Source organism: Bacillus sp. N6 (assembly GCF_052805735.1).
Window position 1 is genome coordinate 3,497,278 of sequence record NZ_CM127843.1, and the last position, 461,373, is coordinate 3,958,650.

The window sequence follows — 461,373 nt, forward strand, 5'->3', positions numbered from 1 at the left end:
ACCCTTTCGAAATCCGTATAACGATATTCAAAAAGGTAGCTGAATATGTATAAAAACAAAGAAAAGCAGAACATATAAAATGTTCCGCTCATAAACAATATCCTACTCCGACAATAATCCCTAATAAAGCACCAACTACTACTTCATACGGTGTATGCCCAACAAGTTCATTTAACTTCTTATATTCTGTTTGTCTACCATGAAAAAACTCATTCAATATTTTTGCTTGTTTACTTACTGCAAGCCTTACTCCTGAAGCATCATACATAACAATAATGGCAAAAATAGTAGCAACCGCAAACATCGAGCTTTCCACACCTTCTACTACCCCAACTCCTGTAGCAAGTGCTGTAACAGTTGAAGCATGAGAACTCGGCATCCCACCTGAAGCGAAAAACTTTGCAAAATCAAATTCACCCGTTTTGACTAATTTAAAGACTACTTTCGTTAATTGTGCTAAAAACCATGAAATTACAGCGGCCATAAGCGGATCATTATGTAAAATTGTTTCCACGTTCTCAGCTCCCTACTAGCTATGATGGAAATCCTATATAGTATCAGTATAAAGAAAAATGCGTAGAAAATACTACGCATTATGATACTTTTGCTGATTTATTTTTTATAAATTTCGGTTGTTTCTGCACTAAGAACTTTGTCTTCGCTACCGAGAATACAAATAAAGCAACCCATATACAGAAAAATGCAATCATATGTGTGGATGTGAAATGTTCACCAAATACAAATACACCTAAAATTAAGCTAATTGTTGGCGCAATATATTGTAAAAATCCCACCATATAAAGCGGAATAAGTTGTGCTCCTTTTGCAAAATAAAATAGTGGTAATGCTGTTACAATACCTGCTCCTATTAAAAGTAACGTTGATAACATTGAAATAGATCCAAATGAGCCGAAACCATGTGCTCCTGTCATAACAAGATAAATGATCGCAAACGGCGTCACTAACATGGTTTCCATCGTAAGTCCAATTGTAGCATCATAATTTAATAGTTTTTTCGTTAATCCGTATAATCCAAATGAAAAGGCAAGTGAAAGAGAAACCCACGGAATAGATCCGAAACGTACTGTTAAAATGACAACCCCTACTCCTGCTAAACCAACTGCAACATATTGCCAAAAGTTTAACTTTTCCTTTAAAACGACTGTACCAAGTAAAATACTAATAAGCGGATTAATATAATAGCCAAGACTCGCTTCAATAACATGATTATGATTAACGGCCCATATGTAAACAAACCAGTTTCCACTAATCAAGACTGAAGCTATTGTTAATGACATTAATAATTTAGGTCGTTTAAAAAGATTTACAAATTCCCCAATAAACTGGCGAAACCTCTTCGTAACACCTAATACGAGTAACATAAAAACAAACGCCCAAACGATGCGGTGTGCTAATATTTCATCTGCTGGAACTTCCTCAACCCATTTCCAATAAATCGGTAGAATTCCCCACATCGTGTAAGCACCAGCCGCATATAGTATCCCTTTTTTTTGCTCTGCTGATTGACTCCCCATCTTCCTTTTTCTCCTCTTCTCATTTTTTCTCCATTATACGGTCTCACATGCTCACTTTACCAATAATCAATCTGCATTTCTTTCGACATTTCTCATACAACGAATAATAAACATACCGTTATTACAACAAGTAACGGTATGCCGAAAACAAATTTTTTTTTATGAGTTTTATGATGAAACATATACATGCCAATCCAAGCTCCAACTGCTCCCCCAGCTGCCGCTGATAAAAACAACGTACTTTCTGGCGTTCTCCACTGTTTCTTCTTCGCTTTTCGTTTATCAAGCCCCATAAGGCTAAAAGCTATAATGTTAATAATAAGAAAATAAATCCATTTCATCGCTTTCTCTCCTTATGAAAAATTCGCTTAATGGTAACACGAAAAAACGACGGAAACAACTGAAGAACTCTTTTTATCCAACTAGTTTCATTCCTTTTTCTTAATTAGTTACCTTCATATTTACATAACCAACTAAAATCGCAGTTAAAGCATTTAATATAGAAAAATGTTATGAGCAGAATCCTATATTTCATTACATTCATCCACTACCATATCATCAAAAAAACTGCTCTCAATCACTTTCTCCTCAAAATGAAGAACTACAATTAGCCCTACATATAAAGAAACCAAATTTAGAAACCATTCCCCATTCTCATCTTTCTTAGCTAAGCATTTAAATATCTCTTGAAATTGCATACGCTCGTCTGCAGCAACAATCGGACGCACACCAAAATATTTCAATACGAGATTCAGCTTCAACTGCACGGATAATGATAAAATATATTTTAATAGCTTCGTATACTCTGTACTATCTTTTTGACTATACAACTTCACAAGCTTTGGATGTAAATTCGAAATCGATAATTCCTCTTCAGTCACTCTAGTTACTTCTATCGTTTCAATCATCTTTTTCATATCCATCACATTCACCCCTTCTGAAAAAATTCTAAAGCCAAAGAGTACTTAATTCAAAATGTGCAATAATTGTGCGTTTCTCGTCTCTCGTTCTTCCTCACTGACTAAATCATACTTTTTTAGAAGGTGAAAAATATCATTTAATAATTTCTGCGAATGATTACCTTGTAAAAAACTCTTTAACCCTTTAAAGATCCCTTCAGGTAAAGAATTCTTTTGACTTTCGAGCTTATTCATCACATCTTCAATAGAATGATCAATGTTACACGCCATACTAAACTTCCCCCTCTATCCTCTATAAATAATATCCTCAGCTAACGATGTAAACACTTCTCCAACAAGAGAATCTTCATCATATACAGATGAACCGCTATTTTCTTCACGTTTTGCAAAAGGTATCTTGGCAATTACTTCTGCTTGCAATTGTTCTGCAAGCATTTCGCTGCCGCCTTTTCCGAAGAGATAATTTTTCGATCCATCTTGCTCTTCATAATAAGCCATATTTTCCACAATACCTAAAATCTCATGCTTCGTATGTTTTGCCATTACACCGACTCTTGAAGCAACGAATGAAGCTACATTGTGCGGAGTTGTAACAATTATTTCTTTCGCTTGCGGAATCATCGCTGCAACATCAATCGCAACATCTCCTGTACCTGGTGGTAAATCAAGTAATAAATAATCTAATTCTCCCCAGTGCGTATTCGCAAGGAAATTTTGAATCCATTTATTTAGCATCGGTCCGCGCCACATAACTGGGTTATTTCCTTCTGTAAAAAATCCCATCGACATGATTTTAACACCGTGACTAATGACTGGAATTGCCGTTTGATCAATCATCGTTGGTTTCGTATTCGTTTCCATCATAGCTGGAATACTAAAACCATATATATCCGCATCTAATATCCCCACTTTCTTGCCCATACGAGCTAGTGCAGTTGCAAGATTAATTGTCACCGTTGATTTTCCAACTCCGCCTTTTCCGCTCGTTACAGTAATAAAACGTACTCCTGAATCCGGGCGAAGCATGCTCGGCATACCAGTTTCTGTTCTAGTATTTTTCTTTAACTTCTCTGTTAAAGCTGCACGTTCTTCTTGTGTCATAGAACCAAATGTTACATCCACTTTAGAAGCACCAATTGCGTGAAGTGACTCTTCAATATCTTGTTGAATTTTTGCTTTTAACGGACAACCTTGGATTGTTAGTACTACTTCAAGTTTAACCTCTGTTCCGTTCATTTGTACATTTCTAACCATATTTAATTCTACAACACTTTTGTGTAACTCTGGATCCTCTACATGTTTTAATGCATTCATTATTTGTTCTTGAGTAAGCATGGAACTCATCCCTTCTCTTATTCTAATTTATATACAACATCTTCTTGGCGCTTCATCTGGTGAAAAAGCTTATCATCCACCGCTAACGGGCGGGATTAATGCGACTATATCTCCAGCCTCTATCATCTCTTCATTCATTACAAACTCCTCATTAACAGCCACCATCACTTTATCCAGCGATTGTAAACAATAGCTGACTTTGAGCCATTCTTTTAATTGCTGCACTGTCATTTCTTGCTTTTCTGAAATTACTAATCGATCCGATCCAACTTCCTCACGCAGATTTGCAAATAATAAAATTGTAATCATTTTCTCATTCTTCCTTCTTTGGTTTTCCTTCTGGATATGGTGTGTTTTCAAGTTGATCTCCAATCCACATCGTTCCATCTTCCCAAAATTCTTTTTTCCAAATTGGAACAATTCGTTTTATACGTTCAATCGCGTACTCATTCGCTTCATAAGCTACTTTACGATGCGGTGATGAAACTGCAATGACTACCGCAATATCCATTATTTCTAGCCGCCCTACACGGTGTGTAATTGCTACTTTTGCATCCGGCCATCTTTCACTAATCTCTTCACCAATTCTCATAAGTTGTTTTACTGCCATCGGTTTATATGCTTCATACTCTAAATGTAGCGTTCGTTTTCCTTTTGTTAATTCTCTCACCGTACCAATAAATGTTGTAATCGCACCTGCTTCCCTTCTTGCGACTTTATTCGTTACTTCTTCAACTAAAATCGGATTATCTACAATTTCAAATAGCGCTTGTCTCATTAGAACCACCTCTCACTTTATGAAATGTCCAAGGCCATTCACTACCTTCGTTATCTTCTAATAAAAGAACATCAACAAACATATCTTTTTTATATCCTCTTGTCCCGCCCGGCAATACGATAAACGCATTTGATTCTGCCAATGAAGAAACTGAGCTAGATTTATCAAACCCTGATGGATAAGCGATTAATTTCCCCTCATCATATTGCAATTTTGCTCGTACAAATCTTGTAAATGGATTCGGTTTTAGAAAATCTTCTCCTAATAACGCTTTTTCTCTTTTTAAATGTACTTTTTCACTAAACATATACGTCCGAATACACGGTCTTACGAATAATTCAAACCCTACGTAACAAGCGGATGGATTTCCTGATAAACCAAATAATAACTTGCCATTTAATTGTGCTACGGTCGTAACACTTCCTGGTCGCATTGCAACTTTATTAAAAAGAACAGATGCACCTAACTTTTCGTAAATAGCTGGTAAATAATCATAATCTCCTACAGATACACCGCCCGTTGTAATTAACATATCTACTTGGCCAAGCGCTTCTTTCACAGCTGTAAAACACGTATTAAAATCATCACTAAACTTCCCAAAATATTTTACTCTGCCACCCGCTCTTCGAATTTGAGACAATATCATGTACGTATTACTGTTTCGGATTTTCCCTGGCTGTAATGAATCATCGACATCCAGTAATTCACTCCCAGTCGCTAACAGTCCAATTACAGGCTTTCTCGCAACTGGTACTTCACTATAACCGAATGTAGCAAGAAGAGCTGAAATACCTGGATTAATGTACGATCCTTTCTTTGCAAGAACCGTTCCTTTACGAGCATCTTCACCTTGAAAAGAAATATTGTCGCCCGTTTTGAATGATCGCTTCACTTCCATATAATTGTTGCCATTCTTCTCATATTGACGAGTCAGCTCTAACATAACAACCGCATCACACTCATTCGGAATTTGTGCTCCCGTCATAATTCGAACTGCTTGAAACGGACCCACTTTCTCATGGAATAGCGATCCTGCACCAATTTCACCCACTACTTCAAATACAATTGGCGTTTCATAACTTGCTAAATTAGTATCTTCTGCTCGAATAGCAAATCCGTCATACGGCGAACGATTAAATGACGGGACATCATGGTCAGCTACTAAATCCTCTGCTAATATACGTCCATAAGCTAATTCAATTGGTAATAGCTCCTTTAAGCCTTTATCAGCAAATCCCATCACTTTACGAACAGCTTCTTCAACCGTAATTGGCACTCTTCTTTCCATTTTTGACACCCTCTCTATTAACCGAATACGCGATAATATAGTTGTTTCGCTTTCGAAATATCATTTGTACCATGAATAAAAACACGACCATCTCGAAAAACAACCACGCGGTAATCATCGAATTGGCAAGATAGTAAATACGGATTCCGATCTACTTTCCCCAGTGTTTGTAATACTTTTTCTATATCATCAAAATTGTATTTCTTATTGTCTACTGTTCTAATTTGAACTGTATTTCTTCCGCATAAAACAGCTGCTTTCGTTTGGTTTTCGTATGATAAATAAGGATAAGTTCGATTTGAACCGCATGAGAGACAAGTGTCTGTTTTTATTTTCCCTAATTTTATAAAATGATTTTGATTACTCCATATATCAAACATGAAAAATGTTTTTCTAATTGCTGAGAAATCTTCCACTAAAATTTTGAGTGCTTCTGCCACTTGATATGCTGCGACGATTTGAACAGTAGGGCTAATAATTCCAGCGGTATCACATGTCACACCTGTAACAGGAATATTTTTAAGCATACAATGTAAACACGGTGTCTCTTGTGGAATAATTGTATAACTCATACCATACGATCCAACGCAAGAACCATATACCCACGGAATATTATGTTTTTGTGATAAATCATTTATTACAAATCGAATATCAAAATTATCTGTTGCATCAATGATTACATCTACATTTTTTAATAGACCTTCCATATTTTCTGAAGTTGCATCCATTACGAAAGCATGTATTTGTACTTCCGAATTAATTTGTTCTAACCGATTTTTTGCAGCAATTGCTTTCGGCATTTTCTCTCTCGCATTTTGTTCAGAGTACAATTGTTGCCTTTGTAAATTACTCCATTCAACGTAGTCACGATCAATAATCGTCAACTTGCCAACACCTGCACGTACGAAACTTTCGGCACTTGCACTTCCTAATGCGCCTGCCCCTACAATTAACACATGTTTATTTCGAATTTTTTCTTGTCCTTTACTCCCAATTGGTTTGAACAACTGTTGTCGTGAATACCGATCAGCCATTACATACCCTTCCTCTCAAGAACTCTATTTCATATTAGAATGTTGTTTCTGATAACAAGCAAAGTAAGCAAAACCAACAAACCCAGCTCCTCCAATTACATTTCCGATAAAAACAGGAACAAAATTTTTAGCCAGATCCATCCACGTTAGATGACCAGCAAAAATAACAGCGGAAATGACAAACATATTTGCTACTACTTGCTGAAATCCAATCACTACAAATGCCATAATTGGAATCCAAATTCCGATGATTTTTCCGACAAAATCACTCGTCCCGTAAGCGAGCCAAAGAGCAAGACAAACGAGCCAATTACAACCAATTGCTAAAATTAAAGTTCTCCCAAATGATTCATGTAACTTCCCTTCCGCTATCGCTACCGTTTTATTTAAATACTCTCCCTCTGTTAATCCGCCAAGATGCCCAAAGCAATACGCAACGAAAATTGCCCCAATAAAATTCATGAGAGTAATCCAAACCCAGTTATTCAGTACGCTTATCAATGTAATTTTCTTTGCATAAAGCGCCATAGACAGTGACATCATATTTCCCGTAATTAATTCTCCTCCTGCTAATACTACGAGCATGAGTCCAACAGGAAATACTGCTCCTCCTAAAACATTCACTAGACTTCCCCAGCGCTCAGGTAAATTCCCTAAAACTCGAATGTTAAGTAAAAAACCTATCGCAATAAACGCTCCTCCTAAAAAACCGAGAATAAGCATCGCTGGCAATGTCTGTCTTACTTTTTGAACACCGGCCTCAATGACAAGCTCAGCAATTTGTTCCGGCTTATGAAATGCCATTACCCATTCCTCCATTTTCTCCAAATAAAAAAGCAGCTTCAAAAAACCTCCTCAAAATAAAGGTTTTTGAATGCTGCTTAATTTCTCTGCACATCTTTTACAGAGATATCAATCATCACTTTTACTATAAAATAGAAAATCCACAACTCTTGTAAATTTTCCATTTTTCACTATGAAGCTAGCTTTATATATTAACCACCGATATGTGACATTTCAATTTTAGGTATTGTTTTCTTATTTGTATGATTTAAGCGTTCATCTGAATAACGATCTTCCCTATTATTCCATATATCGCGTACTACATCTGTAATGTCCTCATCTGTATGTTCAGAACGAAGCAATTCCCTTAAATCATTTCCTTTAGAAGCAAATAAGCAAGTATATAATTTTCCTTCTGCAGAAATACGAGCTCTCGTACATGATGAGCAAAAAGAATCTGTTACTGATGAAATAATACCTATTTCCTCATCGCTTCCTATATAACGATACCTAGTAGCCACTTCACCAGAATAATTTGCTTCTATCCGTTCTAACGGCATAACTTGATGAATCGTATCTGCTATTTCTTGTTTAGAGACGACCTCTTTTAAATCCCAACCATTATAATTTCCAACATCCATATACTCAATAAAACGAAGAATATGCTTATTTTCCTTAAAATATTGCGCCATCTGCAAAATGTCCTGTTCGTTTTTTCCCTTTTGAACGACCATGTTTATTTTAATTTTCATTCCAACTTCAGCTGCAGCCTGTATTCCTTCCAGAACCCTTTGCACTTTGCTCCTATTACCATTTAAATAGAAAAACCGCTCTTCTTCTAAGGAATCTAAGCTAACTGTTACACGTGATAGTCCCGCCTTATATAAATCAGGAGCAAACTTTTTAAGTAACGATCCATTGGTTGTTAAACCGATATCTTCTACACCATCAATTTTATTAAGGCGCTCAATAAGCTTTGGAAGCCCTCTTCGAAGTAACGGTTCTCCGCCCGTAATCCGTAATTTTCTCACACCTAAAGAAACGAAAATACGTGTTATCCTTTCAATTTCATCAAAAGATAAAATTTTATCATTAGACAAAAACGAGTAATCAGGACCAAATATTTCTTCTGGCATACAATATCGACAGCGAAAATTACAGCGATCAGTAACTGAAATACGTAAATCCTTTAACGGACGTTGCAACTTGTCTAATGTAGCTGATTTCATCTTCATTGCCTCACTTTTATTTTATATTTAAAACACGTTCTGGATGGGTATATACATTTAAGGAGTGATTACGAATAAATCCTATTGTCGTAATACCTAAATCTTCCGCTAGTTGCAAAGCTAACTCAGTTGGAGCTGATTTTGATAGTATAATTTCACAACCGATTTTTGCAACTTTCAATAATATTTCCGAAGAAATACGACCACTAAAAACAATGATTTTATCTTTTATAGAAATATCGTTTCTTAAACAATAACCGTAAATTTTGTCTAATGCATTATGCCTACCAATATCCATTCGACTTAAAATAATACCATTCACATCACATAAAGCTGCATTATGAACCCCACCAGTATGATGAAACGTATCCGCAGATTGCTGCATTTCTTTCATTAACCGAAAACAATCCTCTGCAGCAACCTGTACATGGACACCCTTCATTTTTTTTGCACTTAGTGCATCATTTGCAAAAACAAACCCTTGCCTACTCATACCACAACAAGACGTAATATAGCGTTTATTTTGCATTTGTTCATAATACGGATTTACTTTTGTCGTTGTTACATGCACAAATCCTTCTTTCTCCTGCACCCATACACTATCAATATCTTCATACTTCCGAATGATTCCTTCAGACGCTAAGAAGCCTATTACCATATCTTCTATATATTCTGGAGTACTAACCATTGTAACAAACTCCTGTCCGTTCATTTTAATGGTGACAGGAAACTCTGTTACAATGCTGTCCTCTATATGTTTAAATGCTCCTTGTTCATAACGAAAGATTTCTCTTTCTACCTGTATCGGTTTCACGATCAGTATCCTTCTCTCACGTTATATTTTTATCAAAAACAAATACAGAAACTGCAATATCTTCTTCTACTTTCATATCTGAAAACAAATTCACTAATTTCGCTCCAACAAGTTCCTCCAAATGTTCACGGGAATTCGCAGCATACACCTCTTGAATCATTTTCGTTCTAGCCATATGAACCATTTCCGCACCGTCCATCGTACTTGAAATAAATTTTTCAGTAGGTGTTAAGTTTCCATAAAGAGTCGCTATAGCCATATTTTCCGCAAAAACAGTATGAATTCGTTCTGGTCCTTTTCCGAAAAGTTCCTTTCGAAGTTTTCGTATCATATCATTAAATTCATGTACTTTTTTTGACATACAATTATACCTCCCAAAAGCCTCATTTTACTTTATTATATATTTTACCAAAATGAGCTTTCCGCCCAAACTATTTCGTACAAATATTTAGGCGGAAAGGTTCACTTCATGAAGTTTATTCGTCTTTTAACCCTTTCCCCATACCTTTTAAGAAATGAAGCCCAAACCCGATAGCACGGTTAATATCTGGGTCTTTCAATACTTTCATAAGATCGAATACCCCTACTTTTTTATTACTTTCTAGATGTTCATTACCTTCTTCTAGCCCGACTAATAAACTACCCATAAGCTTTTTCGTAAGTTCTGGGTCAAGTTCAGTTAACGCACCTGCAGCGCCCATCATATTATTAATTAAATTTGTAACAGGCTCACGAGTTACTTGACCTAGAACAATCTTTGCAATTGGTTCTTTCGCTTTCAGCATAGAATTTGCAGCTTCTAGCATTCCAATGTCATTTAATTCCCCTACTATATTAAACATCTGATTTAGAGCTTCTTCATTATTTGTTAAAAGCTCCTTTAAATCATCTAATTTTTGCTGTTTTATTTCTTCCTCAGTTAATTCTTGTTTTTGAATCATTTTTATAGGTGCAGCCATAGTTTTCTCCTCCTACTTATCCGTTAAATGCACATACCCTGGACGTGCCCACTTACGATGTACCTCAATTCCAGCTTGAGGGTGACGTTTTTTATTGCGTGGGTTCGCTTTTGGCATCGGATTTTCGCCATCAACTTCTAACACTTCCATACGCACTTTCGTTTGTTTATACGCAGGTGTATTCGTACGTACATCCACAGCAGGACCTGTTAAGAAATTAATTGCCGTTTCGTTATCTGTAGAGTTCATCGGTAAATATAACTCATTCGCTTTTACACGATCTGTAACGAGTGCACGTAATTTTAATGCTCCAAAAGGAGAGACAAGACGAACTAACGAACCTGTTTTTACGCCACGTTCTTTTGCAAGGTCTGGAGAGACTTCAACGAAAACACCAGGTACTTTCGTTTGAATACCTGTTGATTTATTTGTCATATTCCCTTCATGGAAATGCTCAAGCATACGACCGTTGTTAATGTGAAGGTCGAACTCCGCTGGAAATTCAGCTGGACGTACCCAGTCAGCAATCGCAAAACGAGCTTTTTTATCTGGGAAGTTAAATCCATCTTGGAACAGAAGTGGTGTATTTGTTCCATCAAAACTTCCCCAATGGAAACTGTTCCATCCTTCAAGCACTTCATAGTTCGCTTGCGAGAATAATGGTGATAAACTTGCCATTTCAGCAAAGATTTCACTTGGGTGGCTATAATTCCAGTTTGCCCCTAGTTTATTCGCAACCTCCTGGACGATCCACCAGTCTGGTTTCGCATCTCCTAGCGTAGGAAGAACTTGATATAATCTTTGGACACGGCGCTCTGTATTTGTGAAAGTACCTTCTTTCTCAAGAGATGGCGCTGCTGGTAATACAACATCTGCATATTGAGCAGTTTTAGAAAGGAAAACATCTTGCACAACGAAGAAATCAAGGCTCGACAACACTTCATGTACATGATTTGCATTAGAATCTACAAGAGCCATATCTTCTCCGACAAGATACATTGCTTTCATTTTTCCTTCGTCAATTGCGTGAAGCATTTCAATATTATTAAGACCTGGTTCACTATCAATTTTCACTCCGTAAGCAGTTTCAAATTTCGCACGTTCCATTTCGTTAGTAACGTGCTGATATCCTGGAAGCCATCCTGGTAAAGTACCCATATCACAAGCACCTTGTACGTTATTGTGACCTCGAAGTGGGTATGCACCTGCTCCTGGACGACGATAGTTCCCTGTTGCAAGAAGTAAGTTTGAAATTGCAGCGGAAGTATCAGAACCACCTGTATTTTGCGTTACCCCCATACCCCAAAGGATACATGTACCATCTGCATCACGAATCATTTCAGCCATTTGAATAAGTGTTTCTTTTGAAATACCTGTTACTTCTTCTGCATATGCAAGTGTATATTCTTCTAGACTTTCTTTGAAATCTTCAAAGAAGTTTACATTCTCATTAATAAATTCCTGATCATGCCAACCTCGATCAATCATATATTTTGTAACAGCCATTAACCAAACTTGATCTGTTCCTTGTTTTGGACTAATAAAGACATCTGATCGCTCTGCCATTTCTGTTTTACGAAGATCAGCTACAATTAACTTTTGTCCGTGTAATTTATGTGCACGTTTAATACGTGTAGCTAAAACAGGATGACCTTCTGTCGGATTACATCCTACAATAATAACAAGACCAGATTGCGCAATATCTTTAATCGTTCCTGCATCACCGCCCATACCAATTGTACGGAACAAACCATCCGTTGCTGGTGATTGGCAATAACGTGAGCAGTTATCAATATTATTCGTTCCAAATACTTGTCGAGCTAATTTTTGAATTACATAATTATCTTCATTTGTAATTTTAGAGGAAGAAATAAATCCGATAGAACCTTTACCGTACTCTTCTTTAATAGTACCTAATTTATTTGCAACTACATTCAGTGCTTCTTCCCATGTAGATTCAACAAACGTTCCATTTTTACGAATTAAAGGTTTTGTAATTCGTTCTTTAGAATTTACGAAATCCCAACCAAATTTCCCTTTTACACAAGTGGAAATTGCGTTAACTGGTGCATCTGAAGATGGCTGTACTTTAAGGATTTTACGCCCCTTCGTCCACACTTCAAACGAACAACCTACACCACAAAATGTACATACTGTTTTCGTTTTCTTCGTACGAGTATCACGCATGGCCGCTTCCACTTCTGATACCGCAAAAATACCGCTATATCCAGGCTCAACTTCTTTAATTAAATCTACCATCGGTTCAAGAATATCTGGTTTTAATCCCGTCATAAATCCAGCTTCACCGAGCATCGTTTTCTCCATTAAAGCGTTACAAGGGCAAATCGTTACACATTGACCACAGCTAACGCATGAAGAATCATTAATATTTACTCCTTCATCCCAAATAACTCGTGGGCGTTCCGCTTCCCAGTCTATCGATAACGTTTCATTTACTTGTAAGTTTTGACACACCTCAACGCATTGACCGCATGCAATACATTGATTAGGGTCATAGCGATAAAACGGATGCGTCATATCAACTTCACTTACATCTACTTTCGGTTCATAAGGATATTTTTGATGTTCAATTTCCATTAATTCTGCTGTATTATGCAGTTTACAGTTCCCATTGTTGTTGTCACATACTGTACAGTATAATAAATGATTTTCTAGTAACCGATCCATCGCCTCTGTTTGTGCTTCTTTTGCGCGAACAGAAGCACGTTCAATGTCCATACCTTCCGTTGCTATCGTCGAACAAGAACGCATTAACTTTCCGTCAACTTCTACAATACAAGTGTCACATGTTTGAATAGGATCTACTTCTGGCACGTAACAAATTTGCGGATGTTCAATCCCGTTCTCATTAATAACACCCAATATCGTTGAACCAGGCTCCGCTGTATACTTTTTTCCGTCAATTGTAATATGAACCATGTTGTCATTCATGGTCTCTCCCCCTTTTTGAGAATAAAAAAACTCCACCACGAAAATATACGCACCACATTTTGGGCACGCTATCATCATGGTGGAGTAGTTTATTAGCACATCTTGCTAAAATACCAATCCATTTATTCATAAATAAAACGATAGATTCATAACAGGTCATATCACGATTCCATCTTTAACACTATAATTATAGCGTTAAATGTACAAATATACAATATAAATTTTAAACTGCGCATATGTCTGTATGTAACTATCCATAATAACCCATATAAAGTTCAACGAGGAATAAGGTGAATATATGGGATCTTTTCGAAAATGGATAAGGGGCGAAAAATCTTTCTCTACTCATGAGCAATCTGAAACTGTATTAAATAAAGAAATTTCTTCCTCCATGCCGCTTAATCTTAAACACTTATCCAAATTATTTAGTGGTATTCCAGAATTAATTACACGCACTTTCCCGTTAAAAAACGGAAAAGAAGCTGCTCTTATATATATGGAAGGACTTGTAGATAAAACTGTTATTAATGTAGATATTCTTCGTCCTCTCTTATTTAAAGAATGGAATGAAGATGATTTTTGGGAATCTTCTGTTTCTATAGGGAATATTAAAAAAGTTCAGAAGTGGATAGACATTGAGCAATCTCTCTTACATGGCAAAAGTATTTTATTTATAAACGGGCAATTATCAGCTTTAGAACTAGATACGCAAGCGGCGCCAAAAAGGAGTATTGAAGAACCTACAACAGAGACTTCCATAAAAAGCTCACACGAAGGATTTAATGAAGTGGCAAGTGATAGTATCGCACTTATTCGTCGCTATATTCCAAATCGCGAATTAAAAGTGAAGGAATTCACTGTTGGCGAACGAGCAACCTCTAAAGTTTTTTTACTTTATCTTGCAGATGTTACAAACGAAGATGTTGTACAAGATATGGCATGCCGCATTGAATCAATCAAAGTAGATGCTATTCTTACTACCGGTGAATTAGAAGGATTTGTTGAAGATAATTCCTATACTCTCTTCCCACAATTGTCTATCACTGAACGTCCTGACACAACGGCACATCATATTTTAAATGGGCGAATTGCTGTTGTTGTAGATCGCTCACCAGGCGTATTAATAGGACCTATGACCTTTTCATCCTTCTTTCAGACGATAGATGATTACAGCTTCAGACCTATGATTCCATCTTTTATACGACTCCTTCGTTTCACTGGGCTATTTATTGCAATATTTGCTCCTGCTCTTTATATTGCTATGATTTCCTTCCATTATGAAGTGATTCCGCTCAAATTGTTGTTAACGATTGGAGAATCTCGAGCCAAAATTCCTTTTCCTCCCATATTAGAAGCTTTATTAATGGAATTAGTTCTCGAAATGCTCCGAGAAGCAGCGATTCGGCTTCCTGGGCCTGTTGGACAAACAATCGGCGTCGTAGGAGGAATTGTAATTGGACAAGCTGCGGTTCAAGCTGGGATTGTGAGTAACGTTATGGTTATCGTCGTATCAATTACTGCGGTTGCCTCCTTCATTATTCCTAACTTAGAAATGTCAGCAGGAATTCGGCTTCTTCGATTCCCAATGATGATAGCCGCCTCTTTATTTGGCGTCATTGGAATTATGGTTGGAATGGCAATCATTATCATCCATATTCTTTCTATGGAATCACTTGGTGTACCATATGGTAGTCCTTTTTCTCCGTCATATGCTTCGGATTTAAAAGATACCCTTATACGTTTCCCATGGAAAATTATGAAGAAACGGCCACTATCTCTACAATTAAAACAAGATAACCGGCAAAGAGATGTTGAAGAAAAGGAGGAGAATTAGTGACAAAACGTGCAAAGAGGGAGATCACTTTATTTCAATACATTTTAACTATTAGTGGTGTTCAAGTCGGATTCGGCGTACTTACACTTCCGCGTGAAGTTGCACAAGGAGCGAATACAGATGGCTGGATGTCTATTATTATCGGATGTGTCATTACTACTTTAGTCAGTCTATGTATTGTAAAAATCATGGAAAAACATCCAGGATATACTTTACTTGATGTGCTGATACGCTATCTTGGAAAATGGCTAGGAAGAGTAGTAATGATTTTTTGGATTTTATATGCTGTACTCGCAGCTGTTTCCTTAATTTTTTCCCTCTTATACGTTATTCATATTTGGATTTTACCTAGATCTCCTATGTCTTTAATTATGATTTTGCTATCTATTCCAATGCTTATGCTTGCATGTAAAGGAGCACTTATTATTAGTCGTTTTGCTGTTTTCACTGTCATCTTTACACTTTGGATGCCATTATTATTATTTATTCCTCTTAAAGATGGGCATTTTATATATCTTCTTCCTCTTATCAAGGAAGGATGGCTACCAATTATAAACACCGTAAAATCAACTATCATTGCGTTTCTCGGATTCGAGTTTGCGTTTGTCCTTTATCCTTATTTAACTAACAAAGCATCTGCAAAAAAAGGAATTGTTATTGCAAATTTGATTACGTTATTTATTTATCTTCAAATCACGTTCGTTTCTTTTATTTATTTTAGTCCAGATGGTATAACAAAGTTTTTATGGCCAACTCTTTCTCTTGTTACACCGTTTCATTTCTCATTTCTTGAGCGGTTTGAAATTATCTTTTTGTCATTTTATCTCTTTATTATTTTTGATTCCTGTATTCCTTATATTTTTACTGCTTCAGATGGTATTAATCAATTACTTAACAAAAAAGGCAGTTCATTACCTATTTATTTTTTATTATTCGGGTGTATTTTCATCTTATTCTTTTATATCCCTTCTTCTTATCAGATAAGTTCGTTGCGAGAATTTTGGGGAACTGCTAGTTATTTTATCGTTTTTCTATTCCCAGTTGTATTTCTCTTATACATGACACTTTATCAGCATTGGAAAAGGAGAAAAGTTTAAATGAGACGCTTTATTCATTTTATTATATTTTGTTTTCTCATAATTTTTTTAGCAGGCTGTGAAGATCGGCTTGATTTAGAAAAACAATCCATCTCATTAATTTACGGTTTTGACGCAAAAGCAAAAGGAAAATTAATTGTGTATCACGTAAATCCTATTTTCAATGAAGATGTAGAGAAAAAGTACGAAATTCATGAAGCGAAAGTACATACACCCCGAGAAGCAAAAGATACGTTTAACAGTTCAAGCAGCGGTTTAGTGTCCACAGAAAAGTTACAGCTTATATTGTTTAGCACGAATTTTTTAAAACAAGAAGGAGCTATGCCTTATCTGGATGTTTGGTATCGCGACCCTAAAAATACAGGGAATATGCGCATGGTTGCAGTAGATGGCCCCATTTCTTCTGTTATATATAATAATTTCAAAGATAAGCCTGCTCTTCCTGAATATTTAACAGATTTAATTAATACGAACAAACTATACAATCGGACCGTGTTTACGACATTCCATGAATTTCATAGACAAACTTTTAATAAAGGCGTAACTCCTGCTATTTCAGAAATAAAAAAAGGGAAGAAAGATGTTATTGTTACCGGTTCGGCACTATTAACCTCTCGTGGAACTTATAAGATGTCTTTAAATCGCTACGAAAGTGCCCTTCTTCTTATGGTGCAAAAGAAAGCTAATATACCCGTTTCACTTACAATGAAAATCCCCTCTAATTTAGTTGAAAGTAATAGCCATCTAAAAGATACAAAAGGCGACGATTTTATAACAATAAATGTTCTTAGTATGAATCATGATATCGGTACAGACTATAGCGATAACCGCTTCAAATTTAATATTAAAATGGATTTAAAAATTGCCGTATCTGAACTTACATTCAACATGGATATAGAAAATGATAGAAAAAAATTAACTTCTCTTATTACAAAACAACTAAACAATGATTTAAACGATTTAATCCACAAAATTCAAAAACAGCAACTTGATCCATTCGGATTTGGTGATTATGCGAGAGCGTTTCAATATAAAGAATGGAAACAAGTTGAAGATGATTGGCCAAGTGCCTTTTCAAAAGCTAATGTGAAAGTGGCACCAACTATTAAAATTTTAGAAAATGGGATTATTAAATAGAAAAAATACGCTACTTGTTCTTATATGAATAAGTAGCGTGTTTTCATTTCCATTACAAGTATTATTTCAATGGACTATACTCTATTTCCATTTCTAACATTACTATGTTTTTTAGCATATACAAAATATATGAAAACGCCTATTATAATCCATGCCACAAAACTAATTAAAGTAAGCTTAGAAAGGTTCAAAGCCAAATATATACAACTTACTATTGAAACGATAGGTAAAAAAGGTACTAGAGGGGCACGGAATGGCCTCTTCATATCAGGATGTGTCTTTCTTAATACAATGACAGCTATAGATACAAACACAAATGCTGTTATCGTTCCCATATTCACTAAATTAGCTAATAAATTCAAATCCACTAATCCCGCTAATAAAGCTGCTAGTATACCTGTAACCCACGTATTAAAAAATGGAGTTTGTAAACCTTTATGGACACTTGAAAGTCTTTTTGGTAACAGTCCATCTCGACTCATCGAATAAGATACACGAACAAATGCAAACATAGCTACTAACAGAACTGTTGTTAGCCCTGCTATCGCTCCCACCGATAACAACCCAGCAATTCTATCTTCTCCTACAGTGCGCAACGCATATGCAACCGGATCAGCAACATTTAATTCCGTAAACGGAACCATTCCAGTTAGCACGAATGAAACACCTACATATAGAACGGTACAAATGAACAAGGAAACAAGTAGCCCAATTGGCACGTTACGTTGTGGACGCTTCACTTCCTCTGCGGCTGTTGCAACTGCATCAAATCCTAAAAAAGCAAAAAATACAGTAGCAGCGCCCCCTACCACACCGTGAAAACCAAACGGTAGAAATGGTTGCCAATTCTCTGGTCTTACATATTGTGTCCCTACAACAATAAATCCTACAATAACAGCCAGTTTAATAATAACCATTATATTATTAATTCGTGCACTTTCTTTTGCACCACGGCTTAATAAAAATGTAACAACTAAAATAATAAGAACTGCTGGTAAATCAATGATTCCACCCTTCCCCATTCCTGGTGCCGAAGCAAAAACCGTAGGAATGTGAATATTAAAACCTAGTAGCAGTGACTGAAAATATGCTGACCAGCCTGCTGCAACCGCAGAAGTCGCTAATAAATACTCCAGCATAACACACCAGCCAACTATAAATGCAAAAATCTCACCTAGTGTCATATATGTATATGAATATACACTTCCCGAAACTGGAACTGTAGATGCAAATTCAGCATAACAGAAAGCTACACATGCACATATAATTGCCGCTAATACAAAAGATAATACAATCGCCGGACCAGCATGTTTCGCTGCTACAATACCAGTTAATACGAAAATACCTGTACCAATAATTGCTCCAATACCTAAAAGAGTTAAATCAATCGCTCCTAAAGTTTGATTCAATACTTTTTTCTTTTCTTCATCCATTGCTTTCTTTATGAAAAGACTCATTCTTTGAAACCTCTTTTTCAAGTTTATCTCTTACTTGTTACATTCTTTATTACTGTTCTATTTTAAAAATAAAAATATACATAGTTCACTTCCCCTATAGACTTAGTAACCCGTCTCAAAAAACAGAAAATTCAATCTCTTTATACCGTATTGAATTTTCAAAATATTAATCATACCAAAAAACCATTAAGAATGCTGATTGAATTTATCATACAATTAATTATATTGTCAATAATAAATCACTCAAAAATAATCGGTTGATTATGTATAAAGTGTTATTTTTATACATAATTATTTTCTTAAAAACATTGTTGTTTTCCACCTTAATATTCATATGCATTTTATTACATTGATTTTCATACAATTTTCATTACATACAATGTAATGAAAATTGTATGTAATGAAAATGAATTATTATTTAAAAATAATAATTCATTTGAGGTTATTTCACCATTTTAATACTAACAAAAAAGTGCAGATTTTCATCTGCACTTTTTTTATTCTTCCACTTCAGCTTCTGCACTACTATTTTCAAGATGCTCCTTCTGAGCTTCCTCTTGCAACTCTGCTGAAATCATCCCATAATAAAGTTCCGGATATAACCCAAATATTTGATATACACTTCCTAAAAACGGCATCAGAATCCCTCTTTTCTAAAGTTGTATTGCCACTTTTAAGGATTCCCTTTTCATTCACTATACATTCGTTTTTGGCGTTTCTTCTTCATCTTGAACACTTAATAAATTTTGCCATTTTTTATACGGAGCGCTATTTGGATCTACATATCCTTTCGCATGCGAGCGATCCCACAATTGTTTAATAAACATTTCTTTCTCTTTCTTTGCAACCATATCAGCACCTGTACCGTAATAGTTCTGGAAATACAACTCGATTTCATCAAGGAATAGTCTTAATAATTCATCTGATGTTTCTTCTAACGTCGGATCATACTTCGCTTCACGGTCATACATTAAAATCATGTCTAAAAGATTGTGGACATGTTCTTTTCTAAGCCATCTTACATCTTGGGCTCCTAATACGAACGGATGTGTATATAAATGTCCACCTTGTATCATCGCCTTTTCTTGCTCTTCTTCAAATCGTGACAAGATGTTTTCATAAATAAACGGATTATGAAGCAATGCTCTGTGTAATTTATAACTTTCGCTTGAAATATTTTTCCCCATCGACTGAATTAAAAAGCTACGTCCTACACCGTTATATTGATACACAAACTGTCCATCAACAGCAACTAAACTAATCCAGCGATACATATATGCGTATAGTAAGGCACGATTACATTTATCATAATCTAATTTTGTTTGAGTCGCATTCAAATCTGGCATAAAGGCTGGTAAGTGCCAATACTTATCTAAATGCGGCGTTAAACTAGATTTTTTACTATTTAATTTGTTTACACGGCGATAATACGATTGGAAATAGTCCCCTTTATCATTCATAAATCCGTTTGAAATATGTCCTGATGATAATTTAGGAAAATCTTGCAGCGATAAGCCATAATGTGCTCGATAACAGATCACTTCAAATGGCGAAAAGGCTTCGTGTACTGTATCTTTTTCTTTAAACATTTCTTGAATCAATTCCTCTTGTAGCTCTTTCTTTAAAGAAGGATGTATACCCCAATATTGTAATTCCCTATGATGAGCAACTTTCGGAATGAATGGACTTGCTAAATGGAACAGGTCTTCAATTTTTTCACGCACGTATTCATCGCGATCACGTTTCTTATAATCTGCTTCTTTTCGCAACGCTTCAATAATATTCAATTCTAATTTATCACGATAGCGTACTTGCAGTTCGTCATAACAATAGCTCAGTATATGTTCGCGATAGAAATCCTCTACCTTTTTCGACTGAATCTCTTCTGTTTTCGCATCACGACAATATTCCCCATACAAACTCATATAAATTTCCGCTGATATATCTTTCGGTAGTACCCCTAAATTTAAATGTTGCTGCATATCTTGCCATATCTTTTCTTGCAGCTGTTCCTCTGCTAATACATAAACATTCGTCGGGTTTGTTTTCCCTTCAAATTCCTTACTGCGCTTTTGGATTTCAAACAATAAATTTTCACGTGTTTCATGTAAATTATCAAAAAATCTTTCCCAATATTGAATCATTTTATTAACTGCCTGATATAGCGATTGATATACAAGTTCTAATAGCATTTCTTTTCGATATTCATTTAATTTGTGTACATATTGCGTTACGATGTCTTCAAATTCTCTTTTGAATAAACGTTGCTGATTATTAATCATTTTTCCGAACCAGCCTTGTTGTTGAGCAATTTCTACTCGGCGTACAGCCGTTACCGTGCCATCGATATTACCTACATTAAATTTTTTATCGTAGTTTTGAATTACATTACGCTTTTGTTCATTATTTTCATGTAATCGATTCATTTTTTCTACTAACTGTTTTCGAATTTCATATAACATAAAACGTGCTGCTACTGGGTGAACTGGATCTGTTTTCTTTAAAAACCATGTATTTAATTGATAGGACTGCCCTTCAGAACCACTTGGTGAAAAGCGGTCTGATTCAATCATGTCATATAAAAGTGTCGTTACATGTTCATGTACACGGCTCGGAATCGCATATGCATATAAGCGAACCGCGTGATCCACTCTTGCTACTTCACCTTTCATTTGTTCCATCATTTTCAGTTTCGCAGCTGAAATTTTACACTCATGTTGCAGACGATTTAATTCCTCATCTTTTTGCACCGTGCGTTGTACATAACTTTCTACAGCTTCTAAAAACAGTTTTGATTTCGCAACTCCGAGCTTACCACCCTCTGCTCCTTCACGTGTTTCATTGTACATTTGTCTATAGAAAATATGAGCTTGCTCTGGACGGGTAGCAAGATGTTCCAAGTCCTCTAAATAACTTTTACCTCTCTCCGGCTTTTCGCGCTGCATCCCACGTTTTACATCTTGGTCATATCTTTGCTTCTTCTCTTGAAACAGTTGATCTAAATGAAGCCACGATTCATCTAAACCTTGCACAGCCCATTTTAAAGCACAATATTTTAACACATGCTCATACGGATAAATGAGTTTTGCCGTTCCTGCCCCGCAATATCGTCCTTTTCCGCTTGATTCTGCTAATTGCTGAATTTGATTGTCTTCTTGTGCAAAATGACTTGTGGACATCGGGCTAAATAACTGTAAATAAATTGTATTTGCCATCTGTTCCATATAATCTGATAAATTGTGTAAATGGTGTCCATGTAGGTTTTCATAATCGTATAAGAAACAATAATTGTACGGTAAATGATGTTGTTTAATTGTATGATTTGTTCTTCCGTCTTCATCTACTTGATCAGGGCGATACTCTAATTCAATTGTTACACCGCCGCGTTTTGATAATTCTCCAGTAGAACCGAGTGTAATAGCATGTAATTCTTTTAACGATGCATAGCCGTTCGCTTGCACCGTTTCAAACTCTTTCGCACTAACTGTTCTCGTCTTTACTAAAACATCCGGCATTAAAAACGCACCGCGTATTAAAATGTTATGATGCTGCAATTTCTTCCGAAGCATTTCACGTAAATATAATGCAATTTGCAGAAACATCCCCGAACCTGTTCCGCCTGCTAGTGATGTTACTATAATGACACGCACACCATATTCCGTTTGATCACTTGTAACCGGAAAAATTTTCTCAATTTCTTGCCAAAAGGACGTTAATTTATCTTCTTTCATCGCAGCACGTAACGCTAAACGTGAAATGACGCGTAACTGTCCTGCTCCTTCTGTTAATGGCTTATCAAGTATAGTCGGATCCATCGGAAACCACTCTGGGATCGTTGGATCTCCCGCAATATACTCCCTAGGCGTTTTACTAGAACTTGTTTGTGTCTTAAACTTTCGAATATGATCAAATTTACTTAATGTATTCACATCTGTATCAAATACGTGCATTGCTACCTTTTTCCGGCGCTCTTCAGGCAATTTTTCATATATTTGATGCGTCACAGTACTACCGATTCCACCTAAACCAATTAATATTGTTGGAACTTGTAATGTCATGTGAACCACCTTCCTATTCTTGCTTGTTTGAAAAAAGGGAAAGAGAATCAATACTCCATCCCCTTCTTTTCCCTATCTACTATTCACATTCGTACTTGTAAATCTCCTTACCATATCCTCTATCAATTAGTAAAAGTTCATTTGGATATAGTGTCTTATGTTCCATTCCTACTTCATCCTCTGTTATAAACATCCCATCAATAATCATTCCAACTACTTGTGATTCTTTCGCTACAAAGACAGATTTCGAACCTTTCTTCGCTATAAACGTAACGGATTGCACTGTTTTTCTTTCTGCTCTAAATGGGATACCAAAATAATGGTTCCACCATTTATTTCGAAGTAATTCTGGTTCAGATTGATATAGCCAATCTTTCGCTACCTCTTGATCCCATTCATAATACAGTAGTGCTTTCCGGTGAAATCTTGGCCGAACAATCCATCCTAAAACAATGATTCCTACTACTAGTAGTAATAAAGTGATAGGAATGACAAACTTAAAAATAAGCGCATATTTTTCATAAAACGGAGCATCTTGAATATGGAATCTTATGTTTTTCTTTACTTCTTGTAATTTTGAATCCTGCATTACGATGGTAGCTTCTACGGTGCCAGTATCTGTAAAATTAAATGTGTCGGAGTAATAGGGACGAGGATAAACATAGATCTGATTTCCATGTTGCTTTATTTCATAATTGATTGATTGTTTAGATGTGATACCAGTAGATTTTAATAGTTTTTTTACAGCTTCTTCTGTCATCGGCTTACCATCTAACTGTGGCTGCAAAACAAATGGTTTACTATTCTCTAAATTTGTCACTTTTTCTTCATAATCTTTTGTAACAGTTTGAAGTGATAATTTTGGTTTCTCAGCTGTTTCAATTTTAAATTCTTTCGTCTGTCTATAAAACCCCTTTATATTCATATGAACTTTCCCGCGTACTAACCCTTTACCAAGCTTAGTTTCGTAATAAAACACATGCCTCTTATCGTCCCACTTCATCGGATATTGTTTTCCGTCTATTTCTACTTCTGCCTGAAAGTAAGAAGACTGAACTGGCAACTCCGTAGGCTTTGCTTCAATAACAGCAGTAACACCTTCGTACATTTCCTCTACATTTTTTTGACTACTATCATCTTTGTCATAAGTAGAAACCGTATAATTAAGCGCTGGTTCAACTAGTACTTGTAGTCCTTCTTTCTCAATGTCCTGGTCCACTTCTATCGTATAAGTTCCTGGTTTAATAACTTCCTGATTTTCCGTACTTATATGAACTATATTTCCGAACAATTTTGCTTCTCCTGGTGCATGTATGGAAAAAGAAGATTGTAATTGTAATGGTTTAGAAATTTGTGTGACCTGATAATCGGGCAGAGAAGGCGATTGTCGTACAAGCGTCATACGCTTTAATGGAAACGGTGTTGTAATCTCTACTCTTTTCCCCACTACTTTCGTTTTTACAATCGATTCAACAGAGGAGAATGGATCACGATTTGCAACTAATGCTGCCACTTGATTTACACTTTTTACAATGCCATCTTCTCCGCTTGACGGCATAGTAACACCATTTATCTCTTTCTTCCATATTTCTTTGAACGTGTTTAATTGTTCTTTTTCTTGTTGTCCTAAATCTTCTTCCATCGTAATTAAGACTGGGTGTAACGATATCTTTTTTGCATCCATTTCTTTCTTAAACTGGGCTAATTTCTGCAAAATTTGTTCTTTTCCGCCAACCTTATCTTTCTCTAAATCATTAAATGCCCCGTCAGTTAATACAATAAGCCAAAATTCACGTTTTCCATCTATATCTGCTTCCTTTTTTATAGATTGCATCGCCGTTTCTACCGCGCTAAATGGAGTATTTAAATACGTTTTCCACGCTCCAATCCCCTCAATTTCTGTTTGCCTTTTATCCTTCGTTAACGAAATGTTTAATGGATCATTCGGCTTACTCATTGGAACGTAAGAAAATTTATCTTTTTCATCTAATAGCGCAACTAAACTTTGCAAAGCATAATTGGCATATTTCCAGCGATCGTTATTTCTCATGCTGCCCGAATCGTCATATACAAGTGAAACGACCCTTTCCTTTGCCTCCTCTCCTTTTGCAAAAGCTGATAAAGGTAAACATATAAATAGAAACAACATGAACGTGGCACAAATTCGGATTTTCATGATGAGGCTTCGCCACCTTTGTAGACAAATTCCTATGTTTAAATCTATGAGAGGAAACAAGATATATGACTTGTATTTTAGGACAACTAACCCACCATAACTTTATTATGTAAACAGATTATACACTTGGTAATATTCCTTCTAGCATTCTCTATCCAATTATATAAGTAAAAAAGCCTGTTTAAGCTCCACGCTTAAAACAGACTTTTCCTACTTTTTATTTTAAAAACACATAACAAAAAGTTTGATTTTTAACTTAACACATCACTTCTATTGTAAATCCACCAGGTGCTTCAACGTAAAACGTATACGCATGGACATGCTTGGGAGGCTCCACCAAAAATCCATCTTCCTTCAATCTTTGATTTATCTTATCTACTTGTTCTTCACTTTCTTGTGGAAATCCTACATGAAATGTTTTTGGATACTGAACTTCTTTTCCTTTCATTAAAGTTAGTATAAATCCATCATTATCACGCATAACTGCAAAGGCATTCCCCCTTGTTCCACTACAAATTAAACCAAAATACCTCTCTAAAAACGCTCTAGATGCTGTTACATCTGTAACTGTTAAATTAAGATGTTTAATTCCCAATCCCCCACCTCATTTCTCAATTTTCTAACATTTTATCATACAAATAAAAAACACGCTTTTCACAGCGTGTTTCATTGCTTTACATACACTTCAACAATCGGATTCTCTTTATTATCCGCATGCAAGCGTATATTCGCTTCACTTGTATTATAAATACTAGCTAATAACATTATCGTTAACACATTAGGTATCTTCGCATCACTTCCATATTTTCTCTCAAGCCCTTCCTTATATTCAAAATCTAAATCCCCCTGCACATATGTATACACTTCAAAACCATCTTCTAAATTGCAAACTACTGTATCAATAATATCTGCCCCTACTTGCTTCTTCATTTCCTCTCGCAACACTTCAATAAATTCTTCCCACGGTACTTCGTATGTCTGAAACTGATCTGTAGATTTCATGCCTTTTCCTCCTTATATATCCTCTTCTTATATTTCCCCTTTCCTATAAAATTATGATAGATAGGACATTCGTACAAGCCGCACTTGTCCCCCTTACATATCGTATTACTGTAATGCGGAAGGAGGAAAGAACATGCATAGACAAAAATGTTATGATACATGCCGACGTTATTTCGGAAAAGTTGTTCGGATTGAAGACCGTGATGGCCGTATACATTTAGGTAAAATAATTGATTTGACACAAAACTCTGTATGGATCGAACCGGTGCAACAGCGCTCATCTTTTGATTCAGGATTCGGATACTATGATGCTTATGCAAACGGTGGTTGTGACCTTTGCGGCGGCCTTAGCAGATGTGATAGTTGCGGATTCGGATGCGGTGGTGGATTCAGCAGTTGCGGATGTGGTGGCCGTGGTTGCGGTAGTTGTGGTGGCGGCGGCTGGGGTGGCGGCGGTTGTGGCTGGGGTGTTGAACTCGGATTTGGTTTCATCTTCGGAATTACATTAGCTGCATTATTTTTCATTTAACATAGTAAAGAGTTGACTACCTTTAGCCAACTCTTTCTCTTTATTTTTCACATATAAAAATACGATGCCCTAAAATGTGTTGGTACATAAGCCGTACATTTTCATGCTGTACCCACGCCTCATATAACTCATTCGGAATATGTGAGGATACATTCCACTCTGGCTCTTCTACATAGCCAGAGATTGTTTCTGCAATCGTGCCACCGCCAGCAATTGTAATTCTTTTAAAATTTGCTTTCTGAAATAATTGTACCCACTCATTCTCAGTTAATAGTTCTTTCATGCCATATAATTGGGCGATTTTTTCTTCCTCACCCTTATCAATGTGCCTATCAATAATCATTTCAATGACAACAAGCTTACCGTCCTGCTGTAATACACGGTAACACTCCGAGATAACCCTTTCTTTCTCTGTAAAAGCGATGATTGATTCTCCAAGTACGAACTCAAATGAGTTATTCAAACAAGGTAATTGCTCTACACTTCCTTCAATTAATTGTATATCTAACCCTTCAAACAACCATCTATCTTTTGCCTTTTGAATCATAATTTCATTCTTTTCAACAGTTGTTACTTTATAACCAAATTCCCTTGTCATATATGCCGCTGTTTTTCCCGTACCGCAACCTATTTCAAGGACATTCGCTCCATATTTAAAAGGCAGTTGTGCTAACAATTGTTTTGTTAACGTAAAACCACCAGGATGAGCACTTCCTATTCCGTAATAAGCTAGGAAATCGATGTATGTGTTTCGCTTCATAGGACTCTCCTTCAAGTTTTCTATAATACATATATTCATCCTCAAAAAAATAGTGCACAGAAAAAAAGCATTTTCAAGTGCAATGTTACAACTTGAAAACGCTTTTTTCTTTTACTATTTCTCTTCTACATACGCCCATTTGAAACTATATTCCGGACTAATATTATGTTTTACAATTCCCTTTACATTTGGTTTCATAACATACGATCTACCACTTTGATATAAAGGTACGAGCGCTACATCTTCTTCAAGTAACAGTTTTTCTGCTTTCCCTAGCTCTGTCCAACGTTTTTTTGCATCAGCCATCCATTCCGTCTTACTTTTATTAATAATGTCATCATATTTTGAATTTGAATAGCTCATCTGATTCTGTGAATTTTTCGTTTCAAACATATCAAGATATGTCATTGGATCCGCATAATCTGGATTCCAGCCGCCATATGAGAAATCATAATCTTGGTCTGATTCTAATTTTAGTTTTTGCTTAAATGGTTGCAGTTTAATATTTACTGTTACACCCTTTAAATTCTTTTCAATTTGATCTTTTACATACTCCCCAACCTTTTTCGCATTACCAGTATCATAATTTAATAGCTCTATTGTCACTTGATCTTTTCCAAGTTCTTTTTTCGCAGCTTCCCAGGCTGCTGCTGCCTTTTTAGAGTCTTGTTTTAAACCATTTTTAAACGTTTCTGCGAAATCTTTACCATCTGGTCCAGCTGCTAAACCTTTTGGTACTAAATAATCCACTGGTTTTGAACCATCATTTAAAATGACATTCGTTAAAGCTTTCTTATCGATTGATAATGCAATTGCTTCACGTAATTTTTTACTCTTTAACGGTGTATCTTGCCCACCACGTTTTTGATTTAGACGCAAGTAAAACGTACTTGTTTCTGAATATGCACCAAACTCTTCTTTATTATTTCTATACTTATCAACAAATTCACCTGATAAAAGTGTAAAATCAATCGCACCTGTATCATATAAATTTACTCTTGTAGCTGGTTCTTTTACTACACTATAGTTGATTTCTTCTAGTTTTACAGTCTTTTTATCCCAATACTGATCATTTCTCTTTAATTTCCAACCTTGTTCATGCTTCCAATCAGTAAGTACAAACGGTCCATTATAAACTGTCGTATCAGACTCTAAACCGTATTTATCTCCTTTTTCTTTTACGAACTTTTCATTTAATGGATAGTATGACGCGAATGCCATTAAATTTAAGAAATATGGTACTGGTCTCTCTAGTTCAACTTCCAGCGTATAATCATCTACCGCTTTTACACCTAATGTAGAAACTTCTGCTTTCCCTTGATTTATTGCCTCTGCATTTTTAAGATAGTAAGCAATAAACGCATACTCAGCAGCTGTTTTTGGATCTACTAGACGTTGCCATGCAAATACGAAATCTTTCGCTGTTACAGGATCACCGTTTGACCATTTTGCATCTTTTCGTAATTTGAATGTATATTTTTTGCCATCCTCGCTTTTCGTACTAGATTCTGCCGCCGCTGGAATTGGCTTGTTATCTTTATCTAGACGATATAACCCTTCCATCGTGTTTCCTAAAATTTGAGAACCTAACGTATCTGTATTTTTAGAAGTATCCATAGTCGGAATTTCATTCGTTTCTGTACGATTCATTACTTGCTGTGCTGCATATTTAATATCGGATTTTTTCTCTTCCCCGCCACTATTAGACGTCGTAGTCGTTTTCTTCTCCCCACCAGAAGATCCAGAACATGCTGTTAACGCCACACTCATTGCTAAAACTGGTGCTACAACCGCCGTGAACTTTTTCATCTTTTTCTTCATTCTTGTACCCTCCCCAATTATATGTACGAAATTAACTTTGAGAGACTTTCTTTTAAAATATATTATTAGAAAATTCTTACTAATTATTATTCTACTATTTTTTCTTGATTTGTAAAGTTTTTTATGAATATTCTAAATAATTAATTTATTATTTTTATAATACCTATCTATTACTACTATACGAATTCTCCCACATCTACTATATGTAAGTACCACTTTTCTTATTCGTCTCTACTTATTTAAATTTAATTAAATAGTAAAAGAGCGTTTTAAAAATAAATAATCTACTTTTAAAACGCTTTTTTTATTATTTTCCTTCCGTTACATAAGCCCACTTAAAGCTATATTCTGGACTAATATTGTGTTTCACAATTCCTTTAACATTCGGTTTCATTACATACGCTCTTCCTGTTTGATATAAAGGAACTAGCCCAGCATCTTCTTCAAGGAATAGTTTTTCAGCTTTTCCTAACGTTTCCCAACGCTTCTTCGCATCACCCATTAATTCATTACCTGCTTTTTCTACCATATCATCATATTTTGCATTTGAGTAACTCATTTGGTTATACGGGCTCTTCGACTCGAACATATCGATAAACGTCATTGGATCCGCGTAGTCTGGACTCCAACCTGCATAAGAGATTTCATAATCTTGTGCAGTCTCTAATTTTAATTTTTGTTTAAACGGCTGAATCTTTGTATTAATCGTTACACCTTTTAAGTTTTTCTCAATTTGATCTTTAACATAATCAGCAATCTTTTTCGCAGTTCCATCATCATAACTTAGTAATTCAATTGTCACTTGATCTTTTCCAAGTTCTTTTTTCGCTGCTTCCCAAGCTGCTGCACCTTTTTTCGGATCATATTTCAAACCATTTTTAAATGTATCTTGGTAATCTTTACCGTCTGGTCCTGTCGCAAGTCCTTTTGGCACCAATTGATCCGTTGCTTTTGATCCATTATTTAAAATTACATTTGCCAATCCTTTTTTATCAACTGATAACGCAATTGCTTCACGAAGCTTTTTGCTCTTTAACGGTGTATCTTGTCCGTTACGCTTTTGATTTAAACGTAAGAAGAATGTACTTGCTTCTGAATACTCACCGTACTCATCTTTGTTCGATTTATATTTATCTACAAATTCTCCTGATAGTAATGTAAAGTCAATTGATCCTGTATCATATAAGTTTACTTTCGTCGCAACTTCTTTTACTACACTATAATTAATTTCTTCTAATTTCACAGTCTTGTTATCCCAATATTTATCATTTTTCTTTAGCTGCCATCCTTGTTCATGTTTCCATGAAGCCATAACAAATGGACCGTTATACACTGTCGTGTCAGCTTCTAAACCGTATTTATCTCCTTTTTCTTTTACGAATTTTTCATTTAGCGGATAGTATGACGGGAATGCTAATAAGTTTAAGAAGTACGGTACTGGTTTCTCTAGTTCTACTTCTAGTGTATAATCGTCTACCGCTTTTGCTCCTAATTCTGTTACAGGTTTTTCACCTTTATTAATCGCCTCTGCATTTTTAATATAGTAGGCAATAAACGCATATTCTGCCGCTGTATTTTTATCAAGTAAGCGCTGCCATGCAAATACAAAATCTTTCGCTGTTACTGGATCACCATTCGACCATTTTGCGTCTTTACGCAGTTTAAATGTATATTTTTTGCCATCCTCGCTTTTCGTACTAGATTCTGCCGCAGCCGGGATTGGCTTATTATCTTTATCAAGACGATATAATCCTTCCATCGTGTTTCCTAAAATTTGTGCCCCTAACGTATCAGTAGACTTAGAAGTATCCATTGTCGGAATTTCTTGATTCTCTGTACGATTTAACACTTGCTTCGCTGCATATTTAATATCAGACTTTTTATCTTCCCCACCACTAGACGTCGTAGTCGTTTTCTTCTCCCCACCTGATCCAGAACATGCTGTTAACGCCATACTCATTGCTAATACCGGCGCTACAACCGCCGTGAACTTTTTCATCTTTTTCTTCATTTTTGTACCCTCCCCAATTATATGTACGAAACTAAATTTGAGTAATTTCCTAATAACTAGTTATCAGAAAATTCTTATTAATTAATATTCTACTATTTTTTCTAGTTTTGTAAAGTTATTTTTAAAATATTCTAAAAATTATTTTTTCATAATAGAAACCTTATATCCATTGTTTTTTTACATTTAATCTCATAATAAAAAGCATTCCAAAAGTAAAGAATCTACCTTTGGAATGCTCTATTATTTTATCCTTCTATTGTGGACAGTGAGATTCTCAATGCAAGAATAAGATAAGGAACTTCATATATCCACTTAAAGATAAAACCACTATTTAAAAATTATTTTCCATCTTTTTCAGTCATATATGCCCACTTGAAGCTATACTCTGGGCTAATGTTATGGTGAACGATGCCTTTTGCATTTGGTTTTTGAACATATGCATCACCACGTTGGTATAAAGGTACAAGTGCTACATCTTTCTCAAGAAGTAATTTTTCAGCTTTTCCTAGCTCTTCCCAACGTTTCTTCGCGTCACCCATTAATTCTCCACCAGCTTTTTTAATCATATCATCATACTTAGAATCAGCGAAGCTCATTTGGTTATGAGAATGATTAGACTGGAACATATCTAAGAATGTCATTGGGTCAGCGTAGTCAGGTCCCCAACCAGCAAATGATAAATCATAATCTTGCTCTGTTTCTAATTTTAACTTTTGTTTGAATGGCTGAAGTTTAATATTAACTGTTACACCTTTTAAGTTTTTCTCGATCTGGTCTTTTACATATTCTCCAACTTTTTTCGCATTACCAGTATCATAGTTTAATAGCTCAATTGTAACTTGGTCTTTTCCAAGTTCTTTTTTCGCTTCATTCCATGCAGCTGCTGCTTTTTTCGCATCTGGCTTAATACCATTTTTAAATGTTTCTTGGAAATCTTTACCATCCGGTCCGGTTGCTAATCCTTTTGGTACTAAGAAGTCCGCAGGTTTAGATCCATCATTTAAAATTACATTTGATAGATTTTTCTTATCAATAGAAAGCGCGATTGCTTCACGTAATTTTTGGCTCTTTAACGGTGTATCTTGTCCGCCACGTTTTTGGTTCAGACGTAAGAAGTATGTGCTTACTTGTGAATATGTGCCAAACTCTTCTTTATTATTTCTATACTTATCAACGAATTCACCTGATAGAAGTGCAAAATCAATTGCATTTGTATCATATAAATTTACTCTTGTAGCTACTTCTTTTACTACACTATAGTTAATTTCATCTAGTTTTACAGTCTTTTTATCCCAATATTGGTCGTTTTTCTTTAATTTCCAACCTTGCTCATGCTTCCAATCAGTAAGAACGAACGGTCCGTTATATACTGTTGTATCAGACTCTAAACCATATTTATCTCCTTTTTCCTTCACGAACTTCTCATTTAATGGATAGTACGATGGGAACGCTACTAAGTTTAAGAAGTATGGTACTGCTTGTTCTAACTCAACTTCAAGCGTATAGTCATCTACCGCTTTTACTCCTAGCTCTGCTACAGGTTTTTCACCTTTATTCACCGCTTCCGCATTTTTAATTGGAAATGCAATAAATGCATACTCAGCAGCTGTTTTTGGATCTAATAGGCGTTGCCATGCGTATACGAAATCTTTCGCTGTTACAGGATCACCATTTGACCATTTTGCATCTTTACGTAATTTGAATGTATATTTTTTACCATCCTCACTCTTTGTGCTTGATTCTGCCGCAGCTGGGATTGGTTTGTTATCTTTATCTAATCGATATAAACCTTCCATTGTGTTCCCTAAAATTTGAGAACCTAATACATCTGTATTTTTTGAAGTATCCATCGTTGGAATCTCATTTGTTTCTGTACGATTTAGTACTTGTTTCGCTGCTAATTTTTCTTCTGATTTGCTATCTCCGCCAGAGCTAGAATTTGTGTTTGTCTTCTTATCTCCGCCTGATGTAGAACATGCTGTCAATGCCATACTCATTGCTAAAACTGGTGCTACAACTGCTGTTAATTTTTTGATTTTTTTCTTTTTCACTTTCTGTACCCTCCCTAATTCTTAACGCTCTCATTTAAGAATTTTCTGATAATTCTGTTTTTCTTTATATATTTATCAGAAGATTCTTATTAACTATTATTCTACTAATTTTTTGAGTTTTGTAAAGTGTTATTATTGAAAATTTTTAAAAAATTATTTTTTTACAGTAATATTCATAAAAATTCCTTAACCTTTCGAAACACTATACCTCATGGAATTCTATGTATTGATTTAATAGTCTTTATATCCCTTCACTATAAAAAAACTTGTAAATTATTGTTAATAAATAATGTATATCGTAACAAACCTCTTTTCTACCAAAATAAAAAAGCAGACATTTCGTCTGCTTTAATTCTCCTCAATTTGCTTTTCACTTAACCCTAGATGTGTTCTAAGAGTATTACTCAAACTCTGTAGATCTTTTTTATTAGGGTTATAATAATATACACGTTGCCCGTTTGGGCCATTAGGTAAGTATAAATCATCACCAGCTAATTGTATTTTTTCAACTGAACCGTTTAAACCGTATTTATAAAAAGATAAAATATCATCCATTACTAAATTTGTTTTAAAATCACTATCAACCGCCTCAACTATTTTTTCTAGCTTCGTAATCGATCCTACACTTTTTAATTTACTTAAAATCGCTTCAATAACAAGTTGTTGGCGCTGTCCTCTCATTGCATCACTATCAATATGGCGCGTTCTTGCTAGTGCAAGTGCTTCTTCGCCATTTAATTTTTGTAATCCTTTTTTCAAATGAATCGCATCAGGTTCATCTTTACTATTTTGCTCCGTAAATTCAACCGGGACATCCACTTCAATACCATCTAACCCATCAACAATTTTAGTAAAGGAACCAAAATTAAATTTCACAAAATAATCAACGGGCACCTGTAACAATTTTTCTACCGCTTCCACAGAAGCTTGCGGTCCTCCATCTGTACCATTTTTAACAAAACCACTTCCATATGCATGGGTTATTTTATCTTTTTTCTTTTCAACTGGAACATATGTATATGTATCACGCGGTATGCTCGTTAATTTCACTGTTTTATCGTCTTTATTAAAAGTCGCTAACAATAATGCATCTGTATGAAATGCACCATTATATTCCTTTTGTCGTTCTTGATTTTCATCAATTCCCATAATTAAAAGTGAAACATGATTTGCAATTGGCTTTACAGATTTCTCACGTAAATTGGATTTTTCACCTCGTGCTAAATTCAAATTAGATTTTTGTACGAGACTAGAAGTTTTCATATATACATAGGCTCCATAGCCAATTCCACCAAATAGTAATACCGCCAGTAGTAAACTTATTATCGTTTTCTTTTTATATTTTTGCTTATTTTTCTCTTCTCTTAAAGATGAATGATTCTCCATTTACTCTCCTCCTGTTTCTATTCATCCAATATGTTTTTCATTCTTTCATATTTAGCGCTATCCTTTTGAAACATACTTTCTTTCAATCCCTTATCTATTTGTATCCATTCAGTCGTAACTGAATATTGAATCAAGCCTTCTTGAAAACTAAGAAATTTCAACATAATCCCTGTATTTTTCTCCACAACCATTTCGAATTTCCCTCTTAAATCTTCAGAGGTGCTAACAGGCATCTCTATGTTGATGACTCCTTCAATTTTGTAACAATCTAATCCAAGATATTTCGTTTCTTTATAATTCCAATCTTTATATCGAATTAATAAATCTGCGAATTCTGATTGAATACTATATTTAGCTAGCCCTACATATTCATCATCATATCTCTTTTTCTCATCTGATTTTCTCACTAACCTTTCCGTAGGATTTAATTTTAATAGTTCATTGTTTCTTTCTTTCGGGTTCCATTTTGTCTCTTTATAGGTATACTTCTCATCATTAAACTCTTTTTTCTTCCCCTCGTTATATATAATTGTTCGTTTTTTGGCTAGTTTATCTTCTTTCGAAGAGATACCTCTTTGTTTCTCCGTATCAATCGCATACTTATATGTTGTAGCAATTCTTGATGAGCTAGAATATTCCTCAAATTGTCCTGAAATATTTTTAAAATAATCAATAGAATCTAGCATTTTTTGATGAATCTTTTCTTTATCTGGATAATGTACATTCGATTTTATTTCTTCTTCATTTTCATAATCAGAAAACGCTTTTTTCTTTACATATTCAAATACTCCACCATTTTGCGCAAAACTTTGTATAGAAAACTCAGACATAGATACCACTGAAAGTATACAAACCGCTGCACTAATTATCATCATATGAATTTTGTAACTCTTCTTTTTTACCTTAAGATTATGTAGCGTGCCGTTAATCTTTTCATTTAACTCTGGAGGTACTATAACATTTTCATCTTTTATTCTCTTTTTTAATTTCTCATCAAATAATTTTTCATTATCCATCCTTTACACCCCCTATTCCATCTTTAATCGTTTTTGTAGTTGTTCCCTCGCACGTGATAATCTTGATTTCACTGTTCCTTTCGGTATTTCTAACAGCTTTGCTATACTCTCTTGATTCATATCTTCATAATAATAAAGCACCGTAACAGCTCTTAATTCTTCATGTAACGATTGAATCGCATTACACAAATCTATATCTTCATACTGATCACACGCACTCATATTGTAATCATTCTCTTCTGTCACAATTACATTTTTATACGCTCTAATAATATTGTTACACTCATTTATTAGTATTCGAATTAACCAAGTTTGAAAAAATTCTTCTTTTTTTAATTTTTTTATATTTTCATAGGCCTTTAAAATTGTTGTCTGTATCGCATCCTCTATATTTGTCTCATCACGTAACATCGCCTTTGCTATTCGATACATCTTCACTTTTTCTGTATGCATAAGCGCTATAAAGGCTTCATGATTACCTTTTTTCGCTAAAGAAACATCCGTTTCTTCTTTTATAATCATTTTATATAAAGGGATTACTTTCACAATTGCTCCTCCTGTTTCATCCTCACTTCATCACTTCCAATTTAACTTTACATGTATTAGACGTATGAACCTAGAAAAAGGTTCATTTTTTTGAATATTTCCTTAATTAAAAAGATAAATATCCTTTATAAGTGTTATGCGATAAACATACTAGTTTTAATTTACAAATAAAAAAAGCCCACTTTCTAGTGGACTTTCTACTTTATAACGGTAAATCCCTCTTCTTAAACACTACAATTGCTACTATGAAAATACAAAGTGCTCCGGCAGTTAACCCTATACTTACAGGCCATATATTATACGTTCCTTCAGCAATTTCTTTCGGACGAAATAGCGTAAATAATGATATATTTCTCATCCACTCTAACTTATCACTTAACTTCCCTACCATATCCAATACGAAAAATAAGATAGTTAAACTCGCTGAATAACTTAGTGCTTTTCTTTCGTCATTACATATACAAGAAAAGAAAAATGAATACGCACTAACGACTAAAAATATGAGCCCTCCGACTACATTTATCTTCAAAAATAATTCTTTATTTAAGTTATTATCTTGTAAAAACCATTCTGCACCTACTAACCCAGCTACATACGTAACAGATACAATAATCAGAAGTCCCAATATTAGAACAGCAGCTTGTGTAATAGCAATTTGCACTCTAGATACAGGTGTTGCTAGCAAGTATGCCATTGCTCCTTTATCTACATGACGAGCAATTAAATGTGTCGCAACTGTTACGCAAAAAATTGTTAAAATGATAATAAACAATAGACTATAGTATTCGCCCGCTAGAAAATCCATTACGTTTTGAATCGGACTTTCCATACCAACGATTTTTTTCACACTATCAGGCATGGCAGCTATTAATTCATTTAGCCCTTTCGCTGATACCATTGACGGGAATATCCAAATTAATAACCACAAATATAAAGCCGCACCACACGCATAACTCAAAATACTTTTTTGTGTTTCTTTCAAACTAGCTAAAAACAATTGCTTATTCATGCGTTACCCCTTCTTTCTTATCGTAATAATGCATAAATAAATGTTCTAAATCCATCGCTCTCGTTTGAAGTGCCGTTACATTATAGTTTGAAAGTGTTTGTAAAACAGCTTGATAGTTTCCTTGTACAATGATAGATGCCTCTCTACCTTTTACCGCTTCAAATTGCAAATTACACTTTATAAGGGACTCAATCTCTTCTTGTGATGATACTGTTACATCTATCACCTGTCTTCTCATACTTTGTAAATCGTGAATATTTTCAACCGTTACGAGTCGACCATCTTTAATAATAGCTACTCTGTCACAAGTTCTCTCAATTTCAGTAAAAATATGTGATGACATTAGGATTGTTTTTCCTCTTTGCTTTTCCTCTAATATTAAATCTATAAACACTTGTTGCATAAGTGGATCAAGTCCAGATGTTGGTTCATCTAAAATTAACACCTCTGGATCGTGCATAAATGCAGCGACTATCCCTACTTTTTGCTTCATTCCTTTAGACATTTTGCGAATCGGTGTTTTCACATCAAATTGCAGACGCTCTATCAGTTCATCTCGTCTTTTCGTATCCTTTAATCCACGCATTCCCTGCATTAATTTTAAAAACTCTAATCCGTTCATTCCTTCAATAAAAGAAATTTCACCCGGTAGATAACCAACTTCCCTTTGAATTTGCGCTGCTTCATTCCAACAATCTAATCCAAAAATTGTCGCTTTACCAGCTGTCGGTTTTATAAATCCCATTAAATTACGAATCGTCGTTGATTTTCCGGCACCATTCGGTCCTAAATAACCAAATACTTCTCCCTCTTTTACATCAAATGTAATATGAAACAAACCTTTTCCATTCGAAAACTGTTTTGTGACATCTTGAACTGAAATCATAATTCCACCTCATTTTTTGAAATATTGAATATGTGATATTTCAAAATCATTGTACTCCTCATCTTCCATATTCGCAACAACTTTTTGAAATATTTATTAGTCCATATTTCAAAATTATTGTTTTCCATTATTTTTTCTTGTATATTTTAAGTGAGGTGATTGCATTGAACGGCTTTGAAAGAGTAAAAGAAAAGAAAAAGCGTGCCATTAAAGAAGCAGCATTCGTATTATTTTCAGAACGTGGATTTAATGAAGTGAAAATAGAACATATCGCAAAAGAAGCAAACGTTTCTCAAGTTACAATTTATAATCATTTCGGAAGTAAAGATGCGTTATTTAGGGAGCTTATACAAGAATTTATCATATCTGAATTTCAATATTATAAAGAGCTTGCAGAAGAAAAATTACCTTTTCATGATATGATGCAAAAAATGATTGTAAGAAAAATGAATACTGGCGGGTTATTTCAACCTGATATGTTACTACAAATGATGCAAAGGGACGAAGAACTCCGTAAGTTTATTTATAGTTATCAAAATGAAAAAATCCTGCCCTGGTATTTAGAAATATTAGAACAAGCTCAGCGTAAAAACGAAATTAATCCACACCTTACTAAAGAAATGATGTTACTTTACATTCAAATGTTTACTAAATTAGGTGATGATTTTGGGGCACAACTTCTTGAAGGAGATCGCGAAAAACATATACAAGATATCGTCACGATGTTCTTTTATGGACTGTCCGTCCCAGAAAAATAATTGTTTCTAAAAAACAAATACAATCACCAAAAAGCCCTTTGGATATTTAAATCTCAAGGGCTTTCTCATATCAAATAAATAGCTAAAACTAACTTTATCTTAAAGAAGTTAAATGCTGCTTTATAGATAACACCTTATTATAGATTAACTCTTTTAGCATAACAGGCTGAATTGAGATAATCGTTTCACCGAAATTCAGAAAGTAATTTGAAATAAAATCAAATTCTTGCTCGTTAAAATAGCCTGTTATAATGTAATTTTCATTTTCCTTTTGCATCCTCATGGAAGGATAATTCTCTTTATCAAAAATATCCTTTCCTTTTTGATTAACAATGATGCTAAAATCAATTGCATCAGGCTTTCTGTGAAAAGTAGTAAGATAACTTAATAATTCTTCAAGATTTTTTGGATTAATATTGCTCGTTTCCACAATAGAAAGAATTTTATCACATCTAATTATTTGAACATTATTTGTCTCAAAATTAAAGATTTTAGCATACCACTGGCCAAATTTAGATTCTAATCGAATAAATTGGGCAACCAATGCTTGCTCCTCACCTTTTTTTAAATATGTTAAATGATAAACTCGCTCAGCAAAAATTCCCTGTAAAATTTCTTTTAAGAATGGACTAAAATTACTATGATTTGTTACTTCAAAGGAAAGCGTTCGTTCCATGATTGAAATATTTTTACTCACATTATCAGGTAATACATGTTTAAATTTATTTTCAAGTGCAATACTTTCTACATTAAATGGTTTTGTCTTGTATCCATTTAGCGTAAGAATTGAAAAGTATAGCGCATACATTTCATCCACACTAAAATAAATTGGCGATAACACACTATTTTCTATAATTTTATAACTTCCATTTCTACCTAGTTCAGAATATATGGGTACACCTATTTCTTCCAATGATTGAATATCTCGCAACGCGGTACTTTTAGAAATATCATATCTAGCCATTAAATCTTTTAAATTAAAATATCTTTTATTCTTTAAGAAAATAAGCATATCATTTATTCGTTCCGTTTTTTTCATATTTCCCTCCCAAAAAGGTGTCATGTATTGAAACCTTTTTAATCTATATTATAATTATCAACTAATAAAGGAGTTATATATTTATGACATTAGAAATAGCTATTTTTCTTTCAATGAATGGGCAAGCAAAGGAGGCGATTAATTTTTATATACGTAATTTAGAAGCCAAAAAGTTAATGATTGTTACGTATGAAGAACTGGCGAAAAGAGATAGTTCTTTTAAAATTACAAGTGAAAATAAAGATCATATTGCTCACTCTGTTTTACAAATTGGGAATACAAAGCTAATGATAGCAGAAGATACAATGAATACTAATGAACGTTATAACGTTGGAAATAACATGTCACTTTGCATTCAAAGCGCTAATTTAGAAGAAATACAAAGGTTTTATAATAATTTAATTTCCGATAAGCATGTGAAAATAATCTCTCAGCTAGAAAAAAATATATTTAGTGAAGCATATGGTATTATTGAAGATCCTTATGGCATACAAATCCAATTAATGTATGATAAACGACTAAACTAATTAATTAATCATATTCACATATTCCTAATAAAAAAGACACGAAATTCGTGTCTTTTTATTTTATAGAAATGACTCTACCCTTTTCACTGCTTTCAATCGCTAATTGAATCAGTTTAATAACATCTAAACCTTCTTTTGCTGTTACAGGTAGTTCCTCACCATTTAATATACTATCTCGTACACCTTTATAATAATTGTCATAACAACCGACTTCTGTTGGAATACGCTCTAAGCTTTCTTCTGTTTCTAAAGTAGCAAAATTCTCTTCATCGTCTACCCCATAACCGTTATTGCCTGGCTTCATTCCACTTTTTAATTGCTCTTCCTGCGAATCCATACCGTACTTCACGATAGAACCTTTCTCTCCATGCACTATAAAATGCGGTCCAGCTTTTTTCACATAACTGCTGCTACGTAAAATGACACGTTTAACTCCGTAATGCAGTACTATGTGGAAATAATCATCCACCTCTGCACCTGGTCGTTGTTTTATTACATCTGCACTTATCGCATCTGGTTTCCCGAATATTGATAACGCTTGGTCAATTAAATGCGATCCTAAATCGTATAATATACCGGAACCTGGTATATTTTTTTCTCTCCATCGATCACGTACATGTGGACGGAAACGATCAAAATTTGATTCATATGCGTATACATTCCCTACTCTGTTTTCTCCTAACAATTTCTTAATTGTTAAGAAATCATTATCAAAACGACGATTATGATATACGCTTAACATTACATTATGCTGCTCTGCTAATGTAATAAGCTCTTCCCCTTCTTCAATTGAAACAACAAATGGTTTTTCTACAACAACATGCTTACCGTTTAAAATTGCTTCTTTTACATATGGAAAATGAGTTGTATTAGGTGATGTAATAACAACTAAGTCAACATCAGCTCGCTTCACCAATTCATCAATTGTACTAACAACATTAGCGTTTGGTAATGTTTCTTTTACTACCTCTTCTTTTGAGGATAATACAGCTCGAATATCATATTCTTCTATTGTTTGTAATAGTGGGATATGAAATGTCGTACTAGAAAAACCAAATCCTACAATCCCTACACCTATTTTTTTCATGTTGCCCCTCCATTTGTGCCGCTTTAACGGGCAGTAAGATTCCTAACCCCAAATTCAGTGAAAGCTAAGGAATTAGGTGAGGAATCAACTGCTTGTTAAAGCCCGATTAGTTCAACTAATAATCAGTGAGGATGAAGAAAATCCCCATTGATTAAAGTTTCACTTTATGAGAACGATTTCATTCAGTTATTATAACAAGATTATTATTATTTACATAATAAATTGCCTAGAAAAAAGCATCTTGCTATTATTCATAGCAAGATGCTTTTTTTACTCCGGTCGTTTTTTCGTCCACGTTTCTACTACTTCACCAGTATCATTTACATCTAGCACTAGGCTACCATTACTATACCGGTCTTTATTTCGATACGCTTTCGGATCAATCTCTTCTACAATGTTTTTCTCTGTCTTCATGTAAACTAATTCATCGTCCCGAACAATTTCAATACCGACAATGCGGTACGGATTACGTTTTAACTCTTTGAAAATAACAAGACCTCGCTTCGCCCTCGTTGATTTTTCAATTTCTGATGCTTTTAGACGTTTTACAGCACCACGCTGCGTTACGAGAATAAGTTGATCTTTATCACCATTTAACGGTTTACCAGAAGCGACATAGTCATCTTCTTTTAAATTAATTGCTTTCACACCAGCAGCTCTTACACCGACTGGACTTACTTCATCTTCATGGAAAATAAGTGCATATGCACCATGTGTAGCAAGAACGATATCACTCGTTCCATCTGTCGCAAATATATCGACAACTTCATCATCTTTTTTCAAGTTTACAGCAACGAATGCCCTTGAATAACGCTGAACTTTATATTGATTTAATTCTGTTTTCTTTATCATACCATTTCGTGTTACAAATACGATAAATCGTTTTTCTTCCTCAAAGTTCGGTACAACCGTTGCCCAAATGATTGTTTCATCTCGGTCGAGTGAAACGATATTTGCAACGTGCTGACCTAAATCTTTCCAACGAATATCTGGCATTTCGTATACTGGAAGATATATATAGTTCCCTTTACTTGTGAATAAAAGAACTGTTTCAGTCGTATTCGTATCGAATCGTTCAAGTAAGATGTCACCCTCTTTCATACCGAAGTCTTTGCCGTTTGATGCATTATGTGAGCGCCATCCAGTACGTTTCACATATCCTTCTTTCGTTACAGTAACGATGACATCTTCTTGTGGAATCATCACTTCTACGTCTATTTTAATTTCTTCAATTTGTTCTTCAATAATAGCACGGCGATCATCACTATATGTTTTCTTAACTCTCTTCAAATCAGTTTTAATGACTTGAAGTAATCTTTTTTCACTTTGTAAAATTGACTGTAGCTCTAGAATTTTCTTATTAAGCTCATCTGCTTCTTCTTGTAACGCCGTAATGTCTGTATTCGTTAAGCGATATAATTGCAAGGAAACAATTGCTTCTGCCTGTGCTTCTGTAAAGCCAAATTTTGCACTTAAATTATCTTTTGCATTACGTTTATCTTTTGAAGCTCGAATTGTCTCGATTACTTGATCTAAAATCGATAATGCTTTCTTTAAACCTTCTACAATATGTTGACGATTTTCTGCTTTTCTTAATTCATATTGCGAACGTCTCGTAATAACCTCTTTTTGATGTCCAATATAAGCATCCAAAATTTTTGGTAATGTCATAAGTGTTGGACGACGATTATTAATCGCTACCATATTAAAGTTATATGGAATTTGTAAATCTGTATTTTTATATAAATAATTTAAAATACCTTCGGCGTTTGCTTCTTTCTTTAATTCAACAACAATTCGTAAACCAGTACGATCTGTCTCATCACGCACTTCAGCAATACCATCTAACTTTTTATCTAGACGTAATTCATCCATTTTCTTTACAAGGTTTGCCTTATTCACTTCGTAAGGAATTTCAGTGATTACAATTTGTTGTTTCCCACCGCGCACTGTTTCAACTTCTGCTTTTCCGCGAATAATAATTTTACCTTTACCTGTTTCATACGCCTTTTTAATACCATCAATCCCTTGAATAATACCGCCTGTTGGGAAATCTGGTCCTTTCATAACTGTTAATAAATCATCAACAGTACTATTTGGCTTATCAATACGCATCATTGTAGCATCAATAACTTCTCCAAGATGATGCGGAGGAATTTCTGTTGCATAACCAGCGGAAATCCCTGTAGATCCGTTCACTAATAAATTTGGGAACGCTGCTGGTAATACAACTGGTTCTTCACTCGTATCATCAAAGTTTGACACGAATTCAACTGTTTCTTTATCAAGATCACGTAATAATTCAGATGCGATTGGTGATAAACGAGCTTCCGTATAACGCATTGCTGCCGCTGGGTCCCCATCAACACTACCGTTATTACCATGCATTTCAACTAAAACATTACGTACTTTCCAAGTTTGGCTTAAGCGTACCATTGCTTCATATACAGAGGAATCTCCATGTGGATGATAATTACCGATAACATTACCTACTGTTTTAGCTGATTTACGAAACGCTTTATCATGTACATTACCTTCTACATACATAGAATATAAAATACGTCTTTGTACTGGCTTTAAGCCATCACGTGCATCTGGAAGTGCACGATCTTGAATAATATATTTACTATAACGTGCAAAGCGATCACCTAACACGTCTTCAAGCGGGAGGTCATGAAACTTCTCTGCTTGCATGTTATTCCACCTCCGTCTCCATAATCATTTCATTTTCTAAAATATTTCCTTCTTCTTGCATACCAAACTGTACATTACGTTCAATCCATTTACGGCGCGGTTCTACTTTATCGCCCATTAACGTTGTAACGCGGCGCTCTGCTCTTGCTGCATCATCAATTTTCACGCGAATTAATGTACGCGTTTCAGGATTCATTGTTGTTTCCCATAATTGATCCGCATTCATTTCACCAAGCCCTTTATAACGTTGTAACATATAGCCTTTTCCAACTTTTTTCGTTACACCGTCTAATTCCTCATCTGACCAAGCGTATTCAATTACTTCACTCTTACCTTTTCCTTTACTTACTTTGTATAAAGGAGGGAGTGCGATAAACACTTTACCCGCTTCGATAAGTGGCTTCATATATCTGTAGAAGAACGTTAATAACAATACTTGAATATGAGCTCCATCCGTATCGGCATCGGTCATAATTACAACTTTATCGTAGTTAATATCTTCAACATCAAATTCATTTCCTACACCGCCGCCAATCGCATAAATGATTGTATTAATCTCTTCATTTTTAAAGATATCAGCAAGCTTTGCTTTCTCTGTATTAATTACTTTACCACGTAATGGTAATACGGCCTGGAAACGACGGTCTCGTCCTTGTTTCGCTGAACCACCAGCAGAGTCACCCTCTACTAAATACAATTCGTTTTTCTGAGGATTACGTGATTGTGCAGGTGTTAACTTCCCGCTTAACGTACCTTCTGATTTTTTCTTCTTCTTACCACTACGTGCTTCTTCTCTCGCTTTACGAGCAGCCTCACGTGCTTGCGCTGCTTTAACTGCCTTTCTCACAAGAAGTGTAGCTACATCCGGGTTTTCCTCTAAAAAGTAAGCTAAATGCTCTGATACAATGGCATCAATAGAAGAACGAGCTTCACTTGTACCAAGTTTCCCTTTCGTTTGTCCTTCAAACTGAAGTACTTCTTCTGGTACACGTACAGAAACGATAGCCGCTACACCTTCACGAATATCTGTACCTTCTAAATTTTTATCTTTTTCTTTTAATAATGAAACTTTACGAGCATACTCATTGAACACACGCGTCATTGCTGTTTTAAATCCAGCTTCGTGTGTTCCACCATCTTTTGTACGTACGTTATTTACAAACGAAAGAATATTTTCTGAGTAACCATCATTAAACTGGAATGCTAGTTCTGCTTCAATCCCGTTTTGTTCACCAGTGAAATATACAACCGGGTGAATTGAATCTTTTTCTTCGTTTAAATATGAAACGAAAGCTTCGATTCCTGTTTCATAATGAAATATATCTTCTAAATCATTACGTTCGTCTTTTATCGAGATTTTCATTCCTTTTAATAAGAATGCAGATTCACGTAATCTCTCACATAATGTTTCATAATTGTAATTTGTCGTGCTGAAAATCGTTGTATCTGGTTTGAAGTGCATTGTCGTACCAGACTCTTTTGTTTTCCCGATTTTCTCTAACGTCGTTGCAGGAACGCCACCATTTTCAAAGCGTTGTTCATAAATGTTACCATCACGTTTAATTGTTACTACTAACCATTCTGACAAAGCGTTTACAACTGATGCCCCAACACCGTGTAAACCACCACTCGTTTTATAGCCACCTTGACCAAACTTACCACCTGCATGAAGTACAGTTAAAATAACTTCAGGTGTAGGTTTCCCAAGTTTATGCATTCCCGTAGGCATTCCTCGCCCTTTATCTATAACGCTAATACTATTATCTTTATGTATTACGACTGAAATTTCGTCGCCAAATCCCGCTAACGCTTCGTCAACGGAGTTATCTACTATTTCATATACTAAATGATGCAATCCACGGCTATCCGTACTCCCGATATACATACCCGGGCGTTTTCGAACGGCTTCAAGTCCTTCTAACACTTGAATCGCATCTTCATTATATTGGAACTGATGCTTCGCCAAACTCCTTGCCCCTTTCCTAATCCAAAATCAGAACATATGTTTCTATTATAGAATAACGCCTCGACTATAGTTTTGGCAAGTTATCTTATCTCTTTTATATACCATCTTCAATAGAAAAATCCTTGTTTTCTCACAAGGATTCCTCTAGGCTACTATTTCAGAAAAATAATCGTTTGTCAACGAGAAATGGATATGTATTCCAAGATTACACATTCCAAACCTTTATTATGATCCAAATGATCAAGATCCAAAATGGGATTACAAATAACAATCCCCAAAAACAGCCTTTAAAAAATCTCATGATGAACACCTCGTTCATCGGCCCTACTTATCTATAATGAGGGCTGAATCAATCTTTCTACTTTTAAATCTATACTATTTTGTCATCGCATGTTCTACTTTAATACAACGATCCATTATTACAGTATAGTCTTTTTCTTTTAAAAGTTTATATGTATCTTCATCTTGTACTCCTAATTGTGCCCAAAAAACATCTGCATCAATCTCTACAAATTCTTTTGCAACATCCATTAAAAACTCTGAGCGACGAAATACATTTACTATGTCAACGTGTTCCTTAATATCCTTTAGTGAAGAAACTGCCTTTTCTCCAAGCACCTCATCTACTGTTGGATTAACTGGAATAATACGGTATCCAGCATCTTGCATTGCTTTTGAAACCATATACGATGTACGTTCTGGTTTATCTGATAATCCAACAACCGCAATTGTTTTGCTTTTCTTTAACACTTCACCAATTTCCGTACGAGTTGGGTTTTCAATTGTCATAATTAATCCCTCCTATTCCTTTAGTATAGCCGATAAAGAAAGTCTCTTTCAATATGAAAGAGACTTTCTTTTATTTCGATTATTGATTCTTTGTAGCTGAATTATCTGCTAAAGTAGCCGATTTCGTCATTTTTTGACCGTTACGGTAGAATGTAACTTCTACTTTCTCGCCTACTTTTTTCTTTTCATATAAATATTTACGGAATTGAAGTGAGTTTTCTACTTTTTGATCATCTAATGCTACTACAATATCATATTGCTCTAAACCAGCTTTTTCTGCCGGTGATATTGGGTAAATTTTACCTAATACAACACCATTCGTTACTTCTTTCGGTACTTTCAATTGATTGACTGCATAAGCTTGCACATCTTCTAACGAAACGACACCTACTCCAAGAGCTGGACGTTTTACTACTCCGTCTTTTTCAAGTGATTCAATAACTGGCTTTGCGATATTAATTGGAATAGCAAATCCAATTCCTTCAACTTCTTGCTGTGCAATTTTACTTGAATTAATCCCAATTATTTCACCATTTTGGTTAAATAATGCACCACCACTATTACCAGGGTTAATCGCTGCATCTGTTTGAATAACTTGTGCTTGCCAATCTGGTCGTTTATCGCCATCAATATCAACTGGAATTTCACGTTCTTTACTACTAATAATGCCTTCCGTTACACTTCCATCAAATCCTAGTGGGTTACCGATTGCAATTGCTTTTTCACCCGCACGGATTTTACTTGAGTCACCTAAAGTTGCAACTTTATTCACATTAGAGCCGTCAATTTCAACAACAGCTAAATCTAACCAAGGATCTTTCCCTACTAACTTTGCATCTACCTTTTTACCATCACTTAGTTTTACAGCAAGTTTATTTGCACCATCTACTACGTGGTTGTTTGTTACAATATATGCTTTATTTCCTGCTTTTTTATAAATAACACCTGATCCTGAACCAGCTTGTTGTTCTTGACCTGTCGGTTGCATTGCAAATGGATCAACACTTTGCTGCATATTAATAACACCTACAACAACGTCTTTCGCTCCTTCAATCATACCAGGTAAATCAGTTTCATTTTTCGCTTTATTTACAACAGGAACTACAGTACCTTCTACTTTTGAATCCGAACTAAATGATGATACTGGTGCTCCATTATTTTGAGCCCATGGCATATATGGTGCTGCAAAACTAATCGAAACCGCTCCGACTACAGCTCCCACTAAACCTGTGAAGAAATAGCCTTTTTTACTACCTGATTTTCTCACTTCTCTCGTTTCACTATGCTCTTCATTTAAATTTGGTCCGTCGTAATATCCCATGTTTTATTTCCCCTCTCTGGTGAATTCGTATTTTCAGTATAGTCACGTTTTGTGTCCTTCTTGTGAACTCATCGTGAAATCCAATTAAAAAAATACACTTATCTAACATTGTAGACAAGAAAAGTATTTTTTGTACATTCTACCTTCAAAAGAGAGTATAAAATCGCCATTTTCCTAGGCTAAATTACACAAATCGTTCTAGATTATTCTTCAAATTTATAACCAACTCGAATAACAGTACCGATATGCTTCGCTTTATCTCCTAGCTTATTTCGAAGTTTTTTAATATGGGTATCAACCGTTCGGTCATCACCGTAATAGTCATATCCCCATAACTGGTCTAATAAATGTTGACGTGATAACACAATTCCTTTGTTCTCCATTAAATACACAAGAAGTTCAAATTCTTTATGTGTCAATATAATTTCTTCTCCATCTACTAAAACAGTTCTAGATAGACGATTCACTTCTATTCCAGCTAAAGACATAGCATTTTCTTCCGCTACTCCTACCGCACCATCCGCACGTTTCAATAACGTCTTTGCACGAGCTACTAATACTTTCGGGCTAAATGGTTTCGTTACATACTCGTCTGCACCTAATTCGAAACCTAGCAATGTATCATCCTCATCCGAACGTGCTGTCAACATAATAATTGGTACTGCTGATTCTTTTCTAATTCTTCTACAAACAGACCATCCATCTATTTCCGGTAACATAATATCTAACATAATTAAATCAATTTCATGCTCTGCAAATAACTCTAACGCTTTTTTTCCATCTTCTGCTTCGATTACTTCAAAGCCTTCATTACGAAAATAATCACTAACAATTTCACGTAATCTTCTTTCATCTTCAACAAGCAATACTGTTTTGTTCATATAATCTATCCCGCCTTTTTACTCTTTCAATCGAATAATACGTTGATTGGAGCTTCCGCGAAATGGAAGTGTTAAATCTTTTTCCTCAATTTCAAACCTTCCATCGACTAAAACATCCCCATAATGTAACAACTCTATCATATCATTATTTTGAGAACTCTGTATCTCTTCTAACGTATAACCTGTATACATCCATAGGTTTTTTTTCAAATCTTTCACGATTTTTGCTACCTTTTTCACTTCAGCAGCTTGAAAAAATGGATCTCCACCTGAAAATGTTACATCAGTTAATGGATTACTTGCAATCTCTTTCACAATTTCTTCTACTGTCATTTCCATTCCGTTGCAAATATTCCACGATTTCGGATTGTGGCAACCAACGCAACGATGCGGACAGCCCGCAAAAAACACGACTGTCCGCAATCCTTCTCCATCTACTACACTATCATGAATAATATTCATCACTTTCATTTATGTTTCACCCGATCTATCTCTTCACTACGTTTCGCACTATTCCACTTTGACATATCTCCTACAAGATAGCCTGTTATACGGCGAATTCTTTCTATATTAGCCTCATCTTCATTCCCGCAACTTGGACATTCATTCCCAATAACCCCGTGATAACTACAGCACTTACAACGGTCAACAGGATGATTAATTGAACCGTATCCAACGCCATGTTCTGCCATGGCTTGTACAATTTGTTTTAATGCCTTTTTGTTATGCATTGCTGCTCCGTCTAGTTCAATATACGTAATGTGTCCCCCGTTACATAGAGCATGGAACGGACCTTCTAAACGGATTTTATTTATCGCTTGAATGTTATAATAAACTGGAATATGGAATGAATTCGTATAGTAATTATGGTTCGTTATACCGCTAATCACGCCAAATTCTTCTCTATCTTTTTTCACAAACTTCCCTGATAATCCTTCTGCTGGAGTTGCAATTACTGAGAAATTCAGTTGATGTTCTTCTGTCGCTTTATCCATTCTATCTCTCATAAAGGAAATAATTTCATACCCAAGTTTCCATGATTCTTCATCTTCCCCATGATGCTTTCCTGTTAAAGCTACTAAACATTCCGCAAGACCGATAAAACCAATACTTAACGTCCCTTGTTTTAAAATCGAGGCTACGGAGTCTTCAGGATGCAATGTTTCTCCACCACGCCATACACCTTGTGAATATAAAAACTGAAAATCTCTTGCTCGCTTCGTACATTGATACGCAAATCTTTCTAATAGCTGCTTAATTCCTAAATCTAAATAGTAGTTTAGCGCTTCAAAAAATGCTTCTTTTGAACCACTAATTAACGCTAATTTCACTAAATTGATAGACGTAAATGATAAATTCCCTCTACCAATCGCTGTTTCTTCTCCATGTATATTAGACATAACACGGGTACGACATCCCATGTAACATACTTCACTTTCTGGTCTTCCATCATAATGCACTGCATTAAACGGAGCATCTAAAAATGAAAAGTTAGGGAATAATCGCTCTGCAGTTGTCTCTAATGCTAATTCAAATAAATCGTAATTCGGATCACTTTCTTCAAAATTCACACCTTTTTTCATCTTGAAAATTTGAATCGGAAAAATTGGTGTCTCTCCTTTACCAAGTCCAGCTTGTGTTGCTTTTAATAGTTGTTTAATTAACATTCTTCCTTCTTTTGATGTATCTGTTCCGTAATTAATAGAAATAAACGGTACTTGTCCTCCGCCCCTACTATGCATACTATTCGAATTATGAACGAAAGCCTCACACGCTTGATACGTATCATTTTCCGTTTCTTTCCATGCAAATTCTTCTATTTGTTCTTTCGTAAGCGGATATGATTGTAATCGTTTTTTATGTCTCTCAATTGTTTTTCGTACATAAGGTGCTAAATCAATATCAAAGAGTGCAAACGATTGACCGCCATGCTGCATATTTTGATTCGCTTGAAAAATAATAGACGAAAGAGCCAATGCACTTTTAATGTCTTGTGGTTGTCTCATATGTCCATGTCCAGTATGAAAACCGTTAGCAAGCATTTGCGCTAACGGAATTTGCGAACAAGTCGTCGTTCCTGTCGCATAAAAATCTAAATCATGTGGATATAATATATTTTCATTTATCGCTTTTTTCACTTGATCTGACAATAAACTCTCAACAGCATAATATTTTGCACTCTCAGATGCGAACGTTCCCATTACACCCATTGGAGAGCGGCCGTCTACATTTGCATTTTCTTGCATTAAATCTTGTTCATTGCCGTGGACTATCGTCTCGAACACTTTCATTAATTCTTCTCCACGTGTATTATTTTGTAACATTTATAACCCTCCACCAATATGTTGTTGTCTTTTGATTAAAATGTTACTACATATAGTCTTGCTGTTTCTGTGAGAAATGTAACATTACTGTGAAATTTTTTTCACGAAATAATGAATTTTTCATTTACAAAAAAGAAATGTGCTCTTTACAAATGTATGGTACAATATACGGGAAAAACTCTTTTTACCCTTTATCAACACATTTGAATAAAGGAGACTGAACTTATGGTTACTACATATCTTTTATTTATCGTTGCCTACTTGCTTGGCTCGATTCCATTTGCACTAGTTGTTGGAAAAATTGGCTACGGAATCGATATTCGTGAGCACGGGAGCGGTAATCTAGGCGGAACAAACACATTCCGTACATTAGGGAAAAAAGCAGGTTTTACCGTTACAATTGCTGACATTTTAAAAGGGACATTAGCAACAAGTCTACCAATGATTTTCGGATTAGATATTCACCCACTATGGTTCGGGTTAGCGGCTGTTCTTGGACATGTCTACCCGATCTTCGCGAAATTCCGTGGTGGTAAAGCAGTTGCAACTTCTGCTGGGGTGCTATTATGCTATTCACCAGTTGTTTTTGCAATATTGGCTGTTGTATTTTTCACCCTTTTATTTACAACAAGATACGTATCACTTTCTTCTATGGTAACAGCAGTTGTTGCTGTTATTGCATCCATTGTTAGCGGGGATAAAATCTTCATTATTGCGATGTGTTTATTAGCAGGTATGGTTATTTATAAACACCGTGCAAATATCGGACGAATTATAAATAAAACTGAACCAAAAGCAAACTTTTCAAAAAAGCAAAAATAAGATCGTAACCCACATAACGCAAAAAGAAAACGTGAAGCATATTAATAGCGTCTTTTTGCGTTATTTTTTATACTAAAGAAAAGCAACATAATTTGGAGGAACTATACATGAATCTTTCCGTAACAAAAGAAGCAGCACAATGGTATAAAAATGAATTAAACTTACAATCAAATGAAACACTACGCTTTTTCGTACAATACGGTGGTTGCAGTACTGTGCAAAAAGGACTTTCTTTAGGTATTCGTAAAGATGATCCTGCACATCCTGCTGTTCAAATTCAAGAAGAAGGTATTAACTTCTTTATTGAAGGCGATGATGAATGGTTCTTCGATGGACATAATTTATCTGTTACACTTAACGAAGGTGACGACTTCCCACAATTTAATTATGAAAAATAAAAAAACGTGGCTTCTGCCACGCTTTTTTATTTTTTCTTAATTTCCTCATATTTCGCATACCACTCAGGATATAACTTTTTAAATGATACAGGGCGGAACCCTTCTTTTTTCGCACAAATATTCGTCGTACTTGCAGTAATACAAAGTTCACCATCACCATTATATATTTCATATCCATATACAACGCGAAGTGGGCTCACAGTATCTACCCATGTTTTTACGATTGCTTTTTCTCCGTAACGCATCGCTTTACGGTATGAAATTTGTAAATCTAACACAGGAGAAATAATTCCTTCTTTCTCCATTTCAACATATGAAAAACCTAAATCTTGTATAAGTTTCGTGCGACCTAACTCAAGCCACACTAAGTAGTTTGAATGGTAAACAACACCCATTTGATCTGTTTCCGCATAACGGATTTCAACTTCATGTTCTGCTACAAACATATGTATATTCGCCTTCTTTCACTTCTGCTACCTTGCATACATTTAATCATAATACAGTGACATCAAAAATAAAATAAAAATAGTGAATCTTTTCCCGAAAGGAGCCAGCATATGATTCAAATTGTAACTGTTCGTAGTGGTGATAGCGTATATAGCTTGGCATCAAAATATGGATCAACACCTGACGAAATAGTAAAAGACAATGGATTAAATCCAGCTGAAACACTCGTTGTTGGTCAGGCACTTATCGTTAATACGAAAGGGAATAATTATTATGTACAGCCCGGTGACAGCCTATATCGAATTTCTCAAACATATAATGTCCCCCTCGCTAGTTTAGCTAAAGTTAATAATTTATCTTTAAAATCTATTCTCCATGTCGGACAACAATTATACGTACCAAAAGGCACAAAACGAGCTGTAGAATCCATCGCTTATTTACAACCTTCAACTATACCTATTAAAGAGAGTTTAGTTAATGCTACACGTGCCATTAATCCATTTTTAACATACTTAGCTTATTTTAGTTTTGAGGCAAAAAGAGATGGCACATTAAAAGAACCTACTGAAACAGCTAAAATCGCTAATATTGCAACGCAAGGTAAAACAATCCCTATGCTCGTTATTACAAATATTGAAAATGGTAATTTCAGTGCCGATCTAACATCGGTTATTTTACGCGACGCAACGATTCAAAACAAATTTATTACTAACATTTTGCAAACAGCTGAAAAATATGGCATGCGAGACATTCATTTCGATTTCGAAAGTGTAGCACCTGAAGACCGCGAGGCGTATAATCGCTTTTTACGAAATGTAAAAACACGCTTACCTAGTGGGTACACATTGAGCACAACTCTCGTACCGAAAACAAGTTCCAATCAAAAGGGCAAATTTTTCGAAGCTCATGATTATAAAGCGCAAGGGCAAATTGTTGATTTCGTCGTCATTATGACCTATGACTGGGGATGGCAGGGCGGGCCACCGATGGCGATTTCTCCTATCGGTCCAGTGAAAGAAGTACTTCAATATGCAAAATCTCAAATGCCTCCACAAAAAATTATGATGGGGCAAAATTTATACGGGTTTGATTGGAAGCTTCCATTTAAACAAGGAAATCCACCTGCAAAAGCAATTAGCTCCGTCGCAGCTGTTGCACTAGCTCGTAAATATAATGTTCCTATTCGTTATGATTTCACAGCCCAAGCTCCTCATTTTAATTATTTTGATGAAAACGGTGTACAACACGAAGTTTGGTTTGAAGATTCACGGTCTGTTCAAAGTAAATTCAATTTAATGAAAGAACAAGGTATAGGTGGTATTAGTTACTGGAAAATCGGTTTACCATTCCCGCAAAATTGGCGTTTACTCGTTGAAAATTTTACGATTACGAAAAAGGGCTGACAAAAGTCAGCCCTTTTTTTCATATTACTGCTAAAAACTCATCTTTCATTTCCTCACAAAAAAGAAGAATGATAACATTCTCCTTTTTAACCGTTATCAACAATCGGTTGTTTACCTGTTTGATCTTGCATTTGTTTCCCTTTATTTCCACCAGCTTTTTTCGATTGTGTTCCAATATGATTTGGTGCAAAGTCTTTTGAATTTTTTTTCGGATTACCCATTACTATCGCCTCCTTAACACTAGTATCGTACTAGTGTTAAGAATTATTCAGCTTGCTTAAAAAGTTTCATTTCATAACGTTTTTCGATGCGCTCTTCAATGCGATCAATTGCATCACGATCGCTTAATAATTGTTGTTTATTTTCATTTACAAGTTCTTCAAACGATTTACGGCGACTTCTTCTCATGTTGTTCACCCTCTCCTTCGCTTTCTTATTACATAGTATGAGCAAACGAAAAACTCTTTAATCAGATTTGTAAGAAAATTTTATGTTTTAGTACTCCTAAAAAAACTCCGTGTACAATATATTGCAACACTTACGAAATCTAGACACATATCAAAACACCTAAAGCATCCGCTGCAATTCACTTAGTACTTTTTACATATTTCAACAATCCGTTACCATTTCATCCATATCTTAATTCGAAAAATATTTTGACTTCCGAGCAAATATCCCTCGATTACTATTGGCTTTAGTTGTAATATCCTTACCGTATGCAATCCATCCTTTTTCATATATTAATTTAGTTCGTGCATTACGTATTGCTTCTTCAGTACGAGCTATACGTAAATTAATGTATGCTTTTTCTAATTTTTCCCTTCTAATTTTTTTAGACATATTTTTATAAAGTGTTCAAAATACAACAGATCGACTATTTCTGTTTATTGAACACATGAAATATACAAACTATAATAACAAATATAAATAACCAACACTATGTTGGTTAAAAAATAGGAGGTACAAAAATGAAAAACCAAGTATCAATAGTAGTTGAACATGAATTGAATAACGTAACACCAGAAATGATTGACTGGTGGTGGGATAATATCGATAACTCTGAACGATATAAACTATGGCACCCAGAAGAACATGTTGATTTTAAATGGTTAGTTGATCCTAAAGTGCATGGGCATGTAGGAGCCATATCAGCTTCAATTGAATCTGCTGGGGATGGACTAGAATTCCCGCTAAGAATTAGATGGGAAGACCCTAAAGATTGTCCTATAAATACACATTACAGTCATGTTTTAATGGGTTCATGTTTAGATGATCATGACGATGTAATTTCACAAGTAATACATCAATATGAAAAATTCGAGAACGGTACAGTAATGACTTCTACATTCATTTTCCCGAAAGGGTTACCACCATTTATTAATCTAAGTGGTTTATATAAACACAATGTAGAAGAAATGAGTGAGTTCAGTAATTTTTTACCAGAACTATTCAAAGAAAATTTGTAAGGTAACTAAACAAATTTTCTTTGAATAAGTGACTAACTAGAAAACAAATTAGCCCCCATCATTTTAGATATGACTAAAATGATGGGGGCTTTCAATATCAAACCAACCACATTACTTATGCTCAGTAATGTACTCTGCTCTTAAAATGAAAAACATCTCCGTCAAATTTACATACTTAGTATGCGAATTCAGAAGATGTTTTTTCCTGTACCACAATTCGGGTTCACTTCAAAATAGCACACGGAGTTTTTATACCATAACGTTTAAATACTCTTTCAACTTTTCATCTGCATTCATTTCATTTTCTTTATAATCATGAAGCGCCTGTAATACAAAATCATACTGTTCTAAAATATAACTTTCTAATTTCATAACATCCTCTAAGCTATTCAGCATAATTCTCGTATTACCAGCTTCACTATTTAACGCTGGTTCACATGTTAAGCTTGTACATATTTCTTTCACATCATCTTCTAATATCTCTGTTAATACATATTTCTTTCGCCCTTTTACCTTTAATCTCATAACTGGATAAAAAGCTTTTATATCTAAATAACTTCCTACATGCATACAACGTAGCCATTTTACATTACGTTTATTACGTTCAAGCATTTCTTTCACCGCTTCGTATACTACGGTTTCATCGAGTAAGACCTTATTTACTTTTCTCTGTCCTTCTTCTTCAATAGCTGCACACTTTTGATAAACAGCAGCACATGTAATACAATCGTCAAATGCATTATGGGAGCTTAAACGAATTCCAAGCATTCTTTTTAACGTTTCAAGTTTATGATTAGGCGCATGCTTCATGTATTTCTTTGCTAAAAATACAGTATCAATTACTTTATTTGTAGGTTCGGGCAGCCCAAGCATATTTACATTACTTTTCAAAAAGCGCATATCAAAAGAAGCGTTATGGGCGACAATAACATTTGTATGTAAAAATGCTAAAAATAAAGGTAACACTTCTTCAATCGTCGGCGCATCTGAAACACGATAATTAGTAATACCCGTTAAACTCGTTATTCGGTCCGGAATTGGACGTTCTGGATTCACATAGGAAACAAATTGATCTACTAGTTCATGATTACGATATTTCACTGCTGCAACTTGAATAATTTTATCATTATAAGGGTTAAATCCTGTTGTTTCAAAATCAATTACAACATAATCTAACGGTAAGGATATATTCCCCACTCCATACACTCCTTTATCTCTTAACAATTATATTTCTTTTATCATATCATGAAGCTTTCACTACTTGAAAAAGAAAAGGCAGAAATGGCTACTTTCCATCTCTACCTTTTCACCATTACTTTAATTTCGCAATCCTTTTTTCCATCTCTTTTTGCGTCATCGGCCCAATAAACTTATCTTGAATGACACCTTTTGTATCTATAAAGTACGAAGTTGGGATCGTAATTACTTTATACGCTGTCGTTACATCAATGTTCTTGTCCAATAAAACAGGAAAAGTAATTCCTTTTTCTTTAGCAAAATTACTTACCTTTTCTTCCCCCCCACCTTTTTCTGAAGGCGTATAGTTGATTGCTAAAATTTCTACGTTTTCTTTATGTTCTTTATAGAAAGCCTCCATATCAGGCATTTCTTGCTGACATGGTCCACACCACGTAGCCCAAAAGTTTAAAATTACTTTCTTTCCTTTTAAATCCGATAACTTTACATTTGTCCCATCTAACTTAGTTAACTCAAAGTCTGGTGCACTCTTCCCTATCTCAATACCATTCCTTGCGATAATCTCTTTCATCGCAGCTTCACTTTTTTCTTGCTTTCCTTGTACCGCCTGCTCTTTATTACCAAACTGTTCATAAGCTGCATATCCCGCTAAACAAAGTAACACTACAATAATCGTAAGCTTCCGCCACATTTTATATCACCCTAACGTATTTATCTTCTTTTAACACATTCATCAAAATGCTATATACCTTATTTTAGCTTATACGGACAAGCTTGGAAATATTCAGAGTCGAAATAATTAGAATATTCTTATTCAATGTGTGATTTTTTCCTTTTTATCATATAATTAGAAAAACAGATGAAATGTTGTTTATCTTCTTATGGGCCCATTCACCTTTTTACTTTCGTACTTATATAAACTTCAACAAAAGGGGGATTTTTTATGAATTCATTCGAAAAAATAACATTATATATTCTTAGTTTTCTTTTATATCCAATCGGTATTATTACATGGATCATTTCACTCTTTAGTAACGATCTTGAAAAAAAGAAAGTAGGACGTATTTGTCTCTACATTTCTCTAGTCTCATTCGCCCTTTTCTTAATTCTTGGAATTGCCACTTTCCTTATGACTGCTACTTTTAACGTAGATCTAAATCATTCAGAATCTATCCAATATCAAATAAATGATGTTGAATAAAGATAAGGTCACTGCTCTTATCTTTATTCACATCTCTTTCAAAATGAATGACTATTTATTAATTTTTCAGGACTTCCACATGCAACAATACTTCCTTCTCTCATTATGACAACACGATCCGCTAGTATCACTTTCTCTACATCATGTGTTGCCACAATTCTCGTTACATCTCTTCCTAGTCCTTCAATCATATTCCAAACAGTTTCTTGATTACTCGGATCTAACCCCGCAGTCGGTTCATCTAAAATAATAAGATTCGGATTTGAACCAATTGCTCGTAATAATGCAAGACGTTTTCTTTCGCCTCCTGAAAACTCTTCACCGCTTTTATGTAGCACAGTTTGACTCCCTTCAGGTAACCCTCTAATAATCGGCGTTGCATTTATAAGTTCACTATTTTTTTCTAACTGATTTTCTAAACCCTCTTCCCCGAAATACATATTCTCTGTTACCGTCGTTCGGAAAAAACGTGGTTCTTGCCACACTGTAGTCATTCGAGCCTTTTGACCATAATAAACAACACTACCGTTAGATGGTTTATACAAACCTGTCATTAATTTTAAAAGCGTTGTTTTTCCTGCACCACTTTCTCCGACAATGATAACGAATTCACCAGGATTAATTTGCAAATCAATATTATTAATTCTACATTTCTCTTCTTCACTCTCCTGAAATGAAACATTTGTTATTATCATCCCCATCGCTCTTTCTACATTACTATCTGCCACTCTTTTATCTAAAAAGGAAAAAACTCTATTTGCCGAAGCGACTGCAACTTGTGTCGTCATTAATAAATCGCCCACGTAACGGACTGGGAAAAAGAGCATTTCAATTGTAGCTAACACTGCAACAAGTGAACCAACTTCCATTTCCCCTTTCATTATTTTTTGTGCACCTACAATGAGAACAACGATATATGCTCCTGTTTCAATCACTGTTTCAACTACTCCAATGCAATGTTGCATCATCGTCTTCTTTACTTCCGATTTATAAGATTGTGCCGTTACTCCTTTAAATAAGCGAATGGCCCATTTTTCTTTTTGTAAACTACGTAAATCTTGTATACCCTTTACAAACTGTGACACCATCTCTACAACACTCGATTGATTTTTTTGAGCAATGCTTGCAATATCCCTTACCTTTCCTCCCATCAGTATTGGAACAATTGCACTTAAAAATAAAAACGGAGTTACCCACAATATAAACTGCAAATCTATATGTTGTAGTGCTATGAAAGCTCCAATAAATTGGGCAATAGCGTGTATATACTCTATTAATATAGAGCCATATAATCTGACCCAGTTCGGAATATCAGATACGACCAAAGTTTCTAACTCCCCTTGCTTAATCTTCTCACTCTCTTCAAACGATAATGAGAAATAGTGACGCAATAATTCTATACGTTTCGTTTGTAATATACGTTGACTGGCTTTTGAGCTTATATAATCAAATAAAAGATTGTTCGTCCACATTAAAAAGCGAATACCCGCAAACAAAGCTATATATAAATACGCACCTTTTAGCTCCCTTTGAATAAGATTGTCTACAATTAATCCCATGAAAATTGGGCGTGATAAATTTAAAATGGCAGCAATTATCCCACTACATACAGATGCCATTACTAATATTTTCTCTTTTCGTAACGGCAACAATATTCTTTTATATTCTTTCATGACGTTCCCTCCACTTTTCGTAGTAAAAAGAAAGGGATGAAACCATATGGTTTCATCCCTTTCCATAAAATAAGGAAGCTAACTATTGTTAGCTTCCTTATTTTTCATTTCAATTATTTAGTTCGACACTTTTGACTCTTCGATTTTCTCACGAAGAACCATTTGCAGAATACCACCGTGACGGTAGTAGTCAATTTCTACTTCACTATCGAAACGAGCTACTACTTCAAATTGTTTTTCGTTGCCATCTAAATCAGTTGCAACTACTTTTACAAGATCGCGTGGTCTAACTGATTTGTCGATTTGAATTTCAAATGACTCGTTACCAACAAGGCCTAATGTTTCAGCACTTTCGCCATCTTTAAATTGAAGTGGTAATACACCCATTAACACTAAGTTACTGCGGTGAATACGTTCGAAGCTTTCTGCGATTACTGCTTTAATACCTAATAAGTTAGTACCTTTCGCAGCCCAGTCACGTGAACTTCCCATACCGTAATCTTTACCAGCAACAACTAGAAGACCTGTTCCATCTTCTTTATATTTCATAGCAGCATCATAGATTGATGTTACTTCACCAGTTGGCCAATATGTTGTATATCCGCCCTCTGTTCCTGGTGCGATTTGGTTTTTAATACGGATGTTTGCAAATGTACCACGCATCATAACTTCATGGTTACCACGACGAGAACCGTAAGAGTTAAAGTCAACTGGTTGTACGCCGTTTTCTAATAAGTAGCGTCCAGCTGGTGTGTGCTTACCAATTGAACCTGCTGGTGAAATGTGGTCTGTCGTTACAGAATCACCAAATTTACCAACTATGCGTAAACCTGATAACGTTTCAACTTCACCTGGCTCTTTAGATAACCCTTCAAAGAATGGTGGGTTTTGAATGTATGTTGAATCATTATCCCAAGTATATAAAGCTTCGTTTGAAGTTTGGATTTCATTCCAACGCTCATTGCTATTAAATACTTGTGCATATTCTTTCTTGAATAGTTCAGATGTAACAACGCTTTGAACTACATCTTCAATTTCTTTAGCTGATGGCCAAATATCGTTGAAGTAAACAGCATTGCCATTTGCATCTTTACCGATTTCATCATTTTTCAGGTCAATATCAACAGTACCTGCAAGTGCATATGCCACAACAAGTGGTGGTGATGCTAAGTAGTTTGCTTTTACAAGTGGATGAATACGACCTTCAAAGTTACGGTTACCAGATAAAACAGATGTTACTAATAAGTCGTTTGCTGCGATTGCTTCTTCTAATTCTGGCGCTAATGGACCAGAGTTACCGATACAAGTCGTACAGCCGTAACCAACTGTTTGGAAACCTAATTGATCTAAATATGTTGTTAAACCAGACTTATCTAAGTACTCTGTAACAACTTTAGATCCTGGTGCTAATGATGTTTTTACGTACTCAGGTACTACAAGTCCTTTTTCAATTGCTTTCTTCGCAACTAGACCTGCCCCAATTAATACATATGGGTTTGATGTATTTGTACAGCTTGTAATTGCAGCGATTGCAATTGCACCTGTTTTCATCGTTACTTCTTTATCTTCTAATGTAACCTTCACTTCTTTATCGAACTCTTGCTCATTAAATCCAAGTCCTTGTGTTCCAACTGGTGCTACAACAGCTTTGTGGAACGCATCTTTCATATCTGAAAGTGGAATTAAATCTTGTGGGCGTTTCGGTCCAGAAAGGTTAGATTCAATTGTATTTAAATCAATTTCAACCAGATCAGTGTAGATTGGATCTTTACTGTCTGCTGTATAGAATAAACCGTTCGCTTTACAGTATTCTTCAACAATACGAATTTGCTCTTCATCTCTACCTGTTAAACGTAAGTATTCTAATGAAATATCATCGATTGGGAAGAATCCACAAGTTGCGCCGTATTCTGGTGCCATATTTGAAATTGTTGCACGGTCAGCTAAAGGCATGCTCTTTAGTCCATTACCGAAGAACTCAACAAATTTACCAACTACACCTTTTTGACGTAATACTTGTGTTACTTTTAATGCAACGTCTGTTGCTGTAGTACCACTTGGAAGTGTGCCAGTTAATTTCACACCGATTACTTCAGGTACTGGGAAGTATGAAGGCTGTCCAAGCATTCCTGCTTCTGCTTCAATACCACCAACGCCCCATCCAAGAACGCCAATACCGTTAATCATTGTTGTATGTGAGTCTGTTCCAACTAATGAATCTGGGTATGCAACTAAGTCACCTTCAGCATTTTTCACAGCATGAACAACTGGTGCTAAATATTCAAGGTTTACTTGGTGTACAATGCCTGTAGCTGGTGGAACTGCACGGTAGTTATCAAATGATTTTTGTGCCCAGCTTAAAAATTTATAACGTTCTTCATTACGTTTAAACTCTAAGTCCATGTTGAATGCAAGCGCGTCTGCCGTACCCGCTCTATCAACCTGTACAGAGTGGTCAATTACAAGGTCTACAGTAATTTCAGGATTAATTTTGTCAGGATCCCCACCCATGTCTGCCATTGCTTTACGAAGCGAAGCCAAATCAACAACAGCTGGAACACCAGTGAAATCTTGTAAAATTACACGAGATGGTTTAAATGGAACATCGATATCTTGCACATCTTTCGTTCCCCATTTCGCTAAATTTGTAACATGCTCTTCTGTGATTACACGTCCGTCTACTTGACGAAGTACTGATTCAAGTAAAACTTTCACGGAATATGGTAATTGAGATACGTTGCCAACCCCTGCATTTTCAAGCGCTTTCAAATCATAATAATGATACGTTTTTCCATCTACTTCAAAAGTTGCACGTGATTGAAATGGATTATGTTTGACCATTATGTTTCCCCCCTGTTAAACGTGACTGAGTTGTCTGAATATAAAATGTAGACAAACTTTTCAATACCTTACGATAATATCTTATTACAACTTTCTAAATAAGTAAATAATAAGAAACTTATAGATTATCATAAGTTTTCTTTATGTTTCTAAATTTGAATAGCTTTCATGCTCCTTATGAATACTATTATCATAAAGTAAAGTGCTCTATCAGCGGTTTACTTACAGTTCATACATACTATGAACTGCTCATCATTCAACATACAAAAAATGTTATAGAGGTGAAATAAAATGGGTAAAAGAAAAGCAAATCATACTATTTCAGGAATGAATGCTGCATCTGCACAAGGACAAGGAACTGGTTACAATGAAGAATTTGCAAACGAGCCTTTAACTCCAGCAGAGCGACAAAATAATAAGAAACGTAAAAAGAACCAGTAAAGAAAAATCCCAAAAGGTCTATTTTCCTTTTGGGATTTCTTCTAATGTTTATAACGTAGTAATTCCGAAACCGTTACAAATCGATAGCCCTGTTTTTTCAGCTCAGGTAAAATTTTTGCTAGCGCTGCTACCGTTTGACTACGATCATTCCCTCCATCATGTAACAATACAATATCGCCACTTTTAGCATTTTTCACTACATGATTTACAATGGATTCAACCCCTGGATTTGCCCAATCACGCGGGTCTTGATGCCACGACCATAGAACGGTTTGATAACCGGCTTCTTTCGCTGTTTTAAATACAGCATCGTTAATATATCCGCCAGGAGGACGGAATAGCAAAGGTTCTTTCACCCATTTTTCAAAAAATTTCTTTCCATCCAGAATGTCATTTTTCAATTTTTCATCTGATGAGTTATTTGCATACAAATGATTCATCGTATGATTTCCAATTTCATGCCCATCTTTTAAAACTTGCTTTACTAAGTATGGATTACGCTGAACTCGAAATCCAATCATAAAAAATGTCGCTTCCGCCTTATATTGACGTAATAAATCTAAAACTTGTGGTGTATACGTTGGATCTGGCCCATCATCAAATGTAATTGCAATAATTTTTTCATTATTAGGTACTTCCCATGTTACATAACCAGTTGGTTCTAACTCTTTTCTGAGCAACATTTTCGCTTCCACTTTTTCCACTTGAAATATATGTACTGCACATAGCAAAGAAAAAACTAATAGAAAAATTTTCTGTTTTAGCATAACGTTTACTAAAGCAGCAAGGTTGTCGAATAGACAACAACCTCATTTACTTTTCTAATTGATCTACATTTCGCATTATATTTTGGAGATTCTTTTCATATTGCTCAAGTTGTGGACGTTGTGTTTCTGAAGCTACCTCTAGTGCATTTTGAATTTGTTCATATGCTTCCTGAACCTCTTGGCGTAACTCTTTTAAATCATGACCGTAGTTAGGGTCATTTTTCACAATATTATTAAATGCATTTTCTGCTTGTGTAACTCCTTGCTGTGCCGCTTGAAAGGCTTGTTGCTTATCTTTATGATATGGCATTATATAATCCCCTTTCTATAATTGTTAGTCCCCTTTATCTTTACCTTTTTTTCTAAAAACATTCTCGTATAAAATCGCCAACTTCTCTCATTCTAAAAAGAAAGAGGAGGTGTCATATACAATGGGTAAAAACAACCGTGAATCAAAAGAAAAACAAGGACAACCTGAACCATTAAGCGGATCTCATAAAGTAAAAAACCGTAACCATTCACGCCAAAAAAAACATTCACATCATGATATGTAATAAAAACATTCACATACCGTGCACATTCAACATAAAATGTTTGTATTTCATCATTTATTCTTCACCTCTGTTTCATTCATGCATAACATGATATGAATTGATATTTTACGGAGGGTGTCTTACATGGGCAAGAAAAAGAAGAATTGTCTTTTTCATGTTGATGGTTTCGAAGAATGGATGGATCAATTTTGTTCCGATTCTTATAGTAACTTTAGCTTTCCAAATCAAATTCACATCGATCTTTGCGAAACCGAAGAAGAATATATTTTGGAAACAGATGTACAAAATGTCACGGAACAAAATGTACTCATTAAAAAGTTAGAGACAGGCCTAGCTATATGCATACTTCATAAAAACATTTCCTTACAACGAACAATCCCTTTACCTACTACTATCATTTATAAAAAGATGCTAGCCTGCTTAGAAAACGGATTTTTAGCCATTCATATTTCCAAAAATGAAGTTGCTGATAAGCATGAAAAAAAAGTTCTTTTTTCAAATTAAGAGTTAATATAATTCAAACTAAGCCCCAGTTGGTTACTGGGGCTTATGTTATTTCGCATGCATTTCTATATTAGAATTTCTATCATATCTTTTTTTCGATAAACCTTTTGTAACTAAAAGCACAGGAAATGCCACAGTTGAAAATATAGCTAATGCTGAAAATACCGCAAACCCATTTTGGTACCCGTAGTAATCGAGAAGTACTCCTCCGAACCACGGACCTATTACTGCTCCAATTCCCGAAAAGCCCATCGCACCGAAGTATGTTCCTTTTAGATGCGCAACAGCAATATCATCAATAAATACATCCGTCATCGAAAACATTAAGACTTCTCCAATTGTAAAAATAATTGTACAAACGGCAGCACCTAGCATAGATTCTACTATTCCAAAGCCAAATAATCCCCCGCTCACAAATAAAGTCCCAACCATAATTGATGTTAACGGTGTATACTTTTTGCACATTTGAATAACAGGGTATTGGATCATCACTACAACAATTGCATTTAAAGCGAGCATATATGAGAATAGCTTCACCCCATCCTCAAATATATGTGCATTTGCAAAATATTGAGATACTGTCGTCGTTAAATGTGAAAAACCGCAATTACTCAAAATAATACCGACTAAAGCAACTAAAAATACTATATCTTTTCGCAATATACGTATTGCATTTAGCATTGTAACAGGTTTTTCTGTACTCAATTTCTTTTTTTCCATTGGATACTTCTTAAATTGGAACGCTAATATAGCTGTATATAGAATATATACCCCAGCTGCTACTAAAAAAGGAATTGTTGATTTTGCACTTCCAATCTGTAATCCAACAATTGGTCCAATTGCAACTCCAACATTTATTGCACCGTATCGTAAATTATAGACGAGTAACCGATACTCAGGCTTTGTTAAATCTGATAATAATGCTCTTGATGTTGGCTCAAAAAACGACCTACATAATCCATTTAAAGCGTTTAATAAAAAGAAACTTAAAACATGATCCGCAAGTGAAAAACCTATAAACACAAAAATCCAAACGATCATGGACCAGAGCATAATCGTTTTCCGGCCAAATCGATCTGATAAATTCCCTCCGATAAAACTAGCAAAAACACCAACAAGTGCACTCGTTCCGATAATAGCACCAGTCATTCCAGCTGATACACCTTTAACAGTCGTTAAATAAATCGCTAAAAAAGGGATACTCATTGAAGTTGCAAACCTAGCAAACAATGTCCCTAAAATAATACTCATTCCAAGCGGATGAATATGCTGTAACTTCCCCTTCATCGTTAAACCTACTCTCTCTATTTTCACAAAAAAAAGAAAGCAAAGGATCTGCTTTCTTTTCCTTTTTCTATACTTGAGCTGTTGATACCCGAGTTGTTCTCGTTATGTCCATATCAATTCCATATGTGAACTGTAATTCTTTACACACATCTTTAATTAAGATTGCGACATTATACTTTTCATTAAATTGTAAAACTATGTTTTCTACTTCTTCATATGTATACTTATATTCCCCTGTAATGACACTTTTTAGATCAAAGCATTCGTTAATACAAAGTTGTACAAGTAGCTGGTCATATTTCTCTATTACATCTTCTTTCTTCCAAAGTAACTCTTTTACATATAATCGATCAAACTTCACACTTTCTCGATTACAATCCGTTAAAATCCGGGTCATTTCGTTTAATTCTCGATATAATTCGGAAATATTTCTACTTAAACTAAGCAGTTTATCTACGCCGTTTTCATATAACATATTTATTCCACCCCCGCATTTTCTTCCCCTTATTATAGCAAGAAAATTCTAAAAATAGTTTCTTTCTTCTGAAATATTAGGAAACTAATTTTAATTGCATTACAATGAAACTAGTTAATGCGAGAGGAGAAAGAAAATTGGAGCACAAATTATATTACACTGACGCTTATAAGCAAGACTTTACTACTAAAATTATAAAGCAAGATTATGATAAAGACGGTAACTTATACGTTGTTTTGAATGAAACAGCATTTTATCCGACAGGTGGCGGACAACCATATGATACTGGTACATTAAATGATATCAATGTAATCAATGTAGAAGAGATAAACGGAGAAATTCGTCACTACATTGCAGAACAATTACATACAGAAGACGTAGAAGGTAAAATCAATTGGGAGCGCCGTTTTGATCATATGCAACAACATGCAGCTCAGCACATTTTATCTGCTGCTTTTTGGGACCATTTTAACATACCTACAATTGGATTCCATCTTGGTAAAGAAACAGTAACAATTGATTTAGAAACAGAAAATCTTCATGCAGAAACGGTTGAAAAAGCAATACAAATTGCAAACAAAATTGTTTTTGAAAACCATCCAATCAGCATCCAGTGGATGGACTTAGAAGAAGCGAAAACGTTGCCCCTTCGTAAAGAACCGACTATGACAGAAAATATACGGGTTGTTATTATCGAAAACTTTGACTACAACGGCTGTGGTGGAACGCATCCGAAACGAACTGGTGAAGTTGGTCCTATTCAAGTACTAGGATGGGAGCGCAATAAAGGTGGTATACGCTTAACGTTTATCGCTGGTTGGCGTACACTTAAATTAATGGGACAACAGCAACAAATTATGAAAGATGTTTCTAAACAATTAAACAGTAGCGAAACTGATATTCCAGCAAAAGTGGCGCAACTGCTTACTTCTCAAAAAGAAAACGAAAAAGCAATACAAACAATGAATGAAAAATTATTATTTGCAGAGGCAAATGAACTACTTCTACAGCCTATAAAAATTCATGCTGACATACTTATTTCTAAAGTATTTACAAATCGTTCTATGCAAGAAATCGCAAAGCTTTCCGCTATTATTACAGAACAACAAGAGCATGCAATTACGTATTTCGTCATCGAAAATGATGACAAACTACAATGTATTCTCGCTTGCGGAAAATCAGTATCACTCGATATGAATGCTCTTTTAAAAGACGCTCTTCCTACAATCGAAGGAAAAGGTGGCGGAAATAAGAAGAGTGCTCGCGGTGGCGGGAAAGCAATTATGAGCGGAGATGAATTTTTAAATCAGCTTGTTTCTTCTTTACAGTCAGCAGTTTAAAACATGTTATGAAGGATAGCGAACGGCTATCCTTCCCCTATATTTACAGACCTATATTTTGTTTCAAACCTTGATAACTCCCTGCATTTACAAAACCTTCACTTATAAGATTGATAAAAGTTTCCGAAAAACCATAATGACTTAAATCTTTAATCGGCACCATTTGCACATCATGAATTGGATTATGATCAAACTCGTTAGAAGGTAGCATAATTTCACCTTCAATCCTTTTAAGCAAAAACGTTATATGTAATAAAGATGGACTGGCATCCGGTTTATCACAAACATAGAGTAGCTTCTTAATTTTAACTTCTAATCCCGTTTCTTCTCTCATTTCTCTAATCATCGCCTCTTCTAACATTTCACCATTCTCCACTCTTCCTCCAGGTAAAGACCAATTCCTATTAGCAACTTTTTGCTTTACTAGCAATAATTTTTCACCTTCAATTAAAATTCCCGTAACACGAACTTGCATTACATTTTCCATATGTAATCTCCTCTTCCCATTATATTTACAAATTAACCCTTCCATAAAAAGAACATACGTTTTATAATTGAAGAAAATTATGGAAGAAAGTAGTTGTTACATTCATGCGTCCAACTTTAACAAAGTCTATATCACTTGAAGATTTCCAAAACTATTATTGGTTAAAAGCAGAACTCCAAACATTTTGTCGTGAGAATGGGTTGCCAGCTAGTGGCTCTAAGATCGAAATAACCGAGCGTATCTCACATTATTTAACTACTGGTAAAATATTAAAAAACATCTCTGTTCAAAAGGTGAGTAAAGCTTCCCTATCCTATAAAGACCTTTCTCTTCAAACGATTATTACTAACAATCACCGCTGTAGCGAAGATGTTCGTGCTTTTTTCAAAGAAAAAATCGGAACAAACTTCCGCTTTACAGTAGCTCTTCAAAAATTTTTCAAAGAGAATGTTGGAAAAACATATGAAGACGCAATAACGTTTTGGTATGAAGAAAACGAACGAAAAAAAGATCCTACTTATAAAACAACTATCAGCTCTCAGTTTGAATACAATCGTTTCACTCGCGACTTTTTCGAAGATCCAAATAACAAAGGGAAATCAAAAGCTGATGCGATCGCTGCTTGGAACGAAATAAAAGCAAAACCTGGTAGCAATGCTTATGTTCCTCAAAAAGTAGAAAACTAATTACCTCGCTAGTCTTCTACTTTCTCAAATAATAGCGCAATCCCTATCCCGCCTCCAATTCCTAATGTAGCAATTCCATATTTCATAGACTCTCTTTGTGCCTGATAAAACAAACGTGTTACAAGCATAGCACCAGATGCACCGTACGGATGACCGAGCGCAATTGCTCCACCATTTACATTTACTTTTTCGTACGGAATTTGTAACTCTTTTGCACAAGCAACAACCTTTGAAGCAAATGCTTCATTTATTTCAAAATAATCGATGTCCTCTATTTTCATATTCATTTCGTTTAATAATTTGTTCACCGCAAATATCGGACCAGTCCCCGGAAGATTTGGATCTACTCCCACTACAGCACTACGAACGAAACGAAGTACAGGCTTGTATCCTAATTTTCGGGCTTGCCCCTCTTCCATTACAAGAACGGCACATGCTCCATCATTTACACCACATGAATTCCCCGCCGTTACTGTACCATTTTGTAAAAATGCAGGTTTTGTTCTTTTAATCATTCGTTCATAATTCATTTCTAGCTTTATAGATTCATCTAATACTCCATTAAAAGACAATATTTCATCATATATAAATCCTTTTTCTAATGCTTGCAGTGTTCGTCTGTAACTGAGGCAAGCATACTCGTCTTGCATTTCTCTCGTGATGTTATAACGTTCTGCAACATATTCAGCCGCTACTCCCATGTCAGGATCACCAATTGTTTCAGGTGAAAATCGTGCTCTTTTTTGAAAAGGTGACGTACTTGTACTCTCTACTCCCCCGGCGATATAACACTTACCTGCCCCGCCTTGAATGAGATAACACGCAGTTCGAATTGCTTCTAAACCAGCACCACATTGCCGATCAATCGTTACACCAGGAATATGATAGCCAAGTCCCGCCTCTAAAGCAGATAGTCTCGCAATATTCCCTCCTGGCCCAACAACATTACCTAATATGACATCATCTATTTCCCTCTCAATCCCTTTACTTAAAAACGTAAGAAGCGGCGTTGCTAATTGCTGAACTTCATACTCTTTTAACATCCCATTCTTCTTACCAATAGGTGTTCTTTTCGCCTCTACAATAACTGCTCTATTCATATATTTTCTCCCGGTTTTCAATCATACTTTTCGCTTCCATACGAGCGATCTTCCCACTATTTGTATAAGGTATTCCATCTACAAAATGCCATTCTTTCGGTATTTTAAAAGAGGATAATCTCTGTAAGCAAAAACTCTTTAATTGTTGTTTCGTAGCACTTCCTTTTACGATCGCGACGGGCTTTTCACCCCAGTAACTATCTTTCACACCAATTACAACTATTTCATCAACAGCTGGGTGTTCATGTAATACACTTTCTATTTCTTCTGGATAAATATTGATTCCTCCAAATAAAATCATATTCTTCTCTCTACCAACAATATATATAAAGCCTTCTTCATCTTCATAGCCTACATCTCGCACTGTCATCCAACCTTCTGCATTCAACTCCCGTGTTAAACCCCCATCTATTATGTATCCCATAAAAAACTGATCACTTTTCACATAAACAGTTCCTATTTCACCTTTTTGTACTTCTTCGCCTGCTTCATTACATATTCGAACTTGCACATTATGACAAGGTTTTCCTACTGAATTTGGCCTTCTTTCGCTTTCTGCATCGACTAGTGCTGTTACAAAACTTAACTCTGATGCACCATAAAATTCATATCTTTTCGCATAAGGAAATATATTCTTTATTTTTTCTTTCGCTTCAGCTTCCCATTTCGCTCCTGACGAAATAATTTTCACTTTATTTTCTATTAATCTACTTTTTTTATATAAAGATTCAAGCATTGTCGGAACTGTATACATAACTGATATATTTTCAGTTTCTAACTTATCTAATACTTGATTTGGAAAGAACTTTCTCATAATGTGCACTGTTTGTCCTACATATAATGCACTTATTGCCCCGTATAAGAAAAGAGAATGAACGAGCGTCCCAGCTATTAAAATCGAATCCTCCCTTTTCATATGAAAGTCATGTACATTACAATCAAAACTATGAACCCACGATTGTTGTGCACGTAAAAATGCTTTTGCTGTTCCTGTTGATCCTGATGTAAATCCCATATAAAAAGGAGCATGTTGTACACTTTCTACAGTGGAATATGTAGGAAGATATTTCTCTATCATTCTTTTCCACTCATCAATTTCAATTACTCTTCCTTCTTCATCCAATAGATCATTCACCTTATATCGTTCTGTCACAATCATATCCGAATTACTAATTTCAATTCTTTCTCTGAGCTCATCTTGTTTCCACTTTATATCTAACGGAACACAAACCCACCCGGCCATAGCGGCACCAGAAAATAGTTGTAAAAACTCTATACGATTTTCTAATAGGATTGCTATCGTTTTATTCTTCGATTTTTTTTCATTTAACCAGCTTGCTACTTTACAAACTGATTCAAACCACTCTTTATATGTTAAAACTCTATCATTTTCCTTTATCGCTATTTTATTTGGTTGTAAAGAGGCATGCTTTTTATATTCTTTTGTAATCCCCATATGAGACGTCCTTTCTTTACAATAATAATAAAAAGAAACACGCAATTAACGTGTTTCTTCCCTTTATCATCCCGCATTTGTATATTTTCCATTCTTTAAAGCGGGCGTAATAATATGTTTCAATGAACGATGTAATTTTGTTACGAGAACTGCCGCAATAATTGCTTTTATACAATCCCCTGGTAAAAACACAGCACTCACTTTCATTGTCTCCCATACAGAAACATCCATTAAGAACGCTTGTACAGTAATACCAAATACATAAACTACGAAAATACCACCAATTATATTAATACATAATACTTTTATAATAGAAACTTCACGTAAACGCTCAATTAAATAACCAATAACAAACGCCCCAATGATGTAACCAAGTAAATATCCTGCACTTGGTCCAACAAATACACCAAGGCCACCGCGTCCACCAGCAAGCAATGGTGCTCCAACTCCTACAATAAGTAAGAAAATAAGCTGACTTAACGCACCTAGACGTGATCCTAACAACCCACCCGCAAGCATAACACCGAGTGATTGCAATGTAATTGGAACTGGTGTAATAGAAAGAGCAATCGGAGGTATTAACCCTAACACTCCCATAATAGAACTAAATAAAGCGACAAAAACTAAGTTTTTTGTATTCATATTTGCTTCTCCTATTTGTAAACTTAAAATTTATTTTAGATAACATATCACAAAAATTATATTATCTTTCCACTCCTCTTTTGTCAACCATTAATGTATTAGAGTTTACAAATAGAAGTTCACTTATTTCTCTCTATGCAAATGCTCCAGTTCTTTCCGAAGCGCCTGTTTTAAAAACTTCCCAACAGATGTTTTCGGTATTTCTTCCATAAAGACAATATCGTCTGGCAACCACCACTTCGCAAACTGTGGTTTTAAAAACTCATATATTTCTTCTTTTGTAACCGTACTATTTTTCTTTTGAACAACGCAGGCAATTGGTCGCTCTTGCCACTGAGGGTGAGGAACTGCAACGACAGCCGCTTCAAATATAGCATCATGTGCCATTAAAGCATTTTCAAGATCGACCGAAGAAATCCATTCTCCCCCGCTTTTAATAACATCCTTCGTACGGTCAACAATTTTCACGCAACCTTCCTCATCCACTGTGACAACATCACCAGTATATAACCATCCATCGCGAAAACCTTCGACAGTACGATCATCGTTATAATAGCTTTCAGCGATCCAAGGTGCTCGTAAACATAGTTCTCCCATCTCCGTACCGTCCCACTTCACTTCACCATTTGTACCGACTACTTTCATCTCTACACCAGGGACAAGATACCCTTGCTTTGATCTAATTTCTAATTGCTCTTCATACGATAATTCTGTTTCATAACTTTTTAAACGTGCAAGTGTTACGAGTGGGCTTGTTTCGGTCATACCATATGCATGGATGAAAGGAACATTGTGTTTCTGTTCAAATGCTTTAATAACACTTTTCGGTGCGGCTGCACCACCACATAGTATTCTCGTCATACTAGATAAATCATAACTATTATTTTCTAACTCTTGTAATACACCGAGCCAAATTGTCGGCACACCGGCAGCTAACGTCACTTTTTCAGATTGGATCATTTCTAATAAAATTTTCGGCGTAAACATCGGTCCTGGAAGAACTTGTTTTGATCCAAACCAAGTAGCAGCGAAAGGAAGCCCCCAAGCATTCACATGGAACATCGGTACAATTGCCATCGCCGCGTCACTTTCCGATAAAGCAGCTGTATCCGCTAAACCGAGTGCCATGCAATGCAGTACAGTACTACGATGCGTATATACAACACCTTTCGGATTTCCTGTAGTCGCTGACGTATAACACATACCAGCAGGTGTATTTTCATCAATATCTTTTACAAATTGGAAAGTTGGATCGCCTTCTTCTAATAGCTTTTCATAATGATATACAGGCTTCAGCGTAGTATTTGGGAGTTCATCTTTATCAGTCATAATAATGTAAGCTTGTACAGTTGATAATTGTGATTGAATATTTTCAACAAGCGGTATGAGATCTTCATCTATAAGTAGAATTCGGTCTTCTGCGTGCTGAATAATGTATGAAATATGTTGAGGAGATAAACGAATGTTAATTGTGTGCAAAACAGAAGCAATACCTGGAATAGCAAAATACGCTTCCACATGCCGATGATGGTTCCACGCTAATGTTCCTACACGTTCACCTTCTTTAATTCCAAGCTTTTTCAACGCACTGGAAAGTCTTCTCGTCCTTTCCCCTAACTGCTTATACGTTAACGTTGTAACTGTATCATGCGTCCGTGAAACAATTTCTTTCTTCGAAAACAGTTTCTCTGCTCTTTCCATCATAGAACTAATTGTTAGCGGTACATTCATCATCATATTGGTTATATCCCCCTTTAAAACGTTTTCATTTTCCGTTTATTATAACAGACTTCTACAAATGATTACGATATTTTTCTGTATTTTCTGAATTATTTCTTTGGAAATAATTCAGAACGATAAAAAACATGTTTTGAATACATTGATTCGAAACATGTTTTTTATTTTTTATAAACTATCTACCTTTTTCCTTACTTTCTTTTTCAATTTAAAAATAAAACGATTACTGTATTCCTTATTTTCTACTAAAATCCGATACGTCTCTAACACCCCTAACACACGAACAAAAAGATAAACTCCGATAGCAATAAGTACAACACAATAAGGATAATACTGTACGAGCTCTCCTGAAGTAATTCGTTTTTTCTCAAATAAAAACGGTATCGCTCCTGCGGCAATAAAACAAAATCCAACAATCACCACTGCGGCATACTTCTTCTTAATAATCGCATATCTTTTGGTCAATTCTTTTAGAAAGTTTTGATCAAATAGTAGTTCTTCCTTTTTCAATACATTGTATCGACTCTCTTCTATCGTTACAGGTGCCATCATTGCTCCGATCCCAAGCACTACAATGATAATGACAAGAAACGTAGACATTGTTGCATTTTCTTTAAATAATAAGTACGGTATTGTAGATAAAATAAGCAAGCTAAATCCTAATGCAATATATTTAGAAATTTTTTGTCCATACACTATATACCCTTCTGCCATTTCCTTACTTACATAATAACCATTTTCCTTTTCGTTACTTTGCTCAGCAGTTTCTTTTAATAAATAGTCAAGTGATACTTCAAATACATTTCCAATCATTATTAACTTTTCAGTTTCAGGAAAACCTTGACCGTTTTCCCATTTACTAACCGCTTGCCTTGTTGTGTTTAATTTCTCGGCTAATGCTTCTTGAGAAAGACCCTTTTCTTTTCTTAATTTAAAAAGCTTCTCACCAAATCCCATATGTGTGTCCCCCCTCGTTTTCTTAACTAAATTGTATGTAAACATTGCTCTTACTTCTATCTTCCTGCGGTTGCACTTTGTCAACTTACGGTTGCGATTGTGTTATATAGTGGTTTTGTATACGATTTAGCTATTATTCTTCTATGATTATGGCGTTAATAAACCACCCTCTCCTAATAACCAATTATAACAATTAAAGGTAATTATTGTTATAAAAAATCAAAAAACTCCTTTATTCATTTAAAGGAGTTTTAAATATGAAATATTCCAAGAGGAGCTGTTTTTTCTTCCTCCTACTACCTCACAATTTCTTCTATATATTTTTATGTGTCATATAACGAACTATGTACAGTATATGTTTTCATCTCTTTATCTGAGGCATACTCATATATATGTAAAATATTACTCTTATTAACTACCCTAATAAAACCACTACTCAATAATCATAACGGCTTCTGCTTAAACTTTTCATAATGTCGTACTTTTAATGAAAGGATATTTCCGCAGTCTGTACAAATATAAGCATCCACCGGTGAAGATGTGAACATCGTTTCCTTTTTCCGTATTTGTGCATATCCGACAAACTCACCTTCTCCTATCTTTTGAGAACCACAATTAGAGCATGTCTGCACGGCTTTTTGTTTCATGAGAGCACCACCTTTAATCTGTTTCTACTCCCTTCGACAGTTCAATTCCATTTCCCTTCCAAAAAACTTCTTATTCTCCTACATTACAACAGGAATCTCAAAACAAAAATCGTATATATACTATGAAATATATTTATTAACGGAGGAATTTTATGACTACTGTTATGACACTCGATATAGCAACAGAAATTGAAAATGCAGAAATTGATATGCTCTCTTCTAGATTAGAGGGACTACAAGCAATGAGTGGAAATCCAATGCAAGTGCAAATGAAAAAGTTCGGTAGTGCCACTGCCTTTTCATCAAAAATAATTGCCGGTCCTGCTTTTAATACGATAAAAGGTATTACAAATGCAGATGCGATTGATGCAATCATTTCTTATTATGAATCACTACAAATTCCTTGCCGTTTTGAAATTACACCAGCGCAAGGCACAACTGAACTATTTCAATACTTATCTCAAAAAGGTTTTTACCAATCTAGCTTCCATACTGCTTTGTATAGTATACCGAGAGAGAGTTCATCACTTCTTCCTTCTAATATTACAGTACGAAAACTGAAAGAAAATGAATTTGATATTTTTGCAGACATATATGTACGTGGATTTAATATGCCATCCTTTACAAAAGATGGTGTTCGCCAAAATAACGAAATTCTTTACAATGAACCAGGATGGCATTTTTTCATAGCAGAAATTCAAAATAGCCCTGCTGGTATTGGTGTCCTATATATAAATAAAGGTGTCGCATCATTAGCTGCTTCTGCTACTTTACCGGAATTTCAGCGTAAAGGCTGTCACACTGCATTAATCCAAAAACGAATTAAGACAGCTATTGAATCCAATTGTACTTTAATAGTTGGACAAGCAAGGTTCGGTAGTGGCAGTCAAAATAATATGGAACGTGCCCATATGAAAATTGCTTATACGAAATCAATATGGACTGCAAAAGACATATAATTTACTTTCTTTCTCCTTCCGTTACATTTTTAAACATTTTATGACAATTCCTTTTCTATCCCTTTAATCATTTGAATATTCAAACTAAATTTGTTACGCTATTACTAGATACATCATTCAACTTGCAATATGAAAAGAAAATTCTAATCAAACTACAAGGAGGAGAAATGTATGACTAAGCACGAACACGGTTTAAAAGAAAAAGTAGAAGGTGCCATCGATAAGGTAAAGGGCGAAGTAAAAGAAGTTGTCGGGAAAGTAACTGACAATAAGAAGTTACAAGCTGAAGGAAAATGGGATAAGGTGAAAGGCACTGCTAAAGATACAGTCGGTAATGTGAAAGAAAAAGTACATGAATATAAGGAACATAAATAACAAAAAACACGTTAGATGCATTTTCATCTAACGTGTTTTTTATTTTACTTTATATATAATGAACCAAATAACATACGATATTTTTTTATTTCTCTATACTCTTTGTAAGTGGTTCTTTAAAGACATTTCTATTCCATACAGCAAAAATAATAAGAGAAATAATAAAGAATAAAACAAGACATATACCCAGATAATCAAAATTAACTACCTGTATGAGATTCCAAAACGGTCCCTGTAAATTATAGCTTTCAATAAGCAAAGATAATAGTTGATACCCCCCTATTAAAAAAGCCGTTATAACAGATATTGAGGTAATTAATACATTATATGAATTTCTTATTCGACTATTTTCCATTGCCCACTTATAATTCGTATTCATGAATGTACTATCTAATGTATCCATCAATGACATTCCTGCAGCAAACAAAATGGGAAAAGCAAATATACTGACAAGTGGAATAGATTGACTTGTTGCAGTTACTGTAGAAAGAGCAATTAATCCAATTTCACTCGCTGTATCAAAACCAAGCCCAAATAAAAAACCGATCATATACAATTGCTTCTGACTATCAATAAACGTAAATAAGCGCTGCGTGAAACGGTATATAAATCCCAGGTTTTCTGGCTGTTTGTCCTCTTGACTTCGTAACACTTTAATAAGGTACAACAGATTGGTAAGACCGATAATGATAAGGAATGTACTAGAAACGATTGTACCAATAATACCGCCTATAGTTGAGAAGCTCTCCATTCCATGTTTTGCAGTTTTTCCAATTAAAGCAATTAATACAATCATCACAAATACTACCGTAGAGTGTCCTAATGAGAAGTAAAATCCCACCCCCTGTGAGTTTTTACCTTTTTCAATTAATTTCCGAACAGTATTATCAATTGCGACAATATGATCACTATCAAACGCATGACGCAATCCTAAAGAATATGCAATAATAGCCATTCCGATTATGCTATTACCTTTATACAGTGCTGGTAATAATAAGAGAATTCCAAGCACATGAAGAAATATAATAATAACAAAAAAGTTAGTTGCCTTTTTCAGTTCACTTTTCCACATAGTTACTAGCCCTTTCTACTTTAAATTGAATACTTTTGAAAAAGAAAAGTGCCATAATAAAAACTACAATCGTTATAATAGTCACTAAAATAATTACAAAATTATTTAACACGTCTGTATGATTTGTAAGTGTTAACAGAGCTGGTACTGTTGCAGTAATCCAGGATTCAACGAAGCAAACAATACCTACATAAATATGAATCTTCTTTTTCAATCCATCTTGTAGGAAAAATAAAAACCAAAGGAATGCCCAAAAGAACCAAATTATTGTACTTTGCAGACTTCCACTCTCATGTAATTGATTCACTATTCCCATAACCGTTGCAATGATAGCAACCCAAAGAGAATAGTAACCTACACCTGAAGAATCAAGTTTTAATATATTCGTAAGACCAACATATAAATAAGTAAAACCAAATAAAAAAATAGTTCCATTAGATAGGATAGTCCACTCATCGGATTGACTTCCTGTAAATAATAAATATAATGGTGTCAAAGTTTGTAATGCCCCTACAAATAAATTAAAGTATCCTACACTTTTGCTATCAATGAGTTTAAAAGCTGCTAGTGAATTCATAAATAGAACTGCACCGACAAACAATAATCCCACATTAGTCATAGTATCCCTTCCCTTACTTAATATTTTCGATAGGATGTTAGTTCTTCATGTAGACAATTCTCTCTAACAAAACGATGACACTGAAAAAATATAGACTCGATATCCTCTGTATTATGGCTAAGTATGCGTATGACAAAGCCTTTACATGGTGTAGAAGATATTCCAATTTTCATATTGTTAGTGTTAGATAGTGATGTTTTCAATGCTGCAATTAAATCATTTGTAATGTTCTCATTAATAACTATGAAAGTACCATAATGGGAATATTGATTTAATATTCCCATTTGATCTAACGACTCTTTGAAAGGGTTTAACAATAGATGATCGTATACTACAAGTTTATTTTCCATATATATTTTTGTTAACGAATCAAAATATTGGTATGTGAACTTCTCCATATTTGGCGACCAACCAGGCGTAACTGAATCGCATAAAATCAATGTAGAATTATTTTGCATATATATATTTGTTTTTTGCTTATATGCTGCATCCTTGTACATAATTAACGGGTCTGGTAGATATTCCATAACAGCATTCTCACCAATATAAAAATTCAATTCTTGCAAAGCATAACTATTTGGAGTCTTGTACACTTTCGTTGCCGATTGGCTTGTTATATATGTTTTCGCATCTTTACCAACATTTATATTTATAGAATAGAAATCTCCTTTTAAATAGCCTCCACCAGAATTCATAATATAGTAATATGCTCTACCATACTCGTCCAAATATATTGGCTGCGTTACTTTTAAGGCATCTTTATGATAAACCTTAATAGGTACGGTTTTATGTCTCTTTTCCATCACATCAATATTTAAGACACCTGTAGGGGATTTCATTTTTTCAATCCTTCTAACATAATGTTTTGTCGCATCCAATTTATTAATTCTTGTAAACCTTCCTCATCCTTCAAATTTGTAAAAAAGTATGGTTTATTATGTCGGTAATTTTTCGTATCCTGCTCCATAACTCCAAGATCAGCCCCTACATAAGGTGCCAAATCCGTTTTATTAATCACAAATACATCAGATTTGATCATTCCTTGTCCACCTTTACGCGGAATCTTTTCTCCCTGTGCCACATCAATAATATAAATTGAAAAATCCACTAGCTCCGGACTAAATGTGGCAGCTAAATTATCACCCCCACTTTCAATAAAAATAATATCTAAATTATTATGTCTCATCATAAGTTCTTCAATTGCTTCAAAATTCATAGAGGCGTCCTCTCGAATTGCTGTATGCGGGCACCCTCCTGTCTCTACACCAATAATTCTATCTTCTGGTAAAACACCTGTTTTCAATAAAATTTTTGCATCTTCTTTCGTATAAATATCGTTTGTAATTGCTGCAATTTCATAATCTGTATTTAGATGTTTTGTTAACTTTTCAACTAACATTGTTTTCCCAGCACCTACTGGGCCACCGATACCAATTCTAATAGGCTTTATCATTTTATTTTTTCCTCCCTATGACATGAAGACCCTTACATTTACATCTTCATGTTGCATTTGATTTATTTCGAATTCAGGATCATTCAATCCAAAATCCTCTAATGAAAGTATTTGAATTCTATCAATAGATTCACAGATTAATTCATGGCATTCTTGTAATAGTTTTTGACCATCTGTTTGTCCAAGAGGAATGGCTCTCACACCGTTTTGAATTATACTTCCAACACTTGAGTATAAGAAAACTAAGAGCGTTTCTTCTATTGTCATTTTCAATTCCGCCCCTAATATTCCGTATACGATACTCGGATGACCTTGTAATTTATTACCCATAATATTTTCTTTATATATATTTAAATTTACAAATGAGAACAATTCACACAATAATTTAGAAGTACTTTTACTAATCATTCTATTTGCTTTTCTACATTCAAAAGGCAGTGTTTGTGCTGTTATTAAATCATCTAAAAATGTAATTTGTTCTCTCTCATTAGTCTTAATTGCTTCGTAAGTATATTTGCAAATTAAGCCATCCGTGTATGTTAATTGGACTTTTATATATCGATTAACCCATTTGAAAAATTCGGCTTTATTTGTAACTTGTCCCTCTTGAATAAATGTTTCTAATCCAAAAGAGTGACTAAAACTTCCTGTTGGGAAGTTCGAATCACTAATTTGGAGTAGGTTAAGTAGGTTAAATATGTTTGTGCGAAGCATGCTTGAACGGTTTTGGTAATACTCTATTTTCTTTTTGATAAGGAACACCTTCCTTTTTAAGTAAATCTTCTACTAAGTAGTCGTTCGCCAAAATCATGCACCCTTCATCGAATTGTGCTGGTAAATGTCTATTCCCTAAGTTATGAGCAATAATCCCCATTTCTTTTATTGATTTTGGAGTAATTACAATTACCTCTTCTGGTAATACTTCAATATACACAATTCGATTTTCATCTTCATATAAAATATCACCGTTCTTTAATGTTTCTCCACTATCTAAAGACACCCCAATTTCAAAACCAGATTCTGAATATAATTTCTGAACTCTCTTCAGTAAAAGCTCACTAGAAATTAATATCTTATCAAGATGCTTTTTTGTGTTTGAGAAATCATTCATATTGCATACGTTGTTATTAATTTTTTCAATAATCATTTTATCTCCCCCGTTATATCAAAATAAAAAATATCTTTGAGCCATAGGTAGTACATCTACTGCTTCACACGTGATTACTTGTCCATCAACTTTAACTTCATATGTCTGCGGATCTACTTCAATTTCTGGTGTTGCATTATTTAGCTTCATATCTTGCTTCGAAATCTCTCTCGTATTTTTAACAGGTAATACAACTTTATTTAAACCTAATTTTTCTTTAATATTATTCTCATAAGCTACTTTCGATACAAATGTAATCGAACTTGACTGTACTGCTTTTCCATATGCACCAAACATCTTTTTTTCGTAATATGGTTGTGGGGTAGGAATTGAAGCATTCTCGTCTCCCATTAATGCCATCACTACCATTCCGTTTTTCAAAACCATATCTGGCTTAACACCGAAAAATTGTGGATCCCATATTACAAGGTCTGCATACTTTCCTATTTCAATAGAGCCCACGTATTCTGAAATCCCATGTGTAATAGCTGGATTAATTGTATACTTAGCTATATAACGTTGAATTCTATTATTATCGTTATATTCTTTATCTCCCTCTAAACTACCAATCTGCTTTTTCATTTTATCGGCGGTTTGCCAATTGCGAATAATAACCTCGCCAACCCTTCCCATCGCCTGTGAGTCAGAGCTAATCATGCTGAAAACCCCTAGATCTTGCAAAATATCCTCTGCCGCGATTGTTTCTTTTCGAATCCTTGAATCTGCAAACATTACATCTTCTGGAATATTCGCTTTTAAATGATGACATACCATGAGCATATCTAAATGTTCATCCAGCGTATTCACTGTATATGGCAAGGTCGGGTTCGTTGATGATGGTAAAATATTATTCAGCGCAGCAATCTTTATAATATCTGGTGCATGCCCACCTCCAGCTCCTTCAGTGTGGTACGTATGAATAACACGATTATCAATAGCTTTTATCGTTTCTTCCACAAAACCACATTCATTTAAAGTATCCGTATGAATAGCGACTTGAATATCATATTTATCAGCAATCTGTAACGAGTGATTAATTGCTGATGAAGTTGCTCCCCAATCTTCATGGATTTTCAATCCGATAGCCCCTGCAAATATTTGTTCTTCCAGGGCAGGTAGACTTGAACTATTTCCTTTCCCTAAAAACCCAAGGTTTACAGGAAAAGCTTCTGCTGCTTCTAGCATTTTTCTTAAGTTCCAAGATCCAGGTGTTATTGTAGTTGCCTTAGTCCCTTCTGCCGGTCCTGTTCCCCCACCAATTAAAGTTGTTATACCTGAAGCTAATGCTGTATCAATTTGTTGTGGGGATATGAAATGCACATGTGTATCAATACCTCCAGCTGTAACGATTTTCCGCTCACCAGAAATTACTTCCGTTGATGTTCCAATGATGATATCAATGTTATCCATAACTGAAGGATTACCACTCTTACCTATTGCTGAAATCTTTCCATCTTTTATACCAACATCCGCTTTATATATTCCTGTATAATCAATAATAATTGCATTCGTAATAACAACATCCACAACCCCCTGTTCTCTTGTAAGTTGTGAATTTTGTCCCATACCATCCCTAATTGATTTTCCTCCACCAAAGACAGCTTCATCACCATATACAGTGGCATTTCGATCAACATGTGCGAACAATTGTGTATCCGCTAAACGAATAGAATCTCCTGTAGTTGGACCATATAAATCAGCATATTGTTTACGTGACATCTTAAAACTCATGCTATCTCCCTCTTTTTGTGTAAGATTGAATATCGCCATCCACTTTATTTTTAAATCCATATACTTCTTGTTCCCCTGAATATGGAACTAATTCAATCGTTTTTTCATCTCCAGGCTCAAATCTTACCGCTGTACCCGCTGGAATATTTAAATGTCGTCCAATTGCTACACTTCGATTGAATTTTAACGCCTCATTCACTTCATAAAAGTGGTAATGAGATCCAATTTGAATAGGTCTATCTCCCTGATTTAGCACTTTGACTTTCGTTGCTTTTTTATTTCCATTACATACTATGTCTTCTTTCGCAAGGATATATTGCCCTGGAATCATAACATTCACTTCCTTTAATGAATTGGTTGATGAATAGTTACTAATTTTGTTCCATCAGGAAAAGTTGCCTCAACTTGAATATCTGATATCATGTCTGCAATACCATCCATAACATCTTCAGCACTTAAAATGGTTTTTCCAAGCTCCATTAATTCCGCTACATTTTTACCATCTCTTGCTCCTTCCAAAATTTCATACGTAATAATAGCGATACTTTCTGGATAGTTTAACTTAAGCCCCCTCTCCTTTCGTCGATAAGCTAAATCAGCCGCAACAACTACTAGCAGTTTATCAATTTCTCTTGGCGTTAATCTCATTACAATCTTCCTTTCTGAAGTATTTTAAAACTAAGAATATTCTAAAAATAAAAGGTGTATTTTCAATGTCCTTTCCGTGTTTTCTCCATGTTTTTTTGCTATCAATCAAATAAAAAAAAGAGCCCATCGGCTCTTTTTTTATTTTCCTTCATTCTTCTCTAACACGTATAAATCTTCTTCGATATTCGTTAATTTCTCACTTACAAGCTTTCTTGCATCTCCAATTGCTTGATTATATGCAAACGGTCCAACTAATTTAATCATTTCTTCTATTAAACGCTCTGCTTGGAAACGTCCAATTTCATCTAAATCTTCTTCCATAAAAAACTGCTGAATTTGTGCTACAAGTTCTTCTTTTTTATCATTTGGTATTTTTATATTCATCATCGTTGTTACTCCTCTATATTTAAGATAGTATCTTCCTTAACTCTACCATAGAAAAACGATTACCAGGACAGCTTTTTGTAACTCCTTCTAACTCTCTATGACCGAGTATATTTTCTTTCTTTATAGCAAATTGCTTCATAAACAGTTTACATAAAGAATATAATGCATTCACTTGTGCAGGAGTTGGATCGTATTTATCGAAATTTCCCGTCATACATATTCCAATTGTATGGCGGTTATGGTCTTTCGCGTGCGCTCCAATATGTAAACCTCGTCCTTCCACTACAGTTCCATCCTTTTCGATAAAATAGTTGTAACCAATTCCGCTCCACCCCCTTACAGTTTGATGAAATTCATGCGTTTTATACACGTCCCATCCATCTTCAGCTGTATGGTGAATAATCAGTTTGTTTACTTTTTCTAAAGGAACTAATTCATCTTGAAATGTTAGATTGACACGTTTAATTTCCATTTGAACTGCCTCCTCTTAAAAATCAATCATAATAATCGTTTTATCATCTGGCCTTATTCTCTTTTCCGCTTCTAGCTCTTCAATAATTGCTATATATTCGTTTATACCATTCTTTCTTATATATGCAACAGTTTGTTCTAATGACCAATCTGGGTGAAATAACCCGTCTGAACAAATAAAAATCCCACTCACTTCATCTGTATGTAATTCACCATGTTGTAAATAATGTATCGCTTCTTTCATTCCATTTGCAACTGAATAACCATTTGGCATATTTGCAAGATAACGATTGTATTTTAACTGTTCTCGAACATCTTGAAAAACATATTCTTCTGGTACAGATAACCCTTTTTTACGATCTTCTTCTCTCTTCTTTTTTGCTCGTTTACTAATTCCTTCAACTGTGTCTTTCGTTAATACTTGCATCGTTCCATTTTGAAAAGTTGCGACAATCATACAGTCCCCAAGCTGCGCATATTCAATTTTCTCACCAACTATTTGGACTGCCGCGATACATGTGCACCACAAATGCTCTTTTTTTCTCGTGTCTACTTCATATTCTAACATTTCGCTTTGCAATGCTTCATTTGCTTTGGCAACTGCAAATTGTAAACTATGATTCTCTCGTAATGCAGTAAAATAACTTGCAAATAAATGCGAAGCGATGTATGCTCCATTATGTCCCTTTTCATCACGAAACGGGACAAGTGGTGTTGCACCGTCACATACACCATAAATCTTTTTTTCTTTATTACAAAAATAAGAATCCTCACATTCTTGCTTCAACGGGCTTTTCTGTTGATATGTTTTTATCTTCACAACTGTATCCCCTTTCAAATGATAAAATACTCAAATTCTTTTGATTAATCTAATTTACCTAAATAAACTGTTTTTACCCAAAACTTTCAATATCATATATAATCTTGAAATAATATGAATTTTTCAGTGAAGGACGGGAAAGAAATGGTCAGATTCCTTGGTGTTATTATCGGTTCTATTATTATTGCGGTTGCCTTTAATCTTTTCCTTATCCCCCACAAAATTTTAAGTAGTGGAATTGGCGGAATTGCTATTATTTTAGGGATTGTAACCCCTGTAAACACAGGCATTATTAACTTTGTATTAAACTTACCTATCCTTATTTTAGGGTACATAGGTCTTGGAAAAAAAGTAATTTTTAACACAGTTGTCTCTGTAGTTGTATTATCTGTTGCATTATATTACGTTCCAGTAAAAGTCGTAGCAACAGATCCATTGTTATCTTCTATCTTCGGAGGTGTCATCGCCGGAGCTGGTATTGGTCTTGTTTTTAACTGTAATGGATCCACTGGTGGATTTGATATTATCGGTATGCTTTTATCCCGCAAGCGAGACATTAAACTTGGCGGATTCCTTATTGTTCTAAATACAGTCGTTGTAATAATCGCAGGATTCTTCTTCACCTGGGATGTTGCACTTACAAGCTTACTTTCAATTTATGTAACTGGTAAAGTAATTGATGCTGTTCATACAAAACATCGTAAAGTTACACTTATGATTGTAACAAATGAAGCAGAAAAAATGAAAAAACAACTTCTTTCAACTGTTGTACGTGGAATAACGTTACTTGATGGCGAAGGTGCTTATTCAAGCGAGAAAAAGCGTGTACTTATGACGGTCGTTTCTCGTGAAGAATTAGCAAGTATGAAACTAACAATTTCTGAAATCGACCCGAATGCATTCGTTAATATTACAGAAACTGTAGAAGTGTTAGGACTTTTCAGAAGAAGTTAAAGACTAGGTGGGAATCCACCTAGTCTTTATTTTGCATAAATTCAATTCGGTTTCCAAATGGATCTGACACGTAAAATCGAATTACATCTGGCCGTGCATAATCATCAATCACTTTAACACCTTGCTCTATAAGTGTTTGCTTAAATTCATTAATTTCATTCACATAAAAAGCTGGATGAGCCTTTTTAGCTGGTGTAAAGTTCCGCTCGACACCAATATGGATTTCTTGATTTCCGCATTTAAACCAACATCCACCTCGTTTTTTCAACTCTTCTGGCTTTGGAATTTCTTCCATACCAATCGTATTCCCATAAAAATCACGCGCCTCTTCTTCACACCCTACAGGTGCAGCTACTTGCACGTGATCAATCCCTTGAATATAATTTTTCATTTTCTCTCCCCCTCCTCTACCCTAATGTTATACGGAAAACAGCCGTCTGTAACTTACAAAAGGTTTATAAAACAATATAAGCTCCCCTTATTACCATCCTGCATTCACCTTGCAAAAAATAAAAAAAAACAAAATTTATTCTATAACTTCCATTTTTTATAGAAATACACATTACATCTATATTATAGTTATGAATAGACAAATCTTTTTAGATGCTATTTGTACGGAGGAACTATTATGAGTCGTAAAAAATATTCACCAACTCAAAAAAAACGTCATCCGAACATTTCTAGACGTTTGCGAAACCATATACAAGATCGTTCATTAACAGAAATGTACGCATCTCTGTTCGAACACAATCCTGATAGTATTATTTCATTAAATTTAGAAGGAGTTATTCTACATATAAATCCTTCTGCCGAAAGAATATTAGGTTACACTTCTTTAGAATTAGAACAGAAAAATATTACCTCTATTTTAGAAGCCCATATTTCTGAGCAAGTATTACAAAATATAAAGAATACTGAAGCGGATAATCAACAAGAGTATATCTTATCTATTTATCATAAAAATGGATTCTTATTAGATGTTGTGACAAAACTAGTTCCTATTTTTGTTCAAAATCGTCTTACTGGCGTATACGCTATTATGAAGCCGCTTGAAAAATCAGAAAGAATTGAGAATATGCTAAAAGAAAGTGAGAAGAGATTACGTACATTAGTAAACTCTATGCCTGCGTTTGTTATATTTAAAGATCATGAAGGGCGCTGGCTTGAGGCAAATGATTACGCACTTTCTTGCTTCAATTTCCATCATGTACCTTACCACGGGAAAAAAGATAGCGAACTCATTCAATATAATGAAGCATACCGAGAAGCTTTTTTACATTGTGAAGAAATCGATGAACTAGCATGGCAACAAAGACAAATTCTTCATGGCGAGGAATTTATTATACATAGAGATGATTTCGATCTAATCTTAAGTATATCAAAAGTTCCGCTTTATCATCCTGATGGTTCTCGCAAAGGTCTTATCGTGATGGGGAGAGATGTTACTGAGCTAAAAGAAACTGAAAAGTTACTACGAAAATCAGAGAAGCTCGCAGTAGTCGGACAACTGACAGCTGGAATTGCCCATGAAATTCGAAATCCACTCACTTCTCTAAAAGGTTTTCTAACGTTGCTCCTCCCTGAAATAAGTGAAGAGCAGAAATGGTATATCGATGTTATGTTAAGTGAGATTTCACAAATGGAATCCATCACGAGTCAATTTATGGCGATGTCTAAGCCACAAGTATTATCTATCCAAACTTGTAACATACAAACTTTAATTGAAGAGGTAGTTACATTTATTTTACCGACTGCAATTATGCATAGCGTTCATATCATCATGGATCATTTTGATTACGTATATGATATTCAATGTGACGGTAACCAATTAAAACAAGTGTTTATAAACATATTAAAAAATGCAATAGAAGCAATGCCAAATGGCGGAAATATTTTCATCCAAACAAAACCATTAGAGGATAATTTCATCTTAATACGAATTATCGATGAAGGTTGCGGCATTCCTGAAGATCGTATCTCCCGTCTAGGCGAACCTTTTTATAGTTTAAAAGAAAAAGGCACAGGACTAGGATTAATGATGTGTTACAAAATAATTGAAGAACATCATGGTAGATTACACATTTCAAGCGAATTAAATAAAGGTACGATTGTTGATATTGAGCTACCACTTTCTTCATCTCATCTTGCAATCCAGTCTTAAATAAAAAAGAAGCATCTGCTAATTGTTAACAGATGCTTCTTTTTTTAAAATGCTTTGTCATACCACTCTTTTGCTTTTTCTACTTCACCCATTGTTAATTGATGCCCTCGATTTTCCCAATGCATCGTTACATTCGCGTTTGCATTTTCTAATAGTACCTTCAATTCCTCTGACTCTGCTGATGAACAAATTGGGTCATTTGTCCCAGCAGCAATAAACACAGATTTTCCTGCTAAATTTGCTAATTGCATTCCTCTTCTAGGTACCATTGGGTGATGAAGCACAGCACCTTTGAATGCATTCTCGTAATGGAATAATAAGCTTGCTGCGATATTTGCTCCATTCGAATAACCGATAGCTACAATGTTATTTCTATCGAATTTATATTCTTTAGCCGCTTCATCTAAAAATTCATTTAATTCCTTCGTACGGAAAATTAAATCCTCTTCATCAAAAATGCCCTCTGCTAATCGGCGGAAGAAACGCGGCATCCCATTCTCTAACACATTTCCCCTAACGCTTAATACCGACGCTTCCGGATCAATTATTTCTGCAAGTGGTAGTAAATCTAATTCATTACCACCTGTGCCATGAAGTAATAACAACACTGGTTTTGACGTATCTTTTCCTTTTTGAAAAACATGTTTCATCATAATCCTGTTCCCCCTTCAATCACTTTAATCTAAATTTCTCACTTCAAATGGTAAAAGCGTTTGTTCAATCTGTTTTCTATGTTGTTCATATTGTTCCGGTAACTTTAATTCCTCACCCATCGTCTCTAACGATTCATCATGAGCGAAACCAGGAGGATCTGTTGCAATTTCAAATAAGATTTCACCATGTTCTCTAAAATAAATCGCGTTAAAATAATTTCGATCTTGTACAGGAGTTACGTGATATCCCAAACGCGACACATGCTCTTTCCAGTCTAGCTGATCAGCATCGTCAATCGCTCTCCAAGCTATATGATGAACTGTACCAACGCCCATTTGGCCACGACCGATTGTTGATAATTTCAAATCAATAATATTTCCAATATCAGCAGAAGAACGGAATCGAACAAATTCACCCTCTTCTCCAATTTTCTCAAGACCCATAATATGCTCTAACAATTCAGCTGTTTTTTGAGGCTGTGCAGATAAAAGAACAGCACCTCCAAACCCTTTAATTGCTACTTCTGGTGTAACTTCTCCAAAACTCCAATTATTTAATTCGCCTGCTTCTCTTTCAACTAATTCTATATGCAAACCATGCGGATCATCAAATTCTAAATACTGCTCTCCAAAACGAGTCATTTTCGTATACGAAACATCGAATTTTTCTAATCTATTTTCCCAAAACTCCATTGCACCTTTTGGTACAACGTAAGACGTAATTCCTACTTGACCATCCCCAATAATACCTTGACGAGCACCTGCCCATGGGAAAAACGTAATAATTGTTCCAGGTTTTCCTCCTTCATTTCCAAAATAAAGATGGTACGTACCTGGATCATCAAAATTCACTGTTTGTTTCACTAAACGTAACCCTAATACACCAGCATAAAAGTCTACATTTTCTTGTGGATGCCCTACAATCGCTGTAATGTGATGGATTCCCATTGTTTTCTTTTCCATTTCTTCCACTCCTTTTTTATTTCATTATAAAAATTCTTTTACATTTAAATTCATTATTCATTTTGTCCATGCTACAAAGTAAAATCCGTCATTATAATTTTATCTCGAATTCGAGATATCGATTATAAAATTACACATTAACTTCCAGCTTGTCAATTCATCTCAAATTCGAGATAATTTTTAAAAAATATTTACTCCATTTGAAAGCTTTATTCAAAGTAAAAATTAACTTGAACTCAAATTTATTATAAGTTACTTACTTTTAGTTGTCAATAAGTTCCTTATTTTCATTTTAAATAAAAAGAGAGTAAACTCCAGTTTCGTTTACTCTCTTCGCTAATCATTTCGTTTCTTTTTCCAATATTGCTTCCATCTCATTAAATTCACGATGAACTGCCTTAACGGGTTCTTTCGTTAATAAACTTACAACGATAACAGTTAATAAACTACAGAAGAATCCAGGTACCATTTCATACATAATTGCTTTTAAACTTGGAATTTGTACCCATGCTATAACAACTACTGCACCAACAATCATACCTGCAAGAACGCCCCATTTATTCGTCCTTTTCCAATATAAACTTAATAAAATGGCTGGTCCGAATGCTGAACCAAATCCAGCCCAAGCATAACCTACAAGTGTTAAAATTGTATCACTTGGATGATACGCTAAAACAACTGCGATCATAGCTACTACTAATACTGACAATCTACCGATAAATACAAGTTCTTTGTCACTTGCATTACGACGGAAAAATGTTTTATAGAAGTCTTCCGTTACTGCACTTGAAATAACAAGTAATTGTGAGGAAATACTACTCATAATCGAAGCCAAAATAGCTGATAATAAAAATCCTGTAATGTACGGATGGAATAAAATATTTGAGAATGTTACAAAGACCATTTCTGGGTCTTGTAATGTCGCATTATTTTTAGCATAATAAGCGATACCAATTAGACCAGTAAGCATTGCACCTATAAGTGAAATCGTCATCCAGCCGATACCGATTCTACGAGAAGTCTTTAAATCTTTAATAGAGGTGATTGCCATAAAACGGACAATAATATGCGGTTGACCAAAATACCCAAGTCCCCATGCTAAAAATGAAATAATGCCAAGTATTGTGGTCCCTTTAAACATATCTAAATGCGATGCATCGACTTGTTTAATCGTATTAAATGTTTCTGTTACACCACCGACATCCGTAAAAGCAACAATTGGCACTAGTACAAGCGCAATAAACATAATACAACCTTGTACAAAGTCCGTCCAGCTTACGGCTAGAAAGCCACCGAATAGTGTATACGCAACAACGACACCCACTGTTACAAATAAACCAATTTTATAATCCAGGTTGAAAGAATTTTCAAACAAACGTCCACCTGAAACTAAACCAGCCGACGCATAAAATGTGAAAAATACTAAAATGACGATAGCGGAGACAAAACGAAGTATTTTCGTACGATCTTTAAACCGATTCTCTAAAAAGTCTGGAATCGTAATTGAATCATTTGCCACTTCTGTATACGTTCGTAAACGTGGGGCAATGATTAAATAGTTTGCATAAGCACCTATTAATAAACCTATCGCAATCCATACACTTGATAATCCTGTTGCATACATCGCACCAGGTAATCCCATTAGCATCCAACCACTCATGTCAGAAGCACCAGCTGATAAAGCTGTAACTGCTGGACCGAGTCCTCTTCCGCCTAACATATAATCTGATAAATCGGATGTCTTCTTATAAGACCAATATCCGATATACAACATACCTGCCATATAAATAGCAAGCGAAACCATAATTTCAATCTTCACCAAATCTCTCCCTTATTCCATAAGCCATTCAAAATTTCGAAAAATGACTTTTTCTATTTTCTTGTTTTCGCTTATGGTTCCCTACCTTAACAAACATTTTTTGTTCTTTCAAGTGAACGAGCACTTTTCATTACATGTGAAAACCTTTATAAACGCCTTTATCCCAATGGATTACAATGATTTTTTAAGAAATTAAAGTAATAACATTCAGAAAATTAAACAGTGTTTTTTCACACCTTATTTTTATTCGTTTACCCGATAAATTTTAAAAGAAAAAGCCATACAAATGTATGACTTTTAGCTTATTGACGTCTCAATTTTCGCTTTTTCTACATATACTTTACGAAATTTCATATAGCATCCAATACGCCAAGGTACTATATAACAAACCGCAAGAGTATAGAAAAGAATGCCGATTGACTTTGGATCTAAACCTTGTAAATGTCTTCTAAAATAAGCACGTAAAAGAACGATAACTAAAAATGTAGCAATAAAAGCGATACTTTTTTTTGCATAAATTTGACCATCTTCTCTGACTTCATACCCACTTAAAATAATAAGTGGAATTGACAATAACAGTCCGATCCCAGCAGCTATACCAATTTGCCAATCAGCAAGTTGTATCGGTGCAGCATATAAAGAAAAACCTGGTAATAAGAAAAATAATGGCAATAGTAGTCGTCTTCCTTTATTATTAATTGGTCGATTCATAGAGCGCATGCGTCTAAATATAACGAGCCCTATGACGAGTAAAAAAATTGTAATACTGTAAGAACCTTGCTGCAAGTGAATCTCTCCCTAAAAATAGTCATTTTTAAAAATACTTCCCTATTATACTCCTAATTTTTCCAAAAATATGATTATTCCTTTAAAAAATCTTACATATCAAATATACTTTTAGGTTTGATTTACTATAGGAAACAATTCCGAAAGAGGAACTACTCTCCCCACCTCGTCTTTAAACACAATATGCTCTCTAGTTAAATGGCGCGGGCTCTTCACTCCCGCTGCCGCTGCTAATGAAAATAAACTATATCTCATACTAATAATATAATTCATGACTCGCCACTTCTTCTCATACGGATCTAACGCTTTTTGATAATGCGGATTCGTCGTGGCTACACCAGATGGACATTGGCCAGAATTACATTGAAGGGCCATAATACAGCCGCTTGCCATCATAAATCCGCGGGCTGAACTTACAGCATCCGCCCCAATCGCTAAAGCAATCGCCACTTTATCTGGTGTGATTAATTTACCCGATGCAAATACTTTAAACTTGTTACGGACACCATAATGGTTTGCTGTATCGATAAATGTAAGTAATGCTGGAATAAGCGGCAGTCCCATACAATCTGCCATCGATTTATACGTTGCCCCTGATCCGCCTTCTGAACCGTCTATTGTAATAAAATCTGGGTAAATATTTAGTTCTTTCATTGTTTTTATTAAATCTTCCAAAGGCTCCTGCTGACCAATTACAATTTTCATTCCAACTGGTTTACCGCCGCTTTCTTGCAACTGTTGAATAAAACAAAGTGTATCCACTGCATTCTTTAAAAATGAAAATCGATTCGGTGAATTAATCGTCTCTCCCTTTCGGACGTTGCGAACAAAAGCAATTTTCTCATTTACTTTTTGTCCCTCTAGATGACCACCACGTATTTTAGCACCTTGCCCAAATTTCAATTCGAATGCTCTAATATTACTTTCTTTCGCTTTCTCCATGAATTTTCCCATTGAAAAATTACCGTCCTCATCACGGTATCCAAATAACCCTGGACCAATTTGCGCAACGATATTCGCTCCTGTATGTAAATGTTCTGGAATAACGCCACCTTCACCAGTATTAATCCACGATCCGCCTGCCATTTTTGCTCCAAAACCACTCGCTAAAATATAATTTTCTCCAATCGCGCCGTAAGAAGTCGCAGATGCTCCAAACATGCCATGTAGTTTCCACGGATATTTACGGTTTTCACCGACTATAATTGCATCATCTTCTTCGTACAGCCAAAGATTCGTTGTATCCGCTGTCAATTTTTCTCTTCTTGAAAATAATCCTTCTTTATGAATCATGTACTTTTTACCTTCCCGCTCTTGCGAAAGATTCACACTTAATTCCTCAGTTAATATCGGAAATAATGTATTAGCAATATAATAGCCAGAAGCTTCAAAATCTCGTTTTGATCCAAAACCAAGTATTTCAGAGCGATATTTCGCTAAAAACATAACACTTTGAAAATCATAACGTGAGAAAGGCTTTCCATCCGTATCATGATCAAACCAATATTGTCGAAATTCAGGCCCTATCTTTTCCAGTAAGTAGCGCATTCTTCCTAAGTACGGATGTAACTTTAAAATAGAATGATGTGTTCGTTTTTTTATAAAAAATGTAATGATAAAAAAGATGATTAAAAGCAACATTAAAAATAGTAATATACTAATAATAACGAGTAGCGTTTCACTCATCCCGCTTCCCCCTATGAAATCCCATAATAAAAGGAGAACACTCGGTGTGCTCTCCTTTTATCTTTATTCATACTAACGTAGCAAGATGCTCTTTCGCGTCATATTCAACTAAACTTTCAGCATGTTTAATTCGATGAACAAAGTCTGGATTAGCAATTAACGGTCTGCCGAATGCCACTACATCAATTGTTCCTTCTTGCAACGCTTCTTCGGCCTCTTTCGGATTTAAATTACCAACCCCAACAATCGTACCATCCCAATATTTTCTTACTAGTTGATGAAAATTCTTTCCGTCAGCAATCTCTTGCGTATAATTCATCGTTGAAGGATGGATCATCGTTAATCCAACTTCTTTGAACATATTTACGAACGTTTCAATTGCAAGCTCAGGGTTTTCCCACATATAAGTAGGATTATCGCCTTTGAAAGCAGAGAAGCGAAGAAGTGTTTTATTAGCTCCAACAGCTTCTATTACAGCCGACGTTACTTCTTTCATAAACGTTAACCTTTGTTTTAAATTACCGCCATATTTATCTGTTCGCTTATTCGCAAACTCATACGTAAATTGATCGATTAAATATCCGTGTGCACCGTGAATTTCTACTCCATCAAATCCAGCTTCGATCGCATTTTTCGCAGCTTGTGCGTATTGACCGATCACTTTTTGTATTTCTTCTAACGTCATTGCTTCTGGCGTATCAAACGGTTTACGAAAGCGTGGAACATTTCCCTCTGCAGCGATAGCCGACGGTGCTTGTGGCATTTGACCACCAATTATTTCATGATGACTCATACGCCCAACATGCCATATTTGAGCAATAATCGTCCCGCCTTCTTTATGTACTGCCTCTGTAACAGGTTTCCAAGAATCGATTTGTTCTTGTGTATAAATACCTGGTACTCCTGGGTTTCCTTTTGCTCTCGGACTAATGACAATTCCTTCTGTAATAATTAGTCCAATTCCATCCGCAGCACGTTTTCTGTAGTACTCCACTACATCAGCACCAACTACTCCAGTTTCATTATCTGCAAAGCATCTTGTCATCGGTGCCATCGCTATACGATTACGAAGAGACCAAGCTCCAATTTGAATTGGATCAAACAACTTTGTCTCTTCAACGTTTTCAAAAGATCCACCAGCGTTTACATTTGTTCCTTCATAAATATTCGCTGCTTTATTACTTGAACTTGTCATTTTTCTTCCCCCTAAAAAATCTTACTATAATCGCATCATACTTACTTTTAGATAGTAACGTCAATTTTTACGACTTTACAATAAAAAATTCGAATATCAAAAAAATAAAATACTATAAATAATATTAAAAAGGTTTCCTTAGAAGGAAACCTTTTTTGTTGACCATATATGGCTGTCAATTCGTTTATCTCTTTAATATAAAAAATACCTTATCAATAGAAGTGAATATGGTTCAGTATTCTTCTAAAAATAATAACTTATATACCTAAAACAATGAAAGCCCTACCTCTCTTTCATCCTTACGGCTCCTCGTCCGTGCCAGTGTGAATCAGGATTGCAAAAATCAAGTAACTATTTTATCGAAGTATTCAATTAAACTTCGAACATTCATAAATGAAATTAAAAAATAAAAATGGATTTGATTGTAGTAATAACAATAGAGGTAATGCTCTAAAAGTGGTTTGAAAGAGTTGAATGTCTTTGAAATGATAAATTTTCTATAATTATGTTCCCAAAAAATTCAAGATCTTTTTTGGGATATAATACATTATTTGTAATGAACCTTAACAAAAGCTTTTTATCTGATTTTCTGTGATACCTTCAATTAATCCCAGTTCACTAATCAAAAATTCATATGCGTTATCTAACATCTTCTTTTCGCTTGCATTAAGTGCTTTTTCTTTCTGTATACGCATTAAATCGCGCACGACTTCAGCACCTTCTTGCATTTTACCCGTCTTTATTTTATCAGTGTTCAATTTATACCTTTGTTTCCACGTAAGTAATCTATCTGATTCCCCATGTTGAAAAATATCCATTATGTGTGCTAATGCGGTTATATCCGTCACTGGTCGTATATTCGAATTCAATATTCTCCCTGCTGGAATCATTAGTTCCATATTACTAGCCGACATTTTTATAACATAATACTGTTGTTTTTCTCCTGAGACTTCCTTCTCTTCTATGGCTTTAATTATACCTGCTCCCTGCATTGGATAAACAATGTTATCGCCAATTTGAAACAAATAATCCACCTCCATATATGGTAACCTTCTCAAGCTTAACACACTTTTAGTTTTTTAGCAAAATTTTTATTTTATCATAAAATTATTTTACACGTCAATACTTCAAAAGCAAGAAATTAAATTTACATAACACACTATAAAAACCCGCAATTTTATTAACGGTTGCACCCACATTCATTCTCTTTTAACATAAAAACACATTACTACATTTGAGTAGTAATGTGTTTTTGATAAGGCATAGATAAAGATCTACTTTTCCGTCTATATACTAACCTGCTTACTAACTATTTCCCTCGCTAAAAGAAAACTCATAATCACTTGCGCTGCTACTCTACTCGTCATATCCCTGAAATCAAGAGTTGGATCAATCTCTACTATATCCATCCCTTGAACGAGCGGTTCTTTACCAAGGAATTCAATCGCATCTAGTAAAGTCGTACTATCCATTCCACCTGGCCCAATTGCTGGACAACCTGGTGCAAACGCTTGGTCTAGTACATCCATATCAAGAGAAATATAAATAGAAGTCACACCTTGTTTTCTTAACACTTCAATACTTTCCGTGATAATATCTTTTATTTCTCGCTCTCGTACGTCTTTCATTGTATACACTGTTACGCCATGCTCTATTGCATATTCATGGTACGTACGTGCGTTAGAAAAATTACGAATTCCAATTTGAACAAGTTGTTTCCCTGTAATGACATCATTTTCTAGTAAACTACGGAATGGTGTACCATTTGACGGGCCTCCATCATCTAAATTACGTAAATCATGATGAGCATCAAATTGAATAATCCCGACCTTTCCTTTACTGTTTGCAAAGCCTGTTATACTCGGAAAACTAATCGAGTGGTCACCACCAAGAACGATTGGTATCATGTTCGGATTTACTTTCGTTACATGACCAACTGTTTTCGCAATTCGGTTATGACTTTCTTTTATATCCGTCACATGCATCGTAATATCGCCGCAATCATATAAGACACTTTCTTTCATATCGTGTTCTTCTGTAATTGCATATGTGCTGTATGCATCTAACATCGCACGAATTGTTTTTGGAGCAAAACTTGCTCCTGAATGACTAATAGATGGTTTAGAAAGGGGTGCTCCAATTAAAGCAGCACCGAATATTTCTACGCCTTCCTCCCAATCTTTAATCATCTCACTCCATTTTGTCACTTCACGATCAATAAACTTTGCATTTTTCTTTAAATAGTGGCCGTGCTCCACGATTGTTCACCTCTTGTATATGCAATATTACCATTCTTCCATACTGTATTCACATGACTTACGCCGTAATGATACGGTACGTAAGCATAATTGTAAGCATCCCATAAAACTAAATCTGCCTTACGACCAACTCTAATTTTCCCAGCTACATCACCACGGTTAATGGCATATGATGAGTTAACCGTTACAGCATTCCAAACTTCTTCTGGTGTCATTTTCAGTTTTAGCATCGCAATGCTCATAATAAGCTGAATATTTTCAGTTGGACAGCTACCTGGGTTAAAGTCTGTAGCTAACGCAACTGCAACACCTTCATCAATCATTTTACGACCGCGAGCAAAACTTTCTTTATTTAAATAGAAAGTTGTTCCTGGTAATAAAGTGGCTACTGTATTAGAGTTTGCAAGCATTTCAATTCCTTTATCAGAAGCGCCAACTAAATGGTCTGCTGATGCTGCACCGATTTCTGCCGCTGCTTCCGCACCACCAAGAGGGTCGATTTCATCTGCATGAATTTTCACATCAAAGCCAAGCTCTTTCGCTTTTAATAAAAACTCTTTTGACTCTTCGACAGAGAACACACCTGTTTCACAGAAAATATCAACGAATTCCGCTAATTGCTTCTCTTTCATTTCTGGTAGTAGTTCTAACATCCATTGTAAAAATTCTTTCGATCTACCTTTATATTCTTTCGGAACTGCATGAGCACCTAAAAATGTGGAAACTAAATCGATCGGATGCTCTTTTTGTAATTGTGCAGTTGCCTCTAATTGTTTCCATTCCGTCTCATCATCTAATCCGTAACCACTCTTCGCTTCTACAGTTGTAACTCCGAAAGATAACATACGGTCTAAATGGAATTTCGCTTTTTGAACAAGTTCTTCTTTCGATGCTTGTTTCGTTGCATTTACAGTCGAAAGAATGCCTCCGCCTTGTTCTAAAATTTCTAAGTACGGAACTCCTTGTAATTTTAGTGCGATTTCATTTTCACGAGATCCACCAAATACAAGATGAGTATGCGGGTCAACAAGACCAGGAGAAACCATTTTCCCGCCGCAATCAATAACTTCTTTCGCTTGTAATCCTTTCGCTTCTTCCGCTGTTCCAACGAAAGTAATTACATCGTTTTCAATTCCAACCGCACCGTTTTCGATAACAGGAAGCGTGTTCATCGCTTCCCGTCTTAACAAGCCATCTTCTTGATCCATTGTTAGTAATTGACCAATATTTATTAGTAAAGTGTCCAGCATGTTTTCTCCTCCTTATTTCATCATTGGAATGTTAACGCCTTTTTCTTTCGCAGTTTCCACAGCTAAGTCATATCCAGCATCCACGTGACGAACAACACCCATACCAGGGTCAGAAGTTAATACGCGCTCAATACGTTTTGCTGCTGCTTCTGTTCCATCTGCAACGATAACCATTCCAGCGTGAAGTGAATAACCCATACCAACGCCGCCACCGTGGTGAACAGATACCCAGCTTGCACCGTTTACACTGTTAATTAATGCATTTAAAATTGGCCAGTCTGCTACTGCATCACTACCATCTTTCATCGCTTCTGTTTCACGGTTTGGAGATGCTACTGATCCGCAATCTAAATGGTCACGACCAATTACGATTGGTGCTGATAATTCACCATTTGCCACCATTTCATTAATAATGCGACCAAATTTCGCGCGCTCACCGTAACCTAACCAACAAATACGTGATGGAAGACCTTGGAATTCAACTTGCTGACGAGCCATACGAATCCAGTTACATAAATGCTCATTATCAGCGAACTCGCGTAAAATTACTTCGTCTGTTTTATAAATATCTTCTGGATCACCAGAAAGTGCTACCCAGCGGAACGGTCCTTTTCCTTCACAGAATAATGGACGGATAAATGCTGGAACGAATCCTGGGAAATCGAAAGCATTTTTCAAACCTTCATCGAAAGCAACTTGGCGAATGTTATTTCCATAATCAAATGTAATTGCGCCTTTTTCTTGCATTGCAAGCATTGCTTCTACATGTTTTGTCATACTTTCTTTTGATAATTGTACGTAACGTTCTGGATCTTCTTCACGAAGTTTCGCTGCTTCTTCTAACGTATAACCTACTGGAATATAACCGTTTAATGGATCATGAGCTGAAGTTTGATCCGTAACTAAGTCAGGGATAATATTACGATTTACTAACTCAGGTAAAATTTCTGCTGCATTACCTAATAATCCAATTGAAATAGGCTCTTTCTTCTCTTTATACTCGTTTGCAATAGCCAATGCTTCTTCTAATGATTCTGTATACTTATCACAATATCTCTTTTCAATACGACGATCGATACTACGCTTATCTACATCAATCGCAATGACAACACCGCCATTCATCGTTACAGCAAGAGGTTGTGCACCACCCATACCACCTAAACCAGCAGTAAGTGTTAATGTACCTTTTAATGAACCATCGAAATGTTGACGAGCTGCTTCGCCAAATGTTTCATATGTTCCTTGTAAAATTCCTTGTGTTCCAATGTAAATCCAGCTACCTGCTGTCATTTGTCCGTACATCATAAGACCTTTTTTCTCTAGTTCACGGAAGTGATCCCAGTTCGCCCATTTTGGTACTAAGTTTGAGTTCGCTAACAGTACGCGAGGCGCATCTTCATGTGATTTGAAAATTGCAACTGGTTTTCCTGATTGAACAAGTAACGTTTCATCACTTTCCAACGTTTTTAATGAATCTACAATCGCCTGATAGCTTTCCCAGTTACGAGCTGCACGGCCAATTCCACCATATACAACTAATTCTTCTGGTTTTTCAGCAACTTCAGGATCTAAATTGTTCATTAACATTCGAAGTGCAGCCTCTTGAACCCACCCTTTCGTTTGTAACTCAGTACCTCTTGGCGCACGAATTGTTTGTTTTACTTTTTCCATTTCAATCTCTCCCTTTTCTCGTTTTATAGTGCTGCGTTTACATCCAATCTTTCTTCTATCGAATAATTCGTTTTTAACCAATGTGCAATATTTTCAATATCCGTTGAGAAGATGCGATCATTTGTAATAGATGGTACTTGCTGACGCCCTTGATGGTAGAAGCTCTTCGTCACTGTACTCATGTTTTCAATCCCGCGATATTCTGCCGCTTGCATCGCACAAATCATCTCAATTGAAAGAACACGTCTTGCATTTTGAATAATTTGATGTGCATGGCGTGAAGCAATTGTTCCCATACTTACGTGATCTTCTTGGTTAGCTGACGACGGGATTGAATCTACACTCGCTGGATGTGCTAATGTTTTATTTTCAGAAACAAGTGATGCTGCTGCATACTGCATAATCATCGCACCAGACTGTAGTCCTGGTTCTGGACTTAAAAATGGTGGTAAATCATTTAATTGCGGGTTTACTAAGCGCTCAATACGGCGCTCCGAAATATTTGCAAGTTCCGCCATTCCTACTTTTAAGAAGTCCATCGCAAACGCAATCGGTTGACCGTGGAAGTTACCACCTGAAATTACTTTTTCCCCGCCATCAAAGATTAGCGGATTATCTGTTGCGGCATTCATTTCAATTTCTAATTTTTCTTTCACATAATTCAAAACTTGCCAAGAAGCACCGTGTACTTGCGGGATACAACGAAGTGAATAGGCATCCTGTACACGTAGTTCTCCTTGTTTTGTTGTTAACTTACTATCATGAAGAATGTCACGAATTCTGCTTGCTACATCCACTTGCTCTTTATAACCACGTGCTTTATGAACATTTTCATCAAATGCATCAATAATGCCTTGTAACCCTTCAATTGTCATCGAAGCAATTAGTTCAGCTTGATACGCCGTTGCTTCTGCTTCTATATAAGAAAGAACTCCTTGCGCTGTCATCGCCTGCGTACCATTAATTAATGCAAGACCTTCTTTCGCTTCAAGTTCAATTGGCTCAAGCCCTTCTTCTGTAAGAGCAACCATTGCATGAACGCGTTTCCCCTTATAGAACACTTCACCTTCGCCTAATAATACGAGCGCAAGATGAGATAAAGGTGCCAAATCTCCACTCGCACCAAGTGAACCTTGTTGCGGAACGACTGGGTGAATCTTACGGTTTACAAACTCAAGAAGCATATTTACAACGAGCGGTCTAACACCAGATACTCCTTTAAGCATCGTGTTCGCTCGTAAAATTAACATACCGCGTGATACTTCTTCTGGGAATGGATCGCCTATCCCACATGCATGTGACTGAATTAAATTATGCTGAAGTGCCTTCACATCATCTTTTTGGATAAGCACATCACTAAATTTTCCAAATCCAGTTGTAATACCGTAAACGACTTTTCCGTCTTCTACGATTTTCTCAACTACTTCGCGGCATTCTGCTACCTTTTGCATACTAGTTGGACAAGCTGTTACACCTTCTCCTTCAAGTAATAACCTCTTCATTTCTTCAACTGTCAATGTATGTCCTGTTAACGTAATCATCATTTTTCCTCCTTAAAAAGGCAAAAGGGGACCTTATCTTTTTAAGACAGACTTCTGTCCTAAAAAAGTAAGGCCCCCTTCTAACTAATAGACTATGGGCAAATCATATGTGATTAATTCCTAAACCAATCGCCTCATGCTCAGATCCTTTTACAGGTGCACCAATCGTTCCATAAAGCGCAACAGCAACCCATTCGCCTTCTTTTTTTCCGTCGTATGGTGTACCGCGCACAATCGCAAACCGAAGTCCTACTGTACGAAGAACGTCTGCTAACTGAATTTGACCTCTCGTCACTCCGTACAAAGCTTCCATAATTGCATGATAAAGTGCATGTGTTTCTCTGTAAACGTCTGTTTCAATAACCTGGTTGCTCTTAGCCGCTGTTTCCATTGCTGCGACAACCTTTTGCGAATTCATCGAACCCACTTTCCCCGTACAATACTTCCAACCTTTTGGAATGGATAATACAGGACTTTCATTTTCATCCGCAAGTGCCAACAGCATGGCCATACGACCAATTCGATGTGTTCCTTGAAGAAGCATGTGACTCTCTCATTTCTTTTGAATTATTTGAATATTACTTAATTTAAGAATATATGAAAACGGTTAAATCGTCAATAGTTTAAACTCACATTCAAACATTTTTTTCATCCCCTCCATTTGTGTACACAAATTATTTACACAATTTTTCCAAGCATGCTATAGTCTCACTAACAGATGCAAAGGGGCGAGATTTCAATGACGAAGCGAAAAGATATTCATTTTCGAATTGAAGAAAAATTACTTGCAAGGTTTGAAGCTGCACTCCATTACGAAGGTTTAAAGAAAACGGATGTATTAACACATGCGATCCAACAATTTTGTACGAAAGTGGAATATGAAAAAATGAATGATGTAAAAAGGCAATATAGCGTCAGTAACAATTTACAAACACGTATCGATACGCATAAACATTACGAAGAAAAACAAGTGAATTTAGATGAAATCGTTATTGAACATTTACAACTTCAAGGGGAAGAAAGCATATTAGAGGTTGGGTGCGCTAGCGGAAAATTCCTTTCCCTTTTACAAACAAATGGTCATAAAGGCCTATTAACCGGGTTGGATCAATCCGAAGCTATGCTTGCTGAAGCTGCTAAGACGAATAACTTAATAGAATGGAAACGAGGGGATGCTAGTAAACTCCCTTTCAAAACAAATTATTATGACCTAATAATCGCAAGACATATGTTATATCACATGAAAGATGTTGAAAAAACAATTCAAGGATTCCATAAAGTAATTCGTCCCGGCGGCTCACTTTTAGCTACAACAAATTCTAGCGTTACACTACCTCGTATAGTTGAAATGTGTAACCGCATGTTAGACGCATTTGATTTACCGAAAACAACATCATCAGTCACTCCATTTTGTTTAGAAAACGGTAAAGAGATATTACAATCCGTTTTTCCAACTGTTAAAGAAACAGTTATTCATAATGCGCTCGTTTTTCATCATGCTACTCCAATAGTAAACTATATTTCTAGCATGTTTCCATCGCTAAATATACCTGATAATACATATCTTCACGCGGAAATGAAGGAATGGCTAAAAGAAGAAGTAGAAAATGAATTATCACTTCATAACAGTATATGGCGCGATCCGAAAACGTTAGCAATTTATCGATGTCAAAAAGAAAAAAGCTAGCATTTGCTAGCTTTTACACGTTTTCTCGTAAAAGTTTTTCCATTACTACATTGCCTTTACCACCATAAAAATTGGTATTATGTTCGTCTGCCACTCCAAAATAAGAGGCAATTGCTATTCCGAATGGTACAAATGCATGCCCTTGTGCTGTAATGATATTTGAGTGTTGCACAACTTCTTTATACACGAAATTTTCTATTGGAAAACAATCGAACTTTTGATAATCTATAGTCGCAGTATAAGAAATTCCCTTAAATAAGCCCGCTTTTGCTAGCGCATACGGTCCAGCGCAAATTGCCGCCACTAATTTTTCTTGTTCATGAAATTGACGAATGATTGAAAAAAGAGATTTTGCATCTTCCAACTGTACTTCTTCTCCACCTGGAATAAGTATCCCCTCATACTCATCTACACGTACTTTACTTACTTCTATATGTGGCTGTACTTGCAACCCAGTTTCACTTATAATCAATTCTTTTGTTAAGCCCGCTGTTATGATTTCATACTTCGTTTTCAGCAATGCCGTTGCTACTGTTATTTCAAACTCTGCAAATGTTGGGTATACAAATAAAAGTATTTTTTTCATAGCCCTCTCTCCTTTAACCAGTACATAAAATATACCTCTAGATCGTCCACTGTTAATCTATTCGTATCCAAATAAGTTACAGGAAATTGTTTATACCAATCTTTTTCCGTTTCTACTAATTTAAATTGCTCCTCAAATGTACTTCGTTTTCTTGTCCTATCGTTATTTTTTCTATCATATACATTCTTTTTCGTCACATCTAAATAAAAAATGGCATCTGAACGACATTCTCTTAATTTATATAATTCACCTTTCAATTCAGCTTCTATATCCCACTCTTCCCCTATAATCGTTGGATAAAAGAGTGTAAAAAACTCAATGTCTTCTGGTCCGCGATCAAAAATTACGACTGAACCTTTCACATTTTGAAACTCCTTAATTTTTGCTTCGATAAACATTTTTTGATTTATGATAAACCCTTCTTTTGAATTCATATCCAAATTTAATTGCTTTCGCTTTTCTACAATTGGATAAGGATTTTCATATATAACCGAAAGCCCACATCTCTCTAACCTTTTAGCCAATGTTGTTTTTCCGCTAGCCATCGGCCCTTGCAGTGAAATTACGTATACCATACCTCTCATTCCCTTACACTTTAGTACACCTATAATATACAGAATTTTTAAAACTCTCAACATTATATATATCATCTTGTTTCTTATTCCTATCTAACTTATAATAAAAAATAGAGATTATGACGGACGCATCAATAATGTAAGCTTGGAAATCCAAGCTTACATTATTTTTTGCTTTCCCTTTTCGAATAAAAAGAGTATACTAGATTAGAACGTATGTTCTTAATGATTACATACAGTAAGGAGATAGAACAATGGTATACGACACAAAAGCAATTTCTTGGAATGAGTCTTTAAAACAACTTCAACGCCGCTATACAAACAAACAAGTTGACCGAAAAGAATTTGAGGATATTGAACTGATGGAATTCTTCCGCGATAACGACTACATTTCTTTACCTACACATATAAGCGGCCTATCAAAAACACGTTTTACTTCTTACTCTATTTTCACAACTGAAGATAAAGATCGTAAAGTTGGCACACTTATTATTGAGTATGTTGAAGACGATAATAATAATTTATGTGTTGAACAACTATACTTCGTTTAAACTATAACGCTTGGTCAAAATGACCAAGCGTTCTTGCTTTCTATGAATCTCACTGTATATAATATGAATAAAAGAAAACCGCTATCATTAAGGGGGGATATGCTTGCTCGAAGGATGGTTCAGTTGGTTCATTGTATTATGGACGGTTATTTTATTAGGGCTTATGTCTATCGGTGGATACTTTATGTTCAGAAAATTTTTAAAACGATTACCAAAAGAAGACGGCATGTCCATTTTGGATTGGGAAGAACACTACATAAATAAAACGAGACATTTATGGGCTGACGAACAAAAACAATTGTTAGAAGAGCTTGTAAGTCCTGTTCCAGAACTATTTCGCGATGTTGCAAAATCAAAGATCGCTGGAAAAATCGGGGAACTTGCATTACAAGAAAATGCCTCTCGAATTACACAAGACTTAATTATTAAAGGATATATCATTGCCACACCAAAGCGTGATCATAAATTTTTAATTAAAAAACTACAAGAAAAAAAGATTGATTATTCTAACTATCAATCTTTACTCGCAAAGTAACTCCATATTATTTTCGATAAAAAAGACAGCGCCTTTAACGCTGTCTTTTTATTTAGTACATATACAGTTTTTAAGTTAGCTTCATATCTTTTTCATTATAAAAACCATCTTCTTTTTCCATTTCCTTCTGTAATTTCGTAAAGGAACGATACATTGCAATTCTCCATGACACAATCATCGCAAACGCAAGTAAGAAGAACATGCCACTAAGTTGTCCTAAATCAAGAGATTGGCTTAAGTATGTTTTAAATACAATCCGCACGACAAGTAATCCAATTAATATAAAAACAAAGGCTTTTGAACGCTTCAAATAAATCTCTTGTCCTCTAATTTCAAATTTAGATGTTTTAATAAGAAAAATAGAGAAAATCAAACCGACACCAATCGCTTCTAACATTTCTGCTGGAGTTAATCGAAATTCAGGAAAAACATACATCAATGCGCCCGTACTCATAAAAAATGGCGGAAGTATAATTTTTTTCAATGTTGCAGGTTTCTTAGCTGCTTTTAAACGAATAAACATCGCACCGACAGCCATACAAACAGCAACGATACTGGATAAAACAACTATGTTCATATTTTCTCATCCTTTTTTGTGGCTATATGCAAAATATACTTTCATTATATGCTTTTCCGTTAGTATTTCCAACATTTTCGCAGAATAATACTAAAAACCGGTAAAACCACCAAATAAACTTGAGAAATATACGATAATTTTCGTCATCCAGTTAAAGTATAGGAAGACACCCATAACAATCATAATGTATCCTCCGACTTTCATGAAGGCCATACTATTTCTTTTAATCCAAGACATTTTCGTAATAAAAAATGACAGTACGAAAAACGGGATAGCAAATCCAAGTATGTAAGCAATCATGTAAATCATTGCTGATTCTGGGTTTGTTGCTGCTAATCCAATTACGGACACTAGAATTGGTCCGGTACATGGCGTCCACCCTGCTGCAAAGGCTAATCCAATTAGTACTGATCCAAAATAGCCACTTGGACGATTTTTAAATGTAAATTTACGGTCTTGCATTAAAAATTTCGGCTTAAACACCCCGACAATAATTAAACCGAACACGATGATAAAGATACCACCTAACTGTCTGATTAAATCTTTATAGTCAGTAAAGATTCCTCCAATAAAACTTGTACCAAATCCAATTGCAATAAATATAATTGAAAATCCAAGTAAGAAAAACGCTGTATGTATCATACTTCTTTTGCGAAGCATTGCATTTTCTTCTTTCAATTCAGAAACCGACATACCTGTTATGTACGATAAAAATGCCGGATAAAGCGGTAAGCAACATGGGGAAATAAATGATAAGAACCCGGCGCCAAACGCTAAAAAAATACTAATATCTTGCATCATTCCACTCCTCTCCCTAAATATTGTAACAAAAACACATAAAAATACTATGAACAATTCGTGAAATCACTTTTACAACGTGGCAATAAAAAAAAACATATTTCCTCACAGTTTCTAATAAAACGTTTTCATTTCCTTCTATTATATAGAAAAAACTCAAATGCATTATGAAACTCCTTTAATTGTTATTAACATAACAAAGGTAACATAGTTTCTCAAATAATTAGCACGCTACTAGTACGCCTATTTACATATTTGTTTAAAAAATATTTTTTTCAAATGCTGTCTCTATACAATGCAAAGTTGATTTTATAATACTTCTACTATTAATAATTTCAAGATTATGCATAAATATCATACTTTTATTATTATTCTATAAAATGTCATACTTTTCTTTCATTTGACCCTTTATTTCTAATTTTGTATACTTCCCTCTAGTTATATATTTTCGATACGGAACAACTTCATATAGATGGGAGGAATTTTTCATGCTTCGTTATTCTCTTTTAGTTTTATTAGGAGCGTGTAGTTATGGAATTTTAGCTATTTTTGTTAAGCTTGCATATGCAGAAGGATTTTCACTTGGAGAGGTAATTGGCAGCCAATATTTGTTCGGTTGGATTATTTTGCTTGCTATTACACTTCTATTTTCTAGACATCGCGTTCCTTTAAAGCAAGCATTACTTTTATTCGTTGCAGGAACATCTGCAAGTTTTACCGGAATTTTTTATTATGCCTCATTAAAAACTGTACCAGCTTCTATTGCAATTATTCTTTTATTCCAATTCGTTTGGGTCGGAATTATCATTGAAGCAGTCGCAACAAAAACATTACCTTCAAGAGAAAAAGTTATTTCTGTTATTTTCTTACTTGTAGGGACATTTTTATCAAGTGGTTTACTAGAACAATCAGCAGGTGCTTTCGATACGACTGGAATCATTTTAGGTTTATTATCTGCTGTTACATTCGCAACATACATTTTCGTGAGCGGAAAAGTTGCTGTTGAAGTACCTTCATTACCGCGCGGTGTTCTCTTAATGACTGGTGCTTTAACTTTAGTCATGATTGTATTCCCACCAACATTTATTTTTAATGGTGCCATTTCTCAAGGTCTTTGGAAATACGGTTTAGGATTAGGAACATTTAGTATCGTCATTCCATCTATTGCCTTTACAATCGGGATTCCAAAAATCGGTTCTGGCTTAGCGACTATTCTTGGTGCAGCGGAACTACCAGTTACAACAATTATGTCCGTATTCGTTTTAAAAGAGGCTGTACTATCTTCACAATGGTTCGGTGTATCACTTATATTAATTGGGATTGCAATCCCGCAAATTGCATACGCAATGCGTGGACGTTATCGTAAACATCCTACGCATAAAAAAGTCGCAGCATAAAGTGAAACTTTAATTAGTTGAACCAATCGGGCTTTTATGGGATAAACGAGAGAGGATTTTCATTTGAGAATCCTCTCTTTTATTGTTGTATACTTATGATAACTATTTTGCTGAAGAAAGAAGGCATACTACATGGTATCTATTTCAAATCAACTAAAAGAAAAACTTATTTCCATCCGTCGACATTTACATGAGTATCCAGAACTATCATATGAAGAGTTCGAAACAACAAAAGCAATAAAAAATTGGTTAGAAGAAAAAAATATTACTATCATTGATTCCAATTTAGAAACAGGAATTATCGCTGAAGTGTCTGGTAATAAAAACGGACCAATTGTAGCAGTTCGTGCTGATATTGATGCCCTTCCTATTCAAGAAGAAACACATTTGTCCTATGCATCTAAAGTACGAGGGAAAATGCATGCTTGTGGACACGATTTTCATACAGCTGCTATTTTAGGTACTGCTTTCTTATTAAAAGAAAGAGAATCTTCCCTAAATGGAACGGTTCGCTTCATATTCCAACCAGCTGAAGAAAGTAGTAATGGCGCTTGCAAAGTTATTGATGCTGGACATTTACGTAATGTGCAAGCGATTTTCGGCATGCATAATAAACCTGATTTACCAGTAGGTACAATTGGCATTAAAGATGGTCCACTGATGGCTGGAGTTGATCGATTTGAAATTGAAATTCACGGAGTTGGTACACACGCGGCTGTACCAGATGCTGGCGTAGATCCTATTGTCGCATCCTCTCAAATTGTGATGGCACTGCAAACAATTGTAAGCCGAAATATAAGTTCATCTCATAATGCGGTTGTTAGTGTTACAAATATTCATGCAGGAAATACGTGGAACGTGATTCCTGAAAAAGCTACGTTAGAAGGAACGATTCGCACGTTCCAAGCTGAAACACGTGAAAAGATTCCAGCACTCATGGAGCGTATTATTAAAGGTGTATCTGATGCATTAGGTGTAAAAACGAAATTCCGTTTTTATTCAGGTCCTCCTGCTGTTCACAACGATAAAGCTCTTACAGACTTATCTACTCAAGTTGCCACAAAGATGAATCTTAATATCATCTCGCCTAGTCCGTCAATGGCTGGAGAAGATTTCTCATTTTACCAACAGGAAATACCAGGTTCATTTGTCTTTATGGGAACGAGCGGTACACATGAATGGCATCATCCTGCTTTTACAATTAATGAAGAGGCACTGCCTATAAGTGCAGAATACTTTGCTTTACTAGCCGAAAGAGCACTTAAACAATTCTCATAAAAAAAGCCGTTCAAAGTGCATCTCAGCACCCTGAACGGCTTTTCTTATTAAGTTAAATCACGTTTTAAAAACACAGTATATGAAATACATAAAAATACGAACAAATAAAGTAGCAACATACATGATGCAAACGGGAATGTTACTCCATCAATAAAACTTCCATTCTTTGAAATACTATATAAATCTGTGTTTGCTGGCAATAAATATTTCGCCCAGTTATATCTAGTGGCTGCTAATAACGCAATATTGCCTGATAAAGCAAGGAATAGTGAAATACCAATTGCACCTCCACTAGATCTCGTTAACACAGAAATCATAAATGCAAATGATGCGTACACAACCGTTGGTAACCACGATAAAACATAATATTTACTTGCTTCTACAAAAATGTTTTGTTTTATTATATTTCCATCTTGGAAAATAAACTCACTCCATGCAGGCTGTTGGAATTTATAAATAACAAGTCCATATAAAGCAGAGAAGAACATATTAAATATAAATAATAAAGCTGCAAATATAACGATTGCTAAAAATTTTGCTGTTAAAATTTTAAAGCGACTCGCTGGTCGTATCGTTAAAAATTTATATGTTCCCCAGCTATATTCATTCGCAAAAATTGTACTTGCATACACGAGGATAAATGGGAGCAAAATTGGAAATACGATAAAACCTGTATCTCTCATGAAAGAAAGTGGAGAACTGCTTGCCGGTGCTGTATCTGTATCTAAATGCTTCATCTTAAGCTGGTATTCTTTTACAAGCTCATCCCCTGATTTTTCTGCTAAAATAGCTTCTTTTTTCATGCCAAGCTTTTTCTCAATTTCTACAGTACGTTCTGTATAATCTACTTTCCATCCTTTTGTTTCCGGTTCAAAATACTTTACCGTAACCCACCCTAATCCGATTATTAATACTGCAATAACCGCAAATGGAATAATCGTTCGCTTCCGCTTAAATATTTTATACAGTTCGTTATATACTAAATTAAACAATATCTTTTCCCCCTGTTAATTCTAAAAATTGCTCTTCTAACGTTTTTCTTTCTTCATATACACGATACACTTGAATATTTTTCTCAAGCAATGTACGAATAACATTTGGGATTTCTTCATCTTTTACGTTAATAATTAATTCATTATCCTTTACTATAACATCATGCCCTAACATTTCCGCTGCTTTATTCGCATCATCTACACGTATACGGATCGTCTCCATCTCTTCACTTTGACTATGCTGAATATTTTGCGTAGCCACATATTCCCCGTGCTGAATAATGATAACTCTGTCACACATTAATTCAACTTCTGAAAGTAAGTGACTCGATACAAGTACAGCTTTCCCTTGTTCGTGTGCAATTTTTTTTATGTACATTCTCATTTCATGTATTCCACTAGGGTCTAATCCATTCGTCGGTTCATCTAGTACCAACACATCCGGATCGTGAATAAGCGCCTGAGCGATTCCTAAACGTTGTCTCATGCCGAGTGAATATGCCTTTACTTTACGATTAATTACTTGTCCCATTCCTAACAATTTCACTACTTCATCGATACGCTCTTCGGTCACATTACCATTCATTCGTCCGAAATATGTTAAATTTTCATACCCGCTCAAAAAAGGATAAAATTCGGGTGTCTCAATTACCGCCCCAATTTTCGCAGCGGTTTTTTCAAATTGCTGTTTCACAGATTGACCATCAATCCATACTTCACCTTCTGTCATACGGATCATACCAACCATCATTCTCATTAAAGTCGTTTTTCCAGCACCGTTTGGTCCGAGTAAACCGACAACCTCGCCTTTTTTCACTTCAAAACTAATATTTTGTACAAGTGTCTTTGAGCCGATTCGCTTCGTTAACCGATCGACTTTTACAATTGATTGTTCATTTGTCATTCTATACAACCTTTCCTTCCCATTCTTTGTCAGGTCTTTTCACTGTAACATGATTATTTTTACGTGTAAAATAGAAAAAAGCATGATTTCTCATGCCCTTTCTTTAAACCGCAACGAATTTTCATCTTTTAAACTTCGAACAAATCGATAACATTGCATCATCGATATTAAAACGACAGTCATCATAATTACACTAATAATTACAACTGCATATATTGTAATTGGCGCACTATTTACTCCTTGTATCCCTGCGATTTTCATAAAGATAACCGTAAATAATTTTAAAAATAACATCCCATTAACTAATCCAAAAACAAACGCTGCTCCATAAATGAATAATTGCTCCTGACATAATAAACATAGTACTTCTTTTCTTTTTATATTTTCTGCTACATAAGATGTAAACTCCTCTCTCCTCACTAGCAAAAGGGAGTACATCATTTTATATGTAGTAAAAATACATATGAAAATTAGTACAATAAACAGTGTGTAAAAATACATTTGAAATACAAATGCATCCCCTACTTTCAAAATAGCTCCTTCATTAAATTGTAACGATATCATAAAAAACAAAATCATAGTACTCATAGCAATCCACATAAATTGCTTCATCCTTTTGGTAGCAAATGTTCTAATATTTTTTCTCGCTAACCGACATAAAGACATAAAATTCTTCCCCTACCTTATTACATACGCATTCTATACTACTAGTGTATAAAAATATGACATTTTAAACATCGCACTACAATCGGAATTTCTTCTAAGTCTTTAGTCCTATAAAACGAAATGATAAAAAATCACATTTAGAATATAATTGTAAAAAGGAGGAGATTGCATGCGTATAAAATTACTATCAATCTTGTGTTTATTATTACTCACAAGTTGTAGCCAAATAAAAAACAATGAAGTTGCCATTGTTGAGCCATACAAATTAACAAAAGAGCAAGCTTCTATTTTACAAATGACTCCTTTTCAAGAAGGAAATAGCATATTTTATAACGTTACTCTTAAAAATGATAAAGATGAAATAAATGCTACAATTGATTATTATAACAATGGTAAAAAAACAAAAGAAATTGCTAATATAGCTACCTCACATTTTTCAAAAAAGAAAGTAAAGCTTTCTTTTTTACCGCCACATTTCCAATTCGATAAAGATATACAAGAAAAAAGGCAGTGGTATCTGAATATTGAAGGTGGTTCAACACTTGTTCCTGAAGAAGCGCCACCAAGCGTAAATAGCTCTGCAACTACTACAATCCAATCTATAAAAAATTTAAAATACAATCAAAAAACAACCTTAGCTGCTGTAATCCAAAGCAGTAAAAAAACTGTAAGCATTCCTACCATTGATGAAGAAACAGGTATTGATCTACTCTTAAAAGAAAATGAACACGTTTATCTATTTAGTATCGAGCTAAAAAAAGAACAATAAAGCGGAAATGCAACTTAAGTTGCATTTCCGCTTTATTGTTTAATAAGGTGTACTTTTATGGATTTGAATTAAATCCATATTCTGTTACTACTATTGCTCATCTTCTACTTCTATTCTTTTCTTCTCTCTTGCAATTTTTAAAAACTCTAGCAGCTCTGGATTACTATTCATTTTTTTGTAAGCCACTGACATTTCTGCAACAAAATTAGAATCATATAACTCTTTATATACAACTTCTGTTTTATATAACTTATTTGCCGACACGGGTATTACTGTAATTCCAATCCCTGCTGCTACAAGCCCCATAACTGTTTGATACTCTGTTGCTTCTTGTACAATACGCGGACTAAATCCAACTTCTCTGCAAAGAGATAAAATTGTATCATACAAAGCTGGCCATACTGGTCTCGTAATAAATACAAACGGCTCATCTCGTAAATCTTCTATATGTATTTCATCTTTCTCTGCAAGTGGATGTGCCTTTGGTAAACATAAGGTGCAAGATAACCTTTGAATTGGCTCTAATTCTAATAATTGTGTTGGAATTGGTGGACGTAAAAAGCCAATATCGATACGGTTATCATGAAGTGCATGAACTTGATCTGGTGTTGACAATTCATGTAATGCAACAGACACTCTCGGAAATTTTTTTCTATATTCCCTAACAATTGATGGTAAAATATCATATATCGCCGCACCTACAAAACCAATTGAAAGTGATCCTACTTCTCCCCTTTGCGCACTTTGTGCAACTTCTACTGCTTTTTCAATTTGTTCAAACGCCTTTTTTACTTCTTTTAAAAACATTTCTCCTGCTTCTGTTAGTTCAACCTTTCTTTTCGTTCTTGAAAATAATGTAACTCCCATTTCTTTTTCTAATTGCTGTATTTGTTGACTAAGTGGTGGTTGTGTCATTTGTAAACGAGCAGCCGCCCGTCCAAAGTGTAACTCTTCTGCCACAACAACAAAATATTGCAAATGCCGTAATTCCATTTTTGGACACCCTTTTCACTTTCGATTAATATGTCTAATATATTAATAACATATAATTTATATATTAGACAAATATTTTGAATGAACGTATAGTAGAAATTGTTAATTCTTTTTTACAATTTTTATGTAAAAAAAGAAAGAGGTGGTTACTGTATGAAATGGTGGAAGTTAAGCGGACAAATTTTATTACTATTTTGTTTCGCTTGGACAGGTGAATGGATTGCAAAACAGGCACACCTCCCAGTTCCAGGAAGTATAATCGGTATTTTTTTATTATTAATTTCATTAAAATTTAACCTAGTTAAAAAAGAATGGATACAGGACGGAGCAGATTTTTTATTAAAAGAACTTATTTTATTTTTCATCCCTTCTGCAGTCGCTGTCATACGTTACAGAGATACACTAACACAATATGGAATCGATCTCATTTTAATTATTATGATTAGCACTCTTTGCGTTACCTTAGTTACAGGACTTTTAACAGAATTGCTACTAAAGCGGAAAGGATCAACGCAATGATCGGATTTCTTTGTTTACTATTAACACTATTCACATATTGGCTATCAAAAAAAATGTATCAACGATGGAATTGGAGTCTACTTTCTCCTCTTCTCGTCTGTCCCATTATTTTAATTGCTTTATTGCTCGGATTAGATACACCTTATGAAACATATGAATCTGGTGGTCACTGGTTAACTGAATTATTAAAACCCGCAACAGTTGCTTTTGCATGGCCAATCTATAAATACTTTGATTTATTAAAGAAACATGGAATGGCTATCTTACTTAATGTCATTGTCGGTTCGTTTTTATCAGTCATTACTTCAGCACTACTAGCAAATTATTTTCAAATTGATTCATCACTAGAACATAGTTTAGCGCCACATATCGTAACAACACCAATCGCAATGGCTATTTCAGAAATGATTGGTGGTATGTCACAATTAACTGCTGTATTTGTCGTTTTAACTGCCTTAACAGGAGCATTGCTCGGTCCTTCTCTCATACGTATTTGCCGTATTAAAACAGCAATCGCAAAAGGTATTATGTTAGGAACGAGCGCAAATGGAACCGGTACATCAAAAGCATTCGAAATCGGTCCTGTGGAAGGAACAATTGCAAGTTTATCCATGCTTTTAACAGCAGGCGCTAGTTTAGTTATCGTTCCGCTTTTCTTGTCTTGGATACATTAAAGAAGCAAGTATTTACATACTTGCTTCTTTATTTATATATTGGTACAGCAATTCATAATCCTCTGGAAAAGCTAAACACAATTGTTCAACTTCATGTATCCCTTTCCAAGCAATTTCATGTATTAACTCATCAGGATCTTGTATTTTCATATTACCGCCTATTTGTTTAACAAAATAATAATGGACATACACTGGAACACCGTATGTAATACCCTCTTTTTCATATATTTTATTTACAACTTCCACATTGTAACCTGTTTCTTCCCAAACTTCCCTGATACAACATTCTTCTAGTGTCTCTCCCTTTTCAAGTCCTCCACTTGGGACAGACCACCTTTTTTCTTCTCCCTCTTTTCCCTGCAGTACCATTAAAACTTCATTTTTTTCATTTACACATACCGCTGCACTACCTATCCATCTCTCCATAAACATCCCTCCCCTACTAAAATTCGCCTTCTTTATTATTTTCCCCTTGAAAAAAAGAGGAAAATAATAAAACAATGACGAAAAGTTACATCAACTTCATAGACAATCCCTTCTTAGAAGTTAAAAATGGAAGGATGAAAATATGATTTCTAATTATGTTGTGGAATGTGTCTTTTGTGAAGAAAATCGAAAACCTCGCCAAGCTATTGTCACAGTTCCCGCCACTACTCAGCTACTAGCCCTTGAAAAAGTGCGCGCGGAATGCAAACGTCGCTTCGGAAAAACTGTATTATTGCAAACAGAAATTAAAGAAGAAATAATTTTCGAACAAAAAGAAAGCTGACCATAAATTGGGCAGCTTTCATATCCGATCATATTTTCACATGAAGATTAGGGGCATCCTCTTTAAGGATCGGGATTTTCCCATTATGTACGTTCCATAATGGTCATCGAACAATATATTTCTATGCAATTAACTATTGAATAGAATAGGGCAAAACTTGTTCGCATTTTTAGAAAAGGGATAGGGATATAATTCAAGTAGTACTTCGAATACTCGAACTTTACACTCATAATATTAAAACAAATCCTTTTATATGGGAAATATGAATTACCTATATAATTCATTCGTAAAATATATTAATAGTTTGCTATATTAATTTTATCCCGCTATTTGTAAGCAGTAACCCCCTACTGATTATAATTTCACTTTATTCCATCAATAGCATACACCCAGCTAAAACCGGTGTCATAATCATCGAAAACCTCAAAAGCGTTCGCGGTGCATAATTTGTAAACTTCGCGCCAATGTATGCCCCTAACATGGTCCCAATCAATACTTGCAATAACAATATATAATCTAAATATCCTTCCGAACTATATCCTATCCCGCCTCCAATTGCAATCGGTAATATAACAAGCATTGTTGTCCCTACAGATTGCTGAATCGTAAGTCCCAATAGAACCATTAATCCAAGTTGAATAAACGGTGCAGAACCAATCCCAAATGAACCAGCCATCATTCCAGTAACTAATCCAAGGCATACACATTTCAACAAGTAGTTCACGGAAAACTCTTTATGTTTATATAAAGACGACTTTTCTTTGTTTTGGAACATAATTAATTTAATAAACATAAAAATTGCCGATAAAAATAACATCCCAGCTGTAAACCAATGAAGAAGATGTGCTGGTATAAGTGAACCAAATTTAGAACCAATATAAGAGCCAATTGCGCCAAATCCCCCAACAATCCCACCTATAATAAGTGCAACATTGCCTTCACGGTAATGACTTACAACACCTGATAATGTCGTAAATGCCATTGCAGTTAAAGATGTTGCAAGAGCAACATGAATAGGAATTTGGAATACTAAAGTGAGTATCGCGATAATAAACCCAGCTCCTCCCGCTCCAACAAATCCTAATAAAATACCCATTACTAACATTGTTATAATTATTGCCACAGACTTTCCCTCCAGTAACACAATTATCCATCATATTTATGCTTACATACAAATAAAAAGCATCCTAGATGGATGCTTTTTATTTCAATGATATGTACTTAATCTTGATTAATCAAAATAACTGCTGGACCAGCGACCACCACTCCAGCTACTTCTATCTTTTCAAATTCCTTTACTGTAATAGAGATAACTCCTTCTCTTTCCATCAATTCTTTACTCAGGACATCAGTCGGGATTGCTTTCACCGTCTTACCTCCTTTTCATTTATACAATACGATAAAGTGAAACTTTAATGAGTGGGGTTTTTGTCCGTACTTATTAATTATTACCCCTCACCAATCGGACTAATAATCACCCAATGCATCTATATATATGCATCACCTCCGCTTTCATTCCTTATTCCACTCAAAAACCTTCTCCCCCTTCCGTGACATATTGAAAAATAAAAAAGAAGCTATAACATATAGCTTCCCTCTACGTTTCTTTAATCTTTATGCACCGTATATTCCATGACTTTTCCATCTCTATCAAATTGGAAAACAAGCTGTTCGCTATCTATTGGAATAAAGCCACGTTCAGTCCCAAGATAATACAAAGTGGTAACTCCTTCTTCCCCACTTCTCGTTTCCGTTGGAGCTCCTAACAATTGGATAATTTCTTCATTTGATTTCCCTATTAATTTATATTTTTGTAATAGATCATCTACCATATGTACCCGCTTATCTGCATGATTTAACCATCTATTTTGATTAAACTTTGATGTATATTCATTTACACTTAGTTGTACAGTGCACACTATTAATGGTATGAGTGCTACTATTAAAACCCCCAACATTTGCTTCTTTTCTTCATTACGATTTTTAGAAACATATAAAATAGCCCTTTGAATCATGACTAATAAAACAAATGGTATGAATACTACAAAAATGCTCCTTACACTTAAGGGTATATGGACCATATCAATGACGAATATAAATACAATGTACATTACTATATACAAACAAAAATATACATACAAAATGCCACGTAGCATAGCGTTCAGAAAGATCTCCCCTTTTAACTCACTATATAATTCATCCGGCTAATCATTTCTCGAATCTGTTCTAATTCTTGCACTGTATATACTACTTTCCCTGCTAAGATTTCATTTCTGAAGAACGTTACAATTTGCTCCCGATCTTTTAATCTAGGTGTTTCCTCACTAGAAAGATCTATTATTTCTTTTCCATTTTCATTATAAAAATATACAACTGGTTTTACCTTTTCTTTTATACTATTAGCCTGCATTTCTTTCAAACAATTGTATAAAATTTGAGATAGTTTCTTCGCCTTATATACTGGATTTCCTTCATTTTTCACTTGTATAGTTGACGAATCTTTACCTACTATATATTCAAATGTCTCTTCTTTTTCAACTTCTTGTTGATACTTACCCATTTCATCAATCATAAATGAATATATACCAGCATTTTCTTTCGTTAAACCATGAATTAATTTCTCTTCCCATTCTTTCGTCTCAAGTAGATAAATACCAGTTTTGCACAAGATGAGATGATGGATTCGATTATCGTTTATTTCACTATTATTTTTAATAAAAACATTCGGCATGATTTCAATTTCAGCATCTAATATGATGCCTTGCTCTATGAATCCTCGCTTCATATAATGTAATGTTTCGTACGTATTCATTTCAGCGCCGTTTTTAGTATATTCTCGTAAATTTGCAATTAATTTTTGAAACATATGTATTTCGTTATTATGTTTATTTTGTATTTCACTACGTTCTTTACTATGTTGCATAGCTAATTGATTTTTCATCATACGCATATTTTCAATTTCTCTATTTGCACTTACTTGTAAATCATTGTATTTTTTCTGTTCCATATTTTTTAAATTATTTTGTTGTTCTTTATGCTCTATCACCGTAGCTGCAATTTCGTTTTCATACGTTTCAATTGCTTGTTTCTTTTCAAATTCTACTTGCTGACTCTCTGATTCTAACTGTTTATTTTTATAAAACAGCACAAATACTACAGCTAATAATATTAAAACCGCACCTATTAGCACATAATTCATATTTTTACCCCTTTATTTCATTTTCTATTATTTTTTTAAAATATATCTACTATAGTATACTATGGTTTCGATATAGACTTTGTAAAAGTTGTATATTTTTAATAAAGTGAAACTTTAATCAGTGGGGGTTTTGTTCCTTCCCCACTGATTATTAGTTGAACCAATCGGGCGTTTACTGGCAATTGATCCCCCCTAACTTCTTTGCTTCCGCTGAATTTTGAGGTGGGAGTCTTACCGCCAGTTAATGCGGGATAAAAGGCACCTCTGACGGGGCACCTTTTATTTTCACTCTATTGTACACCATACTGAATATAACTTGGATCGTAGTATATCCATTGATTTGTCCCTAAGCAAAGCCATCCATCTTGCTTACTCCATACTCGATACGATTCACCATGATGTAACTGTCTTATAACATTTCCTTTTAATGATGGAGCGTCACGTAAATTTACATTATCACCAGTAATAGTCGTCACATAATGTTTATACTGAATATAACTCGGATCATTATATACCCACTGATTTGTCCCTAAACAAAGCCATCCATCTTGTTCTCCCCAAACTTCATATGTTTCGCCACGATTCAATTGGCGAATTACACTAGACTGCAAAGATGGTCCACTTCTCAAATTCACATTATCTCCATTAATTATAGCAACCCCGTACACTGGAGTTGCATTATTAGGCGGAGAAACATTCCCTCCACCACTTGCTCCATTCCCTTGTAAAGCTTCTAGTGAAACTGCAGCTGATACATCACAATTTCCTACACCTGAAATTTGTCCAGAATCTGTGTACTGCCATGCTGTCCACGCTGTCCATCCACCAGCATCAGCAGGCGGTGTACTCGAGTATTTAGCAATCCAAAGTGGAATATCACTTAATCCGCTAATTCCGAACTCATTAATATACCAAACTCCTGTATATAACATTACATCTTTTCCAGTAGCCTGTTTCACATAATTTATGAAGCTTCTTGCCCAATTCGATATAGCGCTACCAGTTAAATTACTATTACTCGGATCTTTTGGTGATTCTAAATCCAGAACTGGCATTAAGTCTGTCTGGTTACTTTGTAATATACTCACAAAATATTTCGCCTCTGAAATTGCATCATTTTGTTCTGGACGTGCAAAATGGTATGCACCAATTAATACATTCGCACTTCGGGCTGCTTGTACATTTTTAGTAAAAGTAGGATCAATGTAATTTACACCTTCTGTCGCTTTTGCATACGCTGCTGGAATTCCAGATGCCTTCACTGCATTCCAATCAATATTCCCTTCCCAATGAGACACATCAATAAACGTAACATTTGAACTCGATCTGTTTTGCATATAAAATCTCCTATCAATTTTTTTACTTCGTATACATACAATATGTACAAGTTTCATAAGAGGACACGACATTTATGCTATAGAAACAAAGAGTAAATATATTTTGTATACAAAATAAAAAAGACCTTGTATTTACAAGGCCTTTTGCAAACTCCCTTTATTTTGTAACAAGTACATATTATAATACAAACCTTGCTCACTTAGTAATTCTTGATGTGTTCCTCTTTCTACTATCTCTCCATCATGCATCACAAAAATTTGATCTGCATCTTGAATTGTAGATAACCTATGCGCAATGGCTATCGTCGTTCTACCTTTTCGCATTTGTTGCAACGCTGTTTGAATAGCCTCTTCTGTTTCTGTATCGATATTAGCTGTTGCTTCATCTAATACTAATACTTTCGGATTCGTTGCTATCGTTCTAGCAAAAGCAATTAATTGTCGTTGACCGCTTGAAAATGCTGCACCTCTTTCTACTACTTCTGTTTCATACTGCTCTGGTAACTTTTCAATAAACGTATTCGCTTGCACAAATCGAGCAGCTTCTTTTACTTCTTCATCCGTAATTTCTTCATTATACATACGAATATTTTGCTTTACATTTCCAGCAAATAAAAATGCATCTTGCAATACGAGTCCTATTTTCTTTCTAATTTCTCGTTCTTCAAATTTTTCTAAATCTACACCGTCTATTACAATATTTCCTGACTTAAGATTATAAAATCGCATTAACAAATTCATAATCGTACTTTTTCCGCTACCAGTATGCCCAACAAAAGCAACCGTTTGCCCTTGTTTCACGTGAAATGATACATTTTTTAAAACGTCACGCTTTCCATCATACGAAAAAGTAACATTTTTAAATTCAATATCTCCATCCACAACTTGAGGATTCTCATTGCCTTTTTGAACCGGTGCTAAATCTTTCTCGTCCATTAAATGAAATACACGTGATGACGAAACAAGTGCCTGTTGGAAAAAGGACAATTTCATCATCATCTCATTTACAGGTTGGAAGAAACGATGTATATAGTTAACAAAAGCATATAAAACTCCTACTTCAACAGGGCTCTTTAAAGCATCAATCCCAAATAAACCTAGTACTAAAGCAATAGCTACAATATGTACTAAATCCGTAGCTGGTCGTAAAAGTAATGCGTCTAACTTCAATGTACGTCGCCCTGCACTATAATGTTTATTATTCACTTCTTCAAACTCTTTTCTCATACGTTTTTCTTGTCTGAACACTTGAACAATATTCATTCCTTGTATGGACTCGTTCAATTTTGCATTTAACACGCTTAGTTGATTACGTACTTCTAAATAAAAAGCTGCACTTTTCCGGCGATATAATACCATAATCGCGAACATTATCGGAATTAATACGAGAGAAAATAACGCTAATTTTACATCTAATAAAAACATCGCTATTAAAATACCTACTAAAAAGACTACATTTTTCACAAATGTTGATAATACACTGACATAAAAATCTTTAATCGCTTCCGTATCATTCGTTATACGAGATACGAGCGTACCAATTGGCGTACGATCAAAGAAACTTAATGATAGCTTTTGAACATGTTCATATACTTCAACTCGCATATCTTGAACAATCTTAAAAGCAATGTTCTGAAAGTACAATAGATTTAAATACGTAAATAATACTTTTAATAAATGAGCAACTATGTAAATTACAAATAAAGTAACGAGTGCTGATCGTTCAAAATCCCGCGGTACTAGGTGTTCATCGAGGAATTGTTTAATTAAAAAAGGCCCCATCATTTCCGTTACTGTCGCACCAACTAAAAAGATAAATGCTAAAGATAGCAACCCTTTATATGGCTTCATATAAGAAAGCAATCTACTTAAATCACTTCGCTTCTTCTCTACCATCATACGCCTCCTTTCTCAACTAAAGCTTCTAATTGCTGACTTTCATACATTTCTTTATACCAGCCGTTTTCCTTCATTAATTCCTCATGTGTACCTCTTTGTACAATTCTACCTTCATCAACAACAAGAATAAGATTGGCATGCTGAATTGCACTTAATCGGTGTGCAGTAATAATCGTCGTTTTCCCTGCTCTTTCCCTCTTTAAGGCACTTAAAATTGTCTCTTCTGTTTTTGCATCTACCGCTGATAAACAATCATCCAAAATTAAAATTTCAGCATTTGTTAATAAAGCACGAGCAATAGAGATTCGCTGTTTTTGACCACCAGATAACGAAACGCCTCTTTCCCCTACTACTGTTTCATATCCTTCTGAAAATTGGAGGATATCATTATGAATACAAGCAATATCTGCAGCTTGGGTAATTTCATTATATGTAGCATCCGCCTTTCCAAAGGCGATATTCTCACCAATACTTGCTGAAAATAAAAAATGATCTTGTGGCACATATGAAATAGCAGAACGGACACCATGAAGTGTTAAATCTCGAATATCTCGCTCCCCAACTTTTAATTCACCATTAAAATGATCATACTCACGGATTAAACATTTTAATAAAGTCGTTTTCCCTGCACCTGTACGTCCTACAACTCCTAGCGTTTCGCCCTTCTTCAAATCAAAGTGAATATCGTTTAAATGTAACAGTTCATTTTTCTTATACGAAAATGAATCAACGGCAAACGAAACATTACCGCTCGCTATCGTATGTACAGCATTTTCTCTATTTACTACATCTGATTTTTGTGAAAGAATTTTTTCTACACGGTCATATGAAGCACGCCCACGCTCCATAATATTGAACAACCATCCAAACGCTAACATTGGCCAAACGAGGGTACCTAAATATGTCGTAAATGTAACGAGATCACCTACTGTTAATTCACCTCTTACAACTAATACCGATCCGTAACATACTGCAATTAAAAAAGAAAATCCAACGATAAGAGCGATTGTCGGATCAAATAACGAATCAATACGTGCAACTAACACATTTTTATGCACAACATCTTCTGATTTTTTTCGAAACGCCTGCAAATCTTCTTTCTCTTGTCCAAGCGATCGAATCACTTTCATTCCACTCATACTCTCTTGCACTTTATCATTAATTTCCGAAAACGATTGCTGTGCTTTATGAAACCTTTTATGTAATAACGTTCCATAATAATTTGTCGAAATGGCTACAATCGGCATCGGAATTAAACTTAACAATGTTAACTTCCAACTAATTGTAAAACCCATCGCTACGAGTACACATCCCCCAACAGCTAATGAATCAACAAGCGTTAAAACACCCGCTCCAGCAGTTTGCTGGATTGCTTGAATATCATTGGTCGCATGTGCCATTAAATCACCTGTTCGATTTGACTGATAGAAAGATGGACTCATCTTTGTAAAATGTTCATATAAATTTTTTCGTAATTGGCGAGCTAATTTTAACGAAGACCCGAAAATCATAATACGCCATATGTAACGTAATATGTACATCGTAATACCTACAATTACTAATAGTACAACCCAATTTAGTAACTTATTGGTCGTCAATGTTCCATCATTAATTTCATCTACAACGATTCCAATTACTTTTGGTGCTACAAGTTCTAAAAGTGCAACGCCAAATAATAAAATAATTCCGGTTATGTATGCTCGTTTTTCTTGTTTAAAAAACCACGCTAAATTCATAAACACTTTCATTTTTTTCCTCCTCCCTTAAAATGAGCGATGTTTTCAGTTTATCAAAAATACAGAATTTTTAAAAGTTTTAAAAACTGTAACTAACAAAAAGAAAGACACTCTTAGCGAGTGTCTTTTAGCGCTTATTTCATTTGTTGCTTGTTCATTGCGCTCATCATTTGATTGATTTTCTTTTGGGAAGGTTTTTGTCCCATTTGCATCATCATCATTTTTAACATTTGTTCGTTAATTGGTGGATTTTTTTGTAAGTAATTCATCATGTATTTGCGGGCAATGAAAAATCCTAACGCCACGCCTGCTACTAGTGCTACTACGCCCACTAGAATACCTAACCAAATTGGCATATATTTTCCTCCTTCATGTTGTCTACCTTACAGTGTACTAAAACCTTTTCAATAAGACAAGATACAATTCGACATTTTTTACACATATGTTCGTACTTGTTTTAGAGGATTCAGCCATCCGTACTTTGTATTTTCATAATCCATAGCTAAAAATGTTAATTCACACTTTCTTAACACCTCAAAGAAAGTCGTTTCCATAGAGACATTTCCAGAGGTATTCATACGAATATAGTGCGGTTTCACCATTATTTCACCGTACTCCACTCCCGTATAAAGTGTATGTGTATGATGTGTTCTATCATATTTACCAAGAACGCGCAAAGCTTGTTCTAATTTATGATGAATTTTCATTACTTGCAATGGTTTTGTTATATACATCATTTGTTTATATAACACTTTTTTCTCCGAAAGGGACCCAGATTCTGAAAATCGAGCAAATAAATCAAAAAACAAATATTCACGACCAAAATAAGATTTCGCAATATCCTCTTGAATTAAATACAATTCATACGTTTTCATTTTTCCCCTCCCAATCTGGACAACCTTTTCTCTTCATTATATATAAGAAAATTTGCAATGATTGTCTGACTGCGGAGAGATAAAAAACTTTTTCTGTCGAAAAAACTCATTTACATAGAAAAATCTCTCCATGCCGGAGAGATTTTTCTGAAATCATTAAAGCATTTCTTTTACTTTACGAACAACGTTCTCTACAGTAAATCCATACTCTTCCATAATCTTCTCACCAGGAGCAGAAGCACCGAATGTATCGATACCTAACACATCTCCTTCAAGACCTACGTAACGGTGCCATCCGAATGTAGCACCCATTTCGATTGCGAAACGTTTTGTTACTGCTTTTGGTAATACAGATTCTTTGTACTCTGCAGTTTGAGCTTCAAAACGATCCATAGATGGCATGCTGACAACAGCTGCGTCAACACCGTCTGCTGCTAATGCTTTTTGAGCTTCAACAGCTAGGCTTACTTCAGATCCAGTTGCAAGTAAGATAACATCAGCCGTTTCTTTCTTGCTTGCAGAAACTACATATGCACCTTTTGCTACTTTTTCATACGTATCATCTTTTGCACCTTCTAATGTTGGAAGGTCTTGACGAGTTAATACTAAAGCAGTTGGTTTGTTTGTAGATTCTAAAGCCAGTCTCCAAGCTGCAACAGATTCGTTACCATCAGCTGGACGGATAACAGAAACGTTCGGCATTGCACGAAGCGCTGCTAATTGCTCGACTGGTTCATGTGTTGGACCATCTTCACCAACAGCGATACTGTCATGTGTGAATACATACGTTACTGGCAATTGCATTAATGCTGCAAGGCGAATTGCTGGACGTAAGTAATCAGAGAATACGAAGAACGTACCACCGTAAGTTTTTAAACCGCCATGTAATGCAATACCGTTCATTGCTGCACCCATTGCGAACTCACGTACACCGTACCAAATGTTTTTACCGCTGTAATCATCTCTTGTAAAGTCTTTTTCGTTATTCATGTATGTTTTGTTAGAACCAGCAAGGTCAGCAGATCCACCGAAGAATGATGGTACAGACTCTGCAATTGCATTAATTACAGCACCAGAAGAATTACGAGTTGCTGCTTTTGATCCTAATTCATAAGTTGGTAAGTTTCGCTCCCAACCTTCTGGAAGTTGACCGTTCATTGCTGCTTGGAATTCGTTTGCTAATTCTGGGTATGCTTGTGCATATTCACCTAGCATAGTGTTCCACTCAGCTTGCGTAGTTTCACCAACATCTTGTACTGTTTTACGGAAGTTGTCGTATACCTCTTCTGCTACGTGGAAATCTTGCTCAGCAGTCCAAGCATATGCTTCTTTCGTTAATTTTGTTTCTTCTACACCAAGTGGAGAACCATGTGAAGCTGATTTTCCTGATTTGTTTGGAGAACCGAAACCAATTGTCGTTCTTACTTCAATTAGCGTTGGGCGTTTTTCGTCAGCTTTCGCTTCTTCAATTGCTTTCGCGATTGCTTCAATATCGTTTCCATCCTCAACACGGATTACTTGCCATCCGTATGCTTTGTAACGATCTTCTACACTTTCAGAGAATGAACGATTTAAATCGCCATCTAATGAAATATCGTTTGAATCATAAAGCACAACAAGGCGACCTAATTGTAAATGAGCAGCTAATGAAGATGCTTCAGCAGAAACGCCTTCCATTAAATCTCCATCACCACAAATAGCGTATGTATAATGATCTACTACATTATACGCATCACGGTTATATTTAGCAGCTAAATGTCTTTCAGCCATTGCCATACCTACAGCAGTTGCAATACCTTGTCCAAGTGGACCAGTCGTTGCATCTACACCAGCTGTATGACCGTACTCAGGATGTCCTGGAGTTTTGCTTCCCCATTGACGGAAGTTCTTTAAGTCATCCATTGTTACATCATAACCAGATAAGTGAAGTAGGCTGTATAATAACATTGAACCATGACCTGCAGATAATACGAAACGATCACGGTTAAACCACGTTGGGTTATTTGGATTGTGTTTCATAAATTGAGTCCATAATGTATAAGCCATTGGTGCTGCACCCATTGGCATTCCTGGGTGACCAGAGTTTGCTTTTTCAATCGCATCGATGGATAATGTGCGAATCGTGTTGATAGAAAGTTGTTCGATTGAATGTGACATGCTATTCTTCCCTTCGCTTATATTAGTAAACGTTTTATACATTTATATGATAGCTTCCCACGCAAGATTATACAACATGTATCGACAAATATGTTGATATTTTTTTGATTTTTTATAAAAAAATCAATGTTTCCGGGAATGTATAGGCATTCAATATGACATACTTTTTCATTATTTTTATTTTAGAAAGAAAGAGAATTATCTGTATATTTATACGATTTTCTTCTATTCTTACTTTTTTAAATACGTTTTTAAAAACATAAAAAAGCATCTAACTTCGATGCTTTTCAAATAAGTTAAACAATCCGTTTCCGAATCGAACTTGAAATCAAATCAATTATAATTACCATTAAAATAATACCTAATAAAATAATCCCAACACGAGACCAATTCCGTGAACTCAGCGCAAAAATTAAAGGTGTACCAATCCCTCCCGCTCCAATAACCCCTAAAATCGCAGCGGATCGTACATTAATTTCAAATCTGTATAACGTATACGATAGAAAATCTGGTAACACTTGTGGTAACACTGCATACCAAAGTATTTGAAAACGGTTTGCTCCTGTTGCTAGCAACGCTTCCGTCGGTCCTTTATCTATGTTTTCAATTCCTTCTGAATATAGTTTCCCTAACATTCCAATAGAATGTAATCCTAAAGCTAATACTCCTGCAAAAGAGCCTGGACCAACAGCTTTTATAAATAAAAGAGCCATAACTAATTCAGGAAACGTACGAACAAAACTAAGTACAAATTTCCCAGATCCTGAAGTTAATTTTCCACTACTCATATTCGTTGCCGCCCAAAAGGCAAACGGAACAGATAAAAATGCAGAAATAAATGTACCTAATATCGCAATTGCCAACGTATCAATTAATCCATGCAATAAATCTTCACCATCTGGCAAAGATACATACGACCAGTCTGGATTTAATATCCCTGTCATAATTGCTTTCGTGATTTCACCTGCTGTGTCCTTTATCCCTTCTAATGGTACTCCTGAAAAGGCCCATACATATACAACTGTAAGTGCTATTAAAATAATCCAGCGATATATACTCGGTTTCTTCGGTTTTGGCACAATCATCGTCGTTCTATTCATTATAGTTTCTCCCGCAACAATGTACTAATGTAGTCAATTAACAAAACAACAATAAGGGTATAGATAATTATAGAAGCAGTTTGTTGATATTGTAAAAATCCAAGTGTACGATCATAATATAGTCCAATACCACCTGCTCCTACTAAACCTAGGACAGCCGCTGCACGTACATTCACCTCAAATGTATATAGTACATAGGAAACAAAGTGTGTTTTTACTTGTGGAATGACTCCATAAACAATCCATTGTACCTTAGTAGCCCCTACAGCTGTCATCGCTTCTAGTGGGCCAGGGTCAATTGATTCAATTGATTCATACAACAATTTCGCTACAAGTCCAATTGAAAAAAAAGTAAGAGCCAAAATACCTGGAAGTGGCCCAATTCCAAAAATCGCTACGAAAATAGCCGCCAATAATAAATCTGGTATTGTTCGTATAAAATTTAAAATCATTCGAGCTAGACTGTATAAAAATGTGTTAGTAAACACATTACTTGCTGCAAACAATGCAAGTGGAATAGCTAAAATCGCTCCTAAGGTCGTCCCGATAATCGCCATACGTATTGTATCTAACATCGCTGTTGTAATAACTTGAAAATAACTCCAATCAGGTGGCACCATTTCTTTCAATAGATCTACCATATTTGGAAAACCGTCTACCAGTTTTGAAAATGATGCATCTACTTGTACACTACTACTCCACAGCATTAAAATAACTAAAATAAACGTTAACATATGTTTCAAATTACTCGGTGGCTTCGGTATTTCATTTGAATATATCGTCACGTCTTTCATTTTACTGCCACCTCTAATAATTCGCTTTTCTGAGCAACGTCCCCATAAATTTCAGCAAATTTTTCATCCGTCGCTTCTTCTACTAAACCGTCAAAAACAATTTCTCCTGCATGTAATCCGATAATGCGTGTCGCATATTGTCTAGCCAAATCAATAGAATGTAAATTTACAATTGTCGTGATTCCAAAATCTTCATTAATTTTTTTCAAATCATCTAGCACTTGCTTTGTCGTAAGTGGATCTAACGATGCAACAGGCTCATCTGCCAATATGATTTTTGCTTCTTGTGCCAATGCTCTAGCTATCGATACACGTTGCTGTTGTCCTCCTGATAATTCATCAGCACGTGCATATGCTTTTTCTAAAATATTCACTCTTTTTAATGCTTGAAATGCGAGCTCCACATCTTCTTTCGGAAACAAACCTAACGTTGTACGTAATGTGGAATGATATCCAACACGACCAGCTAATACATTTTTCAATACTGTTGATCGCTTTACAAGGTTAAAACTTTGGAAGATCATACCGATATCCCGGCGCATACGCCTTAATCCTTTTCCTTTCGCAGAAGTAATAGACTCACCTTCAATAAAGATTTCTCCTTCGGTAATCTCATGAAGACGATTTACGGATCTGAGAAGTGTAGATTTTCCAGCTCCGGATAATCCGACCATTACAATAAACTCACCTTTTTGAATCTTTAAATTTATATTATTCAATCCCTTTGTGCCATTCGGATACATTTTGGAAACATTTCGAAACTCTATCACACATCTTACCTACTTTCAATGTATTATCAATAACTAAAAAACGGCAAACTAACTGAAATCTCACACCTTCCAGCTAGCCGCCATTTCACTATGTATTATTGCGTCTTCACTGTCTTTCCATATTCACGAACAATATCAAATTTACTATCATCAGATTTAATATATCCTTCATGAGAATATACTTCTTTAATGATTTTACGGCCTTCCTCATTTTTTCCAATTTCAATGAAAGCATCTTGTAATTTCTTGCTCCACTCTGCATCTAAATCCGAGCGTACAGAAATTGTATCGTTCGGAATTTTCTCAGTAAATTTCACTATTTTCGTTTGATCAAATATATTCGGATAATCCTTTTTTACAATATTACGAGCATCTTGGAATACAACAGCTGCATCTACATCACCATTTAAAAGAGCAATAAGTGACTGATCATGCCCTTTTAATGTAACAGGTTTCACATCCTTTAGCGGATCAATTCCCTCTTTTAATAGAACAGCTGCAGGCCATACATATCCTGCTGATGATGTTACATCTTGATAACCAATTTTTTTACCTTTTAAATCTTTTACACTATTTATATTAGAGTCTTTTTTAACAACAAACTCAGATTTATAATAATCTACTAAATCTTTTGTAGGAGCTCCTGTTTCATCCTCTACTCCAAAACGTTGTGCTTGCAAAATTACATTTGCAGCCTTCTTTTCATGTGCTAATACGTACGCTGTTGGCGGTAAAAATCCTACATCTACTTGTTTAGATGCCATCGCTTCTACAATTGTATTGTAGTTAGTTGAAATACTAACTTTTACCGGAATATTTAATTTATCGCTTAATAGCTTTTCCAATGGTTTTGCCTTTGCCTCTAACGTATCCGCATTTTGAGAAGGAACAAATTGAACATTTAAGGTCTTTGGTACATAACCTTTTTTCGTATCTTCATTTTTACTTGCACTGGACTCTTTCGTCCCGCAGCCACTTAATAATCCGGCCGCTAGTACAACTGTTGTGCTCATTGCAAAAACTTTTTTCAACATATTAATGCCTCCATTTTTCTTGTTATAAAATAACCTTCCGTAAACATGAAGAAATATATCACATATTTTGATACACAATTGGTTATTTACAGAATCTTTACACATTCTATACATTCACATCAAAATTCACTTCACATATTTGATATGATTAATTGGAAGATAACAATAGAAAAGGTGAGTCATATTGGAACAAAATCAAACTGTAACTTTAAACATCTTATTAACAAGCGATATACATGGCACTGTTTATCCTATTCACTACCAAGATAACTCCCCAGCAGAACTTGGTTTAGCTAAAATTTCTACTCTTATAAAAAAAGAACGTTCCCAAAATACAAACGTTCTTTTAATTGATAATGGCGACTTTATTCAAGGAACGCCATTTACTTATCATTACGTTACATACGAAAAAAACAAAAAAAATCCAATGTCCTTATTAGCGAATTACTTACAGTATGACGCTGCAATTATCGGCAATCATGAATTTAATTACGGGATGAATATATTAAATAATGCTGTGACTACTGCGAACTTCCCGTACCTATCAGCAAATATTTTAGATAAAAACATAAAAAAACCCTATTTCGGAAAACCTTATATAATCAAACAGATTGAATCCAATATAAAAATTGCTATTTTAGGGGTAACAACACATTACATCCCAAATTGGGAACAGGCCCATCACATTAAAGATTTACTATTTGAAGATGCATTAAAGACTACAAAAAAATGGGTTTCTTATATTCACGAACATGAGAAACCAGATTTATTAGTCGTAGCCTATCACGGTGGATTCGAAAGAGATTTACAAACTGGGGAACCGACTGAAGTGTTAACAGGTGAAAACCAAGGATATGCAATGTGCCATGAAATTGAAGGCATAGATCTTTTACTAACAGGTCATCAACACAGAGAAATTTCTCACACAATAGCTAACGGTGTAACAATTTTACAGCCCGGATGCAATGGACACTCAGTCGGAAAAGTAAAAGTAACATTCGAAAAAACGAAACATAAATGGGTGAAAAAAGAGAGCTCTTCTGAATTATTATCTGTACAAGGAATTGAAGCGGACCAAGATGTACTTTCATTGGTAGCCGATTACGAAGAGAAAACACAAAAGTGGCTTGATCAACCTATTGGAATCATTCAGGGGGACATGCAAATTTCAGATGCTATGCAAACTCGTTTGCACGATCATCCTTTTATCGAATTCATAAATAAAATACAGATGGATATAGCTAAGGTATCAATTTCTTGTACAAGTTTGTTCCATAATACATCTCCAGGTTTCCCGGAACATGTAACAATGCGTGACATCGTTTCTAATTATATTTATCCAAACACATTAAAAGTAATTAGAATAACTGGAGCTGATATAAAAGCCGCTCTTGAACTCTCTGCTTCTTATTTCACATTAAAAACAGATGGATCCATCATCGTAAGTCCTACCTACATAGAACCAAAACCACAACATTATAATTATGATATGTGGGAAGGGATTTCATATGTATTAAACATTTCAAAACCAATTGGTGAAAGAGTAGAATCTTTACAGCATAACAGTGCTCCTCTTAATATGAATGAAGAATATGAAGTTGTAATGAATAATTATCGTGCAAGTGGCGGGGGAAATTTCTTTATGTTTCAAAACAAACCGGTAGTAAAAGATATACCCACAGATATGTCTGAACTTATCGCTAATTATATATTGGAACATAAAACGATAGAAGCAACAGTTAATAACAACTGGAAAGTTATTAAATAACGATTTTTTACAAATAAAAAAAGATGGGCTTCGCCCATCTTTTAATTTAATTTTGCATTATCTTGCTTTTTTAAAGCTTTTAATTTCGTCGGTGTAACATCTGTACCTTCTTCATTAACAACTTTAATTCCTTTAAGTTCGTTTAACATATTTTGACGAAATCCTTTTAAATATTGTTCACGTAGCGATTGACGCTCACGTTGCTCTTCTTCAGTTAAACCTTCAGCTTTTGCTTTTTTCGCTAAGAAGTTAATGCGTTCAACGAGTTCGTGATTAATCATCTCGAATCCCCCTTCTAATCAAAACTGATTATTATCATACAATAGTTACTCTTCTTTATCAAGCAATTGCTTCGTATACTCTACATATCTACGATGTACAGTCGCCTTTGAAACATTATGACCAAATCCACGTAATGTTGCTGCAATTTCTTCAAACGTGAGTTCACTTTTTCGCAAACGTACAATTTCCTCAATTGGCACTTCTTTTTTCTCTCTTCCTACACTTAAATGACGATTTTTCAAATTATTTTCTGGACGATAACCTTTTTCTACTGCACGTTGCATACCTCGTTTAATTTTCAAATTATGAATCTTTCTTTGATATTCTTCAACAATACCAATAATATCTAATACCATCGAATCAGAATCCGACAATTGTAATTTACCATTATGTGTATGCGTATATACTTTTATACCTTCTTTATGTAAACAATGCATTAATGCGATCTTCGCATTTCCTCTACCAAGGCGCGTTTCATCTTGTATAAGTAACACATCAATTTGTTCGTCTCGAATTGCATCCAACACCTCTAATATACCGTCACGTTCAATTGTATATCCACTAGCCTGCTCTTCAATCACCTTAGTAACATTCATTTGATAGCGCTCAGCTAAATGCAATAATTCATCTTTTTGACGTAATAATGATGTTTCTTGCGCTTCTTTCGTTGTACTCACACGTGCATAAATAATTGCATTCATTTTGAACCCCTCTTTCTCACTATTATTTCCCTATAGTGTAACATAAATCCGCCATTTGTTCGAACTTATGTTTGTAGAATGTTTTTTCACATGTTATACTTATTAATAAGAAAAATGAAAGAAAACGAGGTGTTAGAAAACATGGAAAAGTTAACGAAACGCCAGCAAGACATTCTCGACTTTATTAAGCTAAAAGTACAAGAAAAAGGATATCCACCTTCCGTACGTGAAATTGGTCAAGCAGTCGGCCTCGCTTCTAGTTCTACAGTGCACGGACATTTATCACGATTAGAAGAAAAAGGATACATTCGACGCGATCCAACAAAACCACGTGCCATTGAAATTTTAGGTGAAGACCGAATGGATACGGAAACACAATCTGTTATTCAAGTTCCAATTGTCGGAAAAGTTACTGCCGGTTTACCAATTACAGCGGTTGAAAGCGTAGAGGAACATTTCCCACTTCCAGCTAGTATTGTTGCTGGAGCAGACCAAGTGTTCATGTTACGTATTTCTGGAGATAGTATGATTGAAGCTGGTATTTTCGATGGAGATTTAGTTGTTGTTCGCCAACAACAGTCTGCATATAATGGTGAAATTGTAGTCGCTTTAACAGAAGATAACGAAGCAACTGTTAAACGTTTCTATAAAGAAAAAGACCATTTCCGTCTACAACCAGAAAACTCTTCATTAGAACCTATCATTTTAAAACAAGTGTCAGTTATCGGGAAAGTAATTGGCGTATATCGTGATTTACATTAAAAGTAATAAAAAGAAGATAATTACCTTATTAATATACGGTAATTATCTTCTTTTTTTTGTATTTTGATAGATTTCCATACATTCTATTTCTTATTAACGAGTTTCAATCGTCACATCTCCCGCAGCCGTTTTACCGCTAATCTTTTTACTACCATTTCCAATTGTTACGTTATTATTTTCTTCATTAAAAATTGTTACATCTCCGGCAGCACTTTGCCCAGTAATTACCGCATCTTGTGGTTTTTCCGATAAAGTAATATCTATATCTCCCGCAGTTGAACTTGCTTCTAGATTATACTTGGAATCATGATCTTGAATATTTATTTCCCCACTTGTTGTTTTTGCGGTCACTTTCCCTAATACCTTCTTAAAGTTCACCTCACCAGCTTTTGTCGATCCCTCCACATTCTTAGCCGTTACTTGTTTCAACTCTACTTCTCCAGCAAGTGTTCTAACACTTACGCTATCACTTTTCACATCACTCATTTCGATTTGTCCAGCAGATGAATTTACTTTTACATCTTGATAAGAGCGTTCGGGCACAAGGAGAGTCAATTTAGACGTTTGAAACCTAAAATCATAAAAAGAAAAATCAAATGAAGCACCTTTTTCTCTTTCCCCAATAATTTTTAATGTGTCACCATCTTCTGCAATACGAATCTCTTGTTTACGTACATCTCCTGATTGCTTTACATAAAAAGAAGAATCAGGAGATTTTTGGATAACAATATCTCCGGCATCTAACTTAACTTCTATATTTTTTAATGTTTCGTTTTTAATTACATCTTCTTTATCGCCTTTTTCAGCAGTTTGTACTGCTTTTTCATATGTTTGGGAAATTCCTATTACTCCAATAATGATACAAGCGATAGCGATTAAAAATAGTTTTTTCATCATTTACTCTCCTTTTATCATTTTGAAGTTCCATATTACATATCGTACACACAATCTCTTAAACCACTTTGTACTATAAAAAGCGATAATACATAACAATAAACCTACTCCAACAAACGTTATACTAACGAAAAGATCCAACCATATAAAAGTACCCATAAATACTTTTCCAATAACGAAAAATGGTGTTACTACACTAGCAATACCACCAATCCAAAAAGAAAATATAAAAGCAATAATTGCGACTAACGGGCCTAACACAATAATAAAATTAAACAAACTAAGTCCAATCGCTGCCATAACAGCTCTTGTCACATTTGAAGTCGATGGATTTTTTTTCATTTCATCGAAGCGATACATCGCAAGTAACTCTTTTGCGATTACTTTCGGAGAACCAAGGCCCTGAATTATTTCTGATTCAGTTTTCCCCTCTTCTAGTCCAAACTGAAAGTGCTCTTCATAATCCAATAAAATATCTTGCCTCTCTTCCTCTGGTAACTTTCTAAGATAACTTGATAATTCTTTAAGAAACCCTTCTTTACTCATCCCATTCCACCCCTTCAATAATTTCTTGTACCCCTTTCGCAAAATCACGCCATTCTGTTACTAACAAATGAAATTGCGTCTCCCCTTGCTCTGTTAATTGATAATATTTACGAGGTGGCCCTTCTGTAGATTCCTTTAAATACGTTTGAAAATACCCTTCTTTCGTCAAACGACGTAACAAAGGATATACTGACCCTTCCGATATTAAAAATTTATTAGAAATTTGCTGAACAAGTTCATAACCGTAACTATCTTTACGTTTTACAAGTGCTAATACACAAAGTTCAAGCACACCTTTTTTAAACTGAACGTTCAAGTGTTATCCTCCTTTCCTATCTTAGTACTGTTCAATACACGGTACCTGTTTTATCCATAATATACCACTTAGTATTATTTATTGCAAGGTACTAAGCTATATTTATTCCCTAAATTTAGAAAATGAACTAACGAAATTCTGAATAAGACTGTGTTATAACTGAGCATCATTACGTTAATATCATTGAGTAATAATCTGATTCACAAGCCACAAACTTATAGCCTTGCAGATGAGGACATAAAAATCATTGCTCGCGTTGTACAAGGCAGTAAAGAATTATTAAGTTTTAGCACAAGTGATTAAAAAAGATAAGATCAATTCTTTTGAAAAGATTTTCTTAGTAACATGATTCAAAATAACCAAAAACAATCCATTATCTAGTAGTTAACATATCCAATAACTTCACTAAAAAAGCCCTGATACCGTAGTATCAAGGCTTTTTCATTTCACAAATTATATAAAACTTACATTTATCTGATAATGTTTTTCTATGATATCACTACTTGTTATTAATTATTGGCTTTTATGTGGCTGTTTTTCATTTTGCAACCATATAAAATTGTAATAATAGGGAATTAAAAAACCCTTGATACGAGTTGTATCAAGGGTTCAAGCCTCTTAGTAAAGAGACATATATTGATCGCGTTCCCATTGGTGAACTTGTGTTCTAAAGATATCCCACTCAATCTCTTTCGCTTCGATGAAGTGCTCAAGTAAGTGTTCTCCTAGTGCACCGCATACTACTTCATTAGATTGTAATGTAACTAACGCTTGCGCTAATGTTGCTGGTAAGTCAACGATACCTGCTTCTTCGCGCTCTTCTTTTGTCATTACATAGATGTTACGGTCTACTGCAGCTGGTGGAGTTAATTTGTTTTTAATTCCATCAAGACCTGCAGCTAATAATGTAGCCATTACTAAATATGGGTTTGCAGCTGGGTCAACACTACGTACTTCTACGCGTGTACTAATACCACGAGATGCAGGGATACGTACTAACGGGCTACGGTTTTGTGCAGACCATGCTACGTAACAAGGCGCTTCATATCCAGGTACTAGACGTTTATATGAGTTTACAGTTGGATTTGCTATCGCTGTAAATGCTGGTGCATGTTTTAAAATACCTGCGATGAAGTGACGAGCATCATCACTTAGTTGTAAGTCACCGTTTGCATCAAAGAATACGTTCTCACCATTTTTAAATAATGATAAGTTACAGTGCATACCTGAACCGTTCACACCGTATAGTGGTTTCGGCATAAATGTTGCGTGTAAACCATGTTTACGAGCAATTGTTTTTACAACAAGTTTGAATGTTTGAATGTCATCACATGAGCGAATTGCATTTGCATATTTAAAGTCAATTTCATGCTGCCCTGGAGCAACCTCATGGTGAGATGCTTCAATTTCAAATCCCATTTCTTCAAGTTCAAGAACGATATCACGACGACAGTTTTCCCCTAGATCCATCGGCGCAAGGTCGAAGTATCCACCGTTATCGTTTAATTCTAATGTTGGATTTCCTTTTTCATCAACCTTAAATAGGAAGAATTCTGGCTCTGGTCCAAGATTGAAGTCTGAAAATCCTAAAGCTTCCATTTCTTTTAACACACGTTTTAAGTTGTTACGTGGGTCTCCATCAAATGGAGTGCCATCTGCATTGTAAATATCACAGATTAGTCGAGCTACTTTACCTTTTTCAGCTGTCCAAGGGAAAATTACCCAAGTGTCTAAATCAGGATATAAATACATATCAGATTCTTCAATACGTACGAAACCTTCAATCGAAGATCCATCAAACATCATTTTGTTATCAAGAGCTTTCGTTAATTGTCTCACTGGAATCTCTACGTTTTTAATTACCCCTAAAAGGTCCGTAAATTGTAAACGGATATACTTTACATTCTCTTCTTTCGCCAAACGGAAAATATCTTCTTTTGTGTATCTAGACATTATAAATTCCTCCTTAGTCCCTCTAATCGCCTTCAGAATCAGTTATCTTTAGTGAAAAAATCTTGAAATGTCACCTTGTCGCAATGAAGTTCGATTGAATCTACCTGTATGTTGTAGTTCATCTCGAAGTATTTTGCGAAGCTCAGTTTTTGAAATTTCTTTCGTTTCTTCTTTTACTTTCACTGCTTCTGTTTGATTTTCTTTCATTAGTAACACTTGCTTAATACCAGCCATATTCAAGCCTTGATCTAACAAATCTTTAATCTCTAACAACTTATCTACATCGTTAAATGAAAATAATCTACGATTCCCCTTTGTACGGGTTGGAGAAACAAGATTATGCTCTTCATAGTAGCGAATTTGACGTGCAGACAATTGTGTTAAATCCATAACAATACCAATTGGAAACAGCGGGGCAGAACGTCTATCTTCTTTCATTTTTCAGTTCCTCCTTCGCCTTAACTGCTTCTCATTTTATAACATGTTATGTTTAGTGTCAATAGATGTTAGCTTTTCTTACATGATTTTTTATAAATTTTTTCATTCTTTTTTCTAATCGCATAAATCGTTACTTTTATACGAAAAAAGCTGCCGATATCGACAGCTCCCCTTTAAGAAATTGTTAATAAATTCTTTTCAATCAATTCATCAATCGCAGAACAAATCGCAATTTTAACATGCGAATACGTTAATCCACCTTGCACATATGCAACATACGGTGGTCTAATCGGACCATCAGCAGACAATTCAATACTTGCACCTTGAATAAATGTTCCCGCCGCCATAATTACATCATCTTCATAACCTGGCATATAGTTTGCATACGGAGTAAAATGCGAATTAATTGGAGATGCATATTGAATCGCTTGACAGAAGGCAACCATACGGTCTTTATCATCAAATTGAACAGATTGAATTAAGTCTGTTCTTGGTGCATTCCACGCTGGTGACGTGTTCATTCCTAACTTTTCTAAAAACGCAGCTGTAAAAATTGCACCTTTCAGCGCTTGTCCTGCAACATGTGGCGCTAAGAAGAACCCTTGATACATTTCTTGCAGACTGTATAAAGACGCTCCAGCTTCCGCACCAATTCCCGGAGATGTTAAACGATATGCACACGCTTCAACATACTGTTCTTTACCGACAATGTAACCACCAGTTTTTACAATTCCCCCGCCTGGGTTTTTAATAAGCGAACCCGCCATTAAATCTGCACCAACATGACACGGCTCTTGCTCTTCAATAAACTCCCCATAACAATTATCTACAAACACAACAACATCAGGTTTAATTTCTTTAACAAACGCGATCATCTCTTTAATTTGAGAAATAGTAAACGATGGACGAGTAGCATAACCTTTCGAGCGCTGAATACCGATCATTTTCGTATTACTATGAATCGCTGCTGCAACAGCTTCAAAATCAACAAGCCCACCTTCAGTTAGCGGAACTGCATTGTAACCAATATTATATTCTTTAAATGAACCTACACCTTTCCCACGCACACCAACGATTTCCTCTAACGTATCATACGGTTTCCCAGTAATGTACAATAACTCATCTCCTGGACGTAAAATACCGAATAACGCTGTAGAAATAGCGTGAGTACCTGAAATAATTTGCGGACGAACAAGTCCAGCTTCCGCCCCAAATACATCAGCATACACTTTTTCTAACGTATCACGGCCAATATCATCATAACCATAACCTGTCGTCGGGATAAAATGCGAGTCACTAATTTTATGTTTACGAAAACTTTCTAATACACGAAACTGATTACTTTCAATTACTTCATCCGCACGTTTATGTACTTCTGTAATCTGATTCTCTACTTCTTTTACGATTGGAGCAATTTTTTCTCCATTTTTCAAACGATCAAACATTTTTATTTTCTCCTTCTTCCACTAAAAATCTCTTTAATTGCACATTAAGCGATGAATGCGTAAAAATATACCCTGCACAATCATATACAAATTTATCTTCCAGAAACTCCATCTTTGCTAATAGCGTTTCCGTCTTTAAAAGCGTTAATAACTTACCTTCACTCGGAGGGATTTCTACTCGATAACGATCCATTTCTTTCTTCATTTTCATTTCTATCGCTTCTTTTATACGCAATAAATCACTTTCTTCAAAAGCACTAGTCATTAAGAAATCACTTTTCGGAAACGGAATAAAGTTTTGATGTAATTCATCTTTTTTATTATATAACGTAATAATAGGAATATGATTAATTTCAAGTTCTGATAATAATCGTTTTACTGTTTTTTCATGCCCTATGTAGTTAGGATCCGCAGAATCAACTACATGTAAAATAACATCTGCTTCCCCCGCTTCTTCCAGTGTTGAACGAAAAGCAGCAATTAATGAAGTGGGTAAATCTTGTATAAAACCAACAGTATCAGTTAGTAATACTGTATAACCAGAAGGTAAGAGCATCTTCCTCGTCGTTGGGTCTAGTGTTGCAAACAGAAGGTTTTCTTCAAACGTATTAGCTTCCGTTAATCTATTAAACAGTGTCGATTTCCCTGCATTTGTATAGCCTATTAATGAAATTTGAAATACTTTATTGTCTTTTCTTCTCTCACGATATCTTTTTCGGTGTTCCACAACAACTGCAAGTTGTTTCTTTATTTCATCAATACGCGATCGAATATGACGACGATCCGTCTCAAGTTTCGTCTCACCCGGTCCTCTCGTTCCAATACCACCACCAAGACGTGATAAGGACAACCCTTGCCCCATAAGACGTGGCATTGTATATTGCAACTGAGCTAATTCTACTTGAAGCTTACCTTCCCTCGACTTCGCACGTTGCGCAAAAATATCTAGTATTAGTTGCGTTCGATCAATTACTCTCGCATCTAATACTGAGGATAAATTCCGAATTTGACTCGGCGTTAATTCATTATTAAATATAATAACATCCGGCTCTAATTCTTCAGTTAGCATTGTAAGCTCTTCTAATTTCCCTTTACCTATGTAAGTTGCCGGATGAAACTTTGGTCGTTTTTGCGTTGTTGAAACTAACACTTCCGCTCTCGCAGTCTTAGCTAGTGATGCAAGCTCTTTCATGGAATGCATAAATTTTTCATCATCATCTTGCGGCAATTGACAGCCTACTAATATGACTTTTTCTTTTTCTTCCATCAAATATGTTCACTCATCCTTTTCGAAATTTAAACCTTCTAATATAATAGCAGAGGAAGCACATTTCATCTAGTTAGCGGGGGAGAAAATTCATGGCATGGGAGATTTTTAGCATCATAGGCACAATCGCTTTCGCACTAAGCGGAGCCATTGTTGCAATGGAAGAGGATTATGATATTTTCGGGGTGTATATTTTAGGAATGGCAACCGCATTTGGGGGAGGTGCCCTTCGTAATTTATTAATCGGTTATCCGATTGTCGCGTTTTGGCAACAAGACATGTTATTCCAAATCGCACTTTTATCAATGACTATTATTTTTCTTTTTCCAAATAAGTTAATTAGACATTGGAAAAAGTGGGAAAATATCACTGACGCTATCGGCTTATCAGCATTTGCTGTACAAGGAGCATTATATGCTCAAAAATTAAATTTACCAATTAGCGCCACAATCGTGGCAGCTGTTTTAACTGGTATCGGCGGCGGTATCATTCGCGACCTTTTAGCCCGCAGAAAACCTCTCGTTCTTCGAGCTGAAGTATATGCCTTTTGGACAATTTTAGCAGGTTTCTTAATTGGCGCTCAAATTATTGTTAGCGATTGGGCCCTTTACATTTTATTCATTTTAATTGTTTGCTTCCGCATGGTTTCTATTCATTACAAATGGCATTTACCGCACAGACGTATCGAAACGAAAGAACGTTCAATGCATAAATAGCAATCTAACCTCTTTACATATCGTAAAGAGGTTTTTCTTTTCTAACGATTTTTTCTTTATATAATGTTTATACTAATTTTTAAAGTGAGGTGAATACAAATGACAAACCACGTTAATAAAGGAGCTCAAAAAAGTTCAGTAAACCAATTTGGACACGACCCTAATTCAGCACACGAAAAGAGCGCTAAAATGGAACGCTTCCATAAAGCGCACCAAGAAAAAGCAAAAAAAGAGTAAACGAACTTATACACAAAAATAGACGCACAGTTTATGTACTGTGCGTCTCCTCTTCGAGCATCAAATCCATACTCGATATTCCAATTAAATCATTTTTATCATACGTATCTTCTTGCAACAACCGCATCGCCTGTGTACGAATTGATTTTTCAACAATATTCCGTACATACCGCCCATTACTAAACGATGTAATTTGCGACGAATACTTCACCGCATGTAAATGATCCCTAAATTTCCATTCAGCTTCTTTTGATAACTGATATTCACGATCTTCATACATTCTCTTTCCAATTTCCAATAGCTGATTTACCGAGTAATCCGCAAATTCAATAATAAATGGAAAACGAGATTGCAGCCCTGGATTTAATGAAAGAAAGTGATTCATCTCTCTTGAATATCCAGCTAAAATCAATACAAAACCATGTTGTTTATCTTCCATATGTTTTACAAGCGTATCAATTGCTTCTTTTCCAAAGTCCTTCTCTCCTCCTCGAGCTAAAGAATACGCCTCATCAATAAACAAAATACCTCCCATTGCTTTTTTTATTAAGTCTCTTGTTTTTTGAGCTGTATGGCCGATGTACTCTCCTACAAGATCAGCACGTTCAGCTTCAACCAAGTGGCCTTTCGATAGAATATTCATCTCAAACAGCAATTTTCCTATCATTCTAGCAACAGTCGTCTTCCCTGTACCCGGATTCCCTTTAAACAGCATATGAAGCACTTGCTTCTCAGACTTCAATCCCTTCTCTTGTCTTTTTTTATTCACATAAATCCAAGCATATATTTCTTTTATTATCTTTTTTATATCATCCATCCCAACAAGCTTCCCCATCTCTTCTTCAATTCTCTGCAGCATTTCATGTTTAATTGTAGTTTCATTTGAAATTACCGTTTTATTTTCTGCGGCTGGCAAAGAAATTTTCTTTCGATGGTTTAACACAATATTAATTTGATTGTTGTTTTTCTTTCGCATCGATTGTTCCATACAATCACCTCATTTTATCCCGCTATTTGCGAGCAGTAAGACTCCCACCTCGACATTCAGCAAACGTTTGGTATTTAAGCGGGAGATAACCGCCCGTAAATGCCCGATTGGTTCAACTAATAATCGCAGAGGATGAACAAAATCCCCACTGATTATAGTTTCACTTTATCCACTCACCAAATATTATTATTCCTGTCCCCCTTGTAAATGCCTATTTTCAGAAAAGTTTGCTATAATATAAGAAATAATTAAGGTGGTGGGACTATGGAGACAACGGAATTCCATGATACAATACAAGCCTTTTCTATTTTTTTATTGAATAAAGGCCGAAAACCCTCAACTATTAAACGTTATGTTTATGACGTTGAAGACTTCGGACATTGGTTAGAAAAAAACAAAAAGCTCCCTTCCAGTAATATATGGGCTACACTTTGTACAAAAGACTACGAAGATTACTTTTCCGATTTAAAAACGAATCGACATTACTCAGAAAAAACGATGCATCGTGTATTTACTGTATTAAATAGAATGCATCACTTTCTAAACATTCCCAATCCATTGAAGAATATGGAAATATCTATTCAACCAGACCGTACACTTCGTAACGAAGATTTCATTTCACCTGATGAAGAAAAAAGATTAAAGTATATAGTCACTTCATTAGAAGGACTTTCAGAAAAACAACTTCCTGTGCGCCCTTTATTAATGGATCGCAATATTGCTATTTTAAATCTATTGATCGACTACGGTTTATCCTTACAGGAACTTACAGCATTAACAATGCATCACGTTCACTTTGAAACTAACACATTGTCAATCCCAGCAACCGCAGGTGTAGAAAGAACAATTACATTAGCAAAAGAAGACAAAAAACAACTATATAATTATTACAAAAGTATCCCAGAACCAGTTCGTCCTAAGTATCATAGTGATGATTCATTGTTTGTCGCATTTGATTTTAACCGCGGAACATACAGGTGGGTATATGAAAATGATGCACCAAAGGCATTAACGGAAATTGCTATACAAAAAATGATTCGCCTCGAAGTGGCTAGAGCCAATTTACGTAAAGGAATTTCAGGACAACATTTTCGTAACACCTATATTTTAAACTTAATAAAAAAAGAAACTCCTGAATCAGAAATTATAAAACTCGCTGGATTCAAATCAAAAATTTCATTAAAGCGATATTATCAATACGCAGAAAATAGAAAAAACGCCTTATTATAAGGCGTTTTTTCTATTTTTTCTTTAAACAAACGATTTTACTATGACCATTTAACTAATTTCTGCATCTACTATGATGAGTTTCGTTCACATTTTCGTGAGAAAGGAGAGATTTAATGTCTCGTTATAACGACAATCAAAACAAATTCTCCAAACCATGCTTTCCAAGTAGCGCTGGACGAATCCCAAATACTCCATCAATCCCAATTACTAAAGCTCAACTTAGAACATTTCGCGCGATTATTATTGATTTAACAAAAATAATCCCAACACTTTTTGCAAATCCATCTCCCCAAAATATTGAAGATCTAATCGATACATTGAACCTACTAAGTAAATTTATTTGTTCACTAGACGCTACTTCCTCCCTGAAAGCACAAGGGTTAGCTATTATTAAAAACTTAATAACTATATTAAGAAATCCAACCTTTGTAGCAAGCGCTGTATTTATTGAGCTTCAAAATCTCATTAACTATTTACTATACATTACAAAATTATTCCGAATTGACCCTTGCACACTTCAAGAGCTTCTTAAATTAATAGCAGCATTACAAACTGCTCTAGTTAATTCTGCTTCGTTCATTCAAGGACCTACCGGACCTACTGGACCAGCAGGCGCTACTGGTGCTACCGGACCTCAAGGTAACACGGGCGCTACTGGCGCTACCGGTGCCACTGGACCTCGAGGTAACACGGGCGCTACTGGCGCTACCGGACCTCAAGGTAACACGGGCGCTACTGGCGCTACCGGTGCCACTGGACCTCGAGGTAACACGGGCGCTACTGGCGCTACCGGACCTCAAGGTAACACGGGCGCTACTGGCGCTACCGGTGCCACTGGACCTCGAGGTAACACGGGCGCTACTGGCGCTACCGGACCTCAAGGTAACACGGGCGCTACTGGCGCTACCGGTGCCACTGGACCTCGAGGTAACACGGGCGCTACTGGCGCTACCGGACCTCAAGGTAACACGGGCGCTACTGGCGCTACCGGTGCCACTGGACCTCGAGGTAACACGGGCGCTACTGGCGCTACCGGACCTCAAGGTAACACGGGCGCTACTGGCGCTACCGGTGCCACTGGACCTCGAGGTAACACGGGCGCTACTGGCGCTACCGGACCTCAAGGTAACACGGGCGCTACTGGCGCTACCGGTGCCACTGGACCTCGAGGTAACACGGGCGCTACTGGCGCTACCGGACCTCAAGGTAACACGGGCGCTACTGGCGCTACCGGTGCCACTGGACCTCGAGGTAACACGGGCGCTACTGGCGCTACCGGACCTCAAGGTAACACGGGCGCTACTGGCGCTACCGGTGCCACTGGACCTCGAGGTAACACGGGCGCTACTGGCGCTACCGGACCTCAAGGTAACACGGGCGCTACTGGCGCTACCGGTGCCACTGGACCTCGAGGTAACACGGGCGCTACTGGCGCTACCGGACCTCAAGGTAACACGGGCGCTACTGGCGCTACCGGTGCCACTGGACCTCGAGGTAACACGGGCGCTACTGGCGCTACCGGACCTCAAGGTAACACGGGCGCTACTGGCGCTACTGGCGCTACCGGTGCCACTGGACCTCGAGGTAACACGGGCGCTACTGGCGCTACCGGACCTCAAGGTAACACGGGTGCTACTGGCGCTACCGGACCTCAAGGTAACACGGGTGCTACTGGCGCTACCGGTGCTACTGGTGCTACTGGACCTCGAGGTAACACGGGCGCTACTGGCGCTACCGGACCTCAAGGTAACACGGGCGCTACCGGTGCCACTGGACCTCAAGGTAACACGGGCGCTACCGGTGCCACTGGACCTCAAGGTAACACAGGTGCTACTGGTGCCACTGGACCTCAAGGTGCTCAAGGTAACACGGGTGCTACTGGCGCTACCGGTGCCACTGGACCTCAAGGTGCTCAAGGTAACACAGGTGCTACCGGCGCTACTGGTACTACTGGACCTCAAGGTGTTCAAGGTAACACAGGTGCTACCGGTGCCACTGGCGCTACTGGTATAGGAGTTACCGGACCTACCGGACCTTCTGGCGGGCCTCCTGGACCTACTGGACCTCAAGGTAACACAGGTGCTACCGGCGCTACTGGACCTCAGGGTGTTCAAGGTAACACAGGTGCTACTGGACCTCAAGGTGTTCAAGGTAACACAGGTGCTACTGGTGCCACTGGACCTCAAGGTGCTCAAGGTAACACAGGTGCTACTGGTGCCACTGGACCTCAAGGCGTTCAAGGTAACACAGGTGCTACTGGTGCTACCGGCGCTACTGGACCTCAAGGTGTTCAAGGTAACACAGGTGCTACTGGTGCCACTGGACCTCAAGGTGCTCAAGGTAACACAGGTGCTACTGGTGCCACTGGACCTCAAGGCGTTCAAGGTAACACAGGTGCTACTGGTGCTACCGGCGCTACTGGACCTCAAGGCGTTCAAGGTAACACAGGTGCTACTGGTGCCACTGGACCTCAAGGTGCTCAAGGTAACACGGGTGCCACTGGACCTCAAGGCGTTCAAGGTAACACAGGTGCTACTGGTGCTACCGGCGCTACTGGACCTCAAGGTGCTCAAGGTAACACGGGTGCCACTGGACCTCAAGGTGTTCAAGGTAACACAGGTGCTACCGGTGCCACTGGACCTCAAGGTGTTCAAGGTAACACGGGTGCTACTGGACCTCAAGGTGTTCAAGGTAACACAGGTGCTACTGGTGCTACCGGCGCTACTGGACCTCAAGGCGTTCAAGGTAACACGGGTGCTACTGGACCTCAAGGTGTTCAAGGTAACACAGGTGCTACCGGTGCTACTGGACCTCAGGGTGCTCAAGGTAACACAGGTGCTACTGGACCTCAAGGTGTTCAAGGTAACACAGGTGCTACCGGTGCTACTGGACCTCAGGGTGTTCAAGGTAACACGGGCGCTACTGGACCTCAAGGTGTTCAAGGTAACACAGGTGCTACTGGTGCTACCGGCGCTACTGGTATAGGAGTTACTGGACCTACTGGACCTTCTGGTGGACCTACCGGACCTACTGGGCCAACTGGACCTAGCTTCCCTATAGCAACAATTGTTGTAACAAACAATATTCAGCAAACAGTACTGCAATTTAATAACTTTATTTTTAGTACTGCAATTAACGTAAACAATATTATCTTCAACGGCACAGATACAGTTACTGTTATTAACGGTGGTATTTATGTAATTAGCGTATCCATTTCTACAACTGCGCCAGGATGCGCTCCACTCGGAGTAGGAATTTCAATTAATGGAGCAGTCGCAACTGATAATTTCTCTTCAAATTTAATAGGCGACTCACTTTCATTTACTACAATCGAAACATTAGCAGCTGGTGCAAGAATTTCTGTTCAATCTACTCTTAATGAGATTACGATCCCTGCGACAGGAAATACTAACATCCGCCTTACTGTATTTAGAATCGCTTAAATTTCATCATATATTGTTTATGACAAATAAAAAAAGAGCGAGGAAACTCGCTCTTTTTTTGTTATGTACAATAATTCATTACTATTCTAATTCAATTGAAACATTTTTTTGTGGTACAAATGTAGAAATTGCATGTTTATAAATAAGCTGTTGCTTACCTTCTGTTTCCAGCAGGACTGTAAAATTATCAAATCCTTTAATTAGTCCACGAAGCTGGAAACCATTTAATAAGTACAGCGTAACAAACGTATTTTCTTTACGGAGTTGATTTAAAAACTGATCTTGAATATTGATTGATTGCTTCATGTCGAATCCTCCTCTTTTTCTCTACTTACTATTATTCGACTTTACTTGTAACTTTCCTTCTATGTATCGTAAAATTTCTGACGTTTTTTCACCGTCTGTAACATCAAACCACGTGACATCCATTTTATTACGGAACCACGTTAATTGACGCTTTGCATAACGACGCGAATTCGTCTTTAATTGTGATACCGCATCTTCTAAAGGGGCTCGATTCTCAAAATAATCATAGATTTCTTTATATCCAATCGCTTGAATAGATTGACAATCTCGTATCCCTCTATTATACAGACCTTCTACTTCCTCTAATAGGCCTTGTTCCATCATCAAATCCACTCGTAAGTTAATGCGATCGTATAGCATTTCTCGATCCATTGTCAAGCCAATTAATGAAACATCATAGAGTAACTCTTTTTCTTGTTTCTCAATTTGGTCACTCATTTTTTCACCCGTCGTGTGGAAAATTTCTAACGCCCGAATAACACGTCGTACATTATTTGCATGAATACGCTCCGCACTTTCCGGATCTACTTCTTGCAATTTTTTATGTACATATTCCACACCGCGTTCTAAAGCTAACTTTTCCATTTGCTCTCGGTATATCACATCACCAGCATCATCTGTAAACTGATAATCGAATAAAACAGATTGTATATAAAGACCGGTCCCACCAACTATAATTGGTAATTTACCACGTTCTGTAATTTCTCGAATATGTTTGCGAACACGTTCTTGAAATTCCGCGACAGAAAATGAATCTTCCGGATTTTTTATATCGACCATATAATGTGGAATTCCGTCCATCTCTGCTTGTGTTACCTTTGCAGTTCCAATATCCATCGTTCGATAGATTTGCATGGAATCACCACTAATAATTTCACCGTTCAACGCTTTGGCAAGATCGATACTTAACTTCGTCTTTCCAACAGCTGTTGGTCCAATGATGACAGCAACTTTTTCACGTTGCACTTCTCCCATAGCATTCAACTCTCTTTATGTAATATACTCCATCTATTGATTATACCCAATCTTACCAATTTTAACGGCATGATTGCAAGTTCTTTCATTTCGGTACATGAAATTACATATAAAAAAGAACATAGTTTGTCCAATTCTGCATATACATGATAAAAATAGTTTCGAGAGGATGAGTTAACTATGAAACAATCCACCATCAATTTTTCATCTTTGACAAAAGACCTCATTTTAGCTACTTCTACAAAAGAACAAAATTGTTCACAAGAGGAATTATACTTCGCCCTAAATTGTTTACTACGGGCTTTTCATTCTACTCTCCATGAAACAACATCACATCCAGAAAATAAAAATACAGAATATATACAAACACAATTTTGCAGTGCATATAAAATTATTACAGGTAAAACTATTTATCCCTTTCAATAATCCATAAAAAGCGGCTGCTTACATAATTTCAAGCAACCGCTTTTTATATTAATATCGATAACCTATTGTATAACTTTCACTTTTACAGATTTGCGCCCCCAGCTATTAGCACTACCATCTGAACCGACTAATACATCAATACGATTTCCTTTAATCGCACCACCAGTGTCTCCAGCAATCGCTTCTCCATATCCTTCTACCCATACTTTTGATCCAAGCGGAATTACTTTCGGATCAACAGCAATTACTTTCATATTTGGATTTGCTGTTAAATCATGCCCCATTGCAGTTAATACACGACCACCATACGAACCATTCTCACTCGGATCTGCTGTATATGCCGTCGCTTCTACTGTAATTTCACGACCACCAGTAGGCGCAATTGTTTCAGTAGATTTCGCAACTGGTTTTGCAGCCGGCTTTTCTTTTACCACAGGTTTACTTGATTCTACATTCTTAATAGAATCGTTACTCTTAACAGACTCTTTATTCTTAACTGCTGTATTATTTTTAACCGGCGCTTCTTCTTGAGCTACAACTTCTTTCTTTTCAATTACAGGTGCCGTTCCTGTTAAAAATGGCACGTGAACATATCCGACTTTTCCATTGTAGTCGAATTGTAACCATTCATTTTGAACTTGATTCGTCGTTTCAATCACATCATCTTTATTAAGTTTACCTAAAATTTCAGAATCAGTATTCGCTCCAGCACGAACATTTAATACGCCCGCCGTTACATAATATGTGCTCTTTGTAAAATCAGCACTTACAAACGCTTCCTTACCGTTTAACTTAATTTTTGTCCATCCATTTTCTGTATTTATAACATCTAGTGTATTCCCACTTAACACTTTACCTACAAGCTTTGACTCTACATTTGGGTTTTCTCTAACATTTAATACGTCTGTTGTTACAATTGTTTCCGCTTTAGCAGAACCCGCAAAAATCCCAAGACCAAAAACTGCTGCTGTTGCTATACTTAATAATTTTTTCATGAATAGCCTCCATTTGCTTTGTTTTCGTATTTTCATTATAGCAACAGATTTTTAGAATTTTTAGAAATCACACAATTACAAAGCATTCGTAATATACAATTAACGAGTTGTAACATAAATTTCCATATTAATAAAATGTATTTCTCATACAATCTCCAGTGGTTTTCATATATTTTTCATATACGAGCACAAGAACTTTTTTCCAGAAAAAATTACAGTGTTACTTTTTTGTTACAAAAAATTCACAATTCGTTACATCTTTTACCAAAAAACATCAATATTCCATTGTTAACTTATTTTTTTGTAATAAAAAGAGAGCAGCTACTAAAAGCTACTCTCTTTTTATTTGTTATTGAACTTTCTTTTTCCAAACACCTAGCATAATAGCCGAGACAATTGTTCCAATTAATATAGAGAAAATATATAGTAACGGTTTATTTACTAACGCTATTACAAATAATCCACCATGCGGTGCCGGTAATGTAATTTGGAATAACATAGATAACGCACCTGCAATACTTGAACCAACAACACAACTTACGATTACTCGAACCGGATCTGCAGCTGCAAACGGAATCGCACCTTCTGTAATGAACGATGCTCCCATAATATAATTTGTTAAACCAGATTTACGTTCCGCTTCTGTAAACTTTGATTTAAAGAATGTAGTTGCAAATGCAATCGCAAGTGGCGGTACCATACCACCAGCCATAACTGCTGAGTGCACTCCAAAATTTTGTGCTTCTATTGCAGCAATACCAAACGTAAATGCCGCTTTATTAATTGGACCACCCATATCAATCGCCATCATACCACCTAAAATAAGACCTAGTAATATAGCATTCGTACCATTTAAACCATTTAACCACCCTGTCAACATTTCATTTAATGCTACTACAGGCGGAATTACTACTTTTTGCATTACAACTCCTGTAATCAATAATCCAAAGACTGGATATAACAAAACAGGTTTAATTCCTTCTAATTGTACTGGTAGTCCTGAAAATAATCTTTTCAACCCTAAAACAACGTATCCAGCTAAGAAACCAGCAATTAATCCACCTAAAAATCCAGCATTCGCATTCGCCGCTAAAAATCCACCTACAACACCAGGCATAAAACCAGGACGATCAGCAATAGAGCTTGCAATAAATCCAGCTAAAATTGGTACAAGGAATAAAAATGCACCTGTTTTTCCTCCACCAATTGACATGAACAATTCAGCTAAAGGACCTTCCGCCTTTATACCACCAAACGAAAATGCTAGCGCTATTAAAATCCCGCCACCAACAACGAATGGAAGCATATTACTTACACCGCTCATTAAATGCTTATAAATTCCTAATCCTTTTTCTCTCTCAATACTTTCTGTTTTTCCATCCTCTTTTACACCTTTAAAGATTGGTGCATCTTGTTTGACAGCTCGTTTAAGCAGATTTTCCGTTTTTCTAATCCCATCAGCAACTGGCACTTGAATGACATGTTTACCAGCAAAACGATTCATTTCTACTTGTTTATCTGCCGCAACAATAATAGCTGTTGCACGTTCAATATCCTCTTTCGTTAAACCGTTTTTAATACCTGTTGATCCGTTTGTTTCAACTTTAATCGCTATCCCTAACTCTGCCGCTTTTGCTTTTAAGCTATCCGCCGCCATATATGTGTGAGCGATTCCAGTTGGGCAAGCTGTAACAGCAAGTACGTATGGTTCATTTCCTTCTGGTTTTGCAACTTCAATCTCTTCTTCTTTTTCATTCTCTTTTTCATCAAATAGTTGAAGAAGCTCACTTTCATCCTTCGCTTCTAATAGTTGCTTGCGAAATCCTTCATCCATTAATAATGTCGATAAACGAGACAACGTTTCTAAATGAGTATTATTCGCTCCTTCACTTGCAGCAATCATAAAGAATAAGTGTGCCGGTTGTCCATCAAGCGACTCATAATTGATACCGCTTACACTTCTACCAAAACAAATCGATGGTTGTTTAACAGCCTTTGTCTTCGCATGAGGTATTGCAATACCTTCCCCTATTCCAGTCGTACTTTGGGACTCCCGCTTTAAAATAGCTTCTTTAAATTCCGTTTTACTATTTAAACGATTTGCCCCGTTTAATTTCTCAACTAATTCATCTATGACAGCTTCTTTATTTGAAGCTGTCAAATCCATAATGACTGTATCCCTTTTTAATAGTTCTGTAATTTTCATATGTTGCTTCCCCCTATCGCTTAGCTACAATTACTTGCGACAATAATTCTTCTACTTTTTCCTTCTTACATAAATCAGCTGAAAATGCTGTTGCACTCCCTGTTGCAACGCCGTATTGAAATGCCTTTTCAATATCTTTTGTCTGTTCATATTTGCCTACAAACCCTGCAACAAGAGAATCTCCGGCCCCAACTGAATTAATTACAATACCTTTTGGAACAGTCGCTTCATATATACCTTCTGCCGTAAATAATAAAGCTCCCTCTCCAGCCATCGATACGATAACGTGTTTTACACCTTGTTCAATTAATTTTCTTCCATAAGGTAAAACGTCCTCTACTGTTGAAAGCTCCACTCCAAACAACTCACCAAGTTCATGATGGTTTGGCTTAATTAAAAATGGCTTATTTTTAATTACATGTTGCAGTGCACTTCCACTTGCATCTACTACTACACGAATACCTTTTTCAGCTCCAAACGCAGCAATTGATTCGTAAAAAGTACTTGGAATAGAGATCGGTACACTCCCAGCGAGTACAACACAATCTCCAGGTTGCATACTCTCAATTTTTTTCATTAACTGTTCGAACTGCTCTTTTGTTACAATAGGACCTTGCCCATTTAATTCTGTTTCTTCTTTCCCTTTTATTTTCACATTAATGCGAGTATCTTCATCTACTTGGACGAAGTTTGTTGTTACACCTTCCGTCTGTAATACCTCTTTAATAAATTGACCAGTAAATCCACCAGTAAATCCAAGTGCTATATTTTTAACACCTAAACGTTGAAGAACACGAGAAACATTAATTCCTTTTCCTCCAGGAAACTTCATATCTTTCTCCGCTCGATTTATTGTTCCTAAATCAAAAGAAGGAACTTGCACTACATAATCAATAGATGGGTTTAAAGTAACTGTATAGATCATTGTTTATCAGCCTCAATTACATTCGTTTGTTTTTTATATTTTTCTAAATCAATTTCTAAATGGTTTGTAATAATATTTGCATCTTCAACATTTGCAATTTTCGCAAACGCAACTTCTGAAAACTTACTTTCATCAATTAAGAAATATCCTTCGTTTGCTAATGTTAATGCCATTTGTTTTAGGAGCGCTTCTTCTGGATCTGGCGTTGTAAAGCCAAGCTGTTCATGTACACCATTTGCACCTAAAAAACATTTATCAAAGCGATACTTCTGCATACTTTCCTGTGCCATAGCACCGATTAAAGCTTTCGTCCTACTCTTCATCATTCCGCCTAGTAAATACGCACGAATATTATTTTCAACTAAAGCTTCAATATGCATAAGTCCATTCGTAACGACAGTAACATCTTTATTGATTAAAAATGGAATCATTTCAAATGTTGTACTCCCTGCATCTAAATAAATACAATCACCTTGTTCAACAACGCTAGCCGCATAATTAGCAATTTGTTGTTTTATTTGAATGTTTTTGGATGATTTTTCAACCATCGTTGGTTCTTGCCCTTTTCCTGTTAAAACAGCGGCACCACCATGAACTCTTTTTAATAACCTTTGCTTTTCCAATTGTGCTAAATCACGGCGAATTGTCGACTCAGAGCTTTCTGTTCTTTCAACTAATTGCTGTAATTTTACAACTTTCTGTTCTTTTACAAGTTGCAATATCATTTGATGACGTTCAGGAGTTAACATTTTATTCACCTCTTCTTTGATTACAGTATAATGAAAACGGTCACAAAAATCAACCATAAACAATCAAAAATAATCACAAACATTCATAAACGATTATACAAAGCAAAAAAAGAAACCTATTCGATCAAACAATCAAATAGGTTTCTTTTCTAAATTCACTTATAAAGAAGCTTTATATATACTTAGAACATCATCTTTATTTAATTTTTTAAAGTTACCAAATTCACCATACGCCATCGCTTTATTAGCCATTATATCAATTTCATTTTCTCCAATACCGTAATCAGCTAATGTTGCTGGCGCTTCAATTGAAGTCCAAAATTGACGCAGTGCCTCAATTCCTTCTAACGCCACTTCTTTATCTGTTTTTCCATCTGTTTCTATTTCAAATACACGAATAGCGAACTGTTTAAAACGACTTACATTTTCCTCTACAACATGTTTCATCCAGTTAGGGAATAGAATTGCTAAGCCGCCTCCATGCGGTATATCATGAACCGCAGAAACTGCATGCTCAATATTATGAGTTGCCCAGTCACCTCTTACTCCCATCGCTAAAATGCCGTTTAACGCCATAGTACCACAATATAAAATAGTTTCTCTATGCTCATAATTTTCTAAATCACTTAAAAGCTTGGGAGCTGTCTCAATTACTGTTTTTAAAACAGATTCACAATAACGATCTTGTAGTTCTGTATTCGTTCCATGATGGAAATATTGTTCTAATACATGTGACATAATATCTACCATACCATAAATCGTTTGATCTCTCGGCACAGATGCAGTATGAACTGGATCTAAAATTGAAAACTGCGGGAATGTAACTGGGCTTCCCCATCCATACTTTTCATTCGTTTCCCAATTTGTAATTACCGAGCCTGCATTCATTTCAGAACCTGTCGCAGCAAGAGTAAGTACAGTACCAAATGGTAATGCCTCACTAGCAAATGCTTTTTTCGTTACAATATCCCATACATCTCCATCATATTTGCTACCAGCAGCAATCGCTTTCGTACAGTCGATTACACTTCCTCCACCAACTGCTAAAATAAATTCGACTCCATTATCTTTACAAATTTGAATCCCTTTCTTTACAGTTGATACACGAGGATTCGGTTCAACACCCGTCAATTCAAATACTTCTGCATTAATATCCTTTAAAATAGAAATCACATTATCATAAATACCGTTTCTTTTAATACTGCCTCCTCCATATACGAGAAGAACCTTCTTACCAAACTGTGGAATTTCAGTTTTTAACTGTTCTAATTGATCTTTACCGAAAATAAGTTTCGTTGGATTACGAAATACAAAATTTTGCATATTTCTTTACCATCCCTTCTATATGAAAAGCAACTATACTTTTGTATACCATATTTTTTTCATTTCACAAAAAGATTTGCTTAATAAAAAAATCCCAGCCTACAGGCTGAGATTTTTTTATTGATAATAAGGTGAGATCATTAAGTAAACAATAACACCAGATAAACTTACATATAACCAAATCGGCATCGTCCAACGTACAATTTTACGGTGACGTGTTAATTGATTTGTAAAACCAAATACAAGCGCAAACAATGCAAGTGGTACGATAATTGCTGCTAGGATAATATGTGTAATTAAAATGATGAAATACACATATTTAATGAATCCTTCTCCGCCAAAATGTGTTGCCGGTGCTAAGTAATGATACGATAAATACGACACACAAAATAGTAAAGTTGTCGTAAATGCTGCAAGGATGAAACCACGATGCATTTTCACATTCTTTTTAATAATAGAGAATAACGCTGCTAATAAAAATACGAACGTAAAGCTATTAAAAATCGCGTTTAACATTGGTAAAATCGTTACATCAAAATGTACTTCTCCTTCATAGCCAACAGGTCCAAAGAACAAAAATAAAATAATCGCATTTACAATTACAGAAAGCGTTATCACAATAGGAGCATAGCTTTTCTGATTTGTTGATTGATCCACCAAAATGGTCACTCCCTCTTCCTTCAAGTATGTATACATAACCTCACTATTTTAACATATTATTCACAGTGTAAATGTGACAATAGTTTGACACAGCAAGACAAAACAAAGAAAAAAATCCTTCTTAATAAAACTTCTTAAGAAGGATTTTATCGCTTTATTATTCAAATAGCAACGCGATTAATTTTTGTTAAAAAATGTATCGCTATATGCTTGAAAAATTTCAGACACTTGATATCCCATTAATGAAATTGCTGTTAATGAAAAGAAACCAATCATAAGAAATCGAAACCACATATAAATCTCCTCCTTGTATTTAGCTTAAAAAACGTTAGCTACCTTACAAGTTGCGTGGCACTCTTCATCATCACTTTCCTTCTTCTTTACAATTGCTGTTATAAATCGAATCATAAAGAAAACTACAAAAGGAAATTGTTCGTAATTCACATTGGCATAGTTTAGCAACGGCTCGCGCTGCACATCGAACGGAGATGAGAAGGAATAGAACATACCTTGCTCTTCCATATATACAATTACAATTTTCATGCAAAATACTATTCCTAGAAACGAAACAATATCTTGCCATTCTGTCGTATATAACAGGTTATACAGCTCTAATACGTACTCTTCCATCATCATCCCCCCTTCCTTTTTTACCATTTTGCTCGCCTTCGTATAAAAAGTCAAGAAAAAAGTTTATATCCACTATGACAATAGTAATTACTTGTTTCTATGATTATATATGATTCTTTTATAGCAATGACTGGGTGTAACTCTCTTCGAAAATAAGAAAATTAGAATCGAACAGATTCCTCATTCTTACTTTTAGGATTCAAAACTGTGCTATTTTTATTTCTATTAAAAATAAAATAAGAAAGTATGATAAGAACTGTAACAAACATTGTTAAAAGTGCTTGTGAACGTAAAGTATCAATTGCGAACATCGCAACTAAAACTGCTATAATAGCAGCAATTGTAACATACGTAACATACGGAAAAAGCCACATTTTCACTTTCAAATTTTGTTGTTCTACTTTCCCCATTTTTTTACGCATCTTTAAATGAGAAACTGCAATAACGAGATAAACTAGTAACGCAATCCCGCCAGATGCATTCACTAAAAACAAAAAGACTTTATCTGGAGAAATATAACTAAACACAACTCCAATATAAGCGAAGAAAGTTCCAAATAAAACGGCTCGAACAGGAACACCACTACTGTTCAATTTTAAAAATGACTTTGGCGCATCTCCTCTTTCTGCCATTGAAAAAAGCATTCTTGAATTTGTATATAATCCTGAATTTAAGCAAGAAAGTACAGCTGTTAAAACGATAAAATTCATAATTTGTGCTGCCGCTGGTATTCCTATATGTTCAAGTACAGCTACAAATGGACTTTTTAATATGTTTGCTGAATTCCATGGCAGTAGTGTAACAACTACCGCTATAGACCCAATAAAAAATACAAGAATACGCCAAATCACACTGTTTGTTGCTGTTTTTACTGCTTTTACAGGTTCTGCAGATTCACCAGCCGCTACTGCTACAATCTCTGATCCCATAAATGAAAATATAACAACAGTAATTCCAAGCAATACCGAACTTATACCGTTTGGCATAAATCCACCTTGTCCAATTAAATTCGAAGTGCCGGGTGCTTCTGTTCCTGGAACAAATCCTAAAATAACAGCAAGACCTAAGCAAAGGAACAAAACAATACTTATTACTTTAATAAAAGAAAACCAATATTCAAACTCTCCAAATGATTTCACCGAAAAAACGTTCGTCAGCGTTAATAAAATTGTTAATATTAAACTTAATAACCAAAGCGGTATTTGTGGAATCCAATATTGGATAATACCAGCACCTGCTGTGGCTTCTATTGCAATAACAATTACCCAGAAAAACCAGTATAACCAGCCTATTGTATAACCCGCCCATGGACCAATTGCTTCTCTTGCATACGTTGCAAATGAACCACTTGTCGGATTTACAGCTGCCATTTCTCCTAGCATTCTCATGACGAAAATGACTAGAAGTCCTGCTAATGCATATGAAACGATAGAACCAGGTCCTGCCGAATGTACAACGGCACCACTTCCAACAAACAAACCAGCCCCTATTACGCCGCCAATTGAGATCATTGTAATGTGGCGTATTTTGAGATCTTTCTTTAGATTTTTATCCAACTCTTGTACATCCCCTTCCAAACTAAATTTTGAAATTTATGTAAGAGTACTGTGCGAAAGATTTTGTCCTATACTTTAAAATATATCAAAATATTCTGAATTTAACAATTACAATTCAATCTCCTTCAAAGATTATTACATTAGGTTTAATACTTTCCCATACACAATTGTTGAGAAAATTATAGTCCTCTTACAAAAGAAAGAATTTTCAGATATTATTAAATAAACAAGATTATACATCTAGACAACTTTTTGTATAGGAGTGTTGATATGTTAAACAAGTTCAAATTTTTTTGTTGTATTTTAGTACTGTTCTTACTACTACCGCTATCCCCTTTCCAAACACAAGCAGCAAACAATTTAGGTTCAAAATTACTCGTTGGATACTGGCATAACTTTGATAACGGTACTGGCATTATTAAATTAAAAGACGTTTCACCAAAATGGGATGTAATCAATGTATCTTTTGGTGAAACTGGTGGTGATCGTTCCACTGTTGAATTTTCTCCTGTGTATGGTACAGATGCAGACTTCAAATCAGATATTTCTTATTTAAAAAGTAAAGGAAAGAAAGTAGTTCTTTCAATAGGAGGACAAAATGGAGTCGTTTTACTTCCTGACAATGCCGCTAAGCAACGTTTTATTAATTCCATACAATCTCTAATCGATAAATACGGTTTTGATGGAATAGATATTGACCTTGAATCAGGTATTTACTTAAACGGAAATGACATTAATTTCAAAAACCCAACTACTCCCCAAATCGTAAATCTTATATCAGCTATTCGAACAATCTCAGATCATTATGGTCCAGATTTTCTATTAAGCATGGCTCCTGAAACAGCTTATGTTCAAGGCGGTTATAGCGCATACGGAAGTATCTGGGGTGCATATTTACCAATTATTTACGGAGTGAAAGATAAACTAACATACATTCACGTTCAACACTACAACGCTGGCAGCGGGGTTGGAATGGACGGTAATAACTACAATCAAGGTACTGCAGACTACGAAGTCGCTATGGCAGATATGCTCTTACATGGTTTTCCTGTAGGTGGTAATCCAAATAACATTTTCCCAGCTCTTCGCTCAGATCAAGTTATGATTGGGCTTCCAGCAGCACCAGCGGCCGCTCCAAGTGGTGGATACATTTCGCCAACTGAAATGAAAAAAGCTTTAAATTATATCATTAAAGGAGTTCCGTTCGGAGGAAAGTATAAACTTTCTAACCAGAGTGGCTATCCTGCATTCCGCGGCCTAATGTCTTGGTCTATTAATTGGGATGCAAAAAACAACTTTGAATTCTCTAACAATTACAGAACATATTTTGATACTCTTCCCTTGCAAAAATAATAAAAAACAACAATAGGTTATAGGTCCTATTGTTGTTTTTTATTTATGAAAATTACTTTGTCACATCTAAAGTTTTAAGAAACTGTTTTCCATCGACCTACATCGCACGTTCCTTGGAATCATATTGTTAAATATTCTAGTTACTATTTTGCTTCAACACAAAAACTGAAAGTTCAGGTACACTCCAAAATCTAACAGGCATCCTAGTAGTCCCAATGCCACGATTTACATATAAATATAACTGCTTACTCTTCCCCTCTACTTCATACATACCTTCAACATAGCTCTCAGCTAGTTTGGTAGTAATTAATGGACCTACAAAAGGAATTTGTACTTGCCCTCCGTGACTATGTCCTGATAGTTGAAAATCAACTGGGTAACGATTTATTTTGGTTACAACATCCGGCTCATGTACTAATAACATGTTGAAATCATTTTGTTTCAAGTTTTTTAAAGTTGAATCTATTTGTGGCTTCCCTAATAGAAAATCATCCAAACCTGATATTGTAATATATTTGCCGTTTTCCACTTTAATTTTCTGCACTTCATTTACTAATACAGAAAAACCAGCTTCCTCCATATATTTTTTGTAAAATAAACTACCTCCCCCGCCCCTATCATGATTCCCAAACACAGCATATTTCCCTAAGGGCGCGTAAATTTTCTGCAAAATAGCCTTTGCTTCTTCTCTTTCCCCACTATAAGACCCAAATTTATCTATTAAATCTCCAGTAAAAACTACTATATCTGGATGTAATTCATTCATCTTCTCCACCAAGTGTTCAAGTTGCTTCAATGTAAACTCTGGCCCTAAATGTACATCCGAAAACTGTAATACTTTTTTATTATTAAACTCTTTAGGAATTGTAGAAGCTTCTATTTCATTCCACGTAACTGTTACTAGTTTTCGTTCTATTTCTGTCGCATAATAATACAAACTTACTGGTATCATTAATATACTTATAAAACTAATAATAAATATCTTTATGATTGATTTTTTTCGTTCTTTTTTTACATGATTCGTATTCATGTTTTCACCTCTAGAAACACTTTAAATCCTTATTGTTACATTAATGTGACAACATGAACAATGTTCTTAATATGTAATTCCCTCCCTATTCACTTTGACAATTTTATACAGAAGTCATAACATGTTTTTATAATACGTAGATTTTTGAATTTTTTCTATTCATTCCATCATTTTATTACGGAGGGGTTATTCATGTCTGTATTTACACCAGAAGAAATTACGGAACTTGCTGCGAATTCCGGAAGGAAAAAAGCTCATTTATCATTACTCCCTATGCTAATTCTCGGTTTTTTTGGCGGTGCTTTTATCGCATTAGGGTATTTACTCGATATTCATGTTATTGGAACAATGCCAAAATATTGGGGATCATTTACTAGTTTTCTAGGCGCTGCTGTATTCCCTATTGGTCTTATTCTCGTTATTCTTGCAGGCGGTGAACTAGTAACCGGTAACATGATGACAGTTTCTATGGCCTGGCTCCAAAAGAAAATTACTTTATTTTATTTCATACGAAATTTAGTTATTGTTACATGTAGCAATTTCATAGGGGCTGTATTTGTAGCCTACTTTTTCGGTCATATCGTTGGCTTAACTGAAGGAGCTTTTTTAGCGAAAACTATTTCTATCGCTCAAGCGAAACTACAAGATACACCATTGCAAGCATTTATTTCTGCAATCGGATGTAATTGGCTCGTTTGTTTAGCTGTTTGGCTCAGTATGGGAAGTAAAGAATTTATCGGAAAGATTATCGGTATTTGGTTCCCGGTTATGACTTTTGTTGCGATTGGATTTCAACACGTTGTAGCCAATATGTTTGTCATCCCAGCCGCGATTTTTGCCGGTCATTTCACTTGGGCTGAATATTTTCCAAACTTTATTTTTGTTTTCTTTGGAAATTTAGTAGGAGGTATGTTATTTGTAGCACTACCTTACTTCATATCTTATAATAAGAAACTACCTTCTTATCAAGAGAAGACTGAAATGAAGAACAAATCTCTGTCCGCTTAAATGGAATGTCTATAAAGTGCCCTAAAAAATATTACAAATTTCATTTTTTTTGCGAATATATGTACGTACACTTGTTCTCGAATGTTTTATACGTTATAATAACAACTTAAATAGCATTATTTACATATGAGGTGAAAAACATGAACAAAACAGAATTAATTAAAAACGTAGCACAAAATGCTGAGATTTCTCAAAAAGAAGCTACTGTAGTTGTACAAACTGTAGTAGAATCAATCACTAACACTTTAGCTGCTGGTGAAAAAGTACAACTTATCGGATTCGGTACATTCGAAGTTCGTGAAAGAGCTGCTCGTACAGGCCGTAACCCACAAACTGGTGAAGAAATGCAAATCGCAGCTTCTAAAGTACCTGCTTTCAAAGCTGGTAAAGAACTAAAAGAAGCTGTAAAATAATGAAAAATATCCTTCTCATTTATGAGAAGGATATTTTTTTCATAACATAATTAATAAAAATCTGACCATTATGCTGTTTCTTCTGTTCCTTTATGCAAATAAAACCTTTACTTTCAAAGAAAGGTTTTGCTGTAATACTCGCTTCTGTATAGATTTCCCTATGCCCTAGGTTCACTGCTTCTTTTTCTAACTTCTGTAATATCGATGAGGCTATCCTTTTCCCTTGATAATATTTATGTGTAAATAAACGATCTACGTAATGATCCTCATTATAATCTCCAAATCCGACTATCACACCGTTATGATCCGCTACATAACTAATATTCTTTTCTAAAGACTTTAACCAGCTTTCTCTATCTAGTCGATCTGGTGCCCATGCCTGTAGCTGTAACTCATTATAATCTTTTGCATTAACCGTATGAACTGTTTCATAGAACAATTGTAATACTTGCTTTAAATCTTCTTTCTGAAATGTTCTAATTATAATATCTTTTAACATATATAAGTCTCCTTACCAAACTACCTCTTAACTTTTCTACTACATACGATTCAATAATTCTTCTTTATTATATCGTTTTAATTTCTATACGAACAAAAAAACAATACTTATTCAAAGTATTGTTTTTTAATTCTATTCAATTACTTAATGTAGCTTTTTAAGATTTTAATTTAACTCTTTGTAATCGTAATGCATTTAATACAACGGATACAGAACTAAATGCCATCGCTGCTCCAGCAACCCAAGGGGCTAAGAAACCTAATGCCGCAATTGGAATTCCTAACGCGTTATAAGCTAATGCCCAAAATAAATTTTGTTTAATATTTCTTATCGTCATTTTACTCATAAAGATCGCATCAGCAATACTGTTTAAATCACCGCGGATTAACGTTATATCCGCTGCTTCCATCGCTACATCCGTTCCCGTTCCAATTGCCATACCAATGTTCGCTGTAGCAAGAGCAGGAGCATCATTTATCCCGTCTCCAACCATCGCTACTTTCTTACCATTTGCTTGCAGTTTTTTCACTTCTTCTGCTTTTCCTTCTGGCAATACTTCTGCAATTACGTGATCAATACCAACTTGCTTTGCAATTGCCTGAGCAGTTTGTGTATTATCCCCTGTAATCATCACAACGTCTAGACCCATTTTTTTCAGTCTTGCGATAGCTGCTTTTGAAGTATCTTTCACAGTATCTGCAACGGCAACTATACCAGCATATTCTTTATCGATTGCAATAAGCATTGCTGTTTTTCCTTCTCGTTCTAGCGCTTCCATTGATTTTGAAACTTCTTCAATATTAATATTGAATTTCTTCATTAATCGACGTGTGCCAATTAGTAATTGTTTTCCTTCTACAACTGATTCGATACCGAATCCAGGAATCGCTTCAAACGTTTCTGAACTTGGAATATCAATTTTCTTTTCTTTAATTCCTTCTACAATCGCTTCTGCAAGTGGGTGTTCAGAATTTTTTTCTGCCGCACCTACTAAACGTAGTATTTCTTCTTCATGGAATCCATCTGCTACAATTATATCTGTTAACACAGGCTTTCCGTTTGTCACAGTACCTGTTTTATCTAGAATAACTGTATCTAATCGGTGCGTTGCTTCTAAATGCTCTCCACCTTTAAATAAAATACCATACTCAGCCGATCTTCCTGATCCTGCCATAATAGATGTAGGCGTTGCAAGACCTAATGCACATGGACAAGCGATAACAAGTACTGCTATCATTTTCTCAAGTGCTCCGCCAAAATCACCAGGTGTAACAAATATCATCCATACTGCAAATGTGATAATCGCAATCACAACTACAACCGGTACGAAAATACCTGAAATTTGATCTGCTACCCTTTGAATAGGAGCTTTTGAACCTTGAGCCTCTTCTACTACTTTAATGATTTGAGCTAATGCAGTATCTCTGCCTACTTTAGTTGCTTTCACTTTTAAAAAACCATTTTTATTTATTGTCGAACCTATTACTACATCCCCAATTGACTTATCAACAGGAATACTTTCACCCGTTAACATCGATTCATCAATCGCTGATTTTCCTTCTACAATCTCACCATCTACTGGTATTTTTTCACCAGGCTTTACATAGACGATATCACCAGCTACTACTTCTTCAATCAAAATTTTTATTTCTGTTCCATCTCGCACAACTGTAGCTGTCTTCGCTTGTAAACCCATCAATTTTTTAATTGCTTCTGATGAGCGCCCTTTTGCTTTCGCTTCAAATAATTTACCTAAAATAATTAATGTAATAAGTACCGCACTCGTTTCAAAATATAAATCTGTCATATGTTCCGAAGAACCAATAGATTGAATACTTAAATATACACTATAGAAATACGCGGCCGACGTTCCAAGCGCTACGAGAACATCCATATTCGCACTTTTATTACGTAACGCTTTATAAGCTCCAACATAAAACTGTCCACCAATGATAAATTGAACAGGAGTTGCAAGTGCTAGTTGCACCCAAGGGTTCATTAACATATCCGGTAAATAAATAAATGACGTAAATGAGAAATGACTAACCATTGCCCACAATAATGGGAAAGATAAAATAAACGAAATAATAAACTTCTTCTTTTGTCTTTCAATTTCTTGTAATCGATGATCAGTTGATGCATCTTGATCATCTAGTTTCACTTCTAATTTATATCCTAACTTCGTAATCGCACTCTTCATTTCATTTACATTAACTTCATCAGGATTAAAGTCTACTGTAGCTGATTCTAAAGCAAAATTTACTGTCGCTTTGTTTACACCATCTAACTTATTTAAACGCTTTTCAACTCTATTTGCACATGCTGCACATGTCATTCCTGAAACAGTAAATTCAGCTTTATCACTTACAATTCCATATCCTAACGATTCAACTTTTTCTTTAAACTGTCTTGGATTTGTTTTAGTTGGATCGTACATTATTTTTGTTTTTTCAAGCGCAAAATTTACATTTGCCTCATGAACACCTTCTACTTTTTTTAGACCTTTTTCAATTCTATTTGCACATGCCGCACATGTCATTCCTGATATTTGAAGATTAGCCTCTTTTTTTTCATTCATGTCTCTCACCTCTATATACCCTTATGAGGTATAATTATTAGCAAAATAAATCGTACTTCATTTAAAGTACGATTTATTTCCATATCTAAAAATAATTATTGAACATCGTATCCTTGGTCTTCGATTACAGCAACGATATCTTTTAATGTTACGGCAGACGAGTCGATAGTAACTTCAACAGTTCCTTCTGCTAATTGAACCTTCACTTGTTCAACACCGTTTAGCTCTTTCACACTGCTTTCGATAGCATTTACACAATGTCCACAAGACATACCTTCAACTTGTAATGTTAACTGTTCCATTTAAAATCCTCCTCTTGTTTCTTCATTATTTGTTAATCACAATTACATCTTACCATACCCCCCTAAGGTAATCAATGGTTTTATATCATGATTTTTCAATTATTTTCTAAAAGTTTATTTTACACACACTTTTTCACATCAATACCCCGAGATCTTATTATGAAGGTAAACAAAAAAACAAGCCAGTGACATACTAGCTTGTTTTTACGCTTTTGAAAAACGTTCAAATACAGTCATTAATTCTTCAATTGCTTCGTCACCATTGCCATCTTTAATAGCACCTGAAACACAATGACTTGTATGGTTTTTCAATACACCCATTCCTACTTTTTTCATTGCTGCATTAATCGCTGAAATTTGCACTAAAATATCTACGCAATAACGATCATTTTCAATCATGTTTTGAATACCGCGGACCTGTCCTTCAATTCTCTTTAATCTATTTATAATCTGTTCTTTTTCTTTTTCTGATCTATGTGTTACTGCTTCATGCTCTTTATGATCCATATTATCACCTTCTTAAAGTTTCTCTTCACCCAATAAAACAATTGTTTTTTATGAGTATATCAATTATAGCATTAAATATCTACGCATGATACCCCATAAGAGTATATTTACGCTTTATGATTATTCTTAACAACGCATTAGCTTCTTAATCTCAATTTTCAGTATACCCTTTCTTTTTGTCAAAAAAATCATTATATCTCTCATCAAAATTCAATAAAATAAAACAAGAATAAGCGGGGATTACCCGCCCCCGCTTATTCTTTGTCTATAATATTAAAAACTTAATTTTCAGCTATTTAATCCAAGAATTTTTTCTTTCCATATATAATTATTGCTGATCGCATACTTTTGTATCATTCACTACTGAAGTTCCTTCAATGGTTACCGTATGAAAACAGTCATTTACTCGAACTGTTACAACATTATCTTGCCGATCAATGATATGATATTCATTAAAATTTTTATTCAGAGCACTGCGAATTTGTTCTCCTTCATAAATTGGGATGCCATGCGATAGAACCCAAATAAGTCCAGCGATAGCAAGAATAGTTTTCATACGATCTACCTCCTTGGGAATATAGTGAACTTTTAATCCATACTTTTTCAGCTCTACAAATCATGATTGAAATAAACCAAGCCTTTTTGGAAATAAGTTCATTTCGTCTATTTTATGTTTATGCTAATTGTGACCGTTTTGTGACAACTTTTTGTCTCTTTAGACGAAAAGTTGAAACAAAACTTTCGAAAAGGACAATTCTACATATTAAAAAAGGTTATGGAATGTTTTATCCATAACCTTTTTTCCTATACGTAACTAATAAACCTCAATCCTTTACTTAAAGACGTCGGCACAACAGATGCATGATTCTCCCCTTCAGCTTCATAAAACTTAAATTTAAGTTTATCGTGGTTTACTTGGAGAAGGCGCTCTGATAATTCATTTGCACCTACAACCATATGCTCTCGTTCAAGTGATCCAACTGTAAGGAACACTCCTGTTTCAAACTTAGCATTGTTTAATTCAATTATAAGGTTCTCTTCTTTTTCAAGAACGGATTTATTATTCCACCATATAGATGGACTACTAATAAAATAATTTTGAAAAGCATTCAAGTTTGTAAATAGTATATGCAAAGCGAATAGGCCACCTAAAGAATGCCCAAATAAAGTTTGCTTACCTTTATCAATCTCAAAATTCTTTTCAATTTGTGGTTTCAGTTCTTCTTCAATAAAAGTAAAGAAATTATGTGCTCCTCCTGTTTTAGGCCACGGTTTACCGTCTGGTTTTAAAGGGGCATCTTTTGAAATTACGCTAGGCGTAAAATCATAGCACCTTTCTTCCCCTGAAAATGCGCCTTCAATTGGATAACCCACTCCTACTATAATAGCTGGTGAAACACCGGTTTTTTCCGCTCTTACTGATTGTATTTTAACTGCTTCATGAAATGTTTGAAAAAAGGCATTGCCATCTAATACGTAAATGACAGGATATCCTGAATCCGGTGCTGGTTGCCTCGGCTTTGAAATATGAATTTGATATTCCTTACCTTCTAATTTTGAATACATTTTCCACTGCTCTGTATTAGATGTTATAATCTGCTGTTTTTCAACTGTAGTATTCACCCTATCCCCCCCTTTTTAACTTGTTACATATATTTCGATTTTTTCTTCTTGAGATACAACGCTATCATAACCGAAACAAACAGGAGCCCCGTTATACGGATCAATCATGACACGTGCATCAATATGAAATACTTCTTTTAACACTTCATTTGTAATGATTTCTTCCGGGCTACCAGTTGTAACAATTTCTCCTTCCTTCATTGCAATAATTTCATCTGAAAATCTTGCTGCATGGTTAATATCATGTAATACCATAACAACCGTACAATTATGTTCTTTATTTAACTTCTCCACAATTTGTAATACATCTAATTGATGAGACATATCAAGGTATGTAGTTGGCTCATCTAATAGCAACACTTCTGTCTCTTGTGCTAATGCCATCGCTAGCCATACCTTTTGTCTTTGACCACCTGATAAATTTGCAATTTGTCTCGTTCGAAATTCAGAAGTTTTCGTTATATCTAATGCCCAATCAATCATTTCTTTATCTTTTGTCGTTAACTTATTTACGTTATTTCGATGTGGATAGCGTCCATAAGAAATTAATTCTTCCACTTTAAGCTCACCTGGTGCAATTGGAGTTTGCGGGAGTAAAGCTAACTGCTTCGCAATTTCTTTCGTTGGAATTGTATGTAAATCCTGTCCTTGCAAATATACTTTACCGCTTTTTTGTTTTAAAATTCTTCCCATTGTTTTTAACAATGTCGATTTACCGCAACCGTTTGGACCTATAATTGTCGTTACTTTTCCTTCTTGTATTTCCACATTTAAATCGCGAAACACTGTAAGCTTTTCATAACTTGTTTCTAAATTTTTTGCACTTAAAATACTCACTTTTATTCCTCCTCTTACGCTTTCGCCTTATAAAGTAAATATAAGAAATATGGTACACCGACAATAGAAATAACGATTCCAACTGGTAGCTCTACAGGTGTGAAAACTGTTTTCGCAATAAAGTCTGAAGCAATTACAAGAAACATTCCGATTACGCCGCACGTAGGAATTATATACTTATGTTGAATACCGACAAGCCTTTTCGCTATATGCGGTGCCATTAAGCCAATAAAACCGATACTCCCTGAAACAGCAACACATGCGCTCACAAGCCCGATACTACTTAATAGTAAAATCGATTTCTCTCTTTCTACTGAAACACCTAAACTTGTAATACTCGTTTCTTCCAATTGAAATAAATCTAATAAATAAGCTTTCTTTTGTATAAGCGGAATTAAGATAATAAGCCATGGTAACATAGCCACAATATACTTCCAGTTCGCACTATATATGCTTCCAGACACCCACACTGCGGCCATTTCAAAATCAGTTGACTTCATTTTGAGTGATAAATACATAGAAAAGGCTCCAAATCCTGATCCAATTGCAATTCCTGTTAATAAAAGTCGCTGCGAATCTAATTTACCGTTTTTCCAAGAAAACAGATAAATGATGATAGCTGCACCTAATCCGCCTACTAAACCAAACATTGGCATCATCATAATAGAAACCCAGTCTGTGCTTTTTAATTGTCCTTGAAAGAAAAATATAAAAATGACGATCGCTGTTCCTGCTCCGGCATTTACTCCTAAAATACCTGGGTCCGCCAATCCATTTCTCGTAATCCCTTGAATAACAGCACCCGCAACACCAAGACCTAATCCTACTAATCCAGCAATTACGATACGCGGAAGACGAAACTCAAAAATAACTAAATCATGTTCTGGTACTGGATCAATTCTAAACAGTGTTTTAAATACATCTGTAATCGTAATATCGAACGTACCATTTGTTAAACTAATATAAATAGCACATAGTATTAAAAATATAATAATCCCCATCGTCATTCCGAAACGTTGACTTGAACTTTTAGGCATGTCGCTCTCCTCCTCTAGTACGGATTAAATAAAGGAAGAAAGGAATTCCAATTAAAGAGGTAACGACTCCAATAGGTGTTTCAAATGGATAGTTTACAAATCTACTCAAAACGTCACATAACGCTAAGAAAACGCCACCAATAACACCTGCACATGGCAAAATCCACTTATAATCTACCCCAATTATAAAGCGGGTAATGTGCGGAATAATTAAACCTACAAAACCAACTTTCCCCACTAAAGCAACTGCTGTTCCTGTTAAGAAAATTACCGATAAAATTGCCATCGCTTTAACTAGTTTTGTACGTTGCCCTAAATTAATAGAAACCTCTTCGCCTAATGAAAGAATGGTAATAGATTTTGATATTAACAGTGCTAAAATTATTCCAATTATCCCAAACGGTATCGTGATTTTAATGATATTAGGATCTACTTGATCTAACTTTGCATTAAACCAAAAACTAACATTTTGAGAAATTTGGAAATACGAAGCCATTGCAGCCGATACACTACTTAAAAATGTTCCAATAACTGTTCCTATAATCGCTAACCTAACTGGTGATAAGCCATTTTGAAGGAGCGAACCAAAACCAAACACGATACCGGCTCCTAGTGCAGAACCAATCATTGAACATAAAACCATACCAATTGATGACATTCCCGGAAGAAAAATCATGCTAAGTGTAATAACAAAGGCAGCGCCATCCGTCACACCCATAATAGAAGGGGATGCAAGATAGTTTCTTGTCATCCCCTGCATAAGTGCTCCTGATATGGCTAGAAATGCTCCGACTAAAAGAGCTGCAACTACCCTTGGTAAACGTGAAGTAATAATAATATTATGATTTACATCGCTTGAATCAAAATGAAATAATGCGTTCCACACTGTTTCAGCGTCAATACTTTTTGCCCCATACAAAATCGAAAGTATAACTGTAAATAAGATGAGTATGGGTGCTATACATAATATAGTTACTGGTACTGCATTTGTTTTCTGCATATCATTCAACGCACCTTACTTATTGTATTATTTAGATAAATTTTTCACTGCTTCTTTTAAGAATGCTGTTTTACTCCAAGCTGTACCACCTTGTGCCATTGGGTCTACAACATTTACAAATACTTTCTTTTCTTTCGCAGCGTTCATACTTTGCCAAATTGGATTATTTTCAATATCTTCTAGCACTTTCGGTTTATTATTTTCACTTGCTTCGTATTGCAAGAAGATATAATCAGGATTAACTTCAGCTAATTTTTCTAAAGAAATTTTTTCTTGTGCTTTTACCGTTTTAAGTTGTTCTGGAGCAGTTAGTCCAAGATCTTTATAAATTACAGGGTTAAAGTATACTCCTTCTGGGTATAGGAATAAGTCATTTGCTCTTAGTCTAATGACAAGTACTTTTTTATCTTTTAACTTATCTCCTAGTTTTGCTTTTGCTTTTTCAGCGTCCGAATTGTAGTCTTTAATAATTTTTTCTGCTTTATCTTTTTTACCAGTTAATTCTCCCATTAACTTTAAGTTATCTTCCCAATTTGTTGAAACGTGTGATACCGGGAATGTAGGAGCTACTTTCGTAAACTTTTCAGCTGTTTCTGCTGGGAATTTCGTACTTGATGTAATAACGTCTGGTTTTAATTGAAGTAATGTTTCGAAATTTGGTTCCATTTTCTCACCAACAGATTTCGCACCTTCTAAATCTTTCTCAAGATACTTCGGTAATTTACCACCAACAGTAATGGCACCAACTGGTTTAATTCCAAGTACTGCCGCATCTTCCATTGACTCTAAACTAGCTGTCGCAATTTTATCTACTTTTGCTGGCACTGTATATTCTTTACCTAAATATGTAATTTTACGTTTTTCATCTTTTTTCGTTTCCGTAGCTTTTGTCTGTTGTTTTTGCTCGCCTGAAGTTTTATCCGCACTATTACATGCCGCTAAACCTACACTTAAAACTGTAACCATCCCTAATGTAAATAACTTCTTATTCATCTTTATATATCTCCTCTCGAATTTTCCAAACTATATTCTCAATAAAATTTAACTATATGAAACTTGTCTTACATATATATTTCATTAGATTAATAATTCTATCCAGAACTCATTCTCGTTCACTTCCCCTAAGCTATAATTCTTTTATACCTCATCCATTGATAATATTTTTCATTGATAATGATTATCGTTACTAAGTATATATTTAATATGCAATTATTTCAAGAAAGATTTGAAAAATTTTAACAAACTGAATTAAAAAAGAAGTATCCGCCTAATGTTAGATGGATACTTCTTTTTTTAGAAATTTATATGTAATTCAACTGGACAATGGTCAGATCCCATTACTTCACTATTAATTTTCGCTTCTGTTATTTGGTCTTTCATTCTTTCCGAAACAACAAAATAATCTAAACGCCATCCGATATTTTTCGCTCTCGCGCCCATACGATACGACCACCACGAATATGCACCTTCTTGATTAGGATAAAGATAACGATACGTATCAACAAATCCTTCTTCTAAAATACATGTAAATTTCTCTCGTTCCTCATCAGAGAATCCAGGGTTTTTACGATTACTTTTTGGATTTTTTAAATCGATTTCTTTATGAGCAACATTTAAGTCTCCACAAAAAATTACTGGTTTTTTCTCATCTAATCGTTTGATATAGGACCTGAAATCATCTTCCCATTTCATTCTGTAATCTAATCGTTCTAATCCACGTTTTGAATTTGGTGTATATAACGTTATCATGTAAAAATCTTCGAATTCTAAAGTAATAAGTCGCCCTTCTTGGTCATGCTCTTCAATGCCTAAACCATATGTAACTGAAAGCGGTTCTTTTTTCGAAAAAATAGCTGTTCCTGAATATCCTTTTTTCACAGCATAATTCCAGTATGTATAATATCCCTCTAGATTTAAATCAATTTGCCCTTCTTGTAATTTAATCTCTTGTAGACAAAATATATCAGCACTTGATTCCTCAAGATATTCCAAAAATCCACCTTTTGCGATAACAGCTCGCAAACCATTTACATTCCATGAAATTAACTTCATTTATAGTCCTCCTCTTGATGTTTATTTCCAAATTTCATGCTATCACAAAATAGAAAACAATCATATTTTCACCTTTGTAATCTTGCTCTTACATTTATGAATACATACATACGCACTTTATTCAGGTTATACTAATTTCAGAGGTGATGTTCTATGCACAATGGAGGAGTTACATTAACAAATGAGTATTGGCAAGCAATTATTCATAATGATTCTTCCTATGATAGCAAATTCTTTTATGCTGTGAAATCAACTGGAATCTTTTGCAGACCATCATGCAAATCAAGAATACCGAATAGAAACAATGTACGAATTTTTCATCATGCAGAGCAAGCATTAAGTGAGAACTTTCGCCCGTGCAAACGTTGTAAGCCAAATGGGATCACTTTACCTAATGAAGAGTGGGTAGAACAAATTAAAGACTATATCGAAAAGCATTATGACGAATCCTTAACTCTCGACATGCTTGCGGAAATGTGTCACGGTAGCCCTTTTCATTTACAACGTACTTTCAAAAGAATAATAGGGTTAACTCCTATAGAATATATACAACAATTCAGGGTTCTTAAAGCAACCGAATACCTTTTACACACAAATCAATCTATTAAAGAAATTAGTACTGCTGTCGGGATAGAAAACCCAGAGTATTTCGCAACTTTATTTAAAAAGAAAACCGGATTTACTCCTACTGAATATCGAAAAAAGAACGAAATGAAAGAGGGATACGATAATGAATTCCTACAAAAATAATTATATATATTGGACGCTACTTACACATAAAAATTGGCGATTTCATATTGCTGCAACTGAAAATGGACTATGTTTCATTGGATCACAAGACGAAAACTTTGAAGAATTAAATATATGGGCTAGAAAAAAACTGCCCCAACATATATTGACCCATAGTCCAGATTACTTGCAAATATATACGCAAGAAGTTATCGAGTATTTAGAAAACAAGCGAGAAACTTTCACATTTCCTATCGATGCTTATGGAACTAATTTTCAATTATCTGTTTGGAATACGGTACGTGAAATTCCTTATGGAAAGACATATTCTTATACAGAAATTGCTGAAAGAATTCAAAAACCTAAAGCTGTGCGCGCCGTTGCTTCTGCTATTGCTGCTAACCCTCTTCTTATTACCATTCCTTGTCACCGCGTTATTGGGAAGAATGGGAAACTAACCGGATTTAGGGGCGGATTAGAAATGAAGAAAAAATTGCTTACATTAGAAAAGTTGCAGGTGGAATTCATATGACAACAGAATATAACAGCGCATTATCTATAGCAGTTCCAAAAGAATTTTGTTTCCAAGAAAATTTACGTTATCTATCACGTTCTAACAATGAATGTATGTTCCATATTGAAGATAACAAAATTTATAAAGTTATCCCTGTTCAAGATGTAAATCCTTTAGTTGAAATTAGTGTGAATACAGATGGAAATATTCAAATACGTTGTTTAGAAGAACCATATACATCTGAAAAATCGATACGTGAAGCTGTAGTTAACTATGTAAAAGAATGGTTTGATTTAACTACTGATTTAGCCCCATTTTATACATTAGCTAAACATGATTTACTCCTTCAAGGACCAATTGAACAATATTATGGCCTTCGTACTTTAGGCATTCCAGACTTATTTGAGGCACTTTCCTGGGGAATTATCGGTCAACAAATTAACCTAACATATGCTTATACGCTAAAAAGGAGATTAGTTGAGCAATTTGGAAGTTATGTAGAATGGGACGGTAGAAAACATTGGATATTCCCATCACCTGAAACAATTGCAAATCTACATGTAGAAGATCTCCAACAATTAAAAATGACGACTAGAAAATGTGAATATTTAATCGGTATTGCGAAGCTTATTACAGAGAGAAAACTATCAAAAGAGGATTTACTGCAAACACAAGATGTAAAGGTTGCTGAGAAACAATTAACCGCCATCCATGGTATAGGCCCCTGGACTGCCAACTATGTTTTAATGCGTTGTTTAAGATTTCCTTCAGCTTTTCCAATTGATGATGTCGGTCTCCATAATGCAATTAAATTTATAACAGGTTCCGAAAATAAACCGAATAAAAATGAAATAAAAGATTTCGCGGCAAACTGGGCTAATTGGGAGTCTTATGCGACTTTTTATTTGTGGCGAGTACTATATTAAAAGAACCAAGTAGCACATTTGTACTACTTGGTTCTTTTTTACGCTTGCTCCTCAAAACGTCTTGCAATTTCCACAATAACTTGAACGGCTTTTTCCATAGTATCTACCGAAACATACTCAAATTTACCGTGATAGTTTTCACCACCAGTGAAAATATTCGGCGTCGGTAATCCCATATATGATAATTGTGATCCATCTGTGCCTCCGCGAATCGGATGAATATTTGGTTCAATGTCTAAACTTTTCATTGCTTCATATGCAATATCAACAATTTCTCTTACCGGTTCAATTTTTTCAAGCATGTTATAGTATTGATCATTCATTTCTAAAACGACTGCATCTTTCCCATACTTCTCTTGCATTTGTTTCACAATATTTTCAATGGTATTTTTACGTGTTTCAAAATTTTCACGATCAAAGTCTCGAACAATATAATACGCTTTACTTTGCTCAACATCACCATTTAAAGAGAGTAAATGATAGAACCCTTCGTATCCTTCAGTATACTCTGGTGCCTCTTCTACTGGTAAATGCCCGTTAAACTCCATAGCCAGTTTAGTTGCATTGCGCATTTTATTTTTCGCTGTTCCAGGATGTGTATTCGTTCCGTTAAACGTTAACTTAGCACCTGCAGCATTAAAACTTTCATACTCTAAACCACCTAATGGACCTCCATCCATCGTATAAGCGAATGATGCACCAAACGCTTCTACATCAAAATGCGCTGGCCCACGACCAATTTCTTCATCCGGTGTAAATGCTACTCTTATTTTCCCGTGCTTAATTTGCGGATTATGTATTAAATGGTTCATTGCAACCATAATTTCTGTAAGACCAGCTTTATCATCTGCTCCTAGCAGTGTTGTACCATCAGTTGTAATAATGGTATGTCCTTTATATGATGGTAATTCCGGGAACTGCTCTGGTGTTAACACAACATTTAGCTCTTCATTTAACGTAATTGCATTACCATCAAAATTTTCATGAATTTGTGGTTTGACGTTTTTCCCTGTAAAGTCTGTTGCCGTATCTAAATGAGCTAAAAATCCGATTACAGGAACATCCTTGTCCGTATTAGCTGGAAGTGTTGCCATTACATAGCCATTATTATCCATCGTTACTTCTGTTAACCCAATCTCTTTTAGCTCTTCCACTAATAACTTACCAAACTCAATTTGTCCTGGTGTTGTTGGTACTGTATGGCTTTCTTCATTCGATTGCGTATCAATTTTTACATATCTCGTAAATCTTTCAATAAGTTCTTGCTTCAAGTTCATTCACTCCCTTTTATGTTTCTCTCTCCATTATAATCCTTAAAACGAAATATTTTAACTTTTTTGACTGTGAAGATGTATATTTCATTTACATTGTTAACATTTTTAAACGAATGATAAAAAGACATAATATTTGTACATTAAAACCGTAACAGGTAACATACATAATTATAAAATATGGGAGGTTGTAAAGATGAGGCTAACTCTCTTTCGCTATTTTCTTTTTTTCTTAGGATTAATTTTCTTTGGCCTTGGAAACGCTCTTGCAGTCAAAGTTAAATTTCTCGGCTTGCACCCTTGGGAAGTTTTAAATATGGCTCTCTACCAAAAGTTTGGATGGACCATCGGTACGTGGAGTGTCATATGTGGGTTATGTCTCGTTCTAATATCTTTACTAGTAGATCGAAAATATATAAATGTGGGGACATTTTTGAATGCACTACTTATCGGTCCCATTATGGACTTTTTCTTACAATCAAACATGCTTCCAGACGCTAGTAATTATTTATGGATAAACTTACTCATTTTATTTTCTGGTATTGCCATTACAGGTATCGGGGGAGGTATGTACGTTGCGGCTGGGATTGGCGCTGGACCCCGTGATGGATTCATGCTTACTATTTCAGACAAAACAGGACTTTCTATTAGCCGTGCTAGAATCATAGTAGAATGTATTGTACTAGTTATTGGATTTATGCTAGGAGGTCCTGTTTTCATCGTAACTTTTCTGTACACCTTTATTCAAAGTCCAATCTTTCAGCAATCATTTAAGATGTTTCAAACACTTTTACATACTTTACATGGCAAAAAGAAAATTAGTGAGCATATTTAAAGTACAGCTTAATACAAATAAATTCACCCTATTTACGACTCTCATCGCAAATAGGGTGTTTCTGTTTTTATCTCGCAATTTAAGAATATATACTACTCATTCACAATAAAAGTATATACATCATCATGAATACAGCCATTTACTTTAATCACATACTTCCCAGGTTTATTAAAACTAATTGTGTATTTATTTAACTGAATTGCTTCTTTATCTCCAGAAAGAATATCAATGCTTCTGCCACTTAATACATACAATTCATTTAGATTCATCAATACATCAATTGTATTGAAATTTTCCACTTTCACTTGCTGTGCTTCCGCAATGCTTACACTTGGTTCTAAAAACAGTAGTCCACTTAATCCAATCGTCCCCGCTAAAGCAACTCCCGCAAACTTTTTAATCTGTTTCATTACAATGACCTCCTTATAGATTTTGCGTAAAGGTAATGTCCTCCCTTACACCACAAAGCCTATATGTAATGAAATGAAAAGTAAACGGGGACTGTAAGACAAAATTCTACATCTTTTTCTCCTATTGAATATAAATCCAACGTTTGGAGTTTTGACACATTTAAAATTGTTTCCCTAAACCAATTCCCCAATAATTTATTCAAATACTGAATAATTACTTATTGATTTAACATTCTAAAAATAGTTGATAAAGATGCTTTCTATTCAAAAATAGACTTTGCTATAAAAGTAACTTTTACAACAAAATCCATGCAACTAATTTTATTCCGCTTTCCATAATCTCTTTACATTCATTAATTGTTCTTCTTTAAACTCCATCTTATATATATCCGGTTTTGACGTATTCATTAAAAATTCAAAACCATATTGTTTATCAAAATAGTTCATCATTAATGTCATGACAAGCCCATGTGTACCAATTACAATTTTGCATCCTCGAAAATCCATTAAGATTTCTTTTAATACTTTCACTACTCTTCTCTGGCAATCTGTATATGACTCTCCTTCCGTTCGTGCAAAGTCCGGATTAGAGAACATCTTCTGTACAAGTGGATACACCTCTTTGTCTGATATAACCTGATCCTCACTTGAAAACATACACTCTTTAAGATTTTCATATACTACTATTTCTTTTTCATGGAAATTAGCTGACTCCTCTATCGTTAGCATAGCCCGATTATAAGGACTGGAAATAAAAGTATCAATCCTCTCCGCTTTTAATATGTCAGTTACTCCACGGGCATCCATATGTCCCCTCTCAGTTAATCCACGCATTCTTTCATTTCCTTCTAGTTTTGGTGATTCACCATGTCTAACCATATAAATATATGTGCTCATAATTTCTCCTTAAAATTTTTTATAAAGTGAAACTTTAATCAGCCCTCACTAATCGGGCTGCCCGGCAAATAGCGAGATAAGTTAATAAATCACGTTCATTTATCCCATTTCAACACTTAGGGGTAATACTAAAATACTTTATAAACTGTGCTGATTTGTTCGTCTAATCCATTCTCCTACTAAACTCTCAAATAATTCAGGCTGCTCAATTTGTAAATTATGCCCTGCCATATCTAACACTGCTAATGTTGCCCTTGGATATTCTTCAATAATTTCTATAATATTTTGATAACCTACTGATATATCTTGTCTTCCAGTCAGTAAAAGAACGGGATTTTCATATTTTTCATGCTGAAAATCCATAGTAAGAGAGTAATTCTTTTGCAACCTTTCAATAAATTCATAATTAGCAACATCTAACCCAGGCTTAATTTCTTCTTTAAATCGCTTATATGTATATTCATTTGCTATTACAGCTAACTCACAAAACTCCTCTCTTTCTGTGGAAGTGAGCGTATTTAAAAATTCCTCATCTTGTACAATTATCTGTTTATCTGGAAGAATCCTTTTTTCTGGCTCCGCTACAACAACAGGACATACTAATAGTAATCCGCTAACTCTCTCAAACATCTTTGCAAGTATACCTTTGGCTAAATAGCCTCCATATGATTCTCCTACCAATAAAAATTTTTCAGTACAAATGATTTCCTCAATAAATGTGATAAGCACATCTACTATACGATCTGAACTATTTATCCAATTTGGAGCATTCGATTTTCCCATTCCAGGTAAATCAATATATATTCGCTTATAACCTTCATATTTCTGAAATACTGATTCCATACATTTCATCATTAACCTATGGTCAGGAGCGCAGCCATGTATGATAATGACCGGTTTACCCTCCCCCACAATTTCATAGTATATTTCTGCATCTTTAATTCGATATATCATAAAAAAACCTCCCTATTTAGTGGCAATACTATTCCACTCTGTAAGAATACACGTTCTTATTTTATATCTTTTCCTAACATTTCTACAAATATTAATTTTCAGACTAAAAATAAAAATCCCCATCATTTTATATGCAATTTTGCATCTCCACTTACAAATCACTAAAAAAACTTTACAATTCAAAGGATGACTAAATATACAATTTCTATTTAAAGTCTTGATACCGTCTATACTATCCACCGCAATATTTTTTCAACTTTGAGAATACTTATACTCTTTAACACTTTCCTTATAAACATGATTTTTATAAGGAAATCTGATACAATTCTTAAATAATATTATTATGTATAGATATAACGAACATAGTGCATAATTAAAGAAGGTGATTTCATTGAAATTAAATAAAAATTTACAATTATGTATATTAATCGGGACATTAATATGCTATTCAATCTATTTTATGTTTTTCTATCTGTTCCCTACTCATTTTTCAAATTCAGATGTACGCTTCGCTTCACTTATCGTCGAAGCCATTACATTTGTATCACTGATTTACTCTATATATTCTAAAAAAGTCAGTTCAAATCCATTTTGGATATGTATTACAATAGCAATTGGTAGTTTTTTATTAGGGAAAATAGTATATACATATCAAGATAGCTTCTTCGAAATTCCAATACATCGTTTTACTATTTCTGATGTATTTTACATGGTTTTTCTACTTTTCTGTCTTATCGCTTTCTCCTATAAAATCTTAAAGGAATGCAATAAATGGGAAAAAGCGTTCTTTATTTGTGATATATGCATAGTGCTTACTTCCATATTTACATTAGAATGGTATTTATTTAATCAACCAAATTTAAATATATTCGCTCTTTCACTAGGAGATGTTTTCCTTTCATTTTTATATCCAATTGCAGATTTATTATTTCTACTGCTAGGTGTTAGTCTCTTTTTCCGTCCAACAATTTTTAATTCCAAACGGAAAATTTATATATTTATTTTTGTATTAATAAGTTCTGCAACTTTTAACTATATTTATTTTTACTTAAATAACCACTTATCAACAGAAACGATAACATTATTACGTCTTTTATATAGAATACCTATATTACTTATTGCAATAGCTGGCTCTATTTCAGAAGATCATAATAGCCATAAAAATTATTTCATTGTAAACCCTATAATAGGAAAAAAAGCTTTAGTTGTATTTCCCTATCTTGCTGTTGCAATACTAATCGGGTTTACATTAAAAGAACAAACATCATCTTCAACTCTCATTACAGGGAATTGTATTACTTTTATTTTCGTACTCATTCGTCATTCTATCGTACGTATGCAAAACAATTCCTTAACAAAACGTTTACAGGCATTTAATGCCCAACTAGAAGAAAAAGTTACTGTACGGACGTCTGATTTAGTTCATAAATCAGAGGCTCTTTCTCAAAAACAACAAAAGTTTAAATCATTATATGAATATCATCCTGACCCTATTTTCACCATTGATTTAAATGGAACATTCTTAAATGTAAATAAGGCTGGGAGTGTACTACTTGGGGCACCAACGGATGAGTTACTAGGCGAAACTTGTTTTTCGATCATTTTAGATGAAGATAAGCATAAGCTAGCATTGGCATTAGAAAAAGTGAAACAACAAGAATCGGCATTCTTACAACTTAGTTCTCAATATAAAGATGGCTTTACTTATTTTTTATACGTTACAATCATTCCTATTATAATAGACGGACAAATTTCAGGAAGCTATATTATGGTGAAAGATATTACTGCACTAAAAAAACAGCAAGAAGAAATAAAATATTTAGCATTCCATGACACTGTAACGAAAATTGGGAACCGTGCCTTTTTCCATAAGAAATTAAAGAGAGTTATAAAAAATGCTAAAATAACAGAAAGCGAGTTTGCATTATTATATTTAGATTTAGATCGCTTTAAAGCAATTAACGATACACTTGGACATTCGTCAGGAGATTACATATTAGAAGAAGTAGCAAAGCGATTCCAATCATGTCTTCCATCACATACTCATCTTTCAAGAATCGGTGGCGATGAATTTACAATCATAATTGAAAACTATACTGACGAAGATTACTTATTCCAATTATGTAACCAATTATTTGAATGCATGAAAAAATCATTTATCATACATGAGCATAAATTAACTTTATCACTGAGTATCGGTATCGCTATTTATCCACATTCCGGAATCGATACCGCTACACTTCTGAAAAACGCTAATGTTGCAATGTATGATGCAAAAGCAAAAGAGCTTAATTCTGTCTCTATTTATGACGATGTAATCGCTAAAAAAATTGAAAGACGATTACGATTAGAAAAAGATTTACCAAACGCACTACAAAATGAAGAATTGTTCCTTTTGTATCAACCTCAAGTTGATAGTGAATCTAATAAAATTATCGGTGCAGAAGCTTTAATTAGGTGGAATCATCCTGAATTAGGTATTATTTCTCCATACGAGTTTATTCCGATTGCAGAAGAAACACTACAAATTATTTCAATAGGAAAATGGACATTAGAGCAGGCTTGTAAGCAAATGAAACGTTGGCACGCACTCGGATATTCACATTTAAAAATAGGTGTAAATTTATCTGCTAAAGAATTTGAACAAGAGGATTTTGTAAAATCTATTTCTTCTACTTTAACAAATACAGGTTTACCAGCAAGCTCTCTTGATCTTGAATTAACAGAGCGAATTGCAATGATGGATGAGCGAGAAACATTGATAAAACTGCGTACACTAAAAAGTTTAGGGATTCACATCTCAATCGACGACTTTGGTACAGGTTATTCTTCGCTAGCCTACTTACCTTTATATCCAATTGATACGTTAAAAATCCCGAGAGAATTTATTACAATGTCTGAAACATGTGATGATGGAATGGAAATTATTAAAACGATCATCACATTAGCAAATACATTAGGAATGTCTGTCATTGCTGAAGGTGTAGAAACAAAAGAGCACGTAAATTTCCTTCAAAAAAATAAATGTCAGTTTATTCAAGGTTATTATTACAGTAAACCTATTCATATTCATGCATTTACTGAGCTATTAGAAAACGGCATTCACCGATAGTACATAACTAATTAGAATAAATAATAATGAATTTGAACAAATATAGTAAAAAGGAAAGAAGATACCTTCTTTCCTTTTGTTTTTCTATTTACATTTCTATTACTTCACCACTTCATTTATTATATCTATTATTTGATGAATTCCCTCATCATTTGTTTTCTTATATCCATTCATGTTTTGAATATATTTCTCCTTATTTGTATACAACTTATTTACTGCATGTATAAATGTATTCGTACTTACTCTGTCTTGGAGTATAACTTCAGCATATCCTTGCCGTGAAAAATATTCAGCATTTAAAACTTGATCTCCCCTACTGGAACTGTTAGTTAACGGGATAAGCAACATCGGTTTCTTCAAAAATAACAATTCAGAAATAGCAGTAGAACCCGCTCTGGAAACTACAACACTTGCCATATTTAGTATATGCGGCAACTCGTCGCCTATATATTCAAATTGCATATACCCCTCCATGCCAATAGATGGGTCTACCTTTCCTTTACCACATATATGAATAATATTAAAGTTTAATAGTATTGTATCTAAACATTCCCTTACCATATCATTTATCCACTTAGCACCTTGACTCCCACCCATAATTAATAATACTGGTTTATCTTGCTGAAATTCACAATATCTTCTTCCTCGTAATACGTTACCCTTCTCAATTTCTTCCCTTACAATTGGTCCTACATAAACCTTCTTCTCATTACTTACATTTTCTCCTGTCTGAGGAAATGTTGTGCATAGCTTTGTAGCAAAAGGTAATGCTATTTTATTGGCAAGTCCTAATGTGCTATCTGGTTCACGTATAATTATAGGCACACGATTTAACCATGCTCCTATAGCTACAGGAACTGAAACAAATCCTCCTGCTGAAAAGATAACGTCAGGCTTTGTTTTCTTAATTAATTTATAACTTTGTAAACAACCTCGTATAATTTTAAAAGGATCTTTAAAATTTTCCCAATCCCAATATCTCCTAAGCTTGCCCGTTGAAACACTATTGTATTTAACATTTTGCACTAATGATTTTTCAATTCCATTTTTTGATCCAATATACTCGACTCTCCAGCCTTTCTCTATAAATTTAGGAATTAATACAATATTAATCATAACGTGTCCGGCTGTACCGCCCCCAGTAAAAAGAATCGTTTTGCTCATAACTTATACCCACCTTTATTATTAAAAATCTAGCTTTCTCTTTACCTTTTAAATGTAAATAAACTTATTATTTTTTATATAAATCTTTAACTCCACCTCTATATCTTGTAAAAGATCGTTAATGAGTTCATAAAAATCATTTCCATACTCACTACACTCGTATTGAGCAAAGATTTGAATCACATATCTAGTTTCCGTCTCTAATGCTGACTTTATTTGATTAACCCTTTTTTCTTCTACATACGCTTGATATTTATGTATTGCCTCATAAAGATGCAATACATGCGCTTCTTCATCTCTCCAATCCAACGTATCAACAATTGAAAGAAATAGCGTATTTTGATTATCTATTATTTCATAATCATTCATATATTTCTTACACCCTTTTTTGTTTTTCATTGCATGCAGATGTCACTACACTTCGCATACTCAAGTACATCTTTTAATGATTGATGAAATTCAATTTCTGGGATCCAACCTAACCTTTTTATTTCCTCTATTGCTAAACTCTCATTTGATTCGCTCCCATTTTTCTCTGTTTCCTCTATAAAAAAATTTAGCTGTGTTAATTCTTTATATTGTTCTAGTACATTTAATAAAGATCGTTTTACTCCTGATCCGATATTATATTGTTTTCCATTTATTCCATCTCGTAATAACACATGATACGCTTTAATCGCATCACGTACATCTAGAAAATCTCTACTATCTTTCAAACTGTTTACTTCAATAATGGATTTACTTCTACCTGATTCTATATCTAACATTTTCTTTGCGAGAATCGAACAAATGCCATTCGATTCCCCTGGACCAATTAAGTTTGAGGGCTTTGCAATGATAATATTTGAATCCATTAATCCTCCCCAAGCCTCTGCAATAATGACTTGCATCGTTTTACTTAAACTATATGGATTTGAAATTTTTATTTCGTTCATACTATCTGCTTGCAAAGCAGATCCTATAACTAATGTTCTACAATGCGAGGCTTCTTGCTTAATTGCTTCTAATAAATATAACGTTCCTATTACATTAATCTCTATATACTCAAGAGCAGCTGTCCAAGATTCTATAACCGAATTCCTTCCTGCTAAATGCAATACGTAGTCTGGCTTTATTTGTTTCATTACCTTCATTACTTCGCTCTTATTAGTTAAATTACAAGTAATACCATTTCTAATTTTTTCTCTATGTGCACGATTTTGAAACATAGGAATTACATGAAAGCCCTGCTCTAAAAAATATTGGCAAGCATGGCGTCCTGTGAAACCATTTGCACCAGTTATTAAAAGGCTCGCATTTTTTTTCATCGCAAAAACCCTCCTTTTAATAGCATTTGCTTCACCTCATGTTTTGCAAGCAAGTCTTGTTGAGAACTAAAACTCTTCACATCCACTAGCGGATAGCTAGAATAATATTCTTGAAGTCCTTCTATAGTAATAGTCGGTAGTACCACAAAATAATTTTGATCAAAACTTATACTTGTTTTACTCTCTACCTCAGATAGAAGCATTTCACTTAATTTTTCACCCGGTCTTATCCCTACCTCTTTTACCTTAACATTTTCTTTTCCTGAATATTCAATTAACACTTCTGCTAAATCTGTTATTTTACATGCCGGCATTTTCATAACAAAGATTTCCCCGCCTCTACCTTGAGATACGGCTTTAAATAACAACCCAACAGCATCTTCAACTGTTAAGAAAAATCTAGTCATATTCGCATCGGTAATCCCTACTTGTGAAGATCTTTTAATTTGTTGTTTAAAAAGCGGTACTACACTTCCACTCGTTCCTAAAACATTTCCACCACGAACACAAATGAATTTTGTTTTCTTCGTTTGTATATTCGCATGAACCATTAATTTTTCACCAATTGCTTTTGTCATCCCATACGTATTTGATGGATCAGCTGCTTTATCCGTTGAAACATAGATAACTTTTTCAACTTGCATCTGTATAGAGGCTTCAATTACATTTTGCGTACCATGTATATTGGTTTTTATAGCTTCATAAGGATAATACTCACATACTGGAACATGTTTTAAAGCTGCAAGATGGAACACATAATGTACACCTTGGCAAGCATAGACTAGTTGATCTTTATCACGAATATCTCCAATAATAAATTTTAACCTATCATCATTTATAAACTGTTGCTGCATTTCAAACTGGACCGTTTCATTTCTTGAAAAAACTCTAATTTCTTTCGGTGATTTTTCTAATAGTTGTTTTATAAGTTCATGCCCCCACGAACCTGTACCACCAGTAATTAAAATTATTTTATTTAACATTCCTTTTCCTCCTACGAAACATCTCAATTTAAATAATATTTATTGAATTATTTTCAATTGATTCAAATCATAATCGTCGTTTGTTACATTTAATTGACAAAATAAAAAAACAGAAACTATTAAACTTAGTTTCTGTTTTTCATTTCACCTCACAACAGTAAGATTTTTTATACTGTTTGCATGATAAATAAATTCCTTGTAAAAAAACACCGCTCATTTATTTCTTATACTCGTAATAAAATAAATAGAATGATTCATAGCCAATAATCATGTTTAAATTTATGAAAAAGGGAGGTAACGGAATGGACCGAAACAATTCATATCATACATATAACGGACCTTCCAAAGCACTGCCTCTCTCCCTATTCGATGTAAAAAATGAATTGAAACAAAAAAGCAAACTTATTCCTTCTGATACCATGTATAAATTAACGAAAGAAGAGCAACTCATCATCAACAAAATAAAAATACAAACAGAACAGCTAAATAAAAATAATGTTACAAGAACACGCGCATACTACCAATTTTACATTCAATATCCAGAAATACATTGGGCACTGCTTGGGCATATGGTATCACGTAACGGCGGTTGGAATATGACTGATTTAAAGGGCGATTTATATACGAGAATTTTATCAGAGAAAGATCAATTCATATTTTTTTCTTTTTTAGAAAGAGGCAATTGGCTTATTTTCCAAGATGTATACCCTCAATTTTTACTTTACGAACAAAGTGTAAAGAGATCACAAAAGTTATTTCACCTTCTCCCTCACCTAAATGTTTCTACATTTATGGAAACGATGTGGAACGATTTTTGGAAAACAGGCAACAAAAAAACATTAGCGATTGCAACTATTGTTAATGAACAAAACTACTTAGAAAAAAGAGTGATTCAAAATGTACAATTTAAAAAGACTGTACTAAATAGTATTGGATTTAAACTCTTTGATTTCTTTCAGTTTAATCATATCCTTTTCCCATTCTACGAAAATGATAAAAAACAAAAAGTATTACTATTTGGTGATACAATGAAACATTTCACTTCCTTACATGAACGAATATTAATTGGAAAAAGATTGTATTCATTATTATTTCGAGATACACATGTTTTATCTCAAATAATAAGCTGGGCCCAACATCATCCGCATACAGGATCAAGGAAAGATTACTGGCCCCATTTATTTTCAAGTGTAAATGAATCTTTTTCCCGTGAGTTTTATAAGCGCCGAATAAAGAAATGCCAGTTGCGAATTGGCGCTTATCGTATATACAGTCCTTCACTCATCTATGCATGGCGAGATATGAAGCATGAAGAAGTTGACAGTGAAGATTGGTTTACCGATTGGCAAGTTGTAAATCACTTAGTTGATAAGGAGGAAAATATAAATGGACAAATTACAGAAGACTACTGCAAAACACTCGAAAAAATTGAACTCGCAATTCTCGCAAAGAAAAATGTCCTCCTCCGAGAAGAAGAATGAGTTTCTAGCATTAGTAGTTACAATCTTTCTCTCTTCTATTATTGGAACTTGTTTAGATGCTTTTTTTGTTCATAAACAAATATATTCCTTTCCAGCTAGACCCTTCTCATCCACATTTTCAGTTAATATAGCTTTTACATTGTTCGTACTGCCGATTTTAACAGTTATCTTTATACACATTTCAAAAAAATTATCTAAAGTTTCTAGAATTCTATTTATTATTTCGATCGGTATTTGCGCTAGCCTTTTTGAACAGATTGCTGAAAGTTTAGGTTTATTTGTACATAGTGCGAATTGGAACCATACATATTCTTTATTTGGTTATATGATTTTTTATTCTTTTATTTGGAACGTATATAATTGGATAAAAAAATAAAGAGACCATTATAGGTCCCTTCTTAAGCATACTCTTCCATTATTGCTAATGGTGCCAGTGTTTGAAGGCTTTTAGAGCGTAAACGATAGGCAACGACTTTCTTCTTATATTGCTTAATGACATCAACATGTTCCTCATAGCTATATAGAGAAAACCTAATCTCTTTATTCCCTTTCTTCGTATCAATGACTATTGGTGTCCCTTCTCCGTGCGGCGGGAAATAATGTTTATCTAAAAACAAAGCCTCATTAAATTCATGAATAACTTGTAGTTTCATTTCTCCCTCTATATTTTTTCCATCTATCGATATAGAAGTATTTTCCGCCTCAAGCTTTTGATGCAATTCAAATTTACTAATAATTGATTCTACAACAGAAGTGGGCATGCTAGAAACTAATACTTTAATAGCTCCAAAAACAAATAATGTAACTATAAACCATGTTGTCATTGTTATCATCTCCATTACATTTAAAAAATAAATTTCGTTCCATACGGTATTAGTATACTAATGAGTATTCCAGTTACAATCATCGTTACCGAACCGATAGTCGCTTCTTTCTCGCCTTCCTTCACTAAACGGCTCACACCGATAATATGTGATGCACAGCCCATTCCAACTCCTTTTCCAATCGTACTTGTTATACTGAAAAGCTTAAGTACTGTTGGTCCGATAATAGCACCTGTTATTCCTGCAACAACTACAAAACTAGAAGTCATAGATGGAATACCACCAATTTGATCCGCTAATGATAGGGCAATAGGCATCGTTGCTAACTGTGGTAAAGTAGTTAATATAAGTTCCTTATCTATATTTAAAATTCCGCCAATCACTACATTCATACTCGTTACAGCTACTATACCTATCACTACTCCAATAAGTATCGATAAAAAATTTTTCATAAGTATCTTTCGCTCTTTAAATAGAGGTATGGCTAATGCTACAATTGCAGGGCTCAATAAGCTTGAAAGAATGTCTCCTCCATTTTCCCTATACTCATGATGAGAAATATCAAAAATGAAAAATAAACAAATCATAATTGCCGTAACTGTTAACACCGGTAACGTAAATGCAAACGTAAATTTTTTATATAGCTTTGTCGCCAAGAAATAAATTGCTACAGTAATAATAATTAAGACCATTTGAATCGTGCACCTTGTCGATTTTATTTTTTTGTTGTTATTAATAATTGACTTATATACCCTGAAACAATCAAAGTTACTACAGTACTTGCAACTACTAAAAGGAATATAATACTCCCCTTACTTAAAAGAAAAGACCCGTATTCCATCAGCCCTGTTGTCGAAGGGATTAAAAATAACGGTAAAAATACGATTAACTTTTCCGCACCTAACTCAAACCATTTTAACGGTAAAATGCGAGTGGAAAGGAGCAGGAACAGCATTAACATCCCTATTAAACTTCCCGGTATTGATAGATGGAATATTTCCTGAATCCACGTACCCACTAAGCTAAATATATATAGCACGCCTACTTGAAGTAAAAGCATCACGTACTTCATTTCTTTCCCTCATTTCACTATCACACATCCATATTATGAAATTTCATTTAGCGTGTCGGCAAACCGTTTAATTCCAAGTTGAATTTGTTCTATATTCGCTCTACCAAACGTAAATCGTATATATTCATTTTTCGAACCTAAAACACTGCCCGGAACAAATGCGACACCATTCCGTATAGATTCACCTAATAAGTGATATTCATCAAACTTTCCTTTCACTTTACACCATACATGTATTCCACCCTCTGGCACGAAACATTCAACTCGGTCTCCCAATGTTCCTTCAAGCTCTGCAATTAATTCATCTCTTCTTTGCTTCAATTGTCCACGAAGTATCGTAATATGTGTATGAAAATCCTTTGATTCTAAAAATTGATTTGCTACCCACTGCGTAAATACACTATGGCCAAAATCAACTTGTTGCTTTGCATCTGCTAAACGCTCAATTACGCGTGTAGGACCAATTATCCATCCAATACGTAATCCTGATGCAACAATTTTTGATAATGAACTTATATAAAGAACATTTCCATTTTGGTCCATTGATTTTAATGTCGGGTTCACTTCTCCATTAAAAGAAATTAAACTATACGGATCATCTTCTACAATTGGTATACCGAACTCAGAAGACAGTTCTAAAATCTTTTTACGTCTCGCTAATGAAAGCACAGTACCTGTTGGATTTTGATAATCTGGATTCAAAAATACCATACGAATGCGATGCTTTTTGTGCAAATCGATTAAGTCATCTGGATTCATTCCATGCTCATCAACAGGTAAATGAAATATGTTTAAACCGGCCGATTTAAACATTGGAAGCGAAAAACAATATGACGGATCTTCAATCGCAATCGCATCGCCAGGTTTTAATAAACATTGAACGATAAGATTAAGCGCCTGTTGTGCTCCAGACGTAATAAGAATAGAGCTTGAATCTGCTTCAATTTGTTTATATTGCTGAACATGTGCTGCAATTGTTTTTCTCAACATCTCATTTCCAAGTGGATGGTCATAGCCGAGATTTTCCATAAATGTTTTCTCCGCCAAAATTGTTCGAAATCTATCACTCGGAATTAATTCTGGTGACAGTTCACCACTCGCTAAATTAATTAAATCATCTTTTTGTGTTTCCGTTCGAATTTGTTGAACGAGTGGTACGTTAGGTAAGAACGATCCATCCTCCACGTACCTACCCCAGTTCGGTATTCGTTTATGTGAGACACCCCATATGTCTGTATTAACCCGTGTTCCGCTTCCCTTTTGCCGTTCTACTACTCCAAGTGATTTTAATTCTTCATACGCAGCTACTATTGTACTCCGGTTCACCTGTAATTCCTTTGCCAATATACGCTCAGAAGGTAACTTACTATCAGAAGGAAATTCACCTGAAGAAATGCCTCTTTCAATATAATCAGCAATTTGTTTATATACAGGTGTCTTATCTGCACGATTTGGTTTCCATTCCATCTAGTTCCCTCCTTTCAAAACGAACTATCCTCATTTTTTACTAACAGTATTCACCGTAAAAATAGTATTAATTAGTCACATTTTCTTATCCGTAAATGGCTATATCCAAAATGGTTCTCTTTCTGATTACTCAATAGCTTCTGAAATTCCAACTTCATACTCTCATTTCCAGTTCTTTTACAAACTATCAAATCATTACCGCATACCATGTTACCCCGGCCAGTAGAACAAAAAGAAGAAGAATATAGATTGCAGATAAGTTTTTCACATTTCTTTTTGTAGACTTACCGTAATTCTCCTCCACGTTTCTTGCAACTAGTACAGTCCCAAATAGCGATACAATTACAATAATAACGACTAGTGAAATTGCAAAACTCATTGTCTTTTCACCTCTCTAAGACCCATCTATTTTAATTAAAGAACTTACATAAAAACCTTCCTCTTTAAAACGTTGATAACATACTACCTTTCTTCTCTTATCATAATAGATGTTTGCAAAAAGCGGACCAACCACTTTCGTGTTTTTTTGCTCATCCACTTAAAAAATAAAAAGCAACTGATCACTTAGGACCAGTTGCTTTTTTCACACGATAATTTTTCATTTAAAATTAATTCGATTTAAAAGTTTCGCCTTTTCATAATGAAACATCGACTGAGATAACTCAAAAATTGTTCCATTTACAAGATACACTGTATTTTCAATAAGAAGCGCCGGATGACCTTCATTTAATTCTAAAAGCTGTGCATTTTCTTTATTTACTTTTTCACAACTAATAACTTTATCAGCAAAACCAATATTTAATCGTAAATCTTCAATGAAATAACTGTATACAGAGCTTAATGCTATTTCTTCGTTCAAATATGGAATAATACCCTTTTTGAAATAACTTACTTCAATAGAGAATGGTTTAGCATCTACAATTCTTAAGCGCTTCAAAAAATACAACCTAGTTCCAGCTTCGCATTGCATCCGCTTTGCTATCTCTTCGTCCGCATCTATTACTTCCAGCTCTAACACTTTCGTTTCAATATTTTGTGAAACAAGATTTTTCGTTAATCCACGTAAACTTCCTAAATTAATGTAATCTGTTACAGAAGTTTCGCGTAAAAACATGCCACTACCTTGCACTTGAAAAATATAACCTCTATTCACAAGCTGACTAATTACTTTACGTATCGTATTACGGCTTACTTCAAATCGATTCATCAACGCTTCTTCTGTAGGTAGTTTTTTCGTTTCATTAAAAAGCCCATCTCGAATGTTTTGCTCTAACACATCTGCAATTTGTTTATACTTTGCACTCATACACTTTCTCCTAAAATACTCTTTTATCTGTTATAACTCTTCCCCTCTCGTTTCGATCACACGTTTATACCAATGAAACGAAAGTTTCTTCTTACGTTTTAAGTTATCATTATGATCGACAAAAATAAAGCCATATTGCTTTTTATATCCATTTAACCAACTTAAAAGATCAATCACTGACCATGCATAATAACCTTTTAAGTTAATTCCCTCTTCAATTGCACGCTTCATTACTTTTAAATGCGCTTCAATAAATTTAATTCTCGGAACATCTACAATTTCTCCGTCAATGATTGGATCTTCATCACCAAGTCCATTTTCCGTTACATACATCTTTATGTCACCGTAACGCGCTTTCAACATATGCAATCCCTCTAAGAAACCTTCGGGAGATATTTCCCATCCCCATTTTGTATATGTTTTATCATCCATTTTAACTGTTCGATAAAAACCATCAAAAGAAGGGTTACCTGGAGCAAGCGTTGAGTTTTCTCGAGAATGTTCCTCACTCTTTATATCCATATCGTATCTTTCTACTCGTATTGGTTGATAATAATTCAAGCCAATAAAATCATTTTCTTCTGCATTTTGTTTAATGATTTCTAATTCTTCAACCGTCCAATTAGGAGTCCATCCTTTTTCCTTTAATTGTTGTACAACATAAGACGGATACTCGCCCTTTAAAATTGGATCATAATACCAATACGTTTCATATTCATTCGCATGATTTGCTGCTAGTATATTTTCTTTTTGATCATCCACACTATAAGCAGGTAAGAAAACATGTGTAATCCCAATCTCACCATATTGTTTCAGCTGCTTGTACACCGCAACTGTTTTCGCATGTGCATAAAATACATAATGAGTCGCTTGAAAATACTTTGGAACATCATTTTGGATTCCTGGTGGATGTGCACCTTTTAAATAACCTAATCCACAAAACATTACTGTCTCATTAAAAGTAATCCAATGCTTAACTCTGTCACCAAATGCCTTAAAACAAGTTTCTGCATATTTTACGAAAGCCTCTGCTGTTCTTTTATTCGTCCATCCACCATCTTTTTCTAACGGTAATGGTAAATCCCAATGATATAAAGTGACAAACGGCACAATCCCGTATTTTAAACATTCATCAATTAAGTTGTTATAAAATTCAATCCCTTTTTCATTTACCTTTCCATCTCCAGTCGGCAATATTCTCGCCCAAGAAATAGAAAAACGATACGATTCTAATCCCATCTCAGCCATTAAGCGAACATCTTCCTTATATCGATGATAATGATCAACAGCTACATCACCATTTGTTCCATTGTATGTTTTGCCAGGAATTTTTGAAAACTCGTCCCAATTCGTAACACCTTTTCCATCTTCATTCCATGCACCTTCTACTTGATAAGAAGCTGAAGCAGCTCCGAATAAAAAATCATGTGGAAACTTCATAGTATATACCTCCATTTCATTACAACAAATCAAATTCATTCACATATATAAAATTTATAGGTACAAATTTTATATGTATGATTATATCTTATGTTTTTATTTTTTTCTATTATAAAAGTACAATTTCTATTGTTGGTTATTGGAAAAGAAATAAGAAGCGATATATTTTATCGCTTCTTACTCTCATCATCTTTATTCTTTTATTAATGACTTATTCGCTCTTATAACTTCTTGATACAATAATGGTGACCACTTTTCATTTATGTAGTCTTGAATTACCCAGCCCACTCTCAAAGGATTCTTTTGTTTTATATAGTTTGCAATTTCAGGATTTATATAAGAGGCATAGTAATACGGACTATTCCATGCTGTACCACCAGAAGACAAGCTTGTAAAATTAATATATAGATGATTTAAATCCTCGCTATTGTTCATCGTTTCATCCATCGTATCTTTAATAGATTTTACTTTCTCATCATAATTCACTTTATATTTATCTTGTACTGTTACATTTACATTTTGGTTTACAGTTGTGGTAAACGTCTCATTATCTGGCCAATAAAAATTATTATATCCTCCAGATTCATTACTACCACTATATCTTTTTAGTAGTACAATTTTCCCACGAGCATCTCCAAGTTTTATATTTCCTTCTGTTTTTAAAAAGATAGGATCAACAAAATAATTTTTTTCAAACGTACTACTAAATGAACCTTCTGCCCCTTTCATATCCTCATACTCTTTTTTTAAAGACATAATAATTGTTTCACTCGGGTTATCTTTTAAAAATTGTTTCGCTTCATTTATGAATTCATGCAGTGTTACGTAAAGATATAATGGCCCATGATGAAGAACTATCGTATTATCATCTGTTAAACGTCCTCTTATATCAAAAATGCGAGCTCCATGGTCCATTTGATAGCGAAAATCATATTCTTGCGTCATTCCCCACACTTGCTTAATCGGATTTTGCAACTTGAACGTCCCACTATCGTGTGTTCCTGGAATTGAAATTCGTGCTAACGGGATATTATCAGGTATAGGTTGCATCCATTTTGACCAATTTTCAAGCTCATTAACAGAGCTAGCTGCAACTACTCTCTTATCATGTAAAGCAAATACAAATGTGATAAATATTGTACTACATATGAATAATTTCAAAATTAACTTCTTATTGCTCATTATTATCCCTCACTTTTTCTGTTTTTACATCAAACTTATTGAATATAATATAAGCTAGTTCATAAAAAATAAATAACATTTCATCAATATGAAATATTGCATAGAAGTAAAGTTAAAAAATCATTCACATATACTAAATTAGAAAAATTTAAAGGAACTTCATCTGAAGTTCCTTTTGCTTATTTTATGTTCAATACATATGAACCATCTTTATTCTCATATTTATAGACGTATAAATAATATTTCCCTGGCTTTGCATTATAAGTTCCTTTAACTACATTTCCTTCATTTTCACCATATGCTACATAGTTATTTAAATCTGATTCATGATGAAGTACCCATGTCATTCCGATATTTTGTTCATTTAGTAGAGAAATATTAATATTTTCCGGTGAGTCAATTTGGAAAGTAAATACATCTACTCTATCACTATTATGTAGCGTTCCTTTCACCGGTGTATGAAAGTTAACTTTATTTGCCTGTCTAGGCTCATTGTTTGGTTCATTTTCTGTTACTTGTAACTCATTCCCACCGTTTGGTTTTCTTTGTTCATAACCTAAGTTTACTAGTATAGACTTCAAATCTGGTAAAACACCAATTTTATCTGCATATGGATCTTTAGATTTTGTTCCTGTGCTCTGGTTGCTTAATATTGCTCTTAGTTCACTTGGTCTATATGGTTGTCCTAAATTTTCTTTAGCAATGCTTTGTACTAAAGTCGCTGCCCCAGCAATAATTGGCGAGGCACTAGATGTTCCGCTAAAGCTTGAAGTATAAAGATTTACAGCACTTCTACTTTGCTCGGCTGTAGTTGTATCTACATTTTCTCCCCATCCGTACACATCAATACGGCTTCCATAATTCGAAAACCACATACGTTCATGAGGAAAAGATGAAGAGCCAGCTCCTACCATAATTGCACCCGAATCTTTAAAATCTTTACTATTACGATTTAAGACTTGCTTACCTTTTCTATCTTTGAACTGATCTAAATCATTCCACCCATTTGCTCCAGCCTCTATAATTACAATTCCCTTATCTGTACCAGCACGAATTGCATCAAAAATATCTGGTTGTACTTCAACAGGTAAATATTTATCACCATATCCATCAAAGGATGCTTGCGCCTCTAATAATAAAACATCCCCAGCTTCTAACTGATTTACAGCGCTTAATATTGCATCAGCCGTATTATACTGTCCATTATCTCTTATTTGAGAGATAACCTTTGCTTTCGCTTTTGGCGCAATCCCAATATTCCCGACTTCATTGTCCTCAGAGGATACAATTCCTAGTACAGACGTCCCATGACCGACATGCTGATTTATATTTCTTCCAGACATTAATTCAATATTTTGATGTAATAAATCCTCATGATTTAATAGCCATCCGTATTCCATATCAACAAAAGTAATACCATTTCCATTACCGCCTTGAATTCCCCAGGCGAAAGGCGCATTAATACCGTATGGGGCTGCTTCAAGATAACCTTGTTTTTTAAATCTAGGATTGTTATTAGGATTAAGAGCTACACTTGATGATTGCACTTCAGGTGGCATTATTTTCTCTTGTTTCTTCATATACGCATCTTCTATTAAAGAAGATGCCTTTAACTTATCTACTATTTCTTCTTCATACCCACTATTTTGATTTTGAAGAATATAGTAGTTTAATAGACTTGTAGATACATGATTAGGTGCTTTCACTTCAAGGTTTTGTATTTGTTCCGGGCTTACAGATGTGAATAAACGAGTAAATGTTACATCTGGATATTCTGTCAAAAGATCTTTTATTACTTTATCATTCGTTTGAGATTGTATTTGTTTTTCAATACCATCTTCATATGGCAAATCCAAATCCGCTTTAAATTTTACAATGATTTGCTTATCTGTTTCTTGTTCTATCCCTAATTTACTCTGCTGTTCTATAGAATCAGCATATACACTATTGATAGTGCCTCCTGTTCCTAAAAGTGTTGTAATGATTACAGTTGACGCACACATTTTTTGAAATATTTTCATTACATCAATCCTCCTATTAATAATTATTAATCATTATATTAATCTATAATGATTAATTCTATAACGTATTCCCTTTCTACTAAATAGATTATAGTAATCAGAAATATGAACTTCAATGTATTTTCATATGCAATATTTCATATTCTGACTCTACACTAAACGAATATGAAACTTATAGTGATTATTTATTTTATATGTGCTAATATACTTACATTAATATATTACGCATATACACATTTCAAACTACATTACTTAATCGTTTCACCTTAATTTTTTCTTAGGAGGATTTACAATGAAATTACTAAAAATAAAACATATAATTCCTTTATCTGCGGCCGCAATTACATTCGTATGTAGTCAAAGTACAGCTGAAGCTTCTACCATTCATACAGTAAAAAAGAACGATACACTTTGGGGCATTAGTAAACAATACGGAGTTTCAATACAATCCATTAAACAGGCTAATAATAAAGGAAACAATAAAACCTTTATTGGCGAACAGTTACATATTCCAGGGTCCGTGAAATCAAATGAAATCACTGTTCCTCAAAACGCCAAGCCTGCGAACATTTCTGAACAAATTATTTATCAAGTACAACCGGGAGATTCATTAGAAACGATAGCAAAGCGTTACAATGTCACTGTCCAATCTATAAAACAAATTAACAATACAGTCGGAAACAAGCTTTATACAGGACAACATTTAAAAATCAACTCAAGTATTTCACAAAAAGAAAAAGACTTAATGGCACGCTTAGTTACCGCTGAAGCAGGTGGCGAATCCTATAAAGGAAAAGTAGCAGTAGCCAAAGTTATACTAAATCGTGTAAATGCAAAAGGTTTTCCAAATACAATAACAGGCGTTATTTATGAACCTATTAAATACGGATATGCATTTACTCCTGTTACAGATGGAAGAATTAATCAACCTGCAAGTGCAGAAGCAAAAATGGCTGTAGAAGAGGCTATCTCCACAAATGGAGTAGATTCAGACTGGATTTATTTCTACAATCCAAAAACATCAACGGACAAGTGGATTACGACACGTCAAACAGTAGCAGTAATTGGTAATCATGTGTTTGCTAAATAAGATTTAAAATCATTAACAGACCTCTTCACTTAAAAGGTCTGTTTTTTTCTATGTAAGATGTTATTAATCATATGACATAGTTATTTTTTAAACTGTTTCTTCTTTCAAATAAAAATTTTTGTATTTACTCCACCACTCGTAGAAATTAATAAAGCATCAAGTTCAAAAACTCCCACTTTATTAATAAAAGCTATTTCTTACCTTCATAAAATTGTTATACACTAGAAAAATAAAAAACAAACTATTCGTTAGCAGGTGGAAGAATATGTATGATGTTACGATTATCGGCGCTGGAGTAAGTAGCATTTTTATGGCTTATTCACTAGCTAAAAGTAACAAAAAAGTTTTAATTCTTGATAAAGGTAAAGCGCTAGAAGATCGCCATTGTCCTTTAGACGAAGGAAAAGTGTGTAATTGTACTACATGTGATAAATATTTCGGGTTTGGTGGTTTAGGCAAATCTGAAGGGAAATTTAATTATACAAACGGATTTGGCGGAGAACTTGAGAAAAAAGTCGGTAAAGAGGGTTTTATACAACTCATGGCTGAAGTAGATGAAATTCTATGTCAGTTTGGTGGAAGTTCGGTTTCAAAATATTCTACTGAAAATTCAAGTCTCACTAAGAGAGCTGAAGCGTGTGGTTTACAAATGCTAACAACAGAAGTAAGACATCTTGGTACTACACTTTCCAGTAACATTTTTCAGCAGCTCTATGAATTTTTACTGACGAAAATAAAGATCCAATTTCATATAGATGTACAACATATTCTGAAACAGGAAGATCATTTTACAATAGATACAAATCAAGGAACAGTTCAAACTAAGCAACTAGTATTTGCAACTGGGCGCTCTGGGGCCGATTGGTTAAAAGAAATGTGCAGTTCCCTAAATATTTCTCAGGAGCAAACACGTGTAGATTTAGGAATTAGAGTAGAAATGAAAGAACATCAATTACGTTCTATATTAAAAGATACTTTTGAAACAAAACTTTCTTATCAAGGTGAGCATTTCACAGCAACTACTTACTGTATGAATCCAAAAGGACGCATCATTCGAAAGTACGAAGAAGGTTTAGTTATGCCTGACGGTCAAAATTTTCGAGAGCAAGGAACTGGCACTTCTAATTTAAATTTCACTTTATTTATTCCTCGCTATTTTCCAACTCTCAAAGAAGCAAATGTATACGCAAGTTCAATTATTAAAGGCATTAACCAAGGACGAGATCGGATTGTTATACAGCGCTTAGAGGACTTACTAAAGAAACAACCTACGGCGGAAAACAGCATGGAACATAGCCGTATACAGCCTACACTACAGGGGGATTATGGAGATTTGAATCAAGAAATTCCTCAATTATATATTGAAGGGCTCAAAGAATTTTTATTACGTTTAGAACAATTTATACAAGAACCTATTGATCAACATACTTTACTATATGGAATTGATGGAAAGTTCTATGCTCCTACGATAAAAATTAATAATCATTTTGAAACTAGTATACATGGGCTATTTTTAATTGGAGATTGTTCAGGCGTTACGCACTCATTATCTCAAGCAGCTGCAAGTGGTCTGTATGTTGGAAAGTACTTATCTGACATTTAATTTCTATTATTAAGATGTCAGTCAAATATATTCAATTTCAAAATACTTTACTTATATAGAGTAAAAGTATATTAATAAATCCCCTATTCTTCCCGGCTAATAATTAACCGACAAAAAGTCGAGATTTTACAAGATACATATGTAATATAACTGTATATTTAAAACGATTGACATTCAATTCTAATAAATTGAATGTCAACAGTTTTAAAAGTCTCTATCCATTTTCACTTTCATTTGTTCGATATTTTGTAACATCATCATAGTGTTTAATATGGTAGGATGTCTATAAGTCAATTTCACTACAACTATGACTTGTTCTGCCCGTTTCTCAAAAAGAGTTATATTTATGCTACTACGCTTTAAAAATCCCCATTGTATGTATATGAATACTTCAAATTATTCCCTTTAGAAAATAGAGTCTAAATGGTTCATTATACTCTAATAGTTATAAAAACATAATATATAACTTCAGTTAAATAAATTGTATAAAGAAGGTGTAAAAATGAAGAATAAAATAAATTTACAAATGCAAAATATAAGCTTTGTTATAATAATGGCTTTAGCAGTATGGTTAAAAACATATCTTATTACGCGATTCAGTTTTGATTTAAAAATCGAGTCTTCAACGCAAGAGCTTATTTTGTTTATTAGTCCTCTAGCCGCATCATTAGCATTTGTTGGATTAGCATTATTTGCAACTGGTGAAAAGCGAAATTATATAGCGCTATGTATTAATTTCTTATTAACAATCGTACTCGTTGGAAATGTAATGTTCTATGATTTTTATAGTGATTTCGTTACATTACCAGTACTTGGACAAACCTCAAACTTTGGACAATTAGGCGGCAGTATTATAGAAATATTAAACTACAAAATTATACTCGCATTCGTAGACATTGTTTTCTTCTTTATTTTATTAAAAAAGAAATCATTGGTCTTTAAAACAGAACGTGTAACTCATTCTACACGCTTGTTATACTTTCTTTTAACAATTGGTGTATTCTTTGCGAATCTACATCTTGCAGAAAAAGAGCGCCCTGAATTATTAACGAGATCATTCGACCGAGTAATGCTTGTCAAAAATTTAGGCCTATATACTCACCAAGTATATGACTTAACACTGCAAGTAAAAGCCGGTTCACAAAAAGCGCTTGCTGATAGTAGTAAATTACAAGAAACTGAAAACTACGTAAAAGCAAACCAAAGCGAGCCAAACCCTAATATGTTTGGTACAGCGAAAGGAAAAAATGTAATTGTCGTCACTCTTGAATCCTTGCAAACCTTCTTAATAGGCGCATCAGTCAATGGGCAAGAAGTTACACCATTCCTAAATGAATTCATAAATGAAAGTTATTACTTTGATAACTTTTTCCATCAAACTGGTCAAGGGAAAACATCCGATTCTGAATTTCTAATCGATACGTCGTTGTATCCATTAAATCGAGGGGCTGTATTCTTCACACACGGTAACAATGATTATACTGCGACTCCAGAAATCTTACGTCAGCAAGGTTATTTCACTTCTGTATTCCATGCGAATAACGCAACATTTTGGAATCGTAATATCATGTACTCTGCTCTTGGTTATGATCGTTACTATAATGAGCTTGATTACAAAATTACACCAGAAACAAATTTAAATTGGGGATTAAAAGATATCGAATACTTTGATCAATCAGTAGATATATTAAAAACTGTTAATCAACCATTCTATGCTCGTTTCCTTACTTTAACAAACCATTATCCATTTACGTATGATGAAGATACAAAATTCATTGAACCATACAACTCTGGTAATGGCGTATTTGATCGTTACATCGTAACAGCACGTTACTTAGACGAATCAATTAAGAAATTTATTGAACGTCTAAAGGCCGAGGGGCTTTACGATGATTCTATTATTGTGTTATACGGTGATCATTATGGTATTTCCGAAAAACATAATCGTGCAATGGCACAGTTTTTAGAAAAAGATCAAATAACAGAATTTGATACTTTAAATTTACAACGTACACCTTTATATATTCATATTCCTGGACAAACAGAAGGTCAAACTATTTCAAAGCCTACTGGACAAATCGATATGAAACCTACTATTCTAAATTTATTAGGTGTTGATTCTACGAATGATATTCGTTTTGGCCATGATATGTTTTCAGATGAATATACTGGCTTTGTTGTTTTACGTGATGGTAGCTTCATTACAGATAAGTATGCATACAAAAACAACACTTTCTACGACCGTATAACAGGTGAAATTGTAGATTTACCAAAAAAAGAAGCTCAAGCCCTCATTAAACGTGCCCAAAATGAATTACGAATGTCTGACAAAATTATTGAAGGCGATTTATTACGCTTCTCAGAAAGCAATAAAATTAAAACTGGCGAAGTACAAACTAAAATTAAAGAAACAGAAAAATAATCTATATATGAAAAAGGAGCAACTTATTACAGTTGCTCCCTTTTACTTTTATTCTACGCTTGTTTCTAAAGCTACATCCGTATAGGTATTATCATTACCTATATTTAAAATTACTTCACATTGACGCAATCTCAATTCAAAGAGCATGATAGAATCATGATAGATTTCAGGATTTGATTTCATCTTATGTAATATCTCTTGTTTTTCTTGTATTTCTAAATGCGTGTTTTCTACAGCTTGCTTTAAGGAGTTAAATGGATTCCTAAAGAATATATTAATATCTCGCTCTTGTGTGTTTTCAAACAGCTCAAATTGCAAGAAAAATTTCTTCATAATAGAAGCCGTTACCTCAGTATAATCTTCATTTTCTACATACTGTTTGTATTTGTTATATAGCATAGATTTATTTTTAGGAAGAACTCCAAATAATTTACCGGCACTTTTCAGTAAAAATTGTGCTGGCGTAAATCGACGTAAAATATTTACTTCATCCATTTGTATTCTAGTCGTCATCCTGTCAGTATCTCTGCGCCAGTCATCAAGCACTTTAAAGTCACATTCTAACTGTATTCTATTTTCTCCAAATAGTGAATTAAGCCCTTCACTAAGTTCTTCTAAATACGTTTGGCTTTGAAGAAGCTCATTATTAGAAGTTGCAATCCAATTTTGCATAGAAAGAGCAAGATTAGGTAGTACAGTTTGTTCTAAATATTTATGCACTCTTTCATTCATTGCTTTATTTAGTTCCGTATCCATGTGCCCGAAATCACTTTCTTCACTAATTATATTAGAACAACTCTTTAATATCTTCGGGATATTTTCAGTAAGATCATTCGTAATTTCAGTCTTCATTGAACGATATGATTGTGTAATGAAATGAATTTTTTCCCTCTCAAATGCAGTAAGGTTATTAATGCTACCGTTTAGTTTCACTAGCATATCTTCATTCCAATTAATAGCATCCACTAGATTGTTTTCTTTCTCAACACGTTTATCCAAAAGATATGTAATTGTTTTTCGAATGAAATATAATAACTTTTCAGTACGTTCTGCATCGATATGTTTATGATTAAAGTTAAAATGAATAAACTCAGTTAAATCATTTAATTGTTGACTACTTGTATATAACGAAGAATAAGGGAAAATTCTCGCATGTGGGAAATATGTGTTTATTCTCGCTGCCGTATCATGTAATACCCTTTTTACTTCTGCTTCACTGTAAATGTTATCGATTTTATTTAATAAGAAATGAATTTGTAAATTTGGCGTATGTTCTTGAATACTTAATAGAATGTCACGTTCTTTATCAGTAAAAGGTGAATCCGCATTCAATACGAACAGTAATTCGTCTACAGAATTTAAATATTCGAATATCTCATCTCTAGTGTCGTTATTCCTATTAAAGCCAGGTGTCACTACAAATGTAAGTTTATTTTCATTTAAAAATCTGCATGGTAATTTAAATTCAACACATGCTCTATCTCTATATGTTTGATGGTGCTGGGACATCATATTATGGTAATCAGAGACATCTTCCGTTGTTGTAATTGCTGAGTCTGTTATGGCGTTTATTTCTATATGAGCATCATTTTTTAAAACTACTACATTTGAAATTGATTTTTCTAATATATTTTCTCCTAATATAGAGTTAATAAATGTAGTTTTTCCGTTTCCTGAAGTTCCCGTTACTAAAATACGATTTGTTCTTAAATCTGCGAGCTCGTCAACTAGCCATTTAAACCGGTGACCTATTTCTATATTGTGCTTTTGTGCCCATTGTGTAATAGATTCAAAAAGGTGTAAGCTGTACTCTAAGCCATTTACATGATTAATAGAATGTGACAGTAAGTTTTCCGCATGTTCTATATTTGCTGAATCTATTTTGGAAGGGAAAATCTCATCCCATGCCAATACAGCTGCAGATGGAAATACAGCATAAGATGGATTGACTACCTTTAACCAATTTGCTAACAGATTTGGTATGATATCGTTTAATTGTCTAAGCGTATATTGACCTTGAATTAATGCAAAGTACGTTTCTTCGTAAAGAGCAGAAACTTTGTTCCATATATCGGACGAATGTATTTCAATATGTAAGAAAAATTCATTTATTGTGTTAAGCCACAATAAGTAATTTTTTTCATTTTTATAACTGTTCCAGAGTGATGAAACCATTTGCGTAAATTGTACTTGATCTACATTATTTAATGTAGCTAATGCATCATAAAAATAGTCTGGTGAAATATGTTTAGTAAACCCTTTATCGATATATCCTTTTAACACCTCAAACCAAGGATACGATTCTATGCGAATTAACTCATTCACAGCAAGCTCTACTGCACTATCAAAATCTTGCTGTTCCTCATAAAAGGAACGGGCAATTTTTGTGACATTCGGATAATCAGGATTTAAAGAAACTGCTTCTTTAATAACACCGAAAGCTGAGTCAAAATTATTTTGCTCAATGTAAAGAGAAAGTAATTGTAGTCTAATTTCGGTCATCAATATTTTATTATCAGTGGTAATAGAAGTATAAATATTTTCAGCAAATGATAACTGATTAAGTTCGAAATAAGCATCCGCAATATTTTTTTGTGCCCATGGTGCTAATTCATTACTAACCTTCTCCCATTTAAAAATAGCTGCTTCAAAATCTTGATGACGATAATAAAATTCACCTTGTGCAAAACGAATATAAGACCCATCAGAAATCTCATTTTTTTCTTCGTTTACATAAGCTTGTCCAAGTACGTCAAGAGTTGGTTTTGTTTCATTCTCCATTAGGAATGTTTCATAATACATCTTTTTTATTAATTGTTTTTCTAATCTCATCTTTTCCCCCACTATATCTTGAAAATACATTTTTAAGATATATCAATACTTTTTGTATGTATGCTTTTTATCTTAACAAAGAATATCTTTTGGAAAATTTCATTTTCCTTTCATTTTTCAAGTTAGATTGAATTTTTATGAGAAAAGTTTCAGTTTTTTTTCAATTCCCTTTCAGTTATGAAACAGCATTAAATGTTCCTAATAACCTAATAACACTATAATATTCCACATTATATTATCAGGAAAATCCCATATAAACCATATTATAAAAACAATCTATATTGAATTTATATACATAATTCACTGTGCTGTCAAACAAAAAAAACAATAAGAGCCAACAGCTATTCATACCATTTCTTTCTCAAATTGTTTTCCTTTAAAATGTTTCAGTAGTTATGTAATTAAATTCCATTAACCTATATAAATAACTAGTCCAAAAAATATCTATATGCATATCATGTTATAGTAAAGAATTTAGGAGATCCTAAAAGGAGGCATTTTCATGTTTGAAGATAAATCTAAAATAAATTACCCATATGAATTTACTGAAACTACAACAGTTCCTCTAAAGAACCCCATTGACAAAAAATTCAAGAACGGGACAGGTACACATAACTTTCCAATTAAGAAGCACTATAAAGAGCAAGTTCTATACACTGAAAAAATCAATAATAATAAAAATAAATAATTGTATAGATCCTTATAACAATTAGCCAAATAAGAAGCAACATTTGGCCATGCATAGTTATTTGGTTAGTAATGTAGAAATCTTTATTATACAATTCATGCACCTTTTAAAAAGTGCTGTATACAGCGCTTTTTTATACATAGATAAATTTAAGCTAACGCAACCAAGAAATAAACTGCAAAATTACTCCACCTTATTTTCGTTTAACAATTAAATCTACATATTAAAAGGGAGCAACAGTAAATGTTGCTCCCTTTTGAAAAGTAATTTTATTCACTCTACATAACCCTCTTAAACATCTTTTCCAACTCATAAGTAGAATGATGCACAAGAATCGGTCTTCCGTGTGGGCATGTGTATGGGTTTGTTGTTGTACGTAATTCTTCCAGTAAGGCAAATATTTGATCGTTCGTTAAATATTGATTCGCTTTAATGGACGCTTTACAGCTCATCATGATGGCTGCTTCTTCACGTAACTTTTTAATATCAACTTTTTTTAGTTTAACAACTTGCTCCATCATTTCATCGATAATTTCTGTTTCTTGTCCTTTCGGGAACCATGTTGGATGCGAGCGGACGATAAAGGATTGATGGCCGAATTGTTCTAAAAATAGCCCGACTTTTTTTAGTTCTTCTAACTGTTCTTCGACACGTAAAAATTCAGTAAGAGATAGATCAATACGGTACGGTACAAGTAACTCTTGTACTTCTTGCGCTACCCTTCCTACTTTATCACGGAAGTATTCATAATTAATACGTTCCTGCGCGGCATGCTGGTCAATCATATATAAGCCTTTATCATTTTGAGCGAAAATATATGTTCCATGCATTTGTCCAATTGGATAAAGTGGTGGTAAGTCATTCCCGTTCATTTCAATCTCTTTTATTTCCCGAACTTCTTCTTCTAATTCCTCTAGTTCAAAGTCCTCTTCATTACTGTCCCACGATTTCTCTTCTTGAATTGGTTCTTCGATTATCGGTTTAGTGGATGGTTGCCAACTTTGCTCTTCTCTTATGAGCGACTGTGGTGGTTGCCATTCTTGTTTCGGCGGTTGCCAAAGCTGCGCTGGCTGTTTCACAGCCTGCGGTTCTTCTTGTTTTGCATCCATGCCAGTTGGTAAAACAATGTCCGGCATAGATGGTTCTTTCGGCTTCGCATGCTCAAACTGGAACTGTTCTTGCACACTTTCGTCTTTTTCTTTTTTCTTCGTTGTTACGCCTGCATCTGGAATAAGCTGTATTTTTTTAAATGCAGCTTGCAATGTTTCTTCGATCAGCTTTAGCAATTCTTGTTCTTTACTAAAACGAACCTCTAACTTCGCTGGATGTACGTTAACGTCAACTAGCATTGGATCCATTTCAATCGATAAGAAGCCAATTGGATACCGGCCGACTGGCAGTAATGTATGGTATCCTTGCTGAATCGCTTTCATTAGTACAAAGTTTCGAACGTAACGACCATTTACGATCGTTGACATATAATTACGAGATGCTCTCGTTACTTCTGGTAATGTTACATAGCCTTTAATTGTAAAGTCTAAAGATTCAGCTTCAATTGGAACAAGCTTCTTCGCAACTTGAATACTGTAAATCGATGCAAGTACTTGTCTTACATCACCGTTACCTGATGTATGAAGCAATTTCTTTTCATTATGAAACAGTTTTAACGATACTTCTGGATGTGACATTGCAATACGATACACGATATCTGTAATATTCCCGAGCTCCGTATGAATGGTTTTCATATATTTAAGACGCGCTGGTGTATTAAAGAATAAGTTTTGTACTGTAATATCTGTTCCTTTTCGGCTCGCAGTTTTCTCTTGTTTTATAATGTCTCCACCTTTAATTATGAGGTGTGTACCAGGCGCATCACCTGTGCTAGTAATTAATTCTAATTCACTAACAGAGGCAATACTCGGCAATGCCTCACCGCGGAAACCGAGTGTTCTTATGCGAAACAGATCGTTTTCATCTTTAATTTTACTCGTCGCATGGCGTTCAAAAGCGACGATACAGTCTTCTTCTGCAATACCATCACCGTTATCAATGATACGAATTTTCAATAACCCAGCTTCTTCTAAGTGGATTTCAATAGATGTACTATTCGCATCGATAGAATTTTCCACAAGTTCTTTTACGACTGAAGCAGGGCGCTCTACTACTTCCCCTGCCGCAATTAAGTTAGAGAGTTGGTCATCGAGTTTGCGAATTTTCCCCATCTACTTACTCATCCTTTCTTTAACTTCTTCTGTAAGCGATACAATTCGTTCATCGCTTCTAAAGGTGTCATATCAAGTAAATCAATTTTTTTAATTTGCGCAAGTACTGCGCTTTCTTTTTGATCAAGCACAGGCTTGTCTTGTTTTTTTGAAGATTGGTCTCCTCCAAAGAAAGATAGTTGTGACTCTTCTTCAGTCTCTTCTTTCTTTTCTTGTATTTCTGCCGTTTCTTCTTTTACAACTACAGGTTCTGGAACAACTACAGGTTCTGGAACAACTTCTTGTACCTTTACTTCTACACGCTTTGGAATAATAATTTCTTCCTGTCCTTCTAGTTGTGCTAACACTTCTTTCGCGCGGGCGATTAAGCTATCTGGAAGCTCTGCAAGTTGCGCAACGTGAATTCCGTAACTTTTATCAGCTGCTCCATCTTGAATTTTATGAAGGAATACTACTTTTCCATTCTCTTCAATTGCTGAAACGTGTACATTTTTCAGTTGATCTAAACTCTCTTCTAACACAGTCAATTCGTGATAATGCGTAGAGAATAACGTTTTTGCACCAATTTGGTCATGAATATGTTCAATAATTGCTTGTGCAAGTGCCATACCATCATACGTAGATGTACCTCGTCCAATTTCATCGAATAAAATTAAACTTCTTTCTGATGCGTTTGCAATTGCATTTTTCGCTTCTAACATTTCGACCATAAATGTACTTTGACCTGATATTAAATCATCCGCTGCACCAATTCTCGTAAAGATTTGATCAAATACAGGTAATACTGCTTCTGTTGCTGGTACGAAACAACCGATTTGCGACATAACAGTTACAAGTGCTAATTGTCTCATATACGTACTTTTACCAGACATGTTCGGTCCTGTAATTAAAAAGACATCCATCTTCTCTGGCATAATACAATCATTCGGTACATACAATTTCCCGTTCAATACTTTTTCAACGACAGGATGACGACCATCTTTAATAAAGATTTCACGCTTCGTTGTTAGTACAGGTTTTACAAACTGTTCTTCTTCACTAACTGTCGCAAAACTTTGCAGTACGTCTAATTCACTAATTACTTTTGCTAAATGTTGTAATTTCGGAATAAATACTTTTACTTCTTCACGAAGCGCTGTAAATAAATCGTATTCTAGTTGTACAATTTTTTCTTCTGCTTCTAAAATTAACGTTTCTTTTTCTTTCAGTTCATCTGTAATGAAACGTTCAGCATTAGCAAGCGTTTGTTTTCGTTCGTAGCGGCCTTCTGGAAGTGCTGCAAGATTCGCCTTCGTCACTTCAATGTAGTAGCCGAAAATACGGTTGTACCCGATTTTTAACGATTTAACTCCTGTAATATCACGCTCTCGTTTTTCAAGCTCAGCGATCCACGTTTTTCCGTTTTTACTAACGTAACGATATTGATCAAGCTTGTCATTATAACCGTCTTTAATAATATCTCCATCTTTAATAGAAAGCGGTGGGTTTTCTTGAATACTTCTTCCTAGTAATTCAGTTAAGCTCTCACATGGATCCGCTCCTTGAATTAACCTTGCTGCATAAGCATTATCTAACAAACTAATCGCTTCTAAAATAGCTGGCACTTGAAGTAAAGATCGTCTTAACTGTAATAAGTCCCTTGCATTGACATTACCAAATGCAACTTTTCCTGCTAAACGTTCTAAATCATATACTTCTTTTAATTTTTCTTTTAAATCTTCACGTAAAAAGTAATCATTTACAAATGTTTCAACCATTTCTAAACGCTCTTCAACTTTTTCTTTCTGAATAAGTGGACGTTCCATCCACTGTTTTAACATACGACCACCCATAGCTGTTTTTGTTTTATCCAATAGCCATAATAATGATCCTGTTTTTTCTTTCGTTCGAAGTGTTTCCGTCAGCTCTAAATTTCGCTTTGAATGCACATCAATTTTCATAAATTGATTCGTATAATAAATTTCTACAGGTTGTAAATGATCTAATGAACGTTTTTGCGTTCTTATCACATAGTTAAATAAGCGTCCAATTGCTTTAATTAACTTTGCTTGCGAAACATTTTTCACAAGATGTTCTAATCCTTCAGGAATTGCCGTTGCATCTTCATATGAAATTGTCATTTTTAACGTTTCAGTTAATTTATTTAATTCATCTTTAGAAAATGAAGAATCTACAACAATTTCTTTCGAACCAGTTGCATACACTTCCAATAAAATATCTTCCACTGAACCAGTCAATAACGTTACTGTATTTTGTCCAGTCGTTAAATCATTACAAGCTAAAGCATATGATCCATCTTCAAAATGTGTTAATGCGGCTAAGAAGTTGTTTTCTTTCTCATCAATTGTACGCCCTTCCATCATCGTTCCTGGCGTAATTAGTTGTACTACTTCACGGCGCACTACACCTTTAGCTGTTTTTGGATCTTCCACTTGCTCACAAACAGCAACTTTATATCCTTTTTCAACAAGTTGTTCAATATAGTTTTTAGCTGCATGATGGGGTACACCGCACATCGGTATACGATCACTACTGCCACCATCTCGGCTCGTTAATGTAATCTCAAGCTCATGAGCTGCTTTAACGGCATCTTCAAAGAACATTTCATAAAAATCGCCTAATCGGAAAAATAAAAAGGCATCTTGATAGTCTGCCTTAACCTTTAAATATTGCTGTATCATAGGGGTATATTGCGTCATACTTTTCCTCCATAATTCTTACATAGTAATCAATTTTCATATATGTCACATTTCACGGACATCCATATCTCCTATTTCAGGAGTCTATCTTCATTATAACATATTTCATAAAGAATCATGTTCATTCAGCGCCACTTATGTAAAGTAAAAAGCTAGGAAGAACTTCTCCCTAGCTTTCTATTACTCTTCTTCTGCATCAACGATAAAGTTCGGATCTAATTCTTCAAATTCATCATCAGCAATTTGGAAATCATCATCTGATTCTACGCAGCCTTCAGGATTTACACTTACACAAATTTTCGTTTCTCCAACTACTTCTGTTACAAATTCACGTTCTACAGTTACAACAATTTTATTACCGTTTGGTGATACCAGCGCTTCTAAACAATTTGGTGGCTGAATAACACGAGCAATAATTTCTAAATCGTCACCAGAAAAGTTTTTATCACGATAACCAATGCTGACTTCGTCCGTGTAGTTCACGCGTTCTGTTACAACTTCAGTCTTTGTATTTCCATCAAATGAATACCAAGTGTTCACATCATAGAAACCTTCAATTTCCACATGCTTCCCATTCTTTCTTGCTTCGTACGAGTGGTTAATTACCCAGCACCCTAAAATACTTGTTGGTTCATTATTCGATTCACATGTATGCGTTGACTTTGTATACTTACGTCCTTTTCCAACCACTGCTTTTGTAATAATCTCTCTAAATTCGGACATTCGTAACCCTCCTCAATCACTATTCACTTAATCATATGCGTGACAATAGCGGAATGTGTCATTCTTTTTTTGAGAAGAACTTACGTTTAATCAACTAAAAAAAAGAGATGTCAATATGACATCTCTTTAACAACCACAATTTCCTTTTTTACTTTCTACCGCTGCGCCAGTTTCACCCTTAAGTACATCGCCACCAGTTGAAATTAATATTTCATCTGTTACGTTGTTAGAAATTGTACTAGCAACTAACTGTAATAAGTCATTTACATATGTTTGTGAAGATTTAAATTCTTGTACAACTGGAATACTGTCTAACTTATCTTGCAATGCATCAATTTCAGCTTCTACCTTTTTTAAAGCTTCCCATTTCCCGTAATGTTGCAAGTTTACTGCTTGTTTTTGCAGTGCTTTAATTTCATCGATTGCGCGCTTTACATTTTCATTTTTATGAATTTGCGCCTCTGCTTTCTTAAAAAAATCAACCTCTTCTGTTTCAGAAATCATTTTTGCTAATTCTTTCGCTTGTTCAACAATGTCATCTTTCGAATATACTTTCATCTATTATTTCACCTCAATCGGCTCTTCAACTAATTCCCCGTTAAGAGACCAAGTTTTTGCTTCCGTTACTTTTACTTTCACAAGCTGACCAATTAAAGATTTTGAAGCGACGAAGTTTACAAGTTTATTCGTACGAGTATAACCTGCAAGTACTTCCGGATTATTTTTACTTTCCCCATCAACTAACACTTCTACAATTTGACCTTTATAACGACTATTCTTTTCAATTGCCAACGTATTTACTAGTGTATTTAAGCGTTGAAGACGTTCTTTCTTTACTTCCATCGGTACATTATCTTTCATTTTTGCAGCTGGTGTACCTTCGCGAGGAGAATAAATAAATGTAAAGGCAGTATCAAATCCTACTTCACGATATAACGACATCGTTTCTTCAAATTGCTCATCTGTTTCATTTGGGAAACCAACGATAATATCTGTTGTTAATACTGCATCTGGAATTGCTTCTTTAATTTTTCTTACAAGTTCTAAATAATGCTCACGCGAATATTTACGCGCCATAATTTTCAACATATCTGTACTTCCAGATTGAACTGGTAAATGGATATGTTCTACTAGGTTGCCACCTTTGCCAAGTACTTCAATTAAGTGATCATCGAAATCACGTGGATGGCTCGTTGTAAAACGAATACGGGCTATATCAACTTTACGAAGTTCGTCCATTAAATCACCAAGACCGTATTTTACATCTTCAAAATCTTTACCATATGCATTTACGTTCTGTCCAAGTAATGTAATTTCTTTATAACCATTCGCAGCTAAGTGACGAATCTCTTGGATAATATCTTCTGGACGTCTACTTCGCTCTTTTCCTCGTGTATACGGTACAATACAATACGTACAGAACTTATCACAGCCATACATAATATTTACCCAAGCTTTAATATCACCACGACGTACTTTCGGAAGGTTTTCAATTACGTCCCCTTCTTTTGACCAAACTTCAACTACCGTTTCCTTCGAGAACATTGCATCTTTTAGAATGTACGGTAATCTATGAATATTATGCGTTCCAAACACCATATCTACATGCTGATTTTTTTGCATAATTTTATTTACAACAGATTCTTCTTGAGACATACAACCACATACACCAATTAAAAGGTCCGGATTTCTTCGTTTGAGTGACTTTAAATGGCCTAGTTCACCAAACACTTTATTTTCAGCATTTTCACGAATCGCACAAGTATTTAATAAAACTACATCTGCATCCTCAGTTGAAAAAGTTGGTTCATATCCAAGCGTTGTGAAAATACCTGCCATTACTTCCGTATCATGCTCATTCATTTGACAACCATATGTACGAATATAGAACTTTCTTCCTGTACCAAAATTACGAAACTCTTCAGGTAAGCCAAAATCCCGTTCAATTTTAACTTCTTCTTTCCCTCGCTTTTTCGCATCCTTTAAGGAAGGTGGTTGATATACACTTTCAAAGTATTTACTATAATCTTTCTCTTCTTTTTTCGTAGAGGAATTTGCTTGTTGACTTGCTAATCGTTGTTGCTCGTTCATCGGTAATCTCCTTTCACCCTTAACTATACACACTCTATAGTCCATTTTAATGCGCTTAGACTCACCTCAAAAATGGTTAGATAGCTTGGAGATAACTTGTCCTTTGAAACTTGAGTAATCAATCTAATCATTCATAAGAATGAAGTCTTCCCCACGCAAATAGACATTCCCTTTTTATTATTTCTTGTTGTCCTACCCAAAAGCATATTGCTTTATCCCTATAAACATTACCATAGTATGACGTGTTTCGCCAATTTTAACAATCCAGAGTCCCTTTATTATCTTACATTTCATAAGCAATGAACTTGCCATTTTCATACAACGATTTACATATTATTTTACCATTCTGAATTTTCTAAGTAAATAAAACTACCCTATATTTTTTGCACATAAAAAAGGTTGCCAAATCGGCAACCTCCTCTTCTTACATTACATAAATTCAGCAACAAGCTCATCAAACATTTTCTGATCCATATTTAAATCAGATTTCACTAAAGGCTCTTCACTATAGCCTTTAACAAGTTCTTGATATGATGGTTGCTTAGTATTTTGATAAATCAAACCTGTTACTAAACCGTTATTTTCCATTAACGTTTGCATAGCCATCATGCGATTAGATGGATCATATCCCTCTACTGTGCTTAGTTTCGTTAAGTTCTCTTTAAACCAATCGTAAGTATTTACTTTATTATAAGTAACACATGGACTGAATACGTTAATTAATGAAAATCCTTTATGGTTAATACCAGCTTCAATAATTTGTGTTAATTCTTTTAAATCACTCGAAAAGCTTTGCGCCACAAATGTCGCACCAGCTGTTAAAGCCATTTCCATTACATTTAGTGATGGTTCAATTGAACCTTGTGGTGTGCTTTTCGTTTTAAATCCCGCTTCACTACGTGGTGAAGTTTGCCCTTTTGTTAACCCGTAAATTTGGTTATCCATTACGATGTACGTAATGTCGATATTACGACGAATAGAATGGATTGTATGTCCCATACCAATCGCAAATCCATCACCGTCACCACCTGAAGCGATAACTGTTAAATCACGATTTGCCATTTTCACACCTTGTGCAATTGGAAGGGCACGACCATGAATACTATGCACACCATATGAATTAATATAACCTGAAATACGGCCTGAACAGCCGATACCAGAAATAACAGCAAGTTCATCTGGATTTAAGCCAACGTTAGCTGCTGCACGTTGAATTGCAGCTTGCACTGAGAAGTCTCCGCAACCTGGGCACCAGTTTGGCTTTACACTGTTACGAAAGTCCTTAAATGTTGCCATTTAATACAACCCCTTTTTTGCATTCGTTGTAAATCTCTTTCGGCAAGAATGGGTTTCCATCATATTTTAAAAGACTAGAAATTTTCTCACCATTACCAAGATTCATTTTCATAATGTTAGCAAGTTGACCTGTTGCATTGTTTTCTACTACTACAACACGCTTCGCCTTTTTCACAAGTGGATCGATTTCAGCTGTTGGGAACGGGTGAATTAAACGCACATGAGCATGGTTTACTTTCATACCCTCTTGTTCTAAACGCGTCATTGCCTCTTCGATCGCACCACGAGTTGAGTTAAATCCAACAAGCAATACGTCTGCTTCTTCATGCTTAACATTTTTATAAACAGGGGTATTAAACTTCAAGTTCTCCATTTTACGGAAACGTTTGTCCATTTGATCTTTACGGTTTATTGCTGATTCCGATGGCTTTCCAGTTTCATCATGTTCTACACCTGTAACATGGTGAACACCATTTTTCATACCAGGTAAAACACGCGGCGAAACGCCGTCTTCAGTTACTTCATAACGCTTGAAGTATGCTTTATTTTCACGTTCTGGTAATTCTGCTTCTAAATCAAGCTTACCACGACGGATTTCCACTTTATCTAATTTAAGTGGTTCTACTGTTTGTTTTCCTAACGAAAGCTGTAAATCTGTTAAGAAAATAACAGGAACTTGATATTCTTCAGATAAGTTAAATGCTTCTACAATGTCATAGAAAGCTTCTTCAACTGTACTTGGCGCCATTACGATTTTTGGAATTTCACCATGCGTACCGTAAATCATCGCCATTAAGTCAGACTGTTCTTGTTTCGTTGGTAATCCCGTACTTGGACCACCACGTTGTGTATCAACAATTACTAATGGGGTTTCTGTAATACCTGCTAAACCGATTGCTTCCATCATTAATGACAGACCAGGACCAGCAGATGCAGTTAATGTACGAACACCAGCATAGTTTGCGCCGATTGCCATTGTACAAGCTGCAATTTCATCCTCAGTTTGGATTACTGTTCCGCCGACTTTCGGTAATTTTTTAATTAAGTATTCCATAATTTCTGATGCAGGTGTGATTGGGTATGCTGACATAAAACGAGCACCACCAGCTACCGCACCAAATGCGATTGCATCGTTTCCAATCATAAACATGCGTTTTTTACCATCAGCTTTTTCAAGCTGCATCATGTTTACTTTCTCGCCTAGTAATTCTTTCATATATTGAGAGCCGCGTTTAATTGCGTCCATATTCTTTTGAACGACTTGCTCTCCTTTACGACCAAAGATTTCTTCAACAACATCCAAATAAGCTGTTTCGTCTAATCCTAATACTGCACTTGATGCTCCTACAGCAACCATGTTTTTCATTAATGATGTGCCTAATTCTGAAGCAATATCTGTAAACGGTATCACATATAGATTTACATCTGTATTGTCGGGTATTGTTGGATTAAATTTCGCATCCGCAACTACAATTCCACCTGGACGTAGTTCGTGGAAGTTAAAATCAATTGTTTCTTGGTCAAAAGCAATTAAAATATCTAAATCATCTGAGATCGCGCGTACTTCTGTTGTACTTACACGAATTTTATTATTTGTATGGCCGCCTTTTATACGTGATGAGAAGTGGCGGTAACCGTATAGGTAATATCCTAATCGGTTTAATGCAATACAGAAGATTTCTCCTGTACTTTCAATTCCTTCACCTTGTTGGCCTCCAACTTTCCATGAAAGTTGACTAATCATCTCCTACACCCCTTTTGGCTGCATTCATTGTAGTGTATTTTTTTACAGTAATAGTTTAGCATTTTTTATGCAAATAAACTACAACGGACGCAAATTATGCCTCTTCTGATTTCCCTGAATCTTTAGTATAAAGCTATTTTGTTTTTCATTCTAGTATTAGGTCTTAAAAAAAGCAATAAAATCAAATGAATTAATTTTAATTTTTCTGAATTTTAAACCACAAACTTAAAAACTCATATGTTCAACAAAATTATCATATAAAAATCTTTCTACAGTAGATGCAGCATAGTATTTATAAAGCTCATTCATGACATTTTCATAATCTCCATAGGCAGATACATTGACAACCGTATCTACAATCCCATCAAAATCTGAACCAAACCCTATATTGTTTTCTCCACCTAGCGAGCAAATATATTCGATATGTTTTATGATATCAGTTATATTTGCTTGCCTTTCACTTGTTAGAAACTGCGGTACAAAAGTGACACCGATCATGCCATTTTTCTTTATAAGAGCTTTAAGTTGTTCATCGTTTAAATTACGTGGGTGCTCGCAAAGTTTCATACAATTTGAGTGGGAAGCAATAGGATTTTTTGCAATCTCTATAACATCCCAAAAACTTCTTTCATTTAGATGAGACACATCAGTCCATACATGTAGCGCATTCAGTTCTTGTACAACCTGTTTACCAAAATTCGTTAAACCCGCCCCACGTGTCTCTAGCGCACCATCAGCTAAGAGATTGGCATAATTCCATGTTAGTCCAAAAGAACGTACTCCTAGGCGATACAACAACCGTAATTTCATTGCTTCTTTTCCAATTGCTTCGCATCCTTCTAGTGTTAATATCGCTCCAACCTCGTCCTGTTTTAACATGTTAATATCATCTTTTGTCTGAATAAACTTTACACCTGGTAGGGATAAAATTTCATTATAAAAAATATCTACCATTTGTAATGCTGCTTCAAATCGGTTTTCATATGCCACTGTTTCTGGTACATATATAGCAAAACATTGTATACTTCCTTTTCTTCTCTTTAACTGTTCAAATGTAATATGTAATTGTGAATCATCGTTAAAATTCCTTTTCCCTTGTGCACTCCATAACTGAAGAAGCACGTCACAATGAGCATCAAAAATTTTCATTTTCATTCCTCCATTATAAAAACAACCTGTTTGCATACTGCAAACAGGTTGTTTAAAACTTAACGAGGTTCTACAATTAATTTTATTGCTGTACGCTCTTCGCCATCAATCATAATATCTGTAAACGCTGGGATACAAATCAGGTCCAAACCACTAGGCGCTACAAATCCTCTTGCGATTGCTACTGCCTTTACCGCTTGGTTCAATGCACCTGCACCAATAGCTTGAATTTCTGCTGTTCCGCGTTCGCGAATAACACCTGCAAGTGCACCAGCTACAGAATTAGGGACCGACGTTGCTTTAACTTTTAATATTTCCATTCCGCGTTTCCTCCTCGTTTCTTTAAAAAGTATTAGCAATTATTTCACTTTAACTTATATTCACGAGGAATGGCGCGTATTCCTGCTAAATTTTCGTAATTTTTCTAAAAAATTAAAATATAATAACTTATCTAAAATTTAACGGAAATTTACTCAAAAAATGGTTGATCGTCATTAATTAAAATGCGCTCAATTTTCTTTGCTTTTCCTGTATTTGGATCCACATCAATTAACACTGCACTTAATTGCGTTCTACCACTTGTTACTTCAAATCGTACCGGTAAGTTCGTTAAAAACTTCTTCAATACCGCTTCTCGGTCCATACCTAATATTCCATCATATGGCCCTGTCATCCCAACATCTGTAATATATGCCGTTCCGCTTGGTAAAATACGGTTATCCGCTGTAGGGACATGCGTATGCGTACCTACTACTGCTGTAGCACGTCCATCTACATACCAACCTAGCGCTTGTTTTTCACTTGTAGTCTCCGCATGGAAATCAACAAAGATAATATTCGTACGTTTTTTCGCAATATTAATTAATTCATCCACTTTACGGAATGGACAATCAATCGGAGGAAGGAAAGTACGTCCTTGTAAGTTAATAACTGCAACTTCTGTTCCATTACAGTTCACAAAGATAAGTCCTTTTCCTGGAGTTCCTTCTGGGAAGTTAGCTGGTCTTGCAAGATATTTTGCATCATCGATGAATTCAAATACTTCACGATTATCCCAAGCATGGTTTCCAAGTGTAACTGCTTGCGCCCCACACTCTAAAAAGTTTCGATATATTTTTTCTGTAATCCCACGGCCACCTGCTGCGTTTTCTCCATTAATGATTGTTACTGTAGGTGTATATTTTTTCTTTAATGCCGGTACGTATTGTTGAATCATACCTCTACCAGGAGATCCTACTACATCCCCAACAAATAATATTCTCATATGTCTTACCCTTTCTATGTACTGCATTTTTTATTGCTATAGCATTAAGGAAATTCCTTATAATATGTTTATTATAAGTTTGTTTCACTTTTACGCTATATAACTAACTGTCTTTATTTTATCCAATTCCAACACAAAAAAATAAAGTGGTGTTTCACCACTTTATTTTGCGTATTCCACTGCACGTGTTTCACGAATAACAGTTACTTTAATATGTCCTGGGTAATCCAGTTCATTTTCAATACGTTTTCGGATATCACGAGCTAAACGATGAGCTTCTAAATCATCGATTGTATCTGGTTTTACCAAAATACGAACTTCACGTCCTGCTTGAATTGCAAATGATTTTTCAACGCCTTCATAAGACTCTGAAATCTCTTCTAACTTTTCAAGACGACGAATGTAGTTTTCAAGCGTTTCACTACGAGCTCCCGGTCTTGCAGCTGATAAAGCATCTGCTGCTGCAACTAAAACTGCAATGATAGAAGTTGGTTCTGTGTCACCATGGTGAGATGCGATACTGTTTATAACTACAGGATGCTCTTTATATTTCGTTGCGAGTTCAACACCAATTTCAACGTGGCTACCTTCTACTTCATGGTCAATCGCTTTTCCGATATCATGTAATAGACCAGCACGTCTTGCTAGTTTTTCATCCTCGCCAAGCTCTGCTGCCATAAGTCCAGTTAAATATGCAACTTCCATAGAGTGTTTTAAGACGTTTTGTCCATAACTTGTACGGTATTTTAAACGACCTAAAATTTTAATTAAATCTGGGTGTAATCCATGAACACCCACTTCAAACGTTGTTTGCTCTCCGACTTCGCGAATATACTCGTCCACTTCACGTCTTGATTTTTCGACCATCTCTTCAATACGCGCTGGGTGAATACGTCCGTCCTGTACTAGTTTATCAAGAGCGATACGAGCTGTTTCACGACGAATTGGATCGAATCCAGAAAGGATTACCGCCTCTGGTGTATCATCGATAATTAAGTCAATACCCGTTAACGTTTCTAACGTACGAATATTACGACCTTCACGCCCGATAATACGTCCCTTCATTTCGTCATTTGGAAGATTTACAACCGAAACGGTTGTTTCAGCAACATGATCAGCTGCACATCTTTGCATTGCAAGAGATAAAATCTCTTTTGCTTTCTTATCCGCTTCTTCTTTCGCGCGAACTTCACTTTCTTTTACCATAACAGCGATTTCATGAGAAACTTCATTTTCTACTTTACCAAGAATAATTGCTTTCGCTTGTTCGCGTGTCAGATTGGAAATGCGCTCTAATTCTGTTTGTTGCTTTTGAACTAACTCTCCCACTTTGCTTTCCAACTCTTCAATCTGTTGTTGTCTCGCTACAAGAGAATCCTCTTTCTTCTCTAACTGCTGCTCGCGTTTATCGAGCGTTTCGTCTTTACGATCAAGGTTCTCTTCTTTTTGCATTAAACGATTTTCTTGTTTTTGTAATTCGCTTCTACGGTCACGAATTTCTAATTCAGCTTCTGTACGAAGTGTATGAATTTCATCCTTTGCTTCTAAAAGCGCTTCTTTCTTAAGTGCTTCAGCCTCACGATTCGCTTCGTCTAGAATACGTTTCGCTTCATTAGCCGCACCATTAATCTTCGCTTCAGCAATAGACTTTCGAACAAAAAAGCCAACAACTGCACCGACTGTTGTTGCAAGCAAAATGGAGATGAGTATCCAAACTGTACTACTCATGATTTCACCTCCCCTTGCTATGAATGAAAAAAGACTGTCGGCATGTACATTAAATTACAACATACAGCAAAGACCGTCGTCCCGCTTTTTTAAGGGACTTTCTTCATTTCACAATTAAAATGTCATATTATTATTTCGGTAAGTTTTAAACCTTACTCCGAATATTACTTCTCTTCTTGAGAAGAGTATATCGTATATAAGAAAAAATATACATTCTCATTGTATCTATCGTAATTTTCATTGTCAAGCGTTGTCTACTTTTACTTTCTTTACCTTCAGTCCTGAATGTTATCTGAATTTGAAAAATTGATAGCATATTATCCTGGAAAACCTTAGTAAATACCATTTTATTCCCTTAAAACGCATGAATATTCCTCTTTACACATCCCATTTGAGTCAAAAAAATATTTTAATCACTACGATAGATACCCCTTTAATAGAAGGTAAAAAAATAAAAGACACGGGACCCGTGTCTTTTATTTTTTAATCTTGAAGAGTTGAATCTTCCGTGTCTTCCACACCAGAATCTTCACCAATTCCGTGATGATCACGAACAAAGAAGGCAATTTCCTCTCTTAAGTCCGTATTCTCTTTTAAGAATTGCTTCGAATTTTCACGACCTTGTCCTAAACGTTCTTCATTATAAGAATACCAAGCACCGCTCTTTTGAACGATATCAAGCTCAGAAGCCATATCCAAGATTTCACCTTCTCTTGAAATACCTTCTCCGTACATAATATCAACTTCAGCAACACGGAATGGTGGCGCTACTTTATTTTTCACTACTTTTACTTTTGTTTTATTACCAACGATGTCGTTACCTTGCTTTAATTGCTCCGCACGACGCACTTCAAGACGAACAGTTGAATAGAATTTCAACGCACGACCACCCGGAGTTGTTTCTGGCACTATCTATAGATTTTCCATCTCTATAGTCTGGACTATCTCTTCATCTCTTTACAGAGAGCCTTGCACTTCCAGCAGTAGCCTATCATCTGCCGTACCCTACTCAGTTAACTAAAAGTCCTTTTCGGTAGTCTCTACACCTTCCCCATATCACTATGGAGCTTGGCACGGTATTACCCTAAATAATGGTGGGCTTCACCGTTAGCAACTATATGGATAGTTACACCCTTAGGCAATAAGGTTCACAAGGTTTTTTAACATGCTATCACTAGCAAGGGAAACCCATGGTAAACTCCTTAATCTTTTCGATTAAGCAACTTGTAGTTGATTTCCGAACATAACCCCAACTTTTTCACGAATTTGGTTGATAAAGATTGCAATTGTTTTTGATTTGTTGATTGCTCCTGAAAGCTTACGAAGTGCTTGTGACATTAAACGTGCTTGTAAACCTACGTGTGAGTCACCCATGTCTCCTTCAATCTCTGCTTTCGGTACAAGAGCTGCTACAGAGTCAATTACGATAATGTCAACCGCACCACTTCGTACAAGTGCTTCTGCGATTTCTAATCCTTGCTCCCCTGTATCAGGCTGTGATAATAGTAATTCATCTATGTTAACGCCTAATTTTTGTGCATATACAGGATCCATTGCGTGCTCCGCATCGATGAATGCTGCTTGTCCACCTTGACGTTGTACTTCTGCAATTGCATGTAATGAAACTGTCGTTTTACCTGAACTTTCAGGTCCGTAAATTTCGATAATACGGCCACGTGGGTATCCGCCTACCCCTAGCGCCACATCAAGTGCTAAAGAACCACTTGAAATTGTAGAAATTCTACGTTCCGCTTGTTCTCCTAATTTCATAATTGAACCTTTACCGAATTGCTTCTCTATTTGTTTTAACGCCATATCTAATGCCGCTTGACGATCACTCATTCAAAATTCCTCCTTAACTGAATTGCTAATCTTATTATACCTATTTTCAATTCAATTTGCCAACAAAAATCGAACATTTATTCGATTTTTTATTTTCCATCACACAAATACGGAATTTAACTATAAAAAAAGCTAGAAGAGACTTATATCTCTTCTAGCTTTTTATATAAATGATAAAATCCATATTTTGCTGATCGTTCTCTAATTTGTTGACGACTTCCACTTAAATTAAGAGGAACGACTGCAGTTTGTTCACCTTTAATCGCTAATCCAACAAATACTGTTCCTGGCTCTTTCTGTTCTGAAGCATCTGGCCCTGCTACCCCAGTGAAACTAATTCCGATATCCGCTTTTAATAAATCCTTAACATTTTCAGCAAGATAACGAGCACATTCCTTACTAACTGCACCATCAGTATGCAATACTTCTTCAGGCACACGTAAAACATGTTGCTTCACATCATTATGATAACAAATGACACCGCCCTTAAATACAGAAGAAACACCAGCATTTTCAGTTACTTGATTTCCAAAAAGACCACCTGTTAAACTTTCTGCACATGCTAAAGTTAACCCTTTTCTCTTCAATAACTCGATTGCCTTATAATGCAAAAATTCTTGGTCATATCCGTAGAAAAATTCTCCTACTCTTTCTAAAATCAAATCTTCCACATGTTGAATTAGTTTCTCCGCTTCGCTAACATTTTGATGCTTAGCAGTTAAACGTAATGTCACTTCTCCATCATTTGCTAGCGGGGCAATTGTTGGGTTTGTTTGTCCATCAATTAAATCTTGAACTTTCACCTCTAATTGGGACTCCCCAATACCGAAGAAACGAAGCACACGTGAATAAATGTTTTCTCCTGTTGTAAAATTACGTAAAAAAGGCTCTACGTAACTTACATACATTGGTTTCATTTCTTTTGGCGGCCCTGGTAATAAAATATAAACTTTTCCGTTCTTATTTACCCCCATACCCGGCGCCATACCGTGGTCATTTGCAAATACTGTTGCTCCATTTAAAACGAGCGCTTGCTTTTTATTATTCTCCGTAAATTCACGGCCTGTACGCTTAAAGTAATTACTTATTAAGGCTAATGCCTTTTCATCATACACAAGCTTTTCATCTAAACTAGTCGCTATTGTTTCTTTCGTTAAATCATCTTTTGTCGGTCCCAACCCACCTGTAAAAATAAGGATATCAGCACGTTCTTCCGCAGCTTCAATTGCCTTTTGCAGTCGCTTATTATTATCACCAACAACAGTATGATAGTACACGTTAATTCCAATTGAAGCCAACTTTTCAGATAAAAACTGGGCATTTGTATTTGCAATTTGTCCAAGTAATAATTCAGTTCCAACCGCAATAATCTCAGCATTCATCCCAATTCCCCCATAAACTTCTATTTTGAGTTTACAAATGCAGCTCTATTTTTCCAGAAATAATCCCATCCTGAAATAACAGTAAAGATTAATGCAATCCATATGAAGATATCCGCAACTGGAATATGGATTAAATTTAAAGGTACATCGTGTAATAAATATGCTGCAATCGCAATAATTTGTGTCCATGTCTTAATTTTCCCTAGCTGATTTGCCGCAACTACTTCCCCTGTTCCAGCAAGTACAAGACGTAAACCTGTTACAGCAAACTCACGACTGATAATTACAATAACAATCCAAGCCGGTACATATCGCATCTCTACCAATGTAATAAGTGCTGCTGAAACAAGTAATTTATCAGCTAACGGATCAAGAAACTTTCCTAAGTTCGTTACAAGATTATACTTCCTTGCGTAATGTCCATCAATCCAATCTGTAGCTGAAGCAACGATAAAGATAAGTGCCCCCACTAAATGTTGAATTGGTAAATCAACATCACCAATTGTGTATGAACCCCAATTAAAGGGCGCTAACATAATTACCATGAAAATTGGAATTAAGAAGATTCTAGATATTGTAATTTTATTTGGTAAATTCACAGCTATTCCTCCATCATATCAAAAACATTTGTTCATTGAAAAAAGTCATCGAAGCGATGACTGTTATTGTGCAGGTTGCCCTATCCCTTGGTTTTTTATCACCAATCTTTGGTGAAGTTCTTTTTCTGGGTCCAATGGGAAAGCAACCACTTGGCCATTCAGTTTAACTTCAACATTCGTTGCATTTCCAATATTAAGTCGTACTTCTTTTAATGTTGATACATCACGTTTTTCTGTTTGACCACCTTGTACTGTAGTGTTTAAAATTTCGTTACCCGCATCATCTTTAACATCTACATAGCTTGTACCCTTCGCTATGATTTCCAATTCTAACGTTTTATTATTATGAATTTCCAAAGTAGATACCTTACCAGTTGTTCCAACTACTTTCACTTCTTGCTGTCCCGTTGGTGGTGCTGGTTGCTCTTCTTTCTTTGGTTCTTCTTTCTTTGGTTCCTCTTTTTTTGGCTCTTCCGCTTTCGCTTCATCTTTCTTCGTATCTAACGGAGAATCTTTTGCTTTTTGAACTTCAATTTTCTCACTTTGAGCACTCGGAACTTTTTCATCATCTTTTCCAGTTAACGCTTGAAACACAAACCAGATTACCACTCCAACTGCGATTACTAACAACGCAACTAAGATTTTCGGCATGTGATCTGCAATTGGCCATGATGAAGATTTTTGCATTGTTTCTTGTGTTTTTTGTCCCGTTGATACTTGTGGAACTTCACGCTTTTCAGATTGTGGTATCGTACTCTGATGTTCTACAAGTAGTTCCTCTCCATTTAATCCAACCGCATCTGCGTATTGTTTAATGAATGCACGCGCATAAAAAGCTCCTGGCAATACATCATAATTGCCTTCTTCAATTGCCACTAAATGGCGTTTTTGAATTTTTGTAATCTCATGCAGCTGATCAATAGTCAAGCCTTTCGCTTCTCTTGCTTCTTTCAGCTTTTGTCCCAATTCCGTCACTACTAACACCTCAATATTTCTTTAAAAGTCAAACATAGAGAAATTATTTTGCGTACCTTGCTCAATTTCATCTACTAAATTATATTGAATTTCTTCATCATAATCGTTGCGCAACTCGATAATATAATCAAAATCATCCAATGTGTATTCTGACTGACTCACAAATACATCAGGATGTTCTACAACTTTTGTTGCAGGCAATCTCATAATTTCACGAACGAGCTGCCAATGTCTTTCGTTAGCACGCTTCGTTGACACAATTCCATCTAGGATGAAAATATTGTCATCGCTATACTCATCTTCAATTAATTGACTACGAACAGTTTGCTTAATAAGAGTAGATGATACAAATAACCACCTTTTATTTGCACAAACACTTGCAGCAACAATGGATTCTGTTTTTCCGACACGAGGCATTCCGCGTATCCCAATTAGTTTATGGCCTTCTTTTTTCATAATTTCTGCCATAAAGTCTACAAGTAAGCCTAATTCATCACGCACAAATCGAAATGTTTTCTTATCATCTGCATCTCGTTGTATGTACCTACCATGCCTAACCGCTAGCTTATCTCTTAGCTTGGGCGGACGATATTTCGTTACCGTTATGTTATCCATCGTATTTAAAATTGATTCAAGTCTAGAGATTTGCTCTTGATTATCACACATAAGAAGTAACCCACGTCGTGCATTATCTACACCATTAATTGTGACAATATTAATGCCGAGCATACCGATTAACGAAGAAACGTCACCAAGCAAGCCAGGTCGGTTTTTATGTATTTCATATTCAAAATACCATTCAATCATCCAAGATCACTCCCCTTGCTTACTTTACACCTACGTACTATATTATATGATTTCACCTTAATAGGGAAGCTAAATGTATAATCTATCCTGTGTAATTATTATACAAAAAAAGTAGAGAGGAGAATTTCCTCTCTACTTTTACTTATGTTGTACAAACTTAACCATTAAGTTTGCAATGGTATGTTGCTCCTGTTCATCAGCAACTTTCCAAAGCTCAGCTAATAATTTCTCTTGGTCATTGCGTCCTTCTACTTCATTAGCAAGGTAGTCGCCAACACGAAATGCCATATCTGATACCGCACCGCCGTCTAAACCTTTTCCTTGCGCTTGCTCTAAACGATCTCCTAAAAAGCTCTTCCACTGATCAAAATTATCTAATACTGACATAATTAAGCACCTCACTATTGAGTAATAAAATCATGCTTAATTTGTGCAACTGTTCATTTTTTATGTAAGAAATTTTTAACAGTGCCAACCACCATTCACTCCGATGATTTGTCCAGTTATGTAAGATGCTCCTGGTGATACGAGGAATGCAACTGTTTTTGCTACTTCTTCTGGTAACCCTATTCTACCTAATGGTATATCTTCAGCAATTCCCATTTTATCTTCTTCAGAAAAAACACTTAACATTTCCGTTTCAATTGCTCCTGGTGCTACCGCATTCACACGTAATCCACTTAAAGACACTTCTTTCGCCAAAGCTTTCACATATGAATTTTGCGCCCCTTTTACCATTGAATAAAGCACTTCACAAGAAGCCCCTATTTGTCCCCATATAGATGAAACAATTACAATATTACCACTTCTCCTCCCAATCATAGGCGGAAGTGCCATTGAAAGTAATTTATATACGTTCTTCACTTGAAGTTCTACCATATAATCCAATTCATCGTTTGTTACATCTGTTACTAGTCCAAAAATACTCTTCCCAGCTGCATATACAATAACATCAATAGGATGTTCAATTTGTCTCCACAATTGCTCTGCTCCATCACTAGAAGCCAAATTCGCTTGCACAGGGATAACTTCCCCCCATGCTTTCTGCAATTCCAATACCTTTCCTTCACTGTTATTGTAATGAACATAAACTGTATATCCATCTTGAATTAATTGTTTCGAAATAGCAGAGCCAATCCCTCCGCTCCCTCCAGTTACTAACGCATACTTTTTCATAAATTCCCTCTCTTATCTCTACAAGTTCACTTTTCACACAACTAAATAATACCCTCATCTTACAATTTTTCAATGATAAGATGAGGGTATCTTTAAAATGTTATTTTTTCGGTAACACCTGACAAACACTCATTTTTTCTTCTGATAACAATAATTTTGCTACTTCTTGTAAGTCCTGAACGGTTAGCCCTTCTAATACAGTCAATGCATCAAATAGACTAGATTCATTAAACGCATATCGTGTAAATTGATTTGCAATATATTCTGGTGAATTCAACGAGCGTAAAAAACCACCAATTTTCTTTTTCTTCACTCGTTCTAATGCCGCCGCATCTAATTGATCATAATCTGTTTTTAATAAAATATCTTTTAAACGATCTGCCAATTCATCAGGTTGTTTCGTATCACCGCCAACCATTGCAAAACCGAAGTTATTTTCTTCTGTATAGTCATACGAGAATGAATCATCAATAAGCCCTTCATTATATAAAGCTTCGTAATGAACAGAACTTTTTCCAAATAAATAATCTAAAAGTAACGTAAGCGCAATTTCTTGTTTTAAAAGCGCTTGCCCTTTTTCTTTTAAATTAGTCGCTTTAATACCAACTAAACATTTCGGTGTTTGCACAGGCATTGAAATAATTTTTTTCTTTTCATTTACCTCATTTGGTTCCTCTTCAAATGAACGCACAATTTCTGGCTGGTTTTTATAATCTTTTTTTGCTTGATTTTCACGTACTAAATCCATTGTTTTCTCTGGATCAATTGCACCCACAACAAATAATAACATATTGCTCGGATGATAAAATGTTTCATAACATTCATATAATAAATCTTTCGTAATTTTACTAATAGATTCGATTGTCCCTGCAATATCAATTTTAATTGGGTGTTTTACAAACAAGCTATCAATTAACCCAAAGTACAAACGCCAATCTGGGTTATCTTGATACATTTGAATTTCTTGCCCAATAATCCCCTTCTCTTTTTCAACTGTTTTTTCAGAGAAATAAGGCTCTTGCACAAAGTTTAGTAATGTATTTAAATTTTGTTCTACGTTTGAAGTACATGAAAAAAGGTAAGCTGTTCGTGTGAAGGATGTAAAAGCATTTGCCGATGCTCCTTGTTTACTAAACAATTGGAAGGCATCGTGATCTTCTTTTTCAAATAATTTATGCTCAAGAAAATGTGCAATCCCATCAGGTACACGAATCATTTCTTCTTTCCCTAATGGTACAAATGTATTATCTACTGAACCATATTTCGTCGTAAACGTCGCAAATGTTTTATTAAATCCTTGTTTCGGTAAAACATATACATCTAATCCATTAGGAAGTTTTTCATAATAGAGTGTTTCTTTTAATTGCTCATAAATAATTTTCTCCATTTACTCTCCCTCCGTTCCTTGTAAAAAGTAAATTGTATCTAGTTCAATATTTTTAGCAACTTTTACAATTTCTTCTTTTGTCACACTTTCTATACCTGTAAGCCATTCTTCAACTGGACGTGTACGATCTGAAATAATACCATGATATAGCATTTCTACAAATCCACGCGGTGTATCAATCGCCTCTAATATTTGATTTTGGATGACACTTTTTGTTTGATGTATTTCTTCTTCAGAAAACTCTCCGTTTTGCATCGCAAGCATTTGTTCTTTAATAATCTCAACTGCTTTTTCATAATTTTTCGCTTCAATTCCTGACATAACAAATAATAAACCTTTATGACTTTCAAAGCGCGATGCTGCATAGTACGCTAAACTATTTTTTTCACGCACATTTACGAATAACTTCGAATGAGAAAAACCACCAAACAATCCATTGAACAATTGCAATGCAAAATAATCTTCATCTTTATATGTGACAAATGTACGATAACCGATGTGTAATTTACTTTGTTTTAATTCTTGTTTTTCAACAACTTCTTTTTCTTCATTATTTCGTCTATGAAGGAGTACATTTCTTTCTCTCACTGGACGAGCTGAAATAGAAAAATACTTACTTACAAGATCAACGGCGTTTTCTGAAATATCACCAATAATATATAGATCCATCTCATCTTCCGCTAACACCTTTTGATAATATTGATACAGACTTTCATTTGTAATAGAAGCAACACTCTCTTTTTTTCCATTTGCACTTAAACGATACGGTTCTACTTTGCACATTTCTTCAATTAAACGCTCGTTTGCATAACGCATTTTATCGTCATAAGTAGCTTCAATTCTCTGTAACAGTGCTCTTTTTTCACTTTCTACGATAGAAGGTAGGAAACCGTTCCCCTCCGTCGCTGGATGTAACACAATATCCGACAACATAGAAAGCGCTTTTTCAAATAACGGTGGTGCATCATGTAAATATACTTCATTTGCAATGTCTACATAAATGGAGATAATATGGTCTTCCCCTTTTTTACTTACATCTACTGCTAAAGAAGACCCGTATAATTCTTCTAAATATTGACGAAGACGAATTACAGAAGGTAATTTTTCTGTCGCACTTTGCAATACGTATGGCAATAGGGCACGCTCTGTCACCGTCTCCTCATTTAAAGGCGCTTTAAAACGAAATACAAAGGTATTCGTTTTATATTTATCAGTCGGAATAATATGTAGACGCAAACCACCTAACTCATGTAGTTGTTGTTCCATTAGTTTCATTTATAGCCCTCCTTTACGTATATAGGAATATTCCTCTTCAATATACAGTTTTTAGAAATAAAAAATCAACTTTTCTCCCTTATTATGCTTACATATGATTCTTTCTAAAAACTTTAATATGTAAGGAACATAGTAAAATTCCGTATTAAATATATTCTATGTAAAAAAGCCCACACTAATGTGCGAGCTTTTTTATACTTATAAAATACTTATCGTTTTCCTTTTTCATAAGGAGTTCCTAATGCTTTCGGAGCTTCAGAACGACCTACAAAACCAACAAGCGCTAATATTGTGAATACATATGGTAATATCGTTAATAAAACACTTGGAATTTGATCTAATACAGGAATTGTTCCGCCCGTTACACTAAGAGATTGTGCAAAACCAAAGAATAGAGCTGCACCTAGTGCGCCTAGTGGATTCCACTTTCCAAAAATCATAGCAGCTAAAGCTAAGAAACCTTGTCCTGTAATAGTTGCCCCTGAGAAGTTATTAGAAATTGACATTGCAAAAATCGCTCCACCAATTCCAGCAAACACTCCTGAAATACAGACTCCAATATAGCGCATTTTATATACGTTAATCCCCATCGTATCCGCTGCCATTGGGTGTTCACCAACAGCACGTAGACGAAGACCGAACGGTGTTTTATAAATAACATACCAAACAACGAATGCTAAAATAATGGCAATATACGACGTTATTGGTACGTTCGAGAAAAATATTTTCCCTAAAACCGGAATATCCGAAAGGCCTGGAATATCAATCTTTTCAATACGATACTGAATAAAGTCAGTCTGCCCTTTATCAAAAATCTTCTTAATTGCAAATACCGTTAAACCAAGAGATAAGAAGTTAATTGCTACACCACTTACAACTTGATCTGCTCGGAATGTAATAGAGGCTACCGCATGAAGTAATGCAAATAATCCACTACCAATTGCCGCAAATAATAACGCAATCCACGGAGTCATCGTTCCCCAAGTATCACCCATTAATAAGTTTGTAACAACTCCAATAAATGCACCAAATAGCATTAGTCCTTCTAATCCGATATTTACAACACCCGATCGTTCACTAAATACTCCACCTAGTGCTGTGAAAATGATAGGTGCCGATGTATATAACGTACCCGTCACAAGAATGGCTAATATATCTAAAAAGCTCATTTATTTCCCCTCCTTGCTCATGCGTGTAAGCGCCCATCTTAACACATAACTACATGCAACAAAGAAGATGATACATGCAATAATTACATTAATAAGCTCTGATGGTACATCTGCCTCAAAGTTCATTTGAGGGGAAGCACTTTTCAAACCACCAAATAATAAAGCTGAAAGGATTATCCCAAACGGATTATTCCCTCCAAGTAATGCTACAGCAATCCCATCAAATCCTACTCCTGTAAACGAAGACATCGCTGTCATACTCTGGAATGTTCCTAATCCTTCCATCGCTCCACCAATCCCCGCAAATGCACCAGCAATTGTCATGGAGAATACTACATTACGAGAAACTTTCATACCTGCATATTGAGAAGCATGCTGATTAAATCCTACCGACTTTAATTCGTAGCCTAAAGTTGTTCGATCTAATAAGAACCACATTAAAATAGCGATTAATATTGCTACAATAATTCCCCAGTGAAGACGCGAACCATCAGTAATAGAAGCAAGCCAGTCTGAAGATAGTGACGCACTCTCTTTAATATCATACGTTTTGTCATTACCCGCATGTAAGAAACGCTTAATAATGTCATACGTTACATACAACGCGATATAGTTCATCATAATGGTTACAATAACTTCATTCACTTGAAACTTCCCTTTTAAATATCCCGGAATGAAGCCCCAAATTCCGCCCACCAATGCTGCGAATAAAATAGATAATGGAATATGAAGGAACGCTGGTAGTGAAACTGCATAACCGAACCAAACCGCTGCAAGCCAACCAACTAACAATTGACCCTCCACCCCGATATTAAATAAACCTGTACGAAATGCAAACGCCACTGATAAACCAGCAAGAATAAGCGGTATCATTGTACGAAGCGTTTCACCAATCGCACTTGCGCTACCGAACATGCCCGTCCAAAGTGCACTATAACCAACAATTGGATCATAGCCACTAACTAGCATTACAATCGCTCCGACAAGTAAGCCGAAAATAACGGATAGTACTGGGACTAAAATATTTATCGTTCGCTCTGTTAAAAGTTTTTTAGCCATTGGTACCCACCTGCTCCTTCTTTGTTCCTCCAGCCATTAACAATCCAAGCTGTTGTTCATTCGTTTCTTTCGCATCAACTATTGCTACAATTTTCCCTTCATAAATAACAGCAATTCGATCGCTAACATTTAAGATTTCATCTAACTCTAGTGATAAAAGTAATACACCTTTTCCTTTATCCCTTTGCTCTATTAATCTCTTATGAATAAATTCAATTGCTCCTACATCTAAACCACGTGTTGGCTGTGCTGCGATTAATAAATCTGGATCACGGTCTACTTCACGTGCAATAATTGCTTTTTGTTGATTTCCCCCAGATAGAGCGCGTGCTAACGTTTGCTCACTAGGTGTACGTACATCAAACTGTTCAATAAGAGCCTTTGCTTTTTCTGTAATTTTGCTGAAATTTAAAATCCCTTTCTTTGAAAACGGATTCTTATAGTACGTTTGCAGAACTATATTATCTCTAACAGAAAAATCAAGGACGAGTCCGTGTTTATGACGATCTTCTGGAATATGACCAATTCCTTCTTCTGTTATTCTTCTAACAGGCCAATTTGTTATTTCTTTCCCTTTAATTGCAATAGAACCTGACTCAACTTTTCGTAAACCAGTAATTGCTTCTATTAATTCACTTTGTCCGTTTCCATCAATCCCTGCAATCCCAACAATTTCCCCCGCACGAACAGTTAAGTCAAGGCCTTTTACAGCAGGTAGTTGACGTGCATCGTGAACAACAAGGTTTGCAATTGAAAGTACCTCTTCTTTTGGTTTCGCGTCTATTTTTTCTGTTTTAAAATTCACTTGACGTCCGACCATTAATTCTGCAAGTTTATTTTCATCCGTATTTGCAACGTCAACCGTTCCAATTCCTTTTCCTTTACGAATAATCGTACAACGATCGCAAACTTCCATAATTTCTTTCAACTTATGTGTAATAAGAACAATAGATTTTCCTTCTTGCACAAGCTTTTTCATAATTTGAATTAGCTCATGAATTTCTTGCGGTGTTAACACAGCTGTCGGTTCATCAAATATTAAAATTTCTGCACCGCGGTAAAGAGTTTTCAAAATCTCAACACGCTGTTGCATACCAACTGAAATATCCTGTATTTTCGCATATGGATCTACAGCTAAACCGTATTGTTCAGACAGTTTTTGAATTTCTTTAGCAGCTTCCTCAACAGCAATTTTCCCTTTTTTCTTCGGTTCATTTCCGAGAATAATATTTTCTGTAACTGTAAAATTATGAACAAGCATAAAGTGCTGATGAACCATTCCAATACCAAGGTCATTTGCCACATTCGGATTGGTAATGTTTACAGACTTTCCTTTAATTTTAATTTCACCTTGTTCTGGTTGGTACAAACCAAATAGTACATTCATCAATGTGGATTTCCCTGCACCATTTTCTCCAAGTAAAGCATGTATCTCACCCTGCTTTACTTGCAGCGTAATATCATCATTCGCTACAATGCCTGGGAATACTTTCGTAATGTTATTCATCTCAATTACGTATTCCATTGTGTTCCTCCTTTTAACAGGGAACATTCCCTATTACACTATTAACTTATTAAGCAATTCGGAAGTTTTATACATACAAAGGTTAGTTCTATGAACTAACCTTTGCTATTTCTCTATTTATTTTTTTAGAGAAGCTTCATATTCTTTATACTCTTTATCTGTAGCCGGTACTTTAATTTCACCGTCTGTAATTTTCTTTTCAAATTCTTCTACTTTTGTTAAAATTTCAGGGTTAACTTTTTTCACGTTATCAGTTGTTTTTGAAATACCAATACCGTCATCTTTTAAGCCAAACGCTTCAATTTTTCCACCTTTTAACTTTCCATCTTTTGCTTCTTTAGCTACTTTTTCTACAGCTACATCAACGCGTTTTATCATTGAAGTTAATGTTACATTTTCAGGCATACCTTCTTGATGTTGGTCACGGTCAACACCGATTACCCAAACATTTTCACCTTTTTTCTTACGATTTTTCGCTTCAGTGAACACACCGTTACCTGTACCACCAGCAGCATGATAAATTACATCTACGCCTTGACCGTACATTGCTGAAGCAAGAACTGTACCTTTTTCAGGCTTATCGAATGCTTCTGCATATTCAGATACGATTTCAATGTTTGGATTTACTGCCTTTGCACCAGCTTTAAATCCATTTTCAAATTTACTAATTAAATCACTCTTCATTCCACCAACAAATCCTACTTTATTCGATTTTGTTGACATAGCTGCTACCGCACCTACAAGGAATGATCCTTCATGATCTTTAAATGTAATGCTCGTTACGTTCGGTGCATCTACAACAGTATCTACAATTGCAAATTGTTGTTTTGAAGATTCTTTTGCAACTTCTTTAATTGCACCTTCTAATTTATAACCAATTCCGAAAGTTAAATCATATTTATCTTTTGAGAATTTTTTTAAATTCGGAATATAATCAGCTTCTTTTTCAGACTGAAGGTAACGATAATTTGTCTTTTCTTTTAAACCATTATCTTTACCAAACTTTTGTAACCCTTCCCAAGAAGATTGGTTAAATGATTTATCATCAACGCCCCCAACATCTGTTACGAGACCAACCTTGAAGTCTTTATTGTCTTTCGTGTCTTTCTTGTCACTGCTCGCCTTATCCGAGTTACCACATGCACCTAAAACTGTACTTGCTACTAATGTTAATGATAATAAAAGACCTGCTTTTTTCTTCATACTAGAAACCCCTCCAAAAATGATATATATTTATTTATTCTTTCGCTGCTGTCCCTTACTTCTTGCTGTCACCTCCCTAAAAAGGAACTTACCTACATACGCTTTCTTAATACGTGGAAGCTAAACTTATCAGCTCTAAAGTAATTGATAGAATATAAGATTGGCTCATCATTTTGATCATAGTGCATTTGTTTTAATACAAGCAGTGCTGTTTCAGGCTCACATTCTAAAATCGGTGAGATTTTAGGGTGATAGCCAATTGGCTCAATGTGAGCAACCGCATATGTTATGCGCTTATGCGTGTTATTATGTATCACCGTTAATAATGATTCCTCATTGTAACCCGATAAATCTGGCAATATTTCTTTTGCAAGTTTATCGATACAATATACAACAGGTTCCCCATCTGCTGTACGCACGCGTTCAATCATCACTGCATTAAAACCATCTTCACTATTAAACTTCTCTTTTTCCTCTTCTGTTAAAGTTGTAGTAGATGATGATAAAAAGATCGTTCCTGGTGTTTTCCCCACACTAGAAATCATATCTGTAATACTAGAAAGTTGTTCTATTCCAGAAGAAAATAATGGCTTTGCATTTACAAATGTCCCTACACCATGTCTACGAATGACAACATTTTCTTCTTCTAAAATACGTAACGCTTCCCTTAAAGTCGCTCTACTTACGCCAAGTTCTTTCGCTAAATCAAACTCTGATGGTAACTTTTGTCGTTCTTTATAAGCCCCATCTTTAATTTTTTCTTTGATGTGATCAATCACCCGTAAATATAGGTGACGACTATCGGATTTTACTGACATAAGACTCCCCCGCATTTCAATTATTCGACCTCTGATGTAAGACTTCTTTTCTCTTTTTTCAACTTACAACATAGTACAAATGACTAACCACTAAAAATAAGCACAATTGTCGAATAAATAATAATAATTTTTTAAAATGAAATTTTCACTCTTTACTGTATAAAAAAAACTTTGCACCATAAACATTCCTCATTTCGAGAAAAAGTTCGGCACAAAGATCCTTTACATCCTTTGTTACACACTTTTCCCCTCATAGTCTAGCAATTCATGGTTGCCAGGTAGAAACTTATGGACCTTATCTCCAAGATTATATGAGGCAGTGATTCTTTTCGAAGTAATCTTACCACTTGCTCTCATACGTGTCAACAAAATCCAACATTTTTCTGCATTAAATATCGAACATTTACATAAAACATACTCAAAGTATTCGTATTCTATAGGGCCCCTATAAATGTAAGCCCTTTCTTTATTGCTGAGTATAGTATATAACAAAAACACTATATAAAAAAGCCTAATTGTAAAAACAATTAGGCTTTTTTTAAGAACTTTTTTCTTGTACATCATTAATGAGTACTTCTCTCGGTTTACTACCTTCATATGGACCTACTACACCATTCATTTCCATTGCATCAATTAGACGAGCAGCTCGCGTATAACCTACTCTAAACCTACGTTGCAGCATAGAAACAGATGCTGTTTGCATTTCCACTACAAGTTGAACCGCTTCATCATATAATTCATCTTCTACTTCCTGCTTCGTATCAGGAACATCTTGCGGAATCATATCTTCTTGATATTGTGCTTTTTGCTGTCCAATAACATATTCTACAACTCTCTCAACTTCATCATCTGATAAAAATGCGCCTTGTACACGTACAGGTTTCGATGCACCAATTGGTATAAACAGCATGTCGCCACGACCTAGTAGCTTTTCTGCACCACCACCGTCAAGAATTGTACGAGAATCTGTTTGAGAAGATACAGCGAATGCAATACGCGATGGAATATTTGCTTTAATAACACCCGTAATAACGTCAACTGACGGACGTTGCGTTGCAATAATTAAATGAATACCAGCAGCACGAGCCATTTGCGCTAGACGCATAATCGCATCCTCTACATCAGACGAAGCAACCATCATTAAATCTGCTAACTCGTCCACAATGACTACAATATACGGTAATTCGGGTTGTTTCGCTTCTGATTGACTATTATGTTCTTTTATATAATCATTGTATCCTTCAATGTTACGTGTACCACTATGAGCAAATAATTCATAACGACGTTCCATCTCACTCACAACTTTTTTCAATGCTTGCGATGCTTTTTTCGGATCAGTTACAACTGGCGTTAACAAATGAGGCACACCGTTATATACATTTAACTCTACCATTTTCGGGTCAATCATCATTAATTTTACTTCATGCGGTTTTGCACGCATTAAAATACTAACAATAATACCATTAATACATACACTTTTCCCGCTACCTGTCGCACCAGCTACGAGTAAATGGGGCATTTTATTTAAACGGGCTAATACAGCTTCACCTGTAATATCTCGGCCAAGACCAATTAACAACTTCTCTTCCGGATGATTATTAGCCTTAGAATCAAGAACTTCCCTCAGCGTTACCATCGAAACTTCTGAGTTCGGAACTTCGATCCCTACAGCTGATTTCCCGGGAATTGGCGCCTCAATACGAATGTCCTTTGCAGCTAAAGCAAGGGCTAAATCATCACTTAAACTGACAATTTTGCTTACCTTTACCCCCATATCAGGATACACTTCATATTTTGTAACTGCAGGACCTCTATGCACTTTGGTTACTTTCGCTTTCACTCCGAAACTTTGGAATGTACGTTCTAATTTACGAGCATTCTCATAAATTTCCGCGTTTTCATTTGTAACTTGCTTATTCTTTGGAAATTTTAATATATCAAGTGAAGGAAGCTTGTAATCTTTATTTTCTACATTTGAAAATTGCATAGGAGGTGCTTGCGCTTCACTCTCTAACGATTCAACAATTTTTTCTCCACGCTTTTTCTTTGATTCTTCAATTGGTGGAGTCTCTTCAATAAACGGTGAAGTGATCAAATCTTCTTGCTCTACTTCAATTCGTTTATCCTCTTCTTCATTTACAGGATAATTCTCAGTGAAATTTGAAATAATTGGCGGATCAATTTGGATTTCTTCCATCGGCTCAATAACTTCTTCTTGTTCTGCAGCACGTTTGCTTCTTGTACTTCTTGTTGTTTTTTTCTTTTCTGTTTGTTCAGCCGTTCTTTTGGATTTCCAATCTTTATAATCCCCTTGTATCACTTGAAATTGACTTCTAAGAATTCTACCAACTGGAGCTAACACTTCTCCAATATGTTTATTTGTTATACAGAGTACCCCGAGAATAACTAAAATAATTCCAATGATATAGGCTCCTACTTCGTCGAATAGGAAGTAACATGTCGCGAACATAAGCGCACCAAACATACCACCACCTAAATGAACGCTATCTGGCCCTTTTTTCATTTCAAGAAAGAAGTTATCTTTCGTACTCACAATAACAGAAGTATTTTGCACTGCTCCATCTTTTGTAAGAAGGTTAAATAATGTAATATGACTAAACATTAATATTGCCAATACAATTAAATAAAATCCAATTAACCGTTTATTTAAAAGGTTCGGCCATCCGCGTTTTATAACAAAGGAAACCGATAAAGCTATTACACCTAACACACCAATTATGTACCACTCACCAAAGAAGAAGCGAAAAAATAACACAAACGATTTCCCTACAACGCCTAGCTGTAAAATCGTAATGATTGAAAGTGCAAAAAGAGTTAAACCGACGATTTCATAATACAAAGTTGGCTTTATCGTACGTCTTGCCTTTGCCTTCGTCCCTCTTTGCTTTTGTTTTGCCATTTCTTCACCTCGTGTTCTACATATAAGTAAAGCTCTCCTAAAAACGCTCTATTTATATGTCTGTTTTCTCTATTTTTCAGGTCTTTATATCTTCTATTTTTACACTTCTTGTAAAATGCTAAATAAACAGAAGAAAGCAGCCTACTCATGGCTGCTCAACCGTCTTGTTTTTTATATTATACCATAGCTTCTAAACAAAATCCTTCTTTTTGCTAAAAGGTTATTTTCTGACCTGGCTCAAACTCTAAATAGTGAAGTGGGTCCGTACTTAGCACACGTACAATAGAATAACATCCATGTTCCTCTTCAGAAACCATTAATTCCACACCATTTATATTTACAACTTTTTGACTTTCACATTGTGAATAATCGGCCGGATACACAAGTTGCTCTGGCATAATTGTATATAAAATCATTGTAACATTGTCCCTTCTGCACTACCTTCCGCGCGAACATCGATTAATTCGTTTAATTTTCGAATTGCATTTCCAATACCACCAACATCATCTATAAGACCGTACTTTACTGCATCCCCACCAATTACATTCGTCCCAATATCTCGCGTTAAATTTCCTTTCGCAAACATAAGCTCTTTAAAACGATCTTCTGTTACTTTCGAGTGCTTCGTCACAAAACGAATGACTCTTTCTTGCATCTTATCCAAATACTCAAATGTTTGTGGCACACCTATGACAAGACCTGTTAAACGAATTGGATGAATTGTCATCGTCGCAGTTTCCGCAATAAACGAATAGTCAGTAGAAACAGCAATCGGTACACCAATGGAATGTCCCCCACCTAAAACTAAAGATACTGTTGGCTTTGAAAGTGAAGCTACCATTTCAGAAATTGCTAGTCCAGCTTCAACGTCACCTCCAACCGTATTTAATATTAACAGCAAACCTTCAATTTTTGGATTTTGTTCAATCGCAACAATTTGCGGAATGATATGCTCGTATTTTGTTGTTTTATTTTGCGGCGGTAATTGAACATGACCTTCCACTTGTCCGATAATCGTTAAACAATGAATACGTGATTCATTCATCTGTGGTACATTTGTCTGTCCAAGCTGTTGAATTTTTTCTACTATTGAAGCCTCTTTTCCAGCTTCTTTTGGCTCAGCTTCTTTTTCTTCATTTGTATATCGATCACGTTCTGTCATTTCGCATCCCCTTTCACTCGTATATAACTATTATTTCTTAAGTTATAAATTTCATTCGATAGGGTTAAAAAGAAAAAAAGATCACCCATAAGGGTAATCTTTTTTATACTTCCATAATAATCGGTAAAATCATAGGTTTTCTCTTTGTCTCTTCGTACAAGAACTGTCCTAATAATTCACGAATATTTTGTTTTAACATTGACCATTCAATCGAATACTCTTTAATTGACTGCTCAACAATCATACGTACAATCTCTGTAGATCGTTCAATTAACGCTTCTGATTCACGAACATATACGAAACCACGTGAAATGATTTCTGGACCAGAGATAATTTTCTTTTCATCTTTACCAAGTGTTACAACAACTACTAATATTCCATCTTGAGATAACATCTTTCTATCTCGAAGAACGATATTACCAACGTCACCTACACCTAATCCATCAATTAAAACATTACCAGCTTGTACTTTACCGACTAAGTTCGCTTCATCGTCACCAAAAGCAATTACATCGCCTTTTTCTACGATAAAGATATTTTCTCTTGTAATACCTACATCTTCAGCTAAATACGCATGTGCTTTTTGCATACGAAACTCACCATGTACGGGTACAAAGTACTTCGGTTTCATTAAATTTAACATTAATTTTAATTCTTCTTGGCTACCGTGACCTGAAACGTGAACTTTTCTTTCGCCGTAATAAACAACTTCAGCTCCAGCTCTAAATAACAAATCAATAATTTTTGATACAGATATTTCATTACCCGGAATTGGCGAAGCAGCAATGATAACAGTATCACCTTTACGAATTGAAATTTGTTTATGTGCTTGTTTTGCCATTCTAGATAGAGCAGCCATCGGTTCACCTTGACTACCTGTCGTTAAAATAGCTACCTTTTTCTCTGGGAAGTTGTCTACTTCTTGTAATGAAATAACCATACCTTCTGGAACATCTAAATAACCAAGACGTCTTGCAATGTCTACTACTTTCACCATACTACGTCCTACTACCGCTACTTTTCGCCCTGTTTCGGCAGCTGCATCAAATACTTGTTGAATACGATGTACATTCGATGCAAATGAAGCAACGATAATACGACCTTCTGCGCCGTAGAACACTTTAGAAATTTCTACACCAACTTCTTTTTCTGAACCTGTATACCCTGGACGCTCTGCATTTGTACTATCAGATAATAGGCAAAGTACACCTTCATTTCCGATTTGCGCCATTTTCCCAAGATCTGCTCCACTATTTCCAATTGGAGTTTGATCGAATTTAAAGTCTCCCGTATATACGATTGCACCTTTTGATGTATGGAAACAAACGCCAACAGAATCCGGAATACTATGTGTCGTTCCGAAGAATGACACTGTTGTAGTGTTAAACTCTACTGTTGAATTTGAATCGATTGTTTTTAGGTCTACACGGCCTAACATGCCCGCTTCACCAAGTTTTTCTTGTATAAGTCCTACTGTTAATTTCGTTGCATAGACTGGAATAGATAATTTACGAAGCACATACACAATTCCACCAATATGATCTTCATGACCGTGAGTAATAAATAAACCTTTTACTCGCTCTTGATTTTCCACTAAATATGTAATATCAGGAATAACGATATCAATTCCAAACATTTCATCTCCCGGGAACATTAACCCCGCATCTACGATAAAGATTTCAGAATCAATTTCAACACAGTACATGTTTTTCCCGATTTCACCTACTCCACCAAGAGCAAATACTTTAACAGACTCATTCTCTTTTCTCTTCATGTTGTTGCCTGGTTTAAAAATCTTGCAAACACTGATTTCACTAAAATTGCAGAGACACCAGGGGAAACTCTACAACCACCATATTTTCACCGTCCAAGACGAATGTCCTTACCGTTATGCGATATCATGTCCTTGTTTATTTTTTAAACCAGGTTTCACCTCTCTTTCATTATATAAATCAAATATCTTATTCGATATGATATGAAAATTTAATTAAATTATAATTTTTCCCAATTTTGCTAAGCATACCCGTACTAAGCTACTTAGCCATATTATACCTGATACAAGAAATAGAACACAAGTTAAATCGTGCGAAAGAAAGAGGAAAAGAACGGAATGACAACAAAAGTATCGAACGTATTTCCTTTATATTTACTCCGATTTTATACTCCATATTATTTTGAAGAACTAGCCATACATACGCTAAATTCATTTCATAATAGGGAGTTTCAAGATTTATTTTTCTAGAATCCAACAAAAACACTTACAAAATGGAGTTTTTTTATGAATTACGTCACATTTGAGGGGATTTCTCTAAAAACAGACACCATAGTTTATTACGTTTATGCCATAATATCTATCATTTTTTGACTCAGTTAAAGGGGTACGATTATTTTCTTATACACATAATGAAGAAGCGATTAATATTCTTATAAGAACACATATAAGTAAGAAAAAGAGGAAAAGATTTGCATATAATAAAAAATGACCTAGTCCTACACTAGGTCATTTTTTATTAACGAGGGATAGATTGCATTACAGATTGTAACGTTACTCTTTCTTCTTCTGTTAATGGAAGAAGTGGTAAACGTACAGAACCTACATCTAATCCAACCATTTGTAACGCTGTTTTTACTGGAGTTGGACTTGGCGCCATAAATAATGAATCAGTTACTCTTACAAGTAATTGATGTAATTTTTGTGCCTTTTTAAATTCTCCTGCTTGAAATGCTGTAATCATTTCTTGCATTTCGTTTCCGATAACATGAGAGGCTACCGAAACGATACCTTTCGCTCCAACTGCCATAGCTGGTAACGTTAAACCGTCATCACCGCTGTATACCGCAAAGTCGTCCGCTGTTTTTTCAATGATTTCTGTCATTGTTAACACATCGCCGCCGGCATCTTTAATAGCAACAATGTTTTCTATTTCTGATAAACGAACAACTGTATCAACGGAGATTTGTACAATAGATCGTCCTGGAACGTTATATAGCATAACCGGAAGCGGCGTGCTTTCAGCAATTGCTTTAAAATGCTGATACATTCCTTCTTGACTCGGTTTGTTATAATACGGTGCTACTAGCATTACTGCATCCACACCAACTTCTGTTGCCTTTTTAGTTAAGTCAATAGAAGCATGCGTATTATTGCTACCTGTTCCAGCGATTACGGGCACTCTTTTATCGACAACAGATACGACATGGCGATATAACGCTACTTTCTCTTCTGAAGTTAATGTAGGAGATTCTCCTGTCGTTCCTCCTACCACGATTGCTGTTGTACCGTTATCAATTAAATAATTTACCAATTTCGTTGTCTTTGCAAAATCGATATTCCCGTTTATATCAAACGGTGTTACCATCGCGGTTGCAATTGTCCCAAAATCTATCATGGTCTCACTCCTTATTGTTCCAGTTGCTTTTCTTTTGAAAGCTCAAACGCACTATGTAATGCATTTACAGCCTCCACTAAATCAGTTTCTTTTACAAGAACCCAAATTGTTGTATGACTATCTGCCGATTGCAGGATTTGAATACCTTTTTCCGCTAAAGCTGTAACGATTTTCGCAGTAACCCCTGGGTATCCTGCCATTCCAGCTCCAACGATAGATACTTTCGCACAATGCTCTGTCACAATTGGCTCATATCCAAGGTTCTTTAATAATTTAACTGCATGACTTGATACATTATCACTCACCGTATATGCTACACCAGTAGGTGAAATATTAATTAAATCGACACTTATTCCTTCGTTCGCCATCTCTTTAAACACATGTTGTTGCAAATCATATGCCGTTTCTTTTGCAAGCACTTTAATTTGCGTTACGTTTGATACGTGGGCGATACCTGTAACAGGACGTTCTTCTACATCACGACCTCTTGTAGCACCGTCATATGCTGAAATAAGCGTACCTTCACTATCAGAATACGTAGAACGTACACGAAGTGGCACTTTTGCATGCATCGCAATTTCAACTGCACGTGGATGAACGACTTTCGCACCTTGATAAGCCATGTTACAAATTTCGTTATACGTTACAGTTTGAAGATGACGTGCATCTTTTACAATACGAGGATCCGCAGTCATAACACCTTCTACATCAGTGAATATATCGATGTATTCAGCATGAAGTGCAACACCTAATGCTGAAGCTGAAGTATCACTACCTCCGCGTCCAAGTGTTGTCGTATCACCTTTTTTCGTTTGCCCTTGGAATCCTGTAACGACGATTACATCTACATTTTCTAACTCTTCATGTATACGATCGCAATTCATTTCAATAATCTTTGCATTCGTAAAGTCATCATTCGTTACAAAACCAGCTTGTGCACCATTTAATGCTGCTGCTTTTACACCGTTCTCATTCAACATATTAGAGAAAACAATTGCAGAGATCAACTCTCCGCACGATAATAATAAATCTTGCTCACGTTTAGAAATAGTAGATTCCTCTTGATTTACAAGACTTAATAACGTATCCGTTGCATATGGTTCACCTTTACGACCCATAGCAGATACGACAGTAACTACTTTATAACCAGCAGCTAATGATTTCTTTATATGATGAAGCGCATGCTTACGTCCATTGTCATCACGTACTGATGTGCCACCAAATTTTTGAACAATTATTTTCATATTTTGCACCTTCTCTTAGCCGTTTACACTAATTGTAATTTTACTAAGCGCTCTGCAATTTGAACAGAATTCCATGCAGCGCCTTTTAATAAGTTATCAGATACGACCCAAAGATGGAATCCTTTATCGTTATTTAAATCTTTACGGATTCTTCCAACGAATACTTCGTTTTTACCTACTGCAGTAGCTGGCATTGGATATAACTGCTCTTCTGGATTATCTTGCAGAACAATACCTTCCGCATTTGCAAGTAAGCTCTTTAATTCTGCTACTGTTACGCCTTCTTTTTCTACTTCGATGTAAACAGACTCAGAGTGTCCTGATACAACTGGTAAACGTACACATGTTGCCGCTACTTCTAATTCAGGCATATGCATAATTTTTTTTGTTTCGTTAATCATTTTCATTTCTTCAAATGTAAATCCATTATCTTGGAACTTATCAATCTGTGGAATCGCATTAAAAGCAATTGGGAAATGCTTCTTATCACCTGATACAGGAAGAACATTTGCCTTAACTTCTTCGCCATTTAAGATTGCTTGTGATTGTTCATGAAGTTCTTCAATAGCTGCCGCACCAGCACCTGATACAGCTTGATATGTGGAAACGATTACTCGTTTTAAACCATATTGCTGACGAACTGGCTCAAGAGCTACTACCATTTGAATTGTAGAACAGTTTGGATTTGCAATAATACCATTATGTTCTTTTAAGTCGTTTTCATTTACTTCAGGTACAACAAGTGGCACGTTTTCTGTCATACGGAATGCACTTGTATTATCAACAACAATCGCACCGCGTTTTGCTGCTTCTGGCGCTAATTGTTTCGATACAGATCCACCAGCACTAAATAGTGCGATATCTACTCCTTCAAAGCTTTCAGGAGTTGCCTCTTGAACTGTAAATTCTTCGCCTTTAAATACAAGTTTCTTACCTGCAGATCGTTTAGATGAAAGTAACGTTAATTTCCCGATTGGAAATTCTCGTTTCTCTAAAGTATTTAACATTTGTTCACCAACTGCGCCGGTTGCTCCAACTACAGCGACATGAAAAGTTTTTTGCTTTTCCATCACTATGCCCCTTTCTAGATACCAATCCTTCTATAACTTAGAATCAGAAGGAGTATACAATACCCCTTCTAATCTTAATAACGTTAATTTTATCATATTCTACAGTAAGAATGATGGTTTCATCAAAAATTGTCCGTTTTTTTTCGTTTTTTAATTCATATATCTGAATTTTTCTACGACCACCGGTTGCAATTGCTTTCCTTGCAGCGCTTCTAATACTGTATCTTCCAGTAACTCCATACGAGCTACCATTGAGTTCGGTTTTTTCTCTGGCGCATCTTGACCGAATGGGACGAAATAGATATTTTTTGTGGCCATTAGGCGCATGAGATTTACCCCATTTAATCCTAAAGCATCATTCGTCGAAACTGCCAATACGACAGGCTTGCCATTTCTTAGCGTCGCTTTTGCTGCCATTAGTACTGGAGAATCTGTCATTGCATTTGCAAATTTACTCATAGAATTTCCTGTTAAAGGAGCGATTACCATGCAGTCTAATGGAATTTTAGGTCCAAGTGGCTCTGCTCCAACAATTGAATTAATTGCTTTAAAACCTGTTATTTCTTCAATCTTCTTAATCCACTCTGCTCCTTCTCCAAATCTAGTATTTGTTGATTGAACAGTGTATGAAACAACGGGACGTACTTCTGCCCCTTCAGCAATTAATTTTTCTAAGTGCGGCATAACTTCCTCATACGTACAATGTGAACCCGTAAATCCGAAACCAATTCGTTTCCCCTTCAAACTCATTTCTTTTCCTCCTCCTTTGCAATTGCATCTGCTGCTAATAACTGAGAAAGAACATTTGCTAAAATTTGCCCAGCCGTTTTGGGAGCAACAATACCTGGTAATCCAGGTGCTAGCAACGCTTTGACTCCTCTTTTTTCCGCATATCTAAAGTCAGTACCGCCTGGTTTAGAAGCTAAATCAATCACTAACGTATGAGCTGGCATTTTTGCAATAACATTCGCTGTTACAACGAGGTGCGGAATTGTATTGATTACAATATCGATATTTCCTACTTCTTTCTCTATGTCTTGCATATGAAAAGGAGAAAACATCATTTCTGTAATACGTGCAATATGTTCAGATCGTCTTGCTCCAACTTTGACATGGGCTCCTAATGATTGAAATGCTCTCGCAACACTCATTCCTGTTCTACCAAATCCTAGAACCATTACATTGGACCCATGAATTGTATAGTCGGTATGTTGAATTACCATCATTAATGTACCTTCTACAGTTGGAATAGAATTGTATATTGCCACATCATCACGATCAAATAATTTAACAAGTTTTCGGTTCGTAGTAGATACGAGATTTTCCAAGTAAGGTGTACCAATACCCGAATATATAGTAAAGTGTTCTGGTGTATTTTCAATTTGTTCTTTCGTTATTGAAACTTTTTCATTTGAAAAAATAGTATCTACTTCTCCTTTAGCATTTGTACCTGCAACCGGCAAAATAATTGCGTCTACAGAAGTGAAATCTAAATTTTGTATACTTTCTTTTGCTGCCCCTGTGAAACCATGATCTAACTGATCAAACCCTATCAAAGAAAGTTTCGCATCCAATTCAACTAGCTTACGAATTACTTCTAGCTGCCTTGCATCTCCTCCTATGACAGCAATATGCATCTCAGTCAACATTCCCTAATTCACCTTCTTTTTCTGTCATTTATAAGAAAAGTGCCTACTTTTTCTTTTTCCTCCACATCATATGTAATGTACGAGTTTATGGTGATTGAAAATCCAAATGCACATATGATTTATCAGGTTTCTATGTAGATACAAAAAAAGATGACCAAAATGGCCATCCTTCACTCCGAATTTGAACGATCTATACTATCACAAAGAAGCATATCATGTCCGACTTTCTTTATTTGATTCCATGCCACCCTTACTTCTTGTGGTTCCTTTTTAAAACCTCCCCACTTCCCTACAGGTATTATAAGTGTTTGTATTCGTCCGTCTTTCTCATTAATCTCTAAATCCATATAACCTAAGACTCCCATTTTTTCCGCTTTTTCTATATCTACAACCTCTTTACCACTTAATTCACTTAATCGCATACATACTCCACTCCCCTACTGAATTTTTCATTTGCATTGTCTATAATTAGTACCTATTCTATATGTATAAAAAAAATAACCTTCTCTCATTTAAAAAGAGAGAAGGTTATTATCAGATACATCATAAAAATCGATTATAGTTTTATTCCTTTTGGAAGTTTTCCGTCTGGACTAATAAGTGCCGCAGAGAATTCATCAGTAAACATGTTGCGAATTAATCCGTCCACATTTTCTTTTGTTACAGTGTTTACACTTTCAATAATCTCATCAAGTGAACGATGTTTACGAAGAAGCAATTCATTTTTACCGTTACGACTCATACGGCTATTTGTACTTTCTAAACTTAACATTAAGTTTCCTTTTAATTGCTCTTTACTATTCATAAGCTCTTTTTCTGTAATACCTGTATTTTTCAATGTCTCTAATGTTTCTTGCATTGTTTCATACAGTGTATCTAATTGTTGGCTACCTGTTCCACCGTAAAGTGTTAACATACCTGTATCTTCATAAGAAGAGTGGTAAGAAAATACCGAGTAAGCTAATCCACGTTGCTCACGTACTTCTTGGAATAAACGGCTACTCATGCTACCGCCTAAAACATTATTTAATACAATTAAGTTATAAATATCTTCGTGTCCCATTTGTAAGCCTTTATATCCTAGACATAAATGAGCTTGTTCCGTTTCCTTTTTACGGGCTACCTTATTGAAATGGAAAATTGGGCTATGTACTTGTTCACGGTTTGTTGTTCCTTCATAACTACCGAAATATTGCTCCACTGTTTGTAAAAATGCTTCATCAATATTTCCTGCAACTGATACAACTACATTTTCAGGTGTGTAATGATCTTTTATATATTGACGTAACGTATCACCTGTAAACGTATTAAGCGTTTCTTCTGTTCCTAAAATAGGATATCCAAGTGGATGCGTTTCATATGTTGCTTTCGTTAACATATCATGCACAATATCATCTGGCGCATCTTCGTACATTTTAATTTCTTCACATACGACATTCTTCTCTTTTTTCAGTTCTTCCTCATCAAATGTTGAATTAAAGAACATATCTGCTAAAACATCTAAAGCATATTTAGCATGCTCATCTAATACTTTTGCATAGTAACAAGTATATTCTTTTGAAGTAAATGCATTCACTTGACCACCAATGCTATCAAATGATTCTGCAATCTCTCGTGCACTACGTGTTTCTGTCCCTTTAAAGAACATATGCTCTAAAAAGTGAGAAATCCCATTATTTTTTTCATTTTCATTTCTTGATCCCGCATGGATCCAAATACCAATTGCAACCGATCTTACAGTTGGTATATTCTCCATAACTATTCTTACACCATTTTTACAAGTATATTTTTTAATCAAAAACTTTCCTCCTACTGCCAGTTTCTCTAAATAAAACGCTATTATTTAATGATAACAAGTTTAAGGATGAATGTCATGCAAATGTATTTAATCCACACGTTTTTCATCCAGTAATTCAGTTATATTCCCCACTTTATATCCTTGTTCCTTCAATTTTATAATCATTGTTTCTAAAGCCTCTGCTGTAGACGAAGTAGGATGCATTAATATGATAGCACCTGGATGTATTTTTCTCATTACTCTCTGCAATAGTACATCCGGCTCAGGTCGCTTCCAATCAATCGTATCTACAGTCCACATAATCGTTCCCATTTGAAAATCATCTGCAATCTTTACGACTTCATCTCGAAAGCTTCCACTCGGCGGGGCAAACCATCTTACTTTTTGATTCGTTGCTACTTCTATCATTCGATTTGTTTTTTGTAACTGATCTCGTATTTCATCTGACGATAACGTTTTCATATTAGGGTGTGTGTATGAGTGATTTCCAACTTCTTGTTTTGCATCGACAATCATTTTTGCAAACCGCAAATTTTCTTTCACCCAACGTCCTTCTAAAAAGAAAGTGGCCTTCACATCATGCTTTTTCAAGATTTCTAATATGCGAGGCAAATACTCATTTCCCCATGCCACATTTATTGTTAATCCTACCATCTTTTTATTTGGATGCCCTCTATAAATTGGAGCTGGTGATAAATCTTCCAAATGAACACTCGGTGAGACTTCTTTGAATTCAAGATATTTTTGATCAAATTCCTTTAGCTTCTTCATATTATTATACGATGCTTCAATATCCACTTGTCTTCCATTATATCCAGGTGTTGCCTTCCATATTTTATCGATCATCGCATTTTGAGGTGCAATCTCATACTGTTTTGCATGCTTTTGAATTTCTTTATGCAAGTTATCTTGTGCAAAAACAGAATAAGAGCCTAAACTGACATATAAAGAAAATATACATATGTATGCCAATATACGAACTTTCATATAAACCCTCCCAAATTAACTATATAAAAACATTTTCTTCTTATCTTTGTTAATTTGAGCGTTATAATGAAAACTATACCTATACCGACATAAAAATATATGAACATCATGTTTTTTACATAACAAAAAAAGCCAGTTTAACTGGCTTTTACTTATTGCTGCTCTTGTTTGTTTTCTTCTTTAGCAGCTTCTTTTTCTTGCTCTTCTTTTAGCAATACTTTTCTAGATAGATTTACGCGACCTTGCTTGTCAATCTCGATAACTTTAACTGTAATTACATCACCGATTTTCACAACGTCTTCTACTTTACCTACACGCTCAAGTGCAAGTTCAGAAATATGAACTAATCCATCTTTACCGCTGAATAATTCAACGAAAGCACCAAATTTCTCAACACGCTTCACTTTTCCTTCGTAGATCTCACCTACTTGTACTTCGCGAACGATATCTTCGATAATCTTCTTAGCTTTGTCGTTCATTTCTTGATTTATTGATGAAATGAATACTGTACCATCTTGCTCGATGTCAATTTTAACGCCAGTTTCTTCAATAATTTTATTGATTTGTTTACCGCTTGGTCCAATAACGTCACGGATTTTATCTGGGTTGATTGTCATTGTAATAATCTTTGGAGCGTAAGCTGATAATTCAGTACGTGGCTCTGCAATAACAGATAACATATGATTTAGAATGTGCACACGACCAATTTTCGCTTGTTGTAATGCCTCTTCTAAAATCTCACGTGATAAACCATCGATTTTAATGTCCATTTGCAGCGCAGTTACACCTTGTGCTGTACCTGCTACTTTAAAGTCCATATCACCTAAATGATCTTCCATACCTTGAATATCAGATAAAATTGTGTAATGCTCACCAGATTTAACCAGACCCATTGCAATACCTGCAACTGGAGCTTTAAGTGGAACACCCGCATCCATCATTGCTAAAGTACTACCACAAATACTTGCTTGTGAAGTAGAACCATTTGATTCTAATACTTCAGATACAAGGCGTACTGTGTATGGGAAATCTTTTTCAGATGGAATTACAGGCTCAAGTGCGCGCTCTCCTAGTGCACCGTGACCAATTTCACGACGACCTGGTCCACGCATCGGTCTTGTTTCACCAACACTAAATGATGGGAAATTGTAATGGTGCATAAAGCGTTTTGATTCTTCTACACCAAGACCATCTAAAATTTGCACATCGCCTAATGCACCTAATGTACAAATACTTAATGCTTGTGTTTGTCCACGTGTGAATAAACCAGAACCGTGTGTACGAGATAAAATACCAACCTCTGATGCTAAAGGACGGATTTCGTCACCTTTACGGCCATCTGGGCGAATTTTTTCAACTGTAATAAGACGACGTACTTCTTCTTTTACAATTTTATATAAAATCTCATTTACTTGTCCTAATGTATCAGCGTCAGCTTCCTCAGCTTCGTAATGCTCAATTACACGCTTTTTCACTTCGTTAATTGCATCTTCACGTGCATGTTTCTCATGTACTTGAATTGCAGAATGCATATCCTTCTCAGCCATTTCACGTACAGCTTGATTAAGATCAGCGTCAACTTCATAAAGTTTCACTTCTGATTTCTCTTTACCTACAGCTTGTACAATCTCTTCTTGGAATGCAATTAAACGTTTAATTTCGTCATGCCCAAACATAATTGCTTCTAACATTGTTTCTTCAGGCACTTGATCTGCTCCTGCTTCAACCATGTTAATCGCATCTTTCGTACCAGCTACAACTAAGTGGATATCACTTTGTTCTTGCTGTTCTACTGTTGGATTAATAACGAATTCGCCATTAATACGACCAACTGTCGCACCAGCGATTGGACCTTCAAATGGAATATCTGAAATCGATAACGCTAATGAAGAACCAAGCATAGCTGCCATTTCAGAAGAACAATCTTGATCAACACTCATTACAATGCTGACAACTTGTACTTCGTTACGGAAACCATCTGCGAATAGCGGACGAATTGGACGGTCGATTAAACGACTTGCCAAAATTGCTTTTTCACTTGGACGACCTTCACGCTTAATAAAACCGCCAGGAATTTTTCCGACTGCATATAAACGCTCTTCATAGTTCACTGTAAGTGGGAAAAAATCTACATTTTTAGCTTCTTTTGATGCAGTTGCTGTAGATAGAACCGCTGTATCGCCATATCTTACTAATACTGCTCCGTTCGCTTGTTTGGCAAGCTGACCAGTTTCAACTGTTAGCTGGCGACCAGCTAAATCTATCGAGAAGACTTGCTTTTCTTGACTCATTTAAGTACCCCTCTCAATTTAAAGTATTCAATTCTTCTATGTAAATGGATAGTATATCACAATATTCTACCTCTAGTATTGCCTAAAATTAAGTAAGCTATAAAGCGTAGAAGATATATTTTTACCTAACAAAAAAGCGGGAATATTCCCGCTTCTTTGACTATCGACGTAAGCCAAGCTTTGTGATTAATTCACGGTAACGTGTGATATCGCTATTACGAAGGTAAGTTAGTAAATTACGACGTTTACCAACCATCTTTAATAGACCACGACGTGAATGATGATCTTTCTTGTGAGTACGTAAGTGCTCGTTTAGAGTGTTAATTTGCTCCGTTAGGACAGCAATTTGAACCTCTGGAGAACCAGTATCAGTCTCATGAGTTCTAAATTGTGCAATGATTTCATTTTTACGCTCTTGTGTTAAAGCCATCCTATTTCACCTCCTATTAATTAAACCCCCAATTACCTAGCAAGCGTCGGTGAGTCGCAATGCCAAGCAATGGTTGTCATAAAGTACATAACATAGAATACTACTTTTCATTTGAAAAAGCAAGTATATTCTTTTCGCTCGCAAAATATTCTTGTGCTGTTTTCTTATCTTTTGCGATTTGTTCAACTAACTCATCAATGCCATTGAATTTCTTCTCTTCTCTTATACGCATATGCCACTCTACTGTAACATTTTGATCGTATATATCTTTGTTAAATTCAAATAAGTGCACTTCAATTGATAATTGGCGCCCATCTTCTTTAAAAGTCGGTTTATATCCAATATTACATACACCATCGCACCATTCATCGTGAACTTTTAATCTCACTGCATAAACACCTACAGGTGGCAATAAATACTCATCACTTAAACCTACATTAGCTGTTGGAAAACCAATTTGACGCCCACGTTTGTCGCCGTGTATAACTGTTCCCGTTACAGTATAGGCTCTACCTAAAATAGATGGAATTTGTTCCATTTCGCCATTTCGAATTAACTTTCGTAATGCTGTAGAACTTACTTTCTCTTCTTGAAATTCAACTTTTTCAATCACAGTCTGTGTAAACTCCCCTCTTGCATGAAATGGTAAAGTCTCCATCTTTCCTTTTCCTAAACGTCCATATGAATAATCAAACCCTGCTACTACATGCTTTACATTTAAACCAATAATATAATCATCTACAAATTGTTGTGGTAATAACCCTGCAAATGATTCATCAAATTTAATCACATATAATATATCGATTCCTAAGCTTTCGACTATTTTTTCTTTATCACGCATTGGTGTAATATACTCCACATGCGCATCCTTTTTCCCTAAAACAACAGATGGATGAGGATGAAATGTCATAACTGCACTTTTATATCCTCGGTCGTCCGCTATTTTTTTCGCAGTTCGAATTACACATTGATGTCCTAAATGAATGCCATCAAAAAATCCTAATGCCATTACAGTAGGTGGTAATTCTAATTTATTTTGTTCATGTGGATGAGTTAAATGAATAAGTTTCACGCTTGAATTCACCTTTTTCTGTAATAATCCTTCCAATAATTCATTATAGCTTTAGTTCTTGATTATTCACAAGTACTTTCATTGGCTTTAACATGCCAGGATGTTTCGGATGATGTTCATAAATTGCTAAGCAACGATCATTTTTATCAAACACTGTAATAAATGGTGCTGTTATTTCTAATTCATTCTTTAAGAACATACCATTCTTGATTTTCTCTGCTTGCTTTTCATCTACAACCATTTTTGGAAACTTACTTAATGCTTCATCAATTGAAATGAAGATAGACTCTACTGTTCCATTTTGCACGTTTTCTTCAATTTCTTCAAATGATATGCAATCTTCTAATAAAAATTCACCAGATGCCGTTCTTACAAGGTGAGACATATGTGATGGGAAACCAAGTTTCTCCCCGATCATTACCGCTAACGTTCTTACATATGTTCCTTTACTACACGTTACACGGAAACGGAATGAAATATTTTCTCCTTCAAAAACTTCACGGTCATCAAGTAATACGAATTCATGAATCGTAATTGTACGAACTGGACGTTCCACCTCTTGTCCTGCTCTTGCATATTCATATAATTTTTTCCCGTTTACTTTTACAGCTGAGAACATTGGTGGCATTTGTTCAATCGTGCCTGTTAATTCCGCTAGTACCTCTTCTACTTCTTTACGTGTAATAACACGGTTTACATCTTGTTTCTCCACAACTTCACCAGATGCATCTTCTGTTGTTGTTGAAAACCCTAATGTTACTTCACCTTCATATGTTTTCGTTTCACTTGTTAAAAATTGTGCAATCTTCGTTGCTCTCCCCACACAAAGTGGTAATACTCCCGTTACATCTGGGTCTAATGTTCCCGTATGACCAATTCTCTTTTCTCGCAATATCTTTCTTAATTTAAATACACAATCATGTGATGTCATGCCTTTTGGCTTATGTAATAATACTACACCTTCCATATATGTTCACCTCATCATAATTCTTTCGTAGTAAATATCCAAAACTTATTTTGCATTGAAAAAATGGATAGACAAATGTCTATCCATTATTCTTCACGTTTACCGTCTTTATTAATTTCATGTAAAAGTGTATCAATTCGATGACCATATCCGATAGACTCATCAAACTCAAAGGTAATTTCCGGTGTTTTACGAAGACGAATACGTTGGCCAATTTCTGAACGAATAAAGCCTTTTGCCTTCGCTAAACCTTTTAACGTATTTTCTTTCTGTTCTTCGTCACCTAAAACAGAAATATATACTTTGGCAATTTGCAAATCACCACTCACTTGTACATCTGTTACTGTAACAAATCCGATACGTGGGTCTTTAATTTTACGACTAATGATGTCGCCTAATTCTTTTTTCATTTGCTCGCCTACACGGTTTGCACGTAATTTCATAACTCTTCACCTCATTCAATACCATTCCAATTGTGTTATCGTACGTTCAATTTCAGGAAATGAATCGATGTACTCCAGTACACGATTCATTTCTTTTTCACAGATAACACGATTTGAGGATACGGAAACAACCGCAATTTCTGTACGTTGCCATACATCTTGATGCCCAACTTCAGAAACAGCTACATTATAGCGCTGTTTCACACGAGTTAGCACTCGTTGCAAAATTGCCCGTTTCTCTTTTAAAGAATGCACATCGTAAATCATACACTCGAATGAGAGTGAAGCGACAATCATCGCTTCACTTCTTCCATAACGTATGCTTCAATGATGTCCCCTTCTTTAAGGTCATTATATCTCTCAATTGTAATACCACACTCATAGTTTTGTGCAACTTCTTTTACGTCGTCTTTGAAACGTTTTAACGTATCAAGTTGTCCTTCGAAAATTACGATACCATCGCGGATAATACGAACGCCACTATCGCGTGTAATTTTACCGTCAATTACGTAACAACCTGCGATTGTTCCAACTTTTGTTACCTTGAATGTTTGACGAACTTCCGCTTGACCGATTACTTTTTCTTCGAATTCTGGATCCAGCATACCTTGCATTGCTAATTCAATTTCTTCGATTACTTTGTAGATAATGCGGTGTAAGCGAACATCAACGTTCTCTAATTCAGCTGTACGCTTCGCGTTCACATCCGGACGTACGTTAAATCCAATTACAATTGCATTAGATGCAGAAGCTAAAATGATATCAGATTCTGTAATCGCACCTACACCAGTGTGAATGATTTTAACTTTTACGCCTTCAACATCAATTTTACGAAGTGACGCTGCCATCGCTTCAACAGAACCTTGTACGTCTGCTTTTACGATTAAGTTGATTTCTTTTACATCGCTCTCTTGGATTTGTTGGAATAAATCTTCAAGGCTTAATTTAGATTTCTCACCACGTTGTGCAACTAACGCTTCTTGTGCACGTGATTCACCGATTTGACGAGCTTTCTTCTCATCAGCGAATGCCATGAAACGATCTCCAGCCTGTGGTACTTCATTTAAACCTGTAATTTCAACAGGAGTTGATGGACCAGCAACTTTTACACGACGACCAATATCACTTACCATTGCACGAACACGTCCGAATGAAGTTCCAACAACGATTGGATCTCCAACTCGAAGTGTACCGTTTTGAACTAATAATGTCGCGATAGTTCCTTTACCTTTATCAAGCTGTGCTTCAATTACAGTACCCGTTGCATAACGATTTGGGTTTGCTTTATATTCTTCTACTTCACTTACAAGAAGAATCATCTCTAGCAAGTTGTCAATTCCCTCGCCTTGGATTGCAGAAATTGGTACGAAAATTGTATCTCCGCCCCAAGCTTCTGGAACTAATTCATATTCTGTTAATTCTTGCATTACACGATCAGGATTCGCCGCTGGTTTATCCATTTTATTCACAGCAACAATAATTGGTACTCCAGCTGCTTTTGCATGGCTAATCGCTTCAACTGTTTGAGGCATAACACCGTCATCAGCTGCAACAACAAGGATTGTAATATCAGTTACTTGCGCACCACGAGCACGCATCGTTGTAAATGCCGCGTGACCAGGCGTATCTAAGAATGTAATTTTCTTATCATTTACTTCAACTTGGTATGCACCAATATGCTGAGTAATTCCACCCGCTTCGCCAGCAGTTACTTTTGAATTACGAATTGAGTCAAGTAATGTTGTTTTACCATGGTCAACGTGTCCCATAATCGTAACAACAGCTGGACGCTCTTTTAAGTTTTCTTCATCATCTTGCTCATCAATGAATGTTTCAAACTCAGTTTCACTTACAACTACTTCTTCTTCTACTTCAATACCGTAATCAGTAGCAATTAACTCAATTGTATCTTTATCCAAGTCTTGGTTAATTGTTGCCATAATTCCAAGCATGAAGAGCTTTTTAATAATTTCAGATGGCTCTTTACTTAACTTTTTAGCAAGTTCACCTACTGTAAGGCTTCCAGAGAAAGTAATTTTATCTGGTGTTTCTACTATTTGCGTTTGTTGTCTTCCAGCAAAGTTATCTTGACGTTTGTCTTCATTTCCTTTGCCTTTTTTCTTTTTCTTATTGCTGTTCTTTTTACTGCGAACAACTTTCTCTTCTACTTCAAACTCATCTGCAACAGAAGGTTTTTCCGCTCCAGTGTTATATTCATTATCTAATTTATTTACTACTTCATCTTCTAACATTGTCATATGATTCGAAACCTCGATATTCATCTCTTTAAGTTTTGTCATAAGATCTTTACTTGAGATATTATTTTTTTTTGCATATTCATGTACTCGAATTTTACTCATACCTTCACCCCCGGTAATTTGTATCGAGCATGCTACGTAGCTTTTTCGCAAAGCCTTCATCTAACACAGCTACAACGACTCGCTCGTCTCTCCCAATCGCATGCCCTAATTGTTGTCGATTTTCGACTTTTTTCATTGGTACGTTGTAGTACGTCGTTTTATCAGTGATACGTTTAGTAGTGTTCGCTGACGCATCTTCAGAAAGCAATACGAGCTTTGCTTTACCACTTCGTACTTCTTTTAAAACGAGTTCTTCACCCGAAATGATTTTTCGAGCGCGATTTGCTAGTCCTAAAAACGATTTCCAATCGGACACTTATTTCGACTCCTTCTCAACAAGCTCAAGAAGCTCTTCGTACAGAGAACTGTCGATTTTCGCTTTTAGATGATGTTCCAAAATGTTTTTCTTTTGGGCTTGCATAATGCATTCTTTATCTTTTGACAAATATGCACCTCGTCCTGATTTTTTTCCAGATAAATCAATAGACACTTCGCCCTCTTTGGAACGAACAATGCGAACGAGCTCTCGTTTTGATTTCATCTCTTGCGTCGCGATACATTTTCGTAACGGAACTTTTCGATTGCTCATACTCATCACCTCTATTCGATTTCGTCTTCAACTGAATCGAATCCGAATGCGATTACGCTATCTTCTTCTGTTACAATTCCAAGTTGTTTCGCATCAGACTCACTTTTAATATCAATTTTCCAGCCTGTTAATTTAGCTGCAAGACGCGCATTTTGTCCACGCTTACCGATAGCTAATGATAGCTGGTGGTCTGGAACAACAACAGTTGTTGCTTTTTCATCTTCATCTACAAGTACTTTAACAACTTGTGATGGGCTTAAAGCATTTGCAACATATTCAACTGGATCATTTGACCAGCGAACGATGTCAATCTTTTCACCTTTTAGTTCATCTACAACACGTTGTACACGTTGTCCTTTCGGTCCTACGCAAGAACCAACTGGATCAACATCAATGTTTTCTGCATGCACAGAGATTTTAGAACGATCTCCTGCTTCGCGCGCTACAGAGCGAATTTCTACAGTTCCATCATAAATTTCTGGAACTTCCATTTCGAATAAACGTTTTAAAAGACCAGGATGTGTACGTGATACGTAAATTTGTGGTCCTTTTGTTGTCTTTTCTACTTTTGTAATAAATACGCGAATACGATCATGTGGCTTATATTGCTCATTTGGCATTTGCTCACTTACAGGTAATAAAGCTTCTACTTTACCTAAGCTTACGTAGATGAAACGAGCATCTTGGCGTTGTACAATACCAACCATAATGTCTTCTTCACGATCACTAAATTCTGAGTAAATAACACCACGTTCTGCTTCACGAACTCGTTGTGTTACAACTTGTTTTGCAGTTTGCGCTGCAATACGACCAAAATCTTTTGGCGTTACTTCAATTTCTAGTACGTCGCCATCTTGGTAGTTTGGATTAATTTGTCTTGCCTCTTCTACAGAGATTTCAAGACGTGGATCAAACACATTATCAACAACGTCCTTACGTGCTAAAACTTGAATTGTTCCCACTTCTGGGTTAAAGCTCACACGAACGTTTTGTGCTTGGTTAAAATTGCGTTTATAAGCAGAGATTAACGCTGCTTCAATCGCATCAATAATAATATCTTTACTAATACCTTTTTCTGACTCTAATACGAGCAAAGCATCTAACAACTCAGTGCTCATGAAGATCCCCCTTCTTACTAAAACGTAACAGCAAGTCGCGCATTTGCAACTTTATCCATTGGAATTTGGATTTCTTTTTTACGTGTTTTAATTGTTAATAGTAGTGTAATTGTAGTACCGTCGTAGGAAAGTAACTTTCCTTCAAACATCTTTTCGCCATCAATCGGCTCATATGTTTTAATTGCCACTTGTTTTCCTACCGCTTGCTGGAAGTCTTTCTCTTTCTTTAATGGGCGTTCTGCTCCAGGAGATGATACATCCAAAAAGTAAAGGTGAGGAATTGGATCCTCTTTATCTAAAGCTTCGCTTAAACGTTCACTTACCGCACCGCATTCTTCAATGTCGACTCCCTTTTCAGAATCGATGAATACGCGTAAGAACCAGTCTTGTCCTTCTTTCACATACTCTACATCTACAAGTTCAAGATTTAACTCTTCAACGATTGGCTGCGCAAATGCTTCTACAACTTCTGTGACTTTCTTATCCATAAACAGCCTCCTTCCTGCCGCCATGTACCATTTACAAGAAAAGATCCCGTTCATAAAGACGGTCTATCTTATTCTTTCTCGTTAGCTAACAAAAGCCCCTGCCGTTAAGCAGGGAATATCTGTCTTAGTATTACCAAATTTAAGAAGTAAAACTTGTAACAAAATATGTATATACGACAGAAATGTCTTTACTATCTACATGAATAAAATGTAGATAGTAACACGAAAGAGTGGGTTTCCCCACTCTCTTTTTCACAAAATATACATGACATGGTTATCTCGGTTTATAGTATACCATAGCAAATATTGATTTGCAAAGACTTTTCCTACCTATTAGAACAGTGATAATTGGTTTTGATCCGGCAAATCTCCTAAACAACCTTGGCTATCTAAATACTCAATAATTGTTTTCGAAACCTTACTTCGTTGCTGTAAGTCTTCTTTTGATAAGAAGTCTCCATTTTTGCGCGCTTCCACAATACTTAAGGCTGCGTTCGTACCAAGACCAGGCACTGCATTAAACGGAGGGATTAATGAGTCTCCATCAATAATAAATTCCGTTGCATGCGAACGGTATAAATCAACCTTTTGGAATGAGTATCCACGCTCGCACATTTCAAGCGTCATTTCTAGTACCGTTAATAAACTTTTCTCTTTCGGCGCTGCATCCAATCCTTTTTGAGCTATTTCATCAATTTTCACACGTATGGATGCTGAACCTTTCGCCATCGCCTCTACATCAAAATCATCTGCACGGACTGTAAAATATGCCGCATAGAATAAAAGTGCAAAATGTACTTTAAAGTATGCGATACGCACAGCCATAAGTACGTAAGCAGCCGCATGGGCTTTAGGGAACATATATTTAATCTTCTTACATGAATCAATATACCAACCTGGTACATTATTACCTTTCATGTCATCTTCCCATTCTTCCGGTACACCTTTACCTTTACGAACCGACTCCATGATTTTGAAGGCTAATGATGGATCTAAACCTTGATAGATTAAATATACCATGATGTCATCACGACAACCGATAACTTCACTCAGCGTACATGTACCGTTATAAATTAACTCATTTGCATTACCCAGCCATACGTCAGTACCATGTGACAGCCCAGAAATTTGGACCAATTCTGAGAATGTCGTTGGTTTTGTCTCTTCTAACATCTGTCTTACGAATTTCGTACCGAATTCTGGGATACCAAGTGTACCTGTTTTACAGTTAATTTGTTCTTCCGTTACCCCTAACGTTTCTGGACCAGAGAAAATTTTCATTACCTCTGGATCATCCGTTGGGATTGTTTTCGGATCAATACCACTTAAATCTTGTAACATACGAATAACGGTCGGATCATCGTGTCCTAGTATATCAAGTTTCAATAAATTATCATGAATCGAGTGGAAGTCAAAATGCGTTGTTCTCCACTCAGCACCAATTGAATCAGCAGGAAACTGTATTGGGGAGAAATCAAAGATATCCATGTAATCTGGCACAACGATTATACCACCTGGATGCTGTCCAGTTGTACGTTTTACCCCTGTACATCCCGCTACTAAGCGGTCAATCTCTGCATTCCGAATTGTTAAATTGTGATCATTTGCATAACCTTTTACATATCCATAAGCTGTTTTTTCCGCAACTGTACCAATCGTTCCAGCACGGTATACATAATCTTCACCGAACAGTACTTTCGTATAGTTATGGGCACGTGGTTGGTATTCCCCGGAGAAGTTCAAATCGATATCGGGTACCTTATCTCCTTTGAATCCAAGGAACGTTTCGAATGGGATATCATGTCCATCTTTTACATATGCCACATTACATGTCGGACAATCTTTATCTGGTAAGTCGAAACCAGAGCCTACCGAACCATCATTAAAGAATTCAGATTGCTTGCATTTTGGACAGACATAGTGTGGTGGTAATGGGTTTACTTCTGTAATTTCCATCATCGTTGCAACGAACGATGAACCTACTGAACCACGCGAACCTACTAGATATCCGTCGACTAACGATTTTTTCACAAGCTTATGTGAGATTAAATAAATAACGGCAAATCCATGTCCAATAATACTTTTCAATTCTTTTTCTAAGCGAGCCTCTACAATTTCTGGTAGTTCTTCACCGTATATACTGCGTGCCATTTTATAACTCATATCACGTGTTTCATCATCGGCACCCTCAATTTTTGGTGTATATAGATCATCTTTTACCGGATGAACATCACCAATTAATGACGCAACTTTTTGTGTATTCGTTACAACAACTTCTTTCGCTTTGTCCTCACCTAAAAATGAAAAACACTCTAGCATTTCATCAGTTGTACGGAAATGTACTGGCGGTAATGAATGTCGATTTAACGGATTTGCCCCGCCCTGTGAACTAACTAAAATTTTACGATACATTGCATCTTCTGGATCTAAGTAATGCACGTTCCCTGTAGCGACAACTAGTTTATCTAACGTCTCACCTAGTTTTACTAAGTTAGAGATAATTGTTTTTAATTGTCCTTCATCTCGAACGAGTTCACGCTCTACTAAATGACGCAACACCTCTGGAGGCATTACTTCAATGTAATCATAGAACTGTGCAATTTCTTCTACCTCTTCAGGAGCTTTTTGCATCATTGCCTCAAATACTTCACCTTTATCACAAGCCGTTCCTACTAAAATTCCTTCACGGTATTTTTTTAATAGTGACCTCGGTACTCGTGGTACACGGTAAAAGTAATTAAGGTGAGAATATGAAACAAGTTTATATAAATTTTTCAACCCAACATCTGATGTGGCAAGTAACGTCATATGACTTGGACGGCCACGCTTATACGCATCCCCTTGTCCCATGCTATCATTTAATTGATCGTGATATTCAAATCCCTTTTCAATTACATCTTTCAACATTTTCACAAGTAAATATCCCGTCGCTTCTGTATCATAAATCGCACGGTGATGTTGCGTTAATTCAATATCAAGTTTTTTACACATCGTATTTAATCGATGATTTTTCATTTCTGGGAATAAGAATCGTGCAAGTTCTAACGTATCAATAACGGGGTTATTGGTTTTTTCTAACCCAGCCTTTTTAAAACCTACGTTAATAAAGCCCATATCAAAGCTTGCATTATGGGCAACAAGTGTATGGTCACCCATCCATTCCTCAAACTTTTTAAACACTTCGTCCACTTCTGGTGCATCAGTTAACATATCATCTGTAATACCTGTTAATTCAATAATCGTCGCTGATAATGGTTGATGTGGATTTGCGAAAGATTCAAAGCGATCAATGATTTCGCCACCCTTTACTTTTACGGCAGCCAACTCAATGACTGTGTCGTATACAGCTGATAAACCTGTCGTCTCAACGTCGAAAACAACATACGTTTCCTCTGCAAGTAAACGATGCGCCTCGTTATACGCTATCGGTACACCATCATTAACTAAATTCGCTTCTACACCGTATATAACTTTAACTCCAGCTTTTTTCCCCGCAGAATATGCCTCCGGGAACGACTGAGCCACAGCATGGTCTGTAACCGCAATAGCTTCATGTCCCCATTTACCAGCTTGGGCAACAAGCCTAGAAACAGGAGTAACAGCATCCATTTGGCTCATCGGAGTGTGAAGATGAAGTTCTACACGCTTTTCGCCTTCTGGCGCTTTATCTTTACGAGACGGCCCTGTTATTTCATTAATATCATTTGCAATCATTACTAAATCTCGAACGAATGTATCGTTTTGAACAGAACCACGCGCTTTCACCCACATTCCTTTTTTCAAGGATTGCAGCATTGGAATATCTTCTTTGTCACGCGAGAACATTTTGATCATAATAGAATCCGTATAATCCGTTATTTTTAAAGTTAATAACGTACGCCCACTACGAAGCTCTTTTGTTTCTACATGGAAGACATATCCTTGAACCGTTTTTCTTCTTTCTTCATCTTGAATTTCTCGCATCGGTGTAATCTCTTCATCCGGCTTAATAAGATACCCGAGTGTAATCGGTCCTTCATGCACAACGCTGCTTTCTTCAGCTTGCTTCTTCGCCATTTCTTCCATAGCTTGTATAACACGCTCGCGGTCTTCTTGCTGCGTTTGCTCACGAAACTTTTGCATTTCTTCTGCATTTTGCTGTATATGTGTGTCTAACTGGAAACGCGGGAATCCAAAAGCTTCGTATTGATCCCCCACTGGTTTCGCAACGTTTTTCTTTAAAGCAGTAGACTCCAGCTCATTATTTACATTTATTAACAACTTCACTCCGTTCACCTGCGGAAGTTGCTTCTTTAAGTACGCGAACATGGGTGAAAATGTAATTCGTTCCGTACAAAGTGGCCAATACGCCCTTACTTCTTCTTCTGTAAATTGTTTATTCTCTGTTTCTAATGCAAATGTTGTTCTTGCAATATGAGAAAATGATTGCTTAAGCTTTGTTTCTAGCAATTCATATAATTCTGTAGGCAAAATACGTGGCACTTGTAAATCAAAATGCCAACTTTTATTCGCTTTATCAATAACGAGCCTTTCAATACCACCGCCTTGTAAATATTGATTTATAAGGTCGTCTGGTATTTGCAACTGCTGGAGCAAAATTTGAAATCGCTCTTGTTGTTCATTTGTTAAAGACATAAGCACTCTCCTTCCATTTGCTATTATAAATTGAAACGTACTACAAAGAAAGATTTCTTCCTTCTTCTTTTACAAAATACGTTTACAAAGAAAGAGAAGGTACCCCATTACGAGGTACCTCTTCTTATTTTAAAATATTTGCAATATATGTTTGAAGTTCTTCTACTTTTACTTCTTCAGACTCACCTGTAGCACGTACTTTCACTTCTACAATACCTTCGTCTGCTTTTTTACCAACTGTAACGCGAACTGGAAGACCGAATAAATCTGCATCTGCAAACTTAACACCTGCACGTTCTGCACGATCGTCTAATAACACTTCATAGCCTTGTTCTTGTAATGAGTTGTAGATATTTTCACCCATTTCACGTTGTGCATCAGATTTCATATTTACTGGAATTACATGCACATGGAATGGTGCTACAGCTTTTGGCCAAACTAAGCCGTTCTCATCGTTAAACTGCTCTGCAATTGCTGCCACTGTACGAGATACACCGATACCGTAACAACCCATAATAAGTGGTTGTGTTTTTCCGTTTTCATCTAGGAATGTCGCGTTCATTGTTTCACTATAACGAGTTCCTAATTTGAATACATGACCAACTTCAATTCCGCGTGCGAAAAGAATTGTTCCGTTTCCATCTGGAGATTGGTCTCCTTCTTGAATGAAGCGTAAATCTGTATATTGACTTACTTTAAAGTCACGTTCTGGATTTACATTTACATAATGGAATCCTTCTTCGTTCGCTCCTGAACATCCGTTAACAATTGATGCTACAGCGTGATCAGCAATAATTTCAATATCACCTGTTACACCAATCGGCCCTAATGAACCAATTTCACAATTTAATAATTCTTTTACTTCTTCATGAGAAGCAAGCTCAACAACTGAAGCGCCGTATACATTTTTCACTTTCACATCGTTTACTTCGTGATCACCACGAACAAGTACAACTACTAATTTCTCATCTACTTTAAATACCATAGACTTAATGCACTTGTCAGCTGCAATGTTTAAGAATGCAGATACTTCTTCAATTGCTTTTTGGTCTGGTGTTGCTACTTTTTCAAGAGCTTTTTCTGCTTCGTCACTCTTCGTATACGTATCTACAACAGGAGCCATTTCGATGTTTGCTGCATAATCAGATGTGTCAGAGTATGCAATTGTATCTTCACCAACATCAGATAATACCATAAATTCATGTGTATCTTTTCCGCCCATTGCTCCAGAATCAGCAATAACTGCACGGAAATTCAAGCCACAACGAGCAAAAATGTTAGAGTATGCTTTATATAAGCGATCGTATACTTCATCTAAGCTCTCTTGTGTAGCATGGAAAGAGTATGCATCTTTCATTAGAAACTCTCTTCCACGTAATAAACCGAAACGAGGTCTTTGCTCATCACGGAATTTTGTTTGAATTTGGTATAATGTTAACGGTAATTTTTTATATGATTTCACTTCATCACGCACAAGATCCGTAATTACTTCCTCATGTGTCGCTCCTAATGCGAATTCACGAGCGTTACGATCTTTCATACGCATTAATTCAGATCCGTATGAATACCAACGACCTGATTCTTGCCATAATTCTGCAGCTTGCATAGCTGGCATTAATAATTCTACAGCTCCTGCACGCTCCATTTCTTCTCGAACGATACGTTCTACTTTGTGTAATACTTTTAATCCAAATGGTAGAAAACTATAAATACCAGAAGCATTTTGACGCATAAAACCTGCGCGAAGTAATAATTGATGACTCTTAATTTCAGCATCAGCTGGAACTTCACGTAATGTAGGACTGAATACCATACTTTGTTTCATTTATTTGCACCTCTTCATTTTACTCTTACACGCAGTAAAACCCCTCACCTCGAATTAGGTGAGGGATTTTATTCTACGAGCTCTATTTCATTATTAGTTTCATTCTATTTTACAAGAAAAACTTACGAATGTCATTCCATGTTACAACTAACATTAATAACATTAATAATGCAAAACCAATAAAATGAACCATTCCTTCTTTTTGACGGTCAATTGGTTTCCCTCGTAACGCTTCAATTAAGAAGAAGAATAAACGGCCACCATCTAAAGCAGGAACTGGTAATAAATTAAATAAACCAAGATTAATGCTTAGAACTGCCGCTAAACTTAGTACACGCGTAAATCCATAATCTACAACTTGATCTGTTAGATTATAAATTCCTACTGGACCTGACAACTCATTAATAGAAAATTGACCAGTTACTAATTTCACAAGAGATTCAAAAATTAGTTTCGTCCATTGGTACGTTTGTTCAAATCCTGATTTAATAGAACCCATTACTGTTTTCTCTACAGGAGAATAAACACCAATTCTACCAACTTCGTCTTTTCCTTCTTTATCAAGTGTTGGCGTTACTTTCACATTAAACTGTTCATTATCACGCTTTACTTGTAACGTAATTTCTTTATTCGGGTTTTCACGTACAATAGTAACAACATCTTTCCATGTACTTGTGTTTTTCCCATCAATCGCTTGAATTGTATCATTCTCTTTCAGGCCAGCTTGCTGTGCTGCACTATTATCCATCACTTTTCCGACCATTGGTTTGTCAATAGGAACCCCTTGTACAAATCCAAGAATCACAAAAATAACAAATGCTAAAATGAAGTTCATTGCAGGACCCGCAAAGATTGTTAAAGCGCGTTGACCCAATTTTTTAGAGCCAAATTGCCTGTTATATGGAGCAATTTGAATTTCTTCTCCAGCAGTAATGATGCGAGCCTTTTCATTCACTCGGAATGTTTGAAGCTCTTCCTCATACTCTTCATAGCCTGAAATCGTTAGATTATGCTCTAAATCAGCTTGTTCGACTTCAATAACACGAACATTTGGATATTTTTCATATCCATCAAAAACTAATTTCACAGCTTCGTCTTTTTCATTTAGCACAAGGCCAACCTTTTTCCCTGGCTTTAACTCAACTGTGTCTGCATCCTCGCCAGCCATTCTTACATAGCCACCCAGAGGCAGTAATCGAATCGTATACACCGTTTCATTCTTTTCAAATGAGAATATTTTCGGACCAAAACCAATCGCAAACTCGCGGCATAAAATGCCTGCTCTTTTCGCGAAGTATAGATGCCCTAGCTCATGGAAAAATACGAGTGCACCGAAAATTAATATAAAGGCAATCGCTGTATTCAATTCCATAACCACCTTTGCTAAATTTGTTCCATCACAAACCGTCTTGTGGCTGCATCAATTTCCAGAATTTCCTCTAAGCTCGGACGTGCAATGACATTGTGATGGTTCATTGCTTTTTCAATGAGGTCTTCCACTGTTAAGAAACCAATTCTCTTTTGTAAAAAAGCTTCAACAGCTACTTCATTCGCTGCGTTCATTACAGCTGGCATACTTCCACCTGCTTTTCCAGCTTCATACGCAAAACGTAAACAACGGAATCGTTCTTGATCCATTTTCTCAAAATGCAACGTCCCTATTTCCCATAAGTTTAACTGTTTTGTGTCTGAAAGAGGCAATCTATCAGGATATGTAAGTGCGTATTGAATTGGTACTCGCATATCAGGTGAACCAAGCTGCGCCATTACACTACGATCTTCAAATTCAACCATAGAATGGATAATACTTTCTTTATGTAAAACAACATCGATTTGCTCATAAGGGATACCAAAAAGCCAATGTGCTTCAATTACTTCTAGTCCCTTATTCATCATTGTAGCAGAATCAATTGTAATTTTCGAACCCATTGACCAGTTTGGATGTCGAAGCGCATCTTCTACGGTCACATGATGCAATTCATCTCTCGTTTTATCACGGAAACTTCCACCAGAAGCCGTTATAATAAGACGAGAAATTCTTTTTTCATTTTCACCATTCAAGCATTGAAAAATAGCCGAATGTTCACTATCTACTGGAAGTAACGAAACATTATGTTTTCGCGCTGCTTCCATTACAAGATGTCCTGCAGTTACTAACGTTTCTTTATTTGCAATTCCAATTGTTTTTTTCGCCTCAATCGCACGAAGTGTCGGTAACAAACCTACGCTACCTACAACAGCATTTACTACAATCTCCGCATCTGGATGTAATGCTACTTCTAAAAGTCCTTCACTACCATATACAATTTTTGTATTACCAGAAACAGTTTGTAATTTTAAAACATCTTCCTCTCTTTGCACAGAGACGATTTGCGGAGAAAATTCTTGAATTACCTTTACTGCGTAGTCAATATTTTTCCCTACAGAAAAAGCAACGAGACGGAATTGGTCTGGGTGCGAGCGTAATACATCTAAAGTTTGTGTACCAATTGATCCGCTTGCACCTAATAAACTAATGTTTTTCATGACTCCAACCCCTCGTTCATTTATTAATTGTATTGTAATAAGAAGTAGAGAATTGGTAAAACGAATAACCAACTATCTGTTCGATCTAATATACCACCATGCCCAGGTAAAATTGTACCTGAATCCTTTACGCCATAATGACGTTTAAAAGCAGATTGTACTAAATCACCAATTTGTCCAAAAATAGAAATGATAATTGTCAGCACAATTAAAATTACTACATTCGATTCGACTGGGAAGAACACGTTGTAAACAAGTGCCACAATAATTCCACAAACGATGCCGCCTAATGAACCTTCAATCGTTTTATTTGGACTAATTTCTGGCCACAATTTTCTCTTGCCCAATGCTTTTCCTACGAAATATGCGCCTGAATCAGTAGCCCATATAACAAATAATGCACAAAACACATATTTAATTCCTAATATTCTCGTTTCATTTAAATATAAGAATCCCATTGCCACATATGTCGTTGCCATTAGTAAAAATGAAGCATTATCAAAAGTAAATGTATTCTTAGAAAGGACTGTATATGATAAAAGTAATAAAACAATCACAAATGTGATTTCCAATTTACCTAATCCAATCCATGTAAACAGTTCTGATGCACTACTTGGAATTAAAAGAATCCACAATAATACTGCAGCTAAAACTGTCGGTACTGAAATAAGCGTAAGCTTATTCATACGAATTAATTCATATAAACCTATAGAAGCAAGTGCATACACTAAAACCGTAAAAGGCACGCCACCGTATATTACGATGGGAATGAATAGCGCGGCAGCAACCACTCCAGTAATAATTCTCTGTTTCACTACCAAACCCTCTCTTTCTACACGCCTCCGAATCTGCGCCCTCTATGTTGAAAGTCAGTAATCGCATTTAGCAAATGTTCTTCTTTGAAGTCTGGCCAATACACATCTGTAAACCAAAACTCCGAATATGCAATTTGCCATAACATGAAATTACTAATACGTAGCTCTCCGCTTGTTCGGATTAACAACTCTGGATCGGGTAAAGAACTCGTCATTAAGTAGGAGGAAAGCATTTCTTCACTTACCTCTTCAGAACGAATTTTTCCTTCCTCATTATCTTTCATCATATGTTGCACAGCAGAAACGATTTCATCTCGACTTCCATAGTTTAACGCGAAATTAAGAATTAATCCCGTATTCTCTTTCGTATCTTCCATGGCTTTCTCCATCGCTCTGCGTGTATGCGTAGGAAGACGATCTTTTTGCCCTATTACTCGGACTTGTACGTTTTCTTCAATCAATTCTGGTAAAAATGTACCTAGAAATTCTTCTGGAAGCTTCATTAAATAATCAACTTCCTTTTTCGGTCTTTTCCAGTTCTCAGTTGAAAAAGCATAAAGAGTTAACACTTTCACATTAAGTTTACTTGCAAATTTTGTAATTTTCTTTACAACTTGCATACCTTCATGATGTCCCGCAATACGAGGCATTGCTCTCCTCTTTGCCCATCTTCCATTCCCATCCATAATGATGGCAATATGTTCTGGGATATATCCTTTTTTCACTTCTTCAACGAGATGATCAAACGATGTGTCCTTTTTACCTTTAAAAAAAGGAAAGTTTTTAAACATCATTCATACCCTCCAACAAGCAGACGTATGCCTAAAAGTGTAAAAAGACCCCCTTAAGAAGAGGGTCATATTTGCGAAGTTATCGCTATTACACTTCCATGATTTCTTTTTCTTTGTTTTTTGCGATTTCGTCAACTTTTGCAATATATTTATCTGTTTCTTTTTGGATATCTTCAGTATATCCTCTTAAATCATCTTCTGTAATCTCGCCAGCTTTTTCAAGCTTCTTAAGATCATCATTTCCGTCACGACGTACGTTACGAACAGCTACTTTTGCTTCTTCAGCATATTTTTTCACAACTTTAACAAGATCACGACGACGCTCTTCTGTTAATGCAGGGAATGCAATACGAATTACAGTTCCATCATTAGAAGGGTTTAAGCCTAAATCTGCTTTTAAAATTGCTTTTTCGATATCACCGATAGAAGTTTTATCATAAGGTTGAATTACAAGTAAACGTGCTTCTGGAACTGTAATGTTCGCTAATTGCACAACTGGTGTTGGTGCACCATAGTAATCAACTTGTACCTTATCTAATACAGACGAGCTTGCACGACCAGCGCGAACTGTTGCTAATTCACGAGAATAAGCAGCAACTGCTTTTTCCATTTTTTCATTTGAAGACTTCAATACTTGTTGTCCCATATTTATTTCCCCCTTACAACTGTTCCAATATTTTCGCCTAAAACGGCACGTTTAATATTACCTTTTTCCATAACTGAGAATACAATTAATGGAATATCATTATCCATACATAGAGAAGAAGCTGTAGAATCCATTACACCTAAACCTTCTTTTAATACATCTAAGTAAGTAAGCGTTTCGTATTTCGTAGCTGTTGGGTCAATAGATGGATCTGCGCTATATACGCCATCCACATTATTTTTTGCCATTAAAATAACGTCTGCTTCGATTTCCGCTGCACGTAATGCTGCTGTTGTATCTGTAGAGAAGTATGGATTACCTGTACCTGCTGCAAAGATAACAACACGTTTTTTCTCTAAGTGACGAACTGCTTTACGGCGAATGTAAGGCTCTGCCACTTGACGCATCTCAATTGAAGTTTGTACACGAGTTTGGATTCCAATATTCTCCAAGCTATCTTGAAGAGCTAATGAATTCATAACTGTAGCTAACATGCCCATGTAATCTGCTCCTGCACGATCCATGCCCATTTCACTTCCAATTTTCCCACGCCAAATGTTACCGCCACCAACAACAACAGCAACCTCTACATCAAGTTCTGCAATTTCTTTTACTTGTTCTGCAACTGACTTAATAACAGTTGGATTAATTCCAAATCCTTGCTCTCCAGCTAAAGCTTCTCCACTTAGCTTTAAAACGACACGATTATATTTCGGTTTACTCATAATGAACCTCCAATTGCTTACATCTTTATTTTAAAAAAGGGAACACAATGTGTTCCCTAATCTGTATTAGTTACTACCTTTTACTTGGTTCATTACTTCTTCAGCAAAGTTGTCTTCGCGTTTTTCGATACCTTCACCAACAGCGTAGCGAACGAATCCTTTTAATGTTCCGCCTTTAGACTCAACGAACTGACGAACTTTCATATCAGGGTTTTTAACGAATGCTTGGTCAAGTAAGCAAATCTCTTCGAAGAATTTACCTAGACGGCCTTCAACCATTTTTGCAACGATTTTTTCAGGCTTGCCTTCGTTTAATGCTTGTTGTGTTAATACTTGACGCTCATGCTCAACTTCTTCAGCTGTTACAGCATCGCGGTCGATGTATTTAGGGTTAACTGCAGCGATGTGCATTGCAACATCTTTAGCAGCAGCTTCATCAGTAGAACCTTCAAGAACTGTTAATACACCAATGCGTCCACCCATGTGTAGGTAAGCGCCGAATGCATCTGCATCAGTTTTTGATACGATTTCGAAACGACGAAGTGTAAGTTTTTCACCAATTTTAGCGATTGCTTCGTTGATGTGCTCTTCAACGTTTTTACCGTTTTCCATTGTTTGAGCCATAGCTTCTTCAACGTTAGCTGGTTTGTTAGTTAATAAGTGAGCAGCTAATTCTTTAATTAGTGCTTGGAAACCTTCGTTTTTCGCAACGAAATCAGTTTCAGAGTTTAATTCTAAGATTAAAGCGTCGTTACCGTTTGTTTCGATGAAAGTTAAACCTTCAGCAGCAATGCGGTCTGCTTTTTTAGCAGCTTTCGCAATACCTTTTTCGCGTAAGAAGTCAATTGCCTTCTCCATGTCGCCGTTAGTTTCTGTTAAAGCTTTTTTGCAGTCCATCATACCTGCGCCAGTTTTTTCACGTAATTCTTTTACCATTTGAGCAGTGATTGCCATATTTTTCATCCTCCTAAAATATGTATTTATACCTTTTATAAAGGTGTTTATACCTTAAAAAAGGTGATAAAAGGCCGAACCCCTTATCACCTTTCCAACTTTGTTACGCAGTAACAGTTTCTTCACCTTGTTTTGCTTCAAGGATCGCGTCTGCCATTTTAGATGTAAGAAGTTTTACAGCACGAATTGCATCATCGTTTGCTGGGATAACGTGATCGATTTCGTCTGGATCACAGTTTGTATCAACGATACCGATGATTGGAATGTGTAATTTGCGTGCTTCAGCAACTGCAATACGCTCTTTACGAGGGTCTACTACGAATAATGCACTTGGAAGACCTTTCATATCTTTAATACCGCCTAAGAATTTCTCAAGACGCTCTAACTCTTTTTTAAGTTGAACAACTTCTTTCTTAGGAAGTACTTCGAAAGTACCATCTTCTTGCATTCTTTCGATGTCTTTAAGACGCTTGATACGCTTTTGGATTGTTTGGAAGTTTGTTAAAGTTCCGCCTAACCAACGTTGGTTAACGAAGTACATACCAGCACGAGTTGCTTCTTCTTTAATAGCTTCTTGTGCTTGTTTTTTAGTACCTACGAATAAGATGTCTCCACCTTCAGCAGCGATGTCGCGCATCGTTCTGTAAGCTTCCTCAACTTTTTTCACAGTTTTTTGTAAGTCGATGATGTAGATACCGTTACGCTCTGTGAAAATGTAACGCTTCATTTTTGGGTTCCAACGACGAGTTTGATGTCCGAAATGAACACCAGCTTCAAGCAATTGCTTCATAGAAATTACTGACATAATATAGTTCCTCCTAAATGGTTTTTGATATCCTCCGTTTACTTCATCTCTAAGCGAAACTACAAACGTAGCACCAACACTTAAATCAGTAAACGTGTGTACTTTGTACTGACACCACTGCTTACTATATCATACTGAAATATTACAATCAAGTCGAAAATGCGAACAATGTAAAACTTTCTTTGTTCATACTCGAATTCTAGTATTACCAACCTTCATTTCTTTTAAGCAAAAAAGTAAAACACAATTAATAGTTTTCCCAGAAAACACGCTTATGGCACTTTTCACAAGCGCCATCAATCCAGTGCAAAAAAAACTCTCCTCGATCGAGGAGAGTTTTTTATAAATTAGTTTGTTTTTAATTTAGCAAGTTCCTGTAGAAACTTGTCGTTTAGCACTTTAATGTATGTTCCTTTCATACCTAAAGAGCGAGACTCAATTACACCAGCACTTTCTAATTTACGTAGTGCATTTACGATTACAGAACGAGTAATTCCTACACGATCAGCAATTTTACTTGCAACAAGTAAACCTTCTGTTCCATTTAATTCTTCGAAGATATGCTCAATTGCTTCTAACTCACTGTAAGATAATGAGCTGATCGCCATTTGAACAACAGCTTTACTACGTGCTTCCTCTTCGATTTCTTCTGCTTTTTCACGTAAGATTTCCATGCCTACAACAGTTGAGCTGTACTCAGCAAGGATTAAATCGTCATCTAAGAACTCTTGACCAAGACGAGCTAATACTAATGTACCTAGACGCTCACCACCACCAACGATCGGTACGATTGTAGTTAAACCTTGACCAAATAATTCTCTGTTTTCTACCGGGAATGCTGTGTAAGCACTGTTCACATCTAAGTTTGAAGATGTTTCTGTAATGTTGAATAAGCTTTGTGTATATTCTTCTGGGAATTGACGTTCTGCAAGCATTTGCTTCATGCGTTCGTTTTCGATTTGTTGGTGAATTGCATAACCTAGTAATTTACCACGACGACTAACTACGAATACGTTTGCTTCGATTACTTCACACATTGTGTCAGACATTTCTCTAAAGTTTACAGGCTTCCCTGCTGCGCTCTGTAATAACGCATTTAATTTTCTTGTTTTTGCTAATAATTCCATTTCAAAAGTTCCTCCTACATGTTACTCACATATTTTTTCATCACTTGGAAACTAGGGCGAGTCACCTGATGACACTATTACAAAATAAACTGGCTCACATCTTTATTTTTAGCAATTGTTGCTAATTTCTCCTCAACGTATTGAGGGGTTATCGTTATTTTCTCTAACGTAATTTCAGATGCTTCAAACGATAAATCTTCAAGGAGCTTCTCCATAATCGTATGAAGTCTTCTTGCTCCAATATTATCTGTATCCTGATTAACTTGATAAGCAATCTCAGCAATCTTACGAATAGCTTCGTCTGAAAATTCAATTTCTATACCTTCAGTCGCTAATAATGCCATATATTGTTTAATTAACGCATTGTCAGGCTCGATTAATATTTTAACAAAATCGTCTGTCGATAATTTTGTTAATTCTACTCGAATCGGAAATCTCCCTTGCAATTCCGGAATTAAATCCGACGGTTTAGACATATGGAACGCTCCAGCTGCAACGAATAAAATATAATCCGTTTTTACTGATCCGTATTTTGTCGCAACATTCGACCCTTCTACAATTGGCAAAATGTCACGTTGCACACCTTCACGTGATACATCTACGCTATTCGACTGCTTACCAGCAATTTTGTCAATTTCATCGATAAAAATAATCCCGAGCTGTTCAGCACGATAAACAGCCTCTTGTGTAACTTCATCCATATCAATTAAGCGCTGTGCCTCTTCATTTGTCAAGAGTTTTCTTGCTTCTTTTACAGAAAGTTTACGTTTTTTTGTTTTTTTCGGCATAAAACTCCCTAACGCATCTTGGAAATTCATTCCCATTTGCTCCATGCCAGTTCCTTGTAACATATCAAACATTGACGACTGTTGCTCAGTAACTTCAATCGATACAATCTCTTCTTCAAGAAGCCCTGCAGCAAGCTTTCTCTCCACATCTTGACGTTTCTTTTCGATTTCACCATCTTCTTGTGTATCAGACGTTTGACTCGAATTTTGAGCGCCCCCAAAAAGCATCTCTAATGGGTTTTTAAATCCAGATTGCTTCTCCGGACTCGGTACTAAAATTTCAACAAGACGTTGATTCGCTTGCTCTTCTGCTTTATCTTGAACTTTCACTACCATTTCTTCTTTTACGATACGAACCGATGTTTCCACAAGGTCACGTACCATCGACTCTACATCTCTACCCACATATCCAACTTCTGTGAATTTTGTAGCCTCAACCTTAATAAAAGGTGCTCCAACGAGTTTCGCCATTCGTCGTGCTACCTCTGTTTTCCCAACACCTGTCGGTCCAATCATCAAAATGTTTTTAGGTGCTATTTCATCACGTAAATTTTCAGCTAATTTACTACGACGGTATCGATTTCTCAACGCTACAGCAACCGCTTTCTTTGCGTCTTTTTGACCGATGATATATTGATCTAATTTTTCCACAATTTGGCGCGGAGTAAAATGTAAATGCATATAAAATGCCTCCCTTACGATTCTACAATTCTTCAACAATTATGTTGTGATTCGTATAAACACAAATATCACCAGCAATCTCTAAACTCGCTTTCGCAATTTGTTTCGCTGTTAAGTGTTCACTTGCATATTGCTTTAAAGCACGACCTGCAGAAAGCGCATAATTTCCACCAGATCCAATTGCTAAAATACCATCATCCGGTTCAATCACTTCTCCTGTACCTGAAACAAGAAGCATAGTTGTTTTATCCATGACAATGAGCATCGCTTCTAGTTGACGTAACATTTTATCGCCACGCCATTGTTTTGCCATTTCAACAGCTGCACGCTGCAAGTTGCCATTATACTCTTCTAATTTCCCTTCAAACATTTCAAAAAGAGTAAATGCATCAGCAACTGAACCTGCAAAACCAGCTAAAACTTTACCTTGGAAAAGTCTGCGAACTTTACGAGCTGTATGTTTCATTACAACAGCATTTCCCATTGTCACCTGACCATCTCCAGCCATTGCACATTCTCCATTATGATGAACTGCAAATATCGTTGTAGCGTGGAAATTCCCCATAGAAAAAACTCCTTTATTTGTTTTTATAGCTTTTAAAGCAATTTATGCCCGCGGGTGATGCTTCATGTAAACAGAACGCAATCTTTCTTTAGAGACATGCGTATAAATTTGTGTAGTCGACAAATTCTCATGACCTAATAGCTCCTGTACAGTACGTAAATCTGCCCCTTCATCTAACATGTGTGTAGCAAATGTATGCCTTAACATATGGGGACTTATCCGCATTGTCAGTGACGCCTTTTTAATGAGTTCATTTAAAACATAACGTACTCCACGACTTGTTAGCGGTGTACCTTTCGCATTTAAAAATACCATACGAGAGTCTTCGTCAGTCTTATTAACTAACTGTTTTCTCCCATTCTCTATATAAGTAATTAAAGAATCTTGCGCATAGCTTCCGAACGGAATATACCTTTGTTTTTTTCCTTTTCCCATTACTAAAATTGTTCCCACCGCAAAGTCAATATCGGTAAGTTGTAAATTGACACATTCACTCACACGGATTCCAGTCGCATACATCAACTCTAATAAAGCTTGATTCCTTTGACCTAATGGTGTTCCCGTGTCAGAAACTTCAAATAATTCCTCTAACTCTTCAGCATATAAAAACTTTGGGATTGACAATTCTTTTTTGGGGAGTGACGCAAGTGCAAACGGATTATCTTTTCGATAACCTTCACGCATCAAAAAACGATATAAACTTCGTAAGCTTGATACTTTTCTTGCGACAGATTTACGGGCTAACTTTTCATCGTGCAACGTCGTTAAGTACAAACGAACATCCGCGTATGTAACGTCTAAAAAAGAGGATATGCCTTCTCGCTCCATAAATTGCACAAAATGTTCTAAATCATTTTGATAACTTGCAATTGTATATTTTGAATAATTTCTTTCAATTTGTAAATATCCAACGAATAATTGTAACAATTTCTTCACATTCACACAACTCACCTCAATAAAGGCTACTAAATCGTATCACAACTTAGTAGCCTTTGCAAGAAATTTAACTAAATATTTACAAAATTTTGAATTGTTTCTAAAGCGCGTGTTGCGTATGCTTCATTTCGTTCCGCTTTCTTTTTGATCTTTTTCTCTAACGGTGCAAATAGACCGAAGTTCGCATTCATCGGTTGGAAGTTTTTAGCATTCGTTGCCGTAATGTAATTTGCCATGCTACCCATTGCAGTTACTGACGGTAATACAACTGGCTCTTCACCTTGCACAAGACGTGCAGCATTAATTCCCGCTAATAATCCTGATGCTGCTGATTCAACATATCCCTCTACTCCAGTCATTTGACCAGCGAAGAATAAATCATCACGTTGTTTATATTGATATGTTGGACGAAGCAAATTAGGTGAATTAATAAACGTATTACGATGCATTACACCATAACGTACAATCTCTGCATTTTCCAGTCCCGGAATTAACTGTAGCACTTCTTTTTGTGGTCCCCATTTTAAATGCGTTTGGAAACCTACGATATTGTATAAAGTTCCCGCTGCATCATCTTGACGCAACTGAACAACAGCATATGGCGTTTTTCCTGTTTTTGGATCTTCCAATCCAACAGGTTTCATAGGTCCAAATACTAGCGTCTGTCTCCCTCTACTTGCCATAACTTCTACTGGCATACAACCTTCAAAGAAAATTTCTTTTTCAAACTCTTTTAAAGGCACTGTCTCAGCAGCAATTAAAGCCTCATAAAAACGGTCAAACTCTTCTTCTGTCATTGGGCAATTTAAATATGCAGCTTCACCTTTGTCATAACGCGATTTTAAATATACTTTATTCATGTCAATGCTGTCTTTTTCTACGATTGGTGCTGCCGCATCGTAGAAATAGAAATAATCTTCACCTGTTAGTTCTTTTAATTGTGCAGCAAGATCAGGAGATGTAAGTGGACCTGTTGCAATAATTGTTGGTCCTTCTGGAATTTCAGTAAGCTCTTCGTTCACTACAGTTACATTCGGATGGTTTTTTACGTATTCTGTTACTTTAGCTGCGAACTCATGACGGTCTACAGCTAAAGCACCTCCAGCTGGTACAGAGCACTCGTCTGCCGCACGAATAATTACAGAATCCATTAAACGCATTTCCTCTTTAATAACTCCAACTGCATTTGTTAAAGTGTTTGCACGAAGTGAGTTACTACATACTAATTCAGCAAATTTATCTGTGTGATGAGCTGGTGTTTGCCTTACCGGCCTCATTTCATATAATCTAACTTGGACACCACGTTTTGCAATTTGGTAAGCTGCTTCACTTCCTGCAAGACCTGCGCCAATGACGTTTACTACTTGTGTTGTCATTTATATCACCTTTCCTTTTCTTCCCGAAAAAAATGTGAGCAGTTACGCTCACATTTGTTGTTCTTCTTCATAATCGCACGAAATACATTGTACTTGCACGCCTTTTTTTAACTTTTTCTCTACAAGCATGCCTTCACACTTCGGACATTTACGACCAATTGGCTTATCCCAAGATACAAAGTCACACTCTGGATACGTACCGCATCCATAGAAAAGACGTTTCTTTTTGTTACTGCGACGCTCAATAATTTGTCCTTCTTCACATTTCGGACAAGTTACACCGATTTCTTTCACAATCGCTTTTGTATTACGACAATCAGGGAAATTCGAACAAGCCATAAACTTCCCGTATTTACCCATTTTAAAGACCATTGGATGTCCGCATAATTCACAGTCTTCCCCAGCTGGCTCATCTTTAATTTCCACTTCACGCATTTCTTTTTCCGCTTTTTCTAAGCGCGGTTCAAATCCTACGTAGAAATCATCAACAATTTTCACCCAATTGGCATTTCCTTCTTCTACTTCATCAAGGCTTTGCTCCATATTGGCAGTAAATTCAATGTTAATAATTTCTGGGAAAAACTCTAAAATAAGTTCAATTACTATTTCACCAAGTTCAGTCGGAACGAAGCGTTTATTATCCAAACCTACATATCCACGTTTTTGAATCGTTTCAAGTGTAGGTACATAAGTCGACGGTCTTCCAATTCCAAGTTCTTCAAGTGTTCTTACTAGACGGGCCTCTGTATAGCGCGGAGGAGGTTGTGTAAAATGTTGCTTCGGTTCTAAATCCTTTGAAAATACAGTTTCCCCTACTTCTAAAGGCGGCAACATCTTATCCTTTTCTTCCGCACCATCATCTTTCGACTCTACATACACTTTCATAAATCCTGGGAACTTTACAACCGATCCACTTGCACGGAACTGAACATTGTTATTAATGAGTCTCGCTGTCACAGTATCCATTATAGCAGACGCCATTTGACTTGCAACAAATCGCTCCCAAATCAATTTATATAATCGAAGTTGATCACGACTTAAGAAACTTTTCAGTTCCTCTGGCTTTCTCATTACCGAAGTAGGACGAATTGCCTCATGTGCATCTTGTGCATTTGACTTTTTCGATTCTTTCTTCTTTTCTGTTCCTATGTATTCCGTACCATACGCTTCAGTGATGTAAGTACGTGCCTCTGTTTGAGCTGTTTCTGAGATACGTGTTGAATCAGTTCTCATATACGTAATAAGACCTACAGTTCCTTGTTTTCCAAGATCTATCCCTTCATACAATTGCTGTGCAAGCATCATCGTTTTCTTTGCTCGCATATTTAACTTACGTGCTGCTTCTTGTTGCAAGGAAGATGTTGTAAACGGTAATGCAGGATTACGTTTTCGCTCTTTACGCGTTACATTTTCAACTGAAAACGCATTGTCTTTCATCTGTTCAATTATTTCATTCACTTGCGTTTCATTCGTTAATTGAACTTTTTCACCATCTACACCGTAAAAACTTGCTTCAAATGTGTCTTTTCCTTTTACAAATTCTGTTTTAATTGTCCAGAATTCTTCAGGTTCAAAGCTTTGAATTTCCTTTTCACGTTCGATGATTAAACGAACTGCTACAGATTGTACACGCCCTGCACTTAATCCTTTTTTTACTTTCTTCCATAATAAAGGACTAATATTGTAACCAACAAGACGATCAAGTATGCGTCTTGCTTGTTGTGCATCTACTAAATCCATATTAATTGCGCGAGGATGTTTAAATGATTCTTTGATTGCATCTTTCGTAATCTCATTAAACACAACCCGACAATCTGATTCAACGTCCACATTTAACGTATTCGCTAAATGCCAAGCAATCGCTTCCCCTTCGCGGTCTGGATCGGCCGCGAGATAAACTTTCTTTGCTTTTTTCGCCGCTGATTTTAAATCCTTTAAGACGGGACCTTTACCACGAATGGTAATATACTTCGGGGTGAAGTTGTTCTTTACTTCTATCCCCATTTGACTTTTTGGCAAATCGCGAACATGTCCCATAGACGCGACAACTTTGTATTTTTTCCCTAAATATTTCTCAATGGTCTTCGCCTTAGAAGGCGACTCCACGATTACGAGGTAATCTGACATGCTAGTGCCTCCTTAAGAGGTGGATTCAAGTCTTCATTAATCTTATTGATTTCTCTTGTTTTTGTCAATCAAGAATGAATATACCATACAGTGCCAATCTACCATTTGTCAATAATTGTTTAATAAAAATTTAAAAATATAAGGTTAATTTAAAATCTCCTCCAAGATATCTTCTGCATTTCTTACTAATTTTGCTCCTTGTTGAATAAGATGATTCGTTCCCGATGCCCCCTCTATAAATATAGGTCCAGGAAGCGCAAACACCTCTCTATTTTGCTCTAACGCAAGGTCTGCAGTAATAAGTGTTCCACTTCTCGATTTGGCTTCTACAACTAAAACACCTTTACTTATACCACTAACAATCCGGTTCCTTTTTGGAAAATACCATTTTTTCGGTGCATAGTGCGGAGGATACTCTGTCAATAACAATATATATTCCTTCCACATTTCATATAAATGTCTATTTTCTTTCGGATACATAAACGACAATCCGTGCCCTAATATCGCAATAGTCGGGCAATGATGCCTTACTGTAATCTCATGAGACATTGTATCTATCCCTTTTGCAAACCCACTGACAATAAGCCACTCTCTTTCTAATAAAGGGTGTAAAATAAACTTCAAACTCTCATGACCATATAATGATGGTTCTCTCGTTCCAACAACTGCTAATTTATTTACTTTATTGAGAAAATCTTTCTCTCCTTTTCCATATAAAACGAAGGGAGGGTCTTGTATTTCACGTAATAATTGCGGATAATTTTCATCCCATATCGTTATATAAAAAATACGATTTTTCTCTAAATAAGATATATATTGCGGAAGATTTGAACTTTGAAGAAATTTCACTAGTTCTGAAGATTTTTTCGAGGATATTCCAGTGTAGTATTCCATTTGTTTTTCGTTAAAAGTATATATGTTCTTTAATTCTGGATCGACATATAGTAGCCTCTCCACCGCTTTCCAATAATCTGCTAGCAAGTAATGAAGATGTAATAATCGCTCTCTTTTCATCTCAATTCTCCTTACCCATAATTTTTATTATGTAAACAGAAAAAGTGTAAAAAGACACCCTCAAGTAAGAAGGTGTCTTTCAACAGATTAATAGTTTTTGCAAGTCTCAAATAAACCTTTTTCTTTTAAAACAGAGATTAGCGTTTCTCCCATAACTGCTGGAGTTTCAGCTACTTTAATGCCACAAGCTTCCATTGTTTTAATCTTTTCAGCAGCAGTTCCTTTACCGCCAGAAATGATTGCACCAGCATGGCCCATACGTTTGCCAGCAGGCGCTGTTTGACCACCAATGAAGCCTACAACAGGTTTTGTCATATTAGCTTTTACCCATTCAGCTGCCTCTTCTTCTGCTGTACCGCCGATTTCACCAATCATAATTACAGCATGTGTTTCTTCATCTTCATTAAATGCTTTTAACGCATCAATAAAGTCTGTACCGTTAACAGGGTCCCCGCCGATACCTACAGCAGTAGATTGTCCAATACCTTCTTGTGTTAACTGATGTACAGCTTCATACGTTAAAGTACCAGAGCGCGATACGATACCTACATGACCTTTTTTATGAATGTATCCTGGCATAATACCGATTTTACATTCATCAGGCGTGATAACACCTGGGCAGTTTGGTCCAAGTAAACGTGTATGTTTACCAGCCATATATCTCTTTACGTTTACCATATCTAATACAGGAATTCCTTCAGTAATACATACTACTAAATCAATTTCTGCATCAACTGCTTCCATAATTGCATCAGCCGCAAAAGCGGGTGGAACGTATACAACTGAAGCGTTTGCGCCTGTTGCTTTCACTGCATCTTCTACAGTATCAAATACTGGTACACCTTCAATATCAGTGCCACCTTTACCTGGCGTTACACCACCGACAATTTTCGTACCGTATTCAATCATTTGTTTTGTATGGAATAAACCTTGAGAACCTGTAATACCTTGAACAATAACTTTTGTATCTTTATTAACTAATACGCTCATTTTTCTCCCCCGCTTTCTATTAGCCCACTAGTGAAACAATTTTTTGTGCACCGTCTGCCATAGATTCTGCTGCAACAATATTTAAGCCAGACTCATTTAAAATTTTCTTACCTAGTTCTACGTTTGTACCTTCAAGACGTACAACTAAAGGTAACTCAAGACCTACCTGTTTCGTTGCTTCAATAACACCTTCTGCAATAACATCACACTTCATAATGCCACCAAAAATGTTAACGAAGATACCTTTTACATTTTTGTCAGAAAGGATAATTTTGAATGCTTCTGTAACTTTTTCAGCAGTTGCACCGCCACCAACATCTAAGAAGTTAGCTGGGTCACCGTGGTAATGTTTAATGATATCCATTGTAGCCATCGCTAAACCTGCACCATTAACCATACAACCGATATTTCCATCTAAAGGAATGTAGTTTAAGTCGTATTTTGAAGCTTCAATTTCTTTTGCATCTTCTTCATCAAGATCACGAAGCTCTAAAATGTCTTTATGGCGATATAACGCATTAGAATCAAAGTTTAATTTTGCATCTAGTGCCATAACTTTACCTTCACCTGTTGTAACAAGTGGGTTAATCTCAGCGATAGAGCAATCTTTTTCGATAAACGCACGGTATAAGCCCATCATAAACTTCACAGCTTGTCCTACAAGCTCTTTTGGAATATTGATGTTAAATGCAATTCGGCGCGCTTGGAAACCTTGTAAGCCTACTGCCGGATCAATATATTCTTTAAAGATTTTTTCAGGTGTTTTTTCTGCTACTTCTTCAATTTCTGTTCCGCCTTCTTCAGAAGCCATTAAAACAACTTGAGAAGTTGCACGATCTAAAACTAGACCTACATAATATTCTTTTTTAATATCGCAACCTTCTTCGATAAGTAAGCGTTTTACTTCCTTACCTTCAGGACCTGTTTGATGTGTCACAAGTGTAGTTCCTAAAATGCTTTCTGCATATGTACGAACTTCATCTAAATTTTTTGCAACTTTTACTCCGCCAGCTTTGCCGCGTCCACCAGCGTGAATTTGTGCTTTCACTACACATACATCTGTTCCTAATTCTTTCGCTGCTTCTACAGCTTCTTCTACTGTAAATGCAACCTTCCCGTTCGGAACGCTAACCCCATAGCTTCTAAGGACTGCCTTACCTTGGTACTCATGGATATTCATGGTCCCATCCTCCCCTGTTTTCCTGTTTTACTCGAAAAGTTTTTTAATGTTTAAAAAACATTACATTGCCATTGTATAAGATGATTGGCACGCTGTCTACAATAAAGTGTCAGAAAACTGAAATCGCTTTATTCTTTTTCGGAAATAGTAATGTTTATATGCCAAAATAAAAAATAAGCTGTATATTTACAGCTTATTTTTGAATCATATCTTTAATTGGCGCGAATGACTTTCGGTGTTCCTCTAATACTCCATGCACTTCAATTGCCTCTAAATGTTGCTTTGTGCCATATCCCATATGTTGCTCAAATCCGTATTCAGGATACTTCTCTCCCAGTTCTTTCATCATACGATCTCTCGTTACTTTTGCGATAATGGATGCAGCTGAAATCGAAACACTTTTCGCATCACCTTTAATAATTGAAGTTTGCGGAATTGGTGTGGGAAGCTTCATCGCATCAATTAATAAATGTTGGGGTGTATAAGATAAATTTGCAACAGCATCTAACATCGCTTGTTTCGTTGCTTGGTAAATATTAATTTCATCAATAACTTGCGGTGATATAATTCCAACTCCAATTGCAATCGCTTGTACTTTTATTTCATCATAAAAACGCTCACGTTTCGCTTCACTCAGCTTTTTTGAGTCATTTAACCCTGGAATATAAAAATCCTCAGGAAGAACGACAGCTGCCGTCACAACAGGCCCAGCCAATGGCCCGCGCCCTACTTCATCAATACCTGCGATATATGTGACCCCTTTTTCACGCAAAGCATTTTCATACTTGGACATTTCAAAAAACTTCTCTTTTTCTTTCTGTTCTAACTCTTTTTGTTTATACCACTTCAAAACGAGCTTTTGAACGCCTTTTCGCTCATCTTTCATTAACAGTTGAAAGCGATCATCTTCTTCATTCATAATTTCTTTCAATACATTTTCCGCTTCTTTTATCGTCATTGTTTGCATTTATACAAGCTCCTTTTTAAACGTATCCAAAAAGAAAAGACGCACAAACGCACGTCTTATACTTCTTCTATTTTTTCCACATCTTCTACTTGCTCTGCAAACTCTTCCGGTGTCTCAAACGTCATTTTTCCAAGTTTGCCACCACGAAGCTCACGAAGTACAAGCTCAGATGTCTTATCATAATCAATCATTCCGCCGCCCATTAAGCAGCCTCTATTTTTTCCAATTGCATCGAATAATTCCACAATATCTTCTGGAATCTCATTTAAATTGTAGCGTTCTTTCAAGCGTTCTGGATAATGTTTCTCCATAAAACGTAATGCGTAAACAGCTACATCTTGTAAATTTAAAATTGAATCTTTAATTGCACCCGTCGTCGCTAAGCGAAGACCCACTAATTGATCTTCAAATTTAGGCCACAGAATACCTGGCGTATCTAACAATTCCATTTCCTTCCCAACTTTAATCCATTGTTGAGCTGTTGTCACACCTGGACGATCTCCTGTTTTAGCAATATTTTTCTTTGCCAATTTATTAATTAATGTAGATTTACCAACATTTGGTATACCTACAATTAATGCGCGAATCGCTCTCGGTCTAATACCTTTTGCAACCATTTTATCAAATTTTTCTTTAACAAGCACTTTACAAGCTGCTGCAATTTCTTTCATACCTTGTCCAGCTTGCGCATTAATCGAAATTGCCATATGGCCTTTTTCTTTAAAATATGCGATCCATTGTTTTGTTAAACGATCATCTGCCATATCCGCTTTATTTAAAACAACAAGCCTCGGCTTATGTGTAATGATTTCATCAATCATTGGGTTTCGAGATGATAATGGTAATCGAGCATCTACAAGCTCAATTACAACATCAATTAATTTTAATTTCTCCGTTACTTGGCGTCTAGCCTTCGCCATATGCCCTGGAAACCATTGAATTACCATGTTGCCACCTTCTTTTTCATTTATTTCACAATACGTGCGTCTTCTAACGGCCAATATAACATATTGGCTTTACCAATTACTTGATCCTTTGAAATCGTACCGATTGAACGGCTATCTTTACTAAAACGACGATTATCACCTAAAACAAATAATTGATCTTTTGGAACAGTTTTCTTGCCTGTCATTTCTTCAAGATTAAAATCATATGTAAGCGGTCCGTCAGCAATTTGCTTTTTCTGCTTGTCTAAATACGGCTCCTCATAAGCCTTTCCGTTAACATACAGTTTATCATTACGATACTCTATTTCATCGCCTGGCAGGCCTATAATGCGCTTAATGTAATCTTTATCTTCTGTTGCTCGAAATACGATAATATCAAAGCGTTTTGGATCTCCAATGTGATAACCAATTTTATTCACAATCATTCGATCACGATCATGTAAAGTAGGTGCCATCGATACCCCGTCTACGAGAATTGGAGCAAAGAAAAACTGTCTAATAACACCAGCTAATACAACAGCAATCAAAATTGCTTTAATCCATTCCCAAAGTGAACTCTTCTCTTTTTTCATGCATTTCCCCTCCACGGTTATGTAAGCTGTTCGTATTATACCAAAATTTCATATAGATTGGAAAAAGGGAGCTTGTGCATTTACAAGCTCCCATACATGTCTTATCGAATTTCTTTAATACGTGCTTTTTTACCGCGAAGGTTACGTAAGTAGTATAACTTAGCACGACGTACTTTACCACGGCGAAGTACTTCGATTTTCGCGATTCTTGGCGTGTGAACTGGGAATGTACGCTCAACACCTACACCGTAAGAAATCTTACGAACTGTGAATGTTTCACTAATTCCGCCACCACGACGTTTAATTACAACACCTTCGAAAAGCTGAATTCTTTCACGAGTTCCCTCAACAACTTTTACGTGTACACGTAAAGTGTCACCAGGACGGAATGAAGGAAGGTCAGTTTTTAATTGGCCTTTTGTAATTTCTGCGATTAATTGTTGCATATTAAATTCTCTCCTTTAAACAGATGCTCTTATAAAGTCTTAATAAATTACAGCGGAACATCGTTAATACGGCTACTGATTTCAGTAGCACAAATGTTATAATAGCATATTACTAGGCCTGTTGCAATAGCAAATATATGAAGTTATTACTGCTCTCGCTTTATTTCCTCAAGCCATTTTTTCTCTTGTTTAGATAGATCTCTATCATCTAACAAATCAGGTCTACGCGTATACGTACGGCGCAAAGATTCCTTATGTCGCCATTCGTCAATATTTTTATGATTCCCTGACATTAATACATCCGGTACCTTCATACCACGAAAATCAGCCGGACGTGTATAATGAGGATGCTCTAATAAACCTGTACTAAACGAATCCTCCACTTGTGAAGCATGATTTCCTAGCACGCCTGGCAAGAGACGTACAACACTATCAGTAATAACCATAGAAGCTAATTCTCCGCCCGTTAATACATAGTCACCAATAGAAATCTCATCCGTTACGAGATGCTCACGAATTCGTTCGTCATACCCTTCATAATGCCCACATACAAAGATCAAATGTTCTTCCTCTGCAAGCTCTTCCGCTTTCTTCTGCGTAAATCTTTCGCCCTGCGGACACATTAAGACAACTCTCGGCTTACGCTCTGTCTCTTTCGTCAAATCTTCTACAGCATCAAAAATAGGCTGAGGAGTAAGCACCATACCAGCTCCTCCGCCGTAAGGATAATCGTCTACGCTATTATGCTTACTTGTTGTATAATCACGAAAGTTAACAACACGAAGGTTTACCACTTCTTTTTCTTGCGCCTTCTTTAATATAGAAGATCCAAATACACCGGTAAACATGTCTGGGAACAACGTTAAAATATCAATTTTCATTATAGCAACCCTTCCATTACATGAATGGTTACTAATTTATTTTCAATATTAACTTGAAGTACAACGTCATCAATATAAGGAATTAAAAGATCTTGACCCTTCGGACGTTTAATCACCCAAACATCATTTGCACCAGGAGAGAGAATTTCTTTGATTGTCCCTAGCGCTTCTCCTTCTTCCGTTACAACGCTGCAACCAATAATTTCGTGATAGTAGTATTCACCTTCAGCAAGTTCGCCTAACTGCTCTTCTGGTACTTTTATTAAAGAACCTTTAAACTTCTCTACTTCATCTACATTGTTATATCCTTCAAATGTTAATAAATCGAATGTCTTATGTTGGCGATGAGAAGTTACCTTCACCGGAAGGTAGTCTGTGTCTTTCTCATTCGATATGTATAGTGTGTTTCCTACTTTATATCGCTCTTCTGGAAAATCAGTACGAGAAATAACACGGATTTCTCCTCTTACGCCATGAGTATTTACAATTTTCCCTACGTTAAACCATTTTGTCATAAATAGTATGTCACCCCTGGTTTCTATATAAATTAAGCATCTCCATTTCATAGATGGAACATGCAATCTCTATTTAAATGTTAAAAAAGGGAGAGGAATAACTCCTCGCCCTTTTTACGTTTATTGAATTTCCAGTGTTACTTTTTCATCATTATGATGTCCCACTGAATACAAGAGCATTCGAATCGCTTTCGCAACTCTCCCTTGCTTTCCAATGACTTTTCCAACATCCTCAGGATGTACAGTTAATCGATACTTTATCTCTCCGTTGTAAAGTTCCTGTGTAACTTTTACATCTTCAGGATAATCGACAAGAGGCTTGACAATCGTCTCGACTAACTTCTTCATAGTCATTGCCTCAATTACTTACCTTGTTTAGATAAGTGGAATTTCTCCATGATACCTTGGTTAGAGAATAAGTTACGAACTGTATCAGATGGTTTAGCACCATTTCCTAACCATTTTAATGCTGCTTCTTCGTTGATCTTAACTTCAGCTGGTTGAGCAACTGGATTGTAAGTTCCGATTTCCTCAATGAAACGTCCGTCACGAGGAGAACGAGAATCTGCAACAACTACACGATAGAAAGGAGTTTTTTTAGCTCCCATACGTTTTAAACGAATTTTAACTGCCATTTATAAAGCACCTCCGAATTTATTTCACACAGATAATTATATTAGCAAAAAGACTATTGCTTTGTAAAGTATTTTTTCTTAACAGAGCCATCTTTTTTTCCTTACATGAATGGAAACTTCAATCCACCTAGTCCTTTTTTCTTGCCTTTTTGCATTCCAGTCATCGTCTTCATCATTTTTTTCATGTCATCGAATTGTTTGATTAGACGATTGATTTCTTGTACAGTTGTACCGCTACCTTTGGCAATGCGCTTTTTGCGACTAGCATTGATTATTTCCGGTTGTTCTCGTTCTAATTTAGTCATAGAACGAATAATTGCCTCAATATGCCCAATTTGTTTTTCATCAACTTGCGCATTTTTCAGCCCTTTAATTTTATTTGCACCAGGAAGCATTCCTAACAATTCATCAAGCGGCCCAAGTTGACGCACTTGTCCAAGTTGTTCTAGGAAATCGTCAAGCGTAAACGAAAGCGTACGCATTTTTTGCTCAAGTTCTTTTGCTTTCTCTTCATCAACTGTAGCTTGCGCTTTTTCAATCAATGTTAAGACGTCGCCCATCCCTAAAATACGGGATGCCATACGCTCTGGATGGAACGCTTCAATTGCATCTAGTTTTTCACCCATACCTGCAAATTTAATTGGTGTGTTTGTTACAGCCTTAATAGATAATGCAGCACCACCGCGCGTATCACCATCTAATTTCGTTAATACAACACCTGTTAAACCTAACTGTTCATGGAAACTTTGTGCAACATTTACCGCGTCTTGTCCCGTCATCGCATCGACAACAAGGAAAATTTCATCCGGTTTCGCAACTTCTTTAACTTTCGCTAATTCATCCATTAGTTCTTCATCAATATGCAGGCGACCCGCTGTATCGATTAAAACATAATCATGATGATCTTCTTTTGCTTTTGCAATCGCTTGTTTCGCAATTTCAACAGGACTTACTTGATCTCCTAAAGAAAATACAGGCATGTCCAATTGCTTCCCTAATGTTTCAAGCTGTTTAATTGCTGCTGGACGGTAAATATCAGCTGCAACAAGCATCGGTTTACGATTATGCTTTTTACGAAGCAAATTCGCAAGCTTACCTGTCGTCGTTGTTTTACCCGCACCTTGCAGACCAACCATCATAATAACAGTCGGTGGCTTATTAGCAACAGCAATTTTGCTTTGCTCTCCGCCCATAAGTTCTGTAAGTTCTTCCTGTACAACTTTAATTACTTGTTGTCCAGGTGTCAAACTTTTCATTACATCTTGTCCGACAGCACGTTCAGACACACGCTTCACAAAATCTTTTACTACTTTAAAGTTAACATCTGCTTCTAAAAGAGCTAGACGAACTTCTCTCATCATTTCTTTCACATCGGCTTCAGAAACTTTTCCTTTGCCGCGGATTTTTTGCATTGTCTGTTGAAGTCGGTCGGCTAATCCTTCAAATGCCATATTGCCGCCCTCCTAATCTAATTTTTCGATAGCTTCAACAACTTGTTTCATTTCTTCATTCACATGCTCTTCTTCGCTGATTAGCTGTTTTAGCTTTGCAACAAGTCGCTGTCGCTCTTGAAACTTTTGAAGTAATACTAATTTTTCTTCATATTCTTCAAGCATCGCTTCAGTCCGTTTAATGTTATCATACACGGCTTGGCGACTTACATCAAATTCTTCCGCAATTTCACCAAGAGATAAATCATCTAGATAATAAAGCGACATATAACTTCTTTGTTTTTGCGTTAACAACGATTGATAAAAATCAAATAAATAGTTCATTCTCGTTGTTTTTTCGAGCATGTTGGATCATCCTTTGTTAAGTGATTTCCCTTTACATGAATTAGTTTACATGGAGTCCAAAAGAGTGTCAAGTTTTTTTCTTAACATCATATATTTTTATAGAAAAAGAAGCGGAAATACCGCTTCTTTCGCTTATACTTCTTCTGTTTCTACTAAGTTCGCAAATAAACCATACACATATTGTTCTGGATCAAACTGCTGCAAGTCATCCATTTGCTCTCCTAATCCAACAAACTTCACCGGTACATCCATTTCGTTACGAATCGCTAATACAATACCACCTTTAGCAGTTCCATCTAACTTCGTTAAAACAATACCAGTTACATTCGTTGCCTCCCGGAATGTTTTCGCTTGGCTTAAACCGTTTTGTCCTGTTGTTGCATCAATAACAAGCAATACTTCATGAGGAGCACCTGGTACTTCACGCTCAATTACACGCTTCACCTTCTCTAACTCTTTCATTAAGTTTACTTTATTTTGCAAGCGCCCTGCTGTGTCACATAGTAATACATCTACCTTACGTGCTTTCGCAGCTTGTACAGCGTCATACATAACCGCCGCTGGATCAGATCCAGATCCTTGTTTAATCACTTCTACACCAACACGATCGCCCCATACTTCTAATTGTTCAATCGCCCCAGCACGGAATGTGTCTCCTGCTGCCAATAGGACTGACTTACCTTCTGATTTAAACTTATGCGCCAGTTTACCAATTGTTGTCGTTTTTCCTACACCGTTAACACCAACAAATAAAACAACCGTTAATTGGTCCTCTTGCATATTAATTTCGTTACTAAAATCGCTGTCACCTTTGTAAATTCCCACTAGTTTTTCTGAAATAACAGCTTGTACTTCTTTTGGATCTTGAATGTTACGACGTTGTACTTCTTCTTTCAATTGATCAATTAATTCCATTACCGTCGCAACGCCAACGTCTGCACCAATTAAGATTTCTTCTAACTCTTCGAAGAAATCTTCGTCCACTTTACGGTAACGATACACTAAATCATTCACTTTATCCGCAAATGAATTTCTAGTTTTTTCTAATCCGTGTTTAAATTTCTCTGTAACTGTATCCGTTTGTTTTGAAATTTTTTCTTTTAGTTTTTTAAAAAAACTCATACTTTCCCATCCTTCCTATTCACTTGCAATAAGTTCTTCTCCGGCATCTAAACGAACCGAAACAAGTTTAGATACCCCTGATTCTTGCATTGTTACACCGTACAACACATCAGACTCTTCCATTGTACCTTTTCTATGTGTAATTACAATAAACTGCGTCTCATCACTAAATTTCTTTAAATACTGTGCAAAACGAGCTACATTCGCTTCATCAAGGGCGGCCTCTACCTCATCTAGTACACAGAACGGTACTGGGCGCACTTTTAAAATACCAAATAAAAGCGCAATTGCCGTTAAAGCACGCTCTCCACCTGAAAGTAAACCTAAGTTCTGCAATTTCTTCCCTGGCGGTTGTGCTACAATATCAATACCCGTATTTAGTAAATCCTCTGGATTAGTCATTACTAAATCCGCTCTACCGCCTCCAAATAATTCAGAGAATACCGATTGAAATTCCATTCTAATGCCTTCAAACGTAGTAGAAAAGCGTTTTTTCATTTCTTCATCCATTTCGGTAATAAGCTGGTGCAATGTCGTTTTCGCTTCTTCTAGATCGTCTCTCTGCTCTAGTAAGAATGTATGACGCTCCGCTACACGTTCATATTCATCAATTGCCCCTAGGTTCACTGTACCTAACTCTTCTATGGATAATTTGATTAATTTTACTTTCTTACGCGCATCTTCTGCAGGCATTGTCATTGTATATTTTAGTTTCGCCGCTTCAAATGAAATCGTATATGTTTCACGTAAATGTTGTAATCTATTTTCCAACTCTACATCAAGTCGGTTTATTCTCACTTCTTGATCTTTCAACATTTCAAGAATATATTTATGTTTACCTGTCGTTTCTTTCAAATTGCGTTCTAAATGTTCTACTCTCTCTTGCAACGATACACGTTGTTCACGACGAGAGCGAATTAATTCTGAAGTTTGATTACGATCATACGCTTTCTTCTCAATCATATTCGTAATTTGCTCTTCACCACTTGAATTAGATGTCATTTCTTGTTTTAAGAATGCTAAATCCTCTTTCGTTTTTACAAGTGTCGCATCCGTTTCTTCTTTTTCCTTCGTCAATCGTTCAACTTTTTCTTTTTGATTAGATAAGCGTTGTTGCTTTTCAGCTGCCAGCACTTTTAATTCAGTCATTTCTTTTTGAACTTTTTCTTTCGAAGAATGTTGCTCACTTTTTTGTTTTGTTAAAGCTACAATTTTACTATCTAACTCAGTGATATCAGCTTGAAGATTCGCTAAAATCCCTTCTAACTCCTCTTTACGCCCTTGCATTTTTACTCGATCTTGTAAAAACCCTTCAATCTCTAAATCATAAATAGACAAGCGGTCATTAATACGATGTTCTTCTAATTCTAAACGATTAATCTCTTCTCTTAATTTCTGCTCTTCTACACGATCCACTTCTACAGTTTGCCTTAGTTCGCGTATTTTCACTTCTTTTTCTTGAATCTCTTGTTTTACTGCTTTAACAAAGTTTTCTAACTTTGTTGTTTTTTCTTCCATATCAGTTAACTTGCGAGTCCACTCTTCCAGTTCACGTTGGCGTCCTAATAAAGAAGATTTCGCTTGTTTTACCGCCCCACCAGTCATAGAACCGCCAGGATTCACTACGTCACCTTCAATTGTTACAATGCGATAACGGTATTGCAGTTGTTTCGCCAACTCATTTGCTCCGCGTAAATCTTTCGCAACAATAACAGTACCTAATAAATTTGAAACTACACTTTCATATTTATTGTTGTACTGCACAAGTTCTGCCGCCACACCTACAAACGATGGGTGTTGATTTGCAATGCGTAATTGCTCAAATGATAACGATCTGCTTTTAATAACAGCTTGCGGTAAAAACGTTGCACGTCCATGTTTATTTTGCTTTAAAAATGCAATCGCATTACGAGCATGCTCCTCTGTTTGTACAACAATATGCTGCATCGCTGCACCTAGAGCGATTTCCATTGCAACTTCGTATTCTTTCGGAACCGTTAACAGTTCCGCAACAGCACCCTCGATACCTTGCAACCTATTTTCTCTAGCTTTCAATACTTCACGTACACCTTGATAGAAGCCAGAATAATCTTCTTGCATCTCTTCAAGCATTTCTTTTCGAGAACGTGCCTGTTGCACAAATTGGTATGCTTGGTATAGTTTTGTTTCATTTTCACTATACTGCGTCTTACATTTCCCAAGTGCCGCCTCTGTCTTCTGTATGTTTGAGAGAATGCCCGCTACTTTTTCTTTCGCTTGTTCGTAACTTTCTACAAGTTTCGTCTTTTTCGCTGTAATTTCCATACGCATTTCTACATATTTCGCATTCTCTTCATCTAGACGCTCGTTTTTAGACGTTTGCTGTTTAGATTGTTCTTCAATCATAGATAATTCATTGCGATGACTAGCTTGTTGATTTAAAAGTTCAATATAGTCACCTTTTAAATTCTCAATCTGTTCCTCTAAATTGTCAGCAAAAGTAGCAAGCAATTGCTCATTATCATGCAATTTTTGCTCCAACTCTTTTACTTCATTCACAAATTGCATTAAAGCTTCTGTACTTGACTCAATCTCACCATCGTAAATTTTAGCTTTCTCTGTTAATTCAACAATTAACTGCTCAAGTTGCGCACAATGCGTCGTAGCATTTTGCTTTCTCTCTTTTAACAACTCGCGCTGCCCTTCTAGTTTTTCTAGCTCTTTACTAGAAAGAAGAAGTACCTCTTGCAACGAGTCTACAGACTCATCTACCGCTTGTAATTGTCCTCGTAATTCCTCAAGTTCTTCTTCACTTTTTTGTAAATTCGTTGACATTTTAGCTTCTTCGTTTTTATTATGCCCAAACTGATTTCGAAGTGCTTCCCATTTCTCATGCAATTCTTCAATTTCATGGACAATAAGCGCAGCTTCTACTTTCTCTAATTCTTCTTTATTCTCAAGATAATCTTTCGCAATAGAAGCTTGTCTTTCTAAAGGTTCTACTTGACTACTTAATTCATGAATTATATCTTGTACACGATTTAAGTTTTCTTGTGTTTCTTCTAATTTTCCTTCAGCTTTCTTTTTGCGAAGTTTGTATTTTAGTACGCCTGCCGCTTCTTCAAATACACCTCGACGCTCTTCTGACTTACTACTTAAAATCTCTTCCACTTTCCCCTGGCTAATAATTGAAAAAGCTTCTCTTCCCATACCAGAGTCCATAAATAAATCAATAATATCTTTCAATCTACATGATTGTTTATTAATATAAAAATCACTTTCACCTGAACGAGATACACGACGTGTTACACACACCTCATTGTATTCAATTGGTAAACGTTGATCTTCATTATTTAAAGTTATTGTTACTTCAGCAACATTAACCGCTCTCCTCGTATCACTGCCTGCAAAAATAATATCCTCCATCTTTGCACCACGTAATGATTTTGCAGATTGTTCACCAAGTACCCAGCGAATTGCATCAGTAATATTACTTTTCCCGCTTCCATTAGGTCCTACTACAGAAGTTACACCCGGGACAAAATCAACAGATACACGCTCAGCAAAAGACTTAAACCCTGCTATTTCTAATCTTTTTAAAAACACGAAAGGCCTTCCTCCTATTTTCCGTCGTTATAAATGTTCTCTATACAACAACAAGCTATTATACGGATTTACCTTCTTTTTATTTACAAACAAAAAGAAAGTTTCATTCTATGCACAAGGAATCCCCCTCATTCAAAGGGGGATTCCTTATAGTTGTTCTTTTAATTTTTTCAATGCTTCTGCAGCAGCTTGTTGCTCTGCTTCTTTTTTCGACTTACCACTACCAAGACCTAAAGCTACGTTATTTAACGTAACACGTGACACAAATTCTCGATTGTGAGCTGGTCCTTTTTCTTGCAAAATTTGATACTCAACATTGCCACTACCATCACGCTGAATCAATTCTTGTAACTGACTCTTATAATCCATCACATGAGAAAAAGCACCCTCATTAATTTTCGGATATACAATTTCTTTTAAGAATTCCCAAACTGTTTCTAACCCTTGATCAAGATAAAGGGCACCAATAAACGCTTCAAAGACATCCGCTAATAAAGCTGGTCGTTCACGTCCACCTGTCATTTCTTCACCTTTTCCTAATAAAACAAGGCTACCAAATGACAATTCGTTCGCAAAACGAACAAGAGATGGCTCACATACAATAGCTGCACGTAGTTTTGTTAACTCTCCTTCGCTCATTGTCGGATATTTTTGAAACAGATACTGCGATACAGTAAGTTCCAATACTGCATCTCCAAGAAATTCAAGACGCTCATTATCTTCATGCGGTTTTTTTCGATGCTCATTCACATACGATGAATGCGTAAATGCTTGAATCAATAATTTTTCATCTGTAAACGTAATACCTATCTTTTCTTGAAACACTTTAAATGCTTCACGATATTTTGTTTCGTATTTTTTTTCTCTATATTTTCGGTACGGCATAGGTCCCTCCAGATATAAGCCAGAAAGCCCCGCTAAAAAACGGGACTTCACTTAAGCATTATAGATGACTCTCTATGTAAGTCACAGCATCGCCAACAGTAGCAATCTTTTCAGCATCTTCATCAGAAATTTCCATTTCGAATTCATCTTCTAATTGCATTACAAGTTCTACTACATCTAGGGAGTCTGCTCCTAAATCTTCCTTGAAGCTTGCAGCTGGTACTACCTCAGTCTCTTCTACTCCTAAACGATCAACGATGATTTTTGTTACGCGCTCTAAAACATCTGCCATTCCATTCACCTCCCCTCAAATATTATATTAAATATTGACCAAAAAAACTAGGTGAAATCGATTCTTTTATTACATTACCATACCGCCATCAACATTTAACGTTTGACCTGTAACATATTTGCTTTGATCAGAAGCAAAAAACGTTACAGCATTCGCGATATCTTGCGCTTCACCAAATTGAGCAGCTGGAATAACTTTTAACATTTCGGCTTTAATATTCTCATCTAGTACATCAGTCATATCAGTCGCAATAAAGCCTGGCGCAATTGCATTCACAGTAATATTTCGACTTGCTAACTCTTTTGCAGATGTTTTTGTCAATCCAATAACACCCGCTTTAGCAGCAACATAATTAGCTTGCCCTGGGTTTCCTATAACACCCACAACAGAAGCGATATTTATAATTCTACCGTGACGTTGACGCATCATATAACGAGATACTGCTTTTGTACATAAGAATACACCTTTTAAGTTTGTATTAATAACTGTATCCCATTCTTCTTCTTTCATACGCATTAATAAATTATCTTTTGTTACACCAGCATTATTTACAAGAATATCAACTTGTCCAAATGTATCTACTGTTTGTTTCACCATATTTGTAACATCATCAGCATTTGCAACATCTGCTTTTACCGCAATTGCATCAGAACCTAATTTCTTAATTTCATCTACTACTTCATTTGCTTTTTGTTCATTACCTGCATAATTTACTACTACATTTGCCCCTTGTTTCGCTAAATCAATCGCAATCGCGCGACCAATTCCACGTGAAGCGCCAGTTACTAATGCTACCTTCCCTTTTAACATCAGTTTTCTCCTCTCAAATTTGAAATGGTATCTTTTAATGTCTCTTCATCATATATCGCATATGCTTTCACTGATGAATCAATTGACTTCATAAGTCCAGCAAGTACTTTTCCAGGTCCAATTTCAATAAATGTATCTACTCCCTGCTTCACCATACATTCAATAGACGGGTACCATAATACAGGCGAATAAAGCTGTTCGATTAACTTTTCTTGAATGTCGGCACCACGTGTAATAACATCCGCCGTAACATTTGCAATAACAGGAATATTCGTATCATGAATTGTAATTTCATTCAAAACACTTTGGAACTTCTCAGCTGCCGGCTTCATAAGTGAAGAATGGAATGGCCCACTTACTTTTAGTGGAATTGCTCTCTTTGCACCATTTTCTTTCGCTCTTTGAGAAGCAAGCTCTACGCCTTGCTTCGTTCCAGAAATTACAATTTGCTTCGTACTATTCATATTAGCGATTTGCACTGCATATCCTTCACTTGTTACTTCTTCTGTAACTTGTTTCAGCATATGTGGGTCAGCACCTAATATAGCTGCCATTGCACCTTCCCCGCCCGGAACAGCTTCTTCCATATATTCCCCGCGTTTCCTTACAGCATATACCGCATCTTCAAAAGTTAATGCACCAGCTGCTACAAGAGCGCTATATTCACCTAAACTATGACCAGCGACAAAGTCAGGTGTAATGTCATACTCTTTCAAAGCTGTCAAAATAGCAAAGCTTGTTGTTAATAATGCAGGCTGAGCATTTGTTGTTAATGTAAGCTTTTCCTGCGGTCCTTCAAAAATCACTTCTGAAAGTGAATCTTGTAACACCTCATCTGCTTTTACAAACACTTTTGCAACCTCTTTATTATTCTCTGCTAATTGTTTACCCATTCCAACTGCCTGTGAACCTTGGCCCGGAAAAAGAAATGCTATTTTTCCCATTTCAAATCCTCCTCTTATTGGAGTGACTCTTTCTCCATTACGCTTGAAATTGTAGGAATTACTTCTTTCGCTACCATTTCTCTCGTTTGACGAATCGCACTAAATATCGACTGGTCATTAGAAGAACCGTGAGCCTTAATGACAGGTGCTTTCAATCCAAATAATGCAGCTCCCCCATACTCCGAATAATCCATTTTATCTTTTAATACCATAAGTTTTGGCTTTAATACCGCCGCTGCTAATTTGCTCGTAAACGAACTCATTAGTTGTTCTTTCAACATAGAGAATAGCGCAAGTGCTGTTCCTTCTAATGATTTCAACGCTACATTCCCTGTAAAACCATCACATACAACAACATCTGCTACACCTTGCAATAAATCTCTCGATTCAACGTTCCCAACGAAATTAATTGGCGCATCCTTAAGCATTGCAAATACTTGCTTTGAAAGCTCGTTTCCTTTTCCATCCTCTGTTCCAACGTTTAATAGTCCAACACGAGGATTTTCAATTCCTCTTACCTTCTCAGCATAAACAGATCCCATTACTGCATATTGATATAAATGAATTGGTTTTGCATCAACATTTGCTCCAACATCTAACATAACAAAACCTTTTCCATCTACAGTTGGCATTGTAGGCGATAAAGCTGGTCGCTCAATTCCTTCCATACGACCGACAACAAATAATCCAGCTGCCATTAAAGCTCCTGTACTACCTGCGGATATACAAGCGTCTGCTTCTCCATCCTTTACTTGCTGTGCCGCAAGTACCATTGAAGCTTGTTTTTTTCGACGAACCGCTCTTACTGGTTCCTCCGTCGATTCTATTTTTTCGTCTGTATGAAGAATAGTAATTCGTTCATCACTCGTTAAATATTGACGAATTTCCTCTTCTTTCCCTACTAACGTAATATGTAGATCAGAATATTCCTTAATAGCTTTCATTGCCCCTAATACTACAGCCTTTGGAGCGTGATCTCCGCCCATTGCATCTATTGCGATTTTCATAAGTTGTTACCTTCCTCACTATAATTACTAGATCGATACATTTCAAAAGTGCCTGTAAAAACAAGTTCTTCTCCAACGAAGCTACGCACTTTGACAACCGTCCGTCCCTTATCATTCTCTACGTCTTCAACACGCGCTTTTGCAACAACACGCTCTCCTAATTTTACAGGGCGAATGTATCGAATGGTAGACTTTGCAGTTAAAGCTAATTCTTCATCAATAACCGCAACAGCTAGTGAGTTTGCTTGCGCAAACAGATGATGCCCACGGGCAATTTGATTTCTTTTAAATACATGTTCTACCTTTACTTCAAAGATAGAGATTGCATGTCTATCTAATTCAATATCAATAATTTCTCCGACAACCTCTTCTAACGGTAAAGATTTCACATCTTCTTCATGTTGCTTTGTCGCTACATGTTTAATTCTCTCTCTTAATTCAGGAATAGACAATTCCATACGATCCAGTCGTACTGTTTGTATACTCACTTGAAATTTTTCCGCTAAATCTTCATCCGTAATAAAAGGATTTGATTCGATTGTTTGTTGTAATAATTCTTGTCTTTCTTTTTTACTTCTTCTTTTCTTCATACCGCACCATCCATTTTTATGACTAGGTACTAACAGTAGTATATAATCATTAAAAGTAGAATGCAACAAAAATTTTTGTTGACTCCCTTTAATCGAGCTTCTCTCCTTGGAACACACCTGTCCCATCAAGATACGTACGCAAGGCAGCGTACTGATCATTGTGCCAAAATGCTTCTGAATCTACTAGTATCGCCGCATCTTGCCTTGCTGTTTCTAACGCTCGATAATCGTGTACCATGTCAGCAACCTTAAATTCTGGTAAGCCACTTTGCTTACTCCCAAAGAAATCTCCAGGACCTCGTAATTCTAAATCTTTTTCTGACAATACAAATCCATCATTTGTTTCAGTCATTATGCGCATTCTTTCTTTTCCTGTTTCTGATTTAGGGTCTGCTATTAATAAACAATATGATTGTTCACTACCACGCCCGACACGCCCTCTAAGCTGATGAAGCTGCGATAAACCGAAACGTTCTGCATCATAAATAACCATCACAGTCGCATTCGGTACGTTCACACCCACCTCAACAACTGTTGTCGATACAAGAATTTGCACTTTATTTTCACTAAACTGGCCCATTATCTCTTCTTTTTCCTGAGACGATAATCTCCCATGCATCAATCCAACTTTGCATTTCCCTTGGTAATGATGCGTCAGCATACTATGTAAGTCGATAGCATTTTGCACATCAAGTTTCTCAGATTCTTCAATTAGAGGACAAATAACGTATGCCTGTCTTCCTTTTTTTATTTCCTTCTCAACAAAACCGAGGACGCGATCTAACATATCATGTTTTGCCCAGTATGTTTCAATCACCTTTCTACCTGCTGGCATCTCATCGATTATCGAAACATCCATCTCTCCAAATGCAGTAATTGCAAGCGTACGCGGAATTGGTGTCGCTGTCATAAATAATACATCTGGACTTTCACCTTTCTCCCGTAAAACTCGGCGCTGCGCTACACCAAATCGATGCTGTTCATCTGTAATAACGAGACCCAACCTATGAAATATAACTTCATCTTGAATTAAAGCGTGCGTTCCAACAAGAATATCTATTTCACCTTGTTCTAACTTCGCTAAAATTTCTCGGCGTCTTGCACCTTTAACAGAACTTGTTAGCAGTTCCACCTTCATACCAAAATGCGAAAACGTTTCAGCAAGCGACTGATAATGTTGCTCAGCTAAAATTTCTGTAGGAACCATTAAAGCACCTTGATAATGAGCTAATTTCGATGCATAAAGACCAATCGCAGCAACAACTGTTTTCCCAGAACCAACGTCACCTTGTAATAGTCGGTTCATCCGATAAGGAGATGTCATATCTTTTAAAATTTCATCTACAACTCGGCGCTGCGCACCAGTTAACGGGAACGGCAATGCATCGATAAATTCTTGTAATTCTACTGACGGAATCTCTTTCTTAGTCCCTTTTGAATTTTCCCTCTCCATTTTCCTCAGTGTTTGCATTTTCAGCTGAAATAAGAAAAATTCCTCATATACAAAACGGCGACGCGCTTGCTTTAAATCCTCCTGTCCTACCGGAAAATGCAAAGCCTTAAGTGCTTCATATCTTGGTAATAATTTATACCGGCCTAACAAACCATCCGGTAACACTTCGACTATAGAATCTCCATATTCCTTTAACGCTTGAGCAATAAAACGACGCATCTGTTTTACTGTAAGTTTCCCCTTTACTGAGTAAACAGGCTCCACTTCTTGTTGACGTACAACTGGCCCAAAATGAAGTTCTGATACAGCAATTGTTTGACGATGTTGATCCCATTTACCAGTAATCGTTACCGTTTCATCTAACGTTAATTTTTGCTTATAGTAAGGCCTATTAAAACATACCGCCGTAATTAAATAACGACCGACGAGAACACGAACTGTTAGACGCGATTTCTTCTTACCATAATATTGCAGCAAAGGAGCACTATGAACCTTCCCTTCAACCGTTACACGTTCATCATGCTTTACTTCAGCAAGATCTTTCATCGCATAATCTTCATAACGGTACGGAAAATGTTCTAATAGATGAGAAACTGTATAAATCCCCATCTCATGTAGTAACTCAGATGTTTCTCCTCCGATCCCCTTTACATCCGTAACAGGAACTTGTACAACATCATTCAAGATTCTCACACCCCGTCACATTATTTTCTTTATTGCATTTTATTTGAGTACCAATTAGCATCTGTAATCGCTCTCTTTCACCTTATATATTCTATCATAGGCATTCTAAGAGAAACTACTCAAATCCCTTATATAAAACAAGTAAAAAAGAGCCTCACTATTAGCAGCAAGGCTCTTTTCTCTCTTCAATATGCTAGCCTTTTGAATAAAAACTAGTAATAAACTTCATATTACTACTTCTTATCCATTAGCAAGTAAGTAATCCATTTATTTTCAAAACGAATCTTATCTTATTCTACAGAGAAGATGAAAGAATACACTGGTTGGTTTCCAGCATGCACTTCTACTTCTGCATCTTCAAATTTCTCTTCTACAAATTCAACTAACTCCGCTACTTCTTCGTCAGTTGCATCTTCACCTTGTAGAATCGTTACGATTTCAGAATCTTCATCAATAAGCGCTTCTAGTAATTGCTTCGCAGCTCCTACTTTTTCAGCATTTGTAGATACAATTTTTCCATCTGCAATACACATGAAGTCATCTTTTTGAATTGCTACACCATCAATTTCCGTATCACGTACAGCATACGTAATTTGACCTGTTTTCACATGAGATAAAGCTTCTTGCATGTTTTCTTCATTCTCTTCTAACGTTCCAACTGGGTTAAATGCTAACATCGCTGCCATACCTTGAGGAACTGTTTTCGAACGAACAACAATAACTTCTTGATCTACAACTGATGCCGCTTGTTCTGCTGCCATTACAATATTTCCGTTATTCGGTAAAATAATGATTTTTTCAGCATTTGCTTCTTCAATTGCCTTCACGATATCCTCCGTACTTGGATTCATCGTTTGACCACCTTCGATAACTTTCGTTGCGCCGATGCTCTCAAATAAAGTTTTAATACCAGACCCCATTGCCACAGTTACGATACCATATGGTTGTTTTTCTTTCGATTGAGCTGGTTGTTCAGGAACCATAGCAGGTTCATCTAATAAAGCAGTATGCTGTTCACGCATATTTTCTACTTTAATCTTAATTAAACTACCGTATTTTTGCCCGTAGTTCATAGCGTCTCCAGGATGTTCTGCGTGGATATGAACTTTTACAATTTCATCATCAGACACAACTAGTAGAGAATCACCATATACACTAATATCTTCACGGAATTTTTGTTCAGAGAAATTATGCTCTTTCACCTTTTCAGCCTCTAATTTCACCATGAACTCCGTACAATATCCATACTTAATATCTTCTGTACTCAATTGGCTTTGTACACTACGGTGATGTTCTGCGCGTACCATCTCATTCATAGATGTTTGCGTCGGTGCATCAGAAGAAATCGTTTCTCCTTTTAAGTCAGCTAAAAATCCTTCGTATACTACTACAAGACCTTTACCACCGCTATCTACAACGCCAACTTGTTTTAATACAGGTAATAAATCTGGCGTACGATTTAACGATGCGTTTGCTTCTTTCACAACGTCTTCCATAAACAAAACAAAGTCGCGCTGTTTTTTCGCAACTGTTACTGCATATTTACCCGTTTCTCTTGCAACCGTTAAAATCGTTCCTTCAATCGGTTTCATAACCGCTTTATAAGCCGCCTCTACTCCAGCTTCTAGTGCTGCAGCAAAATCAACTGTTGTTAATTCTTCTTTTTGTTCAATGGATTTAGAGAAACCACGGAACAACTGAGATAGAATAACTCCAGAGTTACCACGAGCTCCCATTAATAATCCTTTGGCTAAACTTACGCCGACTTTACCAGCATGCTGTGAAGGATTTGCTTTCACTTCACGCGCACCTGAAGTCATAGATAAGTTCATGTTTGTACCGGTATCGCCATCTGGAACTGGAAATACGTTTAATGCATCAACAAGCTGAACATTATTTGTTAAATTATTCGCTCCTTGCATGATCATTTGTGATAAACGTTTTCCATCAATTTTTTGAATTGACACAGATTTTCCTCCTTAATGCACATTACAAGTTTATTACTTTAACTCCTTGTACGTAGATGTTTACAGAATCTACTGCTAGTCCTACAGTTTGATCTAATGTATATTTCACTTTCGTCTGCACATTATGTGCCACTTCTGAAATTTTCGTACCATAGCTCACAATAATATACATATCAATATGTACTTCATCTTCATCTTTACGAACAATAACACCTCTAGTGAAGTTTTCTTTTCGTAAAATGTCTGTTAATCCATCTTTTAACTGATTTTTTGATGCCATACCTACGATACCGTAGCAATCTACCGCGGCACCTCCAGCAATTGTTGCAATTACATCTGTACTAATATCAATTTGACCGTACTTCGTTTTAATTTCAATTGACATCTCGTTTCCCCCTTCATAAATGGTGAAAGTGAGCTAGACTACTTTAGTTACTATCATATAATCTTTTTAAAGAAAATTCCATCGTTCTTTCTTTTCACTCTCATATTTTATGTTTTAAATTACACTTTTTTATGATGAGCAAAATAGTCCATTGTTATTATACAACATGTACCACTATAATATGTCAAGCAATTTTTATGGATTTTAACTTTTCTTCATTGACATATAGTGTCAAGTAAATTTTCTTGATTTCTTTTTTCTACGGTGTTGCATTCTCTTTTTAGTTGTGTTAAATTATAGTAGTGTTTTTAGCATCGCATAAAAGACTAACATTGAAAAATTACGTATGGTAAGGTATCAAGGGAGGGAAATATAAATGGCTCGTGTTTGTGCTATTACTGGAAGAAAAGCTCGTTCTGGTAACTCTCGTTCTCACGCAATGAACGCTACAAAACGTAAGTGGGGCGCTAACCTTCAAAAAGTTCGCGTACGCATCGACGGAAAAGTTCAACGTGTTTACGTTTCTGCTAGAGCATTAAAATCTGGCAAAATCGAACGTGTTTAATAATAAAAAAAAGAGCCGATAGGCTCTTTTTTTACTATAACAATGGAAAAAGCACCGGTGATAGGTGCTTTTTTTAATCTTTTTTGAAGGTATTTAACATTGCACGAACAATTCCACCAAGAAATTTAGGTAACTTAATTGTATAAAATCTCATGGTTTCCCTCCTAATCCCCATTACTCCACTTGGTCACTATATGATGTAAGGAGCAAAATTGTTTCTTCAATCAGTGCTTCTTATCAACATTAATATGCCAGAAGTAAATGAAAAAGTACCTTTTTCCTCAACGAGTTCGTTACTAATACAAAGTGTTGATCCCCACTCTATTGTTTTATTAGTAAGAGGGTACTTAAAACCAAACAATGTAATCCCTTCCACTATTTCAGTAACTGGTACAAAAGATACATAAGGAAAATTTTTATTTTCTTCAATTATATGTGTACCCACTTTTTTAACTGTTATTTCATTTTTATTGTCCACAATACACATTTCTATCTCTACTTCTAACCCTTTTAAAAGCATTTGTATATTTGCCAAACCGTGATCAAGTCTTCCACCGGTAGCACCAAAAATACGAATTAGTGCCGGCTTCTGTCCTAATGCCCAGTTGATTGCAATTTCTAAATCCGTTTGATCTTTTTCCCGCGGAACAATATGTAATTCGTTTGTTTGCTGTCCCATCCATACTAATTCTTCTTCAGTAACTGAATCGTAATCTCCAAACGCAACAGCCGGGGTAATCCCTTTCTTTAATAGACGGTATACTCCCCTATCAACCGCAGCCCACACTACTTCCTCATTCTCATATCGAGCAAAATCTGCGCAATATTCCGAAGGTCCTCCTGCCAAAATATGAATAATCATTTTTTCTTCCCCTTCCATTGTAAAAAGGCAATCTGCCATTCGGTAGATTGCCTTTTTACATATTTTTACCCTATCCTATGAATACCTTACTAGGATAAAAGTTCATCACTACCCACGAATTACGCGAATTGCTTCACCGCGGTCTTTTTGATTGTATACTGCTGATCCAGCTACAAGTACATTTGCTCCTGCTTCCACACAAAGTCTTGCTGTTTCAGCATTTACACCACCATCAACTTCAATTTCTACTTCTAGATTGCGCTCTTTCACCATGTCTGCAACTTGTTTAATTTTCGGTAATACAGAATGGATAAACTTCTGTCCACCAAATCCAGGGTTTACTGTCATAAGTAATACCATATCTATATCTTCTAATACATGCTCAATCACTGAAACTGGCGTATGTGGATTTAATACAACGCCCGCTTTAATACCGTGAGATTTAATTAACTGAATTGTACGATGCAGATGCGGACACGCCTCTACGTGAACAGTAATAATATCCGCTCCCGCTTGTGCGAAAGTCGGGATATAGTTATCAGGATTTTCAATCATTAAATGTACATCTAATGGTAATGATGTAATTGGACGGATAGCTTCTACAATTAATGGTCCAATCGTAATATTTGGTACGAAATGTCCATCCATTACGTCAACGTGAATGTAATCCGCTCCGCCCTTTTCTACATCTTTAATCTCTTCCCCTAATTTTGAAAAATCTGCTGATAAAATCGATGGTGCAATTTTAATCATAACTAATACCTCGGCTTTCTCTCTCTAATTTCTTCTACGAATTGTTTATAGTTCTTATAGCGATATTCTGTAATCTTCCCTTCTTCAACCGCAGCTTTCACAGCACATTTCGGTTCAGAAAGATGTGTACACCCTCTAAATTTACAGTATTGGCTCGCTTCTTTCAACTCTGGAAAACAATATGTAAGATCTTCTACTTCTATATCAATGAAATCTAGTGAACTAAAACCCGGTGTATCTGCTACTAGTCCACTCCCAATTGCAATTAATTCTACGTGTCTTGTCGTATGCTTCCCGCGTCCTAAATGGGAGGAAATATCATTTGTTTTCAGCTCTAATTCTGGACGTAGCACATTAAGCATTGAAGATTTCCCAACACCAGATTGACCCGCAACGACAGAAACACAATTTTCTAAGTATGGTTTTAATATATCAATACTTTCTGACGTATTAATAGAAGTAAATAAAACATCATAACCCATCTCACGATAATCATTCGCATAAGCTTCAACAGTTGCTTTCATCTTTTCATCTACTAAATCCATCTTGCTAATACAAATAATTGGCTTAATGTTATGATATTCAATCAGCACTAAAAATCGATCTAACAGTCCAGGATTAAAATCTGGTTCTACTGCAGAGAACACAAGGATCGCTTGATCGACATTAGCAATAGGAGGTCTAACAAGTTCATTTTTTCGATCAAACACTTCAAGCACATAACCTTCAGTTGGATTATCTGCCTGAAAAACAACTTGGTCTCCTACAAGTGGTGTAATTTTATTTTTTCTAAATACACCTCGCCCACGACATTGCGTAACCCCTTCTTCATGCTGCACGTAATAAAACCCACTTAAAGCTTTTATAATTTTTCCTTCTGGCATAGAATTCTCCTTTTTTTGTATAAGGTGATGCTGAATTTAAAAATGAATGGATTTAAATTTTCCAAATAACGATTTCAAAACCTACCATATATACTTTCGCTAATATACATTAAATTTCCCATTAAATGCAAAAAAATATTTACAGCTGCATCACTTTACTAGCTTTTTGAATCATATATTTTTGCCTGCTATACCGTCCACTTTGTAGACAGCATAACAGGCAATAATAATAAGTAGACTTTCACTATTATTGAGTTGGATATGGTACTTCTTTATCAATAATCGTTACTCCATCTCGTACAATTTTATAGTGTCCCTTTGAACCTTCTTGAATTACAAATTCTAAAGAAATAGTCGCTGATTCAGTAATTGTTCTCGTTTCAACCGGTCTATCCATTTTTTGCTGCATGTCTTCTTTATAAATTTCTATTGTTTGCGGCTTTTTTTCACCTGTTACAGCAGGCTCATATGGGATAGAGATATTGTCCACTTTTACCGTTTTAGTCACTTTAGGCTTTTGACCATCAGAGATAATAATAGTTACTTTATCTCCCTCTTTTAATGGTGTACCTGGTTTTGGAAATTGCGAAATTACAAGTCCTTTTTCGACTGAATCTGAATACTCTCGTTTTATATCTGACGTTAGTTTTCTCTCATTCAAATAACCAGTTACACTATTTTCAGTCCATCCCGAAAAGTCACCTGGTCTAATTTGATAAGGACCTTTACTTACCCAGATTTTCAGTTCTTGCTCCGCTTCTATAACCATTTGATCAGGCGTCGGAATTTGCTCTACAATTTCACCTTTCGGCTTATCATTTTCAATATAATTTACTGTAACTTGTTTATATTTTTCTTCTAACTCAGCTTTTACACTCTCAAAGTTTTGCCCTGTGAAATTCGCCATCTTACTTTTCTTTTTTCCACCTGATTGATAGATAGTAATTTTAGCGTTTTCTTTTACGACTCTTCCTGCTACAGGTTCCGTTTTTATTACATCCCCAACTTCAATATCATCTGTATATACAATATTAGGCTCCGTCACCTCAAAGCCCTTTTCTACTAACGTATTTACAGCTGTCGTGTATTTCATACCAGCCACATCAGGAACTTTCACATCTTTCGGAATAAATAATCCTGGAATAACCGTAAGCGCTAATGTTATTCCTATTGCTAAAAATAAAAATGTTGAAATTAAAACTTTAAGCCACTTGTTACTCCGTTTTTTCTTCTTATCTAACTCAGCTGCTTCTGCTCTTATCGGTTCTTCCACTTTACTCCCTTTTAAAACAATCGTTTCATCACTTACATTTTCAAATAATTGTTCTTGTTGAATAATCGGAATCGCTTTCGTCGCTTCCATATCTTCTGGTATGTAAAATGGTTGCTCATTTATCCTCTCTGGATATAGCGCAGTTTCAATATCTCGCTTCATAGCATTGGCAGATTGATATCGATGGAAAGGATCTTTTGCAGTTGCCTTTAATATAATATTTTCAACACTTTGCGGAATATTTTCATTCCATCTTTTTGGTGATGGGATTTCACTTTGTAAATGTTTTAAAGCTATAGCAACAGCAGATTCGCCAGAAAACGGTTGTCTTCCTGTTAACAATTCAAACATAACTATTCCAAGAGAATAAATATCCGATTGTTTATTTGCTATCCCGCCACGTGCCTGTTCTGGTGATAAATAATGGACTGAACCCAGTACTGAATTTGTATGTGTAATTGTTGTTGCACTTGTAGCTGTCGCAATTCCAAAATCTGTTACTTTTATTATTCCATCAGCTCGAATTAAAATATTGTGCGGCTTTATATCACGATGCACAATTTCAAAATGATGGGCGTGTGCCATGGCGGATGTTAACTGCTCCATAATATCAAGAGCTTCTCCTATAGGTAACATACCTCGCTCAATTATGTATTGCTTCAATGTTTGCCCGGGTACATATTCCATGACAAGATAATATATACCATCTTCTTCTCCGACATCATACATATTCACAATATTTGGATGCGACAACGTTGTAACAGACTGCGCTTCTCGATGGAAACGTTTAATAAACTCTTCGTTATTTGAGTAGTCGAGTCTTAATATTTTTACCGCTACATCTCGGCCAAGTATATCATCATGAGCTAAATATACATTGGCCATTCCGCCACCACCAATCATTTTCAGCAGCTTATAACGGTCATTTAAGCGTTTTCCAATCAGCACGTTGCACTTCACCTACTTTCGTTTGTCGAACCCGCATAATCAATAAGAACAAGTGTGATATTATCTTCTCCACCGCGATCATTCGCCAATTGAATGAGACGCTGCCCTTTACCTTCAAGCTGTTCATTTAACTGTAAAATTTGTTGCATATCATCAATAGAAACTTTGTTTGATAACCCATCAGAGCAAAGAAGTAATTGATCATCTTCCTCAAGCACCAACGTTTTAACATCTAATCCCACTTTTTCTTCTGTTCCTAGCGCTCTTAATAACACATTCTTTTTCGGATGATACTCTGCATCTTCCTTTGAAATTTCACCATGTCTCACAAGCTCATTTACAAGCGAATGATCTTCCGTTACAAGCGTCATTTCTCCTTCTGATACCATATAGCAACGACTATCTCCTATATGCCCTATCGTCACAAAACTTGGTGTACAAACAGCTATTATAAGCGTTGTTCCCATACCATTACATTCTACATTTTGCTGAGCGTATTCATATATGCGCTCATTAATAATCCCAACACTAGTATGTAACCATTGTTCTACTTTTTTCGGTTCATTCATATTATGCGTTTGCTTCCAATAATCATGGAATAATTGAATGGCCATCGAGCTAGCTACATCACCAGCTCGATGACCTCCCATTCCATCTGCTACTACCGCTAAAACATTTCCATCTAAATTGTGAAAAACTCCTGCACTATCTTCATTATGTTGACGAACTTTTCCTTTATCCGATAGAAATACGGCTTTCATCTCGTCACCTCGTCTCTTCTTTGCGCTCCTTCGCACGCAACTGACCGCAGGCTGCGTCAATATCATGACCTTGTTCACGGCGAATCGTTACATTCACTCCACGATCTTTTAACGTTTTCTCGAACAAGAAAATTTGCTCACGTGGTGTACGTACATAATCACGTTCAGGTACGTAGTTTACCGGGATTAAGTTTACATGACATTTTACACCTTTTAAGAGCGCAGCAAGCTCTTCAGCGTGCTCAACTTGGTCATTTTCTCCTCCAAATAATCCATATTCAAAAGTAATACGGCGCCCTGTTCTATTTACATAGTATTTAATAGCTTCCATTAAATCCGGTAATTTATAAGCACGGTTAATCGGCATTAATTTTGAACGTAATTCTGAGTTTGGAGCATGCAATGAAATCGCAAAATTAATTTGTAGTTCTTCTTCAGCAAACTTATAAATTTTCGGGATAATTCCACTCGTCGAAACAGTCATATGTCTAGCACCAATATGAAGTCCTTTTTCATGGTTAGTGATTCGTAAGAATCCCATTAAATTATCGTAGTTATCAAATGGTTCTCCAATTCCCATAACAACAAGAGAACTTACACGTTCTTCTGTTTCATCAAGCGCACGCTGAACTTCTACTACTTGCGCTACGATTTCTCCAGCTTCTAGGTTTCGTTTTAGTCCACCAAGTGTCGAAGCACAGAACGTACATCCAATACGACAACCAACTTGCGTTGTTACACAAATGGAATTTCCATATTCATGTCGCATTAATACCGTTTCAATAGAATATCCGTCATATAATTGGAATAAGAATTTAATCGTTCCATCTGAAGACGTTTGTTTTACTAACGTGTTTAAAGTAGTAATATCAAAGGAATTCGACAATTTATCACGCAATCCTTTAGAAAGGTTTGACATATCCTCATAATTTTTTACACGTTTTTTATATAGCCAGTCAAAAATTTGTCCAGCGCGGAACTTCGGTTCTCCTTGTTCCTTTAACCAATCTTGCATTTCATGAAGTTGTAAAGAGTAAATTGATGGTTTCTTCGTTTCTACATTTTTCTTTTGTTTTCTTACAGTTGTTTCCATGATGCTACACCTTCTTCCTTAAACAAGCAATATAAAAGCCATCCGTTGCAAAATAATGCGGTAAAATTTGTACTTGACCTTCATTAATATACGGACTTAATTTTTCTGGCATACGTTCTTTTATCGTAGTATCCCATTCAAATTCAGGATGTTCTTTTAAAAATTTATCTATTACTTGTTCATTTTCTATTTTCTCAATTGTGCACGTACTATAAACAAGACGACCGCCTTGTTTTAATAATGGTGCTATTTTTTCTAGTATCGCAAGTTGAATCGTCGATAATCTTTCACTATCGCCTTTATCTTTTCCTAACTTAATATCAGGCTTACGTCTAATTACACCAAATCCAGAACACGGTGCATCTACCAATATTTTATCAAACGTTTCATTTGCAAAGTGCTCTTGCACTTTTCTAGCATCTAGCGCTTTTGTTTCGACATTTTCTAGACCAAGTCGCTCTGCTTGCTGTTTAATTAAACGTACTTTGTGTGCATGTAAATCAAGGGACATGACCTTACCAGTTCCCTTTAATCGTTCCGCGATATGCGTTGTTTTTCCGCCTGGAGCAGCACAACTATCAAGAACTGCATCTCCCGTATTCGGTTCTAAAGCGCGTGCTACAAGCATAGAACTTTCATCTTGAATAGAAAGAAATCCTTTTTTAAACGCTTCTGTATGCGCTACATTTCCTCTTTCAATCTGAATTGCATCATCTGACAAGTCACCACGTTTTGCTTCTATACCTTCACTTACCAACAACTCAATCGCTTCTTCTACCGTTACCTTATCAACATTCACACGTGCTGTTGGTACAGGTGGTAACATGTTTACTTCGCACATTTTCTCTGCAGTTTCTAAGCCATATGCAGAAGTCCACTCTTGTACAAGCCAAACTGGATGACTCGTCGCAATTGCAAGACGTTCTACTGGATCCTTGATTTCATCTACAGAAGGTACACCTTCTCTCTGAATCGAACGTAATACACCGTTCACCATACCAGCAATTCCTTTATGCCCGCGACGCTTTGCAATCTCAACCGCTTCATGAATAGCCGCTCTTTCTGGCACTCGGTCTAAATAAATCATTTGATATAAAGATAAGCGAAGCAATACCCTTACCCACGCCTCAACCTTCTTTTTTAAAAAAGGCTGTAAATAATAATCTAATGTGTCACGACGTTGAATCGTTCCATATACAATTTCAGTTAATAAACCAATATCTTTTCTATCAATTGCACTTTTTTCAATTAGATTATTTAAAAGTAAGTTGCTATATGCACCACTTTTTTCCACTTGAATTAAACCATCAAGAGCTAATTCACGAACATTTTGTCTCATGCATTTTCTCCTAACTTCGTTCCAATTTCAGGTTTTGTTCCACGTAAAAATTGTGAACAACTCATACGTTTTTTACCAGAAGGTTGCAATTCAGTAATTTTAACACCTGTTTCATTACTAGTTGCTACAACAAAACCATCTTCTTCGATTGCAACAATCGTACCTGCTTCAGCCGGTTCAGTTACAGACACTTTTTCTCCCCACCATACTTTAACAACTTGTCCTGCTAAAGTTGTATAAGCAACTGGCCATGGATTCAATCCGCGAATGTGATTGTATACTTCCTCACCTGTTTTTGTCCAATCAATTTTCTCTTGTTCACGTTTTATATTGTAAGCAAACGTTACTTCTTCTTCGTTTTGTTTAATCGGTTCTAACTTACCTTGAATTAATAAAGGTACTGTTTTAGATAGAAGGTGTGCTCCAGCTTCACTTAATTTATCAAATAATGAGCCTGTCGTTTCACGCTCTTCAATTTCCACTTCCACTTGCGTTAAGATATCACCAGCATCCAATTTTTCTACCATATACATAATTGTAATACCAGTTTTTTCTTTACCTTCCATAATTGCATAATGAATTGGTGCACCACCACGAAGTTCAGGAAGTAAAGAAGCGTGGACATTAATACATCCATACTTCGGTGCTTCTAAAATTTCATTTGGTACAATCTGACCAAATGCAGCTGTTACAATTAAATCTGGCTCTAATGCCAATACTTTTTCATATTCATCTTTTTCACGAATTTTTAACGGCTGTAACACAGGGATACCATGTTTTTGCGCTTCAACTTTAACAGGTGTAGGTGTTAATACTTTTTTTCTACCTACTGGACGATCAGGTTGCGTCACAACACCTACTACCTCATAGCCATCTTCAATAAGACGACGAAGCACCGGCACTGAAAAGTCCGGTGTTCCCATAAACACTACTTTTATCATTTAAAAACCGCTCCTTTTAACACCTATTCTAGTTCGTTTTCTTCATAATATCTTGTCACTTTCGATGTAAATAAAACACCGTGTAAATGATCGATTTCATGTTGAATTGCACGCGCTAAAAATCCTTCCGCTTCTAATAAAAATACTTTCCCACGGCGATTTTGCGCTCTTACTTTAATATAATCGGCACGTTCTACTTCACCATAAAGTCCCGGGAAGCTTAAACAGCCTTCGGGACCTACTTGTTCACCACGTTTTTCTAATATTGATGGATTGATTAACTCGATTTTCCCAGTATCATCATCGACATCAACAACCGCTACTTGCAAGCTTACACCTACTTGAGGCGCAGCTAAACCGACTCCGTCCGCAATTAACATTGTTTCATGCATATTTTTCAACAATTTCACTAACTTTTTATCAAAGTTAATTACTCTTTCGCATGGTGTTTCTAACACTTCATTTGGATGCTTTATTATTTCTAAAACTGCCATATTTCCCTCCGCTACATTAACATTGTTGGATTAAAATCAATTGAGATTTGTAGCTCTTTTTGCATTTCTGCTTGATAATGTTCATTTACCATTTTGAGCACGTTCTTTAAGTTTGGTTCCCGTTTGTATTTTATCATGCATTGATAACGATATCTATCTTTTATCCTTGGAATTGCTGAAGCAACTGGTCCTAACACCATTGTTTGCTGTGAGCAATGCGTTCGCAAATACGAGGCAATTTTTTCCGTCACTTGCACCGCTTTTAATAATTCTGGATGAGATACGGTTATGAGTACAACATAGTAATATGGGGGATATTGTCTTGTTCGCCTCATTTGCATTTCTTGGTCAAAAAACACATCATATTGTTGGTTCTTCGCTAACTCTATACTGTAATGTTCCGGCGTATATGTTTGAATCACAACTTCCCCTGGCAATTCATGTCTACCCGCTCGTCCACTTACTTGAGTCAATAACTGATATGTCTTTTCACTTGCCCGAAAATCAGGTAAGTGAAGCATCGTATCTGCAGTTAAAACCCCAACAAGAGTTACTTTCGGAAAATCTAATCCTTTAGCAATCATTTGTGTTCCAAGTAGTATATCTGCTTTTTCTTCCCCAAACGCCTTTAATAATTTTTCATGCATTCCTTTTCGACTTGTCGTATCTACATCCATTCGAATGACTCGCGCCTCTGGAAATAGTTTTGTAATTTCTTCTTCTACCTTTTGTGTACCTGTACCAAAGAAACGAATGTATGTACTTTGACAAGCAGGACACTCAGTTGGCATATTTTCTTCATAACTACAATAATGACATTTTAAACGATGATTCATTTTATGATATGTCAATGAAATATCACAATGCGGACATTGTACAACATATCCACAATCACGGCACATAACAAATGTAGAATGACCTCTTCTATTTAAAAATAGTACCATCTGTTCTTTCTTTTCTAATCGATCTGCTATTTTTTCATGCAGCGCCTTAGAAAACATTGATCTATTCCCGTCACGAAGTTCTTCTCGCATGTCAACAATCTCTACCGTTGGTAAAGCTTGTTCATTCATACGTTTTTCCATTGTTAGTAGTTCATAAACACCTTTTTTCGCCCTTGCAAACGATTCAAGTGTTGGTGTCGCACTACCAAGAACGATAGGACATTTATGATATTGCCCTCTCCAGATAGCTACATCTCTTGCATGATACCTCGGATTATCTTCTTGTTTGTAACTTGATTCATGCTCTTCATCAATAATAATAATCCCTAAATTCTCAAAAGGCGCAAAAACGGCTGAACGCGCACCAACTACAACTTTCACTTCTTTTCTTAAAATCTTACGCCACTCGTCATACTTTTCTCCAACAGACAACGCACTATGAAGAACTGCAACTTGCGAGCCAAACCTACCTTTAAAACGATCCACCATTTGGGGCGTTAGTGCAATTTCAGGAACAAGAACGATAGCTTCTTTTCCTTTCTCGAGCACTGCTGCTATAGATTGTAAATATACTTCTGTCTTTCCACTTCCTGTAACACCATATAGTAAAAATGGATTATAAGTTTCATTTGTAATTGATGATAAAATCGGTGTAATAACTTGATTTTGTTCCTCCGTAAGTGGAAATGGTTTCGTTTGTTCAAAATCATCATCGTCATACGGATTTCGGTATACTTCCACATACTTTTCTGAAATGAAGCCCTTTTTAACAAGTGCTTTTATTGGAGCATCTGTTATTTGTAACTCTTCTGTAATTATTTTCAATGGTACACTTTTATAATTTTCCACAAAATAATAAAGTACATCTTGTTGTTTTTTACTTTTCAGTTCAAATGCCGCTAATTCCAATTTATCTTCTGGCAACTCCGGCTGAACAACTCTTTGCTTCTTCTTTTGTACTTTATCTTTCACTTGATAAACGACTTCAACCGTACCATTTTTAATTTCTTGTTGAATAGTCCGGTATAAATGTGGCTGCTGCTCGATTACTTCAAAATCAATTGCTTCTTTATCCTGAAATAAATATAGTATTTCAGATGCTATTTCTTCCTGCTTACAAATTTGTAGACGTTTTTTATACGTTGCTTTTATCGCAGTTGGAAGCATCACTTGAAAAGCTGAAATCATGTAGCATAACGTTTCACTTGTAAGCCAATATCCAAGCTTTAATAATTCATCATTTAAAACCGGTGTTACATCTAATATTTCATGGATTGTCTTTAACTTCTTACTTTCTACATCCACCGAATCTTTAATCCCAATAATAAAACCTTGTAATTTCCTTGGCCCAAACGGAACTACTACACGCATTCCTGTCTGTACAATATCTTCCCATTTTTCAGGGATAATGTAATCAAATGGTCGATCTGTCTGACGGGCAGGTACATCAACAATTACACTTGCAAATTTCATAAACGATCATCTTCTAACATCATTTCAATTTGCTTTAATATTTCACGAGCTACCTCTTTTTTCAGTAAAAGTGGTAACTCAATAACTTTTCCATCTTTTCTATACATTGTTACAATATTCGTATCCGTGCCAAATCCAGCTCCTTGCGCTTTTACATCATTCGCGACAATCATATCTGCATTTTTCTCACGTAGTTTTTTCGTTGCATATTCCTCTACATTTGTCGTTTCAGCAGCAAAACCGATAAGTAACTGTTTATCCTTTTTCTGACCTAACGTTTTTAAAATATCCACCGTTCTTTCGAGTTCAATGACAGCATCACCATTTTGCTTTTTCATTTTATTATCATGAACATATTTCGGACGATAATCTGCAACTGCTGCTGTTTTAATGACAACGTCTACGTTTTGATAATGTTGAAGAACTGCTTCTAACATATCTTGTGCAGATTCCACTTGCACTGTCGTTACATGTAACGGTGGATTTAATGCTGTCGGTCCTGAAACGAGTATAACATCAGCGCCTAAATTCGCCGCCACTTCTGCAATCGCATACCCCATTTTTCCAGAAGAAAAATTCGTCATAAAACGAACTGGATCAACTTTTTCACGTGTTGGGCCAGCAGTTATTAATATTCTTTTTCCCTGCAATGGTTTGTGTTCTGAGAAAGCTTCCTCTAACCGTGCAATAATCGCTTCAGGTTCTTCTAGTCGTCCCTTCGCTACATATCCACATGCTAAAAAGCCTTCCCCAGGCTCAATAAATGTATATCCTAGCGTTTTCAATGTCATCATATTTTTTTGAACAATTTTATTTTCATACATATGCACATTCATAGCAGGCGCAATCCATACCGGGGCTGTAGTAGCTAACAGAGTAGTTGTAATCATATCATCTGCAATACCACCAGCTAACTTTCCAATACAATTGGCAGTAGCAGGTGCGACAAGTACAACATCCGCCCAATCTGCTAAATCAATATGAGCAATAACAGCCGAGTCTTTCTCATCAAACGTATCCGTATATACATCATGGCGAGAAAGCGCTTGGAATGTAAGAGGCGTAACAAACTTCATTGCCGACTCACTCATCATTACTTTTACAATCGCGCCAGATTGTGTCAATTTACTCGTTAACGCAGCTGCTTTAAAAACCGCAATGCCTCCTGTTACACATAGAAGTATCTTTTTCCCTTTTAGCATATGACTCGTCCTCTTTCTTTTTCAAACTTATAATACTGAAATAGAATTCCCAGCTCGTCAGTACCAATATTTCATTCCTTTCGTAAAAAAATAACAACCTACTTGTAAATAGGTTGTTACCGTTACATAGAAAATTATAAAGTCTATGTTTTATTTTGTCGAAGGCAAAGGCTTATTCAGCTACTTTATCTTCACTTGGTACGTAGCTTAATGCTTCTGCATCGATTTCTTCTAATGCTTTACCTACACATTTATGAGAAACAGGTTGCTCTACAACACAGTTATTAGCAAGTTGCATTTCACGTGCGCGTTTTGCAGCCACTGTTACTAATGTGTACTTAGAATCGATTTTTTGTAGTAATGAGTCAATTGATGGATTTAACATAATTATAGACCCTCCGTCATTTCTTTATAATATTTTGCTACCCTTTCGCGGCGGCAATGTTCGCCAACCACAATTGCTTTAATTCTATCACAAGCTAATTCAACTTGATCGTTTTCTACTACATAGTCGTAAGCGTCCATCATCTCGATTTCTTCTTTCGCTACAGTTAAACGATTTTCAATAACATCTTCAGTCTCTGTACCACGTCCTACAATACGGCTCTTTAGTTCAGATAAACTTGGAGGTGCTAAGAAAATAAATACACCTTCTGGGAAAGCTTTCTTAACTTGAATTGCTCCTTGCACTTCAATTTCTAAGAATACATCTTTTCCTTCTTGTAATGTTTTTTCAACATAGTCAATTGGTGTTCCGTAATAATTACCTACGAACTCAGCCCACTCAAGTAATCTTTCATTACGAATCATTTCCTCAAATTCTTCTCTTTCTTTAAAGAAATAATCCACACCATCTACTTCACCTTCACGCGGCTTACGTGTCGTTACTGAAATAGAGTACTGAAAACGTGTATCCTCATGGCTAAACAGCTCTTTACGAACCGTTCCTTTTCCAACCCCAGAAGGCCCTGAAAGAACGATGAGCAATCCTCTTCTACTTCTCATAAATATGTAAAACCTACCCTTCCTCACTTAAATCTTCTTTATTATTCAAACGATGTGCAATCGTCTCTGGTTGAATTGGACTTAATACAACATGCCCATCATCCATAACAATAACCGCCCTTGTTTTTCTCCCATACGTAGCATCAAGCAAAGCATTATGTTCGCGTGCTTCTTGTACTGTTCGTTTAATAGGAGCTGACTCCGGACTTACAATAGCAATAATTCGATGAGCAGATACAATATTTCCGTATCCAATATTTAAAAACCGCATGGCCATAGTTTGCGCCTCCTAGTAAGTCTATCCGATTTCTCCACCACGTATAACTTTATATATTTTTTGAAAGCTACTCAATATTTTGTACTTGTTCACGAATTTTTTCAAGGTTATTTTTCATTTCTACAACATATTTTGAAATTGTTAAGTCATTTGCCTTAGAACCAATCGTATTAATTTCTCTATGCATCTCTTGCACGATGAAATCCATTTTCCTTCCAACAGGCTCTTCAATCTGCAATGTTTCACGAAATTGCTCTAAATGACTTTGCAAACGAACTAACTCTTCATGAATATCACAACGCTCTGCAAAGATTGCGACTTCTGTTAGCAATCTTTGTTCATCTAACTCTTGATTATGTAATTCTTTTAAGCGATTTTCTAATCGTTCACGATATTTTTGTGTAACAATTGGTGCATGTGGAATAATTGCATTTACACAATTGCTAATCTCTTGTAAACGATACGCTATATCTTTATGTAATCGTTCTCCTTCGTCATCTCTCATCGTTTTCAACATATGAGCAGCTTGACGAACAGCCTCATATAAACTGTTCTCAAAATGTTCATTTACATTTTCTATTTCTTCAATTGCTGTTACTTCTGGCATTGCCATTAATTGCTCGAGTGTAATAGAATCTTGTAATTGAAACTTTCCTTTTATATCTTCCATCATCGATTGGTACTGCTCAAGAAGTGACCAATTCACACTTAATTTTCTTTCAACAAGTCCTTCACCTGCTATACTAATAGACACTTCAATGCGTCCACGTCGAACTTGCTGTGCAATTATTTTACGAATTTTGTCCTCAAATACCATCATTTGCTTAGGAAGTCGAATACTCATCTCTAAAAAACGGTGGTTCACCGATTTCATTTCTACTGTAATTTGAAAAGTATCACTTTCTACTTTCGATCTTCCAAACCCTGTCATACTAGAAATCATTTTTATCACATCCAAGCCATAAAATAACTCAATGAAAAAGGTAATAGAGACAAGGCTCTACTACCTTCTGTAAATTATATCACATTTTCATAACATTGACTATTTCAAGTTTAATCCCTTCTTATATAACATTGGCTTTTTCTTTTTCGCCTTTTTCCCTGTTAATAAAGAACCTACTAGTAAGAAAGTCGGAATTGATGACAAACCTCCAATTAATAACCAATCTCTTGCTTGTATCGGCATTGTGCTAAAAATCGGTTGTAACGGTGGATAATATATCACCACTAGCATGAGTAGTAATGAAATGATAACCGCCCCTACTAAATACACGTTCCCAAATGGATTACGATGAAAGACAGAATGCTCACTACGACAATCAAATACATGAATAAGCTGAGCAAGTACCAACGTCGCGAACGCTACAGTTTGTGCATATTTCAGTTCATTTGGATGTTGGTTATACGCAATAATAAACGCTACTAACGTCACTGCCCCAATTAAAAAACCTCGACTTATTATTTTCCACGCAAGCCCTCTAGCGAATACCCCTTCTTTCGGGTGGCGCGGCGTTCTCTTCATCACATCTCCTTCAGCCTTATCCAAACCTAATGCCATCGCTGGTAAACCATCAGTAACTAAGTTCACCCATAAAATTTGAATAGGAACCATCGGCAGGGGTAATGCAAGTAACATCGCAAATAACATAACTAAAATTTCTCCAACATTTGATGCTAATAAATATCGGATGAACTTACGTATGTTCTCGTATATATTTCTTCCTTCTTTAATCGCTGACTTAATTGTAGCAAAATTATCGTCTAGTAAAACAAGTGAAGAGGCTTCTTTTGCAACATCTGTCCCTGTAATCCCCATCGCTATCCCAATATCCGCTGTTTTTATAGCTGGAGCATCGTTCACTCCATCACCTGTCATCGCTACTATATGCCCTTGATTTTGCAGTGCCTTAACAATTTTTAATTTATGTTCAGGTGATACACGAGCGAATACATACGTATCTTCTACAACATTTTCTAATTCCTCCACATCCATATTCGCGAGTTCTACTCCTTCAACAACGCGTCCATCTGGTGGCAAAACTCCTAATTGTTCAGCAATCGCCATTGCTGTCACTTTATGATCACCTGTAATCATTACTGTTCGAATACCAGCTTCTTTACACTCTTTTACCGCCTGCGCCACTTCTGGTCTTGGTGGGTCAATCATACCTTGTATCCCAACTAACATAAAATCTTTTTCAACGTCTCTTTCATGTTCAATAGAATCCGTTATTTTTAAAGGTTTAAACGCAACTGCAATTGTTCGAAGCGCTTGACTACCTAAACTATGAATAGCCGCCTGTACTTCTTTTCTATATAGCTCACTTAACGGCTGTTGCTTATCCCCCCATAAAATCGTTTGACTCATTTGTAAAAGAACATCCGGTGCTCCCTTCGTAACAATAAACTTTTTCCCCTCTCGATCTCGTACAATAACACTCATCATTTTTCGAGTTGAATCAAATGGAAATTCACGAATAACTTCAAATTTCCCTTTCAATGCCTCACGTGTTATCCCAGCTTTCATTGCTGCAGCTACAAGCGCTCCCTCTGTTGGATCTCCATCTAATACGTACGCCTTTTTCTTTTGAATAATATTTGCATTGTTACATAGTGAACCAAATGTAAGTAGCTGATAAAGTGCTTTTGTCTTAGCTGGATTCACTTCTTTTTCACCTTTCATAAAAGAGCCATTAGGTTCATATCCTTGCCCTGTCACTTTCCACAATTCTCCGCCTGACCACATATGTGTTACCATCATTTTGTTTTGCGTCATTGTTCCCGTTTTATCAGAACATATAACGGAAGCACAACCTAACGTTTCTACGGCTGGTAACTTTCGTACAATTGCTCTCTTTTTTATCATACGCTGTACACCAAGTGATAAAGCTACTGTAACAATTGCCGGCAACCCTTCTGGAATAGCCGCAACAGCCAGAGACACACCAGCTAAAAACATATGATATACTTCATTCCCTTGATACACACCAGCTAATACAACGAGTGCTGTCAAAATAAGAGCCACAATAATTAATATTTTTCCGAGCTGTTCTAACCTTCTTTGCAGTGGTGTTTCCATTTGCTCTGCATTTTGTAACATATTTGCAATTTTCCCCATCGCTGTATTCATACCAGTTGCTACAACGACTCCTGTACCAGATCCTCGCGTAATCATTGTCCCCATAAAAGCCATATTTTTTTGATCACCAATTGCAACATCTTGCCCTTGCAATGCTTCTACCTTCTTTTGTACAGGTACGGACTCCCCTGTCAAAGCAGACTCTTCAATATATAAACTTGATGCTTCAACAAGACGCACATCAGCCCCAATACGATCACCACTGGAAAACTTAATAATATCACCTAAAACAAGTGCTTTAGATGGTGCTTTTACCCACTTTCCATTCCGCATTACAGTAACTTGTGGAGCGGCTAGTTCCTTTAAAGCTTCCAATGATTTTTCAGCTTTTCTTTCTTGAAAAAATCCGAGAATACCATTGATAATAACAATGGCAACAATAGCAATAGAATCAATGTATTCACCTAAAAACGCAGAAACAATTGTTGCTCCAAACAAAACGAGTACCATGAAATCTTTAAACTGTGCTAAAAATACCATTAGTGCAGAAGGCCTTTTTGCTTCTTCTAATTCATTAGTACCAAATTTCTTTACGCGCCCTTCTGCTTCTTTCTCTGTAAGTCCAACCTTTACATTCGTATTCGTTCTTTCTTCCACTTCATGTGCCCGCATTCCATACCAGTTCATCCTGCCATCGACCTCCTGATTCCAGACATACTCTATTGAAAGCTTATTCAGCCTCGTCCAAAAAAATGCTATAATTAACTTTTAGTTAGAAAGGAGTGTTCATTTATGGCATTCGATGGATTATTTACAAGAGCAATTACACATGAAATTGCAAATTCTCTTTACACAGGAAGAATTTCCAAAATATATCAACCTTCAAAGTATGAGATTTTATTACATATTCGAGCAAACGGAAAGAACCAAAAACTAATTCTTTCGTCTCACCCTACATATGCGCGTCTGCACTTAACGAATCAAAACTACGATTCACCAGCAATACCGCCAATGTTTTGTATGCTTCTTCGTAAACATTTAGAAGGTGGGTTTATTGAAAAAATTGAACAAATTGACTTAGAACGTATTATTCAAATTACAGTTCGCAGTCGGAATGAAATTGGAGACGAATCATTAAAAACATTAGTAATCGAAATAATGGGCCGACATAGTAACATTATCTTAGTAGATACGAAAACAAACGTTATTTTAGATAGCTTAAAACACATATCTTTAGCGGTAAACCGCCATCGTACTGTATACGCTGGAGCTGAATATATTGCACCACCAGCACAACATAAAATTAACCCACTTCAGATTGAAACAAATGATGAATTTATTAGACCATTAGACTTTCTATCTGGAAACATGGATAAACAGCTTGTCGGCACCTTTACGGGAATATCCCCGTTATTCGCAAAAGAAGTAGTGAAAAAAGCTGGTATGGTAAATGAAAAAGCATTAGCGGATGCATTTTTCTCCATACAAAAACCATTATTAACTCATACATATTCACCAGCGATGACTACTTCAAATGGGAAAGAATTCTTTTATCTTTTCCCTCTTGCACACTTGCAAGGAGAAGATAAGACGTTCTCATCTGTTAGTGAATTGCTTGATCGTTTCTTTTTCGGAAAAGCAGAGCGCGATCGTGTAAAACAACAAGCTCATGATTTAGAACGCTTTATGCAAAATGAAAAAAATAAAAACGAGAAAAAACTCATTAAACTCGAAAAAACACTGCAAGATGCTGGAAAAGCAGATAAATATCAACTATTTGGAGAGCTGCTTACAGCTAATATGTACGCTTTGAAAAAAGGCGATAAAGATATTGAGGTCGTTAATTATTACGATGAAAATGGCGGAACTGTAAAAATCACATTAGATCCTTTAAAAACACCATCTGAAAATGCACAACGCTATTTCCAAAAGTATCAAAAAGCAAAAAATTCAGTTGTTGTTGTAGAAGAACAAATCGAAAAAACCAATGAAGAAATTCTTTATTTTGATAGCTTACTTCAACAAATGGAAGCTGCTTCTTCAAAAGATATTGAAGAAATTCGTGAGGAATTAGCTGAAGAAGGTTATGTGCGCAATCGCAAAACGAAAAACGCAAAGAAAAAGCCTACTAAGCCAGTATTAGATAAATATTTAGCAAGTGATGGCACAGAGATTTTCGTTGGTAAAAACAATAAACAAAATGATTATTTAACAACGAAGTTTGCCCGCCGTGATGAAATTTGGTTACATACGAAAGACATACCTGGCTCTCACGTTGTCATTCGTTCTTTAGATCCTGCTGAAGAAACTTTACTAGAAGCTGCCAAAATTGCCGCTTATTACAGTAAAGCGAAAGAGTCTAGCTCTGTACCTGTTGATTTCACTAAAATACGCCATGTGAAAAAACCGAGTGGTGCAAAACTTGGTTTTGTTACGTACGACAATCAGCAAACCGTATATGTAACACCAGATGCTGATATTGTAATGAAATTAAAAGCGTAAATACAAAAATGCGTTGCTTATAAGCAACGCATTTTTTATATTTGTTCACACTAGTTCATATACCCATTTACTAATTCATAACATCTTGCTTTTGTCATCTTATATTTCTCTTCTGAAGCTTCTATACGCCTCATCGTTCCGTTATTTGTATCAGTACCAATTGCTTTAACTTTACTTTCTTTTTCTTTAACCCACGCAATTTGTTTCGTTTTTAACGACTGAAACGCATCAGGTGACATCGTACTTTTTAATGTACTGTAAATTTCATTTAGTTTATTATCCCACAGTTCATAATTTCCTTCTATTTCATTTACTATATCATTGGTTGACATAGCATTCGTATGTTTTTCTTGTTTATCTATAGCAGCTAATTCACTTAAAACATTTGCTCTATCTATCTTTGAAGAAGATTCTTTTTGCGATTGTTTCTCTTCTTTTGAGCCTGTATACGCACTCGAATCCTTTCTCTGTACTTGTTCTGTTTCTTGAATATTTCTTTCTTTCGTTACCTTTTCATACCTATTTTTATCTACATTGTATGAAATAAGAGATGTTTTCGCATTTACAGTAATTAATCCGTTACTATCTTTGAATATGTATTTCTTATCGCCACTATTTTCTTCACTTACAAATGACACATTCTTATCGTCTGGCATTTTTAAAATTCTATTTGCTTCTTCTTTTGTAAGTTTTAAATCTTCAGGAAAAACGAATGACCATTTATCCATTAACCATTCCCCTTCTTTATACACCAAATGAAATTCCCAATCTTGGGCCGCATGACCTATTTCATCTTCTAAACTTAATGTATGTACCGTTAAATTTTCTTTATCTTGTGAAGAAGAAAATCTTATTTCAGTTTGAAAATAATTTGGGAATGGTAACATATCAGTCTCTCTCGATCTATTAAAGTTAGCAAGCAATTCAGGAAGCTGATTCTCTACAAACTTTTCTGAAACCAATCCTTTAACTCCTTTTTTAGCTGTCTCTAAATCCCCAGGATTATTTCGGCTCCATCCATTTTCTTTTTCCATCTCACTAAACGCATTTGCTATTCCATCTACACTCTTTCTTACAATCTTTTTCGCTTCTTTTTCTGTCACTTCTGGCGCTTCATCAAGCTGTTCAATCGTTTCATTTACTTGAACTTTGTGTTCACTTGTTTCACACCCCGTTATAACAAGCATACTAGCGGCCAAACAAAATGACATTACTTTACTTAATTTCTTCATACACTCACATTCCTTAACCCAGTTTTTTTCGTTACATCTCTTTACCTATAAAAAACGTAACAATCCCTTATTATACCAATTAACTTAATTCATTTATACAAAAAATATAATATTTAAATTAAAAAGATTTTCGTTTGCGAGTTTATATTATTGTTCAGTCACATAAAAACTTACTGTAAAAATTTTATATATATTTATTTTACATTCGTCTAGTTTTTTTGACACACAGCTACCCTCTTCTCTTTTATTCTAAATAAATATACTGGCACAATTCTTGCTTTATTAATGTAAAAAGGAGGAATTAAAATGAATGTAAGAATAACTAACATCCAAAAACAACTACATAATTACGGAATCGACGGGTTACTTATTACAAAAAAAGAAAACCGTCAATACGCAACAAACTTTACAGGTAGCGCAGGCGTTGTCTTAATCGCTGCGCATAAAGCTATTTTCATTACTGATTTCCGTTACGTAGATCAAGCAAAAACGGAAATAAAAGCAGCAGAAATTATTATGCATAAAGGAAATTTAGAAGAAGAAGTTGCAAATCAAGTATCAAAATTAAACATTCAAAAACTTGGTATAGAAGACAATAATATGACTTTGCAACAATTTAAGAAACTACAAAAATATATACATACAGAAATGGTTCCAGTGTGTGAGATTATTGAAGATATTCGACTTATTAAAGACACATCTGAAATAGAAACAATGAAAATCGCAGCTACAATCGCTGACGAAGCATTTCACCATATTGTTACATTTCTAAAGCCTGGAATAAGCGAGACTGACGTTCGAGATGAGTTAGAATTTTTCATGCGAAAAAAAGGGGCTACATCTTCTTCATTCCAAATCATTGTAGCCTCAGGCGTTCGTTCTTCACTTCCCCATGGAGTTGCATCAAATAAAATAATCGAACGAGGCGATATCGTTACATTAGACTTCGGTGCACTTTACGACGGATATTGTTCCGATATAACACGTACCGTAGCAATCGGGGAACCATCGGAAGAATTCCAAAAAATATACAATGTTGTACGAGAAGCGTTAAAGCGTGGGACTGAAGCAATTAAGCCTGGAGAAACTGCGAAAAGTATCGATGATATAACGAGGAATTACATTACAGAACATGGATACGGTCAATACTTTGGCCACTCTACCGGGCACGGTCTTGGGTTAGAAATACATGAACCACTTCGCTTATCCCAAGAAAGCAAGGCAACTTTACAAGAAGGTATGGTTGTTACAGTTGAGCCGGGCATTTACATACCGAACTGGGGCGGTTGTAGAATCGAAGATGATATTGTCATCACCAAAGATGGTTATGACGTTATTACAAAATCAAATAGAGAACTAATTATAATCCCTTGTTAATATTATGAAGGTTTAAACAAAACTTTTTTTGCACATAGAATTCCTTCTCTGGAGTATTCATTTAAAGAGGGGGAATTTTAATTGAATTTTGTAATTGATAAATTGGAGGGTTTACATGTAGAATTTTCAAAGCTTGTTTCCATGATGAATTACGCTCGCTATACAACAATGCAAGCAGTGGAAAGTTTAACAATTGAAGAACTTGATTATTTATATGATAAGGAAGCAAATTCAATTGGCATGTTATTGTATCATATGGCTGCTATTGAATTTTACTACCAGATTCATACTTTTGAAGACCGTGAACCAACGGAGGCTGAATTAGAACGCTGGTTACCTGGCATTGAATTAGGCGATCTTGGGCGTGAGAAAATAAAAGGAAACGCTATAGAATTTTACATAAATACATTACAAGAAGTACGTTCCAAAACAATCGAGACTTTTCAATCGTTACCTGATGAATGGTTATTTAAAACGACAGACTTTTGGTATGACAAACCAGCAAATAACTATTTTAAGTGGTTTCACGTTTTTGAAGATGAAATCAATCATCGTGGACAAATTCGTTTAATTAAAAAGATGCAAAAAGCTCATGCAGTAAAATGAGGAAATGCCACCGAATAAGGTGGCATTTTCTTTTATTCATTAACGAATAGCTTTTCGTTTACTATTTTAGTGACTACCACTACCAAAATTAAAATGCATATTAAATATAGCATTTTCGCAATAAACAACCACCCTTGAAACATTACAATTCCATCTATTATCTCATTTCCTTTCCATAACAAAAACGGAATTGTGCTGATTATAATGACAAATTCGATGCTGAAAACCATTTTCTTTTTTCGACTATATGCTTTCCATTCATTCCAGCGATACATAGGAGCAAAAATCAATACTCCTATACATAATATAACTGGTACCCATTCACTGTTAAGAAATTGTCCTGAAATAATTGATAATAGTAAACAAACTAGCACACCATAATATCCTATTTTTTCTCTCATTCGTACTCCCCCATTCTACTTCTCCTTTAATATGTAACTTGCTATACTTATAACAATTTTTAGAAAAATAACAACTATAATTACAAGATAAAGACCGTTTGCAGAAGACATCCATTCTTGAAAAATAGACATTTTCTCCATTTGTTTCTGACCCTCTATTAAAATAACCCCTGCGAACAATGAGCAAACAACGATGATACCTATCATAATTCCGATACTTTTTACTGTATTGTTTCATACCATCCCAGTTATATAAAAGTATAAATACAAACCCGAAAACAGGTATAATACTTATCCATTCATTGTTTGTAAATAGCTTTAAAATGATTAATAGACTACAAGATATGATAAATCCCAAAAATCCAATTTTTTTGTGCATAAGCCCTCCTCGAATTCCATTTTTAGGATTAATTGTATTGTAACATCCATTTTTATCCTTACCATTGCAGTACATGAAATTTTACTTTTTTTTCTGTTTCTTATACTCACATACTTTCCCTACTTTCATACAATAAACTACACGATTGCCTAAGGATGTGAATGTTATGGGAGTTGAATTAACGCTATTACACGCTCTCTATGTTATTTGTTTACTCACTATTATTACCTTTTTTATTCTCCGGAAAGATACTACAATTATTTGTATCGTTTTTATCTTTTTATTAGCATTAACTGCTACAAGTTCTATCCCTCTTGCCGTTAGCGGCATTTTTCAAAGTTTTATTTACGCCATTACTGAGCTATTACCAACTATATTAATCATTTCTATTATTGTATCCATGAGCAATTTACTCGTTCATACCGGTATAAATGATACAATGATTTCACCATTTACAAAGATGATCCGTACCCCTACCCTTGCCTACTGGATTATTGGCCTTTTGATGATGACAATTTCTTTCTTCTTTTGGCCTTCTCCCGCTGTCGCCTTAATGGGAGCTATTTTATTACCGGTTGCTGTACGCGTCGGTCTCCCCCCAATTGGAGTAGCAATTGCTATGAACTTATTCGGTCATGGGATTGCTTTATCCGGCGACTTCGTTATACAAGGCGCACCAAAATTAACCGCAGACGCTGCTGGTCTCCCTGTTTCCAGCGTCGTATCTGCAAGTGTTCCACTCGTTATCGTTATGGGCGTTGTGACAACTTGCGTCGCTTTTTTCTTCTTACGAAAAGAGTTTCATACAGGCTTAGCTATACAAGAATCTATTCTATCAACTGAGTCTTCTAAAACGCTCACTTCATTATCTCCTCGCACAAAGAAATGGCTCGCTATTTGTATCCCTATCGTATATATCATTGATATCCTTTGCATGATTCAATTTCAACTACAAGGAAGCGACGCAACTGCACTTATCGGCGGAACAACTGTTATTATGATTATCATCATTTCTCTCATCGCCTACAAAGGTAATGGACTGAATAAAACGACCGATTATTTCATAGAAGGGCTCCAATTTGGCTTTAAAATTTTCGGACCAGTTATTCCTATCGCAGCACTCTTTTATCTAGGAGATAGTGGCTTTGTGAAAATTATCGGAGACTATTTACCGAAAGGTTCACACGGAATCATTAACGACTTAGGCATCGCTTTATCTCAAACTGTTCCTTTAAATCAATATGTATCGGCAGGGACATTAACCATCGTGGGTGTCATTACCGGCTTAGATGGATCAGGTTTTTCAGGTATATCACTTGCTGGTTCCATTGCCAATCTTTTTGGAACAGCACTTGGCCATGGCACAGCTACATTAACAGCACTCGGGCAAATTGCAGCTATATGGACCGGGGGTGGGACGTTAATTCCTTGGGCACTTATTCCTGCTGCTGCGATTTGTAAAGTCGATCCATTTGAACTTGCACGCCGAAACTTTTTACCGGTTGTTATCGGTTTAATTGTCACCACGATCGTTGCGATGTTTATCCTATAACGTAAGCAAGTGTTCTCTTGCTTACGTTTTTTGCTTGTAAAATTCATCATGAATTATCAGTTTTCAAGAGGGATTCGTTATTACTTAGCGAAATTATATTAGGAGAGTAATTATTTCAAAACGTTTACAAGAAACAGATTACTGCAATTAGAAAAGGGGACATACCTATGAATGAATTGATTTTCGTCTTATTAATTTGTCCATTATTTATCTTTATCGTATCTGTTATTGGAACACGCAAAACGAAAACGTATTACGTAATGCCGATTGTAACGTTTGCTAGTTTTTTAATAATAGGTGTTATCGCCTTTACTCCAAAATTTTTCTTTTGGGTTGGCATGTACAGCATCTTCTCGTTTATCGTTTCTTATATGACGCTATTGTTTGTGAAAGGATATGAGGTTGCTGAAAACGCTAAATAGTTGTTAACAAGGAGACAGCAATATGATTTTCTTTGATATTGATGGAACTTTACTTGATTATGAGGCTGCTGAAAGAAATGGTATTATAGATTTTTTTCAAATATATATTTACTTCTAGTGAACTTGGTATATCGAAACCAGATCCTGAAATTTTTCACAGAACCGTATTACAATCGAACCTTGAAATGAAAGATTGCTATTATATTGGCGATCGATTAGAGACTGATGCGATTAGTAGTACAGCAGCTGGGATGCAAGGGATATGGTTAAATCGAGATAACTCACAACTCAAGTACGATATTCCTACTATCTGTTCTTTACATGAAGTTTTAACAATAATATAAAAAACGACCGCGTTCCCCCGCGGTCGTTTTTTTCATGTTACGCTGTGATCCAAGCTTCGTTAGCTGGATTTTTACGCCACTCTTGTAATTTTTTCGTTTCAGCTTGTCCGATCATACCTTTTTCTGCTGCAACTTCAGTTAATGCACTGTAATCACTTAAAGAATATGATGCTACGTTAGCTGCTTCTAGCTTTTCTTTTCCTGCTTCTAGCTCGTATGTGAAGATTGATACGATTCCTAATACTTCACAGCCAGCTTCGCGAAGTGCTTCTACACATGTAATTGCACTTCCGCCAGTTGAAATTAAGTCTTCTACTACTACAACTTTTTGACCTTTTTCAGCTTTTCCTTCAATTTGATTCCCTTTACCGTGGCCTTTTGCTTTACTACGTACGTAGCACATTGGTAAATCCATACGATCGCTTACCCATGCAGCGTGCGCAATACCAGCAGTTGCTGTTCCTGCAATAACTTCTACAGTTGGGAAGTTCTCTTTAATTAACTCTTCTAATCCAGCTGCAATCGCTTGACGTACTTTTGGATAAGATAAAGTTAAACGGTTATCACAATAAATTGGTGATTTCATACCTGAAGACCATGTGAATGGATCATTCGGTTGTAAAAATACTGCTCCAATTTCTAATAAATGCGATGCGATTTCTTTTTTCATACTGTTACACCTTCCCACTGTTGTTTTACTGTTTTATACGCTTCAAGCGGATTTTCTGCTTTTGTAATACTACGTCCAACTACGATGTAGCTTGAGCCAAGTTCCCTCGCACGTTTCGGTGTTGCTACGCGCACCTGGTCATTTACATCATCGCTTGCAAGACGAATCCCCGGTGTTACTGTTACAAATTCATTCCCGCATACTTCACGTAATTTTGGAACTTCAAGCGTTGAGCAAACAACGCCATCAAGTCCACTTTCTTTCGTTAGTTTTGCATAATGAGCAACCGCTTCTTCTAACGTCTTCTCAATGCCAATCTCTTTTTTCATCATAGCTTCCGAAGTGCTTGTTAGTTGTGTAACTGCAATACAAATCGGTCTCTCTTTTCCTTCTTGCTTACCTTCCTCTAATCCCTCAATCGCAGCTTTCATCATGCTGCTTCCCCCAGCAGCATGAACATTTACCATATCAACATCTAGACTAGCTAGGCTACGCATAGCGCTTTTTACTGTATTCGGAATATCATGAAGTTTTAAATCTAGAAAAATCTTATGTCCTTTTTCTTTTAAGTACGTAATAATTGCAGGGCCTTCTTTGTAAAATAACTCCATACCAACTTTGACAAATAACTCTTCCCCTTCAAAGTGGCGCAAGAATTGTTCTACATCTTGTTTCCCTGGAAAATCTAGTGCAACGATTAACGACTGTGACATGTTTGCTTCCAGCTCCTTCCTTGACATTCCGAAATGTGATCAAATCCTAATTCATCTAGTAATGCTGGTAACTCTTCAATAATTGTCGGACATACGAACGGATCGATAAAGTTCGCTGTACCTACTGCAACTGCGCTTGCGCCAGCGTAGAAGAATTCAATTACATCTTCCGCTGTTTCAATACCACCCATTCCGATAATTGGAATGTTAACCGCTTGGCTTACTTCATGTACCATACGAATTGCTACTGGCTTAATCGCAGGACCTGATAATCCGCCTGTACGGTTTGCTAAAATTGGTTTAGCTGTTTTTAAATCTAAACGCATACCAAGCAATGTATTAATCATCGTTAAACCATCTGCACCTGCATTTTCAATCGCTTTTGCAATTTCCACTATGTTTGCCACGTTTGGTGACAACTTCACGTATACAGGTACTTCAGAAACCTCTTTTACTCGCTTCGTTAAATCAGCAGCAATTTCAGGATTTGTACCAAAGGCGATACCACCTGTTTTTACGTTCGGACAAGAAATATTTAATTCTAGTGCATGGACATTAGGCGCTTTAGAAATTTCCTTTGCAACCGCTACATAATCCTCAGCTTGTGAGCCTGCAACGTTAGCAATGATTGGAAGGTCAAATTGTTCTAACCATGGTAATTCAGAATTCATTACTTTTTCTAACCCTGGGTTTTGAAGTCCGATTGCATTTAACATGCCGCCCGGTGTTTCAGCAACACGAGGCGTTGGATTTCCATAGCGTGGTTGTTCTGTCGTCGCTTTAATCATGATTGATCCTAGTACACTTAAATCGTAAAACTGTGCATATTCACGACCAAATCCAAAGCATCCAGATGCCGGTATAATTGGATTTTTTAATGATAATCCTGGTAATTCAACTTGCAATCTGTTCATAGTACAACCTCCCCGATTGGAAATACTGGTCCGTCGCTACACACCTTCTTGTAAGAATGTCCACTTGGATCTTCTTGTAAGTGGCATACACATGCGAAACAAGCTCCAATACCGCAGCCCATACGTTCTTCTAATGAAATATAGGCTTTTTTCTCTTTGTAACGTCCTTCTAATGCACGAAGCATCGCTAACGGACCACATGAATAAAGAATATCAAAGTCAATTCCGTAATTATCAATTACATCTGTGACAAATCCTTTTGTACCGTGTGTACCATCTACTGTCGCAACGTACGTATCACCAAGTTCTGCAAATTTTTCTTCATAGAAAACTACATCTTTCGTTTGAAAACCTAAGATGTGAATTACACGTACACCTTTTGCAACGAGGCGCTGTGATAGTTCATAAAGTGGTGGTACACCAATCCCCCCGCCTACTAGTAAAGCTGTTTGACCAGCTTCAGCTTCTTCTACAGGAAAACCGTGTCCTAGTGGTCCTAGTACGTCTACCATTTCACCTTGTTTTCTAGTTGCTAATGTTTTTGTCCCTTGTCCTTCCGCACGATATAGCATTGTAAATTCGTTCTTCTCTTGATCTACATTACAAATACTAATCGGGCGGCGCAGAAGGGGCGCAATGCCCTCTGCTACCTTAATGTGTACAAACTGCCCTGGTTCGTTCATTTGCTGTACTAAAGTTCCTTGAAGCACTAACTCGTAAATGTTTTTTGCGATTTCTTTTTGATTAACGACGATCATATTTTGCTTTTGCATCATGCATGTACCACCTCGTGACGCTTTGTTTGCGTAATTTCTTTCATTGAATGAGCTGAGAATGTCATAGATTCTAATACTCGTAAGATTGCTCTTGTTGTATCAAGTGATGTTAAGCAAGCCACACCATTTTCTACTGATTCACGGCGAATGCGGAAACCATCACGCGCTGGTTGTTTACCTTTTGTTAATGTGTTAATTACAAACTGTGCTTTTCCTTGACGGATAATATCTAGTAAGTTGTAGTCTTCAGAATCAATTTTGTTTACAACTTGTACTGGGATATTTTGCTCTTCTAATGATTGTGCTGTTCCAGCTGTTGCTAATAAGTTATAGCCGATTTCGTGGAAACGTTTTGCAATTTCCATCGCCTCTTCTTTATCTTTATCCGCTACAGTAATGATTACTGATCCGTGCGTTGGGATGTTAATTCCTGAAGCAACTAATCCTTTATATAATGCTTTTTCAAGCGTTAAGTCTTTACCCATTACTTCCCCTGTTGATTTCATTTCAGGTCCTAATGTTGTATCAACTGAACGTAGTTTCGCGAATGAGAATACCGGAGCTTTTACATATACTTCTTTCTCTTCTGGGTGATAGCCCGTTCCGTATCCTTGCTCTACTAGGTCTTGCCCTAAAATAACTTTCGTTGCAACATTCGCCATCGGTACGCCTGTAATTTTACTTAAGAACGGTACTGTACGGCTTGCACGTGGGTTTACTTCAATTACGTACACTTGATCTTTGAATACTACAAACTGGATATTTAGTAATCCAACAATGTTTAATCCTTTTCCAAGTGCAATTGTATGTTCAATGATTTGTTCTTTTAGTTTTTCAGATAAACTTTGTGGTGGATATACTCCAATTGAGTCACCAGAGTGAACTCCAGCGCGTTCAATATGTTCCATAATACCTGGAATGAATACATTCTCACCATCTGAAATTGCATCTACTTCAATTTCTTTACCAACCATGTAACGGTCGATTAATACTGGGTGATCTGCATGAACTTTAACTGCATTTTTCATGTAGTGCAGCAGTTCTTCTTGACGATATACGATTTCCATCGCACGTCCACCTAGTACGTAAGATGGTCTTACTAATACTGGATAACCAATTTCTTCTGCGATTGCTACCGCTTGTTCTACAGTCGTTGCTGTTTTACCAACTGGTTGCGGGATACCAAGTTTTGTTAAAGCAGCTTCAAATTTATCACGATCTTCTGCACGGTCTAAGTCTTCAAGTGATGTTCCTAAGATTTTCACACCGTGAGCCTCTAATTTCGCCGCTAAGTTAATTGCCGTTTGTCCACCGAACTGAACAATAACGCCTTCTGGTTTTTCTAAATCAATGATGTGCATTACATCTTCGATTGTTAATGGTTCAAAGTATAATTTGTCAGAAATACTGAAGTCTGTTGAAACTGTTTCTGGATTGTTATTAACAATGATTGCCTCATATCCAGCTTCTTTAATTGCCCATACAGAGTGAACTGTTGCATAGTCAAACTCAACCCCTTGACCGATACGGATTGGACCAGACCCTAGTACAACAACACTCTTACGATCTGTTATCACCGATTCATTCTCATCACCATATGTGCTGTAGTAGTATGGTGTTGCAGATTCAAACTCTGCCGCACAAGTATCTACCATTTTATAAACAGGAGTTATATTGCTTTCTTTACGCATATCGTAAATTTCACGCTCCGTTTTGTTCCAAGCAGCTGCAATGTAGTGATCACTGAAGCCCATTTCTTTCGCAGCTTGTAGTACTTCCATATTTCCTACATTCGCTTTTACTTCGCGTTCCATATTTACGATGTTTTCAATTTTTTGTAAGAAGAAGAAGTCCATTTCACACCATTCGTTGATTTCTTCTTTCGTTACACCTTGACGAATTGCTTCTGCTACAATAAACAGTCGCTCATCGTCTGCTTTAATAATGCGTTTTTTCATTGTTTCTTTATCAAGTTCTTTTAAGTGGTCTAATTCTAAGTGATAAATGCCAAGCTCTAAAGAACGAACCGCTTTTAATAATGATTGCTCTAAGTTACGTCCGATTGACATAACTTCACCAGTTGCCTTCATTTGTGTACCAAGTGTTCTGTTTGCTGATTCAAACTTATCAAATGGCCAGCGTGGAATTTTTGAAACAACATAGTCTAATGCTGGCTCGAAGCAAGCGTAAGTTTTTTGTGTTACTGGGTTTATGATTTCATCTAATGTTAAGCCGACTGCAATTTTCGCTGCTAATTTTGCAATTGGATATCCAGTCGCTTTAGATGCTAGTGCAGATGAACGACTTACACGTGGGTTTACTTCGATTACATAGTATTGGAAGCTATGTGGATCTAGTGCAAGCTGAACGTTACATCCACCTTCAATTCCTAATGCACGAATAATTCGTAATGAAGTGTTTCGTAACATTTGATATTCACGGTCGCTTAATGTTTGGCTTGGTGCTACTACGATAGAATCACCTGTGTGAACCCCAACTGGATCGATGTTTTCCATGTTACATACTACAATCGCGTTATCATTCGAATCACGCATTACTTCATATTCAATTTCCTTACAACCAGCAATGCTCTTTTCTAATAAACATTGTGTTACTGGACTATGTTTTAATCCACCGGATACGATTTCAATTAGTTCTTCTTCATTACTACAAATTCCGCCACCTGTTCCTCCCATTGTAAATGCTGGGCGAACAATAACTGGATAACCAATTTCTTTTACAAATTCATGTGCTTCTTCCAGCGTATGAATGATCGTACTAGATGGAATTGGTTCATTTAAATCCTGCATTAATGTACGGAATAAATCGCGATCCTCCGCTTGCTCGATGGCTGATAATTTCGTTCCTAAAATTTCAACTCCGCATTCTTCAAGTATGCCTGATTTCGCAAGTTCAACAGCCATATTTAACCCTGTTTGACCACCTAATGTTGGTAAGATTGCATCTGGACGTTCTTTACGAATAATACGGCTTACGAATTCTAATGTTAATGGTTCGATATATACTTTATCTGCTGTTGCAGTATCTGTCATAATTGTTGCTGGGTTAGAGTTAACAAGGATTACTTTGTAACCTTCTTCTCTTAGAGATTGACAAGCTTGTGTACCAGAGTAGTCAAACTCCGCTGCTTGCCCAATTACAATTGGTCCTGATCCGATTACTAAAATTGTGTTAATGTCTAGGCGTTTTGGCATAACTCTTCCCCTTCTTTCTTGAAGTTTTCAATCATTGCTAAGAAATCTTCGAATAAATCATTTGCATCTTCAGGTCCTGCTGAAGCTTCTGGATGGTATTGTACTGTAAATGCTGGGAACTTCTTATGACGAAGACCTTCTACTGTTCCATCATTTAAAGCAACATGTGTAATTTCAAGCTCTGTATTTTCAACTGATTCTTCTTCTACTGCGTAACCATGGTTTTGAGATGTAATTGCTACTTTTCCAGTTGCAAGATTTTTTACTGGATGGTTTAAACCACGGTGACCGAATTTCAACTTACTTGTATTTGCACCAGATGCTAGAGCGAACAATTGATGTCCTAGGCAAATTCCGAATAAAGGAACTTTACCGATAATGTCTTTTAACATTTCAATTGCTTCTGGTACATCTTTTGGATCCCCAGGTCCGTTACTTAACATAATTCCATCTGGGCTAAGGCGTAAAATTTCTTCTGCTGTTGTGTTGTAAGGAACTACAATTACATCACAGTCACGCTTATTTAATTCTCGTAAAATACCATGTTTCATTCCGAAGTCTACAAGTACAACTCGGTGTCCGCGTCCTGGACTTGGGTATGGATCTTTCGTTGATACGCGTTTCACGTGATCTGTAAATACTGTCGCTTTTAATTGGCTCACGATGTATTCTACATCTGCATCCATGTTACAAAGGCGTCCGCGTAATGTACCGTATTGACGAATTTTTCTCGTTAATTTTCTCGTATCAATTCCTGCTAATCCCGGGATGTTTCTTTCTTTTAAGTAATCATTTAACGAAATTTCATTACGGAAGTTTGATGGATGATCACAAATTTCGTTTACGATTAAACCATTTACAGATGGGTGAATCGATTCGAAATCGTCACGGTTAATGCCGTAGTTTCCGATTAATGGGTACGTGAATGTTACGATTTGACCGCAATATGATGGATCAGATAATGTTTCTTGATATCCAGTCATTCCTGTTGTAAATACAACCTCACCTGACTTTTCGATTTCTCCTCCGAAACCTTTTCCAATTAATACTGTTCCATCTTCTAAGATAAGTTGTCTTTTCATACTAATGCACTCTCCTTTTGCCATGCGATCTTACCACCAACGATTGTCATTACCGGCCATCCTTGGCATTTCCAACCTGCGAATGGTGTATTTTTTCCTTTTGATAAGAATGTTGTTGGATCAATCTCTTCTTCTTGTTCTAAATCAATGATTGTAATATCAGCTGTTCTACCTTCTTTCAGGCGACCTGCTTCTAAGCCGAATGTATCAGCTGGCTTTTCTGTTAAATATTGAATTAATTGTTCTAGCGTAATAACTCCTTTTTTCACAAGGTTTGTGTATAGAAGCGGGAATGCTGTTTCAAAACCAGTAATTCCGAATGGTGCTCTTTCAATTCCTTGTGCTTTCTCTTCCGCTGTATGCGGTGCATGGTCAGTTGCGATCATATCGATCGTTCCATCTAATAAACCTTCAATTAATGCTGCATGGTCTTCTTTTCCACGAAGCGGTGGGTTCATTTTAAAATTAGGATCAGCTGATGGAATATCATCTTCACATAACACTAGGTGATGTGGTGTTACTTCTGCTGTTACTTTAATTCCAGCGCGTTTCGCATCACGGATTACACGTACTGAACCTTTCGTACTTACGTGACATACGTGATAGTGACAATCTGCTGCTTCCGCAAGCAATATATCCCTTGCAATATGTACAGATTCACATACTGATGGGATACCGTTTAATCCGTGTTTCTCAGAAAACTTCCCTTCATGTACACAACCTTTATTAATAAGCGTATTCTCTTCACAGTGCGCAACTACTGCCATATCTAATTTTGCTGCACGTTTCATAGCCGCTAACATCATGCTCGCATCTTGTACGCCTACGCCGTCATCTGTGAAAGCAAATGCTCCAAGTTCTTTTAATGTTTCGAAATCTGTCATTTCAGAACCAGCTTGACGTACTGTAATTGCTCCGTATGGTAGTACGTTGACATGTGCTTTTTCTCTAATACGATTTTGCAAGTCTTCCATATGTTCTCTGCAATCTGGTACTGGACGTGTATTTGGCATTGCACAAATTGTAGTGAATCCACCTTTTGCCGCTGCTAGTGTACCTGTTTCAATTGTTTCTTTATGTTCACCACCTGGTTCACGAAGATGTACGTGTACATCTACTAATCCAGGTGCGATTAACTTTCCGTTCACATCGATTACTTCAGCATTATCTGCCGTAATATTTTCTGCTACCTTAGCGATTTTACCGTCTTGTACGAGAAGATCTGTTGCTACAATTTTTCCTTCTTCATTCATATAACGACCATTTTTAAACAAGTAATTCATGTTTCATTCCTCCTAATACATTTGGTAAGGCGCGTTTTAGTACAGCCATTCTTACGTAAACTCCATTTTCCATTTGTTTAAATATGCGTGAACGCTCACACTCAACAAGTTCACTTGCAATTTCAACATCACGGTTTACAGGAGCTGGATGCATAATAATGCTTCCTTCTTTCATACGCTTTTCTCTTTCTACTGTTAATCCGTGTTTCTCATGATATTCTTTCATAATGTCTGTTTCATAATGATCATGACGCTCATGTTGTACACGGAGTAACATCATTACATCCACTTCTGGAACAAGTTCATCTAATGGTTTGTATGTTCCAAATGTGTTGTCTTCACCTTTCCACTCTTCTGGACTTGCAAAGTAAATTGTTGCACCAAGCTTCGTTAATGCTTCTGCATTAGAACGTGCTACTCGGCTATGACGAACATCTCCTACTATTGCAATCTTCAAACCTTCAAATCTTCCAAACTCTTGTTTAATTGTAAGAAGGTCGAGTAGGCACTGCGTTGGGTGGTTTCCACATCCATCTCCAGCGTTTAAGATCGGGATATTCACCTGATCTTTTAGTTCATCGAAGTAGCGATCTTGCTCATGGCGGATGACCACTGCTTTTGTTCCGATTGATTCTAGTGTTCTTATCGTATCGTATAAAGTTTCTCCTTTTTGTACGCTAGATGCATCAGCTGAAAAGTTTAAAACATCTAGTCCTAATCTCTTCTCAGCAACTTCAAAGCTAAATCTCGTTCTCGTACTATTCTCAAAGAACAAATTTGCAACAAAAGTTTGCTCTGTCGTTTTGCTCTCTTTTCCATTCGCAAAATCTTCTGCGTCTTTTAGGATTTCTGAAATTTCTACTTCCGATAATTCACTCATCGTTAACAAATGGCTCATCGTCATCCCTCATCTTTCTGATTTTTATGTTACCACTTTTGTATTTTTATAACAACCTTTGCATAAAAATACCCTAGTCATGTAAGACTAGGGTGCAAGGAAGAAGCCACCCTTTTCTGTCTCACAGGACTGAATTAAAAGGTTATTTTTATGAAGCAATCTGCTTAGATTGTTTTGTATGTTTTTCTTGTTTTGTTTCTGGTAGTAGTAGATTTAACAGTACACCTACAATTGCTGCAAGCGCCATTCCTTCGACTTGGAATGAATCCCCTACGTGAAGTACCGCTCCACCAATACCGATTACTAGTATTACTGATGCAATCATTAAGTTTCGTTTGTCACTTAAATCTGTTTTATCATCTACCATCATGCGTAATCCGCTTGATGCGATTACACCGAATAGTAAGATTGATACCCCGCCCATAACTGGTGTTGGGATCGAATGAATCAGTGCAGAAATCTTACCGATAAATCCGAACATGATTGCGAATACTGCTGAACCGATGAATAAGTATACACTGTATGCTCTCGTAATTGCTAGCACACCGATGTTTTCACCATACGTTGTATTCGGTGGCCCACCGATTAGTGATGCAATTAATGTTGCTACTCCGTCACCGAAGATCGAACGGTGTAAACCTGGTTTTTCAATTAAATCTCTTTTAATAACATTTCCAAGTACAATTTGATGTCCGATATGTTCTGATATTGTTACTAGTGCAACTGGTACCATCAAGAGTACAATCTTCCATGAAAACTCTGGTGTGTATGTTACAAATGGTACTGTGAAATCTGGTACAACAAACCATTTTGCCTCAGCTACCGGCTTTAAGTCTACTAGCCCTTGGAAGTAAGCGAAGATATATCCGCCGATAATGCCAAGTAACACTGGTATGATACTGAAAAATCCTCTTCCGAATATCGAGCAAATGATTGTAATTGCTAATGTTACTAATGCTACTGAAAAATGTGTAAAGCTGTATTTGCCATCCGCACCGTTCATCGCCATGTTAACTGCTGTATGTGCTAAAGCTAGACCGATTACCATTACTACTGGACCAACTACGATTGGTGGTAGTAGTTTCATAATCCACTCTGATCCTGATTTCTTAATTCCGAGTGAGATTAAGATGTACACAAGCCCTGCTAGCAAACCACCAAGCATTGCTGCTCCCGGCCCACCTGCCGTTTTCGCTGTTATAATCGGTGCGATAAAGGCGAATGATGATCCTAAATATGCTGGTACTTGACCTTTCGTTATAAGAAGAAACGCTAGCGTTCCTAATCCACTTGATATTAATGCTACTGATGGATTCAATCCTGTTAAAAACGGAACAAGCACTGTTGATCCAAACATCGCGAACAAATGTTGTATACTTAAAAATAACCATTTTCCCGGTTTCGGTACTTCATTAACGTCTAACACTGGCTTTTGTTCCATTGTTACATCCTCCTTCAGTTTAAATCTTTGCAATAAAAAAACTCTTTGTGCCTGTGCACAAAGAGTCCTATACTTTCGTATGCCAAATTTGACATATGAAAGCCAAGACCCTTTGGCAGCCTCACAGGACTACATTTAAAAGGGCTTTACTTATCGTATATGCTTACTCGATCTTGTTGATCTGTCTCTTGCAAATCAACTTCGATACGCTCTTCACTTGATGTTGGAATGTTCTTTCCTACATAATCAGCGCGAATTGGTAATTCACGATGACCTCTATCAACAAGAACCGCCAATTGAATTTGAGATGGTCTACCTAAATCCATAAGAGCATCCATTGCTGCTCGAACTGTTCTTCCTGTATATAATACGTCATCAACGAGGATAACTTTTTTCTTCGTAATATCTACAGGGATATCAGAACCTTTTACAAGTGGTTCTTTATTTTTGGATTGTAGTGTTAAATCATCACGATATAACGTAATGTCTAACTCTCCAACTTCCATTTCTTTTCCTTCAATTTGACCAATTCGTTCTGCCAAACGTTGTGCAATAAAAATTCCACGAGTTTTAATTCCGACAAGAACACAATTATCGACACCTTTATTTCGTTCCACGATTTCATGACTAATTCGTGTTAAAGCGCGGCGAATCATTTGGTCATCTAAAACGACAGCTTTCTCTTGCATGCTCTACACCTCCAAGCTTTTTTTCTTGCGTGAGAGTAATGGTATAAAAAAAGTCCTCTCAGCGTGTGCGAGAGGACTTTTGAAAAAAGGGTACAACATACCCTAAGTATTTCAAACCGTTACCTTCTCAACCTCACGGGGCTGTGTTAAAGGATCATTATTTAACTGTTGTCAGTATCTCAGTTTTCTTATGATTTGTCAATACTATTTTCGTAAAATATTTAATGCGTCTTCAAACACTTCTGGAATCGGTGCCTCAAACTGAATATATTCACCAGTACGAGGATGATCAAAGCCTAAAATACCCGCATGAAGTGCTTGTCCATTCATATCTAATGTTTTCTTCGGACCATACTTCGGATCTCCTGCAAGTGGATAGCCAATATATTTCATATGAACACGAATTTGGTGCGTACGTCCCGTTTCTAAGCGACATTCTACAAGTGTAAAGTCTTTAAAACGTTCTAACACTTGGAAGTGCGTAACAGCGTTCTTACCATTTTCATCAACTGTCATACTTTGACGCTCTTTCTTATCACGACCAATTGGTGCATCAATAGTTCCCTTATCATGCGGAATCACACCGTGTACAATCGCTTTGTAACGTCTCGTTACTGTTTTGGCTACAAGCTGATTTACAAGCGATTCATGTGCCATATCATTTTTAGCAACCATTAATAGTCCAGATGTATCTTTATCAATACGATGCACGATACCTGGACGCATTACACCGTTAATGCCTGATAAGTCTGTACAATGGTGCATAAGGCCGTTTACAAGTGTACCACTTGTATGCCCTGGTGCTGGATGTACAACCATGCCACGTGGCTTATTTACAACAAGCACATCTGCATCTTCATAATAAATTTCTAAATTTAAATCCTCTGGTTGAATATCTAGCGCTTCTGGCTCAGGAATCGTTACTGTAATTTCATCTTCTTCTTTTACTTTATAATTCACTTTTACTGCTTTCCCGTTCACTGTCACAACATCATCTTTAATCCATTGCTGTACTTGTGAACGTGACCATTCGTTATTTATCCCTGTAACGAATTTATCAATTCGCTCGTTTTTTTGCTCTGCTGCAACTGTTACTTGTACTACTTCACTCATTCAATTACTCCTTCGCTTTCTTGCCTTCTAATAATGTTTGAATAATAATTAATACAACACCAATACATAATGCTGAATCAGCTATATTGAATACTGGATAGTTGTACGAGAAAATATACACGTGAATGAAATCCACTACTTCTTGTCTAAATACACGATCAATAAAGTTACCAATTGCCCCGCCCAAAATTAGACCTAACGAAATACCTAGAAGCTTGTCTGTTTTCGCATACTTTTTCATATAAAATACGATAAACACTACAAAAACAACTGTAATAATGTAGAAGAACCACATTTTATTTTCTAAAATACCCCAAGCAGCGCCTCTATTTCGATGTGATGTTATGTATAATACATTGTCGATAATCGGAATACTCGTACCCAATTCCATGTTCTTTACAATTAACCACTTCGATATTTGATCGATAGCAATGACAAATAACGCTATTACATAATATATCATTTTCATTTCCCCCACAAAGACAGTGTACCTCAAAATTTTAGCATAGCTGCTACCTTTTCACAATGAACCTTTATAGAAGAATAAAATAAATTAAAAAAAGGTAATATAATATCGTTGTGCGTATTCATACATTTACCTTTTCATAGAAGAATTCATGAATCGTACGAGCAGTCGGCATTGTCTTCATTTGCTTTGTCGAAATTAATCTCCCCGTCTCTTCACAAATACCGTACATGTCTATTTCCATTTTAAATAATGCGCGTTCTACATCCTTTAAATCCTCTTTTATATCATGTAATAGCAATTTTTTCTTTATCTCTTCCTTAATTTCATATCCAAGCTCTTGGCTGAACTCGACATCATATTTGTGCATTACTTCTTTAGCTAGTCTCTCTTGCAACTCTTTTCTCATCAATTGCAATTCTTCTTTTATTTCCATGTAAATCTCATTCACGTGTACATTCCTCCTAGCTGTAATGTACAGTTAGTGTGTCCGAAATTTATTTGCTTACCTCACACACATTTTTCCTTCACAGGAAAGAGTCTGAAAAGTTTTTTTTGATATGCCATCAACAAAAAAACTGACTGCATGAATAGCAGTCAGTTTTTTATTATTTTACATAGTTTTCTTTAACAACTGTTGCACAACGCTCACATAATGTTTCATGTTCAGCATCTTTACCAATTGTTTCTGAAACTACCCAACAACGTTCACATGTTTCACCAGTTGCTTGAGCAACAACAACCGCTGTATGTTCATACTTCGGTGCATCTGCTGGCGCTTCATCCATCATACCACCAAGTTTATACTCAGAAACGATGAATAATTGCTTTAAGTCTTCGCTAATAGACTCTAACATAGCTTTCATTTCTGCAGTTGGATATAGCGTAATGCTTGCATTTAATGACTTACCGATTACTTTTTCATTACGAGCTACTTCTAGTGCTTTTAACACGTCATCACGTAATGTCATAAATGCATCCCATTTTGTTTTTAACGCTTCCGCGTCATCTAATTGTACAGCTTCTGGCATATCAGTTAATTGTACACTTTCTTCTGTTACGCCTGGAATGTATGGCCATACTTCATCAGCTGTATGCGGTAAGATTGGTGTTACAAGTTTCGTTAACGCAACAAGAACATCATATAATACAGTTTGAATTGCACGACGATCTTCGTGATTTGCACCTTCAATGTATAAAATGTCTTTTGCAAAGTCTAAGTAGAATGAACTTAAATCAATTGTACAGAAGTTATGAATTGCATGATACACAGCAGCGAAGTCGTATGTCTCATATGCTTCTTTAACTTTTGTAATTAAGTCATTTAATTTCACTAACATGTAACGATCTACTTCACGAAGTTCAGCTACAGCTACTGCATTTTCACTTGGCTTAAAGTCGTCTAAGTTTCCTAATAAGAAACGGAATGTGTTACGGATTTTACGATACACTTCTGCTACTTGTTTTAAAATATCATCTGAAATACGTACGTCAGATTGATAGTCAACAGAAGATACCCATAAGCGTAAAATGTCTCCGCCTAATTGATCCATAATTTTCTTCGGTACGACGATGTTTCCAATCGACTTACTCATTTTACGTCCTTCACCATCTAGTACGAAACCGTGACTTAATACGCCTTTATATGGAGCTTTACCTGTTACAGCAACTGCTGTTGATAATGAAGAGTTAAACCAACCACGATACTGGTCAGATCCTTCTAAATATAAATCAGCTGGACGCTGTAAATCTTCGCGCTCTTCTAATACCGCTTGGTGAGAAGAACCTGAATCGAACCATACATCCATGATGTCTGTTTCTTTACGGAATTCGCCATTTGGGCTACCCGGATGTGTAAATCCTTCTGGTAATAGATCTTTCGCTTCACGCTCGAACCATACGTTAGAACCGTGTTCACGGAATAAATCTGCTACATGGTTAATTGTTTCATCCGTAATAATTGGATCACCATTCTCAGCATAGAATACCGGAATTGGCACACCCCATGCACGCTGACGAGAAATACACCAGTCACCACGGTCACGAACCATATTATGAAGACGAGTTTCTCCCCATGCTGGTACCCATTTCGTTTCCGCTACAGCTTCTATTAATTCTTTACGGAATGCTTCAATAGATGCAAACCACTGCGCTGTCGCACGGAAAATAATTGGTTTTTTCGTTCTCCAATCATGTGGGTATGAATGCGTAATGAATGTTAGTTTCAGTAACGCGCCTACTTCTTCTAATTTTTCTGTAATCGGCTTGTTAGCTTTATCATAGAATAAGCCTTCAAATCCAGGTGCTTCATTTGTTAATACACCTTTATCATCGACTGGGCAAAGTACTTCTAATCCATACTTTTTACCAACAACGAAGTCATCTTCCCCGTGTCCTGGTGCTGTATGAACACAACCTGTACCTGCATCTGTTGTTACGTGATCTCCTAGCATAACTAATGAATCACGATCGTAGAATGGATGTTTTGCAACTGTGTACTCAAGTTCGCTACCTTTTACTGTTTTCACAACTTCAGCATTTTCCCACTCTAACGTTTTTGCAACTGTCTCAAACAGCTCAGAAGCAATGATATATTTCTCATCATTTACTTTTACAATACTATATTCAAGCTCTGGGTGAACAGAAATACCTAAGTTTGCAGGTAATGTCCAAGGTGTTGTTGTCCAAATGATGTACTTTTCATCACCTTCTAATACATTCTTTCCATCTTTTACAGGGAATGCTACGTAAATAGATGCTGATTTTTTATCTTGATATTCAATTTCAGCTTCTGCTAAAGCAGATTCACTCGTTGGAGACCAGTAAACTGGTTTTTGACCTTTATAGATATAACCTTTTTTCGCCATGTCACCAAACACTTTAATTTGTTGTGCTTCATAAGCTGGCTCTAAAGTAATATATGGATTATCCCAATCTGCACGTACACCTAAACGCTTAAATTGTTCACGTTGACGTTCTACTTGTTCATATGCATACTCTGCACATAACTTACGGAACTCAGCAACTGTCATTTCTTTACGTTTTACGCCTTTATTTGTTAAAGCTTGTTCAATTGGTAAACCGTGCGTATCCCATCCTGGAACATATGGCGCACTAAAACCAGTCATTGATTTATAACGAACAATAAAGTCTTTTAATACTTTATTTAATGCATGTCCCATATGAATGTCACCATTCGCATATGGAGGTCCATCATGCAATACAAATAAAGGACGACCTTTTGTATGTTCTTGTACTTTTTCGTAAATATTCATTTCAGCCCATTTTTCTTGCATTGCAGGCTCACGTTTTGGTAAGTTCCCACGCATTGGGAACTCTGTTTTCGGCATCAGTAATGTATTTTTGTACTCCATGCTCAATTCCTCCTTACATGTATAAAAGAAATACTTAAAAAACGGAATAAAAAAGAGACTTTCTCATCCCAAAAAGGGACGAGAAAGTCTCCCGCGGTACCACCCTAGTAGATCATATACATATGTATAGAATCCTCTTTATATTCTTAACGCGAATACACGCCTACGCTTACTCTATTTGTTCAGCGCGGAACTCCAGGGTGATATTCCCACTATCTCCTTATCCTGAGCTTACACCATCCTCAGTTCGCTATATAAGGTTTGAAAAGGTACTTATCCCTATCTTCGTTTTTCTTAATAAATATGTTGTTTAAAATTATATGTAATAATGAGAAAAACGTCAAGCTTACACTGTTTCTTCTTTTTTCAACAGTTCATCTACTTCGTCTTCTAACTCAATTAGTTTATCCCAATCATCGTTGTTTAACATTTCAAGCTGTGTTTCTAATAACATACGGAAACGAGTTCGGAATACTTTCGCTTGTTTCTTTAGCTCTTCAATATCAAAAGCAACTTTTCTTGATTTTACTAATGCTTCGTTAATAATACGATCAGCATTCTTTTCAGCTTCACGCACAATTAATTTCGCTTCTTTTTGCGCATTACGTTTTACTTCTTCCGCTGCTTCTTGCGCAACAACGATAGATTTGTTTAACGTATCTTCAATATTAGAGAAATGATCTAACTTCCCTTCTAACTGCGCAACTTTTTCTTCTAAAGCTTTTTTCTCACGAATGACCAATTCATAATCTTTGATAATTTGATCAAGAAACTCATTTACTTGATCTTCATCATAGCCACGGAATCCGCGACCAAATTCTTTGTTATGAATATCTAATGGTGTTAACGGCACAACGCCACCTCCAAGTAGTTATCTAAATTTCCTCTTTCAATTATATCTTTTCTTCGACAAAATAGGAGGATTTCCTTCTAAAAAACCAATCATTTTAGTATACCATACAAAATTCTCCATTTGTCGCGTTTTGTTCTACCTTCTACAGAAAATAATTTACTTCGGCCATATCCTCTAACAGAAAAAACGTCTCCTGGATAACATTCATAAGAAGTTTGCTCCACTGTTTTCCAATTGACTTTTACTAAACCATTTTTTATGAAAGGTTGTACTTTCTGTCTAGATAAATGTAACATTTCAGCTAACATAACATCTAAACGAAGTGAAGAAACCGTTCCAGATTTCTCCCCCCACGTTTCATGTATTTGTAGAATTTGTTCTCCTTGTACTGCTGATAAGGAGACTTTTACTTTTCCTATTGCTTGTAAGTTCATCTCAATGTACGATACGATTTCTTTCGCAACTACAATTTGGGCACGATTTTCTTGCAGCAAAATATCACCACATTTTTCTCTCGTTAAACCAAGAGACATAAATGTACCTAATATTTGCCTATGTTCTAGCGTATAAAACTTGGAAGGATAGTCAATTTCTAATACTTCTACTTGAAATTCTTCTTCATTTAATTCTAGATAGTCTGGATAAATGAGTGCTCTTTTACGCTCTGCATTAGGCGTTGCACCACCAAATTGTACAGCGACATCTCCTTGTCCAATTACCATAGAAACAATTTGTTGCTGTCTTGGATCAAGGAAATCTGTTAATTTCACTTGATGGTACTCCGCTGTTCGCTTCCACTCCAGCACTTTATCTACAAAGACCTCTTCATCAGGCCTAAAATGTTCGTAAATGCTCATGTATTTAACCTCTTACTATAAGAAATAGCTGAACAAACTGAACAAACCACTTTTAGCAAGTTTTAACGCAAAAATCGCAACGAGTGGAGAAATATCAATCATACCAAGCGGCGGAATAAATCTGCGGAATGGTTCTAAATACGGTTCACAAATTCGCGCCAAGAACTCTCCAAAAGATGATTCCTTTGCACCAGGAAACCATGATAGGAGAATGTAAATAATCAGTGCCCACGAGTAAATCTCGATAGCAGAACTTAACACCATTAAAACTGTTGTCATGGCGTATTACCACCTCTTTATATTTGTTTCTTCTTCTTCACCGAATAACTCTGAAATTGCACCAACAATATCAACATTTTCAGGTGTACACATAAATGTTTTCGGTCCTATTTTTTGAATGTCCCCGCCTATAGCGTATACAGTACCACTTAAAAAGTCAACGATACGTACCGCTTGATCAGTAGACATTCTCTGCAAATTAATTACAACAGCTCGTCTACCTTTTAAGTGGTCCGCAATCCCTTGTGCTTCCGAATATGTGCGTGGTTCTAATAAAACAACTTTTGAAGATTGTTTTGCTGTTTCAATACTCACAACATTTTGCTTCGGTTGCGCTTTTGGAAACGTAACATCTTGTTGTTCTGGTGGATCTTGCTGCTTTTTCATGTCTGTTTGCTCCTTTTCATAACCATATTGAGCTGCTTCTTTTTCTTCCGGTGTATCAAAAAAGAAGTATTTTACTTTTGACCAACTCATAATAAGATTCTCCTTCCTTTTACGCTTTTCCTACTAAAATCGTTCCCAAACGAATATATGTAGCCCCTTCTTCAATTGCAATCGTGTAATCGTTGGACATTCCCATTGATAATTCTTTACATGGCGCATGTAATAACTCTAGCTCCTGCACCTTTGTTTGCAACATACGTAATTCCTTAAAACAGCGTCTGATTTCTTCCTCTTCTTCTGTAAATGGAGCCATCGTCATTAGTCCAACCACTTCAATTTTATCGAATTCTTGCAAACTTTGAATAAAAGAAACAACCTCTTCTATTGCTAATCCTTGCTTCGATTCTTCAGATGAGGTTTTCACTTGAATAAAGCATTTCACTTTCTTATCAGCACGTTTCTGAATTTCTTTCGCCAGGGAAAGACGATCTAACGAATGTAAATAATCAATATCATTAATGATTTCTTTTACTTTTCTCGTTTGTAATGAGCCAATAAAGTGCCAATTAACTTTTGAACCGAAATGCTCATATTTCTGTAAGAAACCTTCATTTCTATTTTCACCTAAATCGATAATTCCAGTTTCAATTACTTCGTTTGTTTTTTCAATCCCTACAGTTTTTGTCACTGCAACAAGTTTAATATCTTGCAACGAACGTCCAGCTCGAACGCAAGATTCTTTAATAGCTTCGTTTACAATTACTAAATTTTCTTGTACTGTCACTTGCTTCCTTCCTCCTTAAAACCTATGAAACTCAACATTCTTCCTGTATTACCTTGATCACGACGATGAGAGAAAAATAGTTGCTCTTCACAGCTTGTACAAAGAGATGACATTACAATATGCTCTTCTTTTATGCCTGCTTGTACACATAATATACGATTAATTTCTTTTAAATTAATTGCGTACTGCCCGTCAGAAATTTTTTGATGAGGAACAGCACCGTTAATTACTTTCTGTGCTGCTGTTAATACACGATCATCCACAACATAACAACAAGATCCAATCGACGGTCCAATTGCAACATGAATTTCATCACTTGAAATACCTTCCGCATTCCACTTTTGAATCATTTCCTTTGCAATCTCTTGTACAGTACCTTTCCATCCAGCATGCGCAAGTCCTATCATACCATGTGATGGTGCATAAAAATAGAGCGGAACACAATCCGCGTAACAAGACGTTAACAGAACATCTTCATTACTCGTATAAATGCCATCTGTTTTTGAAATGCCGTCCTCATATGAATAAACGCCACTTCCTTTTTCCTGTTGCCCTACTTTTTCAACATGATGATCATGAACTTGTTCAGAGCAAATCCAGTTTTCTAATGGTTTTTGTAACTTATTTGCTAAAATGCGTCTGTTTTCATGAACGTTCTCCACGATATCATTCACATGTAATCCTAAATTCATCGCATGAAAGGAGCCCGTACTTATCCCACCATCTTTTGTCGTAAATCCAGCAGTAATGTTTCCAAGTTCTTTCCACGCTTGTAAATACAGTATACCGTCCACATATTTAAATGGTTCTCTCATAATAAAGCGGCTCCTTTTAATTAAAATAACAGAAAAAAGCATGGTACTTCCTGTCTATTTTACCATACTTTTATTTTTTCATAATCCTAACAGAAAAAAAAGAGGAATTTGTAATATTCTTTATGAAATTGTCGGTGTTTGTATTGATTCTGTTACAGTATTAACAGGATCTACTCTTACAAGTATGACATCCTCCCCAATTTTCACAATTTCCTTCCAAGGAATTACAATCTCAACATCTTTTCCAAAAATACCTAGCATACGTGTCTGTTTGGAAATAATAACAGAACAAACTTGCCCTGTGTTCATATCAATTTCAATATCTCCAATATTCCCAATCCTTTTTCCATCTGAAATATTTATAACATCCTTCATCTGTAACTCTGAAATTCGTATCACCATTTTTACCCTCTCCCTTATATGACGAATTGGAAGCTGTTTCTCATATTTACAGGAAGCCACCTATACGAAACACCATGCTAGTTTCATTATATGAACACTAATCCCCTACTATGAGCACAAACCATATTACATATAAAAAGGTCTCACCATAATTGGTGAGACCTTATCCTTGAATCGTTTTATTCATTTGTTTAATGGCTGACTTCTCTAAACGTGATACTTGAGCTTGGGAAATCCCAATTTCTTCTGCAACTTCCATCTGTGTCTTTCCTTGGAAGAAACGTTTTCTAATAATCATTTTCTCTCGATCATTTAAACGCTTCATTCCTTCTTTCAATGCTAGTTCTTCAACCCACTGCTCGTCCTTTTGTTTTTCATCACTTAACTGATCCATAACAAAGATAGGATCTCCTCCATCATTATAAATCGGTTCAAATAATGAAACTGGATCTTGAATTGCATCTAAAGCAAATACTATCTCTTCATGAGTTACTTCTAGCACTTTTGCAATATCCATTGCTGTTGGTTCTTTTGAATTTTCTGCAATTAACTTCTCTCTTACTTGCAAAGCTTTATACGCAATATCTCGCAATGAGCGCGATACGCGAATCGGATTATTATCACGCAAATATCTGCGTATTTCCCCAATAATCATCGGCACAGCATACGTTGAAAATTTTACATTTTGGCCTAAATCAAAATTATCAATTGATTTCATAAGTCCGATGCAACCAACTTGGAATAAATCGTCAACATATTCTCCTCTGTTATTAAATCTTTGGATGACGCTCAGTACAAGACGTAAGTTTCCATTCACTAATTTTTCTCTTGCGCTTATCTCTCCACTTTGCATTTCACGAAATAATTTACGCATCTCTTCATTTTTTAATACTGGAAGTTTAGCTGTATCAACACCGCAAATTTCTACTTTGTTTCTCGTCAAAGTGTTCCCTCCTATCGGGAGTTGCTGTACAGTGTAAAGTATTTCCTTTGAAGGGGATTTTATGCATATGGTTTTTTCACGATTTTTCATTTAAATTATCTTTCCTAATACAACTAAATAGAATAGGACCAGCCTACATAACGGCTGGTCCTATTCTTCACACCATTTTATTAAATTCTTTTCGTAATCTTTTTATAATTCTTTTTTCTAAACGCGAAATGTATGACTGTGAAATCCCAAGCATATCCGCCACATCTTTTTGCGTCTTTTCCTCTCCTCCAGCAAGCCCAAACCGAAGTTCCATAATTTGTTTTTCACGATCATTTAATTGGTGTAATGCTTTCATTAAAAGGTGACGATCTACAGTAGCTTCTAAATCTTTTGTAATAATATCATCATCTGTACCTAACACGTCAGACAACAATAGTTCATTCCCATCCCAATCAATGTTTAGCGGTTCATCAAAAGAAACTTCCGAACGATTTTTGTTATTCCTACGTAAATGCATTAAAATTTCATTTTCTATACAACGCGATGCATATGTTGCTAATTTTATTTTCTTTTCTGGATTAAATGTATTTACCGCTTTAATAAGGCCGATTGTTCCTATACTAATTAAATCTTCAATATTTATCCCTGTATTTTCAAACTTTCTTGCTATATATACAACGAGCCTTAAGTTGCGTTCAATAAGTAATGACCTTGCTGCCTGATCTCCTTTTGGCAATTTATTCAAAAGAACTTCCTCTTCTTCTTTCGTTAACGGTGGTGGCAACGCTTCACTTCCACCAATATAATAAATTTCATCGGTCTTAATTCCTAATTTCAGCAATACTTTATACCAAAGGTATACTAAATAAAATTTTAATTTCATCATATTATCCCGCCTCTCATTATTAAGCGATCACCATTTTTTGTGAAATCAACATTTTTGGATGCACAATACATTGATACTCCCCATTAGTAGACAGTTGTTGTGTATTTAATCCAATTAATACTTTGTTTACAACAATAGAACTACCTTCATGATCAACTTGCACACTGTCAGGCTTAATTGCCCACAAAAATTGACTTTCTACTCCTACTGCACGGAAAGGAATTAAACGTAATTTTGTCGCCCAACCAGAATCATTTTCTGGTATTTGAGGAATTTCTGTTTTGGAATAAATTTGTTCTGTTAACCAAGATGGTAAGCAATGTTCTAATGATGAAACATGCATAATCATAACGGGTGTTTTTGTTAATGGGTCGTAAAGTTGGTTCCCACTGTCAATAAGACCTGCCAGTTCTAGTTCTTCTTCGGCTAATTGAATTTTTACTTTCACAATTTGGTCATAGTGTATTTTCGTGACCTCTACGCTTTCAATACGCTTTTTAGAAAAATAATAAATTACCGGAAAACCAAAAATAACAAATAACCAACTAATTGGATCGCCGTAAGAAATTGACTGAGATTGAACCAATCCATTTACCATTTCATTCGTTTGCAAAAAGAAATGAGTTCCAATTAATCCTCCGCCAACCATAAAGGTTACAAAGTAAAAAGTAAAAACAGTTTGTGCATAATTTCTAAATGTTGTAAACCCAAATGCTGTATACACAATAAGTAACGAGTACAGTAGTTTCATAATTGGATGTGTCATCATAGAAGCAAAAGGAGTAAAGGCAAAAATAACAATAGTTGAACCTATAAATGCCCCTAACACAAGCCTCCATCTTTTGATCTTCTTTTTTAACACGGTAGCTGTTAATAAAAGCAAAAGAAAATCAATGCAGGCGTTTAACAACCAAACAACGTCGGCGTAAACAACCAAACAATTCACCTCTTTTTTCAAGTTGAGACTAGTATAATGCATATCCAATAGGAAAGTGTGTCAATTTGCGGAGGTGTTTTTTTGTTATTTTGTGATTTCTAGACATAATCTGTCGGTAAAAAATAAAAGTACAAATTCATAGAATGATATACTCTTATTTTCACCAACAAAATATATTGAAATATACGAAATAAAAAAAGACCTGCTTAGCAGGTCTTTTCCATTTAAAAAACAAAAAAGGAGCATGAAAGCTCCTTTTCTTATCGTCTACGACGGTTACGTAAAAATGCTGGAATATCGATATCATCTGAATCTGAATGACGCTCATGTACAACTGGCTCTTCACGCTTCATTTCACGTTTTACTTCACGTTGTTTTGAAGGTTGAGCTACTGGTTGTTGCTGTTGTTGCGTGTGGTTCGCATTCGGACGAATAATTGGTTTTGGTGGTTGAGTTGCAATGCTATCATCAAAACCAGTTGCAATTACAGTTACAACGATATCATCTTTTAATCCTTCGTTAATAACAGAACCGAAGATCATATTTACTTCTGGATCTGAAGCTGAAGCTACGATATCTGCCGCTTCTTGTACTTCATATAAGCTTAAGTTAGCGCCACCCGTAATGTTCATGATAACACCTTGAGCTCCATCAATAGATGTTTCTAGTAATGGACTAGAAATCGCTTTTTTCGCAGCTTCTGCAGCACGATTTTCCCCGTTACCAGAACCAATACCCATTAAAGCAGAACCTCTATTAGACATAATTGTCTTTACGTCTGCAAAGTCTAAGTTAATTAAACCTGGCGTTGCAATTAAATCCGAAATACCTTGAACACCTTGACGTAATACGTTATCAGCTTCACGGAATGCTTCTAACATTGGCGTATTTTTATCAACAATCTCTAATAAGCGATCGTTTGGAATTACAATAAGAGTATCTACATTTTCTTTAAATGCTGCAATACCAGATGCTGCTTGCGTCGCACGCTTACGTCCTTCAAAAGTAAATGGACGTGTTACAACACCAACTGTTAAAGCACCTAATTCTTTTGCAACTTGAGCAACAACTGGCGCTGCACCAGTTCCAGTCCCACCGCCCATACCGGCAGTTACGAAGACCATATCCGCACCACGAAGTGCTTCTTGGATCTGTTCTTTACTTTCTTCTGCAGCTTTTTTCCCTACTTCAGGGTTTGCGCCTGCACCAAGTCCACGCGTTAATTTTCCACCAATTTGCATTTTCGTTTCAGCTTTTGATAGATTTAATGCTTGTGCATCAGTGTTCACAGCGATAAAGTCTACACCTTGTACACCGTGTTCAATCATACGGTTTACAGCATTGTTTCCGCCACCGCCGACACCGATAACTTTTATATTCGCTAATTGATCTTGAGTAGTATCAAACTCTAACATGTCGAAATCCCCCTAGAACCTCATTTTTCGTGTCCAATTTTAATCCCATAAATAACGGAATACACGTTTTACTTTTGACATCATGCGGTCATCATTTTGATTATTATTGTTTTGATTACGAGTTTTTTGTTTTGCAGGTTGCTGTTGTACCGGCGTTGGTGCTGGTACTGGTTCAAAATGCTCTTGCTTTTCCTGCACATTTTTCCCACGTAATTTAGCTTTTTGATAAGAATGTTTAATTAATCCAACTCCACTTGTATATTGGGGCTCACGCACACCAATATAATCAGGAGTTGCTACACGAACATTTTCATGTAAAATATCATATGCAAGGTCAAGAACACCTGGCATAGAAGCAATTCCACCAGTTAGTACATAACCAGAAGCCACTTGCTTTACTCCTAACTTACGCACTTCATCTTGAACAAACATTAAAATTTCCTCTACACGAGCCTCTATTATATCCGATAATTCCAACTGAGAATATTGTTCTGTTTGATCACTTCCCATAATAGGAACCGTAAACATCTCTTCTTCAGATGCTGTATCATAAAAAGCATGTCCATATTTCAACTTAATTTGATCTGCATTTTCTGTTGAAGTTTTCAACCCAATCGCAATATCCTTCGTTATATGGTCTCCACCTAATGGTAATACGCTCGTCGCTTGTAACTCTCCATCTTTAAAAATAGATAAAGTTGTAGATCCTCCCCCCATATCAACAAGGGCTACTCCTCTATTTTTTTCATCTGAAGATATAGCAACTGTTGCAGCCGCTAAAGGTTGAAGACAAATATCAACAATTTCAAGACCTGCTTTTTCTACACAACGAAGTAGGTTATGTAGTAAAGTTCTCGAGCCTGTAATAAGTGTACCTTCCATTTCTAATCTTACACCGATCATCCCGCGTGGATCGTTAATCTCGTCAAGACCGTCTACGATGAACTGTCGAGGTACCACATCAATAAACTCACGTTCTGGAGCAATTGACACAACTTGTGCTGCATCTAGAACGCGTAAGACATCTTCATTCCCGATTTCACGATCTTCATTTGAAACAGCGACTACTCCGTGACAAGGAAGTAGCTGTACCTGGTTTGCATTGACACCTACTACAACTTGCTCAATGTGGATTCCCACCATGCGCTCAGCTTGTTCAATTGCTTTTTTAATTGATCGAACAGTCTCGTCTATATCAACTATCGATCCCTTCTTTAAACCATTTGATTTTACATTTCCAACACCAATAATGTTTAAGCTGTCATTAACCATTTCACCAATGATGACTTTAACATTGGATGTACCGATGTCAAGACTAACATATATTTCATTGCTGTTCATTCTTTGGCACCTCCTTCTTTATTTATACCATACAACTCAATATATGGAACAACAATCGCAACTTTACTATTTATAAGAAAAATATTCAACGTCTTTATACGTTTCCCTTTTTTAACCCTATATTTTTCTTATTTTTATTTAGCATTCAATTAAGAATATCGCAGTAAACTATGAATAACTGCTTATCTTGAAATAATTCTATTTCGAGTGTAAAGTTTACCGCCAAGTATAAGTCTACACTAAGATGTACTCATAGAAAAGTGAAACTTGTACCAATACTAGTATGAATCTAAGAATTTTTACATATTTTTCATCAAATGAACCATTCTTCTAAATTCGTATACACATAATAGAACATTCGTTTCGTTTTTTCTGCTATAATCAACGAAAACTACCATTCTATTCTTTTTTTTCTTCCGCACCTAATTCTTTCGTATATGCACCTACTTCTAAGTCAATTAATACCTTCTTACCTGGCTCAATTGTTTTTAAAATAAGCGGATAGGCTTCCATACGTTTTGCAAAATTTTGAATCGTAGTGCTCACTTCATAACCTTCATTCATATATAAAGTAAGATGATCTTCATTCGCATTCGTTGGTGAATAGCGAATCTCCGAAATAGATTTTAAAATAGCTGGTGTTAATTTTTCTAGTTCAGCGATTAACTCCTTCATTTTCTCTTCTTTAAAAGGTTCGAAAATCGGTGCTGCAACAGGAAGTTTTCCATTAGGTAGTACATCAAGCGTTTTTCCATTTTCTAATAACGGTTGTAATTTTCCCTCTTTATTTATATAACCAATCGTTAAATATTCTTCGATATGAATATCAATCTTGTTTGGAAAACGTTTTTTTACATTTACTGCTTTAATTTCTTTTCGCTTCGTTAAGTTTTCTTCAGCTTTATGTGCTGTCACTCGGAAATAACTTGTATCATATGTCACGCCTGAATCCTTCATTACTTGCTCATCCGTCATATAGTGATTTCCAAACACACTAATCTTTTTTATATTACTAAGCGGAGACCGAAAATAAATTAAAAAGAGCACTAATAAAAATAAAATTGATATGTATAAAATCAATCGATGATTAACATTTTTTTTGTTTTTTTTCTTTTGATTTTTCAATTTTGGTACACGATCTTGTAGTTTAATCACTTTACTATTATTCATGTACGATCCCCCTATGTAACATAAAGAACGGCATGTTCCTCATGCCGTTCTTATCTTCTTATTATAACATAAATGATAATGAGCGGAACGAATAACCGTTATCTTCCAATGATTTCTACTTCTGTATGCATATCTACATCAAATTTATCCTTAATTGTATGTTTTATTAATTCAATTAAGGACAATACATCTTGCGCTGAAGCTCCCCCGGTATTAACAATAAAATTGCCATGCATTTCAGAAATTTGAGCTCCACCAATCCTATAACCACGAAGCCCTGCTTTTTCTACTAAATCTCCTGCAAAATGTGGGATTGGATTCCGAAATACACTTCCTGCGCACGGGTGATTCCATGGTTGCGTTTCACGGCGGTAATCTTTATTATTTTGCATGCTACGTACAATTTCTTCACGTTTTCCCGCCTGTAATTGAAACTCCGCCTCTAAAACAATACCAGGACGTTTCGTTTGCAATACAGATGCCCGATAAGAAAACTCCAGTTCTTTATTCATTAACCAGTCAATTGTACCGTCTTCAAACAGAATGAGAGCCTTCGATAATACACTCGATATATCCGATTTATGTGCACCTGCATTCATATATACTGCACCACCGACACTTCCTGGAATACCGCTTGCAAACTCCAATCCAGCTAACCCTTGACGACTAAGTAAAGTTGACAATTTAATAAGAGGATATCCACTACCAACTCTTACCTTATGTTTTTCGACCTCTAAGTGATCTAATCCTTCTCCTAAACGAATAACAACACCTTCTATGCCTTGATCAGATACAAGAAGGTTTGAACCGCGCCCAATTACAGTCCACTTCGTTTTGTATTGCTTTACTAACTGTAATGTTTTTTCAATACCGGCTACATGCTTTGGCACAATTAAAATATCCGCTGGTCCACCTATTTTCATAGTTGTATAACGTGCTAACGACTCGTTAACTAAAACACGACCAACGTCTGCTTCTATAAGCTCATTTACTAATTGTTCCATAGACAATCTCCCCCATATTAAGTCTCCTTATGACAATAATATGCAGGGCGTTCACCTAACGTTATCCCTCTATTTACGGGCAGTACAGCTCCTAAATCAAAATTCGGCGGTAACAAAGAAGTTAGGCGAGAATCGGGATGCCAGTAAACATCCGATTAGTGAAAGGTAATAATCAACAAGAAAGAATCACTCCCCACCGATTAAAGCCTCACTTTATTTTTTTACAAGCTTATTCATTACTTCATACAGCTTATTTGCTGCATCTGGAATACCTAGTTGCTTAGCAGCTAGCTTCATATTTTGCAATGTTTGTGCATCCAATAAAATCTCATCAATATCACGAATAAGCGTTTCAGCTGTTAAATCTTTTTCAAGTAACATTTTTGCCGCTCCTTTATCAACAACTGAACGTGCATTCTTTTCCTGATGATTATTTGTTACGTACGGACTCGGTATTAACACACTTGGTTTTCCTAACGCTGTTAATTCTGCAAGTGTTGTTGCCCCAGCCCTTGAAACAACAAGGTCTACACCAGTTAGTACCTCTGGCATATTATGAATGAACGGCTTAATAATAACATTGTTCGGGTTCCCTTTTTGCTTCACGGCTTCCATCACTTTGTCATAATGTACTTCACCTGTTACATATAGTATTTCGTAGCTTTTGTTCCCAAACTGTTCAATTGCTTCAACGAAGGCATCGTTAATCGGTCTAGCTCCACGACTTCCACCAAATATAAGTACAGACTTTTTAGGAAGAGAAAGCCCAACTGAACGTTTCCCTTTCATTCCATTTTGATCCATTACCTCTGATGCTCGCGGATTACCTGTCATTACCACTTTTGACTCTGGAAAATGCTCTGTAGCTGCTTCAAAACAAACAGCAACTTTATCAACATAACGACTTAAAAATTTGTTCGTTACACCTGGTACACTATTTTGTTCATGTACAATAGTTGGAATACCTAATTTGGCTGCAGCGTATACAACTGGTCCACATACATATCCACCCGTTCCAATTACGATATCCGGATTAAAACGACGAATATATCGTTTACTATCCTGTACACCTTTTAGAAAACGCATTACTGTTTTCACATTATCTAATGATATTTTTCGTTTAAATCCACTTATAACAATAGACTGAAATGGTATACCTGCTTTTGGAACGATTGTACTCTCTAGTCCATTTTCCGTACCAATATATAAAAATCTTGCTTCTGGATTTAACTTTTTTATTTCTCTAATTAAAGCAAGAGCTGGATAAATATGACCACCAGTACCCCCACCACTAACTAATACACGCACTACTAACTCCTCCGCTTCTCTTTTCTTATTTCCATTATATTTATTTCTATATACATATTGCATTTTTACACACATACGAAAAACCCTGTCTTATAAACAGGGTTTAGTAGCGAGAATGGCGACTTATATTTAATAATACACCTACTGCCATTAACATTAATGTCAAACTTGATCCACCATAACTTAAAAACGGCAAGGTAATACCCGTAACAGGCATCAGTCCTGTTACAACACCAACATTAATCATTACTTGAATCGCAATCATCGCCACAATACCTACTGCTAAAAACGTACCATATAAATCTGGCGCTCCTAATGCGATACGAATCCCGCGCCATAATAATAGACTAAATAATAATAACACAAATGAACCACCAATAAAACCTAATTCCTCGGATAAGATCGCAAATATAAAGTCAGTTTGTGGTTCAGGTAAATAAAGAAATTTTTGTCTACTTTGTCCAAGTCCAAGCCCAAATAATCCACCAGGTCCAATTGCGAGTAATGATTGGATAATTTGAAATCCACTTCCAAGCGGATCTGACCACGGATCTAAATATGATGTAATGCGTTTCATTCGATACGGTGCTGATGCAATTAATCCTACAAATCCCGCTACACCAATCAAACCAAACATCGCAAAGTGAAAGACCCTCGCTCCTGAAATAAATATCATAATGATACATGTCCCAACCATTACCGTTCCTGTCCCAAGGTCTGGCTGTAACATAATCATCCCAAAAGCAAGAAACACAAAACTAAGAGCCGGTAATAAACCACGTTTAAAAGATGTGATCAATTTTTGCCGTTCCGCTAAAAACTTTGCCAAGAAAATAATCATCGCAAACTTCATAAATTCTGATGGTTGAATCGAAAATGCTCCGATCCCAATCCAACTTCGTGCTCCTCCTCGAACAAGACCTACTCCAGGAATAAGAACGAGAATAAGAAGAATGAAGCAAACTAGCAAAATTACTTTTGAATACGTACGCCACACCCAATAATCAATTTTCATAATAAAAAACATAGCTACTACACCAAGACCCGCAAACAGTAATTGTCTTTTTGCAAAAAAGAATGAGTCCCCCATTTTATAAGAGGCCCAAACTGCACTCGCACTATAAACCATAATCATTCCGATTGTCAACAATGAAAGTGTTACGATGATGAGCATAAAATCAGGCGTTTTCTTCATTACCCACAAACACCACCTCTTTAGGCAGAACCTTTTGCCCTATGTAACAAAACATCAGTAGGTGTTAGCCTACTGATGTTTTGATTTACTTTATATAAGTTTATGCACAGCTTGTATAAAAATGTCTCCTCTTTCTTCAAATGTTTTAAATTGATCCCAGCTTGCACACGCTGGAGAAAGAAGAACAACATCACCTTCTTTAGAATGAGCATAAGCTTTCACCACTGCTTCATCTAAAGTATTGACACTTTCAATTATATCTAATCCCGCTTTTTCTGCCGCTCTTACTAGTTTGAGAGCTGTTTGTCCAAATGTTACAATCGCTTTTACATTTTTGAAATATGGAATTAAATCATCGAATTCATTTCCGCGGTCAAGCCCACCTGCTAGTAACACAATCGGTTGTGTAAACGCAGATAGTGCTTTCTCAGTCGCTAACATATTCGTTGCTTTTGAGTCATTATAAAACTTACGGTTGTTAATCGTTGTTACATATTCTAAACGATGTTTTACACCCGTAAAACGTTTTAACACGACCGTAATTGCTTCATTAGAAGTACCTAATAATTTCGCAATACTCATCGCAGCTAAAATATTTTCTAGATTATGTTGACCAGGTAAAACGATATCGCTTACTTCAACAACTTTTTCACCTTTGAAATAAAGAGCGTTATCTTTTATACACGCGCCATCTTCAATTTCTTTCGTTGTCGAAAACAGGATTTTTTGACCTTTAGTATCCGCAGATAAAGCCATCACATCTGCATCATCCGCGTTTATTACACTATAATCGTTTTCTGTTTGGTTTTTAAAAACATTTGCTTTTGCTAAACCATATTCCTTCTTCGTCCCATGATAATCTAAGTGGGCTTCAAATAAGTTTAAGAACGCTGCAATTTTAGGCTGGAACGATTCTACTCCCATCAATTGGAACGATGAAAGTTCTGTAACTACAACTTCATTTTCTTTTGCATCCTGTGCTACTTCACAAGCTACAGTTCCTATATTCCCTGCAATAACAGGATGCTTTTGTCCTTCTTTTAACATTTCAAATGTCAGCATTGTTGTCGTCGTTTTACCATTAGATCCTGTAATTCCAACAAATGGCGCTTTTGAAATACGATATGCTAATTCAACTTCCGTAACAATTGGAATTTGCTTTTCTTTCGCAGCAATTAATATTGGATTAGAATACGGGATTCCTGGATTTTTAACGACAAGAGAAATATTTCTCTCTAATAATTCTAAAGGATGGCCACCGCATACAACGTCCATTCCTTTTGCTTGTAATTCTGCAGCAAGTACATTGTCTGCTAAAGGCTTTCCGTCATTTACAATGACATTCGCCCCTAACTTTTGTAACAATGTAGCTGCTGCATAACCACTTTTTGCAATGCCTAATACAAGAATATTCTTATTTTGAAATTCAGTTACAGTTTTCAATTACATCCACACCCCGATATAAATTCCTAACACAGCTAATAAAAATCCTGCAGACCAAAACGTCACAACAACACGCCACTCTGACCAACCACATAATTCATAATGATGGTGTAATGGACTCATTTTAAAGACACGTTTTCCTGTTGTTTTAAATGAAATGACCTGAATAATAACCGATAAAGTTTCCATGACGAATACTCCGCCAATAATTACAAGTAGCAATTCTTGTTTTAATAAAATCGCTACAGCTGCAATGGCTCCACCTAAAGCTAATGAACCTGTATCTCCCATAAACACTTTTGCTGGATTCGCATTGAATACTAAAAATCCAAGTACAGCTCCTACCACTGCCATACAGAATATCGCTACTCCAAATTGCTCTTGTGCCACAGCAATAATACTAAATGCTCCAAATGCAATAGCAGCTGTTCCTGATAATAAACCATCTAAACCGTCAGTTAAGTTAACTGCATTTGATCCACCAATAAGCATAAATAGTACAAGTACAAAATACGCCCAACCTAATTCAAACTTAACATCCGTTCCCGGAATCATGATGTATGTGTGGAACGCTTGCCCTTTTCCAATTAAAAAGAATGCAATAGCAATAACAAGCTGCCCTACTAATTTTTGTTTTGATGTTAAACCAAGATTTCTCTTCTTAACTACCTTTATGTAGTCATCTAAAAATCCGATTAATCCGTAACCAAACGTCACTAATAGTAATAACGAAACCTCTGCACCTAAATAATTAAACTTAATCGCCATAATAAGTGAAGTTACCATCATAGATACGTATATGACGATACCACCCATTGTCGGTGTCCCTGATTTTTTTTGATGTGACTTTGGTCCCTCATCACGAATACTCTGTCCGAACTTTAATTTTCTTAAAAATGGAATAAACAATGGCGAAAGGGCAACAGAAATTAAGAATGCTACCCCAGCCGTTACTAATAAACCTTGCTCAAGCACATGTAGTCCTCCTCTCACGTTGTTACTCTTCGTTGTTTAAACGCCCTGTAATTGCTTCTTTCGCAACTTCTCGATCATCAAAATGATAAACTTCTTTACCAATAATTTGATACGTTTCATGACCCTTACCAGCAATAATAATGATATCATCTGCTTTTACTTTAGTGATTGCATGGTGTATCGCTTCTTTTCTATCAATAATCACTTCATAATTATTTCCACTTGCACCATGTACCATATCATCTAAAATAGCCGCTGGATCTTCACTTCTTGGATTATCTGATGTGTAAATTGCATGAGTTGCATATTTTGTTGCAACACTTGCCATTATCGGTCTCTTCGTTCGGTCCCTATCGCCACCACAACCAACGATACAATACACATCACCTTTTGCAAATTGTTTTGCAGTTTTTAATACATTCTCTAAACTATCCGGCGTATGTGCGTAATCAACAATAACTGTATAATTTTGTCCTCCATCAACAACTTCAAAACGCCCTGGAACCCCAGCTAGTTCCTTTATAACAGCAATGATTGTTTCTAATTTCACACCCGAAACAAGTCCTGCTGCTGTTGCTGCAAGTACGTTATATACATTAAATTTACCTATTAATTTCATCGTAACATTTACACTTTCATACGGTGTGACAAGGGTAAATGTAGTTCCGCCACTCGTCATAACGATATTTTTTGCCATAATGTCACTTGTTGTATCAATACCATATGTTACAACAGTTGCTGCAGTACTTCTCATATACTCTTCTGTTACATTATCATCGCTATTCAGCACAGCGTACTTTTCACGATTATGATTATAACTATTGCCAAGCTGTGCAAATAGTAACCCTTTTGCATGTTTATATTCTTCCATCGTTTTATGATAGTCTAAATGATCTTGTGTTAAGTTCGTAAACACCGCTACATCGTAATCACATCCGTGTACACGACCAAGATCTAACGCATGTGACGAAACTTCCATTACCGTGCTGTCCACACCTTGTTCAACCATTTTTGAAAACGTCTGTTGAAGTGTTAGTGCATCTGGTGTTGTATTTTTCACCTCAAATGTTTCATCACCGATTTTCATATTAATCGTTCCAATTAGCCCTGTTTTATGACCATGTGCTCGCATAATCTCATCCATAATATGCGATGTTGTTGTCTTTCCATTTGTACCTGTAATTCCGATTAAATGTAACTTGTGTGTCGGTTGACCATAAAAATAATCAGCTAAAACCGCTAACGAACGAAAAGTATTTTTCACAAGTACAACTGGAACGTCAACATCAATTGGTCTTTCCGCAACAATAGCAGCCGCTCCTTGTGCCGCTGCTTGCTTAGCAAAATCATGGCTATCAACCGTATATCCTTTCATACATACAAATAAGCTTCCTTCTTTCACTTTACGTGAATCAGCTTCTATAGATGTGATTTCTGGATTTTCTTTTGGAACAACTGGAAAATCATGCAAACATGATAAAAGTGTATGCAACTTCATTTCACTAAACCCTCTCTACATTGTTTATTTATCTTTTTTTCAGTAAGCAACACATTACCTCCTATATAAGGAGGTAAGTGCTACTGGCCTATTTATGACTGAGACACTTATTGTCTCAAGTTAAGTAACTGTTCTATAAAGAACTCACTTCCACCAATTGTACCATAAAACGTACTATGTTACCTTTAATTCCCGAAGTAAATTCTAATTTTTGAGCCTTCTTTTACTTTAGCTCCCGCTTCTGGTGATTGCTTAATTACTTTCTCTCCATCTCCACTTATATCAAGCTGCAAATCGACGAGTTGTGTTTGTAAATCTTTCTTTTTCATTCCAATTAAATTCGGAACTTCCACAGTTGGTGTATCGCCCCATTTATATTCTTTTTCAACTTGTTCTTTTCTCGGTTTCACTCCCATAACAGGAAGCGCATCTCGAAGGATATTCCCGACAATTGGAGCTGCTACCACTCCACCAAACTGTGTAACCCCTTTTGGATTATCAACAGCAACGTACACAACAATCTCTGGATCATCCGCTGGAGCAAATCCGATAAAAGATACAATATAATTATTCTCTAAATATTTACCATCTTTCACCTTTTGAGCAGTACCCGTTTTTCCACCTACACGATATCCATCAATATAAGCACCTTTACCAGAACCTTTCGCTACAACATTCTCTAATGCATAACGAACTTTTTCTGAAGTTTCCTTGGAAATAACTTTTCTTTTCTCAACAGGTGTCTTTTTACTAACAACTTGATTATTTTTCGGATCAATAAACTCCTTAGCTATATACGGCTGATACAATGTTCCACCATTTACAGCCGCCGCTACAGCTGCTACTTGTTGAATTGGTGTAACAGAAACCCCTTGGCCGAATGAAGTTGTCGCTTGCTCTACTGGACCAACTTTATCTAAATTAAATAAAATCCCACTGCCTTCACCTTGCAAGTCAATCCCAGTCTTCTGCCCAAAACCAAAATTACGAATGTATTTAAATAATCGGTCTTTACCAAGGCGATCACCAAGTTCAATAAATCCCGGGTTACATGAGTTTTGAACGACTTCTAAAAACGTTTGACTGCCATGACCTCCTGCTTTCCAGCATTTCAATCTAGCTCCACCGACTTCAGCTGCTCCATCATCATAAAACGTATCCTTCTCTAAGTCTACTAAATTTTCATTCAATGCTGCAGCTAGTGTAATGATCTTAAATGTTGAACCAGGCTCATACGTACTCCACACAGGTAGATTTCTGTTATACACTTCTGGAGAGACACTTTGAAAATCCGCTGGATCAAAACTCGGCCGACTAGACATACCTAAAATTTCACCATTTTTAGGATTCATTGCAATTGCAATCATACCGTCTGGATTATAAGTTGACTCCGCAATATTCATTTCTCTTTCCATAATCCTTGTAATACGCGCATCGATTGTTAATCCTAAATTTAAACCGGCTTCTGGCTTTTTGAAATCATCACCAACATTAGGCATCCTTTGTCCTTTCGCATCTGCAAAAAAACGAACATGACCTTTGTCCCCATTTAGCTCTTTATCATAATATTTTTCTAGTCCCATAAGACCTTGGTTATCGCTACCTGCAAAACCTAATACATGTGATAAAAAGTTTCCAAATGGATAGTACCGGATAGAATCCTCTGCGATATACACGCCCTTCAAACTTAATCCTCGTACTTCTTTCGCTTTGTCATGTGATATTTTCCTTCCGCCTTTATCTAACCTTACAATCGATTCTTTTTTTGTAATTCTTTTATAAATCTCATCTTTTTCCACACCTAATACTGCAGCTAACTTCTCTGCAGTCTCTGCTGGTTTTTCAATTTGCCTCGGTACAACAAAGACAGTTGGAGCACTTTTATTCGTGGCAAGTTCCACACCATTTCGGTCTAAAATTTTCCCACGTTCGGGTTCAAAAGTAATATTACGACTCCATGAATCTTTCGCACGATCCGTTAACATATTCCCAAGAAAAAATTGCACATATCCAAGACGAATATCGATAATAGTGAAAATAAGTATACCTGATATAAGTATAAAAATAAGTCGTTTTCTAACTGTTACATTTGATACACGCATATCGGAACAAGCCTCCCTTACGCCTAGCTTGTTCCAATATATGCTTGTACTTATTTAATTAGAACTTCTTCTCTTTTACCATTACGGCTTTTCTGCTTCTTGTTGTGGTTCGAGTGGCGGTACGAGTGTGACACCTAATTCTGTACCAGGTTGTAATAATGTTCCTTCCGCCACACTTTGCTCTGTTACGTATCCTGTACCAGAAGGCTTCAAGTTAAGCTGTAATGTCTTCGCTAAATTCATAACATCACGCAGTGCCCATCCTTGTATATTTGGCATTGTAGGCTTATCTCCTACCAAGAAGACTCGGTCGCCTTTCAATGTTTGTTCAGTCGCTTTTGGTACTTGTTGCTGTACTTTCCCTTCACCTAGTACGATTGGACGAAGTTTTGCTTTATCAATCGCTTTCCCCGCTTCAGCCATCGTTTTACCAGTTACATCTGGAACAGTAGTTTGTTGTTCTTTCAGATGTTTTTTCGGATCTTTCACTTCATTTGGCTTAATCTTTAAATACTCTAAACTATTTTTTGTTACATATTTAAAAATATCAGCTAAAGGTTGTGCGCCGTTCTCATCATCTTTTAATTTCGGCTGTTTAACAGCTACATACACAACAAGTTGTGGATCGTCCATTGGTGCCATACCTAAGAATGAGAATATATAATTCTGTCTTCCTGTCATATAGCCGCCTTTTCCATCCGGAATTTGCGCTGTACCTGTTTTACCACCAACTGAATATCCATCAATTTTATAAGCTGTCCCTGTACCTTTCGGAGATGTAACAACACGTTCTAATAACTGTCTTACTTGCGCTGCTGTTTCCTTTGTAACAGGTTTTCCTACTTCTTCTGGCTTATGTTCTAATTTTACTTTGTCTGTTATCGGATCTACAATTTTATCAATTGCATAAGGTTTCATCATTTTCCCATCATTTGCAATGGCCGTTGCAGCTTGTACAAGCTGAATTGGTGTTACAGTGGAACCTTGTCCAAAAGCTGTTGTCACTTGTTGTATTTGCTGATCAAATAAAATTGTATTCGATCCTTCACCTGATAAATCAATGTTCGTTTTTTCATCTAATCCAAAACTATGAATATATTTTCGGAAACGTTCTGGACCAAGTTTTTGATCTCCTAAAATTGCAAACGCTACGTTTGAAGAACGCTCTACCCCTTCATCAAACGTGATAGAGCCCCAACCAGCACCGCCGTTATGGTCTTTTATTTTCCTATCTCCGACTTGATATGTCCCTGACTGATAATAATCTTGCCCTTTGTACACACCTTCATTAATAGCTGCCGCTAACGTGAAAATTTTCATTGTTGATCCAGGTTCAAATGCATTGGCAATTGCGTCATTGAAGAAATATTTAATTTGACGATCATTAGGGTCATAACTAGGTTTAGTAGACATCGCTAATATTTTTCCGGTTTTCGGATCTGCAACAATCCCTATTAAACTTTCTGGCTCATATTGCTTACTTGCTGCTTTCATCGCGTCTTCTAAATAACTTTGGACACGTTGATCAATTGTTAAATAAACGTTATCTCCATTTTTCGGTGCCTTTACATTAACTTTTCCACCATCAAGGGATACACCTTTACGATCACCTGTATATGCTACTTCTCCATTAGAAGCACTTAAGTATTTATCTAAGCTTTTTTCTATGCCAAATTGACCTACCGAGGTTCCATTCTCATCTGGTTTTGCATGACCTATAACATAAGATGCAAAATCACCATTTGGATACACCCTTGCATTTTCTGTAATAAAAGATATTCCCGGCAACTTCAACGCCTCTATTTGTTCCTTCTTTTCTTTCGTCAAATCCTTGCCTAACGTTCCGAATTCGACTTGACTTCTACCTTCCTTATTTAAAGAAGCTAAAATATCCTCTTCGCCTTTTCCAAGTACTCCTGCAATTTTCTTTGCAGTATCTTCTTTATTCTCAACAGAGTTAGCGCCTTTTAGCGCAGCCACTATTTTATAAGAGTTTGCGTCTTGTGCTAACACATGACCGTTTTGATCATAAATGGTTCCTCGGTTCGCTTCAAGAACTCCTTTTTTACTATGCTTTTGTTTAGCAAGCGCATCTAAATCCTGATTATGAACTGTTCCTGTTGATTGTATGTAAAAAAATCGGGCTAATAACAGCAAAAAGAGCAGGAGGAAAAATATCATAAAATAACCTGCTCCCTTATTGGTATGAAATTTAGTCATATTCTTCTTCATCGTTCCTTCACACCTATTGCCTTATTTGAGGCCTTTCACATTATTCGCATTAATTTCTAGCCCGTGTTTTTTTGCAACTTCAGCGATTCGTTCATAGCGACTTAACTTCTCTACTTCAGCTTGTAATTCTTGATTTTCTTTTTGCTGCTGTACAATTTTTTCTTCTATCGTCGCTGCTTCTACATTAACTTGATAAAGGCCTGCTTTATTTCCAATAAACGCGACACAGGCATACAATAAAAAGCCAATAAACGCTACATACAACAGTTTTTCGATTCTTGTAATTTTCGCTTTAACCTTCGGCTTAGCCATCTGCTGTGGGGGCGTTTGAATTTGCACCTCTTCTTGCGCTTGTTGTTTGTACTTTACAGCTAAATTAGTCATACCTCTCTCTCCCTTTTATCGTTTTTCAGCGATTCTCAACTTCGCAGAACGCGCACGATTATTTTCTTCTAGCTCTATATCAGAAGGTAAAATCGGTTTTCTTGTAATAAGCTTTAATTTCGGCTTAAATTCATCAGGAATAATCGGTAATCCTGGCGGCAATTGTGGCGTTGTACTATTTCGCTTAAACGTTGTTTTACAAATACGATCTTCTAATGAATGGAATGTTATAACACTAACCCTTCCACCTGGCTTAACCATCTCAATAGCAGATTCCAATGCTTCTTCAAATACTTTTAATTCATCATTTACAGCTATACGAATTGCCTGAAACACTCGCTTAGCAGGATGCCCACCAGTTCTACGAGCAGGAGCCGGAATACCTTCTTTAATTAGCTCTACTAATTCTCCTGTCGTTTCAATAGCTTTATTCTCACGATAAGCTTCAATTTTTCTTGCAATTTGTTTTGAAAATTTCTCTTCACCGTATTGGAAGAAAATCCTTACAAGTTGTTCATATGACCAGCTATTTACAACATCATATGCTGTTAATGGGGCATCTTGATCCATCCGCATATCTAACGGTGCATCATGATGATAACTAAAGCCTCGCTCTGGTGTATCTAATTGTGGGGATGAAACACCTAAATCAAATAAAATACCGTCTACTTCTGTTATACCTATTTCTTGCAGTTTTTCAGCTAAATAACGGAAGTTACTCTTTACTGTTATAAACTGTTCACCGTATGAAGAGAACTTTTCTTTCGCGTTTTGAATCGCTATCTCATCTTGATCAAACGCTATTAATTTTCCACCTTCAGTTAATTGGGATAATAAATAAGAACTATGTCCTCCTCCCCCCAGTGTACAATCTACATATGTACCATCTGGCTTTATATCTAAGCCGTCTACTGTTTCCTTTAAAAGCACTGTTACGTGTTTAAACATTGTTGCACCTACTCTTTTTCCAATTAATTATGTTGAATGTATCCCTTCCTCTAAGCACATATTTCACGCTTAGAGAATGAAATAATACGAAAGAACGACTCATTTAACTTACCAACAAAGGCAACATACTATACAAATCGCTATTTTCTTTTATTATATACTAAATTTTATCATCTTTTGCGGGAATTTAAATAAAAAACTGTCGAAAAAGCGAATAATACGTTTACATTTTGTGCTATTTTGTCATATATTTAAGTATCCAACACAATTACCATATCCAACACTTTTTGATTGATAATTCAGAAAAAAATCACTTCACAGTAAATTCAACGGAATAAAAATAAAATCCTGCTCCAAAGAGCAAGATTTTATAGTTTTATAACATGATGTTTTCCGTCCCAAGAAAAAGGGTTTTCCATTACACGATCAACGAAATCCAAACCAAACTGATTTAAATAATAACATACATTCCACACACGTTCTTGCGGCGCACCTAATGGACGAAGTGCGAATTGTATACGGCGGAATTTATTTAGCTGAACCTCATACTTTTTCTCAACATTTCTTTTCAACATTCTTTCCAGCAGTTCAATTTGTTCATTAATTTTCAATTCGTTTTTCCCTGCAAACGCACCTAATCCTGGCTCTATTTTCTTTACAAATTGCTGTAAAGATATATGAATATCGGCAATTTCTTTTTTCGCCTTTTCAAAATGATCATCAATCGGTTCCTCTACTCGATTAGACAACCAGTTTTCACGCAGTTTATCGACATCATTTAAAAACGGATCACTTTCTCTCAATTGCAGATCGAATAAATCTGTCGCTATATCTCTCTCCACATAAGTAATTGTAAGACGAGGAACGACAGGTGGCATTTGAAAACCGACAGTATGGAATACTTGTTGTAATTCACTCCAATAAGCTAATTCCCCTGGACCTCCAATAAATGCGAGCGTAGGAAATACATACTCTTGCATAAGAGGACGCGTTACAACATTATTACTAAAACGTGCCGGATTTCTCTCCATTTCTTCAATCAACTCTTCATATGAAAAGGAATGCGCCCCATCCTTTCCAACAAACTTACCTTGATGCTCTTCAAGCAATACTCGTTCATTATCTATTTCCATGAATATATGCACTGCATGAGACTTCGTTTCAATAATCGGTTTGTATCCTAGTTCTTTAATTACTTCCTGCTGATTACGAAGCCCCTCTTGCACCTCTTTATACTTACCTATAATTCGCTTAAAAAATGGAATTTCTAACTTTCTTAATTCAGGATGATGTGAATCAACAAGGATTAAACCAGAATTAGCAAAGATTTTCGTAATAAGATGAGCAAAGAAATCTACATACGTATTCGATTTTTTCAAAGCATCATCAACAAATTTTAATACATCCTTTGTAAAATTTGTTTCTGGGTATGTTTTAAAAATCTCTTCAATCCAACTTCTACAATCTTCAACAGAAAGTTCAGACTCAGAAGCACTCGCCTTTTTCGGATTACGATCATAAAAAATAGTTTTTTTCATCTTTTTATTTTTCGCTACAAAAGTATGGTTAATCTCATCCATATCATGATCTTCACCCGCAATCCAGAAGACAGGGACAACTTTAACTCCTAAACTTTCTTCCTTTTCCTTTGCAAGCTGTAAAATTGAAATAACTTTATGAATTGTATAAAGCGGTCCAGTTAATAACCCCGCTTGTTGTCCAGCTATAACAACATATGTATTTTCATCTCCAAGCGCTTTTACATTTTGAAGTGTAGATTCTTCCGCTTGTAATTTTGTATTATATTCTAATAAATGCGCTACTAAATCTTGGCGGAAAAACTCCCTTTCACGCAAATCATGTAAACGTTGTTTAAAAGCATCTTCTGTTAACATATAATCAAAACATGACTGTATCTCTTTTTTACCGTTCATATAGTCCGCTACAACACCTTGTTGCGGAACAGAGATTTCTTTTATCTCCATATAATTCTTCCTTTCGTATCCAGTTCTCTCACCAATCCACATTGTAGTCAATGTTTCACTTAAAAGCAAAGAATAACACTTATACTCTTGTTTCTAACCCCTTTATTGCATCGAACAAAAATTGAAGTGTCGGAACTGGTCGTTGCTGTTTCTTAGCCTCTTCTAATACATACCCAACAATCGCATTAATTTCCGTCTGTCTATTCGCTCTTACATCCGCTAACATAGAGGATGTATTACGAGACGTTCCTTCACACACATTTCGTACCATTTGCCATACCATTTCTTTTTCTCCTCTAATAAGAAATGCGACCTCCTGAAACACTTGCTCCATCATTTGATAAAAAAAACGATTCGTGATTAATTCACCATTCTTTACTCCCAATAACGCCGTCAACGGATTGATACATACATTTACTACTAATTTTTTGCGCATAATCTCTTCCCAATCTGTTTCTATTTGAACTGGAAAATAAGCAACAGGAAAAGAATGAAATATTTTTTTAAAATGTATAGATTGGCCACAAACCACTCCAAATCTCGTTACACCTACTCCAGTATGATGAACGATGTGCCCTCCCTCTTTTTTCGCACCATGTTCTACAATACCAACAGCTATATTTTCACTCCCTATTTGCAGCATCTTTGGGAGATGCGACATTCCGTTTTGCAAAAAGATTAATGATGATGCACCTTCCACAAACGGTAGTATGTCATCTATATGATATTGCTTCACAGCAATAAATATATAATCTAAATTTTGCGCTACCATACTTTCTATCGGTAAAACAGGCGGATATACTGTTTCCCATCTTCCATCTCTAATACAAGTTACACCTGTTTCATTTAATTCTTCAGCCTGCTTAGCTGTTCTTGTAAACAACGTAACATCTTGGTTACTTTTTTGTAAATAAAATGTATACAATAGACCAATAGCACCTGGTCCGACAATTCCAATTTTCATTTTCACACAAGGGATTCACATTAAGTGCCCTTGCCTCCCCCCTTTTTCATATCTTTTTAAAGTACATGAGCACGCCCTATAATTTCGTTGTCCTCTGCCAAACAAATACACTCTCATTTTTCACTATGTATATACTGCCTATTAATACACTTATACTCTTAGTTTAGCAAATCCTCAAAAAAATAATAAAAGAAATATACTATCTTCTTCATAAAAATAAAAAAATGAGTTATACTATTATTATAAATATTTTTACTTTTCTGCATTCAACGAGATAAGAAAAGGATGTGATGTAATGGGATTCCCAAAAGTTGAGCGCTTGCTCATCAATTATAAAACGTTAGATGAATTCAAAAAATTTAAAGGGTGCGGAGCCCAGGAACTATCTATGCTGGAAGAATTGCAAGCAAACATTATTGAAAACGACAGTGAATCTCCATTTTACGGTATTTATTATGGCGGATCACTAATCGCACGTATGAGTCTATATATGAAAAGAAACGGCGGAGAACCATTCGAAATTACAGGTCCTTACCTAGAACTTTATAAACTTGAAGTATTACCAACTTTTCAAAAACAAGGATTCGGACAAATGCTTGTAAATCATGCGAAACAACTGCAATTTCCTATTAAAACGATAGCGCGTATTCATTCAGCTGGTTTTTGGGATAAATTAAATTTCAGCCCCGTATCAGTAACTGATGGAGATTTTTATATTTGGCATCCAGAAACAAATTTGAATGCGGTTACAAATGAAGAATCGGCTTAAGAAATAAAAAAACAGCTGTATAACAGCTGTTTTTTTATTTCTTAAGCTTCTCTAACTTCTCAGTCGAGCGAGCATTGTTTCTTTCCGCTACCATTACACTTCTTTTTTGATCGATATAATCAAGCAATGTTCTATACTCTTCCTCATATACTGATAATCGCTCCAGAAGACGCTCTCTTTCTGTTTGTAATGATTCAACTTGTTGTTGCAACACCGTTAAAGAGTTTTCATCTTTATAATTTTGCAAGAAATCAATAACATCATTCAACGTAATTGACGTAGGTTCTAACACTTTTGTCTCTTTCACTTCATAATTTTCTACTTTACGAAGTTGCTTCGCTTCCTCAATACGTTCTTTATATTGCTTTCTTACGTAAGAATTCCATCTAAATCCACATGCTGCTGGTGTACGAGATAAATTTTTCCCCACTTCCTTAAAGGCAGAAAGTTGTGTTCCACCTTCTCGAATATGCCGGAGTACTACTTCTGCCAGAAGCAAATCTTCATCATCAGTCCAAGCATCTTGTCTTGTTGTCGCCATTTCTCTAGTCCTCCCTATGCATTTTTTATTAAGCATATGCAGTTACTAGAAAAGATAGAATACAACAACTAAAGATTAAGACAAAAAAAATAAACGCAGAAGATATCTTCTGCGTTTATTTTCCTGCAATTACTTGCTGATTACTTCTTTACCTTTGTAAGTACCGCATGCTTTACATACACGGTGAGCTAATTTCGCTTCACCACAGCTTGGGCACTCTACCATACCAGGTACTGATAATTTGAAATGCGTACGACGCTTTCTTTTTACTGTTTTAGAAGTTCTTCTAAAAGGTACAGCCATTCTTCCCACCTCCTTAAAAGAAATAGTTATTTTCATATGAAGGCCTGAACCAGTCTTCCGATTATTTGTCAAAAAACTTTGCAAGTCCTGCCAATCTTGGATCAACAGTCTTTTCTTTGTCTTCTTCCGAAATCACTTGCCAGTCTTGACCTTGCGTCGGTGCTCCACCAGAAACATCATCACTGAAAATTTGCATTGGAATCTCCAAAAGTATATTTTCCTTGATTACGGGCAGTAAGTCAAGTACTTCTCCTTCTAAACAATGAATTTCAGCTTCAGTTTCAAATTCTTCTTGTGAAGTTTGGAACACCTCAGTTGTTTTAATGTCAAATGGTAATGTCACATCTACTAAAGAACGAGAACATGGTAAAACCATGCTTCCAGTTATATGTAGATGAAACGTAAACTTACCGGAGCCAAAATCAACTCTTCCCGTTACATGAACAGGATTAATTTCACGAATATCTTTCTCGACCTCTTTTAGCTCACTTACATCTACCATCTCATCCAATGTCAATCCTTTATTTCTCAATTTATTCAATTGATGGATGGACCATTTCATATCATATCACCTCAAGGCAACAAACAAAATTATAGCTAGCCATTTTATATTTGTCAATGTTTTTTCTTTACACTATAATGAAGTCATCATAGTAAATAATATATAGAGTATCACGTTTTTCAAAAAGATGCTACATCGAAAGGAGAGATTACCATAAAAGCTGGTGGTATTGTTGTTGAATATAACCCTTTTCATAACGGTCATCTTTATCATGTGCAAGAGACAAAAAAGTTAACACAATCCGATATAATAATTGCCGTTATGAGTGGTCCTTTTTTACAGCGTGGTGAGCCCGCACTCATTTCCAAATGGTATCGCACTAAAATGGCCTTAGCAAACGGCGTAGACCTTGTTGTAGAGCTTCCATACGTCTTTGCGACACAAAAGGCTGAAACCTTCGCAAATGGTGCTATTTCCATTTTAAATGCCCTACATGTTTCTGAAATTTGTTTCGGTAGTGAGGATGGACAAATCGAAAATTTTTATAATACCATCTCCGTACAAAAAAACGAAGAAGAGACTTTTAACTGCCTTGTAAAACAATTCATGGACGCTGGCAATAGTTATGCAAAAGCAACATCGGATGCTTTTTCACACATTTTAACATCCGAAAAAAACATAGATATGTCACAACCAAATAATATTTTAGGCTTCCAATATATGAAAGCAATTCTGTCACAAAATAGCTCTATACAAGCTCAAACTATAAAAAGATTCGCCTCTCATTATCATGATGAAACATTTAATGACCAACATATTGCAAGCGCGACAAGCATTCGGAAACAACTCTTTAGCGAAGAAGGATCATTTACAACAATTGAACCTTTTCTCCCACAGGCAACCACTTCGCTTTTAGCAAATTACAAACAAAACTACGGGATATTACATAATTGGGAACAATACTTTTCATTTTTTAAATATAAACTCATGACAATGTCTTCAGGAGACTTACGACATATATATGAAATAGAAGAAGGTTTAGAGCATCGTATTTTATCAAAAATACAAAACAGTTCCTCCTTCTATTCATTCATGGAAGCATTAAAAACAAAACGTTATACATGGACTAGACTACAAAGAGCTTGTACACACATTTTAACAAACACAACAAAAGAGGAAATACGTAGCGCAAATATAGAACAACATGCACCATATATCCGCCTGCTAGGCATGTCACAAAAAGGACAAACTTATCTTTCAAAAAACAAGAAAAAAATCGAACTTCCAATCCTTACTCATACAAAAACATTTGACCATGCTGCTTTAGATATAGAGAAAAAAGCAAACTCTGTATATTTCTCCATCATGCACGAACCGTTACGCACGCAACTATTAAAACAGGATATAACACACCATCCTATTCGCTATGATGAAACAACTACAAAATTCCTATAAAAAAACCTCTCTATTTCAGAGAGGTTTTTTCCTTATCCATCTTTTCTAAATATGTTAACGCATCATCCAGCGTATCCACTGGTACAATTTTCATTTTTGTTTTAATGTCCTTTGCAGTCTCAAGTGCATCTTTATAGTTCGATTTCTCCGCTCCTTTTTCATTTGGCGCAAAGAACACCTCAGCCCCAGCATCGCTAGCAGCCACCACTTTTTGATTTATACCACCAATCGGGCCAACTTCTCCTTTTTCATTAATTGTACCTGTTCCAGCTATTTCATGTCCTTTTGTTAAGTCTTCTTCCACAAGTTGATTATATATTTCTAATGTGAACATTAAACCTGCGGATGGTCCACCAATTTCATGAGAATTAATTTTCACTTTCGGATCGACCACTAATTCTCTTTCCGTAACGATAGAAACACCTATACCGACACGTCCATTCCCATTAGGAATCGTCTTTACATTTAAATTTTCTTTCAATTGTTTTCCATTTCTCATGTACTCAATACTTACAGCATCGCTTTCTTTTTTCCCAGTCATATATTCAATAAATTGCTCCGTCTTTTCAAATGTTTTTCCATCAACAGCTATAATAACATCACCAAGCTTAAGCTTTCCTTCTGACGGCATTCCTTTTGCCACACCAGCAACTAATACACCTTTATTTTCAAAAGAAACGGAGCGATTTGCACGTTTATATGCATTATAAATTGCTGCATTTTGTGAATCTTTCATCGCATAATTTTGGCGAAATTGATATTCTTCATTACTCTCACCTTTTTGCAATATTTCTTCCGCTTTTGAAATATGTGTATATTTATTAAACTGTGCCGCTATTAAATTCACCACATTTGCTGGTCCCATTGAAACCGTAACAAGCATAAAATCACCAGATTCTTTCGTTCCACCCTCAACTTGAACGTAAGGCTCTAATTTGGCAGCCATTCCTGGTTTTGTTACATAATACGGTAAACGCACGTAAACAAGTAACATCGCCAATATAACCCCTATTAAGATTGCATATATAAACCGAAAACGCTTAAACATTATGTTTCTCCTTCCACTGCTCAATTAATAAATAAATATTTGAAACATGTTTTTCCGCTTCTACTTCTCCAACTCGAATAATGTCTTCAATGTTTGTAAAAGCACGTGAACTAAATTGCTCTACAGCTGGTCGCATCATTAAATCCGATGCAATTTGCCGATTCATTACAAGCTCATGCTGCATAATTTCTATACTTTGCATGATTACGTCATAAATGGACGTAACATCGCCATTCACCTTAATTGGAGACACATCCACAGCGATAACAATATCGGCCCCTAATTCTTTCACAACCGATACTGGGATACGATCAATAACCCCACCATCCACTAATAATCGTCCATCTATTTTTTCTGGTACAAACACTCCAGGAACAGATATGCTAGCCCTCACCGCATCTGCAACTGGTCCACTTGTAAAAACCACTTTTTCCCCCTTCAATATGTCAGTAGCCACAACAGCCGTCGGGATATCTAACTCTTCTAAATTTTTATTATATGTAAACATTTTAATCATATCTTTGACACGTTTTCCAGCAATAAATCCCATTTTCGGTACCGTGAAATCTAAATAATACTTCCGCTTGAAAACAGATGCCAATTTATACAATCTTTCAACGTTACTACTTGCCGCATAAAACGTACCTATTAGCGCCCCCATACTACTTCCTGCAATCATATGAATAGGGATACCAGCTTCCCTTAAAACCTTTATTACACCAATATGAGCAAACCCTTTCGCTCCTCCAGACCCAAGTGCTAAACCAATCTTTGGTTCTTTCATTTTTCTCACCCTTTAATTTTTTTCATTCCTTTTTCATACTTATGGTCTAAATTCACTACGTATCCACGTATACTGAAATGAACGTTTTTTGGGACAAAGGGGGATTTACTTACATGTATGAAAAATGGAAAACCGCTTTCCTTACCATATCAACGCTTTTTTTAACCTTTTCTCTTGTACTCCACCCCCAAGCCGCTTTACAAGCTTCTATTCGCGGGTTAAATATATGGTGGGAAGTTGTATTCCCTTCACTACTACCGTTTTTCATCATTGCGGAACTTCTAATTAGTATCGGTGTTGTAAAATTTATTGGCGTTATATTAGAACCACTCATGCGCCCACTTTTTCGCGTTCCAGGGATAGGTGGATTCGTTTGGGCAATGGGAATGGCTTCAGGTTTCCCTGCAGGCGCCAAACTAAGCGCTAGACTACGAAAAAGCAACCTTTTAACTCAGATTGAAGCGGAGCGCCTCGTTTCTTTCACAAATTCTTCTAATCCACTTTTTATTTTCGGTGCTGTGTCTATCGGTTTTTTTAATAATCCGAAATTAGGGATTATATTAGCGGCTGCCCATTATTTAAGTAACTTTGCTGTCGGATTAATTATGCGTTTTTACGGCCATAATACCGTTTACAAAAATAATACACACACTACAAAAAAACGCCGCTTTCAAAACCCTTTTTTAATTCTTCACGAGACACGCTTACAAGAAAAAAGACCAATCGGTAAATTACTTGGGGATGCTATCGTTTCTTCTATTCAAACATTACTTATGATTGGCGGATTTATTATTTTATTCTCTGTGTTAAATAAAATGATTACTGTATTCCACATTACAGCAGCTCTTTCTTTTATTATGCAACATATTTTATCATTCTTCCAACTAAGTACAGATTTTAGTATACCTATATTATCAGGTGTTTTCGAAATGACACTCGGAAGCCAAATGATTAGTCAAATAAATGAAACACCCCTCTTACAACAAGCTATGGTAACAAGCTTCATTTTAGCATTTAGCGGTCTTTCTATTCAGGCACAAGTTGCTAGCATATTAGCTGAAACAGACATCCGATTTAAACCCTATTTTTTCGCACGAATTATTCAAAGTATTCTTGCCCCTATTTTTACATTTATATTTTGGACACCATTTTATGAGAAAGTAAGTTCTTTCTCACCTATGCAAAAAGATATTCCTGTATTTTTATCCAAGCATCCTTCTATACTACATGAAATTTGGACATCTTTTATACATTACGGACCAATTTTTACATTATTTTGTCTATATTTATATGTTATTTTATTATTTTTTCGCACGTATAAAGAAAAACCCCGTTCACTTTAACGGGGTTTGAAACTTTTCTTTTAAAGCACGCTCTACAATAGGAGGCACAAGATCCACTACACTTCCTCCATACCTCGCAACTTCTTTCACAATACTCGAGCTTAAAAATGAATATTGGTTGTTTGTCATAATAAAAAATGTTTCAATATTTTCATCTAATTTTCGATTCATAGAAGTAATTTGCATCTCATATTCAAAATCAGAAACTGCTCGTAAACCACGTAATATTGCATTTGCATTACGCATTTTTGCATACTCTACTAACAGCCCACTATGCGAATCTACTTTTACATTCGGGATATCCTTTGTCGCTTCTCGAATTAGTTCTAATCGCTCTTCAACTGAAAAGAATGGTTTTTTAGATGAATTGTTTAAAACGACTACGTACACCTCATCAAATACTTTTGCTCCCCTTTTAATAATATCCAGATGCCCAAGGGTAATTGGATCAAAACTTCCTGAAGAAATAGCTATACTTGTCATTCTGTCCCCTCACCTTCATACTTATAAATCGATATTGCAGTAATCCCATAATTCTCAGCTCGTACTTTTACAAGCTTTCCTATTGAATCAGGTAAAACCACATCATTACCATGCTCTGCCATAATTAATCCATCACTATGTAGCAATCCATGTTGATCCATTACACTAATTAAAGATACAATTTTTTGCTCTTTATATGGTGGGTCTATTAATATAAGATCGAATGACATTTCACGTTTTATAAGCGCCTTTACTGCACGTTCCGCATCATTTCGATATACTTCAGCTTGTTCCTGTATTCTACAACTTTCTAAATTTTGATGAATTACTTTTATCGCTTTACTATCCCTATCAACAAAAATCGCTTTATCGATCCCTCTGCTCAAAGCCTCAATTCCAAGGCCACCACTACCACCAAATAAATCAAGGGCGATACCACCATCAAAATAAGGACCTATCATATTAAAAATAGATTCTTTTACTTTATCTGTCGTTGGACGTGTTGTATTACCAGGAACCGCTTTAAGTGGGTGTCCTTTACATTTTCCTGAAACTACTCTCATCTGTTGTCACTACCTTTATTTCAATCTATCGAGCGATTATAGAAAGCCATTCCCACTTCGGTAACCGTTAACAAATTACATTCACCAAAATATTAGAAAACTCAGCATCAAATAACCACTCATTATTTTTATGTATTCATCTCATCATTCACTAATATGAATCCAATATGTATATTAGTTCCACTTTATCTTTTTTATCCTATCACAAAATAAAAAAAAGAAAAATAAAAAGCCTGACATAAAATTTAATTTCATTATGTATATCTTCATTTAGATTGGACATAAATAATTATAACAACATCACCTTCGATGTTGTTGCCAACCGCGGAGAAGACTTACGTTTCCCCATAAGTTCTTCCTCCGGTTTCTCCTCTCCCTTTGCCTTCTTACTAGTACATGCTAGTATAAGAAGGGCCCTGCTATGCAGGGTTTTTTTTCTTTGTGTGCTTTTCATTTAAAAAGTGAAATGTTACAGTAAAAGAAAGAGGAGGAAAAAATATGATTCAACGCTTTATAGAACTCGGAGAAGGCTACTCTGATTTATATGAATTACTTGAAATTGCCAAAACAAATCAAGAACGTATAGCACATATGTTACAATTTGAAACGATAAAAAACGATAAAAAAGTGTGTTCGCTTGTTGTAATATTAAAACCAACTACTACTGGTGATTTCCAACCATTATACATATGTCGTGAAGGCATTCCTGTATTTGAAAATAAAAAAAGTAAACGTGTCATTTTATTTGAAGAAACGGCAGAGCAACTCGGAAAAAAAGTGGCTACTTTTACTGTAAAGCCATCTACAACTTTCCCAGAAAAAGAACTATTTTTTAATCATTTAATTGGTATTTTACGAATGAACAATTTCATTCCTCCGATGAAATAACACTTTATTTCAATTAAAAAATCCCCCGCTAAATTTAGCAGGGGATTTTTTCTATTAGCTATAATCGTATTCTTTTGCTCGATCAGGACGGGAATTTTCAAATTCCGTTTTTAAATACGGGCGATACGACTGTTCTATCTTTTTCACAAAAGGAAGTTTGTTCAATTTATGCATCATATGCTCAATTTGTTCCATGTCACAATATACTACAGCATATTTTAATCGTTTTGATATGTAATGTATGTTACCATATTTCCTTAAAATCTTGGCATGTTTCAATGAATGTAAATAAACAATCATACTTTGTCGTTGCCCGAACATAATCTTCTCCATCTTCTCCTTTTAAAAACATATATTTTATATTCTATGAAAACCAATCAGAAATTTATAACATTACAGGACAAACTCTGTATACGTTTCCTTCCAACTTCTAAAAAACGGGGTACATCACCCCGTTTTTTTACAACCACAACCTCCGCCAGTACCACAACCTCCACCACAGCCACCAGCATCAAAGAATGGATTCCCTGTTGGCACTTTAATGGAAGAAGACACTTCCGAACCGATCGCTACACTAACTTCATCTAATAACTTCTGCAAAGCAGTTTCTGCTCTTTTAAAAGCTGCAACCTTATCATGTAAGTCCACAGAACGCTTTAATTCTCTCATTTTCATCGATACGGTAGTGTAGTCAGGATGGTATTTTCCAAAACGCTGTACTTCCTCATACCGTTCTTTCATCGCTGTAAATTGCTGAATTAACGTCTGAAGTTCCATATCTTCATGTAATTCTCTATAATACTTACGATAATCTTCTGCTATATCTGAACAGATAATCGCTTTTGCAAGCTGCTCTGCCTTATCTAATATTAATACGCTTTCTAGCGTCGCTACAATCATGAGAGACACCTCCGAGTATCCATCATACCACATTTAGATTAGAACTACTAATTGAAGTGACTTACTCAAAAGAAAGATATAATGAAACTATTTTCACACTATATCCGTACACACTTATACAGTAATATGTTCCGCTATATTATATTTAAGAACATCCCATTTCCCACTATTTTGTTTCACATAACTAATACACGCATTTTTTAATGGTGTCTTAAATGTAATTTCATCTGGTTCAATGGCATGTAAAATTGCTTTTATCGCGTGTGAGTGAGCAACAATAATAATACGTTTGCCAAAATGAGTTGTTGCAACATCTTCTAAAGCAGCAAAGCAACGAGCTACAATCTCTTCATCTTGCTCCATACCTTCTACTTTACCCTCAGCAATCAACTCTCTAACAGTCGCAACTGGCTTCCCTGAAGCTTCTCCAAAATTCCGTTCAACAAATCGATCATCTAATAAAATCGATTGTAATCCAGCCGCCTTTGCGATTTCATTAGCCGTTTCTTGCGCTCTAATTAACGGGCTACTTATAATGATATCCCACGTTTCTTCTTGTAAAGCAGCTGCACTTTGACTCGCTTGCTTCTTACCAACTTCATTAAGCGGAATATCTTCTCGCCCCTGAATAATTTCTTGAAAATTCCAATCAGTTTGTCCATGTCGTACTAAACAAATTTCCGTCATGCTGCAACTCCTTTTTAAATAATCAATCTCTATTGTAACAAAAGTTCTGCATGACGGACATATTTTTCACTTGCAATTAGGTTGCATTTTGTTGCTTCATATACTGAAACATATCAATCATGATCGAAGCAACAGCCAATTGATTTTGAAATTTTTCCACTTTATCTGGTATTGTTTTTTTGAAATGTTGCATCGCCGCTAACTCAAAAGCCTCTTTTTCTTCAGGATTTCGTGTTAATTTTCTATACCAGTACGGTTGCTCTCTAATATAGCGAGATAAATCCTCATCAGCCTTTATAAACTCCATAATTTCTGCTCTCATCATCTTTCCCCCCTAATCCTTTTGAAAGAAAAACGGGTTATTTTCTGAAGTACTTTGTTCTTGTTGCGTACGGTTACCTTGAAATTGCTGAATAACTTGTTGCACGCTCCCAATAGCACTCGTCACATTAGCTAAATGGTTCTGCATTTGTTCCACGTCCAACTTTTTAAAAAAAGAAAGCATTTGCCCCATCACATCAGCAGTTTTTTCCTCTTCAGTTCGATTATCTTTTTCTTTTTTATTTTCTTTTACCGAAGAAAACGCAGGCGCTCCATCCGGTCTATAAGTTGCCCATATTGGATCTTCTTCACCAAGTAAGTACCATTCTTCATAAAATTGTTGCCAAGTTTTGTGACCACTTCTAACCTCATGAACCATTTTAGGGTGATGGTTTACAAATTCTTTAAACTGTTGAACCGATGGATGTAACGGCCCTTTTGTTGTTGGCATAATCCTCACCTCTCCATGTATATCTACTATATAGTAAGAAAAAAAAGGCGCATGGTTCGCCTATTTTTAGACGATTCATGCACCTTTTTTTCTGCTATTTGCATACGGTCAGATTCCCACCTACAATTCAGTGAATACGAAGTAACTAATTAGGTGATGTAACACCCCACCGCTTACAGTTTCGCTTTATTTTCGAATAAAGTTTTGTGTATAAAATTTATCGTATACACCAACACCTAATCCTGTAAATTGTTCATTTAATAAATTCTTTCTATGCCCCTCACTATTTAACCAACCTTGCACTGCCGCAATTCCATCACTATGTTGCGCCGCTATGTTCTCACCAGCAAGTTGAAATCCTACTTTCCCGCGCTGCAAACGATCTCCTAGCGTACCTAATGTAGGTGAGTCATGAGAAAAATAATTATTGTCTTTCATATCTTTACTGTGACCAACAGCAACATCTGCCGTTTCCTGATCCCATGTTAATAATGGTAATTTATGACGACTTCGAATGATATTTGTTAAATCAAAAATTTGTTGCATATTCCCATTTTCTACTTGTTTTATCTTTTCTGGAGTCAATGGTTGTTCTGCTATTAATTCACCTGAATAAACGAGCTGATATGGTCTTTGGCGTAATAAAGTTTCATCATCCATATAACGAACACCCACAAGCTCATGTGTAAATTGATCAAAATACAATTGCGCCCATCCATCTTCTACAGGTATTAACGGTTGTTCCATGACTTCGGTATCAGATAGTTCAAATTGATAACTATTTTTCCCTCTTTTTAATGAAATTTCATGCGAAAGCGGACTTTTTTTATATACTTCTTCATATTTTTCATTTATATAATAAGGTGGAACCTTAACTTGTTCACCAGCAGCGTACGCCGTTATAACTTTACGTTCAGAAACTCCGAATTGAACATACTGAGTTAAATCCTGATTGTATACCCACCATTCATATCCGTATGCAGATGGCTCTATTCGAGAGGGTTCTCCCCACTTCGCTAATAAATTTTCAGAGTCTTCACCAATCATATTTAAAACAGTGTCTGAGGAGTCTTCCTTAATTTGCTTTTTCTTTTTCACAATTTTATTTTCTTGCTTTGATTGAGATGGGGTTAATATATATTGTGAAACGAGTAATTTCCCGTATAAATCAACAGCTAAAATTAAAATTGTAATCATTACGATACGCAATAATTTCTTCAAACGATATACCTCCTGAACAAAACATAAAATTGAGATATACACAAATCCTTTTCTTTCTTTTTGTGTGTACCGTACTCTTTTCACTATATCATATTTTTGTGAAAAAAGTCTGGATTATCCCTTTTCTCTCAATATGAATTGCACTTTCTTATTATTCATACTATTATAAAAATAATGGTGTAACATTAAAAAAGGAGGTATTATATGCAATTTACAAATACGAAATTTAATGGAGCCGTCGTTGAATTAACTCTTTTAACTGAAATCATGGAAAACAACCACTTCGTACTTGCTGGACAGTGGGATTATGAACGGGTTACATACGATTATAAATTTGAAATATTAAAGGATGTTTATTATTTGCGGGTGCAAGGCGTTGCTGTTGAAGGTGACATTGGCAGTAGACACGCTGAAGTAAAACTACTCCCTCCCTTATTAGGAAAACATTATTATCCTCACGGCGTTGAATATGGCGATGATGAGACTTTCCCAACGAATGTACTTCAAAAAAGTGAACAACTCCTACAAAATGTCGAAAAAGAGTTAAAGGAACTTCAAATTATTGATTAACAAAAACAAGCGCATCAATATGATGCGCTTGTTTTTTCCCTCCCCTAAGAATGAATCGTTTTTTTTACTGGATATCCATAAATAGATCCATCCTTTACTTTAATCTCATCTTCCCAAGGAACCTTATATTTACCTTCAGCTAAATCTTTTACAAACGTATATGGATTTTCTTTCACCCCACCAGGAGTTGCTACATATCCTCTTGAACCTAGATTATATATATTATTTTCTAATCCCCATCCTAATCTAGCCTGATCTGCTAGTTCTGGATATACTTCAGCAGTAACAATCTCCCAAGGATTTCGATGCCCCTGTACTAAAGTAGTCCCATCAAAATTACATACTTGTCCTTCACCAAAGTAATAAAATACACCATCATAACCCGCTAAGTTTACCGACAATGTATACATTAAATTCTGCCATGCATTTGAACGATTGGTTAGCATCCATTGTTCACTAACTTGTGTGCTATACCCAGAAATACGAATCAAGACATTTGCACCTTTATAGGCCGCTTCACGAGCTACTTCAGGGAACATGCCATCATGACAAATACAAACAGCTAATTTACTTCCTCCAGGTCCATCACAAACAGGTAAGCCTAAATCTCCAGCTTTCCAAGGCTCGACTGGCACCCAAGGATTTAGCTTACGATACTTCAAAATCATTTCACCTTGTGGATCAATAATAACTGCTGTATTATATGGCTCTCCACCATCAGGGTTTTTTTCCATTATTGAAAAAACACCATATACTTTAGATTCCTTACATGCCTCAGCAAATAAGTCTGTTTCTGGCCCAGGCACTGTACATAAAAATTCTTCTGTAGTCCATTTTTTTGTATTGAGCCCTTGTGTACTATATTCAGGAAATACTATCAATTCTAATCCAGGGTAACCTGATTTGGTCGAATGAATTGTTTTTATGATTTGTTGAATTTGTTTATCAATGTCTGCACGTGACTCTACTACTGGTACTGGATATTGAATTAGCGCTGTCAAAAAACCACTAATCGGCTTTACCATACTTCCACTACTACCCATTTAAATTCCCCCTTAAAATAGTTCGTGTTTATTAAAGATAACAATATATATTTGTAACTCTCTAAAAAACTTGCACTACATATGGAATTATTACGCATGAAAGCTAGTAGTAAATTTTATATCCACTTTTAGTACACGCCTACACTAACTTAACATAAATAATTAGAAAATTCAATCTTTAACGAAAATCTAAAACTAAAAAAGAAAAAGCGTATGGAATCCCATACACTTCTTCTACTTAGTCTGCAAATAAGGTGGTAATTGCTGCAACTGCTCCTTATCCTTTTCACGCTCTCTACGTGCCCATCTAAAGAATACATAGCCTATAATTGTACCGTACACTATTTCCTGGACAATTTTCATTATGATACCACCAGTTTGTTGGTCTTGTACTACTGGCATCCAGTGTAAAAATTCTGGTCCAGTTATATTTAAATCTGATAAAGTGCCCGCCGGTACACATAGTTCCATTGCTTTCATCCAAGCGGCTGGATCCGTATACGTTGCGAATAACGGAGCTGTCGCAAAAATTATTAACGCACAAGCTGGCGTTAATAATATACCGTTAGCAAACATGTAACCAAGTTTCTTTATATCACTTAACGTTTGATATTCTGGTAACGGATTTAGCATCGGCCACCACATCATGATTGCTGTAAAAAACAATATAGTGAGACAAATAGGATGAGCAATTTGACTTTGTTTTACCGTATCAAAAACAACTGGTAAATGATAAAAAGAAAACAGGCCGTTAAATACAAACAATGCAATAAGTGGTTTAGCAAATACCTTTAATATAATTTGAACGAACTTAAAAGAAGTAATGTAACGATATAACCAAATTGGTATACCAAGCAACAGTAACGGTGGAACTGCAATATACATGACTGCCATTTCAAACATATGAGCACTAAATATAATATGGCCAATTAAATCAATAGGCCCTCCCTTTACAAAATACAAAAGAACAATACCAGTCGTAAAATAAATAATTTGCTTCTTACTTACCTTCGTCGCATTTTCAAATCTCATTCTATAAGGCCCAATAATTAAGAAGTACCCAATAAGAATCGAAAGCATAAATAATAAAAAAATTGGACTCCATAAAGCCTGAAAACCAAATATCCATAAGTTACTCATTGTCACACCTACCTTCTTAAGGTTATTCCATAATATGAAGAGGGAGCTGTGACAACACAAGCTCCCTTATTTTTCACTTTTCAAATCCACACAATTGTCATAAAAGCTAAAATTGTAATTAACCCTATTAGCAGGCCAGAGTAAAGAAAGAAACTTGCTGCTTCATGTCCTTTATGGCTCATATGCATAAAATAATACAATTGAAAAATTACTTGTACCACTGCTAATAGTAAAATAAATGGCACAGAGAAAGTCGGACTAAAAGTTTTTGGATACGCCACTGCTACAAATGCAACTAATGTTAAAAAAATCATTAATGCAAACGTAATAACTTGATGCTTCATTTCCTCCGCACTTTTTCTCTTCCGATAAACAAGATCAACTTTAGGATTATTCGTTTGCTTTATCGCCATTGTTTATCCCACCATTCCCATTAAATATACTACAGTGAAAATAAACACCCAAACTACGTCAATAAAGTGCCAATAAATCGATGCAACATAAAACTTCGGTGCATTGTATAAATTTAGACCTCTCTTCGCATTTCTAAAGATTAATGTTAAAATCCAACACAATCCAAACAATACGTGGAGTCCATGTGTACCAACAAGAGCATAAAACGCAGAGCCAAACGCACTACTTCTCATAGTATGCTTAAATTCATGTGTATAATGATAAAACTCATATATCTCAAACCCTAAAAACCCTAAACCTAGCAATACAGTTACTAGTAACCAAAGTTGCATTTTCTTAAAGTTAAAGTTTTTCATATGGTACATCGCATATACACTCGTTAAGCTACTCGTTAATAAAAGCATCGTCATAATGAAAACGAGCGGCATTTGGAACATCTCTTGAGATGTTGGTCCACCATTTGTAGAATTCTTTAATGCTAAATATGTGCCAAACAAGGAAGCGAACAACACTGTTTCGCCTCCAAGAAATAACCAAAAGCCGACAAACTTATTTTTCCCCTCAAGGGTTGCTTTTTCAGGCTCTGCTGGAAATGTTTCATTCGTTAATTTTTCATCTACATGCATTATGCCTTGCCCCCCTTATCCTCTAAATCTTCCTTATGAATATGATATCCATGATCATCGATTACTGAACGTAGGAACATTGTGCCAAATGTAATGATTAAACCAATAATTGCTACTAATAACCAGAACTTATCTTTTCCGCCCTGCATATACATTGCACCAAATGCCGCTATAAACAATCCGAAAGAAATGACAAATGGTGAAAACGAAGGATTTGGCATATGAATATCACCAACTGGTTCCGCTGCTGTCATCTCTTTATTACCTTCACGTTTTTCAATCCAAAACGGATCTAATCCGCGAACAAATGGTAGTTGTTTAAAGTTATATTCTGGTGTCGGTGCTGGCATCGTCCATTCTAATGTACGTGCATCCCACGGATCACGACCAGCTTTTTCTTTTGATACTGTCGTTTTAATTACATTGAATAGAAGAACAATCGTCCCAAGAGCCATAAACACCGCTCCGATAGAACTAATCATATTCCCCATTTCCAACCCTTGCCCTTCAAGATATGTGTAGTAACGGCGTGGCATACCAATCAAGCCAAGGAAATGCTGAATAAAGAACGTTAAATGGAAACCGATAAAGAATAGCCAAAACGTTATCTTTCCTAATGTTTCATTTAATACTTTATTAAACATCAGTGGCCAATAATAATGAGCTCCTGCAAGTAAACCAAATACAACACCGCCAACGATTACATAATGAAAATGTGCTACTACGAAATAGTTATCATGAAATTGATAATCAGCTGGTGCAGATGCTAGCATAACCCCTGTAACTCCACCCATGACGAATGATGGAATGAAAGCTACTGCCCACATCATCGGTGTCGTAAAACGAATATTTCCGCCCCACATTGTAAAGAGCCAGTTGAATATTTTGATACCAGTCGGAACCGCAATCGCCATTGTTGCAACTGAGAAAATAGCATTAGCAACTGGACCAAGTCCAACAGTAAACATATGATGCGCCCATACCATAAATCCTAAAAAACCAATTAATACAGTCGCAAACACCATCGATGAATAACCAAACAATCGTTTTTTCGAAAATGTCGCGAAGATTTCTGAGAATATTCCGAAAGCTGGGAGTATAAGAATGTATACTTCTGGATGACCGAAAATCCAGAATAAATGCTCCCATATAATTGTATTCCCACCCAATGCTGGATTAAAGAAACTTGTTCCAAATAAACGATCTAACATTAAAAGTCCTAATCCTACAGTTAACGGTGGAAAAGCGAATAATATAAGCGAAGATGTTACAAATGTCGTCCATGTAAACATCGGCATACGCATATACGTCATTCCTGGCGCACGCATATTAATAATGGTGACAAGGAAGTTAATCCCTCCAATTAATGTACCAATACCTGAGATTTGCAAACCGAGTACATAGAAATCAACACCATGACCTTTAGAGGCTAAAGCTAAAGATGCATAAGATGTCCATCCTGCATCAGGTGCTCCACCTAAAAACCAACTTAAATTTAAAAATACTCCACCAAAGAAAAATAACCAAAATCCGAGTGAATTCAAAAACGGGAACGCTACATCACGTGCACCAATTTGAAGTGGTACAGCGGCGTTCATAAATGCAAACACGAGTGGCATAGCTGCGAGGAAAATCATTGTTGTACCGTGCATCGTCAATACTTGATTATAAGCATCCCCAACAAGAAAAGCGTTGTTAGGAATCGCTAATTGAAGGCGAATAAATAGAGCTTCTATTCCGCCTATTACAAAAAACAATCCACCTGCAATTAAATAGAGAATGGCAATCTTTTTATGGTCTACTGTCGTTAAATAATCCCATATGACAGCACCCATCCCCTGTTTTTTTGCTACAGAACTCACGTTTTCAACCTCCCCTTCGCGAATAATCCCTCTTTACTTTTCAACTTTTAACGTTTGTAAGTATGCATTTAATGCATCAATTTGATCATCCGTTAAGTTGCCATATTTGCCAGTCATTTTGTTTCCTGGCTTCATATTTTCAGGATCTTTCAGCCATTTTTTTAAGTTTTCTTCATTGTTTTCGGCAATACCGGCAACCATATCGCGATCCGCAAAGTTTGCTAAGTTTGGTGCGATACGAGCGGAAGGTGGTCTACTATCATTAGATCCAACTGCGTGACAACCAATACAGCTTTTATTAAATATTTCTTGGCCCTCTTGCGCCTTTGTTGAAGCTACTTCTTTCTTCCCATCAATCTTCTTCATATCAGCAAGCCAATTTTTGTACTCGCTTTCATCTAAAGCTTTCACTTTAAATTGCATTAAAGAATGTGATGGGCCGCAAAATTCTGTACAAAAACCATTATAAGTGCCCGATTTATCTGCCTTTAACCACATTTTGTTCACATTGTCTGTATTTGTATCCATTTTCCCAGCTAAAGATGGAACCCAAAATGAGTGTTTAATATCGGCACCCTTCAAATTTAAATACACTTTCTTACCTGTGGGGATGACTAAATCTTGCGAAGTTACTATCTTTTCTGATTTATAAGAAAATTCCCACCAATAAAGATTCGCTGTTACATCAACAACGATAGTATCTTTATCAATATTCTTTTTCTCCATCGCACTTACATCAGCAAGTTTGAATGTATATGTAACCGTTGGAACAGCTAAGATTAGTAAAAGAATAATCGGAATAACTGTCCATATAATTTCTAGCTTGTGATTTCCTTCAACTTGCTCTGGAATATAATCTTCCTGACCTTTCTTTTGTCGGAAACGCACAATTACATACAAGAAAATAATAGTAACTACTAGTACTACTCCTACCATGATTGCACTCGCCAGTAGAAGTAAATCATATTGCATTTTTGCTACTTCTCCTTGCGGAATTAAAGTAGATTGAAAGGCTTTACCGCATCCCCCTAACAGTAAAGCCAGCAGTGAAACGAACGAAAGCAGTCGCCACTGTTTCTTCATACAAACAACCCCCACTTTCCTTGTGAATTAGATTGTACTTTATAGTTAAGTAAAGTAAATCTCAACGTAAAGAAATCCAATTATGTCGTTGTCTTAGAAGAATGTAACTACAATCATTGATACAAATAAGATTGTTAAATAATTTAGGGAATAAACAAACATTTGCACGGACCATTTTATGTCATCTTTCTTACGGAATCCATAAAATCCTAAAGCGATCCATCCGATGTTAAGCAGTGTTGCAATTACCATAAATGTTATCCCTAGTCCACTCATATAAAATGGTAGTGGTAATAAACATACTGTCCAAATCATAATTTGGCGTTTCGTAATTTCAAATCCATGAACTACAGGAAGCATTGGAATTCCTGCATTTCGATATTCATCAACACGTTTCATCGCTAATGCAAGGAAATGTGGGATTTGCCAAATAAACATAATTAAAAATAACATCCAAGCAATTGGATGACCTAAAGATGGATCGATTGCTGCCCATCCAATTAAAGGTGGAACTGCACCAGATATACTACCTACAACAGTATTTAGTGTATACTTTCTCTTTGTCCATAAACTATATAGAACAACATATGTGAAAGCACCAATAAATCCCATTAGGACTGCCATTGGTGTTGTTAATAATAAAAATACAAAACCAAGAAGTAATATGACTAGTCCAAATGTAAGTGCAAATCCTGGTTTATACTTTCCAGTAACCGTTGGACGGGTCTTTGTTCTTTCCATTAATGGATCGATGTCTCGATCAATGTAGTTGTTTAAACAACATACCCCTGCCATAACTAATCCAGAACCAACGATTGTAAAGAATAACTTATCCAGATTGTCCATTACACTTAATCCATTAAAGTGTAATGCCAACCAAAATCCTGTAAATACAGTAAGTGTATTTGAGTTTACAATCCCCATTTTAACGAGTGCTTTTAAATCTTGTATCCGAGTTGTTTCCGGTACACTTGTAACAGCGGACTCATCATGCAGCTCACTTGTTGCATGGTTCATCACTCTAACCCCCTCTTAAAACTTTCATCTTTCTTTTTGCGCCTATTTCAAATGAAATAATTCGCTTCTATATAGCAATATTATTACAGTAGAAACATTGTTAACCCATTCTACTACTAATCTACGCCCATACTCCAATATATTAAATCATATTTCCCGAACATTTTGTGAAGAAAACATGAACTTTTTGTGTCGAATATAAAAAACTTCATTCTGACTTGTCCTTATCATAACATGATGTTACCTTCTATAATAAACTATTTTATCCTATTTAACACGTATTCTCCCCATTTCTTTTCAAAATAGCCTATTTTTCGCCTAAATTTTTCCTTAGGAACCCTGTTTTTACACCTATTTTCTCCCCATTTCCTTTCCCCTCCATTTCTTTGCTATTTTATTATTTTTTATATATCATAGGAACTAGCGCGTTTTATTCTATACATAATGGAATGAAAATATTTCGCAATAACTTCATAGCAGAAAGATGGTGAAAGAGATTGCAACGCTTTATTAAATGGTTAGCAGTCATTACAAGCCTTGATTTATTAATAGTTTTATTAGGAGGCGCTTTAGTTACAAAAACAGGTTCTGGTCAAGGTTGTGGTAAATCATGGCCACTTTGTAACGGTGAATTTGTTCCATCTAATTTATCAATGGAAACTATTATTGAACTTAGCCACCGATTAACATCAGGATCAGCCGGAATTCTTGTCACTCTCCTTTGTATTTTGTCCTGGAAATATTATAAACATGTGCGTGAAACAAAAACGTTAGCAATTTTATCCTTCGTATTTTTAGTTGCACAAGCATTAATGGGAGCAGCAGCAGTTGTTTGGGGACAAATGCCAGCTGTACTTGCTATCCATTTCGGTATTTCCTTAATTTCATTTGCTTCTGTCATTTTATTAACGTGTCTTATCTTTGAAATTGACCAAAAATTTGATGCACGTTCTCTTATTATGGACAAAAAAATGAAATTTCATATTTATGGTGTAACAATTTACAGTTATATCGTTGTCTACACAGGTGCTTTAGTACGTCACGAACGAGCTAGCTTAGCCTGTCCAGACTTTCCTTTATGTAGCAAAAACAGACCTATGCCAACTCAACTACATGAATGGGTTCAAATGGGCCATAGAGTTGCAGCAATGTTAATTTTCGCTTGGATACTTTACGCGATGATTCTCGCTATTCGTCATTACAAACAGCAACCTGTAGTATATTGGGGATGGATCATTTCATTTATCCTTGTTACACTTCAAGCTGTAGTAGGGATTTTAGTTGTATTTACAAACGCTAGTTTAGCAATGGCATTGTTACATTCTCTATTCATTTCTTGCTTGTTTGCCGTACTATGCTATTTAGTTATGTTAGGAACAAGAAGTAAAGTGAATGCAAAAGAAGCCGGATCAACTTCTAAACAAACAATATAATTTAAAACTAAAATCCCTTGCCAATTCGGCAAGGGATTTTTTGCAATAAAGAAAAGAGCTGTATTTACACAGCTCTTTTTTTTATTTTAGTGATCTAATTCAATAAGTAAATCACCCGTTTGAATTGCATCACCATCGTTAACATATACTTTTTTCACTTTACCATTGAACGGCGCTTGAACTGTCGTTTCCATTTTCATCGCTTCTGTAATTGCCATAGAATCGCCTTTTTTCACTTCATCGCCTTCTTTTACAACTACTTTAATTACCGTTCCTGGCATTGTTGCACTAATGTGATTTGGATTTTCACGGTTTCCTTTCACACGTTGTGCAACTGTTGCTTTCACACTCTCGTCTTTCACGACAATTTCACGTGGTTGACCATTAAATTCCAAGTAAAGGACACGATTTCCATCCGGCTGTGGTTCTCCAATTGATACAAGTTTAACCATCAATGTCTTACCTTGTTCAATTTCCACATCAATTTCTTCACCTAGTCTCATACCATAGAAGAATGTCGGTGTATCAAGTACAGATACATTTCCATAAAGCTCAGCAACTTTTTCATAGTCCATAAATACTTTTGGATATAATGCATATGCAACTACATCAAAAATTGTTACTTCGCGTCCAAGTTTATGGAATAATTCTTCTTTTAACGCGTCGAAATCTACTGGCTCTAGTAGTTCACCTGGTCTTACTGTTAACGGCTCTTTCCCTTTTAAAATAATCTTTTGCAATTCTTTCGGGAAACCACCGTACGGTTGACCTAAATCACCAGAGAACATTTCAACAACAGATCCAGGGAAGTCCAAAGCATGTCCACGCTCTAAAACATCTTGTTCTGTCAGGTGGTTTTGAACCATAAATAACGCCATATCGCCAACAACTTTTGATGACGGTGTTACTTTTACAATATCTCCAAACATGTCATTCACACGACGGTACATTACTTTCACTTCATCAAAGCGATCTCCTAAACCAACCGCCTTCGCTTGTTGCTGAAGATTACTATACTGTCCACCTGGCATTTCATGCATATATACCTCTGTGTGAGGTGCATTCATACCACTTTCAAACGGTGCATAGTATTTGCGTACATCTTCCCAATAATGAGATAGCTTTTCTAAAGAATCGATATTAACATCTGGTTGTCTTTCATTTCCACCTAGTGCATAGAATAATGTGTTCGCACTCGGTTGTGACGTTTGACCAGCCATAGAACTCACTGCTACATCGACAATATCAACACCTGCTTCAATTGCCTTCGTATACGTTAATATACCATTTCCACTCGTATCGTGCGTATGCAGGTGAATCGGAATTGATACCGTCTCTTTTAATGCTGAAACTAAATCATATGCTGCGTTTGGTTTTAGTAAGCCAGCCATATCTTTAATACCTAAAATGTGAGCTCCCGATGCTTCCAACTCTTTTGCTAAGTTTTTATAATAATTCAAATCATATTTACTACGTAATGGATCATGAATATCTCCTGTATAGCACATTGTTGCTTCTGCAATTTTACCAGTATCTCGTACAGCATCAATTGCAACTCTCATACCTTCTACCCAGTTTAAACTATCAAAAATACGGAACACATCAATGCCTGCTTGAGCAGAACACTCCACAAATTTTTGAATTAAATTATCTGGATAGTTTTTGTAGCCAACTGCGTTTGACGAACGTAGTAACATTTGGAATAAAACGTTCGGCATTTTTTCACGAAGATCTAGTAATCGTTCCCATGGATCTTCTTTTAAGAAACGATACGCGACATCAAACGTTGCACCGCCCCACATTTCAGCTGAGAATAGGTTTGGTAACATTCTTGCTGTTGGCTCTGCAATTTGATGTAAATCTTTTGTACGAATACGAGTTGCAAGTAATGACTGATGTGCATCACGGAATGTTGTATCCGTTAAAAGTACACGGTTTTGATCCTGTACCCATTTTACTAATCCATCTGCTCCACGCTCGTCCAAAATTTGTTTCGTTCCATTTTGGATTGGCTCTGAATGTTTTAAACATGGAATACGAGCATCTGGGAATATTGGCTTTTCTTTTTTCCCTACTCCTGGGAAGCCATTTACTGTTACTGAACCAATATAATTTAACATTTTCGTTCCGCGGTCTTTACGTTTCGGGAACAAGAATAGTTCAGGTGACACATCAATAAACGAAGTATCATATTCTCCTGATAAGAAGTTTTTATGTTTTACTACATTCTCTAGGAATGGAATATTTGTTTTAATACCACGAATACGGAATTCTTTTAAGTTACGTTCCATTTTTGCAGCAGCTTGCTCAAAAGTAAGTGCCCAAGTTGTAACTTTTACAAGTAAAGAATCGTAGTATGGTGTAATAACTGCACCTTGGAAGCTATTTCCTGTATCAAGACGCACACCAAAACCACCGCCTGATCGATACGCCATAATTTTTCCTGTATCCGGCATAAAATTATTTAGTGGGTCTTCAGTTGTTACACGAGATTGGATTGCAAATCCGTGTACAACCACTTCCTCTTGCTTCGGAACACCTACTATTTTACTATGTAATGCATGTCCATCAGCTATTAAAATTTGTGATTGAACGATATCGACTCCTGTGATCATCTCTGTAATCGTATGTTCTACTTGAACACGTGGATTTACTTCAATAAAGTAAAACTCATCATCTTTTACAAGGAATTCTACTGTCCCTGCATTTAAATAGTTTACATTTTTCGTTAACTTCACAGCAGCATCACAAATACGCTGACGCAGATCATCTGAAAGTGATACACTCGGTGCTATTTCTACAACTTTTTGATGACGACGTTGTACAGAACAGTCACGCTCGTATAAATGAACAACATTGCCTTCTTCATCTGCTAAAATTTGTACTTCTATATGTTTAGGTTTTTCAACGAATTTTTCGACGTAAACTTCATCATTACCAAAGGCTGCTTTCGCTTCTGATTTTGCTCGATTATATGATTCTCCTAATTCCTCACTAGTACGCACAATACGCATACCACGACCGCCACCACCAAGGGACGCTTTAATAATAATCGGGTAATCATACTTTTCAGCAAATTTTTCGACTTCTTCTAATGAATCTACTGGACCATCACTACCAGGTATAACTGGAATTTGTGCTAGCTGCGCTTGTGTTCTTGCTTTCACTTTATCTCCAAACATATCTAAATGCTTACTTTTCGGACCGATAAAGATAATTCCTTCTTCTTCGCAACGTTTCGCGAATTGAATATTTTCTGACAAGAAACCATATCCAGGGTGGATTGCATCTACATGATTACTTTTTGCAATCTCAATAATGCTTTCAATATCTAGATAAGCATCAATTGGTTTTTTTCCTTCCCCAACTAAATAGGACTCATCGGCTTTATAGCGATGATAAGAACCACTATCCTCTTTCGAATAGATTGCAACTGTTTTTAATCCAAGTTCCGAACAAGCTCGAAACACACGAATTGCAATCTCTCCACGGTTAGCTACCAATACTTTTTGAATACGTTGCAGCTTTGTCATGATTTTCCCCCTCTACTTTCCTACCACTCTAGAGATAAAATATATACACACCTTAAAAAGCGTGAAGTTCTTCACTTTCCACATTATATTATACTTAGAAAGCTTCACTTTATTTTTATCCATCATACCTTATTTTTTAACAAATGATAAGTTTTCTGTGCAATTTGTTTCACAAAAATAGTATAGCATACCTCTTCCTTTTCTAACAACTTAATTGTATATCACATTTAAACAAATGTGATATATCTTTTAACTGAAAGAGAAATTAATACATCATATTTAAAACTACTTGAAAATAAAAAACACATCCTGCTCTAAAGCACGATGTGTTTTTTATTTTACAACTACAAGATGTGGTCCATTTTGTTCTCTTTCTTTTATTACCTCATTCTGCTGTTTTTCTTCTCGTTTTACATGACTAGCAATATTAAGTAGTATTCCCATCGCAAGTAGATTAGCTAATAAAGAACTACCACCATAGCTGACAAACGGTAATGGTACTCCTGTAAGTGGTATTACTCCAGACATACCACCAACATTAATAAACGTTTGAACTCCAAACAAGCTTGCAATTCCGATAGCTATTAAACTTCCAAATGGATCTGTACATTTTTGTGCAACTCTAAATGACCGAATAATAATAAGTAATAAACAGATTAAAATGATAGCTACACCTATAAAACCAAGTTCTTCAGATATAATTGCCATTATAAAATCCGTTTGTGGTTCTGGTAAATAACCATATTTTTGTACACTATTCCCTAATCCTCTACCATTAAGCCCTCCAGAAGCGATTCCAATAAATGAATTCACTAATTGAAACCCATCCTTTTGAGGATCATTAAACGGATCAAGGAAAACAGAAAAACGCGCCTTTTGATATGGATTTAATGCATAATTACCAAGAAGATATAGTGCCGGAATCCATACTATAGAAGTTAAAGCAATTCGTTTAATCCATAAGTTAACCTGTACTCCCGAACAAAGAAACATAATTCCTACTGTTCCTGCAATTAACAAATCAGTACCTAAATCATTTTGCTTTAATATTAAAAACATGATTATACCAACACCAATAAGTACTGGACCTGACCCTTTGGAAACAGGTGTATTCGTTTCTTGTCTTTTGGCAAAGAAATGAGCTAAGACAAGAATAACTGTTATCTTAACAAATTCTGCAGGCTGTATTCCAAATATCCAGCCGTTTGCACCGTTTACTTTCTTAGTGAAAAAGGCAGCTGCAGCTAATAAGGCAACACTAGCACCGTAACTCCCCAACAAAAAAATTCGTTTTCTCCAAACTTTATATGGGATAGTAGCAATAATTATTAATACTATTGTCCCAACAACTAAAGTAATTAATTGTCTTTTAAAAAAGAAATTTGCTGGTTTATCAAATCTCGAAATCGCAACAATGGAACTAGAACTATATACCATTATTACTCCCAGCACACATAAGATAACAAGAGGAAGTAACAATGAATAATCCATTGATTTCCATACTTTTTTCATTTCATTTCCTCTTTCTGTTTCAATTTAATTATTGTTGTATTCCATATGTACATTGATTCTTCCTGCTTTATTATACAAATAAAAAGCCCAAACTAATTTAGTTTGAGCCCCCTTATTTGAACCCGTTATTGTTGTTTGTTTGTAAACGCTTCATGAAGTGCAGATAACTCACGTTCGAGCTCACCTAACATTGCTTTCCCTTGTTCTTCTGCAATAAGACCAAGGCGAACTGCAAAATCGACCTCGCGGGATAGTCCAAACATTTGTGTGTCTAACACTTCTTCATATAATGGACATTGCGGCATTGTAAGATGGTCCATTTGCACCTTAATAAGTCTTAAAATCTTCTCTGCATCCGCTTGTAGAAGGGCTAGTGCCTTTTCCTGATGATTTGCTACTGTCTCAGACGCCAAATTGATTCCCTCCGTTTCCGTCCTACTCTCCTCTATCCTATCTATTAATATTAGCGATAGTTTTAATAAATTGCAATAGAAACATTTTTTGTGACAACAGTGTCTAATGCTATTATACTGAAAAGTGGGAGTATAACACAAATGGGGGAACAACAATGAGCGAAATTTTATTTATTAACGGAAAAGTACGTTTTCCAATCACTATTGATCCAACTGTTTGGATCTTTGATGATCGAAAAGTAGATTTGACAACTTACTTTGATGAAACTAGAGAAAACACGTCTGAACTAGAAACTTATTTAAAAAACACTTCAGAACATTGGGATCGTGAAATTCGTGATGGTGCTGCCTTCCCGCCGATACAACAAAGTGTAAAGAAATATAAAAAAGAACAGCTAATTACTGGAACATTTGGTATATCATTTCATCCATTCCTTGCTAACGCTGAAATTTTAGAGGACGCTACGCAAGTTGAAATTGAAACTGTAGATCATACAATGACACTTCCATTAGAAACTGTCAAAAATGCTATACTAGGTTTTTCAAAAGAAGGAAAGCCATTAAAAGAAGACGGACCTGTTCATCTCTATTTCAATGATGGATCTAATCGACAAAATCCAATCCGGAACATCCGTAAATTTACAATTATTTAAAGAAAAGGAGTGAGCTTAAGCTCACTCCTTTTTACAATAAATCTGCTGCTAGTTGAGCTAAATTAGATCGCTCCCCTTTAACAAACTTCACATGACCACTAATGCGCTGTTCTTTAAACTTCTCTACAACATACGTTAAGCCATTATTATATTCATCTAAATATGGGTGATCAATTTGCTGAGGATCTCCCATCAATACAATCTTACTCTTTTCCCCTACCCTAGTTAGTATCGTTTTCACTTCATGCTTTGTTAAATTTTGTGCTTCGTCAATGATAATGAACTGATCTGGAATACTTCTCCCGCGTATATAAGTAAGGGCTTCTACTTCAATCGAACCCATTCCAGCTAAAATAGCATCTAACTCTCCTGGCTTTTTCGTATTAAATAAATACTCTAGGTTATCAAAAATTGGTTGCATCCATGGTCTTAACTTTTCTTCTTTTTCTCCTGGTAAATAACCGATATCTTTTCCGACTGGGACAATTGGTCTTGCAACGAGTAATTTTTTATATAACCCTAAGTCTTCTGTTTGCATAAGTCCCGAAGCTAACGCAAGTAACGTTTTTCCTGTGCCGGCTTTCCCCGTTAATGTTACAAGCGGAATATCTTCACGAAGCAACAATTCTAATCCCATAATTTGCTGCACGTTTCGTGGTCGTATCCCCCACACTTGTTCATTGTGAAAAATAAGTTTCTTTACCTTCTTACCTAAGTGATCCACAATGCCAAGCGCAGAACTAGAGCCCCCTAATGCATCTTTCATTACTACAAATTGATTTGGGTAAAAAGGGTGATTCGCAATTTCAGATAGAGGCAATTCACCTTTCTCATAAAAATAATCCAATTGTTCTTTTGATATATATCCTTCTAAAAAGCCAGAATATATATTTTCTACTTCAATTACGCGATCACTTAAATAATCTTCAGCCTTCAAACCAATTGCATCAGCTTTTACCCTTACGAGTACATCTTTACTTACTAAAATAACAGACTTCCCGTCCTCTTTTTCCTGTTCTTCTAAAGATAGATTTTTTGCTACAGCTAAAATTCGATTATCATTTGTTTTTTCTACAAAAATATCTTGTAGTTGCACAAATGAACGATGGTTTAATTCAATACGAAATGTTCCGCCATTTTCTAGCGGGATACTTTCATGCAGCTTTCCTATTTCACGAAATTTATCTATTAACTTAGATACATAACGAGCATTTCGTCCTACTTCATCCATATAACGTTTTTTCGAATCAACCTCTTCTAATACAACTGCTGGAATCACTACTTCATTGGTTTCAAATGAAAAAATAGATAAAGGATCCTGCAAAAGTACATTCGTATCTAACACATAAATTTTATCCAACCTGTTACCCCCTGACTCCACTTTTAAATTTGTAGAACAAGGGTTTCATCCATAAAATATGGACGAACCATTGTTATAATTATATGTACCGTGTAAACGAGGTAGAATCGAAAATCATAGTCATTAAACCTTTTATTTATTCTTTATTCATTTCTATTCAATATATTACTTTTTATTATAATTATTAACGTTAAATCACAATAACCGATTACAAAAGTGAATAAACGAATTTCTTATTTAGCACATTTATAATTCTCTTATTCCTACTAGTACTTCGTTATCCAGCTTTTTGGCCGCCCGAAGATCGTATGTTTTTTCATATGTTGGTTCAATTGCAAGTTTCGCTCCATAAAACATAACATCACGTACTTCTTGCACATTAACTTCTATTACAGTTAATTTCAAAGAAATACCTTCCATTCTATCTGTCAAAATTTCACCTGCACCACTTATGGAAAATACGGATTCATTCGCCATTATAGTCAATACCACACCTGTATTATGACGTATATTTTCCACAATACGTGAACGTTGATCTACTGCAAATCGAATACTAGTTTTGCTCACTGCATACACCCAAGAAATAGCACTTACGTTAGGAACTTGTTTTTCGAAATCTGTCGTTGCTATCATAACAATACACTCTTTACGCAACGTTTGTACTAAACCCTCTGTTAAAGTAGGCTCTACTACATTCGCCATATTTTCACCTCCAAACATACTTGGTATATCCTTATCATAACTTATTTTTTGAATTGCGAAAATATTATTTTTTCCCACTATTATTCAAAAACATTATACTTCCATGATATACTTATACTGATAGAATTCGTATTGAGGTGACGAAATGAGAGTCAAATGTATGATTTGTGATAAAAAAGATATGTTAGATGATGAAAATCCTATGGCAAAAAAACTGCGTAATCGCCCTATTCATACATATATGTGCATGGAATGTTCGGAACGAATTGCAGAGCGTACAATGGAACGTCATGCAAGTGGTAATTTCCGATTATATCGTGATAAAAAAGTCGAAGACGATTGGTAAAATGTAAATAAGTCCTTACTCATATAGATAAGGACTTATTTATATTTTTCAGGCTCACGATTCATTTGATCCAAGAAACAATCAATAGCTTCTAATGGAAACCTTGCAGATTTCCTTTCCCCTTTCATTTCATATGTAATTAAATACATTTCCTCGTTCTTTTTAACTTCCACATTTTTTAATTTATGTTCTTCATATATCATATTTTGAAATAACAAATACGTTTCTTTTGCAGCACTATCATCCGGACGTGCTTCCGCAACTGTTTTAATTGTTAACCAATTATATAGTGCATCTTGTACTGAACGCATAAAACTTCGCCCCCTCACCCTGCTTTTTGTTGTTTCGCTTGACGCAAACGCAATCTATAAATTCCAAGTACAATTGCCGCTACAACAAGTCCTTCTCCAACAGGTAAAAATACAGCAAAAAAGGTTAATACTGTACATCCAATTGCTAATGATATGTATATTACTATATTTTTTAGTACAGACAACTTTCTAGCAAATCCTAAATTATAGACGAGAGCACTTAATATAATAATCGTCCCATAAAGTAACCACATTCCTAACTCTGGATTTTCATCAACTTTACATAATTTCGCAAAAAAAGACATTCTTTCTAACACTATTTATCCCCCCTTCTCATAAAAAACAAAATTTCTTTATGTACTTAATACAAGAGTAACCTGCGAAAAAAATACTGTCCACTAAAAAGAGTAAATATTCTAAAAAATAAACATAAAAAAACAGCTACCTTAAAGGTAGCTGTTTTATTTTTTATGCTTCTACAGATTTCTTTTTCTTAGCAGCTCTTTCACGTTCGCTCTTATCAAGAATCTTTTTACGTAAACGAATTGATTCTGGAGTTACTTCACAGAACTCGTCATCGTTTAAGTACTCTAATGACTCTTCTAGAGTCATTAAGCGTGGTTTTTTCATTGTTGAAGTTTGATCTTTCGTTGCAGAACGAATGTTAGTTTGTTGTTTCATTTTCACAACGTTAACTGTTAAGTCGTTCTCACGAGTATGTTCTCCTACGATCATACCAGCATATACTTCTGTACCTGGTTCAACGAAGATTACACCACGGTCTTCAACTTGCATAATACCATATTGTGATGCTTTTCCTGTTTCAAGTGAAACTAGAACACCTTGGCGACGTCCACCCACTTGTCCAGCATGTACTGGTTGGTAGCAATCGAATGTATGGTTTAAAATACCGTAACCACGAGTTAATGTTAGGAATTCTGTTGTGTAACCAATTAAACCACGTGCCGGAACCATGAAAGTAAGGCGAACTTGACCGTTTCCGTTATTTACCATATCTAACATTTCACCTTTACGTGCACCCATTGATTCCATAATAGAACCAGTGTATTCTTCAGGAACATCGATTTGTACGCGCTCTACAGGTTCACATCTTACGCCATCGATATCTTTAATAATTACTTCAGGCTTAGATACTTGTAGTTCATAACCTTCACGACGCATGTTTTCAATTAAGATAGATAAATGCAATTCCCCGCGTCCAGATACGATCCATGCATCAGGAGAATCTGTATTATCTACACGTAAACTTACATCTGTTTCTAATTGTGAACGAAGACGCTCTTCAATTTTACGAGATGTAATAAATTTACCTTCACGACCTGCAAATGGGCTGTTATTTACAAGGAATGTCATTTGTAGCGTTGGCTCATCAATACGTAATAATGGTAAAGCCTCTTCATGCTCAACCGGACATACCGTTTCACCTACGTTGATGTCTTCCATACCTGAAACAGCTACTAAATCTCCAGCTTTTGCTTCTTCAATTTCTTGACGTTTTAATCCAATGTAACCGAATAATTTCGTTACGCGGAATTGTTTTACACTTCCGTCAACTTTCATTAAAGCAACTTGTTGTCCAACCTTCATTGTACCGCGGAATACGCGTCCAACTCCAATACGTCCAACATAGTCGTTGTAATCAAGAAGTGCTACTTGGAATTGAAGTGGCTCTTCGCTGTTATCAACTGGTGCTGGAATATGTTCGATAATTGTATCGAATAATGATTTCATATTCTCTTCTTGATTTGCCGGATTTGAATCCAAGCTTGCTGTTCCGTTCATTGCTGATGCAAATACAACTGGGAACTCTAATTGATCTTCGTTTGCACCAAGTTCGATAAATAAGTCAACTACTTCATCAACTACTTCATCAGGGCGAGCGAAGTCACGGTCAATTTTGTTTACAACAACGATTGGAGTTAAGTTTTGCTCAAGAGCTTTCTTTAAAACAAATCGTGTTTGTGGCATACAACCTTCATATGCATCAACAACAAGTAGAACACCATCAACCATTTTCATGATACGTTCTACTTCTCCACCGAAGTCAGCGTGACCTGGTGTATCTAAAATGTTAATTCTTTTATCTTCATAGTGAATCGCTGTATTCTTCGCTAAAATTGTAATACCGCGTTCTCTTTCTAGATCATTTGAATCCATTGCGCGTTCTTCAATATGTTCATTCGCACGGAATGTCCCCGCTTGACGTAATAACTGGTCAACAAGTGTTGTTTTACCATGGTCAACGTGGGCAATAATTGCTATATTACGTAAATCTTGTCGTTTTTTCAACATGTCCAACTCCTAATGTCTTTTTAATCCTTCTCTATTATAAGAGCGAAGGGGATACAATAGCAATTAAAATAAAAGCAAGAATGAAAATATAGTTGTATTCTTACTTTTGTGAAAGTAAAATGAGATTGGAGGGTGAAGAAATGGAACACATTCAATATCGCTTTTTATTAACCGCAATTATCGGTGTTATTTTCTTAATCGGTATCGGCATTATGATTGCTGAAAATAGTCCAATCGGTATTATTATTTGCATTATCGGTACATTTGTTGCAGTTGGATACGGTTTTGTAACAAAAAGAAAAATGCGCAAATCACAATAACGCTAAAAAGTAAGAAGCTTATACATAGCCTCTTACTTTTTTTGTGGCTCTGATATAAAAGATAACACTTCTTCATACACTCCTGGTTTTGCAACTAGCACACTGCTCTTCTCTATGATAGAAAGTGGCGCTCCAGAGAATGTCGTTACCTTCCCTCCAACTTCTTCTACAATTATCTGTCCTCCGCCAAAATCCCATGGTGATAATCTCGGCGTTACATATGCATCTATTCTTCCTGTTGCAACGTACACCATCTCTAACGCTGCACAGCCATACGATCTCGTGCCCCTTGCTTTCTTAACAAGTGCCATCATACTTTCCATATTAAGCAATGGATTATCTGTAAGCCATACCGCATTTAAAGCTACAATACCTTGCTCTACAGTTCCTTTTTCCAATGGAGGAATTGATATATCATTACAAAAAGCTCCAGATCCCTTGACTGCATGATATAGTTCATCATGTACTGGATCATAAATAAGTCCAATCTTTCCGATACCGTTCTCATAAATCCCAATTGAAATTGCAAAATTTCTTTTTTGATGAACAAAGTTCATCGTGCCGTCAATTGGATCAATTAACCAAACAACCCCGTCAGAAGACGTTATCTCGTCTCCATAACCTTCTTCTCCTAAAATATTATGATTCGGGAATGTTTCTTTAATTTTCCCAATTAAAAACTGTTCTATCTCTCGGTCCATATTTGTAACTAAGTCAGCTGCATTGGATTTTGTTTCTATAATAGGTGCTTTTTTCATGGATGCCATTAAATGCTCTCCTGCATCCCGAATCCACCGTTTGGCGTGTGCATCGATGTCTTTCCATACTTCTTGCATGTTTAAACACTCCGATCTTTACTGTTCACAGAAAAAACGAACCCTTTATAAGGTTCGCACCAACTAATTTTTTATACATATACTATTATTACGCTTCTAAACGAATCATTTCAAGTCTTAACACTTCTAACTTTTGTACACACTCTTCTTTTTTCTGTTTATCATCTTCCATCATCGCATCATATAAAGTTGCTAATTCATAATCTAGCTCCAAACGTAGCACCGGTATTCTCTTTTCGGCATCTGTTCTCTTTAACGCATTAATCACCTGTCTCATATTATTTGCCTCCTCCCAATATTCGTCTGCCCTCGGACTAGAATTAATTCAATTTTCTGATTTTTTGTTTTATACTATACTATGTTGGATAAATCATCTATGCAACAAAATTATATTTTTTTATTTAAATTTTTTTGTGCTGTTTTTTTTATGAATAGTACAAGCTATGCTAAAATAAAAGCAAAATAGGAGTTGGAGGAACAATCATGACAATACAAACATTCAAGTCAACTGATTTTGATGTCTTTACAGTTGATGGTCTCGAAGAACGAATGAGTGCAATTAAAACGAACATTCATCCTAAGCTAGAAGCTTTAGGGGAACAATTTGCAGAATACTTATCCCAACACACTGATGAGAACTTTTTTTATCATGTTGCAAAACACGCACGTCGCAAAGTCAATCCACCAAACGATACTTGGGTTGCTTTTTCAACAAATAAACGAGGATATAAAATGCTACCGCATTTCCAAATCGGCTTATGGGGTACTCATGCCTTCATATACTTTGGTTTAATCTATGAGTGTCCACAAAAAGTTGAGACGGCTCATGCCTTCTTAGAACATTTAAATGATTTAAAAACAAATATTCCAAATGACTTCGTTTGGTCCATTGACCATACTAAACCAAGTGTGAAATTACATAAAACACTTGAAACCGAAGACTTACAAAAGATGATTGAACGACTAGCTACTGTAAAAAAAGCAGAATTATTAGTTGGTATTCATATATCACCAGAGGAGTTTTCAGCAATGACCAACGAACAATTCCTTGCTAAGATTGAATCTACGATGCAATCACTCCTTCCTTTATATGCACTTTGTAATCGATAGTAGAAAACGGACAATTTATATTGTCCGTTTTTAGTTGTTATCACATTATATCACTTCAGTTTTTATTTTTCAAAATATTTTTTACATTTTTACAAGCTTTTGTTCTTCGACTTCCTTTGCTCTTTGAATAGCACGATATATAGAGTATCCACTTACTTCTTGAAACTCTTTATCAATTTTCTTTTCTTCTGCTTTCGATGGAACAATCTCTTTAAAACGACGATATAAACCCATTAATTCTTCTCTTATAATTCCTTTTTCATAAGCTTTCTCAATTGCTTCATAAAACTTCACAATTATAACCATTTCCTCATTTGACCAATCATAATCTAACGGATATTGATATTCCATTTCGCACCTCATTTATCATTTCTTCTTGTTTCATTATGCTATCTTAAAGAGAATGTTTTATTCTTCATTATAGCCACTCTGCATTATACACTATTTATTCATTTTAATGGAATTGTCTTCCTCCATTCATTAGTTGAGGCTAACTATTAAACATACTCACCTTAAAAATATTTTTTTCTATACATCTATAATTATTGGTGATATAATGCTTTTGTTTTATAGAAAATAAAGTGAAGCTACCATCTCAAAACCGATTTTTTGAATGGCAGAAAAACAAGCCTCATTCTAAAAAAAGGACTTACCTTTTTTAGAGCAGGATTATATAAAACAAATTAAATATTATGAAGAAGAAGGGGTGTATAGATTGTCCCAATACGAAACACCATTGTTTACCGCTTTAGTTGAGCACAGTAAGCGAAATCCAATTCAATTCCATATTCCTGGTCATAAAAAAGGACAAGGCATGGATCCTACATTTCGCGAATTTATTGGGCATAATGCATTAGCAATTGATTTAATTAATATTGCGCCACTCGATGATTTACATCATCCAAAAGGTATGATTAAAGAAGCACAGGATTTAGCAGCCGCTGCATTCGGTGCAGATCATACTTTCTTTTCTATTCAAGGTACAAGTGGCGCTATTATGACAATGGTGATGAGCGTTTGCGGTCCTGGTGACAAAATCCTAGTACCACGAAACGTGCATAAATCAGTAATGTCAGCTATTATTTTCTCAGGTGCAAAACCGATTTTCATGCATCCTGAAATCGATCCGAAACTCGGTATTTCTCATGGAATCACAATTCAATCTGTCAAAAAAGCACTTGAAGAGCACTCAGATGCAAAGGGCTTACTTGTTATTAACCCAACGTACTTTGGATTTGCTGCAGACTTAGAACAGATTGTACAATTAGCACATTCTTATGACATCCCTGTACTAGTCGACGAGGCTCATGGTGTTCATATTCATTTTCACGATGAATTGCCGATGTCAGCGATGCAAGCTGGTGCAGACATGGCAGCAACAAGTGTTCACAAATTAGGAGGCTCTTTAACTCAAAGTTCTATTCTTAATGTGAAAGAAGGCTTGGTGAATGTAAAACATGTCCAATCTATTATTAGCATGCTTACAACTACATCAACTTCTTACATCTTGTTAGCATCACTTGATGTTGCGAGAAAACGTCTTGCTACAGAAGGAACAGCACTCATAGAACAAACAATACAATTAGCTGAACATGTTCGTGATGCTATAAATTCTATTGAGCATCTTTACTGTCCTGGAAAAGAAATGTTAGGTACAGATGCTACCTTTAACTATGATCCTACAAAGATAATTGTATCTGTAAAAGATTTAGGTATTACCGGCCACCAAGCTGAAGTATGGCTTAGAGAGCAATATAACATTGAAGTAGAACTCTCAGATCTATACAACATACTATGTCTTATCACTTTAGGAGACACAGAAAGTGATACAAATACACTTATTGCAGCATTACAAGATTTAGCAGCAACATTTAGAAATAGGGCAGATAAAGGTGTTCAAGTACAAGTAGAGATTCCAGAAATTCCAGTGCTAGCACTTTCTCCTCGAGATGCTTTTTATTCGGAAACAGAAGTCATTCCATTTGAAAATGCAGCGGGTCGTATTATAGCTGATTTTGTTATGGTTTATCCGCCAGGGATTCCAATCTTTACTCCGGGGGAAATTATTACACAAGAAAACTTAGAGTATATTCGTAAAAACTTAGAAGCAGGTTTACCTGTACAAGGTCCTGAAGATATGACATTACAAACATTACGTGTTATTAAAGAGTACAAGCCTATCAGTTGATAGGCTTTTTTTTCACCTTTTTTCCTTTTCTTCATACGATACTAAAGAATGTAACGTATAGGTGGGGATACTATTATGATTGTAATAGGCCGTTCTATTGTACATCCTTATATTACAAATGAATATGAGCCATTTGCAGCAGAGAAACAACAAATTTTATCAATAATGGCAGGAAATCAAGAAGTTTATTCCTTCCGAACAGCTGATGAACTCAGCTTTGATCTCAATTTACGAGTTAATATTATTATCTCTGCACTAGAACTTTTTCAAAGTGGATTTCAGTTTCGCACATTTCAACAATCCTTTTGCAACCCCCAGTATTGGAAAAGAACATCCCTTGGAGGATTCGAGCTTCTTCCAAACATACCACCTTCTATTGCCATACAAGATATTTTCAAAAACGGAAAACTATATGGAACTGAATGCGCAACCGCTATGATCATTATTTTTTATAAAGCTTTATTATCATTGTATGAGGAAGAAACTTTCAATCGTCTATTTGCAAACCTTTTACTTTATACATGGGACTACGATCAAGATCTAAGACTCATAACAAAAAACGGTGGCGATCTTGTTCCAGGTGACCTCGTTTACTTTAAAAATCCACAAGTGAATCCAGCTACAATTGAGTGGCAAGGAGAAAACACAATCTATTTAGGAAATTTCTTTTTTTACGGACATGGCGTAGGTGTAAAAACAAAAGAAGAAATTATTTATTCATTAAATGAACGACGAGTCCCTTACGCTTTTATTTCAGCTTTCTTGACCGATACTATTACCCGTATAGATAGCCGTATAATGAGCCAATACGCTTCTTCTAGTACACCACAGACATCCATAAGCTTTATTCCAATTAGAGATGATGCAATCGTTGCAACAGTTGGCCATACAACTACAATTTATTAAAAAAGCGCCTACACATGTAGGCGCTTTTTCTTATTATTAAGCTTTTGTATGTTCTTTATGGTCACATTCGCAATGAGATCCACATTTCCCGTATAGTACTGTTGATTTTTCATCTTCAAAATGTCCAATTGTTCCTTCACATACTTGGCATACGATTGTTCCCATTTTCATTTCCCCCTGAGTTTTAATAGTAATCTATTTATCTATCATTAAGCTTTCGCATTATCTTTTCTAGCACAGTCACAATTTGTTCCACATTTTCCGTAAAGTACTGTCGTTTTCTCATCTTCAAAATGTCCGATTGTTCCTTCACATACTTGGCATACGATTGTTCCCATTTTTCATTTCCCCCTAAGTTTATGGTCCTAAAAACTTTTAGCTGTCCATTTCCTATCAATTATTGGGCTTTTGTATGCTCTGTGTGATCACATCCGCAAGATCCACATTTCCCGTAAAGTACCGTTACTTTCTCATCTTCGAAGTGTGCAATTGTACCTTCACAATCTTGACATACGATTGTTCCCATTTTTCATTTCCCCCTAAGTTTATAATCCCAAAAACTTTTTTGTAACCGCTTAACTTTCTGTCTTTATTTTAATATGTTATACTTTTTACGTCAATAGGTTTTTAGTATAACACATTAAATATTTTAAATTTTAATTAGTATGCGATATTCAAATAAAAAACAGCCATATTTATAAGTACGACTGTTTCACATTAATTATTCTTCATATTCCGCATGTAAAGAAGTTGACGGAACTAGAAATTTGAAAAACTGAGCTAACTCCTTCGCTTCCTCTTCTGATCCTAATTTAAAAATCTCCTGTATATATTGAACATTCTCTACATCATCTCTTCCGAGTAAAGTAGACCTTCCTGTTTGCATACAAACAATGAGCGGTTTTCCAAAAAACATATTTGTATAAATAACACCAAAATCATAACGTGTATCATGTGTCATAAACCCTAAAAATCGTACCTTCACACTTTCATGCTCATCATACAATTTTTCAAACATTGGTTTCCACCTTTCTACATCACGTTTCATTAATAGTATATTAAACAAAACATGTAATACTCCTTTTAATTGTCAAAAAATTCAGTAGGATGTAGAATGATAGTATTCTACTAAGTTAGGGGGAACTTATATGCAACACGCCTTTATTACGCTTGTACCAAAATCCAAACAACAATCTGTTTCAATAGATGATATAAAACAACTTTTTCATTATTATAAAACAGTTACTTCTAAAACTGGTGCCCAAATTAATTACACGTATACAAATACCGCTTTTCCTTATGAAATTTTAGATACATCTACAACAACATTAAAACTTCAATCCAATCACGACTGGTATGACTCAATTTATATTGGTGTTGGTATAGAAAATGAACAATTTTTCATCCAAGTTTCTTTACCACCTAATGCAACATATGGTGACAAAGGGAAAGCAAATGAATTTTGCCGTTTTTTAGCGAAGAAATTAGAAGGAGAGTTACAATTATTTAATGGAAGAACAATGTATTTTTATAAACGTTAATTTAAAAAATAAATAATACGATTAAAAATAGTATACAATTCGAACATGTAAGAAATAACGCTTGCTTTCTTACGTGTAATACAAAATACGCTATTACATAGGCTAAATACAGGAATACGAAAAAAAGAATAACTTTATAATGAAACTTATCACCATTCGATAATGTTAATACAGTGGAAAAGCCACTCCATAGTAGTAAATGATAAAATATAACATGTAATATTTTCATGGAACCTTCTCCTTTGACATGCTCTATTTTATTAATATATGGGGTTAAGTTTGAATCAATTACATATTATAGGATGATATTTATTACCTTTGAAGTAAGTTACGCCTAAATCATTTGTTAAAGTATTATATATTCATTCGACAAGTACGTTTAAAGACCTTGCAAGTCATTTGATGAAAATAAAAATAGCCCCTCTCTTACAATAAGAGAGGGGCTATTTACATTACTTAAATTATTTTACAATGTGAATTGGCATTCCAAGAGCAACTTCAGCTGCTTCCATTGTGATTTCACCTAATGTTGGGTGAGCATGGATTGTTTGAGCGATATCTTCAGCTGTCATTCCAGCTTCGATAGCTAAACCAATCTCAGAGATAATATCAGAAGCACCTGCACCTGCAACTTGAGCACCTACAAGAAGACCATCTTCTTTACGTGTTACAAGTTGTAGGAAACCGTCAGTGCTGTTTAATGATAATGCACGACCGTTAGCAGCGAATGGGAACTTAGATACAGTTACAGTCATTCCAGCTTCTTCAGCTTGTTTTTTAGTGTAACCAACAGATGCTAATTCTGGATCAGTGAAGCATACTGCAGGAATTCCGATGTAATCGATAGCTGATGCATGGCCACTAATTGCTTCTACAGCTACTTTACCTTCGTAAGAAGCTTTGTGAGCTAATGGTGGTCCAGGAACGATATCACCGATTGCATAGATGTTTGGTACATTTGTACGACATTGCTCATCGATTTCGATGATGCCGCGGTCAGTCATTTTAACTCCAACTTGCTCAAGACCGATTTCTTGAGTGTTTGGACGACGACCTACAGTTACTAATACGTAATCTGCTTCTACAGTTTGGATTTCACCTTTAACTTCAAAGCTAACTTTTACGCCAGTTTCTGTTTCTTCAACGCCTTTAGCCATAGCTTTTGTATGGATATTTACGTTACCTTTTTTCTGTAGAGCACGTTTAACAACAGAGCTCATAGCTTTTTCGAAACCAGCTAAGATTTCGTCGCCAGCTTCTACTACAGTAACTTCTGTACCGAAGTTAGCATATGCAGTACCTAATTCCATACCGATGTAACCGCCGCCGATTACAACAAGTTTTTTAGGAATTTCAGGTAAGCTTAAAGCACCTGTAGAGTTGATAACACGTTTAGAGTATTTGAATCCTGGAATTTCGATTGGTGTAGAACCAGTTGCAAGAACAGCATTTTTAAACGTATAAGTTTGAGCTGCATCTTCAGTCATAACGCGTAATGTATTAGCATCTACGAAGTAAGCTTCACCGCGAATGATTTCAACTTTGTTACCTTTAAGAAGGCCTTCAACACCGCCAGTTAATTTCTTAACTACGCCGTTTTTCCATTCTTGAACTTTTGTAAAGTCAACTTTTACGTTCTCTGCAGTGATACCCATGTCATCAGAATGCATTGCATTCTCATAACGATGACCTGCATTGATTAACGCTTTTGAAGGAATACATCCAACGTTTAAGCATACGCCACCAAGGTTAGCTTTTTCAATGATTGCTACCTTTTGACCTAATTGTGCTGCACGAATTGCCGCAACGTATCCACCAGGACCTGCACCAACAACGACTGTATCTAATTCAATTGGGAAATCTCCTACTACCATTGTTATTACGCCTCCATTACTAATAATTGTGGGTCATTCAATAGACGTTTAATTTGGTTTAACGCTTTTTGAGCAGTTGCGCCGTCAATTAAACGATGGTCAAAGCTTAGAGATAATGCTAATACTGGAGCTGCAACGATCTCACCATTTTTCACAACTGGTTTTTCAGCGATACGGCCGATACCAAGGATTGCTACTTCTGGGTGATTGATAACTGGAGTGAACCATTGTCCACCTGCAGAACCAATGTTTGTAATTGTGCAAGAAGCACCTTTCATTTCAGTTGGAGCTAGACGACCTTCACGTGCTTTACCAGCAAGATCATTGATCTCGTTAGAAATAGTGAAGATAGACTTACGATCTGTATCTTTAACAACTGGTACTAATAGACCTTTGTCTGTATCAGCTGCGATACCGATGTTGAAGTAATGTTTATGAACTACTTCTTGAGATGCATCGTCTAAAGAAGTGTTTAACATTGGGTATTCACGTAATGCAGATGTTAAAGCTTTAACAACGTATGGAAGGTAAGTTAATTTAATACCTTTGTCAGCTGCTACTGCTTTGAACTTCTTACGGTGAGCAACAAGCTCAGTTACATCAACTTCATCCATTAATGTTACGTGAGGAGCTGTATGCTTAGAGTTAACCATTGCTTTCGCAATCGCTTTACGGATACCACTCATTTTCTCACGAGTTTCTGGATATTCACCAGCTGGAATTGGTTGTGCTTTTGGTGCTTCTTCTTTCGCTGCTGCTGGAGTAGCTTCTACTGCTGCTGGAGCCTCAGTTGCTGCTACAGTTTGTCCACCATTTGCAAATGCATCGATGTCAGCTTTTACGATACGGCCGTTCTTACCAGTACCAGCTACTTTATGAATGTCTACACCTTTTTCACGAGCGTATTTACGAACAGATGGCATAGCGATTACGCGCTCATTTACTACTTCTGCAGTTGCTGCTGGAGTAGCTTCCGCTGCTGGAGCTTCTACTGCTGCTTCTTCAGCTTTTGGAGCTTCATCATGATCGTCACCTTTAAATTTAAGGTTTTCGTATCCAGGAGCATCAAATTTAATTAATGTATCTCCTACGATTGCAACTGTTCCTTCTTCTACAAGTACTTCAAGTACTTTACCTTTAACAGGAGAAGGGATTTCTACTACTGCTTTATCATTTTGCACTTCAAGAAGTACATCGTCTTCATTTACTTCATCGCCTGGTTTAATAAACCATTTTACGATTTCACCTTCGTGGATACCTTCACCGATATCTGGTAGTTTAAATTCAAATGCCACGGAATTCAGCCCCCTGATTCATTTCATTATTATGGAATATGTACAAAAGAAACCAGCATGTGCTGATTTCTTTTGCACATGAAAAACTAAAAATTAGAAGTTCATTACTTTGTTTACAGCTTCAACAATATCCTTGTGGTTTGGTAACCATACGCTCTCTGCTTGAGAGAATGGGAATACTGTATCAGCAGCTGCAACACGTACAACTGGAGCTTCTAAGTTTAAGATTGCACGGTCGTTAATTTCCGCTACAACGTTAGCTGCAATACCAGCTTGTTTTTGAGCTTCTTGAACTACAACTACGCGACCTGTTTTTTCAACAGAAGCGATGATTGTTTCGATATCTAATGGTTGAACTGTACGTAAGTCAACAACCTCTAAAGAGATACCTTCTTTTTCAAGTTCTTCAGCAGCTTTTAATGCAGCGTGAACCATAGCACCGTAAGCGATAACAGATACATCTGTACCTTCACGTTTGATATCAGCTTTACCTAAATCAATTGTGTATTCGCCTTCTGGTACATCTTGACGGAATGAACGGTACAATTTCATATGCTCTAAGTAGATAACTGGATCGTTGTCACGAATCGCAGAGATTAAAAGACCTTTAGCATCGTATGGAGTAGATGGAATAACAACTTTTAGACCAGGTTGTTGAGCCACTAATCCTTCTAAGCTATCAGCATGTAGTTCAGGAGTATGAACACCACCACCGAATGGAGAACGAACTGTTACTGGAGCAGTCCAACGTCCACCAGAACGGTAACGCATACGAGCCAATTGACCAGAAATTGAATCCATTACTTCAAAAACGAAACCGAAGAATTGGATTTCTGGAACTGGACGGAATCCTTCAAGTGCAAGACCAACTGCAAGTCCACCAATACCAGACTCTGCAAGTGGAGTATCCATTACACGATCTTCACCAAATTCAGCTTGTAAACCTTCAGTAGCACGGAATACACCACCGTTTACACCAACGTCTTCACCAAATACAAGTACGTTAGGATCATTTTTCATTTCAACGCGTAAAGCATCAGTGATTGCTTGAATCATTGTCATTTGAGCCATGGCTTACTTCGACTCCTTTTCTTTGTAAATTTCATATTGTTCAGCTAAGTTGTAAGGCATTTTTTCGTACATGATTTCCATTAAATCAGTTACTTTTTGTTTTGGAGCTTGGTCAGCCTTAGCAATTGCTTGTTTGATATCTTCTTTTGCTTCTTCGATTACTGTCTCTTCAACTTCTTGAGACCATAGGCCTTTAGCTTCTAAGAACTTACGGAAGCGTACGATTGGGTCTTTTTGTTCCCATTCGTTTTCGATATCTTTTGTACGGTAACGAGTTGGGTCATCACCAGCCATTGTATGTGGACCGTAACGGAATGTTAAAGTCTCGATTAAAGTAGGGCCTTCGCCATTTACTGCGCGCTCACGAGCGAAAGCAGTTGCTGCGTATACAGCTAATGGATCCATACCGTCTACTTGAATTCCGTAAATACCTGCTGCTACTGCTTTTTGTGCTACAGTTTTAGCTGCAGATTGCTTTTCTACTGGAGTAGAAATTGCATAACGGTTGTTTTGAACAACGAAGATTGCTGGAGCTTTGAATGCACCTGCAAAGTTCATACCTTCGTAGAAGTCACCTTGTGAAGCACCACCGTCACCAGTGTAAGTAATTGCAACAGATTTTTTACCACGTAGTTTCATACCTAACGCAACACCAGCAGTTTGGATGATTTGCGCACCGATAATGATTTGTGGAGCTAATGCATTTACATTCTCAGGCATTTGGTTACCCATGAAGTGTCCACGAGAGAATAAGAATGCTTGGTATAATGGTAATCCGTGCCATACTAATTGTGGTACATCACGGTACCCTGGTAAGATGAAGTCTTCTGCTTCAAGTGCGAAATGACTCGCTAATTGAGAAGCTTCTTGTCCAGCTGTAGGTGCGTAGAAACCTAAACGTCCTTGACGGTTTAAAGAAATAGAACGTTGATCTAATACGCGTGTATACACCATACGACGCATTAATTCTTTTAATTGATCATCAGATAATTCAGGCATAGCTGCTTCATTCACAACTTCACCGTTTTCATTTAAAATTTGTAATGTTTCAAATTGAGCTGCGATAGCTTTCATTTGCTCATCAACATTAAATAGGGTCTTTTTTGTTTTAGTACCCATTCCGTTCACCTCTTCCTCTCTTGAACCATATTCTGAAACGCTTTCACTGGCTATTTTCCAGTTTAAAAAGCGCAACGATGTAAACCAACATGTTTGTCTGTCGGTTGAGAATAATTTTGTGTACCTAACAATCTGTACTAATGTTTTTTCAGAAACATATTAATACAATCTTGATCACGTTTTTTAGTTTACAACTATTCTAATTACGATGTCAATTACTTTGAATACGTTTTTTTATAAATAATATGCAGGTTTCTACTACACAAACGTGTTTTTATTTTTTACATCTGTATTAGTAAGCATTGACCTACTGTTATATTATTCCCTTTTTCACTTATTTTTTCTCTTAGAATAATATGTAAACGATTTAATTCTCTTTAGTTTTTCTCTCTTCGTAACAAAAATATACAAACTACTCTTCCTTTTTTAGGTAAATACCTATACATTTCCACCCTCTCTTCCATACATTATAGTAACCGCAGTATTAGCGGGAAATGATAAAGGAGGTCATCTCATGTACGGATACTCATATTGCTATCCAACTTGTTCATATCCTTCCTACGGTTATGGCGGTTCTTGTGGCGGGTCTGGACGCGGCTTCGCCTTAATCGTTGTGTTGTTTATTCTTTTAATTATCGTTGGTGCTGCTTGCATTCGCTAATGTAAAACGAAACAACTATGGAAAGAAAAAGACGGCTTTGCCGTCTTTTTCTGTTTATCACATACATAACTACTCTATAATAGAACGATTTCCAAAATGCCTACCCTTTCTTGCCGATGACTTTTTCCATCTCCTTTGGTAGACTAAAGAGGAAAGGAGAGATTACATATGCTTACAATGAAAGATGTTATTCGCGAAGGAGATCCTATTTTGCGCAACGTTGCAGAAGAGGTGTCATTACCGGCAAGCGAAGAAGATACAACTACCTTAAAAGAAATGATTGAATTCGTAATAAATAGCCAAGATCCTGAAATGGCTGAAAAATATAGTTTACGCCCTGGAATCGGATTAGCGGCTCCGCAAATCGGTGTTTCAAAAAAAATGATTGCAGTTCATGTAACCGATGCGGATGGTACATTATATAGCCATGCATTATTCAATCCAAAAATCATTAGCCATTCTGTTGAACGTACATATTTACAGGGTGGTGAAGGCTGTCTATCTGTAGACCGCGAAGTACCTGGTTATGTTCCTCGTTATACAAGAATTACAGTAAAAGCAACTTCTATTAACGGCGAAGAAGTAAAATTGCGTTTAAAAGGTTTACCAGCAATCGTATTCCAACACGAGATTGACCATTTAAATGGCGTTATGTTCTATGACCATATCAATAAAGAAAATCCTTTTGCCGCTCCTGATGATTCCAAACCTCTAGAGCGATAATAATAAAGAGGCGGAAGTTAATCTTCCGCCTCTTTATTATGAAATGGGTTCCATATTCACTTATAGCAATCCAGCCCACTTTAGTCCATGATATATACCGTCTTCACTAACATCCTTTGTCACATGATTTGCAAGTTTTTTCAAGTCTTCATGGCCATTTCCCATCACAATACCTGTGCCAACGGCTTCGATCATTTCTAAATCATTTAAACCATCTCCAAATGCATACACTTGATCACGATTAAAACCTAATTTTTCAATGTATTTCTCAATTCCTTTTGCCTTAGAACCACCATTCGGAATGATATCCATTGAATATGCATGCCAACGAATAAAATGAAAATCTGGATAATGATTAATAAACTTTTTCTCTTCATTTACTTCACAAAAAAGTAGTGTTTGATAAATATTACGTTCCTCATAAAAATTAGGCTCATATGGTGGATGCTCAAAGTTTAAGCTTCCAAAGCCTTCTTTCACATAATCATGATATTCCACTGATGCTCTCATATCTTGATGGTCAAGATATACAAGTGGATATCCTTCTTGTTTTGCAAACTGAGTAAACTTATGTAAAGCATCTGGATGTAACGGATTATTAAATATTACATCATCTTCAAAGACAACGTATTGTCCATTAAAACTAACATAATTATGTATATCAAGTTCCTTACGAATATCTTCGAACATAAATGGCGCGCGCCCTGTCGCAATTGCTACATGTACACCTTTTTCTTGTAACTGTTTTACTGCATCTCGTGTAGATTGTGGAATTTTTTTATCATGATCTAATAATGTTCCATCAATATCAAAAAAGACAATTTTATCATTCATTTGTCAAAATCCTTTCTGGCACTCTATATTCCTATTTTGAATATCACTTTTCAAATTCTAAAAAAAAGTATAACATATTAAACATCTGTGAAGAAAGCGTTCCCTTTCTGACCTTATTTGTAAACTTTGCATATATATATTAGTAAAACATGTGGATACTTGTTCGGATGAATTTTCTTTTCCATTCTTCCTCATACTATACCTATAACTAACGGCTACTAATCGTTACTATAGAATAACTTTCACTGTATGGGAAAGGACAAGACTCACCATTCACTTTTGTCCTATCTCTTATATCAGAGATAGAATTTTCACTAGTAATATGCATGTTTAAAATAAGGAAAGGAAGGAGTAATCATGCTGAAGAAGCTGAAGAAAAAGCTCAAGCGTTATTTAAACGGTCTAGTCCGTAAAAAGACAATCGCTTAAATTGTGCCCATTTCGGGCTTTTTCTTCATTCTCATTCGAAAAAACATGAAAATCGTGACTGTTTGCTTTATAATAAGTAACAGATAATGCAAAACATAGACAAGGAGAGGTTTTCCAAATGATTTTTAAAGTATTTTATCAAGAAAAATTAACTGAGGTTCCAGTACGTGAAAATACAAAAGTTTTATATTTAGAGGCTACGTCTGAAAAGGATGTTCGTACAAAATTAAATAAGTTCGCATATAATATCGAGTTTGTTCAGTCTGTTACTGGCGCTCATCTTGAATATGAAAAAGAAAACGCTGATTTAACATTAGCGGAAATCGTATAGCGATATGAAATTTCTAAAAAACGACCAAGTTGCTGTATTTGCTCTCGGTGGGCTTGGTGAAATCGGTAAAAATACATACGCTGTTCAATTTCAAGATGAAATTATTATAATTGATGCTGGAATTAAATTTCCAGAGGACGAACTTCTCGGAATCGATTATGTAATACCAGACTACACTTATTTTGTGCGAAACGAAGATAAAATTAAAGGGTTATTCATTACACATGGTCACGAAGATCATATCGGCGGAATCCCTTACCTATTACGTCAAGTGAACATCCCGATTTACGGCGGAAAATTAGCAATTGCACTCATCAAAAACAAATTAGAAGAACACGGCTTACTTCGTAAAGCAAAACTTTACGAAATTCAAGAAGATGACGTTATTAAATTCAAAAAAACGTCTGTATCCTTCTTCCGTACAACTCACAGTATTCCAGATTCGTACGGCGTTGTTGTGAAAACACCTCAAGGTCAAGTTGTTCATACAGGTGATTTCAAATTTGATTTCACACCAGTTGGTGAACCAGCTGATTTAACAAAAATGGCTGAAATCGGTAAAGATGGCGTGCTATGTCTATTATCTGATAGTACGAACAGTGAAGTTCCAAACTTTACTATGTCTGAGCGTCGCGTTGGTGATAGCATTCAAGACATTTTCCGTAAAGTAGACGGACGGATTATATTCGCAACCTTTGCATCAAATATTCACCGCTTACAACAAGTTATTGAAGCTGCTGTTGAAAACAACCGTAAAGTAGCTGTGTTTGGTCGAAGTATGGAAGCAGCGATTGAAATCGGACAAAACCTTGGTTATATTCGTTGCCCGAAAGATACATTCATAGATGCATCTCAACTAAACCGTTTACCAGCTAATAAAGTTGTTATTTTATGTACAGGTAGTCAAGGTGAACCGATGGCAGCACTTTCACGTATTGCAAACGGTACACACCGCCAAATTCAAATTATTCCTGGAGATACAGTTGTTTTCTCTTCTTCACCAATTCCAGGAAATACAATTAGCGTAAGTCGTACAATTAACATGTTGTACCGCGCTGGCGCTGATGTAATTCACGGGAAACTTTCAAATATCCATACAAGTGGACACGGTGGACAAGAAGAACAAAAGTTAATGTTACGTCTAATTAAACCGAAGTACTTCATGCCAATTCATGGTGAATATCGTATGCAGCGTATGCACATGAACATAGCAAATGATTGTGGTATCCCTGAAGAAAATTGCTTCATTATGGATAATGGCGATGTTCTTGCTTTACGTTCGGATGAAGCTAGCGTAGCTGGAAAAATCCCATCTGGTTCGGTCTACATTGATGGAAACGGTATTGGAGATATTGGCAATATCGTATTACGAGATCGTCGTATCCTTTCTGAAGAAGGACTTGTAATTGTAGTTGTAAGCATTGATATGAAAGAATTTAAAGTTGCAGCAGGACCTGATATCATCTCACGCGGTTTCGTTTACATGCGTGAAAGCAGCGATTTAATCAATGATGCACAAACATTAATTACAACTCATTTAGAAAAAGTAATGGAGCGTAAAACAACACAATGGTCTGAAATTAAAAATGAAATTACAGACACATTAGCTCCATTCCTATATGAGAAAACGAAACGCCGTCCAATGATTTTACCAATCATTATGGAAATATAAGAAAAAGGACAATGCTATGAAGGCATTGTCCTTTTCTTTTCTCTTATCTTAAAAAGTGTTTAAATCGATCCACTTCATCGTCATGACCAATGACAATTAATATATCTCCTGCTTGAATATTCTCCGTAGCCCGAGGGGATACGATAACTTCTTTACCTCGTTTAATTGCTACAATATTCAATCCAAACTTCGCACGAATATCTAATTCAATTAAAGAGTGCCCATCAATTTTTTTATTCGCAATAATCTCTACAATACTATGCTCATCTGAAAGCTCAAGGTAGTCTAAAACATTGCTTGATGCAATATTATTAGCAATCCTTTTCCCCATATCACGTTCTGGATGCACAATATGATCTGCACCTATTTTACTTAACACTTTTTCATGATAATCATTTTGAGCTTTTACAGTAATATTTTTTACACCCAACTCTTTCAAAATCAAAGTAGTTAAAATACTTGAATTTAAATTATCTCCAATAGCAACGACTACGTGATCAAAATTTCGAATACCAAGGCTTTTTAATACCATCTCATCTGTTGAATCTGCAATTACAGCATGCGAAGCTATATTTGCAAATTCATTAATTTTATCCTCATCTGAGTCGATTGCCATTACTTCCATACCTAATTGAGCTAGTTCTCGGCAAATACTTCCACCAAAGCGACCAAGTCCAATGACAGCAAATTCTTTTTCTTTCTCACCCACAGGAATTCCTCCAATAACTTCAAGTACTATTTATTTTCAGTGTAACACACTTTATATGCGTCACAAAAACTGTAATTAGCTTTTATTTTTGTTTTTGTATATAAAAATATTGTTGCAAGTAAAAAGCGATACCAACAAGTAACATAGCAAATACAAATATATTTCCAAACGAACTAAATGTTTCAAAAACGAATAATAATGTTTCTTGACCAAAAAAGGCAAATAGAAGCTGTATGAATGCAAATAACAACGCCCATATGTAATGATGTTGATGGAATAAATAATGCGTTGCACCTAAAAAAGCAATAAACGAAAAGATAAAGATCCACCAATTTTCTAAAAATAGTTGCCAACTAGAAAATTGATATCCATTTACCAATATCGCAATAAGCGCGATAACTGCCATCGTCGGCACACTCCAAAATAATGCCCGTCCTCTAAAGAAACGAGTGCCTTTAACATCACCTTTTTCATGTGCAATATATGTTAGTACTACTGTGCTTATATACAAAACAGAAAGAATTGTTAAAACGATAATAAGCCAAAAATGTAATTGATAATATTCATGTTCTATATTTGTCACGATTGCAGCTAACATGCATGGAATTAACATTCCCGTCCAACCATCTACTTTTCTTTCATTCCAAAAGACCGTATTACCAATCCTTATTCCTAACAACATAAAAATAATGATACCCAATACAAATAACGTAGTTTTATTCCCTACTAAACTCGTTGAGAAAGCAATTAATCCAATAAATAAAAAGAGCACAAACCCATTCATAATTTCTAGTACAGGTGATAAATATCTCTTCACCCATTTGTATGTTTCGTCATATTCATTATTATCTACTAAACGATAGGCATAAAAACTTATCCCAAAATAAACCGCCGCAATAATAACATACGCATATAAGACGAAACATAAAATCGCACTGCTAATTTGCACGTAATTCCCCACCCTTTTTTCTATGTTTCACATTGATTTTACACACTTTTCATACTAAAAGTAAACATATATAAGTTAGTCAAATAATTAATAATGAGCAGTGGCTAAAAACCCCCTGCTCATTATTAAAACAGTCCAATTAACTTTATTCTTTCATTTGTATGTAAATGTCTAAAATCACTCTATACGAGCGTTACTTACACCTCATAACAAAAAGTTTTTTGGAACCTTCAATAAAGCGGAAGTTTTATTTTCTATTCCCTTTCCACTTTACATATTGGCTTAAAAATGTAATTGCCTTTTCAATCACTTCTTCGTCTGGTTTTAATTTTGCATGATGTAAACCATATTCTGAATTTACTCCAAGCCAAAACATAAATCCAGGGATTTCTCGAAGCATATAACCAAAATCTTCACCTGTCATTGCCTCAGTACATGTAATAACATTCATATCTGTTTGTTTATGTACAAATTGCATAAACTCTCTTGTTAACTCTTCATGGTTATATACTTGATGATACATTGCTCCGTAATCTATAATCGCCTCACACTGGAAAGAAGCTTCGATACCTGCAACAATTGCCTCAATTCTGCTTTTCACACGCTTCATTGATTCCACTGATAATGTTCGAATCGTTCCTTCTAAACGAGATTTTTCTGCAATAATATTTTGAACCGTACCACCTGTAATTTTCCCGATTGTAATTACTGCACTATCAAGAGGATTTACATTGCGACTAATAACGGATTGAAGCTGTGTAACAAGATGACTCGCTGCAACAATCATATCATTTGCAGTATGCGGATAGGCAGCATGGCCACCTTTCCCTTTTAAATCAATATATAATTCTGAAGTATTAGCAAATAACAGTCCTTCTTTCGTTGCAATTGTCCCTACAGCGTATTCTGGTGCAATATGAAGACCAAGAATTATATTTGGTTTCCATTCTTTTAACTCTTCACTTTCTAACATAGGAAGTGCACCGCCTGGTCCTTCTTCTGCTGGCTGGAATAGAAATACAAGGTCATCATCTATTCTTTCGCTCACAGCTTTCGTTAGAAGGCCTAAACCGATTGTTGTATGTACATCGTGGCCACATGCATGCATCATTCCTTCATGAATAGAAGCAAACTCATATCCAGTTTCCTCTGTAATTGGCAGACCATCTATATCTGCACGATAACCTATTATTTTTTCTGGATTTTTTCCATTTACTTTAACGATTACACCCGTTTTCCATGTCTTCACTTCCACAAATTCATGAGAAAGTGTTCCTATATAATCTAAAATATACTGTTGTGTTTTCCATTCCTTAAATCCGATTTCCGGAATTCTATGTAGATCTCTACGAATTTGGACAAATTTGCTTACTGTCATTTTTGCACCTCTATCTATAAAAAGCGTAAGAGCCCATTTACGCTCTTACGCTTTTTTTACTTTTTATTTCTCTGGGTTTAATTGACGAAGCTCTTGTTTAATTTCTGTTTTTGCTTTTGTCTTCTCATCAATTTCTTTAATTACACGTGCTGGAGTACCTGCAACAACTGTGTATGGAGGCACATCTTCTGTTACAACAGCTCCTGCTGCTACAACTGCACCTTTACCTACTGTAACACCCTCTAAAACAACTACGTTTGCACCGATTACTACATCATCTTCAACGATAACTGGTTTTGCAGAAGGTGGCTCAATAACACCTGCAAGTACAGCACCTGCACCTACGTGACAGTTTTTACCGACTGTTGCACGTCCACCAAGTACTGCGTTCATGTCGATCATAGAACCTTCGCCAATTACAGCACCAATGTTAATTGTTGCATTCATCATAATTACAGCGTTGTCACCAATTTCAACATGGTCACGAATAATAGCACCTGGCTCGATGCGAGCTTTAATACCTTTTAAATCAAGCATTGGAATTGCAGAATTACGACGATCGTTTTCTACAACGTAGTCAACGATGTGCTTATTATTTTCATCAAGAATTGTCTTAATTTCAGACCATTCTCCGAATAATACACCTGATTTTTTATTCACAAATGCTTGTACTGTTTCAGGGAATGTTACTTCTTTTAAATCCCCTTTTATGTATACCTTTACAGGAGTTTTCTTTTCACTTTTTTGAATAAACGAAATAATTTCGTTAGCGTCCATCATTTTCATTCTTGTTGCCTCCTAAATCCATTTATAATGTTACTCTACCAAACGAAAGAGCGAGTAGCAAGATAATAATCTTATTTTTCCCTTTGAATTTCTTCTATAATTTCTAAAAATGCTTGTACTTGCTTCAACTGCCTTGCCGAGTCACTTGTTAACAACCATGTTTCTCTCGTCAGTTGAACAGGTGTTTTATACATATTTTCCTGTACTTCCTTTAAAACAGTAGAAGGTAAAAGGGCGTAACCTATACCATTTAAAACAAGTTGTTTGCATGTTTCAATTTGGTCAACTACAATCGTTCGCTTAGGCGGATTAGAAAATAAACCATACCACCAATTTTGTATTTGTCCATAATAAGTTGAGTCACTTTTAAATTGAATGAACGGTCTATTTGTTTCTTTTAGCATCGAAATATCTTTTATTTCTTTATCAACTAAATACAGTTCATCTTCAAATAATTGTTGCTTTTGACCTTTATATTCTTGTGTTCCCCTCAGTATAGCAACATGAACGTCTCCTTCATAAAACTGCTTTTGCACTTCACTACTCCATCCAGTAAACAGCGATATCTTTACAGAAGGATATTTATGCACAAACTTTTTCAAAACAGGAGGGAGCCAATATTGACCAATAACTGATGCAACAGCTATTTTTAAAGTTCCATGAGTTTCCGTTCTAAAAACAGCTAGCTCACTTTTTATATCCTCTTCCTTTTGCAACATTTCTTTGGCATAATTTGCAACTTTTTCCCCTTCAGGTGTAATTGTCAATCCTTTTTGTGAGCGAATAAAAAACTTCATTCCCCATTGTTTCTCCATAGATTGTAATCGTTGACTCAGCGCAGGTTGTGAAACAAATAAACGTTCCGCCGCTTTTCTCATATTTGATTCCTGAGCTAACACAACCATCATTTGAAAATCATCAATTTGCAACTTTCTCCCTCTTTCCTTAGCTTCCATACACCTTATTCCATTAAGCTTTCATTCAGAAAATACAATTTTTCAGCGCAAACTTCCCTTATGTTTTATGTCTTTTTTAATATAATACATACACAAGTGATATGCACGAAAAAAAAGTGACTTCTTCGTTTCTATGAAGTCACTTTTCTCACGTTATCGATTATGTTGCCTTACTTTCTTATTCAACAATTTTAAAATAGCCCGACGTGTTAAAATCCCCTCAAAATAGCCTTCTTCATTAACAGCGCAAATAAAAGGATGATCAATTGTCATTTCTAAAGCTTTTGCAAATGAATCTTCTAATTTAAGAAAAGGTATATCTTCCTTCATCACCTGCTCTACTTTCATATCATCAAGTCTTTCAAACTCAATACGCTCTAATCCTAACATACCATCTAATATCATGGCCGTACTAATCAAACCATGTAATTTATACATTGGATCTAAGACAGGTATCGCCGAATATCCAGATTTCACAAGAACGAGTAAAGCATGTTCTAAACCATTTCCAATTTGGACATGAGCTACTTTTTCCGATGAAATCATTAAATCCTTCACAAGAATTTGTTGAAATTCGTCTTTCGGAATACTAATCATATTACATCCCCCATTTTCCCTTTTTCCTGCTTATGTTCATAACTCTATTCACATTTTATGACAGCGTTTTCATATTATTATTTTGTCCTAAATTTATTTCAATAAAAATACAATCACACAGCTATTTTAGCATACAGCACAAAAAAAAGACTACCATTCCGGTAGCGCTTAATACCCTTTATTTTTTAATCTGTAAAATAACCTTGTGATTTTTTTATATTGCATCACATCTGTCTGTTTCAAACCATTCTCAATGTCCGTAAGTTCCACAGCTAAAATTTCACTTGCATAATTTTGCTGAAATAAAATATCTAGTAGTAAACTTTCTTCTTCCTTCGTTAAAACAACTTCCCTTTGCATATACCCCTCTCCTTACACTCGCATCGTTACTCACTCTTATTATATAAAAAATTTAACCTATTTAATAGATGTAATATTCAGTTTTTACCAAAAGATATGTAGCAATTATAAACATACAAAAAATCATTTCGTATATCGATTTGCATAACTAAACGCCGCATAAGCATCCGGCTTAATTTTTGCAGTTAATCCCATCGCTCGAATTTTTTCTGTCATATCTAAAATAAATTCTCTTGTTAAACCATCATTCCCAATGTCTAAATGAATTTCCATTATGAATCCAGCCCCATCTTGAGCATAAGGATGCAATAACTCCCATATTGTTTGTATATGAGTAGGCGTAAATAGACATGCAATTTCTTGACTAAACTGCGTTTCTAAATATATTTTCTCACGTAAGGTCGCTGGCTTATCTTTTACTGATCTATGGTGTAAACAACCCCAGGCACCTTTTCCAACACGATGAATATGGATTGCTGTAATAAACCTCGTATCCTTTTGATGCGCTTGCGAGTCTGTCCCAATGGATAATCGATACAAATTTCGCGGATCCTTTTCAATGAAACTACAAATACGGTTAAAGACCATATCAAAATTTAAATGTCTCTCTGAAACATTGTAAAATTTATGTGCACCGTCCACAGAGTCACGTCCTTTCAATTAGACAGACTTTTCGTATTCTCATTGTATGGGACAAAAACTAAAATTATAACTTCCTATCCTTTATTCGTTTCAATATTTCGAATTACAAAGTGACAAACTTGACACGTATAAATTACATTTTGATTAGATTGAGCCGTTAATACATGAATAATCTCAGCAGAACTTTGACAATTAGGACAAATCACAACTGGTAAACGTTCCATACGATAACCTCCTAGTTATATTTCTCCCGCTATTTGCAGAACCCAGCAATTGTGAGAAGTTTAGCTTCACATATTCACCCGGTTGACGGGACTACTTATCCACATGGATAAGCAAACTTGCACGGATTAAATTTTCATTTTAATACCATTGTAGGAAAAATAAAAAACTTCTATACATTACGCTGAAAAGTAATAGAACTAAAAAAGGTACTGCCATATGGCAGTACCTTTTTTATATGTATCAAGAAATGATATCGTAAATCTCAATTGCAACCATGTCGATATTATCGAATTGGTACACTTGAGGTTTTTCACCTTGTTGATACACTTCTAACTCATACATTTCACTTTTATCGAAAAATTTCACGCTACATTTGCGCTCACCGTTCACTTCAAAATAGCGTTGTGCTACTTCACCGCTTTCAGCTTGTTCTTGTAGACTAACAAGTCGAGTTAAAATTCCTTGGAGTAGAGACATGAAATCTCTCCTTTCTCTGATCTTCCTACCAATAGGTTTTACAGCTATACTCATTCTATCCGTCATAACAGAAAAAATGTTCCACACTCTAGGATAAAGGTTATTAGCCAGAAACTCAACTAAAATTTGTCGAAATGCGAAGGAAAAAACAGAAAGAACATATTTCCCCTTCTTTATTGCGGTTTTTATACTGGAAGAATATAATAAAAAACAGAAAAAGGGAGGAATTACAATGAAAAAAATTGAGGTTTATACACAACCTGATTGTCCGCCATGTGTTATTGTGAAAGAATTTTTGAAGCATAATAACGTTGCATATGAAGAATTTGACGTAAAAAAAGACGCTGCTGCTCGCAACCGTCTTTTAAACGACTATGATTCCTATTCAACTCCAACAGTCGTAATTGATGGCGAAGTAGTTGCAGGTTTTCAAATTGAAAAGTTACAACAACTACTCAATATAGAATAGGAATAGGTAAATACCTATTCCTATTCTTATCCCGCTGTTTGTAGGTAGTAAAACTCCCACTAATTAAAAGTTTCACTTTATAATTGTTGCAACCTTTTTATTTCAGTTAAAAGTTCCTGACTTTCATGATATCCTGCTAACTTCCATTTATCTTGATCCCTTTTCAATGTTACAATTTGATATTGTCCACTTTTTGTCCGCTCATATACATATAAATTTTTATGCTCTTGATCATACGACATTTTCGTTTCTGAATTAAAAGAAAACGGCGCTTCTTTTGCCGGAAGTAAATATTCACCACTTTGTTTATCACTTCTGCTATTTTCATCTGTAAATACTTGAAGGAAATTATCTGTAAAATACGGTGATAACGTCTCTATCATCTTATTCATCGGCAAATGCTTCCCACGAATTGAAAACTGGGTTTCATAGCCTTTTTGTATCGTTGTAAATACTTCTTTCCGATCCACTTCCACTTCCTCTTTCCCTAAAACAGTCGTAACACTATAACCAACTAGAAAGGCAACACATACAAATAGAACAAGCCATATTCCATATTTCCTCATTTTTTCACCTTCCTTTTAAAAGAACTTGTCTTTGTAGTATTCATTGTAACAATGATTATGCAAAGAAAGGACAGATTTCGTTCGTAAAATCTTTACAACGATAGACAGCATTTTCATCACCATTTTCACTATTACCAATTTATGATAAAAACAAACAAAAAATGCACGAATCTCTTCGTGCATTAAAATAAAACATCTTCTTCATATAAATATTCATATGATAAATCTATAAATAAAAAGTTGTCATCATCTATTGGGAAAGAAAATGTTCGTACCATTTCGCCCGTTTCGATATCTGCATATAAATCTGAAAGCCTTGCCTTATTCTCAAAACGCATTTTCATGATATTCTCGAGAAAATACGGGCGCCAACTCCAGTTCTTCATATAATAATCCGGCATCACAATCCATTCTCCATCTTTTTTCATAACATTTCCTGATTGTTGGAAACCATCTTCATTACAAATAAATATGCGAAAACTATACTGTGATACACTTTGACTAAATTGTAATAACCAATCATTGATATCTTCATTCTTTTTTTGTTTTGATAAAACATCGCCAATGCGATCGCGTAACATCTCTGTTAAATTATAAATTTTTTGTAACTTCTTCTTTTCATGTTGAATAAACTGATGACATTCATTACCAAGTCGCTCTTTCAAAACATTCGTTTCAATAAAATCAGGTAAACATTCTTTCAAATAATTACCTTGATAATATCTTCCGCCGTTCTTCCAAGCATATTGCAGTTGATAAAAAGCATCTATTTCTTCATATAACAAAGTTGCACCAATTCTTCTAGCAAGTAATGATAAAGAATATAAAATATCTTGATAAGATTGTAAAAGTGCTGTTTGCCTTAAGTTCGTTAAATCTACTTTTAAAATATCAGGTGCTAACACGCTAATACGCTCTAAATTACTTGTGCCCGTTCCGACCTTATTAATCGAAATTTGAATACCATATGTACGATAATACATAAGCAAATGATTAAATTGCTCTATATCTTCTTTACATTCATGCTCTGTAATCTCTAAAACAATTTGTTTTAAATTTAAACCTTGTTCTTCATACCTCAATAAAAGTTGAAGCAAGCTTTCTTCATCATCATTCATTAATACATTAGCATTCCGATGTATAAATAATAATAATTTTTGATCGCTTTCTAAATAACGATTTAAAGCTTTTTCTACTATAATATTATCCGCTTCCAGTTGAAATTCACTTGGAATCGAATCATCGTGAAAGAAAGAAGCTAAACTTTGTATGCCCTCTTCTGTTTGAATACGTCCTACTACTTCATATCCAATTACAGTATGCTCATCAGCACTAAAAATAGCTTGATAATAAGGAAGGACTTTATCCAAGTTACTCATTACATCTAATGCATCTATCAACGTGCTTCCCTCCCTTTACTTTTCAAAAATTATAACATGATATTTACGGAAAAATAATAAAAAATCCCTTCAGTTTTCCTGAAGGGATTAGAGGGGTAAAATGCTAAGGGGAATTAGCAATTCTACTATGAAGAAAAAAGAGGTCTTAAATATAACGTATATATGACCTCTTGTAAACACTTTTCTTTCATATGTCACAATTCCGTCACATTTAACCATAAAAAATGAATCAAACATTCATTTTTTATCCCTTTTAAAATGGATATTGATGTAAATGTTGTCCTCCATCCATTGTCATGCAAGTTCCATTTATGTACGCCGCTTCATCTGAGCATAAATAATAAGCTAGACCAGCGATTTCTTCTGGCGTACCCAGCCTTCCAAGCGGAACACTTTGTATCGTACGCTTAGCCATTTCTTCTGAAATCCATAATTTATCAGCACCGCCCGTACGTTCAATTGGTCCTGGCGCGATAGCGTTAACTCGTATTCCATATTTACGCCCCCACTCAACAGCGAGCGTCTTCGTCATCGCTAATACCCCTGCCTTCGCTGCAGCCGAATGAATCACTCCTGGACCTGCATCCCATGCATACGTTGCTACCATGTTAATGATATTCCCTTTTATACCTTTTTCAATCCAATATTTTCCGACAGCATGACTACAGTAAAACGTACCGTTTAACACAATATTAATGACTGAATTCCAGCCATTCACAGATAAATCTTCTGCTGGACAAATAAAGTTTCCAGCTGCATTATTTATTAAAACATCAATTCTACCAAACTTCTCATCAATCTGTTCAATCATTTTCTGAATGTCATCCGTATTTCTTACATCCATTTGTACAGGTAATACTTGCCCTGGAAATTGTTCAATTTCCAACTTTGTTTCCTCTAGTTTTTCCTTTGTACGTCCGGTAATAACAACTCGTGCCCCTTCTTTTGCAAAACGAGTCGCCATTCCTTTTCCCATTCCACTCGATCCACCTGTTATAATAACTACCTTTTCTTTCACATACATCCCCTCCAAAAAATGAATACACATTCATTTTATCACTTTATTTAATAGAAATCTTTATATTTTTAAACTTTTCTGATATTTTAACGTAAAGAACTTTCTTTTTATTCATTTTTTTTCGTAATCTATACTACTTTTTTATTATGTAAAGTATATTTTAAATAAACTGAAAGGAGATTTGAGTAGCCTATAAATGGAATAAAAACATTGAGGTATACTCATATTTTTATGAAGCACATTACAAGAAGAAATTTTTTAAAAATTGGTATGCGTACTTGTCTCTATTCATTTATAACCAGTAGCATCGGATACTACTATGCTAAATATATAGAGCCCCATTTCATTTCTTTTACACAGCACACATTAAAATCACAACTCATCCCAAAAAGTTTTCATGGTATAAAAATTCTTCAATTCAGCGATTTACATCTCGGATACTATTTCTCGCTTCAACATTTATCTAAAGTTGTTTCTAAAATTAATGCTGTAAATCCAGATATTGTCCTTTTTACCGGAGATCTCATTGATAATTATCAAACGTATACTGACACTCCTTTCGTTGCATCCATTTTAAAAAATATACAAGCCCCCTTCGGTAAATTCGCTATTTATGGTAACCATGATCACGGTGGATATGGAACTGAATACTATGAGCACATCATGCGTGAATCTGGATTTGAACTATTGCTAAATAGTGAAAAAAGAATTCGTTTAATGGATAATAGTGAAATTTCTATTTTCGGTCTCGATGATATACTACTAGGCAGACCAAAAATAGAGAAAACATTAGAGCATGCACGGCAAAGTACTTATAACATTGTTCTTGTTCACGAACCAGATATCGCGCCCAAAGTTTCTAAATATCCAATCAACTTGCAACTTTCTGGTCATAGTCACGGCGGACAAGTACAAATTCCTTTTTTAGGACCTATTATTACACCAGCACTCGCCCAAGACTATATTGAAGGCTTCTATACAATTCAGGATTTAACTCTCTATGTCAATCGAGGCCTCGGAAGAACACGTGTCCCATTCCGTTTTATGTCAAAACCTGAAATTACACTTTTTATACTTCAACATTCGTAATAATTCGCCTATTTTCTTGCATATCCTTTCTTGTACGCGCTCATCCATGTTTCATTTACCATATGATGAAAGTGAGTCCAATAAAGGAGGTATGTTCATGTATCCATATTATCAACCAATCCCAGTCCGTTCAGCACCTATTGGTCCAGTAGGCGACTCACGCTTCTTTCCGTTTTTTGGCGTTCCCTTTCTAGCTGGAATTGCTGGTGGATTGCTCGGCGGAGCATTAGCTTTCGGCCCTCGACCGTTTTATCCACCTTATCCACCACCTTTCCCGCCGCCAGCACCTTATCCTTGTTACGGTGGACCCTGTCAACAACCATACTATTACTAAGTTAAAATAACGATTCTTTCAAATGTTATTCTCTCAACGAACCACCTTATTACACGCTTATAATAAAACTATTGTTTCTACTCATCCTTCCATTTTGGGAGCATATGAGTAGAAAAAAGTAAAAACCTCTTATGGACATAAGAGGTTTTTACTTTTTTCATTATTCAGCGTCTGTATTTTGATATGCCATCTTAAACAACTTCACTTGGCTATCAATTTCTTCTGTACTACCATTAATAACATAATAGTAATCACCATCTTTATTTTGTTCACGTGTTTTCACATTATCAGCTAATGTAAGCTGTAAAATCGCCTTAATTCGTGCCTTCATTTCAATATCTAATATCGGGAAAGATATTTCCACTCGCTTCTCCATATTTCGCGTCATCCAATCAGCTGAAGATAAATATATTTTCTCCTCCCCATTATGATGGAAATAATAAATACGGCTATGTTCTAAATATCTTCCAACAACACTAACTACACGAATATTTTCACTTACATTTGGAATACCAGGTCGTAGGCAACATGTTCCTCGAACAATGAGCTCTACCTTTACTCCAGCTTGTGATGCTTCGTACATTTTTTTAATTAATGGTTTATCTGTTAATGAATTCATCTTAGCGATAATATATCCATTTCCATATTGCCTATGATAACGGATTTCTTCATCTATTAAATCCATAAATTGCTCTCTTATATCAAATGGAGCAACCGATAAATGATGAAAATGTGGCTTTGTTGTATAACCACTTAAATAATTAAAGAAATTGGTTGCATCAACCCCAAAGTCTTTTCTTGATGTAATATATCCAAAATCAGTATATAACTTCGCTGTTGCATCATTATAGTTTCCAGTTCCAAGATGTACGAACCTTTCAATTTTTCCGTTTTTTCTTCTTACAACTAACGTAATTTTACTATGTGTTTTCAAGTGACTTACACCGTAAATAACATGACAGCCTGCCTGTTCCAATTCTTTAGCCCAATGAACATTGTTTTCTTCATCAAACCTTGCTTTTAATTCAACTAATACCGTCACTTGTTTTCCCTTTTCAGCCGCTATCTTTAACGCCTGAATAATCGGTGAATCACCACTTACACGATATAACGTTTGTTTAATCGCAAGTACATTCGGATCGTCTGCCGCATCACGGACAAAATCAACTACCGGCTGAAATGATTCAAAAGGATGATGTAATAAAATATCATGCTCAATTGCTTTTTCAAATACATCTTCTTCATCACCTAAATCTTGAGGCGGTTGCGGAATAAGAGCTGGATATACAAGATGTTCATATAAAGGAGCTAGTTTTTTATATAAAGAAAACAAACATGTTAAATCTAATGGACCATCCATTATATATACATCTTCATCTTTTACTTCCAGAACCTCATATAATAACGCTAATACTCTTTCATCAATGTGTTCTTTCCCAACTTCTAAACGTACAGCAGCCCCCCACTTACGCTTTTTTAATTCTTTTTCAATTACCTTTAATAAATCTCTCGCACCTTCTTCATGAATCGTTAAATCTGCATTGCGTGTAATACGGAAACGAGTAACAGATGATACTGTATATCCCGTAAATAATTTATGAGTAAAGCTACTAATTACGTCTTCTAATAAAATAAATTTATGCTTTTGCCCTTCGCTCGGTAAAATTATGAAGCGCTCAAGTAATGAAGGAACTTGCACAATTCCTAATTTCGTCCTGTTTTCTTCTTCCGCTTGCTTCTCATCATATAAAAGAGTAGCCAAATTCAAACTTTTGTTTAATAACATTGGAAATGGGCGATATGCATCAATAGCTACAGGAGTTAACACCGGAAAAATTTGCTCATCAAAATACTCTTCTATAAATTCTCGCTGCTCTTTCGTCAAATCATTGAATGTTAAACGTTCAATTCCCTCTAACTCAAGCGCTGGTAATACATAATTTTTAAATGTATCATATTGTACTGTCATTAGTGCATGGGCTTTTATCGCAATTTTATTTAATTGCTTTTTTGGTGTTAAGCCAGCTTTATTTTCTGGTTGATTAAATCCAGCACTCACTTGATCCTTTAATCCCGCTACACGCACCATAAAAAATTCATCTAAATTCGAACTAAAAATACTAATAAATTTCAATCTTTCCAAAAGTGGATTATTTGCATCTTGCGCTTCTTGTAAGACACGTTCATTAAATGCTAACCAACTTAACTCTCGATTATTGTAATAAGCTGTATCATTTAAATTTACTGCATTCCCCTTCAATAATTCCATTCTCTTCACACTTCCCCTTGAAACTTTTTTACTATAATTTAGTTACTTTTATTTTAGCAAATTACAATATTATAAAGTGTAAATTTTTTGTAAAGACATCCGTACAACCTAATGTTTTAGTTCAAATAACAAGTTAATATTCGTTTTTAATACTCTTTCTAACTGTTTTTTTTGTTTTTCAGCTTGCACTTTTTCCGCTAATGCTGATTGTTCGCATAAAACTTTAAACGTTAACCCTTCTTCGTTTTCTGTTATAGATATGGTATCAACAAGCGATCGTTGCCTTACATTTAAAGTAGCTGAAAATTGTAAAACAGCTCCTAACAGGCGGATTTTTTTTTGTTCGCTTTTATCAAACCAACCTTCAAATGGTGATAAATGTTGTTTAAATAACATTTTTGATTTATACGATGCAATAAGTGCTAGCCTTACTCGATCTTTATGCATCATGCCATCAATTGTCTTATTCGCTAATAAATAAAACGTATGTAAACGGCTCGCTTCTTCGTCTATATATTTGCCTATATTAAATACTTTCGCTGCTTGATGGAACACTTCCCAGTCTTTTACTGACATAGAAATAAGCCCTATTTCCTCAAGTTGTTTGCAAATTAGTCTTCCATGTTTAATAAGTTGAATAACAAATTCCATATCCATTTCGTATTCATGTGATAGTAAATGCAAACTTTCTTCAACTACGTTCGGATAATATGAAATCCCCAAATCTTTTGTCAACTCTTCATAGAAAACACCTTCTCTTAACCCTTTTCTACTTAATACAAATGCCGGTGCCTCTATAACATGAACAAGTGTATGAAATACTTCAACCGCTGGAATAATCGTATCCGCTCGATCTTTTGCCAATCCTTCCAATTTCTGAAGTTCTATGAACGACAATTTTTCTAATTCATCTTTTACATTTTCAATATCTTCTTCTTTCATCTTGTATAAATGTAATCCTGCTATAGGATAACATATTAAATTTTGATGGATTTTTACTAAGTTCCTCGCACTACCACCAATTGCAATAAGAGGCAATTTCTTATTGCTTAACCATGGTAACGTTCGAAATTGAAACTCTAAATACCGTTGCATTCCTTCTAACTCATCTTTAGTAGGAATATCACCTTTAATAAATTGTTGCTTTAAAGAAAGTGCCCCAAAAGGAAAACTATGGTACTCTAAAATCTCTCTATTTCTAAAGTATGTAACTTCCGTACTTCCCCCACCAATATCTACCGTTATTCCTTCTGAAAACGATGTAGAATTCATAACCGCCAAGTATCCGTAACGCGCTTCCTCATACTCTGATAATACTCTAAGAGTAAAGTCCGTTTGTCCTTCAATAAGCTTTTTAATTTCCTCTTGATTCTCAGACTGTCTAATTGTTGCTGTTGCAACACAAAGTACATGATGCAACTGATGGAACCTTGTACTTTCTTGAAATTGAAATAATGTCTGTAATAATACTTCTATTCCCTCTTCATTCAACACACCATCAATTAAGTAATTTCTTAACCTAGCAACCACTTTCGTATTTTCAATCTCTTTATAAAAACCTCCATTTTGCTTTTCATAAATAACTAAACGCATTGTATTAGATCCAATATCTATAATGGCATACTGTTGTTTTAATATTTCTTTCAAACTTCTCACTCTTTCATTATCAAATTTCAAAAGCATATTCTATTACTATTATACAAAATAGTTGTTTTTTGTAACAATATTGCTTTAATATTGAAAATATATACAATCACTTTTTGCATATAATAAAAACCTCTTTATTTATGGTATAATAATGAAAAATTGAAAGGAGATTCAATATGAAACCTTCACAACCACAATCTCAATTACAAAACCAACATTCTATTAATCGACTAGCTCAATCTATTTTCGTTGTGAATCGTCATGCTAAAGCAGCTACTAATCCTAAATATTTATACTGGTTAAAAAAGACAGCTTTAGAACGTTTGATTGCTGAAAAAAAAGCAATTAAAGAAGGATTACATTTTTCTAGAAACCCACGTTTTAGCCAACAACAATCTGATGTCCTTATACGTTTAGGCGATTATTTTTTCCACATCCCTCCTACGAAAGAAGATTTTCGAATTCTACCGCATCTTGGTCATCTTGAATCCTCCTATCGAAATCCGAAAACAACCTTATCTTTAACAGTAGCAAAAAAAACACTTCAAGATTATATTGGTCCTGAAGCATTGAAACAAGAAAAAAAATTAAGTGAACCTGTTCCATGGTATAGTCGTACTTATACAAAAAAATAAAACAGTTTGGCCAAGTGTAGGCCAAACTGTTTTATTTTTTCTCTTCTTTAATTTTAATATTTGCTTGTTTATAAAAAGCTACTTTTTCTGTATTATAAGACTTTGTGAATTCATTAAATTTATCTTTTTCTGACTCAATATCCTTATAAGATTGATTTACTACTTTTACTTTTTCACTAATATCTTTTAATTTAGTACCTTTATCTTGTAACATTGTGTATAACTCTTTTTCTTGTTTTAAAGATTTATTATAGCTGTCATACATTTTATTAAATGAATCGTGTCGTTTCTCATAGGTGCTTTTCACTTTATCAGCTTGATTTTTCAACTTATTATCTTCAATTTTCTTCACATACTTATCAGCTGACTTCACTTCTTCTTGCGCTTTATTTAAAGCCTCTTTTTCTTTTGTAAGTACTTTTTCTCGTTCAGTTGTATTCTTTGCTGCTTGATTCAATTTTTCTTTAACAGTTTGATTATTATCTTTTCCTTCTTGCACAATCTGGTTATATAATTCTTGTCCTTCTTTCTCTAAAGCCTCAAGTTTTTTTGCATCTTCAAACATTGTTTTTTCTTGTTTAGCAGCGTTTTCAAACGCTACATATAATTCTTCTTCTGGTTTCGGTCCAAAACAACCGGCTAATAAAGTCATTGATAATGCAGTTATAATTGCTAATTTACTATATTTCAACATCTCTTCCTCCTATTTATAAACGACCATCGTGTAATATAAAAAAGTTATAAAATATGTAATTGTTCTATACACTCGCATCTTTTTTACGAAGATCATTAATATTGTTTGTACGAATTATTACTTAATATTACATTATTCTTTTTGAAGTATTTAGCAGTTCCATATCCATCTTTAAGTATAGTTCTTCGTGTTTTTTAAAACCTGTTCACACTATGTATTACCTTAATGGCCACAGAATTTCACCTCAGTCTTAATAAGACTATAATAGTTCACCTGATAAAAGGTGATCGTTCCGCTCTCACGTCTATCATTCCCTTTCCAGCTTTCTATCAAATAATCTCTTTGTTCATTTTACACAGTACAATCGATATCTCGCAACAACTTACAAATATTCTTTTCATTTCCTAAAAAGGAAAAGTGTAGAGCTTGCTTTCCTCTACACTTTTAAAATAAAACACATTGTGCAAATTGCATTGGCACTACCATCATAATTATATGCTTATTTCATATATTTTTAAAGACTTTTATTACAAACGCAACGTTTTTTGTAATAAAAGTCAAAAAAATGTTACAAATAAAACTTCTTCCTATCATATATCTTCAAATCGAAGCTTCACTCATTTTCTTGCAAATTTCTATACTGATACAATTGATTTTGCGACTTTCTCAACAGTTCTTCAAACGTTTTTCCTTCTACTGGATAGCTAGCTGCTCCAAATAAAAGAGTGACACTGAGTAAATCACCTTCTATTTCACTTTCAATATTTTTCATTAATCTGTTTGTTATTGTTGATGTTTCATGACCATTATCAATTGCTACAATAACATACTTATTTTCATCCCACTTTGTAACAACATCTCCCTTCCGAATTGTCTTTACAATGGTACTCTCTAATTTTTGTACTAACACTCCCAATTTTTTTTCTTGCAACGTGTCTTTTAATCCTTCCCATTCTTTTACAGAAAGAATGTAAACTGTAATATTACGGGAATCTCTTTCAGATAAAGCGGCTACTTTCCCAAAAAAATCAACAACAAAATCGTTGCTTGCCATTCCTCCTACTTCCACATTCATACGCTTGTTCGCTCTTTTATCGTACCAATGTCCAAAATAATAACTTAGTATCATTTGCAGTATATAAATAATAAAGACGGTATAAAATGATCGTGAATCCAGTTTTGCAATTACATCCTGAAGTGCAATCCATTCTGTAACTGCCACTGTATTTCCAAGTAATAATCCACTAATTTTCCCTTTATGTTTCATACTTCTCCCCCTTTTATACCAATATATGTTTCTATATCAATAATGTTTTTCTACAAAATAAAAAATGTACATATGCAATGTACATTTCTGCTTAAGCTTGTATACCTTTCCTACTCTATTTCATATATATAATATATAACTTTTATAGAAAGGAGTAATCTATATGCTACAAAAAGAGAATCTATCAGATGCTATGCGTTTACTAGCTGGTTTTCTATTATCATTAAAATTATTATTTACCTCTTTCGGCATACACTTTATTACAAACGATCAAATCGATGCAATTGTAAATGTTGTTTCATTTTTATTTATTCTATACTTTGGCTACAAAAATAACTATGTAGGAAAAAAAGGAATAGAGCAAAAGAAAATACTCAAAAAACACAACCTTCACTAAAAAAGGAACCTTTTGTACAGGTTCCTTTTTATCATTGCCGCACAACAACTTCATTTGTTTGCAGTGGACCATATGATATCTCTTTATCTTGAAATGTATATGTAGCCTGAAAGAATGCTTGTTTAAGAGCTTTATCTTTATTAGCTTTTATTTTGCAACGTAGTTCCACCTTTTCATTTGGTAACAAATCATCAATTCGCCACCTTACAAGCTGGAATAAAAACTCACTTATCCCCTTATCAACTTTTAAAGAATTAGGAATATAAGCAAAGTAATCTCGAATCATATGACTTACAACAACTCTCGAAATCATTTCTACCCCTTTATTTTCCACTTCAATTCGCATAATAAGTATGTCGTTTACATCGTAGGTCAATTCATACGAAAATTGTTCTGTATACATACTACCAATTTGCAATGTAACGGCTACTTGAGGAAATTCATTTTCCTTTTTCGATCCGTCAATCCACAATACTGGTTGTAGCGGTATTGAATACTTTCCTGTATCCGAAATTCGTCCCCATATTTTCATAATATATATTCACCTCATTTCAGATGTACCATACACACAATGAATTCCCCAACTTACTAAAGCTTGCTACAAGTAATGTTTAATATTTCTCTTCCTTTTATCCTATTCGACAATATGAAGAAAAAACCATTTTTCATCTATTAACAGAAGGTGTTCTTTATGAAATTTTTTTACAATTTACTTCATTTCCTTTATAGCAATATTCGTATCGCTCACTCGTTCTCTACTTATATGAAAGAATATTTTGACGGAAGAAAAAATTTGCCTTATAGTCAAATTTGACTATAATATTCTTTATGGCATATTAGTGCACTTATGGAAAAGAAATTAAAATTAACTATACATTTAAATTTTTTATCCACTGCACTCAAAACTTAATATAGTTTACTTATTTCTAAAGGAGGGTTATATTTGGAAACTCAACCATTAAAAAAAGACACCAACAAGACAAAATTTGTTGTTGCTGGTTTGCTACTTGGTATATTAATGGCCGCAATGGATAATACAATCGTTGCAACCGCAATGGCAACAATCGTTGGAGACCTAGGAGGCTTTGATAAGTTTGTTTGGGTCACATCAGCTTATATGGTAGCAACAATGGCAGGGATGCCTATCTTTGGGAAACTTTCTGATATGTACGGGCGGAAACGTTTTTATATTGGGGGCCTCATTCTTTTCTTATTGGGTTCTGCGCTTTGCGGAACAGCTTCAAGTATTGAGCAATTAAGTATTTATAGAGCTATTCAAGGTATCGGTGGTGGTGCCCTTATGCCTATCGCCTTTACAATTATGTATGATATCTTCCCACCAGAAAAACGCGGGAAGATGACAGGGCTATTCGGTGCTGTTTTCGGGACATCTAGTGTATTCGGTCCTTTATTAGGTGCTTATATTACAGACTATATAAGTTGGCATTGGGTCTTCTATATCAATATTCCATTAGGACTTATCTCCTTTTTCTTCATTACTAAATACTACAGTGAGTCTCTAGAATTTAGAAAACAAAAAATTGATTGGGCTGGTGCTATTACACTTGTCATAAGTATCGTTTGCTTAATGTTCGCATTAGAACTTGGTGGTAAGGAATATGCCTGGAATTCCACTGTAATTATTGGCTTATTTACAACAGTAGTTATTGCGCTTATTATTTTCTTCTTTGTAGAAAGAAAAGCAACCGAGCCTATTATTTCGTTCCATCTATTTAAAAAACCTTTATTCGCAGCTAGTCAAGGAGTTGCCTTTTTCTATGGTGCTGCTTTTATTATCTGTACAGTTTATATTCCAATCTTCATTCAAGGCGTTCTTGGAGGTTCGGCCTCTAATGCTGGATTAATTTTAACACCAATGATGGTTGGTTCTGTAATTGGAAGTCAAACAGGAGGACAATTAGCTTCTCGAACAAGCTATCGTAACATTATGATGGTATCTGGTGTCTTCTTCGTTCTTGGTATTTATTCATTAAGTACTTTAACAATGGACACACCTCGTTTACTCGTAACACTATTTATGATTCTCGCTGGGCTTGGTGTTGGCTTCTCATTCTCAGTATTAAGTATGTCTTCTATTCACAAGTTAGAAATGCGAGACCGCGGTTCGGCGACATCAACAAACTCATTCTTCCGATCACTCGGTATGACTCTTGGTGTAACGATTTTCGGTACAATTCAAAATCATATTTTTACAGATAAACTAAACTCTGTGTTCCCCCCTGAACTAGCAAAATTAGCTCCAAAAGGCGGAGACACAAGTTTCTTATTATCACCAGGCGCTACCGCAAAAATTCCTGCTGAAATATTAGCGGGTATTAAAGAAGCTCTCGCTACATCTATTGCGAACACATTCTTCTGGGCACTCATCCCGGCTGTACTAAGTGTTATTTGTATTTTACTAATGGGAAATGAACGCCTCTTTACAGGCCCTAAAAAGAAAGAAAAACAAAAGCAAGTCAGTTAATATAAAAAAGAAGCGGCATATCCCTTTATGAAAAAGGATATGCCGTTTATAATATGTATAAAGTTTTTATATACAGGAGTTGAGACAGCATGAGCATGAAATTAGTCATTCTCGGCTTGCTACTCGAAGGAGATAAACATCCATATGAAGTGCAGCATATTATGAAAGAACGACAAATGGATTGTTATATTAAATATGCTAAAGGATCACTTTATTACGCTTTCGAGCAATTAGAAAAGCAAGGCGCAATTCACATTACAAATGTAATTAGAGACACAAACCGACCTGACAAAACGATTTTTCATATAACAGAAGAAGGCAAAAAACTATTCCACACTTTACTATTAAAACAATTCGAAGCAAAAAACCAAATATATAAACCTATTTATTCAGCCCTATCTTTCGCTCACTTTAGCAATGATCATGAATTAGTTCCTATTTTAGAAAAAAAGAAAAATGATACTCTTCAATATTTACATACTATGCAAACGATATATGATTGTAATAAAGGAAAGGTTCCACGTGCACAACTATATATCTTGCAAAGTGTAATTGAGCATATTACAGTTGAATTACAATGGCTAAACACCCTCCTTAAAGATGCTATAGCAGGCCGACTTTCAGAAGTTGCTATAGATGAAAATTGAGCTATGAAAGAAGACATCCCTACTTCTTTCATAGCTCAATTTCTCTTTTTATACTGTAATATTATTAGTTACTTCAGAATAAAAAGTCAGAATAATAAGAAATAAAAACTTTGGAATTTTCTTATTTTAAAACAGTAGACAAAATTCCAAAAATTGTGTTAGAATTTGTTTCAATATCATATCGCTTGTTAAATTCCTTTCAAAAGGAAAATAGGTACACGAACATTTCGTTTCGTGTTTAAAAGGGAAGCTTGGTGAAACTCCAACACGGTCCCGCCACTGTAAATGCTGAGATTTCTTTTTGGTGCCACTGTGAAAACGGGAAGGTGAAAGAAATTATATGAAGCATAAGTCAGGAGACCTGCCTGTTTTAACAACACTGATAGATTCACGGATGATGATGAGGTGTTAAAACAAAAAGGAAGGCTTATTTTCTATGTCTTTGCACTTTTTGTTATAAGTATTTCCTAGTAAACGGAAATGCTTACTTTCAATTAGGGAGGAATTTAAAATGGCAATTCAAACAAGTAACTTAGGTTATCCACGTATCGGACTACAACGAGAGTGGAAAAAAACATTGGAAGCTTTTTGGTCCAATAAAATTGATGAAGAACAATTTTTAACAACAATGAAAGAAATTCGCCTTCAACACGTAAAAGTACAGCAAGAAAAAGGGATTGAACTCATTCCAATTGGCGACTTTACATATTATGATCACGTTTTGGATACTGCCTATATGCTAGGATTTATCCCATCACGTTTTTCTGAGTTTACATCTTACCTTGATGTATATTTCGCAATGGCGCGTGGCTCTAAAAATCACGTAGCTTCCGAAATGACAAAATGGTTTAACACAAACTATCACTATATCGTTCCTGAATATGAAGAGGGATTACAAATCTCTTTAAAAGATAATCGTCCACTTCGCTTATACGAAGAGGCAAAACAAGAATTAGGAGTAGATGGAAAGCCTGTTATTTTAGGTCCATATACTTTCTTAAAATTAGCTAAAGGCTATACAAAAGAACAATTCCCTTCCATTTTAAAACAGTTAGTTGCACCTTACGTACAACTGCTTTCAGAACTACATGCAGCTGGTGCACAAGCCATTCAAGTTGATGAACCAATTTTCGCTTCTTTAACGAAAGAAGAAGTTCAACAAGCAAAAGAAATTTATGAAGCTATTCGTAAAGAAGTTCCAAATGCGACTCTTCTTTTACAAACGTATTTTGATAGCGTGGAAGAAAACTATGAAGAAATTATTACATTCCCGGTATCCGGTATTGGATTAGATTTCATTCATGGTAAAGAAGGTAATTTAAATGCTATTTCAAAATATGGATTCCCAGCTGATAAAACTTTAGCTGTCGGTTGTATAGATGGCCGTAACATTTGGAGAGCTGACCTTGATGAAGTTCTTGAGTTATTTACAACGTTACAAAAACAAGTCCAAACGAAAGATTTCATCGTTCAGCCTTCTTGTAGCTTATTGCATACACCGATCGATAAAACAGAAGAAACTCACTTATCGACTGAGCTATTTGATGCATTAGCATTTGCAAATCAAAAATTAGAAGAGTTAGTTCTTATTCATTCCGCTCTCACTCAAGGTACAGAAAGCATTAGTAATGAGCTGGAAACATATCGAAACGTACATCATACAATTCGCTCATCTGCTGCACGTAACCGAGAAGATGTCAAAGCAGCACGAACAGCACTAAAAGAAGAAGATTTTTCACGCCCTCTTCCATTTGAAAAACGATACGAATTACAACAAGTTGCCCTGGAGTTACCGCTATTACCAACAACGACCATTGGTAGCTTCCCGCAAACAACTGAAGTTCGTCAAACGCGAAAAGAATGGCGTAACGGTGTTATTTCAAATGAACAATATGAACAATTTATTGAAAAAGAGACAGAAAAATGGATTCGTTACCAAGAAGAAATTGGGCTTGATGTCCTTGTACATGGTGAATTTGAAAGAACTGACATGGTCGAATATTTTGGTGAGCGCCTTGCTGGTTTCTCATTCACTAAAAACGGTTGGGTACAATCATACGGTTCCCGCTGCGTAAAACCACCTGTTATTTATGGTGATGTAGCCTTTATTAACGGCATGACTATTAAGGAAACAGTTTATGCACAAAGCTTAACGGAGAAAGTTGTAAAAGGAATGTTAACTGGACCTGTTACGATTTTAAATTGGTCCTTCGTTCGAAATGACATTCCAAGAAAAGAAGTTTCGTATCAAATTGCACTAGCTCTTCGTCACGAAATTGAACTACTTGAATCTTCCGGAATTAGAGTAATTCAAGTCGATGAGCCAGCACTTCGTGAAGGAATGCCACTAAAAGAAAAAGATTGGGATGCTTATATTACATGGGCAGTACAATCCTTCCTTTTAGCAACTTCTTCTGTAGCAAATGAAACACAAATTCATACTCATATGTGTTACAGTAACTTCGAAGATATTGTTGACGCGATTCGCGCATTAGATGCAGATGTAATTTCTATCGAAACATCAAGAAGTCACGGAGAATTTATTGATACGTTAAAACATACAACATATGAAAAAGGCATCGGTCTAGGTGTATATGATATTCATAGCCCACGTGTACCGAGTAAAGATGAAATGTATAAAATCGTAGAACAATCTTTAGAAGTATGCGATCCTAAATATTTCTGGATTAATCCTGATTGTGGTTTAAAAACGAGAAGAACAGAAGAAGTTATTCCAGCTTTAGAACATATGGTTCAAGCAGCGAAAGATGCTCGTTCCCTTTTAAAAACAAACGCATAACAAAAATGGGTTATCCTTTTCTCAGGATAACCCATTTTTTATTCTTTACTTTCAAAGAAGAATTCGTATTGTATTTTATATAATTCATCATCCGTTGGCTCTTCAAGAGGAATTGCTTGTAAGACAACTGTATACTCACCATTTGGAATAGATATTTGAAATTTGTTTGAAAGAATACTCGTTATAACGATACTTTCATTTTCAACCGTAAAAGGAACCGTAATCGTTCTAACCACTTCTTCTTTTTCAATATGTTTCCCTGGGGTCACTTTCACTTCACAAGTATAATCAGAAAGTGCTTCAAAAATAACAGTTCCCTCTGCCTCAGCATAACCTCTTTCAAAATCTTCATCCGTCCAGTCTACATAAGGCTGCTCACCGTCATAGTTCATCAACATTAATTGCGAATAAGAAATTGTTAACTCCATAGTTCCCCTTCTCCTTCATTATGAAATGTACAAATACTACTTCACTTCAAATTTCACACGCGTACCATCTGGATATTTATCTAACTTATTCCCTACCCAAGAGCCTGCTCCCCGGTTATCCGCCGGACTTATATATTCAATATGTGCTCCTTTTCCGCCTTCCTTGCACATCGCCATTGGCCATTCATCACGATCATACCCTTTTTTTGATGGATACGGTGCTAACGACAATTTCCTTCTATCTGCAGCACCACCACGATCGATTGTACAAACTTCTGAATGCCCTTCTTTTATAGCATCCGTAATATGTTTTCCTGTCTCTGGATAACGTTCTTTCGGAAATTCTAACACTTGATCATACGTATTCATTTTCTTTACACTTGTTTCCTCTGGCACAAGTACTTCATAAACTGCTACTAAAATAGACAGAATTGCAATAATTGAAATGATAATACCTTTTAATTGCTTCATGTATACCTCCATGTTTCTACCAGTTTCTTTTCCTCAGTTATTATAACAAACTTCTCCTGTATATGTTTTCAGACATTATTTTAGTTATTCCTTGCCATTCCGCCAAAAAATTTCATTTTTTCACTAATGCTGTAGAAAACTAATAGCCTTCCGACATTCTTTTTCAAAGGAAGTCCTCATAAAAGATTGAAATGATATATACGATACTTTTTGGGGAGGAAATATCATGGAAGCTACCTATAAAACGAAAGATGTCACGAATAAAACAGGCATCCCAAAACATATAGTCCGCAAATATAGTCAACTGTTAGAGGAACATGGTTATATGATTTCTAAAACAGCTGATGCTCGTATTTATAAACTTGATGATTTAAAACTATTGAAATCTATACATGAAAGAGCTGCCACATTACAAGAAGATATTTCAGAAACGATACCGATTATTTTAAAAGAAAAAGAGGCCCCACCTGTACCAGTTATACAAGATAAGCAAGAGATACAACCGAAAGAAAAAGAAGATGGGCGTAACTTTGAGGAGTTCATGTTGAAACTTGAAATGCTAGCTCAATTAAATGAAGCAATTATTCATCAAAATTCTACTCTAATTACACAAAATCGTTTAAAGGATGAGAAACTAGATGAATTGATGCAACAAGTGTATGTAAAAGAAGGCTCTCAAGAAAAAATGCTTCAAGAGTTAGTCGAGCACGCCGCTCAAACAGATGCATTGCAAAAAGAAAAAATGGACTTATTAATGAATCATATGTATAAACGAGAATCCAAACAAGAAGAAAAAATGAATAAACTTGTTAGTCAAATTTATAACAAGGACAGTAATCGTGATGCACAGCTTATGCAAGTTATTCGAGAAATTCAAGAAACAAAAAGAATGGTCGCTGCCTCAAAAGAGCAAAGCTTCTTTCAATCATTTAAAAGTTTATTTAGCCGAGCAAAACAAGAAAAAACAAATGAATAAACAATATAAAATAAAAAGTTACCTTCCATCGGTAACTTTTATTCCTTATTTTGTACAGCTGGTAATATAATAATTGCTTCAGTGCCTTTTCCACTTTCACTCTTATATTCCAATGTACCATTATGCGCTTGTAAAATACTAAATGTTACCATAAGCCCTAATCCTGTCCCTTTTTCTTTTAAAGAATAATATGGTTGCCCCAGCCTTGCTAACTGTTCTTTCGTCATACCAACACCACTATCTTTAACTCTTATTATGATTGTTTCGTCTTTTTGAATAGCTGTTACTTTTAAATATCCTTTATTTCCTTGAATTGCTTCAATACCATTTTTAACAACATTCATAATAGCTTGCTTCAATTTTGTCTTATCACCAATCGTATAAAGACTTTCTGAAATTTCAACTTGTAAATATACACCTTGCATTGCTGCAAATGACGACATAAGAGTGGTCATTTCTATTAATTGGGCTGATAAACAAATGTGTTCTTTTTTCTCAATTTGCGGCCTTGCTAAATTCAAATAATCTGAAATAATTTGTTCCGCCCGATCCAATTCAGCTAATACGAGACGCATATAATCCTTATTCTTCACATCTTCCGTACTTTCTAGCAATTGGATAAATCCACGAACAACAGTAAGTGGATTTCGAACTTCATGTGCCACACTTGCTGCTAACTCACTTACAATATTAAGCTTTTCTGATTTTTGCATCTCTGTACGTAGCAATGCATTTTCATTTAAATATTCAGTTAAATACACCTGAAATACCATTGTCATGACCATGATAAGCGAAGCAAATATAAATCCGCTATATATTTGCGAAATATACGGTGTAAATCCTGTTTCCAAAAGAACATTAATCATGCCTAATACTAAAGAAACAAGCACATAAAATGATGAAATCATAAATGCTAAAATTAATTTCTTATCTCTTGAAAAAAGAGACCATTTCTTTGATAAAAATAGCGGAACTATCAATAGAAATGTTACTTCTAAAACTGGAAGAAAGCTCATTCCCTTTAGTAACCATTCATATGCAACAAAAATAACCGCTGGGATTAAACCAACAATCCCACCATATAAAAAACCACTGACAATTGGAATTGGGTGAAAGTTATACCCACACACATTGCCAAAACAAATAGAGTATGTCATGGAGAGAACGAGCGTAACGCTAGATAAAAACATAATAAAGTAACGATTTGGCTTCGGAGGCATTTCTTGATAGCGATTTAAACGAATCGCTTCATATAAAAATAGTGGTAAAATTATGATGGCAATTTGAATCAACAAATCACGGATAAGCTCCATAACCTCTCATCCCCTATATGTATTTTGATATGATTATATCATTTTATAGGTTTATTTGTTTTAAAATTTTGATTTTTCTTAACATATTTGTTAATTCTTTGTTAACAACTCATAATAATTGTTACAGATTTTCGAAATGATTGTAAACCCTGTACCAAATTTCCTTCGTGCAGTATACAATGAATACGGATTACAAAGAAAATGTAAAAATACTTTTTTAGACGGACAACTATAGCAAAATACAGCATATAATCCATACTATCTATGTTTACAAATAAGTGATCATTACTTTAGTAGGAGGAAGATAAATATGGCGGGTACTACGCTTGTTTTAAAAGAAGAAAATTTGGTTGTTCTAGAAAATGTTGAAAAATCAGTATATGAAGAGTTACAGCATAAAGCAGGAGATGAAGATTGCACATGTGCTGTGAACGAATCAGTTGTTCACCTTGGCAAGGTATCCTCTGTACTCTGGAATGAAGATGAAATAGATTGGGAATACGGATATTAAAAAGTCGCTTATAGCGGCTTTTTTTTTCTTTTCTCTCTCTTTCTAAATTACATATACAAAGCGCAATCATAGAAAATATGATAAAATGAACTTAATTTTCAAACGGAAGAAAGGGAGATACAATGGAACAATTCATTAACCCTAGAGTGAAGGATATCCAAATTTCTGGAATCCGTCAATTCTCTAACATGATTCAAAACTATGATAATTTGATTTCTTTAACAATCGGACAACCCGATTTCCCTACACCTTCTCTCGTAAAAGAAGCGGCAAAACGGGCTATTACAGAAAACTATACAAGCTATACACATAACGCTGGTTTACTAGAATTACGTAAGGCAGCTTGTAACTTCGTAAAAGATAACTACGATTTACATTACTCACCTGAAAACGAAACCATCGTTACAATTGGTGCTAGCGAAGCAATTGATGTTGCATTCCGAACGATTTTAGAGCCAGGAACAGAAGTAATTTTACCTGCTCCTATTTATCCAGGTTACGAACCTATTATTCGATTATGCGGTGCAACGCCCATTTTTGTAGATGTTCGTGAAACTGGATTCCGTTTAACAGCTGACGCGCTAAAAAATGCTATTACAGAAAAAACAAGATGTATCGTACTACCATATCCTTCTAACCCAACTGGTGTAACTTTATCCATAGAAGAATTAAAAGATATTGTAGATGTTTTAAAAGATAAAAATATTTTCGTCCTTTCAGATGAAATTTATAGCGAGCTTGTGTATGAACAAAAGCATACATCTATCGCTCATTTCCCAGAAATGCGTGAAAAGACAATTGTCATTAACGGTTTATCTAAATCACATTCTATGACTGGCTGGCGTGTTGGACTTTTATTCGCACCAAGCTATTTAGCAGGACACATATTAAAAGTTCATCAATACAATGTAACGTGTGCTACTTCAATCGCTCAATACGCTGCGATTGAAGCATTAACAGCTGCTAAAGACGCACCCAAAATGATGCGCCACCAATATAAAAAACGCCGTGATTACGTATATAATAGACTCACTCAAATGGGATTAGCAGTTGAAAATCCAACAGGTGCATTTTACTTATTCCCATATGTCGGTCATTTGACATCTTCATCATTTGATTTTGCACTTGATCTTGTCAAAGAAGCTGGACTAGCTGTAGTTCCTGGAACAGCATTCTCTGAATACGGTGAAGGCTACCTTCGCTTGTCCTATGCGTATAGTATCGAAACTTTAAAAGAAGGCTGCGACCGATTAGAAGCCTTTCTAATAAAAAAAGCTAAGAGTTAAACTCTTAGCTTTTTTATGCATAATGATCACAAGTTTGACGTTTTAGTAATTTATGAGGAATAATGATACACTTTGCAGTGGATTCTGCATTCTCTACTTTATCAACTAAAGCTTTTGCTGCCTCATATCCTAGCTGATAAATATTCACATCAACTGTCGAAAGTGGAGGGCTCGCAATTTCTGATAATAAAGCATTATTAAAGCTTACAATAGAAACATCCTTCGGTACAACGAATCCTTTTTTAGAAAGAGCACTTAACACACCAAGTCCAATTAAGTCATCCGTTGCCATAATTGCCGTTGGCGGTTGCTGCAGTCCCATTAATTCCTCAACGGCTTGTTGACCACTTTCTCTCGAAAAATCAAAATGTAAAATATATTCTTTTGGTAATACAATGTCTGCTAATTTCAAGGCATCACTCATACCAGCTAAACGATCTCTCGTTACAAGTAAATCTGATCCACCACCAATGAACGCGATTTGCTTATGCCCTAATGAAATTAAATATTCTGCCACTTCTCTTGCAGCTGTATAATTGTCATTATCTACATATGTAATTTCATCTTTTCGATCATATGGTTTTCCTATTAAAACAAACGGGAAATTTTGTTCATGTAAATATTGAATAATCCGATCATTCTCCCTTGAATATAAAAGAATAATACCACCAATTTGACGTCCCTGTACCATCTTTACGACACCATTAAAAATTTCTTCTTCCGTTTCACCTGTCGACATGTAAAGCGCATAACCTTCTACGTGTGCAAATGAACTAATCCCTCTTATAACTTCTGGGAAAAATGGATTTTGAAAAGCTTTACTTGCAGAACTTGGCATAACAAGACCAAGTGTTTTCGTCGTTTGGTTCGCAAGATTTCTCGCATTTAAATTGGGATGATACCCTAATTCACTCATCACTTTCCTAACACGGCGCTTTGTCTTTTCACTTATACTTGGATTATCAGCAATTACACGAGAAACTGTTGATGGTGCAACATTCGCTTGCTTCGCCACATCTTTAATTGTAACTGTCATAAAAATCCCCCTCCTCTCATTTCTCTGCCATTTTTCATATATTTTATCTCGCACTCATTGCAAGTCATAAACTTTCATTTCTTATATCTTGCAAAACTAATCCTATTCTCCCTCTTCATGTATTGTAAGGGATATAGCTATTTTTTCCTATACTATAATATACTATTTATTTCACTTCTTTTCACATGTGATGTCAAATCTCTTTTCATCTCCCTATAAAGTTATTTATAGGGAGATGAAAAGAAAAATGGGACGTAATGTCCCATTTTTCATCCTTTTGTACCTCCAGCTGTTAAACCAGAAATAAAGTATTTTTGTAGTGATAGGAATAAAATTGAAATTGGGATCGCAATTAACACAGAACCCGCTGCAAACGTTGTAAATTCATTACCGAATTTCTTCGCAACCATTTCATATAATCCAACTGCTAAAGTATAATTTTCTGGTGTTCGCAAAATAATACTCGCTAAAATGAAATCTGTAAATGGACCAATGAAAGTAAATAACGCTACAACCGCTACGATTGGCTTTGCAAGTGGCATAATGATTTGCCAAAAAATACGGAAATGTCCTGCTCCATCCATACGAGCTGATTCATCCAGTTCTTTCGGAATCGTATCAAAATACCCTTTCATAAGCCATGTATTCATCGGAATGGCCCCGCCTACATAAATTAAAATTAATGCAAGGTGTGTATCAATTAATCCTGTTAATTGAGCTAATACGTATAGAGCAATTAACGCTGCAAAGTTTGGAATCATTTGCAGGATTAAAAATGTTAATAAACCATTTTTTCTTCCAACAAAACGATATCTCGAAAATGCATAAGCAGTAAAGCTAATTGCTAACACTGAGAAAATCATCGTTAAAACACTTACTTTTAATGTGTTTTTATACCATAGTAAGTAATTACTATTCTCTAGATCTAATAACTTACGATAATGATCTAACGTTGCATTTTGTGGAATAATACTTGATCCAGATAAACTATCACCTGGATTAAACGATGAGCCAATAATCCATAATAACGGATAGAAAATGATGGCACACATTACGAAAATAACTAAATAACTTAATGAGAGACGTAACATCTTCTGTCTTTTAATATTCATTTACATCATATCCTCTTCTTGGAATGATTTTGTTCTCTTAAATTGCCATAACGCAACTGTAATAACGATTAACGATAATATCATTGTAAGAGCTGCTGCTTTTCCGTACTGCGCTGAAGTCATCGTTAACTTATAAATCCATGAAATTAAAATATCCGTTCCACCTGCGTCTTGTCCAGCTACAGCAGGACCTCCACCGTTAAATAGATAGATGATACTAAAGTTATTAAAGTTAAACGTATATTGCGTAATTAATATTGGTGCTGTTGCATATAACACAAGTGGCAATGTAATTTTACGAAACTGTTGCCAAGCTGTCGCTCCATCTACTGTAGCCGCTTCATATAATTCTCCCGGAATCGATTGCAGTATACCTGTTGTCATCGCAAAGATAAACGGGAACCCAAGCCACGTTTGAATCATAATTAAAGCAATCTTCGCCCAAAATGGATCTGTCATCCAAGCAATTTTTTCAATTCCGAATAAAGCTAATACTTGATTGTTAATCGCTCCGAATGTTTCATTAAACATACCAGAGAAAACAAGAATAGATACGAATGCTGGAACCGCCCACGGTAAAATGAAGATTGTTCGAATAATCGCCTTTCCTTTAATACCAGGCTGATTTACGATAATCGCTAAGAAAATACCGAGCGCAACTTGTAATGTTGTTGCAACGAATGTCCAAATGACAGTCCAAGAGAATACACTTACAAATGTCTCTCTCCACATCGGTAAAGTGAAAATATCAATAAAGTTTTTAAAGCCCACCCAATCTACTAATTTAGCTGGAGGAGAATGATATAAATCATAGTTTGTAAATCCAATTAAAATTACGAAGATGATTGGAAATACGACAACAAAGATAAGTAGTAGAAAACCTGGTGAAACCATTAAATAAGGAAAACCTTGATCTAACAAATTACGGTATTGCTCTTTTACAGAATTTAACGGTGTTCCGATATCACGTTTCTTTCCATTTTGGTATGCATCGTATAAGTTAAATGCATATATGCCGAGCCCAAAAACGATAACGATAAGGGCCAAGATTCCTTCTACTAATAGAAAGACAGAATGGTCACGTGGAACTTCTGTACCGAGCGTTACAATACCCCATAATCCCATATTTAATAAATCAGCAAAGGCTACAATAAATGAACCTGTTAATACTAGAAAAATAAGACCTTTTACAAATTGTTTATTATACATTTGGCCCACGCCTGGAATGATTGATAACATGGTTGCCATTTTTCTATGCTTTGAATGGTTTACCCCATTTGCTGGTTCCATAGATGTTTGCATGTTCCTTCCCCCTTTTTTCTTCCTACATGGAAGGGAGAGAATTCGTGCCTCTCATATTAGAGGCACGAATTTCACCTTATTTTTTCTTGTTATGATTTGCCTCAATATTACCTTTAATTTGTTTCACTGCACTATCAAGCGCCGCTTTTGGTGCCTCTTTATCTGTAACAACTAATTGAAGCGCATCTCCAGCTGGTTTCCAAACTTCTTGCATTTCTGGAATGTTTGGCATTGGAATTCCATTTTCAGATTGCGTTGCAACTGCTTTTGCAGCTTCGTTATCTTTAATAATTGGATCTTCCATTACTGATTTTACTGGAGGAATTTCTTTTGTTTTCTCAAATCGAATTTTTGCGTTTTCTTCATTTGTTACCCACTCAGTGAATTTTGTAGCTAAATCATTTTGTTTAGAAAAACTTGTTACATGCCATCCTTTAACCCCAACAAACGTTTTCATCGGTTGACCATTTGGTAATTTCGGCATTGGAGCAACGCCATAATCAATCCCGTTCTTTTCCATTGCTTGGAACGCCCATGGGCCATTCATGATAGATGCTGCTTTTCCTTCATTGAATAGTCCATCAGCAGCAGGCCCACCTGATTCACCGATAATACCTTTCGGGAATAATTTTTCTTTGTACCATTTTTGAAGATATTCAGCACCTTGTACTGCTCCGCTATTATTTAATCCAACATCACTTGCATTTGGCTTTCCATCTTTTTCACCAAATACATAACCGCCCATACCTGCCATGAATGCATTAGCAAAGTAGAAGTTATCTCCTAATGCTAAAAATCCGTACTTGCCATCTTTCGTAAATTCTTTTGAGAAGTTAAACAGCTCGTCCATCGTTTCTGGCGCTTTTGGCATTAGTTTTTTATTATAAATAAAGACTGGTGTCTCAATTGCTTTTGGTAAACCATATAATTTTCCGTTATATGTCTGTGCTTCTATTGATGAATTAGTAAATTTACTCTTTACAGCATCATCTGCTTTCACTTCAGAAAGTAAACCTTCTGTTACTGCATTTCCGATTTGATCATGTGGCAATGTTACAACATCTGGTCCAGTCCCCGCTGGCCCATCAAGGCGTAACTTCTTCACTTGATCTGTCATTTGCATTTCAACAACTTTTACTTTTACTTTATATTTTTCCTCAAAGCTTTTCACTGCTGGTTCTAAACCAACACCTTTTTTATCATCTTCCCAAACAAGAAGATCATAGTCTTTTTTCGCTTTACTTTCCTCTTTTTTCCCTGAATCTTTCGGTCCACATGCAGATAACATACCAATAGATAATGCTGAAACCGTTAATAATGATAATGCTTTCTTCATCCCAAAAACCTCCCTAAATTGTCTATGTACCTCAGTAACTGAAAACGTTTGCATTTAATAGTTTAATTGAAGCGCAAACAATATCTCAAGTCCATGAAAACGTTTGCGCTATTTGTCTATCATTATACATTCTTTTATTCATTTTGCAAATATTAATTTAAAAATTATGTCATTATACTCTTTATACATTGACTTTATATGAAATGAATACTACTCTTATAAGCAATATTAAAGCTATAAGAAAGGCAATCGTTTGCAATATAGGCTTTATTATTACACTTCAGGGAATACTATGTATAGAGATATTGAAGGGGGATTTTCTATATGTTTAAAGAAGCCATTTATCATAGGCCGAAAGATAATTATGCATACGCTTACGATGAACAAACTATTCACATCCGAATACGTACTAAGAGAGATGATGTTCAAAGCGCCGATCTTATTTACGGTGATCCTTACGAATGGAAAGACGGGAAATGGATATCAGCAAGTACACCAATGAAAAAAACGGGTTCTACTGCATTATTTGATTATTGGTCCATTGCAATCGAACCAAAATTTAAGCGCTTACGTTATGGGTTTGAATTAAAATCTGAAACAGACACTCTTATTTATACAGAGCGAGGATTCTTTTCTAACATTCCAAATGATGATGTTGGTAACTTTTTTTGTTTTCCATTTATTCATGCAGATGATGTATTCAAAGCACCATCGTGGATTAAAGACACCATTTGGTATCAGATTTTCCCTGAACGATTCGCTAATGGCGATAGTACGCTGAATCCAGAAAACACCCTTCCTTGGGGAAGTACGAATCCAACTCCAACTAATTTTTTCGGCGGGGATTTTGCTGGTGTTATTCAAAACCTTGATTACCTTGTTAAGCTTGGCATTTCCGGAATATATTTCACACCTATTTTCAAAGCTCATTCAAACCATAAATATGACACAATTGACTATATGGAAATTGATCCACAATTTGGGACGAAAGAAACTTTTAAAGAGCTCATTGAAGAATGTCATAAACACGGTATAAAAGTAATGCTCGATGCTGTGTTTAATCATAGTGGATACTTTTTCGAGAAATTTCAAGACGTTCTAGAGAACGGTGAGAAGTCTGCATATAAAGAGTGGTTCCACATTCATGAATTTCC

General features: G+C 35.7%; 454 protein-coding genes, 4 pseudogenes, 2 riboswitches and 1 other annotated feature (1 of these 461 only partly in view). Of the genes and pseudogenes, 86 read left to right on the forward strand and 372 right to left on the reverse strand.

What is annotated here, in order from left to right; translation table 11 throughout:
- Nucleotides 1-88: 88 nt before the first annotated feature.
- The 16 genes from ACUXVC_RS17920 to fdhF form a co-directional block, all read right to left on the reverse strand.
- Nucleotides 89-514, reverse strand: a complete 426-nt coding sequence (locus tag ACUXVC_RS17920) for a divergent PAP2 family protein (protein ID WP_000447822.1) — start codon at nucleotides 512-514, stop codon at nucleotides 89-91.
- Between the two features lie 79 nt (nucleotides 515-593).
- Complete coding sequence (rarD, locus tag ACUXVC_RS17925) at nucleotides 594-1,535, reverse strand: EamA family transporter RarD (RefSeq protein ID WP_000535541.1); 942 nt, start codon at nucleotides 1,533-1,535, stop codon at nucleotides 594-596.
- A gap of 92 nt (nucleotides 1,536-1,627) precedes the next feature.
- Nucleotides 1,628-1,876, reverse strand: a complete 249-nt coding sequence (locus ACUXVC_RS17930) for a DUF1294 domain-containing protein (RefSeq protein ID WP_000871346.1) — start codon at nucleotides 1,874-1,876, stop codon at nucleotides 1,628-1,630.
- 183 nt (nucleotides 1,877-2,059) lie between these two features.
- Nucleotides 2,060-2,458 (reverse strand): hypothetical protein, encoded by a 399-nt coding sequence (locus tag ACUXVC_RS17935; protein ID WP_095690401.1) that lies wholly within the window; start codon nucleotides 2,456-2,458, stop codon nucleotides 2,060-2,062.
- Nucleotides 2,459-2,500: 42 nt separating this feature from the next.
- Nucleotides 2,501-2,725 (reverse strand): hypothetical protein, encoded by a 225-nt coding sequence (locus ACUXVC_RS17940; RefSeq protein WP_446025799.1) that lies wholly within the window; start codon nucleotides 2,723-2,725, stop codon nucleotides 2,501-2,503.
- 15 nt (nucleotides 2,726-2,740) lie between these two features.
- Nucleotides 2,741-3,790, reverse strand: coding sequence for a P-loop NTPase (locus tag ACUXVC_RS17945; RefSeq protein WP_446025800.1), 1,050 nt, complete (start codon nucleotides 3,788-3,790; stop codon nucleotides 2,741-2,743).
- 72 nt (nucleotides 3,791-3,862) lie between these two features.
- Nucleotides 3,863-4,099 carry a molybdopterin converting factor subunit 1 gene (moaD, locus tag ACUXVC_RS17950; RefSeq protein WP_377894482.1) on the reverse strand — a complete coding sequence of 79 codons (237 nt, stop codon included), beginning with the start codon at nucleotides 4,097-4,099 and terminating at the stop codon, nucleotides 3,863-3,865.
- Nucleotides 4,100-4,103: 4 nt separating this feature from the next.
- Complete coding sequence (moaE, locus tag ACUXVC_RS17955; RefSeq protein WP_001248111.1) at nucleotides 4,104-4,568, reverse strand: molybdopterin synthase catalytic subunit MoaE; 465 nt, start codon at nucleotides 4,566-4,568, stop codon at nucleotides 4,104-4,106.
- The gene (locus ACUXVC_RS17960) at nucleotides 4,549-5,856 is read right to left on the reverse strand and encodes a molybdopterin molybdotransferase MoeA (RefSeq protein WP_063548302.1); all 1,308 of its coding nucleotides are present in this window, start codon (nucleotides 5,854-5,856) and stop codon (nucleotides 4,549-4,551) included. Before ACUXVC_RS17960 ends, moaE begins: the two co-directional genes overlap by 20 nt.
- 17 nt (nucleotides 5,857-5,873) lie before the next feature.
- Nucleotides 5,874-6,890 carry a molybdopterin-synthase adenylyltransferase MoeB gene (locus ACUXVC_RS17965; protein WP_446025801.1) on the reverse strand — a complete coding sequence of 339 codons (1,017 nt, stop codon included), beginning with the start codon at nucleotides 6,888-6,890 and terminating at the stop codon, nucleotides 5,874-5,876.
- A gap of 24 nt (nucleotides 6,891-6,914) precedes the next feature.
- On the reverse strand, nucleotides 6,915-7,694 hold the full coding sequence (locus tag ACUXVC_RS17970; protein ID WP_000863998.1) for a formate/nitrite transporter family protein: 780 nt from the start codon (nucleotides 7,692-7,694) through the stop codon (nucleotides 6,915-6,917).
- A 191-nt stretch (nucleotides 7,695-7,885) separates the two neighbouring features.
- Nucleotides 7,886-8,902: a GTP 3',8-cyclase MoaA gene (gene moaA / locus ACUXVC_RS17975; protein WP_095690399.1), complete on the reverse strand. Its 1,017-nt coding sequence runs from the start codon at nucleotides 8,900-8,902 to the stop codon at nucleotides 7,886-7,888.
- Between the two features lie 16 nt (nucleotides 8,903-8,918).
- Nucleotides 8,919-9,716 (reverse strand): formate dehydrogenase accessory sulfurtransferase FdhD, encoded by a 798-nt coding sequence (fdhD, locus tag ACUXVC_RS17980; RefSeq protein ID WP_000802689.1) that lies wholly within the window; start codon nucleotides 9,714-9,716, stop codon nucleotides 8,919-8,921.
- A 16-nt stretch (nucleotides 9,717-9,732) separates the two neighbouring features.
- Entirely contained in the window at nucleotides 9,733-10,077 is a 345-nt protein-coding gene (locus ACUXVC_RS17985) for a DUF2294 domain-containing protein (protein ID WP_000039582.1), read from the reverse strand.
- Nucleotides 10,078-10,192: 115 nt separating this feature from the next.
- On the reverse strand, nucleotides 10,193-10,675 hold the full coding sequence (locus tag ACUXVC_RS17990) for a DUF1641 domain-containing protein (protein ID WP_089171573.1): 483 nt from the start codon (nucleotides 10,673-10,675) through the stop codon (nucleotides 10,193-10,195).
- 12 nt (nucleotides 10,676-10,687) lie between these two features.
- On the reverse strand, nucleotides 10,688-13,627 hold the full coding sequence (fdhF, locus tag ACUXVC_RS17995) for a formate dehydrogenase subunit alpha (protein WP_053563843.1): 2,940 nt from the start codon (nucleotides 13,625-13,627) through the stop codon (nucleotides 10,688-10,690).
- Nucleotides 13,628-13,925: 298 nt separating this feature from the next.
- Between fdhF and ACUXVC_RS18000 the strand changes: the two genes are divergently transcribed.
- Genes ACUXVC_RS18000 through ACUXVC_RS18010 form a run of 3 tightly spaced genes read left to right on the forward strand, consistent with a single transcriptional unit; the run spans nucleotide 13,926 to nucleotide 17,695 of the window.
- A complete protein-coding gene (locus tag ACUXVC_RS18000; RefSeq protein ID WP_000534548.1) occupies nucleotides 13,926-15,461 on the forward strand; it encodes a spore germination protein in 1,536 nt (511 codons plus the stop codon).
- On the forward strand, nucleotides 15,461-16,558 hold the full coding sequence (locus ACUXVC_RS18005) for an endospore germination permease (protein ID WP_000166524.1): 1,098 nt from the start codon (nucleotides 15,461-15,463) through the stop codon (nucleotides 16,556-16,558). Before ACUXVC_RS18000 ends, ACUXVC_RS18005 begins: the two co-directional genes overlap by 1 nt.
- Nucleotides 16,559-17,695, forward strand: a complete 1,137-nt coding sequence (locus tag ACUXVC_RS18010; protein WP_053563841.1) for a Ger(x)C family spore germination protein — start codon at nucleotides 16,559-16,561, stop codon at nucleotides 17,693-17,695. It abuts the gene before it with no gap.
- A gap of 74 nt (nucleotides 17,696-17,769) precedes the next feature.
- On the opposite strand, the gene ACUXVC_RS18015 is transcribed toward ACUXVC_RS18010, so the two are convergent.
- From ACUXVC_RS18015 to ACUXVC_RS18040, 6 genes are all read right to left on the reverse strand, one after another.
- On the reverse strand, nucleotides 17,770-19,152 hold the full coding sequence (locus ACUXVC_RS18015; protein ID WP_446025802.1) for an APC family permease: 1,383 nt from the start codon (nucleotides 19,150-19,152) through the stop codon (nucleotides 17,770-17,772).
- Nucleotides 19,153-19,649: 497 nt separating this feature from the next.
- Complete coding sequence (locus tag ACUXVC_RS18020; RefSeq protein ID WP_001116193.1) at nucleotides 19,650-19,790, reverse strand: hypothetical protein; 141 nt, start codon at nucleotides 19,788-19,790, stop codon at nucleotides 19,650-19,652.
- Nucleotides 19,791-19,847: 57 nt separating this feature from the next.
- Nucleotides 19,848-23,210 carry a tubulin-like doman-containing protein gene (locus tag ACUXVC_RS18025; RefSeq protein WP_098391452.1) on the reverse strand — a complete coding sequence of 1,121 codons (3,363 nt, stop codon included), beginning with the start codon at nucleotides 23,208-23,210 and terminating at the stop codon, nucleotides 19,848-19,850.
- Between the two features lie 79 nt (nucleotides 23,211-23,289).
- Nucleotides 23,290-25,386, reverse strand: coding sequence for a vWA domain-containing protein (locus ACUXVC_RS18030; protein WP_446025803.1), 2,097 nt, complete (start codon nucleotides 25,384-25,386; stop codon nucleotides 23,290-23,292).
- A 256-nt stretch (nucleotides 25,387-25,642) separates the two neighbouring features.
- Nucleotides 25,643-25,981 carry a VOC family protein gene (locus ACUXVC_RS18035; protein WP_071731384.1) on the reverse strand — a complete coding sequence of 113 codons (339 nt, stop codon included), beginning with the start codon at nucleotides 25,979-25,981 and terminating at the stop codon, nucleotides 25,643-25,645.
- 71 nt (nucleotides 25,982-26,052) lie between these two features.
- A complete protein-coding gene (locus ACUXVC_RS18040) occupies nucleotides 26,053-26,388 on the reverse strand; it encodes a hypothetical protein (RefSeq protein WP_446025804.1) in 336 nt (111 codons plus the stop codon).
- Between the two features lie 133 nt (nucleotides 26,389-26,521).
- On the opposite strand from ACUXVC_RS18040, the gene ACUXVC_RS18045 reads away from it, so the two are divergent.
- On the forward strand, nucleotides 26,522-26,917 hold the full coding sequence (locus tag ACUXVC_RS18045) for a hypothetical protein (protein WP_053563839.1): 396 nt from the start codon (nucleotides 26,522-26,524) through the stop codon (nucleotides 26,915-26,917).
- A gap of 40 nt (nucleotides 26,918-26,957) precedes the next feature.
- On the opposite strand, the gene ACUXVC_RS18050 is transcribed toward ACUXVC_RS18045, so the two are convergent.
- The 9 genes from ACUXVC_RS18050 to ACUXVC_RS18090 all read right to left on the reverse strand — a co-directional run bounded on the left by ACUXVC_RS18050 (nucleotide 26,958) and on the right by ACUXVC_RS18090 (nucleotide 38,403).
- A complete protein-coding gene (locus ACUXVC_RS18050; RefSeq protein ID WP_000828255.1) occupies nucleotides 26,958-27,677 on the reverse strand; it encodes a class I SAM-dependent methyltransferase in 720 nt (239 codons plus the stop codon).
- 114 nt (nucleotides 27,678-27,791) lie between these two features.
- Nucleotides 27,792-29,498, reverse strand: a complete 1,707-nt coding sequence (locus ACUXVC_RS18055) for a peptide ABC transporter substrate-binding protein (RefSeq protein ID WP_446025805.1) — start codon at nucleotides 29,496-29,498, stop codon at nucleotides 27,792-27,794.
- Between the two features lie 307 nt (nucleotides 29,499-29,805).
- Nucleotides 29,806-31,509 (reverse strand): peptide ABC transporter substrate-binding protein, encoded by a 1,704-nt coding sequence (locus ACUXVC_RS18060; RefSeq protein WP_016080688.1) that lies wholly within the window; start codon nucleotides 31,507-31,509, stop codon nucleotides 29,806-29,808.
- Nucleotides 31,510-31,847: 338 nt separating this feature from the next.
- A complete protein-coding gene (locus ACUXVC_RS18065) occupies nucleotides 31,848-33,560 on the reverse strand; it encodes a peptide ABC transporter substrate-binding protein (protein WP_446025806.1) in 1,713 nt (570 codons plus the stop codon).
- 348 nt (nucleotides 33,561-33,908) lie between these two features.
- Nucleotides 33,909-34,946 carry an LCP family protein gene (locus ACUXVC_RS18070; RefSeq protein WP_000427599.1) on the reverse strand — a complete coding sequence of 346 codons (1,038 nt, stop codon included), beginning with the start codon at nucleotides 34,944-34,946 and terminating at the stop codon, nucleotides 33,909-33,911.
- A 17-nt stretch (nucleotides 34,947-34,963) separates the two neighbouring features.
- A complete protein-coding gene (locus ACUXVC_RS18075) occupies nucleotides 34,964-35,962 on the reverse strand; it encodes an anti-sigma factor (protein ID WP_446025807.1) in 999 nt (332 codons plus the stop codon).
- Between the two features lie 12 nt (nucleotides 35,963-35,974).
- Nucleotides 35,975-36,508, reverse strand: coding sequence for an RNA polymerase sigma factor (locus ACUXVC_RS18080; RefSeq protein WP_023522718.1), 534 nt, complete (start codon nucleotides 36,506-36,508; stop codon nucleotides 35,975-35,977).
- A 202-nt stretch (nucleotides 36,509-36,710) separates the two neighbouring features.
- Nucleotides 36,711-37,517: an ABC transporter permease subunit gene (locus ACUXVC_RS18085; RefSeq protein WP_090977396.1), complete on the reverse strand. Its 807-nt coding sequence runs from the start codon at nucleotides 37,515-37,517 to the stop codon at nucleotides 36,711-36,713.
- Nucleotides 37,510-38,403, reverse strand: a complete 894-nt coding sequence (locus ACUXVC_RS18090; protein ID WP_446025808.1) for an ABC transporter ATP-binding protein — start codon at nucleotides 38,401-38,403, stop codon at nucleotides 37,510-37,512. The genes ACUXVC_RS18085 and ACUXVC_RS18090 overlap by 8 nt, the downstream gene beginning before the upstream one ends.
- A gap of 155 nt (nucleotides 38,404-38,558) precedes the next feature.
- Here ACUXVC_RS18090 and ACUXVC_RS18095 point away from each other — a divergent pair, with 155 nt between their 5' ends.
- On the forward strand, nucleotides 38,559-39,161 hold the full coding sequence (locus ACUXVC_RS18095; protein ID WP_003291871.1) for a TetR/AcrR family transcriptional regulator: 603 nt from the start codon (nucleotides 38,559-38,561) through the stop codon (nucleotides 39,159-39,161).
- A 94-nt stretch (nucleotides 39,162-39,255) separates the two neighbouring features.
- Here the strand turns inward: ACUXVC_RS18095 and ACUXVC_RS18100 are convergent, their stop codons facing one another.
- Nucleotides 39,256-40,224: a helix-turn-helix transcriptional regulator gene (locus ACUXVC_RS18100; protein ID WP_446025809.1), complete on the reverse strand. Its 969-nt coding sequence runs from the start codon at nucleotides 40,222-40,224 to the stop codon at nucleotides 39,256-39,258.
- Between the two features lie 59 nt (nucleotides 40,225-40,283).
- Between ACUXVC_RS18100 and ACUXVC_RS18105 the strand changes: the two genes are divergently transcribed.
- Nucleotides 40,284-40,727, forward strand: coding sequence for a VOC family protein (locus ACUXVC_RS18105; RefSeq protein ID WP_000171338.1), 444 nt, complete (start codon nucleotides 40,284-40,286; stop codon nucleotides 40,725-40,727).
- A gap of 55 nt (nucleotides 40,728-40,782) precedes the next feature.
- Here the strand turns inward: ACUXVC_RS18105 and ACUXVC_RS18110 are convergent, their stop codons facing one another.
- The 8 genes from ACUXVC_RS18110 to ACUXVC_RS18145 all read right to left on the reverse strand — a co-directional run bounded on the left by ACUXVC_RS18110 (nucleotide 40,783) and on the right by ACUXVC_RS18145 (nucleotide 51,789).
- Nucleotides 40,783-41,814 carry an oxidoreductase gene (locus ACUXVC_RS18110; protein ID WP_446025810.1) on the reverse strand — a complete coding sequence of 344 codons (1,032 nt, stop codon included), beginning with the start codon at nucleotides 41,812-41,814 and terminating at the stop codon, nucleotides 40,783-40,785.
- A gap of 270 nt (nucleotides 41,815-42,084) precedes the next feature.
- A complete protein-coding gene (gene parC / locus ACUXVC_RS18115; RefSeq protein WP_001147467.1) occupies nucleotides 42,085-44,508 on the reverse strand; it encodes a DNA topoisomerase IV subunit A in 2,424 nt (807 codons plus the stop codon).
- Nucleotide 44,509: 1 nt separating this feature from the next.
- Entirely contained in the window at nucleotides 44,510-46,474 is a 1,965-nt protein-coding gene (gene parE / locus ACUXVC_RS18120; RefSeq protein WP_001062197.1) for a DNA topoisomerase IV subunit B, read from the reverse strand.
- Between the two features lie 375 nt (nucleotides 46,475-46,849).
- Entirely contained in the window at nucleotides 46,850-47,263 is a 414-nt protein-coding gene (locus ACUXVC_RS18125; RefSeq protein WP_000151390.1) for a CoA-binding protein, read from the reverse strand.
- Nucleotides 47,264-47,342: 79 nt separating this feature from the next.
- Entirely contained in the window at nucleotides 47,343-48,584 is a 1,242-nt protein-coding gene (locus ACUXVC_RS18130) for a S1C family serine protease (RefSeq protein WP_000542643.1), read from the reverse strand.
- A gap of 203 nt (nucleotides 48,585-48,787) precedes the next feature.
- A complete protein-coding gene (locus ACUXVC_RS18135; protein WP_001044679.1) occupies nucleotides 48,788-49,465 on the reverse strand; it encodes a response regulator transcription factor in 678 nt (225 codons plus the stop codon).
- Between the two features lie 18 nt (nucleotides 49,466-49,483).
- Nucleotides 49,484-49,936 carry an anaerobic ribonucleoside-triphosphate reductase activating protein gene (gene nrdG, locus ACUXVC_RS18140; RefSeq protein WP_098127240.1) on the reverse strand — a complete coding sequence of 151 codons (453 nt, stop codon included), beginning with the start codon at nucleotides 49,934-49,936 and terminating at the stop codon, nucleotides 49,484-49,486.
- A complete protein-coding gene (locus ACUXVC_RS18145) occupies nucleotides 49,933-51,789 on the reverse strand; it encodes an anaerobic ribonucleoside triphosphate reductase (RefSeq protein ID WP_098127241.1) in 1,857 nt (618 codons plus the stop codon). The genes nrdG and ACUXVC_RS18145 overlap by 4 nt, the downstream gene beginning before the upstream one ends.
- 225 nt (nucleotides 51,790-52,014) lie before the next feature.
- On the opposite strand from ACUXVC_RS18145, the gene plsY reads away from it, so the two are divergent.
- A complete protein-coding gene (plsY, locus tag ACUXVC_RS18150) occupies nucleotides 52,015-52,611 on the forward strand; it encodes a glycerol-3-phosphate 1-O-acyltransferase PlsY (protein ID WP_000258974.1) in 597 nt (198 codons plus the stop codon).
- Between the two features lie 107 nt (nucleotides 52,612-52,718).
- Nucleotides 52,719-53,009 (forward strand): HesB/YadR/YfhF family protein, encoded by a 291-nt coding sequence (locus tag ACUXVC_RS18155; protein ID WP_001054453.1) that lies wholly within the window; start codon nucleotides 52,719-52,721, stop codon nucleotides 53,007-53,009.
- 26 nt (nucleotides 53,010-53,035) lie between these two features.
- Here the strand turns inward: ACUXVC_RS18155 and ACUXVC_RS18160 are convergent, their stop codons facing one another.
- Nucleotides 53,036-53,455: an acyl-CoA thioesterase gene (locus ACUXVC_RS18160; RefSeq protein ID WP_000495812.1), complete on the reverse strand. Its 420-nt coding sequence runs from the start codon at nucleotides 53,453-53,455 to the stop codon at nucleotides 53,036-53,038.
- Nucleotides 53,456-53,566: 111 nt separating this feature from the next.
- Between ACUXVC_RS18160 and ACUXVC_RS18165 the strand changes: the two genes are divergently transcribed.
- A complete protein-coding gene (locus tag ACUXVC_RS18165) occupies nucleotides 53,567-54,859 on the forward strand; it encodes a glycosyl hydrolase family 18 protein (protein ID WP_000614855.1) in 1,293 nt (430 codons plus the stop codon).
- A gap of 86 nt (nucleotides 54,860-54,945) precedes the next feature.
- Here ACUXVC_RS18165 and sspN read toward each other — a convergent pair whose 3' ends face one another.
- The 3 genes from sspN to ACUXVC_RS18180 all read right to left on the reverse strand — a co-directional run bounded on the left by sspN (nucleotide 54,946) and on the right by ACUXVC_RS18180 (nucleotide 55,699).
- Nucleotides 54,946-55,080 (reverse strand): acid-soluble spore protein SspN, encoded by a 135-nt coding sequence (gene sspN, locus ACUXVC_RS18170; protein ID WP_000527987.1) that lies wholly within the window; start codon nucleotides 55,078-55,080, stop codon nucleotides 54,946-54,948.
- A 43-nt stretch (nucleotides 55,081-55,123) separates the two neighbouring features.
- On the reverse strand, nucleotides 55,124-55,267 hold the full coding sequence (locus tag ACUXVC_RS18175) for an FbpB family small basic protein (RefSeq protein WP_001254699.1): 144 nt from the start codon (nucleotides 55,265-55,267) through the stop codon (nucleotides 55,124-55,126).
- 231 nt (nucleotides 55,268-55,498) lie between these two features.
- Complete coding sequence (locus tag ACUXVC_RS18180) at nucleotides 55,499-55,699, reverse strand: hypothetical protein (RefSeq protein WP_089171589.1); 201 nt, start codon at nucleotides 55,697-55,699, stop codon at nucleotides 55,499-55,501.
- 128 nt (nucleotides 55,700-55,827) lie between these two features.
- Between ACUXVC_RS18180 and ACUXVC_RS18185 the strand changes: the two genes are divergently transcribed.
- A complete protein-coding gene (locus ACUXVC_RS18185) occupies nucleotides 55,828-56,325 on the forward strand; it encodes a DAPG hydrolase family protein (RefSeq protein ID WP_000795982.1) in 498 nt (165 codons plus the stop codon).
- A 249-nt stretch (nucleotides 56,326-56,574) separates the two neighbouring features.
- On the opposite strand, the gene ACUXVC_RS18190 is transcribed toward ACUXVC_RS18185, so the two are convergent.
- Nucleotides 56,575-57,522, reverse strand: a complete 948-nt coding sequence (locus tag ACUXVC_RS18190) for a 3'-5' exonuclease (RefSeq protein ID WP_048655766.1) — start codon at nucleotides 57,520-57,522, stop codon at nucleotides 56,575-56,577.
- 115 nt (nucleotides 57,523-57,637) lie between these two features.
- Complete coding sequence (locus tag ACUXVC_RS18195) at nucleotides 57,638-58,213, reverse strand: TlpA family protein disulfide reductase (protein WP_000269086.1); 576 nt, start codon at nucleotides 58,211-58,213, stop codon at nucleotides 57,638-57,640.
- Nucleotides 58,214-58,465: 252 nt separating this feature from the next.
- Between ACUXVC_RS18195 and ACUXVC_RS18200 the strand changes: the two genes are divergently transcribed.
- Nucleotides 58,466-58,723 (forward strand): hypothetical protein, encoded by a 258-nt coding sequence (locus ACUXVC_RS18200; protein ID WP_095690386.1) that lies wholly within the window; start codon nucleotides 58,466-58,468, stop codon nucleotides 58,721-58,723.
- Nucleotides 58,724-58,761: 38 nt separating this feature from the next.
- On the opposite strand, the gene ACUXVC_RS18205 is transcribed toward ACUXVC_RS18200, so the two are convergent.
- Together ACUXVC_RS18205 and acnA are read right to left on the reverse strand one after the other, a co-directional pair.
- Entirely contained in the window at nucleotides 58,762-60,396 is a 1,635-nt protein-coding gene (locus tag ACUXVC_RS18205) for an ABC transporter ATP-binding protein (RefSeq protein WP_095690385.1), read from the reverse strand.
- A 117-nt stretch (nucleotides 60,397-60,513) separates the two neighbouring features.
- Nucleotides 60,514-63,237: an aconitate hydratase AcnA gene (gene acnA, locus ACUXVC_RS18210; protein ID WP_000238555.1), complete on the reverse strand. Its 2,724-nt coding sequence runs from the start codon at nucleotides 63,235-63,237 to the stop codon at nucleotides 60,514-60,516.
- Between the two features lie 291 nt (nucleotides 63,238-63,528).
- Between acnA and sspO the strand changes: the two genes are divergently transcribed.
- A complete protein-coding gene (gene sspO / locus ACUXVC_RS18215; protein WP_000518057.1) occupies nucleotides 63,529-63,678 on the forward strand; it encodes an acid-soluble spore protein SspO in 150 nt (49 codons plus the stop codon).
- 41 nt (nucleotides 63,679-63,719) lie between these two features.
- Here sspO and pdaB read toward each other — a convergent pair whose 3' ends face one another.
- Entirely contained in the window at nucleotides 63,720-64,445 is a 726-nt protein-coding gene (gene pdaB, locus ACUXVC_RS18220) for a polysaccharide deacetylase family sporulation protein PdaB (protein WP_141241000.1), read from the reverse strand.
- Nucleotides 64,446-64,491: 46 nt separating this feature from the next.
- Complete coding sequence (locus ACUXVC_RS18225) at nucleotides 64,492-64,755, reverse strand: hypothetical protein (RefSeq protein WP_098127245.1); 264 nt, start codon at nucleotides 64,753-64,755, stop codon at nucleotides 64,492-64,494.
- A gap of 121 nt (nucleotides 64,756-64,876) precedes the next feature.
- On the opposite strand from ACUXVC_RS18225, the gene ACUXVC_RS18230 reads away from it, so the two are divergent.
- Both ACUXVC_RS18230 and ACUXVC_RS18235 read left to right on the forward strand, forming a co-directional pair.
- Entirely contained in the window at nucleotides 64,877-64,999 is a 123-nt protein-coding gene (locus ACUXVC_RS18230; protein WP_000517654.1) for a small acid-soluble spore protein P, read from the forward strand.
- A 123-nt stretch (nucleotides 65,000-65,122) separates the two neighbouring features.
- Entirely contained in the window at nucleotides 65,123-65,503 is a 381-nt protein-coding gene (locus ACUXVC_RS18235) for an Hsp20/alpha crystallin family protein (RefSeq protein ID WP_000516758.1), read from the forward strand.
- Nucleotides 65,504-65,551: 48 nt separating this feature from the next.
- On the opposite strand, the gene ACUXVC_RS18240 is transcribed toward ACUXVC_RS18235, so the two are convergent.
- Both ACUXVC_RS18240 and ACUXVC_RS18245 read right to left on the reverse strand, forming a co-directional pair.
- Nucleotides 65,552-66,790, reverse strand: a complete 1,239-nt coding sequence (locus tag ACUXVC_RS18240) for an MDR family MFS transporter (protein WP_048655769.1) — start codon at nucleotides 66,788-66,790, stop codon at nucleotides 65,552-65,554.
- Nucleotides 66,791-66,857: 67 nt separating this feature from the next.
- Nucleotides 66,858-67,265 (reverse strand): hypothetical protein, encoded by a 408-nt coding sequence (locus ACUXVC_RS18245; RefSeq protein ID WP_000965149.1) that lies wholly within the window; start codon nucleotides 67,263-67,265, stop codon nucleotides 66,858-66,860.
- Between the two features lie 137 nt (nucleotides 67,266-67,402).
- Here ACUXVC_RS18245 and ACUXVC_RS18250 point away from each other — a divergent pair, with 137 nt between their 5' ends.
- A complete protein-coding gene (locus ACUXVC_RS18250) occupies nucleotides 67,403-68,605 on the forward strand; it encodes an alanyl-tRNA editing protein (protein ID WP_340720107.1) in 1,203 nt (400 codons plus the stop codon).
- A 43-nt stretch (nucleotides 68,606-68,648) separates the two neighbouring features.
- Here ACUXVC_RS18250 and ACUXVC_RS18255 read toward each other — a convergent pair whose 3' ends face one another.
- The gene (locus tag ACUXVC_RS18255) at nucleotides 68,649-69,092 is read right to left on the reverse strand and encodes an NUDIX hydrolase (RefSeq protein ID WP_144465629.1); all 444 of its coding nucleotides are present in this window, start codon (nucleotides 69,090-69,092) and stop codon (nucleotides 68,649-68,651) included.
- Nucleotides 69,093-69,196: 104 nt separating this feature from the next.
- Here ACUXVC_RS18255 and ACUXVC_RS18260 point away from each other — a divergent pair, with 104 nt between their 5' ends.
- On the forward strand, nucleotides 69,197-69,778 hold the full coding sequence (locus ACUXVC_RS18260; protein WP_144465630.1) for a DUF6434 domain-containing protein: 582 nt from the start codon (nucleotides 69,197-69,199) through the stop codon (nucleotides 69,776-69,778).
- A gap of 8 nt (nucleotides 69,779-69,786) precedes the next feature.
- Here ACUXVC_RS18260 and ACUXVC_RS18265 read toward each other — a convergent pair whose 3' ends face one another.
- From ACUXVC_RS18265 to ACUXVC_RS18290, 6 genes are all read right to left on the reverse strand, one after another.
- Nucleotides 69,787-70,878, reverse strand: a complete 1,092-nt coding sequence (locus ACUXVC_RS18265) for an acetyl-CoA C-acyltransferase (protein WP_144465631.1) — start codon at nucleotides 70,876-70,878, stop codon at nucleotides 69,787-69,789.
- Complete coding sequence (locus ACUXVC_RS18270) at nucleotides 70,871-72,334, reverse strand: acyl-CoA synthetase (RefSeq protein ID WP_446025811.1); 1,464 nt, start codon at nucleotides 72,332-72,334, stop codon at nucleotides 70,871-70,873. Before ACUXVC_RS18270 ends, ACUXVC_RS18265 begins: the two co-directional genes overlap by 8 nt.
- A gap of 66 nt (nucleotides 72,335-72,400) precedes the next feature.
- Nucleotides 72,401-72,976 carry a biotin transporter BioY gene (locus ACUXVC_RS18275; RefSeq protein WP_001093334.1) on the reverse strand — a complete coding sequence of 192 codons (576 nt, stop codon included), beginning with the start codon at nucleotides 72,974-72,976 and terminating at the stop codon, nucleotides 72,401-72,403.
- A 123-nt stretch (nucleotides 72,977-73,099) separates the two neighbouring features.
- Nucleotides 73,100-74,713, reverse strand: coding sequence for a long-chain fatty acid--CoA ligase (locus ACUXVC_RS18280; RefSeq protein WP_063548343.1), 1,614 nt, complete (start codon nucleotides 74,711-74,713; stop codon nucleotides 73,100-73,102).
- A gap of 168 nt (nucleotides 74,714-74,881) precedes the next feature.
- The gene (locus tag ACUXVC_RS18285; protein ID WP_339326427.1) at nucleotides 74,882-75,670 is read right to left on the reverse strand and encodes a helix-turn-helix domain-containing protein; all 789 of its coding nucleotides are present in this window, start codon (nucleotides 75,668-75,670) and stop codon (nucleotides 74,882-74,884) included.
- A 443-nt stretch (nucleotides 75,671-76,113) separates the two neighbouring features.
- Nucleotides 76,114-76,317, reverse strand: coding sequence for a hypothetical protein (locus ACUXVC_RS18290; RefSeq protein ID WP_095690379.1), 204 nt, complete (start codon nucleotides 76,315-76,317; stop codon nucleotides 76,114-76,116).
- Between the two features lie 152 nt (nucleotides 76,318-76,469).
- On the opposite strand from ACUXVC_RS18290, the gene ACUXVC_RS18295 reads away from it, so the two are divergent.
- On the forward strand, nucleotides 76,470-77,276 hold the full coding sequence (locus ACUXVC_RS18295) for a GNAT family N-acetyltransferase (protein ID WP_095690378.1): 807 nt from the start codon (nucleotides 76,470-76,472) through the stop codon (nucleotides 77,274-77,276).
- A 171-nt stretch (nucleotides 77,277-77,447) separates the two neighbouring features.
- Complete coding sequence (locus ACUXVC_RS18300; protein ID WP_095690377.1) at nucleotides 77,448-77,651, forward strand: CsbD family protein; 204 nt, start codon at nucleotides 77,448-77,450, stop codon at nucleotides 77,649-77,651.
- An 85-nt stretch (nucleotides 77,652-77,736) separates the two neighbouring features.
- On the opposite strand, the gene ACUXVC_RS18305 is transcribed toward ACUXVC_RS18300, so the two are convergent.
- The 12 genes from ACUXVC_RS18305 to ACUXVC_RS18360 all read right to left on the reverse strand — a co-directional run bounded on the left by ACUXVC_RS18305 (nucleotide 77,737) and on the right by ACUXVC_RS18360 (nucleotide 86,017).
- Nucleotides 77,737-78,723, reverse strand: coding sequence for a HoxN/HupN/NixA family nickel/cobalt transporter (locus ACUXVC_RS18305; protein WP_071731640.1), 987 nt, complete (start codon nucleotides 78,721-78,723; stop codon nucleotides 77,737-77,739).
- Nucleotides 78,710-79,342 (reverse strand): AmiS/UreI family transporter, encoded by a 633-nt coding sequence (locus ACUXVC_RS18310; protein ID WP_048655778.1) that lies wholly within the window; start codon nucleotides 79,340-79,342, stop codon nucleotides 78,710-78,712. Before ACUXVC_RS18310 ends, ACUXVC_RS18305 begins: the two co-directional genes overlap by 14 nt.
- Before the next feature lie 17 nt (nucleotides 79,343-79,359).
- Nucleotides 79,360-80,181, reverse strand: a complete 822-nt coding sequence (locus tag ACUXVC_RS18315) for an urease accessory protein UreD (protein ID WP_048655779.1) — start codon at nucleotides 80,179-80,181, stop codon at nucleotides 79,360-79,362.
- Nucleotides 80,178-80,795 (reverse strand): urease accessory protein UreG, encoded by a 618-nt coding sequence (ureG, locus tag ACUXVC_RS18320; RefSeq protein ID WP_016080654.1) that lies wholly within the window; start codon nucleotides 80,793-80,795, stop codon nucleotides 80,178-80,180. Before ureG ends, ACUXVC_RS18315 begins: the two co-directional genes overlap by 4 nt.
- A gap of 15 nt (nucleotides 80,796-80,810) precedes the next feature.
- On the reverse strand, nucleotides 80,811-81,509 hold the full coding sequence (locus ACUXVC_RS18325; RefSeq protein WP_095690375.1) for an urease accessory protein UreF: 699 nt from the start codon (nucleotides 81,507-81,509) through the stop codon (nucleotides 80,811-80,813).
- Nucleotides 81,487-81,942 carry an urease accessory protein UreE gene (locus ACUXVC_RS18330; protein ID WP_000582805.1) on the reverse strand — a complete coding sequence of 152 codons (456 nt, stop codon included), beginning with the start codon at nucleotides 81,940-81,942 and terminating at the stop codon, nucleotides 81,487-81,489. Before ACUXVC_RS18330 ends, ACUXVC_RS18325 begins: the two co-directional genes overlap by 23 nt.
- An 18-nt stretch (nucleotides 81,943-81,960) precedes the next feature.
- Nucleotides 81,961-83,673, reverse strand: a complete 1,713-nt coding sequence (gene ureC / locus ACUXVC_RS18335) for an urease subunit alpha (protein ID WP_095690374.1) — start codon at nucleotides 83,671-83,673, stop codon at nucleotides 81,961-81,963.
- Between the two features lies 1 nt (nucleotide 83,674).
- Entirely contained in the window at nucleotides 83,675-84,004 is a 330-nt protein-coding gene (locus ACUXVC_RS18340) for an urease subunit beta (protein ID WP_016080650.1), read from the reverse strand.
- Between the two features lie 14 nt (nucleotides 84,005-84,018).
- Entirely contained in the window at nucleotides 84,019-84,321 is a 303-nt protein-coding gene (locus tag ACUXVC_RS18345) for an urease subunit gamma (RefSeq protein WP_001241328.1), read from the reverse strand.
- Between the two features lie 138 nt (nucleotides 84,322-84,459).
- On the reverse strand, nucleotides 84,460-84,708 hold the full coding sequence (locus ACUXVC_RS18350; protein ID WP_000981064.1) for a DUF2164 domain-containing protein: 249 nt from the start codon (nucleotides 84,706-84,708) through the stop codon (nucleotides 84,460-84,462).
- A 19-nt stretch (nucleotides 84,709-84,727) separates the two neighbouring features.
- Complete coding sequence (locus ACUXVC_RS18355) at nucleotides 84,728-85,180, reverse strand: peptidoglycan recognition protein family protein (protein ID WP_000403999.1); 453 nt, start codon at nucleotides 85,178-85,180, stop codon at nucleotides 84,728-84,730.
- A 15-nt stretch (nucleotides 85,181-85,195) separates the two neighbouring features.
- Entirely contained in the window at nucleotides 85,196-86,017 is an 822-nt protein-coding gene (locus ACUXVC_RS18360; protein WP_141240999.1) for a protein phosphatase 2C domain-containing protein, read from the reverse strand.
- Between the two features lie 126 nt (nucleotides 86,018-86,143).
- On the opposite strand from ACUXVC_RS18360, the gene ACUXVC_RS18365 reads away from it, so the two are divergent.
- Nucleotides 86,144-86,953, forward strand: coding sequence for a YitT family protein (locus tag ACUXVC_RS18365; protein WP_000251348.1), 810 nt, complete (start codon nucleotides 86,144-86,146; stop codon nucleotides 86,951-86,953).
- 19 nt (nucleotides 86,954-86,972) lie between these two features.
- Here ACUXVC_RS18365 and ACUXVC_RS18370 read toward each other — a convergent pair whose 3' ends face one another.
- Entirely contained in the window at nucleotides 86,973-87,344 is a 372-nt protein-coding gene (locus tag ACUXVC_RS18370) for a VOC family protein (RefSeq protein WP_000800772.1), read from the reverse strand.
- A gap of 237 nt (nucleotides 87,345-87,581) precedes the next feature.
- Between ACUXVC_RS18370 and ACUXVC_RS18375 the strand changes: the two genes are divergently transcribed.
- Complete coding sequence (locus ACUXVC_RS18375; RefSeq protein ID WP_000087652.1) at nucleotides 87,582-89,114, forward strand: BA3702 family sensor histidine kinase; 1,533 nt, start codon at nucleotides 87,582-87,584, stop codon at nucleotides 89,112-89,114.
- A gap of 44 nt (nucleotides 89,115-89,158) precedes the next feature.
- Here the strand turns inward: ACUXVC_RS18375 and ACUXVC_RS18380 are convergent, their stop codons facing one another.
- The 12 genes from ACUXVC_RS18380 to hutP all read right to left on the reverse strand — a co-directional run bounded on the left by ACUXVC_RS18380 (nucleotide 89,159) and on the right by hutP (nucleotide 103,480).
- Nucleotides 89,159-89,767 (reverse strand): alpha/beta hydrolase, encoded by a 609-nt coding sequence (locus ACUXVC_RS18380; protein WP_446025812.1) that lies wholly within the window; start codon nucleotides 89,765-89,767, stop codon nucleotides 89,159-89,161.
- A gap of 24 nt (nucleotides 89,768-89,791) precedes the next feature.
- Nucleotides 89,792-90,730: a ring-cleaving dioxygenase gene (locus tag ACUXVC_RS18385; protein WP_098976302.1), complete on the reverse strand. Its 939-nt coding sequence runs from the start codon at nucleotides 90,728-90,730 to the stop codon at nucleotides 89,792-89,794.
- Nucleotides 90,731-91,070: 340 nt separating this feature from the next.
- The gene (gene putP, locus ACUXVC_RS18390; RefSeq protein WP_340782996.1) at nucleotides 91,071-92,549 is read right to left on the reverse strand and encodes a sodium/proline symporter PutP; all 1,479 of its coding nucleotides are present in this window, start codon (nucleotides 92,547-92,549) and stop codon (nucleotides 91,071-91,073) included.
- Between the two features lie 297 nt (nucleotides 92,550-92,846).
- Nucleotides 92,847-93,335, reverse strand: coding sequence for a cytochrome c biogenesis protein CcdC (locus tag ACUXVC_RS18395; protein WP_043936438.1), 489 nt, complete (start codon nucleotides 93,333-93,335; stop codon nucleotides 92,847-92,849).
- Nucleotides 93,336-93,446: 111 nt separating this feature from the next.
- Nucleotides 93,447-95,021, reverse strand: a complete 1,575-nt coding sequence (locus ACUXVC_RS18400) for an FMN-binding glutamate synthase family protein (RefSeq protein ID WP_098976301.1) — start codon at nucleotides 95,019-95,021, stop codon at nucleotides 93,447-93,449.
- 67 nt (nucleotides 95,022-95,088) lie between these two features.
- Nucleotides 95,089-96,216 (reverse strand): alkene reductase, encoded by a 1,128-nt coding sequence (locus tag ACUXVC_RS18405; protein WP_098976300.1) that lies wholly within the window; start codon nucleotides 96,214-96,216, stop codon nucleotides 95,089-95,091.
- A 563-nt stretch (nucleotides 96,217-96,779) separates the two neighbouring features.
- Entirely contained in the window at nucleotides 96,780-97,241 is a 462-nt protein-coding gene (locus tag ACUXVC_RS18410; RefSeq protein WP_014482101.1) for a CarD family transcriptional regulator, read from the reverse strand.
- Nucleotides 97,242-97,502: 261 nt separating this feature from the next.
- Nucleotides 97,503-98,474, reverse strand: a complete 972-nt coding sequence (gene hutG, locus ACUXVC_RS18415) for a formimidoylglutamase (protein ID WP_016512447.1) — start codon at nucleotides 98,472-98,474, stop codon at nucleotides 97,503-97,505.
- On the reverse strand, nucleotides 98,453-99,724 hold the full coding sequence (gene hutI, locus ACUXVC_RS18420; protein WP_053563815.1) for an imidazolonepropionase: 1,272 nt from the start codon (nucleotides 99,722-99,724) through the stop codon (nucleotides 98,453-98,455). Before hutI ends, hutG begins: the two co-directional genes overlap by 22 nt.
- A gap of 12 nt (nucleotides 99,725-99,736) precedes the next feature.
- Nucleotides 99,737-101,395 (reverse strand): urocanate hydratase, encoded by a 1,659-nt coding sequence (gene hutU, locus ACUXVC_RS18425; protein ID WP_071731651.1) that lies wholly within the window; start codon nucleotides 101,393-101,395, stop codon nucleotides 99,737-99,739.
- Between the two features lie 23 nt (nucleotides 101,396-101,418).
- Complete coding sequence (gene hutH / locus ACUXVC_RS18430) at nucleotides 101,419-102,936, reverse strand: histidine ammonia-lyase (RefSeq protein ID WP_095690367.1); 1,518 nt, start codon at nucleotides 102,934-102,936, stop codon at nucleotides 101,419-101,421.
- Between the two features lie 103 nt (nucleotides 102,937-103,039).
- Nucleotides 103,040-103,480, reverse strand: coding sequence for a hut operon transcriptional regulator HutP (gene hutP, locus ACUXVC_RS18435; RefSeq protein WP_000926516.1), 441 nt, complete (start codon nucleotides 103,478-103,480; stop codon nucleotides 103,040-103,042).
- Nucleotides 103,481-103,675: 195 nt separating this feature from the next.
- Here hutP and ACUXVC_RS18440 point away from each other — a divergent pair, with 195 nt between their 5' ends.
- The gene (locus tag ACUXVC_RS18440; protein WP_446025813.1) at nucleotides 103,676-104,623 is read left to right on the forward strand and encodes a class I SAM-dependent methyltransferase; all 948 of its coding nucleotides are present in this window, start codon (nucleotides 103,676-103,678) and stop codon (nucleotides 104,621-104,623) included.
- Between the two features lie 13 nt (nucleotides 104,624-104,636).
- Here ACUXVC_RS18440 and ACUXVC_RS18445 read toward each other — a convergent pair whose 3' ends face one another.
- Nucleotides 104,637-105,209 (reverse strand): DJ-1/PfpI family protein, encoded by a 573-nt coding sequence (locus tag ACUXVC_RS18445; protein WP_071714697.1) that lies wholly within the window; start codon nucleotides 105,207-105,209, stop codon nucleotides 104,637-104,639.
- The gene (locus ACUXVC_RS18450; RefSeq protein ID WP_072941421.1) at nucleotides 105,206-105,793 is read right to left on the reverse strand and encodes an AAA family ATPase; all 588 of its coding nucleotides are present in this window, start codon (nucleotides 105,791-105,793) and stop codon (nucleotides 105,206-105,208) included. Before ACUXVC_RS18450 ends, ACUXVC_RS18445 begins: the two co-directional genes overlap by 4 nt.
- 245 nt (nucleotides 105,794-106,038) lie before the next feature.
- Between ACUXVC_RS18450 and ACUXVC_RS18455 the strand changes: the two genes are divergently transcribed.
- Together ACUXVC_RS18455 and ACUXVC_RS18460 are read left to right on the forward strand one after the other, a co-directional pair.
- Nucleotides 106,039-106,335 (forward strand): hypothetical protein, encoded by a 297-nt coding sequence (locus ACUXVC_RS18455; RefSeq protein WP_000262400.1) that lies wholly within the window; start codon nucleotides 106,039-106,041, stop codon nucleotides 106,333-106,335.
- 103 nt (nucleotides 106,336-106,438) lie between these two features.
- Nucleotides 106,439-106,870, forward strand: a complete 432-nt coding sequence (locus ACUXVC_RS18460) for a DUF2621 domain-containing protein (protein ID WP_000889378.1) — start codon at nucleotides 106,439-106,441, stop codon at nucleotides 106,868-106,870.
- Between the two features lie 70 nt (nucleotides 106,871-106,940).
- On the opposite strand, the gene ACUXVC_RS18465 is transcribed toward ACUXVC_RS18460, so the two are convergent.
- The 3 genes from ACUXVC_RS18465 to ACUXVC_RS18475 all read right to left on the reverse strand — a co-directional run bounded on the left by ACUXVC_RS18465 (nucleotide 106,941) and on the right by ACUXVC_RS18475 (nucleotide 108,411).
- On the reverse strand, nucleotides 106,941-107,447 hold the full coding sequence (locus ACUXVC_RS18465; protein ID WP_001028640.1) for a CcdC family protein: 507 nt from the start codon (nucleotides 107,445-107,447) through the stop codon (nucleotides 106,941-106,943).
- Between the two features lie 90 nt (nucleotides 107,448-107,537).
- Nucleotides 107,538-108,245 (reverse strand): cytochrome c-type biogenesis protein CcdA, encoded by a 708-nt coding sequence (gene ccdA / locus ACUXVC_RS18470; RefSeq protein WP_001152676.1) that lies wholly within the window; start codon nucleotides 108,243-108,245, stop codon nucleotides 107,538-107,540.
- Between the two features lie 16 nt (nucleotides 108,246-108,261).
- Nucleotides 108,262-108,411: a peptidase T gene (locus tag ACUXVC_RS18475; RefSeq protein WP_446025814.1), complete on the reverse strand. Its 150-nt coding sequence runs from the start codon at nucleotides 108,409-108,411 to the stop codon at nucleotides 108,262-108,264.
- 322 nt (nucleotides 108,412-108,733) lie between these two features.
- Between ACUXVC_RS18475 and ACUXVC_RS18480 the strand changes: the two genes are divergently transcribed.
- Together ACUXVC_RS18480 and ACUXVC_RS18485 are read left to right on the forward strand one after the other, a co-directional pair.
- Nucleotides 108,734-109,642: an EamA family transporter gene (locus ACUXVC_RS18480; RefSeq protein ID WP_000947044.1), complete on the forward strand. Its 909-nt coding sequence runs from the start codon at nucleotides 108,734-108,736 to the stop codon at nucleotides 109,640-109,642.
- A gap of 132 nt (nucleotides 109,643-109,774) precedes the next feature.
- On the forward strand, nucleotides 109,775-110,920 hold the full coding sequence (locus tag ACUXVC_RS18485; protein WP_000253676.1) for a M20 peptidase aminoacylase family protein: 1,146 nt from the start codon (nucleotides 109,775-109,777) through the stop codon (nucleotides 110,918-110,920).
- 47 nt (nucleotides 110,921-110,967) lie between these two features.
- Here ACUXVC_RS18485 and ACUXVC_RS18490 read toward each other — a convergent pair whose 3' ends face one another.
- The 3 genes from ACUXVC_RS18490 to ACUXVC_RS18500 form a co-directional block, all read right to left on the reverse strand.
- The gene (locus ACUXVC_RS18490) at nucleotides 110,968-111,912 is read right to left on the reverse strand and encodes an ABC transporter permease (protein WP_071731656.1); all 945 of its coding nucleotides are present in this window, start codon (nucleotides 111,910-111,912) and stop codon (nucleotides 110,968-110,970) included.
- Nucleotides 111,905-112,816 (reverse strand): ABC transporter ATP-binding protein, encoded by a 912-nt coding sequence (locus ACUXVC_RS18495; RefSeq protein WP_141240996.1) that lies wholly within the window; start codon nucleotides 112,814-112,816, stop codon nucleotides 111,905-111,907. Before ACUXVC_RS18495 ends, ACUXVC_RS18490 begins: the two co-directional genes overlap by 8 nt.
- A gap of 90 nt (nucleotides 112,817-112,906) precedes the next feature.
- Entirely contained in the window at nucleotides 112,907-113,482 is a 576-nt protein-coding gene (locus ACUXVC_RS18500) for an ABC transporter permease (protein ID WP_065229209.1), read from the reverse strand.
- 169 nt (nucleotides 113,483-113,651) lie between these two features.
- On the opposite strand from ACUXVC_RS18500, the gene ACUXVC_RS18505 reads away from it, so the two are divergent.
- Nucleotides 113,652-114,251: a histidine kinase gene (locus tag ACUXVC_RS18505; RefSeq protein ID WP_089171618.1), complete on the forward strand. Its 600-nt coding sequence runs from the start codon at nucleotides 113,652-113,654 to the stop codon at nucleotides 114,249-114,251.
- Nucleotides 114,252-114,341: 90 nt separating this feature from the next.
- Here ACUXVC_RS18505 and alsR read toward each other — a convergent pair whose 3' ends face one another.
- On the reverse strand, nucleotides 114,342-115,244 hold the full coding sequence (gene alsR, locus ACUXVC_RS18510; protein WP_000423235.1) for an acetoin biosynthesis transcriptional regulator AlsR: 903 nt from the start codon (nucleotides 115,242-115,244) through the stop codon (nucleotides 114,342-114,344).
- Nucleotides 115,245-115,397: 153 nt separating this feature from the next.
- Between alsR and ACUXVC_RS18515 the strand changes: the two genes are divergently transcribed.
- Both ACUXVC_RS18515 and ACUXVC_RS18520 read left to right on the forward strand, forming a co-directional pair.
- A complete protein-coding gene (locus tag ACUXVC_RS18515) occupies nucleotides 115,398-115,763 on the forward strand; it encodes a CidA/LrgA family holin-like protein (RefSeq protein ID WP_000872365.1) in 366 nt (121 codons plus the stop codon).
- The gene (locus ACUXVC_RS18520; RefSeq protein ID WP_000578965.1) at nucleotides 115,760-116,437 is read left to right on the forward strand and encodes an LrgB family protein; all 678 of its coding nucleotides are present in this window, start codon (nucleotides 115,760-115,762) and stop codon (nucleotides 116,435-116,437) included. The genes ACUXVC_RS18515 and ACUXVC_RS18520 overlap by 4 nt, the downstream gene beginning before the upstream one ends.
- Nucleotides 116,438-116,449: 12 nt before the next feature.
- On the opposite strand, the gene ACUXVC_RS18525 is transcribed toward ACUXVC_RS18520, so the two are convergent.
- On the reverse strand, nucleotides 116,450-116,863 hold the full coding sequence (locus tag ACUXVC_RS18525) for an NUDIX hydrolase (protein ID WP_053563807.1): 414 nt from the start codon (nucleotides 116,861-116,863) through the stop codon (nucleotides 116,450-116,452).
- A gap of 142 nt (nucleotides 116,864-117,005) precedes the next feature.
- Between ACUXVC_RS18525 and ACUXVC_RS18530 the strand changes: the two genes are divergently transcribed.
- The gene (locus tag ACUXVC_RS18530) at nucleotides 117,006-117,206 is read left to right on the forward strand and encodes a DUF3903 domain-containing protein (protein ID WP_000625226.1); all 201 of its coding nucleotides are present in this window, start codon (nucleotides 117,006-117,008) and stop codon (nucleotides 117,204-117,206) included.
- Between the two features lie 367 nt (nucleotides 117,207-117,573).
- On the opposite strand, the gene ACUXVC_RS18535 is transcribed toward ACUXVC_RS18530, so the two are convergent.
- The 14 genes from ACUXVC_RS18535 to ACUXVC_RS18600 form a co-directional block, all read right to left on the reverse strand.
- Entirely contained in the window at nucleotides 117,574-118,329 is a 756-nt protein-coding gene (locus tag ACUXVC_RS18535; RefSeq protein ID WP_000974667.1) for a sulfite exporter TauE/SafE family protein, read from the reverse strand.
- A gap of 98 nt (nucleotides 118,330-118,427) precedes the next feature.
- A complete protein-coding gene (locus tag ACUXVC_RS18540) occupies nucleotides 118,428-118,574 on the reverse strand; it encodes a BC1881 family protein (RefSeq protein ID WP_000644411.1) in 147 nt (48 codons plus the stop codon).
- 239 nt (nucleotides 118,575-118,813) lie between these two features.
- On the reverse strand, nucleotides 118,814-119,362 hold the full coding sequence (locus ACUXVC_RS18545) for a hypothetical protein (protein ID WP_065484986.1): 549 nt from the start codon (nucleotides 119,360-119,362) through the stop codon (nucleotides 118,814-118,816).
- Nucleotides 119,363-119,385: 23 nt separating this feature from the next.
- Nucleotides 119,386-120,405: an NERD domain-containing protein gene (locus ACUXVC_RS18550; protein ID WP_053563805.1), complete on the reverse strand. Its 1,020-nt coding sequence runs from the start codon at nucleotides 120,403-120,405 to the stop codon at nucleotides 119,386-119,388.
- 290 nt (nucleotides 120,406-120,695) lie between these two features.
- Nucleotides 120,696-121,742 (reverse strand): GH25 family lysozyme, encoded by a 1,047-nt coding sequence (locus ACUXVC_RS18555; RefSeq protein WP_095690363.1) that lies wholly within the window; start codon nucleotides 121,740-121,742, stop codon nucleotides 120,696-120,698.
- A 132-nt stretch (nucleotides 121,743-121,874) separates the two neighbouring features.
- Nucleotides 121,875-123,638: an ABC transporter ATP-binding protein gene (locus tag ACUXVC_RS18560; RefSeq protein WP_000229518.1), complete on the reverse strand. Its 1,764-nt coding sequence runs from the start codon at nucleotides 123,636-123,638 to the stop codon at nucleotides 121,875-121,877.
- Nucleotides 123,638-125,389, reverse strand: a complete 1,752-nt coding sequence (locus tag ACUXVC_RS18565) for an ABC transporter ATP-binding protein (protein ID WP_023522787.1) — start codon at nucleotides 125,387-125,389, stop codon at nucleotides 123,638-123,640. Before ACUXVC_RS18565 ends, ACUXVC_RS18560 begins: the two co-directional genes overlap by 1 nt.
- A gap of 122 nt (nucleotides 125,390-125,511) precedes the next feature.
- Nucleotides 125,512-125,733, reverse strand: a complete 222-nt coding sequence (locus ACUXVC_RS18570) for a YneF family protein (protein ID WP_001123317.1) — start codon at nucleotides 125,731-125,733, stop codon at nucleotides 125,512-125,514.
- Nucleotides 125,734-125,811: 78 nt separating this feature from the next.
- Nucleotides 125,812-126,252 (reverse strand): sporulation inhibitor of replication protein SirA, encoded by a 441-nt coding sequence (gene sirA, locus ACUXVC_RS18575; protein WP_095690361.1) that lies wholly within the window; start codon nucleotides 126,250-126,252, stop codon nucleotides 125,812-125,814.
- Nucleotides 126,253-126,408: 156 nt separating this feature from the next.
- Nucleotides 126,409-128,409, reverse strand: a complete 2,001-nt coding sequence (gene tkt, locus ACUXVC_RS18580) for a transketolase (protein WP_095690360.1) — start codon at nucleotides 128,407-128,409, stop codon at nucleotides 126,409-126,411.
- A gap of 296 nt (nucleotides 128,410-128,705) precedes the next feature.
- Nucleotides 128,706-129,509: a phosphonate ABC transporter, permease protein PhnE gene (gene phnE / locus ACUXVC_RS18585; protein WP_001082388.1), complete on the reverse strand. Its 804-nt coding sequence runs from the start codon at nucleotides 129,507-129,509 to the stop codon at nucleotides 128,706-128,708.
- Nucleotides 129,509-130,303 carry a phosphonate ABC transporter, permease protein PhnE gene (phnE, locus tag ACUXVC_RS18590; protein ID WP_144465637.1) on the reverse strand — a complete coding sequence of 265 codons (795 nt, stop codon included), beginning with the start codon at nucleotides 130,301-130,303 and terminating at the stop codon, nucleotides 129,509-129,511. The genes phnE (ACUXVC_RS18585) and phnE (ACUXVC_RS18590) overlap by 1 nt, the downstream gene beginning before the upstream one ends.
- On the reverse strand, nucleotides 130,300-131,073 hold the full coding sequence (phnC, locus tag ACUXVC_RS18595) for a phosphonate ABC transporter ATP-binding protein (RefSeq protein WP_053563801.1): 774 nt from the start codon (nucleotides 131,071-131,073) through the stop codon (nucleotides 130,300-130,302). The genes phnE (ACUXVC_RS18590) and phnC overlap by 4 nt, the downstream gene beginning before the upstream one ends.
- Before the next feature lie 95 nt (nucleotides 131,074-131,168).
- On the reverse strand, nucleotides 131,169-132,107 hold the full coding sequence (locus tag ACUXVC_RS18600; protein WP_000915063.1) for a phosphate/phosphite/phosphonate ABC transporter substrate-binding protein: 939 nt from the start codon (nucleotides 132,105-132,107) through the stop codon (nucleotides 131,169-131,171).
- Nucleotides 132,108-132,291: 184 nt separating this feature from the next.
- On the opposite strand from ACUXVC_RS18600, the gene ACUXVC_RS18605 reads away from it, so the two are divergent.
- Nucleotides 132,292-133,875 carry a bifunctional metallophosphatase/5'-nucleotidase gene (locus ACUXVC_RS18605; protein WP_095690359.1) on the forward strand — a complete coding sequence of 528 codons (1,584 nt, stop codon included), beginning with the start codon at nucleotides 132,292-132,294 and terminating at the stop codon, nucleotides 133,873-133,875.
- A 41-nt stretch (nucleotides 133,876-133,916) separates the two neighbouring features.
- Here the strand turns inward: ACUXVC_RS18605 and ACUXVC_RS18610 are convergent, their stop codons facing one another.
- Nucleotides 133,917-134,156, reverse strand: coding sequence for a DUF896 domain-containing protein (locus ACUXVC_RS18610; RefSeq protein ID WP_000607015.1), 240 nt, complete (start codon nucleotides 134,154-134,156; stop codon nucleotides 133,917-133,919).
- Between the two features lie 45 nt (nucleotides 134,157-134,201).
- Nucleotides 134,202-134,858, reverse strand: coding sequence for a YneB family resolvase-like protein (locus tag ACUXVC_RS18615; protein ID WP_095690358.1), 657 nt, complete (start codon nucleotides 134,856-134,858; stop codon nucleotides 134,202-134,204).
- Between the two features lie 141 nt (nucleotides 134,859-134,999).
- Between ACUXVC_RS18615 and lexA the strand changes: the two genes are divergently transcribed.
- Nucleotides 135,000-135,620, forward strand: a complete 621-nt coding sequence (gene lexA, locus ACUXVC_RS18620; RefSeq protein ID WP_000413738.1) for a transcriptional repressor LexA — start codon at nucleotides 135,000-135,002, stop codon at nucleotides 135,618-135,620.
- Nucleotides 135,621-135,713: 93 nt separating this feature from the next.
- Here the strand turns inward: lexA and ACUXVC_RS18625 are convergent, their stop codons facing one another.
- From ACUXVC_RS18625 to hflX, 7 genes are all read right to left on the reverse strand, one after another.
- Nucleotides 135,714-136,517 (reverse strand): DUF4097 family beta strand repeat-containing protein, encoded by an 804-nt coding sequence (locus ACUXVC_RS18625; protein WP_001986547.1) that lies wholly within the window; start codon nucleotides 136,515-136,517, stop codon nucleotides 135,714-135,716.
- Nucleotides 136,518-137,060, reverse strand: a complete 543-nt coding sequence (locus ACUXVC_RS18630) for a DUF1700 domain-containing protein (RefSeq protein WP_000031383.1) — start codon at nucleotides 137,058-137,060, stop codon at nucleotides 136,518-136,520.
- The gene (locus tag ACUXVC_RS18635) at nucleotides 137,053-137,376 is read right to left on the reverse strand and encodes a PadR family transcriptional regulator (RefSeq protein ID WP_001102628.1); all 324 of its coding nucleotides are present in this window, start codon (nucleotides 137,374-137,376) and stop codon (nucleotides 137,053-137,055) included. The genes ACUXVC_RS18630 and ACUXVC_RS18635 overlap by 8 nt, the downstream gene beginning before the upstream one ends.
- Before the next feature lie 618 nt (nucleotides 137,377-137,994).
- Nucleotides 137,995-139,329 carry a type I glutamate--ammonia ligase gene (gene glnA, locus ACUXVC_RS18640; RefSeq protein ID WP_000092763.1) on the reverse strand — a complete coding sequence of 445 codons (1,335 nt, stop codon included), beginning with the start codon at nucleotides 139,327-139,329 and terminating at the stop codon, nucleotides 137,995-137,997.
- A gap of 48 nt (nucleotides 139,330-139,377) precedes the next feature.
- The gene (gene glnR, locus ACUXVC_RS18645; protein ID WP_000656783.1) at nucleotides 139,378-139,767 is read right to left on the reverse strand and encodes a transcriptional repressor GlnR; all 390 of its coding nucleotides are present in this window, start codon (nucleotides 139,765-139,767) and stop codon (nucleotides 139,378-139,380) included.
- 173 nt (nucleotides 139,768-139,940) lie between these two features.
- Nucleotides 139,941-141,212 (reverse strand): methionine gamma-lyase family protein, encoded by a 1,272-nt coding sequence (locus ACUXVC_RS18650; protein ID WP_000460282.1) that lies wholly within the window; start codon nucleotides 141,210-141,212, stop codon nucleotides 139,941-139,943.
- A complete protein-coding gene (gene hflX / locus ACUXVC_RS18655) occupies nucleotides 141,205-142,479 on the reverse strand; it encodes a GTPase HflX (RefSeq protein ID WP_141240992.1) in 1,275 nt (424 codons plus the stop codon). Before hflX ends, ACUXVC_RS18650 begins: the two co-directional genes overlap by 8 nt.
- 92 nt (nucleotides 142,480-142,571) lie before the next feature.
- On the opposite strand from hflX, the gene ACUXVC_RS18660 reads away from it, so the two are divergent.
- Nucleotides 142,572-143,195, forward strand: a complete 624-nt coding sequence (locus ACUXVC_RS18660) for a trimeric intracellular cation channel family protein (protein WP_000312267.1) — start codon at nucleotides 142,572-142,574, stop codon at nucleotides 143,193-143,195.
- Nucleotides 143,196-143,294: 99 nt separating this feature from the next.
- Nucleotides 143,295-143,432, forward strand: a complete 138-nt coding sequence (locus ACUXVC_RS18665; RefSeq protein ID WP_000181505.1) for a hypothetical protein — start codon at nucleotides 143,295-143,297, stop codon at nucleotides 143,430-143,432.
- 31 nt (nucleotides 143,433-143,463) lie between these two features.
- Here ACUXVC_RS18665 and spoVK read toward each other — a convergent pair whose 3' ends face one another.
- Nucleotides 143,464-144,420 (reverse strand): stage V sporulation protein K, encoded by a 957-nt coding sequence (gene spoVK, locus ACUXVC_RS18670; protein ID WP_000438177.1) that lies wholly within the window; start codon nucleotides 144,418-144,420, stop codon nucleotides 143,464-143,466.
- Nucleotides 144,421-144,684: 264 nt separating this feature from the next.
- Here spoVK and ACUXVC_RS18675 point away from each other — a divergent pair, with 264 nt between their 5' ends.
- Nucleotides 144,685-145,650 carry a tyrosine-type recombinase/integrase gene (locus ACUXVC_RS18675; protein WP_000450330.1) on the forward strand — a complete coding sequence of 322 codons (966 nt, stop codon included), beginning with the start codon at nucleotides 144,685-144,687 and terminating at the stop codon, nucleotides 145,648-145,650.
- Between the two features lie 113 nt (nucleotides 145,651-145,763).
- Nucleotides 145,764-149,093 carry a Gly-Xaa-Xaa repeat protein gene (locus ACUXVC_RS18680; protein WP_446025815.1) on the forward strand — a complete coding sequence of 1,110 codons (3,330 nt, stop codon included), beginning with the start codon at nucleotides 145,764-145,766 and terminating at the stop codon, nucleotides 149,091-149,093.
- Between the two features lie 81 nt (nucleotides 149,094-149,174).
- Here the strand turns inward: ACUXVC_RS18680 and hfq are convergent, their stop codons facing one another.
- Together hfq and miaA are read right to left on the reverse strand one after the other, a co-directional pair.
- On the reverse strand, nucleotides 149,175-149,399 hold the full coding sequence (hfq, locus tag ACUXVC_RS18685) for an RNA chaperone Hfq (RefSeq protein WP_000813896.1): 225 nt from the start codon (nucleotides 149,397-149,399) through the stop codon (nucleotides 149,175-149,177).
- Nucleotides 149,400-149,420: 21 nt separating this feature from the next.
- Complete coding sequence (gene miaA, locus ACUXVC_RS18690; protein WP_000504953.1) at nucleotides 149,421-150,374, reverse strand: tRNA (adenosine(37)-N6)-dimethylallyltransferase MiaA; 954 nt, start codon at nucleotides 150,372-150,374, stop codon at nucleotides 149,421-149,423.
- Nucleotides 150,375-150,554: 180 nt separating this feature from the next.
- On the opposite strand from miaA, the gene ACUXVC_RS18695 reads away from it, so the two are divergent.
- Nucleotides 150,555-150,800 (forward strand): hypothetical protein, encoded by a 246-nt coding sequence (locus tag ACUXVC_RS18695; protein WP_000814431.1) that lies wholly within the window; start codon nucleotides 150,555-150,557, stop codon nucleotides 150,798-150,800.
- Nucleotides 150,801-150,862: 62 nt separating this feature from the next.
- Here ACUXVC_RS18695 and entD read toward each other — a convergent pair whose 3' ends face one another.
- From entD to gabP, 8 genes are all read right to left on the reverse strand, one after another.
- A complete protein-coding gene (gene entD / locus ACUXVC_RS18700; protein ID WP_144465475.1) occupies nucleotides 150,863-151,795 on the reverse strand; it encodes a cell wall-binding protein EntD in 933 nt (310 codons plus the stop codon).
- A 349-nt stretch (nucleotides 151,796-152,144) separates the two neighbouring features.
- Nucleotides 152,145-154,001 carry a PTS fructose transporter subunit IIABC gene (locus tag ACUXVC_RS18705; RefSeq protein ID WP_000704609.1) on the reverse strand — a complete coding sequence of 619 codons (1,857 nt, stop codon included), beginning with the start codon at nucleotides 153,999-154,001 and terminating at the stop codon, nucleotides 152,145-152,147.
- Nucleotides 154,002-154,014: 13 nt separating this feature from the next.
- Complete coding sequence (pfkB, locus tag ACUXVC_RS18710) at nucleotides 154,015-154,926, reverse strand: 1-phosphofructokinase (protein WP_089171634.1); 912 nt, start codon at nucleotides 154,924-154,926, stop codon at nucleotides 154,015-154,017.
- Nucleotides 154,923-155,675 carry a DeoR/GlpR family DNA-binding transcription regulator gene (locus tag ACUXVC_RS18715; RefSeq protein ID WP_000957288.1) on the reverse strand — a complete coding sequence of 251 codons (753 nt, stop codon included), beginning with the start codon at nucleotides 155,673-155,675 and terminating at the stop codon, nucleotides 154,923-154,925. The genes pfkB and ACUXVC_RS18715 overlap by 4 nt, the downstream gene beginning before the upstream one ends.
- A gap of 159 nt (nucleotides 155,676-155,834) precedes the next feature.
- Nucleotides 155,835-156,998, reverse strand: a complete 1,164-nt coding sequence (locus tag ACUXVC_RS18720; RefSeq protein WP_089171635.1) for an iron-containing alcohol dehydrogenase — start codon at nucleotides 156,996-156,998, stop codon at nucleotides 155,835-155,837.
- 117 nt (nucleotides 156,999-157,115) lie between these two features.
- Nucleotides 157,116-157,658 carry a DUF420 domain-containing protein gene (locus tag ACUXVC_RS18725; RefSeq protein ID WP_000228315.1) on the reverse strand — a complete coding sequence of 181 codons (543 nt, stop codon included), beginning with the start codon at nucleotides 157,656-157,658 and terminating at the stop codon, nucleotides 157,116-157,118.
- A 318-nt stretch (nucleotides 157,659-157,976) separates the two neighbouring features.
- Nucleotides 157,977-158,315, reverse strand: a complete 339-nt coding sequence (locus ACUXVC_RS18730; protein WP_003271231.1) for a hypothetical protein — start codon at nucleotides 158,313-158,315, stop codon at nucleotides 157,977-157,979.
- Nucleotides 158,316-158,449: 134 nt separating this feature from the next.
- Nucleotides 158,450-159,844: a GABA permease gene (gene gabP / locus ACUXVC_RS18735; RefSeq protein WP_000360113.1), complete on the reverse strand. Its 1,395-nt coding sequence runs from the start codon at nucleotides 159,842-159,844 to the stop codon at nucleotides 158,450-158,452.
- A gap of 270 nt (nucleotides 159,845-160,114) precedes the next feature.
- Here gabP and ACUXVC_RS18740 point away from each other — a divergent pair, with 270 nt between their 5' ends.
- Nucleotides 160,115-161,197 carry a chitinase gene (locus ACUXVC_RS18740; protein WP_053563792.1) on the forward strand — a complete coding sequence of 361 codons (1,083 nt, stop codon included), beginning with the start codon at nucleotides 160,115-160,117 and terminating at the stop codon, nucleotides 161,195-161,197.
- A 136-nt stretch (nucleotides 161,198-161,333) separates the two neighbouring features.
- Here ACUXVC_RS18740 and ACUXVC_RS18745 read toward each other — a convergent pair whose 3' ends face one another.
- Nucleotides 161,334-162,227 carry a metallophosphoesterase gene (locus ACUXVC_RS18745; protein WP_098127413.1) on the reverse strand — a complete coding sequence of 298 codons (894 nt, stop codon included), beginning with the start codon at nucleotides 162,225-162,227 and terminating at the stop codon, nucleotides 161,334-161,336.
- Between the two features lie 192 nt (nucleotides 162,228-162,419).
- Here ACUXVC_RS18745 and ACUXVC_RS18750 point away from each other — a divergent pair, with 192 nt between their 5' ends.
- Both ACUXVC_RS18750 and ACUXVC_RS18755 read left to right on the forward strand, forming a co-directional pair.
- Nucleotides 162,420-163,235, forward strand: a complete 816-nt coding sequence (locus ACUXVC_RS18750; RefSeq protein WP_089171637.1) for a formate/nitrite transporter family protein — start codon at nucleotides 162,420-162,422, stop codon at nucleotides 163,233-163,235.
- 140 nt (nucleotides 163,236-163,375) lie between these two features.
- Complete coding sequence (locus ACUXVC_RS18755; RefSeq protein ID WP_001043904.1) at nucleotides 163,376-163,648, forward strand: HU family DNA-binding protein; 273 nt, start codon at nucleotides 163,376-163,378, stop codon at nucleotides 163,646-163,648.
- A 19-nt stretch (nucleotides 163,649-163,667) separates the two neighbouring features.
- Here the strand turns inward: ACUXVC_RS18755 and ACUXVC_RS18760 are convergent, their stop codons facing one another.
- The 11 genes from ACUXVC_RS18760 to ACUXVC_RS18810 all read right to left on the reverse strand — a co-directional run bounded on the left by ACUXVC_RS18760 (nucleotide 163,668) and on the right by ACUXVC_RS18810 (nucleotide 174,083).
- Nucleotides 163,668-164,147 carry a GNAT family N-acetyltransferase gene (locus ACUXVC_RS18760; protein ID WP_069356102.1) on the reverse strand — a complete coding sequence of 160 codons (480 nt, stop codon included), beginning with the start codon at nucleotides 164,145-164,147 and terminating at the stop codon, nucleotides 163,668-163,670.
- A 157-nt stretch (nucleotides 164,148-164,304) separates the two neighbouring features.
- On the reverse strand, nucleotides 164,305-166,725 hold the full coding sequence (locus ACUXVC_RS18765) for a heavy metal translocating P-type ATPase (protein ID WP_089171638.1): 2,421 nt from the start codon (nucleotides 166,723-166,725) through the stop codon (nucleotides 164,305-164,307).
- A gap of 95 nt (nucleotides 166,726-166,820) precedes the next feature.
- Nucleotides 166,821-167,027: a copper chaperone CopZ gene (copZ, locus tag ACUXVC_RS18770; protein WP_000436973.1), complete on the reverse strand. Its 207-nt coding sequence runs from the start codon at nucleotides 167,025-167,027 to the stop codon at nucleotides 166,821-166,823.
- Between the two features lie 204 nt (nucleotides 167,028-167,231).
- Entirely contained in the window at nucleotides 167,232-167,534 is a 303-nt protein-coding gene (locus tag ACUXVC_RS18775) for a metal-sensing transcriptional repressor (protein ID WP_000349636.1), read from the reverse strand.
- A gap of 328 nt (nucleotides 167,535-167,862) precedes the next feature.
- The gene (locus ACUXVC_RS18780; RefSeq protein ID WP_089171639.1) at nucleotides 167,863-168,090 is read right to left on the reverse strand and encodes a hypothetical protein; all 228 of its coding nucleotides are present in this window, start codon (nucleotides 168,088-168,090) and stop codon (nucleotides 167,863-167,865) included.
- 248 nt (nucleotides 168,091-168,338) lie between these two features.
- On the reverse strand, nucleotides 168,339-169,157 hold the full coding sequence (locus ACUXVC_RS18785) for an alpha/beta hydrolase (protein WP_001098701.1): 819 nt from the start codon (nucleotides 169,155-169,157) through the stop codon (nucleotides 168,339-168,341).
- A gap of 15 nt (nucleotides 169,158-169,172) precedes the next feature.
- Entirely contained in the window at nucleotides 169,173-169,994 is an 822-nt protein-coding gene (locus ACUXVC_RS18790; RefSeq protein ID WP_000025764.1) for an ABC transporter ATP-binding protein, read from the reverse strand.
- A gap of 14 nt (nucleotides 169,995-170,008) precedes the next feature.
- Entirely contained in the window at nucleotides 170,009-171,031 is a 1,023-nt protein-coding gene (locus ACUXVC_RS18795) for a FecCD family ABC transporter permease (protein ID WP_095690309.1), read from the reverse strand.
- Complete coding sequence (locus ACUXVC_RS18800; RefSeq protein ID WP_001173064.1) at nucleotides 171,024-172,031, reverse strand: FecCD family ABC transporter permease; 1,008 nt, start codon at nucleotides 172,029-172,031, stop codon at nucleotides 171,024-171,026. The genes ACUXVC_RS18795 and ACUXVC_RS18800 overlap by 8 nt, the downstream gene beginning before the upstream one ends.
- Nucleotides 172,032-172,058: 27 nt before the next feature.
- Entirely contained in the window at nucleotides 172,059-173,024 is a 966-nt protein-coding gene (locus ACUXVC_RS18805; protein WP_001035498.1) for an iron-hydroxamate ABC transporter substrate-binding protein, read from the reverse strand.
- Between the two features lie 300 nt (nucleotides 173,025-173,324).
- Nucleotides 173,325-174,083, reverse strand: a complete 759-nt coding sequence (locus ACUXVC_RS18810; RefSeq protein WP_000767622.1) for an exodeoxyribonuclease III — start codon at nucleotides 174,081-174,083, stop codon at nucleotides 173,325-173,327.
- Nucleotides 174,084-174,236: 153 nt separating this feature from the next.
- Here ACUXVC_RS18810 and ACUXVC_RS18815 point away from each other — a divergent pair, with 153 nt between their 5' ends.
- From ACUXVC_RS18815 to ACUXVC_RS18825, 3 genes are read left to right on the forward strand one after another with little or no spacing between them, the layout of a single operon-like run.
- Nucleotides 174,237-174,833 (forward strand): bifunctional transcriptional activator/DNA repair enzyme AdaA, encoded by a 597-nt coding sequence (locus ACUXVC_RS18815; protein ID WP_095690308.1) that lies wholly within the window; start codon nucleotides 174,237-174,239, stop codon nucleotides 174,831-174,833.
- Nucleotides 174,814-175,344 (forward strand): methylated-DNA--[protein]-cysteine S-methyltransferase, encoded by a 531-nt coding sequence (locus ACUXVC_RS18820; protein ID WP_001089840.1) that lies wholly within the window; start codon nucleotides 174,814-174,816, stop codon nucleotides 175,342-175,344. Before ACUXVC_RS18815 ends, ACUXVC_RS18820 begins: the two co-directional genes overlap by 20 nt.
- Nucleotides 175,341-176,252, forward strand: coding sequence for a DNA glycosylase (locus ACUXVC_RS18825; protein WP_089171642.1), 912 nt, complete (start codon nucleotides 175,341-175,343; stop codon nucleotides 176,250-176,252). Before ACUXVC_RS18820 ends, ACUXVC_RS18825 begins: the two co-directional genes overlap by 4 nt.
- 38 nt (nucleotides 176,253-176,290) lie before the next feature.
- Here ACUXVC_RS18825 and pepT read toward each other — a convergent pair whose 3' ends face one another.
- Nucleotides 176,291-177,523, reverse strand: coding sequence for a peptidase T (gene pepT, locus ACUXVC_RS18830; RefSeq protein ID WP_446025816.1), 1,233 nt, complete (start codon nucleotides 177,521-177,523; stop codon nucleotides 176,291-176,293).
- 196 nt (nucleotides 177,524-177,719) lie between these two features.
- Here pepT and ACUXVC_RS18835 point away from each other — a divergent pair, with 196 nt between their 5' ends.
- On the forward strand, nucleotides 177,720-178,358 hold the full coding sequence (locus ACUXVC_RS18835) for a YczE/YyaS/YitT family protein (RefSeq protein WP_001241256.1): 639 nt from the start codon (nucleotides 177,720-177,722) through the stop codon (nucleotides 178,356-178,358).
- Nucleotides 178,359-178,450: 92 nt separating this feature from the next.
- Here the strand turns inward: ACUXVC_RS18835 and ACUXVC_RS18840 are convergent, their stop codons facing one another.
- The 3 genes from ACUXVC_RS18840 to ACUXVC_RS18850 form a co-directional block, all read right to left on the reverse strand.
- Nucleotides 178,451-178,768 (reverse strand): hypothetical protein, encoded by a 318-nt coding sequence (locus ACUXVC_RS18840; protein WP_446025817.1) that lies wholly within the window; start codon nucleotides 178,766-178,768, stop codon nucleotides 178,451-178,453.
- 321 nt (nucleotides 178,769-179,089) lie between these two features.
- Entirely contained in the window at nucleotides 179,090-179,665 is a 576-nt protein-coding gene (locus ACUXVC_RS18845; RefSeq protein WP_089171643.1) for a histidine phosphatase family protein, read from the reverse strand.
- A 138-nt stretch (nucleotides 179,666-179,803) separates the two neighbouring features.
- Nucleotides 179,804-180,619: an alpha/beta fold hydrolase gene (locus tag ACUXVC_RS18850; RefSeq protein WP_089171644.1), complete on the reverse strand. Its 816-nt coding sequence runs from the start codon at nucleotides 180,617-180,619 to the stop codon at nucleotides 179,804-179,806.
- Nucleotides 180,620-181,010: 391 nt separating this feature from the next.
- Here ACUXVC_RS18850 and ACUXVC_RS18855 point away from each other — a divergent pair, with 391 nt between their 5' ends.
- Entirely contained in the window at nucleotides 181,011-183,731 is a 2,721-nt protein-coding gene (locus tag ACUXVC_RS18855; RefSeq protein ID WP_053563778.1) for a sensor domain-containing protein, read from the forward strand.
- 99 nt (nucleotides 183,732-183,830) lie between these two features.
- On the opposite strand, the gene ACUXVC_RS18860 is transcribed toward ACUXVC_RS18855, so the two are convergent.
- From ACUXVC_RS18860 to ACUXVC_RS18875, 4 genes are read right to left on the reverse strand one after another with little or no spacing between them, the layout of a single operon-like run.
- Complete coding sequence (locus ACUXVC_RS18860) at nucleotides 183,831-184,895, reverse strand: undecaprenyldiphospho-muramoylpentapeptide beta-N-acetylglucosaminyltransferase (RefSeq protein ID WP_053563777.1); 1,065 nt, start codon at nucleotides 184,893-184,895, stop codon at nucleotides 183,831-183,833.
- 48 nt (nucleotides 184,896-184,943) lie between these two features.
- On the reverse strand, nucleotides 184,944-185,294 hold the full coding sequence (locus tag ACUXVC_RS18865; protein WP_071713492.1) for a DUF6572 domain-containing protein: 351 nt from the start codon (nucleotides 185,292-185,294) through the stop codon (nucleotides 184,944-184,946).
- On the reverse strand, nucleotides 185,291-186,202 hold the full coding sequence (locus tag ACUXVC_RS18870; RefSeq protein WP_089171645.1) for an NAD-dependent epimerase/dehydratase family protein: 912 nt from the start codon (nucleotides 186,200-186,202) through the stop codon (nucleotides 185,291-185,293). Before ACUXVC_RS18870 ends, ACUXVC_RS18865 begins: the two co-directional genes overlap by 4 nt.
- A complete protein-coding gene (locus tag ACUXVC_RS18875) occupies nucleotides 186,199-187,185 on the reverse strand; it encodes a UDP-N-acetylglucosamine 4,6-dehydratase family protein (protein WP_446025818.1) in 987 nt (328 codons plus the stop codon). Before ACUXVC_RS18875 ends, ACUXVC_RS18870 begins: the two co-directional genes overlap by 4 nt.
- A gap of 302 nt (nucleotides 187,186-187,487) precedes the next feature.
- Between ACUXVC_RS18875 and ACUXVC_RS18880 the strand changes: the two genes are divergently transcribed.
- Nucleotides 187,488-188,666, forward strand: coding sequence for a DUF2515 domain-containing protein (locus ACUXVC_RS18880; protein WP_446025819.1), 1,179 nt, complete (start codon nucleotides 187,488-187,490; stop codon nucleotides 188,664-188,666).
- The gene (locus ACUXVC_RS18885) at nucleotides 188,641-189,042 is read left to right on the forward strand and encodes a CBO0543 family protein (RefSeq protein ID WP_053563776.1); all 402 of its coding nucleotides are present in this window, start codon (nucleotides 188,641-188,643) and stop codon (nucleotides 189,040-189,042) included. Before ACUXVC_RS18880 ends, ACUXVC_RS18885 begins: the two co-directional genes overlap by 26 nt.
- Nucleotides 189,043-189,064: 22 nt before the next feature.
- Here the strand turns inward: ACUXVC_RS18885 and ACUXVC_RS18890 are convergent, their stop codons facing one another.
- The 9 genes from ACUXVC_RS18890 to ACUXVC_RS18930 form a co-directional block, all read right to left on the reverse strand.
- Nucleotides 189,065-189,490, reverse strand: a complete 426-nt coding sequence (locus ACUXVC_RS18890) for a YfmQ family protein (protein WP_000214633.1) — start codon at nucleotides 189,488-189,490, stop codon at nucleotides 189,065-189,067.
- Between the two features lie 20 nt (nucleotides 189,491-189,510).
- Nucleotides 189,511-190,182 (reverse strand): LrgB family protein, encoded by a 672-nt coding sequence (locus tag ACUXVC_RS18895; protein WP_053563775.1) that lies wholly within the window; start codon nucleotides 190,180-190,182, stop codon nucleotides 189,511-189,513.
- 23 nt (nucleotides 190,183-190,205) lie between these two features.
- Nucleotides 190,206-190,562 (reverse strand): CidA/LrgA family holin-like protein, encoded by a 357-nt coding sequence (locus ACUXVC_RS18900; protein ID WP_000878380.1) that lies wholly within the window; start codon nucleotides 190,560-190,562, stop codon nucleotides 190,206-190,208.
- Nucleotides 190,563-190,595: 33 nt separating this feature from the next.
- The gene (gene pdxR, locus ACUXVC_RS18905; protein WP_000454956.1) at nucleotides 190,596-192,029 is read right to left on the reverse strand and encodes a MocR-like pyridoxine biosynthesis transcription factor PdxR; all 1,434 of its coding nucleotides are present in this window, start codon (nucleotides 192,027-192,029) and stop codon (nucleotides 190,596-190,598) included.
- 187 nt (nucleotides 192,030-192,216) lie between these two features.
- Nucleotides 192,217-192,408, reverse strand: a complete 192-nt coding sequence (locus ACUXVC_RS18910; protein WP_000006458.1) for a hypothetical protein — start codon at nucleotides 192,406-192,408, stop codon at nucleotides 192,217-192,219.
- A 219-nt stretch (nucleotides 192,409-192,627) separates the two neighbouring features.
- Entirely contained in the window at nucleotides 192,628-193,335 is a 708-nt protein-coding gene (locus ACUXVC_RS18915) for a GntR family transcriptional regulator (RefSeq protein ID WP_095690302.1), read from the reverse strand.
- Between the two features lie 30 nt (nucleotides 193,336-193,365).
- Nucleotides 193,366-194,775 carry a glycoside hydrolase family 1 protein gene (locus tag ACUXVC_RS18920; protein WP_089171649.1) on the reverse strand — a complete coding sequence of 470 codons (1,410 nt, stop codon included), beginning with the start codon at nucleotides 194,773-194,775 and terminating at the stop codon, nucleotides 193,366-193,368.
- 192 nt (nucleotides 194,776-194,967) lie between these two features.
- A complete protein-coding gene (gene plcA, locus ACUXVC_RS18925; protein ID WP_000066297.1) occupies nucleotides 194,968-195,957 on the reverse strand; it encodes a phosphatidylinositol diacylglycerol-lyase in 990 nt (329 codons plus the stop codon).
- 179 nt (nucleotides 195,958-196,136) lie between these two features.
- Nucleotides 196,137-197,978, reverse strand: coding sequence for a S8 family peptidase (locus ACUXVC_RS18930; protein ID WP_069356110.1), 1,842 nt, complete (start codon nucleotides 197,976-197,978; stop codon nucleotides 196,137-196,139).
- Nucleotides 197,979-198,270: 292 nt separating this feature from the next.
- Here ACUXVC_RS18930 and ACUXVC_RS18935 point away from each other — a divergent pair, with 292 nt between their 5' ends.
- The 3 genes from ACUXVC_RS18935 (at nucleotide 198,271) to ACUXVC_RS18945 (ending at nucleotide 203,093) form a co-directional block, all read left to right on the forward strand.
- Complete coding sequence (locus ACUXVC_RS18935; protein WP_144465479.1) at nucleotides 198,271-199,068, forward strand: cell wall hydrolase; 798 nt, start codon at nucleotides 198,271-198,273, stop codon at nucleotides 199,066-199,068.
- Nucleotides 199,069-199,333: 265 nt separating this feature from the next.
- The gene (locus tag ACUXVC_RS18940; RefSeq protein ID WP_023522822.1) at nucleotides 199,334-200,671 is read left to right on the forward strand and encodes an NAD(P)/FAD-dependent oxidoreductase; all 1,338 of its coding nucleotides are present in this window, start codon (nucleotides 199,334-199,336) and stop codon (nucleotides 200,669-200,671) included.
- Between the two features lie 502 nt (nucleotides 200,672-201,173).
- Complete coding sequence (locus ACUXVC_RS18945) at nucleotides 201,174-203,093, forward strand: LTA synthase family protein (RefSeq protein ID WP_078401578.1); 1,920 nt, start codon at nucleotides 201,174-201,176, stop codon at nucleotides 203,091-203,093.
- Nucleotides 203,094-203,141: 48 nt separating this feature from the next.
- Here the strand turns inward: ACUXVC_RS18945 and ACUXVC_RS18950 are convergent, their stop codons facing one another.
- Complete coding sequence (locus ACUXVC_RS18950; protein ID WP_095690300.1) at nucleotides 203,142-205,925, reverse strand: dynamin family protein; 2,784 nt, start codon at nucleotides 205,923-205,925, stop codon at nucleotides 203,142-203,144.
- Nucleotides 205,926-206,427: 502 nt separating this feature from the next.
- Here ACUXVC_RS18950 and ACUXVC_RS18955 point away from each other — a divergent pair.
- Complete coding sequence (locus tag ACUXVC_RS18955) at nucleotides 206,428-206,613, forward strand: hypothetical protein (protein WP_000461138.1); 186 nt, start codon at nucleotides 206,428-206,430, stop codon at nucleotides 206,611-206,613.
- 278 nt (nucleotides 206,614-206,891) lie between these two features.
- On the opposite strand, the gene mutL is transcribed toward ACUXVC_RS18955, so the two are convergent.
- From mutL to ACUXVC_RS19400, 89 genes and pseudogenes are all read right to left on the reverse strand, one after another.
- Entirely contained in the window at nucleotides 206,892-208,835 is a 1,944-nt protein-coding gene (gene mutL, locus ACUXVC_RS18960) for a DNA mismatch repair endonuclease MutL (RefSeq protein WP_446025820.1), read from the reverse strand.
- An 8-nt stretch (nucleotides 208,836-208,843) separates the two neighbouring features.
- Nucleotides 208,844-211,534 (reverse strand): DNA mismatch repair protein MutS, encoded by a 2,691-nt coding sequence (gene mutS / locus ACUXVC_RS18965; protein WP_446025821.1) that lies wholly within the window; start codon nucleotides 211,532-211,534, stop codon nucleotides 208,844-208,846.
- Between the two features lie 180 nt (nucleotides 211,535-211,714).
- Complete coding sequence (cotE, locus tag ACUXVC_RS18970) at nucleotides 211,715-212,257, reverse strand: outer spore coat protein CotE (RefSeq protein WP_001288799.1); 543 nt, start codon at nucleotides 212,255-212,257, stop codon at nucleotides 211,715-211,717.
- 126 nt (nucleotides 212,258-212,383) lie between these two features.
- The gene (locus ACUXVC_RS18975; RefSeq protein ID WP_000870460.1) at nucleotides 212,384-212,815 is read right to left on the reverse strand and encodes a RicAFT regulatory complex protein RicA family protein; all 432 of its coding nucleotides are present in this window, start codon (nucleotides 212,813-212,815) and stop codon (nucleotides 212,384-212,386) included.
- 3 nt (nucleotides 212,816-212,818) lie between these two features.
- Nucleotides 212,819-214,348 carry a tRNA (N6-isopentenyl adenosine(37)-C2)-methylthiotransferase MiaB gene (miaB, locus tag ACUXVC_RS18980; RefSeq protein ID WP_001005393.1) on the reverse strand — a complete coding sequence of 510 codons (1,530 nt, stop codon included), beginning with the start codon at nucleotides 214,346-214,348 and terminating at the stop codon, nucleotides 212,819-212,821.
- A gap of 429 nt (nucleotides 214,349-214,777) precedes the next feature.
- The gene (locus tag ACUXVC_RS18985) at nucleotides 214,778-215,644 is read right to left on the reverse strand and encodes a 2-oxoacid:ferredoxin oxidoreductase subunit beta (RefSeq protein ID WP_000190155.1); all 867 of its coding nucleotides are present in this window, start codon (nucleotides 215,642-215,644) and stop codon (nucleotides 214,778-214,780) included.
- Nucleotides 215,631-217,388, reverse strand: coding sequence for a 2-oxoacid:acceptor oxidoreductase subunit alpha (locus ACUXVC_RS18990; RefSeq protein ID WP_000625417.1), 1,758 nt, complete (start codon nucleotides 217,386-217,388; stop codon nucleotides 215,631-215,633). Before ACUXVC_RS18990 ends, ACUXVC_RS18985 begins: the two co-directional genes overlap by 14 nt.
- A gap of 225 nt (nucleotides 217,389-217,613) precedes the next feature.
- A complete protein-coding gene (locus ACUXVC_RS18995) occupies nucleotides 217,614-218,537 on the reverse strand; it encodes a dipeptidase (RefSeq protein WP_000688047.1) in 924 nt (307 codons plus the stop codon).
- A 59-nt stretch (nucleotides 218,538-218,596) separates the two neighbouring features.
- Entirely contained in the window at nucleotides 218,597-218,857 is a 261-nt protein-coding gene (gene spoVS, locus ACUXVC_RS19000) for a stage V sporulation protein SpoVS (protein WP_000404341.1), read from the reverse strand.
- A 149-nt stretch (nucleotides 218,858-219,006) separates the two neighbouring features.
- A complete protein-coding gene (locus ACUXVC_RS19005) occupies nucleotides 219,007-219,801 on the reverse strand; it encodes a TIGR00282 family metallophosphoesterase (RefSeq protein ID WP_001221097.1) in 795 nt (264 codons plus the stop codon).
- Nucleotides 219,802-219,963: 162 nt separating this feature from the next.
- Nucleotides 219,964-221,529: a ribonuclease Y gene (gene rny / locus ACUXVC_RS19010; protein WP_000099769.1), complete on the reverse strand. Its 1,566-nt coding sequence runs from the start codon at nucleotides 221,527-221,529 to the stop codon at nucleotides 219,964-219,966.
- 483 nt (nucleotides 221,530-222,012) lie between these two features.
- Nucleotides 222,013-222,435: pseudogene (locus tag ACUXVC_RS19015) on the reverse strand (recombinase RecA); the annotation flags it as partial.
- Between the two features lie 327 nt (nucleotides 222,436-222,762).
- Nucleotides 222,763-223,371: pseudogene (recA, locus tag ACUXVC_RS19020) on the reverse strand (recombinase RecA); the annotation flags it as partial.
- Between the two features lie 143 nt (nucleotides 223,372-223,514).
- Nucleotides 223,515-224,753 carry a competence/damage-inducible protein A gene (locus ACUXVC_RS19025; protein ID WP_095690298.1) on the reverse strand — a complete coding sequence of 413 codons (1,239 nt, stop codon included), beginning with the start codon at nucleotides 224,751-224,753 and terminating at the stop codon, nucleotides 223,515-223,517.
- A 20-nt stretch (nucleotides 224,754-224,773) separates the two neighbouring features.
- A complete protein-coding gene (gene pgsA, locus ACUXVC_RS19030) occupies nucleotides 224,774-225,352 on the reverse strand; it encodes a CDP-diacylglycerol--glycerol-3-phosphate 3-phosphatidyltransferase (protein WP_001052977.1) in 579 nt (192 codons plus the stop codon).
- 63 nt (nucleotides 225,353-225,415) lie between these two features.
- Nucleotides 225,416-226,327 carry a helix-turn-helix domain-containing protein gene (locus ACUXVC_RS19035; RefSeq protein WP_000137474.1) on the reverse strand — a complete coding sequence of 304 codons (912 nt, stop codon included), beginning with the start codon at nucleotides 226,325-226,327 and terminating at the stop codon, nucleotides 225,416-225,418.
- Between the two features lie 21 nt (nucleotides 226,328-226,348).
- Complete coding sequence (locus tag ACUXVC_RS19040; protein ID WP_000574107.1) at nucleotides 226,349-227,134, reverse strand: DUF3388 domain-containing protein; 786 nt, start codon at nucleotides 227,132-227,134, stop codon at nucleotides 226,349-226,351.
- Between the two features lie 138 nt (nucleotides 227,135-227,272).
- Nucleotides 227,273-227,521, reverse strand: a complete 249-nt coding sequence (locus ACUXVC_RS19045) for a DUF3243 domain-containing protein (protein WP_000114444.1) — start codon at nucleotides 227,519-227,521, stop codon at nucleotides 227,273-227,275.
- A 75-nt stretch (nucleotides 227,522-227,596) separates the two neighbouring features.
- Nucleotides 227,597-228,310, reverse strand: coding sequence for an elongation factor P 5-aminopentanone reductase (gene ymfI / locus ACUXVC_RS19050; RefSeq protein ID WP_000759626.1), 714 nt, complete (start codon nucleotides 228,308-228,310; stop codon nucleotides 227,597-227,599).
- 100 nt (nucleotides 228,311-228,410) lie between these two features.
- The gene (gene yfmH / locus ACUXVC_RS19055) at nucleotides 228,411-229,697 is read right to left on the reverse strand and encodes an EF-P 5-aminopentanol modification-associated protein YfmH (RefSeq protein WP_000411277.1); all 1,287 of its coding nucleotides are present in this window, start codon (nucleotides 229,695-229,697) and stop codon (nucleotides 228,411-228,413) included.
- Entirely contained in the window at nucleotides 229,698-230,972 is a 1,275-nt protein-coding gene (gene yfmF, locus ACUXVC_RS19060; RefSeq protein WP_095690296.1) for an EF-P 5-aminopentanol modification-associated protein YfmF, read from the reverse strand.
- Between the two features lie 209 nt (nucleotides 230,973-231,181).
- Nucleotides 231,182-232,141, reverse strand: coding sequence for an ABC transporter permease (locus tag ACUXVC_RS19065; RefSeq protein WP_000008857.1), 960 nt, complete (start codon nucleotides 232,139-232,141; stop codon nucleotides 231,182-231,184).
- Nucleotides 232,142-233,200 (reverse strand): ABC transporter permease, encoded by a 1,059-nt coding sequence (locus tag ACUXVC_RS19070; RefSeq protein ID WP_001085254.1) that lies wholly within the window; start codon nucleotides 233,198-233,200, stop codon nucleotides 232,142-232,144.
- A complete protein-coding gene (locus tag ACUXVC_RS19075) occupies nucleotides 233,193-234,725 on the reverse strand; it encodes an ABC transporter ATP-binding protein (protein ID WP_000456925.1) in 1,533 nt (510 codons plus the stop codon). The genes ACUXVC_RS19070 and ACUXVC_RS19075 overlap by 8 nt, the downstream gene beginning before the upstream one ends.
- A 117-nt stretch (nucleotides 234,726-234,842) precedes the next feature.
- On the reverse strand, nucleotides 234,843-235,928 hold the full coding sequence (locus ACUXVC_RS19080; protein ID WP_089171664.1) for a BMP family lipoprotein: 1,086 nt from the start codon (nucleotides 235,926-235,928) through the stop codon (nucleotides 234,843-234,845).
- A 92-nt stretch (nucleotides 235,929-236,020) separates the two neighbouring features.
- Nucleotides 236,021-236,746: a GntR family transcriptional regulator gene (locus ACUXVC_RS19085; RefSeq protein ID WP_000114182.1), complete on the reverse strand. Its 726-nt coding sequence runs from the start codon at nucleotides 236,744-236,746 to the stop codon at nucleotides 236,021-236,023.
- 233 nt (nucleotides 236,747-236,979) lie between these two features.
- Nucleotides 236,980-237,081: riboswitch (purine riboswitch) on the reverse strand.
- Nucleotides 237,082-237,284: 203 nt separating this feature from the next.
- Complete coding sequence (locus ACUXVC_RS19090) at nucleotides 237,285-239,666, reverse strand: DNA translocase FtsK (RefSeq protein WP_053563764.1); 2,382 nt, start codon at nucleotides 239,664-239,666, stop codon at nucleotides 237,285-237,287.
- Between the two features lie 212 nt (nucleotides 239,667-239,878).
- Entirely contained in the window at nucleotides 239,879-240,082 is a 204-nt protein-coding gene (locus ACUXVC_RS19095; RefSeq protein ID WP_000605020.1) for a YlzJ-like family protein, read from the reverse strand.
- Nucleotides 240,079-240,828 (reverse strand): translocation-enhancing protein TepA, encoded by a 750-nt coding sequence (gene tepA, locus ACUXVC_RS19100; RefSeq protein ID WP_000139807.1) that lies wholly within the window; start codon nucleotides 240,826-240,828, stop codon nucleotides 240,079-240,081. The genes ACUXVC_RS19095 and tepA overlap by 4 nt, the downstream gene beginning before the upstream one ends.
- A 103-nt stretch (nucleotides 240,829-240,931) precedes the next feature.
- Nucleotides 240,932-242,602 (reverse strand): ribonuclease J, encoded by a 1,671-nt coding sequence (locus tag ACUXVC_RS19105; RefSeq protein WP_000823089.1) that lies wholly within the window; start codon nucleotides 242,600-242,602, stop codon nucleotides 240,932-240,934.
- 736 nt (nucleotides 242,603-243,338) lie between these two features.
- Nucleotides 243,339-244,217, reverse strand: coding sequence for a 4-hydroxy-tetrahydrodipicolinate synthase (gene dapA / locus ACUXVC_RS19110; RefSeq protein WP_000564763.1), 879 nt, complete (start codon nucleotides 244,215-244,217; stop codon nucleotides 243,339-243,341).
- 11 nt (nucleotides 244,218-244,228) lie between these two features.
- Nucleotides 244,229-245,461 (reverse strand): aspartate kinase, encoded by a 1,233-nt coding sequence (gene dapG / locus ACUXVC_RS19115; RefSeq protein WP_071729816.1) that lies wholly within the window; start codon nucleotides 245,459-245,461, stop codon nucleotides 244,229-244,231.
- 23 nt (nucleotides 245,462-245,484) lie between these two features.
- The gene (gene asd / locus ACUXVC_RS19120) at nucleotides 245,485-246,531 is read right to left on the reverse strand and encodes an aspartate-semialdehyde dehydrogenase (RefSeq protein ID WP_000414846.1); all 1,047 of its coding nucleotides are present in this window, start codon (nucleotides 246,529-246,531) and stop codon (nucleotides 245,485-245,487) included.
- 150 nt (nucleotides 246,532-246,681) lie between these two features.
- A complete protein-coding gene (dpaB, locus tag ACUXVC_RS19125; protein ID WP_000053596.1) occupies nucleotides 246,682-247,281 on the reverse strand; it encodes a dipicolinate synthase subunit B in 600 nt (199 codons plus the stop codon).
- A complete protein-coding gene (gene dpaA / locus ACUXVC_RS19130; RefSeq protein ID WP_000954735.1) occupies nucleotides 247,278-248,180 on the reverse strand; it encodes a dipicolinic acid synthetase subunit A in 903 nt (300 codons plus the stop codon). Before dpaA ends, dpaB begins: the two co-directional genes overlap by 4 nt.
- 170 nt (nucleotides 248,181-248,350) lie before the next feature.
- A complete protein-coding gene (locus ACUXVC_RS19135) occupies nucleotides 248,351-248,602 on the reverse strand; it encodes a YlmC/YmxH family sporulation protein (RefSeq protein WP_090977198.1) in 252 nt (83 codons plus the stop codon).
- Between the two features lie 134 nt (nucleotides 248,603-248,736).
- Complete coding sequence (locus tag ACUXVC_RS19140; RefSeq protein WP_000593001.1) at nucleotides 248,737-249,978, reverse strand: M16 family metallopeptidase; 1,242 nt, start codon at nucleotides 249,976-249,978, stop codon at nucleotides 248,737-248,739.
- 87 nt (nucleotides 249,979-250,065) lie between these two features.
- Nucleotides 250,066-250,965, reverse strand: a complete 900-nt coding sequence (locus tag ACUXVC_RS19145; RefSeq protein WP_095690294.1) for a polysaccharide deacetylase family protein — start codon at nucleotides 250,963-250,965, stop codon at nucleotides 250,066-250,068.
- A gap of 152 nt (nucleotides 250,966-251,117) precedes the next feature.
- Nucleotides 251,118-253,256, reverse strand: coding sequence for a polyribonucleotide nucleotidyltransferase (pnp, locus tag ACUXVC_RS19150; RefSeq protein ID WP_000076745.1), 2,139 nt, complete (start codon nucleotides 253,254-253,256; stop codon nucleotides 251,118-251,120).
- A gap of 160 nt (nucleotides 253,257-253,416) precedes the next feature.
- Nucleotides 253,417-253,686 carry a 30S ribosomal protein S15 gene (rpsO, locus tag ACUXVC_RS19155; protein ID WP_001229392.1) on the reverse strand — a complete coding sequence of 90 codons (270 nt, stop codon included), beginning with the start codon at nucleotides 253,684-253,686 and terminating at the stop codon, nucleotides 253,417-253,419.
- Nucleotides 253,687-253,786: 100 nt separating this feature from the next.
- Entirely contained in the window at nucleotides 253,787-254,758 is a 972-nt protein-coding gene (ribF, locus tag ACUXVC_RS19160) for a bifunctional riboflavin kinase/FAD synthetase (protein WP_095690293.1), read from the reverse strand.
- 43 nt (nucleotides 254,759-254,801) lie between these two features.
- Nucleotides 254,802-255,725: a tRNA pseudouridine(55) synthase TruB gene (gene truB / locus ACUXVC_RS19165; protein ID WP_000399362.1), complete on the reverse strand. Its 924-nt coding sequence runs from the start codon at nucleotides 255,723-255,725 to the stop codon at nucleotides 254,802-254,804.
- Nucleotides 255,726-255,811: 86 nt separating this feature from the next.
- Nucleotides 255,812-256,168, reverse strand: coding sequence for a 30S ribosome-binding factor RbfA (gene rbfA / locus ACUXVC_RS19170; protein ID WP_000776437.1), 357 nt, complete (start codon nucleotides 256,166-256,168; stop codon nucleotides 255,812-255,814).
- A gap of 15 nt (nucleotides 256,169-256,183) precedes the next feature.
- The gene (locus ACUXVC_RS19175; protein WP_000634350.1) at nucleotides 256,184-256,465 is read right to left on the reverse strand and encodes a DUF503 domain-containing protein; all 282 of its coding nucleotides are present in this window, start codon (nucleotides 256,463-256,465) and stop codon (nucleotides 256,184-256,186) included.
- Nucleotides 256,462-258,528, reverse strand: a complete 2,067-nt coding sequence (gene infB / locus ACUXVC_RS19180; RefSeq protein ID WP_000036347.1) for a translation initiation factor IF-2 — start codon at nucleotides 258,526-258,528, stop codon at nucleotides 256,462-256,464. Before infB ends, ACUXVC_RS19175 begins: the two co-directional genes overlap by 4 nt.
- 4 nt (nucleotides 258,529-258,532) lie before the next feature.
- Nucleotides 258,533-258,844 carry a YlxQ family RNA-binding protein gene (locus ACUXVC_RS19185; protein WP_001286522.1) on the reverse strand — a complete coding sequence of 104 codons (312 nt, stop codon included), beginning with the start codon at nucleotides 258,842-258,844 and terminating at the stop codon, nucleotides 258,533-258,535.
- On the reverse strand, nucleotides 258,845-259,117 hold the full coding sequence (rnpM, locus tag ACUXVC_RS19190; protein WP_000071125.1) for an RNase P modulator RnpM: 273 nt from the start codon (nucleotides 259,115-259,117) through the stop codon (nucleotides 258,845-258,847).
- An 11-nt stretch (nucleotides 259,118-259,128) separates the two neighbouring features.
- Nucleotides 259,129-260,235, reverse strand: coding sequence for a transcription termination factor NusA (gene nusA, locus ACUXVC_RS19195; protein WP_000102598.1), 1,107 nt, complete (start codon nucleotides 260,233-260,235; stop codon nucleotides 259,129-259,131).
- A gap of 17 nt (nucleotides 260,236-260,252) precedes the next feature.
- Complete coding sequence (gene rimP, locus ACUXVC_RS19200; RefSeq protein ID WP_000359095.1) at nucleotides 260,253-260,723, reverse strand: ribosome maturation factor RimP; 471 nt, start codon at nucleotides 260,721-260,723, stop codon at nucleotides 260,253-260,255.
- A 333-nt stretch (nucleotides 260,724-261,056) separates the two neighbouring features.
- Nucleotides 261,057-265,358: a PolC-type DNA polymerase III gene (locus ACUXVC_RS19205; protein WP_095690290.1), complete on the reverse strand. Its 4,302-nt coding sequence runs from the start codon at nucleotides 265,356-265,358 to the stop codon at nucleotides 261,057-261,059.
- Between the two features lie 124 nt (nucleotides 265,359-265,482).
- Nucleotides 265,483-267,183, reverse strand: a complete 1,701-nt coding sequence (locus ACUXVC_RS19210) for a proline--tRNA ligase (RefSeq protein WP_144465483.1) — start codon at nucleotides 267,181-267,183, stop codon at nucleotides 265,483-265,485.
- A gap of 109 nt (nucleotides 267,184-267,292) precedes the next feature.
- Nucleotides 267,293-268,549, reverse strand: coding sequence for an RIP metalloprotease RseP (gene rseP, locus ACUXVC_RS19215; protein ID WP_001090233.1), 1,257 nt, complete (start codon nucleotides 268,547-268,549; stop codon nucleotides 267,293-267,295).
- A gap of 17 nt (nucleotides 268,550-268,566) precedes the next feature.
- Nucleotides 268,567-269,709 (reverse strand): 1-deoxy-D-xylulose-5-phosphate reductoisomerase, encoded by a 1,143-nt coding sequence (gene dxr, locus ACUXVC_RS19220; RefSeq protein ID WP_000790379.1) that lies wholly within the window; start codon nucleotides 269,707-269,709, stop codon nucleotides 268,567-268,569.
- A 23-nt stretch (nucleotides 269,710-269,732) separates the two neighbouring features.
- Nucleotides 269,733-270,524 (reverse strand): phosphatidate cytidylyltransferase, encoded by a 792-nt coding sequence (cdsA, locus tag ACUXVC_RS19225; RefSeq protein ID WP_000813592.1) that lies wholly within the window; start codon nucleotides 270,522-270,524, stop codon nucleotides 269,733-269,735.
- Nucleotides 270,525-270,541: 17 nt separating this feature from the next.
- On the reverse strand, nucleotides 270,542-271,318 hold the full coding sequence (gene uppS, locus ACUXVC_RS19230; protein WP_000971296.1) for an isoprenyl transferase: 777 nt from the start codon (nucleotides 271,316-271,318) through the stop codon (nucleotides 270,542-270,544).
- A gap of 85 nt (nucleotides 271,319-271,403) precedes the next feature.
- Entirely contained in the window at nucleotides 271,404-271,961 is a 558-nt protein-coding gene (frr, locus tag ACUXVC_RS19235; RefSeq protein ID WP_000531505.1) for a ribosome recycling factor, read from the reverse strand.
- Between the two features lie 2 nt (nucleotides 271,962-271,963).
- Nucleotides 271,964-272,686: a UMP kinase gene (pyrH, locus tag ACUXVC_RS19240; protein WP_000042669.1), complete on the reverse strand. Its 723-nt coding sequence runs from the start codon at nucleotides 272,684-272,686 to the stop codon at nucleotides 271,964-271,966.
- Nucleotides 272,687-272,752: 66 nt separating this feature from the next.
- Nucleotides 272,753-273,640, reverse strand: coding sequence for a translation elongation factor Ts (tsf, locus tag ACUXVC_RS19245; RefSeq protein WP_001018577.1), 888 nt, complete (start codon nucleotides 273,638-273,640; stop codon nucleotides 272,753-272,755).
- A gap of 103 nt (nucleotides 273,641-273,743) precedes the next feature.
- Nucleotides 273,744-274,445, reverse strand: a complete 702-nt coding sequence (rpsB, locus tag ACUXVC_RS19250; protein ID WP_000111485.1) for a 30S ribosomal protein S2 — start codon at nucleotides 274,443-274,445, stop codon at nucleotides 273,744-273,746.
- Between the two features lie 347 nt (nucleotides 274,446-274,792).
- A complete protein-coding gene (gene codY / locus ACUXVC_RS19255) occupies nucleotides 274,793-275,572 on the reverse strand; it encodes a GTP-sensing pleiotropic transcriptional regulator CodY (protein ID WP_000421290.1) in 780 nt (259 codons plus the stop codon).
- A 77-nt stretch (nucleotides 275,573-275,649) separates the two neighbouring features.
- On the reverse strand, nucleotides 275,650-277,041 hold the full coding sequence (gene hslU, locus ACUXVC_RS19260; RefSeq protein WP_000550085.1) for an ATP-dependent protease ATPase subunit HslU: 1,392 nt from the start codon (nucleotides 277,039-277,041) through the stop codon (nucleotides 275,650-275,652).
- A 22-nt stretch (nucleotides 277,042-277,063) separates the two neighbouring features.
- Nucleotides 277,064-277,606 carry an ATP-dependent protease proteolytic subunit HslV gene (gene hslV / locus ACUXVC_RS19265; RefSeq protein WP_000526274.1) on the reverse strand — a complete coding sequence of 181 codons (543 nt, stop codon included), beginning with the start codon at nucleotides 277,604-277,606 and terminating at the stop codon, nucleotides 277,064-277,066.
- A 42-nt stretch (nucleotides 277,607-277,648) separates the two neighbouring features.
- Nucleotides 277,649-278,548 (reverse strand): tyrosine recombinase XerC, encoded by a 900-nt coding sequence (gene xerC / locus ACUXVC_RS19270; RefSeq protein WP_001101245.1) that lies wholly within the window; start codon nucleotides 278,546-278,548, stop codon nucleotides 277,649-277,651.
- A 65-nt stretch (nucleotides 278,549-278,613) separates the two neighbouring features.
- Nucleotides 278,614-279,918: an FADH(2)-oxidizing methylenetetrahydrofolate--tRNA-(uracil(54)-C(5))-methyltransferase TrmFO gene (gene trmFO, locus ACUXVC_RS19275; protein WP_000213006.1), complete on the reverse strand. Its 1,305-nt coding sequence runs from the start codon at nucleotides 279,916-279,918 to the stop codon at nucleotides 278,614-278,616.
- A 48-nt stretch (nucleotides 279,919-279,966) separates the two neighbouring features.
- A complete protein-coding gene (topA, locus tag ACUXVC_RS19280; RefSeq protein WP_001286955.1) occupies nucleotides 279,967-282,045 on the reverse strand; it encodes a type I DNA topoisomerase in 2,079 nt (692 codons plus the stop codon).
- Nucleotides 282,046-282,189: 144 nt separating this feature from the next.
- A complete protein-coding gene (gene dprA / locus ACUXVC_RS19285; protein ID WP_098125830.1) occupies nucleotides 282,190-283,059 on the reverse strand; it encodes a DNA-processing protein DprA in 870 nt (289 codons plus the stop codon).
- Between the two features lie 87 nt (nucleotides 283,060-283,146).
- Nucleotides 283,147-284,049 carry a succinate--CoA ligase subunit alpha gene (gene sucD / locus ACUXVC_RS19290; RefSeq protein WP_000115178.1) on the reverse strand — a complete coding sequence of 301 codons (903 nt, stop codon included), beginning with the start codon at nucleotides 284,047-284,049 and terminating at the stop codon, nucleotides 283,147-283,149.
- Between the two features lie 19 nt (nucleotides 284,050-284,068).
- Nucleotides 284,069-285,229, reverse strand: coding sequence for an ADP-forming succinate--CoA ligase subunit beta (gene sucC / locus ACUXVC_RS19295; protein ID WP_001020790.1), 1,161 nt, complete (start codon nucleotides 285,227-285,229; stop codon nucleotides 284,069-284,071).
- Nucleotides 285,230-285,422: 193 nt separating this feature from the next.
- Nucleotides 285,423-286,196 (reverse strand): ribonuclease HII, encoded by a 774-nt coding sequence (locus tag ACUXVC_RS19300; RefSeq protein ID WP_095690287.1) that lies wholly within the window; start codon nucleotides 286,194-286,196, stop codon nucleotides 285,423-285,425.
- A 56-nt stretch (nucleotides 286,197-286,252) separates the two neighbouring features.
- Entirely contained in the window at nucleotides 286,253-287,143 is an 891-nt protein-coding gene (gene ylqF / locus ACUXVC_RS19305) for a ribosome biogenesis GTPase YlqF (protein WP_000236702.1), read from the reverse strand.
- A gap of 20 nt (nucleotides 287,144-287,163) precedes the next feature.
- Nucleotides 287,164-287,715, reverse strand: coding sequence for a signal peptidase I (gene lepB, locus ACUXVC_RS19310; RefSeq protein WP_000711852.1), 552 nt, complete (start codon nucleotides 287,713-287,715; stop codon nucleotides 287,164-287,166).
- 101 nt (nucleotides 287,716-287,816) lie between these two features.
- Complete coding sequence (gene rplS / locus ACUXVC_RS19315) at nucleotides 287,817-288,161, reverse strand: 50S ribosomal protein L19 (protein ID WP_001186516.1); 345 nt, start codon at nucleotides 288,159-288,161, stop codon at nucleotides 287,817-287,819.
- Nucleotides 288,162-288,307: 146 nt separating this feature from the next.
- A complete protein-coding gene (gene trmD / locus ACUXVC_RS19320; RefSeq protein WP_095690286.1) occupies nucleotides 288,308-289,042 on the reverse strand; it encodes a tRNA (guanosine(37)-N1)-methyltransferase TrmD in 735 nt (244 codons plus the stop codon).
- Nucleotides 289,042-289,557 carry a ribosome maturation factor RimM gene (gene rimM, locus ACUXVC_RS19325; protein WP_000170272.1) on the reverse strand — a complete coding sequence of 172 codons (516 nt, stop codon included), beginning with the start codon at nucleotides 289,555-289,557 and terminating at the stop codon, nucleotides 289,042-289,044. The genes trmD and rimM overlap by 1 nt, the downstream gene beginning before the upstream one ends.
- A 120-nt stretch (nucleotides 289,558-289,677) precedes the next feature.
- Nucleotides 289,678-289,905, reverse strand: a complete 228-nt coding sequence (locus tag ACUXVC_RS19330; protein ID WP_016118543.1) for a KH domain-containing protein — start codon at nucleotides 289,903-289,905, stop codon at nucleotides 289,678-289,680.
- Between the two features lie 14 nt (nucleotides 289,906-289,919).
- Complete coding sequence (gene rpsP, locus ACUXVC_RS19335; RefSeq protein WP_000268750.1) at nucleotides 289,920-290,192, reverse strand: 30S ribosomal protein S16; 273 nt, start codon at nucleotides 290,190-290,192, stop codon at nucleotides 289,920-289,922.
- Between the two features lie 101 nt (nucleotides 290,193-290,293).
- Complete coding sequence (gene ffh / locus ACUXVC_RS19340; protein ID WP_000863460.1) at nucleotides 290,294-291,643, reverse strand: signal recognition particle protein; 1,350 nt, start codon at nucleotides 291,641-291,643, stop codon at nucleotides 290,294-290,296.
- Between the two features lie 12 nt (nucleotides 291,644-291,655).
- Entirely contained in the window at nucleotides 291,656-291,988 is a 333-nt protein-coding gene (locus tag ACUXVC_RS19345; protein ID WP_000891062.1) for a putative DNA-binding protein, read from the reverse strand.
- A 132-nt stretch (nucleotides 291,989-292,120) separates the two neighbouring features.
- Entirely contained in the window at nucleotides 292,121-293,110 is a 990-nt protein-coding gene (gene ftsY, locus ACUXVC_RS19350; protein ID WP_000007642.1) for a signal recognition particle-docking protein FtsY, read from the reverse strand.
- A 15-nt stretch (nucleotides 293,111-293,125) separates the two neighbouring features.
- Complete coding sequence (gene smc, locus ACUXVC_RS19355) at nucleotides 293,126-296,695, reverse strand: chromosome segregation protein SMC (protein ID WP_095690284.1); 3,570 nt, start codon at nucleotides 296,693-296,695, stop codon at nucleotides 293,126-293,128.
- Nucleotides 296,696-296,842: 147 nt separating this feature from the next.
- Complete coding sequence (rncS, locus tag ACUXVC_RS19360; protein WP_001146875.1) at nucleotides 296,843-297,580, reverse strand: ribonuclease III; 738 nt, start codon at nucleotides 297,578-297,580, stop codon at nucleotides 296,843-296,845.
- Nucleotides 297,581-297,638: 58 nt separating this feature from the next.
- On the reverse strand, nucleotides 297,639-297,872 hold the full coding sequence (gene acpP, locus ACUXVC_RS19365) for an acyl carrier protein (RefSeq protein ID WP_000786062.1): 234 nt from the start codon (nucleotides 297,870-297,872) through the stop codon (nucleotides 297,639-297,641).
- Between the two features lie 69 nt (nucleotides 297,873-297,941).
- Nucleotides 297,942-298,682, reverse strand: a complete 741-nt coding sequence (fabG, locus tag ACUXVC_RS19370) for a 3-oxoacyl-[acyl-carrier-protein] reductase (RefSeq protein WP_000911769.1) — start codon at nucleotides 298,680-298,682, stop codon at nucleotides 297,942-297,944.
- Nucleotides 298,682-299,626, reverse strand: a complete 945-nt coding sequence (gene fabD / locus ACUXVC_RS19375) for an ACP S-malonyltransferase (RefSeq protein ID WP_053563757.1) — start codon at nucleotides 299,624-299,626, stop codon at nucleotides 298,682-298,684. The genes fabG and fabD overlap by 1 nt, the downstream gene beginning before the upstream one ends.
- Before the next feature lie 14 nt (nucleotides 299,627-299,640).
- Nucleotides 299,641-300,633 (reverse strand): phosphate acyltransferase PlsX, encoded by a 993-nt coding sequence (plsX, locus tag ACUXVC_RS19380; RefSeq protein ID WP_000684100.1) that lies wholly within the window; start codon nucleotides 300,631-300,633, stop codon nucleotides 299,641-299,643.
- Nucleotides 300,630-301,223, reverse strand: a complete 594-nt coding sequence (fapR, locus tag ACUXVC_RS19385; protein WP_000747349.1) for a transcription factor FapR — start codon at nucleotides 301,221-301,223, stop codon at nucleotides 300,630-300,632. The genes plsX and fapR overlap by 4 nt, the downstream gene beginning before the upstream one ends.
- Before the next feature lie 88 nt (nucleotides 301,224-301,311).
- Complete coding sequence (gene recG, locus ACUXVC_RS19390; RefSeq protein ID WP_053563756.1) at nucleotides 301,312-303,360, reverse strand: ATP-dependent DNA helicase RecG; 2,049 nt, start codon at nucleotides 303,358-303,360, stop codon at nucleotides 301,312-301,314.
- Nucleotides 303,361-303,650: 290 nt separating this feature from the next.
- Entirely contained in the window at nucleotides 303,651-305,327 is a 1,677-nt protein-coding gene (locus ACUXVC_RS19395; protein ID WP_000027131.1) for a DAK2 domain-containing protein, read from the reverse strand.
- Nucleotides 305,328-305,349: 22 nt separating this feature from the next.
- Nucleotides 305,350-305,712, reverse strand: coding sequence for an Asp23/Gls24 family envelope stress response protein (locus ACUXVC_RS19400; protein WP_000021109.1), 363 nt, complete (start codon nucleotides 305,710-305,712; stop codon nucleotides 305,350-305,352).
- Nucleotides 305,713-306,088: 376 nt separating this feature from the next.
- Between ACUXVC_RS19400 and rpmB the strand changes: the two genes are divergently transcribed.
- Nucleotides 306,089-306,277 carry a 50S ribosomal protein L28 gene (rpmB, locus tag ACUXVC_RS19405; RefSeq protein WP_000124776.1) on the forward strand — a complete coding sequence of 63 codons (189 nt, stop codon included), beginning with the start codon at nucleotides 306,089-306,091 and terminating at the stop codon, nucleotides 306,275-306,277.
- A 73-nt stretch (nucleotides 306,278-306,350) separates the two neighbouring features.
- Here the strand turns inward: rpmB and spoVM are convergent, their stop codons facing one another.
- The 17 genes from spoVM to ACUXVC_RS19490 all read right to left on the reverse strand — a co-directional run bounded on the left by spoVM (nucleotide 306,351) and on the right by ACUXVC_RS19490 (nucleotide 324,292).
- The gene (spoVM, locus tag ACUXVC_RS19410; protein ID WP_001213599.1) at nucleotides 306,351-306,431 is read right to left on the reverse strand and encodes a stage V sporulation protein SpoVM; all 81 of its coding nucleotides are present in this window, start codon (nucleotides 306,429-306,431) and stop codon (nucleotides 306,351-306,353) included.
- Nucleotides 306,432-306,497: 66 nt separating this feature from the next.
- The gene (locus ACUXVC_RS19415) at nucleotides 306,498-307,178 is read right to left on the reverse strand and encodes a thiamine diphosphokinase (RefSeq protein ID WP_000752665.1); all 681 of its coding nucleotides are present in this window, start codon (nucleotides 307,176-307,178) and stop codon (nucleotides 306,498-306,500) included.
- Between the two features lie 69 nt (nucleotides 307,179-307,247).
- The gene (rpe, locus tag ACUXVC_RS19420) at nucleotides 307,248-307,892 is read right to left on the reverse strand and encodes a ribulose-phosphate 3-epimerase (RefSeq protein ID WP_000589974.1); all 645 of its coding nucleotides are present in this window, start codon (nucleotides 307,890-307,892) and stop codon (nucleotides 307,248-307,250) included.
- 2 nt (nucleotides 307,893-307,894) lie between these two features.
- The gene (rsgA, locus tag ACUXVC_RS19425) at nucleotides 307,895-308,776 is read right to left on the reverse strand and encodes a ribosome small subunit-dependent GTPase A (protein ID WP_001113932.1); all 882 of its coding nucleotides are present in this window, start codon (nucleotides 308,774-308,776) and stop codon (nucleotides 307,895-307,897) included.
- A gap of 247 nt (nucleotides 308,777-309,023) precedes the next feature.
- Nucleotides 309,024-310,997, reverse strand: a complete 1,974-nt coding sequence (pknB, locus tag ACUXVC_RS19430) for a Stk1 family PASTA domain-containing Ser/Thr kinase (RefSeq protein WP_000904746.1) — start codon at nucleotides 310,995-310,997, stop codon at nucleotides 309,024-309,026.
- 8 nt (nucleotides 310,998-311,005) lie between these two features.
- Nucleotides 311,006-311,758, reverse strand: coding sequence for a Stp1/IreP family PP2C-type Ser/Thr phosphatase (locus ACUXVC_RS19435; protein WP_000648708.1), 753 nt, complete (start codon nucleotides 311,756-311,758; stop codon nucleotides 311,006-311,008).
- Between the two features lie 4 nt (nucleotides 311,759-311,762).
- Nucleotides 311,763-312,851 carry a 23S rRNA (adenine(2503)-C(2))-methyltransferase RlmN gene (rlmN, locus tag ACUXVC_RS19440; protein WP_000450550.1) on the reverse strand — a complete coding sequence of 363 codons (1,089 nt, stop codon included), beginning with the start codon at nucleotides 312,849-312,851 and terminating at the stop codon, nucleotides 311,763-311,765.
- Between the two features lie 4 nt (nucleotides 312,852-312,855).
- Complete coding sequence (rsmB, locus tag ACUXVC_RS19445) at nucleotides 312,856-314,190, reverse strand: 16S rRNA (cytosine(967)-C(5))-methyltransferase RsmB (protein ID WP_144465485.1); 1,335 nt, start codon at nucleotides 314,188-314,190, stop codon at nucleotides 312,856-312,858.
- Nucleotides 314,187-315,131: a methionyl-tRNA formyltransferase gene (fmt, locus tag ACUXVC_RS19450; RefSeq protein ID WP_029443122.1), complete on the reverse strand. Its 945-nt coding sequence runs from the start codon at nucleotides 315,129-315,131 to the stop codon at nucleotides 314,187-314,189. Before fmt ends, rsmB begins: the two co-directional genes overlap by 4 nt.
- A gap of 23 nt (nucleotides 315,132-315,154) precedes the next feature.
- Nucleotides 315,155-315,625, reverse strand: a complete 471-nt coding sequence (gene def, locus ACUXVC_RS19455) for a peptide deformylase (protein WP_446025822.1) — start codon at nucleotides 315,623-315,625, stop codon at nucleotides 315,155-315,157.
- Nucleotides 315,626-315,636: 11 nt separating this feature from the next.
- A complete protein-coding gene (gene priA / locus ACUXVC_RS19460; RefSeq protein ID WP_016512383.1) occupies nucleotides 315,637-318,042 on the reverse strand; it encodes a primosomal protein N' in 2,406 nt (801 codons plus the stop codon).
- Nucleotides 318,039-319,244 (reverse strand): bifunctional phosphopantothenoylcysteine decarboxylase/phosphopantothenate--cysteine ligase CoaBC, encoded by a 1,206-nt coding sequence (gene coaBC / locus ACUXVC_RS19465; RefSeq protein WP_000911748.1) that lies wholly within the window; start codon nucleotides 319,242-319,244, stop codon nucleotides 318,039-318,041. The genes priA and coaBC overlap by 4 nt, the downstream gene beginning before the upstream one ends.
- 172 nt (nucleotides 319,245-319,416) lie before the next feature.
- Complete coding sequence (gene rpoZ / locus ACUXVC_RS19470; protein ID WP_000933961.1) at nucleotides 319,417-319,629, reverse strand: DNA-directed RNA polymerase subunit omega; 213 nt, start codon at nucleotides 319,627-319,629, stop codon at nucleotides 319,417-319,419.
- A gap of 2 nt (nucleotides 319,630-319,631) precedes the next feature.
- The gene (gene gmk, locus ACUXVC_RS19475; protein WP_001257742.1) at nucleotides 319,632-320,249 is read right to left on the reverse strand and encodes a guanylate kinase; all 618 of its coding nucleotides are present in this window, start codon (nucleotides 320,247-320,249) and stop codon (nucleotides 319,632-319,634) included.
- Nucleotides 320,250-320,262: 13 nt separating this feature from the next.
- Nucleotides 320,263-320,526, reverse strand: coding sequence for an extracellular matrix/biofilm regulator RemA (gene remA / locus ACUXVC_RS19480; protein WP_001251456.1), 264 nt, complete (start codon nucleotides 320,524-320,526; stop codon nucleotides 320,263-320,265).
- A 67-nt stretch (nucleotides 320,527-320,593) separates the two neighbouring features.
- Nucleotides 320,594-321,469 (reverse strand): YicC/YloC family endoribonuclease, encoded by an 876-nt coding sequence (locus ACUXVC_RS19485; RefSeq protein ID WP_000625865.1) that lies wholly within the window; start codon nucleotides 321,467-321,469, stop codon nucleotides 320,594-320,596.
- A 99-nt stretch (nucleotides 321,470-321,568) separates the two neighbouring features.
- Nucleotides 321,569-324,292 carry a calcium-translocating P-type ATPase, SERCA-type gene (locus ACUXVC_RS19490; protein ID WP_446025823.1) on the reverse strand — a complete coding sequence of 908 codons (2,724 nt, stop codon included), beginning with the start codon at nucleotides 324,290-324,292 and terminating at the stop codon, nucleotides 321,569-321,571.
- A gap of 105 nt (nucleotides 324,293-324,397) precedes the next feature.
- Between ACUXVC_RS19490 and ACUXVC_RS19495 the strand changes: the two genes are divergently transcribed.
- Nucleotides 324,398-326,107, forward strand: a complete 1,710-nt coding sequence (locus tag ACUXVC_RS19495) for an Rqc2 family fibronectin-binding protein (RefSeq protein WP_098125834.1) — start codon at nucleotides 324,398-324,400, stop codon at nucleotides 326,105-326,107.
- 50 nt (nucleotides 326,108-326,157) lie between these two features.
- Here the strand turns inward: ACUXVC_RS19495 and ACUXVC_RS19500 are convergent, their stop codons facing one another.
- Nucleotides 326,158-327,339: a lysozyme inhibitor LprI family protein gene (locus ACUXVC_RS19500; RefSeq protein ID WP_000736520.1), complete on the reverse strand. Its 1,182-nt coding sequence runs from the start codon at nucleotides 327,337-327,339 to the stop codon at nucleotides 326,158-326,160.
- 306 nt (nucleotides 327,340-327,645) lie between these two features.
- Between ACUXVC_RS19500 and ACUXVC_RS19505 the strand changes: the two genes are divergently transcribed.
- Together ACUXVC_RS19505 and ACUXVC_RS19510 are read left to right on the forward strand one after the other, a co-directional pair.
- The gene (locus ACUXVC_RS19505) at nucleotides 327,646-328,716 is read left to right on the forward strand and encodes a M24 family metallopeptidase (RefSeq protein WP_001102865.1); all 1,071 of its coding nucleotides are present in this window, start codon (nucleotides 327,646-327,648) and stop codon (nucleotides 328,714-328,716) included.
- An 81-nt stretch (nucleotides 328,717-328,797) separates the two neighbouring features.
- Nucleotides 328,798-329,322 carry a DinB family protein gene (locus ACUXVC_RS19510; protein ID WP_001012056.1) on the forward strand — a complete coding sequence of 175 codons (525 nt, stop codon included), beginning with the start codon at nucleotides 328,798-328,800 and terminating at the stop codon, nucleotides 329,320-329,322.
- Nucleotides 329,323-329,354: 32 nt separating this feature from the next.
- On the opposite strand, the gene ACUXVC_RS19515 is transcribed toward ACUXVC_RS19510, so the two are convergent.
- Entirely contained in the window at nucleotides 329,355-329,723 is a 369-nt protein-coding gene (locus ACUXVC_RS19515) for a YoqO family protein (protein WP_446025824.1), read from the reverse strand.
- 15 nt (nucleotides 329,724-329,738) lie between these two features.
- Nucleotides 329,739-330,102: pseudogene (locus tag ACUXVC_RS19520) on the reverse strand (YoqO family protein).
- Between the two features lie 166 nt (nucleotides 330,103-330,268).
- Between ACUXVC_RS19520 and ACUXVC_RS19525 the strand changes: the two are divergent.
- The 3 genes and pseudogenes from ACUXVC_RS19525 to ACUXVC_RS19535 form a co-directional block, all read left to right on the forward strand.
- On the forward strand, nucleotides 330,269-331,654 hold the full coding sequence (locus ACUXVC_RS19525) for a hypothetical protein (RefSeq protein ID WP_095690279.1): 1,386 nt from the start codon (nucleotides 330,269-330,271) through the stop codon (nucleotides 331,652-331,654).
- 167 nt (nucleotides 331,655-331,821) lie between these two features.
- Nucleotides 331,822-332,076 carry a YbeF family protein gene (locus tag ACUXVC_RS19530; protein ID WP_001003915.1) on the forward strand — a complete coding sequence of 85 codons (255 nt, stop codon included), beginning with the start codon at nucleotides 331,822-331,824 and terminating at the stop codon, nucleotides 332,074-332,076.
- Between the two features lie 92 nt (nucleotides 332,077-332,168).
- A pseudogene (locus tag ACUXVC_RS19535) lies at nucleotides 332,169-332,420 on the forward strand (HAD family hydrolase); the annotation flags it as partial.
- A gap of 37 nt (nucleotides 332,421-332,457) precedes the next feature.
- Here ACUXVC_RS19535 and pyrE read toward each other — a convergent pair.
- From pyrE to panE, 39 genes are all read right to left on the reverse strand, one after another.
- Entirely contained in the window at nucleotides 332,458-333,090 is a 633-nt protein-coding gene (pyrE, locus tag ACUXVC_RS19540; protein WP_053563751.1) for an orotate phosphoribosyltransferase, read from the reverse strand.
- On the reverse strand, nucleotides 333,087-333,803 hold the full coding sequence (pyrF, locus tag ACUXVC_RS19545; RefSeq protein WP_000083496.1) for an orotidine-5'-phosphate decarboxylase: 717 nt from the start codon (nucleotides 333,801-333,803) through the stop codon (nucleotides 333,087-333,089). Before pyrF ends, pyrE begins: the two co-directional genes overlap by 4 nt.
- Nucleotides 333,788-334,717 (reverse strand): dihydroorotate oxidase B catalytic subunit, encoded by a 930-nt coding sequence (gene pyrD / locus ACUXVC_RS19550; RefSeq protein WP_001081057.1) that lies wholly within the window; start codon nucleotides 334,715-334,717, stop codon nucleotides 333,788-333,790. The genes pyrF and pyrD overlap by 16 nt, the downstream gene beginning before the upstream one ends.
- Nucleotides 334,714-335,493, reverse strand: coding sequence for a dihydroorotate oxidase B electron transfer subunit (pyrK, locus tag ACUXVC_RS19555; protein ID WP_000983359.1), 780 nt, complete (start codon nucleotides 335,491-335,493; stop codon nucleotides 334,714-334,716). The genes pyrD and pyrK overlap by 4 nt, the downstream gene beginning before the upstream one ends.
- Nucleotides 335,490-338,708 carry a carbamoyl-phosphate synthase large subunit gene (gene carB, locus ACUXVC_RS19560; RefSeq protein ID WP_001126128.1) on the reverse strand — a complete coding sequence of 1,073 codons (3,219 nt, stop codon included), beginning with the start codon at nucleotides 338,706-338,708 and terminating at the stop codon, nucleotides 335,490-335,492. Before carB ends, pyrK begins: the two co-directional genes overlap by 4 nt.
- Nucleotides 338,693-339,790 (reverse strand): carbamoyl phosphate synthase small subunit, encoded by a 1,098-nt coding sequence (locus ACUXVC_RS19565; protein WP_000828670.1) that lies wholly within the window; start codon nucleotides 339,788-339,790, stop codon nucleotides 338,693-338,695. The genes carB and ACUXVC_RS19565 overlap by 16 nt, the downstream gene beginning before the upstream one ends.
- A complete protein-coding gene (pyrC, locus tag ACUXVC_RS19570) occupies nucleotides 339,787-341,073 on the reverse strand; it encodes a dihydroorotase (protein WP_065485049.1) in 1,287 nt (428 codons plus the stop codon). The genes ACUXVC_RS19565 and pyrC overlap by 4 nt, the downstream gene beginning before the upstream one ends.
- On the reverse strand, nucleotides 341,057-341,971 hold the full coding sequence (gene pyrB, locus ACUXVC_RS19575) for an aspartate carbamoyltransferase (RefSeq protein WP_000018860.1): 915 nt from the start codon (nucleotides 341,969-341,971) through the stop codon (nucleotides 341,057-341,059). Before pyrB ends, pyrC begins: the two co-directional genes overlap by 17 nt.
- Before the next feature lie 148 nt (nucleotides 341,972-342,119).
- On the reverse strand, nucleotides 342,120-343,412 hold the full coding sequence (gene uraA / locus ACUXVC_RS19580; protein WP_053563749.1) for a uracil permease: 1,293 nt from the start codon (nucleotides 343,410-343,412) through the stop codon (nucleotides 342,120-342,122).
- A gap of 146 nt (nucleotides 343,413-343,558) precedes the next feature.
- On the reverse strand, nucleotides 343,559-344,101 hold the full coding sequence (gene pyrR / locus ACUXVC_RS19585) for a bifunctional pyrimidine operon transcriptional regulator/uracil phosphoribosyltransferase (RefSeq protein ID WP_001156491.1): 543 nt from the start codon (nucleotides 344,099-344,101) through the stop codon (nucleotides 343,559-343,561).
- A gap of 204 nt (nucleotides 344,102-344,305) precedes the next feature.
- Nucleotides 344,306-345,214, reverse strand: coding sequence for an RluA family pseudouridine synthase (locus ACUXVC_RS19590; protein WP_000005832.1), 909 nt, complete (start codon nucleotides 345,212-345,214; stop codon nucleotides 344,306-344,308).
- Nucleotides 345,215-345,218: 4 nt separating this feature from the next.
- A complete protein-coding gene (gene lspA / locus ACUXVC_RS19595) occupies nucleotides 345,219-345,677 on the reverse strand; it encodes a lipoprotein signal peptidase LspA (RefSeq protein ID WP_000642180.1) in 459 nt (152 codons plus the stop codon).
- Nucleotides 345,678-345,801: 124 nt separating this feature from the next.
- Nucleotides 345,802-346,131 (reverse strand): molecular chaperone DnaK, encoded by a 330-nt coding sequence (locus tag ACUXVC_RS19600; RefSeq protein ID WP_001002956.1) that lies wholly within the window; start codon nucleotides 346,129-346,131, stop codon nucleotides 345,802-345,804.
- 157 nt (nucleotides 346,132-346,288) lie between these two features.
- Complete coding sequence (gene ileS2 / locus ACUXVC_RS19605) at nucleotides 346,289-349,054, reverse strand: isoleucine--tRNA ligase (protein ID WP_000455951.1); 2,766 nt, start codon at nucleotides 349,052-349,054, stop codon at nucleotides 346,289-346,291.
- Nucleotides 349,055-349,125: 71 nt separating this feature from the next.
- Nucleotides 349,126-349,349 (reverse strand) — a binding site (T-box leader).
- 51 nt (nucleotides 349,350-349,400) lie between these two features.
- Entirely contained in the window at nucleotides 349,401-349,907 is a 507-nt protein-coding gene (gene divIVA / locus ACUXVC_RS19610) for a septum site-determining protein DivIVA (protein WP_001131611.1), read from the reverse strand.
- Nucleotides 349,908-349,996: 89 nt separating this feature from the next.
- A complete protein-coding gene (locus tag ACUXVC_RS19615) occupies nucleotides 349,997-350,764 on the reverse strand; it encodes a YlmH family RNA-binding protein (protein WP_000029713.1) in 768 nt (255 codons plus the stop codon).
- A 15-nt stretch (nucleotides 350,765-350,779) separates the two neighbouring features.
- Nucleotides 350,780-351,043 carry a YggT family protein gene (locus ACUXVC_RS19620; RefSeq protein WP_000214324.1) on the reverse strand — a complete coding sequence of 88 codons (264 nt, stop codon included), beginning with the start codon at nucleotides 351,041-351,043 and terminating at the stop codon, nucleotides 350,780-350,782.
- Nucleotides 351,044-351,049: 6 nt separating this feature from the next.
- Nucleotides 351,050-351,520 carry a cell division protein SepF gene (locus tag ACUXVC_RS19625; protein ID WP_000119129.1) on the reverse strand — a complete coding sequence of 157 codons (471 nt, stop codon included), beginning with the start codon at nucleotides 351,518-351,520 and terminating at the stop codon, nucleotides 351,050-351,052.
- A gap of 19 nt (nucleotides 351,521-351,539) precedes the next feature.
- On the reverse strand, nucleotides 351,540-352,214 hold the full coding sequence (locus tag ACUXVC_RS19630) for a YggS family pyridoxal phosphate-dependent enzyme (protein ID WP_144465488.1): 675 nt from the start codon (nucleotides 352,212-352,214) through the stop codon (nucleotides 351,540-351,542).
- Nucleotides 352,211-353,029 carry a peptidoglycan editing factor PgeF gene (gene pgeF / locus ACUXVC_RS19635; protein ID WP_144465489.1) on the reverse strand — a complete coding sequence of 273 codons (819 nt, stop codon included), beginning with the start codon at nucleotides 353,027-353,029 and terminating at the stop codon, nucleotides 352,211-352,213. Before pgeF ends, ACUXVC_RS19630 begins: the two co-directional genes overlap by 4 nt.
- Nucleotides 353,030-353,149: 120 nt before the next feature.
- The gene (locus tag ACUXVC_RS19640) at nucleotides 353,150-353,431 is read right to left on the reverse strand and encodes a YlmC/YmxH family sporulation protein (protein ID WP_000236749.1); all 282 of its coding nucleotides are present in this window, start codon (nucleotides 353,429-353,431) and stop codon (nucleotides 353,150-353,152) included.
- A 163-nt stretch (nucleotides 353,432-353,594) separates the two neighbouring features.
- Nucleotides 353,595-354,374, reverse strand: a complete 780-nt coding sequence (gene sigG / locus ACUXVC_RS19645; RefSeq protein ID WP_000197755.1) for an RNA polymerase sporulation sigma factor SigG — start codon at nucleotides 354,372-354,374, stop codon at nucleotides 353,595-353,597.
- A 157-nt stretch (nucleotides 354,375-354,531) separates the two neighbouring features.
- Nucleotides 354,532-355,251 carry an RNA polymerase sporulation sigma factor SigE gene (gene sigE, locus ACUXVC_RS19650; RefSeq protein WP_000976948.1) on the reverse strand — a complete coding sequence of 240 codons (720 nt, stop codon included), beginning with the start codon at nucleotides 355,249-355,251 and terminating at the stop codon, nucleotides 354,532-354,534.
- Between the two features lie 19 nt (nucleotides 355,252-355,270).
- A complete protein-coding gene (gene spoIIGA, locus ACUXVC_RS19655) occupies nucleotides 355,271-356,188 on the reverse strand; it encodes a sigma-E processing peptidase SpoIIGA (RefSeq protein ID WP_000261975.1) in 918 nt (305 codons plus the stop codon).
- 260 nt (nucleotides 356,189-356,448) lie between these two features.
- On the reverse strand, nucleotides 356,449-357,603 hold the full coding sequence (gene ftsZ / locus ACUXVC_RS19660) for a cell division protein FtsZ (RefSeq protein ID WP_000888984.1): 1,155 nt from the start codon (nucleotides 357,601-357,603) through the stop codon (nucleotides 356,449-356,451).
- A gap of 39 nt (nucleotides 357,604-357,642) precedes the next feature.
- A complete protein-coding gene (gene ftsA / locus ACUXVC_RS19665; RefSeq protein ID WP_030027631.1) occupies nucleotides 357,643-358,944 on the reverse strand; it encodes a cell division protein FtsA in 1,302 nt (433 codons plus the stop codon).
- Between the two features lie 399 nt (nucleotides 358,945-359,343).
- On the reverse strand, nucleotides 359,344-360,114 hold the full coding sequence (gene divIB / locus ACUXVC_RS19670; protein WP_001065789.1) for a cell division protein DivIB: 771 nt from the start codon (nucleotides 360,112-360,114) through the stop codon (nucleotides 359,344-359,346).
- A gap of 98 nt (nucleotides 360,115-360,212) precedes the next feature.
- Nucleotides 360,213-361,118, reverse strand: coding sequence for a UDP-N-acetylmuramate dehydrogenase (gene murB, locus ACUXVC_RS19675; protein WP_000437027.1), 906 nt, complete (start codon nucleotides 361,116-361,118; stop codon nucleotides 360,213-360,215).
- A 213-nt stretch (nucleotides 361,119-361,331) separates the two neighbouring features.
- Nucleotides 361,332-362,426: an undecaprenyldiphospho-muramoylpentapeptide beta-N-acetylglucosaminyltransferase gene (gene murG, locus ACUXVC_RS19680; RefSeq protein WP_024927913.1), complete on the reverse strand. Its 1,095-nt coding sequence runs from the start codon at nucleotides 362,424-362,426 to the stop codon at nucleotides 361,332-361,334.
- 103 nt (nucleotides 362,427-362,529) lie between these two features.
- A complete protein-coding gene (spoVE, locus tag ACUXVC_RS19685; RefSeq protein WP_000753524.1) occupies nucleotides 362,530-363,621 on the reverse strand; it encodes a stage V sporulation protein E in 1,092 nt (363 codons plus the stop codon).
- Between the two features lie 90 nt (nucleotides 363,622-363,711).
- Nucleotides 363,712-365,064, reverse strand: coding sequence for a UDP-N-acetylmuramoyl-L-alanine--D-glutamate ligase (gene murD, locus ACUXVC_RS19690; protein WP_144465490.1), 1,353 nt, complete (start codon nucleotides 365,062-365,064; stop codon nucleotides 363,712-363,714).
- The gene (gene mraY, locus ACUXVC_RS19695) at nucleotides 365,065-366,039 is read right to left on the reverse strand and encodes a phospho-N-acetylmuramoyl-pentapeptide-transferase (RefSeq protein ID WP_000893060.1); all 975 of its coding nucleotides are present in this window, start codon (nucleotides 366,037-366,039) and stop codon (nucleotides 365,065-365,067) included.
- A 22-nt stretch (nucleotides 366,040-366,061) separates the two neighbouring features.
- Nucleotides 366,062-367,537 carry a UDP-N-acetylmuramoyl-L-alanyl-D-glutamate--2,6-diaminopimelate ligase gene (gene murE / locus ACUXVC_RS19700; protein ID WP_089171690.1) on the reverse strand — a complete coding sequence of 492 codons (1,476 nt, stop codon included), beginning with the start codon at nucleotides 367,535-367,537 and terminating at the stop codon, nucleotides 366,062-366,064.
- Between the two features lie 185 nt (nucleotides 367,538-367,722).
- On the reverse strand, nucleotides 367,723-369,639 hold the full coding sequence (locus ACUXVC_RS19705; RefSeq protein WP_001266235.1) for a stage V sporulation protein D: 1,917 nt from the start codon (nucleotides 369,637-369,639) through the stop codon (nucleotides 367,723-367,725).
- Nucleotides 369,640-369,720: 81 nt separating this feature from the next.
- Entirely contained in the window at nucleotides 369,721-371,871 is a 2,151-nt protein-coding gene (locus tag ACUXVC_RS19710) for a penicillin-binding protein (RefSeq protein WP_095690274.1), read from the reverse strand.
- Nucleotides 371,872-371,892: 21 nt separating this feature from the next.
- Entirely contained in the window at nucleotides 371,893-372,255 is a 363-nt protein-coding gene (gene ftsL / locus ACUXVC_RS19715) for a cell division protein FtsL (RefSeq protein WP_000182804.1), read from the reverse strand.
- Nucleotides 372,256-372,270: 15 nt separating this feature from the next.
- On the reverse strand, nucleotides 372,271-373,203 hold the full coding sequence (gene rsmH / locus ACUXVC_RS19720; protein ID WP_000472508.1) for a 16S rRNA (cytosine(1402)-N(4))-methyltransferase RsmH: 933 nt from the start codon (nucleotides 373,201-373,203) through the stop codon (nucleotides 372,271-372,273).
- A gap of 368 nt (nucleotides 373,204-373,571) precedes the next feature.
- Complete coding sequence (gene bshC, locus ACUXVC_RS19725) at nucleotides 373,572-375,188, reverse strand: bacillithiol biosynthesis cysteine-adding enzyme BshC (RefSeq protein WP_446025825.1); 1,617 nt, start codon at nucleotides 375,186-375,188, stop codon at nucleotides 373,572-373,574.
- A 79-nt stretch (nucleotides 375,189-375,267) separates the two neighbouring features.
- Nucleotides 375,268-376,152: a 2-dehydropantoate 2-reductase gene (gene panE / locus ACUXVC_RS19730; protein WP_014482115.1), complete on the reverse strand. Its 885-nt coding sequence runs from the start codon at nucleotides 376,150-376,152 to the stop codon at nucleotides 375,268-375,270.
- A gap of 295 nt (nucleotides 376,153-376,447) precedes the next feature.
- Between panE and ACUXVC_RS19735 the strand changes: the two genes are divergently transcribed.
- Nucleotides 376,448-376,921 carry an N-acetyltransferase gene (locus tag ACUXVC_RS19735; protein ID WP_000506690.1) on the forward strand — a complete coding sequence of 158 codons (474 nt, stop codon included), beginning with the start codon at nucleotides 376,448-376,450 and terminating at the stop codon, nucleotides 376,919-376,921.
- A 34-nt stretch (nucleotides 376,922-376,955) separates the two neighbouring features.
- Here the strand turns inward: ACUXVC_RS19735 and ACUXVC_RS19740 are convergent, their stop codons facing one another.
- From ACUXVC_RS19740 to ACUXVC_RS19750, 3 genes are all read right to left on the reverse strand, one after another.
- Nucleotides 376,956-377,462: an RsfA family transcriptional regulator gene (locus tag ACUXVC_RS19740; RefSeq protein WP_000246469.1), complete on the reverse strand. Its 507-nt coding sequence runs from the start codon at nucleotides 377,460-377,462 to the stop codon at nucleotides 376,956-376,958.
- A gap of 129 nt (nucleotides 377,463-377,591) precedes the next feature.
- Nucleotides 377,592-377,765, reverse strand: a complete 174-nt coding sequence (rpmF, locus tag ACUXVC_RS19745) for a 50S ribosomal protein L32 (protein WP_001984764.1) — start codon at nucleotides 377,763-377,765, stop codon at nucleotides 377,592-377,594.
- 61 nt (nucleotides 377,766-377,826) lie between these two features.
- The gene (locus ACUXVC_RS19750) at nucleotides 377,827-378,327 is read right to left on the reverse strand and encodes a YceD family protein (protein WP_000872146.1); all 501 of its coding nucleotides are present in this window, start codon (nucleotides 378,325-378,327) and stop codon (nucleotides 377,827-377,829) included.
- A 213-nt stretch (nucleotides 378,328-378,540) separates the two neighbouring features.
- Here ACUXVC_RS19750 and ACUXVC_RS19755 point away from each other — a divergent pair, with 213 nt between their 5' ends.
- Entirely contained in the window at nucleotides 378,541-379,722 is a 1,182-nt protein-coding gene (locus ACUXVC_RS19755; RefSeq protein WP_245912891.1) for a nucleotidyltransferase, read from the forward strand.
- A gap of 10 nt (nucleotides 379,723-379,732) precedes the next feature.
- On the opposite strand, the gene ACUXVC_RS19760 is transcribed toward ACUXVC_RS19755, so the two are convergent.
- A complete protein-coding gene (locus ACUXVC_RS19760) occupies nucleotides 379,733-380,770 on the reverse strand; it encodes a SepM family pheromone-processing serine protease (RefSeq protein ID WP_053563741.1) in 1,038 nt (345 codons plus the stop codon).
- Nucleotides 380,763-381,554 (reverse strand): patatin-like phospholipase family protein, encoded by a 792-nt coding sequence (locus tag ACUXVC_RS19765; protein WP_000662590.1) that lies wholly within the window; start codon nucleotides 381,552-381,554, stop codon nucleotides 380,763-380,765. The genes ACUXVC_RS19760 and ACUXVC_RS19765 overlap by 8 nt, the downstream gene beginning before the upstream one ends.
- A 113-nt stretch (nucleotides 381,555-381,667) precedes the next feature.
- On the opposite strand from ACUXVC_RS19765, the gene ylbJ reads away from it, so the two are divergent.
- Nucleotides 381,668-382,897, forward strand: a complete 1,230-nt coding sequence (gene ylbJ / locus ACUXVC_RS19770) for a sporulation integral membrane protein YlbJ (RefSeq protein ID WP_095690272.1) — start codon at nucleotides 381,668-381,670, stop codon at nucleotides 382,895-382,897.
- On the opposite strand, the gene coaD is transcribed toward ylbJ, so the two are convergent.
- Complete coding sequence (gene coaD, locus ACUXVC_RS19775; RefSeq protein ID WP_000200601.1) at nucleotides 382,889-383,380, reverse strand: pantetheine-phosphate adenylyltransferase; 492 nt, start codon at nucleotides 383,378-383,380, stop codon at nucleotides 382,889-382,891. The genes ylbJ and coaD overlap by 9 nt on opposite strands.
- On the reverse strand, nucleotides 383,377-383,943 hold the full coding sequence (gene rsmD / locus ACUXVC_RS19780) for a 16S rRNA (guanine(966)-N(2))-methyltransferase RsmD (protein WP_001266976.1): 567 nt from the start codon (nucleotides 383,941-383,943) through the stop codon (nucleotides 383,377-383,379). The genes coaD and rsmD overlap by 4 nt, the downstream gene beginning before the upstream one ends.
- Nucleotides 383,944-384,441: 498 nt before the next feature.
- Between rsmD and ACUXVC_RS19785 the strand changes: the two genes are divergently transcribed.
- Entirely contained in the window at nucleotides 384,442-384,831 is a 390-nt protein-coding gene (locus ACUXVC_RS19785; protein WP_000616017.1) for a DUF7147 family protein, read from the forward strand.
- Between the two features lie 54 nt (nucleotides 384,832-384,885).
- On the opposite strand, the gene ACUXVC_RS19790 is transcribed toward ACUXVC_RS19785, so the two are convergent.
- The 6 genes from ACUXVC_RS19790 to ACUXVC_RS19815 all read right to left on the reverse strand — a co-directional run bounded on the left by ACUXVC_RS19790 (nucleotide 384,886) and on the right by ACUXVC_RS19815 (nucleotide 388,411).
- A complete protein-coding gene (locus ACUXVC_RS19790) occupies nucleotides 384,886-385,152 on the reverse strand; it encodes a YlbG family protein (RefSeq protein ID WP_002082261.1) in 267 nt (88 codons plus the stop codon).
- Between the two features lie 126 nt (nucleotides 385,153-385,278).
- Nucleotides 385,279-385,731, reverse strand: a complete 453-nt coding sequence (locus ACUXVC_RS19795; protein WP_000634366.1) for a YlbF family regulator — start codon at nucleotides 385,729-385,731, stop codon at nucleotides 385,279-385,281.
- A 114-nt stretch (nucleotides 385,732-385,845) separates the two neighbouring features.
- Nucleotides 385,846-386,418, reverse strand: coding sequence for a histidine phosphatase family protein (locus ACUXVC_RS19800; RefSeq protein ID WP_053563739.1), 573 nt, complete (start codon nucleotides 386,416-386,418; stop codon nucleotides 385,846-385,848).
- 76 nt (nucleotides 386,419-386,494) lie between these two features.
- Entirely contained in the window at nucleotides 386,495-386,740 is a 246-nt protein-coding gene (locus ACUXVC_RS19805; RefSeq protein ID WP_001200990.1) for a YlbE-like family protein, read from the reverse strand.
- A 12-nt stretch (nucleotides 386,741-386,752) separates the two neighbouring features.
- The gene (locus ACUXVC_RS19810) at nucleotides 386,753-387,190 is read right to left on the reverse strand and encodes a YlbD family protein (RefSeq protein WP_001143346.1); all 438 of its coding nucleotides are present in this window, start codon (nucleotides 387,188-387,190) and stop codon (nucleotides 386,753-386,755) included.
- Nucleotides 387,191-387,376: 186 nt separating this feature from the next.
- Nucleotides 387,377-388,411 carry a CAP domain-containing protein gene (locus ACUXVC_RS19815; protein WP_000735387.1) on the reverse strand — a complete coding sequence of 345 codons (1,035 nt, stop codon included), beginning with the start codon at nucleotides 388,409-388,411 and terminating at the stop codon, nucleotides 387,377-387,379.
- 204 nt (nucleotides 388,412-388,615) lie between these two features.
- Here ACUXVC_RS19815 and ACUXVC_RS19820 point away from each other — a divergent pair, with 204 nt between their 5' ends.
- Nucleotides 388,616-388,981, forward strand: a complete 366-nt coding sequence (locus tag ACUXVC_RS19820) for a YugN family protein (protein ID WP_001160948.1) — start codon at nucleotides 388,616-388,618, stop codon at nucleotides 388,979-388,981.
- A gap of 44 nt (nucleotides 388,982-389,025) precedes the next feature.
- On the opposite strand, the gene ACUXVC_RS19825 is transcribed toward ACUXVC_RS19820, so the two are convergent.
- From ACUXVC_RS19825 to ctaB, 7 genes are all read right to left on the reverse strand, one after another.
- Nucleotides 389,026-390,024, reverse strand: a complete 999-nt coding sequence (locus ACUXVC_RS19825; protein ID WP_000535802.1) for a formamidase — start codon at nucleotides 390,022-390,024, stop codon at nucleotides 389,026-389,028.
- Nucleotides 390,025-390,258: 234 nt separating this feature from the next.
- On the reverse strand, nucleotides 390,259-391,164 hold the full coding sequence (ctaG, locus tag ACUXVC_RS19830; protein WP_016080459.1) for a cytochrome c oxidase assembly factor CtaG: 906 nt from the start codon (nucleotides 391,162-391,164) through the stop codon (nucleotides 390,259-390,261).
- An 80-nt stretch (nucleotides 391,165-391,244) separates the two neighbouring features.
- Nucleotides 391,245-391,577 (reverse strand): cytochrome c oxidase subunit IVB, encoded by a 333-nt coding sequence (ctaF, locus tag ACUXVC_RS19835; RefSeq protein WP_000985703.1) that lies wholly within the window; start codon nucleotides 391,575-391,577, stop codon nucleotides 391,245-391,247.
- A gap of 3 nt (nucleotides 391,578-391,580) precedes the next feature.
- Nucleotides 391,581-392,204 carry a cytochrome c oxidase subunit III gene (gene ctaE / locus ACUXVC_RS19840; RefSeq protein ID WP_000557861.1) on the reverse strand — a complete coding sequence of 208 codons (624 nt, stop codon included), beginning with the start codon at nucleotides 392,202-392,204 and terminating at the stop codon, nucleotides 391,581-391,583.
- Entirely contained in the window at nucleotides 392,204-394,039 is a 1,836-nt protein-coding gene (gene ctaD, locus ACUXVC_RS19845) for a cytochrome c oxidase subunit I (RefSeq protein WP_172452085.1), read from the reverse strand. Before ctaD ends, ctaE begins: the two co-directional genes overlap by 1 nt.
- A gap of 60 nt (nucleotides 394,040-394,099) precedes the next feature.
- Nucleotides 394,100-395,149, reverse strand: a complete 1,050-nt coding sequence (gene coxB / locus ACUXVC_RS19850; RefSeq protein ID WP_000745273.1) for a cytochrome c oxidase subunit II — start codon at nucleotides 395,147-395,149, stop codon at nucleotides 394,100-394,102.
- A 93-nt stretch (nucleotides 395,150-395,242) separates the two neighbouring features.
- Entirely contained in the window at nucleotides 395,243-396,166 is a 924-nt protein-coding gene (ctaB, locus tag ACUXVC_RS19855; RefSeq protein WP_001015053.1) for a protoheme IX farnesyltransferase, read from the reverse strand.
- A gap of 497 nt (nucleotides 396,167-396,663) precedes the next feature.
- Here ctaB and ctaA point away from each other — a divergent pair, with 497 nt between their 5' ends.
- Nucleotides 396,664-397,599 (forward strand): heme A synthase, encoded by a 936-nt coding sequence (gene ctaA, locus ACUXVC_RS19860; RefSeq protein WP_242806057.1) that lies wholly within the window; start codon nucleotides 396,664-396,666, stop codon nucleotides 397,597-397,599.
- An 86-nt stretch (nucleotides 397,600-397,685) separates the two neighbouring features.
- Here the strand turns inward: ctaA and pyc are convergent, their stop codons facing one another.
- From pyc to ACUXVC_RS19875, 3 genes are all read right to left on the reverse strand, one after another.
- Nucleotides 397,686-401,132: a pyruvate carboxylase gene (gene pyc, locus ACUXVC_RS19865; RefSeq protein ID WP_446025826.1), complete on the reverse strand. Its 3,447-nt coding sequence runs from the start codon at nucleotides 401,130-401,132 to the stop codon at nucleotides 397,686-397,688.
- Between the two features lie 333 nt (nucleotides 401,133-401,465).
- Nucleotides 401,466-402,644: an FtsW/RodA/SpoVE family cell cycle protein gene (locus tag ACUXVC_RS19870; protein ID WP_071729772.1), complete on the reverse strand. Its 1,179-nt coding sequence runs from the start codon at nucleotides 402,642-402,644 to the stop codon at nucleotides 401,466-401,468.
- A 125-nt stretch (nucleotides 402,645-402,769) separates the two neighbouring features.
- Nucleotides 402,770-403,057 (reverse strand): YlaN family protein, encoded by a 288-nt coding sequence (locus ACUXVC_RS19875; protein WP_000135694.1) that lies wholly within the window; start codon nucleotides 403,055-403,057, stop codon nucleotides 402,770-402,772.
- A gap of 155 nt (nucleotides 403,058-403,212) precedes the next feature.
- Between ACUXVC_RS19875 and ACUXVC_RS19880 the strand changes: the two genes are divergently transcribed.
- Nucleotides 403,213-403,710: a hypothetical protein gene (locus ACUXVC_RS19880; RefSeq protein ID WP_001289813.1), complete on the forward strand. Its 498-nt coding sequence runs from the start codon at nucleotides 403,213-403,215 to the stop codon at nucleotides 403,708-403,710.
- A gap of 31 nt (nucleotides 403,711-403,741) precedes the next feature.
- Here the strand turns inward: ACUXVC_RS19880 and ACUXVC_RS19885 are convergent, their stop codons facing one another.
- Both ACUXVC_RS19885 and ACUXVC_RS19890 read right to left on the reverse strand, forming a co-directional pair.
- Nucleotides 403,742-405,070: a PhoH family protein gene (locus ACUXVC_RS19885; protein WP_000358083.1), complete on the reverse strand. Its 1,329-nt coding sequence runs from the start codon at nucleotides 405,068-405,070 to the stop codon at nucleotides 403,742-403,744.
- Between the two features lie 246 nt (nucleotides 405,071-405,316).
- A complete protein-coding gene (locus ACUXVC_RS19890) occupies nucleotides 405,317-405,772 on the reverse strand; it encodes a pyridoxamine 5'-phosphate oxidase family protein (RefSeq protein ID WP_000024600.1) in 456 nt (151 codons plus the stop codon).
- 145 nt (nucleotides 405,773-405,917) lie between these two features.
- Here ACUXVC_RS19890 and ACUXVC_RS19895 point away from each other — a divergent pair, with 145 nt between their 5' ends.
- Nucleotides 405,918-406,118, forward strand: coding sequence for a YlaI family protein (locus tag ACUXVC_RS19895; protein WP_001995040.1), 201 nt, complete (start codon nucleotides 405,918-405,920; stop codon nucleotides 406,116-406,118).
- A gap of 35 nt (nucleotides 406,119-406,153) precedes the next feature.
- Here the strand turns inward: ACUXVC_RS19895 and ACUXVC_RS19900 are convergent, their stop codons facing one another.
- From ACUXVC_RS19900 to typA, 3 genes are all read right to left on the reverse strand, one after another.
- Entirely contained in the window at nucleotides 406,154-406,429 is a 276-nt protein-coding gene (locus tag ACUXVC_RS19900) for a hypothetical protein (protein WP_001258141.1), read from the reverse strand.
- Nucleotides 406,430-406,443: 14 nt separating this feature from the next.
- Nucleotides 406,444-406,746 carry a YlaH-like family protein gene (locus ACUXVC_RS19905; RefSeq protein WP_000893662.1) on the reverse strand — a complete coding sequence of 101 codons (303 nt, stop codon included), beginning with the start codon at nucleotides 406,744-406,746 and terminating at the stop codon, nucleotides 406,444-406,446.
- Nucleotides 406,747-406,897: 151 nt separating this feature from the next.
- A complete protein-coding gene (gene typA, locus ACUXVC_RS19910) occupies nucleotides 406,898-408,742 on the reverse strand; it encodes a translational GTPase TypA (protein ID WP_000914752.1) in 1,845 nt (614 codons plus the stop codon).
- A gap of 140 nt (nucleotides 408,743-408,882) precedes the next feature.
- On the opposite strand from typA, the gene ACUXVC_RS19915 reads away from it, so the two are divergent.
- Nucleotides 408,883-409,062 carry a DUF5325 family protein gene (locus tag ACUXVC_RS19915; RefSeq protein WP_000400123.1) on the forward strand — a complete coding sequence of 60 codons (180 nt, stop codon included), beginning with the start codon at nucleotides 408,883-408,885 and terminating at the stop codon, nucleotides 409,060-409,062.
- Between the two features lie 32 nt (nucleotides 409,063-409,094).
- Here ACUXVC_RS19915 and ACUXVC_RS19920 read toward each other — a convergent pair whose 3' ends face one another.
- On the reverse strand, nucleotides 409,095-409,898 hold the full coding sequence (locus ACUXVC_RS19920) for an inositol monophosphatase family protein (protein WP_446025827.1): 804 nt from the start codon (nucleotides 409,896-409,898) through the stop codon (nucleotides 409,095-409,097).
- 88 nt (nucleotides 409,899-409,986) lie between these two features.
- Complete coding sequence (locus ACUXVC_RS19925; RefSeq protein WP_001250164.1) at nucleotides 409,987-410,175, reverse strand: hypothetical protein; 189 nt, start codon at nucleotides 410,173-410,175, stop codon at nucleotides 409,987-409,989.
- Between the two features lie 206 nt (nucleotides 410,176-410,381).
- On the opposite strand from ACUXVC_RS19925, the gene ACUXVC_RS19930 reads away from it, so the two are divergent.
- Nucleotides 410,382-411,008, forward strand: coding sequence for a YktB family protein (locus tag ACUXVC_RS19930; RefSeq protein ID WP_000155318.1), 627 nt, complete (start codon nucleotides 410,382-410,384; stop codon nucleotides 411,006-411,008).
- Between the two features lie 81 nt (nucleotides 411,009-411,089).
- On the opposite strand, the gene ACUXVC_RS19935 is transcribed toward ACUXVC_RS19930, so the two are convergent.
- Nucleotides 411,090-411,359, reverse strand: a complete 270-nt coding sequence (locus ACUXVC_RS19935; protein ID WP_000456546.1) for a UPF0223 family protein — start codon at nucleotides 411,357-411,359, stop codon at nucleotides 411,090-411,092.
- Between the two features lie 364 nt (nucleotides 411,360-411,723).
- Between ACUXVC_RS19935 and speA the strand changes: the two genes are divergently transcribed.
- Both speA and ACUXVC_RS19945 read left to right on the forward strand, forming a co-directional pair.
- Nucleotides 411,724-413,196, forward strand: a complete 1,473-nt coding sequence (gene speA, locus ACUXVC_RS19940) for an arginine decarboxylase (RefSeq protein WP_000084899.1) — start codon at nucleotides 411,724-411,726, stop codon at nucleotides 413,194-413,196.
- Between the two features lie 75 nt (nucleotides 413,197-413,271).
- Nucleotides 413,272-414,102, forward strand: a complete 831-nt coding sequence (locus ACUXVC_RS19945; RefSeq protein ID WP_000635337.1) for a protein-glutamine gamma-glutamyltransferase — start codon at nucleotides 413,272-413,274, stop codon at nucleotides 414,100-414,102.
- 36 nt (nucleotides 414,103-414,138) lie between these two features.
- Here ACUXVC_RS19945 and ACUXVC_RS19950 read toward each other — a convergent pair whose 3' ends face one another.
- The 4 genes from ACUXVC_RS19950 to ACUXVC_RS19965 form a co-directional block, all read right to left on the reverse strand.
- Complete coding sequence (locus ACUXVC_RS19950; protein ID WP_000536796.1) at nucleotides 414,139-414,267, reverse strand: GapA-binding peptide SR1P; 129 nt, start codon at nucleotides 414,265-414,267, stop codon at nucleotides 414,139-414,141.
- A 44-nt stretch (nucleotides 414,268-414,311) separates the two neighbouring features.
- Nucleotides 414,312-414,440, reverse strand: a complete 129-nt coding sequence (locus tag ACUXVC_RS19955) for a GapA-binding peptide SR1P (RefSeq protein ID WP_000536803.1) — start codon at nucleotides 414,438-414,440, stop codon at nucleotides 414,312-414,314.
- A 59-nt stretch (nucleotides 414,441-414,499) separates the two neighbouring features.
- Nucleotides 414,500-414,628, reverse strand: coding sequence for a GapA-binding peptide SR1P (locus ACUXVC_RS19960; RefSeq protein WP_000536778.1), 129 nt, complete (start codon nucleotides 414,626-414,628; stop codon nucleotides 414,500-414,502).
- Between the two features lie 195 nt (nucleotides 414,629-414,823).
- Entirely contained in the window at nucleotides 414,824-415,120 is a 297-nt protein-coding gene (locus tag ACUXVC_RS19965) for a DUF3055 domain-containing protein (protein WP_000462038.1), read from the reverse strand.
- 130 nt (nucleotides 415,121-415,250) lie between these two features.
- Between ACUXVC_RS19965 and ACUXVC_RS19970 the strand changes: the two genes are divergently transcribed.
- A complete protein-coding gene (locus ACUXVC_RS19970) occupies nucleotides 415,251-415,643 on the forward strand; it encodes a DUF1885 family protein (protein ID WP_446025828.1) in 393 nt (130 codons plus the stop codon).
- A gap of 1 nt (nucleotide 415,644) precedes the next feature.
- Here ACUXVC_RS19970 and ACUXVC_RS19975 read toward each other — a convergent pair whose 3' ends face one another.
- The 5 genes from ACUXVC_RS19975 to pdhA all read right to left on the reverse strand — a co-directional run bounded on the left by ACUXVC_RS19975 (nucleotide 415,645) and on the right by pdhA (nucleotide 421,002).
- Nucleotides 415,645-415,872, reverse strand: coding sequence for a hypothetical protein (locus ACUXVC_RS19975; protein ID WP_000697470.1), 228 nt, complete (start codon nucleotides 415,870-415,872; stop codon nucleotides 415,645-415,647).
- A 232-nt stretch (nucleotides 415,873-416,104) separates the two neighbouring features.
- The gene (gene lpdA / locus ACUXVC_RS19980) at nucleotides 416,105-417,517 is read right to left on the reverse strand and encodes a dihydrolipoyl dehydrogenase (RefSeq protein WP_000260104.1); all 1,413 of its coding nucleotides are present in this window, start codon (nucleotides 417,515-417,517) and stop codon (nucleotides 416,105-416,107) included.
- Between the two features lie 5 nt (nucleotides 417,518-417,522).
- On the reverse strand, nucleotides 417,523-418,812 hold the full coding sequence (gene pdhC / locus ACUXVC_RS19985; protein WP_000863420.1) for a pyruvate dehydrogenase complex dihydrolipoyllysine-residue acetyltransferase: 1,290 nt from the start codon (nucleotides 418,810-418,812) through the stop codon (nucleotides 417,523-417,525).
- Nucleotides 418,813-418,905: 93 nt separating this feature from the next.
- Complete coding sequence (gene pdhB / locus ACUXVC_RS19990) at nucleotides 418,906-419,883, reverse strand: pyruvate dehydrogenase complex E1 component subunit beta (RefSeq protein WP_000068163.1); 978 nt, start codon at nucleotides 419,881-419,883, stop codon at nucleotides 418,906-418,908.
- A gap of 3 nt (nucleotides 419,884-419,886) precedes the next feature.
- Nucleotides 419,887-421,002 carry a pyruvate dehydrogenase E1 component subunit alpha gene (gene pdhA, locus ACUXVC_RS19995; protein WP_000536895.1) on the reverse strand — a complete coding sequence of 372 codons (1,116 nt, stop codon included), beginning with the start codon at nucleotides 421,000-421,002 and terminating at the stop codon, nucleotides 419,887-419,889.
- A gap of 514 nt (nucleotides 421,003-421,516) precedes the next feature.
- Here pdhA and ACUXVC_RS20000 point away from each other — a divergent pair.
- A complete protein-coding gene (locus ACUXVC_RS20000) occupies nucleotides 421,517-421,663 on the forward strand; it encodes a YjcZ family sporulation protein (RefSeq protein WP_000274562.1) in 147 nt (48 codons plus the stop codon).
- Nucleotides 421,664-421,831: 168 nt separating this feature from the next.
- Complete coding sequence (gene def / locus ACUXVC_RS20005) at nucleotides 421,832-422,386, forward strand: peptide deformylase (RefSeq protein ID WP_000957048.1); 555 nt, start codon at nucleotides 421,832-421,834, stop codon at nucleotides 422,384-422,386.
- 60 nt (nucleotides 422,387-422,446) lie between these two features.
- Here def (ACUXVC_RS20005) and ACUXVC_RS20010 read toward each other — a convergent pair whose 3' ends face one another.
- Nucleotides 422,447-423,220 carry a Cof-type HAD-IIB family hydrolase gene (locus ACUXVC_RS20010; RefSeq protein ID WP_078400474.1) on the reverse strand — a complete coding sequence of 258 codons (774 nt, stop codon included), beginning with the start codon at nucleotides 423,218-423,220 and terminating at the stop codon, nucleotides 422,447-422,449.
- A 547-nt stretch (nucleotides 423,221-423,767) separates the two neighbouring features.
- On the opposite strand from ACUXVC_RS20010, the gene ACUXVC_RS20015 reads away from it, so the two are divergent.
- Together ACUXVC_RS20015 and rnjA are read left to right on the forward strand one after the other, a co-directional pair.
- Entirely contained in the window at nucleotides 423,768-423,980 is a 213-nt protein-coding gene (locus tag ACUXVC_RS20015; RefSeq protein WP_000576435.1) for a DNA-dependent RNA polymerase subunit epsilon, read from the forward strand.
- A 4-nt stretch (nucleotides 423,981-423,984) separates the two neighbouring features.
- Complete coding sequence (gene rnjA, locus ACUXVC_RS20020; RefSeq protein WP_000670375.1) at nucleotides 423,985-425,652, forward strand: ribonuclease J1; 1,668 nt, start codon at nucleotides 423,985-423,987, stop codon at nucleotides 425,650-425,652.
- Nucleotides 425,653-425,695: 43 nt separating this feature from the next.
- Here rnjA and ACUXVC_RS20025 read toward each other — a convergent pair whose 3' ends face one another.
- From ACUXVC_RS20025 to ACUXVC_RS20070, 10 genes are all read right to left on the reverse strand, one after another.
- On the reverse strand, nucleotides 425,696-426,361 hold the full coding sequence (locus ACUXVC_RS20025) for a potassium channel family protein (protein ID WP_000504032.1): 666 nt from the start codon (nucleotides 426,359-426,361) through the stop codon (nucleotides 425,696-425,698).
- Nucleotides 426,362-426,443: 82 nt separating this feature from the next.
- Nucleotides 426,444-427,310, reverse strand: a complete 867-nt coding sequence (locus tag ACUXVC_RS20030; RefSeq protein WP_001167322.1) for a hypothetical protein — start codon at nucleotides 427,308-427,310, stop codon at nucleotides 426,444-426,446.
- Nucleotides 427,311-427,557: 247 nt separating this feature from the next.
- Nucleotides 427,558-428,688 (reverse strand): N-acetyldiaminopimelate deacetylase, encoded by a 1,131-nt coding sequence (locus ACUXVC_RS20035; RefSeq protein WP_000218671.1) that lies wholly within the window; start codon nucleotides 428,686-428,688, stop codon nucleotides 427,558-427,560.
- Nucleotides 428,689-428,751: 63 nt separating this feature from the next.
- Nucleotides 428,752-429,474 carry a 2,3,4,5-tetrahydropyridine-2,6-dicarboxylate N-acetyltransferase gene (dapD, locus tag ACUXVC_RS20040; RefSeq protein ID WP_000783241.1) on the reverse strand — a complete coding sequence of 241 codons (723 nt, stop codon included), beginning with the start codon at nucleotides 429,472-429,474 and terminating at the stop codon, nucleotides 428,752-428,754.
- Nucleotides 429,475-429,545: 71 nt separating this feature from the next.
- Nucleotides 429,546-430,430 carry a LysR family transcriptional regulator gene (locus tag ACUXVC_RS20045; protein ID WP_002094125.1) on the reverse strand — a complete coding sequence of 295 codons (885 nt, stop codon included), beginning with the start codon at nucleotides 430,428-430,430 and terminating at the stop codon, nucleotides 429,546-429,548.
- Between the two features lie 153 nt (nucleotides 430,431-430,583).
- A complete protein-coding gene (cbpB, locus tag ACUXVC_RS20050; protein ID WP_000623573.1) occupies nucleotides 430,584-431,027 on the reverse strand; it encodes a cyclic-di-AMP-binding protein CbpB in 444 nt (147 codons plus the stop codon).
- 168 nt (nucleotides 431,028-431,195) lie between these two features.
- Entirely contained in the window at nucleotides 431,196-431,387 is a 192-nt protein-coding gene (abbA, locus tag ACUXVC_RS20055) for an antirepressor AbbA (protein ID WP_001188692.1), read from the reverse strand.
- Nucleotides 431,388-431,510: 123 nt separating this feature from the next.
- Nucleotides 431,511-432,029, reverse strand: coding sequence for a ribonuclease H-like YkuK family protein (locus tag ACUXVC_RS20060; RefSeq protein ID WP_000348490.1), 519 nt, complete (start codon nucleotides 432,027-432,029; stop codon nucleotides 431,511-431,513).
- A gap of 74 nt (nucleotides 432,030-432,103) precedes the next feature.
- On the reverse strand, nucleotides 432,104-432,253 hold the full coding sequence (locus ACUXVC_RS20065; RefSeq protein WP_000440540.1) for a hypothetical protein: 150 nt from the start codon (nucleotides 432,251-432,253) through the stop codon (nucleotides 432,104-432,106).
- 241 nt (nucleotides 432,254-432,494) lie between these two features.
- Nucleotides 432,495-432,731 carry a YkuJ family protein gene (locus ACUXVC_RS20070; RefSeq protein WP_000055151.1) on the reverse strand — a complete coding sequence of 79 codons (237 nt, stop codon included), beginning with the start codon at nucleotides 432,729-432,731 and terminating at the stop codon, nucleotides 432,495-432,497.
- Between the two features lie 232 nt (nucleotides 432,732-432,963).
- Between ACUXVC_RS20070 and ACUXVC_RS20075 the strand changes: the two genes are divergently transcribed.
- Nucleotides 432,964-433,200, forward strand: coding sequence for a glutaredoxin family protein (locus tag ACUXVC_RS20075; RefSeq protein WP_000717873.1), 237 nt, complete (start codon nucleotides 432,964-432,966; stop codon nucleotides 433,198-433,200).
- 77 nt (nucleotides 433,201-433,277) lie between these two features.
- On the opposite strand, the gene ACUXVC_RS20080 is transcribed toward ACUXVC_RS20075, so the two are convergent.
- The 3 genes from ACUXVC_RS20080 to fadH all read right to left on the reverse strand — a co-directional run bounded on the left by ACUXVC_RS20080 (nucleotide 433,278) and on the right by fadH (nucleotide 436,184).
- A complete protein-coding gene (locus ACUXVC_RS20080) occupies nucleotides 433,278-433,766 on the reverse strand; it encodes a DUF3993 domain-containing protein (RefSeq protein ID WP_001233805.1) in 489 nt (162 codons plus the stop codon).
- A gap of 182 nt (nucleotides 433,767-433,948) precedes the next feature.
- Nucleotides 433,949-435,166 (reverse strand): EAL domain-containing protein, encoded by a 1,218-nt coding sequence (locus tag ACUXVC_RS20085; RefSeq protein WP_098678449.1) that lies wholly within the window; start codon nucleotides 435,164-435,166, stop codon nucleotides 433,949-433,951.
- A 253-nt stretch (nucleotides 435,167-435,419) separates the two neighbouring features.
- On the reverse strand, nucleotides 435,420-436,184 hold the full coding sequence (gene fadH, locus ACUXVC_RS20090) for a 2,4-dienoyl-CoA reductase (protein WP_000660913.1): 765 nt from the start codon (nucleotides 436,182-436,184) through the stop codon (nucleotides 435,420-435,422).
- 231 nt (nucleotides 436,185-436,415) lie between these two features.
- On the opposite strand from fadH, the gene ACUXVC_RS20095 reads away from it, so the two are divergent.
- Both ACUXVC_RS20095 and ACUXVC_RS20100 read left to right on the forward strand, forming a co-directional pair.
- The gene (locus ACUXVC_RS20095; RefSeq protein ID WP_053565477.1) at nucleotides 436,416-437,273 is read left to right on the forward strand and encodes a metallophosphoesterase; all 858 of its coding nucleotides are present in this window, start codon (nucleotides 436,416-436,418) and stop codon (nucleotides 437,271-437,273) included.
- A gap of 97 nt (nucleotides 437,274-437,370) precedes the next feature.
- Complete coding sequence (locus tag ACUXVC_RS20100) at nucleotides 437,371-437,607, forward strand: hypothetical protein (RefSeq protein ID WP_000283738.1); 237 nt, start codon at nucleotides 437,371-437,373, stop codon at nucleotides 437,605-437,607.
- A 160-nt stretch (nucleotides 437,608-437,767) separates the two neighbouring features.
- Here ACUXVC_RS20100 and ACUXVC_RS20105 read toward each other — a convergent pair whose 3' ends face one another.
- On the reverse strand, nucleotides 437,768-439,876 hold the full coding sequence (locus ACUXVC_RS20105; protein ID WP_053563730.1) for a polyphosphate kinase: 2,109 nt from the start codon (nucleotides 439,874-439,876) through the stop codon (nucleotides 437,768-437,770).
- A gap of 108 nt (nucleotides 439,877-439,984) precedes the next feature.
- Nucleotides 439,985-441,559, reverse strand: a complete 1,575-nt coding sequence (gene ppx / locus ACUXVC_RS20110; protein WP_140155653.1) for an exopolyphosphatase — start codon at nucleotides 441,557-441,559, stop codon at nucleotides 439,985-439,987.
- 140 nt (nucleotides 441,560-441,699) lie between these two features.
- On the opposite strand from ppx, the gene ACUXVC_RS20115 reads away from it, so the two are divergent.
- The gene (locus ACUXVC_RS20115; RefSeq protein WP_000804864.1) at nucleotides 441,700-442,158 is read left to right on the forward strand and encodes a YkyB family protein; all 459 of its coding nucleotides are present in this window, start codon (nucleotides 441,700-441,702) and stop codon (nucleotides 442,156-442,158) included.
- 31 nt (nucleotides 442,159-442,189) lie between these two features.
- On the opposite strand, the gene ACUXVC_RS20120 is transcribed toward ACUXVC_RS20115, so the two are convergent.
- Together ACUXVC_RS20120 and ACUXVC_RS20125 are read right to left on the reverse strand one after the other, a co-directional pair.
- A complete protein-coding gene (locus ACUXVC_RS20120) occupies nucleotides 442,190-442,852 on the reverse strand; it encodes a YkyA family protein (RefSeq protein ID WP_000922469.1) in 663 nt (220 codons plus the stop codon).
- Between the two features lie 613 nt (nucleotides 442,853-443,465).
- Nucleotides 443,466-444,119 carry a diguanylate cyclase domain-containing protein gene (locus tag ACUXVC_RS20125; protein ID WP_053563727.1) on the reverse strand — a complete coding sequence of 218 codons (654 nt, stop codon included), beginning with the start codon at nucleotides 444,117-444,119 and terminating at the stop codon, nucleotides 443,466-443,468.
- Nucleotides 444,120-444,282: 163 nt separating this feature from the next.
- Between ACUXVC_RS20125 and ACUXVC_RS20130 the strand changes: the two genes are divergently transcribed.
- Nucleotides 444,283-444,516 carry an SPP1 phage holin family protein gene (locus tag ACUXVC_RS20130; RefSeq protein ID WP_000939446.1) on the forward strand — a complete coding sequence of 78 codons (234 nt, stop codon included), beginning with the start codon at nucleotides 444,283-444,285 and terminating at the stop codon, nucleotides 444,514-444,516.
- A 31-nt stretch (nucleotides 444,517-444,547) separates the two neighbouring features.
- On the opposite strand, the gene ACUXVC_RS20135 is transcribed toward ACUXVC_RS20130, so the two are convergent.
- On the reverse strand, nucleotides 444,548-445,048 hold the full coding sequence (locus ACUXVC_RS20135) for a hypothetical protein (protein ID WP_000708119.1): 501 nt from the start codon (nucleotides 445,046-445,048) through the stop codon (nucleotides 444,548-444,550).
- Between the two features lie 411 nt (nucleotides 445,049-445,459).
- Between ACUXVC_RS20135 and ACUXVC_RS20140 the strand changes: the two genes are divergently transcribed.
- The 3 genes from ACUXVC_RS20140 to metE all read left to right on the forward strand — a co-directional run bounded on the left by ACUXVC_RS20140 (nucleotide 445,460) and on the right by metE (nucleotide 450,448).
- A complete protein-coding gene (locus ACUXVC_RS20140) occupies nucleotides 445,460-447,001 on the forward strand; it encodes an MDR family MFS transporter (protein WP_144465500.1) in 1,542 nt (513 codons plus the stop codon).
- A gap of 89 nt (nucleotides 447,002-447,090) precedes the next feature.
- The gene (locus ACUXVC_RS20145) at nucleotides 447,091-447,648 is read left to right on the forward strand and encodes a PadR family transcriptional regulator (RefSeq protein ID WP_000062063.1); all 558 of its coding nucleotides are present in this window, start codon (nucleotides 447,091-447,093) and stop codon (nucleotides 447,646-447,648) included.
- Between the two features lie 195 nt (nucleotides 447,649-447,843).
- A riboswitch (cobalamin riboswitch) is annotated at nucleotides 447,844-448,031 on the forward strand.
- 128 nt (nucleotides 448,032-448,159) lie between these two features.
- Entirely contained in the window at nucleotides 448,160-450,448 is a 2,289-nt protein-coding gene (gene metE / locus ACUXVC_RS20150; protein ID WP_078400477.1) for a 5-methyltetrahydropteroyltriglutamate--homocysteine S-methyltransferase, read from the forward strand.
- Nucleotides 450,449-450,486: 38 nt separating this feature from the next.
- Here the strand turns inward: metE and ACUXVC_RS20155 are convergent, their stop codons facing one another.
- Entirely contained in the window at nucleotides 450,487-450,876 is a 390-nt protein-coding gene (locus ACUXVC_RS20155; protein WP_000424024.1) for a competence protein ComJ, read from the reverse strand.
- 36 nt (nucleotides 450,877-450,912) lie between these two features.
- Nucleotides 450,913-451,347, reverse strand: coding sequence for a DNA-entry nuclease (nucA, locus tag ACUXVC_RS20160; RefSeq protein WP_446025829.1), 435 nt, complete (start codon nucleotides 451,345-451,347; stop codon nucleotides 450,913-450,915).
- Between the two features lie 226 nt (nucleotides 451,348-451,573).
- Between nucA and ACUXVC_RS20165 the strand changes: the two genes are divergently transcribed.
- Nucleotides 451,574-452,323, forward strand: a complete 750-nt coding sequence (locus tag ACUXVC_RS20165; RefSeq protein ID WP_000388467.1) for a DUF3967 domain-containing protein — start codon at nucleotides 451,574-451,576, stop codon at nucleotides 452,321-452,323.
- A gap of 38 nt (nucleotides 452,324-452,361) precedes the next feature.
- Here ACUXVC_RS20165 and kinB read toward each other — a convergent pair whose 3' ends face one another.
- On the reverse strand, nucleotides 452,362-453,636 hold the full coding sequence (gene kinB, locus ACUXVC_RS20170; RefSeq protein ID WP_000420372.1) for a sporulation sensor histidine kinase KinB: 1,275 nt from the start codon (nucleotides 453,634-453,636) through the stop codon (nucleotides 452,362-452,364).
- A 310-nt stretch (nucleotides 453,637-453,946) separates the two neighbouring features.
- Between kinB and ACUXVC_RS20175 the strand changes: the two genes are divergently transcribed.
- Together ACUXVC_RS20175 and ACUXVC_RS20180 are read left to right on the forward strand one after the other, a co-directional pair.
- The gene (locus ACUXVC_RS20175) at nucleotides 453,947-454,147 is read left to right on the forward strand and encodes a hypothetical protein (protein ID WP_000929276.1); all 201 of its coding nucleotides are present in this window, start codon (nucleotides 453,947-453,949) and stop codon (nucleotides 454,145-454,147) included.
- 122 nt (nucleotides 454,148-454,269) lie between these two features.
- Nucleotides 454,270-455,433 (forward strand): aminotransferase A, encoded by a 1,164-nt coding sequence (locus ACUXVC_RS20180; protein WP_098976193.1) that lies wholly within the window; start codon nucleotides 454,270-454,272, stop codon nucleotides 455,431-455,433.
- Nucleotides 455,434-455,446: 13 nt separating this feature from the next.
- Here ACUXVC_RS20180 and malR read toward each other — a convergent pair whose 3' ends face one another.
- The 4 genes from malR to ACUXVC_RS20200 form a co-directional block, all read right to left on the reverse strand.
- Nucleotides 455,447-456,469 carry a maltose operon transcriptional repressor MalR gene (gene malR, locus ACUXVC_RS20185; protein ID WP_000219053.1) on the reverse strand — a complete coding sequence of 341 codons (1,023 nt, stop codon included), beginning with the start codon at nucleotides 456,467-456,469 and terminating at the stop codon, nucleotides 455,447-455,449.
- A 269-nt stretch (nucleotides 456,470-456,738) separates the two neighbouring features.
- Entirely contained in the window at nucleotides 456,739-457,581 is an 843-nt protein-coding gene (malD, locus tag ACUXVC_RS20190; RefSeq protein ID WP_001022608.1) for a maltosaccharide ABC transporter permease MalD, read from the reverse strand.
- The gene (malC, locus tag ACUXVC_RS20195) at nucleotides 457,582-458,883 is read right to left on the reverse strand and encodes a maltosaccharide ABC transporter permease MalC (RefSeq protein WP_098976192.1); all 1,302 of its coding nucleotides are present in this window, start codon (nucleotides 458,881-458,883) and stop codon (nucleotides 457,582-457,584) included.
- 76 nt (nucleotides 458,884-458,959) lie between these two features.
- Entirely contained in the window at nucleotides 458,960-460,219 is a 1,260-nt protein-coding gene (locus ACUXVC_RS20200) for an extracellular solute-binding protein (protein WP_000709923.1), read from the reverse strand.
- A gap of 324 nt (nucleotides 460,220-460,543) precedes the next feature.
- On the opposite strand from ACUXVC_RS20200, the gene ACUXVC_RS20205 reads away from it, so the two are divergent.
- Nucleotides 460,544-461,373, forward strand: partial view of an alpha-glycosidase gene (locus ACUXVC_RS20205; protein WP_000471774.1) — the 5' portion only. Its footprint extends 931 nt past the window's final position; only the first 830 of its 1,761 coding nucleotides appear in the window; the start codon lies at nucleotides 460,544-460,546; its stop codon lies beyond the right edge, outside the window.

Excerpts from the sequence above, each read along its gene's own strand:
- rarD (WP_000535541.1), bottom strand. The coding sequence starts at position 1,535 with ATGGGGAGTCAATCAGCAGAGCAAAAAAAAGGGATACTATATGCGGCT.
- ACUXVC_RS17930 (WP_000871346.1), bottom strand. The coding sequence starts at position 1,876 with ATGAAATGGATTTATTTTCTTATTATTAACATTATAGCTTTTAGCCTT.
- ACUXVC_RS17935 (WP_095690401.1), bottom strand. The coding sequence starts at position 2,458 with ATGGATATGAAAAAGATGATTGAAACGATAGAAGTAACTAGAGTGACT.
- ACUXVC_RS17940 (WP_446025799.1), bottom strand. The coding sequence starts at position 2,725 with ATGGCGTGTAACATTGATCATTCTATTGAAGATGTGATGAATAAGCTC.
- ACUXVC_RS17945 (WP_446025800.1), bottom strand. The coding sequence starts at position 3,790 with ATGCTTACTCAAGAACAAATAATGAATGCATTAAAACATGTAGAGGAT.
- moaD (WP_377894482.1), bottom strand. The coding sequence starts at position 4,099 with ATGATTACAATTTTATTATTTGCAAATCTGCGTGAGGAAGTTGGATCG.
- moaE (WP_001248111.1), bottom strand. The coding sequence starts at position 4,568 with ATGAGACAAGCGCTATTTGAAATTGTAGATAATCCGATTTTAGTTGAA.
- ACUXVC_RS17960 (WP_063548302.1), bottom strand. The coding sequence starts at position 5,856 with ATGGAAAGAAGAGTGCCAATTACGGTTGAAGAAGCTGTTCGTAAAGTG.
- ACUXVC_RS17965 (WP_446025801.1), bottom strand. The coding sequence starts at position 6,890 with ATGGCTGATCGGTATTCACGACAACAGTTGTTCAAACCAATTGGGAGT.
- ACUXVC_RS17970 (WP_000863998.1), bottom strand. The coding sequence starts at position 7,694 with ATGGCATTTCATAAGCCGGAACAAATTGCTGAGCTTGTCATTGAGGCC.
- moaA (WP_095690399.1), bottom strand. The coding sequence starts at position 8,902 with ATGAAATCAGCTACATTAGACAAGTTGCAACGTCCGTTAAAGGATTTA.
- ACUXVC_RS17985 (WP_000039582.1), bottom strand. The coding sequence starts at position 10,077 with ATGTCAAAAAAAGTACATGAATTTAATGATATGATACGAAAACTTCGA.
- ACUXVC_RS17990 (WP_089171573.1), bottom strand. The coding sequence starts at position 10,675 with ATGGCTGCACCTATAAAAATGATTCAAAAACAAGAATTAACTGAGGAA.
- fdhF (WP_053563843.1), bottom strand. The coding sequence starts at position 13,627 with ATGAATGACAACATGGTTCATATTACAATTGACGGAAAAAAGTATACA.
- ACUXVC_RS18000 (WP_000534548.1), top strand. The coding sequence starts at position 13,926 with ATGGGATCTTTTCGAAAATGGATAAGGGGCGAAAAATCTTTCTCTACT.
- ACUXVC_RS18010 (WP_053563841.1), top strand. The coding sequence starts at position 16,559 with ATGAGACGCTTTATTCATTTTATTATATTTTGTTTTCTCATAATTTTT.
- ACUXVC_RS18015 (WP_446025802.1), bottom strand. The coding sequence starts at position 19,152 with ATGAGTCTTTTCATAAAGAAAGCAATGGATGAAGAAAAGAAAAAAGTA.
- ACUXVC_RS18020 (WP_001116193.1), bottom strand. The coding sequence starts at position 19,790 with ATGCCGTTTTTAGGAAGTGTATATCAAATATTTGGGTTATATCCGGAA.
- ACUXVC_RS18025 (WP_098391452.1), bottom strand. The coding sequence starts at position 23,210 with ATGACATTACAAGTTCCAACAATATTAATTGGTTTAGGTGGAATCGGT.
- ACUXVC_RS18030 (WP_446025803.1), bottom strand. The coding sequence starts at position 25,386 with ATGAAAATCCGAATTTGTGCCACGTTCATGTTGTTTCTATTTATATGT.
- ACUXVC_RS18040 (WP_446025804.1), bottom strand. The coding sequence starts at position 26,388 with ATGAAATCTACAGATCAGTTTCAGACATACGAAGTACCGTGGGAAGAA.
- ACUXVC_RS18045 (WP_053563839.1), top strand. The coding sequence starts at position 26,522 with ATGCATAGACAAAAATGTTATGATACATGCCGACGTTATTTCGGAAAA.
- ACUXVC_RS18050 (WP_000828255.1), bottom strand. The coding sequence starts at position 27,677 with ATGAAGCGAAACACATACATCGATTTCCTAGCTTATTACGGAATAGGA.
- ACUXVC_RS18055 (WP_446025805.1), bottom strand. The coding sequence starts at position 29,498 with ATGAAGAAAAAGATGAAAAAGTTCACGGCGGTTGTAGCACCAGTTTTA.
- ACUXVC_RS18060 (WP_016080688.1), bottom strand. The coding sequence starts at position 31,509 with ATGAAGAAAAAGATGAAAAAGTTCACGGCGGTTGTAGCGCCGGTATTA.
- ACUXVC_RS18070 (WP_000427599.1), bottom strand. The coding sequence starts at position 34,946 with ATGGAGAATCATTCATCTTTAAGAGAAGAGAAAAATAAGCAAAAATAT.
- ACUXVC_RS18075 (WP_446025807.1), bottom strand. The coding sequence starts at position 35,962 with ATGGATAATGAAAAATTATTTGATGAGAAATTAAAAAAGAGAATAAAA.
- ACUXVC_RS18085 (WP_090977396.1), bottom strand. The coding sequence starts at position 37,517 with ATGAATAAGCAATTGTTTTTAGCTAGTTTGAAAGAAACACAAAAAAGT.
- ACUXVC_RS18090 (WP_446025808.1), bottom strand. The coding sequence starts at position 38,403 with ATGATTTCAGTTCAAGATGTCACAAAACAGTTTTCGAATGGAAAAGGT.
- ACUXVC_RS18100 (WP_446025809.1), bottom strand. The coding sequence starts at position 40,224 with ATGACACCTTTTTGGGAGGGAAATATGAAAAAAACGGAACGAATAAAT.
- ACUXVC_RS18105 (WP_000171338.1), top strand. The coding sequence starts at position 40,284 with ATGACATTAGAAATAGCTATTTTTCTTTCAATGAATGGGCAAGCAAAG.
- ACUXVC_RS18110 (WP_446025810.1), bottom strand. The coding sequence starts at position 41,814 with ATGAAAAAAATAGGTGTAGGGATTGTAGGATTTGGTTTTTCTAGTACG.
- parC (WP_001147467.1), bottom strand. The coding sequence starts at position 44,508 with ATGCAAGCAGAGAAGTTTCATGACCTCCCGCTTGAAGACGTGTTAGGT.
- ACUXVC_RS18125 (WP_000151390.1), bottom strand. The coding sequence starts at position 47,263 with ATGACAATTGAAAACCCAACTCGTACGGAAATTGGTGAAGTGTTAAAG.
- ACUXVC_RS18130 (WP_000542643.1), bottom strand. The coding sequence starts at position 48,584 with ATGGGATATTACGACGGACCAAATTTAAATGAAGAGCATAGTGAAACG.
- ACUXVC_RS18135 (WP_001044679.1), bottom strand. The coding sequence starts at position 49,465 with ATGAACAAAACAGTATTGCTTGTTGAAGATGAAAGAAGATTACGTGAA.
- nrdG (WP_098127240.1), bottom strand. The coding sequence starts at position 49,936 with ATGAAAGTGATGAATATTATTCATGATAGTGTAGTAGATGGAGAAGGA.
- ACUXVC_RS18145 (WP_098127241.1), bottom strand. The coding sequence starts at position 51,789 with ATGTTACAAAATAATACACGTGGAGAAGAATTAATGAAAGTGTTCGAG.
- plsY (WP_000258974.1), top strand. The coding sequence starts at position 52,015 with ATGGTTACTACATATCTTTTATTTATCGTTGCCTACTTGCTTGGCTCG.
- ACUXVC_RS18155 (WP_001054453.1), top strand. The coding sequence starts at position 52,719 with ATGAATCTTTCCGTAACAAAAGAAGCAGCACAATGGTATAAAAATGAA.
- ACUXVC_RS18160 (WP_000495812.1), bottom strand. The coding sequence starts at position 53,455 with ATGTTTGTAGCAGAACATGAAGTTGAAATCCGTTATGCGGAAACAGAT.
- ACUXVC_RS18165 (WP_000614855.1), top strand. The coding sequence starts at position 53,567 with ATGATTCAAATTGTAACTGTTCGTAGTGGTGATAGCGTATATAGCTTG.
- sspN (WP_000527987.1), bottom strand. The coding sequence starts at position 55,080 with ATGGGTAATCCGAAAAAAAATTCAAAAGACTTTGCACCAAATCATATT.
- ACUXVC_RS18175 (WP_001254699.1), bottom strand. The coding sequence starts at position 55,267 with ATGAGAAGAAGTCGCCGTAAATCGTTTGAAGAACTTGTAAATGAAAAT.
- ACUXVC_RS18180 (WP_089171589.1), bottom strand. The coding sequence starts at position 55,699 with ATGTCTAAAAAAATTAGAAGGGAAAAATTAGAAAAAGCATACATTAAT.
- ACUXVC_RS18185 (WP_000795982.1), top strand. The coding sequence starts at position 55,828 with ATGAAAAACCAAGTATCAATAGTAGTTGAACATGAATTGAATAACGTA.
- ACUXVC_RS18195 (WP_000269086.1), bottom strand. The coding sequence starts at position 58,213 with ATGTGGCGGAAGCTTACGATTATTGTAGTGTTACTTTGTTTAGCGGGA.
- ACUXVC_RS18200 (WP_095690386.1), top strand. The coding sequence starts at position 58,466 with ATGAATTCATTCGAAAAAATAACATTATATATTCTTAGTTTTCTTTTA.
- ACUXVC_RS18205 (WP_095690385.1), bottom strand. The coding sequence starts at position 60,396 with ATGAAAGAATATAAAAGAATATTGTTGCCGTTACGAAAAGAGAAAATA.
- acnA (WP_000238555.1), bottom strand. The coding sequence starts at position 63,237 with ATGGTCAAACATAATCCATTTCAATCACGTGCAACTTTTGAAGTAGAT.
- sspO (WP_000518057.1), top strand. The coding sequence starts at position 63,529 with ATGGGTAAAAGAAAAGCAAATCATACTATTTCAGGAATGAATGCTGCA.
- pdaB (WP_141241000.1), bottom strand. The coding sequence starts at position 64,445 with ATGCTAAAACAGAAAATTTTTCTATTAGTTTTTTCTTTGCTATGTGCA.
- ACUXVC_RS18225 (WP_098127245.1), bottom strand. The coding sequence starts at position 64,755 with ATGCCATATCATAAAGATAAGCAACAAGCCTTTCAAGCGGCACAGCAA.
- ACUXVC_RS18230 (WP_000517654.1), top strand. The coding sequence starts at position 64,877 with ATGGGTAAAAACAACCGTGAATCAAAAGAAAAACAAGGACAACCTGAA.
- ACUXVC_RS18235 (WP_000516758.1), top strand. The coding sequence starts at position 65,123 with ATGGGCAAGAAAAAGAAGAATTGTCTTTTTCATGTTGATGGTTTCGAA.
- ACUXVC_RS18240 (WP_048655769.1), bottom strand. The coding sequence starts at position 66,790 with ATGAAGGGGAAGTTACAGCATATTCATCCGCTTGGAATGAGTATTATT.
- ACUXVC_RS18245 (WP_000965149.1), bottom strand. The coding sequence starts at position 67,265 with ATGTTATATGAAAACGGCGTAGATAAACTGCTTAGTTTAAGTAGAAAT.
- ACUXVC_RS18255 (WP_144465629.1), bottom strand. The coding sequence starts at position 69,092 with ATGGAAAATGTAATGCAAGTTCGTGTTACGGGAATTTTAATTGAAGGT.
- ACUXVC_RS18260 (WP_144465630.1), top strand. The coding sequence starts at position 69,197 with ATGCGTCCAACTTTAACAAAGTCTATATCACTTGAAGATTTCCAAAAC.
- ACUXVC_RS18265 (WP_144465631.1), bottom strand. The coding sequence starts at position 70,878 with ATGAATAGAGCAGTTATTGTAGAGGCGAAAAGAACACCTATTGGTAAG.
- ACUXVC_RS18270 (WP_446025811.1), bottom strand. The coding sequence starts at position 72,334 with ATGGGGATTACAAAAGAATATAAAAAGCATGCCTCTTTACAACCAAAT.
- ACUXVC_RS18275 (WP_001093334.1), bottom strand. The coding sequence starts at position 72,976 with ATGAATACAAAAAACTTAGTTTTTGTCGCTTTATTTAGTTCTATTATG.
- ACUXVC_RS18280 (WP_063548343.1), bottom strand. The coding sequence starts at position 74,713 with ATGATGATGAATGTACCGCTAACAATTAGTTCTATGATGGAAAGAGCA.
- ACUXVC_RS18285 (WP_339326427.1), bottom strand. The coding sequence starts at position 75,670 with ATGGGATTTGGTGAGAAGCTTTTTAAATTAAGAAAAGAAAAGGGTCTT.
- ACUXVC_RS18290 (WP_095690379.1), bottom strand. The coding sequence starts at position 76,317 with ATGAAACAAAAAGCCGTGCAGACATGCTCTAATTGTGGTTCTCAAAAG.
- ACUXVC_RS18295 (WP_095690378.1), top strand. The coding sequence starts at position 76,470 with ATGACTACTGTTATGACACTCGATATAGCAACAGAAATTGAAAATGCA.
- ACUXVC_RS18300 (WP_095690377.1), top strand. The coding sequence starts at position 77,448 with ATGACTAAGCACGAACACGGTTTAAAAGAAAAAGTAGAAGGTGCCATC.
- ACUXVC_RS18305 (WP_071731640.1), bottom strand. The coding sequence starts at position 78,723 with ATGTGGAAAAGTGAACTGAAAAAGGCAACTAACTTTTTTGTTATTATT.
- ACUXVC_RS18310 (WP_048655778.1), bottom strand. The coding sequence starts at position 79,342 with ATGACTAATGTGGGATTATTGTTTGTCGGTGCAGTTCTATTTATGAAT.
- ACUXVC_RS18315 (WP_048655779.1), bottom strand. The coding sequence starts at position 80,181 with ATGAAATCCCCTACAGGTGTCTTAAATATTGATGTGATGGAAAAGAGA.
- ureG (WP_016080654.1), bottom strand. The coding sequence starts at position 80,795 with ATGATAAAGCCTATTAGAATTGGTATCGGTGGCCCAGTAGGTGCTGGG.
- ACUXVC_RS18325 (WP_095690375.1), bottom strand. The coding sequence starts at position 81,509 with ATGCTTCGCACAAACATATTTAACCTACTTAACCTACTCCAAATTAGT.
- ACUXVC_RS18330 (WP_000582805.1), bottom strand. The coding sequence starts at position 81,942 with ATGATTATTGAAAAAATTAATAACAACGTATGCAATATGAATGATTTC.
- ureC (WP_095690374.1), bottom strand. The coding sequence starts at position 83,673 with ATGAGTTTTAAGATGTCACGTAAACAATATGCTGATTTATATGGTCCA.
- ACUXVC_RS18340 (WP_016080650.1), bottom strand. The coding sequence starts at position 84,004 with ATGATTCCAGGGCAATATATCCTTGCGAAAGAAGACATAGTATGTAAT.
- ACUXVC_RS18345 (WP_001241328.1), bottom strand. The coding sequence starts at position 84,321 with ATGAGATTAACGCCAAGAGAAATTGATAAACTGCTAGTAGTTGTTGCG.
- ACUXVC_RS18350 (WP_000981064.1), bottom strand. The coding sequence starts at position 84,708 with ATGATGAATATAAAAATACCAAATGATAAAAAAGAAGAACTTGTAGCA.
- ACUXVC_RS18355 (WP_000403999.1), bottom strand. The coding sequence starts at position 85,180 with ATGGAAATTAAACGTGTCAATCTAACATTTCAAGATGAATTAGTTCCT.
- ACUXVC_RS18365 (WP_000251348.1), top strand. The coding sequence starts at position 86,144 with ATGGTCAGATTCCTTGGTGTTATTATCGGTTCTATTATTATTGCGGTT.
- ACUXVC_RS18370 (WP_000800772.1), bottom strand. The coding sequence starts at position 87,344 with ATGAAAAATTATATTCAAGGGATTGATCACGTGCAAGTAGCTGCACCT.
- ACUXVC_RS18375 (WP_000087652.1), top strand. The coding sequence starts at position 87,582 with ATGAGTCGTAAAAAATATTCACCAACTCAAAAAAAACGTCATCCGAAC.
- ACUXVC_RS18380 (WP_446025812.1), bottom strand. The coding sequence starts at position 89,767 with ATGATGAAACATGTTTTTCAAAAAGGAAAAGATACGTCAAAACCAGTG.
- ACUXVC_RS18385 (WP_098976302.1), bottom strand. The coding sequence starts at position 90,730 with ATGGAAAAGAAAACAATGGGAATCCATCACATTACAGCGATTGTAGGG.
- ACUXVC_RS18400 (WP_098976301.1), bottom strand. The coding sequence starts at position 95,021 with ATGAGTGAAACGCTACTCGTTATTATTAGTATATTACTATTTTTAATG.
- ACUXVC_RS18405 (WP_098976300.1), bottom strand. The coding sequence starts at position 96,216 with ATGACAAGTTCAAGTAATAAAGCAGCGAATATTTATGAAGGAACAAAT.
- hutI (WP_053563815.1), bottom strand. The coding sequence starts at position 99,724 with ATGCTGGACACTTTACTAATAAATATTGGTCAATTACTAACAATGGAT.
- hutU (WP_071731651.1), bottom strand. The coding sequence starts at position 101,395 with ATGGAAAAAGTAAAACAAACAATTCGTGCGCCAAGAGGTACTGAGTTA.
- hutH (WP_095690367.1), bottom strand. The coding sequence starts at position 102,936 with ATGATTACGTTAACAGGACATACATTGACAGTTGAAGAAATGAAGAGG.
- hutP (WP_000926516.1), bottom strand. The coding sequence starts at position 103,480 with ATGCTTCTTCAAGGAACACATCGAATTGGTCGTATGGCCATGCTGTTG.
- ACUXVC_RS18440 (WP_446025813.1), top strand. The coding sequence starts at position 103,676 with ATGACGAAGCGAAAAGATATTCATTTTCGAATTGAAGAAAAATTACTT.
- ACUXVC_RS18445 (WP_071714697.1), bottom strand. The coding sequence starts at position 105,209 with ATGAAAAAAATACTTTTATTTGTATACCCAACATTTGCAGAGTTTGAA.
- ACUXVC_RS18450 (WP_072941421.1), bottom strand. The coding sequence starts at position 105,793 with ATGAGAGGTATGGTATACGTAATTTCACTGCAAGGGCCGATGGCTAGC.
- ACUXVC_RS18455 (WP_000262400.1), top strand. The coding sequence starts at position 106,039 with ATGGTATACGACACAAAAGCAATTTCTTGGAATGAGTCTTTAAAACAA.
- ACUXVC_RS18465 (WP_001028640.1), bottom strand. The coding sequence starts at position 107,447 with ATGAACATAGTTGTTTTATCCAGTATCGTTGCTGTTTGTATGGCTGTC.
- ccdA (WP_001152676.1), bottom strand. The coding sequence starts at position 108,245 with ATGCAAGATATTAGTATTTTTTTAGCGTTTGGCGCCGGGTTCTTATCA.
- ACUXVC_RS18475 (WP_446025814.1), bottom strand. The coding sequence starts at position 108,411 with ATGCATTTGAGTTTTTTCTATATAATAGAAGGAAATGAAAACGTTTTA.
- ACUXVC_RS18480 (WP_000947044.1), top strand. The coding sequence starts at position 108,734 with ATGCTTCGTTATTCTCTTTTAGTTTTATTAGGAGCGTGTAGTTATGGA.
- ACUXVC_RS18485 (WP_000253676.1), top strand. The coding sequence starts at position 109,775 with ATGGTATCTATTTCAAATCAACTAAAAGAAAAACTTATTTCCATCCGT.
- ACUXVC_RS18495 (WP_141240996.1), bottom strand. The coding sequence starts at position 112,816 with ATGACAAATGAACAATCAATTGTAAAAGTCGATCGGTTAACGAAGCGA.
- ACUXVC_RS18500 (WP_065229209.1), bottom strand. The coding sequence starts at position 113,482 with ATGTCTTTATGTCGGTTAGCGAGAAAAAATATTAGAACATTTGCTACC.
- ACUXVC_RS18505 (WP_089171618.1), top strand. The coding sequence starts at position 113,652 with ATGCGTATAAAATTACTATCAATCTTGTGTTTATTATTACTCACAAGT.
- alsR (WP_000423235.1), bottom strand. The coding sequence starts at position 115,244 with ATGGAATTACGGCATTTGCAATATTTTGTTGTTGTGGCAGAAGAGTTA.
- ACUXVC_RS18515 (WP_000872365.1), top strand. The coding sequence starts at position 115,398 with ATGAAATGGTGGAAGTTAAGCGGACAAATTTTATTACTATTTTGTTTC.
- ACUXVC_RS18520 (WP_000578965.1), top strand. The coding sequence starts at position 115,760 with ATGATCGGATTTCTTTGTTTACTATTAACACTATTCACATATTGGCTA.
- ACUXVC_RS18525 (WP_053563807.1), bottom strand. The coding sequence starts at position 116,863 with ATGGAGAGATGGATAGGTAGTGCAGCGGTATGTGTAAATGAAAAAAAT.
- ACUXVC_RS18530 (WP_000625226.1), top strand. The coding sequence starts at position 117,006 with ATGATTTCTAATTATGTTGTGGAATGTGTCTTTTGTGAAGAAAATCGA.
- ACUXVC_RS18545 (WP_065484986.1), bottom strand. The coding sequence starts at position 119,362 with ATGCTACGTGGCATTTTGTATGTATATTTTTGTTTGTATATAGTAATG.
- ACUXVC_RS18550 (WP_053563805.1), bottom strand. The coding sequence starts at position 120,405 with ATGAATTATGTGCTAATAGGTGCGGTTTTAATATTATTAGCTGTAGTA.
- ACUXVC_RS18555 (WP_095690363.1), bottom strand. The coding sequence starts at position 121,742 with ATGCAAAACAGATCGAGTTCAAATGTTACGTTTATTGATGTGTCTCAT.
- ACUXVC_RS18560 (WP_000229518.1), bottom strand. The coding sequence starts at position 123,638 with ATGGTAGAGAAGAAGCGAAGTGATTTAAGTAGATTGCTTTCTTATATG.
- ACUXVC_RS18565 (WP_023522787.1), bottom strand. The coding sequence starts at position 125,389 with ATGAAAGTGTTTATGAATTTAGCGTGGTTTTTTAAACAAGAAAAACGA.
- ACUXVC_RS18570 (WP_001123317.1), bottom strand. The coding sequence starts at position 125,733 with ATGCCAATTTGGTTAGGTATTCTAGTGGGCGTAGTAGCACTAGTAGCA.
- sirA (WP_095690361.1), bottom strand. The coding sequence starts at position 126,252 with ATGAAAACGTATGAATTGTATTTAATTCAAGAGGATATTGCGAAATCT.
- tkt (WP_095690360.1), bottom strand. The coding sequence starts at position 128,409 with ATGTCACATTCAATCGAACAACTTTCTATCAACACGATTCGCACATTA.
- phnE (WP_001082388.1), bottom strand. The coding sequence starts at position 129,509 with ATGAATAGAACGACGATGATTGTGCCAAAACCGAAGAAACCGAGTATA.
- phnE (WP_144465637.1), bottom strand. The coding sequence starts at position 130,303 with ATGAAAGACGTGACGATATATTCAAATGAAATACCGAAGCCACCGAGT.
- ACUXVC_RS18600 (WP_000915063.1), bottom strand. The coding sequence starts at position 132,107 with ATGTTGAAAAAAGTTTTTGCAATGAGCACAACAGTTGTACTAGCGGCC.
- ACUXVC_RS18610 (WP_000607015.1), bottom strand. The coding sequence starts at position 134,156 with ATGATTAATCACGAACTCGTTGAACGCATTAACTTCTTAGCGAAAAAA.
- ACUXVC_RS18615 (WP_095690358.1), bottom strand. The coding sequence starts at position 134,858 with ATGAATGCAATTATTTATGCACGTGTGAGTACAACGAAAGAAGCGCAA.
- lexA (WP_000413738.1), top strand. The coding sequence starts at position 135,000 with ATGGAAAAGTTAACGAAACGCCAGCAAGACATTCTCGACTTTATTAAG.
- ACUXVC_RS18625 (WP_001986547.1), bottom strand. The coding sequence starts at position 136,517 with ATGATGAAAAAACTATTTTTAATCGCTATCGCTTGTATCATTATTGGA.
- ACUXVC_RS18630 (WP_000031383.1), bottom strand. The coding sequence starts at position 137,060 with ATGAGTAAAGAAGGGTTTCTTAAAGAATTATCAAGTTATCTTAGAAAG.
- glnA (WP_000092763.1), bottom strand. The coding sequence starts at position 139,329 with ATGTCTAGATACACAAAAGAAGATATTTTCCGTTTGGCGAAAGAAGAG.
- glnR (WP_000656783.1), bottom strand. The coding sequence starts at position 139,767 with ATGAAAGAAGATAGACGTTCTGCCCCGCTGTTTCCAATTGGTATTGTT.
- ACUXVC_RS18650 (WP_000460282.1), bottom strand. The coding sequence starts at position 141,212 with ATGTTTGATCGTTTGAAAAATGGAGAAAAAATTGCTCCAATCGTAAAA.
- hflX (WP_141240992.1), bottom strand. The coding sequence starts at position 142,479 with ATGGAAGAAAAAGAAAAAGTCATATTAGTAGGCTGTCAATTGCCGCAA.
- ACUXVC_RS18660 (WP_000312267.1), top strand. The coding sequence starts at position 142,572 with ATGGCATGGGAGATTTTTAGCATCATAGGCACAATCGCTTTCGCACTA.
- ACUXVC_RS18665 (WP_000181505.1), top strand. The coding sequence starts at position 143,295 with ATGACAAACCACGTTAATAAAGGAGCTCAAAAAAGTTCAGTAAACCAA.
- spoVK (WP_000438177.1), bottom strand. The coding sequence starts at position 144,420 with ATGGAACAATCGATGCGAAAGAAAAACAACAATCAAATTAATATTGTG.
- ACUXVC_RS18675 (WP_000450330.1), top strand. The coding sequence starts at position 144,685 with ATGGAGACAACGGAATTCCATGATACAATACAAGCCTTTTCTATTTTT.
- ACUXVC_RS18680 (WP_446025815.1), top strand. The coding sequence starts at position 145,764 with ATGTCTCGTTATAACGACAATCAAAACAAATTCTCCAAACCATGCTTT.
- hfq (WP_000813896.1), bottom strand. The coding sequence starts at position 149,399 with ATGAAGCAATCAATCAATATTCAAGATCAGTTTTTAAATCAACTCCGT.
- miaA (WP_000504953.1), bottom strand. The coding sequence starts at position 150,374 with ATGGGAGAAGTGCAACGTGAAAAAGTTGCTGTCATCATTGGACCAACA.
- ACUXVC_RS18695 (WP_000814431.1), top strand. The coding sequence starts at position 150,555 with ATGAAACAATCCACCATCAATTTTTCATCTTTGACAAAAGACCTCATT.
- entD (WP_144465475.1), bottom strand. The coding sequence starts at position 151,795 with ATGAAAAAATTATTAAGTATAGCAACAGCAGCAGTTTTTGGTCTTGGG.
- ACUXVC_RS18705 (WP_000704609.1), bottom strand. The coding sequence starts at position 154,001 with ATGAAAATTACAGAACTATTAAAAAGGGATACAGTCATTATGGATTTG.
- pfkB (WP_089171634.1), bottom strand. The coding sequence starts at position 154,926 with ATGATCTATACAGTTACTTTAAACCCATCTATTGATTATGTAGTGCAA.
- ACUXVC_RS18715 (WP_000957288.1), bottom strand. The coding sequence starts at position 155,675 with ATGTTAACTCCTGAACGTCATCAAATGATATTGCAACTTGTAAAAGAA.
- ACUXVC_RS18720 (WP_089171635.1), bottom strand. The coding sequence starts at position 156,998 with ATGCAAAATTTTGTATTTCGTAATCCAACGAAACTTATTTTCGGTAAA.
- ACUXVC_RS18730 (WP_003271231.1), bottom strand. The coding sequence starts at position 158,315 with ATGGTAAAAAAGGAAGGGGGGATGATGATGGAAGAGTACGTATTAGAG.
- ACUXVC_RS18740 (WP_053563792.1), top strand. The coding sequence starts at position 160,115 with ATGTTAAACAAGTTCAAATTTTTTTGTTGTATTTTAGTACTGTTCTTA.
- ACUXVC_RS18745 (WP_098127413.1), bottom strand. The coding sequence starts at position 162,227 with ATGAATACGAATCATGTAAAAAAAGAACGAAAAAAATCAATCATAAAG.
- ACUXVC_RS18750 (WP_089171637.1), top strand. The coding sequence starts at position 162,420 with ATGTCTGTATTTACACCAGAAGAAATTACGGAACTTGCTGCGAATTCC.
- ACUXVC_RS18755 (WP_001043904.1), top strand. The coding sequence starts at position 163,376 with ATGAACAAAACAGAATTAATTAAAAACGTAGCACAAAATGCTGAGATT.
- ACUXVC_RS18760 (WP_069356102.1), bottom strand. The coding sequence starts at position 164,147 with ATGTTAAAAGATATTATAATTAGAACATTTCAGAAAGAAGATTTAAAG.
- ACUXVC_RS18765 (WP_089171638.1), bottom strand. The coding sequence starts at position 166,725 with ATGAATGAAAAAAAAGAGGCTAATCTTCAAATATCAGGAATGACATGT.
- copZ (WP_000436973.1), bottom strand. The coding sequence starts at position 167,027 with ATGGAACAGTTAACATTACAAGTTGAAGGTATGTCTTGTGGACATTGT.
- ACUXVC_RS18775 (WP_000349636.1), bottom strand. The coding sequence starts at position 167,534 with ATGGATCATAAAGAGCATGAAGCAGTAACACATAGATCAGAAAAAGAA.
- ACUXVC_RS18780 (WP_089171639.1), bottom strand. The coding sequence starts at position 168,090 with ATGAAAACTATTCTTGCTATCGCTGGACTTATTTGGGTTCTATCGCAT.
- ACUXVC_RS18795 (WP_095690309.1), bottom strand. The coding sequence starts at position 171,031 with ATGCCTAAAAGTTCAAGTCAACGTTTCGGAATGACGATGGGGATTATT.
- ACUXVC_RS18800 (WP_001173064.1), bottom strand. The coding sequence starts at position 172,031 with ATGCAGAAAACAAATGCAGTACCAGTAACTATATTATGTATAGCACCC.
- ACUXVC_RS18805 (WP_001035498.1), bottom strand. The coding sequence starts at position 173,024 with ATGAATAAGAAGTTATTTACATTAGGGATGGTTACAGTTTTAAGTGTA.
- ACUXVC_RS18810 (WP_000767622.1), bottom strand. The coding sequence starts at position 174,083 with ATGAAGTTAATTTCATGGAATGTAAATGGTTTGCGAGCTGTTATCGCA.
- ACUXVC_RS18815 (WP_095690308.1), top strand. The coding sequence starts at position 174,237 with ATGCACAATGGAGGAGTTACATTAACAAATGAGTATTGGCAAGCAATT.
- ACUXVC_RS18820 (WP_001089840.1), top strand. The coding sequence starts at position 174,814 with ATGAATTCCTACAAAAATAATTATATATATTGGACGCTACTTACACAT.
- ACUXVC_RS18825 (WP_089171642.1), top strand. The coding sequence starts at position 175,341 with ATGACAACAGAATATAACAGCGCATTATCTATAGCAGTTCCAAAAGAA.
- ACUXVC_RS18835 (WP_001241256.1), top strand. The coding sequence starts at position 177,720 with ATGAGGCTAACTCTCTTTCGCTATTTTCTTTTTTTCTTAGGATTAATT.
- ACUXVC_RS18840 (WP_446025817.1), bottom strand. The coding sequence starts at position 178,768 with ATGAAACAGATTAAAAAGTTTGCGGGAGTTGCTTTAGCGGGGACGATT.
- ACUXVC_RS18845 (WP_089171643.1), bottom strand. The coding sequence starts at position 179,665 with ATGAGCACATATATTTATATGGTTAGACATGGTGAATCACCAAAACTA.
- ACUXVC_RS18850 (WP_089171644.1), bottom strand. The coding sequence starts at position 180,619 with ATGATATATCGAATTAAAGATGCAGAAATATACTATGAAATTGTGGGG.
- ACUXVC_RS18860 (WP_053563777.1), bottom strand. The coding sequence starts at position 184,895 with ATGAGCAAAACGATTCTTTTTACTGGGGGCGGTACAGCCGGACACGTT.
- ACUXVC_RS18865 (WP_071713492.1), bottom strand. The coding sequence starts at position 185,294 with ATGAAAAACAAAAAAGGGTGTAAGAAATATATGAATGATTATGAAATA.
- ACUXVC_RS18870 (WP_089171645.1), bottom strand. The coding sequence starts at position 186,202 with ATGAAAAAAAATGCGAGCCTTTTAATAACTGGTGCAAATGGTTTCACA.
- ACUXVC_RS18875 (WP_446025818.1), bottom strand. The coding sequence starts at position 187,185 with ATGTTAAATAAAATAATTTTAATTACTGGTGGTACAGGTTCGTGGGGG.
- ACUXVC_RS18880 (WP_446025819.1), top strand. The coding sequence starts at position 187,488 with ATGGACCGAAACAATTCATATCATACATATAACGGACCTTCCAAAGCA.
- ACUXVC_RS18885 (WP_053563776.1), top strand. The coding sequence starts at position 188,641 with ATGTCCTCCTCCGAGAAGAAGAATGAGTTTCTAGCATTAGTAGTTACA.
- ACUXVC_RS18890 (WP_000214633.1), bottom strand. The coding sequence starts at position 189,490 with ATGACAACATGGTTTATAGTTACATTATTTGTTTTTGGAGCTATTAAA.
- ACUXVC_RS18895 (WP_053563775.1), bottom strand. The coding sequence starts at position 190,182 with ATGGTCTTAATTATTATTACTGTAGCAATTTATTTCTTGGCGACAAAG.
- ACUXVC_RS18900 (WP_000878380.1), bottom strand. The coding sequence starts at position 190,562 with ATGAAGTACGTGATGCTTTTACTTCAAGTAGGCGTGCTATATATATTT.
- pdxR (WP_000454956.1), bottom strand. The coding sequence starts at position 192,029 with ATGGAATGGAAACCAAATCGTGCAGATAAGACACCTGTATATAAACAA.
- ACUXVC_RS18910 (WP_000006458.1), bottom strand. The coding sequence starts at position 192,408 with ATGAGTTTTGCAATTTCACTAGTCGTTATTATTGTAATTGTATCGCTA.
- ACUXVC_RS18915 (WP_095690302.1), bottom strand. The coding sequence starts at position 193,335 with ATGAGTGCAAAGTATAAACAAATTGCAGATGTGTTAGAGCAAAACATT.
- ACUXVC_RS18920 (WP_089171649.1), bottom strand. The coding sequence starts at position 194,775 with ATGAAGTTTCCACATGATTTTTTATTCGGAGCTGCTTCAGCTTCTTAT.
- plcA (WP_000066297.1), bottom strand. The coding sequence starts at position 195,957 with ATGAGCAATAAGAAGTTAATTTTGAAATTATTCATATGTAGTACAATA.
- ACUXVC_RS18930 (WP_069356110.1), bottom strand. The coding sequence starts at position 197,978 with ATGAAAATATTTCAAAAAATGTGTGCGTCAACTGTAATCATTACAACA.
- ACUXVC_RS18935 (WP_144465479.1), top strand. The coding sequence starts at position 198,271 with ATGAAATTACTAAAAATAAAACATATAATTCCTTTATCTGCGGCCGCA.
- ACUXVC_RS18940 (WP_023522822.1), top strand. The coding sequence starts at position 199,334 with ATGTATGATGTTACGATTATCGGCGCTGGAGTAAGTAGCATTTTTATG.
- ACUXVC_RS18945 (WP_078401578.1), top strand. The coding sequence starts at position 201,174 with ATGAAGAATAAAATAAATTTACAAATGCAAAATATAAGCTTTGTTATA.
- ACUXVC_RS18950 (WP_095690300.1), bottom strand. The coding sequence starts at position 205,925 with ATGAGATTAGAAAAACAATTAATAAAAAAGATGTATTATGAAACATTC.
- ACUXVC_RS18955 (WP_000461138.1), top strand. The coding sequence starts at position 206,428 with ATGTTTGAAGATAAATCTAAAATAAATTACCCATATGAATTTACTGAA.
- mutL (WP_446025820.1), bottom strand. The coding sequence starts at position 208,835 with ATGGGGAAAATTCGCAAACTCGATGACCAACTCTCTAACTTAATTGCG.
- mutS (WP_446025821.1), bottom strand. The coding sequence starts at position 211,534 with ATGACGCAATATACCCCTATGATACAGCAATATTTAAAGGTTAAGGCA.
- cotE (WP_001288799.1), bottom strand. The coding sequence starts at position 212,257 with ATGTCCGAATTTAGAGAGATTATTACAAAAGCAGTGGTTGGAAAAGGA.
- ACUXVC_RS18975 (WP_000870460.1), bottom strand. The coding sequence starts at position 212,815 with ATGAAAGTATATTCGAAAGATGACATTGTTGAACAAGCGAAAGAATTA.
- miaB (WP_001005393.1), bottom strand. The coding sequence starts at position 214,348 with ATGAACGAGCAACAACGATTAGCAAGTCAACAAGCAAATTCCTCTACG.
- ACUXVC_RS18985 (WP_000190155.1), bottom strand. The coding sequence starts at position 215,644 with ATGGCAACATTTAAGGACTTTCGTAACAGTGTAAAGCCAAACTGGTGC.
- ACUXVC_RS18990 (WP_000625417.1), bottom strand. The coding sequence starts at position 217,388 with ATGATTAGTCAACTTTCATGGAAAGTTGGAGGCCAACAAGGTGAAGGA.
- ACUXVC_RS18995 (WP_000688047.1), bottom strand. The coding sequence starts at position 218,537 with ATGAAAATTTTTGATGCTCATTGTGACGTGCTTCTTCAGTTATGGAGT.
- spoVS (WP_000404341.1), bottom strand. The coding sequence starts at position 218,857 with ATGGAAATATTAAAAGTTAAAGCAACGTCGGTCCCTAATTCTGTAGCT.
- ACUXVC_RS19005 (WP_001221097.1), bottom strand. The coding sequence starts at position 219,801 with ATGAGAATATTATTTGTTGGGGATGTAGTAGGATCTCCTGGTAGAGGT.
- rny (WP_000099769.1), bottom strand. The coding sequence starts at position 221,529 with ATGAGTAGTACAGTTTGGATACTCATCTCCATTTTGCTTGCAACAACA.
- ACUXVC_RS19025 (WP_095690298.1), bottom strand. The coding sequence starts at position 224,753 with ATGAATGCTGAGATTATTGCGGTTGGAACTGAATTATTACTTGGACAA.
- ACUXVC_RS19040 (WP_000574107.1), bottom strand. The coding sequence starts at position 227,134 with ATGATTGAATGGTATTTTGAATATGAAATACATAAAAACCGACCTGGC.
- ACUXVC_RS19045 (WP_000114444.1), bottom strand. The coding sequence starts at position 227,521 with ATGTCAGTATTAGATAATTTTGATCAGTGGAAGAGCTTTTTAGGAGAT.
- ymfI (WP_000759626.1), bottom strand. The coding sequence starts at position 228,310 with ATGAAAAAGTATGCGTTAGTAACTGGAGGGAGCGGAGGGATTGGCTCT.
- yfmH (WP_000411277.1), bottom strand. The coding sequence starts at position 229,697 with ATGGAGAAAATTATTTATGAGCAATTAAAAGAAACACTCTATTATGAA.
- yfmF (WP_095690296.1), bottom strand. The coding sequence starts at position 230,972 with ATGAAACTAATGGAACAACAACTACATGAGTTAGGTGGTTTGCGTCTA.
- ACUXVC_RS19065 (WP_000008857.1), bottom strand. The coding sequence starts at position 232,141 with ATGAGCTTTTTAGATATATTAGCCATTCTTGTGACGGGTACGTTATAT.
- ACUXVC_RS19070 (WP_001085254.1), bottom strand. The coding sequence starts at position 233,200 with ATGGCTAAAAAACTTTTAACAGAGCGAACGATAAATATTTTAGTCCCA.
- ACUXVC_RS19075 (WP_000456925.1), bottom strand. The coding sequence starts at position 234,725 with ATGGAATACGTAATTGAGATGAATAACATTACGAAAGTATTCCCAGGC.
- ACUXVC_RS19080 (WP_089171664.1), bottom strand. The coding sequence starts at position 235,928 with ATGAAGAAAAAAGCAGGTCTTTTATTATCATTAACATTAGTAGCAAGT.
- ACUXVC_RS19085 (WP_000114182.1), bottom strand. The coding sequence starts at position 236,746 with ATGTCAGTAAAATCCGATAGTCGTCACCTATATTTACGGGTGATTGAT.
- ACUXVC_RS19090 (WP_053563764.1), bottom strand. The coding sequence starts at position 239,666 with ATGGCAAAACAAAAGCAAAGAGGGACGAAGGCAAAGGCAAGACGTACG.
- ACUXVC_RS19095 (WP_000605020.1), bottom strand. The coding sequence starts at position 240,082 with ATGATTTTATATACAATTATGCCAGAGCAACTTGTGTATCCGGCCGAT.
- tepA (WP_000139807.1), bottom strand. The coding sequence starts at position 240,828 with ATGACAGAACGTGATCGATATACAAATGAAGAAAAAGAAGCTGAGCCA.
- ACUXVC_RS19105 (WP_000823089.1), bottom strand. The coding sequence starts at position 242,602 with ATGAAGAGAAAAGAGAATGAGTCTGTTAAAGTATTTGCTCTTGGTGGA.
- dapA (WP_000564763.1), bottom strand. The coding sequence starts at position 244,217 with ATGATAGATTTTGGGACAATTGCAACCGCGATGGTAACACCGTTTGAT.
- dapG (WP_071729816.1), bottom strand. The coding sequence starts at position 245,461 with ATGAAAATAATTGTTCAAAAATTTGGTGGCACATCAGTACGTGATGAC.
- asd (WP_000414846.1), bottom strand. The coding sequence starts at position 246,531 with ATGGAAAAGCAAAAAACTTTTCATGTCGCTGTAGTTGGAGCAACCGGC.
- dpaB (WP_000053596.1), bottom strand. The coding sequence starts at position 247,281 with ATGAGTTTGAAGGGGAAACGAATTGGTTTCGGATTTACGGGTTCACAT.
- dpaA (WP_000954735.1), bottom strand. The coding sequence starts at position 248,180 with ATGTTGACTGAGATGCATATTGCTGTCATAGGAGGAGATGCAAGGCAG.
- ACUXVC_RS19135 (WP_090977198.1), bottom strand. The coding sequence starts at position 248,602 with ATGCGATTAAGTGAATTAAGTGGTAAAGAGGTTGTAGATATAGAAAAA.
- ACUXVC_RS19145 (WP_095690294.1), bottom strand. The coding sequence starts at position 250,965 with ATGAAAGTTCGTATATTGGCATACATATGTATATTTTCTTTATATGTC.
- pnp (WP_000076745.1), bottom strand. The coding sequence starts at position 253,256 with ATGAGTCAAGAAAAGCAAGTCTTCTCGATAGATTTAGCTGGTCGCCAG.
- rpsO (WP_001229392.1), bottom strand. The coding sequence starts at position 253,686 with ATGGCTTTAACACAAGAGCGTAAAAATGAAATCATTGCACAATTTAGA.
- truB (WP_000399362.1), bottom strand. The coding sequence starts at position 255,725 with ATGGAAGGTGTAGTATTATTACATAAGCCAAAAGGCATGACATCACAT.
- rbfA (WP_000776437.1), bottom strand. The coding sequence starts at position 256,168 with ATGAAATTACGTGCAAACCGTGTAGGCGAGCAAATGAAAAAAGAATTA.
- ACUXVC_RS19175 (WP_000634350.1), bottom strand. The coding sequence starts at position 256,465 with ATGATTGTCGCTTCACTCTCATTCGAGTGTATGATTTACGATGTGCAT.
- infB (WP_000036347.1), bottom strand. The coding sequence starts at position 258,528 with ATGAGTAAAATTCGAGTACATGAATATGCAAAAAAAAATAATATCTCA.
- rnpM (WP_000071125.1), bottom strand. The coding sequence starts at position 259,117 with ATGAGCAATCGAAAAGTTCCGTTACGAAAATGTATCGCGACGCAAGAG.
- nusA (WP_000102598.1), bottom strand. The coding sequence starts at position 260,235 with ATGAGCACTGAGTTGTTAGATGCTTTGCTCGTATTAGAGTCAGAAAAA.
- rimP (WP_000359095.1), bottom strand. The coding sequence starts at position 260,723 with ATGGATAAGAAAGTCACAGAAGTTGTAGAAGCATTTGCGCAGCCAATC.
- ACUXVC_RS19205 (WP_095690290.1), bottom strand. The coding sequence starts at position 265,358 with ATGTCTTTAACAAATGAACAACAAGAGCGATTTCAAATTTTGCTCCAG.
- ACUXVC_RS19210 (WP_144465483.1), bottom strand. The coding sequence starts at position 267,183 with ATGAAACAAAGTATGGTATTCAGTCCTACATTACGTGAAGTTCCAGCT.
- dxr (WP_000790379.1), bottom strand. The coding sequence starts at position 269,709 with ATGAAAAACATTAGTTTATTAGGTGCAAGCGGATCAATTGGTACACAA.
- uppS (WP_000971296.1), bottom strand. The coding sequence starts at position 271,318 with ATGATGTTTAAAAACTTTCCTTTTTTTAAAGGTAAAAAGGACACATCG.
- frr (WP_000531505.1), bottom strand. The coding sequence starts at position 271,961 with ATGGGACAACAAGTATTGAAGTCTTCAAATGAAAAAATGGAAAAAGCA.
- pyrH (WP_000042669.1), bottom strand. The coding sequence starts at position 272,686 with ATGAGTAAACCGAAATATAATCGTGTCGTTTTAAAGCTAAGTGGAGAA.
- tsf (WP_001018577.1), bottom strand. The coding sequence starts at position 273,640 with ATGGCAATCACTGCTCAAATGGTAAAAGAATTACGTGAAAAAACTGGC.
- rpsB (WP_000111485.1), bottom strand. The coding sequence starts at position 274,445 with ATGTCAGTAATTTCTATGAAGCAATTGCTTGAAGCTGGTGTTCATTTC.
- codY (WP_000421290.1), bottom strand. The coding sequence starts at position 275,572 with ATGGAATTATTAGCAAAAACAAGAAAATTAAATGCGTTATTACAGAGC.
- hslU (WP_000550085.1), bottom strand. The coding sequence starts at position 277,041 with ATGCATTTACATTTTACTCCGCGCCAAATTGTGGAAAAATTAGATCAA.
- hslV (WP_000526274.1), bottom strand. The coding sequence starts at position 277,606 with ATGGGGAATTTCCACGCTACAACGATATTTGCAGTTCATCATAATGGA.
- trmFO (WP_000213006.1), bottom strand. The coding sequence starts at position 279,918 with ATGACAACACAAGTAGTAAACGTCATTGGCGCAGGTCTTGCAGGAAGT.
- topA (WP_001286955.1), bottom strand. The coding sequence starts at position 282,045 with ATGTCAGATTACCTCGTAATCGTGGAGTCGCCTTCTAAGGCGAAGACC.
- dprA (WP_098125830.1), bottom strand. The coding sequence starts at position 283,059 with ATGAAAAGAGAGCGATTATTACATCTTCATTACTTGCTAGCAGATTAT.
- sucD (WP_000115178.1), bottom strand. The coding sequence starts at position 284,049 with ATGAGCGTATTAGTTAATAAAGATACAAAAGTTATTGTTCAAGGTATT.
- sucC (WP_001020790.1), bottom strand. The coding sequence starts at position 285,229 with ATGAATATCCATGAGTACCAAGGTAAGGCAGTCCTTAGAAGCTATGGG.
- ACUXVC_RS19300 (WP_095690287.1), bottom strand. The coding sequence starts at position 286,196 with ATGCAAACAATGACGATAAAAGAAGCGGAAAATGTATTGAAAGAAATT.
- ylqF (WP_000236702.1), bottom strand. The coding sequence starts at position 287,143 with ATGGTAATTCAATGGTTTCCAGGGCATATGGCGAAGGCTAGACGCCAA.
- lepB (WP_000711852.1), bottom strand. The coding sequence starts at position 287,715 with ATGAAAAAAGAGAAGAGTTCACTTTGGGAATGGATTAAAGCAATTTTG.
- rplS (WP_001186516.1), bottom strand. The coding sequence starts at position 288,161 with ATGCAACAATTAATCGCAGAAATTACAAAAGGCCAATTAAAAACTGAC.
- trmD (WP_095690286.1), bottom strand. The coding sequence starts at position 289,042 with ATGAAAATTGATATTTTAACGTTGTTCCCAGACATGTTTACCGGTGTA.
- rimM (WP_000170272.1), bottom strand. The coding sequence starts at position 289,557 with ATGACAAAATGGTTTAACGTAGGGAAAATTGTAAATACTCATGGCGTA.
- ACUXVC_RS19330 (WP_016118543.1), bottom strand. The coding sequence starts at position 289,905 with ATGAAGAAGTTAGTCGAGACGATTGTCAAGCCTCTTGTCGATTATCCT.
- rpsP (WP_000268750.1), bottom strand. The coding sequence starts at position 290,192 with ATGGCAGTTAAAATTCGTTTAAAACGTATGGGAGCTAAAAAAACTCCT.
- ffh (WP_000863460.1), bottom strand. The coding sequence starts at position 291,643 with ATGGCATTTGAAGGATTAGCCGACCGACTTCAACAGACAATGCAAAAA.
- ACUXVC_RS19345 (WP_000891062.1), bottom strand. The coding sequence starts at position 291,988 with ATGCTCGAAAAAACAACGAGAATGAACTATTTATTTGATTTTTATCAA.
- ftsY (WP_000007642.1), bottom strand. The coding sequence starts at position 293,110 with ATGAGTTTTTTTAAAAAACTAAAAGAAAAAATTTCAAAACAAACGGAT.
- rncS (WP_001146875.1), bottom strand. The coding sequence starts at position 297,580 with ATGCCGTACCGAAAATATAGAGAAAAAAAATACGAAACAAAATATCGT.
- acpP (WP_000786062.1), bottom strand. The coding sequence starts at position 297,872 with ATGGCAGATGTTTTAGAGCGCGTAACAAAAATCATCGTTGATCGTTTA.
- fabG (WP_000911769.1), bottom strand. The coding sequence starts at position 298,682 with ATGTTAAAAGGGAAGGTAGCATTAGTAACTGGCGCTTCACGTGGAATT.
- fabD (WP_053563757.1), bottom strand. The coding sequence starts at position 299,626 with ATGGGAAAAATAGCATTTCTTTTTCCGGGCCAAGGTTCACAGGCAGTT.
- plsX (WP_000684100.1), bottom strand. The coding sequence starts at position 300,633 with ATGAAAATCGCAATAGATGCAATGGGCGGAGATCACGCTCCAAAGGCT.
- fapR (WP_000747349.1), bottom strand. The coding sequence starts at position 301,223 with ATGAAGAAAAGAAGAAGTAAAAAAGAAAGACAAGAATTATTACAACAA.
- ACUXVC_RS19400 (WP_000021109.1), bottom strand. The coding sequence starts at position 305,712 with ATGTCAATTGAAATTAAAACGAAGTACGGTCAAATTGATATTAGTACA.
- rpmB (WP_000124776.1), top strand. The coding sequence starts at position 306,089 with ATGGCTCGTGTTTGTGCTATTACTGGAAGAAAAGCTCGTTCTGGTAAC.
- spoVM (WP_001213599.1), bottom strand. The coding sequence starts at position 306,431 with ATGAGATTTTATACAATTAAGTTACCTAAATTTCTTGGTGGAATTGTT.
- ACUXVC_RS19415 (WP_000752665.1), bottom strand. The coding sequence starts at position 307,178 with ATGGCAGATTGCCTTTTTACAATGGAAGGGGAAGAAAAAATGATTATT.
- rpe (WP_000589974.1), bottom strand. The coding sequence starts at position 307,892 with ATGATTAAAATTGCACCATCGATTTTATCAGCAGATTTTTCAAAATTA.
- rsgA (WP_001113932.1), bottom strand. The coding sequence starts at position 308,776 with ATGCCAGAAGGAAAAATTATAAAAGCTTTAAGTGGGTTTTATTACGTG.
- ACUXVC_RS19435 (WP_000648708.1), bottom strand. The coding sequence starts at position 311,758 with ATGAAAGCCGTATTTCTATCGGATAAAGGAAAAGTTCGTCAACATAAT.
- rlmN (WP_000450550.1), bottom strand. The coding sequence starts at position 312,851 with ATGGAAACAACTGTAAGAAAACAAAAGAAAAATGTAGAAACGAAGAAA.
- rsmB (WP_144465485.1), bottom strand. The coding sequence starts at position 314,190 with ATGAGACAAAATGTTCGTGAATTAGCTCTTGATGGTTTAATTCAAGTG.
- fmt (WP_029443122.1), bottom strand. The coding sequence starts at position 315,131 with ATGATAAAAGTAGTGTTTATGGGAACACCGGACTTTTCAGTGCCGGTG.
- def (WP_446025822.1), bottom strand. The coding sequence starts at position 315,625 with ATGGCAGTTTTAGAAATAATAAAGCATCCAAATGAAGTGTTAGAAACA.
- priA (WP_016512383.1), bottom strand. The coding sequence starts at position 318,042 with ATGAAATTTGCAAGTGTAATTGTTGATGTACCTGCCCGTCAGACAGAT.
- coaBC (WP_000911748.1), bottom strand. The coding sequence starts at position 319,244 with ATGCTAAAAGGGAAAAAGATACTTCTATGTGTAACAGGAGGCATTGCG.
- rpoZ (WP_000933961.1), bottom strand. The coding sequence starts at position 319,629 with ATGTTAAATCCATCAATTGACTCATTACTACAAAAAATCGATTCTAAG.
- gmk (WP_001257742.1), bottom strand. The coding sequence starts at position 320,249 with ATGAGAAGTAGAAGAGGATTGCTCATCGTTCTTTCAGGGCCTTCTGGG.
- remA (WP_001251456.1), bottom strand. The coding sequence starts at position 320,526 with ATGGCCATGCGGTTTTTAAATATTGGATACGGAAATATTGTATCTGCT.
- ACUXVC_RS19485 (WP_000625865.1), bottom strand. The coding sequence starts at position 321,469 with ATGATTTCTAGTATGACAGGGTTTGGAAGATCGAAAGTAGAAAGTGAT.
- ACUXVC_RS19490 (WP_446025823.1), bottom strand. The coding sequence starts at position 324,292 with ATGAACTGGTATGGAATGCGGGCACATGAAGTGGAAGAAAGAACGAAT.
- ACUXVC_RS19495 (WP_098125834.1), top strand. The coding sequence starts at position 324,398 with ATGGCATTCGATGGATTATTTACAAGAGCAATTACACATGAAATTGCA.
- ACUXVC_RS19500 (WP_000736520.1), bottom strand. The coding sequence starts at position 327,339 with ATGAAGAAATTAAGTAAAGTAATGTCATTTTGTTTGGCCGCTAGTATG.
- ACUXVC_RS19505 (WP_001102865.1), top strand. The coding sequence starts at position 327,646 with ATGAATGTAAGAATAACTAACATCCAAAAACAACTACATAATTACGGA.
- ACUXVC_RS19515 (WP_446025824.1), bottom strand. The coding sequence starts at position 329,723 with ATGAGAGAAAAAATAGGATATTATGGTGTGCTAGTTTGTTTACTATTA.
- ACUXVC_RS19525 (WP_095690279.1), top strand. The coding sequence starts at position 330,269 with ATGGGAGTTGAATTAACGCTATTACACGCTCTCTATGTTATTTGTTTA.
- ACUXVC_RS19530 (WP_001003915.1), top strand. The coding sequence starts at position 331,822 with ATGAATGAATTGATTTTCGTCTTATTAATTTGTCCATTATTTATCTTT.
- pyrE (WP_053563751.1), bottom strand. The coding sequence starts at position 333,090 with ATGAAAAAAGAAATCGCATCGCATTTATTAGAAATTGGAGCAGTATTT.
- pyrF (WP_000083496.1), bottom strand. The coding sequence starts at position 333,803 with ATGTCACAGTCGTTAATCGTTGCACTAGATTTTCCAGGGAAACAAGAT.
- pyrD (WP_001081057.1), bottom strand. The coding sequence starts at position 334,717 with ATGAACAGATTGCAAGTTGAATTACCAGGATTATCATTAAAAAATCCA.
- pyrK (WP_000983359.1), bottom strand. The coding sequence starts at position 335,493 with ATGATGCAAAAGCAAAATATGATCGTCGTTAATCAAAAAGAAATCGCA.
- carB (WP_001126128.1), bottom strand. The coding sequence starts at position 338,708 with ATGCCAAAACGCCTAGACATTAACACAATTTTAGTAATCGGATCAGGA.
- ACUXVC_RS19565 (WP_000828670.1), bottom strand. The coding sequence starts at position 339,790 with ATGAAAAGACAACTTATCTTAGAAGATGGAACAGTATTAATTGGAAAA.
- pyrC (WP_065485049.1), bottom strand. The coding sequence starts at position 341,073 with ATGAATTACTTGTTTAAAAATGGTCGTTATATGAATGAAGAAGGAAAA.
- pyrB (WP_000018860.1), bottom strand. The coding sequence starts at position 341,971 with ATGAGCCATTTGTTAACGATGAGTGAATTATCGGAAGTAGAAATTTCA.
- uraA (WP_053563749.1), bottom strand. The coding sequence starts at position 343,412 with ATGGAACAAAAGCCAGTGTTAGACGTTAATGAAGTACCGAAACCGGGA.
- pyrR (WP_001156491.1), bottom strand. The coding sequence starts at position 344,101 with ATGCAAGAGAAAGCTGTCGTTTTAGATGACCAAATGATTCGCCGCGCT.
- ACUXVC_RS19590 (WP_000005832.1), bottom strand. The coding sequence starts at position 345,214 with ATGAGTGAAGTAGTACAAGTAACAGTTGCAGCAGAGCAAAAAAACGAG.
- lspA (WP_000642180.1), bottom strand. The coding sequence starts at position 345,677 with ATGATATATTATGTAATAGCGTTATTTGTCATTGCTATCGATCAAATA.
- ileS2 (WP_000455951.1), bottom strand. The coding sequence starts at position 349,054 with ATGGAGTACAAAAATACATTACTGATGCCGAAAACAGAGTTCCCAATG.
- ACUXVC_RS19615 (WP_000029713.1), bottom strand. The coding sequence starts at position 350,764 with ATGAGCATTTACGAACATTTTAGGCCTGATGAAGAGGTCTTTGTAGAT.
- ACUXVC_RS19620 (WP_000214324.1), bottom strand. The coding sequence starts at position 351,043 with ATGACAACAGTTTTAATGGTGTTAAGTTCTGCTATCGAGATTTACTCG.
- ACUXVC_RS19625 (WP_000119129.1), bottom strand. The coding sequence starts at position 351,520 with ATGAGTTGGTCAAAAGTAAAATACTTCTTTTTTGATACACCGGAAGAA.
- pgeF (WP_144465489.1), bottom strand. The coding sequence starts at position 353,029 with ATGAGAGAACCATTTAAATATGTGGACGGTATACTGTATTTACAAGCG.
- ACUXVC_RS19640 (WP_000236749.1), bottom strand. The coding sequence starts at position 353,431 with ATGGTGATACGAATTTCAGAGTTACAGATGAAGGATGTTATAAATATT.
- sigE (WP_000976948.1), bottom strand. The coding sequence starts at position 355,251 with ATGATGAAATTAAAATTTTATTTAGTATACCTTTGGTATAAAGTATTG.
- ftsZ (WP_000888984.1), bottom strand. The coding sequence starts at position 357,603 with ATGTTAGAGTTTGATACTACTCAAGATCAATTAGCGAATATAAAAGTT.
- ftsA (WP_030027631.1), bottom strand. The coding sequence starts at position 358,944 with ATGAACAGCAATGAAATATATGTTAGTCTTGACATCGGTACATCCAAT.
- divIB (WP_001065789.1), bottom strand. The coding sequence starts at position 360,114 with ATGAATAATAGTAAAGTGATTAAACTACAAGATCGTGTACCAAAATTG.
- murB (WP_000437027.1), bottom strand. The coding sequence starts at position 361,118 with ATGGAACAATTAGTAAATGAGCTTATAGAAGCAGACGTTGGTCGTGTT.
- spoVE (WP_000753524.1), bottom strand. The coding sequence starts at position 363,621 with ATGAAGAAAACGCCTGATTTTATGCTCATCATCGTAACACTTTCATTG.
- murE (WP_089171690.1), bottom strand. The coding sequence starts at position 367,537 with ATGAAGTTGCATACACTTTTATCATGTTTGCATGATTTTCCAGTTGTT.
- ACUXVC_RS19705 (WP_001266235.1), bottom strand. The coding sequence starts at position 369,639 with ATGCGTGTATCAAATGTAACAGTTAGAAAACGACTTATTTTTATACTT.
- ACUXVC_RS19710 (WP_095690274.1), bottom strand. The coding sequence starts at position 371,871 with ATGAAGAAGAATATGACTAAATTTCATACCAATAAGGGAGCAGGTTAT.
- ftsL (WP_000182804.1), bottom strand. The coding sequence starts at position 372,255 with ATGACTAATTTAGCTGTAAAGTACAAACAACAAGCGCAAGAAGAGGTG.
- rsmH (WP_000472508.1), bottom strand. The coding sequence starts at position 373,203 with ATGTTTAAACACGTAACAGTGCTTTTAAAGGAAACAGTAGACGGCTTA.
- bshC (WP_446025825.1), bottom strand. The coding sequence starts at position 375,188 with ATGGAGATAAAAGAAATCTCTGTTCCGCAACAAGGTGTTGTAGCGGAC.
- panE (WP_014482115.1), bottom strand. The coding sequence starts at position 376,152 with ATGAAAATTGGAATTGTCGGACCAGGTGCTATTGGTCTATTGTATACA.
- ACUXVC_RS19735 (WP_000506690.1), top strand. The coding sequence starts at position 376,448 with ATGGGATTCCCAAAAGTTGAGCGCTTGCTCATCAATTATAAAACGTTA.
- ACUXVC_RS19740 (WP_000246469.1), bottom strand. The coding sequence starts at position 377,462 with ATGGCGACAACAAGACAAGATGCTTGGACTGATGATGAAGATTTGCTT.
- rpmF (WP_001984764.1), bottom strand. The coding sequence starts at position 377,765 with ATGGCTGTACCTTTTAGAAGAACTTCTAAAACAGTAAAAAGAAAGCGT.
- ACUXVC_RS19750 (WP_000872146.1), bottom strand. The coding sequence starts at position 378,327 with ATGAAATGGTCCATCCATCAATTGAATAAATTGAGAAATAAAGGATTG.
- ACUXVC_RS19760 (WP_053563741.1), bottom strand. The coding sequence starts at position 380,770 with ATGTTTAAGCGTTTTCGGTTTATATATGCAATCTTAATAGGGGTTATA.
- ACUXVC_RS19765 (WP_000662590.1), bottom strand. The coding sequence starts at position 381,554 with ATGAAAGAACCAAAGATTGGTTTAGCACTTGGGTCTGGAGGAGCGAAA.
- ylbJ (WP_095690272.1), top strand. The coding sequence starts at position 381,668 with ATGTATGAAAAATGGAAAACCGCTTTCCTTACCATATCAACGCTTTTT.
- coaD (WP_000200601.1), bottom strand. The coding sequence starts at position 383,380 with ATGACAAGTATAGCTATTTCTTCAGGAAGTTTTGATCCAATTACCCTT.
- rsmD (WP_001266976.1), bottom strand. The coding sequence starts at position 383,943 with ATGAGAGTAGTTTCAGGAAAATGTAAAGGACACCCACTTAAAGCGGTT.
- ACUXVC_RS19785 (WP_000616017.1), top strand. The coding sequence starts at position 384,442 with ATGATTCAACGCTTTATAGAACTCGGAGAAGGCTACTCTGATTTATAT.
- ACUXVC_RS19790 (WP_002082261.1), bottom strand. The coding sequence starts at position 385,152 with ATGTTCGGGCAACGACAAAGTATGATTGTTTATTTACATTCATTGAAA.
- ACUXVC_RS19795 (WP_000634366.1), bottom strand. The coding sequence starts at position 385,731 with ATGATTGTAGCGACGCTAGAAAGCGTATTAATATTAGATAAGGCAGAG.
- ACUXVC_RS19800 (WP_053563739.1), bottom strand. The coding sequence starts at position 386,418 with ATGACGGAAATTTGTTTAGTACGACATGGACAAACTGATTGGAATTTT.
- ACUXVC_RS19805 (WP_001200990.1), bottom strand. The coding sequence starts at position 386,740 with ATGAGAGCAGAAATTATGGAGTTTATAAAGGCTGATGAGGATTTATCT.
- ACUXVC_RS19810 (WP_001143346.1), bottom strand. The coding sequence starts at position 387,190 with ATGCCAACAACAAAAGGGCCGTTACATCCATCGGTTCAACAGTTTAAA.
- ACUXVC_RS19820 (WP_001160948.1), top strand. The coding sequence starts at position 388,616 with ATGCAATTTACAAATACGAAATTTAATGGAGCCGTCGTTGAATTAACT.
- ACUXVC_RS19825 (WP_000535802.1), bottom strand. The coding sequence starts at position 390,024 with ATGGGTAGTAGTGGAAGTATGGTAAAGCCGATTAGTGGTTTTTTGACA.
- ctaG (WP_016080459.1), bottom strand. The coding sequence starts at position 391,164 with ATGAGTAACTTATGGATATTTGGTTTTCAGGCTTTATGGAGTCCAATT.
- ctaF (WP_000985703.1), bottom strand. The coding sequence starts at position 391,577 with ATGGCGATAAAGCAAACGAATAATCCTAAAGTTGATCTTGTTTATCGG.
- ctaE (WP_000557861.1), bottom strand. The coding sequence starts at position 392,204 with ATGCATGTAGATGAAAAATTAACGAATGAAACATTTCCAGCAGAGCCT.
- ctaD (WP_172452085.1), bottom strand. The coding sequence starts at position 394,039 with ATGGGTGCTGTCATATGGGATTATTTAACGACAGTAGACCATAAAAAG.
- coxB (WP_000745273.1), bottom strand. The coding sequence starts at position 395,149 with ATGAAGAAACAGTGGCGACTGCTTTCGTTCGTTTCACTGCTGGCTTTA.
- ctaB (WP_001015053.1), bottom strand. The coding sequence starts at position 396,166 with ATGAACCATGCAACAAGTGAGCTGCATGATGAGTCCGCTGTTACAAGT.
- pyc (WP_446025826.1), bottom strand. The coding sequence starts at position 401,132 with ATGACAAAGCTGCAACGTATTCAAAAAGTATTGGTAGCTAACCGTGGA.
- ACUXVC_RS19870 (WP_071729772.1), bottom strand. The coding sequence starts at position 402,644 with ATGAAAAAAGTATGGAAATCAATGGATTATTCATTGTTACTTCCTCTT.
- ACUXVC_RS19880 (WP_001289813.1), top strand. The coding sequence starts at position 403,213 with ATGAGCGAAATTTTATTTATTAACGGAAAAGTACGTTTTCCAATCACT.
- ACUXVC_RS19890 (WP_000024600.1), bottom strand. The coding sequence starts at position 405,772 with ATGGCGAATGTAGTAGAGCCTACTTTAACAGAGGGTTTAGTACAAACG.
- ACUXVC_RS19895 (WP_001995040.1), top strand. The coding sequence starts at position 405,918 with ATGAGAGTCAAATGTATGATTTGTGATAAAAAAGATATGTTAGATGAT.
- ACUXVC_RS19900 (WP_001258141.1), bottom strand. The coding sequence starts at position 406,429 with ATGCGTTCAGTACAAGATGCACTATATAATTGGTTAACAATTAAAACA.
- typA (WP_000914752.1), bottom strand. The coding sequence starts at position 408,742 with ATGTTGAAAAAACGACAAGATTTACGTAATATAGCAATTATTGCCCAC.
- ACUXVC_RS19915 (WP_000400123.1), top strand. The coding sequence starts at position 408,883 with ATGGAACACATTCAATATCGCTTTTTATTAACCGCAATTATCGGTGTT.
- ACUXVC_RS19920 (WP_446025827.1), bottom strand. The coding sequence starts at position 409,898 with ATGCAAGAAGTATGGAAAGACATCGATGCACACGCCAAACGGTGGATT.
- ACUXVC_RS19925 (WP_001250164.1), bottom strand. The coding sequence starts at position 410,175 with ATGAGACAGGTGATTAATGCGTTAAAGAGAACAGATGCCGAAAAGAGA.
- ACUXVC_RS19930 (WP_000155318.1), top strand. The coding sequence starts at position 410,382 with ATGACAATACAAACATTCAAGTCAACTGATTTTGATGTCTTTACAGTT.
- ACUXVC_RS19935 (WP_000456546.1), bottom strand. The coding sequence starts at position 411,359 with ATGGAATATCAATATCCGTTAGATTATGATTGGTCAAATGAGGAAATG.
- ACUXVC_RS19945 (WP_000635337.1), top strand. The coding sequence starts at position 413,272 with ATGATTGTAATAGGCCGTTCTATTGTACATCCTTATATTACAAATGAA.
- ACUXVC_RS19950 (WP_000536796.1), bottom strand. The coding sequence starts at position 414,267 with ATGGGAACAATCGTATGCCAAGTATGTGAAGGAACAATTGGACATTTT.
- ACUXVC_RS19955 (WP_000536803.1), bottom strand. The coding sequence starts at position 414,440 with ATGGGAACAATCGTATGCCAAGTATGTGAAGGAACAATCGGACATTTT.
- ACUXVC_RS19960 (WP_000536778.1), bottom strand. The coding sequence starts at position 414,628 with ATGGGAACAATCGTATGTCAAGATTGTGAAGGTACAATTGCACACTTC.
- ACUXVC_RS19965 (WP_000462038.1), bottom strand. The coding sequence starts at position 415,120 with ATGTTTGAAAAATTGTATGATGAGCATGAAAGTGTGAAGGTACGATTT.
- ACUXVC_RS19970 (WP_446025828.1), top strand. The coding sequence starts at position 415,251 with ATGCAACACGCCTTTATTACGCTTGTACCAAAATCCAAACAACAATCT.
- ACUXVC_RS19975 (WP_000697470.1), bottom strand. The coding sequence starts at position 415,872 with ATGAAAATATTACATGTTATATTTTATCATTTACTACTATGGAGTGGC.
- lpdA (WP_000260104.1), bottom strand. The coding sequence starts at position 417,517 with ATGGTAGTAGGAGATTTCCCAATTGAATTAGATACAGTCGTTGTTGGT.
- pdhB (WP_000068163.1), bottom strand. The coding sequence starts at position 419,883 with ATGGCTCAAATGACAATGATTCAAGCAATCACTGATGCTTTACGCGTT.
- pdhA (WP_000536895.1), bottom strand. The coding sequence starts at position 421,002 with ATGGGTACTAAAACAAAAAAGACCCTATTTAATGTTGATGAGCAAATG.
- ACUXVC_RS20000 (WP_000274562.1), top strand. The coding sequence starts at position 421,517 with ATGTACGGATACTCATATTGCTATCCAACTTGTTCATATCCTTCCTAC.
- def (WP_000957048.1), top strand. The coding sequence starts at position 421,832 with ATGCTTACAATGAAAGATGTTATTCGCGAAGGAGATCCTATTTTGCGC.
- ACUXVC_RS20010 (WP_078400474.1), bottom strand. The coding sequence starts at position 423,220 with ATGAATGATAAAATTGTCTTTTTTGATATTGATGGAACATTATTAGAT.
- ACUXVC_RS20015 (WP_000576435.1), top strand. The coding sequence starts at position 423,768 with ATGATTTTTAAAGTATTTTATCAAGAAAAATTAACTGAGGTTCCAGTA.
- rnjA (WP_000670375.1), top strand. The coding sequence starts at position 423,985 with ATGAAATTTCTAAAAAACGACCAAGTTGCTGTATTTGCTCTCGGTGGG.
- ACUXVC_RS20035 (WP_000218671.1), bottom strand. The coding sequence starts at position 428,688 with ATGACAGTAAGCAAATTTGTCCAAATTCGTAGAGATCTACATAGAATT.
- dapD (WP_000783241.1), bottom strand. The coding sequence starts at position 429,474 with ATGAAAATGATGGACGCTAACGAAATTATTTCGTTTATTCAAAAAAGT.
- ACUXVC_RS20045 (WP_002094125.1), bottom strand. The coding sequence starts at position 430,430 with ATGGAAGCTAAGGAAAGAGGGAGAAAGTTGCAAATTGATGATTTTCAA.
- cbpB (WP_000623573.1), bottom strand. The coding sequence starts at position 431,027 with ATGATTAGTATTCCGAAAGACGAATTTCAACAAATTCTTGTGAAGGAT.
- abbA (WP_001188692.1), bottom strand. The coding sequence starts at position 431,387 with ATGCAAAGGGAAGTTGTTTTAACGAAGGAAGAAGAAAGTTTACTACTA.
- ACUXVC_RS20065 (WP_000440540.1), bottom strand. The coding sequence starts at position 432,253 with ATGGAACGTTTACCAGTTGTGATTTGTCCTAATTGTCAAAGTTCTGCT.
- ACUXVC_RS20070 (WP_000055151.1), bottom strand. The coding sequence starts at position 432,731 with ATGTCTCTACTCCAAGGAATTTTAACTCGACTTGTTAGTCTACAAGAA.
- ACUXVC_RS20075 (WP_000717873.1), top strand. The coding sequence starts at position 432,964 with ATGAAAAAAATTGAGGTTTATACACAACCTGATTGTCCGCCATGTGTT.
- ACUXVC_RS20080 (WP_001233805.1), bottom strand. The coding sequence starts at position 433,766 with ATGAGGAAATATGGAATATGGCTTGTTCTATTTGTATGTGTTGCCTTT.
- ACUXVC_RS20095 (WP_053565477.1), top strand. The coding sequence starts at position 436,416 with ATGAAGCACATTACAAGAAGAAATTTTTTAAAAATTGGTATGCGTACT.
- ACUXVC_RS20100 (WP_000283738.1), top strand. The coding sequence starts at position 437,371 with ATGTATCCATATTATCAACCAATCCCAGTCCGTTCAGCACCTATTGGT.
- ACUXVC_RS20105 (WP_053563730.1), bottom strand. The coding sequence starts at position 439,876 with ATGGAATTATTGAAGGGGAATGCAGTAAATTTAAATGATACAGCTTAT.
- ppx (WP_140155653.1), bottom strand. The coding sequence starts at position 441,559 with ATGCTTTTGAAATTTGATAATGAAAGAGTGAGAAGTTTGAAAGAAATA.
- ACUXVC_RS20115 (WP_000804864.1), top strand. The coding sequence starts at position 441,700 with ATGAAACCTTCACAACCACAATCTCAATTACAAAACCAACATTCTATT.
- ACUXVC_RS20120 (WP_000922469.1), bottom strand. The coding sequence starts at position 442,852 with ATGTTGAAATATAGTAAATTAGCAATTATAACTGCATTATCAATGACT.
- ACUXVC_RS20125 (WP_053563727.1), bottom strand. The coding sequence starts at position 444,119 with ATGAAACATAAAGGGAAAATTAGTGGATTATTACTTGGAAATACAGTG.
- ACUXVC_RS20130 (WP_000939446.1), top strand. The coding sequence starts at position 444,283 with ATGCTACAAAAAGAGAATCTATCAGATGCTATGCGTTTACTAGCTGGT.
- ACUXVC_RS20135 (WP_000708119.1), bottom strand. The coding sequence starts at position 445,048 with ATGAAAATATGGGGACGAATTTCGGATACAGGAAAGTATTCAATACCG.
- ACUXVC_RS20145 (WP_000062063.1), top strand. The coding sequence starts at position 447,091 with ATGAGCATGAAATTAGTCATTCTCGGCTTGCTACTCGAAGGAGATAAA.
- metE (WP_078400477.1), top strand. The coding sequence starts at position 448,160 with ATGGCAATTCAAACAAGTAACTTAGGTTATCCACGTATCGGACTACAA.
- ACUXVC_RS20155 (WP_000424024.1), bottom strand. The coding sequence starts at position 450,876 with ATGGAGTTAACAATTTCTTATTCGCAATTAATGTTGATGAACTATGAC.
- nucA (WP_446025829.1), bottom strand. The coding sequence starts at position 451,347 with ATGAAGCAATTAAAAGGTATTATCATTTCAATTATTGCAATTCTGTCT.
- ACUXVC_RS20165 (WP_000388467.1), top strand. The coding sequence starts at position 451,574 with ATGGAAGCTACCTATAAAACGAAAGATGTCACGAATAAAACAGGCATC.
- kinB (WP_000420372.1), bottom strand. The coding sequence starts at position 453,636 with ATGGAGCTTATCCGTGATTTGTTGATTCAAATTGCCATCATAATTTTA.
- ACUXVC_RS20175 (WP_000929276.1), top strand. The coding sequence starts at position 453,947 with ATGGCGGGTACTACGCTTGTTTTAAAAGAAGAAAATTTGGTTGTTCTA.
- ACUXVC_RS20180 (WP_098976193.1), top strand. The coding sequence starts at position 454,270 with ATGGAACAATTCATTAACCCTAGAGTGAAGGATATCCAAATTTCTGGA.
- malR (WP_000219053.1), bottom strand. The coding sequence starts at position 456,469 with ATGACAGTTACAATTAAAGATGTGGCGAAGCAAGCGAATGTTGCACCA.
- malD (WP_001022608.1), bottom strand. The coding sequence starts at position 457,581 with ATGAATATTAAAAGACAGAAGATGTTACGTCTCTCATTAAGTTATTTA.
- malC (WP_098976192.1), bottom strand. The coding sequence starts at position 458,883 with ATGCAAACATCTATGGAACCAGCAAATGGGGTAAACCATTCAAAGCAT.
- ACUXVC_RS20200 (WP_000709923.1), bottom strand. The coding sequence starts at position 460,219 with ATGAAGAAAGCATTATCATTATTAACGGTTTCAGCATTATCTATTGGT.